Annotated in this window: 243 protein-coding genes and 12 pseudogenes; 119 read left to right on the forward strand and 136 right to left on the reverse strand. The window is 70.3% G+C overall.

Annotation, left to right across the window (positions count from 1 at the left end):
* Window positions 1-401: 401 nt before the first annotated feature.
* From ACZ6ZQ_RS06390 to ACZ6ZQ_RS06400, 3 genes are all read left to right on the forward strand, one after another.
* The gene (locus tag ACZ6ZQ_RS06390) at window positions 402-908 is read left to right on the forward strand and encodes a DUF6624 domain-containing protein (RefSeq protein ID WP_469767419.1); all 507 of its coding nucleotides are present in this window, start codon (window positions 402-404) and stop codon (window positions 906-908) included.
* Window positions 909-1,043: 135 nt separating this feature from the next.
* Window positions 1,044-1,451 (forward strand): golvesin C-terminal-like domain-containing protein, encoded by a 408-nt coding sequence (locus tag ACZ6ZQ_RS06395; protein WP_469767420.1) that lies wholly within the window; start codon window positions 1,044-1,046, stop codon window positions 1,449-1,451.
* A gap of 147 nt (window positions 1,452-1,598) precedes the next feature.
* Window positions 1,599-1,907: a hypothetical protein gene (locus tag ACZ6ZQ_RS06400; RefSeq protein WP_469767421.1), complete on the forward strand. Its 309-nt coding sequence runs from the start codon at window positions 1,599-1,601 to the stop codon at window positions 1,905-1,907.
* Between the two features lie 30 nt (window positions 1,908-1,937).
* Here ACZ6ZQ_RS06400 and ACZ6ZQ_RS06405 read toward each other — a convergent pair.
* A pseudogene (locus ACZ6ZQ_RS06405) lies at window positions 1,938-2,497 on the reverse strand (ISAzo13 family transposase); the annotation flags it as partial.
* A gap of 16 nt (window positions 2,498-2,513) precedes the next feature.
* Between ACZ6ZQ_RS06405 and ACZ6ZQ_RS06410 the strand changes: the two are divergent.
* Together ACZ6ZQ_RS06410 and ACZ6ZQ_RS06415 are read left to right on the forward strand one after the other, a co-directional pair.
* Window positions 2,514-2,819, forward strand: a pseudogene (locus ACZ6ZQ_RS06410) (ATP-binding protein); the annotation flags it as partial.
* Between the two features lie 78 nt (window positions 2,820-2,897).
* Window positions 2,898-5,279 (forward strand): SpoIIE family protein phosphatase, encoded by a 2,382-nt coding sequence (locus ACZ6ZQ_RS06415; RefSeq protein WP_469767422.1) that lies wholly within the window; start codon window positions 2,898-2,900, stop codon window positions 5,277-5,279.
* 59 nt (window positions 5,280-5,338) lie between these two features.
* Here ACZ6ZQ_RS06415 and ACZ6ZQ_RS06420 read toward each other — a convergent pair whose 3' ends face one another.
* The 11 genes and pseudogenes from ACZ6ZQ_RS06420 to ACZ6ZQ_RS06470 form a co-directional block, all read right to left on the reverse strand.
* Complete coding sequence (locus ACZ6ZQ_RS06420) at window positions 5,339-5,722, reverse strand: hypothetical protein (protein ID WP_469767423.1); 384 nt, start codon at window positions 5,720-5,722, stop codon at window positions 5,339-5,341.
* Between the two features lie 446 nt (window positions 5,723-6,168).
* Window positions 6,169-6,762, reverse strand: a complete 594-nt coding sequence (locus tag ACZ6ZQ_RS06425) for a sarcosine oxidase subunit gamma (protein ID WP_469767424.1) — start codon at window positions 6,760-6,762, stop codon at window positions 6,169-6,171.
* Window positions 6,755-10,072: a sarcosine oxidase subunit delta family protein gene (locus tag ACZ6ZQ_RS06430; RefSeq protein ID WP_469767425.1), complete on the reverse strand. Its 3,318-nt coding sequence runs from the start codon at window positions 10,070-10,072 to the stop codon at window positions 6,755-6,757. The genes ACZ6ZQ_RS06425 and ACZ6ZQ_RS06430 overlap by 8 nt, the downstream gene beginning before the upstream one ends.
* A 12-nt stretch (window positions 10,073-10,084) precedes the next feature.
* Entirely contained in the window at window positions 10,085-11,317 is a 1,233-nt protein-coding gene (locus tag ACZ6ZQ_RS06435; protein WP_469767426.1) for a sarcosine oxidase subunit beta family protein, read from the reverse strand.
* Entirely contained in the window at window positions 11,314-12,591 is a 1,278-nt protein-coding gene (gene glyA, locus ACZ6ZQ_RS06440; RefSeq protein ID WP_469767427.1) for a serine hydroxymethyltransferase, read from the reverse strand. Before glyA ends, ACZ6ZQ_RS06435 begins: the two co-directional genes overlap by 4 nt.
* 32 nt (window positions 12,592-12,623) lie before the next feature.
* Window positions 12,624-12,737, reverse strand: a pseudogene (locus tag ACZ6ZQ_RS06445) (bifunctional methylenetetrahydrofolate dehydrogenase/methenyltetrahydrofolate cyclohydrolase); the annotation flags it as partial.
* A 50-nt stretch (window positions 12,738-12,787) separates the two neighbouring features.
* A complete protein-coding gene (locus ACZ6ZQ_RS06450; RefSeq protein WP_469767428.1) occupies window positions 12,788-15,226 on the reverse strand; it encodes a GcvT family protein in 2,439 nt (812 codons plus the stop codon).
* Between the two features lie 183 nt (window positions 15,227-15,409).
* On the reverse strand, window positions 15,410-16,408 hold the full coding sequence (locus tag ACZ6ZQ_RS06455; RefSeq protein ID WP_469767653.1) for an ABC transporter substrate-binding protein: 999 nt from the start codon (window positions 16,406-16,408) through the stop codon (window positions 15,410-15,412).
* A gap of 50 nt (window positions 16,409-16,458) precedes the next feature.
* Window positions 16,459-18,447, reverse strand: a complete 1,989-nt coding sequence (locus ACZ6ZQ_RS06460; protein WP_469767429.1) for an ABC transporter permease subunit — start codon at window positions 18,445-18,447, stop codon at window positions 16,459-16,461.
* On the reverse strand, window positions 18,447-19,535 hold the full coding sequence (locus ACZ6ZQ_RS06465; protein WP_469767430.1) for a quaternary amine ABC transporter ATP-binding protein: 1,089 nt from the start codon (window positions 19,533-19,535) through the stop codon (window positions 18,447-18,449). The genes ACZ6ZQ_RS06460 and ACZ6ZQ_RS06465 overlap by 1 nt, the downstream gene beginning before the upstream one ends.
* Before the next feature lie 20 nt (window positions 19,536-19,555).
* Window positions 19,556-21,025 (reverse strand): aldehyde dehydrogenase family protein, encoded by a 1,470-nt coding sequence (locus tag ACZ6ZQ_RS06470; RefSeq protein WP_469767431.1) that lies wholly within the window; start codon window positions 21,023-21,025, stop codon window positions 19,556-19,558.
* Window positions 21,026-21,246: 221 nt separating this feature from the next.
* Between ACZ6ZQ_RS06470 and purU the strand changes: the two genes are divergently transcribed.
* Window positions 21,247-22,119, forward strand: coding sequence for a formyltetrahydrofolate deformylase (gene purU / locus ACZ6ZQ_RS06475; protein ID WP_469767432.1), 873 nt, complete (start codon window positions 21,247-21,249; stop codon window positions 22,117-22,119).
* 122 nt (window positions 22,120-22,241) lie between these two features.
* Here the strand turns inward: purU and ACZ6ZQ_RS06480 are convergent, their stop codons facing one another.
* Entirely contained in the window at window positions 22,242-23,066 is an 825-nt protein-coding gene (locus ACZ6ZQ_RS06480) for a methylenetetrahydrofolate reductase (RefSeq protein ID WP_469767433.1), read from the reverse strand.
* Window positions 23,063-24,721, reverse strand: a complete 1,659-nt coding sequence (gene betA, locus ACZ6ZQ_RS06485; RefSeq protein WP_469767434.1) for a choline dehydrogenase — start codon at window positions 24,719-24,721, stop codon at window positions 23,063-23,065. The genes ACZ6ZQ_RS06480 and betA overlap by 4 nt, the downstream gene beginning before the upstream one ends.
* Window positions 24,722-24,862: 141 nt before the next feature.
* On the opposite strand from betA, the gene ACZ6ZQ_RS06490 reads away from it, so the two are divergent.
* Complete coding sequence (locus ACZ6ZQ_RS06490; protein ID WP_453661141.1) at window positions 24,863-25,660, forward strand: IclR family transcriptional regulator; 798 nt, start codon at window positions 24,863-24,865, stop codon at window positions 25,658-25,660.
* Window positions 25,661-25,844: 184 nt separating this feature from the next.
* On the opposite strand, the gene ACZ6ZQ_RS06495 is transcribed toward ACZ6ZQ_RS06490, so the two are convergent.
* From ACZ6ZQ_RS06495 to ACZ6ZQ_RS06505, 3 genes are all read right to left on the reverse strand, one after another.
* Complete coding sequence (locus ACZ6ZQ_RS06495) at window positions 25,845-26,978, reverse strand: aromatic ring-hydroxylating oxygenase subunit alpha (protein WP_469767435.1); 1,134 nt, start codon at window positions 26,976-26,978, stop codon at window positions 25,845-25,847.
* A 122-nt stretch (window positions 26,979-27,100) separates the two neighbouring features.
* Window positions 27,101-28,273, reverse strand: a complete 1,173-nt coding sequence (locus ACZ6ZQ_RS06500; RefSeq protein ID WP_469767436.1) for an NAD(P)/FAD-dependent oxidoreductase — start codon at window positions 28,271-28,273, stop codon at window positions 27,101-27,103.
* Window positions 28,270-28,632: a bifunctional 3-phenylpropionate/cinnamic acid dioxygenase ferredoxin subunit gene (locus tag ACZ6ZQ_RS06505; RefSeq protein ID WP_469767437.1), complete on the reverse strand. Its 363-nt coding sequence runs from the start codon at window positions 28,630-28,632 to the stop codon at window positions 28,270-28,272. The genes ACZ6ZQ_RS06500 and ACZ6ZQ_RS06505 overlap by 4 nt, the downstream gene beginning before the upstream one ends.
* Window positions 28,633-28,747: 115 nt before the next feature.
* Here ACZ6ZQ_RS06505 and ACZ6ZQ_RS06510 point away from each other — a divergent pair.
* Together ACZ6ZQ_RS06510 and ACZ6ZQ_RS06515 are read left to right on the forward strand one after the other, a co-directional pair.
* Window positions 28,748-28,915: pseudogene (locus ACZ6ZQ_RS06510) on the forward strand (serine dehydratase beta chain); the annotation flags it as partial.
* Between the two features lie 141 nt (window positions 28,916-29,056).
* Window positions 29,057-29,269 (forward strand): annotated as a pseudogene (locus ACZ6ZQ_RS06515) (L-serine ammonia-lyase, iron-sulfur-dependent, subunit alpha); the annotation flags it as partial.
* A gap of 33 nt (window positions 29,270-29,302) precedes the next feature.
* Here ACZ6ZQ_RS06515 and ACZ6ZQ_RS06520 read toward each other — a convergent pair.
* The 3 genes from ACZ6ZQ_RS06520 to ACZ6ZQ_RS06530 all read right to left on the reverse strand — a co-directional run bounded on the left by ACZ6ZQ_RS06520 (window position 29,303) and on the right by ACZ6ZQ_RS06530 (window position 31,824).
* Complete coding sequence (locus ACZ6ZQ_RS06520; protein WP_469767438.1) at window positions 29,303-29,935, reverse strand: MBL fold metallo-hydrolase; 633 nt, start codon at window positions 29,933-29,935, stop codon at window positions 29,303-29,305.
* Window positions 29,932-31,017 carry an S-(hydroxymethyl)mycothiol dehydrogenase gene (locus ACZ6ZQ_RS06525; RefSeq protein WP_469767439.1) on the reverse strand — a complete coding sequence of 362 codons (1,086 nt, stop codon included), beginning with the start codon at window positions 31,015-31,017 and terminating at the stop codon, window positions 29,932-29,934. Before ACZ6ZQ_RS06525 ends, ACZ6ZQ_RS06520 begins: the two co-directional genes overlap by 4 nt.
* Window positions 31,018-31,434: 417 nt before the next feature.
* On the reverse strand, window positions 31,435-31,824 hold the full coding sequence (locus ACZ6ZQ_RS06530) for a VOC family protein (protein WP_469767440.1): 390 nt from the start codon (window positions 31,822-31,824) through the stop codon (window positions 31,435-31,437).
* Between the two features lie 745 nt (window positions 31,825-32,569).
* Here ACZ6ZQ_RS06530 and ACZ6ZQ_RS06535 point away from each other — a divergent pair.
* The 7 genes from ACZ6ZQ_RS06535 to ACZ6ZQ_RS06565 all read left to right on the forward strand — a co-directional run bounded on the left by ACZ6ZQ_RS06535 (window position 32,570) and on the right by ACZ6ZQ_RS06565 (window position 40,095).
* A complete protein-coding gene (locus tag ACZ6ZQ_RS06535) occupies window positions 32,570-33,778 on the forward strand; it encodes a sedoheptulose 7-phosphate cyclase (RefSeq protein WP_469767441.1) in 1,209 nt (402 codons plus the stop codon).
* A complete protein-coding gene (locus tag ACZ6ZQ_RS06540) occupies window positions 33,775-34,551 on the forward strand; it encodes an SDR family NAD(P)-dependent oxidoreductase (protein WP_469767442.1) in 777 nt (258 codons plus the stop codon). The genes ACZ6ZQ_RS06535 and ACZ6ZQ_RS06540 overlap by 4 nt, the downstream gene beginning before the upstream one ends.
* Before the next feature lie 52 nt (window positions 34,552-34,603).
* Window positions 34,604-36,136 carry a GMC family oxidoreductase gene (locus ACZ6ZQ_RS06545; RefSeq protein WP_469767443.1) on the forward strand — a complete coding sequence of 511 codons (1,533 nt, stop codon included), beginning with the start codon at window positions 34,604-34,606 and terminating at the stop codon, window positions 36,134-36,136.
* Window positions 36,133-37,191 (forward strand): Gfo/Idh/MocA family protein, encoded by a 1,059-nt coding sequence (locus tag ACZ6ZQ_RS06550; RefSeq protein WP_469767444.1) that lies wholly within the window; start codon window positions 36,133-36,135, stop codon window positions 37,189-37,191. The genes ACZ6ZQ_RS06545 and ACZ6ZQ_RS06550 overlap by 4 nt, the downstream gene beginning before the upstream one ends.
* Window positions 37,188-38,516, forward strand: a complete 1,329-nt coding sequence (locus ACZ6ZQ_RS06555) for a sugar porter family MFS transporter (RefSeq protein ID WP_469767445.1) — start codon at window positions 37,188-37,190, stop codon at window positions 38,514-38,516. Before ACZ6ZQ_RS06550 ends, ACZ6ZQ_RS06555 begins: the two co-directional genes overlap by 4 nt.
* Window positions 38,517-38,686: 170 nt before the next feature.
* The gene (locus ACZ6ZQ_RS06560) at window positions 38,687-39,301 is read left to right on the forward strand and encodes an HAD family hydrolase (protein ID WP_469767446.1); all 615 of its coding nucleotides are present in this window, start codon (window positions 38,687-38,689) and stop codon (window positions 39,299-39,301) included.
* Between the two features lie 203 nt (window positions 39,302-39,504).
* Window positions 39,505-40,095 (forward strand): TetR/AcrR family transcriptional regulator, encoded by a 591-nt coding sequence (locus ACZ6ZQ_RS06565; protein WP_469767447.1) that lies wholly within the window; start codon window positions 39,505-39,507, stop codon window positions 40,093-40,095.
* A gap of 54 nt (window positions 40,096-40,149) precedes the next feature.
* On the opposite strand, the gene ACZ6ZQ_RS06570 is transcribed toward ACZ6ZQ_RS06565, so the two are convergent.
* From ACZ6ZQ_RS06570 to ACZ6ZQ_RS06580, 3 genes are all read right to left on the reverse strand, one after another.
* Window positions 40,150-40,755 (reverse strand): hypothetical protein, encoded by a 606-nt coding sequence (locus ACZ6ZQ_RS06570; protein ID WP_469767448.1) that lies wholly within the window; start codon window positions 40,753-40,755, stop codon window positions 40,150-40,152.
* A 47-nt stretch (window positions 40,756-40,802) separates the two neighbouring features.
* A complete protein-coding gene (locus ACZ6ZQ_RS06575) occupies window positions 40,803-41,177 on the reverse strand; it encodes a VOC family protein (RefSeq protein ID WP_469767449.1) in 375 nt (124 codons plus the stop codon).
* Between the two features lie 97 nt (window positions 41,178-41,274).
* A complete protein-coding gene (locus tag ACZ6ZQ_RS06580) occupies window positions 41,275-41,967 on the reverse strand; it encodes a 4'-phosphopantetheinyl transferase family protein (RefSeq protein ID WP_469767450.1) in 693 nt (230 codons plus the stop codon).
* A 160-nt stretch (window positions 41,968-42,127) separates the two neighbouring features.
* On the opposite strand from ACZ6ZQ_RS06580, the gene ACZ6ZQ_RS06585 reads away from it, so the two are divergent.
* Complete coding sequence (locus tag ACZ6ZQ_RS06585) at window positions 42,128-42,562, forward strand: VOC family protein (RefSeq protein WP_469767451.1); 435 nt, start codon at window positions 42,128-42,130, stop codon at window positions 42,560-42,562.
* Between the two features lie 22 nt (window positions 42,563-42,584).
* Here the strand turns inward: ACZ6ZQ_RS06585 and ACZ6ZQ_RS06590 are convergent, their stop codons facing one another.
* The 11 genes from ACZ6ZQ_RS06590 to ACZ6ZQ_RS06640 all read right to left on the reverse strand — a co-directional run bounded on the left by ACZ6ZQ_RS06590 (window position 42,585) and on the right by ACZ6ZQ_RS06640 (window position 79,528).
* Window positions 42,585-44,144, reverse strand: a complete 1,560-nt coding sequence (locus ACZ6ZQ_RS06590) for an MFS transporter (protein ID WP_469767452.1) — start codon at window positions 44,142-44,144, stop codon at window positions 42,585-42,587.
* On the reverse strand, window positions 44,141-44,986 hold the full coding sequence (locus ACZ6ZQ_RS06595) for a thioesterase II family protein (RefSeq protein ID WP_469767453.1): 846 nt from the start codon (window positions 44,984-44,986) through the stop codon (window positions 44,141-44,143). The genes ACZ6ZQ_RS06590 and ACZ6ZQ_RS06595 overlap by 4 nt, the downstream gene beginning before the upstream one ends.
* Window positions 44,983-46,128, reverse strand: coding sequence for a class II histone deacetylase (locus ACZ6ZQ_RS06600; protein WP_469767454.1), 1,146 nt, complete (start codon window positions 46,126-46,128; stop codon window positions 44,983-44,985). The genes ACZ6ZQ_RS06595 and ACZ6ZQ_RS06600 overlap by 4 nt, the downstream gene beginning before the upstream one ends.
* A complete protein-coding gene (locus ACZ6ZQ_RS06605) occupies window positions 46,125-46,433 on the reverse strand; it encodes a hypothetical protein (RefSeq protein ID WP_453668802.1) in 309 nt (102 codons plus the stop codon). The genes ACZ6ZQ_RS06600 and ACZ6ZQ_RS06605 overlap by 4 nt, the downstream gene beginning before the upstream one ends.
* A gap of 108 nt (window positions 46,434-46,541) precedes the next feature.
* Window positions 46,542-50,606 (reverse strand): aminotransferase class I/II-fold pyridoxal phosphate-dependent enzyme, encoded by a 4,065-nt coding sequence (locus ACZ6ZQ_RS06610; protein WP_469767455.1) that lies wholly within the window; start codon window positions 50,604-50,606, stop codon window positions 46,542-46,544.
* Complete coding sequence (locus tag ACZ6ZQ_RS06615) at window positions 50,603-51,724, reverse strand: DNA alkylation repair protein (protein WP_469767456.1); 1,122 nt, start codon at window positions 51,722-51,724, stop codon at window positions 50,603-50,605. The genes ACZ6ZQ_RS06610 and ACZ6ZQ_RS06615 overlap by 4 nt, the downstream gene beginning before the upstream one ends.
* The gene (locus ACZ6ZQ_RS06620) at window positions 51,717-57,968 is read right to left on the reverse strand and encodes a beta-ketoacyl synthase N-terminal-like domain-containing protein (protein ID WP_469767457.1); all 6,252 of its coding nucleotides are present in this window, start codon (window positions 57,966-57,968) and stop codon (window positions 51,717-51,719) included. The genes ACZ6ZQ_RS06615 and ACZ6ZQ_RS06620 overlap by 8 nt, the downstream gene beginning before the upstream one ends.
* Window positions 57,969-58,002: 34 nt before the next feature.
* On the reverse strand, window positions 58,003-67,128 hold the full coding sequence (locus tag ACZ6ZQ_RS06625; protein ID WP_469767458.1) for an SDR family NAD(P)-dependent oxidoreductase: 9,126 nt from the start codon (window positions 67,126-67,128) through the stop codon (window positions 58,003-58,005).
* On the reverse strand, window positions 67,125-76,550 hold the full coding sequence (locus tag ACZ6ZQ_RS06630; RefSeq protein WP_469767459.1) for an amino acid adenylation domain-containing protein: 9,426 nt from the start codon (window positions 76,548-76,550) through the stop codon (window positions 67,125-67,127). Before ACZ6ZQ_RS06630 ends, ACZ6ZQ_RS06625 begins: the two co-directional genes overlap by 4 nt.
* A 2-nt stretch (window positions 76,551-76,552) precedes the next feature.
* On the reverse strand, window positions 76,553-77,830 hold the full coding sequence (locus tag ACZ6ZQ_RS06635; protein WP_469767460.1) for an aromatic ring-hydroxylating oxygenase subunit alpha: 1,278 nt from the start codon (window positions 77,828-77,830) through the stop codon (window positions 76,553-76,555).
* A 444-nt stretch (window positions 77,831-78,274) separates the two neighbouring features.
* Window positions 78,275-79,528, reverse strand: a complete 1,254-nt coding sequence (locus tag ACZ6ZQ_RS06640; protein ID WP_469767461.1) for an NAD(P)/FAD-dependent oxidoreductase — start codon at window positions 79,526-79,528, stop codon at window positions 78,275-78,277.
* 674 nt (window positions 79,529-80,202) lie between these two features.
* On the opposite strand from ACZ6ZQ_RS06640, the pseudogene ACZ6ZQ_RS06645 reads away from it, so the two are divergent.
* Window positions 80,203-81,825: pseudogene (locus tag ACZ6ZQ_RS06645) on the forward strand (AMP-binding protein); the annotation flags it as partial.
* A gap of 53 nt (window positions 81,826-81,878) precedes the next feature.
* Here the strand turns inward: ACZ6ZQ_RS06645 and ACZ6ZQ_RS06650 are convergent.
* The 3 genes from ACZ6ZQ_RS06650 to ACZ6ZQ_RS06660 all read right to left on the reverse strand — a co-directional run bounded on the left by ACZ6ZQ_RS06650 (window position 81,879) and on the right by ACZ6ZQ_RS06660 (window position 85,658).
* Window positions 81,879-82,763, reverse strand: coding sequence for a geranyl diphosphate 2-C-methyltransferase (locus ACZ6ZQ_RS06650; RefSeq protein ID WP_469767462.1), 885 nt, complete (start codon window positions 82,761-82,763; stop codon window positions 81,879-81,881).
* A 15-nt stretch (window positions 82,764-82,778) separates the two neighbouring features.
* On the reverse strand, window positions 82,779-83,966 hold the full coding sequence (locus tag ACZ6ZQ_RS06655) for a family 2 encapsulin nanocompartment cargo protein terpene cyclase (RefSeq protein WP_469767463.1): 1,188 nt from the start codon (window positions 83,964-83,966) through the stop codon (window positions 82,779-82,781).
* Window positions 83,967-84,245: 279 nt separating this feature from the next.
* Complete coding sequence (locus tag ACZ6ZQ_RS06660) at window positions 84,246-85,658, reverse strand: family 2B encapsulin nanocompartment shell protein (protein ID WP_469767464.1); 1,413 nt, start codon at window positions 85,656-85,658, stop codon at window positions 84,246-84,248.
* A 639-nt stretch (window positions 85,659-86,297) separates the two neighbouring features.
* On the opposite strand from ACZ6ZQ_RS06660, the gene ACZ6ZQ_RS06665 reads away from it, so the two are divergent.
* From ACZ6ZQ_RS06665 to ACZ6ZQ_RS06690, 6 genes are all read left to right on the forward strand, one after another.
* Complete coding sequence (locus ACZ6ZQ_RS06665; RefSeq protein WP_469767465.1) at window positions 86,298-87,602, forward strand: hypothetical protein; 1,305 nt, start codon at window positions 86,298-86,300, stop codon at window positions 87,600-87,602.
* Window positions 87,589-88,179 carry a hypothetical protein gene (locus tag ACZ6ZQ_RS06670; protein WP_469767466.1) on the forward strand — a complete coding sequence of 197 codons (591 nt, stop codon included), beginning with the start codon at window positions 87,589-87,591 and terminating at the stop codon, window positions 88,177-88,179. Before ACZ6ZQ_RS06665 ends, ACZ6ZQ_RS06670 begins: the two co-directional genes overlap by 14 nt.
* The gene (locus tag ACZ6ZQ_RS06675) at window positions 88,172-88,828 is read left to right on the forward strand and encodes a hypothetical protein (RefSeq protein ID WP_469767467.1); all 657 of its coding nucleotides are present in this window, start codon (window positions 88,172-88,174) and stop codon (window positions 88,826-88,828) included. The genes ACZ6ZQ_RS06670 and ACZ6ZQ_RS06675 overlap by 8 nt, the downstream gene beginning before the upstream one ends.
* Before the next feature lie 47 nt (window positions 88,829-88,875).
* Window positions 88,876-91,935, forward strand: a complete 3,060-nt coding sequence (locus tag ACZ6ZQ_RS06680) for a coiled-coil domain-containing protein (protein ID WP_469767468.1) — start codon at window positions 88,876-88,878, stop codon at window positions 91,933-91,935.
* A gap of 189 nt (window positions 91,936-92,124) precedes the next feature.
* Window positions 92,125-93,315, forward strand: coding sequence for a cytochrome P450 (locus ACZ6ZQ_RS06685; protein WP_469767469.1), 1,191 nt, complete (start codon window positions 92,125-92,127; stop codon window positions 93,313-93,315).
* 13 nt (window positions 93,316-93,328) lie between these two features.
* Window positions 93,329-93,538 (forward strand): ferredoxin, encoded by a 210-nt coding sequence (locus tag ACZ6ZQ_RS06690; RefSeq protein WP_469767470.1) that lies wholly within the window; start codon window positions 93,329-93,331, stop codon window positions 93,536-93,538.
* 54 nt (window positions 93,539-93,592) lie between these two features.
* Here the strand turns inward: ACZ6ZQ_RS06690 and ACZ6ZQ_RS06695 are convergent, their stop codons facing one another.
* The gene (locus tag ACZ6ZQ_RS06695) at window positions 93,593-94,045 is read right to left on the reverse strand and encodes a YbhB/YbcL family Raf kinase inhibitor-like protein (protein WP_469767471.1); all 453 of its coding nucleotides are present in this window, start codon (window positions 94,043-94,045) and stop codon (window positions 93,593-93,595) included.
* 335 nt (window positions 94,046-94,380) lie between these two features.
* Here ACZ6ZQ_RS06695 and ACZ6ZQ_RS06700 point away from each other — a divergent pair, with 335 nt between their 5' ends.
* The 4 genes from ACZ6ZQ_RS06700 to ACZ6ZQ_RS06715 all read left to right on the forward strand — a co-directional run bounded on the left by ACZ6ZQ_RS06700 (window position 94,381) and on the right by ACZ6ZQ_RS06715 (window position 97,958).
* Window positions 94,381-95,172, forward strand: a complete 792-nt coding sequence (locus ACZ6ZQ_RS06700) for a class II aldolase/adducin family protein (RefSeq protein ID WP_469767654.1) — start codon at window positions 94,381-94,383, stop codon at window positions 95,170-95,172.
* Between the two features lie 9 nt (window positions 95,173-95,181).
* Window positions 95,182-95,961 carry a TetR/AcrR family transcriptional regulator gene (locus ACZ6ZQ_RS06705; protein ID WP_469767472.1) on the forward strand — a complete coding sequence of 260 codons (780 nt, stop codon included), beginning with the start codon at window positions 95,182-95,184 and terminating at the stop codon, window positions 95,959-95,961.
* A complete protein-coding gene (locus ACZ6ZQ_RS06710) occupies window positions 95,958-96,833 on the forward strand; it encodes an alpha/beta fold hydrolase (RefSeq protein ID WP_469767473.1) in 876 nt (291 codons plus the stop codon). Before ACZ6ZQ_RS06705 ends, ACZ6ZQ_RS06710 begins: the two co-directional genes overlap by 4 nt.
* A gap of 213 nt (window positions 96,834-97,046) precedes the next feature.
* Window positions 97,047-97,958: a lytic polysaccharide monooxygenase auxiliary activity family 9 protein gene (locus ACZ6ZQ_RS06715; RefSeq protein WP_469767655.1), complete on the forward strand. Its 912-nt coding sequence runs from the start codon at window positions 97,047-97,049 to the stop codon at window positions 97,956-97,958.
* 280 nt (window positions 97,959-98,238) lie between these two features.
* Here ACZ6ZQ_RS06715 and ACZ6ZQ_RS06720 read toward each other — a convergent pair whose 3' ends face one another.
* Both ACZ6ZQ_RS06720 and ACZ6ZQ_RS06725 read right to left on the reverse strand, forming a co-directional pair.
* Complete coding sequence (locus ACZ6ZQ_RS06720; RefSeq protein WP_469767474.1) at window positions 98,239-100,413, reverse strand: DUF1996 domain-containing protein; 2,175 nt, start codon at window positions 100,411-100,413, stop codon at window positions 98,239-98,241.
* A 187-nt stretch (window positions 100,414-100,600) separates the two neighbouring features.
* Window positions 100,601-102,538 (reverse strand): SpoIIE family protein phosphatase, encoded by a 1,938-nt coding sequence (locus tag ACZ6ZQ_RS06725; RefSeq protein WP_469767475.1) that lies wholly within the window; start codon window positions 102,536-102,538, stop codon window positions 100,601-100,603.
* 291 nt (window positions 102,539-102,829) lie between these two features.
* On the opposite strand from ACZ6ZQ_RS06725, the gene ACZ6ZQ_RS06730 reads away from it, so the two are divergent.
* Together ACZ6ZQ_RS06730 and ACZ6ZQ_RS06735 are read left to right on the forward strand one after the other, a co-directional pair.
* A complete protein-coding gene (locus tag ACZ6ZQ_RS06730; RefSeq protein WP_469767476.1) occupies window positions 102,830-107,098 on the forward strand; it encodes a HAMP domain-containing protein in 4,269 nt (1,422 codons plus the stop codon).
* On the forward strand, window positions 107,046-107,705 hold the full coding sequence (locus tag ACZ6ZQ_RS06735) for a response regulator (RefSeq protein ID WP_469767477.1): 660 nt from the start codon (window positions 107,046-107,048) through the stop codon (window positions 107,703-107,705). Before ACZ6ZQ_RS06730 ends, ACZ6ZQ_RS06735 begins: the two co-directional genes overlap by 53 nt.
* Window positions 107,706-107,769: 64 nt before the next feature.
* Here the strand turns inward: ACZ6ZQ_RS06735 and ACZ6ZQ_RS06740 are convergent, their stop codons facing one another.
* The 4 genes from ACZ6ZQ_RS06740 to ACZ6ZQ_RS06755 form a co-directional block, all read right to left on the reverse strand.
* A complete protein-coding gene (locus ACZ6ZQ_RS06740) occupies window positions 107,770-109,389 on the reverse strand; it encodes a solute symporter family protein (RefSeq protein ID WP_469767478.1) in 1,620 nt (539 codons plus the stop codon).
* A complete protein-coding gene (locus ACZ6ZQ_RS06745; protein WP_469767479.1) occupies window positions 109,386-109,760 on the reverse strand; it encodes a DUF485 domain-containing protein in 375 nt (124 codons plus the stop codon). Before ACZ6ZQ_RS06745 ends, ACZ6ZQ_RS06740 begins: the two co-directional genes overlap by 4 nt.
* 468 nt (window positions 109,761-110,228) lie before the next feature.
* On the reverse strand, window positions 110,229-110,924 hold the full coding sequence (locus ACZ6ZQ_RS06750) for a TetR/AcrR family transcriptional regulator (RefSeq protein ID WP_469767480.1): 696 nt from the start codon (window positions 110,922-110,924) through the stop codon (window positions 110,229-110,231).
* Complete coding sequence (locus ACZ6ZQ_RS06755) at window positions 110,921-112,219, reverse strand: PucR family transcriptional regulator (protein ID WP_469767481.1); 1,299 nt, start codon at window positions 112,217-112,219, stop codon at window positions 110,921-110,923. Before ACZ6ZQ_RS06755 ends, ACZ6ZQ_RS06750 begins: the two co-directional genes overlap by 4 nt.
* Before the next feature lie 190 nt (window positions 112,220-112,409).
* Between ACZ6ZQ_RS06755 and ACZ6ZQ_RS06760 the strand changes: the two genes are divergently transcribed.
* The 7 genes from ACZ6ZQ_RS06760 (at window position 112,410) to ACZ6ZQ_RS06790 (ending at window position 118,813) form a co-directional block, all read left to right on the forward strand.
* Complete coding sequence (locus ACZ6ZQ_RS06760) at window positions 112,410-113,168, forward strand: ABC transporter ATP-binding protein (RefSeq protein ID WP_469767482.1); 759 nt, start codon at window positions 112,410-112,412, stop codon at window positions 113,166-113,168.
* On the forward strand, window positions 113,165-113,968 hold the full coding sequence (locus ACZ6ZQ_RS06765) for an ABC transporter ATP-binding protein (RefSeq protein ID WP_469767483.1): 804 nt from the start codon (window positions 113,165-113,167) through the stop codon (window positions 113,966-113,968). The genes ACZ6ZQ_RS06760 and ACZ6ZQ_RS06765 overlap by 4 nt, the downstream gene beginning before the upstream one ends.
* A gap of 5 nt (window positions 113,969-113,973) precedes the next feature.
* Window positions 113,974-114,858 carry a branched-chain amino acid ABC transporter permease gene (locus ACZ6ZQ_RS06770; protein ID WP_469767484.1) on the forward strand — a complete coding sequence of 295 codons (885 nt, stop codon included), beginning with the start codon at window positions 113,974-113,976 and terminating at the stop codon, window positions 114,856-114,858.
* Window positions 114,855-115,967 carry a branched-chain amino acid ABC transporter permease gene (locus ACZ6ZQ_RS06775; protein ID WP_469767485.1) on the forward strand — a complete coding sequence of 371 codons (1,113 nt, stop codon included), beginning with the start codon at window positions 114,855-114,857 and terminating at the stop codon, window positions 115,965-115,967. Before ACZ6ZQ_RS06770 ends, ACZ6ZQ_RS06775 begins: the two co-directional genes overlap by 4 nt.
* Before the next feature lie 5 nt (window positions 115,968-115,972).
* Window positions 115,973-117,253: an ABC transporter substrate-binding protein gene (locus ACZ6ZQ_RS06780; protein WP_469767486.1), complete on the forward strand. Its 1,281-nt coding sequence runs from the start codon at window positions 115,973-115,975 to the stop codon at window positions 117,251-117,253.
* A 155-nt stretch (window positions 117,254-117,408) separates the two neighbouring features.
* Entirely contained in the window at window positions 117,409-118,017 is a 609-nt protein-coding gene (locus tag ACZ6ZQ_RS06785) for a carboxymuconolactone decarboxylase family protein (protein ID WP_469767487.1), read from the forward strand.
* The gene (locus ACZ6ZQ_RS06790; RefSeq protein ID WP_469767488.1) at window positions 118,010-118,813 is read left to right on the forward strand and encodes an SDR family NAD(P)-dependent oxidoreductase; all 804 of its coding nucleotides are present in this window, start codon (window positions 118,010-118,012) and stop codon (window positions 118,811-118,813) included. Before ACZ6ZQ_RS06785 ends, ACZ6ZQ_RS06790 begins: the two co-directional genes overlap by 8 nt.
* A 228-nt stretch (window positions 118,814-119,041) precedes the next feature.
* On the opposite strand, the gene ACZ6ZQ_RS06795 is transcribed toward ACZ6ZQ_RS06790, so the two are convergent.
* From ACZ6ZQ_RS06795 to ACZ6ZQ_RS06805, 3 genes are all read right to left on the reverse strand, one after another.
* On the reverse strand, window positions 119,042-119,542 hold the full coding sequence (locus tag ACZ6ZQ_RS06795; RefSeq protein WP_469767489.1) for a hypothetical protein: 501 nt from the start codon (window positions 119,540-119,542) through the stop codon (window positions 119,042-119,044).
* Between the two features lie 54 nt (window positions 119,543-119,596).
* Entirely contained in the window at window positions 119,597-120,571 is a 975-nt protein-coding gene (locus tag ACZ6ZQ_RS06800) for a hypothetical protein (protein WP_469767490.1), read from the reverse strand.
* Window positions 120,572-120,985: 414 nt separating this feature from the next.
* A complete protein-coding gene (locus ACZ6ZQ_RS06805) occupies window positions 120,986-121,603 on the reverse strand; it encodes a TetR/AcrR family transcriptional regulator (RefSeq protein WP_469767491.1) in 618 nt (205 codons plus the stop codon).
* A 193-nt stretch (window positions 121,604-121,796) separates the two neighbouring features.
* Between ACZ6ZQ_RS06805 and ACZ6ZQ_RS06810 the strand changes: the two genes are divergently transcribed.
* Complete coding sequence (locus ACZ6ZQ_RS06810) at window positions 121,797-124,598, forward strand: helix-turn-helix transcriptional regulator (protein ID WP_469767492.1); 2,802 nt, start codon at window positions 121,797-121,799, stop codon at window positions 124,596-124,598.
* Between the two features lie 337 nt (window positions 124,599-124,935).
* On the opposite strand, the gene ACZ6ZQ_RS06815 is transcribed toward ACZ6ZQ_RS06810, so the two are convergent.
* Window positions 124,936-125,289, reverse strand: a complete 354-nt coding sequence (locus tag ACZ6ZQ_RS06815) for an MmcQ/YjbR family DNA-binding protein (RefSeq protein ID WP_469767493.1) — start codon at window positions 125,287-125,289, stop codon at window positions 124,936-124,938.
* A gap of 104 nt (window positions 125,290-125,393) precedes the next feature.
* Here ACZ6ZQ_RS06815 and ACZ6ZQ_RS06820 point away from each other — a divergent pair, with 104 nt between their 5' ends.
* The 6 genes from ACZ6ZQ_RS06820 to ACZ6ZQ_RS06845 all read left to right on the forward strand — a co-directional run bounded on the left by ACZ6ZQ_RS06820 (window position 125,394) and on the right by ACZ6ZQ_RS06845 (window position 134,550).
* Entirely contained in the window at window positions 125,394-127,529 is a 2,136-nt protein-coding gene (locus tag ACZ6ZQ_RS06820) for a DUF4139 domain-containing protein (protein ID WP_469767494.1), read from the forward strand.
* Window positions 127,530-127,534: 5 nt separating this feature from the next.
* Window positions 127,535-129,097, forward strand: coding sequence for a mucoidy inhibitor MuiA family protein (locus ACZ6ZQ_RS06825; protein ID WP_469767495.1), 1,563 nt, complete (start codon window positions 127,535-127,537; stop codon window positions 129,095-129,097).
* A gap of 300 nt (window positions 129,098-129,397) precedes the next feature.
* Window positions 129,398-131,587, forward strand: coding sequence for a catalase/peroxidase HPI (gene katG / locus ACZ6ZQ_RS06830; RefSeq protein ID WP_469767496.1), 2,190 nt, complete (start codon window positions 129,398-129,400; stop codon window positions 131,585-131,587).
* 489 nt (window positions 131,588-132,076) lie between these two features.
* Window positions 132,077-133,234, forward strand: coding sequence for a globin domain-containing protein (locus tag ACZ6ZQ_RS06835; RefSeq protein ID WP_469767497.1), 1,158 nt, complete (start codon window positions 132,077-132,079; stop codon window positions 133,232-133,234).
* A gap of 34 nt (window positions 133,235-133,268) precedes the next feature.
* Window positions 133,269-133,859 carry a pyridoxamine 5'-phosphate oxidase family protein gene (locus ACZ6ZQ_RS06840; protein ID WP_469767498.1) on the forward strand — a complete coding sequence of 197 codons (591 nt, stop codon included), beginning with the start codon at window positions 133,269-133,271 and terminating at the stop codon, window positions 133,857-133,859.
* Between the two features lie 94 nt (window positions 133,860-133,953).
* Window positions 133,954-134,550, forward strand: a complete 597-nt coding sequence (locus ACZ6ZQ_RS06845) for a TetR/AcrR family transcriptional regulator (protein ID WP_469767499.1) — start codon at window positions 133,954-133,956, stop codon at window positions 134,548-134,550.
* Window positions 134,551-134,566: 16 nt separating this feature from the next.
* Here ACZ6ZQ_RS06845 and ACZ6ZQ_RS06850 read toward each other — a convergent pair whose 3' ends face one another.
* Window positions 134,567-135,391, reverse strand: a complete 825-nt coding sequence (locus tag ACZ6ZQ_RS06850) for an SDR family NAD(P)-dependent oxidoreductase (protein ID WP_469767500.1) — start codon at window positions 135,389-135,391, stop codon at window positions 134,567-134,569.
* 185 nt (window positions 135,392-135,576) lie between these two features.
* Between ACZ6ZQ_RS06850 and ACZ6ZQ_RS06855 the strand changes: the two are divergent.
* From ACZ6ZQ_RS06855 to ACZ6ZQ_RS06870, 4 genes and pseudogenes are all read left to right on the forward strand, one after another.
* Window positions 135,577-136,333: pseudogene (locus tag ACZ6ZQ_RS06855) on the forward strand (protein kinase domain-containing protein); the annotation flags it as partial.
* A 90-nt stretch (window positions 136,334-136,423) separates the two neighbouring features.
* Entirely contained in the window at window positions 136,424-137,299 is an 876-nt protein-coding gene (locus tag ACZ6ZQ_RS06860; protein ID WP_469767662.1) for a hypothetical protein, read from the forward strand.
* 260 nt (window positions 137,300-137,559) lie between these two features.
* Window positions 137,560-137,790: pseudogene (locus ACZ6ZQ_RS06865) on the forward strand (AraC family transcriptional regulator); the annotation flags it as partial.
* 109 nt (window positions 137,791-137,899) lie between these two features.
* Window positions 137,900-138,607: an AAA family ATPase gene (locus ACZ6ZQ_RS06870; RefSeq protein ID WP_469767501.1), complete on the forward strand. Its 708-nt coding sequence runs from the start codon at window positions 137,900-137,902 to the stop codon at window positions 138,605-138,607.
* Between the two features lie 116 nt (window positions 138,608-138,723).
* Here ACZ6ZQ_RS06870 and ACZ6ZQ_RS06875 read toward each other — a convergent pair whose 3' ends face one another.
* From ACZ6ZQ_RS06875 to ACZ6ZQ_RS06895, 5 genes and pseudogenes are all read right to left on the reverse strand, one after another.
* Window positions 138,724-139,923: a M6 family metalloprotease domain-containing protein gene (locus tag ACZ6ZQ_RS06875; protein ID WP_469767502.1), complete on the reverse strand. Its 1,200-nt coding sequence runs from the start codon at window positions 139,921-139,923 to the stop codon at window positions 138,724-138,726.
* A gap of 122 nt (window positions 139,924-140,045) precedes the next feature.
* Entirely contained in the window at window positions 140,046-141,311 is a 1,266-nt protein-coding gene (locus ACZ6ZQ_RS06880) for an alpha/beta fold hydrolase (protein ID WP_469767503.1), read from the reverse strand.
* Between the two features lie 143 nt (window positions 141,312-141,454).
* Entirely contained in the window at window positions 141,455-142,837 is a 1,383-nt protein-coding gene (locus ACZ6ZQ_RS06885) for an aldehyde dehydrogenase family protein (RefSeq protein ID WP_469767504.1), read from the reverse strand.
* Window positions 142,834-142,947, reverse strand: a pseudogene (locus ACZ6ZQ_RS06890) (proline racemase family protein); the annotation flags it as partial. The pseudogene ACZ6ZQ_RS06890 and the gene ACZ6ZQ_RS06885, both read right to left, overlap by 4 nt.
* A gap of 48 nt (window positions 142,948-142,995) precedes the next feature.
* Entirely contained in the window at window positions 142,996-143,901 is a 906-nt protein-coding gene (locus ACZ6ZQ_RS06895; protein ID WP_469767505.1) for a dihydrodipicolinate synthase family protein, read from the reverse strand.
* 374 nt (window positions 143,902-144,275) lie between these two features.
* Here ACZ6ZQ_RS06895 and ACZ6ZQ_RS06900 point away from each other — a divergent pair, with 374 nt between their 5' ends.
* Genes ACZ6ZQ_RS06900 through ACZ6ZQ_RS06920 form a run of 5 tightly spaced genes read left to right on the forward strand, consistent with a single transcriptional unit; the run spans window position 144,276 to window position 149,917 of the window.
* Entirely contained in the window at window positions 144,276-146,021 is a 1,746-nt protein-coding gene (locus ACZ6ZQ_RS06900) for an ABC transporter substrate-binding protein (RefSeq protein ID WP_469767506.1), read from the forward strand.
* Between the two features lie 14 nt (window positions 146,022-146,035).
* The gene (locus ACZ6ZQ_RS06905) at window positions 146,036-146,959 is read left to right on the forward strand and encodes an ABC transporter permease (RefSeq protein ID WP_469767507.1); all 924 of its coding nucleotides are present in this window, start codon (window positions 146,036-146,038) and stop codon (window positions 146,957-146,959) included.
* The gene (locus ACZ6ZQ_RS06910; RefSeq protein ID WP_469767508.1) at window positions 146,956-147,942 is read left to right on the forward strand and encodes an ABC transporter permease; all 987 of its coding nucleotides are present in this window, start codon (window positions 146,956-146,958) and stop codon (window positions 147,940-147,942) included. The genes ACZ6ZQ_RS06905 and ACZ6ZQ_RS06910 overlap by 4 nt, the downstream gene beginning before the upstream one ends.
* Window positions 147,942-148,946, forward strand: coding sequence for an ABC transporter ATP-binding protein (locus tag ACZ6ZQ_RS06915; RefSeq protein WP_469767509.1), 1,005 nt, complete (start codon window positions 147,942-147,944; stop codon window positions 148,944-148,946). Before ACZ6ZQ_RS06910 ends, ACZ6ZQ_RS06915 begins: the two co-directional genes overlap by 1 nt.
* Window positions 148,943-149,917, forward strand: coding sequence for an ABC transporter ATP-binding protein (locus ACZ6ZQ_RS06920; RefSeq protein WP_469767510.1), 975 nt, complete (start codon window positions 148,943-148,945; stop codon window positions 149,915-149,917). The genes ACZ6ZQ_RS06915 and ACZ6ZQ_RS06920 overlap by 4 nt, the downstream gene beginning before the upstream one ends.
* A gap of 78 nt (window positions 149,918-149,995) precedes the next feature.
* On the opposite strand, the gene ACZ6ZQ_RS06925 is transcribed toward ACZ6ZQ_RS06920, so the two are convergent.
* Window positions 149,996-151,195: a M6 family metalloprotease domain-containing protein gene (locus ACZ6ZQ_RS06925; protein ID WP_469767511.1), complete on the reverse strand. Its 1,200-nt coding sequence runs from the start codon at window positions 151,193-151,195 to the stop codon at window positions 149,996-149,998.
* A 100-nt stretch (window positions 151,196-151,295) separates the two neighbouring features.
* On the opposite strand from ACZ6ZQ_RS06925, the gene ACZ6ZQ_RS06930 reads away from it, so the two are divergent.
* Both ACZ6ZQ_RS06930 and ACZ6ZQ_RS06935 read left to right on the forward strand, forming a co-directional pair.
* The gene (locus ACZ6ZQ_RS06930) at window positions 151,296-152,279 is read left to right on the forward strand and encodes a LysR family transcriptional regulator (RefSeq protein WP_469767512.1); all 984 of its coding nucleotides are present in this window, start codon (window positions 151,296-151,298) and stop codon (window positions 152,277-152,279) included.
* 519 nt (window positions 152,280-152,798) lie between these two features.
* Window positions 152,799-154,772 carry a collagenase gene (locus ACZ6ZQ_RS06935; protein WP_469767513.1) on the forward strand — a complete coding sequence of 658 codons (1,974 nt, stop codon included), beginning with the start codon at window positions 152,799-152,801 and terminating at the stop codon, window positions 154,770-154,772.
* A gap of 292 nt (window positions 154,773-155,064) precedes the next feature.
* On the opposite strand, the gene ACZ6ZQ_RS06940 is transcribed toward ACZ6ZQ_RS06935, so the two are convergent.
* Window positions 155,065-157,359, reverse strand: coding sequence for an immune inhibitor A domain-containing protein (locus tag ACZ6ZQ_RS06940; RefSeq protein WP_469767514.1), 2,295 nt, complete (start codon window positions 157,357-157,359; stop codon window positions 155,065-155,067).
* A 304-nt stretch (window positions 157,360-157,663) separates the two neighbouring features.
* Here ACZ6ZQ_RS06940 and aac(3) point away from each other — a divergent pair, with 304 nt between their 5' ends.
* From aac(3) to ACZ6ZQ_RS06980, 8 genes are all read left to right on the forward strand, one after another.
* Window positions 157,664-158,518 (forward strand): aminoglycoside 3-N-acetyltransferase, encoded by an 855-nt coding sequence (gene aac(3), locus ACZ6ZQ_RS06945; RefSeq protein ID WP_469767515.1) that lies wholly within the window; start codon window positions 157,664-157,666, stop codon window positions 158,516-158,518.
* A gap of 187 nt (window positions 158,519-158,705) precedes the next feature.
* On the forward strand, window positions 158,706-160,769 hold the full coding sequence (locus ACZ6ZQ_RS06950) for a right-handed parallel beta-helix repeat-containing protein (RefSeq protein WP_469767516.1): 2,064 nt from the start codon (window positions 158,706-158,708) through the stop codon (window positions 160,767-160,769).
* Between the two features lie 32 nt (window positions 160,770-160,801).
* The gene (locus ACZ6ZQ_RS06955; protein WP_469767517.1) at window positions 160,802-161,404 is read left to right on the forward strand and encodes a cupredoxin domain-containing protein; all 603 of its coding nucleotides are present in this window, start codon (window positions 160,802-160,804) and stop codon (window positions 161,402-161,404) included.
* 78 nt (window positions 161,405-161,482) lie between these two features.
* Window positions 161,483-162,880 (forward strand): hypothetical protein, encoded by a 1,398-nt coding sequence (locus tag ACZ6ZQ_RS06960; RefSeq protein WP_469767518.1) that lies wholly within the window; start codon window positions 161,483-161,485, stop codon window positions 162,878-162,880.
* 218 nt (window positions 162,881-163,098) lie between these two features.
* A complete protein-coding gene (locus tag ACZ6ZQ_RS06965; protein WP_469767519.1) occupies window positions 163,099-163,824 on the forward strand; it encodes a DUF899 domain-containing protein in 726 nt (241 codons plus the stop codon).
* 74 nt (window positions 163,825-163,898) lie between these two features.
* Window positions 163,899-164,702 (forward strand): uracil-DNA glycosylase, encoded by an 804-nt coding sequence (locus ACZ6ZQ_RS06970; protein ID WP_469767520.1) that lies wholly within the window; start codon window positions 163,899-163,901, stop codon window positions 164,700-164,702.
* A gap of 177 nt (window positions 164,703-164,879) precedes the next feature.
* Complete coding sequence (locus ACZ6ZQ_RS06975; RefSeq protein ID WP_469767521.1) at window positions 164,880-166,385, forward strand: serine/threonine-protein kinase; 1,506 nt, start codon at window positions 164,880-164,882, stop codon at window positions 166,383-166,385.
* Between the two features lie 271 nt (window positions 166,386-166,656).
* A complete protein-coding gene (locus tag ACZ6ZQ_RS06980) occupies window positions 166,657-169,050 on the forward strand; it encodes a lamin tail domain-containing protein (protein ID WP_469767522.1) in 2,394 nt (797 codons plus the stop codon).
* 68 nt (window positions 169,051-169,118) lie between these two features.
* Here the strand turns inward: ACZ6ZQ_RS06980 and ACZ6ZQ_RS06985 are convergent, their stop codons facing one another.
* The 3 genes from ACZ6ZQ_RS06985 to ACZ6ZQ_RS06995 all read right to left on the reverse strand — a co-directional run bounded on the left by ACZ6ZQ_RS06985 (window position 169,119) and on the right by ACZ6ZQ_RS06995 (window position 170,354).
* Window positions 169,119-169,286 (reverse strand): hypothetical protein, encoded by a 168-nt coding sequence (locus tag ACZ6ZQ_RS06985; protein WP_469767523.1) that lies wholly within the window; start codon window positions 169,284-169,286, stop codon window positions 169,119-169,121.
* A 149-nt stretch (window positions 169,287-169,435) separates the two neighbouring features.
* Window positions 169,436-169,729, reverse strand: coding sequence for a hypothetical protein (locus ACZ6ZQ_RS06990; RefSeq protein ID WP_469767524.1), 294 nt, complete (start codon window positions 169,727-169,729; stop codon window positions 169,436-169,438).
* 211 nt (window positions 169,730-169,940) lie between these two features.
* Window positions 169,941-170,354 (reverse strand): Fur family transcriptional regulator, encoded by a 414-nt coding sequence (locus ACZ6ZQ_RS06995; protein ID WP_469767525.1) that lies wholly within the window; start codon window positions 170,352-170,354, stop codon window positions 169,941-169,943.
* A 452-nt stretch (window positions 170,355-170,806) separates the two neighbouring features.
* Between ACZ6ZQ_RS06995 and katG (ACZ6ZQ_RS07000) the strand changes: the two genes are divergently transcribed.
* Complete coding sequence (gene katG / locus ACZ6ZQ_RS07000; RefSeq protein ID WP_469767526.1) at window positions 170,807-173,023, forward strand: catalase/peroxidase HPI; 2,217 nt, start codon at window positions 170,807-170,809, stop codon at window positions 173,021-173,023.
* Window positions 173,024-173,136: 113 nt separating this feature from the next.
* Here the strand turns inward: katG (ACZ6ZQ_RS07000) and ACZ6ZQ_RS07005 are convergent, their stop codons facing one another.
* The 3 genes from ACZ6ZQ_RS07005 to ACZ6ZQ_RS07015 form a co-directional block, all read right to left on the reverse strand.
* A complete protein-coding gene (locus tag ACZ6ZQ_RS07005; protein WP_469767527.1) occupies window positions 173,137-174,213 on the reverse strand; it encodes an NAD(+)/NADH kinase in 1,077 nt (358 codons plus the stop codon).
* A gap of 84 nt (window positions 174,214-174,297) precedes the next feature.
* The gene (locus tag ACZ6ZQ_RS07010; RefSeq protein ID WP_469767528.1) at window positions 174,298-175,746 is read right to left on the reverse strand and encodes an ATP-binding protein; all 1,449 of its coding nucleotides are present in this window, start codon (window positions 175,744-175,746) and stop codon (window positions 174,298-174,300) included.
* Window positions 175,743-177,401 (reverse strand): NAD(P)/FAD-dependent oxidoreductase, encoded by a 1,659-nt coding sequence (locus tag ACZ6ZQ_RS07015; RefSeq protein ID WP_469767529.1) that lies wholly within the window; start codon window positions 177,399-177,401, stop codon window positions 175,743-175,745. Before ACZ6ZQ_RS07015 ends, ACZ6ZQ_RS07010 begins: the two co-directional genes overlap by 4 nt.
* Before the next feature lie 261 nt (window positions 177,402-177,662).
* On the opposite strand from ACZ6ZQ_RS07015, the gene ACZ6ZQ_RS07020 reads away from it, so the two are divergent.
* Window positions 177,663-179,075: a M1 family metallopeptidase gene (locus tag ACZ6ZQ_RS07020; RefSeq protein WP_469767530.1), complete on the forward strand. Its 1,413-nt coding sequence runs from the start codon at window positions 177,663-177,665 to the stop codon at window positions 179,073-179,075.
* Between the two features lie 94 nt (window positions 179,076-179,169).
* Here the strand turns inward: ACZ6ZQ_RS07020 and ACZ6ZQ_RS07025 are convergent, their stop codons facing one another.
* From ACZ6ZQ_RS07025 to ACZ6ZQ_RS07035, 3 genes are all read right to left on the reverse strand, one after another.
* On the reverse strand, window positions 179,170-179,388 hold the full coding sequence (locus ACZ6ZQ_RS07025) for a CsbD family protein (RefSeq protein WP_469767531.1): 219 nt from the start codon (window positions 179,386-179,388) through the stop codon (window positions 179,170-179,172).
* 75 nt (window positions 179,389-179,463) lie between these two features.
* Window positions 179,464-180,399 carry an SRPBCC family protein gene (locus tag ACZ6ZQ_RS07030; RefSeq protein WP_469767532.1) on the reverse strand — a complete coding sequence of 312 codons (936 nt, stop codon included), beginning with the start codon at window positions 180,397-180,399 and terminating at the stop codon, window positions 179,464-179,466.
* A gap of 4 nt (window positions 180,400-180,403) precedes the next feature.
* Complete coding sequence (locus ACZ6ZQ_RS07035; protein ID WP_469767533.1) at window positions 180,404-181,249, reverse strand: histone H1-like repetitive region-containing protein; 846 nt, start codon at window positions 181,247-181,249, stop codon at window positions 180,404-180,406.
* Between the two features lie 147 nt (window positions 181,250-181,396).
* Here ACZ6ZQ_RS07035 and ACZ6ZQ_RS07040 point away from each other — a divergent pair, with 147 nt between their 5' ends.
* The 10 genes from ACZ6ZQ_RS07040 (at window position 181,397) to ACZ6ZQ_RS07085 (ending at window position 186,550) form a co-directional block, all read left to right on the forward strand.
* Complete coding sequence (locus ACZ6ZQ_RS07040) at window positions 181,397-181,690, forward strand: gas vesicle protein GvpO (protein WP_469767534.1); 294 nt, start codon at window positions 181,397-181,399, stop codon at window positions 181,688-181,690.
* A 34-nt stretch (window positions 181,691-181,724) separates the two neighbouring features.
* On the forward strand, window positions 181,725-182,222 hold the full coding sequence (gene gvpJ, locus ACZ6ZQ_RS07045; protein WP_469767535.1) for a gas vesicle protein GvpJ: 498 nt from the start codon (window positions 181,725-181,727) through the stop codon (window positions 182,220-182,222).
* Window positions 182,223-182,225: 3 nt separating this feature from the next.
* Entirely contained in the window at window positions 182,226-182,939 is a 714-nt protein-coding gene (locus tag ACZ6ZQ_RS07050; protein WP_469767536.1) for a GvpL/GvpF family gas vesicle protein, read from the forward strand.
* Between the two features lie 11 nt (window positions 182,940-182,950).
* Window positions 182,951-183,208 carry a gas vesicle protein GvpG gene (locus ACZ6ZQ_RS07055; RefSeq protein WP_469767537.1) on the forward strand — a complete coding sequence of 86 codons (258 nt, stop codon included), beginning with the start codon at window positions 182,951-182,953 and terminating at the stop codon, window positions 183,206-183,208.
* Window positions 183,201-183,650, forward strand: a complete 450-nt coding sequence (locus ACZ6ZQ_RS07060) for a gas vesicle protein (RefSeq protein ID WP_469767538.1) — start codon at window positions 183,201-183,203, stop codon at window positions 183,648-183,650. Before ACZ6ZQ_RS07055 ends, ACZ6ZQ_RS07060 begins: the two co-directional genes overlap by 8 nt.
* Window positions 183,643-184,458, forward strand: coding sequence for a GvpL/GvpF family gas vesicle protein (locus tag ACZ6ZQ_RS07065; protein ID WP_469767539.1), 816 nt, complete (start codon window positions 183,643-183,645; stop codon window positions 184,456-184,458). Before ACZ6ZQ_RS07060 ends, ACZ6ZQ_RS07065 begins: the two co-directional genes overlap by 8 nt.
* The gene (locus tag ACZ6ZQ_RS07070; RefSeq protein WP_469767540.1) at window positions 184,455-184,676 is read left to right on the forward strand and encodes a gas vesicle protein; all 222 of its coding nucleotides are present in this window, start codon (window positions 184,455-184,457) and stop codon (window positions 184,674-184,676) included. The genes ACZ6ZQ_RS07065 and ACZ6ZQ_RS07070 overlap by 4 nt, the downstream gene beginning before the upstream one ends.
* On the forward strand, window positions 184,666-185,073 hold the full coding sequence (locus tag ACZ6ZQ_RS07075) for a gas vesicle protein K (protein WP_469767541.1): 408 nt from the start codon (window positions 184,666-184,668) through the stop codon (window positions 185,071-185,073). Before ACZ6ZQ_RS07070 ends, ACZ6ZQ_RS07075 begins: the two co-directional genes overlap by 11 nt.
* A 169-nt stretch (window positions 185,074-185,242) precedes the next feature.
* The gene (locus tag ACZ6ZQ_RS07080; RefSeq protein ID WP_469767542.1) at window positions 185,243-185,398 is read left to right on the forward strand and encodes a DUF6131 family protein; all 156 of its coding nucleotides are present in this window, start codon (window positions 185,243-185,245) and stop codon (window positions 185,396-185,398) included.
* A 273-nt stretch (window positions 185,399-185,671) separates the two neighbouring features.
* The gene (locus ACZ6ZQ_RS07085) at window positions 185,672-186,550 is read left to right on the forward strand and encodes a SigB/SigF/SigG family RNA polymerase sigma factor (protein ID WP_469767543.1); all 879 of its coding nucleotides are present in this window, start codon (window positions 185,672-185,674) and stop codon (window positions 186,548-186,550) included.
* A gap of 202 nt (window positions 186,551-186,752) precedes the next feature.
* Here the strand turns inward: ACZ6ZQ_RS07085 and ACZ6ZQ_RS07090 are convergent, their stop codons facing one another.
* On the reverse strand, window positions 186,753-187,121 hold the full coding sequence (locus ACZ6ZQ_RS07090) for a hypothetical protein (protein WP_469767544.1): 369 nt from the start codon (window positions 187,119-187,121) through the stop codon (window positions 186,753-186,755).
* Between the two features lie 438 nt (window positions 187,122-187,559).
* Here ACZ6ZQ_RS07090 and ACZ6ZQ_RS07095 point away from each other — a divergent pair, with 438 nt between their 5' ends.
* The gene (locus ACZ6ZQ_RS07095; RefSeq protein WP_469767545.1) at window positions 187,560-188,117 is read left to right on the forward strand and encodes a hypothetical protein; all 558 of its coding nucleotides are present in this window, start codon (window positions 187,560-187,562) and stop codon (window positions 188,115-188,117) included.
* Window positions 188,118-188,162: 45 nt separating this feature from the next.
* Window positions 188,163-188,648, forward strand: a complete 486-nt coding sequence (locus tag ACZ6ZQ_RS07100; RefSeq protein WP_469767546.1) for a hypothetical protein — start codon at window positions 188,163-188,165, stop codon at window positions 188,646-188,648.
* Window positions 188,649-188,696: 48 nt separating this feature from the next.
* On the opposite strand, the gene ACZ6ZQ_RS07105 is transcribed toward ACZ6ZQ_RS07100, so the two are convergent.
* From ACZ6ZQ_RS07105 to ACZ6ZQ_RS07115, 3 genes are all read right to left on the reverse strand, one after another.
* On the reverse strand, window positions 188,697-189,959 hold the full coding sequence (locus ACZ6ZQ_RS07105; RefSeq protein ID WP_469767547.1) for a PP2C family protein-serine/threonine phosphatase: 1,263 nt from the start codon (window positions 189,957-189,959) through the stop codon (window positions 188,697-188,699).
* 335 nt (window positions 189,960-190,294) lie between these two features.
* Window positions 190,295-191,164, reverse strand: coding sequence for an SMP-30/gluconolactonase/LRE family protein (locus tag ACZ6ZQ_RS07110; RefSeq protein WP_469767548.1), 870 nt, complete (start codon window positions 191,162-191,164; stop codon window positions 190,295-190,297).
* Complete coding sequence (locus ACZ6ZQ_RS07115) at window positions 191,161-191,931, reverse strand: IclR family transcriptional regulator (protein WP_469767549.1); 771 nt, start codon at window positions 191,929-191,931, stop codon at window positions 191,161-191,163. Before ACZ6ZQ_RS07115 ends, ACZ6ZQ_RS07110 begins: the two co-directional genes overlap by 4 nt.
* A gap of 238 nt (window positions 191,932-192,169) precedes the next feature.
* On the opposite strand from ACZ6ZQ_RS07115, the gene ACZ6ZQ_RS07120 reads away from it, so the two are divergent.
* The 6 genes from ACZ6ZQ_RS07120 to mmsB all read left to right on the forward strand — a co-directional run bounded on the left by ACZ6ZQ_RS07120 (window position 192,170) and on the right by mmsB (window position 199,277).
* Window positions 192,170-193,318, forward strand: a complete 1,149-nt coding sequence (locus ACZ6ZQ_RS07120) for a mandelate racemase/muconate lactonizing enzyme family protein (RefSeq protein ID WP_469767550.1) — start codon at window positions 192,170-192,172, stop codon at window positions 193,316-193,318.
* Window positions 193,315-194,325, forward strand: coding sequence for a zinc-dependent alcohol dehydrogenase (locus ACZ6ZQ_RS07125; RefSeq protein WP_469767551.1), 1,011 nt, complete (start codon window positions 193,315-193,317; stop codon window positions 194,323-194,325). Before ACZ6ZQ_RS07120 ends, ACZ6ZQ_RS07125 begins: the two co-directional genes overlap by 4 nt.
* 86 nt (window positions 194,326-194,411) lie before the next feature.
* Window positions 194,412-195,386, forward strand: coding sequence for a hypothetical protein (locus tag ACZ6ZQ_RS07130; protein WP_469767552.1), 975 nt, complete (start codon window positions 194,412-194,414; stop codon window positions 195,384-195,386).
* 5 nt (window positions 195,387-195,391) lie between these two features.
* Window positions 195,392-196,498, forward strand: a complete 1,107-nt coding sequence (gene chvE / locus ACZ6ZQ_RS07135; RefSeq protein WP_469767553.1) for a multiple monosaccharide ABC transporter substrate-binding protein — start codon at window positions 195,392-195,394, stop codon at window positions 196,496-196,498.
* Window positions 196,495-198,036, forward strand: a complete 1,542-nt coding sequence (gene mmsA, locus ACZ6ZQ_RS07140; RefSeq protein WP_469767554.1) for a multiple monosaccharide ABC transporter ATP-binding protein — start codon at window positions 196,495-196,497, stop codon at window positions 198,034-198,036. The genes chvE and mmsA overlap by 4 nt, the downstream gene beginning before the upstream one ends.
* Window positions 198,037-198,041: 5 nt before the next feature.
* Window positions 198,042-199,277, forward strand: a complete 1,236-nt coding sequence (mmsB, locus tag ACZ6ZQ_RS07145; RefSeq protein ID WP_469767555.1) for a multiple monosaccharide ABC transporter permease — start codon at window positions 198,042-198,044, stop codon at window positions 199,275-199,277.
* A 28-nt stretch (window positions 199,278-199,305) separates the two neighbouring features.
* On the opposite strand, the gene ACZ6ZQ_RS07150 is transcribed toward mmsB, so the two are convergent.
* The 8 genes and pseudogenes from ACZ6ZQ_RS07150 to ACZ6ZQ_RS07185 form a co-directional block, all read right to left on the reverse strand.
* Window positions 199,306-201,753: an ATP-binding protein gene (locus ACZ6ZQ_RS07150; RefSeq protein WP_469767556.1), complete on the reverse strand. Its 2,448-nt coding sequence runs from the start codon at window positions 201,751-201,753 to the stop codon at window positions 199,306-199,308.
* Window positions 201,750-205,019: a hypothetical protein gene (locus tag ACZ6ZQ_RS07155; protein WP_469767557.1), complete on the reverse strand. Its 3,270-nt coding sequence runs from the start codon at window positions 205,017-205,019 to the stop codon at window positions 201,750-201,752. The genes ACZ6ZQ_RS07150 and ACZ6ZQ_RS07155 overlap by 4 nt, the downstream gene beginning before the upstream one ends.
* 3 nt (window positions 205,020-205,022) lie before the next feature.
* Window positions 205,023-208,550 (reverse strand): AAA domain-containing protein, encoded by a 3,528-nt coding sequence (locus tag ACZ6ZQ_RS07160; protein WP_469767558.1) that lies wholly within the window; start codon window positions 208,548-208,550, stop codon window positions 205,023-205,025.
* 85 nt (window positions 208,551-208,635) lie between these two features.
* Window positions 208,636-212,763 (reverse strand): AAA family ATPase, encoded by a 4,128-nt coding sequence (locus ACZ6ZQ_RS07165; RefSeq protein WP_469767559.1) that lies wholly within the window; start codon window positions 212,761-212,763, stop codon window positions 208,636-208,638.
* Between the two features lie 3 nt (window positions 212,764-212,766).
* Entirely contained in the window at window positions 212,767-214,176 is a 1,410-nt protein-coding gene (locus ACZ6ZQ_RS07170; protein WP_469767560.1) for an esterase/lipase family protein, read from the reverse strand.
* A 225-nt stretch (window positions 214,177-214,401) separates the two neighbouring features.
* Window positions 214,402-215,169: an NPP1 family protein gene (locus tag ACZ6ZQ_RS07175; RefSeq protein WP_469767561.1), complete on the reverse strand. Its 768-nt coding sequence runs from the start codon at window positions 215,167-215,169 to the stop codon at window positions 214,402-214,404.
* A gap of 352 nt (window positions 215,170-215,521) precedes the next feature.
* Window positions 215,522-216,051: pseudogene (locus ACZ6ZQ_RS07180) on the reverse strand (GNAT family N-acetyltransferase).
* Window positions 216,052-216,180: 129 nt separating this feature from the next.
* On the reverse strand, window positions 216,181-216,801 hold the full coding sequence (locus ACZ6ZQ_RS07185) for an L-threonylcarbamoyladenylate synthase (RefSeq protein ID WP_469767562.1): 621 nt from the start codon (window positions 216,799-216,801) through the stop codon (window positions 216,181-216,183).
* A gap of 268 nt (window positions 216,802-217,069) precedes the next feature.
* Here ACZ6ZQ_RS07185 and pgm point away from each other — a divergent pair, with 268 nt between their 5' ends.
* On the forward strand, window positions 217,070-218,710 hold the full coding sequence (gene pgm / locus ACZ6ZQ_RS07190; RefSeq protein WP_469767563.1) for a phosphoglucomutase (alpha-D-glucose-1,6-bisphosphate-dependent): 1,641 nt from the start codon (window positions 217,070-217,072) through the stop codon (window positions 218,708-218,710).
* A 75-nt stretch (window positions 218,711-218,785) separates the two neighbouring features.
* Here pgm and ACZ6ZQ_RS07195 read toward each other — a convergent pair whose 3' ends face one another.
* Entirely contained in the window at window positions 218,786-219,562 is a 777-nt protein-coding gene (locus tag ACZ6ZQ_RS07195; protein ID WP_469767564.1) for a LysR substrate-binding domain-containing protein, read from the reverse strand.
* Between the two features lie 59 nt (window positions 219,563-219,621).
* Here ACZ6ZQ_RS07195 and ACZ6ZQ_RS07200 point away from each other — a divergent pair, with 59 nt between their 5' ends.
* Window positions 219,622-220,026, forward strand: coding sequence for a DUF5997 family protein (locus tag ACZ6ZQ_RS07200; RefSeq protein ID WP_469767565.1), 405 nt, complete (start codon window positions 219,622-219,624; stop codon window positions 220,024-220,026).
* A 218-nt stretch (window positions 220,027-220,244) separates the two neighbouring features.
* On the opposite strand, the gene ACZ6ZQ_RS07205 is transcribed toward ACZ6ZQ_RS07200, so the two are convergent.
* A complete protein-coding gene (locus ACZ6ZQ_RS07205) occupies window positions 220,245-221,267 on the reverse strand; it encodes a zinc-dependent alcohol dehydrogenase family protein (RefSeq protein WP_469767566.1) in 1,023 nt (340 codons plus the stop codon).
* A 327-nt stretch (window positions 221,268-221,594) separates the two neighbouring features.
* Here ACZ6ZQ_RS07205 and ACZ6ZQ_RS07210 point away from each other — a divergent pair, with 327 nt between their 5' ends.
* From ACZ6ZQ_RS07210 to ACZ6ZQ_RS07245, 8 genes are all read left to right on the forward strand, one after another.
* Window positions 221,595-222,389 (forward strand): HAD-IIA family hydrolase, encoded by a 795-nt coding sequence (locus ACZ6ZQ_RS07210; protein WP_469767567.1) that lies wholly within the window; start codon window positions 221,595-221,597, stop codon window positions 222,387-222,389.
* Between the two features lie 314 nt (window positions 222,390-222,703).
* On the forward strand, window positions 222,704-223,042 hold the full coding sequence (locus ACZ6ZQ_RS07215) for an antibiotic biosynthesis monooxygenase family protein (RefSeq protein ID WP_469767568.1): 339 nt from the start codon (window positions 222,704-222,706) through the stop codon (window positions 223,040-223,042).
* Entirely contained in the window at window positions 223,039-223,926 is an 888-nt protein-coding gene (locus tag ACZ6ZQ_RS07220; protein WP_469767569.1) for an NAD(P)-dependent oxidoreductase, read from the forward strand. The genes ACZ6ZQ_RS07215 and ACZ6ZQ_RS07220 overlap by 4 nt, the downstream gene beginning before the upstream one ends.
* The gene (locus ACZ6ZQ_RS07225; protein WP_469767570.1) at window positions 223,923-224,933 is read left to right on the forward strand and encodes an amidohydrolase family protein; all 1,011 of its coding nucleotides are present in this window, start codon (window positions 223,923-223,925) and stop codon (window positions 224,931-224,933) included. Before ACZ6ZQ_RS07220 ends, ACZ6ZQ_RS07225 begins: the two co-directional genes overlap by 4 nt.
* A gap of 5 nt (window positions 224,934-224,938) precedes the next feature.
* The gene (locus ACZ6ZQ_RS07230) at window positions 224,939-226,174 is read left to right on the forward strand and encodes a cytochrome P450 family protein (RefSeq protein ID WP_469767656.1); all 1,236 of its coding nucleotides are present in this window, start codon (window positions 224,939-224,941) and stop codon (window positions 226,172-226,174) included.
* A 330-nt stretch (window positions 226,175-226,504) separates the two neighbouring features.
* Window positions 226,505-226,867 carry a DUF779 domain-containing protein gene (locus ACZ6ZQ_RS07235; RefSeq protein ID WP_469767571.1) on the forward strand — a complete coding sequence of 121 codons (363 nt, stop codon included), beginning with the start codon at window positions 226,505-226,507 and terminating at the stop codon, window positions 226,865-226,867.
* Between the two features lie 92 nt (window positions 226,868-226,959).
* Window positions 226,960-228,159, forward strand: coding sequence for a phosphodiester glycosidase family protein (locus tag ACZ6ZQ_RS07240; RefSeq protein ID WP_469767572.1), 1,200 nt, complete (start codon window positions 226,960-226,962; stop codon window positions 228,157-228,159).
* Between the two features lie 241 nt (window positions 228,160-228,400).
* The gene (locus tag ACZ6ZQ_RS07245; protein WP_469767573.1) at window positions 228,401-229,192 is read left to right on the forward strand and encodes a VOC family protein; all 792 of its coding nucleotides are present in this window, start codon (window positions 228,401-228,403) and stop codon (window positions 229,190-229,192) included.
* Between the two features lie 201 nt (window positions 229,193-229,393).
* Here ACZ6ZQ_RS07245 and ACZ6ZQ_RS07250 read toward each other — a convergent pair whose 3' ends face one another.
* The 7 genes from ACZ6ZQ_RS07250 to ACZ6ZQ_RS07280 form a co-directional block, all read right to left on the reverse strand.
* On the reverse strand, window positions 229,394-231,055 hold the full coding sequence (locus tag ACZ6ZQ_RS07250; RefSeq protein ID WP_469767574.1) for a serine hydrolase: 1,662 nt from the start codon (window positions 231,053-231,055) through the stop codon (window positions 229,394-229,396).
* 135 nt (window positions 231,056-231,190) lie between these two features.
* Window positions 231,191-231,727, reverse strand: coding sequence for a GNAT family N-acetyltransferase (locus tag ACZ6ZQ_RS07255; RefSeq protein WP_469767575.1), 537 nt, complete (start codon window positions 231,725-231,727; stop codon window positions 231,191-231,193).
* 103 nt (window positions 231,728-231,830) lie between these two features.
* Window positions 231,831-232,025 (reverse strand): hypothetical protein, encoded by a 195-nt coding sequence (locus tag ACZ6ZQ_RS07260; RefSeq protein ID WP_453668039.1) that lies wholly within the window; start codon window positions 232,023-232,025, stop codon window positions 231,831-231,833.
* A gap of 130 nt (window positions 232,026-232,155) precedes the next feature.
* Window positions 232,156-233,034 (reverse strand): phosphatidylinositol-specific phospholipase C/glycerophosphodiester phosphodiesterase family protein, encoded by an 879-nt coding sequence (locus ACZ6ZQ_RS07265; RefSeq protein WP_469767657.1) that lies wholly within the window; start codon window positions 233,032-233,034, stop codon window positions 232,156-232,158.
* Between the two features lie 345 nt (window positions 233,035-233,379).
* The gene (locus tag ACZ6ZQ_RS07270) at window positions 233,380-234,459 is read right to left on the reverse strand and encodes an acyl-CoA dehydrogenase family protein (protein WP_469767576.1); all 1,080 of its coding nucleotides are present in this window, start codon (window positions 234,457-234,459) and stop codon (window positions 233,380-233,382) included.
* The gene (locus tag ACZ6ZQ_RS07275) at window positions 234,456-235,643 is read right to left on the reverse strand and encodes an acyl-CoA dehydrogenase family protein (RefSeq protein ID WP_469767577.1); all 1,188 of its coding nucleotides are present in this window, start codon (window positions 235,641-235,643) and stop codon (window positions 234,456-234,458) included. The genes ACZ6ZQ_RS07270 and ACZ6ZQ_RS07275 overlap by 4 nt, the downstream gene beginning before the upstream one ends.
* Window positions 235,640-236,608: an NADPH:quinone oxidoreductase family protein gene (locus tag ACZ6ZQ_RS07280; protein ID WP_469767578.1), complete on the reverse strand. Its 969-nt coding sequence runs from the start codon at window positions 236,606-236,608 to the stop codon at window positions 235,640-235,642. Before ACZ6ZQ_RS07280 ends, ACZ6ZQ_RS07275 begins: the two co-directional genes overlap by 4 nt.
* Window positions 236,609-236,813: 205 nt before the next feature.
* On the opposite strand from ACZ6ZQ_RS07280, the gene ACZ6ZQ_RS07285 reads away from it, so the two are divergent.
* Both ACZ6ZQ_RS07285 and ACZ6ZQ_RS07290 read left to right on the forward strand, forming a co-directional pair.
* The gene (locus ACZ6ZQ_RS07285; RefSeq protein WP_469767579.1) at window positions 236,814-237,632 is read left to right on the forward strand and encodes a hypothetical protein; all 819 of its coding nucleotides are present in this window, start codon (window positions 236,814-236,816) and stop codon (window positions 237,630-237,632) included.
* A gap of 129 nt (window positions 237,633-237,761) precedes the next feature.
* Window positions 237,762-237,918 (forward strand): annotated as a pseudogene (locus ACZ6ZQ_RS07290) (carotenoid oxygenase family protein); the annotation flags it as partial.
* Window positions 237,919-238,492: 574 nt separating this feature from the next.
* Here the strand turns inward: ACZ6ZQ_RS07290 and ACZ6ZQ_RS07295 are convergent.
* The 3 genes from ACZ6ZQ_RS07295 to ACZ6ZQ_RS07305 all read right to left on the reverse strand — a co-directional run bounded on the left by ACZ6ZQ_RS07295 (window position 238,493) and on the right by ACZ6ZQ_RS07305 (window position 242,228).
* Window positions 238,493-239,248 (reverse strand): PIG-L deacetylase family protein, encoded by a 756-nt coding sequence (locus tag ACZ6ZQ_RS07295; protein ID WP_469767580.1) that lies wholly within the window; start codon window positions 239,246-239,248, stop codon window positions 238,493-238,495.
* A 46-nt stretch (window positions 239,249-239,294) separates the two neighbouring features.
* The gene (locus ACZ6ZQ_RS07300; protein WP_469767581.1) at window positions 239,295-240,593 is read right to left on the reverse strand and encodes an alpha/beta fold hydrolase; all 1,299 of its coding nucleotides are present in this window, start codon (window positions 240,591-240,593) and stop codon (window positions 239,295-239,297) included.
* Window positions 240,594-240,677: 84 nt separating this feature from the next.
* Window positions 240,678-242,228, reverse strand: coding sequence for a cellulase family glycosylhydrolase (locus tag ACZ6ZQ_RS07305; protein WP_469767582.1), 1,551 nt, complete (start codon window positions 242,226-242,228; stop codon window positions 240,678-240,680).
* Window positions 242,229-242,328: 100 nt separating this feature from the next.
* On the opposite strand from ACZ6ZQ_RS07305, the gene ACZ6ZQ_RS07310 reads away from it, so the two are divergent.
* Entirely contained in the window at window positions 242,329-243,492 is a 1,164-nt protein-coding gene (locus ACZ6ZQ_RS07310) for an ABC transporter ATP-binding protein (RefSeq protein ID WP_469767583.1), read from the forward strand.
* An 83-nt stretch (window positions 243,493-243,575) separates the two neighbouring features.
* Here ACZ6ZQ_RS07310 and ACZ6ZQ_RS07315 read toward each other — a convergent pair whose 3' ends face one another.
* The 7 genes from ACZ6ZQ_RS07315 to ACZ6ZQ_RS07345 form a co-directional block, all read right to left on the reverse strand.
* The gene (locus ACZ6ZQ_RS07315) at window positions 243,576-244,538 is read right to left on the reverse strand and encodes an ABC transporter substrate-binding protein (RefSeq protein WP_469767584.1); all 963 of its coding nucleotides are present in this window, start codon (window positions 244,536-244,538) and stop codon (window positions 243,576-243,578) included.
* Complete coding sequence (locus tag ACZ6ZQ_RS07320) at window positions 244,535-245,209, reverse strand: ABC transporter permease (protein WP_469767658.1); 675 nt, start codon at window positions 245,207-245,209, stop codon at window positions 244,535-244,537. Before ACZ6ZQ_RS07320 ends, ACZ6ZQ_RS07315 begins: the two co-directional genes overlap by 4 nt.
* Window positions 245,206-245,895, reverse strand: a complete 690-nt coding sequence (locus tag ACZ6ZQ_RS07325; protein ID WP_469767585.1) for an ABC transporter permease — start codon at window positions 245,893-245,895, stop codon at window positions 245,206-245,208. Before ACZ6ZQ_RS07325 ends, ACZ6ZQ_RS07320 begins: the two co-directional genes overlap by 4 nt.
* A 94-nt stretch (window positions 245,896-245,989) precedes the next feature.
* Complete coding sequence (locus tag ACZ6ZQ_RS07330) at window positions 245,990-246,397, reverse strand: DUF7144 family membrane protein (RefSeq protein ID WP_469767586.1); 408 nt, start codon at window positions 246,395-246,397, stop codon at window positions 245,990-245,992.
* A gap of 24 nt (window positions 246,398-246,421) precedes the next feature.
* Window positions 246,422-246,829 carry an SHOCT domain-containing protein gene (locus ACZ6ZQ_RS07335; protein ID WP_469767587.1) on the reverse strand — a complete coding sequence of 136 codons (408 nt, stop codon included), beginning with the start codon at window positions 246,827-246,829 and terminating at the stop codon, window positions 246,422-246,424.
* Between the two features lie 127 nt (window positions 246,830-246,956).
* Window positions 246,957-247,154: a hypothetical protein gene (locus ACZ6ZQ_RS07340; protein WP_453667738.1), complete on the reverse strand. Its 198-nt coding sequence runs from the start codon at window positions 247,152-247,154 to the stop codon at window positions 246,957-246,959.
* Window positions 247,155-247,300: 146 nt separating this feature from the next.
* The gene (locus tag ACZ6ZQ_RS07345; protein WP_469767588.1) at window positions 247,301-250,054 is read right to left on the reverse strand and encodes a winged helix-turn-helix domain-containing protein; all 2,754 of its coding nucleotides are present in this window, start codon (window positions 250,052-250,054) and stop codon (window positions 247,301-247,303) included.
* A 309-nt stretch (window positions 250,055-250,363) separates the two neighbouring features.
* Between ACZ6ZQ_RS07345 and ACZ6ZQ_RS07350 the strand changes: the two genes are divergently transcribed.
* Both ACZ6ZQ_RS07350 and ACZ6ZQ_RS07355 read left to right on the forward strand, forming a co-directional pair.
* On the forward strand, window positions 250,364-251,680 hold the full coding sequence (locus ACZ6ZQ_RS07350; protein WP_469767589.1) for a diacylglycerol/lipid kinase family protein: 1,317 nt from the start codon (window positions 250,364-250,366) through the stop codon (window positions 251,678-251,680).
* 28 nt (window positions 251,681-251,708) lie between these two features.
* The gene (locus tag ACZ6ZQ_RS07355; RefSeq protein WP_469767590.1) at window positions 251,709-252,557 is read left to right on the forward strand and encodes a hypothetical protein; all 849 of its coding nucleotides are present in this window, start codon (window positions 251,709-251,711) and stop codon (window positions 252,555-252,557) included.
* Window positions 252,558-252,684: 127 nt separating this feature from the next.
* On the opposite strand, the gene ACZ6ZQ_RS07360 is transcribed toward ACZ6ZQ_RS07355, so the two are convergent.
* From ACZ6ZQ_RS07360 to ACZ6ZQ_RS07400, 9 genes are all read right to left on the reverse strand, one after another.
* Window positions 252,685-253,953, reverse strand: a complete 1,269-nt coding sequence (locus ACZ6ZQ_RS07360; protein ID WP_469767591.1) for a hypothetical protein — start codon at window positions 253,951-253,953, stop codon at window positions 252,685-252,687.
* A gap of 254 nt (window positions 253,954-254,207) precedes the next feature.
* Complete coding sequence (locus ACZ6ZQ_RS07365; protein ID WP_469767592.1) at window positions 254,208-254,567, reverse strand: hypothetical protein; 360 nt, start codon at window positions 254,565-254,567, stop codon at window positions 254,208-254,210.
* 225 nt (window positions 254,568-254,792) lie between these two features.
* Window positions 254,793-255,530 carry a tyrosine-protein phosphatase gene (locus ACZ6ZQ_RS07370; RefSeq protein WP_469767593.1) on the reverse strand — a complete coding sequence of 246 codons (738 nt, stop codon included), beginning with the start codon at window positions 255,528-255,530 and terminating at the stop codon, window positions 254,793-254,795.
* A gap of 236 nt (window positions 255,531-255,766) precedes the next feature.
* The gene (locus ACZ6ZQ_RS07375; protein ID WP_469767659.1) at window positions 255,767-256,534 is read right to left on the reverse strand and encodes a MerR family transcriptional regulator; all 768 of its coding nucleotides are present in this window, start codon (window positions 256,532-256,534) and stop codon (window positions 255,767-255,769) included.
* Window positions 256,535-256,726: 192 nt separating this feature from the next.
* Window positions 256,727-257,284 (reverse strand): 3'-5' exonuclease, encoded by a 558-nt coding sequence (locus ACZ6ZQ_RS07380; RefSeq protein WP_469767594.1) that lies wholly within the window; start codon window positions 257,282-257,284, stop codon window positions 256,727-256,729.
* Between the two features lie 452 nt (window positions 257,285-257,736).
* Window positions 257,737-259,149: a S1 family peptidase gene (locus ACZ6ZQ_RS07385; protein ID WP_469767595.1), complete on the reverse strand. Its 1,413-nt coding sequence runs from the start codon at window positions 259,147-259,149 to the stop codon at window positions 257,737-257,739.
* Window positions 259,150-259,300: 151 nt separating this feature from the next.
* A complete protein-coding gene (locus ACZ6ZQ_RS07390) occupies window positions 259,301-261,685 on the reverse strand; it encodes a phosphoketolase family protein (protein WP_469767596.1) in 2,385 nt (794 codons plus the stop codon).
* Between the two features lie 111 nt (window positions 261,686-261,796).
* A complete protein-coding gene (locus ACZ6ZQ_RS07395) occupies window positions 261,797-262,747 on the reverse strand; it encodes a universal stress protein (protein WP_469767597.1) in 951 nt (316 codons plus the stop codon).
* Window positions 262,748-262,860: 113 nt separating this feature from the next.
* Window positions 262,861-263,052, reverse strand: a complete 192-nt coding sequence (locus tag ACZ6ZQ_RS07400) for a hypothetical protein (RefSeq protein ID WP_453658348.1) — start codon at window positions 263,050-263,052, stop codon at window positions 262,861-262,863.
* A 200-nt stretch (window positions 263,053-263,252) separates the two neighbouring features.
* Between ACZ6ZQ_RS07400 and ACZ6ZQ_RS07405 the strand changes: the two genes are divergently transcribed.
* Window positions 263,253-264,386, forward strand: a complete 1,134-nt coding sequence (locus ACZ6ZQ_RS07405) for a glutathione-independent formaldehyde dehydrogenase (protein ID WP_469767598.1) — start codon at window positions 263,253-263,255, stop codon at window positions 264,384-264,386.
* 32 nt (window positions 264,387-264,418) lie between these two features.
* On the opposite strand, the gene ACZ6ZQ_RS07410 is transcribed toward ACZ6ZQ_RS07405, so the two are convergent.
* Together ACZ6ZQ_RS07410 and ACZ6ZQ_RS07415 are read right to left on the reverse strand one after the other, a co-directional pair.
* Window positions 264,419-264,934, reverse strand: coding sequence for a transglycosylase SLT domain-containing protein (locus tag ACZ6ZQ_RS07410; protein ID WP_469767599.1), 516 nt, complete (start codon window positions 264,932-264,934; stop codon window positions 264,419-264,421).
* Between the two features lie 339 nt (window positions 264,935-265,273).
* Complete coding sequence (locus ACZ6ZQ_RS07415; RefSeq protein ID WP_469767600.1) at window positions 265,274-265,837, reverse strand: DedA family protein; 564 nt, start codon at window positions 265,835-265,837, stop codon at window positions 265,274-265,276.
* A 525-nt stretch (window positions 265,838-266,362) separates the two neighbouring features.
* Here ACZ6ZQ_RS07415 and rox point away from each other — a divergent pair.
* Together rox and ACZ6ZQ_RS07425 are read left to right on the forward strand one after the other, a co-directional pair.
* Window positions 266,363-267,796 (forward strand): rifampin monooxygenase, encoded by a 1,434-nt coding sequence (gene rox / locus ACZ6ZQ_RS07420; protein WP_469767660.1) that lies wholly within the window; start codon window positions 266,363-266,365, stop codon window positions 267,794-267,796.
* Window positions 267,797-267,913: 117 nt separating this feature from the next.
* Window positions 267,914-268,555, forward strand: coding sequence for a cysteine hydrolase family protein (locus ACZ6ZQ_RS07425; RefSeq protein ID WP_469767601.1), 642 nt, complete (start codon window positions 267,914-267,916; stop codon window positions 268,553-268,555).
* A gap of 33 nt (window positions 268,556-268,588) precedes the next feature.
* Here the strand turns inward: ACZ6ZQ_RS07425 and ACZ6ZQ_RS07430 are convergent, their stop codons facing one another.
* The 10 genes from ACZ6ZQ_RS07430 to ACZ6ZQ_RS07475 form a co-directional block, all read right to left on the reverse strand.
* The gene (locus ACZ6ZQ_RS07430) at window positions 268,589-269,947 is read right to left on the reverse strand and encodes an aldehyde dehydrogenase family protein (RefSeq protein ID WP_469767602.1); all 1,359 of its coding nucleotides are present in this window, start codon (window positions 269,945-269,947) and stop codon (window positions 268,589-268,591) included.
* A 31-nt stretch (window positions 269,948-269,978) separates the two neighbouring features.
* Window positions 269,979-271,742, reverse strand: a complete 1,764-nt coding sequence (locus ACZ6ZQ_RS07435) for an asparagine synthetase B family protein (protein WP_469767603.1) — start codon at window positions 271,740-271,742, stop codon at window positions 269,979-269,981.
* Window positions 271,743-271,847: 105 nt separating this feature from the next.
* Complete coding sequence (locus ACZ6ZQ_RS07440) at window positions 271,848-272,420, reverse strand: hypothetical protein (RefSeq protein ID WP_469767604.1); 573 nt, start codon at window positions 272,418-272,420, stop codon at window positions 271,848-271,850.
* A gap of 85 nt (window positions 272,421-272,505) precedes the next feature.
* Entirely contained in the window at window positions 272,506-273,417 is a 912-nt protein-coding gene (locus tag ACZ6ZQ_RS07445; RefSeq protein ID WP_469767605.1) for a hypothetical protein, read from the reverse strand.
* Window positions 273,414-274,475, reverse strand: coding sequence for a hypothetical protein (locus tag ACZ6ZQ_RS07450; protein ID WP_469767606.1), 1,062 nt, complete (start codon window positions 274,473-274,475; stop codon window positions 273,414-273,416). Before ACZ6ZQ_RS07450 ends, ACZ6ZQ_RS07445 begins: the two co-directional genes overlap by 4 nt.
* Window positions 274,472-275,131 (reverse strand): cupin domain-containing protein, encoded by a 660-nt coding sequence (locus tag ACZ6ZQ_RS07455; protein WP_469767607.1) that lies wholly within the window; start codon window positions 275,129-275,131, stop codon window positions 274,472-274,474. The genes ACZ6ZQ_RS07450 and ACZ6ZQ_RS07455 overlap by 4 nt, the downstream gene beginning before the upstream one ends.
* Window positions 275,132-275,543: 412 nt before the next feature.
* Window positions 275,544-276,344, reverse strand: coding sequence for a maleylpyruvate isomerase family mycothiol-dependent enzyme (locus ACZ6ZQ_RS07460; protein ID WP_469767608.1), 801 nt, complete (start codon window positions 276,342-276,344; stop codon window positions 275,544-275,546).
* Window positions 276,345-276,570: 226 nt separating this feature from the next.
* Window positions 276,571-277,467 (reverse strand): arginase family protein, encoded by an 897-nt coding sequence (locus ACZ6ZQ_RS07465; RefSeq protein ID WP_469767609.1) that lies wholly within the window; start codon window positions 277,465-277,467, stop codon window positions 276,571-276,573.
* Between the two features lie 292 nt (window positions 277,468-277,759).
* Window positions 277,760-278,470: an SUKH-4 family immunity protein gene (locus tag ACZ6ZQ_RS07470; protein WP_469767610.1), complete on the reverse strand. Its 711-nt coding sequence runs from the start codon at window positions 278,468-278,470 to the stop codon at window positions 277,760-277,762.
* 232 nt (window positions 278,471-278,702) lie between these two features.
* The gene (locus ACZ6ZQ_RS07475; protein WP_469767611.1) at window positions 278,703-280,085 is read right to left on the reverse strand and encodes a M64 family metallopeptidase; all 1,383 of its coding nucleotides are present in this window, start codon (window positions 280,083-280,085) and stop codon (window positions 278,703-278,705) included.
* A gap of 138 nt (window positions 280,086-280,223) precedes the next feature.
* Here ACZ6ZQ_RS07475 and ACZ6ZQ_RS07480 point away from each other — a divergent pair, with 138 nt between their 5' ends.
* From ACZ6ZQ_RS07480 to ACZ6ZQ_RS07490, 3 genes are all read left to right on the forward strand, one after another.
* Window positions 280,224-281,564 carry a helix-turn-helix domain-containing protein gene (locus ACZ6ZQ_RS07480; RefSeq protein ID WP_469767612.1) on the forward strand — a complete coding sequence of 447 codons (1,341 nt, stop codon included), beginning with the start codon at window positions 280,224-280,226 and terminating at the stop codon, window positions 281,562-281,564.
* Between the two features lie 396 nt (window positions 281,565-281,960).
* A complete protein-coding gene (locus tag ACZ6ZQ_RS07485; RefSeq protein ID WP_469767613.1) occupies window positions 281,961-282,920 on the forward strand; it encodes a DUF4331 family protein in 960 nt (319 codons plus the stop codon).
* Between the two features lie 301 nt (window positions 282,921-283,221).
* A complete protein-coding gene (locus ACZ6ZQ_RS07490; RefSeq protein ID WP_469767614.1) occupies window positions 283,222-284,103 on the forward strand; it encodes a S1 family peptidase in 882 nt (293 codons plus the stop codon).
* A gap of 158 nt (window positions 284,104-284,261) precedes the next feature.
* On the opposite strand, the gene ACZ6ZQ_RS07495 is transcribed toward ACZ6ZQ_RS07490, so the two are convergent.
* Together ACZ6ZQ_RS07495 and ACZ6ZQ_RS07500 are read right to left on the reverse strand one after the other, a co-directional pair.
* A complete protein-coding gene (locus ACZ6ZQ_RS07495) occupies window positions 284,262-285,668 on the reverse strand; it encodes an amidase (protein ID WP_469767615.1) in 1,407 nt (468 codons plus the stop codon).
* A gap of 68 nt (window positions 285,669-285,736) precedes the next feature.
* Window positions 285,737-286,840, reverse strand: coding sequence for a hypothetical protein (locus ACZ6ZQ_RS07500; RefSeq protein ID WP_469767616.1), 1,104 nt, complete (start codon window positions 286,838-286,840; stop codon window positions 285,737-285,739).
* Window positions 286,841-287,041: 201 nt separating this feature from the next.
* Here ACZ6ZQ_RS07500 and ACZ6ZQ_RS07505 point away from each other — a divergent pair, with 201 nt between their 5' ends.
* Entirely contained in the window at window positions 287,042-287,428 is a 387-nt protein-coding gene (locus ACZ6ZQ_RS07505; RefSeq protein WP_469767617.1) for a hypothetical protein, read from the forward strand.
* Between the two features lie 117 nt (window positions 287,429-287,545).
* On the opposite strand, the gene ACZ6ZQ_RS07510 is transcribed toward ACZ6ZQ_RS07505, so the two are convergent.
* The 6 genes and pseudogenes from ACZ6ZQ_RS07510 to ACZ6ZQ_RS07535 all read right to left on the reverse strand — a co-directional run bounded on the left by ACZ6ZQ_RS07510 (window position 287,546) and on the right by ACZ6ZQ_RS07535 (window position 292,913).
* A complete protein-coding gene (locus tag ACZ6ZQ_RS07510) occupies window positions 287,546-288,208 on the reverse strand; it encodes a lysophospholipid acyltransferase family protein (protein ID WP_469767618.1) in 663 nt (220 codons plus the stop codon).
* A 134-nt stretch (window positions 288,209-288,342) separates the two neighbouring features.
* Window positions 288,343-289,065, reverse strand: coding sequence for an ATP-binding cassette domain-containing protein (locus tag ACZ6ZQ_RS07515; RefSeq protein ID WP_469767619.1), 723 nt, complete (start codon window positions 289,063-289,065; stop codon window positions 288,343-288,345).
* Between the two features lie 61 nt (window positions 289,066-289,126).
* Window positions 289,127-289,699, reverse strand: a pseudogene (locus ACZ6ZQ_RS07520) (hypothetical protein); the annotation flags it as partial.
* A gap of 170 nt (window positions 289,700-289,869) precedes the next feature.
* Window positions 289,870-290,619 (reverse strand): SDR family NAD(P)-dependent oxidoreductase, encoded by a 750-nt coding sequence (locus tag ACZ6ZQ_RS07525; RefSeq protein ID WP_469767620.1) that lies wholly within the window; start codon window positions 290,617-290,619, stop codon window positions 289,870-289,872.
* Window positions 290,620-290,722: 103 nt separating this feature from the next.
* Complete coding sequence (locus tag ACZ6ZQ_RS07530; RefSeq protein ID WP_469767621.1) at window positions 290,723-291,937, reverse strand: amino acid aminotransferase; 1,215 nt, start codon at window positions 291,935-291,937, stop codon at window positions 290,723-290,725.
* The gene (locus ACZ6ZQ_RS07535; RefSeq protein WP_469767661.1) at window positions 291,930-292,913 is read right to left on the reverse strand and encodes a DMT family transporter; all 984 of its coding nucleotides are present in this window, start codon (window positions 292,911-292,913) and stop codon (window positions 291,930-291,932) included. Before ACZ6ZQ_RS07535 ends, ACZ6ZQ_RS07530 begins: the two co-directional genes overlap by 8 nt.
* A gap of 161 nt (window positions 292,914-293,074) precedes the next feature.
* Between ACZ6ZQ_RS07535 and ACZ6ZQ_RS07540 the strand changes: the two genes are divergently transcribed.
* Together ACZ6ZQ_RS07540 and ACZ6ZQ_RS07545 are read left to right on the forward strand one after the other, a co-directional pair.
* A complete protein-coding gene (locus tag ACZ6ZQ_RS07540) occupies window positions 293,075-293,632 on the forward strand; it encodes an Lrp/AsnC family transcriptional regulator (RefSeq protein WP_469767622.1) in 558 nt (185 codons plus the stop codon).
* Window positions 293,633-293,707: 75 nt separating this feature from the next.
* The gene (locus ACZ6ZQ_RS07545) at window positions 293,708-296,470 is read left to right on the forward strand and encodes an ABC transporter substrate-binding protein (RefSeq protein ID WP_469767623.1); all 2,763 of its coding nucleotides are present in this window, start codon (window positions 293,708-293,710) and stop codon (window positions 296,468-296,470) included.
* A gap of 136 nt (window positions 296,471-296,606) precedes the next feature.
* Here ACZ6ZQ_RS07545 and ACZ6ZQ_RS07550 read toward each other — a convergent pair whose 3' ends face one another.
* The gene (locus tag ACZ6ZQ_RS07550) at window positions 296,607-297,299 is read right to left on the reverse strand and encodes an NADPH-dependent F420 reductase (protein WP_469767624.1); all 693 of its coding nucleotides are present in this window, start codon (window positions 297,297-297,299) and stop codon (window positions 296,607-296,609) included.
* 105 nt (window positions 297,300-297,404) lie between these two features.
* Window positions 297,405-299,384: an AfsR/SARP family transcriptional regulator gene (locus ACZ6ZQ_RS07555; protein WP_469767625.1), complete on the reverse strand. Its 1,980-nt coding sequence runs from the start codon at window positions 299,382-299,384 to the stop codon at window positions 297,405-297,407.
* A 117-nt stretch (window positions 299,385-299,501) separates the two neighbouring features.
* Here ACZ6ZQ_RS07555 and ACZ6ZQ_RS07560 point away from each other — a divergent pair, with 117 nt between their 5' ends.
* Window positions 299,502-300,380 carry an alpha/beta fold hydrolase gene (locus ACZ6ZQ_RS07560; RefSeq protein ID WP_469767626.1) on the forward strand — a complete coding sequence of 293 codons (879 nt, stop codon included), beginning with the start codon at window positions 299,502-299,504 and terminating at the stop codon, window positions 300,378-300,380.
* 260 nt (window positions 300,381-300,640) lie between these two features.
* Here ACZ6ZQ_RS07560 and ACZ6ZQ_RS07565 read toward each other — a convergent pair whose 3' ends face one another.
* Window positions 300,641-301,618, reverse strand: a complete 978-nt coding sequence (locus ACZ6ZQ_RS07565; RefSeq protein ID WP_469767627.1) for an ArsR family transcriptional regulator — start codon at window positions 301,616-301,618, stop codon at window positions 300,641-300,643.
* Window positions 301,619-301,704: 86 nt separating this feature from the next.
* Between ACZ6ZQ_RS07565 and ACZ6ZQ_RS07570 the strand changes: the two genes are divergently transcribed.
* The 6 genes from ACZ6ZQ_RS07570 (at window position 301,705) to ACZ6ZQ_RS07595 (ending at window position 307,483) form a co-directional block, all read left to right on the forward strand.
* A complete protein-coding gene (locus ACZ6ZQ_RS07570) occupies window positions 301,705-302,976 on the forward strand; it encodes an alpha/beta hydrolase (RefSeq protein ID WP_469767628.1) in 1,272 nt (423 codons plus the stop codon).
* 257 nt (window positions 302,977-303,233) lie between these two features.
* Complete coding sequence (locus ACZ6ZQ_RS07575) at window positions 303,234-303,836, forward strand: TetR/AcrR family transcriptional regulator (protein WP_469767629.1); 603 nt, start codon at window positions 303,234-303,236, stop codon at window positions 303,834-303,836.
* Between the two features lie 119 nt (window positions 303,837-303,955).
* Window positions 303,956-304,399: a TauD/TfdA dioxygenase family protein gene (locus tag ACZ6ZQ_RS07580; protein WP_469767630.1), complete on the forward strand. Its 444-nt coding sequence runs from the start codon at window positions 303,956-303,958 to the stop codon at window positions 304,397-304,399.
* 231 nt (window positions 304,400-304,630) lie between these two features.
* Window positions 304,631-304,858 carry a ferredoxin gene (locus ACZ6ZQ_RS07585; RefSeq protein WP_469767631.1) on the forward strand — a complete coding sequence of 76 codons (228 nt, stop codon included), beginning with the start codon at window positions 304,631-304,633 and terminating at the stop codon, window positions 304,856-304,858.
* Complete coding sequence (locus ACZ6ZQ_RS07590) at window positions 304,855-306,252, forward strand: NAD(P)/FAD-dependent oxidoreductase (RefSeq protein ID WP_469767632.1); 1,398 nt, start codon at window positions 304,855-304,857, stop codon at window positions 306,250-306,252. The genes ACZ6ZQ_RS07585 and ACZ6ZQ_RS07590 overlap by 4 nt, the downstream gene beginning before the upstream one ends.
* A 16-nt stretch (window positions 306,253-306,268) precedes the next feature.
* A complete protein-coding gene (locus ACZ6ZQ_RS07595) occupies window positions 306,269-307,483 on the forward strand; it encodes a cytochrome P450 (RefSeq protein WP_469767633.1) in 1,215 nt (404 codons plus the stop codon).
* Between the two features lie 137 nt (window positions 307,484-307,620).
* On the opposite strand, the gene ACZ6ZQ_RS07600 is transcribed toward ACZ6ZQ_RS07595, so the two are convergent.
* The gene (locus tag ACZ6ZQ_RS07600; RefSeq protein ID WP_469767634.1) at window positions 307,621-310,998 is read right to left on the reverse strand and encodes a pyruvate carboxylase; all 3,378 of its coding nucleotides are present in this window, start codon (window positions 310,996-310,998) and stop codon (window positions 307,621-307,623) included.
* Between the two features lie 756 nt (window positions 310,999-311,754).
* Between ACZ6ZQ_RS07600 and ACZ6ZQ_RS07605 the strand changes: the two genes are divergently transcribed.
* On the forward strand, window positions 311,755-312,492 hold the full coding sequence (locus ACZ6ZQ_RS07605) for an SDR family oxidoreductase (protein ID WP_469767635.1): 738 nt from the start codon (window positions 311,755-311,757) through the stop codon (window positions 312,490-312,492).
* 179 nt (window positions 312,493-312,671) lie between these two features.
* Here the strand turns inward: ACZ6ZQ_RS07605 and ACZ6ZQ_RS07610 are convergent, their stop codons facing one another.
* Complete coding sequence (locus tag ACZ6ZQ_RS07610; RefSeq protein WP_469767636.1) at window positions 312,672-314,285, reverse strand: SulP family inorganic anion transporter; 1,614 nt, start codon at window positions 314,283-314,285, stop codon at window positions 312,672-312,674.
* Entirely contained in the window at window positions 314,213-314,806 is a 594-nt protein-coding gene (locus ACZ6ZQ_RS07615) for a carbonic anhydrase (RefSeq protein ID WP_469767637.1), read from the reverse strand. The genes ACZ6ZQ_RS07610 and ACZ6ZQ_RS07615 overlap by 73 nt, the downstream gene beginning before the upstream one ends.
* A 1,381-nt stretch (window positions 314,807-316,187) precedes the next feature.
* Here ACZ6ZQ_RS07615 and ACZ6ZQ_RS07620 point away from each other — a divergent pair.
* Window positions 316,188-317,255 carry a terpene synthase family protein gene (locus ACZ6ZQ_RS07620; RefSeq protein WP_469767638.1) on the forward strand — a complete coding sequence of 356 codons (1,068 nt, stop codon included), beginning with the start codon at window positions 316,188-316,190 and terminating at the stop codon, window positions 317,253-317,255.
* A gap of 74 nt (window positions 317,256-317,329) precedes the next feature.
* Here the strand turns inward: ACZ6ZQ_RS07620 and ACZ6ZQ_RS07625 are convergent, their stop codons facing one another.
* Genes ACZ6ZQ_RS07625 through ACZ6ZQ_RS07645 form a run of 5 tightly spaced genes read right to left on the reverse strand, consistent with a single transcriptional unit; the run spans window position 317,330 to window position 321,530 of the window.
* Window positions 317,330-318,775 (reverse strand): cytochrome P450, encoded by a 1,446-nt coding sequence (locus ACZ6ZQ_RS07625; RefSeq protein WP_469767639.1) that lies wholly within the window; start codon window positions 318,773-318,775, stop codon window positions 317,330-317,332.
* Window positions 318,772-319,395 (reverse strand): GTP-binding protein, encoded by a 624-nt coding sequence (locus ACZ6ZQ_RS07630; RefSeq protein ID WP_469767640.1) that lies wholly within the window; start codon window positions 319,393-319,395, stop codon window positions 318,772-318,774. Before ACZ6ZQ_RS07630 ends, ACZ6ZQ_RS07625 begins: the two co-directional genes overlap by 4 nt.
* Entirely contained in the window at window positions 319,376-319,690 is a 315-nt protein-coding gene (locus tag ACZ6ZQ_RS07635; protein WP_469767641.1) for a DUF742 domain-containing protein, read from the reverse strand. The genes ACZ6ZQ_RS07630 and ACZ6ZQ_RS07635 overlap by 20 nt, the downstream gene beginning before the upstream one ends.
* Before the next feature lie 38 nt (window positions 319,691-319,728).
* Entirely contained in the window at window positions 319,729-320,118 is a 390-nt protein-coding gene (locus ACZ6ZQ_RS07640; protein ID WP_469767642.1) for a roadblock/LC7 domain-containing protein, read from the reverse strand.
* A gap of 20 nt (window positions 320,119-320,138) precedes the next feature.
* Window positions 320,139-321,530, reverse strand: a complete 1,392-nt coding sequence (locus tag ACZ6ZQ_RS07645; RefSeq protein ID WP_469767643.1) for an ATP-binding protein — start codon at window positions 321,528-321,530, stop codon at window positions 320,139-320,141.
* Between the two features lie 765 nt (window positions 321,531-322,295).
* On the opposite strand from ACZ6ZQ_RS07645, the gene ACZ6ZQ_RS07650 reads away from it, so the two are divergent.
* The 3 genes from ACZ6ZQ_RS07650 to ACZ6ZQ_RS07660 form a co-directional block, all read left to right on the forward strand.
* Window positions 322,296-322,910, forward strand: coding sequence for a nucleotide-binding protein (locus ACZ6ZQ_RS07650; RefSeq protein WP_469767644.1), 615 nt, complete (start codon window positions 322,296-322,298; stop codon window positions 322,908-322,910).
* Window positions 322,907-323,134, forward strand: a complete 228-nt coding sequence (locus ACZ6ZQ_RS07655) for a hypothetical protein (RefSeq protein ID WP_469767645.1) — start codon at window positions 322,907-322,909, stop codon at window positions 323,132-323,134. The genes ACZ6ZQ_RS07650 and ACZ6ZQ_RS07655 overlap by 4 nt, the downstream gene beginning before the upstream one ends.
* 318 nt (window positions 323,135-323,452) lie before the next feature.
* Window positions 323,453-324,766: D-glucuronyl C5-epimerase family protein (locus tag ACZ6ZQ_RS07660; RefSeq protein WP_469767646.1), on the forward strand; the 1,314-nt coding region annotated here is incomplete at its 3' end.

The following is a 324,766-nucleotide window of genomic DNA, read 5'->3' on the forward strand; positions in this document are numbered from 1 at the left end:
CTGATTCCTCGCGTGCACCTTCCCGTCTCGCTAGCCGGACCCGGACCGTCTGGCAGTGCCAGCCCGTCCCGACGTTGTCAGGGCTGCTTACCGCCCGACTCGGCATCCCCCGAGCCGAACTGCCCCCAGCTTCAGCCGAATTGCTGCGACAACCCGGCGGTGAAGGTCTCTCACCTCACTCGATTCCATAGCGCCTCGTGGCGCACCCACGCGATACGACAAGCGCACCTACGTCTTCCAGGGCACCGGGACGATCCGGCTCTGGCGTTCGGGCGTAGATCCATTATCGCGGTCCGCGGAGGTGCTTGTCACCGTTCTCCGGAATGATCTTTACGCCCGTTATGCACTCATAGGGTTACGGGGACCGAACACGACGTACCGACCTGATTTGGGAGTCGAGAGTGGCGCACGACATTGCCGCGCTGGCGAAGGAACTCACCGCCATGGCCGCGGCCGATCACCAGTCCTCAATCCACGCCAACAGCGATGATCCCGCCGACCAGCTGGCGTGGCGCCGGCTTACCGCGCGGCATGGTGACCGACTCGGCGAGATCATGGATGAGTGCGGCTGGCCGACGGCGGAAAGGGTCGGCGAGGAGGCCGCCCGCGCAGCGTGGCTGATCGCCCAGCACGCAGACCGGCAGCTTGACGTTCAGCGACACGCTCTCCAGTTGATGCAGGAGGCAGTGTCGGCAGGCGCGGCCAGCCCGCGGGAGCTGGCCTTTCTGCATGACCGCACGCGCGTCAATGAAGGTCGCAAACAGACTTACGGCACACAGATCGCTGGCGTGAAGGACGGAGCACCGGTTCCGTGGCCCTGCGAAGAGCCCCAGCGCATGGACGAACTCCGCGTCGAAGTCGGCATCGAGCCCTTCGACGAGTACGTTGCCAAGTTCTCAATGCCCTGACGCCGGCCGCGTCCGGCGGGTCATGCCCCGAGGCTCACCTGCCGTGGGCAGGAGAACCGCACCATGACGTGGTCGTAGTACCCGGATGGCAGGCTCAAGTCCACGTCGGACGACGGTGTACCGGTCAGCAGCGCGGTGGTTCTGGTCGACAACTCCGACTCCCAGAACACCTCGGCCACCGGCACTTGGGCAAAGGGCGACCTCACCGGGCAGCATGGGTACGATCAGCGCACCCACAGTGAGGGAAGCGGGACCGACGCCTTCACGTGGACGCTGAACCTTCCGAAGGACGGCACGTACACCGCGTACGTGAGGTGTCCCAAGGAGACAGGCGCCGCGACGAGTGCCAAGTGCACCCTCAGGCACGGCACAACCACAGAGACGCCGGTCACGAAGGATCAGAACGCCTCTGCCGGTACCTGGGTGGCGGTCGGGTCCCACGGGCTGAGGCAGGGTGAGGACGCCACACTCAGGCTAGAGCAGAACGCCGGCGGCGTCGTGGTCGCGGACGGGGTGAAGCTGGTCCGGCGACACCACGGGTGAGACCGACAGCGAGAAGCGCTCGTTCGTCCATGCCTATGACGTCAACGGCAACATGACGTCCATTGACGATACGTCCTCCAGCGCGACGGTCGACGCGTACGACATCACCTACACCGCCCTCAACCGAGTGCAGAAGGTGCTGAAGCGTTGTCCGGTCAGGAGAAGAAGGCCACGTCGTACACGTACGACGTCAACGGTCAGGTGGAGAGCGTCACCCACCCCGACCAGTACTCCAAGTACACCTACGATCTGCGTGAGCTCGTGAAGACGGTGTCGGTCGGCAAGAGCGCGACGGACGCCGACCCCAAGGTCACGTCGTACACGTACACCGACCGTGCTCAGAAACTGAAGGAGACCAAGGCCAACAGCAATACCGTCGACTACACGTACTACCTCGACGGTGCGTTAATGAACACCACGGAGAAGAAGGTCCGTTCGGCCGGCAGGAGTCGGTGACCGTAGCAGGTCGCGTCGTCGAGCGGAGCGTGGGCGGCCCCGCCAGTTCATGGTGATGTGGGAGAAGAGGCGGTGCTCGATCTTGTTCCACTTCGATGTCCCGGGTGGCAGATGGCACACGGTGAAAGTCAGTCCCGTTTCGGCGGCGAACGCGGCCAGTTCGAGTTTCCAGGCCCGGGTGCGGTAGCCGTTGGACCCGCCTGCGTCGGCGATGATCAGTGGCCGCGTCGCGCGCGGGTAGGCGGCAGGCCCTGGCCGTGCCAACAGCGACGGATCGATTCCACGGCGAACGCTGCGGTGTCGTGATCGGTCCCAACGTTGGCCCAGCCGGTGTTCGCCGCCAGGTCGTAGACCCTGTACGGGATCGCCTTCCCCAACCGGTGGTCGGCGAAGTCGTGCATGTTCACCGACACCGGATCACCGACCGGCCGCCACTGGCGGCCCTCGTTCTTGAACTCGCCGACGAGCTCCTTCTTCTTGGTGTCCACGCTGATGACTGGCTCGCCGGCGTCCCGGTGCTCGCGGGCCTGCTCATTGAGGTAACGGAACTGCGCATCCCGGTCCACGTGCTGGCTGCCCTCGAGCGTCTTGAAAGCCGTCACCCAGATCACCCGAACCGACCTGATCATCGTTGACGACATAGGGCTCCTGCCCGACGCGGCCGACGGCTTCTACCGGCTGGTCGATGCCGCATACGAACGCCGGAGTCTGGGCGTCAGCAGCAACCTGCACCCGTCAGGATTCGACGAGATCATGCCGAAGACCCTCGCCACGGCGACCGTCGACCGGCTTCTGTATCACGCCCACGTGGTCCTCACGCAGGGCGACAGCCACTGCCCCGCTGAGGCCACCATCGGCCGAGGCGTCGTCGAGCGTCGCACCCGGGAAGTGTTCGGCGGTCACCCTGTGTGATCAGGGGGACATCGCACGTGCGGTTGTCGTCCGTCTTGCGGCACGGGATGCTGGGGGAGCACGAAGGGAAGCGGTGTCATGGATCGTTTTCCGAATGCGGCCAACGTGGACTTCCACAGTCCCTTGGACCTCTCCAAGGCCGCCACCGCGGTGCTGGACGACAAAGGCCGTATCGTCGGGTGGGGATCCTCGGCCCAGCGCCTCCTCGGACATTCTCCCGAGGAAGTACTCGGCCAGCTGGCCGCCCGGCTGCTGGCGACGACCTCTGGGCAGCGACTGTCCGCCCTCTGCAAGGCGCACCAGACCCGCACCATCGTCCTGGACCTCCGCCATCGGGACGGACACACAGTGCGCGCGGCCGTGGCGTTCAGCCCGCTGTCGCACCGGAGCGGCGCCGCGGCCGTCGTGGTGGCTGCCGAACTGGAGGCGCTCCGCAGCTGGGAGGCGCAACTGGCGATGCTGCAGGGCCTGGCGACCGAATCCCCGGTGGGCCTGACGATCTTCGACACCGACATGCGCGTCGTCTGGGGGAACGTCTCCACCGATCTGGAGCTCGGAGGGATCGCCCAGTACACCGGTCGGCCGGCCGCGGATCTCTTTCCGGAAGGCGAATTCATCTCCCGGCACCACCCCCCGGACGAGGACCAGGTGATGCAGCACGTGCTGACGACCGGGGAACCGATCGTCGGCATGCACTACCGCGGGCGCGCTCCCGCCGACCCGGTGCGCGAGCACGTCTGGTCCTGCTCCTACCACCGGCTGCTGGACGCCCGAGGCGAACCGCTGGGGCTCTTCGAGGAGTCCCTGGACATCACCGACCGCTACCGCGCCCAGGAACGACTGTCGCTCCTGGTGCGGGCGGGAAAGCGCGTCGGTGCCTCGCTGGACGTGCGTCGTACGGCTGCGGAACTTGCCGACGTGGCGGTACCGCAGCTGGCCGACGAGGTTCTGGTGGATCTGCACCCGGCGGTCATCGAGGGACGGCAGCCGCCGACGCGCTCGGCGCCGGGACACGGTCTGCTGCGGATGCACGGCCGGACCCCGGAAGAGTTCGGGACCAGTCCCGTCTCCTACCCACCCTCGTCGCCGCAGGCTCTGAGCCTTGCCAACGGCCGCTGCGTCGTCGACGCCTCCCCGCCCGGGGCACCGGGCGAGGCGGGGTCGGACGCCTCGCACTCCTGCCTGTACGTCCCGCTGCTCACCCGCGAGGCCGTTCTGGGCCTTGCCACCTTCCGGCGCAACAGCAACCCCGACCCCTTCGGCCCCGAGGAGCAGACACTCGCCGTGGAGCTGGCCGAGCGGGCCGCCGTCGGCATCGACAACGCCCGCCAGTACACCAGCCAGCATGCGGCAGCCCTGGTACTGCAGCGAAGCCTGCTGCCACGGCACCTGCCTCAGCAGAGCGCGGTCGACGTTGCGTACCGCTACCTGCCTGCCGACAGCCGCGTGGGCGTGGGCGGCGACTGGTTCGACGTGATCCCGCTGTCCGGGGCCAGAGTGGGACTGACTGTAGGTGACGTGGTGGGCCACGGTATGCACGCCGCCGCGACCATGGGCCGGCTGCGCGCCACCGTACGGACCCTTGCCCTGCTGGACTTGGACCCGGCCGAGCTGCTCACACGGCTGGACGACCTGGTCGCGCAGGAATCGGAGCCCGACGCGGATGACGGGCTGAGCAGCGAGGCGATGGTGGTGACCTGCCTGTATGCGATCTATGACCCGGTCAGCGGCCGGTGCGTCTGGGCCAGCGCAGGCCATCCCCCGCCGATAGTGGCCGATGCGAGCGGCTCGGTGGCCATGTCCGCTCTGGCGCCGGGACCGCCCCTGGGGCTGGGCGGCCTGCCGTACGAGAACGTCGAGCTGGACCTGTCCAACGGCAGCGTGCTGGCGTTCTTCACCGACGGCGTCGTGGAGGATCGGGGCCAGGACATCGACAGCGGTATCGACCGTCTGGCCGAGGTGCTCACCTGGCAGCGATGCCCGCTGGAGGAACTGTGTGACCGGGCGCTGTCGGCTCTGCCGCCCGGACCACAGGTGGACGACGCCACGCTGCTGCTCGTCCGCACCCGGCGGCTCGACGCCGACCAGGTGACGGACCTGGAGCTGCCGTCCGACCCGGCCGTGGTGGCCCAGGCCCGTACGCTCACTGAGCGCCAACTGGGGACCTGGGGCCTGTCCGAGCTGTCGTTCACTGCCGCACTCGTGGTCAGCGAGCTGGTCACCAACGGCATCCGGTACGCCACCGGACCGGTCGTGCTGAGGCTGATCAGGGATCGCTGCCTGCTGTGCGAGGTCTCCGACAGCGCGCACACCGCACCACACCTGCGGCGAGCGCGCCGGGACGACGAGGGAGGCCGCGGCCTGTTCCTCGTCGCCCAGATGTCCCAGCGCTGGGGCACGCGGTACACCTCCTCCGGGAAGACGATCTGGGCCGAGCTGGCCATCCCCAAGGACCTCTGACCGAGTCAGGGGCCGGATGCCCCGTTGAGCGCAGCCCGCGGCAATCCGCACCTCGCCGGTCACGCACGGTCCTGCTGACCGAGGGCGGCATCGTGCCTGCAGACGGAGACCTCCTCGTCCGACTCCCCTTTTACCCTGCGCCCGATCCGCTCATCGGGCCCGGCACGGGCTCTGCCCGCCGTCCGTCTTCCGCTCGCCTCACTCGGATCCAGGTGCCGGACGCTCTCCCGGAACCGGGCGTAGTCCGACGACCTGGTGGCCACCGAGTAGCGCCGCCGCGACGAAGCGGTGGCCGCGCCGCCGCTGCCCGGACACGCCGTGCGGCCCCGCGAGTCGGCGGGCTCCTTCGACCGCCGCTTCGACGCCGCCGCGCGCGCCGACATCCCGTCGGACGGCACCAGGCACACCGTCACCGTCGGCGAGATTCCGGTCAGCGTTCGCACGAATTCGCGCTTGACCTCGTGGCAGCGTGGAACAAGGTGGTGAGCCTCGAACGCTTCGACCTCCGCTGAGCCCGAGGTCCCGAAGATCCGGACCATTCCCGGGCCAACGTCCCGCTACTCGCCTCGATCGCCGTCATTTTGCCCGGTCAAAGCAGGCGCGATCGCTCCACCACCAGCAGACGAAGAACCTGCTGGTGTCGTACTCGCCGAGGCAGCTGGGCTGCTTCTGGTACTCCAGCCGTAGTTGTAGATCTTGGTCGGCTGCCATCCACAGGCAGCCGAGTACGGGAAAAGTGAGCGGAGTGAGGACTCACTCATCTTCGCATTCCTGGGGATGGTGCCGCCCTTTGCGTCTTCCCGCCATCGCACGCTCGGCTCCGGCCAGGGCTCAGCTACTCCAGTGCCGCCAGGGTTGCGCCCCGGTCCGTCCGGACCAAGCGCACGGGTCAGACATACTCCGACGCGGCGTCCAGCAGCCAGTCCGCCAGATACCCGGCGAAGGACGAACGGATCAGCAACCAGAACCCCGCCCTGGCCTCGTCCCGTGCAACCAGCACGATCTGCGTGCGGGCCAGGGTGGTCTGGGCGCAGCGCCCGGGACCGAAGGCACGCGGGTGCAGGTCCAGCGGGCAGCCGTGGGCCAACAGGTCGCGGGCGTGCCGGCCCGAGACGAGCAGGGTCGTGCGCTGGGCGGAGACGTCCGTGACCGCTGCCGGCTCGTCTCCGCAAGCCGCCCGGATCTGGCCCTCCAGACCCGGCCGGCTGCCGGGCGGGCCCACGACGAGCCATTCGTCGGGGCCGAGCCAGAGGGCGTAGCGGTCACCGGCGTGTACGACGGTGTTGGGTTCAAGGGGCAGTTGGAGCCCCAGAGTGAGCCCGACCGCGTCGGCAGTGGGCCCTTTGGGATCGAGCCGCACGTTGACCTGGGCGAGGAATGGCAGTTCTGCCAGGCGCAGGTCGCCGCCCGAGGAGCGGTTGACGGCGGCGAAGCGGCCGGCGGCGTGCGCCAGGGGACTGCGGCGGATTGCGGTGTCAGCCATCGCGGCGGGCTCCCTCGGGGTCGTAGAGGACGGGACGTGCGACAGTCACGGGTACCAGGCGGTCGCCCACGGGCGCGAACAGCCGCTCGCCGATGCGGTCCCGACCCCCCTTGATCAGGGCGAGAGCGAAGGTCCGGCCGAGCGCCGCGCTGTGGTAGCTGGAGGTGACATGGCCGAGCATCGGCACCGGCGGCTCGGGGAGCACGCTGTCGGTGACCAGGTGGGTGCCCTCGGGGAGGAAGGAGTCCGGGTCCTCCGGGAGCAGGGCGACGAGGTGCTTGCGGTCGGGGCGTAGGGTGTCAACCCGTGCATGGGAGCGCTTGCCGACGAAATCGGGCTTCTTCTTGGACACCGCCCAGCTCATGCCGAGGTCCTGCGGGGTGACTGTGCCGTCGGTGTCCTGGCCGATGATCGGATAGCCCTTCTCGGCGCGCAGGACGTGCATGGTCTCTGTGCCGTACGGGGTGATGCCGAACGGGCTCCCTGCCGCGTACAGCGCCTCCCACAACGCCCGGGCGCCCCACGGCGACACGTTGATCTCGTAGGCCAGTTCGCCGGAGAAGCTGATCCGGCATACCCGGGCCGGGATGTCCGCGACGGTCGTGTCGCGCCACGCCATGAACGGGAAGTCGTCGCATCCGACGGCCAGTTCGGGGGCGAGGGTGGCCAGCAGCTCGCGGGAGCGGGGGCCGACGAGGGCAACGGTGGCCCACTGCTCGGTGACGGAGGTGCAGTGGACGCGCAGGTCGGGCCACTCGGTCTGCAGCCATTCCTCCATCCAGTCCAGGACGGCGGCCGCGTTGCCGGTCGTGGTGGTGACGAGGAAGCGGTCCTGGGCGAGCCGGATGGCGGTGCCGTCGTCGAAGACCATGCCGTCAAGGCTGCACATGACGCCGTAGCGGATCATGCCCACCTTGAGGGTGCTCATCATGTTGGTGTAGAGCCGGTCGAGGAAGACGGCGGCGTCAGGACCCTGCACGTCGATCTTGCCGAGGGTGGAGGCGTCCATGAAGGCGACGCCCTCGCGAGCGGCGCGGCACTCGCGGAGCACTGCGGCCTTCATGTCCTCGCCGTCCTGGGGGTAGTACCAGGGCCGCTTCCACTGGCCGACGTTCTCGAACAGTGCGCCGCGGTCGGCGTGCCAGTCGTGCAGGGCGGTGACGCGTACGGGGTCGTGGAGGTCGCCGCGGTCGCGTCCCGCCAGCGTGGCGAAGGAGACGGGGGTGTAGGGAGGGCGGAAGGTCGTCGTGCCGAGGGCGGAGACGTCCACGCCCAGGAGGTGGGCGACGGTGCCGCTGGCGAGGACGCCGGAGGTCTTGCCCTGATCGTTGGCGGTGCCGGCGGTGGTGTAGCGCTTGGTGTGCTCGACCGAACGCATACCGGCGCCGGTCGCACGGGCGAGGTCGTCGACGGTGACATCACGCTGGAGGTCGACGAAGCGGGGCGCGTCGGCGGCGCCGGGGACGAGGAAGACGTGCATGGGCGGCGATTGTGGCTCGTCGTCGACCACCGGGAGCGCGGGCGCGTCGGCCACATAGCCCTCGGCCTCGATCGCGCGGGCACCGGCGTCGGCACCCCCGGCGAGGACGCCGGCCAGATCGAAGACGCCGGCTGCGGAGCCGGCGACCTCGACCGCCTGACCACAGGCGTCGGGAACGAACGTGCCCAGGGTGTCGTCGTAGCGCAGCTTTCCGCCCGCCTGGCTGAACAGATGCGCGACGGGGTTCCAGCCGCCGGAGACCAGCAGCAGGTCGGCGGCGAACTCACGGCGCCCCGCCGACTCTCCGTACGGGGCGACGGTGACCGCCGAAAGCCGCTGCCCGCCCTCGGTTCCGACGACGGCATGCCCGGCCAGCACCTCGATCCCGGCGTCCTGGGCGCGGCGCGCCCAATCCCCGGGTTCGGGGCGGGTGTCGACAACGGCCACGATGTCCACGCCCGCCGCCGCCAGGTCGAGCGCGGCCGCGTAGGCGCTGTCGTTGGTGGTGAAGACGACGGCGTGGCGGCCGGGCAGAACGCCGTAACGGTTGGCGTACGTACGGGCCGAGGCCGTCAGCATGACGCCGGGGCGGTCGTTGTCGGCGAAGGCCAGCGAACGCTCGTGTGCTCCGGTGGCCAGGACGACACGGCGGGCACGGATGCGCCAGACCCGCTCGCGGGAGACGTGCTCGGGGGCGCCCCCGCCGAGGTGGTTGGTGCGACGCTCGACGGCGAGCACGTGGTTGTCGTCGTAGTAGCCGAAGACGGTGGTGCGGCGCAGGATGCGGGTTTCCGGTGCGGCTTCGAGCAACGCCTCGGTCTCGGCCGCCCAGTCCAGGAGCCGGCCTGTGCCGAGGAGGCTGCCGCCCAGCTCGGGCTGGTCGTCGGTGAGGATGACTCGCGCCCCGCTGCGGGCGGCGGCGGCCGCGGCCGCGAGTCCGGCCGGTCCCGCGCCGACGACAAGCAGGTCGCAGTGGGCGTGCACGGCGTCGTAGCGGGCGAGGTCGGGCTCGGTTGCGAGCCGTCCCTGACCGGGGAGGCTGCCGGCGACGAGCCCGTCGTACAGCTCCACGGCGGTCGCGGGCAGCATCGGCTCGGGGAACGGCTCCTCGATCTGGACGACCGCGTTGGGTTCCTCGACTCCGGCGGAGAAGATGCCGCGCGGGCGGCCGAGCTTGATGCTGGTGCCGGCCTGGATGATCCCGTTGGCGAGGAGGGCGGAGGCGAGGGTGTCGCCACGGAAGCCTTGGTATGTCGTGCCGTCGAAGGTGAACGTGAGGGGTTCGTCCCGGGATACGCGGCCGCGGGTGGTCAGCCGGAACGGTTGGGTCGAGCCGGGCGCGGGGAGAGCACTCTCTTTCCCCGCCCCGCCCCTTCCCGGAACCGGGGCATCGCCCCGGACCCCGCTGGGGACTCCGCCCCCAGTCCCGCCCCCTGCGCCCTGCGGGCGTGGCGGAACCCCCGGTTCCTCAGACGCCGGAGGGGCTGGACGGCGCGGCCCGGCCTGCCCATCCCCCGGACCGGTTGAGAACACCGGACCGGCTGAGAGGGAGGCCGCTGGTTCCGGGCGCGGCTCGCCCGCTCGGTACACCGCCAGGATCTCGTTCGTCGCCGTATTGCGCACAGCGTTGAACCAGCGACGGCATCCGGCCGCGTGGCTCCAGCGTTCCGCGAACGGGCCCTTGGGGTTGTCGCGGAAGAAGAGGTAGCGGGCCCACTCCTGGTCCGTCAGAGCAGCGGGGTCCTCGGGATAGGGAACGTGGGCCTGGCCGCCGTAATGGAATTCGGCCTCGTCACGGGGTCCGCACCAGGGGCATGGGATGAGCAGCATCGATTCGGCTCCTCAGTGGGCGACCGCGGCCGCGCCGTGCTCGTCGACGAGCGCGCCGGTGGTGAATCGGTCGAGCGAGAAGGGGGCGTTGAGCGCGTGGGGGGTGTCGTGGGCGATGGTGTGGGCGTAGACCCAGCCGACGCCCGGGGTGGCCTTGAAACCGCCCGTGCCCCAGCCGCAGTTGAGGTAGAGGTTGTCCACCGGGGTGATCCCGATGATCGGCGAGGCGTCGGGGCTGACGTCGACGATGCCGCCCCAGGTACGCAGCACATGGGCGCGGGCGAAGACGGGGAAGAGTTCCAGGGCGGCGGACATCTGATGCTCGATGATGTGGAAGGCTCCACGCTGGGTGTAGGCGTTGTACGAGTCGATGCCGGCGCCCATCACCAGTTCGCCCTTGTGGGCCTGGCTGACGTACACATGCACCGCGTTCGACATGACCACGGTGGGGTGCACCGGCTCCAGCAGCTCGGAGACCAATGCCTGCAGCGGGTGGCTCTGCAGCGGAAGCTCGAAGCCCGCCATGGCGGCCAGCACCGAGGAGTGACCTGCCGAGCAGAGCGCCACCTTGCCGGCGGCGATGGGGCCGAGCGTGGTCTGCACGCCGACGACCCGTCCGCCCCGGATGTCGATTCCGGTGACTTCGCAGTTCTGGATGATGTCGACACCGGCGGCGTCGGCGGATCGGGCCAGTCCCCACGCGACGTGATCGTGCTTGGCGATTCCGGCCCGCGGCTGATAGGTGGCCCCCATCACCGGATACCGCACGTCCGGCGAAGTGTTGACGATCGGGCAGACGTCCTTGACGGCTTGCGGGTCCAGCCATTCGGCGTCGACACCGTTGAGCCGGTTGGCCTCGACGCGGCGCACGCTGTCGCGGACGTCCTGGAGGCTGTGGGCGAGGTTGAGCACACCGCGCTGGGAGAAGAGGATCGGGTAGTCGAGTTCGTCCGCGAGCCCTTCCCACAGTCTGAGGGCGTGCTCATAAATGCCGGCGCTCTCGTCCCACAGATAGTTGGAGCGGATGATCGTGGTGTTGCGGGCCATGTTGCCGCCCGCGAGCCAGCCCTTCTCCAGCACTGCCACGTTGGTGATGCCGTGGTTCTTCGCCAGGTAGTGGGCGGTCGCGAGACCGTGGCCGCCACCACCCACGATCACCACGTCGTACGACCGCTTCGGCTCGGGTGTGCGCCACAGCCGGGCGGGGTGTTCGGGAAGGTCGGCGCCCGGGGTGCGGGGGCTCATCGGGCGTCTCCGATCAGGTGCGGGTAGAGCGGGTACCTGGCGGCCAGTGCCTCCGTACGGGCGCGGAGCGCGGCGACATCCGGCTCGGGCTGGAGAGCGAGCGCGATCACATCGGCGACTTCGGCGAAGTCCTCGTCCGTGAAGCCGCGGGTGGCCAGGGCCGGGGTGCCGATGCGCAGCCCTGAGGTGACCATGGGCGGGCGCGGGTCGAAGGGGACGGCGTTGCGGTTGACCGTGATGCCGATCCCGTGGAGCAGGTCCTCGGCCTGCTTCCCGTCCAGTTCGGAGTTGCGCAGGTCGACCAGGACCAGATGGACGTCGGTACCTCCGGTGAGGACGCTGACCCCGGCGGCCGCCGCGTCGGGCCGGGTCAGCCGTTCGGCGAGGATGCGGGCGCCGGCGAGCGTACGGGCCTGGCGCTCGGCGAACCCGGGCGAGGCGGCGACTTTGAACGACACCGCCTTGGCGGCGATGACATGTTCCAACGGGCCGCCCTGCATTCCGGGGAACACCGCCGAGTTGATCTTCTTGGCGAGGTCGGCGTCGTCGGTGAGGATGACGCCGCCGCGTGGGCCGCCGAGCGTCTTGTGGGTGGTCGTGGTGGTGACATGGGCGTGCGGTACGGGATTGGGGTGCAGTCCGGCGGCCACGAGGCCCGCGAAGTGGGCCATGTCGACCATGAGATACGCGCCCACATCGTCGGCGATCCGCCGGAAGGCGGCGAAGTCCAGCTGCCGGGGATACGCCGACCAGCCCGCGATGATCATCTTGGGGCGGTGTTCCTTGGCGAGCCGTTCCACCTCGTCCATGTCGACCAGGTTGTCGGTCTCGTCCACGTGGTAGGGCACGACGTTGAGCATCTTGCCGCTGTAGTTGATGCGCATGCCGTGGGTGAGGTGGCCGCCGTGCGCGAGGTCGAGGCCGAGGACGGTGTCCCCGGGCTTCAGCAGGGCGAAGAAGACAGCGGTGTTCGCCTGGGCGCCCGAGTGCGGCTGCACATTGGCGAATCCGGCGCCGAAGAGGGACGTGACCCGCTCGATGGCCAGCCGCTCGGTCACGTCGACGTGTTCACATCCGCCGTAGTACCGACGGCCCGGGTAGCCCTCGGCGTACTTGTTCGTCAGGACCGACCCCTGTGCCTCCATGACCGCCGAGGGGGCGAAATTCTCCGACGCGATCATTTCGAGCGTGGACTGCTGGCGGCCCAGCTCGGCGCGGACGGCGGCGTGGACCTCCGGGTCCAGCTCGGCGAGCGGCACGTTCAGCGGGTTCATGCGGCGTTCCTCTCGGCGGCCTCAGGGCCTGGCACGGTGCCGAGGCCCGGGGTGATCCCCCGCGCGGCCGGCTCGGCCACGCGCTCGGTGAGTTCGGTGCTGATCACGGCTGCGGTCCGCCTGCCGTCCAGGATGCGTGCGTTCACATCGCTCCTTTTGTTACGGGTGCGCCTCAGCCACTTGCTACGGGTGCGGCTCAGCCGCGCAGGCGGGACATCGAGGGGTCGAACAGCGGCTCGTCGGCGACGACCGCTTCCACGCGCCGGTCGAAGTAGCCGATGTGCACGGCGGTGCCGGTCGTGGCGAGTTCGGCGGGCAGCCATGCATAGGCGATGCCCTTGCCGATCGTGTAGCCGTAGGCGGCACTGGTGACATAGCCGACAGGGCGGTCGCCGTCGTACACCGGCTCCTTGCCCATGACCACGGCCTGCGGGTCGTCGATGGTCAGACAGGTCAGCCGGCGCCGCACATCCGCCTTGCGACGCTCCAGCGCGGCCTTGCCGATGAAGTCGTCCTTGTCGAGCTTGACGGCGAAGCCGAGCCCCGCCTCGTAGGGGTCGTGCTCATAGGTCATGTCGGTGCCGAAGGAGCGGTACCCCTTTTCCAGACGGAGGCTGTTGAAGGCGCCGCGGCCCGCGGCGATGCCGCCGAGGGGCTGGGCGGCCTGCCACAGGGTGTCCCACAGCTTCAGGCCCATGTCGGCGGTGGTGTACAGCTCCCAGCCGCGTTCGCCGACGTACGAAAGGCGCATCGCGGTGACGGGGACGGAGCCGATGTGGGCGCGCTTTGCGCGGAAGTACTTCAGACCGTTGTTGGAGAAGTCCGCGTCGGCGAGCGGCTGGAGGACCTCGCGGGCCAGCGGGCCCCACAGGCCGATGCAGCAGGTGCCTGCGGTGATGTCGCGCACCTGGACCGACCCGTCCGCCGGCAGGTGGCGGCCGAACCGGTCGAGGTCCAGGTTGCCGTTGGCGCCGACCTGGAAGTGATCGCGGCCGAGCCGGGCGACGGTGATGTCGCTGCGGATGCCGCCGTCTTCGTCCAGGAGAAGCGTGTACGTCACCGACCCGACCGACTTGTCGACGTTGCCGGTGCACAGCCGCTGAAGGAAGGCTGCGGCGCCTCGGCCGGTGACTTCCAGGCGCTTCAGTGCCGTCATGTCGTACATCGCCACGGTCTCGCGCGTCGTCTGGGCCTCGGCGCCGACGATGGGCGACCAGTAGCGAGCCGCCCAGTCGTTGGGCGTCGGAATGGACCGGCCGGCCACCAGGGTCGCGTTGGCCTCGTACCAGTGGGGCCGCTCCCAGCCGGTGGCCTCCAGGAAGAAGGCGCCGAGTTCCTGCTGGCGGGCGTGGAAGGGGCTGGTGCGCAGGGGCCGTGGGGCACCGGCCGGCTGGAGGGGGTGGAGGATGTCGTAGACCTCGACGAAGTTCTGGCAGTCGCGGGCCAGCACGTACTCCGGGGAGAGCTGGTGCGGCTCGAAGCGGTTGACGTCGCACTCGTGCAGATCGAACGACGAGCAGTGGCCGTCCACGAGCCATTCGGCCACCGCGCGGGCGACGCCCGCGGAATGGGTGACCCACACCGCCTCGGCGACCCAGAAGCCCTTCACATCCGGTGATTCGCCGAGCAGCGGCAGTCCGTCCGTGGTGAAGGAGAAGAGGCCGTTGATGCCCTCTTCGATCTTGGCGTCGCGGGTCGCGGGCAGCAGGGACCGGGTCTCGGCCCAGGCGTCTGCGAAGTCGTCCTCGGTGAACTTCATGACGGAGGGCATCTGCTCGGCCTCGTCCACCGAGGCGATGTCCTCCGGGTCGACGGGCATGGGCCGGTGCCCGTAGTAGCCGATACCGATGCGGTCGAAGCGGTCGCGGTAGTACAGGTCCGCGTCCTGGTGCCGGAGGATCGGCCGGACGGCTTCCTCGGCCTGGCCCTCCAGGGCGGGGACGGGGCCGGTCCATGCGAGCTGGTGGGCGAGCGGGGTGAGGGGCAGGTTCATGCCGACCATGCGGGCGATCTTCGGGCCCCAGATGCCGGCGCAGCACACGACGATGTCGGCGGGGATCTCACCCTGATCGATGACGACCGCACTGACCCTGCCCTCGCTCTGTACGACGTCGAGGACTTCATGGCGGGCGAGGAAGCGTACGCCGCGCTCGGTCGCGCGCCGGATCTGGGCCTCGACGGCGAGCACGGCCCTGGCCAGGCCGTCGGTGGGGACGAGCAGGCCGCCGAGGACGCGCTCACGGTCCACCAGCGGGTGACGTTCGATGCACTCGTCGGGGCTCAGCAGCCGGGACTCGATACCCCAGGCGGTGATCCAGCCGTGGCGGCGGTGCAGCTCGGTCAGCCGTTCGGGGGTGGTGGCCAACTCGAGTCCCCCGACCTGCAGGAAGCAGGGCTGCCCGTCGACGTCGAGGCTGCAGAACTTCTCGACGGTGTAGCGGGCGAGTTCGGTCATGGTCTTCGAGGAGTTCGTCTGGAAGACAAGTCCCGGTGCGTGGGACGAGGATCCACCGGTCGCGGGGAGGGGCCCCTGATCGACGACCGTGATGTCGGTCCAGCCTGCGAAGGACAGTTCGTCGGCGAGGGCCGCTCCCACGACGCCCGCTCCGATGATGACCACTCGGGGTCCCGCCATCACCAAACCTCCAGTTGCTGTCAACGCAACAAGCTTCAGGTTGCGCAACTCACGATGCCGGTCACCGAGGTGGGTGTCAAGGGGGCTTTCACCGCCCTACCAGGGCAGAAAACGAGCCATGCCCGGCGGGCTGTCACGGCAGCCCGCCGGGCACGGCTGTGCTTGTCGGCCCGTCCTTGTGGATCAGCTCTTCGCGAGCCAGGCGTCGACCTTGTCGCGGTTGGCATCCACCCACTTCTTGGCCGCCGCCTCCGGCGACATCTTGTCCTCGGCGATGTATTTCGCCACGAGGTTCTGGTCCTCGTTCGTCCAGGTGAAGTTCTTCACGAGGTCATAGGCGGGGCTCTTGGAGTCGGCGAACTTCTTGCTGACGATCTTGTCGAGCTGGTACTCGGGGTAGTCGCAGGCGACCTTCTCCGCATCGGCGTCGCAACCGGCCGTGTACTTGGGGAGATTCACCTTCACGAGGTCGACCTCCGACAGGAACCACTGGGGCGCGTAGAAGTACCCGATCACCCAGCTCTTCTTGGCCTCGGCCTGTCGGAACGCCTGGATCAGAGCCGCTTCGCTGCCGCCGTAGACGACCTTGTAGTCAAGTTTGAGATTCTTCACCAGTGCGGCGTCGTTCGTGACGAACGACGGATCACCGTCGAGGAACTGGCCCTTGTCCCCGGATTCCGACGTCTTGAAATTGGCGGCGTATTTGTTGAGGTTCTTCCAGTCGGTGATGTCCGGGTACTTCTCGGCCAGCCACGGCGGCACGAACCAGCCGATGACGCCCTTGTTGCCGGTCAGGCCGGCGACCACCGCGGTCTTCTGGTCGGTGACGTACTTCTTCTTCAGGTCGTCGTGGCCCCAGTTCTCCACGACGGCGTCCACCTCTCCGGTGCCGAAGCCCTGCCAGGCGACCTCTTCCTTCAGGTCCTTCTTGGTGACCTTGCACTTGAGGTCCTTCTCGGCGACGTACGCGATGACCGCCGCATTGGCCTCGTAGCCGACCCAGGGGTTGACCGCGAGGTTGAACGTGCCGCACTTGCCGGAGGCGCCGCCCGACGCGCCCGACCCCGACTCCCCGACCTTGGCGCCGCTGCAACCGGTCACGGCGGCCAGGCCCAGGGCCGCAAGACCGGCTACCACGGTCCGACGTCTCGCGCGCCGCGACTGCGTAATGAAGTTCCGCATCATGTGCTGCCTCCTGTGCTTCTTCCTGTGGCTGCCGGGTTGGGGCCGGCCTAGCGGGCGGCGGGCGTCGTCGTGCGCCGTGCCGCTGCTTGAGTGATCCGGTCGAACATGACCCCCAGCAGGACGATGGCGAGGCCTGCCGCGAGGCCCTTGCCGTACAACTCGCCCTGGGAGAAACCGGCTACGACGTCGTAGCCCAGGGCGCCCGCACCGACCAGCCCGCCCACGACCACCATGGACAGGACATAGATCAGGCCCTGGTTGGTGGCGAGCGTCAGGGCGCTGCGTGACATGGGGAGCTGGACCTTGGTGATGATCTGCCAGGTGCTGGAGCCGGCTGCCGTGGCGGCCTCCACCGTGGTCTCCGGCACCGCTCGCACACCGTCCGCGATGATCTTGATCGTCACGGGGGCCGCGAAGACGACCGCGGCGATGATCGCCGTGAAGCGAGTGGCGCCGAACAGTGCCAGGAACGGCACCAGATACACGAACGACGGCATGGTCTGGCCTGCGTCCAGGGTCGGTCTGATCAGCCGGTCGGCCAGGGCACTGCGGCCCATCCAGACGCCGACCACAACACCGAGCAGCATGACGATCAGGGTCGCCACCGCCGTGGAGGCCAGCGTCGTCATGCTGTCCGACCACACTCCGGTCGCCACGAGCAGGGCCACGCAGCCGGCCGCCGTGGCACCCGCGCGCCACCCGCCGAGCACCGCGCCGACCGCGACGAGGACCACGCCGACCAGCCACCACGGGGACTCGGTGAGCAGCGTCTCGAAGGGGTTGAGCAGCGCGGTGGTGATCAGGTCCCTGGTTCCGTTGGTCAGTCCGCCGAAGGTGTCCTGCGACCACTGGGTGACGGAGTCCGCTGTGCGTGCGATCGCGCTGCCGACTCCGGCGTCACCGGGGAACTCGGCTGCCCACACATAGGTGTGTGAGAGCCACACGCACACCGCTGCCGCTGCACCGCCCGCCATCAGCAGCGGCCGGCGCCACTGCGTGAAGCGGCCGGTTCCTCGCTTCCTCGCGGCCTCCACGCGGTCACCCGCCGCGGTCGTCACCCGGTCCAGCACGATGGCCATGACCACGATGGCGAGCCCTGCGTTGAAGGCCACGCCGACGTCGAGGGTCTGGAGCGCCTTGACGACGGTTTGCCCCAGGCCGGGCGCGTCGATCAGGGCGGCGATGGTGACCATGGACAGCGCGGCCATGATGGTCTGGTTCACGCCCATCACGACGGTCCGCTTGGCCATGGGCAGCAGCACCTTGGCGAGCGTCTGCCGCCTGGTCGACCCCAGCGACTCGGCGGCCTCGACGGTGGCGGCAGGCACGGAACGGATGGCGTGCGCGGTGATACGAATGGCCGGAGGCGCCGCGTAGATGAGCGTGGCGATCGTGGCGGATGCCGGGCCGATGAGGAAGAACAGCGTCAGCGGGGCCAGATAGACGAAGGTCGGCATCGTCTGCATGAAGTCGAGGAACGGCGTGATGGCACGGTTCACCCGGTCGGAGAGCCCGGCCCAGACCCCGAGCGGGATCCCGATGAGCAGGGAGACCAGGACCGCCGACAGGGTCAGTGCCAGGGTGTCCATGCTTTCCTGCCACAGTCCCTGCAGCCCGAGGAAGGCGAACCCGGCCACGGCCAGGGCGGCGACGCGGATGTTCCCGAAGGCCCAGGAGACGTAGCCGGCGAGAGCGACGACGCCCAGCCAGCCGATGACCGGAACCGGGCGGTCGCCCGTCGGCTGCGAGATCAGCGACTGGATGAAGGTGACGAGGTTGTCGATGACCAGCCGGATCTCGTTGAAGAAGTAGAGGAAGACCGGATTGCTGTTGCGGTTCGCCCCGATCGTGTCGTTGACCGAGTTGAACCAGCGGTGCAGATCCGTCAGATCGGCCGCCGCCAGGGCCAGTGTCTGCCGCCCGCGCAGGGCGGAGAACAGCACCAGCCAGGCGATCAGTATCCCGGCCACCACGACGCGGCGGCGGACTCGGTGTGCGGCGGCGACCGGGGCGGCCGCGCCGGCGGCGACAGCCATCACGCACCGCCTTCCTGTCCGGCGACGACCGCGAGGATCTCCTCGTCGCCGACGATGCCCAGCAACCGCCCGTCCTCGACGACCTTGACCGGTTTGTCCGCGGCGAGCACCGCCCGCGTCGCCTCACGCACCACGACATCGGGGCCCAGCTCGGGGCCGTCGAGGGCGTCGCCGGGCTCGGGTTCGCGCATGATCCAGCGCAGGGTCAGGACTTCGGCGCGAGGCACGTCCCGGACGAACTCGCGAACGTAGTCGTCGGCGGGCGCCCCGACCAGTTCGTCACCCGTGCCGCACTGGACCGTCCTGCCGTCGCGCATGATGAGGATGCGGTCGCCGAGCTTGAGCGCTTCGGACAGATCGTGGGTGATGAAGACCATGGTCTTGCCGACCTCGTGGTGCAGGCGGATGACCTCGTTCTGCATGTCACGGCGGATCAGCGGGTCGAGCGCGGAGAACGGCTCGTCGAAGAAGAGCACGTCCGGATCACCGGCGAGCGCCCGAGCGAGACCGACACGCTGCTGCATGCCGCCGGAGAGCTGGTCGGGGTAGGAGTTCTCGTACCCGGCGAGGCCCACCAGTTCGACGACCTCCTGGGCCCGCCGGTTGCGCTCGGCCTTGCCCATGCCGCGGATCTCCAGGCCGTACGCGACGTTGTCGACGACCCTGCGGTGCGGCAGCAGACCGAAGTGCTGGAAGACCATGGAGAACTTGCGGCGCCGCAGCTCGCGCAGGCGTCCGGCGTCCGCGCCGCGGATGTCCTCGCCCTCGAAGTCGACCTCGCCCGCGGTGGGTTCGATCAGTCGGGTGAGACATCGCACCAGCGTGGACTTGCCGGAGCCGGACAGGCCCATGACGACGAAGACCTCGCCGGGCGACACCTCGAAGCTCACATCCCGTACGGCGGCGGTGCACCCCGTGCGGTCCATGAGCTCGCGACGCGTGAGCCCGCACAGCTCCTCGGACTCCGGCACCTGGTCGGCCTTCGGCCCGAACACCTTCCACAGCCCGCGCACGGAGATGACCGGGGGCCGGTTCTGGTCCTTGGACATACCGCGCGGCTGCGGCAGTTCGGTCTGTGCTGGGGTCACGGTCGACCTCTCTTCGGCATTCAGCCGCGGAACCAGTGCTGCGGCCGGGGTTGGATGTTCTGCCAGATGTGCTTGGCCTCGCGGTATTCGTCCAGACCGGTCGGGCCCAGTTCCCGGCCCACGCCCGAGTGCCCGAAGCCGCCCCATTCCGCCTGCGGCACATAGGGGTGGTAGTCGTTGATCCACACGGTGCCGTGGCGCAGCCGCCGCGCGACGCGCTGCGCCTTGCCCGCGTCCTGCGTCCATACGGCTCCGGCGAGTCCGTACTCGGTGTCGTTGGCGATGCGTACGGCGTCGTCCTCGCCGCTGAAGCGCTCGACGGTCAGCACGGGGCCGAAGGACTCCTCGTGCACCACGCGCATGTCCTGGTGGCAGTCGTCGAGCACGGTCGGCGGGTAGTAGTAGCCGTTGCGGAGGGCGGGGTCCTCGGGGCGGCTGCCGCCGCAGCGCAGTACGGCGCCCTCGGCAAGGCCCGCCGCGACGTACGCCTCGACCTTCTCCCGGTGCTGTGCGGAGACCAGCGGTCCCGTATCGGCCTCGGGGTCGAAGGGGCCGCCCAGGCGGATGCGACCGGCACGGCGCACGACCTCGTCGACGAAGGCGTCGTGGAGGGAGTCCTCGACGATCAGACGGGCCCCGGCCGAGCACACCTGCCCCGAGTGCAGGAAGACCGCGGTGAGAGCGAAGTCCACCGCGGTCTCGAAATCGGCGTCTGCGAAGACGACGTTGGGGTTCTTGCCGCCCAGTTCGAGAGCGACCTTCTTCACGGTCGCGGCGGCTGTGGCCATGATCCGCCGCCCGGTGTCCAGGCCACCGGTGAAGGAGATCATGTCGACGGCGGGAACTTCGGACAGCGGTGCGCCCACCTCGGGACCGGAGCCCAGTACGAGGTTGGCGGCCCCGGCCGGCAGACCGGCCTCCTCAAGGGCCCGCATCAGGAGGATCGAGGTGGAGGGGGTGAGTTCGCTCGGCTTCAGAACGATCGTGTTTCCGGCCAGCAGAGCAGGAGCGACCTTCCACGAGGCCTGGAGCAGCGGGTAGTTCCACGGGGTGATCAACCCGCACACGCCGACCGGCTCGTAGGTGACGCGGCTGACGGCGTCGTCGCGCCCGGTGTCGACCACCCGGCCCGCGCCGGTGCCCGCGATCCCGCCGTAATAGCGGAAACAGGAGACCACATCGGCGATGTCGTACTCGCTCTCCACCAGCCGCTTGCCGGTGTCCAGAGATTCGGCGCGCGCGAACTCCTTGGCGTCGCGCTCGATCAGATCGGCGGTACGCAGCAGCAGCGCGCCGCGCTCCCGCTCGGGGGTGCGCGGCCAGGGTCCTGCGTCGAACGCCCGGCGGGCGGCGTCGATCGCGGCCTCACTGTCCGCCCGGGTCCCTTCGGAGACGACCGCCGCAAGCGTGCCGTCCGCGGGACAGCGGATCTCCCGGTGGCCTCCGGCCACCGGATCGCACCACTCTCCGTCCAGATACAGGTCTGCCACGAGCGGAGCCCTTCGAGCGAAGTTCGTTGCGCATCATGCACCGCATTGCTTGTGGTGGAACACCTTGACCCGAACGCGTGACCTGCGTCAAGAGGGCGAGAGGGGTGGATTCCACCCCGGGGGGGCAGTTGCACCGCCTCCCTTGACCAAGGGCCACTCCGGCCCGACGATGTTGCGCATCACTCACCGTGTTGTGCAATACGCACCAACGGAGGCTGCTCATGTCCCCTCGACCGCAACCTGGCCGTGAATACATCCTCACGCTCTCGTGCCCGGACCAGGCGGGGCTGGTTCACGCCGTGAGCGGCTACCTGGTCAGGAACTCCGGCAACATCCTGGAGAGCCAGCAGTTCGACGACCGGCTTCAGGGACGCTTCTTCATGAGGGTCCACTTCGAGGTGTCCGACCCGGACGCCGACGTGAAGAATCTGCGTGACCGTTTCGGCCCGGTCGCCGAGGCCTACCGGATCTCGTGGACCCTGCGGGACGCCCGGACCCCGACCCGTACGCTCATCATGGTCTCGAAGTTCGGCCACTGCCTGAACGACCTGCTCTTCCGCCGGCGCACCGGCGCACTCAACATCGACATCCCGGCCATCGTTTCCAACCACGAGGAGTTCGAGGAGCTGGCCGGGACATACGGCATCCCCTTCCACCACATCCCGGTGACCAGGGACACCAAGGCAGTCGCCGAGGCGCGCCTTCTGGAGCTGGTGCGCGAGCTGGACGTCGACCTGGTGGTGCTCGCCCGCTACATGCAGATCCTCTCCGACGACCTGTGCAAGCAACTCGAGGGCCGCGCCATCAACATCCACCACTCGTTCCTCCCCAGTTTCAAGGGCGCACGCCCTTACCAGCAGGCGTACGAGCGCGGCGTGAAGCTCGTCGGCGCCACGGCGCACTATGTGACGCCGGACCTGGACGAGGGCCAGATCATCGAGCAGGACGTGGTCCGCGTGGATCATTCGCTCACCCCCGACGCGCTGGTCACGGTCGGGCGGGACGTGGAGGCACAGGTGCTGGCGCATGCGGTGAAGTGGCACAGCGAGAGCCGCGTCATGGTGCACGGGAACCGGACCATCGTCTTCCGCTGAGCCGTACGCGGCCGCCGACGGGCGTTGTTCCGTCCATCGGGCGTGTCGTCGATCCGCCGACGGGGCTCCGCGGAGTCCCACCGGCGGATCGGGGCGCAGGGTCCGGAGCCCGGTTGCGGGAACTACCAACCGTCGAGGCACTCCAGCATGCCGCGCCGCCAGCGCTCGGTCTCGGCGATCTGGTTGAACGTGAAGAGATGCAGGCCCGCCACCAGCGCCTCGGGCGCGGTCAGCACCGCCGCACTGCGCCGCAGCAACCGCTCCGGCGAGTAGCCGCCCGGCGCGGCGAAGCGCACGAACCAGGAGGCGTGCCGGGCCAGGAAGCGCGTCGACTCCCCCACACCGATCTTCGCCGCCATCGACAGCAGTTTCGTCCGCTCGACGGGCCCGGCCACCCCGACATGCATCGGCAGCGTGACACCGCGCCGCCGTACCCGCGTCACCCACTCCCCGAGCAGGCGCGGATCGAAGCACAGATTGCTGACGATGTACGTTGCATGGGCGTGTTTGTCCCACATCGCCTGAACGGCGATGTCGTCGTCGATGAGCGGATGACTCTCCGGGTAGCCGGTGATACCGACCCTGGCGAAGGGGCTGCCCAGTTCGCCGAGCCGCCGCAGCACGGGCAGCGCACCCTCGTACGGGCCGGCGGGCGGATCGGCGTCACCGGCCGGTACGAAGACGTCGTCCACCCCCGCCTCCCGCAGCCGGTGCACCACCTCCGCCACATGGGCTCCGTCCCGCAGCAGCCGGGCCGGCACATGCGGTACGACTCGGTAACCGTGCGCTGCCAGCCGGGTCGCGAGATCGAGCGTCGGCTCCAGGCCCTTGACCGGGGACGCGGTGACCGTGACCACCACGTCCGGCGGCACATGGGCGAGGACCTTGTCGTGCGTGGACTTCGCCGGCAGGACCTCGTAGCGGACGCTCTTCAGCAGTGTTCTCACCGCGGGTCGCGGAGCCGGTAGTACTGGGCCTTGGAGGGCGGCAGCGGCTCCTTGCCGAGAATGAGGTCGGCAGCCTTCTCCGCGATCATCATCACGGGTGCGTAGATGTTGCCGTTGGTCACGTACGGCATCACGGAGGCATCCACGACACGAAGCCCCTCCACGCCGTGCACCCGCATGCTCTCCGGGTCGACCACGGCCATCTCGTCGGTGCCCATCTTGCAGGTGCAGGAGGGATGCAGGGCGGTCTCGCCCTCCTTCGCCACCCAGGCGAGGATCTCCTCGTCGCTCTCCACGGACGGCCCGGGCGAGATCTCTCCGTCGTTGTACGGGGCGAGCGCGGGCTGGTTCAGGAGCTTGCGGGTCACCCGGAGCGCCTCGACCCACTCACGCCGGTCCTGTTCTGTGGACAGGTAGTTGAAGCGCAGGGCCGGGTGCTCGCGCGGGTCCTTGCTCTTGATCTTCACCGAGCCGACCGCGTCGGAGTACATGGGTCCGACGTGCACCTGGTAGCCGTGCCCGCCGGAAGGCGCGGAGCCGTCGTAGCGGACCGCGACGGGCAGGAAGTGGAACATCAGGTTGGGGTAGTCCACGTCCTCGTTGCTGCGGGCGAAGCCGCCGGCCTCGAAGTGATTCGTCGCGGCCGGGCCCTTGCGGAAGAGCCACTGCAGTCCGATGAAGGGATAGCGGTACCACTTCATGTACGGCTGCATGGAGACCGGTTGCTTGCAGGCGTACTGGACGTACACCTCCAGGTGGTCCTGCAGGTTCTCGCCGACGCCCGGCAGATGGTGGACGACGTCGATGCCGAGAGCGCGCAGCTCCTCGGCGTTCCCGACACCGGAGAGCTGCAGCAGCTGCGGGGAGTTGATCGCACCGCCGCAGAGGATGACCTCGCGGGCCCGCACCTGCTGGACCCGTCCCCTGCCGCGCTGGTACTCGACACCGACGGCACGCTTGCCCTCGAAGATCACGCGAGTGACCAGGGCACGGGTCCTGACGTCGAGATTCGGCCGCCTCCTCACGGGCTTGAGGTACGCCTTCGAAGCCGACAGACGGCGTCCACGGTGGACGTTGCGGTCAAAGGGCGCAAAGCCTTCCTGCCGGTAGCCGTTGACGTCGTCGGTGCGGGGGTACCCGGCCTCCTGGACGGCCTCGAGAAAGGCGGGGAAGAGCGGGCTGGAGGCGGGGCCGCGTTCGAGGACGAGGGGGCCGTCGTGGCCGCGGAACTCGTCGTCGGGTCCGGCCGCCAGACAGTTCTCCATCCGCTGGAAGTACGGCAGGCAGTGCGCGTAGTCCCAGGTCTCCATCCCCTGGTCGGCCGCCCAGCGCTCGTAGTCCATGGGGTTGCCGCGCTGGAAGATCATGCCGTTGATGCTGCTGGAACCGCCGAGCACCTTGCCGCGGGCGTGGTAGACGCGCCGGCCACCCATGTGGGGCTCGGGCTCGGACTCGTACTTCCAGTCGTAGAAGCGGCTGCCGATGGGGAAGGTCAGCGCCGCGGGCATGTGGATGAACACGTCCCACGGATAGTCGGGCCGGCCGGCCTCCAGCACCAGCACGCGGTTGCCCGGATCGGCGGAGAGCCGGTTCGCCAGTGCGCTGCCGGCCGATCCGCCGCCGACGATGACGAAGTCGTACTGCTGGGGAGCCATGGCTGCCTCGTCTCGATCGCGCGGTTCGATACGCGTGGCATGCTAATACGGGTATCGCTATACGCACCAGGTTGCGAGCCGCGCAACTTCTGAGGTCGTGCGCCTCAGGCAATCGTTGTTTACTGCGCGTATAGTTTCGCTGTGAGCAACTACAGCACAGATAACGAAACGACAGGAACGCAGCCCGGCGGGGTCCAGTCCGTCGACCGCGCCATCAGCGTGCTGGAGATCCTTGCCCAGCAGGGTGAAGCGGGCGTCAGCGACGTGGCGGCCGAGATCGAGGTCCACAAATCCACCGCGTTCCGCCTGCTCGGCGCGCTGGAGGCGCGCGGCCTGGTGGAGCAGGCGGGCGAACGCGGGAAGTACCGCCTCGGCTTCGGCATCGTCCGCCTGGCCGGCGCGGTCACCGGCCGCATCGACATCACGCAGCAGGGCCGACCGGTCTGCGAGCGCCTCGCGGAGGAGATCGGCGAGACGGTCAACATCGCCGTCATGCAGGAGCACTTCGCGATCAATCTCTTCCAGGTTCGCGGCCCGGCGGCGGTCGCGGCGCACAACTGGGTCGGCCAGCTGACCCCGCTGCACGCCACCTCCAGCGGCAAGATCCTGCTGGCCCACATGCCCGCAAAGGAACGTGCCGATCTCCTGGCGCAGGCAGGCATGAAGAAGGTGACCCCGAACACGCTGACCGCGAAGACGAAGCTCGAGAAGAACCTCGCCGAGGCCAGAGAACGCGGGTACGCCTGGACCCTGGAGGAGCTGGAGATCGGGCTGCACGCCTTGGCCGCGCCCGTCCGTAACCGGGACGGCGAGGTCATCGCGGCGCTCAGTGCCTCCGGACCTTCGTACCGGCTGACCGAGGAGCGCATGCGCGAGGTCGCCCCGTTGCTGCTGGGCGGGGCGGAGGAGATCAGCCACCGGATGGGGTACCTGGGCTGACCACCCGGACGCGCCCCATGCGCAGGGCGTGGGTCGCCGCGGGGTCCCCGGCGGCGGCCCAGGTCTTGCTCCCTGCCGTGCTCGGCAGCATCGTCCCCGCGCGTCTGTCTGCCGCACCCGCGGCGTCGTCTCCGGTCCTCGCGCGGTGCCGTGCGCGCCGTGGCCGCTGCTCCCGCTCCGGGGTCTACTCGGACTGCCGGGTGCCGAGGCGCTCGTGTATCCAGTCGTGGAACGCGCCGATGTGGTGCTCGCTGGGTACGAGCACACCGCCCTTGGCGTACAGGCGAGAACTCATCGCGGGCTGACAGCGCTCACAGGCGTCGAAGTCCTGCCGGTTGACCCGGTCGAAGAGCTCCACGGACCGGCTGACGTCCCTGCCACTGTCCACCACGCCCTTGAGGTAGAGCCAGTCGCACTCGACGATCGTGCGGTCGGCGGCGACCGGGTACATCCGGTGGAAGATCACGTGGTCGGGGACGAGATTGATGAACACCTGCGGCCTGACGGTGATCGCGTAGTAGCGGCGGTCCTGGTCCTCGGAGATTCCGGGGATGCGGTCCAGACCTTCGGAGCCGTCCACGGTGAAGCCCTTGATCTCCGCGCCGAATTCGGCGCCGTGGCCGACGTAGTACTGCGCGGCGTAGCCGTCGGCGAACTCGGGCAGTACCTCGGTGAGTTCCGGGTGGATCGTGGCGCAGTGGTAGCACTCCATGAAGTTCTCGATGATGAGCTTCCAGTTCGCCTTGACGTCGTAGACGATCCGCCTGCCGACCTCGAGGTTCCCCATGTCGTAGTGGTCGATCGACTCCACGTCGCCGAGGCGTGCGACGACTTCGCCGACGACCTGTTCCTCGAAGGAGGGCGGCGTCTGGGCCAGGCAGACCCAGACATAGCCGAGCCACTCACGCGTGGCCACACTCGCCAGGCCGTACTCGACACGGCCGACGTCGGGCATCTTCGTGAGGTTGGGCGCAGCGACGAGCTTGCCCGTCAGGTCGTACGTCCATGCGTGGTAGGGGCACTGGAAGGCACGCTTGGCCTCACCGGTCGCCTCCGTGCAGAGCTTGGCGCCACGGTGCCGGCAGACATTGAAGAAGGCACGGACGGAGTTGTCCCTGGCCCGCGTGACAAGGATGCTCTCGCGGCCCACGTCGACGGTCCGGTAGGCGCCGGGCCCGGCCAGGTCGGAGGAGCGCGCGGCACAGAACCACATCGTCTCGAAGATGTGCTCCTGCTCCTGGGCGAAGATCCCGGGATCGGTGTAGTAGGAGCCGGGGAGGGTGGCGATCAGGCTGTCCGGCAGGCTGGTCGAGGTCACAGTGCACTCCTCGCGGGAAATGTCGTCGTTCGGTCGTCACGCCGGGGACGGATAGGCCCGAACGGCGTTGTGCAATACGCAACGAATGGCGTTCAACAGTGCTGATCGCCACACCGGTGGCGTCAAGGCCTGGTGACAGCGAGCTGCTTGCGCCAGCGGGTGAACAGGCGGGGCTGATTCATGCCGAGGACCGCGACCGGATGCCCCGACCGCCGGTAGACCGCGAGGAAACTGCGGTCGTCGGGGAGCCCCTCCTCGACCGTCACGCTGTCGGCGCCGGCGGAATGCCCGGCGAACTGGATCCGTACCCCGTACTGGTCCGACCAGAAGTACGGCGGCTTGGGCACCCCCGGCGTTGCCGTACCGCCGGACAGCAGTGCGGCCACGGCCGCGTCGGGCCGTTCCCGTGCGCCTGTCCAGTGCTCGACGCGACGGTGGATCCCGGCGACGGGGTCGTACCAGGAGGCGCAGTCCCCGACCGCGACCACAGCAGCCACGTTGGTGCGGCCGTCCGCACCGCACTTGACGCCGTCGTCCAGCACCAGGCCGCTGCCGTCCAGCCACTCGACGCACGGGCGGGCGCCGACGCCGACGACGACGGTGTCGGCCGGGAGTCGCCGACCGTCCTCGAGCAGGACGGCACTCACCCTCCGGCCACCTTCGGCCGGGGCGAGCCCGAGGACACCCACGCCGCACAGCAGGCGTACGCCGTGGTCCGCATGGAGTGTGGAGACAACGCCTCCCATGACCTCGCCGAGCGGTCCGGCCAGCGGTGTCGGCGCCGCCTCGACGACCGTCACATCGAGCCCCAGGCCGTACGCGGTCGAGGCGACCTCGGCGCCTATGAACCCGCCGCCGATCACCACCAGAGACCCGCCCCGGGCCAGGTCGACCCGCAGGGCGCGGGCGTCGTCCAGGGTGCGCAGCGTATGCACGCCGGCGAGGCCGTCGCCGCCCGGCAGCATGCGCGCGGTCGCACCCGTGGCAATGACGACCCCGTCGGCCCGGACGGACCGGCCGTCGGCAAGCCGCACCGCGCGATCAGTGCGGTCGAATCCTGCGGCCCGGACGCCGAGCAGCCACTCCGCCTGCAGGTCCTCTCCCTCCGCCTCCAGCGCGAGATCCGCTTCACCGATCTCGCCGGCGAGGAACTCCTTGGACAACGGCGGTCTGTCGTAGGGGCGGTGCGGCTCGTCGCCGATCACGACCAGCCGTCCGTCGTAGCCCTGTTTCCGCAGTGAGCGTGCGGCCGAAAGTCCGGCGAGCGAGGCACCCACCACGGCCACGGTTCTCACACGGCACCTCCGGCGAGCCGCGCCGCAATGCAGGGCGGCAGGTTCGGGGCCTCCGTGGACGGCAGGACATAGATCATGCCGTCCTCGACAAGGACCTGGTGGGTGCGGACGGGGAGCTTGGCCGGCGGCGAATCGACGGCCCCGGTCCGGAGGTCGAACTTCGAGGCGTGCAACGGGCATTCGACCTCGCACCCCTCCAGCCAGCCGTCAGCGAGCGACGCATCCTGGTGGGTGCACGTGTCGTCGATGGCGAAGATCTCGCCCTCATCGGTGTGGAACACCGACACGGGCGGATCGATGTCGAGCCGGCAGGCCTCGCCTCGTGGCAGATCCGCGAGACGGCACGCGGGAATCATCATGACACCTCGGTGCATATAGCGAAACGGATTGCGGTAAGCGCAACGCCAGTTTGAGGTCCCCCCAAACCCTTGTCAAGGCGTCCCCCAGACACTCCGACCCCTTGCTTCATGTTGCTTGTTACGCAACGCTGCGCACAGAGCACAACAACCAGCCGGGAGAAACGACGGGGCGAACAGCGTCTTCGACCTGTTCAAAGTCGGTGTCGGGCCGTCGAGCTCACACACCGTGGGGCCCATGAAAGCGGCCCGCCTCTTCGTCACCGCGCTGGACGATGACGGCATGCTGCCCAACGCCGGCCCGGTGCGGCGGTTCCAGGCTCTGGGACACGACGGTGGCAAGCTGAGGACACGTACGCGCGCCGGGCTGCCGCGGATCCGGACGGTGGACCGGGTCGATCTCTGCACCCTGGTCGTGAACGAGGGGAACGCCTCGATCTCCGGGGCGGAGGTGGGCTGTCAGGGCGAGGACGGGCCGGCATGCTCCATGGCGGCCGCCGGTCTTGCCGAAGCGCTCGGCGGCATGCCGGACCAGGTCGGGAAGGTCGTCAAGACCATGCGCGAGACCGGATCCGGCATGAAGGTGAAGTACAAGGAGACCTCGCGCGGAGGGCTCGCGGTCAACGTCATCGAGTGCTGACCCGAGCCCGCCGCGAGGCGATCGGAACCCGCGTCAGAACCCGCGGTCGATCCACTCCTGCAGATGCGGGGCCTCCGCGCCGATAGTGGTCGTGTCCCCGTGGCCGGTGTGCACGACGGTATCGCCGGGCATCGTCAGCAGCCGGTCGCGGATCGACTCGATGATGGTGCCGAAGTGACTGTACGACCGACCCGTCGCCCCCGGCCCGCCCGCGAAGAGCGTGTCACCGCTGAACAGCGCGTTCAGAGCCGGTGCGTACAGGCAGATCGCGCCGGGCGCATGGCCGGGTGTGTGCAGCACGGTGAGATCGGCACCGGCCACGGTCAGGACCTGCCCGTCCGCCAGTTCGGCGTCGGGCAGCCGCTCGGAGTGGGTCTGCTTCCACAGCGGCAGGTCGTCCGGGTGCAGCAGGATCGGAGCGCCGGTTCGGTCGGCGAGCGCCGGGGCGGCGTCGATGTGGTCGTTGTGGGCGTGTGTGCAGACGATCGCGCGCAGAGTACGGCCGTCGAGCGCATCCACGATGGCGTCCGCGTCGTGCGCTGCGTCGATGACGACCGCCTCCCTGTCGTCGCCGACGATCCACACGTTGTTGTCGACGTCCCAGGTGCCGCCGTCCAGCGAGAAGGTGCCGGAGGTGACCAGTCGCGTGATGCGGGCGGACCTCACAGGACCACCACCGAGCGCAGGACGTCACCGCGATGCATCCGCTCGAAGGCCTTCTCGACGTCGTCGAGTGCGATGGTCTCGGTCACGAACGCCTCCAGATCCAGTCGCCCCTGCAGGTGGAGGTCGATCAGCATCGGGAAATCGCGGCTGGGAAGGCAGTCGCCGTACCAGGAGGACTTGAGCACTCCGCCGCGTCCGAAGACATCCAGAAGCGGCAGTTCGAGCTTCATATCGGGGGTGGGGACGCCGACGAGGACGACGGTCCCGGCCAGGTCACGAGCGTAGAAGGCTTGTCGGTACGTCTCCGGACGGCCGACGGCCTCGATGACCACGTCCGCGCCGAAGCCGCCGGTCAGTTCGCGGACCGCCTCCACCGGATCGGTCTCCTTGGAGTTGACGGTGTGGGTGGCGCCGAGCTTTTTCGCGGTGGCCAGCTTCCGCGCGTCGATGTCCACCGCGATGATCTTCGCCGCGCCGACGAGCCGCGACCCGGCGATCGCCGCGTCGCCGACGCCACCGCAGCCGATGACGGCGACAGAATCGCCACGGCCGACCTGGCCGGTGTTGATCGCGGCGCCGATGCCCGCCATCACACCACAGCCCAGGAGTCCCGCGACCGCGGCCGACGCCCTGTCGTCGACCTTCGTGCACTGCCCGGCCGCCACGAGCGTCTTCTCGGCGAAGGCGCCGATTCCCAGGGCCGGGGACAGCTCGCTGCCATCGGCAAGGGTCATCTTCTGCTTGGCGTTGTGGGTGTTGAAGCAGTACCAGGGCCGCCCCCGCAGACAGGCCCGGCACTGACCGCAGACCGCACGCCAGTTCAGGATGACGAAGTCGCCTGGCTCGAGGTCGGTGACCCCCTCGCCGACCGCCTCGACCCGGCCCGCCGCCTCGTGGCCCAGCAGGAAGGGGAACTCGTCGTTGATGCCGCCCTCGCGATAGTGCAGATCGGTGTGGCAGACCCCGCAGGCCTCGACCTTCACCAGGGCTTCACCCTGGCCGGGGTCAGGCACGGTGATCGTTTCCAGGCTGACAGGGGCGCCCTTGCCCCGCGCGACAACAGCACGGACCTGGTGAGCCATGGCCACTCCTCGACTGGTCTGAATCCATGGAGCATGAGTTGCTCATTACGGCACGCATTCCATTGACCGCAACAACAGCATCACGGACACCGGACTCGCGGTCAAGGATGCTACGCGTCAGGCGCAGCCGGATTGCATCGCCCGTCCGGGTGGCCGGGCCACGCGCGCGGACCATCCGAAGTCCAGTCTCGTGCGTGGTGGGCGTGAAGACGCCGGGCGGGCGTAGGGCCCGGTCACGGCGAAGCCGAAGCCGCCGCAGGCGATGTCGTGCTGCTCGGCGACGCCCACCATGAGAAGACCACCTGCGGCAACGCGCGCGGTGCTCGGCCAGGTCGGATCGGCGCCGCGAGCACATCGGGCACAAGCAGCGGTTGAGGGCCGCACCCGGTGCTCGGGTGCGGCCCTCGGGGCATGTGCTTACGAGGTCCAGCCGCCGTACGGCACGGTGATGAGTTCCATCGCGTGGCCCACCGGGTCCATGAAGTACACGCCGCGGCCGCCGTCGTTGTGGTTGATCGTGCCGGGCTGTTGCTGGCGCGGGTCGGCGTAGTGCTCGATGCCGCGCTGTGTGATCTGCGCGTACGCCGCGTCGAACTCCTCTTCAGAGATCAAGAAAGCGTAGTGCTGGGGAGTGATCTTGTCCGCGGGGATCGTGGCGAAGTCCAGCGTGACGCCGTTGCTCAGGTCGACCGCGATGAACGGGCCCCACTCGGCGGTGATCTCAAGGCCCAGCAGGTCCGCGAAGAACTCTGCTGACTCCCGGTTGTCCCGGGCGTGGACGATCGTGTGGTTCAACTCAACTGACAAGGAATGCCTCCGAGGGCATCTCCTGACACCTCCATGCCTCACCCAGCCGGTGACCGACACGCGATGTCTCCGTAGATCCTAGTCGCTGTTGTCCACGAAGTGAGTCGGCGGTGTTGATGAGGGCTGCGGCCATACCGACGGAGTCGAGGAAGTGTCCGGCCCGCGCTCATGGCCCAGTTGATGCCGTTGATCGAGGCGCAGACCGCCGAACGCGCCCCGGTGCCGGTGCCGGTGCGCGCGGTCGCCGCAGGAACGCGTGACTCCTTCGAGCGGCCGCGCACCGTCCTCCACGGTGTTACCGGCGGTTGCCCGTGCGGCCCGCCCGATTCGGCGGGGCTTGCGTGTCTCAAATCCCGGGAGGCGATGGCGGATTTGACGGTGAGATATGCCACAAGAGCGATAGTCAAACCGTATACGAACTCCGGTCGCTTGCCGGGGTGTCATCCTCACCGGAAGCAGTGCAACCGAATTGTTTCGGCCTGCGGCGCCGTGGGCGGATGCGTCGCCCCAAGCGAATTCCCGGCCCGGCGAGCCGAGGAGGGGTGCCTTTCAGGTCACCGCACAGGCCGCCGTCACGGCCGGTCAGAGCGGGACCGAGAGCAACAGAACCGAACCATTTCGCTCGTCAGAGCATGGCGCAAACAAGACATACTACGCAAAATTCTCGATTCGCTCCGCCCCGACCTCGCTGTATGTTTCGTGGCGCAACAAACCGAACGCTGTGTCAGCGAGAGGGAGAACCACCATGAACGGCGCCATGCGTCAGCAGAGTTGGAAGATCCAGACGGAATTACCCGTCGAGTACGAGATAGTCGAATCCCATGGTCTGCTGAATCCGGAGAACCCCGACCTCCTCACCATTCCCGGTGGAGGCCGCGGTGCGGGCACGCGACTCGTCGTCCTCGACCATTCCGTCGACGAGTTGTACGGCACTGAAATTCGTTCCTACTTCTCGGAGAATGAAGTAAGAGTCGACTATTTGACGCTTCCCGGCTCGGAGGAGAACAAGTCCATCGAGCGCGTCCTGGAAGTGGTCAACAAGCTCAATGAGGTCGGCACCAACCGCCTCAGCTCCCCGCCGATCGTCATCGGCGGCGGCGTCGTGGCCGATGTCGTGGGGCTCGCCGCGAGCCTCTACCGGCGCGGCATCCCGTTCGTCCGGGTGCCCACCACCCTCCTCGGCCAGGTCGACGTCAGTGTGGCCGCCAAGTCGGGCATCAACTACGGCGGGTACCGCAACCGTCTCGGTGCCTACACCCCTCCTCCGAGGACACTGATCGACCGCTCCTTCCTCGCCACTGTCCCCGACCGGCAGCTGCGCAACGGCATGGGCGAGATCTTCAAGATGGCCCTCATCAAGGACCTGCGCCTGTTCGAGCTCCTGGAGGAGTACGGCGCGGAGCTCATCGAGACGCGCTTCCAGGACCCGGAGCCCGGCGGCGAGGCCCTGGCGGGAACCGTGGCCGACGAGGTCATCGGCCGGGCCATCGCGGGAATGGCCGAGGAACTCCAGCCCAATCTGTGGGAGAAGGACCTCAAGCGGTCCGTCGACTACGGACACTCGTTCTCGCCCCTGGTGGAGATGCGGGCCCTCCCCGAGTTGCTGCACGGCGAAGCCGTGGCCATGGACTGCGTCTTCTCCGCGCTCATCGCCGCCGGCCGGGGCCTGATCGACGGCGACCAGTTCGAGCGCATCGTCGCCGTGGCGCGGCGCATGGGGCTCGATCCCTCGCACCCGCTCTTCTGCGACGTGGAACTCGTCCTGGAGGGCCTCGCGGACACCGTGCTGCACCGCGACGGCATGCAGAACCTGCCGATCCTCACCGCGATCGGCGAGGTGTGCTTCCTCAACGACGTGACCGACAACGAGATCGAGCAGGCCTGCGAGGGCATGGGTCGCCTGCTGGGCACGGACGCCGGCCGGCCGGAGCAGTGCGTCGGGGCCGACCGATGAGCGACCGCAGCGACGGCCGTGACCTGCGGGAAAAGGCGGTCGTGGTCGTCACCGGCGGCAGCGCGGGCATCGGCAGGGCGTCCGCCGTCGCGTTCGCCGAGGCCGGATTGCGCGTCGTCGTCGCAGCACGGAGCGAGGAGCGCGGCGCCGAGGTCGAGCGCGAGATCCGGACGCGGGGAGGCGAGGCGCACTTCGTCCGTTGCGACGTCACCAGCGCCCAACAGGTCCACGACCTGTTCGCACGGGCCGTGGAGCTGTACGGCGGGGTCGACTACGCCTTCAACAACGCGGGTGTGCCCGGCGACGGACGCCTCGCCGACCTGGCGCCCGAGGACTTCGACGACGCCTTCGCCGTCAACGCCCGGGGGCTGTGGCTGTGCATGCGGGAGGAACTGCGGCTCATGTCCGCCCAGGGCAGCGGCAGCATCGTCAACAACACATCGGTGCACGGCCTCCGCACCGTCTTCCCCGGCATCGGCGCCTACGTCGCCTCCAAGCACGCCGCGGTGGCTCTGACCCGCGTGGCGGCGATCGAGCACGCCCACGAGGGCGTCCGTGTCAACGCCGTCGCCCCGGGCCCCATCGAGTCCGACATGCTGGCCGCCTCCGAGGCGGCCGTCGGCGGGGCGACGACCTGGCGCGGCCTGATCCCGTCCGGGGAGATCGGCACCCCACGCCAGGTGTCCGACGTGGCGCTGTGGCTGTTCTCCTCCGCCTCCTCGTACGTCAACGGGCAAGTCATCGGCGTCGACGGCGGATTCCTCGCGACCTGACGTCCGCACGCCCCGCCCTTTACCCCTGCTCAGTGGAGCGAAGGACACACCCATGGAAAGCATCACCACCTACGACTACGTCGTGGTCGGCGCGGGCGCGGCCGGCAGCGTCGTCGCCGCCCGGCTGAGCGAGGACCCCCGCCGGCGGGTCCTGCTCCTGGAAGCCGGACCACCGGACACCGACGCGCGCATCGCCCGGCCCGCCTCCTGGCCGTCGCTGCTCGGCGGCGAGCTGGACTGGGGTTACCGCACCGTGCCGCAGGCCGCCCTGGACGGCAGACGTCTCGCCTGGCCCCGCGGCCGGGTCGTGGGCGGATCCGGCGCCATCAACGCCATGGTGCACATCCGGGGCAGTGACTCCGACTTCGACGCGTGGCAGCGCTGGGGCGGCGACTCCTGGAACGCGCACCACCTCGTGCCGTACCTGGAACGCCTGGAAGGCCCCGCCCACGCGGCGCCGTACGGCAGCCTCCCCGTGGCGGAGAACACGGAACCCCATCCGTTCGCCGCCGCGTTCGTCGAAGCCGCGCAGAAGTACGGGCTGCCCGGCAACCCGGATTTCAACGCCGGCAGGCAGGAGGGCGTAGGCCTCTACCGCACCACCCGCACCGCCGCCGCCCCCGGCGCACCGGCCCACCGCGGCAACACCGCCCGCACCCACCTGGGACCCGCTCTCGAACGCCCCAACCTCACCCTCGTGACGGATGCAGCTGTGCACGGCCTCCTGCTGAAGGCCGGCCGCGTGACGGGCGTACGGCTCCGGCACGGCGGCACGGTGAGCTCAATCCGCTGCACCACCGAGGTCGTGGTGTGCGCGGGAGCCGTCGCCGCCCCGCAACTGCTGCTGCTCAGCGGCATCGGCCCGGCTGCCGACCTGGCGGCGCTGGGCATTCCCGTGGCCGTCGACCTGCCCGGCGTCGGCTCCAACCTCCATGACCACGTGCAGGTTTCGCTCGCCTACGACACCGCCGAGGGCCACCCCGTCGCCGACTCCTCCAACCTCGGCGAGGCCGGGGGCTTCGTGTGCCTCGACAGCGCGCCGGACGCGCCCGAGGTGCAGCTGTCCTTCGCTCCGATGAAGGACCTCAACAACGCGGCCCGCCTCGGCCACGGCTTCACCATCGGTCCGGGCGTCACCCGGCCCTGCAGCCGCGGCCGGCTCACCCTGGCCTCCGCCGACCCCGACGAGCATCCCCTGATCGACCCCGCCTACCTCACTCACCCCACCGACCTCGACGTCCTGGTGGAGGGGGTGCGCATCGCCCGTGACATCGCCGCCACCGACCCGCTCGCGAGCCTGACCACCGGTCGTGCACCGCTCAGCGCGACGGCCACCCGCAGCGAACTGGAGGCGTTCGTGCGGGCCAACGCCCAAACCCAGTTCCACCCGGTCGGCACCTGTCGGATCGGCCTCGACGGGGACGCCGGCTCGGTCGTCGACCCAAGGCTGCGGGTGCGGGGCACGAGCGGCCTGCGAGTGGCCGACGCCTCCGTCATCCCGAACATGATCACCGGCAACATCCACGCAGCCGTGGCCGCCGTCGCCGAACGCGCGGCCCGGTTCATCCAGGAGGACAACGCATGACGGCGGGACCGCGCATGACGGCACACCACGAGCGGAACAGCACCCTGCGCTGGGGTGTCCTGGGCGCCACCTCCTACATCGCCACCCACCTGATGCCGGCCATCGCCGCGACACCCGGCTGCGCGCTGACAGCCGTCGCCAGCCGCCCCGAACGGGCGGCCGCCGCGGCGGAGCTCGGCCGCGCCTTCGGCGCAACCGCCCACCCGGACTACGCGACGCTTCTAGCGGACCCCGCCATCGACGCCGTCTACATACCGCTGCCCAACGCCGAACACGTCGACTGGACGCTGCGGGCCCTGGCGGCCGGCAAGCACGTCCTGGTCGAGAAACCCATGGCGATGGACGAGGACGGCTGCGCACGCATCGAGAAGGCGGCCGAGGCGGCGTCGCGCACCGTCATGGAGGCGTTCATGTACCGCTTCCACCCCCAGCAGCTGCGCGCCGCCGAGATCCTCGCCTCCGACGAGATCGGCGAACTACGGCTCGTACGAGCTTCCTTCGCGTTCCGCATCGAGAGCGGCAGCGGCAACATCCGGCTGGACCCCGCCCTGGGCGGCGGAGCCACCTGGGACGTCGGCTGCTACGCCGTCGACGTCCCGCTGCAGTTCTTCGGGCATGCTCCCCAGCGAGTGAGCGCCCGCTTCAGCAGCCGCCCAGGCCTCGCCGTGGACTCCAGCGCGGTCGCGACGATGGACTTCGGGCAGGGGCGCTCCGCGGTCGTCGACTACAGCATCGACTACGGCCCGCGCGCCGCCTACGAACTCCAGGGGACCCGCGGCACCCTCGTGGTGCGCAACGCCTGGGCCATGGACGGTGAGGACGGGGTCGTCACCGTCCTCACCGAGGACGGTGTCCGCGAGGAGACCGTCCCGGCGGCCAACCACTACCAGCGCCAGGTCGAAGCCTTCGCACGAGCCGTGCGCGAGGGAGCGCCCGCACCGATGTCGCTCACCGAGTCCCGGCGCACCGCCCGGGTGGGCAGCGCGCTCGTGGCATCCGCCGCCGCCGGCGGTGCCACCGTGGACACCTCGCACGACGCGTCGGAGTACCGGTGAACCCGACGAGATCACCGTCGGCCACCCGCACCCTGACGGTCTGCGTCGCCTCCGTCGGGGGGCTGCTCTTCGGCTACGGCACGGGCGTCATCGCCGGTGCCCTGCCGCTCGTCACCGCCGAGTACGGTCTGTCGTCCTGGGCCCAGGGCGCCGCGGTGTCCGCCGCCCTGCTGGGAGCCGCTCTGACGGCGCCCAGCAGCGGCCGGCTCGCGGACCGCTTCGGCCGGCTCCCCGTGATCGGTTCGGCGGCCGCGGTGTACGCGGTGGGCACCCTCGCGTCCGCGGCCGCCACCGGCACCGGGTCGCTCCTCGCCGGGCGCTTCCTGGTCGGCCTGTCCCTGGGCGCCACGTCCTTCGCGGTACCGCTGTACATCTCGGAGATCGCGCCGCCGGCCCGCCGGGGCGCACTGGTCACGCTCAACCAGCTCATGATCACGGTCGGTCTGCTGCTGTCCTACGTCGTCGCCTACGCCCTGGAACCGGCCGGAGCCTGGCGCTGGATGCTGGGCGTGGGCATCGCCCCTGCCCTCCTCCTGCTGGGCGGGATGTTCCTCGTCCCCGAGTCACCGGACTGGCTGCACAGCCGGGGCCACGGCTCGCGGGCAGCGGTGGCGGCCGCCCGGCTCGGCATCGGGACGGTGAGCGGTCCCACGGCGGAGGGCCCGGTGCGCGGCACCGGTCTGCGCCTGGCCTGCGCCCGGGCGGGCCGCCGGTGGGTGGCGCTGGGCCTCGCCATCGCCGTCCTGGTCCACCTGACCGGCCTGAACACGGCCATCTACTACGCGCCGACGATCCTGGCCTCAAGCGGCCTCACGTCGGCGGGTGGCATCGTCGGCTCGATCCTGGTGGGATTGTGCAACGTCGCGGCCACGGTGATCACCGTTCTGTCCCTGGACCGCTGGGGACGGCGACCGCTGATGATCGGCGGACTCGTCGTCATGGCGCTCACCGCCCTGGGGGTCACTTCCGCCGGGCTCCTCGGCCACGAGGGCGCCGTTACCGCTCTCCTGCTGTGCGTCTTCATCACGGCCGGGGCGGTCGGCCCCGCCGCGGTGTTCTGGGTGTACATCTCGGAGATCTATCCCTCCGAGGCGCGGGGAGCGCTGATGAGCGTGGCCACCGCGGCCCACTGGGCGGCGGACTTCGTGGTCGCCACCACGTTCCTCCCCCTGGTCCAGCAGCTGTCGCTGGCCGGGACGTTCGCCCTGTACGCGGCTGTCACGGGCGCGTCGGCGCTGGCGCTGGCCCGCTGGATGCCCGAGACACGGGGTAGGCCACTGGTCGCGTCCGCGCGGCCGGCGGCCGCTGTGCACCACGCCGACTGAATGCCCTCCACCTCCTTCGACCCGCCCCGCTCGGATCCTGCTCAGCCTGATCACAGAACCCGCCACGGCCCGCCTCCGACCCCACCCCGTTCGGCTCGCCCGACCCGAACCGACCCGACGTACACCGGCGGGACCCGTGTCGGGCCCCACACCCAGAAGGCACCTTTCACATGCACCCCGACCTTGCCCCCCGCCACGCCAACTGCCTGCTCTTCGACTGGGACGGCACCCTCGTCGACAGCCAGTACGCCAACTACCGGGCCATGGCAGCCGTCCTGGCCCCGGAAGGCGTGGCCCTGGAACAGGAGTGGTTCGACGCCCGAACGGGCCTCTCGTCGGCGGAGATGATCCGCACCCTGGTCGACGAGCGCGCCCTCACGCTGTCCCGCCCCGTGGAGCAACTCGTCGCCGACCGCGACGAGATGTTCCTCGAGGAGGCCCACACCGTGCGACCGCACCGGGAGGTGCTGCAGGTCGTCGAGGCCATGCACGGCCGGGTCCCCATGGCGGTGGCATCCGGCGGAGCGCGCCGCGTCATCGAGGAGACCCTGCGCCACCAGCCGTTCAGCGAGCACTTCGACACCGTGGTGACCCGTGACGACGTCGACCGGGGCAAGCCCGCGCCCGACATCTTCCTGCGCGCGGCCGAGCTCCTCGCGGCCCATCCCTCGCGCTGTACGGTCTACGAGGACAGCGACGAGGGCATCGAGGCGGCCCACGCGGCGGGTATGACGGCCATCGATGTTCGCCCCTACACCAGCACCCGTTCCCGGTCCGGCGCCTGATCACGCCCGCGTGGCCCGGCTCGGCGAAGAACCTGCAGGTGAGGTGCTCTCCGAAGAAGCTCGGCCTCTCACCGCCCACGCCCCTCCCCCGGTCCGAATCGGCTGGAAGTCGTCGTTCGGGTCGGGGGCGGGTCCGGGGGGGGTGGATCGCCACTTGGGGGGAAGCTCACGTACCTTCAGTACGTGAAGGACGGGGGTAGAGGATGACTCAAGGGATTCGGGCACAGCAGCGGGAGCAGACTCGGCAGGCACTGGTGCGGGAGAGCAGACGGTTGTTCTCCACGCTGGGGTACGGAGCCGTAGGGCTGTCGGAGATCGTACGTGCGGCGGGTGTCACCAAGGGCGCGCTGTATCACCACTTCTCCAGCAAGGCCGAGCTGTTCCGGGCCGTGCTGGAGCAGGTGCAGCAGGAGGTGGCCGAGCGCATCGCCGAGACGGCGGACGTCCGGGAGGACACCTGGGACCAGCTCGTCTCCGGATGCCAGGCGTTCCTCACCGTGTCCACCGATCCGGCGATCCAGCGCATCATGCTCGTCGACGGTCCCGCGGTCCTCGGCTGGAGCGAGTGGCGGGCCATGAACGAGACGACGTCCGGGCGGCATCTGGCGCAGGTGCTCGGGGATCTGATCGGTGCGGGGACGATCGCCGCGCAACCGGTCGAGCCGCTCACCCATCTGCTGTCGGGCGCGATGAACGAGGCCGCGCTGTGGCTGGCCTCGTCGACGAACCCCCGCGATCTGGACGACACCCAGGACGCGCTGGTGGCGATGCTGGAAGCCCTGCGGGTCAAGTGACACGGAAAGGCGCCCCGCCGAGTGCGGGGCGCCTCGTCCGTACGAGCGATCTCGTCAGCTCGCGCGGAGGGGTCGGCCGGTGCGGCGTGCGCAGGCGTAGCAGCCACCCTGGCCGCGACGGATGTTGTTGAGAGCGGGGGCGCCGATGTGACCGCACGTCATGCAGCGGCACATCCACTTGTCGCGCACACGGCCGGGGAAAGGTTCCAGCGGTTCCATACCGATCGCGCGCATCTCCGCCTCGGCGGCCTCGTAGTCCACCGGCGCCCGCCCCGCGCAGGCGCGGCAGCCGCCCTTTCCGGCGCGGATCCCGAAGAGCCGCGGGTGGACGATACGGCCGCAGACGACGTGCAGGCAGGACCATCTGACCCTGGCCCCCGGGTACGGCTCCAGCGGTTCGAAGCCCGCGGCGCGCATGTCCGCCTCGGCCTGCTCCCGGCCGACAGCCCGTCGCCGCTCCCCGGCGGCGATGCGTCCGCAGTAACGGCATCCGGCGCTCGCGCCGATGCGCACCGAGGTGAGGGTGGGTGCGACGTGGTGCGCGTTCTTGGTGCAACGGCTGTTCCAGGCCACGTTCGCCCCGGGATAAGGCTCCAGTGGTTCGAGTCCCGCGGCCCGCATGACCGCGACCGCCACCTCAGGATCGATTCTTCCGGACATGACTGCCCTACCCCCTTGACTGCCGATCTCGTGCGAGCACCGATGGGTCATTTCGGTGCGATGACGTGGATCCGTACTCCATTCGGATCCGTGACGATCAGGTCGTTCCCTTTCGGTCCTCCGGTGCCGAGTAATCGCCTTCCGGCCGATTCACCGCAGGCGGCTATGCGTTCCAGCTCCCGTTCCCCGCCCTCCACTTCAAGGGTGAAGCTGACCGTGCGCACCGGCCGTCGCCGTGATTCCGGGAGAGCCGGGTGGGTGTGGTCGAGAAGGGCGAGTTCACGGGGCGGCAGCCCGGGCCGGCCGAGGCCGACGTACCACTCCGTTTCATGAGCGACCTTGAAACCGAACAGCTTGGTGTAGAACTCGCGGGACTCCTCGAGGCGTGAGGTGCAGATCACCGGACAGGGGCTGGTCAGCATGTAGTGCCATCTCCAGTCACGTACCGAAGGTATGCGAGTGAAACTTAGTGACGTACCATCGGTATGTCAACAAGGGTCGCTACCTGGCGGCCACCGCCTACTCGCGCAAGTCATCGTGGAAAACACGCCAGTTCAGATCGGGTGGCGCGCTGGGCACGCGGGTGCCCGCCGGGACGGCCAGGGCCGCGGCGTGGGTGGTGTTCTGAGGGCCGCAGGGCAGGTTCCGAACAATCCAGCCGGACGGGCGCCGGGGCGCCCCGGGCCCCTCGCGGTGTCCCAGATAATCCCGCTCCAGTCCGCGGCCGAGCCCGGTCCCGAGGGCCTTCAGATAGGCCTCCTTGCGCGCCCACAGCCGGCAGAACCCCAGGGGCCGCTCCTCCTCGGGGACCGCCAGCACCTCGCGCCGCTCCTCCGGATGCAGGCGTTCCAGGCACAACTCGACGGTCCTGCGGCCGGGTACACGCTCGGCGTCCACCCCCGTGGGCACGCCGGCGATCGCGACGAGGGACAGGCCCGGGGAGTGGGAGAGCGAGAAATGCAGGCCGGCCTCGCGATCGAGGAGAACGGGCCGGCCGTGCGGGCCGCGGCACCGCGCGCACGGCTCACGTCCGAAAAGGACGTCAATGGGGTGGCATTCGAGATACGCGGCCAGCAGCAGACGGAGTGCCGTGTGCGCCGCGATGTAACGGGAACGGTCGGGTTCGCACCGGAAGGAGAGAGCCTTCCGCCTTTCTCCCGGGTCCAGCAGGGAAAGGCTCAGCGCCTCGTCCCACGGAGGTGAATTCCGCACGGCCCACACCTGCGGACAATCCGGTTCCCTGTGCGCTTCCGCCGTCATGAGTCCCCCGCTTTCACACCCGGCGGACGTGACGGCGGGTGGCGTTCCTCGTTCACACGACGAACGCCGCCCGCGCTCGAACGACCTGCGCCCACCTCAGAACGGTGAACCGATGACGTCCTCCGCCATGACCAGCTTCTACCCGGTGATCTGCACTCCGCGGCTCCGGGAATCCGTGGAGTTCTACACGGCCCTGCTCGGATTCGAGACGACCTTCGAGAACGACTGGTACGTCAGCCTCCGTCGACCCGAGCCCCCGCACTACGAACTCGCCCTGGTCGACGCGGCCCACGAGACGATCCCGCAGGAGTTCCGCCGCCCCGCCCAGGGCATCCTGCTCAACTTCGAGGTGACCGACGTCGACGCCGAGTACACCCGGCTCGTGGACGGACTCGGCCTGAAGCCTGAACTCCCCCTGCGGAGCGAGGACTTCGGGCAGCGGCACTTCATCGTCGCCGCCCCCGACGGCGTGCTCATCGACGTCATCACGCCCATCGCCCCCACCGCCGAGTACGCCGCCGCCTACACGGAGCGCCCCGGCACCTGAGGGCAGACAGTCCGCTCCCGGGTCAGGAGGCGGGCTGCTCCGCGGGCGCGACAGGGGTCTCGGCAGGCTCCCCGGCCGCGCCTGTGGGAGGGCTCTTGATGACGACCGCCACGAGCACGGCCGTCCCGAGTGCCAGCAGCGCGCCGATGACACCGATGACGTTCATTCCTTCGGTGAACGCGGCCCGGCCCGAGTCGACGAACGCCGAGGCCACGTCCGAGGACAGGCTCTTCGCCGCCTCCAACGCTGCGGCGAGAGTGTCACCGGCACCGTCCGGGACCTGGGCGGGAACGTCCACCTGACTGCGGTACACAGCGGTGCCGACGCTGCCGAGGATCGCCACTCCGAGCGCCATGCCCAGCTCGGTGCTGGTCTCCGAGATGGCCGCGGCGGATCCGGCCTGCTCGGGCGGCGCCGATCCGACCACGATGTCCGTGCCCAGCGCGATGAGCGGGCCGCCACCGGCGTACACGAAGGCGAAGCCGGTCACGACCTGCGCGATCCCGGACGTGCTGTCCGCGAGGGCCAGCATGGCGTGGCCCAGCGCCGACACGGCCAGGCCGACGGCGACGACGTACGCGGGCCGGAACTTGCCCGCGGCGATCGGGGACACGACGGACGTCACGATCAGCGCGAAGGCCGCGGGCAGCAGGTACAGGCCGGCCTTCATCGGCGACAACCCGCCGACGAGCTGCAGGTACTGCGTCACGAACAAGTACGTGCCGCCCGCGACCAGCATGCTCAGCAGCAGCGTCACCAGGGACGTACGGAACGCGGGGTTGCCGAACGGGCGGAAGTCCAGCAGCGGGCTCTCCAGCGTGCGCTGCCGGCGGACGAACACGACACTCACGAGCAGGCCCGCGACGAGGACCAGCAGCGGCAGCGCGGACACCCCGTCCTTGGCGATCTCCTTCAGGCCGTAGATCACCGGCAGGACAGCCGCCAGGGACAGGGCCACGCTGACCAGGTCGACCCGGCCGGCCTGCTCGTCGCGGTACTCCGGCAGCAGCGCCGGACCGGCCACCAGCAGCAGCGCCATGATGGGCACGCCGAGCAGGAAGACCGAACCCCACCAGAAGTACTCCAGCATGGCGCCGCCGACCACCGGGCCGAGCGCGATGCCCACGGAGAACATGGTGACCCAGACGGCGATGGCCACCCCGCGCTGCCGGGCGTCACGGAACATGTTGCTGATCAACGCCAGGGTGGACGGCATCAGGGTGGCACCGGCGATACCGAGCGCCGCGCGCGCCGCGATCAGCGCGGCCGGGCCGTCGGCGTAGGCGGCGGCCACCGAGGCGACACCGAAGGCTGCGGCACCGGTCAGCAGCAGCTTCCGGCGGCCGATGCGGTCGCCCAGTGTGCCCATCGTCACCAGGAAGCCGGCGATCAGGAAGCCGTAGATGTCGATGATCCACAGCATCTGGGAGGCCGAGGGGTTCAGGCCCTCACTGATGTGCGGGACCGCCAGGTGCAGCACGCTCACGTCGATCGACAGCAGCAGCGTGGGAAGCGCCAGCACGGCCAGGCCCAGCCACTCCCGTGGTCCGGCCTGGCGGGGGGCATCGGTGATGGTGCTCAACTTGTCTCCTTCAAGGGGTACTTCGAATCGCCGCCCGGAACGGATGCCGGGTGGCGGGACGGACGAGGGACATGGCCCTCGCCCGGGGGGCCCGCGTGCGGTGCACCGGGGCGGCCGGCCACGAGACGGTGGGCGACGGCCGCGGCGTGCGCGGGCTCGTAGAGGTAGAAATGGCCGCCCGTGAACATCAGCCGGCTGAAGCCGCCGGTCGTCTCCAGGGACCACAGGTGCAGCCGTTCGGCGACGACGACGGGGTCGTCGACCGCCCCGAGCGCCAGGATGGGCACGCCGGTGCCCGACAGCGGCCGCTCATACCGTTCCATCGCCTCCAGGTCGGCGCGGATGGCGCGCAGCGACGGCTGGACGAGGTCGGCCCGGCTCATCAGCTGCGGCGTCATGCCGCCGATGTCCAGCAGGTGCTCCAGCAGCTCGGCGTCGCTCCTGAGGTGGCCGAAAGGCGGCTCGCCGGGGAAGCACGGGGGCTGACGCGCCGAGACGGCCAGCAGCCCCGGCGCGAGGCCCTTCTGCTCCATCGCCCGGGTGAGTTCGTACGCCAGCACGCTGCCGAAGCTGTGCCCGATGACCGCGTACGGCAGCTCGGGCAGGTCCGCGAGGCCCCGGCTGAGCGCGTCGACGAGGGGTTCGACGCGGGTCAGCGGCTGCTCGCTGATACGGGCGCCCCGGCCCGGCAGCTGGGCGACGACGAGTTCGACGTCCTCCGGCAGGACCTGCCACCAGGAACGGAACGCGGAGGGCCAGCCGCCGGCGTGCGGGAAGGCCACCACGCGGAACCGGGGCGCCGGGCGGGCTCCGGCGCCGACGGTCATCCACCAGTTACTCATCGGCTGCTCCCCGTCCCGGGCAGGGTGCCGGTCAAGTGGCGGGCCAGCAGCGGGTGACGGGCCTCCAGGTGCTCGATCACCCGGCTCTGGTGGCGTTGCAGACGCTGGCCCGGCAGGTGGTCCAGCGAGTGCAGGAACGGGTCCTGCGGGGCGGGCAGGCCGGCGATCGCGCTCGCCGTGCCGAGCACGAGCATCGGCTGGTACCACGCCGAGTAGCCACCCTCGTGGACGAAGACGATCCGGCCCCCGGTCAGTTCGTCGGCGAGGCGGCACATCGCCGACGTCATGGCGTGGAACGTCCGGCTGGTGCACATCATCCGGCCCATCGGGTCGTGACCGCTCGCGTCGACACCCGCCGCGACCAGGATCAGATCGGGGCCGAACGCACGTGCCGCAGGTTCCACGACGCGGCTGACGACGGCCAGGTAGCCGTCGTGCCCCGTGCCCGGGGGCAGCGGGACGTTGAGCGTGCTGCCCGTGCCGGCGCCCGTGCCCGACTCCATGACGAGGCCGGACGCCGCCGGGAACAGCCCGTCCTGGTGGATCGACACGTACAGCACGTCGGCGTCGTCGTAGAACACCCGTTGGATGCCGTTGCCGTGGTGCACGTCCCAGTCCAGGATCATCACCCGGCGCACCCCGCGGCGTTGCGCGGCCCGCGCGGCGACGGCGACGTTGTTGTACAGGCACAGAGCCATCGCCCGGTCGGGTTCCGCGTGGTGGCCGGGCGGGCGGACCAGGCAGTACGCCCGCCGGAACCGCCCGTCCAGGACCTGCTCGGTGGCCTGCACCGAGGCGCCCACGGCGAGCCTCGCGGCCTGTGCGCTGTGGTAGTTCACCTGCGCGTACACGCCGGCATCGCCCCCGCCGGACGCCGACAGCGCCTCGACGCGCTCGATGTGCTCCGGCACGTGCACCAGCAGCAGGTCCTCGTCGGAGGCGGGCGCCGGCGTGACGCAGGTGTACCGGTCCATCACGCCCGACGCCTTGACCAGACCCTCGGCCCGGCGCAGATCGGGGTCGACCGCGAACTGGCGGAGCGGTTCGACGCCCGGCCCCACCGGCACGTACCCCGAGCCGGGCCCGGGGTCGTGCCAGAAGCACATCTCGTGGCTGTACCACGCGAGATCGGACGTGTTCACCCGGCGGACACGCCCAACGAGGCCCGGCTGACGCCGGATACCTTCTCGATGTACTGGAGGTAGTACTCCCGCTCCTCGTCCGGCGTGCGCTTGGCGCGGAACGTGGTCTCCAGCAGGTCCAGCACCTCACCGGTCTCGCCGGAGGTGAGCTGCCCCTCTCCGACCTCCTCCTCGACGGCGCGGATGCGCACGGCCGGCTCCACCACGCCCTTGGTGTGCTCGTCCTGGTCGGTGCCGTGGTTACGGGTCGAGGCGATGGTCTTCAGTACCGCCGAGAAGAACGCAGCCTTGTCGATGTCCGTCATGTCCATTCCCCCTTGGTCGTCGTGTGGTCGTGCGACGTGCCGTGATGCCGTGCCGTCCCGTCGATGCGGCTCCTCGCTCCGCGCCTGGGTCCGTGTGCGAGTCCGTGGTCAGGTGATGAGGCCGCAGGAGCGGCCGGCCTTCTCCAGCGTCGCCACGGCCGTGTCGAGGTCGGCCTCGGAGTGGCTGAGGTTGACGATGGTCCGCAGCCGCGGCAGCGTCCGCGGCACCGCCGGGTAGACGATCGGCTGGACGAACAGCCCGTCGAGCTGGCACGCGCGAGCCATGGCGCCTGCCTGCTCGGCGCTGCGGCAGATGATCGGCACGACCGGCGTCTCACTGGTGAGCGTGTCGAAGCCCAGCGCCCGCAACTGCTCCCGGTAGCGGGCGGTCCTGGCCCGTAGTTCGCGGGGCCGTTCCGGCGCGGCGTCGATCACCTCGATCGCCGCCCTGGCCGCCGCGACCTGGGCCGGGGTCGCGGCCGCGGAGAACATCCAGCCGCGCGCGTTGTTCTTCAGCGCGAAGACGAGGTCGCTCGATCCGGCGACGTAACCGCCCGCGCTGGGCACGGTCTTGGACAGCGTGCCCATCTTCACGTCGACGCGGGCCGGGTCGATGCCGAAGTGCTCGGTGATACCGCGGCCGGTGCGGCCGAGCACGCCGAGGCTGTGCGCCTCGTCGACCATGAGCGGGGCGTCGTACCGCTCGCACAGCTCGACGATGCCCGGCAGATCGGCCACGTCGCCGTCCATGCTGAAGACGGCGTCGGTGACCACCAGCCGGCCCGCGTCCCCCACCTTCTTCAGGGCGCGCTCCAGGTCGGCGAGGTCGTTGTGCGCGTATGTGACGACCTTGGCGCCCGACAGCCGGTAGCCGTCGAGGATGCTGGCGTGGTTGTAGACGTCGCCGATGATGACGTCGCCGGGGCCGACCAGCGCGCCCACGGTCGCCACGTTCGTCATGTAGCCGCTGGAGAAGACGACGGCGTCCTCGGTGCCGAGGAACCGGGCGAGCGCGAGCTCCAGTTCGCGATGCAGATGGAGGGTGCCCGCGAGGAGCCGCACGCCGTGGGCGCCGGTCCCGTGCCGCTCCACGGCACGCAGCGCCTGCTGCTCGATGTAGTCGTGCCCGATGAGCCCGAGGTAGCTGTACGAGGCGAAGTTGAGGAACCAGCGGCCGTCGAACTTGATGCGGGCGCCCCGGGCCTCCTCGATGACGGGCTCGTAGAAGTACTCGTCCTTGGCGACGACGACGCGGTCCTCCACGGAGAGGGCGTCGATGCGCCGGTCCAGGAAGCTGCCGTCGGGCCTGCTGGAGAGACGGCCGGGGAGGGTGCGTCGGAGGGTGCGGGTGGCGGGGCGGGGCGCCTCGGAGGGCGGGGCCGTAGGAGGCGTCGCCTCCGCGGGGTGCGGGATGTGCGTGGCGGCCGGGAGGGGGCGGGCCGGGGCCGGGCTGTCCTCGGGGCGGGCGGGTGCCGGGTCGCGGAAGCGGTCCCAGTCGGGGACGAAGGAGTCGGCCGTGTTCCGGTGCACGGCGGCGGCGTGTGCCGGCCGCTCCCGCTCGGGGGCCGGTGGTACGGGGGCCGGGCGTAAGGGGGCCGGGGGCACCGGGGCCGGGGCCGTAGGGGCCTCGACCGGCGCGGTGGCCACGGTCGCCGGGGCCTGCGCCGCCGCGGTCGTACGGGCCGACGGTTCGAGGTGGCCGGCCAGCGCGCCGACCGTGCTGTGCTCGAAGAAGACCATCGGGTCGACCTCGAAGCCGTCGGCGGACAGGGACGCGGACAGCTCGACCGCCATCATCGAGTCGAGGCCCAGCTCCAGCAGATCGTCCTCGGGCGCCACGTCATCGACGTGCAGGACCTTCTTCAGAGCCGTGGCCAGCGACAGCCACAGCCCGCGTTCCGGTGTCACAGCGGTCATCGGTTCTTCCTTCGCGTTGGCGGCGGCGGACAGGACGTAGTGCGCGGGAGGACGGCCGAGGACGGTGCGCAGCAGGGCGACACCGCTGTCCGCCGTGAGGACCGGGACGCCGTGCGCGGCGGCCTTCGGGGCGATGACCTCGCCCATGCCGACGCTCCACAGCCCCCAGCCGAGGCTGAACCAGGGCTCTCCGTCGGCGCGCCTGCGGGCGGCGTAGCCGTCCAGGTAGGCGTTCGCCGTGGCGTAGGAGCTCTGCCCGAGATTGGCACGCACGGAGGCCACGGACGAGAAGAGTGCGACGAAGTCCGGCGGGCCGCTCCCGGCGATCAGGTCGGCGATCGCGTGCACCCCGCCGACCTTGGGGCCGAGGACGTCTTCGACCTGCTCCGGCGTCAGATTGCGGGCCAGGCCGTCCCGCAGCACTCCGGCGGCGTGGAACACGCCGTCGTAGCGTTCGGCGCCGTCGAGCACCTTCGGCAGGGAACGGACGTCCGCGGCCACGGTGTCCAGGTCGCAGCGGGCACCGAGCCGGTCGAGCCGCGCCCGCACCTCCCCCGCGTCCGGGACGGTCCGGCCCACGAGCGTCAGATGGGCGCAGCCTTCGGCCGCCAGGAACTCCGCGACCCGCAGACCGATGCCGCCCATGCCGCCGGTGATGAGGAAGCGTCCGTCACGGAAGCGGGGAGCCTGCGCGCCGCTGTCGGACGGCGGCTGCGGTGCGCGCTCGCTCGGTTCCAGTGCCGGCCGGTACCAGCTGCCCGCGCGGCGGGCGAGTTGCGGCTCGGCGTGTCCGAGCACGTCGTGCAGTGCGGTCGCCGTGAGGTCGGCACCGGCTTCCAGGTCCACCAGACGCACGGTGGTGCGGGGGTGTTCCACGCGTATGGTGCGGCCGAACCCCCACAAGGAGGTCATGAACGGGTCGACGGTGTCCTCCCCCGCCACCTGGTGGGCCCCGCTGGTGACGATCAGCAGATCCGGCATCGGCGGACGTGCCGCGAGCCGCCGTACCAGGGTGAAGACACCTTGCAGGGCCTCCCTCACCCGGTCCTCGCCCACCAGGCCCCGCGGCGCGGCGTACACCACCGCGCCCACGGGGTTCCCGTCGAGAAGGTCGTCAAGGCGCTCCCGGGTCAGCTCCGCCGGCGTCAGGTGGACGACGGACCGGCCTTCCGGCGCCGGCATCCGCTGCGGCGAGACCAGCAGCAGGGCGCCTTCGGACGCCCGTGGGGCGACGGCCGGTCCGGTCTCCCGCCAGACGACGGTCTCGATCGAACCCGCCGCGGATCGGCCCTGCTCCCCCGCCGCCCTGGTCGGCGCCAGGCCCTGTCCGGGCGATCTTGTCGGGGCCGCGGCGTCAGCTACGGCACCTCGCTGCGTTGTCGGAGTCGCCCAAGTACGTCCAGTACGAGGGCGATCCTCCGCCTTGCGATGCACCGCATCTGACGCCGCGGCCTGATCCTCGAAGATCGCCCGGACAGGGCCTAGTGCCGCAGGTGACTTGAGCGTGATGCGGTCCAGTTCGAGCAGCACCTCGCCCTGCTGGTTGCAGACGGTGGCCCTCCCCCGTACGGCACCACCCCGGGATCCGGCCGTCGCGTCCCGCTCGACGAGGGCGAGGACCGTGCCGGAGATCCGCCGCCGGGCCACGAGCCGGCCCACGTACCAGGGCAGGCATGCCCCGGCCGCCCCGCCGTCGAGCATGCCCAGGGCCTGGAAGACGCTGTCGAGCAGGGGCGGCGGCACGAACCGGGTCCCGTGCAGGTCGTCGTCCGCACGCAGGACCACCATCATGCGGTCCTGTCCCCGGTGCGCGGATCGGATCGCCCGGTAGGCGGGCCCGTACGTGATGCCGCTGGCCCGCCGCCACGCCGCCACGTCCGTCAGCGCGACGGACTGCGTGCAGCCGGCCCGCAGTCCGGCCAGGTCGACGTAGCGGGGCGGCGGCAGGGACACCCCGCGAGCACGCGCCGTGCTGTGCTCGACCGGCGCGCCGCCCGCGTCGGCGTCGAGCGAACGGAGCGAGCACTGCCCGTCGTCGGCCGTGACCACCGTCAGGTCGACGCCGGGGCCGGTCACCCGCAGCGGTGCGCGGAAGGTGACGTTCTCCAGCGTCCACACGCGGTCGGGCCGTCGGGCGTCGCAGGCGGTCAGCACGGCGTCGATCTGGGCGGCGGCCGGGACGACGGGCGTGTCACCGATCCGGTGGTCGTGGACCAGCGGATCGGTGGCGGCGAGGTGGATCCGGGCGCCGCTCATGTGCGGAGGTCGAACCGCTCGGTGGCCTTGACCAGGCCGTTCACCTGAATGTCGACGGCGTGCTCGCCCGCGTAGTACCGGCGGGTCTGGACCTCCTTGAGGGTGTGGGTCTTCTGGACGATCCGCCGTTCGCCGGCGGCGAGTTCGAGGGTCGTCAGCTTGAAGACCTTGGGGATGCTGCGGCCGTTCTTGCGCACGTGGTGGACCACGTAGTCGACGGTGACGCTGTGGGCCCGGTCGTCGGCGTTCTCAACGGTGAAGTCGATGACGAGGGTGTCCCCGACGGCCACCGCACCGGGGGTGACACGCAGGCCGGACACGTGGACGAGCTCGCCGCCCGTCGCCCCGAGGATGGCCAGGGCCTGCTGGTCGCCCTTCTTCACCAGGGTGCGCAGGGCCTGCTTCACGATCCAGTTCGTCTCGGGGGTGGGGCTCTCCTCCAGCCAGCGCAGCGCGGTGGCGAGCGCGACGTCGGGGGTGTCCTTGGAGATGTCGTTGAGATTGTTGGCGACGGACTTGCGCACGTACTCGGAGGGGTCGCTGCGCAGGGGTTCGAGGATCTCCAGGACGGGCTGCGGGTCCTTCACGAAGACGTCGAGGGTGCGGGCCCAGGGCAGGCGCGGGCGGATCCCCTCGCTGGCGAGGCGCCGCACGTTGTGGCTCGGGCTGTGGGCCCACTCCGCGACGCGCTTCATCGTCATCGCGTAGTGGTCGTCGACGAAGGGCCTGATGGCGTACTCGCCGGTGTGGCGCCGGGTGATCTCCTCGATGGCGTCCAGGGACACCTCGGGGTGGTCCCGGCCGTACTCCTCCACGAACCTGGCCACCGGCATGAGGAACCAACTGGTGTTGAACATGCCCTCGCCCTCGGCGAGTTCGTCCCCGAGGATCGACACGAGCACGGCCACGGCGGTGGGGTAGTCCTCGGGGAGCCGGGTGCGCAGTCCCTCGGTCAGGACGAGGACGCGGTCCTTCAGTTCCTTGCCGGGGATGCGCTGTTCGACTTCCGCGGCGTAACCCTCGACGTCGAACTCGGGGTGGACGGCGTGGACCTTGCCGCCGATGAGGCGCGCGGCCTCACCGTTGAAGTGTCGCTTCAGTCCGTATTCGCTAGCCATGGTGCTCGGGCCTTTTCGTCTCGTGCGGGTGGGTGCTGTCGATGGTCGTGGTGTCGGGGCCCGGGGCATCGGGCGCGCCGGGTGTGATCCAGAACCGGCGGCGCCTGAACGGGTAGCCGGGGACGGTGGTGACGCTCTGGCATTTGCCGTGGTGGAGACCGGTCCAGTTCAGGTCCGTGCCGGTGTGGTTGTGGTGGGCCGTGAGCGCGGCGTGGAACTGCGGCTGGTCCTCGCGGCCCCGCTGGAGCGTGGTGATCCACGCGGGGTCGAGATCGGAGCGCGCCTCGGCGAGCGTGGCGCGGGCGAGCGGGATCAGCTGCGGATGCGGACCGATCTCCCAGACGGCGTGGGGGTCCGTCTCGGCCAGCGTGGTGACGGCCTGGCTGAAGCGGACGGCGCGGCGGATCGCCTGGGCCCAGTGCCCGGGATCGGTGACGGTGACGTCGCTGTGCCAGGTGCCGGTGAGGGTGCTGACGAAGGGGATCGCGGGCGGCGCGAGCGGGGTGGCGGCCACCGCGTCCGCGAAGGGGGCGAGGGCCGGTTCCATCACCGCGGAGTGGAAGGCATGGCTGACCGTCAGGGGCTGCACACGGGAGGAGCTCTGCTCGCGGAACCGGGCCATCACCCCTTCGGGGCCGCTGATGGTGTGGACGCGCGGCGCGTTGTGGGCGGCGATCTCGATGCCGGGGTACGCCTCCAGCTCGGCCGTGAGCGAGTGGACGTCGGTGTGGACGACGGCCATCGTGCCGGTGGCGGGCTGGGCATGCATCAGTTCGCCGCGGAGCGCGGTCAGCCGCAGCAGGTCGGGCAGGGTGAGCACACCGGCCGCCCAGGCCGCGGTCAGTTCGCCCAGGCTGTGCCCGGCGACCACGTCGGGCCGGACCCCGGCCGCCCGCAGGGACGCGACCAGGGCGACCTGGATGCTGACGATGCCGATCTGCGCGTACCGGGTCCGGTCCAGCAGATGCCGGGCGTCGCCGTACAGCAGGTCGAGCAGGGGCACGTCGGTCCAGGGGGTGAGCAGGTCGGCGCATTCGTGGAGCGCGTCGCGGAAGTGCGGCTCGGTCGCGTTCAGGCCCTGGCCCATACCCGCGTACTGCGAGCCCTGCCCGGTGAAGAGGAAGGCGGTGGTTGTGGCCGTTCGGATGTGCCGGGTCGGCGGGGTGGTCCCTGAGGCGACCTCGGCCAGCCGGGCGGCCAGTTCGCCGGCGGTGGTGCCGTGCACGGCGGTGCGGTACCGGTGGGCGGTCCGTGCGGTGTTGGCGGTACGGGCGAAGTCGCCGAGCCGGTCCTCGGCGGTGCCGGCCAGGTGGTCGGCGTAGGCACCGGCCAGGTCGCGCAGGGTTGCCTCGTCCGCCGCGCTGACCCGCACGATGTGGCTGTCCTGCGGGGCCGGGGTGTCCCGGGGCGCCGCCGGCGGCGGCTCCTCGACGATGACGTGGGCGTTGACACCGCCCATGCCGAACGCGCTGATCGCGGCCCGCCGCGGGTGTCCACCACGCGGCCAGGGCCGCACACGGTCGGCGAGGTAGAAAGGAGTGTCCTCGAAACGGATGTGGTCATTGGGACGGGTGACATGCAGCGTCGGCGGAATCACCTCGTGCTCCATCGCCAGCAGGGCCTTCACCAGACCCGCCAGACCCGCAGCCGGCTCCAGATGACCGACGTTCGACTTCAGGGACCCGATCGCACAGAACTGCGCCCGACCGGTGTGCACCCGCCAAGCCCGGGTCAGCCCGTCGACCTCGATCGGATCACCCAGACTCGTCCCCGTACCATGCGCCTCCAGCAACCCGACCGTCTCCGGCGAGACACCCGCATCCCGCAGAGCCTCCGTGACGACGTCCCGTTGCGCCCGAGGGCTCGGGGCGGAGTAACGGGTCGTACGGCCGCCGTGGTTCACGGCCGCGCCCTTGATGAGGCCACGGATCCGGTCGCCGTCCCGTCGGGCGTCGTCGTGGCGTCGCAGGACGACGGCGACCGCGCCCTCTCCGGGGACGAAGCCGTCGGCGGTGCTGTCGAAGGCACGGCAACGGTGCCGCGGTGACAGGGCCATCAGATCGCCCATCGAGCGGAAGTACTCGGGGCTGATGGCGGCGTGCACCGCGCCGATCACCGCCGTGTCGATGTCTCCGGCGCGCAGGTGCTGCAGGGCCGTGTGCACGGCCACCAGCGAGGAGGAGCAGAGGGTGTTGACGAGTACGCTCGGGCCGTGCCAGTCCATCAGGTAGGACAGCCGGTTCGCGATCATCGCCTCCAGGCCCAGGCCTCGGCCGTCGGGTACGCCGTGGCGCGCCCGCTCCTCGTGGTAGTGGTCGTGGCTGTACGCGATCCACAGACCGGTCCGGCTGCCCTCGGCCCGCTCGCCGGCCCGTCCCCCGTCCTCCAGGGCCTCCCAGATCGTCTCGTACACGATCCTCGCCTGGGGGTCGATCAGGGGCGCTTCCCGGGGTGAGATCCGGAACGGGCCCGGGTCGAACTCGTCCACGGCCTCCAGGAACGAGGCGTACGGAGCGGGTCCGTGCGGCGCCCGGATCCAGCGGCCGTCGGGCAACGGGCGTACGGTGTCCCGTCCTTCGCGGAGGAGGCTCGCGAAGTCGGTCAGGGTGCGTGCGGTGGGGAGGCGGACCGCCGCGCCGACGACGGCGATGTCGCGGGAGCGGGGGGCGCCGGGCGTGGACGTGGATGCGGGTACAGGGTCGGGTGAGGGTACGGGGCGGGCTGCGGGCGTTGTGGTGGGTGGGCGGGGCGTCGGCGTCGAGTCCGCGGGCGTTCCGGGTGCGATGGACACCTCGTCGAGCGCAGGCGGTTCGCCGGGCGTTGACGCCTTGTCGGCCGGGCGGGGCGAGGGGACCAGCGTGGCGGCCAGGTCCGGTGCCTCGGTCAGGACGAAGTCGGCGAACCGGCGGGGCGTCGGGTACTCGAAGAAGACCGTCGGGTAGAGGGACAGCCCGAACTCCTGTGAGATCCGCTCGCTCAGTGACACGAGGCCGACGGAGTCGAACCCCGCGGACAGGAACTCCGTGTCGGCGTTCTCCGCGGAGGTGCCCGTCAGTTCCAGGAACCAGGCGAGCACGCGCCCGGGTGCCGGCGGTCGGTCGGCTCGCGCCGCCGGGGTGGGGCGGGTGAGCGGCGCCGCAGCCGGGTTTCCGGGTGCCGTCGCGGCGGCACTGCCACTCGTGGCCGTACCGCCGGGCGCCGCAGCCGGATCAAGCGGCAGTGGCGTGGCGGCTCGCTCAGCCGGCGCCTCCTCCCCGCTGAACGCCTCCAGCGGCACCCGCTTGGACGACATGTCGCCGAAGACCAGCAGCGGCCGGCCCTCCGCGTCGGTCACCGTCTGCGTGACGCGGCAGGCCTCCTCGTTCCAGAAGGCGATCTCCGTGCGGACGTAGGCCGCGTCGTCCAGCGGGCCGTGGACGTCCACCCTGCCCGCCGAGAGCGGAATGAACGCGGACGCGTCGGCGGCGCCGAACACCGGGTTGTCCGGGGCGATCGCGGCGATGGTGACGCTGTCGAGCAGACCCGGGAACAGCTGGACGCCGGGCGCGTTCAGCTCCCGCTGGCGCCGCCCCTCGATGCGGGCGAGCGTGCCGCCGTCCGGGAGGCCCGCCACCCAGGAGATGTTCCGGTAGTAGCGGCCGTGGTGGTAGCCGATCCGCCGCAGCCACCGGTAGAGACCCGAGCCGGCGTGCACCTCCGCGCAGGAACCGAGCAGCGAGGCGACCGGTACGGGGGCCGGCTCGGCGGCGGGCCCGCGCAGCAGCCGGCCGGTGACGAAGCGGCCCCCGTTCCGGTCGTCCTCCACCGTGAACTGCCCCTGCGCATCGACGCGGCACACCACGCGGCACGCGCCGGAGGGGATCAGCGGGCGGTGGAACAGCAGGTCCCGTACTCCGTGGAAGGGTTCGCCGCGCAACGCGGCACCCTCGCGCAGGAACTCGAACCACGCCACACCCGGCAGCATGATCCTGCGGTAGACGGCGTGCTGCGCGACGGGCGCCTCGCCCGGCCCGAAGACCCGCGCGAAGACGTATCCGGCGGCTCCCTCGTTACGCACGAGCTCCGCGGGCGCGCCGGGTTCGGGCGAGCGCAGGGGCTCGCGCAGGTCGAGGGCCCGGCCGCGCGGCTGGGCCGACGGCAGCAGGCGCTTCTGCCACGCCGTGTCCCGTTGGTACACGGCCCAGTCGATGTCCTGGCCCGCCCGGAAGAGGTCGGCGGTGATCGCGGCGAGCACCGCGGCCACCTCCCGGTCGTCGTGGGCCCGGGCCAGGCGGGCGCACAGCTCGCCGTCGGCAGTGGGCTCGTGCACGGGCTCGGGGGCCGGGTCGCCGTCGTGGCGGAGGACGTCGGCCAGCGCCTCTTCGAGGGGTACGCGGCCCCAGGCGAAGTCCCGGACCGCCTCCCACCCCGGGGGCAGGTCCACCGCACTCTCCGGCAGCCCCACGTCGCGCAGCGCCACCGTGAGGGCGACTCCCTCACTGATGTGCAGCAGTTCGCCGGAGAAGCCGGCCAGGTGCACACCGGTCGCCGTCTCGAGCAGGCCGATGATCTCGTGCACGGGAGGGACCGAGCGGTCAAGGGCGACGAGCCAGGCGGGGGGTGCCTCGTCCGCCTCGGGACGGACCCGTACGGCGAGCCACCCGGGCGCGGCGGGGTCGGGAGCGTCGTACCGGAGGAGCCATGCGCGCAGGGCGGACGTCAGCTCCGTGGCGTCGGTCCCGGAGACGGCCACCCGCTCGGAGCGGTGCGGACGCGCCAGCCGCGCGGTGGCGCACACGTCGTCGAGGTCGCCGGCCACGGTGGGCAGGAACTCGATCCACTGGGCAACCAGTTCCCGCAGCGCATACGGGGTGTCGGCCGACAGTGGCAGGAGGTGGACCGCGCGGGACGGCCCGTCGGTGCGGCCCCGCTCGCGCGGAGCCGGGGGTACGGCCTCGGCGACGACGTGCGCGTTCGTCCCGCCGAAGCCGAATCCGCTCACCGCGGCCCGCCGCACGGACGCCTCGGGCCACTGGCTGTGCGTGGCGGGGAGGTGGAAAGGGCTGTCGGCCAGGTTGAGGCGCGGGTTGAGGTCTTCGACGGTGAGCGCAGGCACGATGCCGTCGCGCAGCATGACGATCACCTTGGCCAGTCCCGCCAGGCCCGACGCCGAGTGCAGATGGCCGATGCGGCGCTTGAGGGAGCCGAGCGCCACGGAGTTGCGGGGCACGCCGAGCCGGCCGAACACCTCGGTGAGCGCCCGCGCTTCGATCGGATCGCCGATGGCGGTGCCGGTGCCGTGGGCCTCGACATACTGGACGGTCGCCGGGTCGATCCGCTCGTACACCTTGGTCAGCAGTTCGACCTGGGCTTCCAGGTTCGGCGAGGTGACGCCCATGGTGCGGCCGTCGTTGTTGACCGCGGTCGCGGCGATGGCGCCGAGGACCAGGTCGCCGTCGGCCAGTGCCGCCCTCATCGGCTTCAGAACGAGGGCGACTGCTCCCTCGCCGGGCACGTAGCCGTTGGCCCGGCGGTCGAAGGTCCGGCACAGGCCGTCCGGGGACAGGGCTCCGGTGCGGGAGAGCAGGACGAACGTGAGCGGGTCGATCAGCAGGTCGACCGCGCCGACGACGGCCAGCTCGCAGGCCCCCGCCGTCAGGCTCTGGCAGGCCAGCCAGACGGCCGACAGGGAGGACGAGCACGCGGTGTCGACGACGAGGCTCGGGCCCGCCAGGTCGAACCGGTCGGACAGCCAGGCCGCCATGAAGTTCTGCGACCGTCCCCAGAGGGAGGCGGCCCGCGGCCCGTCGGCAGAACCGGGTGCCGCGGCGCCGGCCGGGCCCTGCGTGTCGTCGGTGCCCGGGCCCCGCCCGTGGTCGAACCCGTACGCGTTCATACGGGCGCCGATGAACACGCCCGCGTCGAGCCGCCGACGGGCCCTCAGGTAACCGGAGTCCTCCAGGGCCCGGGCACCGACCTCGAGCATCACGCGCTGCTGCGGGTCGAGGAGGACGGCGTCCTCGGCGGTCATGCCGAACGCCTCGTGGTCGAAGGAGAACGGGTCCAGCAGGAAGGCACCACGGTGATGCGTGCCCTGGTGGGCGCTGTCCCCGAGGTACAGCTTGCGGTCCCAGCGGCTCGGAGGGACCTCGTCGACCTCGACCCCGTCGTGCCTCAGCAGGGCCCCGAAGTCGATGACGTCCTCGGCACCCGGGAGCCGCAACGCCATGCCGATCACGGCGATGTGGCTGTCGAGCTCGCTCACAGCAGTCCTTTCGTTCGGCTCCGTCGTCATGGCGTCACCGGTCCCGGTCACGAGTGAGCAGCGGATGGAGCAGGGCGCTCAGGGCCGAGACGCGCTGGTCGTCAAAGGCCGCGGAGCGAACCGGGGACGCCTCCTCCGCGGGGGCCGTGGAACAGCCCAGAGTGGCCGCGGCGAGACCGGCCGCGATGTCGTCGGCCGTACGGGCCCGCATCAGCAGGGACGGATCGATGGTGAGGCCGCCGCGCTGCTCCAGGGCCGTGGTCAGCTCGGCGATGACCAGGGAGTCCAGTCCCAGCGCCTGGATCGGGCGGTCGCCCGGGTCCTCGCCCAGAACGTGCACGAAGGCGTCCCGCACATGACCGCGCATCACGTCGTGGTCCCGTCCGCCGGTCGTCGGTGGGGAGATCACGCTGCGGATCTCCGTGGCCGCGCCGCGCGTCCCGGACCGCGCCGCGACCCGCGCCGGTACGGCGGGAGCGCCGGGCTCCGCGGGCGTGGGAGCTGTGCCGGGGAAGACGACCGCGCCGCCCGACCGTACGTGGTCGAGGAACGCGTCCGCCGCCTCGTCGGAGCCGATGGAGTGCGCGGCGGAGTAGGACGCGTCCGCCTCCATGCCGGTGCCCGTCCAGTTGGGCCACGCGTGCGCGGTGACCGTGGTGGCGGTGCCGTTCTCGCCCTCGGCCAACGCCAGTTGGTAGGCGTTGGCCAGGCTGTAGTCGACCAGGCCCCGGCCGGCCCGGGCCTGCGTGCCCGCGATCGAGGACACCAGGACCACGAAGTCGGCGCCCTGCTCCTGAGCCAGGCGTACGGCGTTCAGCGAGCCGGGGATCTTCGGGGCGAGGACCTTCGTGGCGTCGCTCCAGGGCCGGCGGTGCATCGCGCCGAAGGGGTTGACCCCGCCGGAGCAGTGCACGACACCGAGCAGCCGGCCCCAGCGCGCCCCGAACTCCCGCGTCACGGCGGCCAGAGCCGACGCGTCGGAGACGTCACAGGGCAGATACTTCACCTCTGCCTGCCTCGACAGCTCCCGCAGCGGTACGGAGTGGGCATCGTCCATCACGGACCGCCCGACCACGCCGATATGACGCGCTCCCCGGTCGACGAGCCGACGGATCAGACGCTGTCCGACCGCGCCGAGTCCGCCGGTCACCAGGTAGTACCCGGCACCGGACGGCTCGTAGGTCGGACCGGGCGGGGCGGTGACCGACTTCGGTACGTACCTGATGCCGTGGCGGTAGGCCGCGAAGGTGCCGGAGAGCGGGTCCGTGCCCGGATCGGCGTCGGGGCCGTGGAGCAGGGCCGCGTACTCGGCGGCGACCTGCCGGGCCCGGACGTCGGCCGGGTCTGCCGGGTCCAGGTCGACGACGGCGGAGTGCTTCCGGCTCTCCGCACAGGCCGCCCGCACGGCCATGGCCATGGCGGCGGCCTCCGGACGAAGCCGTCCACGTTCCGCCTCGTGCACGGCCGCGCCGTGGTGTCCCGCCCAGAGCAGCTTTCCGTGTGCGGGCAACGCCTCGACGAGGGCGCCGAGTTCGGACCAGAACGCGCTCAGGTCGTACGGCTCGGCGGCCTGTCGGCTCGGGGTGTCCACCACGACGACCGTGTCAGCGCTCAGCCCGGTCTCCTCGACTGCCGTGCCCCGGTCGCCGAGAGCGGCCGTGAGCGCGTCCCGCAGGGCGGGGTCCGTGGTGACGAGACGCACCGAGGAACGCCCCAACGGGGGGAGGGAAGGGGAAGGTTCGCCGACGCGCCACTCGACCCGGAGTGCTTCGGGGCGGCGCCCGGCTTCTGCTTCTGCCGTCGCGCCGCCGGCCGTGGCGGCGGTTCTGGCGGCGGTTCCGGCTGCGGCTGCGGCTGCCTCGGGGACGGTCGATGCCACGGCCTCGTGCACGTGCCAGTGCTTCTGGGCAACGAACGGATACGTGGGCAGGTCCGTGACCCGTGCTCCGGGCGCGGAGAGCGCCACCCATTCAACGTGCGCGTATCCGGCTCGCACCATGGTGACGACGGCGGTGTGGCGGTCCGGCCCCCCGGCCGGAACCGTGTCCCCCAGGGCCTGTTCGGCGGTCAGACCGCTGTCGACGCGGGCGATCGGCACTCTGCCGGCGGCGACGGTACGCAGCGCCGTCGCGAGCTCGGCGGCGTCGCGACCGCGCACGGCCGTCTGGAACTCCAGGGGCGAGCGACCGACGTTGGCCGTGTGGCAGAGGTCGGCGGTCTCCCAGTCGTCGCGTGCCGTGTCGAAGCGGTCGGCGTAGGCGGTGGCCAGGGCGCGTACGGCGACGTCGTCGACGCCGGTCACCCGCACCAGATGGCCGTCCTGGACCGCCCCCTCGCGGACCGCCACCGGCGGCGGCTCCTCGACGATGACGTGGGCGTTGACACCGCCCATGCCGAACGCGCTGATCGCGGCCCGCCGCGGGTGTCCACCACGCGGCCAGGGCCGCACACGGTCGGCGAGGTAGAAAGGAGTGTCCTCGAAACGGATGTGGTCATTGGGACGGGTGACATGCAGCGTCGGCGGAATCACCTCGTGCTCCATCGCCAGCAGGGCCTTCACCAGACCCGCCAGACCCGCAGCCGGCTCCAGATGACCGACGTTCGACTTCAGGGACCCGATCGCACAGAACTGCGCCCGACCGGTGTGCACCCGCCAAGCCCGGGTCAGCCCGTCGACCTCGATCGGATCACCCAGACTCGTCCCCGTACCATGCGCCTCCAGCAACCCGACCGTCTCCGGCGAGACACCCGCATCCCGCAGAGCCTCCGTGACGACGTCCCGTTGCGCGCGAGCGCTCGGCACCGTCAACCCGCTTGTGCGGCCCCCGTGGTTGACCGCGCTCCCCCGGATCACACCGCGCACCCGGTCACCGTCACGCAGGGCCGCCGCCAACGGCTTCACCACCACCGACACCACACCCTCACCCGGCACGAACCCGTCCGCCGCCGCGTCGAAAGCACGCGACGCACCCGAAGGTGACAGGGCCCGCAGGTTCCTCATGGCCACGTAGTGCAACGGCGACATGGCGACCCGGACACCTGCGACGATGGCCTGTTCGCACTCGCCGTTCCTGATGCTGCGCAGCGCCGTGTGCAGGGCCACCAGCGACGACGAGCACAACGTGTCCACCGTCATGCTCGGACCGTGCAGGTCCAGGAAGTGGCTGAGCCGGTTCGCGAGGAAGGCGTTGTGGTTGCCGAGGCCGCTGTGGGCGTCCATTTCCGGCGCGATGTTGTAGTCGCGGTAGTGCTGGTAGCTGGCGCCCACGAACACGCCTGTGGACGCAGAGAGTTGATGCGGCGGGAGGCCGGCCGACTCCAGTGCCTCCCAGGTCGTCCGCAGCAGCCAGCGGGCCTGGGGGTCGAGCACGTCGGCCTGCTTGGGGAAGAAGTCGAAGAAGCGGGCGTCGAACTCCTCGACGTTGCCGAGGAAGCCACCGACGTCGGACTCCGAGCCCTCCGCGTACGTCCCCCAGCGGTGGGCGGGCGCGGGGCCGATCTCCATGCCTCCCCGGGTGAGCAGCGACCACAACTCTGCCGGGTTCCGGGCGCCGGGCAGGGCGAGGGCGAGGCCGATGACGGCCATGTCCTTCGGGTCGGGCGTGGGTTCGGCGGTGACCGAGGGCGTGGCAAGTGCGGCGGTCCTGCCGGGCGCGTCCGTCTGCTCGGCGACACATGAGGCCAGGGCGCGGCAGTCCGCCGCGTCCAGGACGTCCGTGGGGCTCAGCCTTACGCCGTGGGTCTCCTCGATGTCGGCCGCGATGGCCGTCGCGAGCATCGAGTCGAGCCCGGCGGAGGACAGCGAGGTGGTGGGCGTGACGCTCGGATCGTGCAGGGCGCTGCGCACCACGGCGACCACCGAGGCCTCGATTCCGGCCCCGAGGGCGGGCGAGGACGCGTTCACGGCCGGCCGGGGCACGTCCTGCCGCGGCTCCTCGGCCGCTTCGGGTACGCCTTTCCCCGTCACCGTCCGGTACTCCACGTCCTCAAGGCGCACCAGCACCCGGCCTTCCGCGGACAGCAGGGTGGCGTGCCCGCGCCGTAACCCGTCCGGCGCGGTGTCGTCGGCGTCGAGCAGCACGTGGGCCGTCCGCGCAGGATCGGCCCGCCGTACGACCCGCCCGATGGACACCGGCAGATAGGTCGCCGACGCCGCGGCCGGGTCGGCCAGGGTCAGGACAGCCATGCTCTGCAGGGCGGCGTCCAGGGCGACCGCGGCCCTCTCCAGGCCGTCGCCGGTGGAGCCGTCGACCCGGGCGAGCACGCGCGCCGGCCCGAAGCGCACTTCCGCGAGGGACCGCAGGGGTGCGGCGAAGTCCATCCCCTTGGCCGCGAACCAGGCGTACAGGCCCGTGGGTTCCAGCGTCCGGTCGAGCCCCGCGCGCAGGGCGTCGATGTCACGGTCGCCGGACGGGTCGCCCAGCGCCTCGTCCGCGCGGCCCGTTTCGAGACGGGCGACGATCCGGTCGCCGTGCCGGAAGGTGACCGGCCCCGTGCGGGCGGGATCGTCCAGGTCGCTGGTGAGGGCGTGGAGTCCGGTGCCCCGGCCCACGAACGCGATCCGCCGCAGGACGTCGGCGCTCCCGAGTGCCAGGGCCAGCGTCAGCGCCCCCGGCACGGTCTCCTCACCGAACACGCGGTGGGCGCGGGACAGCCGGTGAACGGTCCCGGTCACGTCGACCGGGCCCTCGTCCGTGCCCTCGTCCGTGTCCTGCGTCCCCGTGGAGCCCGTCCGAAGGGATTCGGCCCGGAAGGGGTAGGGCGGCAGAGTGACCCGCCGGGCCGGCGTCCCCTCGTGCACCTGGCGCCAGTCGACGGTTCCGCCGCCGACGTGGAAGAAGGCCAGCCCGGTGCTCAACCGGTCGTCCGGGACGCGCAGTTGGGCCGCGAGCCGTTCGGGGGTGTACGACGTGAAGGGAGCCATCCGGGCGGCGAGCGCGGCGTCGGCCGTACGGGCGCCGCTCTCCAGGACCGTCCCGTCGCGCAGGACGGACCCGTGGGCATCGCCGCCCCGGCGCACTGTCCGCGCCAGCCCGGCCAGCAGGGCGTCGGCCGTGGAGCCGAGGACCGCCACGCGGTACCGCAGGTGCTCGCGCCCCACGTCGGCCGAGCGGCACAGCGCACCCGCGGCCGACGGCTCGGCCCGCAGCAGTCGTTCCAGGTCCGCCGCGCGCCGGGCCAGCCCCTGCGGCGTGTGCGCGGACAGGAGCAGGAGGTGTTCGCCCAGACGGGAGGGCACGGGGGCGTCCGCGGCGGGCGGTGCGGCGGAGTACTCCTCCACGACGATGTGCGCGTTGGTGCCGCCCATGCCGAAGGCGCTGATCCCCGCACGGCGCGGCCCGTCGGAGCGCCACGGTCGCGGCTCCGTCGGTATCACGAAGGGCCCGCCGGTGAGGTCGAAGTGCGTGCCGGGGGTCTCGTGGCCCGCGAGGGGCGGGATCTCCCCGTGCCGCAGGCAAAGGAGGACCTTGACCAGTCCGGCGAGTCCGGCGGCCGGTTCCAGATGGCCGACGTTGGCCTTCACCGAGCCGATGTGCACCGGCATACGCCGGTCCGGGTCGTCGCCGAACACCTCGGTGAGCGCGGCGATCTCGATCGGGTCGCCCAGCCGGGTCGCCGTGCCGTGGCTCTCGATCAGGGAGATGTCCGCCGGGGCTACGCCGGCGTCGTCGAGGGCGGCGCGGATGACGGCGGTCTGGGCCTCGCTGCGGGGCACGGGCAGGGCGCTGCCGCGGCCGCCGTGGTTGACGGCCGTCCCGCGGATCACGCCCCAGATCCGGTCACCGTCGCGCTCGGCGTCCTCAAGACGCCTGAGCATGACGGCGACCGCTCCCTCGCCGGGGACGAAGCCGTCAGCGCGGTCGTCGAAGGGGCGCGGCAGAGTCTCCGACAGGGCCCCGAGCTGGCTGAGGCTGCGGTAGTACCAGGGGGTGAGCCCGACGTGGCAGGCCGCCACGATCGCGGCTGCGCAGGTTCGGACGCGCAGCGCGGCGACCGCCTGCTGGACGGCGACCAGGGAGGAGGAGCACAGGGTGTCGACGGTCTGTGAAGGGCCCGTCAGGTCGAGCGCGTAGGAGATGCGGTTGGCCAGCACGGCGTTCAGGGAGCCGAGCGCGGTGTGCGGTCCGACGGTGTCCAGGCCCTGGGCGTCGCGGTGGTGGGTGTACGTGGCGCCGACGAAGACGCCTATGTCGCGGCGGTCGGCGAGACCGCTCTCGTCGCGTACCGCCCAGGCGTGTTCGAGCAGCAGCTTCTGCTGGGCGTCCATCTCCTCGGCCTCGCGCGCGGAGATGCCGAAGAACGACGGATCGAAGCGGTCGATGTCGTCGAGGAACGCGCCGGTGCGGCAGTAGGTCCCCGTCATGCGGGGGCCGCGTTGCTCGAAGTGCGCGTCGATGTCCCAGCGTTCGGCCGGGATCTCGGTGAATGCGTGTCCGCCGGAGCGCAGCAGCGGCCACAGACCGGCCACGTCGGGCGCTCCGGGCAGGTCGCCGGAGACGGCGACCACGGCCACGTCCGTGCCCCGCGCGGTGTCCGCCCGCTGAGGACGGGCAGCCGGGGCGGCCTCCGGCTCGGGCTCCCGCACGTCCTGCGCGGCCGGCGCCGCCGGTTCCCGAGTCTCCCGGGCGGCCGGCGCCTGCACCGCGCCGGCCGCACCGTACCGGTCCGTCAACGCCCGTGCGAGTTCCGCGAAGTCGCCGTGTTCCAGGAAGAGGGTGGCCGGGAGGTGGAGGCCCCACCGGCGGGACAGCTCCTCCGACAGCTCGACGCTCATGATGGAGCTCATGCCGTAGTCGGCGAGAGGTGTGCGGCGGTCGAAGGAGGCCACGCCGAGCCCTTCGGCGAGGAAGCGCTCCAGCTCGTCCTCCACCCTCTCCCGGCCCGCTTCGGCGTGTACGCCGCCCAAGTCGTCGTGTTCCGGGCGGGTCGGCGTCCGCGTGGCCGCGGTGGCCAGCCGGTCGCCGGCGTTCGGCCGGGGCTCCGTGCCGTCGGGGTGGGCGACGATCACCTGGCGGGCGGCCCCGCCCAGGACGGCGATCAACGCGTCCAGGGCCTCGGCCGTGCCCAGCGGCCGGACGCCCCGGCGCCGGAGCTGGTCCGCGACCGCGGTGCCCATGCCGACCTCGCCCCACAGGCCCCAGTCGACGCTGAGCCAGGGCATGCCGTGCGCGTGGGCGAAGGCGTCCAGGTAGGCGTTGGCGGCGGCGTACCCGCCCTGGCCGAGGTTGCCGAAGGTGCCGGAGACGGAGGCGAACAGGACGGCGAAATCGAGGTCGGTTCCGGCGACGGCGGCGGCGAGTTCGCGGACGCCGTCGGCCTTGGGCCGCATGACCGCGGTGATGTCCTCGGCGGTGGTGGACCGGATCAGTCCGTCCTTGAGAGTGCCCGCCGCGTGGACCACGCCGTGCAGCTCGCCGTGCTCGCCTCGGATGTGTTCCACGACGGCCCGGAGCTCACCCGGGGCGGTGACGTCGGCGGCGTACGACACGACGGTGCATCCCGCCGATCCGATCCCGGCCAGGCGGGACGGGGCGGCGCCCGCCGCGCCGCTCCGGCTGACGAGCGCGACGAGTCCGGCGCCCTCCGCGGCGAACCGGCGGGCCACCTCCAGGCCCAGTCCCCCGTGCCCGCCGAGGACGAGATAGCGGCCGCCCTGCCTGATGGGCCGGCACGCCGGGCGGGCCTGCTCGCCGAACAGGCGTACGGGCTCGTGGCGGACGCCGTGCCGGTAGCCGACCTCCGTGGGGCCGTCGCCGAGTTCCGCCGTGAGTGCGTCGTCGTCGGCGGCGGCGTCGTCGAGATCGACGAGCCGGGGGCGCAGGCCGGGGTACTCGATGGCCGCCGTGCGGACGAGACCCCACAGGGCCGCGCGGGCGGGCACGGGCGTGTCGTCGTCCGCCACCGGCTGGGCGTGCCGAGTCACCACGAGGAAGCGGGACTTGCGCTGCCGCTCGCCGAGCGTCTTCAGGGCGGCGAAGCACCCGTACAGTCCGGCGCGGAGTTCGGTGTCCTCCGCGCTGTCGTCGGCCGGTTCGGTCGCGGTCCACAGGTGCACGACTCCCGCCACCGGGTCTCCGACGGCCTCCCACAGCCGCCGGAATCCGTCCTCGTCGGCGTGCGGCAGGACGAGGCGGTCGCGGTCCTGTGCCGGGTGCACGGCGGACGTGCCGAGGCCGACCTCCACCACGCGGGCACCCTCGGCGCGCAGTTGCCGGACGGTGCGCTCGCCGGAGGCGTCGCCGTGGTGGAGGACCACCCAGGTGCCTTGCGCAGGCTCGCGCTCGGGGCCGGGCGCGGGCCGCCAGTGGATGCGGGAGACGGGCTGCACGGCCTGCCCCGACGGCTCGGCGTCCAGGCCGGGTCCGGGCGCCACCGCGGTCGTACGGCGCATGCGCACACCTTCGAACTCCGCGGCGACCTCGCCCGAAGGCCCGAGGAGCACGGCGTCGGCCGTCGAGTAGGCGCCGTCGGCACCGGTCCTGCGGACCAGGACCTCGACCCCGGACGACAGGGCGGACAGATCGGTGTGGACGGCGATGCGGGCCACGCCGATCGGCAGCATGGGCTGCGGTCCGGTCGCTCCCGAGAGGTCCTGGAGCGCGCAGCTCACGACCTGGAACACGCCGTCCGTCAGCAGGGGGTGGGCGAACCACGGCATGGGCTCGGCGTCGCTGCGGAGGACGCCTCGGGCGGCGCCCTCCCCGACGGTGAGCTCCCGGACCGTGCGGAAGTCGGGCCCGTACCGCAGGCCGGCGCGCGACCAGCTCTCGTACAGGTCGTCCGGGGTGATCGTGCGCATGCCGGTCACCTGCGGGACGACCCTGGGCGTCGAGCCGTCCGGGAGCGGCCGACCGCGGCCGGTGGACAGTTGTTTGCGTGCCCCGGCCACGACGATGCTCAGTTCGAAGCGGGTGTCCGGGTCGTGGCCGACGTCGAGCCGGACGGCCGCCGTCGCGTCGTCGGCGATGGTGAGGGGCCTGAGGAAGGCCACGTCGGTGAGCTCCAGCGGCGTGAACGGCCCGAGCCGGGCGACGCCCACCATCGCCATCTCCATCTGCACCGCGGCGGGCAGCAGTCCGGTGCCCGCGGCGCGGTGCTGGGCGATGAGGGGTTCGTGTCCCGCGAAGGTCTTCTCGTAGGTCTCGGCTCGGTGTGTCACTGTCCCTCGCTCCGGTGCTCGTAGTGGCGGTCGAACAGCGGGTGGCTGACGGCGTTCGTCACGGCGCGGCGGCGAGCGGGGGGCGCGGCCAGCGGCTCTCGGTGGAACGGATAGGTGGGAATGGTGGTCGTGCGGTGCTGCTTGCCCTCGTGGAGCGCGCTCCAGTTCAGGTCGGCGCCCGTGCGGTTGTGGTGGGCGGCCAGGGCGGTGTGCAGCTGGACCTGGTCCTTGCGCCCGCGGTGGAGGGTGGTGAGCCAGACGGGGTGCGGCTCGGCGAGGGTCGTACGGGCCAGGGGCGTGAGGTGGGGGTGGGGGCCGATCTCCCAGACGGCCTGCGGGCCGGTCTCGGCGAGGGCGGTCAGGGCCTGGGTGAAGCGGACGGGCCGGCGGACGGCCTCGGCCCAGTGCCCGGCGTCGACGGCGGAGTCCGGGGTGTGCCAGGTCCCGGTGAGGGTGGCCGCGAACGGGATGGCGGGCGGCTTGAGGGCGGTGGCGGCCACGGCCTCGGCGAAAGGCGCGACGGCCGGTTCCATGTCGGCGGAGTGGAAGGCGTGGCTGACCGTGAGGAGCTGGGTCCGGTGCGGGGTCTCCTCGCGGAAGCGGGCGAGCGCGTCGGCCGGGCCCGTGACGGTGTGGACCTGGGGCGCGTTGTAGGCGCCGATCTCGAGGCCGGGATGGGCCCGCAGCGCGGCGGTGAGGGTGTCGGTGTCGGTGTGGACGACCGCCATGGCGCCGGTCGAGGGCCGGTCCTGCATGAGGCGTCCGCGCAGGGCGGTCAGGCGGAGCAGGTCGGGCAGGGAGAGCACACCGGCGGCCCAGGCGGCGGTGAGCTCGCCGAGGCTGTGCCCGGCGACGGCGTCGGGGCGCACCCCGGCGGCCTCCAGGTACCGGGCCAGGGCCACCTCGACGCTGACGATGGCGGGCTGCGCGTACCGGGTCTGGTCCAGCAGGTGCTGGGCGTCGCCCCACAGCAGGTCGAGCAGCGGGACGTCGGTGTGCGGGACGAGGAGGTCGGCGCACTCGTGCAGCGCGTCGCGGAAGCACGGTTCCGTGGTGTACAGGTCCCGGCCCATGCCGGGGTACTGGGAGCCCTGGCCGGTGAACAGGAAGGCCGTGGTGGCGGGCTTGCCGGTGCGCCGGACGACGGGTGTACGGCCGGCCGCGACGTCGGTGAGCCGGTCGGCCAGTTCCCGGGCGGTGGCACCGTGCACGGCGACACGGTGGCGCTGGGCGGCGCGGCCGGTGTTCGCGGTGAAGGCGACGTGCCCCAGCCGGTCCTCGGGCGTGACGGCCACGTGGTCGGCGTAGGCGGTGGCGAGGTCGCGCACGGCGGCCTCGTCGACGCCGGTGACCCGTACGAGATGACTGTCCTGCACCAGGCCCGCAGGGGCGGGCACGTCCGGTGCCTCTTCGACGATGACGTGCGCGTTGACCCCGCCCATGCCGAAGGCGCTCACCGCCGCACGACGCGGCCCGCCCGTACGCGGCCACTCGACGGGCCGGTCCGCGAGGTAGAACGGCGTTCCCTCGAAGCGGATGTGGTCGTTCGGCCGCGACACGTTCACCGTCGGCGGGACGACCCCGTGCTCCAGCGCCAGCAGGACCTTCACCAGCCCCGCGAGCCCTGCCGCGGGCTCCAGGTGGCCGATGTTGCTCTTCAGGGAGCCCAGCGCGCAGAACTGCGACCGCGCCGTGAAGCGGCGCCACGCACGTGTCAGCCCCTCCACCTCGATCGGATCGCCCAGTCCCGTGCCCGTGCCGTGCGCCTCGACCAGACCGATCGACTCCGGCGACACCCCCGCGTCCGCCAGAGCCGCGGCCACGACCTCCTGCTGCCCCCCACCGCTGGGAACCGTCAGGCCGCTCGTACGGCCGCCGTGATTGACCGCGGTCCCCCGGATCACACCGCGCACCCGGTCCCCGTCGCGCAGCGCCGCCGCCAAGGGCTTCACCACGACCGACACGACCCCCTCGCCCGGTACGAACCCGTCCGCACCGGCGTCGAAGGCGCGCGACCTGCCGGTGGGCGAGAACGACCTGAGGCGTGAGCCGAGCTGGAAGTACTGGGGCGACATCCCCATGTGCACTCCGGCGACGATCGCCTGCTCGCACTCCCCGTTGCGGATGCTCCGCACCGCCGTGTGCAGGGCCACCAGCGACGACGAGCAGAGCGTGTCGACCGTCATGCTGGGGCCGTGCAGGTCGAGGAAGTAGCTGAGCCGGTTGGCGAGGATCGCGTTGTGGTTGCCGAGGCCGGCCGCGGTCTGGACGACGTCGTCGACGACCACGTCGCGGTAGTGCTGGTAACTGGCGCCCACGAACACGCCCGTGGAGCGGTGCGGCTTCCCCGCCAGCCCTGCGTCCTCCAGGGCGCGCCACGCCGACTGGATCAGATGCCGCTGCTGCGGGTCGATCCACTGCGCCTCGGCGGGCGACAGCCGGAAGAACCCGGGGTCGAAGTCGGTCAGCCCGTCGACGAAGCCGGCCCGCCTGAGGTACACGGTGCCGGGCCTGCCGTCGGTGCCGTAGTAGGCGTCGATGTCCCAGCGGGAGGCGGGTACTTCGCTGAGGCAGTCCTCACCGTCGAGCAGGACCCGCCACAGTTCCTCGGTGTCGGCGGCGTTCGGGAAGACACCGTCGATGCCGATGACGGCGATGTCGTGACGCTCCGGGTCGGCCGTGCCGGCGGCCGACGCAGCGGGAGTGACGAACGGCTCTGTCACGGGGGCGAGTTGCCGGTCCCGAGGATCCGAGAGCGTGGCGTCTCCTGGCACCGCGGTGTACGCGGCGTCTCCAGCCTCCGCGGCGTACGCGGCGTCTCCAGGCTCCGCGGTATGCGTGGCGTCTTCCGGCACCGCGGTGTACGCGGCTTCGCCGGGCACGGTGGTGACGCCGTACTCCTCACGGAGCTCGGCGGCGAGCCGGTCGACCGATCCGGTTTCGAGGACGAGGGTCACGGGGATGTCGACGCCCAGCTTGGCGCGGAGGTCCTGCGCCAGCGCGACGGCGAGCACGGAGTCGAGCCCCTGCTCCTGCAACGGGCGGTCCGGTTCGAGCTCGTCGATCCCCGTCTCCAGGGCGTCGGCCACCCACCGGGCCAGGGCGGCGTCGAGACCGTCGCCCCGTCCCGTGCCGGCGGACCGGGCGGGCACGGAACGGTGACCGTTGCTTTCGGCGGCCGGGGCCACGGACCGGCCGGAACCGGCGCCGATGCCCCGGGCCGTGACGGGACGCGGGGCACCGGCCGACGGCGTGCTGGACAGCCGCTTCCAGGTGATGCCGCGGGCTTCCAGCACCGGCTCGTCACCGTCGAGGATCACCAGACTCGCGGTCAGCAGACCGGAGTCGGGACCGGTCTCCCGGTCGCGCCGGGCGTACACGCGGACTGTGGCCGGGATACGGCCGAGGACCGTGAGCCGTTCGACGGCGAATGGCACGTACAGGCCCTGAGCGCCGCACGCGGTGAGGGCGACCTGGAAGGCTCCGTCAAGGAGCCGCGCGTCGACCACACCGTCGGGTGCGGCCCCGGCGCGGAGCACGCCCGTCGCCTGACCGGGTGCGGTGGAGAGGGCGGCGACGGTCCGGAAGGCGGAGCCGTAGAAGAGTCCGTCGCGCTCGAACGCGCGGTAGAGCGCGTCGAGTTCGACGGTGGTGAAGCCGTCGCCGGACGGCGGGACGGGGAGCCCCGGGTGTTCCGGCGCGGTCAGCTCGGCGGTGCACACGAGGGCGCCGTTGCCGTCGCGGAACGAGACCTGTGCTCCGTCGTGTTCGGCCGACAGGGTTGCGGGCGTCTCGACGCTCCTGCGGAACGTCAGGTCGCGTAGGCCGAACCGTTCGCGGCCGACGAACTCGGCCACCTTGCCGGGGTAGGCCGCCCCGGGCAGGGTCGGCTTGCCGAGGACCACGTGCTCGGCGGCCTCGGGGAGCTCCGCCCACGAGTCGGTCGTACGACCGGTCGCGGCGGCCTCGCCGTGGACGTCACCCTGATGGGCCGCGCGGGGCCGGGCCTCGCCCGGCGCCGGGGGCGTCGGCTGCGGCCGCGGCTGTCCGGTCGGCTCCAGCCAAAGGTACCTCTCGTCGTGCGGCGCGGTCGGGAAGCGTACGCCCGCCCTGCCCGGCCCGGTGGAGAGGTCCGCGCCGGTGATGAACTTCCGGGCCACCGCCTCCAGTTCCTCGCGGCTCGCCCCGTCCTGGGCCGTCGCCTTCTCCGTGCGCCCGGAGCCGTCGGCCACCCCCAGGTAGAGGGAGCGGGCCTCGTCCACGCCGGCCAGGAAAAGCCGCAGCTTGTCGTCGAGCTGTTCGAGGCTGTCGACGACGCAGGCGAGCCGGTGTGCCTCCGCCGGACGCCTGCGGCTCGCCTCGCTCAGCGACCTGAGGGACGGGCAGTACGGGGAGCGCAGCATCAGCACGAGGCGGTGCACCAGGGTGCGCAGCGCCGCTTCCGACACCGCCGACAGGGTCAGCAGCCGGGGCAGCCGGTCGCGGTCCGCGGCGTCCTCGTCGACGCGGGGAGCGGCCTCGACCACTACGTGGGCGTTCGCGCCGCCGAAGCCGAAGCTGCTGACGCCCGCGATCCGCGGCCCCTCCCAGGGCAGCTGCCGGCCGGCGACGAACAGCGGCGAGGCCGCGAAGTCGAACGACTTGTTCGGGGTGGTGAAGTTGAGGGACGGCGGGATGCTTCCGGCCTGGAGGGCGAGGATCGTCTTGATGAGTCCGGCGATGCCGGCGGCGGGCTCCAGATGGCCGATGCTCGTCTTCACCGATCCCACGGCGACCGGGTGCGCTGCCTCCTTGCCGAGGACCGCGTGCAGCGCTTCGAGTTCGGTGAGGTCACCGAGCTGTGTGCCGGTGCCGTGCGCCTCGACGTAGCCGATGTCGCCGGCGGCGACCCCGGAGGCCGCGAGTGCCTTGCGCAGCACCGCCGTCTGGGCGGGCCTGCTGGGCGCGGTGAGGAAGCCGGCGCTCCCGCCGGTGTGGTTGACGGCGGTACCGCGGATCACGGCGAGGACCGGGTCCCCGTCGCGCCGGGCGTCCGCGAGCCGCTTCAGGACGACGACGCCGCAGCCCTCGCCGCGGACGTAACCGTCGGCCCCCTCGTCGAAGGCCCGGCACACGCCCTGGGGGGACAGCATGCCGTTGCGTGCGAAGGAGCGCGTCTTGTCCGGCGTCAGGACCAGGTTGGCCGCGCCCACGACGGCGGCGTCGACGTCACCCGACCGCAGGTGCAGGGCGGCCTGGTGCAGGGCGACGAGGGACGACGAGCACGCCGTGTCCACGGCCACGCTCGGTCCCGACCAGTCGAAGACGTGCGACAGCCGGTTGGCGACCATGGAGATCGCGGTGCCCGTGGCGACGTGCGGGTCGCCGTGGCCGATGCTCCGCGCCACCAGCTCCGGGAAGTCGCTCGCGATCGTGCCGATGAAGACGCCGGTGCCGGCGCCGAGCGACACGTGGTCGTGGCCGCTGCTCTCCAGCGCCTCGGCGGTCACGCTCAGCAGGATGCGCTGCAGAGGGTCCAGGCGCCGGGCCTCGCGGTCGGTGAGGCCGAAGCGTGCGGGGTCGAAGTACTCGACTCCGTCGACCCAGCCCATCTGCACCTCGTCGGCCTCGGCCTCGGTCCACAGGTGGGCCCAGCCGCGCCTGCCCGCCGGCGCGTCACCGACGCTGGAGACGCCGTTGACCAGGTTGAGCCAGAACTCGTCCGGGGTGGCGGCGCCGGGGAACCGGCACGCCATCCCGACCACGGCCAGCGCACTGCCGGGGGCGTCCTCCCGCACGGGCCCGGGGTGTTCGGGTTCCGCCACGACCCTCACGGACGGACTCTTCCCCTCCGCCGCCGTCTCACGCGGGGGCCCGGCGGCCGCGGAGACGGGGGTGTGCACCTCCGGCCCCGGCTCCGGCTGAGCCTGCGGCTGCGGCTGCGGCTGCGGCTCGGTGATCTGCACCAGGCCGTCGGCGGCCAGCAGACGGGCCAGCTTGGTCGCGGTGCCGGTCGCGAAGATCGACGGAGCGGTGACTTCCGCACCCAGCTCGCGGCTGAGGCGTACGGCGGCGACGGTGACGTTGGCCGAGTCGCCGCCGAGATCGAAGAAGTTGGCGTCCGCGGCGAAGCCGGGCTGGCCCACGGTGTCGGCGAAGACGCGCGCGATGAGCTCGGTCAGTGCCTCCGCGGTGAGGGCGGCGGCTGCGGGAACGGCAGGCGCAGCGGCGACGTCAGGTGCGGGAGCGGTGACGGACGGGGCAGGCGCAGCGGCGACGTCAGGTGCGGGAGTGGTGACGGACGGGGCAGGCGCCGCACCGGCGCGAAGAACCGTGTCGCGCGTCGGCAGCGGCAACCGGGTCCGCGCCACCTTCCCGTTGTCGGTCAGGGGCAGCGCGTCGATCCGTACGTAGGCGTCCGGCACCATGTAGTCGGGCAGCGAGGCGCCGACGAACTCGTCCAGCCGGGCCTTCGCCGGCAGGCCGTCGCCGACCAGATAGGCGGTCAGGCGCGGTTCGCCCCGGCCCTCGAAGCGGGCGGCAGCGACGACGGCCGCGGTGATCCCGGGGAACCGTTCCAGCACCTGCTCGATCTCGGCGGGCTCGATGCGGTTGCCCCGCACCTTGACCTGGGCGTCGGCACGGCCGAGCCATTCGATGGCGCCGTCGGCGTGAAGCCGTACCTCGTCACCGGTCCGGTAGAGGCGTACCCCGGTGACGGGGTGGACGACGAAGGCGTCCGCCGTGAGGTCGGGCCGGTGGGCGTACCCCTGGGCGAGTCCGGCGCCGGAGATCCAGAGCGCGCCCGTCGTACCGGGTGCGCACGGCTCCAACTGCTCGTCCAGGACGTGCAGGTGCAGGTTCGGCAGCGGCTCGCCGAGCGGGACGAATGCGCCCACGGAGGTGACGCGGTGGGCGGAGGCCCAGATGGTGGCCTCGGTGGGGCCGTACAGGTTCCACAGGACACGGGCCGAGGTGTGCAGGCCCTCGGCGACGCTCCGCGGCAGGGCCTCGCCGCCCGAGAGGACGGTGAGTTCCGCGTGCGGGGTCCACCCGGTGGCCAGCAGGAGCCGCCACATGCTCGGCGTGGCCTGGGCGACGGTCACCTCGCCGGCCAGTTCGGCCAGGCGTTGCGGATCGCGCGCCACCTCGCGCGAGGCGAGGACGACCGTGGCGCCGACGGTCAGCGGCAGGAACAGTTCCAGCAGGGAGATGTCGAAGGCGACCGTCGTGTGGGCGAGTACGGCCTCCTCGGCCGAGGAGCCCAGCCGCTCGCCGATCCCGGTGAGGAAGTTGGCGAGCGCCCCGTGCTCGATCTCCACGCCCTTGGGGGTGCCCGTGGATCCGCTGGTGAACAGGAGGTAGGCGAGGTCGTGCGTATCGACCCGCGGCGGCACGGCCGATGCCGAGCCGTCCGCCTCCGGTACGCGCAGGGCGGTGCCCAGGGAGGCGCCGAGAGCGTGGGTGGTGCGGTCGGTGAGGATCAGGTCGCACCGCGCGATCTCGGTGTATCCGCGCAGCCGGTCCGTGGGGTACGCCGGGTCGAGCGGGAGGAAGGCGGCGCCGGACCGGAGGATGCCGAGGAGGGCGGGGATCAGGTGGATGTCCCGTTCGACCAGGACACCGACGACCGATCCGGACTCGATGCCCTGGTCGTGCAGACGGGCGGCGATCGCGTCGGCCCAGGCATCCAGGGCGGCGTAGTCGAGGGTGCGGGTGCCGCTGCGGACGGCGGTGGCCGTGGGCCGGCCGGCGATCGCGGCGGCGAACAGGTCGAGTACGGTCGCGCTGCCGGGTGCCGTCGTCGCCGTGGTCTCCGTCGTCTTCTCGGTGTCCGGCCGGGTGGCGTCGGGCCGGGGCGCGGGCTGCGTCCCGTCGCCGTGGAACAGGGCGGCCAGGGCGAGGTCCTCGACCCGCTCGGTGAACTCCAGTGCCTCGTCGCGTCCCATCGCGGTGTCGCGGATGAAGACGGTCGGCGGGCCGTCCTGCAGGCAGAGCAGCGCGATCTCGGTGTGCGGTTCGGCCGACGCCTCCTCCCCCGCGCTGCGTTCGAGGACCATCACATCGGTGAACGTCGGCTCCCCGGAGCCCAGGGGGCGTCCCGCGAGGCCGAGCCGGACCTCGAGGTCGGCGGCGTAGCCGTGCCGGGCGGCGGCCTCGTCGAGCTTCTCGCGCAGGGCACGGGCGCTGTCGCCGTCGAACCGTACGGGGAAGCGCGCGGCGGCGATGCCGTGGGTTTCCTCGGCCCGTACGCGGGCGGCCGACGAGGACCAGGCAAAGTCGAAGGTCCGCTCGCCCGCGCGCTCGGCCACGACGTCGAGGAAGGCGCGGACGACACCGATCGCCTCCTCGCGGGAGCCGGGGACGAACGCGAGCTCGTAGCGGCCGTAGTGCGCCGCGCCGGCGCTGAAGTCGTCGACGGGCAGCCGCGCCGGGCGCAGGTCCCGCAGCCGCGCGCTCCACCACGGTTCGTGGGCCCGCAGCGGCTTCTGGGCGGCGGCGATGGCGGCGAGCCGTTCCTCGCCGACGGGAGGCAGGGGTGCGCCTTCGACGGCGCCGAGTCGCTGTGCGGCGGCCTGGCCGCTGAGGGCGCTGCCGTCGACGGCGGCGAAGTCGCTGAGGACGAGGTCGGCGTCCGGGGCGGACAGGGTCAGCGCCGAGGTGGTCACCGACTGCACGACGGTGTCCGTGCGGGGCTCGTCCCGGGGGATGAGCCGGATCTGCCGGGTGAGGACGGCGCCCTGTTCGGTGACGAGCGTGGGTACGCCGAGCGGGTTCGGGAAGCTGCCGTGGTCCAGGGCCTTGGAGATGCGGGTGGCCTCGGCGGCCGAGGTGCCGGCGTGGACGAGCCCGCCGGAGGCCATGCGGGCGGACCGCCGGTAGAACCGCCGCTCGCGGTCACCGGTGTCGACGGGGTCGGGCAGGGTGCCCGCCACGACGTGCGGGACGAGGTCCTTGAACAGTTCGATCCCGGCCTCGGCGGTCTCGTACGTCAGTGAGAGCGCGGTGGAGTGGTCGCGGACCGGGAACCAGCGTTCGAGCAGGACGTTGCCGGCGTCCACGGCCTCCGTCATCCGGTGCCAGGTCGCCGCGTGCCGGGTCGCGCCCTCGTAGAGGGCCCAGGCCGGTACGTTGCTGCCGGAGTAGCGGGGCAGGGGCCCGTCGTGGAAGTTGACCGCGGCGACCGCGGGCAGGTCCAGGACGTCCGCAGTCAGAATGCGGAAGTTGACCATGCTGAACAGGTAGTCGAACTTCCGCTCGGACAGCGTCGCCCCCAGGTCGCCGTGCGGGTCGAGCACGGGCACGGCGTGTTCGCCCGCCCACGCGACGACCGCCGGCTCGTCGCTGAGGATTCCCTCGATGCGCACGCCCGCGTCGAGCAGCTGTGCGGCGCACTGGGTGAGGACCCTGGTTCCCCCGATGATGTAGCAATTGGTCGTCATGCTCACCCCTCTGCCGCGGCGGGCTCGGCGGGGCGTGCCGGGTCGGTGCTCTCCGCGTTCAGCGTGCCGTTCGTGCCGGGCGTACCGCGCACGCCGTGCGTACCGTTCAGGCTGTTCCTGCTGTCCGCGTCCTGCGCGGGGTCCGCGGTCCGGGCGGCGACCCAGCCGTCGATCTGGGAGACGACCTCTTCGTCGAGGGAGAGCTGACCGGGGGTCCACAGCGGGTTCGACAGACCGCGGTGGGTGCGCTCGCACATCTGCCAGTCCTCGTAGTTCGCCTTGTCCCACAGGGCGAACACGGCTTCGTGGGAGAAGTCGCTCTTGGCGGTCTCGGACGGGTGGAACAGCCAGAAGTGCCGCACGAAGCAGGTGCCGGGGCTCTCGGGCCAGACCCACTGCATCATCACGTAGTCGGTCGTGAACCCGAACAGCAGGTTGGGCAGAATGGTGATCCAGTTGATCCTCTGCCGGTCGGCCTCGGGCACGAGCGGCATGGGCGTGCGCCGGCTGTGTCCCGTCATGGATACGGAGTTGAAGCCGCTGCGGATGGACTGCCAGGCCCCGACGATGTCTCCCTCGAGGTCGTACGTGCCCGCGTCGTCGAAGTCGGTGATGCGGTGCAGGTCCTTGTGCGCGGTCGGGAAGTGCAGGCTCTCGTTGACGTTGTGGGCGACGAGCTTCCAGTTCGAGGCGACCGGGTAGTCCTTGGCCTGGACGCACTCCAGGCCGGCGAGTTCGTAGACGCGTGCGAACTCCCCGAACTCGCCCAGGGCCTTGTCGAGGTCAGGGGCGTCGTCGGAGAAGGTGATGAAGACGACGCCGTGACGGATCTCGGTGCGGATGGGCAACAGACCGTTCTTCTCCTTCTCGAAGAAGTGGTCGAAGTAGGTGCCGTTGAGGCTCTTGAGCTTGCCGTTCCGGTCGTACACCCAGCAGTGGTAGAGGCACACGAGGCTCTGCCGCTTGCCGCTGGCCTCCTCCACGAGCTTGTAGCCCCGGTGCCGGCAGTAGTTGTGGTACGCCTGGATGCCGTCGTCGCCGTGGAGGAGCAGGACGGATCCGCTGCCGATGTTCAGGGTGCTGTAGGCGCCCTTCTCCTTGAGTCGGGAGACATGGTCCACCGGGAGCCAGTGCCGGCCATAGATGCGCGACATCTCCCGCCGGTACTGCTCCTCCCCGGTGTAGAACTCGTGCGACCGGCCGATGCCGCCGGACTCGAAGTAGGGCCGCTGCTCGGACTGCTCGCTGATGAGGTCGAACATGCTGGACGCGCGCGTCATCTGCTGGGCTCCCTCGGGGTGAGGTGCGTGGAAGGCGGTGGCGGAGTGCCGGCCCCGGGCCGTGTGGTCTGCGCACCGGAGCGCCCGTGCCGTGGAGAGCGCTGTGGTGCCTGGTGGCAGGCACCGGCGCCGCTCCATGCACGGCGGCGGCATCGGTCGGCCCGGAATCCGGGACAGGAACGACGGGAGAGGGTTGGCGATCGGCAAACCGGCGGCGCCGTTGTGCCACCGCGCCCCTGAGCCGGTGCACCACAGTGCCGGCCGCCCGTCGCCACGCGACGCACGCCGTACGGATCGTGATGCCCGGGGCGCGACGGGGTGCGCGCGTGGTGTCACGGCGCCCGGCGCTCGGGGCGTTTCGGCTGCATGGATCGCTTCGGTCACTGCGGTCGCTGCGGTCGCTGCACCGGACCGCGGCCCGACCGGGGCCGCGGTGCCGGAAGGTCAGGCGGCCGGATCGTAGACCCGCTCCTCCTGCGGGACGCCCGCGTCGTCGTAGAGACGTTCCAGGGCCTCCGGCGCGTAGATCTCGTAGTCCGGGACCACGCCGCCGATCAGGCCGAGCATCTTGTTCGTCCACTCCTGGCTGGCGCTCATCGCGCTCATCGTCGCCCTGAAGAACGGCGGGAGTTCGGTGAGTTCGCCGAGTGTGGTGGTGAAGTCGTAGACGCCGGCGCTCTCCTCGTCACGCACCTTGTTGTACTCGGCCAGCGCCTCGTCCATCGGACGCTCTCCGGACAGCCCCTGGTGGATGCGCTCGGCGAGCAGTTCCCCGTGGAGGAAGGCGTCGGTGATGCCCCACCCGGTGTAGGGGTCCTTGTGGTAGCCGGCGTCGCCCACGAGGGCCCAGCCGGGTCCGTAGGCGCGGCGGTAGTAGTTGTCCGGGTAGCGCATGGGACGGAAGTCCTCCTCGCGCCGCCCGGTTTCGCGCAGTTGGGCGCCCATCTCCGGGTCGACGTCGTCGAAGACGGCCTGGAAGCGGGCCTCCACGTCCTGGCGGAAGTCCTTCAGCTGGCTGCGGGTGCAGATGACAGCCAGCATGCTCAGCCCGTCGTTCGTGGGCCAGCTGCCGAACCAGCGCTCGTTGAGGCCGGTCTTGTGGTGCAGGCCCCAGTCGAGGCCGCTGTAGTACGAGTAGTAGATGAATCCGGCCGCGGGGCGCACGTTGTACAGCTCCGCGCCGACTTTCTTGGCGACCGTCGAGTGGAAGCCGTCCGCGCCGATGACCACCGAGGCCCGGAACTCCCGCTCCGGCCCGTCGCCCTCGCGCCCGCGGATGCCCGTCACCTGGCCGTCGGAGGCGATGACGTCGGAGACGGTGAAGCCCTCGAGCACTTCGGCTCCGGCCCGGCGCGCGGCGTTGACCAGGATCTCGTCGAGCACGGTGCGGCGCGGGCAGTACACGGCGTCGATGCCGTCGACGGGGTCGGCGAACCCGTTGAGCTCGATTCCCCGGTACGTGTAGTGCATCTTGCGGATCGCCGGCGTCTTCGCCGCCACGATCTCGTCGAGCAGGCCCCACTCCTGGAGCTTCAGCAGCCCCGCCTGGTGGATGTAGTGCGTCGAAACGGTGTCGCTGGGAAAGGAGGACCGGTCCACCACGAGGACCCGGTGTCCGAGTCGCGCCAAGAGCATGGCGACCGGCGAGCCGGCGCAGCGGGCACCCACAACAATGACGTCGTACACGCGATCCCCCATGAATCAGATCAGGCACCTGACAGTGAATCAGGCCCGGCTTCCGGCGCTCCGTGCTCCCCGGCGCCGATATTGACGTGAAGGCTATGAGTATCGGCCAACGAAGGTCAATGGTTGGTAGTGAGACGGCAATGTCCTGCCATTGTGATTCGATGCCTGAATACTTCATTCCGTCCCATGGGGTGATGCCTGACGAGACAAGATGGCACGGTATGCACCTTTCGAGATGGGGTGTTTCGACCATGCTATGGCTTGTGTCACAACTCAGAACTCCGGACGCACGGCCACGCTCGGTGAGAAAACAGCCGGCGGAGTACACATAGAGTAGGTAAAGCGAAAAGCCCTCTCCCAAAAATGAGCTCCCCATGTCGAGCCTGCAATTACTCAGTTGACGTAACCCGAGAAGTTACATGAATAAACCACGCCAGAGCGTGGCCGAACTCGGCCATCGAGATCTTTTACGGGAGCACCGCTTGCGATACCCCGGCGGCCGGCCACCGCCGGACCGGCAGGTGTTGTGCGGGACCCTGGACACCTAGGCTTGGGGGGCTGGAAGGCCACGGAGCGAAGCCCCGCCATGTCGTTGCCAAAGGGTGCCAACGTACAGGTGTCGACCACCAGGGTCCGGGTGGAGTTGGGTTGGCGAGGAGGGCCGGGGACGCCTGAAGCGGTCGTTCAGCTACCGCGAACTGCGTGACGAGGTGGCACGTCTCGCCGGTGCGCTGGCCGGACTGGGTGTCGGCAGGGGCGACCGGGTCGTCATCTACATGCCGATGGTCCCCGAGGCCGTGATGGCGATGCTGGCGTGCGCCCGGCTCGGAGCAGTGCACTCGGTGGTGTTCGGCGGGTTCGCGCCCAAGGAGCTCGCCACCCGGATCGAGGACGCCCGTCCCAAGCTGGTCGTCGCCGCCTCCTGCGGGCTGGAGCCCAACCGCGTGGTGGCCTACCAGCCGATCCTGGACGAGGCACTCGCGCTCAGTTCCCACCGGCCCGAGCACACCCTGATGCTCCAGCGCGAGGCCCTCAGGGCCGATCTGGGCGCCGGCTATCTGGACTGGGCCGACATCGTGCCCGGCGCGCGGCCCGTGGAGCCGGTCCCGGTCGCGGCCACCGATCCGCTCTACATCCTCTACACCTCCGGCACGACCGGCCGCCCCAAGGGGGTGCTGCGCAGCGCGGGCGGGCACGCGGTCGCGCTCGCCTGGTCGATGGGCGCGATCTACGACATCCACTCCGGCGACGTCTTCTGGACCGTCTCGGATGTCGGCTGGGTCGTCGGCCACAGCTACATCGTCTACGGCCCGCTGCTGGTCGGCGCCACGACCGTGGTCTACGAGGGCAAGCCCGTCGGCACCCCTGACGCGGGCGCCTTCTGGCGGGTGGTCCAGGAGTACGGCGTGCAAGGGATCTTCACCGCGCCGACCGCGATCCGGGCGATCAAGAAGGCCGATCCGGCCGCCGCGGAGCTCGAGAAGTACGACACCACCTCCCTGACCTCGCTGTTCCTCGCCGGCGAACGTCTGGACCCGGAGACCTACCACTGGGCCTCACAGGTCCTCGGCGTCCCGGTCACCGATCACTGGTGGCAGACCGAGACCGGGTGGGCGATCGCGGCCAACCCACGTGGCCTGGAGGCGATGCCCGTCAAGCCGGGCTCGGCCACAGTGCCCGTCCCCGGCTGGGACGTGCAGATCCTGGACGACGACGGACGACCGCTGCCGCCCGGCCGGGAGGGCGAGATCGCGATCCGGCTGCCGCTGCCCCCGGGCGCGCTCCAGTCGTTGTGGGACGCCGACGACCGGTTCGTGGAGTCCTACCTCAGCCGGTTCCCCGGCTACTACCACACCGGCGACTCCGGCTACTTCGACGACGACGGCTACCTCTTCGTCATGGGCCGTACCGACGACGTGATCAATGTCGCCGGACACCGCCTGTCGACCGGTGCCATCGAGGCCGCCCTGGCCACCCACCCCGCGGTCGCCGAATGCGCCGTGATCGGCATCCCCGACCACCTCAAGGGACACGTGCCCTACGGCCTCGTCGTGCTCAAGTCCGGCGCGGACCCGGACCCGGAGCAGCTGCGCACCGAACTCGTCGCGGCCGTCCGGCGCGACGTCGGCCCCGTCGCGGCCGTCCGCGACGTCGCAGTCGTCCCAGCACTGCCGAAGACCCGCTCCGGCAAGGTCCTCCGCAAGACAATGCGTGGTATCGCCGACGGCCGGGACGAGCCGGTCCCCGCGACCATCGAGGACGCCTCCGTGCTCGACGCACTGCTCCCCATCCTGCGCAACCGCCCTTGAGACCAGGCCGGGTCCGTCGGCGGACGGGCCCGGCCCCTTCGGTCGGCGCCCTGTCAGATACGGTCTGCTGCAATCAGGAGGTACTGGAAGGAGCCGTCCTTGTAGGAGTTGATGAACGCCTCTTCGATGCCGGTGACCAGAGAAGACGTGGCCCGCAGCTCCCAGTAGGGGAGGGTCGCGGCAGTCAGGTCGATGATGGTCTGCGGTACGAGACGGTTGTCGGCCATGGCGCGCAGGTATTCCCGGCGGGAGTGGATGTTGCACTCGAAGTGCGCGTTGATCTGGGAGACCCACTTCGAGGGCTGTCCGTAGCGCGGATTCCAGCAGCCGGTGATGGTCACGTAGCTGCCGCCGACCGCGAGGATGCGGGAGTGCTCGGCGAAGAGGTCGTGCAGGTCGACGTACATACTCGACTCGTTGTTCCACGAGGCCGCGGCCCGCCCCGTCTCGAAGGGCGTGTCGAGCATGTTGCATACGCGGGCATGAACATGGTCCTCGATGCCCAGTTCATGGGCGCGCTGGTTCGCGAAATCGGCCTGCTTGGCCGAGAGGGTGACGCCCTCGACCTTGCATCCGAACCGCTGGTGGGCCATGACCATCGAACCGCCCCGGCCGCAGCCGGCGTCCACCACCGTGTCGTCGCGCCCGATGGAGCCGAGGTGGTCCAGGAGAACTTCGGCCTGCGCCGACTCCAGACGGTGGAGTTCGGCGACCAGTTTCTTCTCGTACTCGCTCTCGCTTGCGTCCCCGAGGGCGGCGTGGTCGACGTCGCCGATGCCGTAGTGGTGATGGTAAAGCCCGTCGACGTCGCCGAGACGCAGGTTCACGGGCCTGGCCTCGTGATCCCAGTAACGGGCGATGTCACCCTGGTAGGGCGACGCCGGAGCGGGAACGAACGCGGAGGTGCCGTTGATGGTGGTGAGCTCGGTGCTGGTCACAGGGGACTCCAATTCTTACCAGAAATCGGGCAGGCTGTACCGATAGGTGTTGGTCTGGTGCCAGTAGTGGTTGCCGTCGACCCATACGGCCACTCCCCGGAGGAAGCGCAGCACGCTCGGGACGGGACAGGAGGCGGCCAGAGCGGCCGCTTCGGCTTCGAAGTCGTGCATGAGGTCGTTGTGGACCTCGACCGCCTTCAGATAGGCATCACGGTCGGCGATGCCCTCACGTTCGGCGATCACCACCGGCAGGTTCAGGTGCCGACCGGGGCCGGCAAGTTCCTTGGTGTACGAGTACAGGTCGTTGACGATGGTGCTGGCGTTCCCGGCGAGCGCGAGAACACGCTGCATGGCGGGCTGGGCATGCAGGTCCGTCGGCAGTTCGTAGCCGCCGACGGTGTCGGTGATGGTGGGGCAGGGACGGAAGTTGTTGAACTGCCGCATCACCAGGTACTCCCACACCTCGGGGGTGTGGTCCGTCTGGGCCCAGGCGGCCTCTGCGAGGTACCCCAGGTGCAGACGGGCCATGTCGTGCCGGAACCGGTCGGCCTGGGAGGGGGTGGCCTGTCGGACAAAGTACTCCATGGCGGAGCGGTAAGCGCGCCGAGGGGCGTCCGCGTGGAGCGACTCCGCCCACTGCGGCTGGTATTCCTTCGGCGCGTGAAGGGGGTCGAGGGCGGTGTGCGCCAGAAGAAGGCGTCCACCGAGGCCGATGGGCGAACCTCCGTGGTCCTCGCAATAGCAGTCGTCGACCGCGTTCTCGGCGACCATCAGCCGTGCAGCGACCATCAGTTGGTCGACAGTGGGAGCGTCCGGATGGCAGGCAACCATGTAGCGCCCGACGGAGAAGCCGTCGAACTGGCCTTCCCACTCCTCTGGGTACAGCTCGACCTCGTCCACCGCCCAGTCCTTGATCCTGCGACTGACCTCCGCCACCCGCGCCGGGTCGGGCTCCGGCACCGGGTGGTGGTAGAGGCCCGGGATCGGTTTGCCCTCCACCGGTGCCTCGGGCGCCGGTTGCGCCGGCGACTCCTCGCGCCGGACCAGGCGCAGGCTCGCCGTGCCCAGACCACTGGGGCCGCGCAGGATCCGTTCGAGGACAGGGCTCGGTTGCGTGTGAGTGCTGGTGAGAACATGGGCCCCGAAGCGGGCCGCAGCGTCAGGAAGGCTCGACTGCAGAGGAGAAGGCCCAGGACCGGGCATCCGTAGCTCCTTGGTGAGGTGGGTGGGGGTGACGGCCGCTGTCCGGGGCACCGCACGTCTGGCCGCTGCGAGGGGCCGTCCCGGATCCCGGGCATGCTCGCCCGGCGCGCGAAAGCCTGGGCTGTCGTGGCCGTCGGACAGGCCCTGGTGCCGCGACCGGCAATGTCTGCCCGTCAGGGAGCGTCGTCCGGTGCGTGCATCGCAAGGCGGCCGGAAGTCCTTGTAGCGGAGCTACCAGGGCTTTTGGGCAACGCAGCGAGGGCGCGTGCCGGAGGGGCACTAGTCGCTCCGGCGGGCGATCTGCACGTCCTCCAGCACACCGAGCGCGTTGGGCACCAGGATGGCGGCGGAGTAGTAGGTGGTGACCAGGTACGAGATGATCGCCTGCTCGCTGACGCCCATGAAGCGCACCGACAAGCCCGGCTCGTACTCCTCCGGCAGGCCGGTCTGACGCAGACCGATGACGCCTTGGTTGTCCTCGCCGGTTCGCATGGCGAGGATCGAGCTGGTGTTCTGCTTGCTGATGGGGATCTTGTTGCAGGGCAGGATCGGTACCCCGCGCCAGGCCGGCACCTGCTGCCCGCCGACGTCGACGTGGTCCGGATAGAGCCCGCGGGCGTTGAACTCACGCCCGATCGCCGCGATCGTCCTGGGGTGGGCGAGGAAGAGCTTGGTGCCGCGGCGGCGGCAGAGCAGCTCGTCGAGGTCGTCCGGGGTGGGCGGGCCTGAGTGGGTCTGGATCCGCTGCTTGAAGTCGGCGTTGTGGAGCAGGCCGAACTCCCGGTTGTTGACCAGCTCGTGCTCCTGGCGCTCTCGCAGCGCCTCGATGGTGAGCCTGAGTTGCTCCTCGGTCTGGTTCATCGGCCCGTTGTAGAGGTCGGCCACCCTCGTGTGGATCCGCAGAACGGTCTGTGCGACGGAGAGTTCGTACTCGCGCGGGTTGAGTTCGTAGTCGACGAAGGCACCCGGCAGCCCGACTTCGCCGGTATGGCCGGCCGACATCGCGATCTCGGCCTCTCCGTGACGGTTCTGCCGCTGCAGGGGAAGCGAGCTGAACTGCTGAATGTGGGCCTGCAGGCTCGGCGCGGCGGACAGCACGGCGGCGAAGTCGGCGCGGGACAGGGTGAGCAGGGTGCCGGCGGTCTCGGCAGTGGCGGTGCAGTCCCACCTGGCGTCGGGGTCCAGAAGGGCGTTCTCACCGAACCGGCCGCCGTCGGCGAGTACGGCGACGGCGACCTCGTCGCCGTACTTGCCGACGGAGGTCTGGCTGATCCGGCCGTGGGCGATCAGATGGAGCCGCTCGGCGGGGGTACCGCGCTCGACCAACACCTCGCCGGCACGAAAGTCCCGCTGTACGCACCGGCCGGCGATCGCGGTCAGCACCTCCACGTCCTCGAAGCCGCGCAGCAGGGCCAGTTCGCCGAGCTCTCGGGGGATCACCCGGACGTCGGCACCGTCCTGGACGAACTCGATGTGCCCGTCGCCCACGGTGTAACTCAGCCGGCGGTTCACCCGGTAGGTGCCGCCCCTCGTCTCCACCCAGGGGAGCATCCGCAGCAGCCAGCGAGAGGTGATCTCCTGCATCTGCGGGGCGGACTTGGTCGTGGTGGCGAGGTTGCGGGCAGCCGCGGTGCTCAGGCTGGACTGCCGGGGCTGCTCCACCTGCGCTTCCGGGCCGGTCTCAACGGTCATCGGGCGGGCTCTCCTTCGCAAGGCAGGTGATCGGCGTACGCGCGCCAACCGGTGAAAGAGGAAGTAGAGGGTTAATATCGGGGATTTCGCCCCGATCCCTGGAAACAGTAACGGCCACTACGCCCAACTCGTCCCATAAGGCCGTTGGTCATACTCGATACAGTGATCTTGCTCCGCGCGGGGTTTGTCCGGACGACCAACGACATTCGGGCCACCTGATCGAGAGCACGCGCACGGCACGCGGCGCGGTCGTCCGCCCTTTCCGCCGCACCCACAGCCCGACTTGATGACCCCGAAGCGAAGTGCGACCCCCGACCAGCCCTTGCATGCACGGAGTGTCGGATCGGATACGTTACGTAACCTCCCCCCTCCAGAAATGGAAGGCGCCCTGATGATCCGGATCCGCACCGCACTGACCACCTTCGCGACGGCCATGCTGCTCGCGTGCCCACGACCCCCGCCGTAGCTGCACAGAACGTCGAGAGGGAGCCTGGCTGCGCCGCGCTCGCAGGCTACGGCGGGGCGGCCTCTGCAGCGAGAGGCCGAATGGACTATTGCCTGCATATCCGATCAGAGCTGGCAAGCCGGGCGGGGTACGGGGATGATGACACGGACGGTCCTGTATGAAGGGACACCGACGTGAGGCCCGCGCCCGAAGACACCCCCGATCACGCAAGGCGGCAGCTGAGCGACGCACAGCAGTCCGAGAACCTGCGTACGTTCCTGGGGGCCGCCGCACGCCACAGCGGTGGCACGGTCACCGACCGTGTGCATCTGCGGATCGCCCGGGACATCGCGGAAGGATTCGCTGCTCACAGCGCGCAGGGCGGGGCGACGAAGACCCAGGTGTGGGAGTGGATCACGCAGCATGCGTGTCCCGCCTATTCAGTGGAGGCGTTCGAGTCCCGGTGGGAGGTCTTCGAGAGCGAGCGGCTCATTCGTCCCCACCGGTCCAAGAGGCACCAGCTGCGGCACTCCTTTCATCCGCTCGGCACGGTCTTCCTGATGATCTGCGACCGGCTGGACAGCCGCGGCGGCATCGACGAGCTGATCGTCCTGCTGGACCGTACGCAGGAACTCCTCGACCGCGAGCACCCGGACCGTGAAGCGGTCGCCCACAACATGGTGTTCTGCCAGTGGGTGTTCCAGACATTCGCCGTGCAGCTGGAAGCTCTGGTTCTCGACGGCACGCTGAAGGAGCTGATGGAGGACCAGTGGCAGTACCACCATCAGAACCTGGACCAGCGGGTGCTGCGACTGAATCACGCGGTGAACCGCCACTTCCCGAAGGACGTCGGCCTCGCCCACACAGCTGTCGCCATGGTCGAGGCCGAGCAGCGGTACGCACATTGGGCCGCACAGGCTCTGCTGCGCGTGCTGGACCACGCCGGGACGACTCTGGACTTCGATGTCCTGACGGCCGAGGAGTACCTGGACGCCGCCCGGAACGCTTCGCCGGAGCAGCTCGCTGAGGCCGGCCTCGGGCTGGTGGTGGATACCCCGCAGGTGTGGCTCGACGCCGGGGCTGTCGTGGACGCCTTGGAGGCGTTCATGCCTCGTCGTCGGGTGCGCTACCGACCCCCGGTGCCCAAGGGGTCTCCCGACCGGGATCCGTTCGGCGCGGTGGCCGAGCGAGCGGTACGTGCACGGGTACGACGCGAGCGGGCCGCCGACCGCATGCTCCTGGAACGGATCCAGGCCGAGATGACGGAGGAGTTGCGTCGCTCCCGGTGGCCGCGGGCCATCCGGCTCCTGGCCGACCTGATCATGCTGGACGCCGATCCCGACGCCCCGTACCGGGTGGAGATCGACACCGAGCTGGTCATCGACCGCGAGGCGTGGGTGACCCATGTCCACCCGGTCACGGTGCACCGCACAGGAACTCCGGCGGGCGCCCGGTCGCCCACCATGGTGGCAGGCGAGCAGGGTGATGAAGAATCCTGACGCGGCTCTGATCCTCGCCGCCGCCCGGGCAGGCGGCGCACTCGCCCCCGACCGTCTTCCGGCGAGCCTTGTGGCGCAGGCCGACGAGGTCGCTCATGCCGCGGGGCGCCGTCTGGTGGAGTGCGAGTGCCCGTGGCCGGCACCCGCCGGTGCCGTCGGCCGCCCGGGCGCGCTGGGCCGTGCGCTCGTGCTGGGCTGGTCCGAGGCTCCGGTTCCCGAGGAGCTGGGCAGCTACCCCGTCGCGCGGCTCACCCCGACCCAGACGATCACCTTTGCCCTGTGTCTGGCCCAGGCGTGGCCGGATCAGCGCGTGCCCCCGTACCCCGGCCGTCCTTTCGAACAGGCCGACATCCTGGACATGGCAGGTGACATCGGTCTGGATGTGAAATTCGCCAAGGCCGCCCTCGACGGCGAACTGCAATGGCTGTTGCTGGTCGTCCGCGACGAACGCCGGCTGCGGCTGGGCCCGGCGGCGGCCGCGCTGCCGGAAACCTTCGCCGAGACCATGCGGCGCTTCCACGACCGGCTCCCGGGCCCGGACGGCGTCGCGCCGATGTGGGAGGACGAGGATGAGTGAGACACCGCTCTCCGACCACGACGAGGCACAGGTCCGGGCCGCTGTCGCAGCAGTGGAAACCGCCGACGGGCTCGTCCCCGGCGAGGCGTTTCCCGCATTGCAGAGCGATGCGCTGCGGACGGTCGTCGCCCGTCGACTGGCCGCACTCGGCCGGACGCTGCTGAGCCGCGAGCACCATGGTGTGGCGGGCTTCACCAGCGGTTACGACGACGGCGTGGCCGAGCGCCTGGCCGCCGAGGGCATCGGTGTCCTGCCCGCGGTGGACCGGGCGGTGCTGGTGTTGGTGCTGCTGCGTACCGTGGCGGCCCCCAGAGCCCGCGGTGTGCACGGCTCGGCGACCTGGCTCACGGACGGGCCCGGTACGAGCGTCGAGGAGCTGTACGCCAACCCGTACTTCACCTATGAGCAACTCCGTCCGGCGGTGCGCCGCCTCAAGGCCCGACGCCTGCTGCGGGAGGGCTTCCACCGCACCCTGCTGCCCGGCCCCGCACTGCTGCGCCTCACCGACGCCCAGTCCACCCGGCTGTGGGAGGACCTGGTACTGGTCACCCGGCCCGACTCGATGTACGCACAGGCCATCCGCCGGCGCCGCCAGGAGCAGCCGCAGCCCGGCAGCCGGCCCGGCTCCTCGCGCGGGACAGCGCCATGATCACCGTCACTCCACCGCAAAAGGCGCAGCCCCCGCACGATGCCCCGATGAGCCTCGGGATCATCGGTGACCGGCAGCTGCTGTGCGTCCAGACCTTCGACATCGCCCGGCACCCCTCCACTGCGGTCGGGCTCATCCCCGGCTGCTTCGTCGCCGTGTCCGGAAAAGGCCCCCGGGATGCGAACGAGTCCGGGAAGACCAGCTGGCTGGCATCCGTCGCCCTGCTCCTCGGCGATCCGGAATGGCGGATGCACAGCAGCGGTCCGGCCACCGTCGCGGACCTGCTCTTCGAACCGCAGACCGCCGGGGTGGCCGCCCAGGGCTACGCCCCGGCGACCACCGGCTACATCGCGGGGCTCTTCGCCGCACCCGACGACGTCGCCGCAACCGCCCACACCGTATGGATGAAACTGTCCGCCACTTCGACCTACGTCGAGGTCCGGCATGCCCCCGGCGTCCACCTGGCAACCGCCCAGGACGACGACGAACGCCACCATCAGGCCGCCGAGATCTACCACGGACTGCCGTCGGCATCCTCCTTGGGAGCCACCCAGTACGCGACCGCCCTGTACGGGCCGGTCCCCCGCTGCCTCGCCTTCCTGACGTCCCGGGGGAAACGGCGCGGCGGGCCCTCCCTGCTCAAGCTCGACGCCGGATTGTTCACCCCTGCCGGGATCGGCACCGCACTGATCGAACTCACCGGCCGTGCCGCCCTCCTGGACACCGACGCCTCCCTGCGCCATGACCTGAGCCAGGCAGAGCACGAGCTGCAGACCAGCCAGGCGGAGGACAGCAGCAGTCACGCGATCGAGGAACGAGCCCTGCGCGCCGTCACCCAGCGCAGCACTGCGCGCGGGGAGCTCGTCCGCGCGCAGGAGCTGTGGGCCCTTCACTACGCCCGCGGCCTGCTCGACGCCCTCGATCGCGCCGAACAGTTGCAGACCGCGCTGGACGATCAAGCCGAGACGCTCGCACGAGCCCGGGACGAGCGCGAGTCGGCCGAATCCGTCCAGCACACGCTGGAGGACCCCACTCACCTGGAACGCCGGCGCGACGCAGCAGAACTCGCCAGGCAGACCGCCGAGCGGCTGCTGGATCAGGCCCACGACGACGAGTGCGGTGCACGCCACCGGCTCGCCTCGCACAACCAGGCTCTCGAAGAAGCCGAGGACAGCGCCGCCGGGGCCCGGGGGCATGTCGAGGACGCGCGCCACGAGGCGCAGAATGCCCATCAGGTCACCGTCGCCTGCGAGGTCCGCCTGGCCGAGGCCGACGCGCGGCTTCAGCGCGCCCACGACGACCTCTCCCGAGCCGAAGAAGGGCGCTACGGCGCCGCCGGACGGACGATCAGCACACTGAGCTCGGCGGGGATCAGCGCCAAGGGGCTGCTCGACGGGCTCGGCCTGTCCCGAGAGGAGCGCTCCGCATGGGAGCCGCGCCTGGCGCTGTACGGCGACGCCGTGTGCATCAGGGCATCCGACGTCCCCGCCGCCCGCGTGGCCCTGACCGGTCTGCCCGCCGCCGTCCTGATCGCTGTCCCGCATGCGGACGAACACACCGGCGATCCCGTGCGGGGCTTCCTCGATGCCCTGGCCGAGCGCATGCGTCTGGAACACAGCCCGGACACCGCGGTCGACGACCCCCTCGGCCTGTATGTGCTGGGCGGGTTCACGGAACCGTTCACCGGCCGGGCCGCCCTCGTCGACCGTCTTGGCACCGAGGTGGCACGAGCCGAGCAGGACCTCGCCGCAGCGCACCGGCTGCGGGACCGGGCCAGAAAAGCCGAAGCACAGAGCGAGGAACTGGTCCGCCGCCTGGAGGCCGCCGCTCTTGCCGCTCACTTGCGGTCCCAGCGCCCCGTGCTCGAACGTGAACTCGCCGCTCTCCAGCGCAGGACCGCTGCACGTAAGCAGGCACGGGACGCTGCCGAGAGCACCCTGCAGCAAGCGGTCGTGGCCCACGCCACCCGCGCTCTCCAGCACGCTCAAGCCCAGAGTGTGATCGACAAGGCCCGGTCGGTCGAACGGCAGGCCGCCGGACAGCAAGCAGCCCTCAGGAAGCAGATCACCGCTCTCGACATCACCTACTGGCAAGAGCACGGCGGCGGCCGCGAAGCCGCCCTCCGCACCCTGCGCCGGACCACGACCCCACCCATGGCTGCCGACCCTCAGGCCCCGCAACCCGAACGCCGCAGCGAGAGCACCCTGCGTCAGCGAGCCGGCCGCCACCTCGACCACGCTCTCGAAGCGGTCGGTATCGACACCGACACCGGTGCCGGCGCTCCGACCACCACGCTCCAGGACGCCCTCCGGCACCGCAACAACCTCACCGACGACAGTGGCAGCCGCCCGTTCGCCGATGCCACCGCGTTCGAGACGCCCGCCCGAGCTCTCCGGGACTGGCTCGACCGCTTCGCCGACTCCGACACCTCGGCCGCCGATCGCATCACGGCCGAGCGCGCCCAGCGGGCCGGTCGTATCGCCTTCGGCGAGCAGAAAGTGGCCGATCTGCGCGAAAGCCTGCACATCATGCAGGGCAGCATCGCCCTGCGGCTCGAACAGGCCCTGGACGACATCGAAGACGCCCTGACCACTCTGAACCGCGACGCCGGCCTGTACGGTGCCGAACTCCACCATGCGCTCACCCCGCCGCCCGCCCTGCAGGACGTGTGGCGCTGCGACGTCACACCGTACTGGCGGCGTAGCCCCCGCGGTCCCCTGCTGCCCTACGACAACATCACCAACTCGGCGCAGGAGAAGCTGTTCTCGATCCACCTCGTCCTGGCCGCGCTCCTCGCCTCACCCCAACCACGCGGCCGCGTGCTCATCCTCGACGAACTGGGGGATTCCCTCGGCACGCACCATCGTCAAGAGGTCCTCGGAGCCCTCGCCAAGAGCACGCAGGAACACGGCATCACAGTCCTGGGCACCTGCCAGGAATCACTGCTGGACGACGCCGCCGATCACTGCGGCGAACTCCTGTACTTCACCTACCCCAGCCACACCGAGGCTCTCAACGCGCCCACCCGTATGTTCGGCTACGACGCCAACGGCGAGCGCGTCGAGCTCACCATGGACGCCTTGCTGGCCGGGCGCACCTGGTGGTGAGCACTGCGACCGGAGGGCCGGAAGCTCGCCAGGTGCGCCCTGGAGGTGGCTGTGCCGGACCGAGCGGGTGCCGACACCGTGCCCTGCGGTGGATTGGCCGAACTACGCGTAGACCGGATAGGTGCCTGAGGCATGTAGTGGTGACGGCACCAACGTCAGAGCCACCCCATACGCACCTTGTGAGGCCCCATGACGAAACCCGTGGCGTTCCCCCAGGACCGCACCTGCCCTTACCACCCGCCCACCGACTACCCCCGGCTCCATGACGAGCGCCCCTTGTCGCGGGTGACCCTTTGGGACGGACGGCAGGTGTGGTTCGTCACCGGGCACGCGATCGCCCGGACACTCCTCGCGGATCAGCGTCTTTCCACCGACAGCACCCGGGACGACTTCCCACTGCCGACCGAACGGTCCGCGACCCTGCGCAGGCGCCGCCGCGCGGCGCTGCTCGGCTGGGACGACCCCGAGCACAACGCCCAGCGCCGGCTGCTGATCCCGAGCTTCACCCTCAAGCGCGCCGAGCAACTGCGGCCCCGCATCCAGGAAACCGTGGACCAGCTGCTGGACGCGATGGAGGCCCAGGGTCCGCCGGCCGAGCTGGTGAGCGCGTTCGCACTGCCGGTGCCGTCGATCGTCATCTGCGATCTGCTGGGCGTGCCGTACGCGGACCACGACTTCTTCGAGAAGCAGTCGCGGCGGCTGCTGCGCGGACCGACGGGAGCGGACACCGAGGACGCACTGACCCAACTGGAGGGCTACCTGGGCGACCTGATCGACCGCAAGCACCAGAAGCCCGGGGAGGGTGTGCTCGACGACCTGGCGGCTCGGAGGTTCCAGGACGGCGCCCCCGACCGGGAGGAGCTGGTGCAGCTCGCCACGATCCTGCTGGTCGCGGGGCACGAGACCACGGCGAACATGATCTCCCTGGGCACCTATACGCTGCTGCGCCACCCCGAGCGACTGGCCGAGTTGAGGGCGGACACCGGGCTCGTACCCACCGCCGTCGAGGAGCTGCTCCGGTTCCTGTCGATCGCGGACGGACTGCTGCGGGTCGCGCGCGAGGACGTCGACGTCGCCGGAACGGTCATCCGCGCGGGCGAGGGCGTGGTGTTCTCGACCTCCGTCATCAACAGGGACGTCACCGCCTACAGCGACCCCGACACCCTCGACTGGGCCCGCTCGGCACGCCACCACGTGGCGTTCGGCTTCGGCATCCACCAGTGCCTCGGGCAGAACCTCGCCCGCGCGGAGCTGGAGATCGCACTCGGAACGCTGCTGCGCCGGCTGCCGGGGCTGCGGCTCGCCGCTCCTGCCGAGGAGATCCCGTTCAAGCCGGGCGACACGATCCAGGGGTTGCTCGAACTCCCCGTCACATGGTGAAGGAGTGATGCGCATGCATGTCTCCATCGACAGAGACGTCTGCATCGGCGCCGGGCAATGCGCCCTGACATCACCGGACGTCTTCACCCAGGACGACGACGGCTTCGGAACGGTCCTACCGGGCCGCGAGGACGCCGGTGGAACGCTGATCCGCGAAGCCGCCCGCGCCTGCCCCGTACAGGCGATCACGATCCACGACGTCGCCGGCGGGTCCGGGACATGACACCCGGGCTTGCGCGGGGAGATCGCCCGGCGAGCACGACCAACGGTGACGCGCTCAGCGCTGATAGGTGCCGACCAGGGTGCCGGAGGCCAGCTCCCTGCCTTTCAGAGCACGGTGCACGTCCTCGACGCCCGGGTGGTCGTGCAGCGGCAGCGGCTCGGACAGGGCGTACAGGCGGAAGAAGTAGCGGTGCGGCCCGTGCCCTGGTGGAGGCATCGGCCCTCCCCAGCCGACGCGCCCGAAGCCGTTGGGCCACGGCAAGCCCCCCTGGGGCTTGTGGCCCTCAGCCGCCCCGCTGGTCTCCGGATCGATACCGGTCACCAGCCAGTGGAGGAAGGACGCCCCCGGCGCGTCCGGGTCCTCGCACAGGAGCACCAGCTCCGTGGCCTCGTGGGGCACCCCCGACCACGTCAGGGGCGGCGAGATGTTCTCTCCCTCCCCGCTGTACCGACGGGGGATCACCGTATGGTCGTCGAACGCGCTGCTGCTGAGTTCAATTCCGCTCATGCGCGCCGCCATACCCGCAACGGCGGCGCCGGCACCGGTCCGCACGGCGAAACCCCCGTTCGGCCGAGCCCACCCGGGCCCCGGCGGGCGCGCGAGCGGCAGGCCGGGAGCGGACCGCTCCGGTCCCGGCCCTCTCTCACGGCGTTCCCGGGAAGCGGGACCGCCTCAGAGCGGCCACGGGTCTTGCTTTTATGCGTCCAACGGACTCATTATGTGCGTCCAACGGACGCATAGTGGAAGCGAGGCGGGGCGTGGACCAGGCGACGAGTACGGGAGAGCACCAGAGGACGGGCTCGGCGGCGGGGGCCGCTCGGGGGGACGGCGGCGCGGACGGACTGCGAGGCAGTGCGTTCCTGCCGCGACAGGAGAACCTCGAACTGCCCATGCCGCCCGTGTTCACCGACCCCGCACAGGAGCGCGAGCATCGTAAGCAGCGGCTCGCCGGCGCCTGCCGCATCTTCGGCCGCCTCGGCTTCTCCGAAGGGGTCGCGGGACACATCACCGTGCGGGACCCGGAGCACCCGGACATGTTCTGGGTCAACCCGTTCGGCATGTCCTTCCGGCACATCCGGGTCTCCGACCTGATCCTCGTCGACCACGAGGGACAGGTCCGCCACGGCAGGCGCCCGGTCAACCGGGCCGGATTCGTGATCCATTCCGCCATCCACGCCGCACGCCCCGACGTGGTCGCCGCCTGTCACGCCCACGCCGTCCACGGGAAGGCCTTCTCCAGTCTGGGACGACTGCTGGACCCGATCACCCAGGACGCGTGCGCCCTGTACGAGCAGCACACCGTCCACCGGGACGGCGCCGGTGCCGTGGTGGTCGAGGAGGAGGCCGGCCGGCAGCTCGCCGCGGGGCTGGGGCCGCACAAGGCCGTCATCCACCAGAACCACGGCATCTTCACCGTCGGCGAATCGGTCGACGAGGCGGCCTGGTGGTTCATCTCCATGGAGCGCAGTGCCCAGGCACAGCTGCTGGCGGAGGCTGCGGGCACTCCGCACCTGATCGACCCCGAGGCCGCCCGGCACACCCGGGAGCAGACCGGATTCCCGCTCGCCGGCTGGTTCTCCTTCCAACCCCTCTGGGACGAGATCGTCCGCACGGAACCCGACCTCTTCGAGTAGGCGCCGTCCATGACACTCCAACCCGAAGCTGAAGCCGAAGCCGGACCCGCCCGCCCTCGGCGGACCGGCCCCTGCCCGGACCCCGCCGAGCCCGGATCCCCCACCTGGTGGCAGGCCCGGTACGCCGAACGCGACCGGCGCAGGCCCCGCCAGGGTGGGCTGACGCTCGATCGGATCACCGCGGGCGCGCTCGAACTGGCCGACCGTGAGGGCCTGGAGGCGCTCACGATGCGCCGGCTCGGCGACCACCTCCAGGTCCGCCACACCTCCCTCTACCGGCACGTCGCGAGCCGGGAGGAACTGCTGATCGAGACTGTCGACCACATGCTGGGCGAGATCCGGCTGCCCTCTCTCGACGGGGACTGGCGGGCAGGGCTGGAGCGGGGGGCCCGGGAGTTCCGCCGGGTCCTGTCGGCACACCCGGCGGTCGTCCCCCTGCTGACCACCGGTCAGTTGCTGGGCCCCAACGCCCTGCGGGCCCGTGAGCACGCCCTCGGGCAGCTCCTCGACCACGGGTGGGCCCCCCGGTTCGCCGTCCACGTCTACCTCACGGTCACCCACTTCGTGATCGGTGCCGCGGTGCTCGACTCCGGCGGCGCGGCCCGGACCGCCGGACAGCGTGCCGCGATGGCCGAACTGTTCGCCTCCCTCTCCCCTCGCACCCACCCGGTGGTCCACCGACACGCCGAACTGCTCAACTCGCTCGACTCCGAAGCCGAGTTCGAGTTCGGCCTGCGAACGCTGCTGCACGGGCTGGGGTACCTGCACGCCGAGGAGGCGCCGGCATGACCGGCGGACGCGTCCTGCCGCCGCTGCGCCAATGGGCCGAGGGGGGCAGCGCCCTGCGGATCGGCGGTCACTCGGTTTTCGTACGCCAGGACGGGCCCGCGCACGGCGCGCCCGTCACCCTCGTCCACGGCTTCCCGACGTCCTCCCACGACTGGGCCGCCGTCGTCCCGGCGCTCACCGCAGCCGGACTCCGAGTCACCACACTGGACCTGCTCGGCTTCGGGGAGAGCGACAAGCCCCGACGCCACCGCTACTCGGTGCTCGACCAGGCCTCGCTGGTCGAGAAGGTCTGGCGCCGGTACGGGATCGGCAGCACCGCTCTGGTCGCGCACGACTACGGGGTGAGCGTCGGCCAGGAGCTGCTGGCCCGCGACCCGGCCCGGATCACGCGCATGGCCTGGCTCAACGGCGGCCTCTATCCCGATCTTCACCGCCCCGTGCCGATCCAGCGCCTGCTGCACGGCCCGTTGGGTCCGCTGCTGGCGCCTCTCACCACGGAGCGGCGGTTCGCCGCGACCCTGCGCGCCGTGCTGGGACGGCCGATCCACGACGAGGACGTGCGCGACCTGTGGTCGGCCGCGTCCCGCGGCAACGGCCACCGCCTCGCCCCGCGACTGCTGCGCTACATCGACGAGCGCCGCCGGCACGCCGCGCGCTGGACCTCGGCCCTGGAAGGCTTCCCCGGGCCCACGCTGTTCGTGTGGGGGCCGGCCGACCCCATCAGCGGGTCCCACGTACTCGCCCGGATCCGGGCGCGCATGCCGGAGGCCCACATCATGGAGCTCGCCGGGCCGCCGGCCCTCGGGCACTACCCGCAGCTGGAGGATCCGGAGACGGCCGCCGCAGCACTCACCGGGTTCCTGACGCCCTGAAACGGACCCGCAAGGGATCGTGGTCTGCCGCCGCCCGAGCGCCAGTTCACTGGTTGCTTGCGGGTGAGAGCTCCTTGTTCGACGACGCCGAAACCGGGGTTCGGACTGAGCACTGCCCTCGCTTCGCCTCGTACTAGTGAGCAAGGCGAGCGTCTGCCGTTTCGGCCCCAGGGAGGTCTGTCAAGAATGTCCACTCATCGCAGCACCATGGCCATGGTTTCACTCGTCGGTGGCGCCCCGTTGTTCCTCGTCGGGGTCGCTGCCGGCCCGGCCGAGGCACATGGCGCCCCGACCGATCCGATCAGCCGGGCCGTCGCATGCAGTCGACAGGGTGGACATGCAGGCTCGGCCGCCTGCGCCGCAGCCGCCGAGGCGGGTGGGAGTGCGGCGTTCGAGAAATGGGACAACATCCGTGTGGCAGATGTAGAGGGGCGTGACCGTACGAAAATCCCCGACGGGGAGATGTGCAGCGCCGGCATCGACCCGTACAAGGGCCTGGACGTCGCGCGCGCCGACTGGCCGGCCAGCACGCTCGAAGCAGGCGAGCCGTTCACTCTCACCTACGCGTCAACCATCCCGCACCGGGGCACTTTCAGCGTGTATCTCACCAAGGACGGCTACGATCCGAACACGCCGCTGTCCTGGGACGATCTGGAGAACGAGCCGTTCGTGACGGCCACCGACCCGGTGCTCCAGGACGGCAGCTATCGCATCAAGGGCACTCTGCCCGAGAGGCGAACCGGTCGCCATCTGCTCTATACGATCTGGCGGAACACCGACACGCCCGACACGTACTACTCCTGCTCCGACGTCGTCGTCACCGATGCCGGTTCCAGCGCCGGTGACGAGGAACAGGCCGACGAGAACGAGAACGCCGAGGACAGCCGCAGCACGACGGACGCCGAGGGCGGACCGTCGGCCCCGGGCGTCTCCGCCGGCCGGCCCACGGCGCCGCAGCCGCCGAAGGCACCCGCCTCGTCCCCACCGGAAGCCGCCGCGAAGCCCTCGTCGAGCACAGCCGGTTCGGGTGGCGTTCCCCTTGCGGTCACTGCTGCGGCAGCGGCGCTGCTCGCCGTGGGCGCCGTTGTCGGCGCCCACCTCCGACGCCGGTGGCGCACCCGCTGAGCGGTTGGTGAGGGCACACAGATCCGCGATCGGCGTTCTCAGCGGCCCCGAGAGGGACCGGGTCAACGACTTCTACACAGCCGGCCGCAGGCTGAGGTCCCTGCGGGGTGCCCTCGCACTGTCCGGCGTCTCCCTGTTCGCGGCCACGGTGCTCGGCACCACGGGGCCGTACGGATGCCGACGCCGGTCTTGGCCGGGGTCCGGGCGCTTTCACCGCCGTGAACCCTGGCCGGACCAGCGAACTGCGGGTCCGGCCAGGGCCGGAGCACGGCCGGCTACATCAACGCCGGGCGGGCCCACGTCGGTTGCGCGTGCGCAGGAGCACGATACCCACGATCAGCAGCACGGCTCCGGCCGCGGAGGGCCACAGCTGAGCGCCGGTGGCGGCGAGCCCGCCCCGGCCGCCCTGCGGCTCGCCGGCGGCCTGGGCTTGGCCGCCGGTCGCGCTTCCACTGCCGGCCTGAGGCTCGGCTCCCGTGCCCGACGGCGGGGTCTTCCCGCCGGTCTCCGGCGTGGCCTCCGTACCGGACGTGCCCGTGCCCGACCCGGTCGGCACCCCGGGCTTTTGCGCATCGCCCCCCGTGTACGGCTTGGCCTGGCCGCCAGTTGCACCCGCACCCGAATCGGTCGAGCCCTCCGGCTTCTGCACATCACCCGGGGCATCCGGCTCGGCCTGCCCCCCGGACGTCCCGGCATCCGGCCCGGCCCCGGGCTTCTCCCCGTTGCCGGCCGGCGGGTCCGCAGGCTTCCCGGGCTCAACCGGATCACTGGGCTCAGCGGGCCGGCCGGGGTCCCCGGGGGCTTCGGGCTCCCCGGGCTCGGCCGGATCGCTGGGGTCCGCGGGGTTCCCTGGCTCAACGGGGTCCGCGGGGTCCGCAGGGTCACCCGGGTTCCCGGGTTCGCTGGGCTCAGCGGGTTCCGCGGGGCTGTCGGGCCCGCACTCACGCCCGTCGTTGATGCAGTCCACCAGCTCCCGCATGAGGCTGTCGTCGAAGACGTTGATGAAGTCGCCGTGGTCGGTGACCGGTTTGTGCAGCTGCTCCGGGAAGGAGTCGACCGCGAAGACGCTGGGGTTGTCACCACCGAAGGCCGGAGGCGGAACGTCGTAGACGATGCGCTGCACCAGCTGCGGAATGGCCCGGAAACCGTTCTGGCAGCGGCCGTTCTCATCCGCGAAGGCGACATGGGTGCGGTGATTGGCGCTGTCGGTGTTCTGACCGTCCCAGCAGCTCTGGAACTTGAACGTCCGTACGACCTTGCTGCCCTGCGGGCAGACCGGGTACTTGTCCTTCAGCTGACGGTCCTCGAATCCGGTGCAGCTCCAGGACGCGTTGGCGTTCGCGTTGCCGTTGACGAAAGCCTTGGCGTCACCGGTGATGATCCGCAGGAATCGCGGCATCGCCGTGACCTTGGAGACCGGACTTCCCACGAAGTTCAGCGTGACCTGGGCCGGCGTCAGGATCCTTCCGACGTTCTTGTCCTTGCCGCCGCCGTCGGCCTGGGCGTCGTTCTCGTCCTGCCCGTTCTGCACGCGCAGGACCGGCCAGTAGTAGGTCGACCTGTCGCCCTGGTCACGGCAGGTGGTGGCTCCGTTGGCGAGGTCGTCGTCGCTCGCGAACGCGTCGTTCGCCTGGTTGCCCACGTAGTCGTGCATGTGGTGCGCCCCGTTGCTCACACCGGGGGCGACGATCACATTGTCCGGGTTGAACTTGCCGTTCTCGTTCCGGCCGCAGTCCGTGGCAAAGGTGCCGCGCGAGGCGTCGCCGAGTTCGCGGGGGCTTCGTATGTTCGGCTGGACGGACGCGATGTCGACGAAGTCGGACGTCTCGGGGCCGTTCCCGGCCTGACCGGCGCTGCCCTGGTTGCCGTCACCGTTGCCGTTGCCGTTGTTCTGGCCACCGCCGGCGTCGTTCTGTCCGTCGCCCTGGTCCTGGCCCTGGCCGTTGCCCTCATCGCTGCCGGCGCCGTCCGCGTCATCCACCTGCAGGGTGCACGGGGCCATCGCCTCCAGTCCCTGTGGGCGCTCCCCGGCCACCCGGCCGATGGCTGTGGCGATGCGGTCGATGCTCGCTGTGCGCTTGTTCTTCAGCGGTTCGAGGACGGCGTTCTGGGCGAACTGCGGATCGCGCTCGACCTGTTCCTTCTGATCGACGAACCGCTCGTACGCCTCGGTGATCTGGCTGTCCAGCCCGGCCAGTTCGCGGTCGACCTCCGGCCTCGCCGCATCCGGCACCTCGGCGAGCCCGTTCGCGACCTCTGGGCACTTGATGGTGGAAGGTCCGGCACCGAGTGTCTGTGTCTGCTCGTTCCGGCCGTCGGACCTGAGCCCCCATCCCTCGCCGGCCGCAGCGTAGGAGTTGACCGCAATCAGTCCACCCCCGCCCAGCATCAGCGCGACCGAGGCAGCGACTACTCTTCTGCCGCTCTTCGAGCGTCTTCGTGAGGTGCGTGTCAAGAGAACTCCTGTGCGTCGTTGCCGTTACGGCAGTGGGGGCTGCGCCGTGATACATACGGAAGCCGCCCCTGGCGTGTTCAACGCACACGGCAATTCCTAGGAACCTCCGGTCATGGGCGGCCGAGGAGGCGTCAGAAGGCAGCCCCGGGCCCGGTCGACCGGGGCCCTGCCGAGCCGCGTGAGCGCGTCACGTCGTGGGCCCGGCTGCGTACGGGCCGGCTTGCGTACCGGGGCGGGGGCGGGCCGCGTCCGGCTCCGCTCCGGGCCCGCCCCCCGGCGCAGGCACCGGTATCGCTTCGATCACCATCACAGCGAGGTCGTCGTCGATCGGACTGGTGTCGAAGTCGTGCGCGGCCTGGCGCACCCGCTCCGCCACGGCCTTCGCACCCATTCCGACGCACCCGCGCAACACCTCGGCCAACCCGTCGGCATCGTCCAACTGACGGTTTCCCCGCCGGCGTTCGGTCACCCCGTCGGTCACGCACAGCAGCGTCTCTCCCGGGGCGAGGTGGAAGGAGTTGGCCCGGAACTCCGCGCTCTCGGAGACCCCCAGCAACAGCTGCGGGTCCGCGGCCGGCGCCACATCGCCGTCGGCCGAAAGCAGCAGTGGCAGCGGGTGCCCGGCACTGGCGATCGTGCAGCGCGCGCCGCCCTCCACCGGGTCGGGTTCCAGCTCCCCGTAGAGCAGGCTCAGGAAGCGTGGCCCCGTCTGCTCGCCGCCGAGTGCGACGGCTTCCACGCTCTCCTCCGTCAGTGCGATGTTCAACCTGCCGAGAAGTGATTCGACGCCATGTCCCTCGCGGGCCAGCAGGCGCACCAGGTGCCGGGCGAGGCCGGTGACGGACATCGCCTCCACATCGTGGCCCATGACATCGCCGAGCAGGAAGCACCAGCGGCGGTCCTCGAGGTCTCCCATCGGGAAGAGGTCGTAGAAGTCGCCGCCGACCGTCTGGCCCTCGCCTCGCGGCTCGTAGACGATCGCCGTGTCGATGCCCGGGATTTCGGCGAGGGATTCGGGCAGCTGCCGGCGCTGGAGCGCCCGGCTGATGGTGGCCTGCTTGGTGTAGTGGCGGGCCGTGGCGACGGCGTGGGCCACACGCCGCGCCACGTCCTCCGCGAGCCGTACGAGGCCGTCGGTCATCTGCGACACCCCCTTGCGCCCCAGCAACATCGCGCCGTGGCAGCAGCCGCTCGCGACGAGGGGGAAGAGCAGCGCAGAGCCGCCCGCGCCGGCGGCGTCCGCGTTCTGCGGCCAGGGCCAGGGAATGCCGGTCGTGGGGAGCCGGGCGGGCGGCGGGTCGTTCTCGAGCGCCCGGCGCAGTGCGCCGATGCACCGCTCGTCCGTGTGCCAGACGCGGGAGAGCCGCATGGCGCCGGACTCGGTGGTCAGCCACACGCCGCACCAGTCGGCGAGCCTGGGCACCAGGAGCTGTCCCGCGATCGCGGCGACCATGTCCTCGTCCAGCTGCCCGGCGAGGAGTTCGCCGGCCTCGGCGAGGAACGTGGGCCCGGCGCGGTCGACCCATGCGGCGGTGCGGCCTGGGCGGGGGCGGGGCCGGGAGGGAGGGAGTATGTCGGGGGCCCGCGGCTCGCGCTGGAGCGCGTCCTCGGCGGTGCCGTCGAATGTGCTGCCGGTGGAGGCGTTGACGGAGCCGTCGGGCTCCGGCGTGCTGCGAGCGGTTTCCAGCCGGAACCACACGGACTTCTCGGTGCGCCGGTAGATCACCCCCCACGATTCGGCCAGTGCCCGTACGAGCTGGAAGCCACGGCCGCGGCCCTCGCGCCATGCGTCCCGGCCGCCGCGCACCGCGCGGGAGGGATTGTGGTCCAGCACCTCGACGACGACGCCCGAGGGCCCTGGCCCATCCGCTGCGGACGGGGCGAGGGAGCGGGGTCCGGATTCGAGACTGCACGCGACCTCCACGTCCGTGCCGGCGTACATGATCGCGTTGGTGACCAGTTCACTGACGAGAAGCACGGCGTCGTCGACGAGCCGGTCGTCGATCACCCGCGGCCGGGGTGCGGAGGGGGCCTCGGAGAGCGCCGGCGAGCCCCATTCGGCGAGTGCGGCGCGCACGAATTTTCGCGCAGCGGAAGCCGCCATCTCGTTCGCGGGGAGCCTCATCCGCGAAACGGACTCTCGTGGGTAAAGGGAGGACGGCCCCACGTGCGGCCCCAGGATCACTTCGACATTCAGAGCACCCAATGTAACCTAATAAGGCGATCAAGATGCCCATATGTACGGATTTCTGTGAATGGGGTGCTCATGGCGCTCGACCCGGCCGCACCCGATTCCGTTTTCCCCACCACCTCGTCCGGGGAATTCGACGAATCACCTGAACGCACAGGTCAACCGACCTCCGCCCCGGATGGGCAGTGGGTGCGCCCGGCCGAATTGCGCCCATTGCTCACAGCGATGAACTCTCTGTGTGACGGCGATTTCACCGTACGCGTGGAGGGATCGCACGAGGGCCTGCTCGCCGAGATGGCGGGAGTTCTCAACCAGATCGTCGCGCGGAACGCGCATCTGGCTTCGGAGCTTCAGCGGGTGCGCCGCGAAGTCGTCCGGCAGGGCCGGCTGGACGAGCGGATCGCGGCGAGCCCCGGACAGGGCGCCTGGACCACCAGCGTGGACGCCACCAATTCCCTGCTCGAAGCGCTGGTCACACCGGTCGCGAACGCGACGCGCGTGCTCGACGCGGTCGCGGACGGCGATCTGACCCAGCGGGTCGAGCTGCACCACGAGACCCGCCAGCTCCGCGGCGACCTGCGGCGCCTGGGGCGGGGCGTGAACCGGATGGTGGACCAGCTGTCGCTGTTCACCGGAGAGGTGACCCGGGTCGCCCGTGAGGTCGGCACCGAGGGCCGACTGGGCGGGCGCGCCAAGGTGCAGGGCCTGTCCGGCGACTGGCGTGACGTGACGGAGGCCGTCAACACGATGGCCTCGCGGCTGACGGCGCAGGTCCGCGACATCGCGGTCGTGACCACCGCGGTGGCGCGCGGGGATCTGACCCAGCAGGTGACGGTCGAGGCGACCGGCGAGCTGCTGGAGCTGAAGCTCACCGTGAACACGATGGTCGACCAGCTGCGGGCGTTCGCCGACGAGGTGACCCGGGTGTCCCGCGAGGTCGGCACCGAGGGGCAGCTGGGTGGCCGGGCCCAGGTACCGGGCGTCTCCGGGGTGTGGAAGGACCTGACCGACAACGTCAACTTCATGGCCTCGAACCTGACCTCCCAGGTACGCAACATCGCCCAGGTGACCACGGCCGTCGCCAACGGCGATCTGAGCCAGAAGATCACGGTCGACGCACGCGGCGAGATCCTGCAGCTCAAGAGCACCGTGAACACGATGGTCGACCAGTTGTCCGCGTTCGCCGACGAAGTCACCCGCGTCGCCCGCGACGTCGGCACCGAAGGCCGGCTCGGCGGCCGCGCCCAGGTCCGCGGCGTCTCCGGCGTCTGGAAGGACCTCACCGACAACGTCAACTTCATGGCCGACAACCTCACCTCCCAGGTTCGCAACATCGCCCAGGTCGCCACCGCCGTCGCCCAGGGCAACCTCAGCAAGACGATCACCGTGGAGGCGAAGGGCGAGATCCTGGAGCTGAAGTCGACGATCAACACGATGGTCGACCAGTTGTCCGCGTTCGCCGACGAAGTCACCCGCGTCGCCCGCGAGGTCGGCACCGAGGGGAACCTGGGCGGCCAGGCCCAGGTCCGCGGCGTCTCGGGCGTCTGGAAGGAACTGACGGACAACGTCAACTTCATGGCGTTGAACCTGACCTCCCAGGTACGCAACATCGCCCAGGTGACCACGGCCGTCGCCGACGGTGACCTGTCGAAGAAGATCACGGTCGACGCACGCGGCGAGATCCTGGAACTGAAGGACACCATCAACACGATGGTCGACCAGCTGCGGGCGTTCGCCGACGAAGTCACCCGCGTCGCCCGCGAGGTCGGCACCGAAGGCCGGCTCGGCGGCCGCGCCCAGGTCCGCGGCGTCTCCGGCGTCTGGAAGGACCTCACCGACAACGTCAACTTCATGGCCGACAACCTCACCTCCCAGGTACGCAACATCGCCCAGGTCGCCACCGCCGTCGCCCAGGGCGACCTGTCGAAGAAGATCGATGTCGACGCACGCGGCGAGATCCTGGAGCTGAAGACGACCATCAACACGATGGTGGACACACTGTCCTCGTTCGCCTCCGAGGTCACCCGCGTCGCCCGCGAGGTCGGCAGCGAAGGGCAGCTGGGCGGTCAGGCCCGCGTCGAGGGCGTCTACGGGACGTGGAAGCGGCTGACCACGAACGTCAACGAGCTGGCCCTGAACCTGACCACCCAGGTGCGCGCCATCGCCGAGGTGGCCAGCGCGGTCACCCAGGGCGACATGTCCCGCTCCATCGCGGTCGAGGCACAGGGCGAGGTCGCCGAGCTGAAGAACAACGTCAACCTCATGGTGGCCAACCTCCGCGAGACCACCCGCGCCAAGGACTGGCTCGAGTCCAACCTCACCCGTATGGCCGCTCTGATGCAGGGCCACCGCGACCTGGTGGAGGTCGCCGACCTGATCCTACGCGAGCTGACGCCGCTGGTGAACGCGCAGTTCGGCGCGTTCTTCCTGTCCGAGGCCGGAGCACTGCCCGGCGCGGGCCTGGAATTCATCGCCGGGTACGGCACCGACCAGGCCGGCGGTCGCGGACCGCTCCCCGGAACCGGCACACCGGGCCGCGGCCTCATCGCCCAGGCCGCCCAGGAGAAGCAGCGCATCATCATCACGGACGCCCCGCCCGACTACATCACCATCAACTCCGGGCTCGGCTCGGCGCTCCCGCACAGCGTCGTCATCCTGCCGATCCTCTTCGAGGACAAGGTACTCGGAGTGATCGAGCTGGCCTCGCTCAGCAGGTTCAGCGACGTGCACCTGGCCTTCATCGACCAGTTCGCCAACACCATCGGTGTTTCGATCAACACCATCATCGCCAACTCCCGTACCGAGTCGCTGCTGTCGGAGTCGCAGCGGCTCACCGCCGAGCTGCGGATGCGCTCCGACGAGCTGCAGCGCTCCAATGCCGAGCTGGAGGAGAAGGCGGCGCTGCTCGCGACCGCCTCGCAGTACAAGTCGGAGTTCCTGGCGAACATGTCGCACGAGCTGCGCACTCCGCTCAACTCGCTGCTGATCCTGGCGCGACTCCTCGCCGACAACCCCGACAGTCATCTGTCCGAGCAGGAAGTGCAGTTCGCCGCCACCATCCATCGCGCCGGCTCCGACCTGCTCCAGTTGATCAGCGACATCCTCGACCTGTCGAAGATCGAGGCGGGCCGGATGGACGTGCACCCGAAGCAGCTGCCGCTGAACAAGCTGCTCGACTACGTGCACGCGACGTTCCACCCGCTGACCGTGGACCGCGGGCTGAGCTTCGAGATCGCGGTGGCCGACGACGTGCCACAGGAGCTGTTCTCCGACGAACAGCGGCTCCAGCAGATCCTGCGCAATCTGTTGTCCAACGCGGTGAAGTTCACCACCTCCGGTGGCGTGGAGCTGCGTGTCGACCGGGTGTCGGGAAAACGCTTCGAGGAGGAGACCCTGAAGAGGGCGGAGGACGTCGTCGCCTTCTCGGTCAAGGACACCGGGATCGGCATTCCGCCCGAGAAGCTTCCGGTGGTCTTCGAAGCGTTCCAGCAGTCCGACGGCACCACCAGCCGCAAGTACGGCGGTACGGGTCTCGGCCTGTCCATCAGCCGGGAGATCGCCGGGATGCTCGGCGGCCGGATCGTCGCCGAGAGCGAGCTGGGGGTCGGCTCCCGGTTCACCCTCTACGTTCCGGCACGCTACCCCGGCGCCGCGGCCACGCCGGAAGCGGCGGCACTGCGGGTGACGGGCCCCCCTGCCGCGGCTCCCGAGCTCGAACCTGCCCCGGCTGCCGCGTCTGCCCCGGCTTCTCCTCCGCCCACGCTCCCCACGCAGCCGGAGCCGGTGCGGGCCGCCGCCGACTATGCGCCGAACACCGTGATCGGCAGTCCGGACAGTCTGGTCGGCTGGGGCACCGTGGCACCCGCGGAGGTCCGGGAGGACGCCTGGCCGGACACGACACGGCTCAAGGAGTGGCTGAGCGGACGCCCCGGGCGGGTGCTGGCCGGACGTCTCATCCTCATCGTCGACGACGACATCCGTAACGTCTTCGCGCTCACGCATGTGCTGGGCCGCGTCGGTATCACGGTGAAATACGCGGAGAACGGCCGCGAGGGCCTCGAGGTTCTGCAGCGGTTCCCCGATGTGTCGCTGGTTCTGATGGACATCATGATGCCCGAGATGGACGGCTACGAGACGATGCGAGCCATCCGGGGCACCCCGCGCCTCGCCCATCTGCCGATCATCGCGCTGACCGCCAAGGCCATGCCGGGAGACCGCGCCAAGGCGATCGACAGCGGCGCCTCGGACTACGTACCCAAGCCCGTGGACATCGACCACCTGTTGTCGGTCATCTGCGACCTGCTCGACCCGCACGGCGCGCCCTCGGCGCCGAAGCCGAAGCCGGCGCGCGAACCCGAGCAGGCGCAGGTGCAGCATCCCCGTCCGGAAACCGCCGAGGCACAGACCACGATCGCCGAAGCCGACGGTCGTGGCGATGCCCATGACGATGACGAGAATCGCCGAGGCAGAGGCCATGACCACCACCGCCCCTGACAAGTGCAGCATCCTCCTCGTCGACGACATGGAGGAGAACCTCATCGCGTTGGAGGCCGTGCTCGGCCCCCTCCACCAGCAGTTGGTACGCGCCTCCTCCGGGGAGGAGGCGCTGAAGGCGATGCTGCGCCAGGACTTCGCCGTCGTACTGCTCGACGTCCTGATGCCCGGCATGGACGGCTTCGAGACCGCCGCCAACATCAAGCGCCTCGACCAGACCAAGGACGTGCCCATCATCCTGCTGACCGGTACCGACGCCGACACGGACTACGCCTACCGGGGGTACGCGATCGGCGCCGCCGACTTCCTCACCAAGCCGTTCGACCCCTGGGTGCTGCGCACCAAAGTGAGCGTCTTCCTGGACCTGGACCGCAAGAACCGCCAGCTGGCGATGCAGGCCGAGCAGTTGCGGCGGCTTCTGGTCACCGACCGGGCGCCCGTGGAGGCGGCGGGACCGGAGGATCTGCTGGCGGAGATCGCCGAAGAGCTCGCCCAGATCGAGCTGCAACTGCGCAGCACGGAGGGCCCCGAGGCGGCCGGGCTCGCGAAGCGCACGGCCAAACTGCGACGTGCGGTGAACAGTCTGCGGGTGCGGCACGCGGCCTAAGGGGGGTACTGACGGGCCATCACCCCACAACACTCACCCAACCGCCCCCTGACCCGCGACAACGTCAATGTGCTCCTGGAGTACGGGGCGGAGGGGTGTCGTCCGCGCTCGCGAGCGTGCGCAACTCGAGCACGGAGTACGTGGCCGGGTCCGGCCTGTCCTTCGCCAGCACCGAACCGAGCCAACCCAGGAGGAAGCCAAGGGGGGCAGAGACGATGGTCGGGTACTGCAACGGGAACAGGCTGAAGTCCATGTCCGGGAACAGCGCGGTCGGGCCTCCCGAAACCGCCGGGGACAGCACGGCCAGGACCACCGAGGAGGACAGTCCGCCGTAGATGCTCCACAGCGCGCCGGTGGTGGTGAAGCCCCGCCAGTAAAGGCCGTACAGCAGCGCGGGAAGGATCGTCGAAGCCGCGACGCAGAACGCCAGCCCGGCGGCGAAGGAGACATTGAGGCGCTCGGCGAGCAGGGACAGACCCACCGCCGCGCAACCGATCAGCACGACCGCCCAGCGGGCAACCATCAGTTCCTTCTCCTCGGTCGCGCGTCCCCGTTTGAGCACCGCACCGTAGATGTCGTGGGCCACAGACGTCGCTGCGGCGAGGGCGATGCCCGCCACCACGGCCAGGATCGTGGCGAACGCCACGCAAGCCATGACGGTGAGCATCCACGGCCCGCCTACGGAGTGGGCGAGCAGCAGGGTCGCCGTGTTTCCCGAGGGGCTCCCGGCGAGAATGGTCTCCGGGCCGAGCACTGCCGCCGCGCCAAATCCCAGAATCCCCGCGGTCACACAGAACACGCACGTCAGAACCGCCGTCCACTGCACTGAACGCCGCGCAGCGCGCGCGGAGGGCACCACGCACATGCGCATCAGGAGGTGTGGGAGTCCGGCGGCGCCGATCAGGGCTCCGAGCTGGAGGCTCACTCTGTCCAGCGTCTCGGTACCGGTCCCCTGGGCGCGGGCGCCGGGGGCGAGGAAGTTCTCCCCGACGCCGCTGCGGCGGGCCGCGGTTCCCAGCAGGTCACTGGGGTTCCAACCGAACTTCGCCAGCACCAGGACGGCCAGGAAGATGCTCGCGACCAGGAGGACGGCCGCCTTGAGCAACTGTACGAGCGTCGCGCCGTGCATACCGCTGATGGCCACATAGATGATCATCAGGATGCCGAGGAAGACCATCAGGCAGTTCTGGGCCGCCTCGCCCGATATGCCCAGCAGAGGTGCTGCCAGCGCGCCCGCACCCACGAGTTGGGCGGTGAGGTAGACCAGCGAGATCACCAACGTGGCGAGGCCCATGGCCAGATGGACGGGCCGCGGCCGCAGCCGGCGCGCCAGCGCGTCGCCCACCGTATAGCTGCCGGTGTTGTGGAACGGCTCGGCGACCACCAGCAGAATGACGGCCCAGACCACGACGGGCCCCACCAGATACGGGATGCCGTCGAAACCGGCCAGTGCGATCAGCCCCGGAGTGCCAAGAAGCGTCGCTGCGGAGATGAAGTCGCCGAACAGGGCTATCCCATTGCGCGCGGATGGCAGTTCGCGGCCGCTGACGAAGAAGCGGCGGGGGGTGTCACTGTCCGCCGCACCCCACAAGGCAATGAGAATGACGCTGACGACGAAGACCGCGAAGACGATCAGGGTTGTTCCGTCGTGCGTGATCTGGGCGGAAAGCAGAGAGGCGCTCACCGAAGCCTCCCTTTTGATTCGAGCCCGGCCCGCACACTCTCGGCCAACGGATCCAGGGTGGTGCGGGCGTAACGCGCGTACCAACGGCACACGAGGAGCGTGGTGGCGCACTGCAGGAGCGCCAGAGCGAGCCCGAGGTTCAGGTGGCCGACCAGCCTCACAGCCATCAGCCCGCCGGCCACATTGGCCAGAAGGGCGTTGAGCAGATAGAAGCCGACCACGGCGCTGGCAACGGGGAGGATCCTGGAGCGGCGCTCCGCGCGCAACCGTTCGACGTCCGTCGGGACGTCCGGCTCCGCGTAGGGCCTGTGCTCGTAGGGGCCACGGCCGTACGACGGTGGTCTTGGGAACGGCTCAAAGGGACTGGTCATGACGACATCAACTCCTCTTGGCTGCATGCCGCGGTGAGGGCGACGCGTCACCGCAGGGGCAGTCGACCGGGTCGGTGTCTGCCAGGGCACGACTCGGTGTCCGAGCCGTGACGCAGTGACGTGCTCAGCCCTTGTGGGTCCTGATCTCCTCGATCGGAGAGGGATGTCGACCACGATCCTCAGGCTCACGGGCGGCCACCGTGGAACCAGGGCGAACAGGTGAAGGATGAGCCGGGCGGCATTTCGACAATGCCGAACGACGTTCGGTTCGGGAGCTTAGAGGGGCGCACCGCGCAGGACAAGACGTCGTCGGCGAGTCACCCTCCGCATCCGTCTGAGGTCCGCTGCCCGCGCTCCTGCCCGGCTGTCAGTACCCGGCCGGTTCCGGAAGTTACACGTACCTTCAGTAACCGAACCCGCCCGGAAGGCCTGTACGACGCCTGCGCGGGTCCCTGGGACGGCCGCCGATCAGCCCAGCGGTTTCGACAAGTGCGCCAGGATTCCGCAGACTTCCTCGATGATCTCCTGAGCCTCGGCCATGTCCGCGCAGTCGCTCAGCTCTTTGGCGGCACCCCCGATCACCGTGGTCAGCACGACGCCCCGGACACGGCCGGCACGCCGCGTCTCATCCACCTCGAGCAGCCTGGCGTTGCGCCGTACCCACGAGCGGTCCCACTGCCGCCGCAGGGCGTCGAAACCGACCGGGCCGTCCTCCTGCTGCAGCAGCCTGCCGATACGCCGGTGCAGCCAGGCGCCCTCGAGATACGCCCTCGCCCCCGCGAGGAACAGCGCGATCGGGTCGGTCACGCCCTGCCCGCGCGCTGCGGCGATCACCGCCGCGGTCCGCTGCTCCTGCTCCTCCTGGAACTCCTCCCACAACGCCAGGTACAGCCCTCTCTTGCCCCCGTAATGGTGGAAGAGGCTGCCGACCCGGATCCCCGAACGCGCCGCGATCTCCGTCACGCTCGCGTTGGTGTAGCCGCGCTCGGTGAACACATCGAGCGCCGCGTCCAGCAACGCGCGCCGCGCCGAGACCTCCGCGGCGGCCGCAGCCTCTGCGGGCGTCTGCACCGTCGTCTCCGCCGCGGCCTCCGCCCCCTCTGCCGCGGTCTTCGCCGGCGTCTCCGCTGAGCCGGCCGTCCGCTCCGGATGGGTCCGGCTCACTGCACATCCTCCGATTCCCCGGCCGCGTCGCGGATGGCGAGAGCGACCAGCAGTTCCAGCAGATCGTCGATCCGGCGGGGGTTGCGCCCGGTTCGTTCCTCGATGCGGCGCAACCGGTAGTGCGCCGTGTTGTGGTGCACCTGCAGCCGGTCCGCTGCCAGCCGCAGGTTCAGATCCGCGTCGGCGAACGCCCGTACCGTGGCCGCGAGCGCACCCCCGCGCCGGACGTCCTCGTCCAGCAGGGCACTGATCCGCGGGTCGACCAGCTGGCGGGCGATGTCGTCCGCGCGCAGGGCGAGGTACTGGAACGGAGACAGCCGCGGCAGCGCCGCCACCCCTCCCCCGCTGGGGACGAACTCCAGGGCGGCTCTGGCCTCCTGGTAGGCCCGCGGCAGCTCCGCCGCGCCCCCGGCCACCGTGCTGATCCCCATCGCAAGAACCGTTCCGTCCCGGGCCAGGTGCCGCTGTGCCTCTTCGAAGCGCGCGCATATCTCGTCCGGCTCGGTGCCCGTACGCAGCACCGGCACGGCCACGACCTCGCTGTGCCGCACGACCACCAGGACTCTGGCGGCCCGCACGCCGGCGGCGGAGATCGCCGCGCTGGTGATGTATCCGCTCTCGGCGGCCGTGTCCGCTCCCCCGTGCCGGGCGCCGTCGACACCGACCGCCACGACCACCATCATCGGCACGTGCGCGCCGATGCCGTATGCCTGTGCTGCGGCCAGGAGAGGCCCCCGGGTCGGCATGTGGCCCGCGAGCAGTTGCTCGAGCAGGTCCCTGCGCTCGCGGTCCGCGTCGGCCACGACGTGCTGCTGGAACTCCAGGTAGGCCTGTGCTGCCTGGGTGCTGGCGAAGTCCATGTACCGCATCAGCGGGGCGACCAGGGTGAGCACGGCATCCTGTCCGGCGGCCGACGGACCCGCGCAGTCGCGCAGTGCCTCCCAGAAGACCTGTCGGCCGACCCGGAACGCGCTGATGAAGTCCTCCAGCGCGAACCCGGCGCGCGCCCTGCGCATCGCCGCAGCCCGGCTGAAGGCCAGCTCCTCGGGGGCGAAGCTCCGCTCGCCCGCCAGCAGCGCCAGCTGGACCCGGTAGTGCAAGAGCACCTGGTGGCGCACGTCCTCGAAGAAGTGCTCGTCCTGCACCGCGTAGGCGGGGATCTCGGCGCGCATCACTGCAAGCGCGGACTCCGTCACCTGCTCCACGCGCTCCTTCACGGCGTGCAGGATCCGCAGCCGTTCGTTGTGCAGTTGCTCGGTCAGCGGGGGCACGTTCGGGACGATCGCGCGGTACATGCCGGGATCGTCGTCGCCCAATCGTGACCAGTCAACAGGGTGGGGACCGGTTTTTCACGCCGGACTGTGCGCGGCGCACAGGGCGGCGACCTCGAAGTTGAGTGCTCGCACCCAATGCCCGTGCAGAACGGGCCCTCCTACTGTGACGCTCGCCCACTCACCCAGGGACCTTGTTGAAAGGGCGACGCCCATGCTCGAGGTTGACCGCATCACCATGCGTTTCGGCGGAATCACCGCTCTGGACGGCGTCGGATTCGCCGTCGGACAGGGCACCGCCGTGGGCCTCATCGGGCCCAACGGAGCGGGCAAGACCACGCTCTTCAACTGCCTGACCCGGCGGTGCACGCCCGACGAAGGCACGGTGCGTTACGAGGGTCAGGACCTGCTGTCCCTGCCACCGCACGCCGTGGCCGGGCACGGCATCGCCCGTACCTTCCAGAACCTGGGCCTGTTCCAGCACCTCACGGTCCGGGAGAACGTGATGGTCGGCGCTCACCACCGGGGCCGCGCCGGGTATGTCGCCGCCGCGCTGCGGCTGCCGCAGGTGCGGCGTGAGGAAGCGCGGCTGCGCTCCCGTGCGAAGGAGCTGCTGCAGCGGCTGGACCTGGCCGACGTCGCGGACCATCCCGCCTCAGGGCTGCCCTTCGGCACGCTCAAACGGGTCGAGTTGGCCAGGGCTCTGGCCGTGGAGCCGCGGCTGCTGCTGCTCGACGAGCCTGTCAACGGCCTCAGCCACGGCGAGGTCGAGGTCTTCGCCGAGCTGATCAGGGGGGTGCGCGAGGACTTCGACCTCACCCTGGTCGTGGTCGAGCACCACATGGGCTTCGTGATGGGACTGTGCGATCGCGTGGTGTGCCTGGACTTCGGACGCAAGATCGCCGACGGGCCGCCGGAACAGGTGCAGCGTGACCCGGCCGTCATCGAGGCCTACCTGGGAGCGGCGGCATGAGCGAGCAGGTGAAGGAGTCTCCCGCCGGCGAACCCATAGCACCGGACTTCCTCGAGGTGTCGGACCTGCACGCCGGCTACGGACAGGCCCGCGTCCTGCACGGCCTCGGCTTCTCCGTCGGCCGGGGCGAGGTCTGCGCGATCCTCGGGCCCAACGGCGCGGGCAAGACCACAGCCCTGCGGGCGATGAGCGGCCTGGTCAGGGGACGCGGATCGGTGACGCTGGACGGCGCCCAGCTGCTGGGCCGCTCCCCCGAACAGGCCGCCCGGCTCGGTGTGGCACACGTCCCCGAGGGCCGGGGCACGTTCAACGACCTCACCGTGGAGGAGAACCTGCGCGTCGGCGCGTATCTGCGCCACCGGCGAGGGCGTCGGGCCAGGAACGAGCGGGCTGCGGTGGCAGCGGACCTGGAGCGGGTCTACGGCTACTTCCCCAAACTGCGCGAGCGCTCACGGCAGGCGGCGGGCAGCCTCAGCGGCGGCGAGCAGCAGATGCTCGCGATCGGCAGGGCGCTGATGCTCCGTCCTGCGCTGCTGCTCCTGGACGAGCCCTCGCTGGGCCTGGCGCCCCTCGTCACCCGCGAGCTGTTCCGGATCGTCCGTACCGTCAACGAGGAGGAGCGCACGACCGTGGTCGTCGTCGAGCAGAACGCCCAGCTTGCGCTGGACATCGCGCACCAGGCGCACGTACTGGAGTCGGGCCGCCTGGTGCTGTCGGGCCCGGCCGATCGGATCCGCCAGGACGGCCAGGTCGCCGAGGTGTACCTCGGCATCTCCGTCCAGGCCCGGCAAGGCGGGTGATGCGCGTGCTGACCGAATTCCTCCAGCAGGTCGTGGAAGGACTGGGTGCCGGCTCGATCTACGCGAGCCTGGCACTGGCCCTGGTCCTGATCCACCGGTTCACCGGCATCGTCAACTTCGCCCAGGGCGAACTCGCCATGATCTCCACCTACGTGGCGTGGCAGCTGGTCGCCTCGGGGATGCCGTTCTGGCTGGCCCTGCCGGTCACGCTCGCGGTCTCCTTCGCGGGCGGCATGCTCATCGAGCGCCTGCTCATCCGGCCGGTCGAGGGAGCGCCCGAACTGACCGTCGTCATCGTCACCGTGGGCCTGTTCATCTTCGTCAACGCGGCCGCGGGCCTGATCTGGTCATTCACCGTGAAGGACTTCCCCCAGCCGTTCCCCGACGGCGGCCTCGACCTGGCAGGGGTCGGCATCGGCTGGTCGACGCTGGGCGTCATCGGCGTCGTCGCCGTGGTCATGGGACTGCTGTACCTGCTGTTCCAGCACACCAGGACCGGTCTGGTGATGCGGGCGGTCGCGGCCAATCCCGCCTCGGCCAGGCTCTCCGGCATCCGGATGGGCCGGGTACTGATGCTCGGCTGGGGGCTGGCCGCGACAGTCGGCGCACTGTCGGGCGTCCTGGTCGCCCCGCTGCTGTTCCTGGAGCCCAACATGATGGGCGGCGTTCTCATCTACGCCTTCGCCGCAGCCACCCTCGGCGGCTTCGACAGCCCGGTGGGCGCGGTGGCGGGCGGCCTGGTCGTGGGCGTCGCCGAGACCCTGGCCGGGGCCTACGTCGGATTCGTCGGCGCCGACCTGAAGATCGGCGTACCACTGCTGATCATTCTCGTGGTGCTGCTGGTACGTCCCCAGGGGCTGTTCGGCCGGGCGGCGGTGGTGAGGGCATGACCACGGGAGAACAGATCACCGAGAGCGCGTCGCGCACCGCGCGCCGGGCACGTCCGCTCGCGGCGCTGGTCATCGCGGCCGCCCTGCTCGCGGCGCCCTACTATTTCGCCCCGTTCCGGGTCTTCCAGCTGACCATGGTGCTGGTGTACGCGATCGTGCTGGCGGGCCTGAACCTGCTGGTGGGCTACGGCGGGCAGATCTCCCTCGGACACGGCGCGTTCTTCGCCGTGGGCGCCTACACGGCGGCCGTCATGCTCGACCGGTCCACCACCGGCCATCTGGCGACGCTCCCGGTCGCGGCCGCGGGATGCTTCCTCCTCGGTCTGGGCTTCGGGGTACCCGCGCTACGGCTCCGCGGCCTCTACCTGGCCCTGGTCACCTTGGCGTTCGCCGTGTTCCTGCCGCCGCTGCTGAAGCGGTTCGAGCACGTGACGGGCGGCTCCATGGGCCTGACCGTCCCCAAGCCGCAGCCGCCCTCCTGGACCGGCCTGGCCGAGGACCAGTGGCTGTACTTCCTCACCCTCACCGTCGCCGCGGTCACGCTGCTGGTCGTCCGCAACCTGGTGCGCTCGCGGGTCGGCCGGGCGCTGCTCGCCATCCGGGAGAACGAGACCGCGGCGGAGGTGATGGGGGTGAGGCTCTCCTTCCACAAGACGCTCGCCTTCGCCTGGAGCGCGATGCTCGCAGGTGCCGCCGGGTGCCTGTACACCTGGGTGATCGGCTTCGTGTCTCCTGACTCCTTCAGCATCAACCTGTCCATCACCCTGCTGGCCGGCCTCGTCGTCGGTGGCCTGGCATCCGGGTACGGGCCACTGCTGGGCGCCGCTTTCGTGATGTATGTGCCAAATCTGGCGCAGGACATCAGCCCGGCCGCGCCGGGAGTCGTCTTCGGCCTGCTGATCATCGCCGTCATGTATGTGGCCCCGACCGGCCTGGCCGGCCTGGCGGCCCGCGCCCGGCAGGGGGTCCGGCGGCGTGCGGAACGCCTCCGCCGCACCCGCCGCCGACCGGAACCCGCCTCCCCCGCGGAACCGCCCGGTCCCCCACAGCCCGACCTCCAGCCCGATCCCCAGCCCCTCACCGCACCGCCCACCACCGGAAAGGGATGATCCGGATGCGCCACACCACCGCCCTGCGGGCAGCCGCCGCAGGAATCGCCGCCCTGCTCACCGCCACCGCCTGCTCCAGTCAACGGGGTCAGGAAGACGCCGCGGCCTCGGCCGACGGCGCCTGCAAGGGCCAGCAGACCACGGGTATCACCGACAAGAGCATCAAGCTCGGCGGCATCTACCCGATGTCCGGGCCGGCCTCCGCCTACGGCACCATCAGCAACGGCGTCAGCGCCTACTTCGAGTACGTCAACGCCGAGAAGGGCGGTATCGGCGGCCGCAAGGTCGAGTTCATCGTCCGTGACGACGGCTACCAACCGCCGAAGGCCGTGGAGGAAGCCCGAAGACTGGTGGAACGGGAGAAGGTCTTCGCCGTGTTCCAGACGCTGGGAACGCCCTCCACCTCGGCCGTGTGGGACTACCTCGACCAGCAGAAGGTGCCACAGCCGTTCGTGGCCACCGGCGCCTCCAAGTGGGGTACGGACACCCAGCACCCGTGGACCATGGGCTGGCAGCCCAACTACGTCGCCGAGTCCCGGATGTACGCCGACCACCTCAAGAAGGAGAGGCCGAAGGCCAAGGTGGCCGTGCTCTTCCAGAACGACGACTTCGGCAAGGACCTGCTCGGCGGCTTCAAGCAGGCCGTCAAGGGCAGCGACGTCACGGTCGTCGCCGAGGAGAGCTACGAGGTCACCGACCCGTCCGTCTCGGCCCAGATGACCAGCCTCGCCCGCTCCAAGGCGGATGTGCTGCTGAACATCACCACGCCCAAGTTCGGCAGCCAGGCCCTGGCCGCGGACGCGAAGAACTCCAAGTGGAACCCGCTGCACATCGTCAACAGCGTCTCAGCGTCGACCAGCGTGCTCAAGCCCGTCGGCTTCAAGAACGTGCAGAACGTGGTCTCGGCCACCTACTTCAAGGATCCCGCCGACCCCCAGTGGGCTAATGACGCGGAGATGCAGACCTACCGTGCGGCCATGAAGAAGTACGCCCCGGACACCGATCCCTCGATCCAGTTCAACGCCTACGGCTGGGCCGTGGCCTCCAGCCTGCACAAAGCCCTCGACGCCATGGAATGCCCGACGCGAGAAGGGCTGAGGGACTCCATCCAGAAGCTCAAGGACGTCAAGGTGGACATGCTGCTCCCGGGCGTCGCTCTGAACACGGGCGCCAAGGACCGATTCCCCATCGAGACCATGCAACTCGTGCGCTTCCAGGGAGAACGGTGGGTCCTGTTCGGCGAACCCCTCGACACCCGCAAGGAGTTCGGCCCCGTCACCGGCTGACGTCCAGCTGACCGGGAGGGACCGGCTCCCGCCCACCGGCCGGCCCTCCCGGTCCCCACGGACCTGCCACGCCCGTCCCCACCCACGCGCCCACGCCACCGCGGACCAGGCACCCACCCCCAGGGTTCGCGTGGGCGCCTCTCCCTGGAGGCTCCATGCCGGAGCGAGACCCTGTACGGCACGACAGCGCCCTCCCGCGACTCGTGCCCGTGCCCGAGGACGACTGGGATGCGCGGACCCGCCATCTACTGGCCGACGCCCCTCGGGACCCGGGGGGCCGGGTCCCGAATATCTTCACCACTCTGGTGCGTCATCCCGAGCTCTACGAGCGGTTCATGCCCTTCGGAGGCCAGTTGCTCCGCCGGGGCCGGCTCTCGGGAAGGTTCCGTGAACTGCTGATCCTTCGCACCTCGTACAACACCGGCGCCCCGTACGAGTGGGGACGCCATGTCCCCCTGGCCAAGGCGTCGGGACTCACCGACACGGAGATCGACCGCATCGCCCAGGGCCCGGAGGCCGACGGGTGGACCCACGTCGAAGGCTGCCTCATCCGGGCCGCCGACGAGCTGAACCGCGATGCACGGCTCTGCGCCGCCACGTGGCAGACGCTGGCCGAGCACTTCAGCGACGCGGAGCTGATCGAGATCAGCATTCTGGTGGGTCAGTACCACATGGTGGCGTTCTTCCTGAACTCCGTCGGTGTGGAGCTGGACCCGGGTTTCGACGGCGCAGGACTTGCGGGAGGGAACGGGAGCGATGAGTGAGAGGGAACGGGACCACGCCGCCCGACGGCTCGCGGGCCGCAAAGTGCTGGTGGTCGGCGCGGGCACCCGTCCCGACGACGCCCCGCAGGCGCCCGTCGGCAACGGCAGGGCGATCGCCGTTCTCGCCGCCCGTGAAGGTGCGGACGTGGCCTGCGCCGACGTCGTCGGTCCAGCCGCAGCCGTGACTGCCGGCCTGGTCACCGCCGAAGGTGCCCTGGGTGTTCCCGTGGTCGCCGATGCCACGCACGCGGAGCAGTCGGCCGCCATGGTCGCCGAAGCGGTCCGCGGGCTGGGCGGGCTCGATGCGCTGGTGGTCAATGTGGGGGTGGGCCTCGGCGTGGGACTGGCGGACTCATCACCCGAGGAGTGGGACCAGGTTCTCGGCCTGAATCTGCGTGCGCCCTTTCTCGCCGCCAAACACGGCCTTCCGTCGATGGCCGATGAAAGCGCCGTCGTCTTCATCGGGTCGGTCGCCGGACTGCGAGCCGCGACCGGCTCTCCCGCCTACGACAGTTCCAAGGCCGGCCTGTTCGGGCTGACCCGCCATGTGGCGAGGGAGGGAGCAACACGAGGCATCCGCGCCAACATGGTCGTCCCTGGCCTGATCGACACGCCGATGGGCCGCCATGCATCGGCGAACCGGACTTCCCGGGCGGCCTCCTTCGCCCGCATTCCGCTCGGCCGTCAGGGCACCGCCTGGGAGGTGGCGGAGGCCGTCACCTTCCTGCTCTCCGATCGGGCCTCCTACATCACTGGCCAGAGCCTGGTGGTGGACGGTGGTCTCACCGCGGTGTGACAGCAGGGTCGCGCGGGACAACGCGCCGGCGCGGGCCGGACTGCGGTGGCCGCCGTGGGCGGACGGTCGCGGCTGTCCCGCTCGACCCTGCTGTCACACCCACAGCCGGCGCCCGCACCAGGGAGCTGCGCAAGACCGACGGCGGCGACCTGTCGGTCACGGGCAGTCCACGCCCGTGCTGCCCCTGCCCGAGGTCCGCACAGCCGCTTCAGAAGCACTGGGTGCCACTCAGGACTGGCTGTTGAGGAACCCGATCCCCACGGCCCCCCACCACCCGACCTGGGAAACCACGACGGACATCGCTCCACGCACCAGCAGCCGTCTGTCCACCTGCCCTCCCGCCTGCTCGGCGAGGGAGCGGTGCAGAGCGTGTGCGTGCACGCCGTTGAGGGCGACGAGGAGAACCAGTCCCAGCTTCACCCTGGTGGCTGCCAGTGTCAGGTCCGGGCCGAGAACGGCACCACTGATCACCATACCCGTCAGACCGGACCAGACGAGCAGGTGCAACGGACCGGTGAAGTCCAGCACTTGACGCAGACTGCGCCGCCCCAGCAACCAGAGCAGCCCGTAGTAGTCAATGGCCTGCACGGTGCCGAGTCCCAGGATCAGCGCTGCCAGGTGCACGAAGAGTGCCGCGGCGCGCAGCGCAGGGCCGGCTTCGAGTTGCCGCGCCGCACACACGCCGGCCGCCCACACCAGACAGACCAGGGCGTCAGCGACACCGATCATCCAGCCGGGCACCGGCCCCCGGACCCGATCCGTCCCATGACCCTGCGGCACTGATCAGTCCTCGGCCACCCAGCCGGCCATGATGCCCATGACGCCGCCGTGCGAGTGTCCTGCGCTCTCGTACCTGCTGGTGATCTGCAGGACGTCACCCCGCTCGATAGTGCCGAGCGGATCGCCGCTGCACGGCGGCATGTCCGAGATCTCCGTATTTCCATGGAGGTCGATGAATTCGGGGCTTCCGCCCTCCTCCGCCACGATGTTGCACAGCAACTTTCCCGTGGTGAGGTTCTCCGTGCGCACAGAGCGGCCCGCGTGGTGCAGGTGGCCGCGCATGTGGACAAGCCTTCCGGAAATGGTGGAGCGCCACCGCCTGACCTCTTCACTGACGCCGTCCGGAGCGTCGTACGCACTGCCGAGACAGCCGCCCGCATCCATCCAGATCGGGGTCACAGGCCGGAGCCTCGAGCCCGCGGCGGATTCATGGGTGAAGGTGAAGGTGATGTAGACGGTCTTCTTTTGAGCCGCATGGTTCATGAGGTCGTAGAGCATGTTCCAACGCTCGCCCCGGCGCACCTTGATGCCGTATCCGGAGGGCAGGACACTTTCCACTCGCTCGTTCCCGGAGGCGAATTTCCGCTGGGGGCCGCGACAGACGACGTCGCTCGTCGAGTGGGTGCCCAGCACCGCGTGGTGGAGCATCGGACCGGTGTTGACGTTGGCGTTCGACCCGTCCGGGTAGACGAGATTCGGCTTGAAGCCCGTGATGAAGCAGTCGTCGCACGGCTTCTGGACGTTCAGCGCGAGGCGGTTGCCGGTTTCGCCGTGGTCGTGGCCCGATGCGGCGGGAAGGGTGAACGGCCCGTAGCGCACGGTCGTTGTCGTCCTGGCATCAGGGGCTCGGTACACCGTGGACGTGGACACCTGCTCTGCGGCGGGGACCGGGGCGGCTGCGGTGACGACCAGTGCAGCGGTGGTTCCCAATGCGGTGAGGATCAGTGGGGCAGTGAGGGGCAGACTTCGCTGGGACATGTCTCTCTCCGTTTTGAGATCTGGAGTTGACTGCCAGACAGGCAAGGACCTGTTGCGGAAATCGGCGCGGGATATCCCAGACTGCCGAACCGATTCTCTCCCGGTCGCGTCCACAAGAGGCGAGGAGCTTTTACGTAGGGAGAAATATCGGCCCTGGAATCGGGCGTCCGGTTCACACGTGTACGGGCCTTGCTGCGGCTCACCGGTAGAGTGGCGTGCGCCTTTTACGGTGTCAACGAAGGCTGGCGCAAGTAAAATCAGGTGACGACACTCGTGATGCACTGACCAGCTTTTTCCCTGAATTTGCTGCCGCTCTCACTGGGGCAAGACCGGTGACTTCACTGATTCATGGCCGTACCCGCCGGTGATGGGCGTCGCCCTGGCCATCGCCGAGGCGACGCCGCGGAAGCCCTCTCAGCGGGTTCGTTCGGCAGGGCCCAGCCCGGCGAACAGAACGTGCATCAGAGAGGTCCAGGCACCGTGGTCCGGGCTGTCCGCCCTCACTGCGGCGAGTACGTCCACTCCCAGGGACACACACAACACAAGGCGGGCGCAGGCCGCCGCATCGATCAGCGGGTCGAACGTGCCGTTCCGCTGGCCGAGTTCAACCAGGTCCCTCAACTTGCTCTCCACCCGGTCCAAGGCAGCGTGGACCTTGCGGGCGACCTCGGCGTCGCGCCTGGCGGCTGTGAGCGCTTCACTGACCAGCGGCGCCCAGGTCGCCTGACGCTGATCGGAGAGATCCGTGACGATCAGCGCGAGGACATCGGCGGGTTCGGCCCCGCTGCTCAGAGCCTGGGCGAGCTTGTGCGATGCCGCCGCCAGGCCGTAGTCGACCGCCTCGGCGAGGAGTTCGGCCTTGTTGCGGAAGTTGCCGTAGATCGCCCCGGTGGAGAGGCCGGCTCGGCGGGCTATGTCCTGCACCCGCGCGCGGTCGTAGCCCTGCTCACCGAACTCCTGGACAGCAGCCTCGACCAGGCGTTCACGGATCACCGGCCTGGACGGCCTCGCGAAGGAATCAGGCTCTGCCACGCCCCCAGCCTAGGACCTGTCCGGTGGATCAGGCCCTAGCCGCGTCATGCGGCCGGTCCGCTCGGAGCCAGGGCGATCTCTCGCTGCTCGTTCTCGGCTCGACCAGGATGCGGGCCAGGATCCTCTCTTGCACTCCTGGTTGCGAATAATCATTATTCTTGACCAGGGTCAGTCCATCCAGGAGGCGTACGTCATGACGTACGGCACCAAGCACACCATGGTCGGCAGACGGGCCGAACACCGACAACTCGCCGCGTGGATCGAGGCCTGCCGCAGTGCGAGGAAGGGTGGTGCACTGCTGGTAACGGGAGACCAGGGAATCGGCAAGACCACGCTGATCCGTCACGCCGCGCACCTCGCGCAAGGGTTCCACACCGTACGCGCTGACGGAGTGCAGGCGGAGCAGAGCCTGCACTACGCAGCGGTACAGCGAATGGTCCGGCCCTTGGCCGTCGGCGTACGCCGCCTCCCGCCGCACTTGGCCGAGTTGCTGGAGAAGGTACTTCTCGGCCTGGAACCACCGCCCCAGGAGCGGCCGCTGATCTCCGTCGCGGTGCTCGCCCTGCTGTCGCGGAGCTCCGTCAGGCGCCCCGTGCTGGTCAGCGTCGATGACCTGCAGTGGGTCGACGCCGAGTCACAGCACGTCCTCGGGCTTGTGGCCCGTCGGGTCAGCACCGAACGGGTCCTGGTCCTGGCTGGTGCCAGTGCAGACAGTGAGGCATCCATGCTGATGCCGGGTGTGCCGGTACTGCATCTGACGGGCATGAGCGACCGCGACTGCCTACGGCTGGTCGAACACCGCCACCCGTCAGCCGTGGCGCCCGCCGTATGCGAGGTACTCGTCCATGCCGCCAACGGCAATCCGCTGGTCCTCCTGGAACTCCTGCGGACGCTGAACCCCGGTCAGCTGGCGGAGCTGCCACGGCTGCCCGACCCACTCCCGATGGGGCCGCGGCTGACCCAGCTCAGGCTCGCGCCGTTGCGCGAGCTCTCCGACGACTGCCGCCGACTGCTCACACTGCTGGCCACGGAACCGCGCCTGGATCCCCCAGCACTGTACCGAGTGGCCCAACTGGCAGCGATCGACCCCGCGGCACTGAAAAGCGCCGAGGTGGCGGGGTTGATCACTGTGTCGAGGACGACCTTGTCCTTTCGCGACGCCGCCCTCGCCCGGGCCATCCGCCAGAGTCTGGATCTGAACGAACGGCACTGGGCGCACGAACTCCTGGCGCGTGCGTTCGCGGCCGGCCACGACGACCGTCGCGGCTGGCACGAGGCCGCCCTGTCGACGGAAGCGGACGCAGGTCTGGCCGACGAGCTGGAGCGCCAGGCTGCCCGAGCGCGTCGGCACGGCGAGCCGTGCCACGCTGCCGTACTGATGGAGCGCTCAGCGGAGCTGACCGATGAGGACGGTCCGCGGGCCGGCCGCCTCGTCGCCGCTGCCACCTGCAGCAGTATGGCCGGGCGTCTGCGGCGTGCCGCCCGGCTGCTGGAGCAAGCGGAGGTGCTGGGCGGTGCGCAACGCCCGTCCCTGCGAGGGGACATCGCTTTTCTGCAGGGCGTGCTCTCGCTGCACCAGGGCACACCGGACGACGCCTACGACGCTCTGCTGACCGCAGCGGATGTACTGACCGTCAGCAACGCCCGTCTCGCGGCCAAGGCACTGGCCGCGGCAGGAGAGGCCGGCCTCTACGCGGGAAGTGAGGACTTGCCGGTACGGGCGGTTCGGCGGGCGCGGGCGCTTCTCGGTGGATCCGAGGTCCCGGACGAACCCGACGCCCGGCTCGCCGCCCACTGCCTTCTCGGAGTCGCCGAGTCTTTACGAGGGCTGCCCACCGCGGGCATCCGGCTGCGCAAGAGCGTTGCAGATGCCGCGCAGGCGGAGGACCCGCTCCTGCTTTCCTGGGCAGCCCATGGAGCACTGTTCACCGCCGACGACACCCACGCCCGTTCACTGGCGGCACGTGCGGTGGCACTGGCGCGCAGGGCAGGTGACCTCCCGACGGTTGCCCATGCCATGCAGTACCTCGCCTACTCCGAGTGCTGGCTGAGCGGACCGGACTCCGCGCGGCTCATCGCGACCGAGGCTCTGCGGCTGGCCCGCGGAACGGGCCAGCTCACTTGTGTACGCAGCCTGATGGGGATGCTGATGCTCGCCGCCGGGCTCGCCGGTGACGCCGAGACCTGCGAGCGGTACGCGGGCCGGGTGGTCGACGAGGCGGCGGAACACGGAAACGGACTCGCCTGCGCCCTCGGCCTGTGGGGACTGGCGCATGTGGATCTCGCCTCGGGACGCTGGGATGAGGCGGCTGCGAAGCTACGGCGGATCACCCGCATGAAGCCGGGGCACCCCGGTGTCGCACTCCAGGCGGTGCCCGCCTATGTGGAGGCCGCCGTCCGGGCCGGGCTCCGCCCGCGGGCGGAACGAGCCACCGCGGCGTTCGCACGGTGGGCGGAGGGGGTCGGCCAGGGCTGGCCGACCGCGCTGTCGGCCCAGTGCCGCGCGGTCCTGACAAGCGGAGACCCCGAGGAGCACTTCCGGCTCGCGCTACGCCTGCACCCGCCCCGTGACCGTGAACTGGAGCTGGCACGCACCAACCTCCTCTACGGCGAGTACCTCAAGCGCGAACGCCGGCGCGCCGAATCCCGTGTCCAGCTCCGAGTGGCCGAGGAGATCTTCCGCAGGCATCGGGCCCGGCTGTGGCTCGATCGGGTCCGTGCGGAGCTGCGCGCCAGCGGTGGCAACGCGGCTGCCGAAGCCGGGGACGGTACCTACGCGGCCGACTCGGCGAGGACGAGGAACCTGACCGCCCGTCAACGCGAGATCGTCGGGCTGGTCGCGGCGGGCGCGACCAACAAGGAAGCGGCAGCGCGGCTCTGCCTGAGCCCGCGCACCGTCGACTACCACCTTCGCCGTGTCTTCCAGCAGTTGAGCATCACGTCGCGCGCCGAACTCATCCGGTGGTTCGGCGCCGAATCCGCCCGGAGCCGGTGACGCCAGCGGCTCACGCTCACAAGTCCACTTCCCAAACAGGGCATTACAGCTGGTCAAGTGGTGTGTGGGCTTTTGACGCAGTGGCGGAAGAGGACCTCGACGCTCTGACCCGCACGGCGGGCGCATTCGGCCGGGTCCGCACCGGAGTACAGCCAGAACGAGATCCCGCCGTGCCGGAGGTCGTGAGTCCGCTTGGTCGGGCCGGCAAACCGTCATGCTCGGATGCCCCTCGCACAACGCTGAACCGGCGCGGTCGGCCCTCTCCCCGTTGTCACGAAATCCGGTGCCTGCGATCCTCGCGCCCCGCTCCGAGGCATGAGCCGGGACGCAAAGGGCGCTATGCCGGGGGCATGAGGTCGGCGTGGGCCTTGAGCAGCCCGGGCGGAGCCGCCTGGCGCCAGGAGTCGACGACGATTGCACGCAGTTCGTCCGCGTCGTCGAGGGCGGCCAGGCGCACCCGGACCCAGGCGAAGGACGCCTCGTGGTCCGCGACCCAGAACTTCTCGGGCTCGGCGAGGACCAGTTCGTCGCGCTCCTCCTTCGGGCATCGGACGGCCATCGACGTCTCGTCGTCGGGCAGGGTCAGGAACATCTTCCCGGCGACCCGGAAGGTGGGCATGGCCCACGCCTCCTTCTCGGTCGTCTCGGGCAAGGTGAGGGCGAACTCACGGACTTCGTCGGAGGTGCTCATCCCCCGACCGTACGACGGGCCGCTGACATCGGGCGTCGACGCGGATGCGCGGACCGCTCGGGCGTAGGCTTCGCTCAGCACGGACGCAGCGGGGGCGGGAGCACATGACGGCTGAGACGGCACAGAGGTGGGGGGCGACCCTCGATGCGGTCGTGGTGTACGCGCAGGGCGCGCTCTGCCGCCGCCTGGCCCGTGGCAGCGTGCCGCCGGACGGCCGGGTGAGGGTCACGGGACTGCCCCGCTCGCTGGACCCCGGCTCACTGCGGGCCCGCGTCCTCGGCACCCCCGAGGTGCGCGTCACCGAGGCCCGGGTCGAGGTCGAGGCCGAGCCCCTCGGCTCCGGCACGCCCGACGACTTGCGACGCGAGGTGGAACGGCTGCGGGACGAGTACGCGGCGGCGCAGGGACGCCGGGACCGGCAGCTGAGCCTGGTCGAGGAGGTCAGCGCCCTGCACCCGGTCCCGCCTGCCCGCAGGCGCGATGACCCGCACCGCCGCACCCCGGTCGACGCGTGGCTGAAGCTCTCCGACTTCGTCGACGAGCGGCTGACAGGACTGCATACGCGCCTCGCCGAGCTGGAGGAGGCCCTGCGCCGCGCCGAGCACGAGCTCACCGTCGCCGCGGACAGGCTCGCCCGCGCCTCCACCGACGCACCGTCAGCGCACGTGGAGACCACGGTCTGCGCGGTCCTGACCCTCGACGGCACCAGTGACGCGGAAGTGGAGCTGGAGCTGGAGTACGGGGTGCCGGGCGCCGTCTGGGTGCCGGCCTACCGTCTCACCCAGCGTCAGGGCGACGGCACTGGCCGTCTGGTGCTGCGCGCTTCGGTCGCCCAGCGCACCGGCGAGGACTGGACCGGCGTGCGCATCGCCTTGGCCACCGCCGACCTGCGGCGCCGCACCGACCTGCCGAGGCTCCGCTCGATCCGGATCGGACGCCGTCAGCCCGCCCCCACCCCTTCCGGCTGGCGCGAGCCTCCGGCGGGGCTCGCCGACCTGTTCGCCGGGTACGACTCGGCAGGACCTCGCCCCGCCACGCCCGCGGCACCCGCGGTTGTCGGCGCCGGCTCCGCGCCTGTGGCTGCCGCGGGCGGTTCCGCGGCCGGCCCCGTTCCGCCACTGCCGCCACCCTCGCCGCAGGCCTGCGGCGGGCCGCCCGCTCCGCTCCCGGTGCCCGGCGGCGCACCCGGCGCCTCCCCTGAGGTCTTCGGCGACGGGACGCCCGACCTTGCGCGGCGGGCCCGGTCGCGACCTGGCGGCAGGCCGGGTACCGGTGGCAGGTCTTTCGCGGTCCCCGCCGCCATGGCACCTGCGGCTCCTGGCGGCGCTGCTCCGCCACCGCTTCCGGCACCCGCGGCTCCTGGCAGTGCTGCTCCGCCACTGCTTCCGGCACCTGCAGCCGGTCCGCCGCAGCCGAGCGGCGCCGAACTCGACTACGCCGCCCTCGTCCTGTGCGGCCCCGACGAGCAGGGCGGTCGCAGAGGCCGGCTGTTTCCCCATTCTCCCTTCGACCCGGTGGCGGCCGAGTACCGCCGCCGCGCCGAAGCGGTGGCCGCGCTGCCGCTCCCCGGTCACGCCGTGCGGCCCCGCGAGTCGGCGGGCTCCTTCGACCACCGCTTCGATGCCGCCGCGCGGGCCGACATTCCGTCGGACGGCACCTGGCACACCATCACCGTCGGCGAGATCCCGGTCGGCCTGCGCACCGAGTACGTGTGTGTGCCGTCCGTGGAGCAGACCGTGTACGCGACGTTGGTGCTCTCGAACGCCACCGACCAGGCTCTGCTGGCCGGCCCGGTGGAGGTCGCCGTCGGCGACGACTTCCTGCTGACCGCCGCACTGCCCACGCTCGCCCCCGGCGGTGCCCGCCGGGTGGGGCTCGGGCCGGCCGAGGGCATCCGGGTCACCCGCCGTACGAACCTCCACGAGTCGACCGCGGGCCTGCGCAACAACATCACCGTGCTGGACCACCGCGTCCACGTGGAGCTGGCCAACCAGCTCGCGAGGCCCGTCACGGTCGAGGTGCACGAGCGGGTTCCGGTCACCTCCGAACCCGAGGTCCGGATCGAGGAACGAGCCGACTGGACGGCGCCCCAGGACGACGCGGGGCCCGAACACCATGCCCCGGGCACCCGCGTCTGGCGGGTGGACCTGCCCGCCGGCGGCACCGCCGCCCTCGACGGCGGCTACGAGATCCGCATCCCGGCCGGCAAGACCCTGGTCGACGGCAACCGCAGGAGCTGACACCCATGTCCACGGCCCCGAAGCCGATCGCCCTTCCCGTCACCGCCGTCACCTGCCTGGAGGATCGCGCCCACATCGAGCGCGCCGTCGTGCTCGACCTGGAAGCCGGGGTGCAGCGGCTGCGTCTCGGGCCGGTCAGTGCGCTGGCCGTCGACCGTACCCTTCATGCCGAGCTGGCCGCCGATCACCCCGCGACCGTGCTCGATGTGCGGATCGTCCGCAGCTGGACGCCGCGCGGGCCGCTGCCGTCGGCCGACGACGACTCGGCCCTGCGCCACCGCGTGCACACCCTCGAAGAGGAGCGGCTCGTCCTGGGGCAGCAACGCGATCGGCTGCATGCCCGCCTTGATCTGCTCGGCCGTCTCGCCGCCGATCTGCTGCGGGAGATCGGCGAAGGAGCCGGCTCCGGGGAGGCCGAAGGGCCCCGCTGGGCCCGCGAACTGGACCGGGTGGACGAGGAGCGCGACTCGTACGGCGAGCAACTCCGCGCGACCGAGGCCCGGCTGGCCGCCCTCGCTGTCGAACTCGGGGAGGTCCGGCAAGCCATGGATCTCTCCGAGGGGGAGCCCCCTGAGTTGGTCGGCCATATCGAGCTGACGGTGGAGGCTGCTGTCGCCGGGCCGGTCGGGCTGCGTCTGAGCCACCTCACCCCGTGTGCGCTGTGGCGGCCCGCCTACCGGGCCGTGCTCGACGGGGAATCCCTGACGCTGGAGACCGACGCGATGGTCTGGCAGCGCACCGGCGAGGACTGGTCGGACGTACGGCTGACGTTGTCGACGGCACGGTCGGCGCTGGCCACCGATCCCCCGCGGCTGGCCGAGGATCGGCTGACGCTCAAGGACCGCTCCGCTGCGGAACGCCGCACGGTCGACGTGGAGCTGCGCGAGGAGGAGATCGGGGACCTCGGCCCGGCCACCGTGCTGGGCCTGCCAGGGGTGGACGACGGCGGCGAGGCGCGGGTGCTGAGCTCCCCCGCGCCGGTCTCCGTGCCCGGAGACGGCCGCGCTCACCGGGTGCCGCTCTCCGTCTTCACCGCGGCCGCGAGCAGCGAGTACGCCTGCTCACCCGAGCTGTCCCCGCTGGTCACCCAGGTGGTGCGGTTCGACAACCTGTCCGGCCATGCGCTGCTCGCCGGGCCGGTGGACCTGGTCCGCGGCAGCGGATTCACCGGCCGCGGCACGCTGGACTTCAGCGCGCCCGGCGCTCCCGTCGAGCTCGCCTTCGGCAGCTGCGACGACTATCGCGTTGTCCGGTACGCCGAGGAGTCCCGCGACTCCGCCGGAATCACCCAGCGGACCGTGGTCACCCGCACGGTCCGGCTGCACCTGTCCCGGTTCTCTGCTCCCGGAGAGCACGGCGAACGGGTGGTCGTCCTCCGGGAGCGGATACCGGTCTCCGAGGTCGCGGCGGTGAGAACACGCCTGTGCAAGGAAGCCTGCTCCCCGGCGCCCGACGTGGTCGACGCCGAAGGCATCGCCGGCTGGGACCTCACCCTCCCACCCGGCGGCCGCCGCACGGTCACCCTGGTCTACGAGCTGTCGGCGAACGCCAAAGTCGCCGGGCTCTGAGCTCGGAAGGGAGGCGCTGGAACGGGCCGTGCGCCGCTTCGCGTCGGTGCTCCCGGAGCTACGTCGGTCACACCCCAGTCGGCTCGACAACGGGGTGCTGCCATGAGCTCACATGGTTCAGAGGCCGGGGAGTCGTCAACCTTTGAGCCGGCGCCGGGCCCCGATCGACTTTGGGCTTGTGAATTCTTGTTGCCAAGGGTGCCCTGCGTGTTCTCGTAGCGGTGCGGACTGCGGTGCGCGACCATACGGACGCCGACACAGGCACAATCACCATCGGCGTCGACAGGAAGAAGGACGGACGTGTCCGGCAGCGAAAGCGAGAACCCAGCAATCCCCTCCCCGGCCCCCACGCCGACTCGCCCCAAAACGAACCGGGACTGGTGGCCGAATCAGCTGGACCTTCAGGTTCTCCACCAGCACTCGCCTCAGTCCAATCCGATGGGTGAGGACTTCGACTACGCAGAAGAGTTCACGACCCTCGACCTCGACGCGCTGAAGCGGGACGTCTTCGAGGTGATGACGACGTCGCAGGACTGGTGGCCTGCCGACTACGGCCACTACGGGCCGCTTTTCATCCGGATGAGCTGGCATGCCGCGGGAACGTACCGTATCGCCGACGGCCGGGGCGGTGGCGGCTCCGGCGCTCAGCGCTTCGCCCCCCTCAACAGCTGGCCGGACAACGCGAGCCTCGACAAGGCGCGCCGTTTGCTCTGGCCGGTCAAGCAGAAGTACGGCCGGAAAATCTCCTGGGCCGACCTTCTGGTATTCGCCGGCAACTGTGCCATGGAATCGATGGGGTTCAAGACGTTCGGGTTCGGCTTCGGGCGAGAGGACATCTGGGAACCCGAGGAAATCTTCTGGGGGCCCGAGGACACATGGCTCGGAGATGAACGCTACAGCGGCGACAGGAATCTCGCAGGTCCTTTCGGTGCCGTGCAGATGGGACTGATCTACGTCAATCCGGAGGGACCCAACGGCAATCCGGATCCGATGGCTGCCGCCAGGGACATTCGCGAGACGTTCGGGCGTATGGCGATGAATGACGAGGAGACCGTTGCGCTCATCGTCGGCGGCCACACGTTCGGCAAGTGTCACGGTGCGGTCGATGCCGAGTACATCGGCCCGGAACCCGAGGCCAGCCCCATCGAGCAGCAGGGCCTCGGCTGGAGGAACACGTACGGCAGCGGCAAAGGCGCGCACGCGCTCACCAGTGGGCTTGAGGGCGCATGGACCACCGAGCCGACGAAGTGGGACAACGGGTACCTGGACAACCTGTTCAGGTACGACTGGGAGCTGACGACGAGCCCCGCCGGTGCGAAGCAGTGGACTCCCAAGGATCCCTCGGCCAGGGGCACCGTGCCTGATGCTCACGATCCGTCGAAGCGGCACGCTCCCATGATGCTGACGACGGACCTGTCGCTGAAGCTGGACCCGGTCTACGGGCCGATCGCGAAGAGCTTCCACGAGAACCCGGACAAGCTCGCGGTGGCGTTCGCCAAGGCGTGGTACAAGCTGCTGCACCGCGACATGGGACCCCTCTCGCGCTACCTCGGCCCGTGGATTCCCGAGCCGCAGCTGTGGCAGGACCCCGTCCCCAAGGTCGATCACGAACTCGTCACCGACGAGGACATCGCCGCCCTCAAGAGCAGCATCCTCGCCTCGGGACTGTCCGTCTCCCAGCTGGCCACCACCGCTTGGGCGGCGGCGGCGAGCTTCCGCGGCACCGACAAGCGCGGCGGGGCCAACGGGGCACGGATTCGGCTCGCGCCGCAAAGGGACTGGGAGGTCAACGACCTGCCCGAGGTGGCTGAGGCGCTGCAGACCCTTGAGCGGATCCAGCAGGACTTCAACCGCTCACAGGCCGGCGAAACGTTGGTTTCACTCGCCGACCTGATCGTCCTGGGCGGGTGCGCGGCCGTCGAGCAAGCCGCGAAGAACGCCGGGCACGACATCACAGTCCCGTTCGCACCGGGGCGCACGGACGCCTCGCAGGAGCAGACGGACGTGGAGTCCTTCGCCGTACTCGAACCCAGGGCGGATGCGTTCCGCAACTACATCCGGGCGGGAGAGAAGCTGTCGCCGGAGACTCTCCTCCTGGACCGCGCCAACCTGTTGACGCTGACCGCTCCCGAGATGACGGTTCTGATCGGCGGCATGCGGGCCCTGAACACCGGCTTCGGGCGATCCTCGCACGGCGTGTTCACCCACCGGCCGGAGACATTGACCAACGACTTCTTCGTCAACCTGCTCGACATGGGCACGGAGTGGAAGGCGTCGCCTTCGGACGAGAACCTGTTCGAAGGCCGGGACGGTGCCACGGGCGAGGTCAAGTGGACCGCCACCGCCGTCGACCTCATCTTCGGTTCGCACTCCCAGCTCCGGGCCGTCTCGGAGGTGTACGCGTCCGAGGACGCGGGAGAGAAGTTCACACGCGACTTCGTGGCAGCGTGGGACAAGGTGATGAACCTCGATCGGTTCGACCTCCGCTGAGCCCGATGTCCCGGTCGGCCGTTCATCGGCCGACCGGGACCTTCGGCATCCGTGCACATTGGCGCTCCAGCACCAGCACTGCAGTCGGCCGTGAAGCGCCGCTCAACGGATATACCGGCCGATCCGAGTGGAATGGGGCCCTGCCGGTCGTACCCCTTAGCTACTTCTGAGTCACCCGTGCGGTCATGTAGCGTCCGGAACCGTTCGATCCGCTTAAGCGCTGCCGCCCCGATGAGGACTCATGCTCGCCGATGCCGACGCCCCGATCGCCGCTCCCCTGAGACGAAGGTCCCGTGAAGTCCCCGCCCGCAGCGCGCCGCGGGGACGCGGCCCCATGGGCGATGCCGCCCCGCGGTCCGCCGTCGGGAAGCAACCCCGAATAACGGACGGGGGAGCGCTGGCCCCTTGAGGTTCCGGATCAGTCGCTCGAACAGCACATCCGCGCCCTCGTCTCCGGAGCGCTCGGCGCCCACCCCGGCGGTACGCACCGTGGAGCCTGAGGTCGTCGAGCCACCTCTGTCGGCCCACGAGCAAGACCTCATACGCGCCTCCGTCTCGGTGGTCGAGCCGTTCGCCGCAGAGATGACGGTCTACTTCTACGCAGTACTCTTCGCCCGCCACCCCGAGGTCCGCCCCATGTTCCCGGCGGGAATGGACGCCCAGCGCGGCCGCCTGCTGCGCGCGCTGCTGCGCATCGTGGAGCTGGTCGACGACCCCGAGGGCCTGGTGCGCTTCTGCGGGCACCTCGGACGCGATCACCGCAAGTTCGGCACGCTCAGTGCGCACTTCCCGGCCGTGGGCGAGTGTCTCCTCGCCTCCTTGGCCCGCTACGCCGGTCCCGCGTGGACCGCGGACATCGCCGCCGCCTGGACCAAAGCGTATGGCGTGGTCGCCGACGTCATGATCAGTGCCGCCGAGCAGGACGAGGCGGTTCGGCCCGCCGTGTGGCCCGCCACGGTCGTACACCGTGTCTCGCGGGGACACGGCATTGCCGAAATCACCGTGCGCCCCCACATGCCCTACGAGTACGCCGCCGGACAGTACGTCAGCGTCGAGACCCCCTGGTGGCCGAAGCGGTGGCGCTACTACTCCCCCGCCAACGCGCCCCGTGAGGACGGCACCCTCACCTTTCACGTGCGCGCGGTGGCCGGCGGCTCCGTCAGCAGCGCGCTGGTGCAACGAGCCGCGGTGGGCGACGTGCTCCAGCTGGGGCCCCCGCTGGGAGACATGGTTCTGGACGTCGCCGCCCACAGCGACCTGCTATGCGTGGCCGGCGGCACCGGACTCGCCCCGATCCGCGCGCTCGTCGAAGAGGTCGCCCGTCGCGGCGAGCGCCACCAGGTCGACCTGTTCCTCGGCGCCCGGACCGGCGCCGAGCTGTACGGGGTCGACGACATGCTCCGCATGGCCCAGCGGCACCACTGGCTGACCATCAGGGGTGCGGTCTCCCAGGAGCACATCCCCGGGATCAGGGGGTCCCTGCCGGAGGTTCTGGCCGAGTACGGACCGTGGTACCAGCACGACGTCTATCTCAGCGGCCCGGCTCCGATGGTCGTCGCCGCCACTGAGACACTCACGCTGGGCGGCACCTCGCCCGACCGGATCCATCACGACCCGTTCGAGACGCCCGTCCTGTCCTTTCCCTGAGCCAGCGCCGGCCCGTCCTGCCAGGAGAACGCCCGTGACCTTTTCCCCGCCGCCCTTCGGATCAGCAGGTGAACACCGGCTGCAGCAGCAACTGGGCACGGCCGACCGCGCCGCCCGGTTCTACGACCAACAGGTACGCCCCAGCCTCACACCCGAAATGCGGGACTTCATCGGCCGCCAGGCAATGGTCTTCCTGGCCACCGCCGACTCCCATGGAGAATGCGATGCCAGCTTCCGCGCCGGGCCGCCGGGATTTGTCCACGTGATCGACGACCACACGCTCGCGTACCCCGAGTTCCGCGGGAACGGCGTGCTCGCCAGCGCCGGAAACATGACGGAGAACCCCCACCTCGGCATGCTTTTCGTGGACTTCACGCACCACCACGTGGGACTTCATGTCAACGGCACAGCCCGGCTCTGCACCGACGCGGGCCTACGTTCCCTGCATCCCGGCCTGCCCACCGCCGTCGCGCCTGGGCGCAGCCCTGAGATGTGGGTCCATATGAGCATCGAAGAGGCCTACATCCACTGCTCCAAGTACATACCCCACCTGGAACCGGCTCCCCGTTCCGCCAACCATGACGCCGCACGCCCCAAGGACGCGAACTATTTCACCGGGCCCTGACACGGCGCGCCGGCAGTAGTGGTGCGTTCTTCTAGTAATTCCTTCTATTTCTGTTGCATTAGGCTGTCTGCCATGACGTCAACGAGATCGAGCCATGTCTCCTAAGCAGCAGCGCGGCGAGGCAACCGTCGACCGTCTCTTGACTGCCGCCCTCCAGGTGTACGCCTCATCGGGCCAGCAGGGGTTCACGGTGAACGCTGTCACCGAGGCCAGCGGCGTCAGCCTCGGCAGCCTCTACCACCATTTCGGCAGCTTCGACGGTCTCGCTGCGGGCCTTTACACCCGGTGCATGGAGGAGCTTTTCGACGAGTTGACCAGTGCCGTGACCCGCACCCGCACCGCCCGCACCGGTGTGGCCGCACTCGTCAGGGCCTATCTGCGCTTCACCGAGGAGCGGCCCGACGCCGCGCTCTTCATCCATGCCTCCGCGTACTCCGGCTATCTCGCGGCGCACGCCGACCGGATCCGCGCCGCCAAGGCCGTCATGCTGGGGGGCATCGTGGACTGGATGCGGCCGCGGATCGAAGCCGGCGAGATCCTGCCCACCCCCGAACCCCTGATCGAGGCCCTGGTGATCGGACCGGTTGCCGAGACCGCGCGTCGCTGGCTGTCCAGCACGTACGACATCGACCTCGCCCAAGCCGCGCGGATCCTTCCCGACCGGATCTGGCGGTCCCTACGACCGGACTGACCGTCCTGGCCACGGCTCAGGCGACACCACGCACCCTTGTCAGCGTCTCGGCCTGTTCCCAGACCCGCTGGGCCAGGGTCCGGTCCGCCGCGAGGGGGTCGAGGGGGACCTGCCGGTCGGCGTCGAAGTAGCGACCGGAGGCGTCTCCGGGTTCGAGGGCGAGCCGGACCACCGGGGCGGCACCTTGCTCAGGGGTGGCCCAGGACCGCTTCATCGCCTTCAGAAGAACGCCCACCACTCCCCCGGGGTCTCCGAGGCCGGTCCTGACCACGCCCGGGTGTATCGCGTCGATACTCACGCCCGTTCCCCGCCAACGACCGGCGAACAGCGGGACCATGAGGAGGTTGGCGAGTTTGGTGGTGCAGTACGTACGCATCCGGTGGAAGTCGGCGCCCACGGGTGTCCGGTCCGGATCGACTTGCCCCTTGACGTACAGACCGGCACTGACTTGGACGACCCTGGTCCGGCTCTCCAGGAATCGCCTCTCCAGGAGGTGGTTGAGCAGAAAAGGCGCCAGATGATTCACGGCGAATGCCTGCTCGAACCCGTCCGGCGTGCGCACCAACCGGGTGGGCCACACGCCGGCGTTGTGCACCAGCACGTCGATCTGCTCATACCGCCGCAGTAGCTCGCCGGCCACAGACCGCATACCGGAGAGCGCGGACAGATCGCCGGTCACCAGGTCGACGGAGCCGCCCAGTGCCGCGGCCGCCCGCTCCCCTCGTTCCCGATCCCGGGTGACGAGCACAACCCGGCAGTCCCGTCGCAGGAGTTCGGCGGCCACCGCGTAGCCGATGCCCCGGTTGCCGCCCGTCACCACCGTCGTGAAGTTGTCCTCCATGCCGGGCACTGTAGAGCACAACTAGAAGATCTTTCTAGAAAAGTACTTCAATGACGTCGTCCAGTCGCGCACACTGGACCGGGAACGTGCAGCTTCGCTGCTGCCAGCAAACTGTTGTGTTCCGGACCGAGTTCGCGTGACCGCACAGGGGCACGAACCATGACCGTGGGGGAGATCGGAGCGGCATGAGCAGGGACCACGGCGACGAGCGGGACGGCGGCACCGGGGGCATCCAGCCGCTGTCGCCCGGCGACCCGCCCCGGGTCGGCCCCTACCCGCTGCTCGGCCGGCTCGGCTCCGGGGGCATGGGCCGGGTCTATCTGGCCCGTTCCGAGGGCGGTCGCACGGTGGCCGTGAAGGTGGTGCACGAGGAGCACGTCTCGAACCGGGAGTTCCGGGCGCGCTTCCGCCGGGAGATCGCGGCGGCTCGGCGCGTCGGTGAGCACTTCACCGCGCCCGTGCTCGACGCGGACCCGGACGCCGAGCGCCCCTGGGTGGCCACCGGTTATGTGCCGGGGCCGTCGTTGGACCAGGTCCTCAGAGAGTACGGCCCGTTGCCCACCGCCTCCGTGCATGCGCTCGCCGACGGGCTGTTGCGGGCGCTCCAGGGCATCCACGGCGCCGGGATCGTGCACCGCGATCTGAAACCGTCCAATGTGCTGCTCACCGTCGAGGGCCCACGGGTGATCGACTTCGGTATCGCACGCGCCGCTACGCGCCCTGATCAGCCGCTGTCTGACCAAGGCAGCTGTTGAACGCCCGGGTGTGGAAACGCTGTTGGCGGACCCTGCGCGGCCGAGATCTCCGGAGCCGGCGAGCGGGACCTGGCTGCCCCCGGGGCTCGTGACCCGTATTGCGCAGCAGTCGGCGAGGCTTCTCGACGCGGAGGCGCCATCCACTGCGGAGCAGGTGCCGAGTCCGGCGCCCGAACCGGCGACTCCCGCGACTCCGGCGACAGCCGACAGCGCCACAGTTGATTTACGACCGAAGCCGGCGGCCTCCGAGGAGCCCGAGGCGCCGGCGCCGGAACGGGTGGCACCCGAGCCCGCACCGGAGCCGGAGCAGAAGCCGGCACCGGCGTCCAAGGCTCCCCCTTCCACCCCGGCCGGAGCCACAACGGCCCCCGGGCCCACCCACATCCGCCACCGCAGAACCTGGGGCATCGGGGTTGTCGCCATCGCCGTAGTGGTCACCGGCACCACCGTGCCCCTTCTCGACCGCGACGGCGGCAGGCAAGGGGCTGCCCCCGGCGACCACCGTACCGTCGCGCCCCGGCCCACCGACGCCGCCCCGCACACCATGCCGTCACGGTCCAAGGACCCCGACGACAAAGGACAGCACCAGGGTGAGGACGAAGCCACGCGCAACGGCGAGGACGAACGCGAGGGCGGGGGTGGCTCGTCCTCGCGTTCGTCCTCGTCCGGCACCGGTACCGGCACCGACACCGGCTCCTCCGGCGGCGCCTCAGCCTCCGACGGCGGTGGCTCGCAAGGCGGCGTCACCACGCCCGCTCCCGGCAGTGGCAGCGGCGGCAACCCGGACCCCGGCTCCGGAACGTCCGACAACCGGGTTCCGGCGCAGTTCGCCGGCACCTGGTCCCTCACATCCCCGTACGCCCCGCAACCGCAGAAGGTGACCATCCACCGGGCCGTCCCCGGCCGACACGCGGTCACCCTCGTCACCGACGCGGGCGGAGCACACTGCGAGCAGGTGGCCGACCTGGTCTCCGTGACGGACGGGGGCGCGCGCATCGACGTCGGCACTGCCGAAGTGGACGAGGCGCGCTCCAGCCCCTCCGTCTGCGCGGACTCCGCCCCCTCCTACTTCATCCTCGACGACCCGACCGGCATCCGCCACAACGTCGGACCCGCCCACGGCGACGGATACCACTATGAACGCGCCAACTGACCCGGCCAGGACGACCAGAGCCTGACGAAGACCGGGGCCTGACATCGGCCTTCGAAGCGGAACTCTCACCGCAACCGCAGGAGACCGGCGCACCGTGCAGGCGTTCTGTCCGCTACTGGCGCAACTCGAGGGAAATGTGCGTGGACAGCGCGCGGAGAAAGTCGGGCGCGTCGAAGATCTCGCCGGCGGAGGCGACACCGACCGACACGCTCGTCGACCACAGCCGGCGTCGGCGAGGTGCCAACTGCTCAGGCCGTACCGCGCTGGATCTGTGCCTGCACCTCGTCCGCCTCGACCACGGCTCGTCGATCGCCAACACCATCGCCCGCCGCCTGGTCGTGCCACCGCACCGGGCCGGCGGCCAGGCCCAGTTCGTCACCGCCCCGGTGCCCGCCCACGACAACCACCCGCTCGCCGCGCTGTTCCCCTGGGTGATCGAACGCCTTGACCACCCACTGACCGTGGAGGACCTGGCGCGCCGGGCACGGATGCCATTCGATCCGCAGCTCCAGGCCCACCGCCTTCGGCGGCACCACCACAGGAACGCCAAGATGACACCGCCATGCGCCTCCTTGACGCGCTCTGTGGGAGACTCGACGCGTGATCGTCGAGCATGCGTACGCACACGTGGCCTCGTACGAAGAAGGGGAATGGCCCTGGTCCGTGCCTTGTGTGCGCGAACTCCTCACGGACGGACTGCGCTTCTCCGCGCCGGTGACCTTTCTCGTCGGTGAGAACGGTTCGGGCAAGTCGACGCTGGTCGAGGCCCTTGCCGAGGGTTTCGGCCTGGATTCGTGGGGTGGCTCGCACGACTGGCGCTATGCCAGCCATCGCGCCAAATCGGTGCTGGGTGAGCGGATCCGCTTCGATGCGGCACCGCGCGGCCGGCGCATGCTCAGCAGCTGGTCCGCCCGCAAGGGGTTCTTCCTACGCGCCGAGACGGCGCTGGACGCGTTGGACCGGGAAGGGTTCGCACCGGATTCGGTCAGTCATGGTGAGAGCTTCCTCGCGGCGTTTCGAGGGAAGTTCCTGCAGCCCGGCCTGTATGTGATGGACGAGCCGGAGGCGGCGCTTTCGTTCTCCTCGTGCCTTGAACTGATCGGCCATCTGGACCAGTTGGTGAAGAGCGGCGGCCAGGTCATCTGCGCCACCCACTCGCCGCTGCTGACCGCGCTGCCGGGCGCGGACATCGTCGAGGTCGGCGAACACGGGATGCGCCGGGTGGCCTGGCGCGATCTCGCCCTGGTCGACCACTGGCGCCGCTATCTCGACGACCCGCAGTCCTATCTGCGGCGCGTCCTCGGCTGAGAAGCACGAAGCCTTCCGAGGAACGGACCGGCAGACGAAACCGGCGGTTCCCGGGCGCACTCCTGAACGCCCGGGCCCCGGAACCGGTGGGCGGGATCGGCTCCCGGCCACAGGACCTACGACATGCGGAGCCGCACCACATCCCCCGCTCCGCCGCCCGCGAGAACGTCGATACGGACGCCGCCGTCCGGGTCCGTGAAGGTCTGGCCGGGCGTGAACGCCGCCAGGTCGAGTCCGGTGCAGCCGGTGCGCGGCGACTCGGACCGGCTGCCGTTCATGACCCGGACAGGTCCCTCGCCGGTCGGGGTCGCGGAGTCGACCTTGTAGATGAGGACGCCGGCCGAGCACGCCTTCCGGTCGTTGCCCTCGGCCCGGCGGGACTCCGCGACGTACGCCGTCGTCTCGCTGATGCGCAGTACGGCGATCTTGGTACCCCCGGGGCGCTCCACGGGGGTCAGCCGTACGGTGCGGTGTCCGGGTACGGGCAGGCAGGCGACCTGGTCGTCGCGGGTCCAGCCCAGCTTCCAGGAGTGCCAGCCCAGGTACTGGGGGGCGTGGCCGGCGATGTTGCCCATGACGTCCCAGCCGCCGACGTACTGGTGGGTGGCGCCGGTGAAGGAGTACAGGTCGGGGAGGCCGAAGGTGTGGCCGGTCTCGTGGGCGACGACCTTGGGGCCCCAGCGCCACAGATCCTGACCGAACGTCACAGCCCACTTGAGGCGGGTGCCGTCGGCGGTCACGCCGGACGCGGTGGGGTCGTAGAGGTAGGTCGGGGAGAAGGAGATCGCGGATGCCGCCCTGGTGGGGACGACGTAGACCATCTCGTAGCGGGAGAAGTCCGCGTACGGGTCGGCGGCCGCGATCGCGTCGCGTACGTACTTCTCGTGGGTTTCGAAGGTGAGGCCGCGTGCGAATCCGTACGAGTCCGAATTCGCCGGCATACGGATCCAGCGGTGCAGTGAGGTGACGTCGAGACGGGAGCGGCCGTAGCTGGCTGTGCGCATCCAGTCGGCGGCCGGGGCCAGTTGGGCGGCGTAGGCATCCGTGGAGTCGGTGGCCTCGGCGTCGGGGAAGTCCACGAACAGCGTCAGCACACGCCGGGTTCCTGTGGAGGGCTGGAACTGGGTGCGGTCGGTGTCGTGGCCTTCGTCGGTCCAGCCGGTCCTGCCGGGGAGCGCGCAATCGGCAGCGGGGGCGGGGGAAGCGGGGAGAGGGACTGGGGCGGCCGCGGTGGCCGGGGTGGAGGCGGCGAGACACGAGGCGGCGAGAGCGAAGGCCGCGGTGTAGGGACGCACGCGGGTCGGCAGGACAGGCATGTCTCTCCCGTCGGAGGCGGTGGCAGGGGAAGGAGGAGGAAGGGAGCAGGAAGGAGAAGGGAGGAGGAAGGAGAAGGGAGGGGGAAGGGGAAGGGGAGCGCGAGGAGCCAGGGAGTAGGGAGTTACGCGCGGCCCGCGGCCATGTCCATCAGGCGGGCGAGTACGCGGCCGCCGGAGGCGGTGACGCCGTCGTGCTCCCACTCGTTGGTGACCCAGGCACGGGTGGCACCGACCTCACGCGCCGTGCGCAGGGAGAGATCCGCGTCGACGTACATGTCGTCGTGGTAGACGACCGCGGCAAGGGGGACCTGGTTGGCGGCCAGGCGGCGAGGGTCGTAGAGCGGCGGCCAATCGCTGCGCCGGGCCAGGAGGTCCGCAGCGTCCGCGAATGAGCGCAGGCTCTTGATGTCCCGGAACATCCAGGGATAGATCATCTCCCCGGTGAGCAGGAGAGGGTCGGCATCCTCGGCGAACTCGGGAAAGCCGGCGAGTGCCCGGGAGGCCGCCCAGCCGGTCGGACCGGCCCCTTGCCCGTACAGCGTCTCCTGCATGACGGCGAACAGCGGGTTGCCGGCGAATCCGGTGAGATCCTCCACCCGGTGAAGGAAGGTGTCCGTCAACTCGCCGTCCGAGTCGAGGGATTCGTCGAGCAGCCAGTGGATCCGTTCGAACCCGTCACCCATGCCGAGGGCGAGGCCGAGAGTGCGCAGGCGGCGGGTGGTGAGGCGGTCCCCTCCCGGCAGCCGGACGTCCTCGGCCGCGAGCAGATCGGCGATCTTGCGGAGTCGAGGCGCGTCGTCCGGGTAGCGGGCGTAGAAGTCGAGGACCCGTTCCCGCACCCGGTGGTACGTGCGGGCGTACACGTCATCGGCCGTCGCGGTGAGACCGGGCAGGCCGCCGGTGACGTAGCAGGCCCGCAGACCTTCTGGGGCCTGGGAGAGGTAGGTGAGGGTGATGAAGCCGCCGTAGCTCTGGCCGAGCGTCTCCCAGGGCGCGTCGCCGCACAGACGGCGACGTATCAGTTCCGCGTCGGCCACGATGGCGTCGGCACGGAAGCAGGCCAGATACGCGGCCAGTCGGGCGGGTGATTCGAACCGGGAGGCCATGCGAGCGGCGACCGGGGTGGAGCGGCCGGTGCCGCGCTGGTCGAGGAGCAGCACCCGGTGGGTCCTCAGCGCCTGAGCCAGCCATCCCGGCGAACCTGCCGAAGGACGCGGTGCCTTGCCGCCGGGGCCGCCCTGCAGATAGAGCAGCCAGGGCAGTTGTTCACCGGTGCGGGAGGGGTCGACGACCTCGCGCGCGAACACCTGGATGGTCGGGCCGCTCGGAAGGGAGTGGTCCAGCGGGACGGTGAAGAAGTGATCGGTGGTGGCGTACGCCGGGTTCATAGGTCCCTTCCACAGCACGCAAGCGCCAGGTGGCGTGTGACATTGCATAAGTAGCGTGAATCAACGACCCCGTCCCGAGGAACTCTCACTCGGACATAGCACCGTGTTATGGGGCTAGTGCCGCCTCAGGCCGAGCGCCGACGTCACGTTGCTTTCGCAGGTGACAGGGTGTACGTCCGACTGGAGGTGTAGAACCCCAGTGCCGCCCGGCCCTGTTCGCGCGGCCCGTGGCTGGATTCCTTGGTGCCTCCGAACGGCACGTGGAAGTCGACGCCGGTGGACGGTGCGTTGATCCTGATCATTCCGGTGTCGAGGCGGTCGAGCCCGCACAGGGCCGTGTTCAGATCGGCGGTGTGGACCGACGTGACCAGGCCGTACGGCACGGAGTTGGTGATCCGCACCGCGCGGGTCACGTCCTCGGCGTGCAGCAGCGCCGCTACGGGTCCGAAGACCTCTTCGCGCAGCAAGCGGTGCCCCGGGGGGACCTTCTCGACGAGGGTCGGCGCCGCGTACCAGCCCGGTCCGTCGGGCACGGTGCCGCCGGCCGGCGTGCTCAGGCCGTACCAGGCGTCGCAGACCTGATCGCGGGCGTGCTGGTTGATGAGCGGCCCGCTCACGGTCGCCGCATCGGACGGATCGCCGACCGGAACGGTCCGCAGCGCCTCGGCGAGTGCCTCGCGCAGGGGATCCAAGGCCGTGCCCACCGCGATGACACGGCTGGTGGCGGTGCACTTCTGGCCGGCGTACCCGGCGATCGCGGTGGCGATGTGGGCCGCGGCCTGCTCGATGTCGGCGTCGGGCAGAACGATCGCCGCGTTCAGACCGCCCATCTCGGCCTGGACCGGGACACCTCGGGCCGTGGCGCCTCGTGCGACAGCCCGTCCCACGGCGGTCGACCCGGTGAAGGAGACCACATCGGCGGAGGAGACGAGCGCGTTGCCCTCCGTCGCCCCGCCGGGCAGGACGGTGAACACCCCTGCCGGCAGGGCCCGCTGGACGATCTCGGCCAGGCGCCCGGCACAGGCGGTGGCTTCGGGGGCGGGCTTGAGGACGACCGCGTTCCCGGCCGCGAGTGCCGGGGCGGCCTTCCAGGTCGGAATGGCGAAGGGAAAGTTCCAGGGCGTGATCAGTCCGGCCACGCCGTGCGGCCGACGGCGGGTGAGCAGCAGGCCTGGGCCCGCGGCGGTCTCGTGGACCTCGCCGACGGGCTCGTACGCGGCCTGGGCGTAGTAGCGCCAGATCGCAGCCGTGCGCGCGACCTCGGCGCGGGCTTCGGCAAGGGGCTTGCCCACCTCCCGGACGGCAAGCGCGGTCAGCTCGGTCTCCGCGGCATCGATGGCGTCGGCGACCGAGCCGAGAGCGGCCGAGCGGGCGGCCGCCCCGCCGAGCAGCCACTCCGGCTGGGCGGCGCGCGCCCGGTCGACGGCGTCGGCCGCCGCGAAGGCGCCGGGCGCCGGAATCTGAAGGAGTACGTCGGACGGGTCGGCCGGATTGCGTGAGGTGATGACGGATTCGGTGGCGGTCACAGGAGGAAACCTCCGGGGAAGGGGTCGTCCGGGGCGAGGAAGTACTGGGCGGTGCCGGTGATCCAGGCGCGTCCGGTGACGGTCGGCACTACGGCGGGCAGCGCGCCGACGGCATGGTGCGTACGCACGGGCTTCCCTTCGGTCAGCGGGCGGAGTAGTCAGCGGTGGCCGTCGGCGACGGCCTTTTCGGTGGCGGCCCGCACTCCCGCCTCGGTCTCCCCGGTGAGCGGGAAGCGCGGCGGGCGGGTGGGCCCGCCCGGCCGTCCGACGATGTCCATGGACAGCTTGATGGACTGGACGAACTCCGTCCTGGAGTCCCAGCGCAGCAAGGAGTGCAGGGACCTGTAGAGCGGGAGGGCCGTGGCCAGGTCGCCGGCGACGGCGGCGTGGTACAGCGTGGAGCAGCTGGTGGGGAACGCGTTGGGATACCCGGCGATCCATCCGACGGCACCGGCCACGGCAAGCTCGAGCAGGACGTCGTCGGCACCGATCAGCAGATCCAGTTCCGGGGCGAGTTCGGCGATCTCGTACGCCCTGCGGACGTCACCGGTGAACTCCTTCACGGCGACGACACTGCCGTCCTGGTGCAGCCGTGCCAGCATGCCGGGGGTGAGATCGACCTTCGTGTCGATGGGGTTGTTGTACGCGACGACCGGCGCCCCTGCCCGGGCGACCTCGGCGTAGTGGGCACGTACGGCCGACTCGTCGGCCCGGTAGGCGTTCGGGGGCAGGAGGAGCACCGAGCCACAGCCTTCCTCGGCCGCCTGTTCCGCCCAGCGCCGGGCTTCGGCGCTGCCGTAGGCGGAGACGCCGGGCATGACCCGCGCGCCGCCCGCCACTTCGACCGCGGTCCGCACCACGCGGGCACGCTCCTCGTCGGTGAGGGTCTGGTACTCGCCGAGTGAGCCGTTGGGCACGACGCCGTCGCAGCCGTTGTCGAGCAACTCGCGGACGTGGTCGGCGTAGGCGTCGTAGTCGACGGACAGGTCCTCCCGCAGGGGCAGGGTGGTGGCCACCATGATGCCGCGCCAGGGGCGGGTGGCGTTCCAGGTGGTGTCGGTCATGTCAGCGCAACCTCTCTACGGTATGTGACATTTCACTAGAGTGCATGGGCAGCCCCTGAGGGGACCTCGGTCAGCCGTCGAGGCTGGGAGGGCGCCGAGCTCGGGTTCGACTCGTGGGCGCTGGCGAGTGCCGTCCATGACCTGGGCGTCCGACCACACCGGCGCCGACGACGATGACGTCCGAAGCGTTTCTCGTGAGCACGGCAGTAATATTTCACATTGCATAGCCTGTCGCCAGGCCGTGTCACCGACCCCTCGGACACGGGTGGGTAACGAGGCACCCGACATCTTGTGCAGTGCAATTTCACATTACTATGTTACAGGTCACATTCCAGCCGCCCTGGGCTGTCCGACTGCTTCCGGAGTGACCACTCATGGACAAGCGCACCTGTACCGCTCTCGCCTCAGCGCTGGTGGCGACCCTCACCCTCGGCATGGCCGGCTGCTCCGGCGGGCCGGAGTCGAGCGGCGCCCGCAACGGCAAGAACCCGGCAACGACCAACAACGGCCATGTGGTTGGCGGGACACCGAAGAAGGGCGGCACCCTCACCGTCCTCTCCAACCAGGACTTCACCCACCTCGACCCGGCCCGTAACTGGGTGATGGGCGACATGGACTTCGGAACCCGGCTGCTCTACCGCACCCTCGTCACGTACAAGGCGGAACCGGGCGCCAGGGGCGGGGAGTTGGTCCCCGACCTCGCCGAGGATCTCGGCGTCTCCTCCAACGGAGCCAAGACATGGACCTTCAAGCTCAAGAAGGGCCTCACGTACGAGGACGGCTCGCCGATCAGGGCTCAGGACATCAAGTACAACGTGGAGCGGTCCTTCTCCCCCGACCTGCCCGGCGGTCCCGACTACGCGGCCCGCTACCTCGCCGGCGCGGAGGGTTACCAGGGCACGGCCCAGGGCAAGCACCTCGATTCCATCAAGACCCCTGACGAGCACACGATCGTCTTCGAACTGCGCAAGCCCTTCGCCGAGTTCCCCTACGCGACGGTCCTGCCCACCTTCGCCCCGGTGCCGAAGGCGATGGACAAGGGGCCTCAGTACGACAACCGCCCGTTCTCGTCGGGGCCGTACAAGATCGAGTCGTACGACCGCGACAAGCAGCTCGTGCTGGTCCGCAACACCCAGTGGGACCCGGGAACCGACACCGTGCGCAAGGCGTATCCGGACAGGGTGGTCGTGGTGATGGGGCTCAAGGCCAACCAGATCGACGACCGGCTCATCGCCGGCCAGGGCCCGGACGCCTCCGCCGTGCCCTGGGGCAAGCTGCGCCCCGAGAGCACCCCCAAGGTGCTGACCAAGGACGACGTCAGAAAGCGGCTGCTCGCCGAGTCCACCAACTGCACCGAGATGGTGCAGATGCACACCGGCCGTGCCCCCTTCGACAACGTCAAGGTGCGTCAAGCCGTGCAGTACGCCCTGGACCGCGAGGGCATCCTGACCGCCTCCGGCGGGCCGGCCCTCAACGACGTGGCCTCCGCCTACATGCCGGGCCCGCTCTTCGGCGGCAGTCAGCCCGACACCCTGAGGATCCCCGCAACCGGTGACGCGGAGAAGGCAAAGCAGTTGCTGAAGGAGGCGGGCAAGCCGGACGGCTTCTCCACCAGCATCACCGTCTCCAACGGCGACAAGGGCGTCGGCGAGGCGATCCAGCAGTCCCTCGGCCGGGCCGGGATCAAGGTCACCATCGAGACGGTGGACCCGTCCGCCTTCTACGACACCATCGGCGACACCAAGAACCGCACCGACCTGGTCTATACCGGCTGGTGCCCCGACTACCCCTCCGGCTCCACCTTCCTGCCCTTCGTCTTCGACGGCCGCTACATCAAGGAGAAGGGGAACTCCGGCAATCACTCGCTCTTCCGCGACGAGGCGACCATGAAGCGGATGGACGAGATCGCCGCCATGACCAATGCCGGGCAGGCGGGCAAGGCATGGCGCGAGCTGGACGGACAGATCCTCGCCAAGGCCCCCGCGGCACCCGCTGTCATCGAGCGCATGCCCCTCCTGCTCGGCACCAACGTCGCGGGTGCCTTCGGCCACACCTCCTTCGGCGGCCAGATCGACTACGCCACGGTCGGCCTCAAGGACCCCTCCAAGAGCGCCAACTGAAGGCACGTCAACTCATGGCTTCCACCGTCTGCGTTCCGGTGGGCAGCAGCCCCTGGCAGCTCGCCCGCGCGGAACTGCGCCGTCGCCCCTCTGTGAAGGTCTCCCTCGTCGTGGTCGCGCTGTTCGCGGTCATGGCGGTGGCCGCCCCCGTGCTCAGCGCGCTGGGCGGCTGGTCCCCCGAGGAGTTCGACAAGTCCGCCGTCGACCCGTACCTGGGCGGACAGCCCATCGGTCCGCTAGGTGGTGTCTCGGCCGAGCACTGGCTCGGCGTCGAACCCGTCACGGGCCGGGACCTGTTCGCCCGTGTCGTGCACGGCGCCCGGATCTCCCTGCTCATCGCCTTCGCCGCCACCGCGATCGTCGTCGTCGCGGGGACGGTGGCCGGGATCGCGGCCGGCTACTTCGGCGGCCGTACCGACGCCGTGCTCTCCCGCCTGATGGACCTCACCATGTCCTTCCCGTCCCTCATCTTCATGATCGCGATGATGTCCGTGGCCAGGGACGTCAACCGGGTGGTCCTGATGATCGCCGTGATCGGCCTGTTCGGCTGGCCGGGCATCGCCCGCGTCGTGCGCGGCCAGACGCTCTCGCTGCGGCATCGCGAGTACGTGGACGCGGCGCGCGTCGCCGGATCGGGGCCCTGGCGGATCATCGGCCGGTCCATCCTCCCGGGCGTCGCCGGGCCCGTCATCGCGTACACCACTCTGATCGTCCCGGGGATGATCGCCACCGAGGCGGCCCTGAGCTACCTGGGCGTCGGCGTCCGCCCGCCCACGCCCTCATGGGGGCAGATGATCGCCGAAAGCGTCGCCTTCTACGACACCGATCCGATGTACTTCGTCATCCCGAGCCTCTGTCTGTTCCTCACCGTGCTCGCGTTCACACTGCTCGGCGACGCGCTGCGCGACGTCCTCGACCCGAGAGGAAGCCGCACGTGATCGTCTACCTCGGCCGCCGGACGGTAGGCGTCATCGGCGTCCTGATCGCCATCGCGGCCGTTACCTTCACCATCTTCTACGTCCTGCCCTCGGACCCGGCCGCCGCGGCCTGCGGCAAGTCGTGCAGCGCCGAGCGTCTGGAGGCGATCCGCGCCCACATGGGGCTGGACCAGCCGCTGTGGAGGCAGTTCGCGGACTTCGTCACCGGCATCTTCACCGGCCGCACCATGGGCAGCGGCCAGTACGCGCTGCACTGCGACTTCCCGTGCCTGGGCTACTCGTACGAGAGCAGCCAAGGCGTGTGGGACCTGCTGACGGACCGGCTCCCGGTCTCCGCCTCGCTCGCCCTGGGCGCCGCGGTGATCTGGCTGTTCCTCGGTCTGACCGCAGGAGTCACCGCCGCCCTGCGCAAGGACACGTACACCGACCGTGCCCTGATGGTCGGTGCGGTCGCCGCTGCCTCCCTGCCGGTCTACTTCACCTCGATGATGCTCATCTACGGGCTGATCCGAACAGCCGGCCTCCTCCCCTACCCGCAGTACGTGGAGTTCACCTCCGACCCCTTGAACTGGGCCTCGAACCTGCTGCTGCCCTGGCTGGCCCTGGCCGTCCTGTACGCGGCCATGTACGCGCGCCAGAGCCGCAGTTCGATGATCGAGACGATGGCGGAGCCGTACATCCGCACCGCCCGCGCCAAGGGCCTGCCGCGCCGGACGATCGTGGTCAAGCACGGGCTGCGGGCCGGTATGACGCCCATCCTCACCCTCTTCGGAATGGACCTGGGCGGGCTGCTCGCGGGCGCGGTGATCACCGAGTCCATCTTCGGGATCCCCGGCATCGGACGGCTCTTCTACGGAGCGCTGTCGACCGGCGATCAGCCGGTCATCCTCGGCGTCACGCTGCTCGCCGCCACCTTCATCGTCGTCGCCAACCTGGCCGTCGACCTGCTGTACGCGGTCGTCGATCCCCGAGTGAGGTACTGATGGGCGCCCCCGAACCCGTGCTGTCGGTACGGGACCTGACGGTCACCTTCTCCACCACTCGCGGTCCGGTGCGGGCCGTGGACGGCCTCGGCTTCGAGGTGCGGCGCGGAGAGACGCTCGGCATCGTCGGAGAGTCCGGTTCCGGCAAGTCCGTCACCTCGCTGGCGGTGATGGGCCTGCACACCGGCGCCTCGGTCACCGGCTCCATCACCCTGGGCGGCCGGGAGCTGAGCGGTCTGCCGGAGCGCGAGCTGAACCGGTTGCGCGGCCGCAGGATGGCGATGATCTTCCAGGACCCGCTCTCCAGCCTCCATCCGTACTACACCGTGGGCGAACAGATAGCCGAGCACCACCGCGTGCACTTCCGCAGCGGCAGAAGGGCCGCCCGTGAACGGGCCGTGGAGGCGCTGGCCGAGGTCGGTATCCCCGAGCCCGGACGCCGGGCGCGGGAGTACCCGCACCAGTTCTCCGGCGGCATGCGCCAGCGCGTGATGATCGCGATGGCGTTGGCCTGCGAACCCGAGCTGCTGATCGCGGACGAGCCGACCACGGCCCTGGATGTCACCGTCCAGGCGCAGATCCTGGAGCTGATAGCACGGATCCAGCAGGAGCGGGGACTGGCCGTCATCATGATCACGCACGATCTGGGCGTGGTCGCCCGCGTTGCCCACGAGGTGCTGGTGATGTACGGGGGCAGGGCTGTCGAAAGGGCCGACGTGGACACCCTGTTCACGGCGCCGGCCCACCCCTACACCCGCGGCCTGCTCGACTCCCTGCCGCGCCTCGACGACAGCGACGACGAACCGCTGAGGGCGATCCCCGGCACTCCGCCGTCCCTGCTCACCCCAGCTCCCGGCTGCGCGTTCGCGCCCCGCTGTCCCAGGCTCGCCCGCGCCTCCGCCGAGGAGCGCTCCCACTGCGAGACGGTGCTGCCGCTCCTCGACGGCCTGGCCGGGCATCCGGCCGCCTGCCACTTCCCCGCGTACGAAGGCATGGCCTCATGACGTCCATCGAACCACTGTTGTCCGTACGGGACTTGACGATGACGTTCCCCGGGCGGCGGCGATCCGCCCCGGTCCGGGCCGTCGACGGCATCACCTTCCAGGTGGCGGCGGGCGAGACGCTGGGACTTGTCGGAGAGTCCGGCTGTGGCAAGTCCACCACCGGCCGCATGATCGTCCGGCTCCTGGAACCCACCACCGGTTCCGTCACCTACGACGGACGCGACATCAGCCACCTTTCACAGCGGGAACTCAAGCCGCTGCGCAAGGACCTGCAGATGGTCTTCCAGGACCCGCACTCCTCCCTCGACCCCCGCCAGACGGTGGCCCGGATCATCTCCGACCCGATGCTCGTACAGGGCAGTTCGGCGGCGGACGCCCGTACGCGCGCGGCCGAGCTGATGGAGCTGGTGGGGCTCATCCCCGAGCACCTCGACCGCTATCCCCACGAGTTCTCCGGCGGTCAGGCCCAGCGCATCGGCATCGCCCGTGCACTGGCCACCGGCCCCCGGCTGGTCGTCGCCGACGAGCCGGTCTCCGCCCTCGACGTGTCCGTCCAGGCCCAGATCGTCAACCTGATGGAGCGGCTCCAGGACGAACTGGGCCTGGCCTACCTCTTCATCGCCCACGACCTGTCGGTGGTCAAGCGGGCATGTGACCGGGTCGCCGTGATGTACCTGGGCCGGATCGTCGAGATCGGCCCGAAGGACCAGGTCTACGCCGCCCCGGCCCACCCGTACACACGCGCGCTGCTGTCCGCCGTGCCGCTGCCCGACCCGGTCGCCGAACGGTCCCGAGAACGGATCACCCTGCTCGGGGACCCGCCCAGCCCGGCTTCGCCCCCTCCCGGCTGCACCTTCCACCCGCGTTGCCCCAAGGCCCAGGAGATCTGCCGTACCGAGGCACCGTCACTGGGGAAGACGGTGCCGGTCGCGGCGCGGCAAGTGGCCTGCCACTTCCCCGAAGTGGCCTGAGCAGGCGCCCGGGCCGCGCTGGGCACGGCTGTGCCCCGGCTCCCGCCGAGGAGCCGGGGCACAGCCGTCCGTGCTGCGCTACGACTTGGTGATCCGCACCGTCTCGCCGTACCCGTCGGCGCCCAGTACGTCGATCCGGACACCGGCCGCGGTGTCGGTGAACGACTCACCGGCCCAGTACGGGGCGTCGTCCAGCGGACGGCAGCCGGAGGCCGGCGTGGCACTCGGCTTGGCGTCCATGACCCGGACCGGCCCTTCACCGGTCCGCACGGAGGTGTCGATCCGGTAGATCAGCGCACCGGTGGAGCAGACGGCCGTGTCCGCCTGAACGCCCCTTCGCGATTCGACGACGTACGCGGTCGTGGGACCGGTGCGTACGACCGCCATCTTGGTGCCGGATCCGTACTCGACGGCGGTGAGATGCACGGTGTCGCTGCCTGCCGAGGCCCGGCAGACGACCTGATCGTCCCCGGTCCAGCCGAGCTTCCAGGAGTGCCAGGCGAGGTAGTGCGGCCCTGCCCCTCCGATCAGGCCCATCACATCCCATCCGCCCACGAAGCGGTGGGCATCGCTACCCGCGGCGAAGGCGTACAGGTCGGGCAGGCCGAAGGTGTGGCCGGTCTCATGGGCCACCAGCTTCTTGCCCCAGTGCCACATGTCCTGGCCGAACGTCACCGCCCACTTGATCCTGCTGCCGTCGGCGACGACACCCGCCGTTCCAGGGTCGTACACGTAGGTGGGGGTGAAGGAGATCGCCGACGCGTTCCTCGTCGCCACGGCGTAGACCATGTCGTACTGCGAGAAGTCCACGTACGGGTCGGCCGCGGTGACCGCGTCCTTGACGTACGCCTCGTGCTGCTCGTGCGACAGGCCGCGCGCGTATCCGTATTCGGTCGAGTTGTGCGGCATCCTCACCCAGCGCTGGTGCTGGGTGATGGCCAGCCAGGCCTTGCCGTACGAGGCGTTCCACAGCCATTCCGCACCGGGTGTGATCTGTGCCGCGTCCTCGGCAGGCGACTCGGTGGCGGGGGCGTCCGGGAAGTCCACGAAGATCATGGCGACCTTGATGGTCCCCGACGGGCGCTTGAACACGGAATAGTCCGTGTCCTGACCTTCGTCCGTCCAGCCGGTGGTGCCGCGCAGCGCACAGGCCGACGTGCTGTCCGCGGCCGTCGCAGCCCGGGCGGGAGGGGTGGCGAGGAGGAGCGGGAGCAGGGAAGCGAGCAGCAGCGGAAGAAGAGCCGACCGGGTGGTCGACGAGAGATGTGGGGGACTCACGCGATCACTACCTTTCGATGAATGGCGTGTGACATTTCACATAAGACTGCTGACGCACGGCCCTGTCCGAAAGCTGTCGCTGGTCCATAACATCCGCGCCATGGATCTGGAGATACGGCACCTGCGGGTCGTGTGCGCGATCGCCGAGGCGGAAAGCCTCACCCGCGCCGCCGCCGCGCTCCGCATGACACAGCCGGGACTCAGCGCCCAACTGCGCCGTATCGAAGCCATGCTGGGTGGAACCCTGTTCGACCGGCGACAGGAGGGCACCGTCCCCACGCCCTTCGGCGAGCTCGTCATCGGACGGGCCCGCGCCGTCCTGCCGGGCGTCGACGGGCTCCTCGCCGACACGGCCCGGGCCGCCCGCCGCATGTCGGCCGCGGACCGGATACGCGTCGGCTCGGTCGGCGCTCCGCTGCTCGGTCATCTCCTCCTGGCCGTCAAGGCCTTGCTGCCCGAAGCCCACCTGACCGCCCGCTGCCAGTACTCGCCCGTCGCACTGCTCGACGACCTCGCCGCGGGCCGACTGGAAGCGGCGGTGCTCGGTGACCACCCGGACCAGGAGCTGCCGCAGCGTGAGGGCGTGGCACTCCACCCGATCGCCACAGAGCCGGTCTTCGCCCTCCTGCCGGCGACCCACCCGCTTGCCGCGCGGGACGAGGTCCCGCTGCCCGAGCTTCTGGACGAGGACTGGGCGGTTCCCCGGCCCGACGGCGACCGGACCCGCGAGTACTGGGCTTCCGTCTGCGCCCTGACGGACCGCGCTCCGTTCGCTCCTTACGAAGCGGAGGGGCGGCAGTTGATCGAGATCGTGAGGGCGGGCCTGGCCGTCAGCCTCTGCCAGGCCACGTTCATCGAGGTGCCCGGCGTCGCAGTCCGCCCTCTGGCCGAAAATCCCTTGCGGTACCGGCACATTCTGGCCTGGCACCACGATGGCCCGCTCGCGGCGTGCGGCACCGAGATCCTGCGCCGGGTCGCCGATGGTTACGTGTCCACCTGCTCCGCCGCACCGGTGTACGCGCGTTGGCGGGAGCGGCATCAGGCCCCGGCCCGGCTGCCGACGATGCCGCCCTCAACTCTCTGAACCTGAGGACAGCAGCAGGAGATCACCACTGATGCTCGCCCACGTGGCGAGGCGGTTGACCTCGACCGCACCGGTGCCACAGCCCGCCGTGAGATCACCCTGCTCCACGCCCGTCCAGCCGGCCCCGGGCCCATGTCGCCGTCGTGCCACCGGGATTGCTCGCCCGCGCCACCCGCGCGGTCCGAGGCGGAATCCACGCACCGGAGTGGGGATGGAGGGGCACCGGCTCACCTCAGGGACGACGGTCGCCCCTCGAAACCGGCATGAGCATGCCCAGCAATCAGGTAGTTCCGTCCGGGAATCTCAAGACCACCGACAGGATCCCCTTCTGACGACTCGTCAGTTTGGCCTGTTGCGTGCAAGCCTCTTTCACTGCCATGTGAACTGTGAAATTGTACGGTCACACTTTCCGTGGGCATGACAGCTCTGGGAGTGCTCAACTTCCGTTGCCATCACGGTCCGCACCCCCCACCGCCGTGCCCCCACGCACGGCTGCCGACCGGCCTGGAGGCCATCGCCATGCGCAGACCCCCCACACTCAGGAAACTCGCCCAACTGCTGATACCTACCGTGGCTGCCGCCGGCCTGGGGCTCACCATGCTCGCCCCCAATGGCGCGGCGGCTCCGGCCGGCGCCGGGGCACCCAAGCCCACACCGAGGTCGGCGCCCGCCCCACAGCCCGCCACCGCCACCGTGCTTGCCGCCGATCTCGCACCCGGACACGCCGCCGACCCCGCGCGATCGGCCACGAAGACCTCGAACGCCGCAGAGCGCCCTCCGCTCCCCGCGGCCCAGAACGCCGCAGAGCGCAAGCAGGCCCGCTCTGCGGCGAGGGCCGCGGCGGACTGCAACATCAGCGACTTCACCTCGAAGACCGGCGCTGCCCTGGTCGAGCAGATCAAGCAGTCGGAAACCACCTGCATCAACACGCTGTTCAGCGTGACCGGTGAGGACTCCAAGGCCCTCTTCCGTGAGGAACAGATGGTCACGGTGGCGAACGCGCTCAAGGATGTCGCGACCAACTACCCGGGGAACAACAGCACCTTCGCCACCCAGGTGGTGCTGTACCTGCGCGCCGGCTACTACATCCAGTACAACCAGCCGGAGAACGTCGGCGAATACGGCCCGACGCTGAAGAGCGCCATTCAAGGCGCCCTGGATGCCTTCTTCGGCTCGTCCCACGCCTTCGACGTCACCGAGGCCAACGGAGAAACCCTGGCCGAGACGGTCACCCTGATCGACAGCTCCGAAGAGAACGCCCGTTACCTCGACGTGGTGAAGCGCCTGCAGAAGGACTACAACTCGTCGTACGACCAGTTCTACGGGATGCTCGCGGCGGTCAACAACACCTACACCGTGCTCTTCCGCGGCCACCAGCTGCCGGAGTTCGTGGAAGCCGTGAAGGCCGACCCGAGCGTCCTCACCGGACTGCGTGACTTCGCCGTCGCCCACGACGATCTGCTCGGCACCGACAAGTCCTACCTGGCCAGCAACGCCGGACGCGAACTCGCCCGCTTCCTGCAGCAAGCCGACCTCAAGGACTCCGTCAAGCCGTTGGTCAAGGAGCTGCTCGGCCGCAGCGAGATCACTGGACGCACCGCCCCGCTCTGGGTCGGCCTCGCCGAGATGACGGACGAGTACGACAAGGAGAACTGCGCCGAGTACGACACTTGTGACCTGCAGAACCGCGTGCGCGACGTCGTGCTGACGGTCAAGCACGCATGCGGTCCGAGCGCGAAGATCCTCGCACAGGAGCTGACCGCGTCCGAACTCGCGGCCACGTGCGACAGCGTCCTCAAGCAGGACCCGGTGTTCCACAACATCGTCAAGGACAACGGCCCGGTCAAGGACGACAACAACACCAGCATCGAGATCGTCGCCTTCAACTCCAGCCTCGACTACAAGACCTACGCCGGTGTCGTCTTCGGCATCGACACCAACAACGGCGGCATGTACCTGGAGGGCGACCCGGCCGCTGAGGGCAACCAGCCGCGCTTCATCGCCTACGAGCAGCCGGCCCAGGACGACGCCTTCCAGATCTGGAACCTCAACCACGAGTACACCCACTACCTCGACGGCCGCTACGACATGTACGGCGACTTCGCAGCCGGGCAGACCACCCCGACCGTGATGTGGATCGAGGGTTTCGCCGAGTACGTCTCCTACTCGTACCGCGGCATCACCTACGACAGGGCGATCGAGGAGGCGGGCAAGAACACCTACAAGCTCAGCCGGCTCTTCGGGACCACCTACGACAACGCCGACACCACCCGTATCTACCAGTGGGGCTATCTGGGCGTCCGCTACATGCTCCAGTCGCACCCCGAGGACGTGGCCACCCTGCTCGGCCACTACCGTGCAGGCGAGTACGACGCGGCCCACAGCCTGCTCCGCGACACCATCGGCACCAAGTACGACGCCGACTTCGCCGACTGGCTGAGCAAGTGCGCCGGCGGCGACTGCGGCCAACTGCCGGCCCGGAGCGGCCGGTGACCGGGGCCTCGGTCACCGGCAAGAACTGAGCCAGGAGAGCCTGGTGTCCCGCGCATCGTTTGTGCGTGGGACACCAGGCTTCGACGGCGCCACCCGCGACGACGGCATCAAGCAACTGCTCCTTCGGCGAGGTGGCCGTTGTCCCCGACGGCCGCACCGGCACAGCGGACTGCACCTGCGAGGGCTCGCTGCGCGGTTGACGCGCCCAGGGGCGGGCCCAGCCGGCATGACACGGCGACGGCCGGGACACACGAGGTGTCCCGGCCGTCGCCGCGCTGGTGTCGGGCCGCCGTCAGTGCGCGGCCGGGTTGACCACATTGATGGTCAGGTCGTCGCCGGCGTCGCCGGTCACGGTCACCTTCACGCCGTGGCCCGCGACCTTGACGCTGGCCTGCGGGGCCGCGGAGCTGTAGTACGCGTTCGGGTCGGTGTCGTCGAAGACCGGGATGCCCAAGGCGGCCGGCGCGCAGGCTGCCTTGGTCACGACGGTCTGGTTGCCGCCGTTGCCGGACAGGACCTCTTTGTGAAGGCAGGTCGCGTCCGTGGCCTCCAGGCCGAAGGTCGCGTCGAAGGGCTGACGGCGGTTGCTCGGCGCGGTCCCGTCGTCGTACGTGAACGGGGCCGGGCGGGCGTCGACGGCCATGGCCGAGCCGCCGCCGGGGTGCGCGCTGACGTTGTTGTCGTCGTACGACCGGTCGACGTACCAGACGAGCATGCCGTTCTGGTAGCGGAAGAACTCCACCCAGTCCGGCGCCGTGACGCCCTTGCTGAACTGGTACGGGCCCTCGGCCAGGAGCGCGTCGCTGCCGACGTACTCACGGTTCTCGACCAGGTAGTAGCGCGGGTACGTGGCCGTCTCCGTGCCGGTCGAGATCTTCCACTTGCCGGTCGCGGTCCAGCTGCCCGCGCCCTGCTCGACGTCGTCGGTCGACAGCGTGGTGCCGCCGGACGCGAGGGTGATGTCGTCCAGGAAGGCGCCGGCGAAGTGCACGCCGCCGTCGGTCTGGTAGCGGAAGCGGAACAGCGAGGGCCTGCCCTGGGAGTCGTACGCGTATCGCAGGGTCGTCCACTTGCCGGCGGAGGAGCCGTCGACGGCCGTGCCCGCCCGGAGCCAGTTCGCCCCGCCGTCGAGGGAGTACTCGGCGAAGAGGTAGTCGAAGTCCGCCTCGATCTCGTACCAGGCGCTCGCCTTGACGGTGACCCGCGAGGCGGCCGGCACGGACCGGGTGAGGGATTCGTTGAGGCCGTCGGCCGAGCCGGTCCACCAGGCGTGCGTGCCCGAGGTGGGGGTGGTGTAGGCGGTGCTGCTGGTCTTGTCGGGCAGCGCGATACGGACGGCCTGTTCCTTTCCGGTGACCTGGAGCTGCGCCGGATTCAGGGTGTACGTCCCGGAGGTGCCGACCTCGGCGTTCGCGTGGTCCAGCCAGCCGAGGAAGAGCTTCTCCTCGGCGCCCATCAGGCCCGGGTGGGTGCCGATGCCCGCGTTGCCGGCGGCGCCGTGGCTCAGCCAGGAGCCGGAGCTCATCAGGGTCCAGAAGGCGGTGGAGTTCTCGCCGCCGTCGGTGTCGTAGTAGTCCGGCAGGCCGAGGTCGTGGCCGAACTCGTGGCAGAAGACGCCGAGTCCGCCGTTCTCGCCCTCGGTCGTGTAGTCGCCGAGCCAGTACTTCGACGCGCCGATCCGGGCGCCGCCGGCCTTGTTCTGGGTGCCGGCCACGTCCGGGCCGGTCAGGCCGTAGTCGTCGCCGTTGACGTACCAGCGGTGCGACCAGATGGCGTCCTCGCCCTGCGCGCCGCCGCCCGCGTCCTCGCCCATGCCGGCGTGCACGGCCTGGAAGTGGTCGATGTATCCGTCGGCCTCGTCGAAGTTGCCGTCGTGGTCCCAGTCGTTGCGGTCCCAGACGTCGAACTGGGCGAGGTACGCGTCGATCTCGGCGGGCGACTTGCCGGCCGCGATCTGGGCGTCCCACCAGGCGTTGCCGGTGTCCTGGATGAAGTTCCACGAACCGCCGTTGTCCTCGACGGCGTTGTCGCCGTACCAGGACGCGTTGTGGGGGACCTTGACCCAGTCCTCCACCGTGTTGGTCACCGAGTAGCGGCCGTTGGACAGCTTCTCGTAGTACGTGCGCATCGACTCGCCGGAGCCGTTGAACAGGTTCTCGTAGTACGCCTTGCTGAAATCGGCCGTCCAGGCGTTGGAGTTGTCCACGCTCCGGTCAGGCTGGGCGATCTGGTTGTGAAGGGGGCCGGGGACGGTGCCGTACTTCCCGGCGCTCTGGTCGCCGAACTCGGAGAGGACGGTGAAGATCTTCTCCGATCGGACGGTCGTGGTCTCCACGAACTTTCCGGACGCGAGCTCGACGACACCCCGCGCGTCGGCCTTCGCTTTACCTTTGGCGATCTTGTCGATCGCCTGTCGGCGCATGTCCGTGCGCTGCTTCGTCACCGGCCCCGGGCGGTTGTCCGCCCGCGGCGTCGTGGCCCGTGGTGCGTCCTGGGTCTCAGGCACGGCCACGGCGGGCTGCAGCCCGACGGCCAATAGGGCTGTGAGCGCGGACCCGAGGGCCATGCTCACGGCGAGTCTCTTCACTGGCGGTCCCTTCGAAGGGTTCGTGTGTTCCGTCGTCGAATTCCGGACACGGATCGACCTCGAACGAGCGCCGCAGAGTCTGGCATGGAGGTGTCGCCCTCGGGGAGCCCTCGGGAGCGACTTCTGTCGCGGCATGCCACCGGCTCCCGACGCGGCGGTGCCCGGCAGGGGACCTTTCCGCTGTTGGTCACGCCCGCCTGGGACGGCAGGGGACGTCATCGAACTGGACAGCACGGGGTGGGTGACGGCTCGCGGTGGGAAATCCGGTGTCGGATGCCCATGGGCGACGGATAACTTCGCGTTCATGGACGAACTGACCCTGCTCAAGCGCGTCAACGGCCCTGTCACCCGCAGTCGGCTCATCCGTGACCTGACCGCGCTCGGCCTCGCCGAGGGCGACATCGTGATGTTCCACACGCGGATGTCCGCGATCGGATACGTGGCAGGTGGCCCTCAGACGATCATCGGCGCCCTCTGCGACGTCGTGGGCGAGCGGGGAACCCTGCTGGTGACCTGCGGCTGGAACGACGCCCTGCCCTATGACTTCACCGACTGGCCGCAAGCCTGGCAGGACGTCCTGCGCGCGGAGCACCCCGCATACCATCCCGAACTCAGCGAAGCGGACCACAACAACGGCCGTCTCGCAGAGGCACTACGCCGCTGGCCGGGCGCAGTCCGCAGCCGCCATCCCGACGCCGGCTTCGCCGCACTCGGGGCGGCGGCCACCGCGCTGATGGCCGACCATCCCTGGGACGACCCGCACGGCCCGGGCAGCCCGCTGGCGCGGCTGGTCGCCATGGACGGCCGGGTGCTTCTCCTGGGTGCCCCGCTGGACACCCTCACGGTCCTGCACCACGCCGAGGCACTCGCCGAAGCACCCGGTAAGCGGTTCGTGGACTATGAGCAGCCGATCCAGGTTGACGGGCAGCGGGTCTGGCGGCGGTTCCACGACATCGACTCGGAGAACGGGGCCTTTGACTATTCCTCCGTCGTGCCCGAGGGGCAGGATCCGTTCGAGACCATCGCCCAGGACATGCTCGCCGCCGGAATCGGCAGCCAGGGCATGGTCGGCGCAGCGGGCAGCTACCTGTTCGAAGCCGGCGACGTCGTGAACTTCGGTATCCACTGGATCGAGGAGAAATTGGGCAAAGCCCAGTGACCCGGCCTGCGACGGACTCCTCACTCGACTCTGTACCTCGGGTGGAAGTTGGACGCGACCGGCGTTCGCGGCCACGATCGGCCGGCGGTCTTCGCCGGCCGGACAGCCGGCGACACGGCCCGGAGAGCTCGGCGCCCCAGCTGCACAGAGGCTCCCCAAAAGATGAACATTGCTCTACTCTCCGCGTATGGCGAGCATCCGCAAAGCCCTGGCCGTGCTGGCCGCCTGCATGGTCGTCCTGGCCGGCGCCGCGCCCGCCATGGCACATGAGGAGCGACCCGTGGACTTCCCCGACGGCTCGGGGAGCGTGCCGCAGTACCGGGACGGGGAGCCCGACCTGCTCGTGTGCAAGACCGACCGGGCGGACTTCGACAAGCGCATCGCGCGCTTCCCGGAAGACCTGAAGCAGCGCAACCTGGAACTGTTCGAGCGCTGCCAGGACGGTGGATACCGGCATGTGCAGGAGGCCGTCGACGCCGTCGACAAGCCCGGGATGAACATCGCCGTCCTCCCGGGCCTCTATCTGGAGGAGCCCACTCAGCCCGGCCCGAAGGGCGAGTGCGCCAAGCTGAAGGCGCCCAATTCCTCGTTCGGCTACCAGATCCTGTCGTTCGAGCAGCAGAAGCAGTGCCCCGCCAACCAGAACCTCATCGCCGTCCTCGGCAAGAAGGACCTGCAGATCGAGGGCACCGGCGCCGGCCGCAACGACGTCATCATCGACGGCCAGTACAAGAAGCTCAACGTCATCCGGGCGGACAAGTCCGACGGCGTCTACTTCAAGAACTTCACCGCCCAGCGCTCCACCTTCAACTCCCTCTACATCCTGGCCGGTGACGGCTTCGTCATCGACGGCGTACTGACGCGCTGGAACGACGAATACGGGTTCCTGACGTTCGCCGGCGACCACGGCCTGTACAAGAACTGCGAGTCGTACGGCAACGGCGACTCCGGCATATACCCGGGCAGCGCCTCCGACATCAACACCGGCCGGGGCTACGCAGTCCCCCGCTACTCCATCGAGATCAAGGACTGCCGAAGCCACCACAACATGGTCGGCTACTCCGGCACCGCCGGTAACTCCGTCTGGGCCCACGACAACGAGTTCGACCACAACATGGCCGGCGCCACCATGGACAGCGCGTTCCCCGGCCATCCCGGACTGCCGCAGGACCACGCCAAGTTCGAGCGCAATCTGATCCACGACAACAACGCCGACTACTACCGCCACGTCAAGGACGGCACCTGCGCCAGGCCGACCGCCGAACGCGGCTACGAGAAGGGCGTGGTCTGCCCTCAGATCTCCGTGCCGGTCGGCTCCGGCTTCATCACTTCGGGCGGCAACTACAACGTCTTCCAGGACAACTGGATCTACGGCCAGCAGCGCGCGGCCTTCGTCCTGCATGCCGTACCCGGGTTCATCCGAGGCGAGAGCTCCTGGGGCAGGCAGTTCGACACCTCGCACCACAACCGGTACGTGAACAACCACCTGGGCGTGGACAAGCAGGGCCGTGCCCGGCCGAACAAGGCCTCCGTGTGGTGGGACGGCCAGGGCGAGGGGAACTGCTGGTCCGACCTCGAAGGCAGCAGCAACCCGCTCGCGCTGCCCTCCTGCGGCGACGAACCCGGCGAGGTGTCCTGGGGCAGCGACCGGATCGCCGGCGAACCGGTGAAGCTGGCCCAGTTGATGGTCTGCGCGGACTACGACGTGAAGGCGCGCAAGCTGCCCGCCGGCTGCGACTGGTACGGGGCGCGCGGCATGGCGCGCGTCGAAGTGCAGTTCTCCCTGGCCGTGGCGGCGGTGCTCGCGATCGTGGGCGGCGCGCTGTGGTGGCGAACACTGCGCCGCAACCGCTGGGCGACGATCGCCGCCGGGTTCGGGTTCGCGGGTCTGGTGCTGGATGTGATCGGCTCGGCAAGCTCGTACGCGCACACCGCCGTCCCGGCCACCGCCCTGCTGCTGCTCGGCATCTGGTGGACGGCGAGCGGGCTGCTGCTGCGCGGGCAGCGGCCGGTGTTCGGCTGGGTGACGTTCGCCTTCGGTTTCCTCACGCTGCTCGACGCCTTCGACAAGAGCATCGTGATGATCCCCTGGACGCCGCTCAGCCCAGCCTGGCTGCGCACGCTGCTCGGACTGGTCTGGGTGGTCTGGGCGGTGATCGCAGTGGCCCGCGAGCGGCTGCGGGCGGCCGCCGAGGAGCGGGAGGGCAACCTGGGTCCGGCGGGCCCCGAACCGCAGGCGGCCACGGCATGACACAGCGTCAATCCCTCAAAGGACCGGTCACGATGCCGCACCGACGCCCGGCCGCGAGCCGCCACCGCATCACACCGCACCGCCCCTCCACCGTCGGTCGCCGCATGCCCGCCCGGCGCGTCCGTCTCGCCGCCGCGGCTCTTCTGGCCCTCGCCCTGGCGGCGGGCGGCTGCTCCCGGCCCACCACCCACCACAAGCCAGGCACGAGCCACGACACCGCGACCGCACCGGTCGCAGCGGCCACGGAACCGCCCGACGAGTCGGGCAGCGACATGCACGATCACAGTGACGGTGACGGTAACGGGGCCGGGGCAGGCGATGGGGCCGGGGACGGGGCCGGGCAGGACGGCGATCGGGCCGTCGACGGCATGCCCGGCGTGACGGTGAAGATCAGCATCGCCGGAGGCAAGGTCACCCCCTCCCCCGGCCGGATCGGGCTGCGCAAGGGGGAGCGCGTCGCCTTGGTGGTCACCAGCGACAAGGCCGACGAGCTGCACGTCCACGGCCTCGACCACACGGCCCGGCTGCCCGCCGGCCGGGCCGCCACACTCTCGTTCACCGTCGACCGCACGGGTCTCTTCGAGGTCGAGACGCACGAGGCGGGCCTCGTCCTGACCCAGCTCCTGGTCCGCTGATGCGCCTGGCGCGGTGGGGCCCGTCCCGTATCCCAGCGCGACAGAACCAGCCGTACCTCCCAGCGCAATGGACTCGCCATGCATCCCAGCACACTGATGCTCGCCCTGCGGCCGGGCACCGGTGCACTGCATCCCGCCCTGCCCGCAACCGCACCCCCCTCCGAGCTGTCCGCCGCCGAGCTCCAGCCCGTCCTTCAGCTGGCCCACGGCATCGGTGCCCGCCACGACCTGCCCATCTCCGCCTTCTACGCCTATGCCGGCGCCTTCACCGCCCTCTTCGTCTCGTTCCTGGCCCTCGGACTCCTCTGGCCCAGCCCCCGGTTCGCCGGAGCCACGGCCGGCCGGCCGCTGCCCGCCACGCTGCAGCGCCTCGCCGATGCACCGGCGCTCCGCCGCGCCGTGCAGGGCCTCGGGCTGGCCGCGGCCGTCTTCGTCCTGGCCCATCTGCTGCTGGGCCCCGACGACCCCGACCGTAACCCCGCCCCCGGCGCCGTCTACGTCCTGCTCTGGGTCGGCCTCGTCCCCACGTCCCTGCTGCTCGGCCCCGTCTGGCGCCTGCTCAACCCCCTGCGCACGCTGCACGCCCTGGCCTGCTGGGCGCTCGTCCGCGACCCGCACCGCGGCCGCGCCCTGGCCGCAGGCCTCGGCTACTGGCCCGCCGCCCTGGGTCTGTTCGCCTTCACCTGGCTGGAGCTGGCCTCACCCGAACCGGCCTCCCGCCTCAGCCTGCTCACCTTCCTCACCCTCTACGCCACGGCCCAGCTCACGGCGGCCGCCACATACGGCAGCTCCTGGTTCGACCGCGGCGACGCCTTCGAGTCGTACTCCGCCCTGCTCGCCCATCTCTCCTTCGTCGGCCGCCGCCGCAGCGATCGCCGCCTGGTCCTGCGCAATCCCTTCCACAGCCTCGACGCCGTCCCCGGCGCGCCGGGTCTCGCCGCCACCGTCTGCGTCATGCTGGGCAGCACCGCCTACGACGGTTTCTCCAAGGCACCCTGGTGGATCAACATCCTGCAGACGTCCTCCGTCGGCCGTACCGGCGCCGCCACGCTCGGCCTCGCTTCCGCCTGCCTGCTCGTCGCTGCCCTGTACGCCTCGTGTGCCGGCGCCGCCCGGTTGATCTCCGGCCGGATCGAACGCCCCGTCACCGCCTTCGCGCACTCCCTTCTCCCCATCGCCACCGGCTACTTGATCGCCCACTACTTCTCGCTCTTCGCCACCGAAGCCCCACGCACGGTCACCCTCGCACAAGGCACTGACAATCCCGCCGTACCAGCGGATCTCCTCTCCCCGGGAGGCCTTGCCACGCTCCAGGTGAGCGCGATCGTCCTCGGTCACGTCGTCGGCGTGATCGCCGCCCACGACCGCTCCGTACGTCTCCTGCCGCCCGCCCGTGCCGTCGCCGGGCAGATCCCCCTGCTCGTCCTGATGATCTGCTGCACCATCGGCGGCCTGACCCTTCTGCTCCAGGCATAGGGCCTGTCCTGCGGATCTTGCCGGGCCTGCGTTCCCAGGCACCGCACCTCGCTGCGTAACCGCAGTTCAGGAGCCTTTGCGGCCGACACTCGCGCATTGACGTGCGCCCGTGTCGATGGCGCCCGACCCTGGATACAGGGGGCCCTGCTGAGCGGTACCCGGCTCACACCCCTGGCCTGGCGTATTACGTCGGACGGAACGGGAAGGTGAACGTCACCATGAAGACACCCCCAGTCGTTGCACTGCGAGAGTGGGAGGCTGCGCGCCAGCAGCTGCTTGTGGAAGAGAAAGCGTTGACCCGCGCCCGTGACGCCCTGGCCGCCAAGCGACGGCGGATGCCGTGGCTGGCGGTGGAGAAGGAGTACGAGTTCGACGGACCCGAGGGCAGGGCGAGTCTGCTCGACCTGTTCGCCGGTCGTCGTCAGCTGATCGTCTACCGCGCCTTCTTCGAGCCCGGTGTGTTCGGCTGGCCCGACCACGCTTGCCGCGGCTGCTCCATGGTGGCCGACCATGTCGGCCACCTTGCCCATATGAACGTCCGGGACACCACTCTCGTCTTCGTCTCCCGCGCGCCGCAGCCGGAGATCGAGCGCGTGAAGGCGCGAATGGGCTGGACGATGCCCTGGTACACGATCACCGACGAGTTCGACACCGACTTCGGTGTGGACGAGTGGCACGGCACGAACGCATTCATCCGCGACGGCGACAGCGTGTTCCGCACCTACTTCATCAACGCCCGCGGTGACGAGGCTCTGGGAAGCACCTGGAGCTACCTCGACATGACTGCGCTCGGGCGGCAGGAGGAATGGGAGGACTCGCCTGAGGGCTATCCCCAGACCCCGCCGTACGAATGGTGGAACTGGCACGACGAGTACGGCGATGCCGAGCCGCGGCCGGAGTGGCTCGAACAGACTCGCCGAGGCACCCGAGCTCAGCAGGACTGAGCCGTTCCCCCCTTGAGCCCTTTGGCCCAGGTGGCCCCGATGGTGGTCGGACCCTGGCTCAGTAGCGTGGAGGCATGAACGGAACGGGCGACTCAGGCTCGGCACCGGCCGCCGACGACGCGGCGTTCGCCGCTCATCACGCGCCCCGCTGCACGGGCCTGGACGAGGTGGACACGCTCGTGACCCGGTGCCGGGCGTGCCCGCGGCTCGTGGCCTGGCGTGAGGAGGTCGCCAGGGTCAAGCGTGCGGCATTCCAGGACTGTGAGTACTGGGGACGGCCAGTCGCCGGGTTCGGGCCCGCGGATGCTGCTGTGGCGGTGGTCGGGCTCGCGCCTGCCGCGCACGGTGGCAACAGGACCGGGCGGATGTTCACCGGGGACGCGGCCGGTGACTTCCTCTTCGCCGCCCTGCACGCGGTCGGTCTCGCCTCGCAGCCGGTGTCCACGCATGCTGGGGACGGGCTCACTCTGCACGGTGTGCGGCTCACCGCGCCGGTGCACTGCGCGCCTCCGCAGAACAGGCCCACTACCGGCGAACGGGACACCTGCCGGCCCTGGTTGTCGGCGGAGCTGAGGCTGTTGAGCCCACACCTGCGTGCCGTGGTCGCGCTCGGCGGCTTCGCCTGGCAGGCGGTGCTGCCCGCGCTCGGCGAGGCCGGCTGGCGAACGCCCCGGCCCCGTCCCGTCTTCGGGCACGGTGCTCATGTCGTCCTGCCGGCCACGGGCCGTCGGCCCCCGCTCCATCTTCTCGGCAGCTACCACCCGAGTCAGCACAACACATTCACCGGGCGGCTCACCGCCACCATGCTCGTCGACGTGTTCCGCCATGCCGTCGACCTCGCCGGACTGGAGGCGCGGCCGGGAGCCCCTCCGACCTGAGCCTGCCGAGCCGACGGCGTACCGCAGCCCCGCGGGACTGCTGGACCGGTCCCCGGTCCCCGGTCCAGCAGTCCCGTCTCCCGGCTGGGGCGGGGCGCTGTTCGGGGTACCGGTTATGGTTCTCCTCGGTGCGTTCGGGCGTGCCGGTGCACGAGCGGGAAAGGCTGGGGTCTCACGGTGTCCGATCTTGGGCGGCTTGTGGCCGACCGGTACCGGCTGGTGGAGCGCATCGGGCGCGGTGGCATGGGCACCGTGTGGCGTGCGGAGGATGAGCTCCTCGGGCGGCATGTCGCCGTGAAGAAGCTGCACGTTCCCCCGCATCTGGAGGACGACGAGCTTCGGCGGCTCTACGAGCGGACCCGGCGGGAGGCGCGCAGTGCAGCGCGGGTGGCGCATCCCCATGTGATCGTGGTGCATGACGTCGTCGACGACGAGGGCCTGCCCTGCATCGTCATGGAGTACATCCCTTCGGTCACCTTGAGCGACGTGCTGAAGGAGGGTGTGCTGCCGCCCGACGAGGCGGCGCGCATCGGCTGCGTGGTGGCCGGCGCCTTGAGCGCCGCGCACGGGGCCGGGGTGCTGCACCGGGATGTGAAGCCCGCCAATGTGCTGCTCGGGAACGACGGGCGGGTCGTGCTCACCGACTTCGGGATCGCGCTCGAGTCCGGAACGCCCTCGCTGACCAGGACGGGCGAGTTGGTCGGGTCGCTCGACTACCTCGCGCCCGAACGTCTCAAGGGCAGCGCCGAGGCCGGTTTCGCCTCCGACCTGTGGTCGCTCGGGGCGATGCTGTACCAGGCGGTCGAAGGGCAGCCGCCGTTCCGCCGGGACACCCCGATCGAGACGGCGTACGCCATCGCCGCGTACCCGTACGAGCCGCTCGCCAACGCCGGGGAGCTGGCCCCGGTGATCGAGGGCCTGCTCGTGAAGGAGCCGGGAGAGCGTATGGGCGTGCGCCGGGCCGAGCGCCTTCTGGCGGATGCGGCCGGGGCGCAGACCGCCCGCCTCGACCGCCCCACGCGGCCGGCCCATGGTGAACTGTCCCCGGCCCCCGCGCAACACAGCACCCGCCGCCGCACCGTGTTGCGGTCCGTCGCAGCGCTGGCCGTCGCTGCCGCCGTGGCGGGCGGCGCCGTCCTGTTGTGGCCGCACGAGCCGGCCGACGCCGGCAAGGACCCGGCGGCGACGGGCACCGTGTCGGCCCGGCCTCCGAGCAGCAGCCCTTCCCCGGCTCCGGCGATCCCCGCCGGCTACCACCGCGAGACGGAGAAGATGGGCCTCTCGGTCCCGGTGCCGGACGGCTGGACCCGCAAGGAACGGCCCGACGGTGAAGTCGCCTACCTCGACCCCACCGGACTGGTGGGGCTGAGGGTCAACGCGGTCCAGTTCGCGGGATCCGATCCCCTGCGGCACTGGAGCGAGGTCGAGGAGGACCAGACGCGCAGGGACAATCCGGGCTATGAGCGGGTCAGGATGAGCAGCACGACGTTCCGGGGACGGCAGGCCGGATACTGGGAGTTCACCTTCAAGGGCCGGGTACGGGACTTCCGCGCGGTCGAGTTGGCGTTCGCCAACGCCGACGGGACCCAGTACGTGATCTACCTGTCGGCGCCGAGCGCGCAGTGGAAGGAGTACCGGCCGGTCTTCGACAACGCCGTCAAGGGGATCCACCCGAGCGCATAGACGGGTGCCGGGTGCCGGGGACGGCGACCGCGGCGGTCAAGGACGTGTTGGTCCGTGATCGTCCGGCTCAGGTCCGGCCGGGCATCCGGACGTCGAGCTCACGACATCCGGATGCGCCGACGGGGCACACCGCCCGGTCGGCCGCGTGGGAAGTTCATTCACGAGTCGTCCGGCCGTCGCCCTCTTTCCATAGTGATCGACGTACTTCGCAGGGTAACCATGACGGGTTCAACCCGCCCCCCACCACGCATCGTTGGTCAGGAGCCCGATCATGGATCGTCATCGCCGCCGGAGCACCGCTCGCGCCGTGGTGTTCTTCCTGCTTCCCGCCGCCCTGGTGGGCGCGGTCGCCGGGGCACTCGCGCCCCCGGCGTTCCCCGCCTCGCCGGATGTGGTGATCAGCGAGGTGTACGGGGGTGGCGGAAACAGCGGCGCCCCCTACCGCAACGACTATGTCGAGCTGTACAACCGGGGCGGCAGCGCGGTCAGCCTCTCCGGCTGGTCCACGCAGTACGCCTCCGCATCCGGTACCACGTACGCCGTCACCGCGCTGTCCGGCACGATCCAGCCCGGCTCCAGATACCTGGTGCGGCTCGGCTCCGGCGGCAGCCAGGGCGTGTTGCTGCCCGCCCCGGATGCGAGCGGCACCACCAACATGTCGGCAACCTCGGGCAAGGTCGCACTGGTCACCTCGGCCACCGCCCTGACATGCGGCGGCAACTGCGACACCGCCCCGGGTGTGAAGGACTTCCTCGGCTACGGCGCGGCGAACGACTACGAGACATCCTCCGCGCCGACGCTGTCCAACACCTCCTCGGCGACCCGGTCGAACCCGGCCACCGACACCGACAACAACGGGAACGACTTCGCCAAGGTCGCCCCGACTCCGCAGAATTCACAGGGCGGTGGGAGCGGCGAATGCACCGGCTACACCACTCGGATACGTGACGTCCAAGGCAGTGGCCATCTGTCCCCGCGCAGCGGCCAGTCGGTCTCCGACGTACGGGGCGTGGTCACCGCGGTGAAGAGCAACGGCTTCTGGTTCCAGGACCCCTGCCCGGACAGCGATGCCGCAACGTCCGAGGGTGTGTTCGTGTTCACCTCCAGTGCCCCCTCGGTCAGTGCCGGCCAGGAGATCTCGGTCGGCGGTGGCGTCACCGAGTTCCGGCCCGGCGGAGCGAGCAGCACCAACCTGACCATCACCGAGATCACGTCCCCCTCGGTCAGCGTCCTGGGGATCAGGCCGGTGCCGCCGGCCGGAGTGATCGGCACCGGCGGCCGGGTGCCCCCCGCCTCGGTGATCGACAACGACGCCACCGGCAGTGTCGAGACCTCCGGCACCTTCGACGCCACCACCGACGGCATCGACTTCTACGAGTCGCTCGAGGGAATGCGGGTCCAGCTCGACAACCCCGTGGCCGTGGGTGCGAGCAACTCCTTCAACGAGATTCCGGTGCTCGCCGACGACGGCGCGAACGCCGCGGTGCGCACCGCACGCGGCGGCATCGTCCTGCGCCAGACCGATGCCAACCCCGAACGGGTGCACCTCGATGACGCCGCCCTGGCCGGGTCCGTGCCCAGTGGTGTGAACGTGGGTGATCACTTCTCCGGTCCGGCGGTCGGTGTGCTCGACTACTCCTTCGGCAACTTCAAGCTTCTGCTCACCAGCGCCATCAGCCGGGTGGACAGCGGGCGGGCCCCCGAAACGGCCGACGGGCCGGGCGCGGGCCAGATCTCGGTGGCCACCTTCAACGTCGAGAACCTCGACCCGGGCGACGCGCAGAGCAAGTTCGACGGGCTCGCCCAGCAGGTCGTGACCAATCTGGCCTCGCCGGGGATCATCGCCGTCGAGGAGATCCAGGACAACGACGGTGCGACGAACAGCTCGGTGGTGGCCGCCGACCAGACCTGGAGCCGGCTGATCAGCGCGATCAGCGCGGCCGGCGGGCCCACGTACACGTACCGGCAGATCAACCCGGTGGACGACCAGGACGGCGGAGAGCCGGGCGGCAACATCCGGGTGGGCTTCCTGTTCCGCACCGACATCGGGCTCACCTTCGCCTCCGGGACGCCGGGCGGCTCCACCACCGCGGTGAGTGTCTCCGACAGCGGCAACCCGGCGGACCGGGTCGGCCTCAGCCACAACCCCGGCCGTATCGAACCGGCCGACTCCGCCTTCGGCTCCAGCCGTAAGCCGCTGGTCGGCAAGTTCTACGTCAACTCCGAGCCGCTGTTCGTCATCGCGAATCACTGGAACTCCAAGGGCGGCGACGACCCGCTGTTCGGCCGCTACCAGCCGCCGACGCTGTCCAGCGAGACGCAGCGGAACCAGCAGGCCACGGTGGTACGGAACTTCGTCGAATCGGTCCTCGCCATCGACCCCCAGGCACGGGTCGTGGCGGCCGGTGACCTGAACGACTTCCCGTACTCCCCGCCCGTGCAGACGCTGGTCGGCGCCGGTCTGACGGACCTGCCTGTCACCCTGCCGGAGGCCGAGCGCTACACCTACGTGTACGAGGGCAACGCGCAGGTACTCGACCACATCCTGCTGTCCTCCTCGCTGGCCGGCGCCTCGTACAGCTACGACATCGTGCATGTGAACGCCGAGTTCGCCGCCCAGCAGAGCGACCACGACCCGCAGGTCGCCCGGATCACTCTTCCCTGAAACGGACGCGGGGAGGGCCGGAGCACGATCACGGCCCTCCCCCTCGGGGTGTCGCCCTGGTCGGCGGCCTACTGGCCGAGGTAGGTGCCCGGCGAAAGCCATGTCGGACGGGGCAGGCCGAAGTGTTCCTCGAGCATCAGCTCGGCCTGGCAGAGCGCGCCGTAGACCCAGCCCTGCCCGGTCGACCACGCGTCTGAGCAGACGTACAGGTTGTCGTCGGGGAGCGGGTGGCGCATCCGCGGCATGATCTCCCAGCTCTTCGCCGAGGGTCCCGGCAGCTACTTCGTGCCGTCCTGTCGCGTTCCGGCGTGCAGCCATCCCGGCGAGGAGGATTCCGGCTGAGGGCCTTTCCTCGCCCGAGCCCGGTCGCGGGACCACGCGCCACCTACCAGCACGGCTGCCCCGGCTCCGTACAGGGGCAGCGCGAATACGCGACCAGACTGCGCACGTACACAGATCGGATGCCGGGCGTCCATGGCGGCAGTCGGTAGAAGGCGAAGATCACCGCGAGAAGCGTCATCCCGATGTATGTGGCGAACCACTGCCAGGAGCCCTCCGCGAGTGCGAACGTCAGCACGGCGGCGAGGCCGATACCGATGACCCCGGCCTGACCGCCTGCGTCCTGGCCCGCGCCGATGGATGCCGATTTCCGGGGCCCTTGAGGGCTGGGGTTGTTCACGGGCCTCTCCTGCAGGGTCAGAGGCACATCAGCATCCGTCCCGTGGCGCCGCGGGCCCTGGTGCCATGCCGGACGCGTTCGGCACCCCGCTCGAACGGGGGAGCCACAAGGCAGGCACATCACCTCGTACAGGCGAGCTTCCGCGCCTGCCGGCGACAGGCCGACGCCGCCGCCCGCCCCGCACACACACCCGGCAGGCGGTTGCCGCGAATCAGCCGGCGCAGGATGGGCACAGCCCGCGGTAGGTGACCTCGACCTCGGACACCGTGAAGCCGAACCGTCCCTCCGCCGGGAGGTCGGCCAGCGGATCGCCGGTCGGGTGGACGTCGCGGATGGTGCCGCATCCGGAGCACACCAGATGCTGGTGCGGGTGGTGGGCGTTGGGGTCGTAGCGCTTGGCGCGGCCGTCGGTGGAGACCTCTATGACCTCACCGAGGGAGACCAGCTCGCCCAGGGCGTTGTAGACGGTCGCCCGGGAGATCTCGGGCAGCCGCTGTGCCGCGCGGGCGTGCACCTCGTCGGCCGTGAGATGCACGTGTTCACCGTCGAGGACCTCCGCAACGACGCGCCGCTGGGAGGTCATCCGCCAGCCACGCCCTCGCAGTCGCTCCAGCAGGTCACTCATATCGGTTCACCTATTCAGGTTCGGTGGGATACCCCAAGTTTACCGGTGGACATCCGGGTTCCGATTGGATATGGGTTTGGCGCGCTTATTGACTTGGACTCTGTCCATTGTAGGATCAGTTCTGGCGATAGCCAAGGGACAGGAAGACTCCAGTGCAGGAGGAGACAGAGACGTGACGGGACCACCGCCGAGGAGCTGCGCGGTGCCGGCTTGCGGCTGAGGCCGCCCGCGTCGCGTCGCTGCCCGAGACCGTCCGGCACGGTGACCACCACGGCGCCGCGGCGTTCACCTCCGCAGTGCGCGGCCGCCTGGGCGAGGCTCCTGCCCGACCGCGTCCGACGACCACGGCTTCCGACCGACGAGGCCGAGGTCATGTACTGGGGCCTGCGCCCCGACTGTTCCACCGCCACAGTTCCTGAGCACCGTGATCCGCCCCGTCCGGAAGGATTCCCATGTCTGAGAACCACGATGCAAACGTCGTCGACGCGAAAGCGCAGGGCGGAGGTGGCTGCCCGGTCGCGCACGAGCGCGCCCTGCACCCGACCCAGGGCGGCGGCAACCGCCAGTGGTGGCCGGAGAAGCTCAACCTGAAGATCCTTGCCAAGAACCCCGCCGTGGCCAACCCGCTCGGTGAGGAGTTCGACTATGCCGAGGCGTTCCAGGGCCTCGACCTCCCGGCCGTGAAACAGGACATCGCCGCGGTGCTGACGGACTCGAAGGACTGGTGGCCGGCCGACTTCGGCCACTACGGCCCCTTCATGATCCGTATGGCCTGGCACAGTGCGGGCACCTACCGCATCAGCGACGGCCGCGGTGGCGCAGGCGCCGGTCAGCAGCGCTTCGCCCCGCTCAACAGCTGGCCGGACAACGGCAACCTCGACAAGGCCCGCCGTCTGCTGTGGCCGGTCAAGAAGAAGTACGGCAAGAGCCTGTCCTGGGCCGACCTGATGATCCTCGCCGGCAACGTCGCCCTGGAGTCCATGGGCTTCAAGACATTCGGCTTCGGCGGCGGCCGCGAGGACGTCTGGGAGTCGGAGGAGGACGTCTACTGGGGTCCCGAGAAGGTCTGGCTCGACGACCAGCGCTACACCGGAGACCGCGAGCTGGAGAGCCCGCTCGGCGCGGTCCAGATGGGCCTCATCTACGTCAACCCGGAGGGCCCGAACGGCAATCCGGACCCGATCGCCGCGGCCCGCGACATCCGCGAGACCTTCCGCCGCATGGCGATGAACGACGAGGAGACCGTCGCCCTCATCGCCGGTGGCCACACCTTCGGCAAGACTCACGGCGCGGGCCCGGCGGACCACGTCGGCGCCGACCCCGAGGGCGCCCCGATCGAGGCGCAGGGCTTCGGCTGGGCGAGCTCGTACGGCACCGGCAAGGGCGGCGACGCGATCACCAGTGGCCTCGAGGTCACCTGGACCAGCACGCCGACCCAGTGGAGCAACGGCTTCTTCAAGAACCTCTTCGAGTACGAGTACGAGCTGACGGCGAGCCCGGCCGGCGCACACCAGTGGGTGGCGAAGAACGCCGAGGCGATCATCCCCGACGCGCACGACCCGTCGCAGAAGAAGCTCCCGACGATGCTCACCACTGACCTGTCGCTGCGCTTCGACCCGGTCTACGAGCAGATCTCGCGTCGCTTCTACGAGAACCCCGAGGAGTTCGCGGACGCCTTCGCCCGCGCCTGGTACAAGCTGACCCACCGTGACATGGGCCCGAAGTCGCTGTACCTCGGCTCCGAGGTCCCGGCCCAGACCCTGCTGTGGCAGGACCCGCTGCCGGAGGCCGAGGGCGAGGCCATCGACGCCGCCGACGTCGCGGCCCTCAAGGCCAAGCTGCTCGACTCGGGTCTGACCGTGTCCCAGCTCGTCTCCACCGCATGGGCGTCGGCCTCGACGTTCCGCACCAGCGACAAGCGCGGCGGTGCCAACGGCGCCCGTATCCGCCTGCAGCCGCAGGCCGGCTGGGAGGTCAACGAGCCCGACGAGCTGGCGCAGGTGCTGCGTGTCCTCGAGGGCGTCCGGTCGGAGTTCAACTCCGGCGCCAAGAAGGTCTCCCTGGCCGACCTGATCGTCCTCGGTGGCGCCGCCGCCGTGGAGAAGGCCGCCAAGGACGCCGGCTACGACGTCGATGTGCCGTTCGCCCCGGGTCGTGTGGACGCCACGGAGGAGCACACCGACGCGGAGTCCTTCGCCGCGCTGGAGCCGACCGCCGACGGCTTCCGCAACTACCTGGGCAAGGGCAACCGCCTGCCGGCCGAGTACCTGCTGCTCGACAAGGCGAACCTGCTGGGCCTGAGCGCCCCCGAGCTGACCGTCCTGGTCGGCGGTCTGCGCGTCCTGGGCGCCAACTACCAGCAGACGTCGTACGGCGTCCTCACCGACGCCCCGGGCAAGCTGACGAACGACTTCTTCGTCAACCTGCTCGACCTGGGCACGACGTGGAAGGCGACGTCCGAGGACCAGAACACCTTCGAGGGCCGCGACGACGCGACCGGCGAGGTCAAGTGGACCGGCACTCGTGCCGACCTCGTCTTCGGCTCGAACTCCGAGCTGCGCGCGCTCGCGGAGGTCTACGCGAGCGATGACGCGAAGGAGAAGTTCGTGAACGACTTCGTCGCGGCGTGGGTCAAGGTGTCGGACCTCGACCGGTTCGACCTCGTCTGATCATGCACGTCCGGGCCGGCCGGCCCGCGCCGGCCGGCCTGGGCGTCCTCAGCCGTACCGCTCCTGACCAGCTGTTCCGGTCGGTCCTTCCGCAGGGAGCGCAGCCGCATCGGTCACTGGAGCGGGTAGGTACCGGTTCGGACGGGTGGCAGGCTCAGGTGCCCCAGGTCGGCCGGTGCCGGAGTCGTCAGCGGCCACAGCGGTGCGGCTTCCCCGTCGGCGGCCGCTGCCGGGGCGTCGGTCAGCCTCATTCGCTCGCGCAGACGTCCGTAGAAGTCGGTGGGCCCGAGCCTCACGGATCGCAGGGGACGCGGTGCGGCGTAGACGCCGATCCACTCTCCGGGCCGGAGTACGCCGCGCAGTTGGCCGTCGATGCTGACCGCTGCGTGTCCTGAGCGTTCGAGGAGGCGCAGTGCGATGGGTTCGTCAGGGGCGGCGACGACGGAGCGGTTGAAGGCCATGTGGGGAGCGACGGGAGTGAAGACCAGTGCCTCGGCGCGCGGGGAGATGACCGGTCCGCCCGCGGCGAAGCTGTAGGCGGTCGAGCCGGTTGGCGTGGCGACCATGAGCGCGTCGGCGGAATACGAAGCCAGCAGCCTGCCCGCCAGGTAGACACCCACCGACACCTGATGGTCTCGCGCCAGCTTCTCCAGGACGACGTCGTTGAGCGCGGTCGCGTTCAATGCGATACCCCAGCCGCCCCCTTTCTCACATTCCGGGCGTACAGGTGGTGGTGGCAGAAGCGGGCCGCGACCGTAGCGCATCAGGGGTTCCATGCCTTCGGGCATTTCCAGGGGGCACGAGGCGCGCATGGTGAGCAGCATGCGGTTCTCCGTGTTGACGCGTCCCTCGTGGACGGCGTCCAATGCCAGTCGTACGTCCTGGACGGGGACCTCGGTCAGGAAGCCCACGCGTCCGAGATCCACACCGAGCACGAGGGCGTCGTGCTCGGCGGCCAGTCGGGCGCCGCGCAGGAATGTGCCGTCTCCGCCCAGGGTGACGATGAGATCGGGGTCGCCGGCGGCGTCGAGTTCCTCTTGGGCAGTGTGCCGCTGTTCGCCTTCGTGCCACACATCGATGTCCGTGCAGCGGACGCCGTGGCTGTCGCACCAGTCGCGAACCGCCCTGGCCGCCTCGACAGCTTCGGGGCGTCCTTCATGGACGACGAGTCCGACTCGTGACACTGCCATGTTCTGCCTCCTCATGGGTGCGACGCGCGCTTCCGGGGCGTCGTGGTCGCCCGTCGCCCCAAGGCCGGTGCGAGCGCGGCACGTTCAGCCGGGCTCCTGTGCCGCTGGGGAGGCGATGGGGAGCGAGACACGAAACCGCGTGTCGCCGGGGCGGGATGCGACGCGGATGTCGCCACGGTGTTTGTTCACCACGATCCGATAGGAGATGTCCAGGCCCAGGCCGGTACCCTCGCCCACTGGTTTGGTGGTGAAGAAGGGCTCGAAGATGCGCGGCCGGATCTCGGGGTCGATGCCGGTGCCGGTGTCCCTGATCTCCACGAACGCGTGAGTTTCGTCGTGCCGGGTGGCGACCGTCAGGATGCCGCTGCCGTCCATCGCGGCCAGCGCGTTGTCGATGAGGTTGGTCCACACCTGATTGAGTTCCGCGCCGTAGGCGGGGACGGCCGGCAGGTCGCGGTCGTACTCCTTCACCACGCGCACGCCCTCGGGGATCTTTGCCCGGAGCATCACGAGGGTGGCGTCGAGGAGTTCGTGGATGTCGACGGGCTGCTGGGCGGTCCGGTCCAGTTGGGAGTACTGCCGGGCCGCGTCGACCAGCCCGGAGATACGCCGTACCGCATCCTCGATCTCCCCCATCAGCAGCTCGGTGTCCACGGTGTAGGTGAGCCAGCCGACCGCGGCCCGGCGGTTGTCGTCCGACAGTCCCTCTGTGGCCTCGGCCAGCCATCCGGCATCGATGCCACCGGAGACGAGAACGGGAGCGATGTCCCAGGCTCGTTCCATCCCCGCGTTCTCGAGCCAGTCCCCGAGTTCGTCCTCGGCGTCCGCCGCCTCGATCGCCGACAACGGGCGCGCGGCGATGGCCTGCCGCACCGCGGCATCCTGCATCTCGACCAGTTCGTGCAGACGTGTACCGTCCACCCGGCCGTCCGCGATGAGCGCCAGTTTGTGCCGCATTCCTGAGACGCGGTCACGGAGGGTGTCGGTGGCGCGGACGGCTGCGGCTGCGGGATTGTTGAGTTCGTGGGTCAGACCCGCCGTCAGTGAGCCGAGGGCGACGAGCCGTTCGCGCTCGCCGAGGATGACACCGATGGCGCGTGTCCCGAAGAACAGTCCCTCGAGCAGGTGCAGTGCCATGGGGAACCAGTTCCGCACGGCGGTGGCGAACTCGGCAGCGGGCAGAACGAAGAACTCCGCATCGCTGACCGCCCGCATCGTATGGGAGTAGACCTGATCCACACGGTCACCGAGGTAGGCCTGCGTGGCGCCCCCGTAGGCGCCCCTCAGATCCGTGCGGCTCAGTTCGATGTCGTCGCCGTGGAGATGCCGGCTGAGAGCGACGGTACCGCTGAGCAGCACGAAGAAGCAGGTCGCGCTCTCTCCCTGTGCGTATACGGCCGTTGACGCCTCGCGCACTTCGACGCGCCCGCGCTCGGCCAGCCAGGACAGCTGCTCCGCGTCGAGTGCCTCGAAGAGAAAGAGAGTGCGCAGCTCGTCCGGGGTCAGCGCGCTGCGGGAGGCCTGGGCTGTCATTGCGCCTCCAGGTAGCGGTGCACCAGTGTGACGGCCATGGCTCCCTCGCCCACCGCCGAGGCGACCCTCTTGACCGACTCGGCGCGGACGTCCCCGGCGGCGAACACCCCGGGGACGCTGGTTTCGAGGTGGTAGGGGGCACGCGCCAGTGGCCACCGGGGCGAGCGGCTTCCCGCTGCGGGCAGGTCCGGCCCGGTCAGGACGAACCCCCGTCCGTCGCGCGCCACCACGCCGTCCAGCCATTGCGTCTGCGGTTCGGCGCCGATGAACACGAACAGCCAGTAGGCGTCGACAGTGGTGTGGCTCCCGGAGCGGTTGTCGCGCAGCGTGAGCCGCTCCAGATGGCCTTCGCCGTCGCCGGCGGCCACTTCGGTGCGGGCGTGGATCTCGATGTTGGGGAGGGCTTCGATCTGCTGGATCAGATAGTGGGACATCGACCGGGTGAGGTCGGGACCGCGCACGATCAGGTGGACGCGCCCTGCGTAGCGGGAGAAGTAGACCGCGGCCTGCCCCGCGGAGTTGGCGCCGCCGACGATGTACACGTCGTCACCCCGGCAGCCGGCCGCTTCGAAGGACGCCGCGCCGTAGAAGACCCCGGCGCCCGTGAAGGAATCCAGCTTCGCTCCCGTGAGCCGCCGGTAGGAGACGCCGGTGGCGAGGACGACGGTGTGCGCGCCGATGGAGGTGCCGTCGGCGAACCGCAGCACGCGTCCCGCTCCGGCCGCTTCCAGAGCCACCACTTCGGTCGCGCTGAGGATCTCGGCACCGAATCGGGCCGCCTGCCGCCGGGCCCGGTCGGTCAGCTGCGCTCCGGACACTCCGTCGGGGAAGCCCAGATAGTTCTCGATGCGGCTGCTCTGTCCCGCCTGTCCCCCGGTCGCACTGCGTTCGACGAGCACGGTGCGCAGGCCCTCGGAGGCGGCATAGACGGCGGCGCCCAGTCCGGCCGGCCCCGCGCCGATGACGACGACGTCGTAGAAGTCGGCGGCGGGGCTGGTGCGCAGGCCGACCCGCTCGGCGAGTTCCGCTTCGCTGGGGGCGTGCAGCGCCTTTCCGTCGGCCGTGACCACCAGCGGTACATCGGCCGCGGTGAGGCCTGCCGCTTCCAACAGCTGCACACCTTCGGGCTCGTCGGCGGCGAGCCACCGATAGGGGACAAGGTTGCGCGCGAGGAACTCCCGCACGGCGAACGAGGGCGCGGACCAGCGATGGCCGACGATCCGCGTCTCGGCGGCGCCGGGGTCGGGTGCCGCGTCCCAGAGCTCCAGCAAGGTGTCCAGGACGGGGTAGAGGTTCTCCTCCGGGGGAGTCCACGGTTTGAGCAGGTAGTGGTCGAGATCGACGACGTTGATCGCGTCGATCGCCGCTCCGGTGTCGGCGTACGCCGTCAGCAGCACCCGGCGCGCCAGGGGGAACAGGTCCATCGCGGCTTCGAGGAACTGCACCCCGTTCATCGTGGGCATGCGGTAGTCGGCGATCATCACGGCCAGCGGTTCGCCGCGGAGTTTGACCTCGCGCAGAGCTTCCAGGGCCTCGTCACCTGAGAGCGCGCGCAGCACCCGGAACCGATCGCCGTACCGGCGTCGCAGGTCGCGGGCGATGGCCCGGGAGACACCGGGATCGTCGTCGACGGTCAGGATCGTCGCCTTCGACACCACTTCATCATGCGCGCGTGGCGGTCCTCACGCTCGCCGGCCGACTGCCCGGCATGCGAGCCGGCGCCGTGTCCCGGACCGGCGCAGCGGGCGCGAGCGCGGCACACGAGCCCAGCAGGATCCACCGGATGGGACCACCGAGTCGGCGAGGCGCGCGAGCAGGCCGGGCACCGTGCCCTCCTCCGCGGTCCGGCCGAGGTGGAAACGTGTAGGGTCCAGCCGAGGTGGAAATTTCAACTTCTCGCACATATCATCGCATTTGTGTATCTGCGGCTCGGTCTCCGTAGCCTGGCTCCGGCCGCCGCCCTGATCGTCCTCGGTGGCGCGCCCGTGACCAGTGCGGACGAACCTGTCACCGAAGCCCGCGGCACCCCGGGTGCCGTCGGTGCGCACGACCCGTACTTCCCCCGGCTCGGCAACGGCGGGTACGACGTCCAGCACTACGCGCTCACACTCGACTACGACCCGAAGTCACACAGGCTCACCGGCAACGCGGAGATCACCGCCCGCGCCGGCCAGGACCTCAGCTCCTTCAACCTCGACCTCCACGGGCTGACTGTCCGCGGCGCGTCCGTCGACGGAGCGCCCGCCGCGGTCACCAGAGCCGGCGACGAGCTGACGCTCCGGCCGGCCGTCGACCTCCGCAAGGGTCACACCTTCCGCGCCGTCGTCCGCTACGAGGGGTCGCCGCGCACCATCACCAACGCCGAAGGCGCCCGGGAGGGCTGGCTGAGGACCGCGGACGGCGCGATCGCGCTCGGTCAGCCGGACGGCTCCATGACGTGGTTCCCCGGCAACCACCACCCCAGCGACAAGGCGACGTACGACATCACCGTCACCGTCCCCAACGGCCTCAAGGCCGTGTCCAACGGAGAGCTGCGCTCCGAACGCCCCACCGCCGACCGCGGACACACCGCCTTCGCCTGGCGTTCCGCACAGCCCGTGGCGAGTTACGTCGTCACCGTCGGCATCGGCGCGTACGACATCACGAGGTCCCGCCCCGGGGCGGGCGAAGTGCCCGTCTACACGGCCGCGGACAAGACCGTCTCCGCGCAGAGCGAAGACCTGCTGGCCGACATCCCCGAGCTCACGGACTGGGCCGTGAAGAAATTCGGTCCGTACCCGTTCTCCTCAGCCGGCGCGATCGTCGAGCGCGAGGGCGATGCGGACTACGCGCTGGAGACGCAGAGCCGGGCCTTCTTCACGGAGGACTTCTTCGACTCCGTAACCCTCGCGCACGAACTCGCCCACCAGTGGTACGGCAACTCCGTCACACCCCGGACCTGGCGGGACGTGTGGCTGAGCGAGGGCTTCGCGACCTACGCGGAGTGGCTGTACCTCGAGGAGTTCGAGGACACCCCCGTCCAGGAGAGCTTCGAGGACGCGTTCGACTCCGAGGAGAACTGGGCCTTCCCGCCCGCCGGCCAGCCCGACGCCGAGCACCTGCTCGGGGAGCCTGTCTACGAGCGCGGCGCGATGACCCTGCACAAGGTCCGTGAGGCCGTCGGCGACGGCATGTTCTTCTCCATCCTGCAGGGCTGGGCGCAGACGCACCGTCACGGCAACGCCTCCACACGCGACTTCACCACGTACGTGGAGCAGAAGTCGGGCCAGGACCTCACCGGGCTGTGGGACGTCTGGCTCTACGGCGAGGGCAAGCCGGCCAGGCCCTGAGGGCTGTCACTGTCACACTGTCACGTCATGCTCCTGCGCATGGTCGGGCCCCGAGTGCCTCCGTCCCGGGGCCCGTTCTCACCGGAGCACGGCCTCACGCCGTGTGCTTGCGGGCTTTGCCCTTCACCTCTTCCGCCGTGCCCCGTGCCTTGTCCTCTGCCTTTGCGGCCGTCTGACGGGCCTCGCCTTCGATGCGATCAGCGGTTCCCTTCAGGCGCAGCTCTTCGTCGCCTGCCACTTCTCCGGCCTTCTGCTTGGCCTTGCCCACGGTTTCCTGGGCCTTGCCGCGGATCTTCTTTCCCTGCGCAGCCACAGTGAATCAGCTCCTTGATCGATCGTGGCTTGTTCCGGATTCCATGCAGTCATCCCGGCCAGGAACCGGTAAACGTCATTCTTCGTCTTCGTCTTCGTATTCTTCGTCGCTCTCTTCCTCTTCGTATCCCCCTTCCTCACCTTCGGGCTCCTCCTCGTATTCTTCTGCTTCTTCTCCCTCGCCTTCCCCTTCACCCTCTTCGTATTCCTGATCCTCCTCGTCCTCAAGCGCCTCTTCATGAGTGCGGACGACTTCACCATCGCGTATTTCTCCGCGCCATCCTTCAACTTCCTCATCGGTGAAGGTGACGTGCCGCTGAAAGTTCTTGAAGTCCAGTCGCAGGCGTCGGCCTTGAGCCCGCCAGAGATTCCCTGTCTTCTCGAAGAAGCCCGAGGGGTAGTACTCGACGACGAGCACGATGCGTGTGAGATCAGGTGTCAACTCGTGGAAGCTGACGCAGCCGCGTGTGGTGCCTTTGGCACCCTCGGAGGTCCAGATGATCCGTTCGTCCGGCACCTGTTCCTGGACGGTGGCCTTCCAGCCGCGCGTCGAAGGTCCGACCTTCAACTTCCAGTCGCTGTGGGTCTCGTCCTCCTGGGACACACTGCGCACACCCTTGGCGAACCCGCTGAACGCCTCGTACTCCGTCCAGTGGTCGTAAGCCGTGCGAACCGGCACCCCTACGTCGATGGCCTCAACGATGTTCATGGACTTGCCGCCGCCGGACTTCCGGCCGCCACCGCCACCCAAGAGGCCCTGGGCCTTGTCCAGCACGTTGTCCTTGACATCCTTGACCTTGCTGCCGATGAGAGCCTTCGCTATTCCCCCACCGGGCAGCGGGCCGCCGTTCTCGGCGACATCGAGCAGTTGGTCGGTGAGGTCGGCCAGCGAGTCGCCGGCCTTGTCCGCGAGATTCTCGATCTGAGCCCCGAGGTAGTCCACGAGTTCGTCGCGAAGCAGTTCCAGGCCCGAGGCTCCTCCACCACCCGCGACGCGATCCGTCTTGGCCATGGCCCTACCTCCGCCGTCCGGCCGTCTTCTTGGCGGTCGACTTCCGCGCAGTCGTCTTTCTGACGGCCGTCTTCTTCGCGGGGGCCTTTCTCGCTGCTGCCTTCCTCGCGGGGGCCTTCTTAGCGGCGGCCTTCTTGGCCGGCGCCTTCTTCGCAGCGGCTTTCTTCGCAGGGGCCTTCTCGGCGGCGGCCTTCTTGGCCGGCGCCTTCTTCGCAGGGGCCTTCTTCGCGGCAGCCCTCTTGGCCGGCGCGCGCATCGCGGACGTCTTCTTCGCCCGGCGGGCGGGCTTGGCGGACTCCTGGGCGGCCCTCTTCCGGGGAGCGGGCTTTCTCGTCCTACCGGCGGACGTTCGGCTGCGACGCGGTGCTTTCTTCTCCGGCTCCTCCTCTTCCTCTTCCTCTTCCTCTTCCTCTTCCTCTTCCTCTTCCGGTTCCTCTTCCTCCTCCGTTTCCTCTACCCCCTCCGGCTCCTCCACTTCTTCCTCTTCCTCTTCTGGTTCCTCTTCTGGTTCTTCGACTTCTTCCTCCTCCTCGCCCTTCTCGCCGAGGCGGAGGGTGCGGTCATGAAGGGAGTCCGCCAGATCGGCGAGACGACGGTCCGCCGCAGCAGCAAGGGCCTGACGGCCCGCGTCCAGCAACTCGCCGCGTATCTGTTCGTTCAGCTCGGCGACTTGCGGTACGTCCTTGAGTCTGCGCAGACCTTCCGTGGCCAGTTGCTGCGGATCGAGCCCGAAGCGGCGGCCCGCGACATAGGTCGCAATGGCGAAGGCGAGCCGCCCCTTCTTTGCGCGTCCGAGCACGTACCCACCCGCAACCGCGGCCGCGAGAGCGATCTTGGTCGTGTCGTTCATGAACTGATCCCTTCGCAAAGGGCGTTGAGAACGGGATTCCGTAGCAAAGTGAGACTGCCCCCACAGGTGACAGATATGTCCCTATATGATGAGATTGTATGTTCGTGCGTGGAATATGGCGTCCGCACCGTCCACCGGAGAACGACCATGGCTCCAGCAGAACCCGCCAAGCGGCGGCGCAAGGACAAGGCCGCATGGGCCATGCGTTCCGCGGCGCAGCAGCTGGAGCAGTTGCTCGGACGACCACCCGAGTCCGTCTCGGCGCTCAAACCGACCGAGGATGGGTGGGAGGCCGATGTTGAGGTCCTGGAGCTGGAACGGATCCCCGAGACGACCAGCGTGATGGCCAGCTACCGGGTGACCCTGGACAAGGAGGGTGACCTGGTGGCCTACGAACGGACACGTCGATACACCCGAGGACAGATCGACCGCCGCCCCTGACGGCACCGGGGCCCGGCCGGCGAAGGGAGGCACCATGACCGTGGTGCCGCAAGGAGGAAGCAGCGTCTCCAGGGGCGGTGGTTCTGGAAACCTCTACGACGTCCTGGAACTCATTCTTGATCGCGGACTCGTCATCGACGTCTTCGTCCGCGTCTCGCTCGTCGGGATCGAGCTTCTGACGATCGATGCCCGCGTCGTCGTGGCCAGCGTTGATACGTATCTGCGCTTCGCTGAAGCCTGCAACCGCATCGATCTCACGGCCGGCAGCAAGGAACCGGCGCAGCTGACGGACATCGTCGGGGACTCGGTCGAGAGCGGAGCCCGAGGCAAGTCCAAGGGCGCCCTCACGGGCGCCGTGGAGGCCGTGACCGACTCTCTCAAGGGCAGCGGCCGGGAAGACGACGAAGAGGCCGAGGAGCAGGACGAGGAAGGCCGTGCGGAGCGCGAGGAGAAGGAGAAGGAGCCGGTGGAGCGGCGACGGCGCTCGACCCGACGGCCCACGCGACGCGCGAGGGAACGCGAGGAGGAGTGAACCATGGCCGTGTACGTCTACTCCATCGCCGACAAGCAGCATCCGCTCCAGTTCGACGATGTGAACGGGGTCGGAGAGCCGCCCTCTCCGCTGCGTACGGTGAACGAGGGGTCACTGACCGCGGTGGTCAGCGACGCGCCTGAGGACCTGCGTCCCAAGCGCCGCGATCTCACCGCGCATCAGGACGTCCAGAACCGTCTCATGAGGGACGGCACCGTGCTCCCCTTGAGATTCGGCCTCACGGCCCCGGACGACGAGGCCGTCCGGACCGTCCTCCAGGAACGTGCCGCCGAGTACGCGGACAGACTTCGGGCACTGGAGGACTGCGCCGAGTACCACCTGAAGGTGAAGCAGGACGAGGAGGCACTCCTCCGCCAGATCCTTGAGGAATCAAGCATGGCCCGGGACCTCAACGACGCCATCCTCGACGGCACGGCCGGCCCCGATGTGCCTGTCACTCTCGGCGAGCTCGTCGCCCAGGAGGTGCAGGCGCGCCAGGAGGCGCTGGCCGCAGGGGTTGTCGAGGCGCTCCGCCCCATGAGCAGGGACGTGGAGTCGTCCCAGCCGACCGGCGAGGACTTCCTCAGCGTGTCCTTTCTGGTGGCTGAGGACCAGGAGGAACTCTTCCTCACCACCGAGTTGAGCGTCGCCAATCAGATGGGGGACGACTTCGAGTTCCGGCTCAACGGCCCGCTGCCCCCTTACAGCTTCGTCTGAAGGTGATTCTCATGGGCCTGCTCACTCAGATCGCGACCCTCCCCCTGGCACCCGTGCGCGGGGTCGCCTGGGTGATGGAGCGCGTGCTGGAAGCGGCCGAGAACGAGTACTACGACCCCGCACCCATCCAGCGGGAACTGGCTGAGCTCGAAGCGGAGCTGGAGGCGGGGCACATCGACGAGGAGACGTTCAACCGGCGAGAGGACGAGCTGCTCGACCGGCTCGAAGAGATCAGAGCGTTCTGGCAAGAAGGCCGCCGCCGTGACTGAACCGCTGGCCAACCGGCTTGGCTCCTATCCCTCCCGCGCCACTCCGCCATACGCACAGGGCTCCTCCGCCAATCTGGCCGACATCCTGGAGCGGGTGCTCGACAAGGGCATCGTCATCGCGGGAGACATCCAGATCAACCTGCTCGACATCGAGCTGTTGACCATCAAACTCCGGCTGATCGTCGCCTCCGTCGACAAAGCGAAGGAAATGGGCATCGACTGGTGGGAGCACGATCCCTCGCTCACGTCCCGGAGTCGCGGTGAGCGGTCGCTCGCCGAGGAGAATCGGCGGCTGCGGGCCGAGATCGACGCACTGCGCAAGGGAGGGGAACTTCCCGAAAGCTCCCGGCGCGGCGAGGCGCTCCCTGAGGGTGAGGAAGAGCCCGAGCGTCAGCAGGAGCCCAGGGCGGTCCGTCGCACAAGGAAGTCGCGCGATGACTGACCGCATGACGTATGTGTACGCCGTGGCACGGGAAGCCGCCGGGCTGGAAGACGCCGTGGCCGGGCTCGCCGGTATCGGCGGCGCGCCGGTACGCCTCCTGGCCGGCACACACGACGACGGCCTGGTGCTCGTTGTCAGTTCGGCGCCGTCGCGGGATTTCCAGGAGGACGCTCTCAAACGCCACCTCGAGGACCTGGACTGGCTGGAATCGGTCGCCCGCGCCCACAACGGCGTGATCGAGGCGGTGGCCGCGTGCACCACGGTCCTCCCCCTGCGCCTCGCGACCGTGTACCTCGACGACGACCGGGCACGGAACGTCCTGGACACGCGGCGAGGTACCTTCGCCGATCGCCTGTCGCATCTCGCCGCACATGTCGAGTGGGGGGTCAAGATCTACGTGGAGCCGTCGGCGGCACCCGTCGCCGTCGAGCCGGCGCCTTCCCAAGAGCTCAGCCCCGGACGCGCGTATCTACGTACCCGCAAGGCCCAGCGGACTGTTCGCGACACCGTCTACGAGGCGGCACGGACGGCTGCGGAGCGGGTCGAGACTGCGGGGCGCAAGCACGCTGCCGACCGCGCACGCCACCGGGTGCAGCAGGGCGAGCTCGCCACCGCGCCGGGCGAGAACGTCGTCAACGACGCCTATCTCGTGCCCCACGACCGCGCTGAGGAGTTCCGCACCGAAGTGAGCCGTGCCGCGGACGGGCTCGAAGGGGTACGGGTCGAACTCACCGGCCCCTGGGCGCCGTACTCGTTCGCCACGCCTCCGGCGGTGTCGGACGAAGACGCGGAAGGGGCCGGGCCGTGACGTCGTCCGAGCGGTCCCCGGCGGTCCCGCGGGCGACGGAACCGTTGCCGAACCGCCAGGTCGCACTCATCGACCTGCTGGACCGGCTGCTCAGTGGTGGTGTCGTCCTGACCGGCGACGTCGTGCTGTCCATCGCTGACATCGATCTCGTACGCATTTCACTGCGGGCCCTGATCGTCTCCATTCGCTCCTCGCCTGGAGGCGACGGTGGCGGCTGACGAGGCGGAGGACAGGGCCCGGCGTCTCCAAGAGGTCGCGGACGCCGCCGAGCGCGCGTTCCATCTGCTGCCTGCTGCGCCCGAGGACCTTCCCGGTCCCGGCGCACGTTCGCACGAGCCTGCGCGCAGGATCAGCACCGATCCGGACACGGTGGAGCGCGACCTGGTCAGACTCGTTCTCACCCTGGTCGAGCTGTTGCGCCAGCTCATGGAGCGGCAGGCCCTGCACCGAGTCGACCAGGGAGACCTCACGGAGGAGCAGGAGGAGCGTCTGGGGGCGACCCTGATGGTCCTCCACGACCGCATGAGTGCCCTGTGTGCCCAGTACGGGCTCACCATGGAGGACCTCAACCTCGATCTCGGCCCCCTGGGCACGCTCCTGCCACCGGCCGAATGACCCGCTCCGAAGCCGCGGGCGCGGGCGTTGCCAGCCGGCGCGGGCGCTCCCGCGCACGCGGCCACTGCTGCCGGGCGGCGCACGCGCTGATCATGGCGAGACCCGGGTTTGCCCCGCAAAAAGGCGGGGAGCCGCGAGAAGAGGGGGTCGCCCGTCAGCGGAGGAAGTCATGATCATCCTCGGAGTCATTCTGCTCATCATCGGCTTCTTGGCCGGCATCGGCATTCTCTGGACCATCGGACTCATCCTGGTCGCCCTCGGGGTGTTGTTCTGGATTCTGGGAGCGGTAGGGCACGCGGTGGGTGGACGACGGCACTACTGGTAGCCGCTGCTGCACCGCGGGCCACGTCGAGGCCGGAGAACTGGTCTGTGTTGACACGGGCGTTGTCCATATGTGCGCGCCCGCTGCCATGCACCGCCCACCGTCGGCATCCCGTCGGCATCCGGGCCGGCGACGCTCCGCACACAGTCACCACGAAGACTGTTACATCCCATACGAAAAGCTTTGAAAGGGAACAATCGGGTATCACCTGGATGGAGCTCGACCGACGGTCCGCCGTAGCCACCGGCGCAGGCCCAACCCCGTCGAAGGAGCCACATGTCCAGCTTCCCGCTCGCCCCTGAAACCACTGTCCGTGCCGCCCCGCGGCCGCGGTCGGCGACGCTCGACGGGCTCCCGGAGATTCCGGACCCCAGGACCATCGGCACGCTGGACGCGCGGGCCCTCTCGGTCACCCTGTTCTGCCGGCTTCGCACGCTGGAAGAGGGCACAGCGGAGTACTCGTACGTCCGCAACACCCTGGTGGAACTCAACATGAGCCTCGTGAAGTTCGCGGCGGGCCGCTTCCGCGGCCGCAGCGAGCCCATGGAGGACATCATCCAGGTCGGCACGGTCGGTCTGATCAAGGCGATCAACCGCTTCGACGTCGGTCGCGAGGCCGAGTTCACCTCTTTCGCGCTGCCCACGATCGTCGGCGAGATCAAGCGCTTCCTCCGTGACACCAGTTGGGCCGTCCGCGTACCGCGGCGGCTCCAAGAGCTGCGGCTGGACCTCGCCAAGGCGTACGACGGGCTCGAACAGGACCTCGGCCGGGCCCCCGGCACGGCCGAACTCGCGGACCGCCTCGGGGTCTCCGAGGAGGAGGTCCTGGAGGGCCAGCGGGCCGCCAACGGCTATGTGGCCCGGTCCCTCGACCCCCTCGACGAGGACGAGCCTCTCAGTCCGCTCACCCGCCGACTGGGCGAGGAGGATCCGGCACTGGACATCGTGGAGTGCCTGGAGTCCCTGAAGCCACTGATCGCCACGCTGCCGGAGCGGGAACGCACCATCCTGTCTCTGAGGTTCGTCGACGAGCTGACACAGTCGGAGATCGGCGAGCGGCTCGGGATCTCGCAGATGCACGTCTCCCGGCTGCTGGCTCGGGTGCTCGGGAAGTTGCGGGAGGGGCTGCTGGCGCCGGGCGACGGGGAGGCGTAGCAGGGGGGCTCAGCGCGTCCACCCGACGGCGGAGACCGCCGTCGGGCTTGAGCCTGGCCGCTTTCTCAGCCGCCCAGCCTGCGTACACCTTGTACCGGCGCGGGACGCCTTGCCTGAACGTCGGCGCGGCCGGAGTTGTTGCTGCACAGGACCCGACCCCGGCCCGGCGATGTCGAGAGCCGAGGGAGGAGGGAGGAGCCGTTCAGGTCTCGTCCTCCATACGGATCGCGGCTCTGAGGTCGTCGTGCGCTTTGCCCGGCTCACCCTCATTCGCTTCGAGCAGAGCCGCGGCGATGGCATCCAGTTTGCGCTGCATCGCGCGCTCGGCCCGGAGTTCCGAGTTCTTCAGCAGGGCGAGGAGCAGCAGCGTCACAGCGGTCATGCAGTCTCCCGCGAACACGTTCCACTTCAGTCCGATCCCGGAGAAATGTACGGCGCCCACACCCGCGACGAGCAGCAGACACAGTACGAAGAAGACCGGTGAGCTGGTGAAATGCGATGCCACCTGAGCCAGTCGGTCGAACTTCCCGCGCCCTTCGCCGCCTCGGTCGGCCGGATGCCGAATGGTCATGACGCCTTGCCTCCTTCCTTGCCGTCCTGGGCGCCGGCGGCGTCAGCGCGTGACGACGGTTACCGTCAGCGGCCTGGTGCTCACCGCGAATCTTCCCGGGCCAGGTACCGGCCGAGGCTGCCGCGGCATCATTCACGCGATTGGCCGTGGCGAGTCACGGCGGCGGTGCGCGTCAACCGATCGCGGCGCCGGCTCAAGGCGCACGGGTCCGCGCCGGTGCCCCCGGCGGCACCGCGCTCTTCCCCTGATTCACCGGCTCGGACGCGGTCGCGCATCCGGCCTGGCGCTGATTCACCAAAGGCCGCTCTCGCTCCGTTTGAAATGCCTCCACCGTGGCAGTCGCGTGAAGAGGGCCACGCACAAGGGCGTCGTGTCCCCCGGACATGACGCAGCGATACCCGCAAAGGGAAACACCGCGCTCGCCGGGAGGTCGTTCCGATGTCAACAGGTACTCTCCTATCAATCATCATCCCCGTCGTGGTGGTGCTTGCCGCGCTGGCCGTGGCAGCTTTTCTCCTCATGCGCCATCGGCGCCTTCGCGAGCGCTTCGGCCCGGAATACGAGCGAACGGTCGAAGAGGCCGGCAGTCGGCGCGCGGCCGAGCGTGAACTCAGCGCACGCGAGAAACGGCACGACTCGCTCGACATCAAACCGCTGCCGAATGGCGTCCGGGAGCGCTACACCCGGGACTGGGACAGCGTGCAGGGTGAATTCGTCGATCGCCCGGAGGATGCCGTACAGGACGCGGACATTCTCGTCGCGTCGCTGATGCGCGAGCGTGGTTACCCGACCGAGGACCTGACTCAACGACTCAAGGACCTCTCCGTGGAGCACAGTCGCACGCTCGAGCACTATCGCGCCGCTCATGAGGTCAACCAGCTGAGCATGGCGCACGAGGCGACGACCGAGCAGCTGCGGGGTGCCATGGTGCACTACCGCGCCCTGTTCACCGAGCTGCTCTCCGACGGCGGTCAGGCTCGTCATGCCCGAGCCTGACCCAGCGACCGCACCGACCGCACCGACCAAGGCGGACGAGGAAAGATGGAACGCGAACAGACACCAGCACCCACCGGGACAGGGCTGTCCACCGAGGATCTCGCTCAGTCGCGCGACCGGAACGTGAACGACGAGCCCCCGAACGAAGAGAACGTGAACGAAGAGGCCGAAGGCCGGCCCGGGACGCCGACATTTCCTGGTGAGGCCACGGAAACCGCCGGCATGTCGCCGCAGGGGGATGCCGCGCCGGTGGACGATGAATCACCACAACTCCTCGTGACGGAGGACGAGGAAGGCTTCCGCTCACGCTGGCAGGAGATTCAGAACACGTTCGTCGACGACCCCCGCGAAGCCGTACACGCGGCGGACTCTCTTGTCGCGGACGTCATGCAGAAACTCGCCGCGACATTCGCCGAGCACAAGCAGGACCTGGAAGAACAGTGGAAGCGCGGCGAGGAGGCGAACACCGAGGATCTGCGTATGACTCTGCGGAAGTACCGGTCGTTCTTCAACCGCCTGCTGACCACCTGAGGCTCTCTCCCCACTGCTGCCGATCCGCACGGCCGCTGAAATCCTCGTTCATTGTTCCCGTGCACGACGGACAGGCGCAGTTCGCGACACGCCATGGGGTTTCAGGGCGACGTTGCGCGCGCTGCCGTGCCACTCGAGGAACACGACCGTGGCATCGTCGGACAGACTGTCGCGGTGGTGCCGGAGAACGGCGCGCATCAGGCGACGCAGGGTTTCGGGCACCGGCAGCCCGTCCGCATGATGGCGGACGATGAATTCGACGAACTGCGCGAGGCCGAACTCGCGCCGTCCTGCGTCACGTGCCTCGGTGATGCCGTCCGTGTAGAGCAGGAGCCGGTCCTCCGGCTCCAGCTGCTCATGGCAGAGAGTGACGGGTAGCTTCAGTTCTGTGCCCATGGGGTGGGTGGGTGGGCAGTTCAGGGTCGTGGTCCAGCGTCCGCCACGGATCAGCACCGGCGGAAGGTGGCCGCAGTTGATCCAGGAGAGCAGGCCGGTGCGGGTGTCCAGGTCGGCCAGGATCCCCGTGGTGTAGCGGGTGTGCCCGAACTCCTTCACCAGCGTGCGCTCGATCGCCTGAGCCGTGGCGACCAGATCGGCGCCGTCCCGGCGTTTGGACCGGCAGGTCGCCACCGCGAGGTTGGCCGTGAGGCCCGCGGCACTGTCGTGCCCCATCGCGTCGAAAATGGCCAGGTGGACGGTGTCGCCGGCCAGCGCGTAGTCGAAGGCGTCACCGGCGACCTCGTACGCGGGCTCCATCGCGGCGGCAATGACCACCTGGTCGTTCGCGAAGGCCAGCGGCGGCATGAGCTTCCACTGCATCTCCGCGGCCACGTGCATCGACTCGGTCCGCACCAGGCGGGCGTGAGAATCGCTGAACGGACGCTTGCTGACCAGCAGCAACCCCGCGAGGGACGAGAGATGTCCGAGCGCCGTCCTGCCGGCCTCGTCATCGGCGAGATCGGCGCGGAGTACGCCCAGACGCTGCGTCCCGTCCAGCACCGGCGCCCAGTACCGGCGGCGTCCACCGTCGCCGAGATGAGTCGAAGCAAGGATTCGCGTCTCACGGAACGCGGCGCCCGCGAGGGTTCCGTCGACCGAGTACTCCTCACCGCCGAGCCCCGCGTCGGGGCCGCGACCGGTCAGCTCCCTGAGCAACTGCTGGCGCAGGTCCACGACGTACAGACGGGCGTGCTCCAGCCCGGCCAGAGACGCGTACTCGGCGATCAACCCCGGCAGCTGCTCGATTCCTGCCAGGTGAGTGGCCTCCAGCAGGCTTCCGAGCATCCCTGCCGTACCCTCCGGACCGGCCATCGCACACATCCATCCCGCAACGGCATCCGGGCCCGTCCGCACACGCGGCCCGTTCGGCTCAGGGCCTGCAACGGCGCTCCGGGCCGGAAGCTGTGGCAGCAACTGCAAGACGTACGGGCTCAGCGTATGACGGGCGGAGGAACCGGGCGAGCCGGCCATCGGGCGGCACTGCGCGGCACTGCGGCCGATCGGCCCTCGCGCAGCAGGCCCGCCCCTGATGGTTGGTGCATGCACCCCGGCGCCGGCTCCGGGCGACCGACATCGTGCCCGTTTCAACATTGCACCCGCTTGAATTCGAGCGCGGGGGTGACGGCCGTCGCAGGCGGGGGGCGCGCTCAGCCGGCGAACGGAGTACCGGGCAGCCCCTGGCCCGCGGCAGGCAGGACCAGAAGCGAGCCGGAGAGCGGATGCGGTCGGGTCAGGCCGGTGCGGGCCGTGGTGATGTAGAGGTCGCGCAGCTCCGGGCCGCCGAAGGCGCAGGCGGTGGGGCGGCGTACGGGCAGCTCGACGATGCGGTCGAGCGTGCCGTCCGGTGTGTAGCGGCGGATCGCCGCGCCACCCCACAGCGCGACCCATACGCAGCCCTCGGCGTCGACGGTCAGTCCGTCCGGGAAGCCGGCGCCGTTCTCGATCCGCGCGAACTCCCGCCGGTTCAGGGCGCGTCCACCCTCGTGGTACAGGACGTCGATCCGGCGGGTGGGGCTGTCGATGTGGTACATCAGCCGGCCGTCCGGACTCCAGCCGGTGCCGTTGCTGACGGCGACGTCCGGGATCTGGACGGTGACCGAGCCGTCCGGCGCGATACGGGTGAGGCTTCCGCCGCCCGGCTGTTCGTCGTAGCGCATGGTGCCGGCCCAGAGTGATCCGTCCGGGGCGACGGCGGCGTCGTTCCCGCGCCGTCCGGGCACGGCCTCGTGGACCAGCCAGCGGAAGGGGGCGCCGCCGGGGCCGTACAGGCCGATGCCGTCCCTGAGGTTGAGCACGAGGCCGCCGTCCGCGCGCGGCTTCGCGGCGCCGACGTGCTGCTCGGTGGCCATGACCGTGCGGCGGCCGTTCGTCGGGGCGTACGTATGCACGCGCGAGGAGAGGATGTCGACCCAGACGAGCCGGCCGGTCGCCGGGTCCCAGGTGGGGCCCTCGCCGAGTGACGCCTGTTCCCGGACCGCGACCTCGCACCTCAGCGGATACCTCAGCGGGTACTTCACCGGACGCTCCGGTGGCCGAGGCGCACCGACAGGTCGGCGGCGCCCTTGGCGGCCAGTTCCGCGAGTTCGCTCTCGCGCTCGTCGCTCCAGCGGATCATCGGCACGGAGATGGAGAGCGCGGCGACCACACGGCCCGCTCTGTCGCGTACGGGGGCGGCCACGCAGCTGACGTCCGGGTTGGACTCCTGGTGCTCGACGGCGATGCCACGGGCCCGGATGCCGGCCAGCGCTTCGCGCAGCACGTCCGGATCCGTGATGCTGTTGGGGGTCATCACCGTGAACTCCCGCCCTGCGATTCGGGCTTCGAGCTCGGACTCCGGCAGGCTCGCGAGCAGCATCTTGCCGACCGAGGTGCAGTGCGCGGGCAGTCTGCGTCCCGCTGCCGAGACCATGCGCACGGCGTGCGTGGAGTCCACCTTGGCGATGTAGATGACGTCGGTGTCCTCGAGGACGGCGACGTGGACGGTCTCGTCGCAGGTGTCGGCGATCTCGCGGGCGACCTGCTGTCCTTCGGCGGCGAGGTCGAGCTGTTCCGCGTACCGGCTGCCGAGTTGGTAGGTGCGCACGCCGAGGCGGTAGCGGCCGGGCTGTTCGGGGACGGGCACCACGTAGGAGCGGGCGGCGAGGGTGGTGAGCAGCTCGTGCACGGTGGTGCGCGGCAGCTGGAGCCTGCGGATGACGTCCGGCGCGGAGAGCGTGCCGTCGCCTTCGAGGAAGAGCTCGAGTATGTCCAGCGCCCTGGTCACCGCCGGCACCAGTCGTCCCATCGTCGGCCACCCGCCCCACATGTTCGAAACTTCGGTCATTGATCGGTATCGCGAACACAGGGTAGGCACAGCGTCGTTCGGGAGGCAATGACCCGGACCGACCTGGCCGAGACCGCCGTTGTGCGCGACCCGTTGACTCTGTGCGCGACCCATTGACACCCCTCGGCCCGCCTGATTACGGTCACGCCACCATTTCGAACGTGTGACGAAATCTCGAACAACCCAAGGGACAACCGCCTTGCGCATTACGGGAATCAGCACGCACGTCGTCGGGACGCCCTGGCGCAATCTCACCTACGTCCTGGTCCACACCGACGAGGGCCTCACCGGGGTCGGCGAGACCCGGATGCTCGGACACACCGACGCGCTCGTCGGCTACCTCCGCGAGGCGGAGGCCAACCACATCGCCGGCTCCGACCCCTTCGCGGTCGAGGACCTCGTGCGCCGCATGAAGTACGGCGACTTCGGCCGCGCCGGCGAGATCGTGATGTCCGGCATCGCGGTGGTGGAGATGGCCTGTTGGGACATCAAGGGCAAGGCCCTGGGCGTCCCCGTGTGGCAGTTGCTCGGCGGCAAGGTCACGGACCGCGTGAAGGCGTACGCGAACGGCTGGTACACCACCGAGCGGACCCCGGAGGCCTACCACAAGGCCGCCCAGGAGGTCGTGGCACGCGGCTACCGGGCGCTGAAGATCGACCCCTTCGGGACCGGTCATTTCGAACTCGACCACGAGCAGACCGGGTACGCCGTGTCGTTGATCGAGGCGGTACGGGACGCGATCGGCCCCGAGACCGAACTGATGCTGGAGATGCACGGCCGCTTCTCCCCCGCGACGGCGGTACGGCTGGCGCGCGACCTGGCACCGTTCCGGCCGGCCTGGCTGGAGGAGCCGGTCCCGCCGGAGAACCTCAAGGCGCTGGAGAAGGTCGCCGCCAAGGTGGACATGCCGATCGCGACCGGGGAGCGCATCCACGACCGGATCGAGTTCCGGGAACTCTTCGAGTCGCAGGCCGCCGACATCATCCAGCCGGACGTCGGCCACATCGGGGGCATCCTGGAGACGCGCAAGCTCGCCGCGACGGCCGAGACGCACTACATGCTCGTCGCCCCGCACAACGTCGGCGGCTCGGTCCTGACGGCCGCCTCGCTCCAACTCGCCGCCTGCACCCCGAACTTCAAGATTCTGGAACACTTCAACGACTTCGCCGACGCGGAGATCAAGAAGGTGGTGCGCGGAGCGCCCGAGGTCGTGGACGGCTGCTTCGAGGTCTCGCACGCGCCCGGTCTCGGCGTCGAGCTGGACGTGGCAGCGGCGGCTGAATTCCCGCAGCAGAAGGCACGGTTCGACCTGTGGGCCGACGGCTGGGAGAAGAGGTCACCCGAGTGAGCCGCGCGATCGTTGTCGACGAGCCGGGCGTGTTCCGGCTCGCACGGCGCCCGACGCAGGATCCGGGGCGGGGCGAGGTACGGGTCCGGGTCGCCGCCGCCGGGATCTGCATGAGCGACCGCGAGGTGTACCTCGGCCATCGCGACCCGGGCTACGTCCGCTACCCGGTCGTGCCCGGCCATGAGTGGGCCGGCACGGTCGAGGCGGTGGGTGACGGCGTGGATCCCGCCCTGGTCGGGCGGAAGACGGTCGCCGAGGGTTTCCGCGCGTGCGGCGTGTGCGAGCGGTGCCGGGAGGGCGACACCAATCTCTGCACAGGCGGTTACGACGAGACGGGCTTCACCCTGCCCGGGGCCTTCGCCGACCATCTCACCGTCCCCGCCCGGTTGTTGCACCCGCTCCCCGAGGACGCGGACCTGCGGGAGGCCGCCCTGCTGGAGCCGGCCGCGGTGGTCGCCGCGGCGGTGCGGGCAGGGGCGCCACGCCCCGGGCAGCGGATCGCGGTCGTCGGCGCCGGGACGCTCGGCCTGCTCGCCGTACAGCTCCTCGCCGCGCACTCCCCCGCTGCGCTGACCGCGATCGACCCGCGAGAGGCCCGTGCCCAGCAGGCGCTGCGTTTCGGGGCGGGCGGGGCATGCACTCCCGCGGAAGCCGTCGACCACGCAGGGCGCTACGACCTGGTCGTGGAGACGGCGGGCGCGCCGAGCACCGCACAGGATGCGTGCCTGCTGGCCCGCAGGGGCGGACGGGTCGTGCTGACCGGGATGTTCGCGCCGGGGGCGACCGGGATCGATCCCGTCCGTCTCTCGCTGAGCCAGCTCACGGTGCGGAGCGTCTTCGGCGCGTCGTCGTCCGCCTGGGACGACGCCGTACGGGCCTTCGGCCTCGGTCTGCTGACCCCCGCCCCGCTCATCACGCACGAGTACCCGCTGGAGCGGTTCGGCGAGGCGATCGCCCTCGTCGGCAGCGGAGATCCGAAGGCCGGGAAGGTGCTCCTGCGCCCTTAGCGACTGTGCTGCGGCTTCAGGCGGTGCCGTGCCGCCGTCCGCCCCAAGGCCCGAACCATGTCCGAGATATCGAACACAGGAGTCCCGTGACAGCCACCTCGCCCCCTCGTCGCCCCGGCGCCGCCGCCCTCGCCCACATCGGCCATCCCCTGCCGTACGCCGACTCCGTCGACACATCACCGCACGCCTTCCCGGACGGCGGCACCTGGCGCACCGAGATCCCGTCCGTCGAGGGACCGGAAGCCCTTTCCGTCGTCCTCGAGGAGAGTGCCCGCCTGGACGTGCCGGTCCACCGCATCAGCCAGGGCAGCGGCATCTGGATGCTCACCGACGCCGAGATCACCGAGATGGTGGAGTCCTGCGCCGAACGCGACATCGAACTCTGCCTGTTCACCGGCCCGCGCGGCACCTGGGACATCGGCGCCGCGACCCGCACCGAATCGGGCGGCGCCGGGCTGCGCGCCCGCGGCCACGACGCGCTCGCCGGATGCGTCGAGGACGCCCTGCGCGCCGCGGAGCTGGGAGTGCGCTGCCTGCTCGTCGCCGACGAGGGCGTGCTGTGGACGCTGCACCGGCTGCGCGTCGCGCGCGTCCTGCCCGCGGACACCACGTTCAAGGTGTCCGCGCTGATCGGCCCGGTCAACCCGGCCGCGTACGCCGTCCACGAACGGCTCGGCGCCGACTCACTCAACGTTCCGTCGGACCTCGCCCTCGCCCATCTCACCGAGATCCGGCGGGTCAGCCGCGCCCCCATGGACCTCTATGTCGAGGCGCCCGACGACCTCGGCGGCCATGTCCGGATGTACGAGGCGGCCGAGTTGATCCGGCGCGGCGCGCCGCTCTACCTCAAGTTCGGGCTGTCCCGCTCCCCCGGGATCTACCCGTACGGGGCCCAGCTGCGCGACACCGCCCTGGCCGCCGCCAAAGAGCGGGTGCGGCGCGGCCGGCTCGTCCTCGATCTGCTCGCCCGGCACGGCGCGGACGGCGGGATGTCCCCGCTGGGCTCCCGCCACCCCGGCGCACTCCATCGATTCCCCGTCACCCTCCCCGAGAAGGACTGAGAGCCATGCGTAACCACCGAGCCGCAACCACCGCACTCACCGCCTCCGCACTCGCCCTCGTCCTCGCCGCCTGCGGCCAGAGCGGCACGGGCGGCAGCAAGGAGGAGAAGTCCGCCAAGGAATCCACGATCGGCATCGCCATGCCGACCAAGTCGTCCGAGCGCTGGATAGCCGACGGCAAGAACATGGTCGAGCAGTTCGAGAAGCTCGGCTACAAGACGGACCTGCAGTACGGCGAGGACGACGTCGACCAACAGGTCTCACAGATCGAGAACATGATCACCAAGGGTGTGGACGTGCTCGTGGTCGCGGCGATCGACGGCCGGGCGCTCTCCGACGTCCTGCGCCAGGCCGCCGGCCAGGGCGTCAAGGTGATCTCGTACGACCGGCTCGTCCTCGGCTCCCCGAACGTCGACTACTACGCCTCGTTCGACAACGAGAAGGTCGGCGTCCTCCAGGCCACGTACATCATCGACAAGCTCGGCCTGAAGGACGGGGCGAAGAAGGGGCCGTTCACCATCGAGCTGTTCGCGGGCTCGCCGGACGACAACAACACCCGCTACTTCTTCCAGGGCGCGTGGAAGACCCTCAAGCCGTACATCGACAGCAAGCAACTCGTCGTCAGGAGCGGGCAGACGAAGCTGGAGCAGGTGACCACCCTGCGCTGGGACGGCGGCACCGCGCAGAAGCGCATGGACGACCTGCTGACGAAGGCGTACGGCTCCGACAGCGTGGACGCGGTCCTCTCCCCCTACGACGGGATCTCGATCGGCATCCTCTCCGCGCTCAAGTCGGACGGGTACGGGACGGCCGCCAAGCCCTACCCCGTGGTCACGGGCCAGGACGCGGAGGTCGCGTCCGTGAAGTCGATCATCGCGGGGCAGCAGACCCAGACCGTCTACAAGGACACCCGGGCCCTGGCCAAGCAGGCCGTGCAGATGGCCGACGCCGTGCTGGGCGGCAAGAAGCCCGAGGTCAATGACACCACCACGTACAACAACGAGATCAAGGTCGTGCCCTCCTTCCTCCTCGACCCGGTCAGCGTCGACAGGACCAACTACAGTTCCGTGCTGGTCGACTCGGGCTACATCAAGGCGAGTGACCTCAAGTGACCGCACCCGTCCTGGAGATGCGCTCGATCGTCAAGACCTTCCCCGGGGTCCGGGCGCTCTCCGACGTCACCCTCACCGTCGCCGAGGGCGAGGTGCACGCCCTCTGCGGGGAGAACGGCGCCGGCAAGTCGACCCTGATGAAGGTCCTCAGCGGGGTCCATCCGCACGGGAGTTACGAGGGCGAGATCCGTTTCCGGGGCGAGACGTGCGCGTTCAAGGACATACGGGCGAGCGAGCGGCGCGGCATCGTCATCATCCACCAGGAACTCGCACTGGTCCCTTATCTCTCGATCGCCGAGAACATCTTCCTCGGCAACGAGCACGCCCGGCGCGGAGTGATCAGCTGGAACGAGACGCTGAGGCATGCGGCGGCACTGCTCAGGCGGGTCGGCCTGAAGGAGCATCCCCAGACGCGGGTCGCCGACATCGGCGTCGGCAAACAGCAGCTCGTGGAGATCGCCAAAGCGCTCTCGAAGGAGGTGAAGCTGCTGATCCTCGACGAGCCGACGGCCGCGCTCAACGACGAGGACTCGGCGAAACTCCTCGACCTCATCCTGGAGTTGAAGCAGCAGGGCATCACCTCGATCGTCATCTCGCACAAGCTCAACGAGATCGCGCGCGTCGCCGACTCCGTGACGATCATCCGGGACGGCCGCACCATCGAGACCCTGGACGTCCGCGCGGATTCGACGACCGAGGACCGGATCATCCGCGGCATGGTCGGCCGCGACCTGGACCACCGCTTCCCGGAGCGCACACCGTACGAGGGTGACGTCGGAGCACATCCGGCCCTCGAGGTACGCGACTGGACCGTGCACCACCCCATCGACCAGCAGCGCAAGGTCGTCGACGGCGTCTCGGTCCAGGTCCACCGGGGCGAGATCGTCGGTATCGCGGGACTGATGGGCGCGGGCCGCACCGAGCTCGCGATGAGTGTCTTCGGGCGCTCCTACGGCCGCGGCATCAGCGGAACCGTCCTCAAGGACGGCCGGGAGATCCGTACCCGCACCGTCCCCGAGGCGGTCGGACACGGCATCGCGTACGTCACCGAGGACCGCAAGCACTACGGCCTCAACCTCATCGACACCATCGGCCGGAACATCACCATGAGCGCCCTGCCCAAGGTGTCCCGGCGCGGTGTCGTCGACGAGCACCAGGAGACCCGGATCGCCGAGTCGTACCGCCGCACGATGAACATCAAGGCCCCGACGGTCTTCGAGCAGGCCGGCCGGCTCTCGGGCGGCAACCAGCAGAAGGTCGTCCTCAGCAAGTGGATCTTCGCGGGGCCGGACGTGCTGATCCTCGACGAGCCGACGCGCGGCATCGACGTCGGGGCGAAGTACGAGATCTACACCGTCATCGACCGGCTCGCCGCCGAGGGCAAGGCCGTCGTCCTCATCTCCTCCGAACTGCCCGAGCTGCTCGGGATGTGCGACCGCATCTACACCATGGCCGCCGGCCGCCTCACCGGGGAGATCCGGCGGGCCGAGGCCACCCAGGAAGTGCTGATGCGTCATATGACCACGGACAAGAGGTAACGGAAATGGGCCCGGTCACCACTGAGACCCCGCGCAGCGCGACCCCCGCCGACGCTCCGGCGAGGATCGCCGTCACCACCCTGCTGCTGGACGCGATGCGCCGCAACATGCGCCAGTACGGCATGCTCATCGCGCTCGCGCTGATCGTCGCGCTCTTCGCGATCTGGACCGACGGGGTGCTGCTCCAGCCGAACAACGTCACCAATCTGGTGCTCCAGAACAGCTACATCCTGGTCCTCGCCATCGGCATGATGATCGTCATCATCGCGGGCCACATCGATCTGTCGGTCGGCTCGCTGGCGGCGTTCGTCTCCGCCGCGTGTGCGGTGATGATGGTCGAGCACGACGTCCCCTGGGTGCTCGCGCTGCTGATCGCACTCGCGATCGGGGCGGCCGCCGGGGCCTGGCAGGGGTTCTGGATCGCGTACGTCGGCATCCCGTCGTTCATCGTGACGCTGGCGGGGATGCTGCTCTTCAGAGGCGGTACGCAGATCCTGCTCGGGTCGCGCTCCCTGGGCCCGTTCCCCGAGGGCTTCCAGAAGATCTCCACGGGCTATCTGCCGGAGGTCGGCCCGGCGTCCGACTACCACAACCTGACGCTGCTCCTCGGCCTGGTGCTGATCGCCTTCGCACTCACGCAGGAGGTACGCGACCGGCGCCGGCAGCAGAGCTACGAACTCGACGTCCTGCCGCGCTCACTGTTCCTCGCCAAGTGCGTGGCGATGGCCGCCGCCGTCCTCGCCTTCACGCTCACGCTGGCCAGCTACCGGGGCGTGCCGGTGGTCCTGCTGCTGCTCGCCGCACTGCTCATCGGCTTCGGTTTCGTGATGCGCAACGCGGTTGTGGGCCGCCACGTGTACGCGCTGGGCGGCAACCAGGCCGCGGCCAAGCTCTCCGGCGTCAAGGACAAGCGGGTCACCTTCCTGGTCTTCATGAACATGGGCATGCTCGCGGCCCTGGCCGGGGTGGTGTACGCGGCCCGGCTCAACGCCGGCGTCCCGCAGGCGGGCGTGAACTTCGAACTCGAGGCCATCGCGGCGGCGTTCATCGGCGGCGCTTCGATGAGCGGCGGGGTCGGGACGGTGCTGGGCGCCATCATCGGCGGTCTGGTGCTGGGCGTGCTCAACAACGGAATGTCGCTGGTCGGTATCGGCACCGACTACCAGCAGGTGATCAAGGGTCTTGTGCTGCTGGCGGCGGTCGGGTTCGACGTCTGGAACAAGCGCAAGGTCGGTTCGTGAGCACATCCGGCACGTCGGCAGCGAGCCATTAACCACCGCCCGCCCCCGGGAGCAGCAGCTGAAAATGGGCGCCCTGCAGCACGGGGTGGCCCAGGACGCGTGCCCGGACGCTGAGGTCACCGTCGACATCACGAGCCAGTCGGCGTGCAATGTGCAGACCGTGGCCCCGGTCCGGGCCGCGGGTGGACTCGCCCTTGCGGAACACCCGGTGTTCGGAGCCCTCCGCGTAGGGCAGCCCCTTCCCGCTGTCCTGGATGTCGACGACGAACTCCGTACTCACCGGGGTGACTGTCGCCCGGACGATCTGTTCCCCGTTCTCGGCCGCCGCCTCGGCCGCGTTGGTGAGCACCTCGTACAGGATCACCCGGAGCCCGGCCGGGGAGACGGCCACCGGGGCACTGTCCGGGGCGTGGATCTGCAGTGTGACTTCCGGGTAGTGGGCGGTGAACGACTCCTGCATCTCCAGGAGGGCCACGGCGAGGTCGCTGTCGCCGTCGACCGAGGCACCCGCCGGGAGTTGCCCCGCCGTGGCGGTCAGGGCCCGGACCGCCACGGTCAGTTCCTCGGCGCGAGTGGCCGGGGAGGCGGCCAGCTCCTCGTACCGGCGCAGTTCGGGGCGCAGGGCGTGCCGGTACAGCCGCCAGTCGCCGGGGCGGAGGACGTCGCCGGAACCGGCGTGGGCGGACGCGGTTTCCTCCGTCAGCTGGAGAAGTGCCTCCTGGAGCTTCCGATCGGCGTCGCCGCCCAGGATGAGCAGTACCCCGCACCGGTGGAAGCGGACTCCACCGGCGTCGGCCGCCGCCACCAGCGGCAACGCCGCCAGCCGGGCCAGGCCCCGCCGGATCTCCGGCTCGTGGCCGTCGTCGGGCATGCCGTCCCCGGCGACCGACGCGGCGCTCAGCAGGATCTCGTCGAGGGTCACCGGCTGCCCTGGAACGGCGGCGGACAGCGCGGCCCAGAAGGCGACCCGGGCTGCCGTCGAGTCGGCGATCGGGGTGAGGGCCGCGTTCTCGATGGTCCGGGCGAACGACGGGTCCCGGGCCCAGTCCCGTACGACGCCGTACACACCGCGCTCCGGCGGCGCCGCGGTCCTGGGGAGCGCCAGGAACTCCAGGAACAGATGGAGCAGCGCCAGATCGGGACCGGCCTGGAACGAGAGGGCGTCGGCCGTCGTCAGATCGCCCAGCCCGGCAAGATCGACGATCCAGCGCAGGACGTGCCACCGCTCGCCGGGCTCGCTGCCCAGCAGTGCCTCCAGCGAGGCCGCCGAACCTCCGGTGAAGGCGTCGAGGGACCACTGCCGCCCCAGCACCCTGAGCAACTGAACGGGTACCTGCGACCGGAGGGTGACCAGCTCGAGGAGATGGCCGAGGTCGAGCACCGCGCAGGCGGTCCGCTCGGGGGAGTCGGACGCCTGCAGGGAGCGGCCCACCGCGATGTAGGGCTGGCGCAGGTCGAGATCGGGGCGGTCCTTCGCGTCCGGAGCGGCGACGAAGAGTTCCACACTGCCGGTGGGCCGGAACCGCGAGGTCTCCGCCTCGGCGAACACCCCGGTGATCGTGGTGAGATACCCGCCCTCGACGCGGTGCACCGGCGGCGCCGGGCGGTCCTCCACGCTGAGGAACCGGGCGAGCGCACGGGCGAACTGGGCGGCTGTCGCCTCGTTGTTGTTGCCGAGCGCGTCAAAGGCCTCCAACAGCTCCTGACCCCGCTCGTCCACAGGTTTCCAGCGGGCGTAACCCATGGGCCTGATCAGCGGGTTGAGATGCCACCGAAGGATCTCGGACGGGGTCTCCGCGGCCCGCGTCCAGCCGCGCAGCGGAGGAACGCTCTCCGGGCCCGGGCGCGGTGACGCGCCGTTGGCCAGCAGCAGTTCGACGGCGCGCAGCTGCCCGGCCTCCAGCAGCGCGGCGACAGCGCTCATGGCGTCCGTCCTCCCGCCCTGTCCTCCGTCCCGGTCCGTGTCCCGTACGGCCGCTTTCTCGCACCGCTCCCGCAGCTCCTCCCGCTTCTGGTCCAGGGCCTGTTCGAGCGCTGCCTCGTCCGCCCGCAGGCGCTCTTCCACCTGTGGCCAGGACCGCGCGCACAGCGCGGTGAGGGCGGCCTGCTCCGGTACGACGGCCACATCGGCCGCACTTGCCCGGTCCACGAGATGCTGAACCCGCCCGAGGAGGCTCTGCAGACACTCGGCCCTGCGCCGGCTCAGCCGCTTCCGCAACTCCTCGATCTGGGAGATCTCCAGCGCCTGGCACTCCGCGAGCGCCTCCTCGACGACCTGGAACTCACCGGCCGATATCAGCCCCGCACAGGCCCGGTACTCGTCGTGGTCCCCCGCGATGCCCTCGAGACCGGCGAGGGCCAGCTGCTCCAGGGAGGCGGGTGCCCCGTCGGAGAGCGCCACCAGCAGGCCCGGGAAACGGAACCGTCCCGGCCATCCCGCGAGGAGTCCACGCAGGGATTCGTCGGTGTCTGTCATCGGTCGTCCGTCCTCCTTCGGCGCTGCGACCGCTGCCACTGGGCGAGCGGGTCGAGCCGGTCCAGCATGGCCAGCAGGGGTGAGGCGTACGGGCGGCCGAGGCCGTTGGCGTCGCTGAACAGTGCGTCCCACTTGTCCGCGATCAGTTCCGCCAGCTCCCCGCAGCCGGCCGCCTCCGGGGCCGTCGCGGCGGTGGAGCCCTGCCCGTTCGGCATCGGGGCGATGGTCCGGGCCCGGCGCACGATGTCCTCGATGGTCTGCAGGAAGGTCCGCTGGTTGCCCCACTGGATCTCGGGCCGTCCGCCGTCGGCCACGATCTGGTCCAGCTGGCGGCGGACATGGACGGGCAGGGAGTCCTGCATCCGCGCGCAGTCCTCGGCACTCCCCTCCGCCGCGGCCCGGATCGCCGTCAGCATCCCGTCCCTGGCGAACAGCTCGCGGTGCAGGAACTTGCCGGAGTCGAAGGTGAAGCGGTGCAGGCGCTCCATCCGGTCGATCCGGTCGACGAGCTCCTCCCACTGCTCGGCCGTCTCGCTGAGCTCCGTCAGCCGGGACAGCTCGGAGGCGAGCAGGGCGAGCGGGAGGGGCCCGTTGCCCGATTCCCGGTGCCGCCTGGCGGCGGCCGCCAGCTCCTGCCACGACGGTGGCAGCGCTTCCCCGAGGAGTGCGAGTGCGATGAGTCCGTCGTCGGGAACGGCCCGCAGCAGCGTCTCGGCGAGACCGGCCGCCGCGCCCACTGCCTGCGCGGGCAGCTCGCTGTAGGACAGCTCCAGGGCCGCCTCGGACAGGACCGGGCCCAGTGGACCGGTCTCGATGGCCACGGCCGCCGTACAGGCCGCCGGGTGTACGGTCCCCTGGACCCCCTGGAGGAGCCGGCCCAGCAGGGACGCCTCGACGAACGCACGCCGGTCCCAGGCCTCGGCGACCAGCCAGCCCGCCCAGCGGGACCAGTGCTCGTCCCGGCTCTCCCGCTCCTGGAGCAGCGCGGCCGCGACGACCGGCCGCAGGTCCCTGGGTGCGACCTTCTTGCGGTGCCAGACATCCAGGACACCCCAGAGGTCGTCGACTTGGCGGAGCCGTTCGGCGACGGTCGCGGCGTACCGGGCGCTGCCCCGTTCGGCGCCGGCGTCGACCAGCAGCGACAACGCGACGGCGGTGGCCCCGCTGAGCCGGCCGCCCGGCTCGACCGTGGTGTGCGGCTCGGCGCCGCGCTCTGCGGAGACACCGAGCTCTGCGGCGATCCGGGTGGCCACGTCCGCGCCCCGGATGTGGACGCCCACATGGCTGGTGCGCTCCGAGGGTCGCAGGGCGCGGCGGCGGTCGCGCAGCAGCGACAGGCTGCCGAGGACGGCCTCGTCATCCCAGACCGCGGCCCGCGCTCCAGCCCGCTCGTCCCGGACCTTAAGACCGCGGCGGGTCAGCCCCTTCAGCGCAGGCTGCATCGGGGGCTTCTCCTGACCACGGACGGTCGGCCGGATCAGATGCACTGTCGCGCCCTGGTCGATCCGCTCGCCGAGCGCGGTGACAAACCACTCGTCGGAGGCCTGGGCGTCGAAGCAGTCATCGGCAAGCACCAACCGCCGGGACGCGCTGTGGAGGGCCTGCTGGACGAGGTCCCGCGGCGCCCCGGCTTCTAGGATCTCGACGACCGGGTCACCCTCCTTGGTCCGGTGGAGGACGTCCGTCAGCACGGCATGGTGCTCCGCCCAACTCTCCGCCCACAGGGCACGGGCGGTGGCGTCGTGGCGGAGGGTGGCGACCTGCCCGTTTTCCTCGCCCGGGGGAGGGACGGCGGCGGCCGGCTCGGCGCAACGCTGTTCCGATACGAGCACGAAGTGGTCGTCCTGGACCAGGATGCGCTGGCCGAGCTGCCAGTACGGGAAGGATTTGCGGGCCCAGATGAGCAGATCGGTGACGCACTGCGGAGTTCCCGGCGGGCCGTCCTGGGCGGTGCCCTCGACGAGGATGCCCACTTCTCCCCGGTTGTCCCGGGTGGTGTCCACGTCGAGCGGGCTATGGGTGCCGACGAAGGCCCGCTGGTTGTCCTGTACCACCACGCAGGCTGAGGTGCGGGCACTGCGGTCGGTGAAAAGCACCCGAGAGCGGTAACGGGCCTCCAAGTCGAAGAGGGCGGTCCTGACGCGGTCGGGCAATATGTCGCTGTCCCTGCGGCCCCAGAGGAAGACCAGGTGCACCCCGCGTTCCAACGCCTTCCGGAGCAGGGGCAGCAGTCCGCTGAGCGCCGAGTAGCTGATATCCGGGGCTGAGAAGACCAGTTGGGTCGTGGCGGACTGGATCAGGTCCTCGACCGTCCACTGGTGGCCAGCGGCCCGGGCCACGACAGTGACGGCGGCCTTGGCCCGGCCGACCTCGGCGATCCGCGCAGATAGCCGGCGGGAGAGGTCTGCGAGGAATTTCTGCCGTACATCGACCTGTTCGGCCTCGATCTCGGGCAGCGTGCGGACCGCCGCGCCCATGCGCCGTAGCATGCTCTCGACGCTCTCGGCGGGGACGAGCTGAAGCCCGGCCTGACCTCGCAGCGAGCGGACAAACTCGAGGTCAGGCTGCTGGTCCGCGAGGTCGGCAAGGTGTTGGCGCATCCGCTCGCGAGCCCGGGAGTTCCACCCCGGCTCGTCGAGGAGCCGGGTCGAGATCCGCCCGGTGTCGTTGTCAAGGAACACCTGCGCGTGCGCGCTCAGCCAGCGCAGTTCACTGGCCGGGCGCAACACCGGGCTGCGGAAGCCAACGTCGAGGACGTTTTGCCGGAAGCCCTTGCTGCGACGGTCGTTGCGGATGGCGGTCTGCACGGCCCGCAGCAGCTCGGCGGCCGGCAGGTCGGTCTCGCTCATGACCTGGTGCAGCGGTACATGAAGACTGCCCTGGGACGGCCTGCGGGTGCCCTGATCGGCGGGGAAGACCCGGCCCGTGACCGGTTCGAACAGGAACTGCCGGTGTTCCTGCTTGACCGCGCTGTCGCGCAACGATCCGCCGGAGGTGATCACCTCACGGGCGCCGTCGGTCAATTCCAGCGTGCCGCTGGTGAAGCCGACCATGACATGGCCCTTGCGCCAGAGGCTGTGCACCACGTCGAGGACGATACGGCGCGGCAGCGCGAACAGTTCCGCCTGGTCTTCCACCGTGGTGCGCCCGGCAGCAATGGCCTTCGCGACCAGGTCCTCCAGGGTGGTCAGCCCGTCCTCCGGTCCGAGCAGCAGGGAGAGGGTGACCAGTCGGCAAGGAATGGCGAGTTCGACGTCCTGTGCCACGGCTCACATCCACTCGTCGGCATGAATGACCCGGCCGAACCGCTTCACGGTGTCCGTCACGAGACGCCATTCGGAGCCGCCGTGCTCGGCGAAGTGGCTCAGACTGCCGACCATGACGAGGAGCCGGCGGGCCCGGGACATCAGCACATTGATCACTTCGGCCTGGCCGACATGTCCGATGCTCTGCAGGGTGTTTCCTCTCACGGTCGACCGGACGAGCGAGACGACCACGCGGTGCGCCTCTCGTCCCTGGAAAGAGTGGACGGTATGCACCCGGCCGCGCAGCGACCCGCGCTGCTTGAGCAGAGCGACCTGGGCGGCGTACGGAGTGAGGACCGCGAGGCTGCCGGGTGCGTCGGGCTCCGCGGGGTCAGGCGGCGCTGGTTTCATCGCGGTGACCAGCCGATCCACCAGCTCGACCTCGCCGGTGTTGGTCCAGTACCCCTCGTCGGCGCATCCGGTCCGCCCGGTGGTGTCGACCCAGACCAGCGGATACCCCTCCAGGAACGCGGGCTGCCGTACGCCGTGCGGCTCGTTGGCGGTGTAGTGGGTGGTGAGGAAGCTCATCGGCAGGCCCAGCTCGCGATCCTGCTCGGCAGGCTCCTTGGGGTAAAAGGCCCGGCTGGCGGGTTCGGCGATAACGTGATGCATACGGAACTGCTTCTCCAGGCTGCCGAGCGGCGGGACCTGCCTGCTTTGCGCGGGCCGCTCTCGCTGGGTGCGGAACAGTTCACCGAAGAGGCCCAGCACCTTCAGATAGCTGTCGCGGGCGTCGTAGTGCCGCCTCACCTCGGTGTCCCCGTGTCCGGCGAGACTCGTCAGGAATGCCCGCACATCGCTCTCCCGGTGCGGGCCGAGCTGCCGATGGTCGCCGATGAGCGTCCACCGCACGCCCAGCACGAGCGGCGTGACGACTTCCGTCGGCCAAGCCTTGGCTGCCTCCTCCAGGAGGACCCAGTCGAACAGGTCCGAGGGGTCCCGGACCGTGTCGGTGATCGTGGCGGCCATGGAGCAGGTGGCCAGGACGATATTGGCACCTGCCTTGATCCGGTCGGAGATCTCCACCTGGTCGGCCTCGACCTGTTCCAGCCATTGCTGTGCGAGGGCTGCCTCGCTTGGTGTCACGGCGGCCCGCCCCAGGGTGCCTGGCTGCCGGCCCAGCTTCTTCTTGATGTCGCGCACGACCGCCCGGGTCAGCTCGGGCAGGGTGTGCATGTGCAGCCGCTCGTCGACCTTGTCGATGCCGCGCGCCTCGGACATCTCTCTGAGCAGCAGGATCTGCCCCTTGGCGATGCCGTCGGCGAGTTCTTCCGCCAGCCGGATGCCGAGGTTGTCCAGGGCGAAATTCGACTGCGCGCTGACCAGGACGCGGGCGCCCTTCTCCATCGTCAGATACTGGCTGATGGCATGGGTGGCCACAGTGGTCTTGCCGGTGCCCGGCGGGCCCTGGAGGGCGTAGAAGGGGTGCAGCGAGAGCATGTCCCGGATCACGCTGGGGGCGTTGCCCTCCAGGCCCCTGTCGTCGGTGTCGTTGTAGCGGCCGCGGCCGAGGTCGATGGAAAGCGGCTCACGCAAAGCCCGGATGAGACCGGGCAGATTCCCCAGCGAGTGCCGCGCCCGGGCCTGCCGGCCGAGCTGGATGTCGGATCCGGAGTCGGTCGAGGGCCGCAGCCAGCCCGACGCCGGGACGGGCCCTCCACCGATTCTGCGCACCTCGATCGAGTGGCCGTCGAGGCGCCGAAGGAATCGCAGCTGGATCGGATTGCGGCCGAAGTGCGGCCGTTCCGAGAAGTCCAGCTTGACGAAGTCCTCCTCTTCTGAGCCGAGATCGGCCACGAAGTCTCCGAAGAGGCGGCGGCGGCCGGGGTCCGACGCGTAGAAGGTGAGCAGTGCCTTGCGATGTAGTCGTTCGTCGTCGCGACGCTGATCGTACGTGAGGATGGCGGTGCTCGGCCGTGCTTCGGCCGCCGGTCCGGCCGCCGGCTGGTCGGCGCGGACGAACGGGTACTTTCGGGCATTGAGCTCGACCGCCTGATAGTCAATGAGGAAGTCGAGGGCGGCGAGGAAGGCCTCGTCCTTGTGGTCCTTGCTCCGTCCGCCCACCGACACCGAATCGGTGAGCCGAGTCCACGATGGGCGGCCGGTCCGGTGGTGGGAGATGTCCTGACGGGCCTTGTACGAGACAAGGTCAATGCGGGACAGTCGCCGCCGGGGATGGGCGTTGACGAGCTCCTGGGCGTAGTCCCGGTCGTGGAGGTACTTGATGACCAGGGTGTCGTCGCAGATCCGCTGGCGATCCTTGTACGTCGACTCTTCGTAGAGATAGGCGCAGAACCAGACCGCGCTCTCGCCGATCAGGACCCACTCCGCCTCACGCAGCTTCTCCTCGCGGCCAGTGGCGTAGCCGAAGGCGCCGTTGGGTGCCCTGACCAATTCGGCCTGGCGCAGCTCCTTCTCGAAGAACGCCTTCAGCTCCTCGCGACCGGCCGCGTCGTCGGGGCTGCGGGAAACCCACTTCCGCTGCTTGTAGATCGTCTCGACGGACTCGTCGGGCATGAAGGCGACGAGGTGAGGAAGTTGACTCTCGTCCTTGTCTTCCCAGACGCCGCAGACCGCCTCCCAGTCCCGCTCGATCCGGCGGGCCGCCTCGTACGATGTGATGCGCGCCTCAGGGCGCGGCTCCAGCATGCTCCGGAGCACCCTGGTCAGCGCGGCGGGAAGCTTGGGCCGGTTGGACAGATGGGTCCGCATCGCCCGGTGCAGCTTTCCCAGCGCCTGAAGCAGCCCGGACTCGTCGGCCTCCAAGACGCCCGCGTAGGCGTCGGGAACGCATTCGCTGACAGGACCGCAGAAGAGCTCGAAGCCGAGCACCCCGAGACCGAACACATCGGTGGTGTCCCAGTCGCGGCGGGACGCTGGCATAGCCTCGAAGAGCGAAGGGTGGGTCTCAGGAGCCAGATAGGCGAGGTGACGGGCCAGTTCAACGTGCTCCGGAGGCGTCAGATAGAGCTTCCGGATGCTTTGCTGGGCCTCGTCGCCCTGGGACTGGCTGCCCATGGAACGCAGCAGGTTTCCGATAAGCGTGCTCATCTCGAAGCGTTCGAGACCCAGGGCCATGTGCTCGGATCCCTCGTCGTGGCCCGTCTTGACTCGCAGGGCGCCAAGGGTCAGGTTGCGGTGCAGGATGCCGGAGCCGTGCAGCTGGCTGAGCGCGTCGACGAGCACACTGAACTGTTCAAAGGCGGCGATCCGGTGTTCCTGTGCCCAGACGACGGCCCGATCCATGTCAAGGGGTCTGCCGTTCTCCTGGGTCATGGTGAAGGCGATGGACTCGGTCGCGTCGAAACTGCCGTCGGTGATCTGTGGCAGGGCGGGGTGGTTGAGCGCCTGGAGACGCAAGAGGCTCCGGACCTCGTGCTCCCAGAGCTCACCCGCGAACTCGTGAATGCCGTCGAAGAGGGACATCTCGAAGGTCTCGTACTCGTCGCCCGGGGTCTGCATCCGCACGCGCATCAGCCGGTTCTCGAGCACGACGACTGGCTCGGAGATCCTCTTGTATGGGCCATACGACGACTTGGGGCGGCAGAACAGCCTGTCGACCAGTTCGGCATACCTGTCAGTGTCCTTGCCCGCTCCGGACATCACGGCCCCCTTCCGTCTGTCCTGTCAGCAGCCAGGACTCCATGCGTATGACGAGCAGTCCCTCGTCGGTTCCGATCGCGATCCGGCCGTCGCCGAGCGCGGCGAGGCTGCGGCACTGGATCTCCAGCGAGAGCGTGTACAGCGGTGTCCGGCGTCCCGCCGGATCGGGGTCCCAGAAGCGCACGGTCCGGTCGTCGCCGTCGCCGCAGGAGGCGAGCAGGAGCCGCCCGTCCGGTGCGGTGAACTCCACGACGTCGGTTACCCAGTCCTGGTGGCCGGTCAGCAGCCCGCCGTACGGGCGGCCGGTGGCCTCTACCGTGAGACGGATCTCCTCGCTCCTGCGGTACGTGGCGCGCAGCGGCAGCCCACCTGGTCCGCTCAGCCGGGTCGCGCCGGTCGGCGGTCCCGCGGGGTGGTGGCCCTGGGGCACGGACGCGGGCTCACCGGTGGTGGCGTCGAAGGCGGCGAGGCGGCCTCCGTGGTCCTCGGCGAGCAGCAGCGTGGCGCCGTCGGGCCCACCGATGGTGGACAGTCGTTCGATCCGGTCCGCGGACGGATCGGCGGCGGTGGCCGTGACGACGGCGATGGCGGCGGTTGCCGTGGCGGACCGCGGGCCGGGGATCGTTCCGGGCTCCTGCGGGAGGTACGGGTTCCAGACGCTGACAGTGCCGTCGTCCGCCGCGGACGCCAGGAGGGTGTCGCCGGCCGGGCTCTCGAAGGCGGTGATGGCGAGGCCCTGGGCACAGCGGGTGTGCGGGCCGGGTACGAGCGGGGCGCGGTCCGTGAGGTCCTCCGCCCGCCCGGTGAGCGCGTCCCATACGCGGACCGCGCCGCTCCGTGCGACGGCGGCCAGCAGCGGGCGGCGGCCGTCGGCGGCGGCGAGTACGGTGAGGGCGTTCACGGGGCCGTCCGAGCGGAACTCGGTGACCAGCTCTCCGGAAACGGGCTCCCACACCTGCACTCCGCCGTCGTCCCAGCCCCCGGCCAGCAACGTGCCGCCGCCGTCGGGCCGTTCCAAGGCCGCCACGGCTCGCGCCGTGGCGCCGGCCCGTTGCACGAGTGGGCCCACCCGGTGACCGGTGCACGCGTCCCAGACCCGTATCCCGTCACCGGCCGCGCTCGCCAGCAGGGTGCCGTCGCCGTCCTGGAAGGTGGTCAGGGCCCAGACCGGCCCTCTGTCGTGGCTCCGGAACCAGGGCCTGTGCACCTGTCCGGTCAGCGGGTCGAGGAAACGGACCCCGCCGCCGAACTCCCCGACGGCCACCAGGGGCACGGCGGCGGAGCCGCCCGAGTCCTGCGAGCCGTGCGAGCAGTCCGGGCCGCCGGCGCCCGCCGGCAGCAGGCAGCCATGCAGTGTGTGCGGCCACATCCCGTTCTCAGCCACCCGGCGGAGTCGTGGCCGCCCCGAGGACACGTCCCAGATCCGGATGCGCTTGTCGTGGCCGGAGGTCGCCAGCAGGGTGGTGCCGGGAATCGAGGTCACCACCGTCACCGGGCCCTGGGCGAACGGCTCGGCCGCCGCGGCGGCGTACCCGCGCGCCGGGTCCCAGACTTGGAAGCCACCGCTGTCGTCGACCCCGGCGAGCAGCGTACTCCCGCCGGGTCCCGCCACGGGTGTGAGGGAGCGGACCGGCAGCGGCCCGCGGGCCAGGGTCAGCCGCGGCGGGCGTGGCCGCAGCCGGGCCCAGCACACCTGCCAGCCCGCGCCCCGGCCGGCGTCGGCCGGCTCCTCACGTACGGGCGCGACTCCGGCCGCGCGGGCCGTACCGAACTGCCGCAGCCCGACCCGGTCGGCCGGTCCGCAGCGCCGCAGCAGATGGGCCGCGTCCAGCACGCCGAGGACGGAGGGCGGTAGCCCGCGCGTCTCGCCCACCGCGCGCAGCACATCGGTGGCGACGGCCTCCACCGACAGCCTGTCGAGCACGGTGGGGCGGCCGGCCAGCGCGGTCCACCCCGGTATCCCGGCTGCCGCGGCGTGGCTGGACAGATGCCGGGCCAGATAGGGGTTGAGCGGTTGCCCGGGGGCCTCGTCCGCCAGCCGTACGAGCGCTTCCGCGACCCGGCGCCGGCGCTCGCCCACGTCGCTCGTGCCGGACGCCGTGGTGCCGGACGCGGCGGTGAAGTGCTCCGCGAACGTGCGGTGGGCCAGGCGGTGGACGCTCTGGCCGTCCTCGCCGTCGAGCATGATGTACGGAGCTGCGGCCTTCAGGATCTCGTCGATGTCGTCGGAGCAGACCGCCTCCTGTCCGGTGCCGCCGAGGGCGGCGGCCGCGGTGGCCCAGATCCGGTCCGCTCGGGGCAGTCCCCTGCCCTGCGTATGGGCGAGGCCCTCCAGCAGTTGCCACGCCCGCGCGTGGTGCGCGCCGAGGCGTCGGACGGCGGTGGCGAACAGGGAGCGGTGGTCGCCCCGTAGGAGTAGGGCGAGTTCACGGGCGCGGTGTGCGAGGAGGAGGCCGGGGTCGGCGAGGATCTCGTGCACGGCGAGCCCCGCGTACAGGAAGTCCCGGTCCTCGGTGTCGTCGGCCGTGTCGCCCTCCGTGCCGCCCACGATCAGTGCGCATGCGCGGCGGACGGCGTCCGGGAAGGTCTCCGGCCGGCCGGGGTAAGAGGCACGTGCCTGTTCCAGGCTCCTGGTGACGTAGTCGTCCAGAGCCTGCGCGTCGCGGCGTAACCAGTGCACATGAACATGGTCCTCAGCCGCGCCGAGGGCGTCGAGGAGGTCCTGGTCGGCGCTCGGGGCGCGGTCGGGCGCTTCGTACGACGAAGGGCGCGCCCCGACGACCAGCCGGATGCCCGGGAGCGTGCCGAGCTCACGCAGCAGCGCGGCGAGCAGCAGCGGCTCCTGCGCCTCGTCGAGGGCGTCCATCAGCAGGGTGTACGGGCGCTCGCGGTGGCCAGGACCTGAACGCAGCGCGGCGATCAGGTCGTTGAACTCGTCGACAGGGGGCCGGACGTCCGGACGCCGCTGCACACCCAGGGCTGCCGCGAGCCGACCGGTGACGTCGTGGGCGGTGGCTCCGGTCAGGTGGAGCGTGAGGTCGACGGCGGGCAGTTCGGGGTCCATCTCACTCGGACCGGCCGCGAGACCGGCTCGGGAGAGCAGCGGCAGCAGCTCGCCGATCCGCGCGTTCGCATGCAGCAGGACATTGCCGAGCAGTGCGGACTTGCCGCACCCGGCGCGCCCGGTGACCACGAGGAGACCCGAGCGGTGTTCCGCGAGCCAATCGGCGATCGCGGCGCGGTCCTCCGTACGCCCGGCGAAACCCCAGGACAGTTCGCCGAACTCCGAACCGAGCCCCTTGCGGGCGAAGTGGGCGCGGTCGGCCTCCGGAAGCGCGTCGACCGCCTCCCGCAGCCGGGTGTGGATCTCCACCGAGGCGGTCACCGGGAACGCGGTGCGGCGGCGTAGCGGCGGCAGACCACCCAGATTGAGCGCGGCGACGAAGAGCGTACGGGTCTCGTCGAGGCGTGCGCCCAGGTCGTGGAGGGGGATCACCGTGTCGTGATCGCTGTAGCCGTGGGTGAGGACGTGCTCCAGAGTCCGCCGGAAGGTTCCCAGGTGTCCCTCGCCCTCGTCCCGTCCGGAGCCGACGAGCAGCAGGCCGCGGGCCGCCGCCTCCTCGCCGCCCAGCAGCGACGAGAGTGCCTTCCTCACGAACAGCCCGGCGCCGCACGCTTCGACGACGACGATGTCCCACAGGCCGTCGGAGGAGCGCTGCCGACGCGCCTCCGTGACGTGGTCGGCGAACGATTCGGGGAGGAGCTCGGCGTCGTCCGGGCCCGCGTCGTGTCCCCTGATGTACAGGGCGGCCTTCGTGCCGTTCGACCAGCCGTGACCGACCCACAGCAGAAGGGAGCTGCGGAGTTCGACGGGTGTGGACCACGCTCTGAGCCGCGTGAAGACCCGGCTCAGGTCACGCTCCTTGGGCTCCACCTCCCAGGGAACGAGAGTGCCGCCGAGCGGTTCGAGGATCGCGCCGATGGCGCAGGCCTCCTCGTCGGCGGCGACTTTCTCCTCGCTCAGGTACTCGCCGAGCGGCACGGTGTAGACGTCGAAGCCCTGCGCGCCGGGCTTCTCGCCCGTCTCCTCCCCCTCGTGCATGGATCAGCTGCCGAGGTCCGGGTCCTCGGTTGCGGCCAGGACGAGCCGGGTGACCGGTTCGCTGCCGCCGGACACCTTGATCCGGTACAGGCCTGGTTCCCGCAGCCGGCACCCGGCCCGCAGCGCACCGGACGCGTCGCGACGGGGTGGCAGTTGCGGGCTCGCGACGACCCGGTCGGCGTCGCCGCTGTCCTGGACCACACAGCTCATCCGGCGGGGGTCGTCCTCGCCGGTCACGGTGATCTCGAACTCCTCGCCCGCGGTGACCAGATCGGGCACCTCCAGCCCGGTCTCACCGTGCCCGAGCCGCTGTCCGAGGTCCTCCAGCCGGCGCAGCCCGGTCAGCAGTCCGCGCGCCAGGTCGATCGCGCCGCCGCAGGTGGCCAGGGCGCCGTGCTGCTGGGCGAGGGCGACCTCCTCGACGCCGCCCGCGTGTCCCGCGTACCGGTAGACGGTGCCGTCGCCCCCGAGGTCCTCCGTGAAGGGCCGCCCGATCTCGTCCCGCTGGATCTCGTCGTCGTCGCGCCGCTTGAACACATACGCCTGGGGTGTGACGACCCCGGAGTCCAGCCGCAGGCTCTGCATGGTGTGCTGGGCGATCCCCACGGCCATTCGGTGGCCCGGGAGCGGTGCGCCCCCGAGCGCCCTGAGGCGGTCGAGGGAGTGCGCGGCGAGTTCGGGGTCGCCGCCGAGGTCCGCCACGTCGGCGGGGGTCAGCGGGACCATGGCGTCGTCGGTCTCGACACAGCGGTAGGCGGGGAGCAGGTCGTGCAGCCCGGGGAGGGTACGGGCGAGGTCACGCAGCTGCCGGTGGGGCAGCGGTACGGGCGCCCCGCGGCCGGAGTTGAGGATCGCCGCGGCCTTCACCGCGCCGTGGAACGGCGTCCCGAGGGTGAGTGTGGCGCGTACGCGCTCGACCGCCCCAGGGATCCTGGCCAGCTCCCGGACCAGCAGTCCGCCCATGGAGTGGGCGATGAGGACCACTTCGGCCGGCCGCCCGTCGAGGTCGTGGCGCCGAGCCGCCTCGTACGCGGGATGCGCGGTCCAGGCCGTCAGATGCCGGTCGACGGCCTCGGCCAGCCGGCGGGCGTTGTAGGCGACCGGGAGCCGCCAGTCGTACGGGAACTCGCAGATCGCGGCAGGGTCGGCGACGGCAGGCGTGAGCCCGCGGACGAGGTTGGTGTACGGCTCCACACCGCCCAGCAGCGGGGACCAGGAGGCGAACTTGAGCAGTCTCCGTGCGGTGACCCGCCCGATCTTCCCGGCCCGCTCGTCCTCCGTGACGGCCAGCGCCGCCATCCCGCTCTTGTGGTGCCAGCGCGCGGCGTACGCGAGCGCCTGCCTCATCCCCCACAGGACGCGCCCCGTGTCGGCCTCGACGAGTTCACTCCCCATGATTCCAGGGATGATCACCACCGCATCGTGCGTCACTGCACGCCTGACAGCAGGAGGGTTTACAGGATCTAAGCGCTCCATGAGCAGAAAGCCTACGGCGAAACACCTCGGCCCTGCGGGGAGTCCGGCGCATTGCGCAGCCTCTTTGTGCAGCCCCTGTGCAGCGCAGGTTCCGGCGCCGACTACCGGGGAACCATGCCGCGGGCCCCACGCTGTGCCCACGCCACCGGGGCGCGCGACTCGTCAGGCGTTCGGGTCGAACGAAATGCCCGCCGGCTTGGCCTTCTCGAGGTGGTGGTTGTAATTGCCGTCCTTGAGGCCGAAGTGGGCGCTGCCGAAATCGGCCTGGCTCAGCTTGTCGCGGAGACCCGCGGGGTAACCGTTCCAGCCGACCAGCCTGGGGAACTGCCATGCGTGGTAGTGGTTCTCCGGCGGCTCGTCGTTGGAGTTCGCGGGGCGGAAGCAGTGGGTGCTCAAGCCGTCCTTGTGGTAGACGACCTTGGGGTGGGTCCCGTCCCACCGGATCCTGCCACGGCCGTAGATGTCGAAGTCGCCGTGCGCGGAGGTGGATACGTACTGGGCCTGGTTGTTCTGCACCCACACCACGACGTGCTCCCAGTCATGGCGGTGCCCGCCGAGCCCGCTGCCGGCCACGGCCTGGTCCTTCTCGAAATAGAGGCCGTACATGATCGCGCACCAGCCGTTGTTGCACTTGGACCGCGCGTATCCGTTGGTGTTGTCGAGGTCCCATGAGTCGCGGCACTGGCCGTTGAGGGCCCCGGAAGGTTTGAGGCCGGGCGCGATGGTCCCGTCGGGGCCGATGGCGGGAGTGGGGTAGCAACCGTCCGTGTCGTAGTCGTAGGCCGGTTGGAACGTCTGCTCCAGCCCGTCCGCGTTGGCGGGCAGGGCCTGGGGAGGAGCAGCGAGAGCACTGCCGGGAACAGCGATGACCAGCGCAATGGCGCTGCCGACGACGAGCGAAGCCTTTCGGATCCGCGAGCTCGTCCTCACTGCGTCCTCCTCATCGACCGCGGCGTTGGGCACATGGTGTCGTTGGTGCCATTGGCATGCCCATCTCATCCTTTCCGAACCTCATTGCACGCCACGACGCCGAAGGGTGTCGGAGTGATGAAGGGTCAGCCAACCTACGGCGTGGGCGACTTGGTCCGGGAGACGGCCACCGCCCGCCCGGCTCTGCGGCTCGCGTCCGGGGCGGGCGCCCCGGCCGGGTACTCGGACGTGCCGGCGGCACACGTCGCACGGGACTCACAGCGAGTCCCGCAGCACCTCCCAGGGCCGAACGGGTCGGTGACGGACCGCTCGGGGGTCAGGGCCTGTCCGGTGGCTGCCGGCGCAGCAGGCGTCAGCCGGCGTTCCAGTGGTAGGCGACGTCCGGTTCCCTCTCCTCGTTGCGGCTTCCGTCGTTGAACTCCCCAGCCGTGAAGCCGTGGTGCTCGTAGAAGGCGCGGGCCGCTTCGTTGCGCTGGAAGACATGGAGCGAAAGCTCGTGCGGGCTTGCCTCCCTGACCGCGGCGAGGAGGGCGGTGCCGACGCCCTGGCGGCGTACGTCCGGCCGCAGGTACAGTGGTCGAGCACGGTGCCGTCGAGTGCGGCGAATCCGACGATCGCGGCCGGCTCTCCCGCTTCGGCCACCCATACGGTGCTGCCAGGCAGGACGACGGCTTCGATCCAGGCCTGGGTCTGCTCGTCGCTGTACGGCCTCGGCAGGTATGGCATGGCCGCGGCTCGCGAGGCCAGGAACACGGCGGTGATCTCGCTCGCGTCCTCGGGTCGGGCCTTGCGCAGGCGCAACGTGTCCGGGTTGGCGCACGGCTCGGTGCTGCTCGGGTATGACGTCAAGTCAATCGCTCTTCCCGGCCGGTGAGATCGCATTGTGTACGTGCGGTCGTGAAGGACGGGCCTGCGGCGTCGGCGGCCCGGATCAGCTCCCGGGGCCGCGGACGGGCGTGGTCGTCGCTTCGACTGATTCCCGCGACTCCGGCCCCGCCTGCGTCGACGCGGCTACTCGAACCGTGCGGTGTCGCCTGCCCCTCGGCGTACGACCTCGATTCCGCCGCCGGAGAAGTCGATGACCGTGGTCGGCTCGGTACCGCAGTCGCCCGAATCGACCACGGCGTCCACCACGTGGTCGAGCCGTTCCTTGATCTCCCAGCCCTGGGTCATCGGCTCGTCCTCGTCGGGCAGGAGCAGGGTGCTGGAGAGCAGCGGCTCCCCGAGTTCGGCGACCAGAGCCTGGGCGACGGCATGGTCGGGGATCCGGACTCCGACGGTCTTCTTCTTCGGGTGCAGCAGTTGGCGAGGCACCTCCTTCGTCGCGGGGAGGATGAAGGTGTAACTGCCGGGCGTCGCCGCCTTGATCGCGCGGAACACGTCGTTGTCGACGTGTACGAACTGCCCCAGCTGCGCGAAGTTCTGGCACACAAGGGTGAAGTGGTGACGATCGTCGAGGTTCCGGATCGACCGGATCCGGCTGATGCCGTCACGACTGCCCAGCTGGCATCCCAGTGCGTAACAGGAGTCCGTCGGGTACGCGACGAGCGCGCCGGACCGAATACTGTCAGCCACACTGCTGATGGTGCGCCGCTGAGGATTCTCGGGATGCACGTCGAAATACTTCGCCATTCGCCGAGTCTAGGTGATCAGGGGATGCGCGCTCGGTGACCAGGGCCGCCGTGCCGACGCGTCCCGAGCCGACGGCTGGGGTTTGGACAGACCGATTGCCGGGCCGGACGATGCGGTTGCGCCGGCTCACGCTGGGCATGCCCGACGGGAACGTCCGTCGACACGTCCGCCGGCACGTCCGTGCGGAGGGGCAACCGGACGAAACACAAGCGACGAGCGATCATGGCTCGTGCACTGATCGCACCGACCGATGCGAAGGAGTGGACGGATGCCGAACGAGCGCGCGGGACAGCCGGCGCGGCCGGAGGACCTCATCGATGTGGCTCGGCTGGTGACCGCGTACTACGCCTTGCACCCCGATCCGGCCGAGCCCGCCCAGCGTGTCGCCTTCGGCACGTCGGGGCACCGGGGAACCTCCCTCGCCACCGCCTTCAACGAGGAGCACATCGCCGCGACCAGCCAGGCGATCTGCGAGTACCGGGCCCAACAGGGAACCGACGGGCCGCTGTTCCTCGGCGCCGACACCCATGCGCTGTCCGAACCGGCCCGGGTGACCGCTGTGGAGGTCTTCGCGGCGAACGGCGTCACCGTGCTCATCGACGCCGCCGACGGCTACACCCCCACCCCGGCCGTGTCGCACGCCATCCTCACCCACAACCGCGGCCGCACCTCGGGCCTGGCCGACGGCGTGGTGGTCACGCCCTCGCACAATCCCCCGGCCGACGGTGGCTTCAAGTACAACCCGCCGAACGGCGGGCCCGCCTGTTCCGAGGCGACCGGCTGGATCCAGGAGCGGGCCAACGAGATCATCACGGGCGGTCTCAAGGATGTACGGCGGCTGCCCCACACCAGGGCGCTGGCCGCGCCGACGACCGGACGGTACGACTTCCTCGGCGCCTATGTGCGGGACCTGCCGTCCGTAGTCGACCTGGACGCCGTGCGCGCCGCGGGTGTGCGCATCGGCGCCGATCCGCTGGGGGGCGCGTCCGTCGCGTACTGGGGCCGGATCGCCGAGGAGCACCGCCTCGATCTGACGGTCGTCAACCCCGGCACCGATCCCACCTGGCGGTTCATGACACTGGACTGGGACGGCAAGATCCGCATGGACTGCTCGTCCCCGTACGCGATGGCGTCGCTGATCGAGGGCCGCGACCGCTTCCAGATCGCCACCGGCAACGACGCCGACGCCGACCGGCACGGCATCGTCACGCCGGACGGCGGACTGATGAATCCCAACCACTACCTCGCCACCGCCATCGCCTATCTCTACAGCCATCGCGACCAGTGGCCCGCTGGTGCCGGTGTCGGCAAGACACTGGTGTCGTCCAGCATGATCGACCGCGTGGCGGCCGACCTCGGCCGCGCGCTGATCGAGGTGCCGGTCGGTTTCAAGTGGTTCGTGGACGGGCTCGCCGACGGCACCCTCGGATTCGGCGGTGAGGAGTCCGCCGGGGCCTCCTTCCTGCGCCGCGACGGATCGGTGTGGACCACCGACAAGGACGGCATCATCCTGGCCCTGCTCGCGTCCGAGATTCTGGCCGTGACGGAGCGGACGCCGAGCGAGCACTACGCGTCGCTCACTGCCCGGTTCGGCGAACCGGCGTACGCCCGTGTCGACGCCCCCGCGACCCGTGAGGAGAAGGCCGTACTGAGCCGTCTCTCTCCCGACCAGGTGACGGCCGACACGCTCGCCGGGGAACCGATCATTTCGGTGCTCACGCAGGCTCCGGGCAACGGGGCGGCCATCGGCGGCATCAAGGTGACCACCGAAAACGCCTGGTTCGCCGCCCGCCCTTCGGGTACCGAGGACGTCTACAAGGTGTACGCCGAGTCCTTCCTCGGGCCGGACCACCTGACGCGCGTACAGGAGGAGGCACGGTCCGTCGTGGCTGCGGCATTGAGCAGCTGACGCCTCCGGCCCGCGGCGGCACCCGGCGACGACGAGTGACGCCGAGCCCACGACCGACGACGACTGGCGCCGAGGCTACGAACGGCGGCGAGGTTTGCCGCGCTTGCCGCCCTTGGAGCCGCCGGCACCGCCGCGTGGGCTCTTGCCGGTCGCCTTGCCGGTCGCTCTGCCGGCTGCGGGCTTCCGCCGTGCGCCGCCGGTGTCGGGGCGCTTGCTCTTCGGCTGCGCCGGGGCCGGCGGGCGGCCCCGGGTGCTGTTGACGGTGCGGCCGCGGACGATCCCGATGAACTGCTCCACCAGGTCGGGGGTGGTCTCTTCCTGCGGCCACGACAACGCCACGCGCGACTCGGGGGCGTCGGAGACCGGCCGATAGGTGAGGTCCTTGCGGTGGTGCAGGCGGGCGAGTGACTGCGGGACGACGAGCACTCCCACTCCGGCCGCCACCAGCTCGATGGCATCCGCCGTCGTGGCGGGGCGCTCGATCGCGGGCCGTCCCGGCAGACGCTCCCAGTCGAGGACGTCGTCGAGGGGATGCAGCACGATGTCGTCGGCAAGATCCTCGGCGGACACCTCGTCGACCGCCGCCACGACGTGGTCCTTCGGGACCACGACCACCGTCGTCTCGGTGTAGAGGGGGATCGCGCTGAGGTCCGTCCGGTCCACCGGCAGCCGTACGAAACCCGCGTCGGCGCCGCCGTCCCGCAGCACGTCGAATGCCTCGGCGGCGGGCACCTGGGTGAGGGTCAGTGGGACGTCGGGCAGCCGCTCGTTCCAGATCCGCACCCACTTCGTGGGCGTCACTCCCGGGACATACGCGAGCCGGAACGAAGGGGGTACTTCCGAGCCTGTCACGCCGCCAGGTTACCGGTCGTGGTCGGAGGTGGCGCACACGCTCGAATACCCTTGACACCATGACGTCGCACCAGAGCGCCCAGACGATGAAGCCCGCAACCGCGGCGAAGAAGCTGGGTGTGTACCTCGAGGCCACCCCCGCCGAGTTCCAGGAGGGTGTCGTCTCGCGCACCGAGCTGAACGCACTGCAGGCCGATCCGCCCGAGTGGCTGCAGGAGCTGCGACGCAACGGCCCCCATCCGCGGCCGGTGGTCGCGGCGAAGCTGGGCATCTCCATTTCGGGCCTCGCCCGTGGCGGAATCACGGACGCCCTCACCACGGAGCAGATCGACGCGCTGAAGAGGGACCTTCCCGAGTGGCTGCAGAAGGAACGCGCCACCCAGGCCGAGGTCCGGAAGGAAGCGGCGCGCATCAAGGAGAAGAACGCGGCGCGCGACGAGCAGCCGCGCCGGCCGCACTCCTGACCTTCCTCCTCGCAAGGGCGTCCGACCTGGGCTGGGGCCCGGGTGGGCGCCCTTCGCGGTACTCACGCACGCAGCCTGCCGACAGGAAGGACGGCTGGGATCCCGCAGCGGGCGCGGCCACGGCCAGGGAATTCCTGGAAGTCCTACCGGGCATCGACGCTCGTGTGCCGTCCGGTGCGGTCCGTTGCAGCCGCGGGCCCTGCTCGGCTACGTCATGCTCACGCCATGACGAGCACGGCCACCCCGGTGATCCGTCCGGCCGCCAGATCGGCCATGGCCCGGTCGGCTCTGCGCATCGGGTAGCGCGTGACCCGCACGGCGGGGCGCAGCCGCGCCGCTTCGGCGAGGAAGGCACGGCCGTCCTCACGGGTGTTCGCGGTGACGCTGCGTACGGTGCGTTCCTGGAAGAGGTGCCGGTCGTAGTCGAGTGGGGGGATGGCGCTCAGGTGGATCCCGGCGATGGCGAGCGTGCCGCCTCGGTCCAGGGCCTCGAGCGCCGTCGGCACGAGACCCCCTGCCGGCGCGAACAGGATCGCGGAGTCCAAGGGCCGCGGGGGCGCATCGGGTCGGGCCGACGCGGCGCCGAGCTCCAGCGCCAGCTGCTGCGCCTGCGGCGAGCGGGTGACGACGTGGACTTCGGCGCCCCGGGCGATGGCGAGTTGGGCGGTGAGATGGGCGGACGCTCCGAACCCGTAGATGCCGAGCCGGCCGCCCGGCGGCAGGTCGGCCCGCCGAAGCGCCCGGTAGCCGATGATCCCCGCGCACAGAAGTGGTGCGGCGTCCACGTCGTCCCACCCTTCCGGGAGAGGGTACGTGTAACGGGCATCCACGATGATGCGGTCGGCGAATCCCCCATGGATGTCCCAGCCGGTGTAGCGCGAGTCGGGGCACAGGTTCTCCCGTCCGGTACTGCAATAGCGGCACTGCCCGCAGGTTCCCGCCAGCCACGCGGCGCCCACCCGGTCACCCGCTCCGAGGTCCCGGACCGCAGAACCGGCGGCGATCACCTCGCCGACCACCTCATGGCCCGGCGTGCAGCCCGGTCTGCGCGGCGGCAGGTCTCCCTCGGCCAGATGCAGATCGGTCCGGCAGACCCCGCATGCACGGACGCGCACCACCAGCTCGTACGCGCCGGGCTCGGCCGTCTCGCGCTCCACGAGCCGCAGCGGTGCCGAGGAGATCGGGGCCGGACGGTCGACCACCCATGCGGATGTCGTCACGGGACCCGGAGGCACCATCATCGCTCTCCTTTCGGCCATGGTTCCGCGACGGGACCACTACGGAATCCCCCGGCCGCCCCGGCCGGGGCGTTGCCGCCCTCCCGCCGTGGCCGGTGGGGCCACCTTCCTATGCCGGCCGACGCGGTGCGGCGACTGCTACGAGCGCAGATGCCGCCATTCGAGTCATAGATGCAGTACGTGCACAGCGCCATTGTGCGTGCCGAACGCCGAGCGCCGTGTGCACTCCGGGCTCGCTGCCGGCCCCGGAGGCTGCTTGTCCCTGCTCCGTGGACGTGCTCCGTGGACGTGCTGCTTGGACGTGCTCTGATCCCTCGGTACGGTCACCTCATGCAACGGGTCGGCGCTGTCCTGATCGATATCGACGGTGTTCTCACGGTGTCCTGGAAGCCGCTGCCCGGTGCGGTCGGGGCGCTGGAGCGACTTCGGGAGCAGGGCGTTCCGCTGGCGCTGCTCACCAACACCACCTCCCGTACGCGGGCCTCCATCGCGACGGCGCTGGCCGAGGCCGGATTCCCGGTCACCGCGGACGACATCTTCACCGCCCCCGCTGTGACCGCCGCCTACCTCGCCGAACACTTTCCCGGGGCGAGGTGCCTGCTGCTCAACAGCGGCGACATCCGTGAGGACCTTCAGGGTGTCGTCCTGACGGACCCCGACGACGATGCCGTTCCGGATGTGATCGTCGTCGGAGGCGCGGGCCCGGAGTTCGGATACGAGGCACTCAATCGCGCGTTCGCCCACCTCCAGCGAGGCGCTCGCCTGGTGGCCATGCACCGCAATCTGTACTGGCGTACGGAGGCGGGGCTTCAGCTCGACACCGGCGCCTTCCTGCTGGGCCTCGAGCGGGCGGCCCGCGTCGAGGCCGAGGTCATCGGCAAACCCGCCGCACCGTTCTTCGCCACCGCCCTGGCCCATCTCGGCGCCGATGCCTCGGAGACGCTCATGGTGGGCGACGACATCGAGTCCGACGTCCTCGCCGCCCAGCGCCACGGGCTCACCGGCGTTCTCGTCAGGACCGGCAAGTACCAGCCCGAGACGCACCGGGCGGCGTCCGGCACACCGCACCACGTCCTGGATTCCTTCGCCGACCTGCCCGGCCTTCTGGAGCGCACGGGCCGCTGACAGGGCGCTGCCGGCGAAGGCGAGAGCCGACCGCAACGCGCTTCACGGCGCCTCGCGCACATTCACCGGAACGAGTGCGTCGCAGCAGCGTCGCCGCGACCGGTCGTCAAGGAGCAAGCAGAGCGCCGTTCGTGTGACGCGAAGCGCCCAGGACCGCCTCGACGAGGCGCCCTTGAACGCTCACTCGTACGGGCTAACCAGCACGCGAAAGCCCTTGTCCCCCTTGGGCCGTGCACCCATTGGAGTTGCGTGGTCACGGGGGCCATGAGTCCTTAGAGAACGTGTCCTGCCGGATCTCACCATCAGGAGGAGACATGGGCACCAAGCAGAAGGGCCGTTCGGCCGACAAGCTGTCCGTGGTTTTCGCGGTCCGTGTGATCGAGGGCGGCGAGCAAGGGTTTCTGGACCTGTACGACCGGATCAGGAAGTCCGTCGCCGGAACCCCCGGTCACATCGTCGAGAGGCTGGGAGAGCCCGTTGACGACTCCCGCCAGTGGGTGATCACCAGCGAGTGGGAGACGCCCGAGCACTTCTTCGCCTGGCAGCAGAGCGAGGACCACCGCGCACTGGTGGCCCCGCTCCGCGAGTGGGTCGACTCGACGCAGTCCCTGCGGTTCCGGGTCGTCAAGGAGACCACGAAGGAGACGTCATGACGCGCACCACAGACGGCCCTGTGGCCGTCCTCGGTCTCGGCAGGATGGGCACCGGCCTGGCGACTCGCCTCCTCGATCAAGGCATACAGGTGCGGGTCTGGAACCGCACCTCCGAGCGGGCCGAGCCGCTCGCCAGGGCGGGCGCCTTCGCCGCGGCCCACCCGGCCGATGCCGTCGAGAGCACGAGCGCCGCCATCTGCACCGTCGCCGACGGCGAAGCCCTCGGCACCGTGCTCCGCGGACCGGACGGAGTACTGGCCAGAGGTGCCTACCCCGGCGCCCTGATCTGCGCCAGCACCGTCGCCCCCGAAGAGGTCGTCAGCATCGCCGGAAGCGTGCCGTCGGTTCTGGACGTCGGCATGCTCGGCAACCGTGAACACGCCCGCGACGGCGAGCTGCGGCTGTTCGTCGGCGGCGAGGAGCGGGTCTTCACCGCGGGCCGGCCGCTGCTGGAGATGCTGGGCAAGGAAGTCGTCCATCTGGGCGCACTCGGTTCCGGCATGCGGATGAAGCTGCTCCTCAACCTGCTGATGGGGATAGAGGTGCAGGCGCTGGCCGAGGCCACCGAACTGGCGGCCGCCACAGGACTCGACCGGCAGCTGGTTCTCAGGACGATCGCGGGCAGCGGCTTCGCCTCGCCGGTCATGGCGTTCAAGTCGAGGCGCTTGGCATCCGGGCGGTTCGACGAGCCGGACTTCCGGCTGCGGCTGATGGCCAAAGACCTCATGCTCGCTACGAAGCAGGCAGCGGCAGCCGGCCTGCGCCTGCCCCTCGCAGCCGCAGCAGCCGAGACCCATGTCCGCGCCACCGAGCAAGGGCTCGGCGACGAGGACTGCGCCGCGGTCACCCGTGCACTCTCACCGACCCCGGGAACCGACACATGATCATCGACATCCACGGGCACCTGTCCCCACCGGAGGCGGCCAAACGCTTCCCCATGCCCCCCAGCCTGACCGACGTCGACGGCATGCTCGCCGCTCGCGCTCAGGCCGGGATCGACCTCACCATCATCGGCAGCCCGGTCGGCGCCGGAGCGATGGCGCGGGTCCCGGGCGTCGACAACTACGCACAACCACGAGACCGGCTGCGCAGCTTCCACGCCTGGATGTCAGGCCTGATCACCAAGTTCCCGGACCAGTTGCGCGGGTACGTGTACGCCAACCCGTTCGGCGACGAGGATCACCTGGAAGGAGTCAGGGAGACCCTGGCGGACCCCGCCTTCGTCGGCCTGATCACCACGTCCAGTGTCCACGGCGAGCTGCTCGGCTCGCCGCGGGCGGACTCCTTCTTCGCGCTGGCCGCGGAGGCGGGGGTGCCGGTCCTGGTGCACGCCCCGGCCGAACCGATCGGCACGGAGCGGGTCGACAGCATCGGATTCGTCGAGCAGATCGGCCGGTTCGGCGACGTCACGATGGGCATGGCCATGATCGCGTTCGCGGGATGGCTGGACAAGTATCCCGGTCTGCGACTGATCGGTGCGACCGGCGGCGGCGCGATGGCGCTGCTGCCGGAGCGCCTGCAGACGGCGGCGCGCCCCCGGCACTGGGGCGGGGGGGCGCCGCCCTCCGCCCCGCAGGGGGCACCATCCTCCGCCCCGCAGGGGGCGCCGCCCTCTGCCCCGCAGGCGGAGAACCCGCCGGCGGCCGACCCGGCCGCGGCGCTCCGGCGCATGTACGTCGACACCAGCCCGTTCAGCCCGGCACACCTGAGCCTCAATGCCGAGGTCCTGGGGCCCGAACGGATGCTGTTCGGCACCGACTCACCGCCGATGGCGGCGCCGCTGGAGGACTTCATCCGCATGATCGAGAAGCTGCCGGTGGACAAGGCGTCCCAACAGCTCATCCTCGGCGGCAATGCCGAGGCCCTCTTCGACTTCAGGAGTCGTCCGTGACCACCATGCAAGACCCCGCCGCCGCAGCCGAGCGGTGTACCCCCGAGTTCCGGCGGAACCCGCACCCGGTCTACGCCCGCCTCCGGGACACGGCACCCGTCTGCCCGATGAAGCCGCCGCACGGCAATGACACGTACCTGATCACACGGTACGAGGACGCACGGGCCGCCCTGTCGGATCCGCGGTTGAGCAAGGACATGTACGGGGCCATGGACGCCTACCGGAGGATCTTCGGTGACTCGTCGGTGGCGCTGGACGACAACATGCTCAACTCCGACCCGCCGAAGCACACCCGGCTGCGCAAACTCGTCAACTCCGAGTTCACCCCGCGCCGAGTGGAAGCCCTGCGGCCGCAGATCCAGGACATCGTCGACAAGCTCCTCGACGCATGCCCGACCCGGGAACCGTTCGACCTGCTGCCCGCGTTCGCGTTCCCGCTGCCGATCACCGTGATCTGCGAACTGCTCGGCGTACCGCCACAGGAGCGCTCGCACATGCACCAACTGTCCACCACGGTGGCGCAGACCGGTTTCAGCGAGGAGTCCAAGCGGGCTCAGCAGAAGGCGGAGGAGGACCTGCACGCGTACTTCACGGATCTCATCGCGCGCAAGCGCAGCCGTCCGGGTGACGACCTGCTCAGCGCGCTCACCGCAGCCCAGGACACGGACGGCGGGCTCACCGGGAACGAGCTGGTCTCGACAGCGTTTCTGCTGATGTTCGCGGGTCACAAGACGACCGCGTACCTCATCGGCAATGCCGTCTACCACTTCCTGGCCAATCCCGCACAGCTGCGCGCCGTGCAGGAGAACCCGGAGCTGGTCGGTCCGGCGGTGGAGGAGCTGATCCGGTACGACGGCTCCGTGGAGAGCTCGACGTTCCGCTACGCGACCGAGGACGTGGAGTTCAGCGGGACGCGGATCCCGAAGGGCGCTCTCGTCCAGATCGCGCTCAGTTCGGCCAATCGCGATCCCCTGAAGTTCGACTCCCCGGACGAGTTCGATGTGACGCGACCGGGGAACGCGCAGAATGCCCATCTGGGGTTCGGTCACGGCAGCCATTACTGCCTGGGCGCTCCTCTGGCCAGGCTGGAGATGCAACTCGCGCTCACCAGTCTGTTCAGCCGTTTCCCGAGCATGGCTCTGGCCGACCCGGAGGGTGAGGCGAACTGGATGGCGGTTCCGTTCCCGGCGTTCCGTGGCCTCGCGGAGCTGCCCGTCGTGCTCGATCCCGCTGTGTCGTGACGACGGCGGGGGGAACGAGGGTGGGACCGTCACGCCCTCGCCGCGGAAGCCGCGGCTCGAAGGCGCCTGACCTGGGCTGATGCCCGTCAGGCGCCTTCTGCTGAGGCCGGGCGCTCATGGCGCGGGATCCGGAAACCGGGTTCGGCCAAGGGCGGGCCGACGCGTTCATGCAACCTTCTCGCAACCTCGCACATGGCTGACTGAGTCGCTGCCTCAACGGCGGCGACCGCATCCGTTCTGGCGGGTTGGGAGAGGGGCGGAGAACATGCCCGAATACGGGACGAAGAAGCTGCCGGTGAGCTGCTTGCCGCGGAAGCTCGGATTCTCCTGATGACTTCCACCGAGGCTCCGTTGGTTCAGCTGACCCCCGCCGCCGCCGAGCTGGTGCGGCGACTGCGGGCCCTCCACGGGCCCCTGATGTTCCATCAGTCGGGCGGCTGTTGCGACGGCAGCGCACCGATGTGCTACCCGGAGGGCGAGTTCCGTACCGGCGGTTCGGATGTGCTGCTGGCGCAGTTGTCCGTCGAAGGAGTGACCGAACCGGTGTCTTTCTGGATGTCGGCGAGCCAGTACGAGGCGTGGCGGCATACGCGCCTTATCGTCGACGTCGTCGAGGGCCGTGGTAGTGGATTCTCGCTGGAGGCGCCCGAAGGGCTGCGTTTCCTGATCCGTTCCCGGCTCGTCGGCTCCTAGCCTCCCACGTCTGGTCAACTATCCGATGGATTGGGAGAGTTGACCGGACGTCTGGGGGCGATGTGACGAAAAGTCATGCTCGGATCCGTACGGTGCTCAGCATTGTTCTGGCCTGGTGCGCCCTGACTGTCACCGGGCTCGCGGCAGGGGCTCCGGCGACCGCGGCGCCGGCCTGGGTGCGGCTCGCGGCGGGCGTGCGGTACCGGCAGTTCGACATCACGGCCTCGCAGGGCACGGCACATGCCCATCTGCTGTCGGTGGACCTGCTCGATCCCGACGTCTCGGTCGGTCTGCTGTATCCGGGCGCAGTGGGCGCCCGGGCGGCGCTGTCCTTGCTCGCCGACCGCGAAGGCGCGGTCGGTGCTGTGAACGGCGACTTCTTCAACATCACGGAGACGCAGCATCCCGGTGTCGAGGCGACGGGCGCCCCGGTCGGGCCCGCGATCGCGGACGGCCGGGATCTGAAGGCGGCCGTCCCCGACGGGCAGCGTTTCGGTCCTGCCCTGCCGCCGGGCACGTCGACCCGAGAGGTGCTGGGCGTCGGCAGCGACAGGAGGGCACGACTCGGCCGACTGGCCCTGGACGGCAGTGTGTTCACTCCCACGGGGCGATTCGCACTGCGCGGGCTGAACCAGTACGCGCTGCCGGTCGGCGCGATCGGGGCGTTCACATCTGATTGGGGCCCGGTCTCCCGGCTCCGTGCGACGTGCGGTACGGACACCGACCGGGCGGCCCCTTGCAGTACGGAGACCTATGAGGTGATGGTGCGGCGCGGGCTGGTGACGGCGGTGGCCGCGACGCCGGGGCGCGGCGCGATCGCCGCGGACACCGAAGTGCTGGTCGGCCGGGAGGCCGGGGCAGCCGCGCTGCGCGCTCTCCACGTCGGCGACGTCGTGACCATCCGGCACCGGCTGGTCGAGGCGCGCTCCGGAATTCCGTACCGCTTCGCGGTGGGCGGTTATCCGGTGCTGCGCGACGGGGCGCCGCTGCCCGGTCTTGACGGCGTCACGTCGGCGGTGCGCTCGGCGGGCGGGGTCACGGACAACGGGCGGACGCTGCTGCTGCTCGCGCTGGACGGCGACGCGCAGTTCCGTACCGGGCTGACGATCGCGGAACTGGCGTCGGTGATGGCGGAGGCCGGGTCCGCCGACGCGTTCAGCCTCGACGGCGGCGGCTCGTCGACGCTGGTGGCACGGGCCCCCGGAGCCACTTCGGTCACGGTACGTAACCATCCGAGTGGCGGGGCGGAGCGCCCGGTGCCGAACGGCATCGGGATTTTCTCCCGGGCCTGATATGTGGCGTCACCGCGCGGGACCGGGTCTCGCTGGCTAGCGTGGCTCACAGGACCGTCCGCCGGGTCCGGACAGAACATCCCTCCAGAGATCCCTCCAGAGATCCGTCCATGGACGGGTCCATGGACCCGTCCGGAAGTCCGTCCAGCATCCCTGTGTCCCGCAAGTTCGCGATCCCACAAGTCCTCGAACCCGCAAGTTCGCAATTCCGCAATTCCGCACTGAAGAGAGAGTCACCGTCATGGCTGCAGCACCCGAAGGCACGCCGATCTGGGCCGACGCGATGTTCTCCGACGTGGAGGGCGCGAAGACCTTCTACGCCGAAGTCCTGGGCTGGACGTTCGGCGAGGCCTCGTCGGAGTACGGCAACTACACGCAGGCGTACGCGGACGACAAGGCCGTGGCCGCCGTCGTCCCGCCCATGCCCGGCCAGGAGGGACAGTCGCAGTGGTGTCTCTATCTGGCGTCTCCGGATGCCGCCACGACCGCCGAGAAGATCCGGCAGAACGGCGGCACCGTCCTCATGGAGCCCATGGCGGTCGGCGACTTCGGGTCGATGTGCATCGCCCAGGACCCGACCGGTGTCACGTTCGGCGTCTGGCAGCCCGGCACGCACGAGGGATTCGAGGCGACGAACGTGCCCGGCGCCTTCTGCTGGGCGGAGGTCTTCACGCGTGAGCCCGACAAGTCCGACACTTTCTTCCCCGCGGTCTTCGGCTACAACGTGAAGAAGATCGAGGACGAGAACCTCGACTTCAAGCTCTTCGACCTCGGCGCGGACCCCGTCCTCGGCCGGATGAAGATGACCGCGGAGGACTTCCCTCCGGAGGTCCCCTCGTACATCCAGGTCTACTTCACCGTCCCGGACTGCGATGCTGCGGTCGCGACCGCCCGGAAGCTGGGCGGAAAGGTGGTGTTCGGGCCGATGGGCAGCCCCTTCGGCCGGTTCGCGGCGGTGGTCGACCCGCAGGGCGCGGCGTTCGCCGTCATCGATGTCACGACGACCGAGGGCGAGATGCCGAAGATCGCCTGACGTGCGGGGCGGATGCCCGGGGCCGCACTGAATGGTCCCGGGCATCCGCACGTCCTGCTCCCCGCCGGTCCTGCTTGTCCCGGCCCGCTTGCACCGGTCCTGCTTGTCCCGGGTCCTCCCGGTCCTGCCGGTCTACCGGTCCCGGCCGGTGTCGCGGACGGCGACGATGCCGTTGAAGACGCCCCGACAACCCGCCCCGGTTCAGGGGCGGGTGAAGGTGCCGAGGCCGGTCTCGTCGAGATACTCGATGCGGAGCTTGCGGGCGGCGCCCGCGCCGTCGAACACGAAGGTGACGCCGGTCGGTCCGACCGCGTTCTCGCCGGTGGTCGCAAAGCTGAAGGTGTCGCCTGCGTAATGGTTCAGGCGGAACCGCTTCGGCTCCGGCCCGAGTTCGAGGACGAGCCCGTCCTGGTCCGTCGTGACGACGGCCTTTCCGTAGTAGACGTTGTCGTACATCCCGGTGTAGGCGCTGTCGGCTCGGGCGGCCTTCGCGTCGGCAGGCGGAGCGGCGTAGTCCGTCGGAGACCTGCCGGCGTCTTCCTCCTGCTCGTAGACCGCGGCGACGAAGGGCAGCCAGTCGGTGGTGGGCTTGCCGTACTGGGCGGTGTCGAAGAAGTCGAGGGCGACGGAGTCGGCCATGCCGACGGGCTGGCCATTGGTGAGGACGATCATGCCGAGCTGTTCGCCGGGCAGCATGGTCACGTTGGTGTTGGCGCCGAGATCGAAGGCTCCGGAGTGGCTGAGGCGGAGCCTGCCCTGGTTGTCGTAACCGACGTTCCAGCCCAGGCCGTAGAACCCGGTGCGCCCGGCCGGGTCGGGCGGCGGCTGGGAGACGATCTCGGGCAGATGGGTGTGCGCGAGGTTCTCGGCGTCGATGATCTGCCGTCCGTCGAGCTTCCCGTTGGCGAGCTGCAGCCGCAGCCAGCGCGTCATGTCCTTCGCGGTGGAGCTGACGCCGCCGGCGGGTGCCTGGGCGTCCGCGTCCCGGACGAACTTCGCCTGCCAGGTGCCGTCGGCGGTCCTCACATGGGTGACGGCTTTGTTCCTGGCCGCCTCGTAGTCGGCGAACGTGGAGCTGGTGGAGTCCATGCCCGCGGGCGCGTACAGCGTGTCCTCGCCGAGCTTCTCCCAGCTGACGCCCTTGGTGCGGGCGACGGCCTCCGCGGCCGCGGTGAAGCCGAAGTTGGTGTACGCGTAGTCGGCGCGGAACGGGGCGAGCGGCTCGTACCGCAGATGGCTCAGGATGTACGCCTGGTCGTAGCCGAGGTCCTCCAGCAGATCGCCGGCGTGGTCGGGCAGTCCGCTGCGGTGCGACATCAGATCCGTGACGGTGACATGACTGGTCACCCAGGGGTCCTTGAGAGCGAAGCCGGAGACGTGTCCGGCCACCGGTTCGTCCCAGCCGACTCCGTCCTTGCCGTTCTTGCCGTCCTTGCCGACGTTGCCGGCGAGGACGGTGGACGAGATCGGCTTCGAGAGCGAGGCGAGCTGGAAGACGGTGTCGGTGCCCACGACCTCGGGCCGTCCGACATGCCGCTTACCGAACCCCTTGAGATACACCACCCGGTCCTTGTACACCACACCTACCGCGGCGCCGGGCACACCGGTGCGCTTCATCATGCTCTGCACGACGCCGTCGAGCCGGTCCACGGCCCGGTCCACATCGGCCTGGGTGAGCAGCGGCGGAGGCTGGGGCGGGGGTGGCCCGGGGACGTTTTCCGAGGGCGGCGGTGTGGGGCTGGGCGACGGGCCCGGCGCGGCGGCGCCCGAGGCCAGGGCCGTCGCCGCGATCACGAAAGTGGCCAGGCCCGACACAGCGAGTGAGCGGCCTCTGCGCAGAAGCACGCCTTTCGCGGCATGCATACCGTCCATTGAACGCCCGAAGCGGGGCGTTGTCGCCCGCAGTGCGGGGCGCCGGATGCGTGCGCCCTCGGGCACGGGGATGCGGCCCGGCGGAACGGGTACGCAACACCCACACCGTCAGGGCGCTCAACTCAGCTAAGGCTCCTCGTCGGTTGCCAGACGAGCGTGGAGTTCGACGTCGTAACGCACGCCGTCGTAGGCGAGTTTCAGGCGTTGCCGTCCTTCCACGGAGAAGCCCGCGGCTTGGGCGACTCTGCATGAGGCGGGGTTGTTCACGCGATGTCCCAGCTCCAGCCGGAAGAGATCCGCGTCGTCGAAAGCCCAACGGGCGAGAGCGTGGCAGGCCCGTGAGGCGACGCCACTCCCCCGGGCCGTCGACGTCGTCCAGTAGGACACCCATCCGATGGAATGACTCCGGTTCACCGCACCGACGGACACATGTCCCAGCACGGTGTCGTCCCCGTCGACCACGGCGAAGGCGAACGCAGACCCAGCGGTCCACTGCTCGCGACGCTCCGCGATCCACCGCTCGGCGGCCTGGACCGAATCCACGGGCTCGGTCGCCTGCCCGCGCATGAGGGGATCCGCGAACGCGGTCGTCACGGACAAGGCGTCCCCCACTGCCCACTTGCGCAGCACCAGGCCCGAAGGAGCTTCCACACGATCACGCACGACGCGAGTCTGCCTCCGTACGCATCGTTCTGTCATCTCGATTACCGGTCGGTCTGCGGCCCTTCGGCCGGTCAAGGGCCGGCGACGGCGGCTGCGCCCGCGGTCAGGGCTTGAGCTTGCCCACCACCTCCGCCGTCGCGGACACACCGTCGTGAATGGTGGGCGCCATGCTCGTGCCCGCCAGGAAGAACCCGAGCAGGGCGCACACCAGCGCATGCGAGAGCTTCAGCCCGCCGTTGCGGAGGAAGATCACCGCAAGGACGAGCAGCAGAAGCACCACCGAAATCGAAACAGCCATGGCCGGCCTCCCTCCGCCGCATGGGGATATGCGGCCTTCGGGCGCCAGTGTGGCGGAGTGGAGGCGCCGAACGGCCGACTGGCGTGTCCGCCGATCGGGTGGTCGTCAGATCCGTTGTTGACCCCGGCCGTTACCGCTGCGGCCAGCGGTTGTGGGTGCGGAGGAATCGTTGCAGGCCGGCGAGGTCATCGGTGTTGATGTGGTCGAGTCGGGCAGCGAGCAGCTCCGTCCACACGGCGTCGCGGGCGGCACCCGGTACGTCGGGAGTGGCCCAGAAACGGACACGCTGCCCACGGGCGTGGGCAGTGGAGACGATGGAGCCCAGCCGCGCCCGCTCGGTGTCGGGGAACGGGCCGACGCCCTGCCAGGTGAAGCTCTGTGTCCAGTTGCTGGAGATCAGCGGGATGAAGGAGGCGGGCGCGGGAGCGGGAGCGGCGAGGTCGTCGAGGCGTCCGTCGTAGAAGGCGTGGCGGACGGACTGCGCCTCCATGGGACCCCGGGCGGCCCGGTCCCCGGAGACGACCGGGGTGACGGCGCCGAGGTGCACGGTGCCGTGGGCGTAGGTGCTCAGCATCCGCCGGTACGCACGCAGTTGACGGTGGAGTTCGAGATAGGTGTTCACGCCGTCGTTCTTGATGTCGACGAGGAGCTGCACCGGCCTGTGGTAACCGCGGTACACGGAGCCGTGGTTGGCCTTCACCCGCTCCAGCAGCGGATCCAGATAGAGGCGACGCAGGGTGCGGGTGGGGTCGAGCTGGGCGGGTTCGTGGGCGACGAGGAGCTCCCCGTCGACCAGGAAGATGTCGGCCTCCAGGCTGGTGAAGCCGTGGTCCAGGGCATCGTGGAGGGGCCGGGTGTGGAGGTAGTCGTTGTGGGCGTGCGCCCGGCGCAACGGGTGGACTCTGCCGCTGCGCCCGGCGGCCTGGGCCGGTACGGAGGGTGCGGCGACGGCGCCGGCGAAGGCGGCTGCGATCGTGGTGACGGCACGGCGACGGGTGGTGCGGACCATGGTGCCTCCGGGCTCTGCGGGACGGACGGGAGTGCGGGACACGGCGAGTATCCGTGCCGCACGCCCTCTCCGGGCAGGGTGCGGGGAAGAGTTCGGCCATCCGTCACCCGGCGATCAACCAGCGTGTCCCTCAGGCGGATTGGCCGGCGTGAGAAGGCATGTCGCCGTCGGAGGCGAGCAGGCCCCCGCGGTGACGGCCGGAGTCGGGCCGTCACCGCGGCGGCCATGCCGCGTGGGTCGTACGGGCGGTCATGGGCCCCGCCCCTGCTCGGCACCGGCAGGGGTGGGCGGCCCGGCGCCCCCTAAGGGCTGTCCGGGGTCGCCCGGACAGGACCTACCGGGTCATCAGGGGGCGGGCAGCGAGACCAGGTCCGCCAGCAACTCCTTGTGGCGGCCCGGCGTTCCGAGTGCGATCTCGTCCGCCTTGGCACGCTTCAGATAGAGGTGCGCGGGGTGTTCCCAGGTCATACCGATACCGGCGTGCAGCTGGACGCACTCCTCGGCGGCGTGCACCGCGACCCGGGAGCAGTAGGCCTGCGCGACGGAGACCGCGAGCGGTGCCTCGGCACTTCCCTTGGCGAGCGCGTCCGCCGCGTTACGGGCGGCTGCCCGGGCGTTCACGACCTCCAGCCACAGCTGCGCCATGCGGTGCTTCAACGCCTGGAACGAGCCGACGGGCCGGTTGAACTGGTGCCGCTCGCGCGTGTACCGGACGGTTTCCTCCAGACACCACTCGGCGAGCCCCAACTGTTCCGAGGCCAGCAGCCCGGCCCCGGCGAGCAGCCCGCGGCGCACGGCGGCCCGGGCCGTCTCCGCGTCGGCGAGCCGGGTACCGGCATTCTCCCCGGCGGTGACGGAGGCGAGCGGACGGGTCAGATCGAGCGCGGTCTGCGGCGTGACGGCCGCTTCGCCGCGCTCCACCGCGTGGAGACCGTCCGGCCGCACCACGAGCAGGACGTCTGCGATCGCGGCGTCGGCCACACCGGTGACGGTCCCTTCGGGCAGCTCTGCGCCGGGGGTGGCGGAGAGCGGGAACGCGAGGACCGCGACGGTACGGCCGGTCGCCAGGTCCCCGAGCAGCCCGGCGACGTCCTCCGCCTCACTGTCGAGGGCGAGAAGCACCTCGGTGGCGATGACGGAGCTGGTGAGATACGGCGCAGGGGTGACGCCCCGGCCGAGCTCCTCCAGCACCACCGCGGCCTCACGGTGGGTGGCACCCTGGCCGCCGAGCTTCTCGGGTACGAGGAGCCCCGCGGCGCCCATGTCCGCGGCCAGGGACTTCCACAGCGCGGGATCGCCGGGGCTCCCGGTCTCGATGCGGGCGAGCAGGCCTGCGGCGTCGGCGCGGTCGGTGAGCAGGGAGCGTACGGCGGCCCTCAGGTCGTCCTCGGCCTCGGAGTAGAGAAGGTCGGGCTGTGTGCTCATCGCGCGAGGTCCTTCCAGGCGACGTCCTTGTCGTTGCGCGGCTCGGCGGGCAGTCCGAGCACCCGTTCGGCGACGATGTTGAGCAGTACTTCGCTCGTGCCGCCCTCGATGGAATTGCCCTTGGAACGCAGGTAGCGGTATCCGGCGTCCCGTCCGGTGAAGTCGACCAGCTCGGGGCGGCGCATGGTCCAGTCGTCGTACAACAGACCTTCCTCCCCGCGGAGTTCGACCTCGAGGCCGCTGATCTCCTGGTTGAGGCGGGCGAAGGCGAGCTTCATCCCGGAGCCCTCGGGTCCGGGCTGGCCCGCGACGAGCTGCTGACGCAGCCGCTCGCCGGTGAGCCGGGCGACCTCGGCCTCCACCCAGAGGGTCAGGAGGCGCTGGTGCAGATCGTGGGTGCGCAGCTCGGGGCGGTCGCGCCAGGTCCGCGCGACGGGGCCGATCATTCCGCCCTCGCGCGGCAGGCGCATTCCGCCGATGGAGACGCGCTCGTTCATGAGGGTGGTCTGGGCGACCTTCCAGCCGTCGCCGACAGAGCCGAGGCGGTGCGCGTCGGGGATGCGCACGCCGGTGAGGAAGACCTCGTTGAACTCGGCCTCGCCGGTGATCTGGCGCAGCGGCCTGACCTCGACGCCGGGGTCGGTCATGTCACAGAGGAAGTAGGTGATGCCGCGGTGCTTGGGAGCGTCCGGGTCGGTACGGGCGATGAGGATGGCCCACCGGGCGAGGTGCGCGCTGGACGTCCACACCTTCTGGCCGGTGACGAGCCAGTCGCCGTCAATGCCGTCCCGTACCGCGCGGGTGCCGAGGGCGGCCAGGTCGGAGCCTGCACCGGGCTCACTGAAGAGCTGGCACCACACCTCCTCGCCGACCCAGAGCGGGCGCAGGAAGCGCTGCTTCTGCTCGTCGGTGCCGTAGGCGAGGATCGTGGGCGCGGCCATGCCGAGGCCGATGCCGATCCGGCGCGGGTCGTTGTCGGGGGCGCCCGCGGCTTCCAGTTCGGCGTCGACGACGGCCTGGAGCGAACGGGGGGCGTCGAGTCCGCCGAGGCCCGTGGGGTAGTGGACCCAGGCGAGCCCGGCGTCGAAGCGGGCACGCAGGAAGTCGGTGCGGGCGGTGGTGGCGGGCGGATACTCGGCGAGCAACGTACGTGTGCGCTCGCGCAGTTCGGCGGCGTCGGTCATGCGACGGCTCCTTCCGGGAGGACGACGAGCCGGCCGGTCGTGGTGCCGTCCGCGACGCGCTGGACGGCGCCCGCGGCGTGCTTGAACGCGACCCGCTCGCTGATCAGTGGCTTGATCAGGCCCTTGGCTGCGTAGTCGGTCAGCGTCTCGTGGCAGCGCAGGACTGACTGCGGGTCCTTGTAGTTGTAGAGGCCCCAGTGCAGGCCGACGATCGAGTAGTTCTTCACCAGCGCGTGGTTGAGCGCGGGGCTGGGGATGGTGCCGCTCGCGAATCCCACGATCACGATGCGGCCCTCGAAGGCCACGCACTTGGCGGACTTGGCGTATGCGTCCCCGCCCACGGGGTCGAAGACGACGTCGGCACCGCGCCCGCCGGTGGCCTCCTTCACGGCGGCGACGATGTCGTCGCTGCGCCGGTCGATGACCACGTCGCAGCCCAGCTCGCGCGCCACGGCGGCCTTCTCCGGCCCGCCCACGACGCCGATGACGGTCGCGCCGGTGGCCTTGCCGATCTGTACGGCGGCGCTGCCGACACCGCCCGCGGCGGCGTGGACCAGCAGGGTCTCACCCTCCTTGAGCCCGGCCCGGCGGTGGAGTCCGAAGACGGCGGTCTGGTAGCCGATGTGCAGGGCGGCGGCCTCCGCGTCGTCGAGGGCCTCGGGCGCGGGCAGTACGGCGGCTGCGTCGGCCAGGACGTACTCGGCGAGACCGCCGTACGGCAGTGCGGGAGTGGCGATGACGCGGCGGCCGTCCTCGGTCTCCCCGCAGATCTCGACGCCCGGGGTGAACGGCAGCGGCGGCGTCACCTGGTACTGGCCGCGGCAGAGGAGCGCGTCGGGGAAGTTGATGTTCGCGGCACGCACCTTCAGCAGGAGCTGCCCCTCGCCCGGCTCCGGCCGGTCGACCTCTTCGAGACGCATCACCTCGCCCGGCTCGCCGTTCCGGTGCACTCGCCATGCCTGCATTTCGGGGCCTCCGCGATGTAGGGCGTACCACTGCTCCAGCGCATACTAAGCGGTCGCTTGCCCTCCTGGGAACAGTCGGCTCAGCCAGTCTTCGGCCGTGTCCGTACCGGCCCACCGGCGGCGAGCGGCCACACGTCGCGCGACGACACCCCAGCGGGCAGGCTGGACAGTGGGCCGCCACCGGAAGGGCGTGGTGATGAACTCCATGGCTGACACCGCGGTGGGGCATCGCCTCGCCGGCTTCCTCGACAACCCGATCACGGGAATGCTCCCGTGGATCCTGTTCTCGGTCCTGGTCGGCCCCGGCCGGTACGAGTTCTCCGTCGTCATCGCCCTCGCCATCGCCGTCGTCCTCGTGATCCTCGGCCGGCTGCGGCGCCCGCACAGCTCGCTGAAGATCCTCGAAGTCGCGGACGTGGTCTTCTTCGCGGTCCTCGCCGTCATCGGACTGATGGCCTCACCGGGCACGCTCCAGTGGCTGGAGACGTACGCCGGCGAGGTCTCCAACACCGCGCTGACCGTCATCGCCCTCGGCTCCATGGCCCTGCGGGTGCCCTTCACCGTGCAGTACGCGCGCGAGCAGGTGCCCCGCGAGTACTGGAACACATCCACCTTCATGCACACCAACTACGTGATCACGGGCGTGTGGGGCCTCGCCTTCCTGGTGGCGGCGATCGCGGGCGCCTACGGCGACATCGTGCTCCGCAACTCCGACAACATCTGGACGAGCTGGATCATTCAGATCGGGGCGATCATCGTCGCACTGCGCTTCACCGACTGGTATCCGGACGTCGTACGCGAGCGGGCCGCAGGCGGCGCCCCGGCTTCCGGCAGCCCGACCTCGGTGGGCGCGCTGCTCGCTCCGCCGGCCGGCTATCTCGTGCCGGTGGGCATCGTCGTGCTGGCCTTCGACGCCGGACCGGCCTGGCTGGGCATCGCCCTGATCGTCGCCGGAGTGCTGCTCGTGCGCGCGTTCACGTCGGGTGACGAGCCGGACGAGGGGCGCCGCCGCGACCTCGGGTGACCGGCACCGACCCGGACCCAGTGCGTGGCCTCCGGAAGAATCCTCATCCGGCCCGGACACCGGGACCGGTGACCGACGGCCTGGTGCGGGCGGTCGTCGACCCGGCGAAGGCACGATACGACGCACCATCTGACGTACGCGACGGACCGCACCGACGCGACGAGCCGGATGCCGGTCGCCCCGGCCGGCGATCCGGCCTCGGGCCCGGTGGCCCGTGTCCGCGTCCGTACCCCCGTGCGGGTGGCGTCCCGGTCTGCACGGGATCGGGCTTCCCACCGAGGAGTAGGCCGTGTTTGAGAACTCCCGCCTGACACGCGACGCCTGACACGCACTCCCCCGTAGCCCTTCGGGCACGGGAGGTGCCCCCACGCTGCGTTGTCGGAGTCATCCACGTACGTCCAGTACGAGGATGATCTCCCCCCAGCTACCGCTGGGAGGTGCCCCCACCGCCTTGCGATTGCACGCACCGGACGCCGCGAGCCCCGCCCTACGGGCGGACGGCGCCAGTTCTCAAACACGGCCTAGTGCCCCTCCCGGCAAGCTTTGCCCTGTCGCGGCACTAGCCGCCGCCGATCGGCGCACGGGCATGGAGGTTTGCGCGGGCAGCCGGTATCGATGCGGCCATGACGGATGACGGCGTCACGCAGCCCGCCCTGTCCCGCCCGCGCGGGCTTCCCGGCCTGCCCGGCCCTCCGCCGCGCGGCGCGAGCGCGCTGCCCGCAGGGACGTACGACGGGGCGACGGTCCTGGTCACCGGGGGCGGATCGGGGCTCGGCAGGGCGATCGCCGAGGAGTTCGCCCGGCTCGGCGGTCCAGTGTGTCGATCATCGCCCGCCCCCGCACATGCTCCTGACGGTACGTCAGAACTGCTCGAAGCTGAAGAGCTCGAAGGTCACGGCGGGCCGCCCGCCGAAGCGCTGGGCCGCCGCCCGTGCGTTGCCGTACAGGAAGTCCCGGCAGTAGTCCTCGGGGTGTTTGTCGGTGAGCGCCTCGATGTAGGTGCGATGCTCCAGCAGGGAGTGGACCGAACGCTCGAGCCCTGGGGTCGCGTCCACCGCGTGCGTGGGCGTCGCGGAGCCCGCGATCGCCACCCAGCGCACCCCGCCCCACGGCTCGAGGCCCTGCTCGGTGCGGAGTTCGGGAAAGATCCACCGGTTGCCGGCGTCGGCGACCGCGTCCAGAGTGGCACGGCCGACGGCGCGGTGGTCCGGTGTGTTCCACGCGCCGCCGACTGCGGAGCCCCAGGTGTCCCGGTGGTTGAGCGTGATGACCAGCTCGGGGCGGTGCCGCCGGATCGCGGCGGCGATGTCCCTGCGCAGCCCGGTGCTGTACTCGATCACTCCGTCCCGGTGGTCGAGGAACTCCACGGTGGACACCCCGACGACGGCCGCGCTCGCCCGCTGCTCCCGTTCGCGCAGCGGTGCGCAGACGGCCGGTTCGATGCTGTCGATACCGGCCTCGCCACGGCTGGCGAGCAGGTAGGCGACGTCCTTGCCGCGGTCCGTCCATCCGGCGACGGCCGCGGCGCAGCCGTACTCGAGATCGTCGGGGTGGGCGACGACGGCAAGCGCGCGCTCCCAGTCGTCGGGCATCGCTTCGAGCTGAGGTTCGGTCATGCGGGCAGCGTATCCGCGGGTCCGGCGGCTCTCCTGCCCTTTGTCCCTACACCTCGTCGCGGACCAGGGCCAGCAGCCGGTCCAGGACGCGGGGCCCGGAGGCGCGGACGCCGTCGTGCTCGTACTCGTCGGTGACCCAGGTGCGCAGTCCGTGGATGGTGCGTGCCGTCGCGAGGGAGTGCTCGATGTCGACGTACATGTCGTCGTGGTAGACGGCGGCGGCGACCGGGACGTCATTGGCCGCGAGGCGTTCCACGTCGTAGAGCGCGGGCCAGTCGGTGCGGGCGGCGAGGATCTCGGCGGCCTCGCGCAGTGGCCGCAGGGCGGGGTCGGTCTCGAAGTGCCAGGGATGCACGGACTCTCCCGTGAACAGCAGCGGCCCGTCCCCCGCCAGTGTCTTCGCCGGGTCGAACTGCGGGAACTCGGCGCGGACCCGCTCGGCCGCCCAGGACGTGGGCGCCTTGCCCTGGGCGTAGATCGCCTCGTGCAGTACGGCGTACAAAGGATGCCGGGCGTAGGACAGCGCTGCGAGGACACCTTCCTGGAAGGTGTCGGAGAGTTCGTCCCCGGCCGCCGTGCGGACGAACGCGTTCTCCAGCAGATAGTGCAGCTGGTGGCTGCCGTCGCCGGTGCCCAGCTGGATGCCCAGCGACTGGAACGCCTCGGGTGTGAGCACATATCCGCCGGGGAGCACGGTCCGGTGCTCGGCGAGGTGTTCGGCGATGCGCCGGGCGCGTTCGGCATCCTGCGGGTAGCGGGCGTAGTGGGCCTCGTTCTTGCGCTGGATACGGGGATACGCGGCCCGGTACACGTCCTCGGCGCAGGCGTCGAGCGAGGGCAGCCCACCGGTGATCAGGACGGTCCGCAGCCCTTCCGGCGCGGTCGAGAGGTAGTGGGTGGCGCAGAATCCGCCGAAGCTCTGCCCCAGCACGGTCCAGCGCGCTCCACCGGTCAGCTGCCGCCGCACCGCTTCGCAGTCGAGGACGATGCTGTCGGCGCGGAAGTGCACGAGGTAGCGGGCCTGCTCCTCGGGCCCGCCGCGCAGGGGCAGGGTCTGCCGGTTGGCGGGGGTGGAGAGCCCGGTGCCGCGCTGGTCGAGCAGCAGCACCCGGAACTCCTGCACCGCGCGCCCCAGCCAGGCCTGCTTGCCGGGAAAGCGCCGCGCTCCGAAACCGGGCCCGCCCTCCAGGTACACCAGCCAGGGCAGCTCGGCCCCGGCCCGGGCGCTCGACACGACCTCGCGGCCGTACAGTCCGATCTGCTCCCCCGACGGGTCGGCGTGGTCGAGGGGGACGGTGAAGTGGCGGTCCGTGAGGACGAGGCCCGGCTGCCGGTAGCTGGTCAACGCTGCTCCTGCTCTGAGTCGTGCTGATAGGCCCCCGCCCGCCCAGTGCATCACATGGGCGGGCGGGGGTCGCACCGAGGCGGATCAGCCGGTCGGGAAGTCGTCCGCGGTTCTGATGCGGTCGCGGACCCAGACTCCGGCGGGCTTCAGCGGCCCGGTGCCGGTCCAGGGGCCGTTGCTGTCGCAGGTGCCGCCCTTGAAGACGGCTCCGGTGCGGTTGTCGTCGGAGTAGTTCCAGTTGACCCAGCTGATCTTCTTGTTCGCCATCAGATCGATGTAGCGCTGGGACATCGTGAAGTCGTTGCTGCCCTCACCTGCGTAGTTCTGGGTGCCGAACTCGGTGACGAACATCGGCAGCTTGTCGGCGGCGCGGGAGAGGGTGTTCAGGTACTCGTCCCGGTGCGAGTAGGCGTAGAAGTGGAAGGTGTACATGATGTTGGAGGCGTTCACCGGGTTGTTGACGACCTCGGTCTCGTCGGCGCCGTCGGAGACACCGAGCGAGGACCATGCGCGGGTGCCGACCAGGACGGGGGTGTCGGGGTCCTGCCCGCGGATGACCGGGATGAGCTGTTCGGCGTAGCTCTTGATCCGCGACCAGCTGACCTCGCTGGGCTCGTTGGCGATCTCGTACAGCAGGTTGTTCTTGTCGCCGTGGCGCTGGGCGATCTCGGTGAAGAACGTCTTGGCGCGGCTCAGGTTGTGGTGCGGGTCGCCGGGGTCGAGCATGTGCCAGTCGACGATCGCGTACATGCCGCGCGTGGTGGCCTGCTCGATGATCGAATGGACCAGGTCCGTGAACTTGCGCGGGTCGGTCTCGTAGCCGTCCTCCTGGATGTACATGGAGATGCGCAGCACGTCCGCGTTCCAGTCGGTGGCCAGGGCGTTCAGCGAGCCGGAGGTGACGCACTGGCTGTACCACTGCAGGCCGTGGGTGGACATGCCGCGCAGCTGGACGGGCTTGCCGTACTGGTTGCAGAGCTTGGTTCCGCAGACCTTGAGCTGTCCGTTGATCTCGACGGGTGTCCTGCCGCCGGGTGCGGGTGCGGTGTCCACGGCGAGATGGTCCACGTTGGGACCGCCGCCGGCGGTGGTGGCGGTGGCTCTGATCGTGTTGGCGCCGGCCTTGAGCTGGGCGGTCACGCTCGTGGTGGACCAGGAGGTCCAGGCGCCGGTGCCGCCGAAGGCCTTGTCGTGGGCGACGGCTGAGCCGTTGACGGTGATGTCCATGGCGCGGTCGGACGTGGTGCCGTTGGCGTACCGGAGGGTCAGTGCGACACTGCCCGCCTGTGCGGCGTCGACCGTCCACTCGACGTAGGAACCGGCGATGTTGGTGTAGTTGACGAAGCCGGTGCCGGTGAAGCCGGTGTGGTTGGACTCCACGGCGCCTTGTGAGACCGCCGCGCTCTCGGCTTCATGGGTGACGGCGGCGGGGGCGGCCCCCGGTGCGGGAGCCGCCGGGGCCGGCGGCGCGGCGGTGACGCCGAGGAGCAGAGCGGCCACGACGGCTCCGACTCCGCCGAGCGAGCGTAAACAGAAACGTGCCGGTCTCATGGGGGTCTCCACGGGAGGGGGACTGGAAGGAAACTTTCCTAACTGTCTGGATAGCAGCCTCGCACAGAGCCTCGCAAGGGTCATGACAAGAGACGGAGTTCAGCCCGTTGACCGTGCTCTCCGGCGTCGCCTCGCCGGTCCCGGCCCGTGTGCGTCCCGCTCCGGCCGCGCCTAGCGTGGACCCATGATCCGGTTCGAGCAGGTCAGCAAGGTCTACCCGGACGGTACGACCGCCGTGGACGACCTGTCCTTCGACGTTGCCGAGGGAGAACTGGTCACCCTGGTGGGCCCGTCCGGCTGCGGCAAGACGACCACGATGATGATGGTGAACCGGCTCATCGAGCCGACGTCGGGCCGCATCCTCGTCGACGGCGAGGACATCTCCGGCGTCGACCCCGTCAAGCTGCGCCGCCGCATCGGCTATGTCATCCAGCAGGTCGGGCTCTTCCCGCACCGGACGATCCTGGACAACACCGCGACGGTGCCCTCGCTGATCGGCTGGAAGAAGGCGAAGGCCCGGGCACGCGCCGCCGAGCTGCTCGACCTGGTGGGACTCGACCCGTCGACATACGGTTCGCGGTATCCGGCGCAGCTCTCCGGCGGCCAGCGCCAGCGGGTGGGCGTCGCCCGCGCACGGGCGGCCGATCCGCCGGTACTGCTGATGGACGAGCCGTTCGGCGCGGTCGACCCGGTGGTGCGGGAACGGCTGCAGAACGAGTTCCTCAACCTGCAGGAGACGGTCCGCAAGACGGTGCTGCTCGTCACCCACGACATCGAGGAGGCGGTACGGATGGGCGACCGTATCGCCGTGTACGGACAGGGCCGCATCGAGCAGTTCGACACGCCCGGGGCCGTGCTCGGCGCACCCGCGACCGACTACGTCGCGCAGTTCGTCGGCGCCGACCGTGGGCTCAAGCGGCTCTCGGTCACCGAGATCGAGGCCGACGACCTGGAGGAGCCGGCGGTCGCACGCGTCGACGAGCCGGCCAAGGAGGCCTCGGCCCGGCTGCGGGCCGATGACGCCCGCTGGGCGGTGGTGCTCAGCACTGCGGGAGACCTGCACGGCTGGGTTTCCGCGGAGGCCCTGTCCATCGCCGGGGAACAGGACACGGTCGGTGATCTGGCGCGGCGGATGGAAGCCTGGGTGCCGCTCGGGGCACCGCTGAAGCAGGCGTTCAGCGAGATGCTGCAGCACGACGCGGGTTGGGTCGCGGTGGTGGACGGGGCCCGCTTCGCAGGGGTGCTGACCCCGGCGAAACTGCACGAGGCGCTGCGCCGTTCGGTCGACTCGGACGCGCAGGGCGTGCCGCGCGACGAGGTCGATTTCGACTCGGTGTCGGACGCCTGACACGCCGGTGAGGTCGACCACGTGCGGGACGGCCGGACCCGGCGCGGGCCCGGCCACCGTGAGACGGGTGAAGTGGCCGGGTTTCACCGTGGCAGCAGTCCCTTGGACTCCAGGTACTCCCTCGCGACGTCCTCGGGCAGCCGGCGCCGGCTGTCGACCTGTTCGTTGAGCCTGGCGAGGTCCGCCGTCGTGAGTACGGAGTTCAGCTTGCCCAGGGCCTTGGTGACGCCTTCGCCGCCCGCCCGTGCACGATTGACGACGGGGACGATGTAGTCGGCGTTCTGCAATCGCTTGTCGTCCTGCAGGAGCACCAGGCCGAAGTCGTCGAGGGTGGCGTCGGTGGTCGTGGTCAGGACCATCTGGTCCTGACCCGACTGGACCGCCTGTTTCGCTTGGGTGGTGCCGACGCCCTTGGGGTCGATCCCGGTGATGTCGATGCCGTACGTCTGCTTCAGCCCGGGGGCGCAGTACGGCCGCTGGACGCATTCGTCGCCCGCGGCGAGGCGTACGGGCTGCTTGGACCTGCCGAGGTCGCTCAGCGTCTTCAGATGATGGGTACGGGCGAACTCCGCGGTGACGGCGAAGGCGTTCTGGTCGACCGCCTTGCCCGCGTCGAGGACCGTGAGGCCGCGCGGGGTGGCGAGGGAGCGCAGCGCGGTCATGGTGGCGGTGAGGTCGGGCGTGCCGGCGGCCGGCGCCCCCGGGCCGTTGACCTTGGCGTTGAGCCAGTCCGCAAGGGTCGCGGCGTACTCGGGCACGACATCGATCTGGCCGCTCTCCAGGGCGGGTTCGTAGATCTCACGGTTGCTGACGGAGATGATCCGCGTGTGGTACCCGGCCTGTTCGAGCAGCAGGGCGTACATCCGGGCGAGCAGGTCGCTCTCCGTGAATCCGGCGGAGCCGATGGTCAGATGCCTGCTGTCGCCGGGCGAAGCGGTCACCTCGCCCTGGTTCTCCAGGGAGGGGCCCGTGGTACAGCCGGTCACCACCGGCAGGGCCGCGGCCGCAAGGAGCAGGAGGAGCAGCAGCGTACGGAGCGGCCTCATGCTCCTGTCCCCCGTGCCCACGCGGGTGCCAGCCGCTCCACGGCCACGAAGACCGCCTCGACGAGCAGCGCGAAGGCGGCGACGAGGACGGCACCGGCGACGACCTGCGGGGTGGAGGCGAGGTTGAAGCCCGCCGTGATGATCCGGCCGAGCCCGCCGCCACCGGCGAGCGCGGCGATGGTCGCGGTGGCGACGAGCTGCACGGCGGCGATCCGTACGCCGGTGAGGATCAGCGGCATCGCGAGCGGGAGTTCCACGCGGAACAGCATCTGGGTGCCGGTCGTGCCCATCCCCCGGGCGGCCCGCACGACGTCCCGGTCGACGCCGCGCATCCCCACGTACGCGTTGGTCAGCAGCGGCGGTACGGCGAACAGCACCAGGGCGATGACCGTCGGCCAGTCGCCCCAGGTACCGATGGGGCTGAGCAGCAGCAGGACCAGTACGGCGAAGGTGGGCACGGCCCGGCCCACGTTGGAGATGTTGACGGCCAGTGCGCCGCCCTTGCCGAGGTGCCCGAGGACGAGAGCGACGGGCAGCGCGATCACGCAGCTGATCAGCAGACAGACGACCGTGAGATAGAGATGCTGGCCGAGCCGGTTCCACACGCCGTCGTCGCCAGACCAGTTGGCGGAGCTGGTCAGCCAGTCCCAGGCCTGGGCGAGCGCGTTCATGCGTCGGCCCGCCCGGACTGTCTCGTCCACGGGGTGAGCAGCCGCTGGACGCCGAGGAGTACGACATCGGCGACGACGGCGATGATCACGCAGAGCACGGAGGCGGTGAGCACCTGGGCCTTGAAGTAGGTGTTCATCCCGGAGTAGATGAGGTTGCCGAGGCCGCCGAAGCCGACGATCGCGCCGATCGTGACGAGGGAGACGGCGGAGACCGTCGCGATCCGCAGCCCGGCCATCGCGGCGGGCAGGGCGAGGGGCATCTCGACGGTGAGGAGCAGGCGTACGGGACCGTAGCCCATACCGCGGGCGGCCTGCCGGGTCTCCTCGGGAACGGAGCGCAGTCCCGCGAGGATGTTCCGCACCAGGAGGGTGAGCGAGTAGAGGACGAGGCCCGCGACGACGAGCGACGCGGACAGTCCGTAGAGCGGGAGCAGCAGCGAGAACATCGCGAGCGACGGGATCGTGTAGAGGATCGTCGTCACTCCGAGGACGGGCCCGGCGGCCCAGCGCCAGCGGCGGGCGGCGACGGCGAGGGGTACGGCGAGCAGCAGCCCCAGGCCGACGGAGACGAGGGTCAGCTGGAGGTGCTGGAGGACGGCATCCCGGAGAATCTCGCTGCGCGTGGAGAGGTATTCACCGCAGATCCAGTCGTTGCGCGCGAGGCAGTCGCCGGGAGTCGCCGTCACCTGTTCATTGCAGCCCGGGCGGCGGGGGTGCGCCCGCTGGGCTCGCCTGTTCGTGAACGAGGCGGCCCTGTGGCCCGGCCGCCTCCCTCACCTGTCACTCTTCGTTCGGTCGCACGACGCACAGGGCCCAGATGATGGCGATGTAGATCGCGATCGCGATGAGGGACCACAGCGGGTAGTACGGCAGGGAGAGGAAGTTGGCGATCACCAGAAGGCCCGCGAGGATGATGCCCGCGATCCGGGACCACATGGTTGCCTGGAAGAGGCTGAAGCCCACCACGATGGCAACGACGCCGAGAATCAGATGGATCCAGCCCCAGGCCGTGAGGTCGAAGCGGAACACGTAGCGGGGCGTCGAGACGTAGATGTCGTCCTTGGCGATCGCCATGATTCCCCGGAAGAGATCGAGGATTCCGGCGACGATCAGCATGACTCCGGCGAACGTCACCAGCCCGCCGACCAGGGCCTTGTGGCCCTCGGAGTATGTCTTGGTCTGGTTCATGATGTCCCCTCGTGTTGAGGCGGCTCAGCTCAGGAGCTTCGCCTTGGCCCGTTGGAACTCCTCCTCGGTCAGGTCTCCCTTGGCCTTGAGTTCGGAGAGTTTGGCCAGGTCGTCGCCGGGGCCTGCGCCCTTGGCGGTCTGCCTGATGTATTCGTTCATGGCCTCCTGCTGTTCCCGCGCCTGCTGGATCTCGCGCTTCCCCATGTCCTTGCCGCGCACGATCACGTAGACCAGCACACCGAGGAACGGGATGATCAGCACGAAGAGCAGCCATGCCGCCTTGGCCCATCCGTTCATGTCGTGGTCGCGGAATATGTCCACGATGACCCGGAAGAGCAGCAGGAACCACATCACCCAGAGGAAGATCCACATCACGGTCCAGAACGCGCCCAGAACCGGATAGTCGTACGCGAGGTAGACAGTGCCGTACATCGCCGTCCTCCTGCCTTTGCCCTCGGACGTCTGGCGTCCGCTCGCCGTCAGTGTCGGACAGCACGGCGGCGGATCCCTCACCCCGCAGGGGTGAATCGACGGACGCCTGCATCAGTGGTCGCCTGCATCAGTCAGGCAGCCGGCGCATTTCCACGACATGCAGGCCGAGGTCCTGGAACCGGACCAGCAGCCCGTACAGATGGGCCTCGTCGGTCACCGGGCCGAACAGGACGGTCTCCTCGGGCACCGTCGCCTCGTCCAGCTCGGGGAACGCACCGGCGAGGGCCGGAGACAGGTGACCGGTGACGCGGAACTCGTATCGCATGCGCGCACTTCCCCGTGGGAATAGGGGCTCTTCGGGCATCGTCCGTGCCGGAGGACGGCGGCACATCACCCGGGTGAGGTGACCCCGCCCACCGCGTCACAGCAGACCGGCGTCACTGCGGACCTACCGGTCACCGCACCCGGGCCTCACAGCAGGCCGGCGTCCCGGGCGCGCCGTACCGCCTCGCCGCGGCGGGACACGGACAGCTTGCGGTAGATGCTCTTCAGATGCGTCTTGACGGTGTTGACGGACAGGAACATCTCCGTGGCGATCTCCTCGGTCGACATCATCTGCGCGGCGTGCCGCAGCACATCGCGTTCCCGCCGGCTGAGGTCCTCCACGAGCAGGGGCGAGCCTTCGCGGGCAGGCGCGGCGCCCGGCCGTCGGTCGGCGTGCGGGGGGTCTCCGGTCAGCCAGGCGTGCGCGGCGGCGAGTTCGGGTGTACGGGCGAGCAGATGGCGCAGCCAGGGGCCGCTCTCCGTGAACGGGGCGCGCAGCAGTTGCCGGCGCGCGGTGTGCAGGGCCTGGCCGACGAGCACCACCGCGTGCGCGGTGTCCTCCTCGGCGACCGCGGCCTGGGCCAGGAGCAGCCGGGCGCGGACCCCGTCGGCGGGACAGGGGTTCGCACCGTTGGCGAGCGGGGCCAGCAGACGACGCGCACGCTCGGTGTCTCCGGCCGCCAGATGGGCGGCTGCCGACGCGACGGTGCAGTCGGATCCGCCGCGGGGCGAGCGGCACAGTGCCGCGAGGGCCGCCTGCGGGTCACCGCGCGCCAGGTGAACGGCGGAGCGGGCCACGGCGACCCGGCGCGCCGCCTCGTCGCCGGCGAAGGGCGCTCCTCCCGGGGACCCGGGCACGGCGTCGAGCACGGTCAGAGCCGCCGCCGTCCGCCCGTTCGCGAGTTCGATACGGGAGCGCAGGACGACGGCCTCGGCGGAGCCCAGCGGATCCGAGTCGGACGCGCCGGAGCAGGCCGCGGCGTCGAGATGCCGGCGTGCGCCCTGGAGGTCACCCCGGTCGGACGCGACGGCGGCCAGCGCGAGATGGCACAGCCCGGTGCGGTGGTCGACGGGGATGCCGTGTTCCTCGGCGGCCTTCAGCCCCTGCCTGGCGTGTGCCTCGGCGTCGCGCAGCATTCCGTCGACCGACTCGGTGAGCGCGAGGGCACCGAGGCAGTGGTAGCGGACCGTCCGGGTCTGCTCGCCGTCGGCGGCGGTCAGCGCCGCGTGGAACGCCTCGCGTGCCTCGGAGCGGTGACCTGCGGCGAGGAGTGCGCGCGCCCGGCCGTAGCAGCACAGCGCCTCGATCTCGGGATGCTGCTCCAGCCGGGCTGGGGGCACGTTCTCCATGAACGCGCGTACCTCACGGTCCGGAACGCACGGCGACGCCGAGCCCGCGCCGGCGTCAGTGCCCGTGTCCGTGCCCGTGTCCGTTTCCCTGTCGGCGTCCGTGTCCGTGTCCGCGCCGGTGAGGAGGCGGAGCAGCGCGCGCGTGAGCTGCCGCTCCGTTCCCCGGCCCTCGGCTCCGGCCTCGGCCTCGTCGTCGCCCATCGGTGCGTACGCCCCGTCGAGCTGTTTGCGGCTCTCGTCGGTGTCGCCGCGGGCGAGTGCGCAGGCCGCCGCGACGAGGGCCGGGCCGGTACCGCAAACGCCTGCGGGCATGTCCCCGAACAGCCGTACGAGCCGATGGCTGTCCGGACCGGTGAGGAACCGGCCGATCGCGAGATGGTCGACGACGAGGCCGGCGGCGTACTGCCAGTCGCCCGCCGCGCAGGCGTGTTCGAGCGCCTCGGTCAGCCGGTCGTGACCGGCGAGCCAGTGTGCCGCGCGCAGGTGCAGTCGCGTCTCCAGGGCGGGGTGTCGGCTGCGCAGATGGGCGCGGAGGACTTCGGCGAACAACGGATGGCAGCGGTACCAGGAGGTGTCTCCGATCGGCTCGACGAAGGCGTTCTCACGGGCGAGCTGGGCGAACGTCGGCGCAGCGTCCTCGCGTTCGGTGAGGGCGTCGGCGAGCCGCGGGTGGATATGGGACAGGATGCTGGTCCGTACGAGCAGTTCCTGCGTCGTGGCGGGCTGGGCGTCGAGGACCTCGGCCATCAGGTAGTCGGCGACGGCGTTCTGGGACGCGGCGAAGGACTGGGCGAAGTGCTCTGCTTCTTCTGGGTCCTGCGCCCGTCGCATGGCGAGGGCGCACAGCCTGAGGCCGGCGGCCCAGCCCTCGGTCCGCTCGGTGAGCGCGCCGACGCTCTCCGGGGAGGGAGTCAGCCCGTGGCGGCGCAGCAGCTGAGTGGCTTCGGGCGGGGTGAACGCCAGCTCGGAGCGGCGGATCTCGCAGATCCGGCCCTCGGCCCGGTAGCGGTGCAGCGGGAGCGCCGGATCGACCCGGCCGATGAGAACGAGTCGCAGGGACGATCCCGCGTGGGCGAGGACGAACTCCAGGTCCGCGGCCACTTCCCGCGAGGCGGCCTGTTCGAACCCGTCGAGGACGAGGACGACGGGCCGGGGCAACTGCGCCAGCGCGGACGCGAGCCGGACGATGAGGGAATGGTCGACGTTGTCGGCCCGCAAGGGGCTGCCGACGCCGTCGGGCAGCGGTACCTGGTGGTAGCGGAACGCCCCGAGGACGTACGCCCAGAACACGCCGGGAGCGTTGTCGTCGCTCTCCACGGTGAGCCACACGACCGGGCCGGGAGCCGACTCCGTCTGCTGCCACGAGGCGGCGACCGTGGTCTTGCCCGCGCCCGCCGGGCCGGTGATCACGGTCAGCGGGCCCTGTGTGCCCTCCGTGAGCCGGTCCAGGAGGCGTTTCCTGGCCACGAAGGCGGGGGGTACGGCGGGTACCGCGAACTTCGCCACGAGCAGCGGGTCGCCGCCCGGGTTCAGCTTGGCGTCCTCGGCCATGGGTTTCTACCGCCGTGCCGTCGGTCCACGGGTTCATGATCCCAGCGCCCCGTCATGATCGCCAACGGCGGACCGCGGGAGGCGCCTCGCCTCCCGCGGTTGTGGAATAGCTAGTGCCCCTCCCGGCAAGCTTTGCCCTGTCGCGCCGCCCGGCACGCACCCTCGCGGCCTTGGCCAAAAGCCCTGGTAGCTCCGCTACAAGGACTTCCGGCCGCCTTGCGATGGCACGCACCGGACGACGCTCCTCGACGGGCAAACATTGCCGGTCGCGGCACTAATAGCCATAGGGCTCACAGCACCGGAGGTGTCATGGGCGGCGACGGTGGAACGGCACGCAGGGTCCGTGTGCAGTGCTGGGCCGCACGGCTGGCGATCGCGGCCGCGGTCGCGGCAGTCGTCCTGCTCGTGTTCGCCGCGGGGCTCAGAGCCATCGGGCTGGTGGCGGTGTCGCTTGCCGGGACGGCCGTGACGGCGGCGGCCCTGTGGTGGGCGCTCACCCGCCGGGGGCTGGTACGGGCCTGCGCCGTCGTCCTGGCCGTGGCGGCGCCCGTGACGGTGATCTGGCTGCAGGTCCGTTCGGGGCTGCTGTGGGTACTCGTGCTCTGTCTCGCACTCGGGGCTGTCGCTGTCGGTGCCGGGTGGGAGGCGCTCTCGGTGAGCTCCCGGCGGAAGGGTCAGCACGCGGTCGCGGCGCCCCGCCCCGTACGGCCGTTCCTGATCATGAATCCACGTTCGGGCGGGGGCAAGGTGGAGCGGTTCGGGCTGCGGGAGAAGGCGGAGCGCGGCGGGGCCAGGACCGTGATGCTGGATCCTGCCCGGCCGAGCGATGTCGCCGCGCTCGCGCGCGAGGCCGTCGCCGGGGGCGCGGACCTTCTCGGAGTTGCCGGAGGGGACGGCACCCAGGCGCTGGTCGCCGCCGTTGCGGCGGAGCACGACGTCCCGTTCGTCGTGATTCCTGCCGGTACCAGGAACCACTTCGCCCTGGACCTCGGGCTCGACCGGGACGATCCCTCGGCGGCCCTTGACGCCTTGACGGACGGGGTCGAGTTGCGGATCGACCTCGGCATGACCGGTGACCGGGTGTTCGTCAACAACGCATCGTTCGGCGCCTATGCCATGGTGGTGCGGAGCGACGCGTACCGCGACGACAAGGTGGGCACGATCCTCCAGCTGTTCCCGGATGTGCTGACGCACCGGGCAGGGCCGCGGCTGACGGTACGGGCCGCGGATGTCACGGTGGACGCCCCACAGGCCGTGCTGGTGAGCAACAACCCCTATCGGGCCGGCGACCGGGCGTCGGTCGCGCGCCGGGACCGGCTGGACACCGGGGTGCTCGGCGTCGTGAGCATCACGGTCGACAGCGCGGCACAGGCGGCCGGGCTGCTGCGCGGTGACCGGTCACCAGGGCTGAACGTCCTCACCGCCCGCGAGGTCGTCGTGGACGCCGATGCGCCCGAGGTGCACGTGGGCGTGGACGGCGAGGCGCTCGTCCTGCCCACTCCGGTGCGTTGCACGATCAGGCCCGGGGCGCTGCGGGTACGGGTTCCGCGCAACCGGCCGGGTGTGCCCCGCGCCCGGCCGCGGCTGGACTGGCGCCGACTGGGGATGCTGGCCCTCTCGCGCTGATGTGCGCCGAGATCACTACGCTTGACGCGTGGGTCGCACCGAGGAGCGCACCGAAGGCGCGGGCCCGTTCACGACGAGGCTGACCTGGCGCCTCGCCGAGGGCGGCATCGCGGTCTGGGAGTCGCGCGCCGTCCGCAAACGCGGGGTGCTCACCGTCCGCGCCGCCGAGGACGCGGAGCCCGCCTCGCGCCCGGCGGACGCCGTGGCTCTCGGACGTCTGCGTACGCTCAACACCACGGCCGCCGTGGCCTTCACGATCGGCGGAGCGCTCTTCGCCCTCGGCGCGGCGCTCGCCCTCGGGGCCGCCAGTCCCACGACGACCGCCTCGGTCTACTTCGTCGGAGGGCTGTTCTTCAACACCGGCGGCTATGCCTCCCTCCTGCAGGCCATCAATGCTCCCCGGCGGGGACGCACCTCGGATGCGCTGGAGACGGGCCGCTGGAGATGGTGGAGCTACGAGCCGATGCGCATCGACTGGCTCAGCACCCTCGTACTCTTCGCCGGTACGGTCGTGTTCGGGGTCAATCTGCTGGACTCGTTCCTCCAGGGGCTCTCCGCCCAGCAGGCGAACCGGCTGATCTGGACCCCCGACATCGTCGGCTGCCTGCTGTTCCTCATCTCCGGCCATCTCGCGCTGGTCGAGGTGTGCCACGGCCGGCCGGCCGTTCGGGCACACGACCTCGGCTGGTGGATCGTGGCCGTCAATCAGCTCGGATCCGTGCTGTTCTTCGTCGCGGCCTTTGCAGATTTCACCGTGCCCGGCACAGGAAGCCCGGTGAACGCCGGCATCGCCAACTGGGGGACTCTCACAGGCGCGTTGTGCTTTTCCGTCGGCGGCGTGCTCCAGGGTTTCGAACGGCCTCAGACACCGGCGTAGTGCGTCATTGCCCCGCGGGAGGCGGCGCCGGCGGACCAGCGGGTAAGCGGGGGTCGGTCGCTCTGCTGAAGCGGGAGACGTCGACTGCGAGGCCCCCAGCCGCCGGGCGGCCGGGGGCAGCACAGATCTACCAGTAGATGACGGCGAATCCAGCGCCGCCGTCCACACCGGAGTCACCAGGGATGGCGTTGAACTCATCGTCCTCGCCGTTGCCGCCTTCACCGCCGCTGCCGCCGACAGCAGCGCCGTCGGGCAAGGCAACGATGCCGTCGGCGACCGCGCCGCCCCCGTCGCCTGCGATACCGTCGGAGCCGGACCGGTTCACACCAGCGGTGGAGCACGACCCGTCCCCGCCGTCGCCGCCGGCACCCGACCCACCGGCATCGGTGTCGTCGGCCGTACCTCCCTCGCCTCCGTCACCGCCCCCGGCGGTGAGGAGCTCATCGCCGCTCGGCGAGACGAAGGTGGTCTCGCCACCGTCGTCTCCGCTCTCACCGTCCCGGCCCGGGCCACCACCGGATCCGCTGTCGCCTGGGGTTCCGACGTCCACCAGGTAGTTCTCTCCTGGCTTGACCGAGACGAGACACCAGGTGAAGCCGCCACCACCGCCCCCACCTCCGTCGCCGCCGTCGGCTTCCGGCGTGGTGCCGCCACCGCCGCCACCGCCGCCACCGCCGCCGGCGCCCCAGGCCTGGACGAACACCGAGGTGACACCCGGGGGAGGCGTGAAGGTCTCGTCCTCGCTGAACTGCTGCAGCCCGTGCACGACTTTGGGGAACTTCGGCTTGTTCTTGCCGCCGTATTCCTTGCCGTGGTCCTTCTTCTCTTCCTCGCCGTGGTCGTTGCGGTAATCCTTGGCCTGGTCCTTCTCTTCCTTGCCCCAGTCCTTCTGCTTGTTGCCCCAGTCCTTCTGCTTGTTGCCCCAGTCCTTCTCTTCCTTGGCCTGGTCCTTCTCTTCCTTGCCGTGGTCCTTCTCTTCCTTGGCCTGGTCCGCCTCTTCCTCGTCCGCCTCTTCCTCGTCCGCCTCTTCCTCGTCCGCCTCTTCCTCGCCCTGGTCCTTCTGCTTCTTGCCCCAGTCCTTCTCTTCCTTGGCCTGGTCCTTCTCTTCCTTGGCCTGGTCCTTCTCTTCCTTGGCCTGGTCCTTCTCTTCCTTGGCCTGGTCCTTCTGCTTCTTGCCCTGGTCCTTCTCTTCCTCGCCGTCGTCCCCGGGCGGTGTCGGTTTGACCTCGGCGGGCTGGGGCTGGCGGTCGGCGCGAAGTTCCGGATCGACTGAGTGAGCGGTAGGAGCCATCACCAGCATCTGGCTGGTCACGGCGACCACGCCGGCTATGGAGGCGAGCAGGACCCGCGCGCGTCGCGCCCGGGGCAGTCCCATGGTCGGGATTCGCTTATTCATGTCTTGACTTCCTTCCCCGCGGTCACAACGACTGCGCGGGAGTGCAGGGGGGCACAGCGTGCGGACCGACTGCCCGCACGTTGCTCATCCCAGTCGCCTGCACTGCGACGCGCGCGCCACCAGCGCGCTACATGATCCGGTCAGGTGAGCCTTCTACCCGTCTGGAGGTAGGACGAGTGCCACGCCCCCGGGTCCAACGCGGTGGACGTGGCTCTCCCGCGCCGCTGTGGCTGCCCCTGTGTCAGCACTACGGCTCAGGTCTCGATGAGGCGCCGGACATGCTCAGCCTCATCCTCCCGGACCTCGCTCGCGCGCACGGCTCCGAGCCGCCAGCTCACGGTGGCACCGTCAGGGCCCTGGACGTTCCCCCGCTGGAGGGCAGCCTGGATCCGCGCACGGACCTCGGCCTCGTCCTCGGGTTCGGCGACGAAGAGCACCCGCAGCCGCACCTCGTCATCGGCCTGCTCCACGCTGGTGTGATGCGGTGCCAGCGGGCACGGCGGCTCGTGCTCCCAGCTTCCGCACAGCCCGAGGGTGATGGCCGCACCCGGAGCCCGGGCGTCGCCGCGGGCCTCCATGATGACGGTCGCCTCCAGGGCGCTTGCTCGGCGCATCGTGCCAGCATCGCACGCCTGCGCACGGTCAGGTGCCGGCAGCCGGCCGGAGCTCCGCCCCTCCGAAGAGGGACGAAGCATGATCCGGTCAGCGGCCGACGTTGTCGTCCGTCCCGGTCTCCTGCACGGTCTGCCGGGACGAGTTGGAGATGACGGTCCAGTCGTCGGGGGCTGTCACGACGCAGTCCCGGGCCTCGCGCGCCGTCAAGTTCGTGCCGGCATGCGTCAGACGTTCCCGCCGGTCAGCAGCCGGGCCCGCAGCCGGGTGACGACGTCGTCCGTGATGCCGACCCGGTCCTTGAGGTAGCCGTGCACGGATCCGTAACGGGCCGACAGGCCGGCGAAGACCAGCTCCATGATCTCGGCCGGTGCCCGGCCGTAGCTTGGCCACTTCAGGACCCGGTCCGGGTTGGCCGCGCGCCAGTCGGCGGCGAGGCGCTCGGTGGCCAGTTCGGTGAGCGCGAAGTCGGCGAGGATCTGTTCCTCGGAGACGTCCAGCAGGGTCAGGACGAGCGCGGCGATCAGCCCGGTGCGGTCCTTGCCGGAGGTGCAGTGGAACACCAGCGGCCCCTCGTCCTCGGCGATCAGCTCGATGGCCTGCCGGATCTCGGCGAAGCCGTCCTCGGTCACCTCGGCGAACCGGTCGGCCAGGAATCGCCAGGGGTCGACAGCGGGGTCGATCCCGGCCTGGTCGTAGGGCCGGTGCTCGATGCTGAAGTTGGCGTAGGTGAACCGCTCGGCCTCGGGCACCTTGCCCTTGGCCTCGATCTCCCACGGGTAGCGCAGGTCGACGACGGTGCGGATGCCCAGCTCCAGGTACCGGTCCCAGTCCGCGCCCTGCAGCTTGCCCAGGGAGTCGGCCCGGTACAGCCTGCCCCAGGCGACGGTGCGTCCGTCGGCGGACCGGTATCCGCCCAGGTCGCGGAAGTTGTGCAGCCGCTCGAACTCGATGTGCCGCGTCACGCGCGCTCCCCTTCGTTCTGTGCCTTCACTCGCGCCGAAGCCGCAAGTTCCCCGTAGTTTGCAGGATCTGGGAGGCACGACACCGGAGTCGGGGGTGTACTGCCCGGGGCTTTCCTGCGTGAAGTGCCTGGATGTGCAACAGACGCCGGTGGTCCGGTGGGTCGGGTGTTCTGAGCGCGGAGAGAGTTGCTTGCACCGCCGGGGGTCTGCAGCCCCCCGGCAGTGTGAGCCGTCGGTCAGCTCAGCCGGGCATCGGCGTAGACCACCATCGCGTCACGCAGGTAGTCGGCCAGCCCGTCGGCGATCTTGGCGTAGTTCGTACGGAACTCCGGGTCGTCGGCGTAGGTCTGGCCCAGTCCCTTGTACGCGGCCGCGTTCGGGGTCCAGAACCGGCACACGCCCTGGTAGTGGGCGTCCATCTCGGCCTGCACCGCAGGATCGGCCACCGGTGTGCCGGCCACCATGAACTCCGCGATGCGGATCATCTGCGCCGTCACCTCACGCTGCCACCGCTCCGTGTCCTCGGTCGTCATCCTGTCGACGACCTGCCGGGTCTGCTCCCACGCCTCCGGCCACCGCTCCCGTACCTCGGCCTCGGACCCGGAGTTGGAGGGCTCGAAGCCCTCGAACAGGTTCTCCGGCCTGTTGATCTTTGCCATGTCGTTGTTGTCCTTGCCTTCCTCCAGTTCGGCGATGGTGCGGCCGACCGTGCGGGCGAGCGTCTCCAGCCGGTCCCGTTCCGCCAGCAGCCGTTGGTGGTGCTCGCGGAGCACGGCCACCTGATCGGCCTGGCTGTCCAGGACCGCCCGGATCTCGCGCAGCCCCACGTCCAGCTCCCGCATCAGCAGGATCTGCTGCAGCCGCAGCAGATCGGCCTCCTCGTAGTGGCGGTGCCCGTTGCTCCCGATCCATGCCGGCGGCAGCAGGCCGATCTCGTCGTAATGCCGCAGTGTCCGGGACGTCACCCCGGACATCCGGGCCACATCCGCGATCGACCAGGCCATTGCCCTGCCTCCCATCGCCGGGCCGGTCTCTCCGGCCACACAGAAGACCGTAGGAGTTGACGCAACGGAAACCGCAAGCCGGAACCGGCGTCCGGATCGCGGAACGACCGGCCCGGCCATCCGTGCCGGAGCTCGGGGTGAGCGTAGGGCCCGGCCACCGGAAGGTGGCCGGGGGCCGACGACCGCGTCCGGCTACGCCGACCCGCCGCCCCGGTCCTCCAGCGACAGCACCAGTGCCGCGATGTTCCAGGCGTCGTCCTCACCGCTGTGGTGACGGCCCTCCAGCGGGAGGCCGGCGATCCGGAGGGCCTGGGCCATGCCGGGGCGCTTGCGCAGGCGGTGGGCTTCGGTGAAGGCGGCCTTGACGTTGGTGTGCCGACGGCCGAAGGGGTACGGGGTTCCGGTCGCCCGGCACTGGCGGGTGAACTGATTGCGGTCGTAGTCGCCCCAACTGGCCCACGGGCGCACCCCGGCACCGTGCTCGGCGGCCAGGATCCGGCAGGCCTCGGCGAATTCGCCGCCCGTGTCCACCTCGGCCTGGGTGAGGCCTGTCAGCTCGGTGCAGAACGCGCCGACCGTGGACCGTACGGGCCGTACGAGAATGCGATGCCGGGCGATACGCTCGCCCGCCCGCAGGTCGACCACGGCCAGCCCGATCTCGATGATCTCGCTGACCGATCCGGGCGGCGGCTGTCCCTCCCAGCAGGTCGCCTCGACATCGACGACGTTGAGCAGATCCATGGGGTCCATGGCGCCGAGCGTAGAGAGACCAAAGGGCACCGGTCACCTGGAATTCCCTCGGGCCCAGCCCCTGCGGTCCGCCCCGTAGCACGCCGCTCTTCGTCCGCAGCAGGCGCGAAGGCCGCGGCCACCGCTTGCCTCTGACGTCAGCGTGAGGTTTTAGGTTGGTTACATGCCCAGCCAAGTGCCAAGGGTTCCAGAGGGATTCGACGTGACGAATCTCCTCGACAGCTGCCTGCTCGGAAACACGAGGCTGCCCAACGGGTGGCAATGGCCCCCATGGCGTGGGTCCTGGGCGCCGTCGGCGGTGCGGCACCGTCGTCGATGGCGACCACCACGCGCATCGAATCGGGGGGACGGCCGGGCTGATCGTGAAGAACCAACTCTCATTGACGGTTTCTGATCCTGCCCGTCCGTCTCCCGGTTGGGGAGCCCGCCCCGGTAAAGGGCTCCTTCCGGGTTCAGGCCCAGGTCTGGGCGTAGGCGTTGCGGTAGTCCCTGCGGCCCTGGGCCGACTGGATCCAGCGGCTGAGGACCAGCAGGACCAGACTCGCGCCGATGACCCCGAGCCCTGGACCGACAGCGCCGAGAGGTCCGAGACCGGCGGCGATATCGGTGACGATCCCCGGTCCGCTCACGCCGCCCGGCGACACGGCCGCTCCCGGCGGTGCGGCGGCTCCCGGCGTTCCCGGTGGCACGGCTCCGGCGGCCGACGAGGACGGATCCGTCGGGGAGCCCGGCACCTGGCCGCCCGCGCCGTCACTGTCGGCGCCGGCAGCGCCCGGTCCGGCTGCCGGGCTCATCCGGAGCGCCGCCATCGCCTTGGTCGCCGGCTGGAAGTACGTGACGCCTCCGGTCGTGCAGTCCCCGTTGCCCCCCGAGGTGACACCGAGCGCCAGCCCCTGCGCGAACAGCGGGCCCCCGCTGTCTCCGGGTTCCGCGCAGACCGTGGTCTCTATCAGACCGGTGACCGTTCCTTCGGGGTAGTTCACCGTGGCGTTCAACGCGGTCACCCGTCCGGAGCGGAACCCCGTCGTGCTGCCGCTGCGGAAGACCTCCTGTCCGACGACGGGATCGGCCGCGCCGGTGATCCGTACTCCTCGCCCCTCGCCGATTTCCACGATGTCGGGGCGCTCGGGGGATGCGCCGTTCGCGTACCGCACAAGAGAGAAGTCGTCGCCCGGGAAGCTGGAGGCAACGGTGGTGCCGATCTGCTCACCCTGCTCACGGTCCCCGAACCAGTCGGTGCCGACGGGGCCGCAGTGCCCGGCGGTCAGGATGAAGGTGTCCCGGCCGTCGGTCACGTTGAAGCCCGCGGTGCAGCGGATGTTGCCGGCGAGCATCGAGGCACCCCCGTTCAGCCTGGTGGTGAAGGCGCCTTGGGTCCGCTCCATGCGTACGAATCCGCCGATGCTCTCGGCGAGGTCGGACATGCGTGACCAGTCGGTGGCGGAGACAGTTCTGTCGGCGTGCACCACGACCTCGTTGGACGCGTAGTCCACCGCCCACGCGGTCCCGGTCACGAGTGGCGCCGAGCGCAGGGCCTCGGTGGCCGAGCGGAGCTGGTCCATGCTGTGGCGCACGACTTTGGCTTCCGCTCCGGCCCGCTCGACCTCCGCTGCCGCTCCCCTGTCGGTCACCGCGACCACCGGACGGCCGTCCGCCCCCGTCCAACTGCCTGCGGTACGGGACTCGCCGAGCCGCGAGACGAGAGTCCCGGCCGGATCGCCGGCCGGCGGGATGCCGCCCGCTCGCGTCACCGGTGCGGCCGGTTCGCCCGCCATGGCGTCGGAGACCATCAGCGAGCCCCAGACCAGCCCGCCGACGGCCGCCAGCCGGGCGATCCGCTGAAGGTTGCGTCGTGCGTGCCTCATCCGCGGCCCCAAGGTCGTACTGACTACTGACACAGTGTCACCAGCTGTACGGGGCCCCGGAAGTCAGGGCCCCACTGTCAATACGCGCCATCGCGCCGTGCTGTTCACTCCTCGCGGCGATCCGTGAGCCGGTGTCGACCTGCCGGAGGTCTCAGCCGTTCCAGGTCCAGTCGGTGACCTCCGGCATGTCGACACCGTGCTCACGGATCCACGCATGGTGCCGGGTACGGGCGTCGGCCATCGCCTGGCGCACGGCGACCGTCCGGACCCCCAGTCCGGGCACGCGGTCGATGACGTCCATGACCAGGCGATAGCGGTCCAGGTCGTTGCGGACGACCATGTCGAACGGTGTCGTGGTCGTCCCCCGCTCCTTGTAGCCGCGGACGTGCAGATTCGGGTGCCCCGCGCGGCGGTAGGTGAGGCGGTGCACCAGCCAGGGGTAGCCGTGGTACGCGAAGATCACGGGCTTGTCGCGGGTGAAGAGGGAGTCGTACTCGAAGTCCGCCATCCCGTGCGGATGCGCCTCCTGCGGCATCAGCCGGGTCATGTCGACGACGTTGACGACCCGGACCGCGAGATCCGGGATGTGCTGACGCAACAGGCCGGCAGCGGCGATGACCTCCTGCGTCGGTACGTCCCCCGCGCAGGCCAGCACCACGTCGGGCGCTCGCTCCCCCGTTTCGGTGCCGGCCCATTCCCAGGCTCCGGCGCCGCGGGCGCAGTGGACGCGCGCCTCGTCCAGGGCGAGCCAGTCGAAGCAGGGCTGCTTCCCGGCGACGATCACGTTCACGTAGTCGCGGCTGCGCAGCGCATGGTCGGCGACGGACAGCAGGGTGTTGGCGTCCGGGGGCAGATAGACGCGGACCACTTCGGGGCTCTTGTTGAGGACGTGGTCGACGAAGCCGGGGTCCTGGTGGGAGAAGCCGTTGTGGTCCTGGCGCCAGACGTGGGAGGTCAGCAGGTAGTTGAGGGAGGCTACGGGGGCGCGCCAGGGCAGTTGCCGTGCGGTCCTGAGCCATTTGATGTGCTGGTTGACCATCGAGTCGACGATGTGGGCGAAGGCCTCGTAGCACGAGAACAGTCCGTGCCGTCCGGTGAGGAGATAGCCCTCGAGCCAGCCCTGGCAGCAGTGCTCGGAGAGGATCTCCATGACACGGCCGTCGTGCGTCAGGTTCTCGTCGGTGGGGGCGACCTCGGCCTGCCAGGCCTTTCCGGTGACGTCGAAGACCGCCTCCAGGCGGTTGGACGCGGTCTCGTCCGGTCCGACCAGCCGGAAGTCCCGGCGGTCTGCGGAGTCCCGCATCAGCTGCGCAACGAGGTCGCCCAGCACCCGGGTGGGTTCGTGCAGGTCCGCTCCGGGCTTGGCGACCGGCACGGCGAAGCGCTCCAGCGGCGCGACGGGCAGGTCGCGCACGAGCAGGCCGCCGTTGGCGTGCGGGGTCGCGCCGAGCCTGCGATCTCCGTCCGGGACGCAGGCGAGCACCTGCGGCCGCGGCCGGCCCGCCTCGTCGAACAGCTCTTCCGGACGGTACGACCGCAGCCATCGCTCCAGCTGGGCCAGATGCGCGGGGTTGTCGCGGACTGCGGCGAGCGGCACCTGATGAGCGCGCCATGTGCCCTCGACCGGTTCGCCGTCGACCTCGGCCGGGCCGGTCCAGCCCTTCGGGGTGCGCAGGACGATCACCGGCCAGCGGGGCCGCTCGCCCGCCCTGCCGGTACGGGCGGACTTCTGGATGCCGGCGATGCGGTCCAGTGCCTCGTCCATGGCCGCGGCCATGGCCACGTGCACCTCCATCGGCTTGTCGCCGACGACGTGCAGGGGCTCATGACCGTAGCCGCGCAGCAGATCGTCGAGTTCTGCCTGCGGGAGCCGGGCCAGCACCGCCGGGTTGGCGATCTTGTATCCGTTCAGGTGGAGGACCGGGAGCACCGCGCCGTCGTGGACGGGGTCGAGGAGCTTGTTCGAGTGCCAGGAGGCCGCCAGCGGGCCTGTCTCCGCCTCGCCGTCGCCGATGACGCAGGCGACCAGCAGCTCGGGGTTGTCCAGGGCGGCGCCGTAGGCATGGGCCAGGGCATAGCCCAGTTCACCGCCCTCATGGATGGAGCCGGGGGTCTCCGGTGCGACATGGCTCGGCACCCCGCCGGGGAACGAGAACTGCCGGAAGAGCCGGTCCAGGCCGGCCTCGTCCCGGCTGACGTCCGGGTAGATCTCGCTGTAACTGCCCTCCAGCCAGGAGTTGGCCAGCACGGCGGGACCGCCGTGGCCGGGACCCCAGATACACAGGGCCGACAGTTCGCGCGCCTTGATGACACGGTTGAGATGCGTGTGGACCAGATTGAGTCCGGGCGAGGTGCCCCAGTGCCCCAGCAGCCGCGGCTTGACGTGCTCCGGCCGCAGCGGCTCCTTCAGGAGCCCGTTGCTCATCAGATAGATCTGGCCCGCGGAGAGGTAGTTCGCCGCGCGCCAGTGGGCGTCCAGCTCCTGGAGCTCCTCACGGCTCGGCGCCGGCCGGGTGCGACGCTTGAACTGGATCATGAATTCCTCCGTAGGCAGCGAGCCGCGCTCCGTTGCGGGACTCGCTCCACGGATGCCCTACCACCGGCGGAGGTCCGGATCTCCTGCGCGTGCCCCGAATGAACGGCCAGGTCACCCGATGGGTGGCGGCGGTCCCGGTTCCGGCGGTGTCTCCGTTGCGGCAGCGGTCCCGTTCCGTCCGGAGTCGGATCGCCTCTCCGGCACCACGGCGACGGGGCACTCACTGTGGTGGAGCACCGCGTGCACCACTCTGCCGAGCTGGAGTCCGAAGTGGCCGTGTCTTTGCCGCGCACCGACGACGATCAGGTCCGCCGCGGCACTGCGCCGCACCAGTACCTTGTGAGCCGGTCCTTCGACGGTGGAGCGGATCAGGGTGAGTTCGGGGTGTTCCTTCAGGCCCTCGGCGACCGCCGCGTCGATCAGGGTGGCCGCTCTTTCCCTGTAGTACATGCCGGGTTCGTCGACCGGCTCCGCGTGGTCGACGGTCTCGTGCACCGGACGGTGCCAGGCCCGGACCGCGTCGAGTTCACATCCCCGCGCTGCGGCCTCGCGGCAGGCGAACGGGGCGGCGCCCGTTCCTTCACTCTCGTCGCCCACTCCGAGCAGGATGCGCCGGTGAGTGCCTTCCCGTCCTGCCTTGTCCCCGCGCACCACGACCACCGGGCAGTGTGCGCGCGCCGCCACACCCAGTGACACCGATCCCAGGAGCAGGCCTGCGAGTGCGCCGCGGCCACGCGATCCGGTGACCAGCATCGCGGCGTGGTGGCTCTCGTTCACGAGCGCGGTCACGGTGTCCTCGGCGAGAACATCGGTGCCGGTCTCGACGTCGGGGTTGCGGCGGTGGGCGCGTTCGACGGCGTCGGCGACGAGCGCGTCGATGAGAACCTGCTCCGACGGACGGTCGGGACTGTCTGCCACGGTGGCGCCCTCGTACCGCTCCCACCTGGACGCGTACACAAGCCGCAGCGGAAGCCCGTGGAGCGCCGCCTCGTCCACGGCCCAGTCCACCGCTTCGAAGCTGGACTCAGAACCGTCGATTCCTACGACCAGTGGCGCTTCCATCGACCCCACCGCCTTCTCCGACCGCTGGGAGTGATTACTCCTTCACCGTCGCATCGGGGCGCTGCTGCCGCGAGGGCGATGGGGCGCGGCTCAGCGGTCAGCGGGTCGCGGGGTCAGCGGTCGGCGATGTCCTCGCGGAGGCCGTCGGAGAACTCCCACCACGACAGGGGCAGCCAGTCGCCGTCGACAAAGGCATCGACGGTCGCGCCGCGGCCACGGACAGTCACCGTGGTTCCGGGGTGGTACGTGGTGCCGGACAGGCCGAGCACAGGGACGAGCAGGGTCCCGAGCCGATGTGCTGCCACGTGTCGCCCTCCCTTCCATTTCTCGGTGCGATACCGGGGCGGGATACACCTCACCAGGGTGCTTATTCCTCCTGAGATTACCGGCTTGTCCCATCTTTCAGGGCGGAGAATCATGAGAGTTAGGTCACGCAAGAGAACGGCCAGGCAAATCGCCGGTGCATTACCGAGCGCCGGTGCATTACCGAGCGGAGGAGGCAGCAATGAAGGCCGTCATGTACAAGGGACCGTTCACCGTCGCAGTCGAAGACGTCGACAAGCCCACGATCCAGCACCCGAACGACGTGATCGTACGGATCACCTCCACGGCGATCTGCGGGTCCGACCTGCACATGTACGAAGGCCGTACGGCGGCGGAGCCCGGCATAGTCTTCGGCCACGAGAACATGGGAGTCATCGAGGAACTGGGCCAGGGCGTCACCGCGCTCAAGGAGGGCGACCGCGTGGTCATGCCCTTCAATGTCGCCTGCGGATTCTGCACCAACTGCGTCGAGGGATTCACCGGATTCTGTCAGACCGTCAATCCGGGATTTGCTGGCGGCGCTTACGGCTATGTCGCCATGGGCCCGTGGACGGGCGGCCAGGCGGAGTACCTTCGCGTTCCCTACGCCGACTTCAACTGCCTGAAGCTGCCGCCGGGAAAGGAGCACGAGAGCGACTTCATGCTGCTCGCCGACATCTTCCCCACCGGATACCACGGCTGTGAACTCGCCCAGGTCCGTCCGGGCGAGAGTGTCGCGGTGTACGGCGGCGGGCCGGTCGGGCTCATGGCCGCCTACTCGGCCCTGCTACGCGGCGCGAGCAAGGTGTTTGTCGTGGACCGGGTCCCCGAGCGGCTGGAGAAGGCCCGGGAGATCGGCGCGGTGCCGGTCAACTTCGCCGAGGGTGACCCCGTGGAACAGATCAAGGAACAGACCAAGGGCGTCGGCACGGACAAGGGTGTGGACGCCGTCGGCTACCAGGCGATGGCGCACGGAACGGACCGGGAGGAACCGGCAACCGTCCTGAACTCGCTCGTCGGCACGGTCCGGGCCACCGGAATGCTCGGCGTACCCGGCCTCTACGTACCGGCCGACCCGGGAGGCCCTGACGAGCAGGCCAAGCACGGCATGCTGCTCGTCTCGATCGGAAAGCTCTTCGAGAAGGGCCTGAAGATGGGTACCGGTCAGTGCAACGTGAAGCGCTACAACCGGTACCTGCGCGACATGATCATCGAGGGTCGGGCCAAGCCGAGTTTCGTCGTCTCGCACGAACTCCCGCTGGCCCAGGCACCGTCGGCATACGACAAGTTCGACAAGAGGATCGAGGGCTACACGAAGGTCGTGCTTCACCCGTAGCCTCGCGGCCGCGGCCGTCGTCCGCCGGAGGATCAGTAGGCCGAGTCGACGTTGTCGATGGAGCCGTACCGGTCGGCGGCGTAGTTGGCGGCCGCGGTGATGTTGGCGACCGGGTCGGTCAGGTCGTGCTTGGTGCCCTTGACGTGGTAGGCGTCGAAGGTCGGCTGGATGACCTGGAGCAGACCCTTGGAGGGCGTGCCGTTCTGCGCGTTGATGTCCCAGTTGTTCTGAGCGTTCGGGTTACCGCTGGACTCGCGCATGATGTTGCGGTGGAGGCCCTCGTAGGTGCCGGGGATGCCCTCGGACTTCATGATGTCCAAAGACTCCTTGATCCAGCCGTCGAGGTTGTCGGCGTACGTCTTCTTGGCCTGCTTGGCCGTCTCCGCCTTCGCCGCCGCGACGCTCACCGAAGCCGGCTCGGCGGCGTGGGCGGGCGAGGGAGCCAGCGTGAGAGCCGCTGCCGCGGCACCCGCGGTGGCGATGCCTGCGACGGAGAGCTTGCGGAGTCGGGCGATGCGGCTGGTGCTGGTCTGGGCGTAGACGGTCATGCGTTCTCCAATGGTGGACTACATGGGGAGGCCGACCGAGGTTCGGTTCGGCGTGAGCAGCACGGCCGATGCGAGTGGGACCCGCCGGGCCGGCTCGTGCTCCCCGGACGACAGCCATGGTTAGCGGCGTCTGACGGTGGGCGCAAAGATGTGACGTACTAACCAGCTACATAGAAATGCCCAGAACGATCTTAAAAAGGGACATTTCTGCACTTTGCCAACTGGCCGGGCCGACTACTACCGCCCTTAGGACGTGACGTGGCTCCTATGCGTGGGATCACACGGGAGACGCGATCCGGGGCCGGATCCGGACGGCGCCGGAGGCACCGACGGCGCGACTCATGACCAGGCGCCGCGCCTGCTCCGGCCGGTCTGCTGGGCCACCAGCGCCATGCCGGCGACCAGGAGTGACACGCAGGGACCGATGAGCAGGGGGGCCAGCGGGTGTGTGGTGAACCGGCCGCCGAGGTATCCGAGTCCGACGGTGGAGAAGACGAACACCGCCTCGGCGACGGTCGCGCCCAGCAGGAACCGCCGGAACGGGAATCCGATGATGCCCGCGGTCAGCCCGCCCAGCGCCCGCCCTCCGGGCAGGAACCGCACCGCGATCACCGCCGGCACGCCGTACTGCCTGAATTGCCCGGAGACCGTCTCCAGCATCGTCCGCCGTCCCGTGGTCCGCGTGAGACAGCGCAGCGCCCATGGGCGTGAGCGGCACGCGGCCCAGAAGACGCAGAGATCGCCGAGGAGCGTGCTGGCCAGCAGAATCACCAGCAGGAGCGGGAGGCTGAGGGTCCCCACGGCGGCCAGCGCGCCCGCGCCCGCCACCAGAGCCGAGTTCGGCACCATCGGTACCACGGTGACCAGCACGAGCAGTGCGTAGATCCAGTGCTCGCCTTGCACCCTCGACCAGCCCCCTCGCAGTCGGACCATGTCCGCCGGCCGTCCGCTCGACGTCCGCTCGGCATGTTTCGCTCCACGCTCGCAGGTGCACCCCATGCGATCAATGCACGTCCGGCCAACCCACGGGAAACTTCGAGCCCCCAGGGCCGGACTTCTGGACATCCCGGCAAGATCCGGAAGACGTGCCGTGGGCGTGAACAGGCTCCTCAGGCGTTGAGCACGGCGCAGCACCGCGAACGCCCGGTCGCGATCGGACGACCCAGAGCGGACGACCCAGAGCGGACGACAAAGCGCAAAGGCAAGGAGGTCACCCACTCCTTGCCACTCTCAACGTATAGCGCACCGGGGGGCTTGCGGCAAGACCCGGTTCATGCCGCAGAATCTCCGCCCGAAGCCAGAACCTGCAGAATCAAGGATTCGCGAAGTACCCGTGCTTTTGCCGAAGTACGGGTCTCGCGAGTGTGCGCGCCGCCGGACTGCGCGGAGCAGCCGGCCGGAATCCAATCTCGTTGAATGGGCGTTCTGATGATTGACGTGATCGTGGTCGGCGGCGGACCGACCGGCTTGATGCTGGCCGGCGAGTTGCGGCTGGCCGGAGTGCACGTGGTCGTGCTCGAGAAGTTGGCCGAGCCGACCGAGCAGTCCCGCGGGCAGGGCCTGCACGCGCGCAGCGTCGAGATGATGGACCAGCGCGGTCTGCTGGACCGGTTCCTCGCGGTCAGCGAGAAGTTCCAGGTCGGCGGACTGTTCGGTGGCATCGCCAAGCCGTGGCCGGACCGGCTGGACACGGCGCACCCGTTCGGCCTCGCCACCCCGCAACCGGTCACCGAGCGGCTGCTCAACGAGCGCGCCGTCGAACTCGGTACCGACATCAGGCGTGGCTGCGAAGTGGTCGGGCTGCGCCAGGACGAGGACGGGGCCGGGGTGACCGTCGAGCTGGCGGACGGCACACACCTGCGCTCGCGCTACCTCGTCGGGTGCGACGGCGGCCGCAGTGCGGTGCGCAAACTGCTCGGCGTCGGTTTCCCCGGCGAGCCCGCCAAGGTCGAGACGCTGCTGGGTGAAATGGAGGTGACCGAGGATCCTGCGACCATTGCCGCCGTCGTCGAGGAAGTCCGCAAGACCCAACTGCGGTTCGGTGTCACCCCCGACGAGGACGGGGTGTGCCGCGTTGTCGTGCCTGCCGACGGAGTGGCCGAGGACCGTACGACCGCGCCGACCCTCGAGGAGTTCAAGCAGCAGCTACGGGCCTTCGCGGGCACCGACTTCGGCGCGCACTCGCCGCGCTGGCTCTCCCGGTTCGGCGACGCCACCCGGCAGGCCGAGCGCTACCGGGTCGGCCGGGTGCTGCTGGCCGGCGACGCGGCGCACATCCACCCGCCGACCGGCGGGCAGGGGCTCAACCTCGGCGTGCAGGACGCGTTCAACCTCGGCTGGAAGCTGGCCGGCGCGGTCAACGGCTGGGCGCCGGAGGAACTGCTGGACAGCTACCACGCCGAACGGCACCCGGTGGGCGCCCGCGTACTGGAGAACACCCGCGCGCAGATCACGCTGCTGGGGACCGATCCGGGCCCGACCGCGCTGCGGGAGCTGTTCTCGAAGCTGATGGACTTCGAGGAGGTGAACCGGTACGTGACCGAGATGATCACCGCGGTCGGGGTCCGCTACGACTTCGGCGAGGGCCACGAACTGCTCGGCCGGCGGCTGCGGGACGTGAAGCTGAAGGAGGGTCGCCTCTACGATCTGATGCACGGCGGCCGCGGACTGCTGCTCGACCAGACCGGCCGGCTCTCGGTGGCGGGCTGGGCGGATCGGGTCGACCACGTCGTCGACGTCAGCGAGGAACTGGACGTGCCCGCGGTGCTGCTGCGGCCGGACGGCCACGTGGCGTGGGTCGGTGAGGATCAGCAGGATCTGGTCCGCCGGCTGCCCAAGTGGTTCGGCGCCGCCGTCGGCTGAGCGCGCTGTCGTGGCCCGAAAGGCCCTTCCGGGTGGCCCACCGTCAGCCGACGCGCCCCCACGTCGCTGCGCGCGCAATGGATTCGCGGCGCAGTGCGCGGGGGTAGCGTCACGCCCATGGATGAACGATTTGGGCTTGCCGTTCCGCGTTCGCTGGAGGAGGCGTGCGACCCGCGACGCACGGCGCTGCTGGTCTACGACATGCAGACCGGCATCCTGGAGCAGATCGGCGAGCGTGACCGTGTCGTGCGCCGGGCGGTCGAGGTGGTCGGGGCCGCCCGGGCCGCCGGAGTCCGCACCTTCTTCCTGCGCCACGTGACGCTTCCCACTGAGCTGATGGGCGCCTCCCAATTGCGTATGTGGCGCGCCTGGCAGCGGGCCGAGCGAGCAGCCGACGTGGTCTCCCCCTTCCCGCCGGGTTCCGCGCAGACGCAGATCATCCCCGAATTGCAGCCCACCGACCGTGAGGCCGTGGTCGACAAGATCACCATGTCGGCGTTCGAGGGCACCTGGCTCGACATCGTGCTGCGCGACTGCGGAATCACCACGGTCGCCGTCATCGGCGTCGCCATGGAAATCGGCATCGAGCCCACCGTCCGCCATGCGGCGGACCTGGGCTACGTCCCCGTTGTCGTCACGGACGCCTGCGCGGGCGGCGACACGGAAGCCGCCGAACGCTCCCTGACCTCGCTCCGCTTCACGGGGGACGCCCTGATGACCACCGCCGAGGAGTTCCGCTCCGTACTCGCTCCCCGATGAGCCGGCCCACGAGCCTGCCGCACCGGTGAACGGTCAGGCTCCGGAGCCGTCCGCGAGCCGGGCCGTGATCGTCTTGGGGCGCTGGTACTCGTGCAGTGCCAGGGCGCTCAGGTCCGTGCCGGTGCCCGACGCGCCCCGGCCGCCGTGCGGGAGTTCCGCGGTCTGCACGAGATGGCAGTTCAGCCACGCCTCCCCCGCGTTCAGCCGGCCGGCCAGGCCGAGGCCCGCGCCGAGGTCCCGCGTCCACACGCTCGCCGCGAGTGCCTGGGGGACGCCGTTGGCCAGAGCGATCGCCGCGTCCAGGTCGTCCGCCCGCTGGACGGTCAGCAGCGGGCCGAAGACCTCCTCCACCACCGCGGGATCGTCGTCGGGGAGATCGGCCAGGACCCGGGCGGCGCGCCAGAACCCGTCCTCCTCGCCGGGTCCCGGGGCGATCTCCGCGGCGGTGTTCCGCTTGGCCTGCGAAGCCCTGACGATCCGGTCGTAACGGGCGGCCTGGTCGGCGTTGTTGAGCGGGCCGAAGTCCCGGCCCGCCAGACGTCGGGTCATCGCTTCGGTCAGCCGGCCGACGACCGTCTCGTAGTTCTCGCGCAGCGTGATCACCCGGGCGGGCGCGGCGCAGCTCTGCCCGGCGTTGTAGGTACTCGCGCGGGCCAGCTCCGTCCAGGTGTCCGCCGGAGCGTCGGGCAGCACGATCGCGGGGGCGTTGCCACCGAGTTCGAGGCTGACCCGGCGGGCCCCGGCACGAGCCGCCACATCGGCCCCGGCGTGCCCACTGCCCGTGAAGGCCACCATGTCGACGTCGTCCGCGACCAGCAGTCTGCCGGTGTGCCGGTCCCCGGGCAGCGTCTGCAGGACCGCCGGTCCGAGCGCTTCCGCGGCGTGCTCGGCGAGCAGCGAGAGCGAGTCGGGCGTGGACTCGGCCGGTTTGGCCACCACCGTGTTGCCGGCGGCCAGTGCGGGCGCGCAGCGCCACGCGGCCATCAGCAGCGGGTAGTTCCAGGGGACGACGACCCCGACGACCCCGATGGGCTCCCAGCGCACCCAGCTCTCGTGCCCCGCGACGAGCCGCCCCGCCGCCGGGGCCGACTGGGCGCGGGCAGCCGATGCGTAGAACCGGAACAGGTCCGCGACCTGCTCGATCTCGCCCGCAGCCTCGGCCCCGGGTTTCCCGGTCCCGGCCCGCTCCCGGGCCACGTACTCGGCGGCGTGCTCCTCGACCAGCCCGGCCAGCCGGTCCAGCCGCCGGGACCGGTCCTTGGGGACGAGCCCGCGCCAGCCCGGCCCGGCGGCACGCGCGGCGGCGACGGCCGCGCATGCCTCGTCCTCCCGTGCCGCGGGGAGAGTGCCGCGTACACGGCCGGTCCGAGGGTCGACGAGCACGGTGTTCATGGTGGTGATGGCCTCCTTGTGCCGGTGCGCTCTACAGTCCGTACGCCCTGAGCCACAGCTCAAGGGTGAGTACGAGCCACAACTTGCCGCCCTGCCGGGGCAGCAGCGTGCCCTCACCGCGCATCCAGGTGCCCACGGTGTCGGGGCGGAACAGCCCTCGCTCCCGCGCGGCCCGCCCGAGCAGCAGGTCGCCGCCCAGGTCGCGCAGCGGGCCGCTCAGCCACTGCTGCACCGGGACCCGCATTCCGCTCTTGGGCCGGTCCACGACGGTGGCGGGCAGCAGGTCCCGTACGGCCTCCTTGAGCACCCATTTCTCGGCCGTGCCGCGGAGCTTGACGGCGGGCGGGGTGGCGAAGGCGTGGTCCACCACCTGCCGGTCGAACAGCGGGGCGCGGCCCTGGATGCCCTGGGAGGCGGTCAGGCGCTCGACCTTGGTGAGGATGTGGTGCGCGCCCTTGGTCCGCAGATTGCAGTGCAACAACTGATTGAGCAGGTGCGTCATCCGCTCCGGCCCGGCCAGGTACGGCTCGACGAACCGCTGCGGGCGCGGCGCGTCGGCCAGCGCGTGGAGCGCGTCCGAGGTCAGCAGCCAGGGCAGGTCGGTCCAGCATTTGCGGTACGACCGCAGATACGCGGTGGCGCGGTCCTCGGCCGCACCGGATGAGCCGTGGTGCATCTCGTGCACCAGCATCGGGAGGTTCTTCGGCCCGCCGAACACCGGGTCGCCGCCCTCCCCGTTGAGCGCGACCCGCAGCCCGTCGCCCGCCACCGCCTCGGCGAGCATCAGATTGGGCACCGTCAGGGGGTCGCCGACGGGACTGTCGAGCAGCGCCGCCGCCTCGGCGAGCCGCGCGGCGACGGCGTTGCCGGAGACGGTCAGCACGCGGTGCCGGGTGTGGCAGTGCGCGGCGACGAGGCCGGAGTAGCCCAGTTCGTTGGGGAGTTCGCTGCCGAAGCTGATGGAGTATGTGTGCACGGGGTGGGCGTGAAGCTTGGCGGCGAGGGCGGTCACCAGCGAGCTGTCGATCCCCCCGGACAGCAGCACTGCGACGGCCTCTGCCTCGGGGAGCCGTCGCGCAGTGGCGTCCTCCAACAGGGCGCGCAGGGCGAGAACATGACCCGTGGGGTCGTCGGGCACCGGGGCGTCGGTACGTTCCTGGGGCTCCCAGTGGACCTGCTCGGTCATGGTGCCGTCCGCCGCGAGCCGCAGCACCCGTCCCGGCAGCACCTCGCTCACCCCCCGCAGCAACGTCTCCTCGCCCGGCAGATAGGCGAAGGTCAGGAACGAGCGGACAGCAGCCAGGTTCAGCCCGGTGCCGAGGGCGGGCCATCGGCGCAGCGCCCGCAGGGAGGTCGAGGCGGCCCAGCAGCCGTCGGCGCGGGCGTAGAAGAGCGTACGGGCGCCGACGTGGTCGCGGATCAGCACGAGGTCGGGTCCGTCCAGGACGGCGAGCGCGAACATCCCCTCGGCCAGGGCCACTCCGCGCTCACCGAGCCGTGCCCAGCAGCGCAGCAGCAGCTCGCCGTCGGGGCAGTCGGGCGGCACGGGCGCCTCGGCGCCGGCGTCGGCGGTGAGGGCGGCGATCAGTTCGGACCGGTTGTGCAGGGTGACCTCGCCGACGGCCGTCAGCCCGTGGGCGTCGAACGGGCCGTCGGCGTGGCCGGGTTCGTCCTCGACCAGGCCGAGGGCGGGTGCCCCGCCGTCGGGCCCTTCGCCCGGCGCGGCGCCCATCGCGGCGAGGTGGGCACGGGCCTGCCCGGGGGCGGGCGCCAGGCAGGCGCAGAAGCGCGCCATGGCGGCTCCTTCCTAGTGGCGTGGTCGGTTTCGGTGTGCCGCGGTGGACGGCAGCAGGCATCGGTGGGCCGGTCAGCCGGTGCCGGGCCGGTCCGGCGGTTGCCGTCAGCCGAAGTCGTCGTCGCTCCATCCGCCGTCGTCGCCCTCCCAGGCCATTTCCCATGCGTCGTTCTGGTCGTCGACGGGGTCGCCACCCGGATCGCCGCCGGGATCTTCACCGGGGTCGCCACCGCCGTCCCCGCCGCCGTCCCCGCCGCCGGACGCCGAGCTCTGGGCCTGCTGCTGGCGCAGCGCCTCTTCCTCCTCCGGCGTCAGGTGCAGCGGCGGGAGCTGGGCGGCGGTGATGGCGAGACCCGCCACACCGAGTCCCACGAGCATCGCGCCCATCCGGCCCCCGAAGGAGGTCCGGTTGACCATGACGGTCTCACCGCGCCCCCACAGCGTGCGGCCGTAGCCGATGTCCCGGCCGTAGATCACCGATCCGTCGGCGAGCGTGCGCTTGATGATCCGCTGCCCGAGCAGCTCGTCGGTGCCCGAGGAACCCTGGTTGTCGTGCCAGTGCACGAGGTTGCCCGTCCCGCGGCGCCGCCATTCCTGACGGCCGTCCTCGTAGCCGCGGTGGACGCTGCCGTCGGCGAGCAGTTCGTCGGTGTAGCCGATCTCGTGGGGCCGGTTCATCGTCTGCGGTCCTCGCATGTGGGGGCCTCGGGTCTGCGGTCCTCGGGTCCGGGGTGCCCCGGGAGGGGCGGTGCGCCAGGGCGGGTCATGGGGCGGGCCAGGTCATGAAGCCGGTGCCCCGTAGATCGCGCAGGTCGCTCCACACGGAGGTGCGGGACGGCCGTGGCCCGCGGGTCAGCCGCAGCACCGTGCGCAGCAGTTGGGCCGGAGGTACGGCGGCGACCTGGGTGAACCGGCCCTCGGACAGCCATTCGACCTCCTGCGGGCGCAGCCCCCGGGGAAGCGGCCCGAGGGCCCGCACCGGGACGGACCTGCGCCCGGCCACCAGGTGCAGCGCCGCGGCGTGCCGGGGTACGAGGCCGAGCGAGACGACTCGTACCCCGGGGACCGGCCCGAGCCCGGCCCGTACCCGGGCGGGCAGGGCGATCCCGGCCGGGCTCGCGTCGTGCAGAACGTGGACGACCGAACCCTCGGCCCGTGCCAGGGCGGCCACGAGGCGCGGGTCCGGCGGCAGATCGTCCTCGGCTGCCAGCACGGGGCAGGCCGCCTCCAGGTGTACATGGTTGGCCAGGAGCATCCGGGCGATGGAGCGGTCCTGGCAGAACAGCAGCCGGGGCAGCCCGTAGTCGTACAGGTCGGGCTCGGACGCACGACGCGGGCTGTCGGCCGGCCCGGGTGGGGCTGCGGTGGGCTCGGGGAGATCCGGGAGCAGCCCCGGTACGTCCCTGCCCCGGGCGTCGAGCGCCTCCGTGAACCGGGGCAGCCGCAGCGGCGGGGCCGGGGTACGGGGGATCCGGCGTAGCACTGCCGGCGTCGGCCGCAGCACTCGGCACGTCTCGTAGTACAGCTGGCGTTCGGTGAAGCGGATGCCGTCGGGCGCGGCTGCGCGAGCGGCGGCGACGGTGATCGCCCGGTCGAGCAGCCGGGCGGCGGGCCCGCCACCCCGTCGGCGGTTGGCCGCGCCGGTTCGGACTGCCGGGTCGTGTCGCGCGTTCACCGGGTGGTCCTGCCTGCCGTCGGGGACGCACCGGGAGGCGGCGGCCATGTGAGGAAGCCGACGGACGCGGCGCGCCGCCGTTGCGGGTCGGCGGCGGTGGTCACGCGCTCGGCGACGCGGGTGACGACGGCCAGCAGCCGGGCGGGCGGTACGCCGACGAGCGGGAACGTCCAGCCGTCGGCCAGCCATTTCAGTTCCTCGGGCGTGAAATCTCCCGTCGCCGTGAGCTCGGCCATGACGCCCTTGTCCGGCTTGCGGTCCCGGCAGGGCACGGCGTTCGGCAGGCCCCGGACGGCACGCAGCGGCAGCCCGGCATCGATGACCGGCCGTCCCTGTACGGCCTTGCGCACCCACCGGGCGAACAGCAGGCCGTGTGCGCCCGCGTCGTGCAGCACGATGACGGGCCCCTGGCCGGACACGCCGGGCAGCCCGTGCAGTCCGTGCAGGTCCGGGGCGAGCGTGAAGCCGTAGCGCTGGGGCACACCGGCGGCGGCGAGGAAGACGGCGACGGACCGGTCCGGGCACAGCAGCACGCCGCCGGGGCCGCCGGTCGTGTTCTGCGCGGGCGACGGGTACGCGTGGTCATCGACCATCCCGGGCGGCAGCCCGCCGTAGATCCGCTGCCATTCCTGCATCACGTCGGCGTGGAAGGCGTCCCGGCGCATACGGGGCCGTCCTCGGCCGACGCCCAGCGCACGCGCGATCACGACGGCCACGGCGACGACCAACAGCGCGCCGCCGACGAACACGAACGCGGGCAGACCGGTGATCCCGATGATGCAGAGCACGAGGCCGATGACGAGCGCGGCGCCGGCGCAGCCGAGTTCGGCCCGGCTCTCGCGCAACGACCTGCGGGACAGCGCGTACCACAACTGCCCCGGTGTGCAGGGCACCTGTCCCTCGTCGGTCAGTTTGGCCAGGACCCGGCGCACCCGCAGGTCGTTGAGCATCAGGGAGTTGGTCTTGGGGTCCAGCGCGTAGGGGCGCCGGCACTTGCTGCAGACGTTGCCGGTCCGCTCCTTGCGCAGCAGCGAGCTCTCACAGTGCGGGCAGATCACCGTGGGACCTCCAGTGCACTCGCGACCCGGCGCAGCCGGGCGGCCAGTCGCTCCCGGACGGTCGTGGTGCCCGTGCCCCGCAGACTCTGGACGTTCTCGATGTCGCGCAGCGCGACGGCCAGCGCCCGGTAGTCGGTGGCGGGCTGTGTGAGGGTGCCCAGCGGCGCGTCGCGGGTGGCGCGCTCGGCGGCAGCCGAACGGCGCTCCGCCTCCCGGGCGGTGATCGCATAGTCCTCATGGTCGATGCCGTAGCCGGTGTTGGCGGCGAGGATGGTCAGCGGCGTGGTGCCCCGGTTGGCGAAGGAGTGGGGCACCATCTCCGGGATGCGGATCATCGTCCCGGGCACGAGCGGAATGTCGGTGACCTCGCCGCGGACGTCGTCGTACAGCCCGCACGAGGCATGGCCGAGGCTGAGGACGAAGTGCTCGCCGCCGTGGGCGTGCGGGGTGAAGGCGCTGCGCGGGCCGACGACACCGAACTTGACGGTCGCGTTGGAGGGCCGCTCGGGCGAGGTGGTGGCGTCGCCGACGAGGTAGTGGGCGAACTGGCCGTCGTCGATGAAGCGGAGGAAGTCCCGTTCGGGCCCGAGTTCGCGGGCGCCGTCGCCGTCGACGAGGACGATGCCTCCCTCGGGCAGGAGGCGGTAGAGCTCCACGCCTCGCGGCAGCCTTCCGGCCGGCCGTCGCAACCGCCGGGGTCCCCCCGTTCGGGCTGTTGCCGCTCTGTCGTCATGCGGTATGCCGGACATCGAGCCTCCCCCAGTGCCCTTTGCGCCCCCTGGTACGCGCGCCATCGTAAGGCGCTGATCCGGAACACGGTGGGCGTGCGGACCAACTCGCGGCCGACGCCTGAGCAAACGGTGGGTTAACGGCATGGCGGCCCCCGGTGTGCGGGCCGTGATGCGAACCCGTGAAGGGACTTCGGCGGCGCCGGCGCCTCAGATGCTGGACTCCGGGCCCGGCGCAAAGTCATCGTGCCGGTGTTTTCGGATCCGGCCGTAGACGGCCCAGCCAGGCTGGGGCGAGGGCTGGGGCTGGGGACGATCCTCGGCTTCCCACGAAGACCCGTCACTCGGGCGGCACGAGGGTGAAGTAGCGGTCGAGCACGCCCTGGTCCCCCGTCACCTCGTCGAGGCGGTCCGCGGGAATCCGGTGCCAGAGGAACAGCATCAGGTCCGACGCCGTACCGGACAGCTCGACGTCGCACGGTCCGTCGTCGTCGGCATCGAGCCGTACGTCGTCGCCTTCGAGGTGCACCGTCCACCGGCCCGTGCCGTCGGTCCGGCGGAAGCGGTAGCGCTCGCCCGTTCCGGCCGGGGCCTGCTTCCTGGAGCGTCGTGCCGGTGCCATGACCTCGAAGTTCTGACGCACGGCGTACTCCGCGAGCTCGGTGTCGACCGGCTGGGGCACTCCGAGTGCGCCCTCGGCGTCCCAACGGTGCACCGCGGCCTCGATGGTCTGCATCCGCAGCCAGAAGCCGACGGTCTGCTCGCGCGACCACGTCCACACGGCCGCGTCAGGAGGGCTGTTCCTGAAGTGGGTCTCCAGTGTGGCGGCCCCCTTGGCGTAGGCGTCGATCAGGCTCTCCGGCACCGGTCCTCGGTGCGGTGGCGTGCTTTCCGGCGTCGGCCAGCCCTTACGGTCCGCGGGCAGGCCGGCGAAGACGGCCGCGAGGTCCGGCGGCTGCTGGAGCAGATCCCTGAGGATGTGGTTCACATACAGGTGTACGCCGCCGAGGTGCGCGATCAGGTCGGACATCGACCAGCCGGGGCAGGACGGGACCAACGGCGCGTCGTCGAAGTGGGTCGCCTCACGGGCGGCGGTCTCGAACGCCCGGGTCTCGCGACGGAAGTGAGCGGTGAAGTACATGGCCTCACAGTGCCACCCCTCCCGGCCGGTCAAGCCTGGATTCTTTCGGCCGGACTCGCCTTGTCGCGGAAACTGCGATCCATGGCGTGACGCCCCCATCCCTGCCGCGCCCGCTGCCGGGCCCCGCAGCACCGCAGCACCGCAGCACCGCAGCACCGCAGCACCGCAGCACCGGGAGTCGATCGTCAACTCTCAGGCGCCAGGCTGGAGACGGGCCGGTACCGGCTCACCTGCTGCTGTCGGGCCGCGCCGACAGCCCTCGGCGCAGGCACTCGGTGAGGCGGGCCGCGATGCTCCCATCGGGGTCGAGCCGGGGGTTGAAGATGGTGACGTCGAGGCCGACGGCCCGTTCGTCGGCCAGTGCCGTCCGCAGCACGCTCTCCAGCTCCTGCCAGGTCAGCCCACCGGGGAGGCGGTAGTCGACGGCGGGCATGATCGCGTCGTCCAGGACGTCGACGTCGAGGTGGACCCAGTACCCGGCGCTTCCGCCGGCGGCGAGTCGGCCGACCGCCTCGCGTGCTGCCTCAGCGGCACCGGCCGCACGCACACCGTCGAGGTCGATCGCGTGCAGCTGTGGCGGGAGGGGCTGCATCCCGGCCTGCGTGGACTCGGCGGAGTCGCGGAAGCCGAAGGCGACGACATCCTCGTCCCGGAGCAGGGGCCCGCGGCCTTCGAGGTCGGTGAGCAGCCGGGGGCCGCGGCCAGTGGCCAGGGCGAGTTCCATCGACGCCGCCTCGCCGGCCGGTTCCGCCGACGGTTGGTAGAAGTCGGTGTGGCCGTCGAGGAACAGCAAGCCGAAGCGACCGCGGCGTCGCAGGGCGAGGAGGTTGCCGAGCAGGATGCTGCAGTCGCCCCCGAGGACCACGGGAAAGCAGCCACGGTCGAGGACACCGCCGACCGCGTCGGCGAGTCCGACGGAGTACCGCGCGATACCGACGGAGTTGAGGATGCCGGTGTCAGGGTCCCGCGTCGGGTCGTACGCCGGCGCTTCGACCCGGTCCGTCCGTAGCGCCCCGAGGTGTGCCGGCAGACCGGCGTCGAGGAGAGCCGTCGGCAGGTCCTGGACGCCGGACGGCCGCAGCCCGAGCACGGACGGCGCCTCGATGATCTCCAGTTCTGGCACGTCCGGACTCCTTCGTCGGCCGGGCCGGGTCGACCGGCATGCCTCTTCGGCGTCATCCGGTGGAGTGCCGCCGATGCAGGACCCATGGTGCCGCGCCAACGCGTACGCCGAGCTTTCGACACAGCCCCGGGCACGCTCCCGGGCACCTCGCCTCCGGTACGGATACGCCGCTGGATACGAAGGCCGGGCCGACGGCCCGGCCCCAACTGCCCGACATGCCGGCGGGCGTCCGGCACATCGATCGCCTCCGCCGTATGCCTCTGCATGCCCCCGCATGCAGCCGCTTTCCGGGCTACTGGGAGAGCAGTCCGCCCGTGTACGGGTCCTCGGCGAGCATGCGCCAGGAGTGGCTCGAGGTCCGGAACGCTTCCGGGTCGACGACCTCCACCAGCTCCTCGACCCGCGAGTGCAGCAGGGCGAGCGGGTCGTACACGCGCCAGGTCTCGTGGTGGGTGTCGCCGGCGAACAGCTGCGGGTCGGCGGCGCGCATGCGTCGCTCCGCGGCCTCGATCACCTCGGCGACGACAGCGGGCCCCCGGCGGTTGCCGTATCCGCCGTCCTGCGGCACCGCCCCTGACACCGACTCGGCCGCGTCGAGCAGCCCCGAGAGGGCGGACAGGTCGGACGCGAGCAGGTCGCGGCGGATCTCTCCGGGCCGCTCGGGGTGCGTACGTCCGGACCGATCGGCCAGGTACACCTCGCCGGTCACGCCGTCGAGCACGACACGGGTACCGCAGTAGTCGGTCTCACCGAGGACCAGCAGCCGCCCGTCCGCGACCGCCTCGCCGCCCTTTCCCTTGGTGAGGGGCTCCAGCCGGCCGCTGCGCAGAACGCCGAAGTCGAGGTCGGCGGCAGCCTCGGGCAGCCCCTGCTCGCTGAGGAACCGCCGGCTCGGACCATGTGACAGCCGCTCCGGCAGAGCCGCCGCCGCTGTCCGGCACATCCCGCCCGCTCCCGCGCCCGCTCCGACAGGTTGCCGCCCGGCTGTCGAATCGGTACCCATGCCCCGTATCTCCCCCTCTGACGATGATCGCCGTGGTGTTGACGACCTTAGCGGCCCCCGACTTCGGTCAGGGCGGGGAAGAGCCAGGGCCGGGTCCTGCCAGAACTCGACCCGTCCAACCGGGCGGGCGCGAAGCCATGTCGTACGCCTCTGCCTGGGCGTTGAGCACCACCAGGCGACCGCGCGGTGGCGCAGCCGGGTGATGGTCTCACCCGCTGTGCAGGCCGTCGTCTCAGAGCCGGACCCTCCAGCTGACGGTGGACTTCAGCGTCCCGGCGATCTTCGGGTCCCGCACTGAGGGCGTACGGTCCTCGACGGTGACCGACAACGTGTGCGTGCGCAGGTCGAGCAGCCGCAGAAGCAGGTCCGACACCCGCACCCGAGTACGGCCGGCGAAGGGCTTCAGCTCCTTGCCGTCCAGATACCAGCGGATCCTGAGCTGACGCCCGTCCGCGCCCGTCAGCCGGGGTACGGCGACTTTCGCGGTGTCTTCCAGGCGGAGGGTGCGACTCGTGGGGGTGACCGCGGTGACGAGGTTCGCATGGCGGTGGAAGCCTGCGATCATCGACTCGACACCGGGCAGGTTGAAGGGCTTGCCGAGGGAACGCATCAGGGAGTTGTCGGTGGGCCGGTACAGCCCCTTCACGTAGTAGCCCCCGCCCTCGTACGTGCCGACGGTGCCGCCGTCGGGGGACTCCTCGCCCAGCCAGCGGTGCCACTTGGCCCGCTGCCCGGCCATGTCCTCGGCCGTCAGTACGGAGATGTTGGAATCGGCGGGCTCGGGGCCCGTGTATTCCTCGTAGCCCGGGTAGTCCGGGTAGTAGTACTCGTCGGCGAGCTTGCCCAGCGAGTGGCCGGTCTCGTGGATGGCGACCTGGCCGGACTTCTCGTTGCCCGCCGAGGCGGTCGAGATCCCTTCGTAGCCGAGGGTCGCACTCGGCTCGTTGTAGCCCGCGCCGCCGTACTTGGCGCTGTTGGCGAGTACGAGCACCAGGTCGGCCTCCGGTGCCTTCGCCACGTACGCGTCGACCTTGTCCTGGTCGATGCACAGCAGCCGCTCGATGTCGTCGCACCAGAAGTACGATCCCAGGGCCGTGTCCCGGACGATGTCCGGACCGGGGTCGCCCGAGACGCCGGACTGGTTCGAGACGGCGTCGACGGCCCAGACGTTGAAGAGGCTCTGGTACGTCGTGTACGGCTCGACGGCCGCGAGCTCGGCCCACTTCTCCCTGGCGTCGGTGTGGAACCGGTCCAGTTCGGCGGTGGTGTAGCCGTCCCCGACGACGACGATGTCCAGCCGGTCGTCGGTGGAGCCGTTGTCGATCAGTTTGGTGACCTCGCCGTCAGCGGCCTCCTCTGCCGCCGAAAGCCGGGAGGACGGCTGGTCCCGGCCCTTCTGCGGTACGTGCGTGTGGCCGGATCCGGCGGCTGCGCCGTGCTCCGGCCCGGGTATCTCGACCTCGACCCCGGCCGCGGCCCCCGCCTCGGCCGCGGCCGCCGGTCCGGAGGGTGCCACGGGACCGGCGGCCGCGCTGCCGGGTGCGCCGGCCAGTACGACTGTGAGGGCAGCGGCCGTGCCTGCCACCGCCATGACTCCGCGCCGAGCTGAACGCATGGAATTCTCCCCCTGCCAAGCAAGTTAAGTGAACGCATAAGCATGCTGAACGGATTGCTTAACCTAGGTGGAGGCACGGAAGGTGCGCAATCCCTACTGCCCCTGAATACTGGGGAGTTCAAGAAACAGGGGGTTCCCATGGACGAACCGGCCGAGATCGGCCTTCGGGTGCAGCGCCTGCGCAACGAACGCGGGCTGACACAGCGACAGTTGGCCGAACCTTCCTACACCCCCGCGTACATCTCGACACTGGAGTCCGGCAAGGTCCGGCCCTCCGAGACCGCGCTGCGCTTCCTCGCGGAGCGGCTCGGCACATCCTTTGAAGAGCTGTCCACCGGCCGCCCCGCCCATCTGGCCACCGAGCTGCGGCTCGCCCTCACCGACGCCCAGCAGCAGCTCGCCACCGGCTCCGCCGACGAGGCCGCCGTCCGCTACCGCCGGCTCCTCACGGACGCGGAACACCTCGGCCTCGCTCCCGAGCAGGCCGAAGCGCTCCTCGGACTCGGCGAATGCGCACTGGAGACGGGCGAACTGACCAACGCGGGACGGCACTTCGAGGCGGCACAACAACTCCTGGCCGGTGAACCGCTGCCCCGCCGGGCCCGCGCGATCCGGGGCCGCGCCATCGCCCACCTCCTCGCCGGGGAGCTGCGCTACGCCTGCTATCTCCTCGAGTCCACCATCGACGAGCTCGGCGCCAGCGGTCTGGCCGACCCCGAGGCGCTGGTGCTGCTGTACGCCGCCGTCATCGGCCCGTACATCGACATGGGCGCCCATGCCCGCGCCGCCCACGCCGCCGAGCTCGCCCTGGCCCTGGCGCCCCAGGTCAACGACCCGGCGCTGGTGGCGGGCATGCATCGGCAGGTGGCCCGTACGTTCCTCGCCGAAGGGCGCACGACCGACGCCGACGCCTCGCTCGCCAAGGCCCAGGCGATCTACCGGCAGCTGAGGCTGCGGACCGACCTCGCGCACTGTCACTGGATGCGCGGCTACGTCCACGCACAGAACGGCGAACTCACCCTCGCCGAGGAGGAGTTGCGCACCGCCCGGGACATGCTGACGGCCAAGCGCGCCGTGCTCTACACCGCCCAGGTGGAGGTGGAGCTGGCCGACGTACTGCGCCGGCTCGGGCGGCTCGACGAGGCGGCCGGCCTGCTCTCGGCACTCCTGGAGCTGGGCGACCGGCACGGGGCGGTGCATGCGGGCGGCGCACACCGCCTGCTCGGGCTCATCGCCGAGGAGCGGGGGCAGACCGAAGCCGCCGAGGAGCACTACGTCCTGGCGCTGGCCCTGCTGGAGCGCAGCGGGGCCAGCGGCGACCTCGCCGACCTGTGCCGTCTGCTGGGCGACCTGCTGCGGCGCAGCGGGCGCACCGAGGCCGCGCTGGACGCGTACCGCACGGGACTGGGTCACCGGGCAGCCCCCGGCACGACGACCCTGGGACCGGCCCCGGCGGCTCCGTCGATGCCGCGCCGCTGAGAGCTGCCCGGCGACGGCGACACCTTTCGGGCAGAGACTGCGGCGGGCCTCCGCTCTGCCGAGTACACCGGACGCACCCTGCGTGAGCACTACGGCCTGCCCCGGCCCGCCAACCGGTTCACCGGGGCGGCCTCCGACGCGAGGCGGGTCGTTCGAGCGGCCGTACGAGTCGTGAGCCGAACGTGTGACGGCTCTCCGGACGGTCGGCCGGTCGCCATAGCATCGACCGCCTGCTCGCGGAGCGGCGACGCGCCTGGCACGCCTTGTTGAACCGGTTCCCCGTCTCCCACGGGTGAACCGGTTACTGCCTGTGGGCTTGTCGTGCCGCGCCCCGGGCCGGGACGCGGTCGACTGGGGATGCTGCCGCATTCCTTCGCACGACCACCCGGGAGAGACATGTCGCACCATCTCAGCGGGCCCGACCTCCGTTCCCCGAAAGGGGACGCGCGCCTCGACCTGACGGATCTCTTCGTCTTCCCGGCCCCGGGCGGCCATCGCACCGTCCTCATCATGAACGTGAATCCGTTCGCCCCCAGCCAGGGCGACGCCTTCCACCCGGAGGCGGTCTACCGGATCAACGTGGACACCGACAGCGATCACCGGGCCGACGTGGCGTACAGCTTCGTCTTCTCCGAGCCACTCGACGGTGAGCAGACCGCGACCGTCCTCCGGGCCGTCGGCGATGCGGCGCGCGATCACGAGGCCGCCGGGGAGGTTCTCTTCACCGAGGTCCCCGTCGCGTTCGGGCCCGAGCCGTTGCCCGTCGTGTCCGGCGAGCACCGCTTCTCCGCCGGCCTGCGCAGCGACCCGTTCTTCGCGGACCTCGACGGCATCGTCAACGACTTCACATGGACGGGCAACGACTTCGGCGCCGACAAGAACGTCTTCGGCATCGTCCTGGAGGTGCCGGACTCCGACCTGGGCGACGATCCCATCGGCGTGTGGGCTCGCGTCAGCGTGCGCGAGAACGGCGAACTGCTCTCGGTCGATCGCGGCGCCCACCCCTCCCTCACCGCGTACTTCAACGCCAACGAGGTCAAGGACTCCTACAACGCGGGCGAACCCGCCGACGACTGGGCGACATACCTCGAACCGTGGTCCGCGGTCCTCGCCCGCACCGGCGGCTACGACAGGGCGGGTGCCGAGCGGGCGCTGCGCACCGTGCTTCCCGACATTCTCGACTACGACCGCGAACGGCCCATCGCGTACCCCAACGGGCGCACCCTCACGGACGACGTGACCGACGCCCGCCTCGCCATGGTCACGGGCGGCAAGATCACCGAGGACCACATCGGCCCGCACACCGACCTGCTGCCCGAGTTCCCGTACCTGGGCCATCCGCACCCCCTCGGGTAGCCCCCGGGCTCTGCCTCTGCTCCTGCCGCTGCCTGCAGCACGGGATGTCCTGACAGAGGCAGAGGCACGGGCCGGACGGTGACCCCACCGCCGTGCTGGTGGGCGGCGCGGTGGTGGCGACGGCGTCCGGAGCGGCACACGCGATGCTCCACGGGCCGACCTCCCGCGCTCTTGTGCCCGGCTCCCCGCTGCCCGATACTCCAGCGCAGCGCTTGTCGGGAACACGTCACCCATCCTGTCCCCGGCTGCGCCTCACGGGCCCCTCACCCCCCGGGCCCCTCCCATCCCCAGGAGGAGATCTGTGAGGAACGAGCGCACCACCTCCCCCAGCGGCATCGCGAGACGCATCCAGATGCTCGCCGCCGCGTTCGGACTGGCAGCCGCCGCCGTCGCCCTGCCGAACGCCAACGCGGCCACCCTCCAGACGTACGGCGCAGCCCAACTCGGCCGGGTCAGCGACGCAGTGGAGAAGGCCGGGGTCGGCGGCACCGCCTGGCATGTCGACAGCGCTTCCGGACGGGTCGTCGTGACCGCCGACAGCACCGTCTCCAGCGCCGGGATCGCGAAGATCAAGAAGGCGGCGGGCGCGGATGCGGGCGCCATCCAGGTGGAGCGGGCCCCTGGTGTCTTCACGCCGCTCCTCGGCGCGGGCGATGCCATCTACGGCGGTGGCTACCGCTGTTCGCTCGGCTTCAACGTCGTCAGCGGCAGTACGTACTACTTCCTCACGGCCGGCCATTGCGGCGACGTCGCCGACACCTGGTACACCAACTCCGGTCTGACCACGCTCATCGGACCGACCATCGGCTCCAGCTTCCCGGGCAACGACTACGCCCTCGTCCGCTACGACAACGCCTCGCTCAGCCACCCGGGCGGTTTCAGCGCGGCGAACGCCTATGTCGGTGAGCCGGTCAAGCGCACCGGCTCCACGACCGGCACACACAGCGGCACCGTCACCGCGCTGAACGTCACCGTCCACTACAGCGGAGGCGGAGGCACGGTCCGCGGCATGATCCAGACCAACGTCTGCGCCGAACCCGGCGACTCCGGCGGCCCGCTCTACGACGGCAGCAAGGCGCTCGGCATCACCTCCGGCGGCAGCGGGAACTGCTCCTCCGGCGGCACGACGTTCTACCAGCCCGTCCCCGAGGCGCTGAGCAAGTACAAGGTCAGCGTCTACTGACGCCGGTTACGCAAGAGGGCACGAGCCCTCAGGTGAGGCACTGAGGAGCTCCTACGGCACGGGGCGTCCCACGCCGGGTGGTGAGCATCCGGTGCGGGGCGTCCCACTGCCTGCGGCCCTGCTGCCGGAGCGACCAGGCGACGAACGCCCACCAGCAGCTACGAGGAGGATCTCGGCGGGGTGTCCCCGGCCCAGGGGCGAGCGGTCTCGAGTTGAGCGGCCAGTGACAGCAGTGTCGTCTCGTCGTCCCGGCGCCCGACCAGCTGTACGGCGACAGGCAGGCCGGAGTCGGTGAACCCGGCCGGGACCGAGGCCGCGGGGTTGCCGGTGACGTTCCACAGCGCGCAGTACGCGATCATCGGCATCGCCCGCAGCACGGCCCGGACCGTGCCGGTGCCGCTCAACTGGCCCGTCCTGGGCGGCAGGCTCGCGATCGTCGGGGTGAGCAGCACGTCGATCCGGTCGAAGACCCGGTTCGCCTCGGCGGCGACCTTCTCACCCTGCGCGATGCCCCAGCGCGTGACTCCCGGCCGGGCCCACGCGCCGAGGCGCACCGTCTCACGGGTCCGCCGCTCGAGCCGCTTGTAGTCGTCCATCGCGAAGGCCTCGGTGCGCAACCCGGCGAACCATTGCGGCACGAACGCCGCCGTCGGGTCCGGGTAGCGAGGATCGATCTCCTCGACGTGATGGCCCAGTTCTGCGAGCAGCGCCGCCGTATCCGTGACGGCCCGAACCACCTCGGCCGCCGGCCGCACTCCGCGGGCGACCGGCTTGGTGGACCAGCCGATCCTCAGCCGCCCGGGTCCGCTCGCGGCGGCCGCGGCGAACGAGGTGGCCGGCTCGGCGGCACGGAACATGTCCCCGGCCGTGGAACCTCGGATCGCGTCGTGGACGAGGGCGCAGTCCAGCACCGATCGCGTCAGCGGACCGATCACGCCCAGCCCCCACCACAGGTGCGGGTGCGGGGAGGTGGAGACGCGGCCGCGTGCGGGCTTCAGCCCGAACAGTCCGCAGCAGGCGGCCGGAATCCGGATCGAGCCGCCGCCGTCTCCGCCGATGGCCGCCGGAACGAGACCGGCCGCGACGGCCACCGCGGAGCCACCGCTGGAACCACCCGGTGAGTGCTCGAGCGACCACGGGTTGCGCGTGGCGCCGTGCGCCGACGACTCGGTGAACGGAAACAGGCCGAACTCCGGCATGTTCGTCTTGCCGATGACCACCGCCCCCGCGGCACGCAGTCTGCGTACCACCTCACTGTCCGCTGCCGCGGGCCGGGTGTTGGCGGCGGTGCCGAACGTCGTCACGTGACCGGAGACGTCGTTCTCCTCCTTGACGGCGACCGGCACCCCGTGCAGCGGACCCCGATCGTCCAGTGGTATGGCATCCCGCCGAGCGGCTTCGGCCAGCGCCTCTTCGGCCATGACCACGGTGAACGCGTTGAGGGTGTCGTCGTGGTCCTCGATGCGGGCGAGCAGCAACTCGGTGAGCTCACGGGCTGATACCTCACCGGCACGGACGGCTGCGGCCTGCCCGGCAACTCCTGCGTACACAAGATCCTCAGTCATTGACGGGGAACGTACATCCGGCCGCCGTCGCCCACGTAGCGCAAGCCATGGTGACGCCCGTCACATCCTCACTCCCTGGACGTCGTCGGGCGGTTCCCCTTGGACTTCTTCTCGGACTTCTTCGCTGCGATGCCCCGGGCCAGTTCGAACGCGGCAACCGGGTCCGCCTCGTTGTTCCAGGGCGCCGCGCCGCACCAGGGGCCGATACGGCGGAACTGCTCCAGTGCCGCCTCGTGGAGTCCGGCCTTGCCGAGGTGGTAGGCCAGCTTGTGGCGCAGCCGGGGCAGGCGTTCGTCTTCGCCGGGCACCTGATTCAGGGAGTCGGCGACGGTTTCGAGCAGTTCCCTGGCCTTGCTCGAGGAGGGTACGGCCGAGGAGCCCTTCTCGAGCTCGTCCAGCGCGTGCAGATGCATGCCGGCGAGCGGGCTTCCGGCCGGGGCGTACCGTACGGCACGCTCGGCGAACTCCAGCATCAGCTCGTCGGAACCGAACCACTTCGCGCACCAGTACTGCAGGGCCTGCCAATGGCCGGCGTAGTGGTACGGGGCACGCGCCACGAGCCCTTCCCACAGCGGTCGGAACTGGGCTCCGGAGTACTGCACTCCACGGGCGGCGGTGACCATGACGACCCACGGACCGGGGTTCAGCGGATCGAGTTCGGCGGCCTGCTTCGCAGCGGTGATCGAGGCGGGGAGCAGCTCCCGGAATCGGTTCATCCGCTCAGCCGGGACCTTGTGCGCGTACTCGGTGCCGCGGATCGCCCAGGCGCGGTGGAGGAGCATCTGGGCGTGCAGGGTGGCGGCGTCGCAGTTCTCCGGCTGAACCGCGCGCCAGTCGTCCAGCCAGGCGTCCGCTTCGTCGGCGATCTGCTGCAGCAGTTCCATCCGGGACCACCGCTCGTCCCAGTCCTCGCCGGCGGCCTCCACATACGCGGCCGCCGGCCGCCAGTCGCCCTCCCAGGCCGCGTCCGCGACGGCCTGAATTTCCTTGTGCCGATAGAGGGGCGCGGGCGGCCCTGCGCGCTGGGGGTCCAACTGCTCCCGGGGCACGAGTCCGTACTCCTCGGGCACGAATCGATTGCGGACCCAGCTCTTGCGGCGCGCAGGCGCCAGGAAGATGCCGCCCAGCCAGGCGAAGATTGCGCCGGTGATGACGGCGAAGATGATTGTCACGGCCGCGATCATCCCTGGCCACAGTCGCACAGAGCAACAACTTTGGCCATGGCTCGGCCTGTGCGCCCGGGCCCATTTGACGTGCACGCTCTCGATCCGCGCCGCCTCGGCACACCGGGCGGCCCGGCAGCGCGCCTGCTGGGCGGACAATTTCGGCGAATCCGGCTGTCGGCACCACTCGCCGCCACTACGGTGACGGGCATGAGCGCCGACGACATCAGCCCCGCCGACCAGTGGCCGATCCCCCCGGCCTGGATGTTCGCCTGCACCGACTGTGTCCGCCTCTACGAGACGATGAAGGACATCCAGGCCGTCACCGACGAACGCTGGCTCACCGGCCAACGCGGAGTGGACTGGGACCCTTTCGACAGCGCCGTGAGCTCACAGATCCGCGTCGCCCATCATCTCGCATCCGCCCACCCGGACCTCCTGCCGGACTGGGACCCGGCCTGCGCACGGTGCACGGAGCACCAGGCCCACCTCGCCAGACTGACCCAGTCGGGCACAGGGCCGGGAACGGCAACAGCAGCCGGCGAGCACCGCGCCTACCACCTCTTCGCACCGCCGCGCAGAGCGGGACTCATGTAGCCGAGCCGAAAGCCGGGCGAGCGCCCGCGGTCTGTCCTACGGCACTCCCCCGGGCCTCCGTGTCACCGTCCGTGCGGGGCCGTCGCGGGCTCCGGCGTTCCTCCGACTCGACGCGAACTACGCAGCGAACGCGGCGGGTTCGCCGAGGCGGGCAGCCGCTGTCCGCCACGCAGCCGTCACTGCCGTGCGGGCCTGAGCAGTCCGCATGGCACCGTCACCGGTCAACTCGAGCGGAGCTCCCACGTGGACGTGCAGATTCGGGCGGCGCAGTGGCGCGGTGGCCAGGCCCGCGATCTGCTTGGCAGCATTCCCCGAGATGACCCTGCGTGCCCCGGCCTGCCCCACAGGAACGACAGGAGCTCCGGTGCGGAGGGCGAGCCGGGACAGGCCACTGCGGAAGGGACTGGGGGCCGCCTCCGCGGCGTCCTTGCGGCGCGGGAGGCCGCCCTCGGCGTAGATGAGGACCAGCCGTCCCCTCTCCAGGGCCGCTGCGGCGAGGTCGAGGGCGTCCGCAGCCCGCCGGGTCCTGCGGAACACCGGGACGTGTCCTCCGCGGGCCAGCGTGTGCCCCAGGAGCGGGACACGCCACAGGCCGGCGGCAGCCATGACGACCGGCTCGACACCGAGGCGGTGCAGAGCGGCGAGCACGATGGCGGGGTCGGCGAGCGAGGTGTGGTTCGCGGCGAGAATGCTGCCCGGCGCCAGTTCGGTACCGTCGTCGGCGGTCACCGAGAGGCGTCCCACCGCGGGCACCAGAACACCGGCGATACAGCTGAGCATGTTGGTCTCCCGGTCTCGACGATGTTGAGCTACATCGTCGGCGGCGAGCGGCCTGCGGGCGTGAGCAGGCGTACTCAACTCCACCCCGGCGCCGTACCCGGATCACAACCTTGCACGCGCAGGAGTCGGGCCGGCTATCGGTCCGTTGCGAGTGCCTCACCGCCGCCGGCGGAGGCAGATCGCCGGGAAGCAGCCGCCGCGTCGAGGGACACCTCCATGGTCCAGGGTCCCGCGCCGAGCAGTTCCAGGTGGTGGGTGTGCAACGCGTTCAACGTGCTGCGATGACCGACGCTGACCAGCATGCACTCGGGCAGTGCATCGTGCGTCAGGGTGTAGAGCGCGTGCTCGATGCCCTCGTCGAGGGCGGACGTCGCCTCGTCGAGAAAGGCCAGACATGGCCGGCTCAGGAGGATCCGGGCGAACCCGAGGCGCTGCTGCTCGCCCGGAGACAGGATGCGCGACCAGTCGATCTCGTCGTCGAGCCGATCCTCCAGGTGGCCCAGGTGCACGCTGTGCAACACCTGGCACACCCGCTCGTCGTCCATCCGGTGCGCAGACTGCGGATAGGCCAGCGCGGTGCGCAGCCTGACCAGGGGCAGGTACGGCCGCTGGGACAGGAACAGGGTGCGGCCGTCGGTGGGTCGCCATACGGTGCCCTCGGCGTGCGGCCACAGGTTCGCCAAGCTGCGCAGCAACGTGGTCTTGCCGCTGCCCGAGGCACCCTTGATCAACAATGCCTGCCCCGGGTTCAGGCTCAGACTCAGTCCCTCGATCAGGGGCCGGCCGTCGGGACGGCGTACCGTCAGGTCCTCGATCTCCAGCGCGTCGGGAAGGTCCGCGGCTGTCAGGGACGGCAACGAACGAATGCGTTTCTGTGACGAACGAGGTGATGTCTTCCTGGATGCGCTGGTCGGGGTTGTCGACCGGCGCTTTCACGAACCGCACCCGGTGGTAGGCGCGTCCCTTCAGCCAGTCGGCGACCATGTGATCGGTGAGCCACATCTGCCAATGGATGACAAACATCTCGTCGATGAGAGAGGTGAGCAGCGTGCTGACGACGACGATCGTTATCAGCACGCCGGCGATGGCGATGGCGTACCAGAACGCCTTGGAGTCCATCCTCTGCAGCGCCGTGATGAAGTCGTTGTTGACAAAGGTGAACAGCAGGGTGAGACGCACCGTGAGGGTCGTCAGCCACAGCATCAGGGCGAGGGTGAGCAGCGGTCGCCAGCTGATCCAGCTGCGTCGGGGCCGGAAATAGGGAAAAGCGATCCGCCGGAATTTCTGTCCCCAGTGGGTGTAGCGCGCCAGCAGGACAACGACTACGGCGAAGGCGGCCACAGTAATAGCAAAGGCCTTCCCCATCCAGATGAGACTGGTGAGCCTTCGCGCTCCCAGTCCAACGATGCACTCACAAGATTCTCCCGCGGCAGCATTCTGTGGTGGTGCAGGTTCTGCCTCAGTACGCCACAGCGCACGGTGCACCCTCATGTAGCGGAATCTCGTGGCTGGACATTCTCACGCGATCTTGGTGGCCGGTTTGCGGCCTGCGGAAATGCCGTCCGGGAATGACCACCTTGCCTTCATCCGCCGACCGCAACGCGATCACCCGGTCAGGACCCCTGTTCGACCGGACAGGCTCGTTGTCGGCGGATCGCGTCTCAGGTCAGATTCAGCCCGCCGTCGAGCACTATGACCTCACCGGTGAGATAGGTGTTGGCGATCACTGAGGCCACCAGGTCCGCCACATCGGCGGGCTGGGCCGGGCGGCGCATGGGCGCGCGGTCCCGCCACAGCTCGTGCGCCTGTGCCCAGTCCTTCGTCATCGGCGTGTCCACCAGCCCAGGCGCCACCGCGTTGACCCGCACCTCGGGTCCGAGCGCGGCCGCGAGCAGCCGGGTCACGTGATTCAGCGCGGCCTTGCTCGCCGCGTACGGCACCGATGAGCCCTTGGGGCGCACCCCGGCGTGGCTGGTGACGTTCACGATGCTGCCGCCCGCGGGGGACTGGCGCAGCGCCGGAAGTGCCGCCGTGCACAGCACCCATGGCGCGATCAGGTTGACCTCCAGCAGCTGCCGCCAGTCCGCCGGTGTCGCCGCGGCCAGGTCGTCGTGCGGGATCGGCCGGCTGATGCCCGCGTTGTTCACCAGCACGTCCAGCCGCCCGTACCGGTCGAGCGCCGCATCGACCAGCCCCCGGGCTTCCTCCTCCACCGCCAGATCCGCCCGCACGTACGCCCCGCCGAGCTCCGCCGCCAGCGCCTCCCCGGCCTCCGCGCTGCGCCGAGAGTGCACGACGACCCGCATCCCGTCCGCCGCCAGCCTCCGTGCGACGGCCTCCCCGATCCCCGACGTGGACCCGCTGACCAGGGCGACGGGCCGATCCGCTGGTTCGATCTGTTCGATCCTCATGCCCGCGGATCCTGCCACGGGCCCCGGTGACTGGTCGGCCGCCCGTCCTCATCGCACCGGCCGCTTCACCTGCGTGTGCGCGGGCGCGGGGCGCGGGGCGCCGTCAGACGAACGGGACGGCGCGAGCCGTGTCGACGGTGCCGAGGACCGCGGCGATGCCCTGTGCCAGGAACGGGATCCGGTGCGCCGATACGCCGGCGATGTTGATGCGCCCCGAGGCCGTGCCGTAGATGGCGTACTGCCGGCGCAGCCGACGCATGTCGTCCGGCGTGAGCGGCAGCATCGAGAACATGCCCTTCTGCCGCGCGAGCGCCTCCGCCTGGACGCCGCAGCCCAGCGCACCGAGGTGTGCGACCAGATCCGACCGGTTGGCCGTGATCCGGTTGCGCATGACGTCGAGTTCGGCCTGCCAAGCGGCCCGCAGCTGCTCGTCCTCGAGGATGGTGGTGACGACGGCGGCGCCGTGCTCCGGTGGCATCGAGTACAGCGTCCGTGCGGCGTTCTGCAGTGCCGTTTCCACGTGCCGCAGCGCCTGCCGCGACGATCCGAGGACGACTGCGCAGCCGGTGCGGTCGTTGTAGAGGCCGAAGTTCTTGGAACAGCTGACGGCGATGAGCATCTCCGGGAGCCGGTCGGCCAGCATCCGGGTCGCCCTCAGGTCGGCCTCCAGGCCGTCACCGAGCCCGTGGTACGCCAGGTCGACGAAGGGAACCCAGCCGTTCGTCGCGGCGAGCTCGGCCAGCGCCTCCCATGTCTGGAAGGACGGGTCGACTCCGGTGGGGTTGTGGCAGCAGCCCTGGAGCAGGACCACGTCTTTGCTTCCGGCGGCACGCAGGTCGTCGAGCATGCCCGTGGTGTCGGGGAGCCCTTCGGTGTCGAGTCGGCCGTATGTCCGGACCTTCAGACCGGCGGCTTCCAGGATGGGCCGGTGGTTGACGTAGGCGGGGTCACTGATCCACACCGTCGTGCCCGGGTGGGTCTGGCGCACCAGGTCGGCCAGCAGCCGCAGTGCTCCGGTGCCTGCCACGGTCTGGACGGCCGTGGCGCGTGCGGTCAGGGCTTCGGTCCCCAGGACCATGGACAGCATGGCGCGGTTGAAGGCGGTGTTGCCCGAGAGTCCGCGGTACTCCTTGGAGGCGGAACGTTCCGCCAGGTGCAGCTCGGCCTTCCGGACCGCTGTCATGACGGGGGTGGTCCCGGTGTGGTCGCGGTAGACGCCGAGGACGAGGTCGAGGCGCTCGGGACGCGTGTCGGCGGCGTACTCGGCGGCAAGGTCCCACAGCGGGTCGACGGGCGGGGAAGGGAGGAGCTCAAGCATCAGCGGGAACCTTGTGTCGGGGGCGGCGGTTGGCGAGGACCACGCCGGAGGTGATGAGGGGGACGCCGACGAGGACGGACAGGGTCGGCGACTCGTGCAGGAGGGGGATGGCGAGCAGGACGACCGCGACGGGGCTGAGGCTGCCGACGACCGAGCTGCGCTCCGGTCCCAGCCGGCGGATCGCGAACGCGTACAGCAGACCGGCACACAGGCCGACACCCAGGCCCTGCACGACGAGGAACAGCGCGATGTCGCCGCCGGTCGCCCGGGCGAGACCGGTGGGCAGGACATCGGTCAGGGCCAGGATCGCGATGACGGCGAACGACGGCAGGCACAGCAGCCCGATGGACCCGACCGGGTCGAGGTCCACTTCCCGCAGCCCCACGGTGTACAGGGCCCACAGGCCGCTGGCGACGAGCAGCGTGCCCGAACCAAGCAGCACGTCCTGGTCCAGCGCGGCGGTGTAGCGCCACACCAGCGCGACGACGCCGGCCACGATCAGCACCAGCCCGGCCCTCTGCGTTCCGCGCGGAGCACCTCGCCCGCCCGCAACCATGAGGGCCGAGACGAACAGCGGGACCATCCCGGGGACGATCGCACCGACGAATGCGGCCGACGTCAGCGACCCGCCGTACATCGCCGCGAGGAAGAACGGCACCCCGGCACCGCAGACGATCTTGGCCGCGGGACCCGGCCGCACGGCGGCCAGCCGGCGTCGGCGCCGCCACAGGGCGGGCGCCAGGACGACGAGGGGCACGCCGAACCGCAGCAGGGCCACGTCGGCGGGCAGCAGGGTGGAGGCACTGAGAGCGCGGGCGCTCAGGGCGAACGCGGCCCAGATCGTCACGGTCAGCACCAGTGCCAGGATTCCCGCCGTCTGCGGAGAGAGCCGTATGCCGGCGGCACGGAACACCGTGGAGGCGCTCTGGGAGGAGCTCTCCACCCCGGCGGGCGGCGCTGCCGCCGGCGCTTTCATCGTGACCACCGAAGATTCCTCCCGCCCGAATGACCTGCTCGGGCGGCGCTGACTACCGACCCTGGCTCTTGCCAGCAAGGTTAGAGCCATCAGCGGGGCAGCCGATTGCTAGTTCTGCCCTCGAAACCTAGCCTGGAGACAGAATCTGCCAAGGAGTGACGATGGACGCTGTGGATCTCCAGATCATCCACGAGTTGCAGGCGGACGGGCGGCTGTCCAACCAGGACCTGGCCGACCGTGTCCGGCTCTCCCCCTCGCCCTGTCTGCGCCGGGTACGCCGCCTGGAGGAGTCGGGCCTGATCAGCGGCTACACGGCCATGGTGGACCAAGTCGCCTTCGGCCTCCCGATCACCGTGTTCGTACGGGTCCGCCTGGAACGCCACACCGCCGAGGCCGTCAATGTGTTCGAGCAGCACGTCGGCCTCATCGAGCACATCCAGGACTGCTATCTGATGGCGGGCAGCAGCGACTACCTGCTCAGAGTCGTCATCGAAAGCCTGGAGGCGTACGAGACGCTGGTGCGCACGCAGATCCACGCCATTCCCGGCATCACGTCGATCGAATCCAGCTTCGCGTTCGGAAGCGTCAAACAGTCCAAGGTCTATCCGCGCCCCGGCAGCCCGTCGCGACCCGGCGCTGCCACCCCGCACACGGGCCGGGGGTCCGGCCGCCGGTCCGATGGCGGGGACGACCCCGGGAAGATCGTGCCTGCCATGTGATCCAACTCCACGCTTGCGTACGGCAGTCCATGGGAATAAACCTTGCTTCTCAGGGGGAACAAGGGGGGCTTGCCCATGAATGCAGGGGATCCACAAAGCCGTATCCCGGCCTATCCGGGCGTCGAGCGCTTCATCGACGCGTTCGACAAACTGGTGGTACAGCCGCGGCGCAGCCGCAGCAGAGTGCCGGTCGTCCTGCTCAGTGAGCCGGGCGGCGGCAATGCGGGACGCCGGATCGTCACGGGGCTCCGCTCAAGGATGCGCGGCCGCAGCGAGGTCCTCGCCCCGCACGCGTACATCCCGCAGATCCCGGACGGCACGGAGCCGCCGCCGCTCGAGCTCTTCGAGCATCTGACCCTTCAGCTGGCCGAGACGATGCCACCCGGCACCGGTGAACTACGGCTGCACAGCTACCGGTTGCTGCGCTCCGTCGTCACCGCGCCCGCCATCGAGGGACTCATGGAGCGCCGCCACGCCGAGCTGCGCAACCACTGCTACGCGGAGCACCGCAACTGGTCCCGTACCGCCCAGACCCTGTGGTGGCTCGGCGGCCGCGACCAGGCCAGCGGCGGCACGCTGCTCGAGCTGCTGTGGAACTTCGTCGCAGGCCCGCTCTTCCAGCGGCTGCCGCGCGCCTTCTACGGCTGGCGCGCCAACCGCCGCATGCTCGGGCGGGCCCGCAGCCGCAGCTGGTACGCCGAGTGGGTGCGCCGTCAGCACGGCAGCCCGCCCACCGACTTCTTCCGCTCCGCGCTCGACCTCGTACACGGCGAGCCGGCCAATGAGCCGGAGCGCATGGACCGAGTGCTCATGCACGCCCTGCTCGCCGACCTCGACCAGGCCTGCCGGGCCCGTCTCCTCAACCCCTGGCGGCGACGCCGCACCTCCCGCTTCGTGCTTCTCTTCGACGAGGCGGGGCCCGCCGACTCGCGCGTCCAGCGGTTCCTGCGTGAACTCCGCTCCGCCATGGAGGACTTGCGCTGTACCTCGGTGTTCGCGGTGGCGGGCGGCGTACGCTCGCTGGCCTCGCGCATCCCCGACATCGACGCCTCGGGCCTCGCCCACGCCGGCGCCGAGTTGATCAACATCGAGCGGCGCGGGATGGCGCCGGGTCAGCCGACCGGCATCGTCGTGCCGGTGGCCGAGGGTCCCGAGGACGACCAGGCGGCGGTGTACTGGCTCGGCCGCTGGCCCACGCTGGTGACGCCGTCGCCGCGCTGGGGTCCCGGCGCCGAGGTGGCCGGAGTGCTCGGCGTCGGAACGCTCGCACTCGCACTCGCCGCCGGCCTCGTCCTCGTACCGGACATCGCGAACCGCGAAAAGGACGACCCCTGCCAGGGCTCCGCTTTCCTCGGCACCGACGGGCAGTGCGTCGGCGTGTCCGAAGGCGCGGCCGGCTTCGGCAAGGAGCCCAGTGAGCAGGCCGTGCGAGCCGTGCTCCAGCAGATCGAGCGACAGAACGAGGAGGTCGACAAGGAGCTCGCGGGCCGGCCCGACGACGACCCGCGGCCCGGTCGTCGCACCGTTGTCTACTTCGGCCCGCTCACCGGCGGCAAGAACGCCGAAGACCCGGTGCGCGGGGGCACGTTGGCGGAGCTGCGCGGCATCGCGCTGGCACAGCAGCACATCAACGCCCAGGCGCTGCGCTCCGGCGAGCGCGTCCCGCTGCGGGTGCTCGCCGCCAACGCGGGTGACCGCTTCAAGGACGCACCCGCCGTCGCCGACCGGATCGCAGAGCTCGCCGCGAGCGATCCGTCCATCGTGGGCGTCGTCGGTTTCGGGCAGAGTCGCCGCAATACGTACGACGCGATACGCACCCTCGACAAGGCCGGCATCCCGATGGTCGGCACCTCGGGCACCGCCGATGAACTCCTTCGCCAGGGCGAGCACTACTACCAGACGGCCGCCACCGATGCGCGGGCCGCCGAGCTGATGGCAGCGTTCGCTTCGCGCGCCGGGATGACCGCCGGCGGGCAGAAGGCGCGCCGGGTGAGTCTTGTTGCCGACGCCAGCGACGCCTACAGCAACAGCCTTGCCGCGTCCTTCCGTGCCTCGTACGGACCGGGGCGCACCGACGTGCTCCTCTACACCCCCACCGACGCGCCGGAACCGGGACCGGTGCCGGGTGCGCTCGGCGGGCGGTCCGTGCCGACCGTGGAGGACCTGGCCCGCGAGGTCTGCCGTGCCGTGAGTGAGGAACCGCGAACGGCGGTGGTGTGGTCGGCGCGTGCCAGCCAGTTCCAGCTGTTCCTGGCCGAGATCGCCCGCATCTCCGGTGACTGCCCGAGGATCACCGTGCTCGGCGGCGACGACGTCACCAACACGCTGACGGACGAGCAGCGCCCCTGGGACGACTTCAAGGGCCTCACCCTCTTCTACGTCTCGCACGGCTACGCCCCCACGCTGGCGGCACGGAGCCCGGAGGCCGCGGCCTTCCTCGCCGCATACGACCGTGCGTACGGCGGCGACCACAGCGCCAGGACGAAGGCGATACGCGAGGACGGTCATGTCGCGCTCGCCTGGGACGCGTTGCGCTATCTCGCCGAAGGCATCGACCAGGCCTGGCGCACCACCGGCGGGCATGACGACCGCCTCGGCCGCGGGCTGCTGCAAGGCGTGCTCTACCAGGGCCTGGGCGGCGGGGGCTTCGACGGCGCCACCGGCCGTATCGACGCGCACGGCGCGGCGGGCGGGGGACGGCTGACGGAGGACAAGCTGCTTGCGGTGCTGCGGGGCAGCAGCGACGAGCCGGCGACCGAGCTGCTGTGCGGCACGGTGGCACGCGGCGATGAACGCAAGAGGTGGGGGCCCAAGGGCGAGGAGCACCCGTGTCCGTAACGGCGTCGGCTGCCGGAGCGCTGGGGCCGCACCGTAGTCGCCAACCGCTGGTATCCCTCTCCAGGAACAGCGCAACAGTGCGGTAGGGGCAGGATGCACTCGAACTCGGCCCAGCTCGTCCCAGCCCCGTCGCTCGTCAGCCGCGCTGGGCCGCGGCCAGGGCCGTGCGCAGCGTCGGGGTGTCCGCGCTCGCTCCCGGGTCGTCCATGGAGATGCCGAGACCTTGCGGGTTCTTCGCGTACGGGACGACATAGGCCGGCGTATCGCGCTGGAAGCGCCAGCTGTCGGCGAGGGGCCCCGCGTCCACGGCGTCGTATCCGAGGAGATCGAGCAGCCGGGTGGCGGCGGCCTTCGCCTCGGGGTCGTCGCCGGCGATCGGCAGGGCCGAGCGGTCGGCAGCGCCCGAGGGCCGAGCCAGCGCGGCCAGGTGCGCGAAGAAGATGTTGTTGAACGCCTTGACGACCTTGGCGTCCGGCAGATGCCGCTGGAGGAGTTCGCTGGTGGTGGTCTCTTCCGCGTCCAGTTCGGCGATCTGTCCGTCACGCTCGGGGTAGTAGTTGTTCGTGTCGAGAACGACCTTCCCCGCCAGCGGCGCCACCGGCACCTGGCGGTAGTTCTTCAACGGGACGGTGACCACGACCCAGTCGCCGGCGGCCGCCGCCTCGGCGGGTGTCGCGGCCCGCGCGCGGGGGCCCAGCTCAGCCACCAGGTCGGCGAGGGTCTCAGGTCCACGTGAGTTGCTAAGGACCACATCGAGCCCGGCGGCGACGCCCAGCCTCGCGAGAGTGCTGCCGATGTGTCCACTACCGATCAGTCCAAGAGTGCTCATGCTGATGACAGCCGGACACACGGCAGCCGTATTCCCCGTCCCTGCGCCTGGGGCCTTTCGGCCACGTTTGGCGTAGTCGCCGGGCCATCGGCGCCCGGCGGGCCATCACGGCTCGTCCTGTCCAAGGACGGTGGCGAGGTCGGCGAGGTGCTGGGAGACCGGGCCCAGGGTGAGCAGGCCGCTGCCCGCCCCGGCCAGCTCGGTCGCCGCAGGGGTGAGCTCGCTGTAGGCGCGCTCCATCGTCTCCCGATCACCGACGGCGACAGCTGCCCGTGCAGTGAGACACCACAGGGCCTCGAACAGCAGGTCGCGAGGCGGGTCAGGGACCTTGCGCAGCGCCGCTGCGGCCTCACCGCGGCGGTCTTGGGCCAGCAGGACCAAGGGGTGGGTCCAAGGCTCGTAGGGTCCCCAGTCGGTGCGTTCGTCGGCTTGCGCGGGCAGTCCTCGCTGCACCCGCAGGCACAGCAGCGCGAGCGGCAGCAAGCCGCGCTCCAGCCCCGGCATGCCGGCGCCGTCCAGCCGCGCGGCGGCATCCCGGTAGGCCGCCTCCACCTCGGCCGCCGGTGCCTCCCCCGTCGCGGCCAGCCGCAGCGCCCGGTACCACCGGGTGAACACGCCCACCAGCGGCAGCTCGTGGCGCTCGGCAAGGCGGTCTGCGGCCGCCGCATGCCCGTCGGCTCCGGTGAAGTCGGCGAGCGCGCTGCGGGCTTGGATGCGGATGAGGTGTCCGAGCACCTCGAACGTGGTCAGGCCCTGCCGGGCGGACAGGGAGACCAGCTCGGCGCCGATCGCGTCCCGGCGCGGGGCCAGACCTGCGCGGTGGAAGGTCTGCATGAACACGCCGTTGAGGGCGAACGCCAGCAGCGCGGGATCATCGAGGCGGCGGGCGATCGCCTCTGCCCGCCGGGCGGCCTGGTGCCCGCGTGCCGTGTGGGTGCCGCGCGATTCCAGGGCGATCGTGGCCAGCAGCCGGGCCCGGGCTGCCTCGTGCTCGCCGGGCGGGAGGGCGGTCAGGGTGTGTTCGGCCGCCGCCACGATCTGTGCTGCCTGCTCCGGGTCGTCCGAGCGGGTCCAGATCGCCGGGACGTCGTAGGCGCCGATCACGCGGGCCGTCAGTTCCCCGTCGTCCAGCTCCTGTGCCGCCGCGATGGCGGCCACTCGGTGCCGGCCGGCCGCCTGAAGCCCGCCTCCCCCGGTCACCGCGAGATTGCGCAGCAGGCCCACCGTCGACTCCAGCCGGGCCCGGGCACCGGATGGCACGGTGCGGTCGTAGGCGGCGGTTGCCTGCGCCCACACCCGACCCGCCGGACTGCTCGGCTCGAGTCCGGGGTCGAGGTGGTGCGCGTGGTCGAGGATGTCCGCCTCCAGGCGGCGCAGTCCCGGGCCCGGATCCACCCCCAGCTGCTCGACCAGGAGTGTGCGGGCCCGGCGCAGCACCGCGAGCGCGTCGCCCTGGCGGCCGGTTCGGTACAGCGCGAGAGCGAGCAGACGCCAGGCGTCCTCGCGCCAGGGGTGCTCGGCCACGTGCGCGTCCAAATCGGGCACCGCCTCGGCGGCAAGCCCCAGGGCAAGGCGGGCCTCGGCCCGACGCTCGACGGCGTGCAGCCGCAGCTCCGCCAGGCGGGAGCGCTCTGCGCGGGCCCAGGTCTCGTCGGCGAACTCGGCGTAGGCGGGCCCGCGCCACCACCCCAGCGCTTCCTCCAGGCGCGCGAGCACGTCCTCGGGCGGCACCGTCTGGGCGGCGGCCACCGCCTGTTCGAAGCGCCAGGCGTCCACCGCGTCCGGCTCCGCGCGCAGTGCGTACCCCGGCCCCTCGGTGACCAGCAATCGGGCCGGAGTACGTGGCGGACGCTCCGGTTCCAGTGCGCGGCGCAACGCGGCCACGAAGGTTCGCACCGCGCCCACCGCGCCCGGGGGCGGAGCCACCCACAGATCCTCGACGAGGAGGGCGACCGGGACGACGCGGCGGCGGGCGACGATCAGCCGGGCCAGCACTGCGCGGTGCCGCGGCCCCTTCAAGGCGATCGCACCCCCGGCGCCGTCCGAGGCCGTCACCGGCCCAAGCACCCCGAACCCGACCTGCACCCTGTGACCACCCTTTCCGAGGCATCGCCCCGGCCACGGTATACGCGCTGACCAGATGCTCATCCGCGCCCGGCAGGCTCAAGACACCCGGTCACCTACGGAAAGGGCGAAAAAACCATGGCGCCTGCCATCGCCGACTTCGACTACCAGCGCGTTACCGTCACTGACGGTGTGTCCCTGAACACGGCCGTCGCAGGCTCGGGCAGTCCGATCGTCCTGCTACACGGATTCCCGCAGACCCACCTGATGTGGCGGCATGTCGCCGCGGACCTCGCGGCCGACCACACGGTGATCTGCCCCGACCTGCGCGGCTACGGCGCCAGCGACAAACCCGCCGAGACCGACGGCACCGCCTACTCCAAGCGCACCATGGCCGCCGACATCGTCGCCCTGGCCCGCGCGCTGGGGCATGAGCGCTTCGCGCTGGCCGGGCACGACCGCGGCGCCCTGGTCGCCTTTCGCGCCGCGCTCGACCACCCTGCGGCGATCACCCACCTGGCGTGCCTCGATGTGCTGCCCACGGTCGATATGTGGGAGGTGATGCGCGGCACCAGTGCCGCCGTCGGCTTCCATCTCTACCTGATGGCCCAGGCTCCGGGTCTGCCCGAGCAGCTGATCGCCGCCAGCCCGGACGCCTTCTTCGGCCACTTCCTCGACATCTGGACCCACGACCCGCAGGCGATCCCCGCCGGTGTCCGTGCCGCCTACCTGGACGCCTGCCGCAACGCCGTGCCCTCGATCGTCGCCGACTACCGCGCCTCCGCCGGCATCGACGTCAACCACGACCAGGCCGACCGGGACGCCGGTAACCGGCTGCGTATGCCGGTTACCGTGCTCCAGCAGGACTGGGGCGCGGCCCTCGGGTTCGACGCGGCGGCGCTCTGGAGTACCTGGGCACCCGACCTGCGGCACACCACCGTCGCATGCGGCCACTTCATGGCTGAGGAAGCCCCCGCCGACGTCACCAAGGCCCTCCGCGACCTACTCGCCCGCTGAACGACCCAATGGCCGGGTGCGGCGCCGGACCAGGGCAGTTGGCTCCTGGCCTGCCGCTGCTGCCCCGCCTGCCCGGGGCACCAGGTGGTCGGCACCGCCCCGGCCCGACCGGGCCGTGTCCCCCGACCACCACCCGACATCCACATCAGCGACGTCATCAGCGATGTCTCGCTCAGGCCCTGGGTCTGTCCGATGGGTCAGGGTCGGAAAGACCCTGGAGCCTGGTCGGCGGTGCGGCGTTCGGCGGAGAAGCGGGACGGTCACCGGGTGTCCGTCCCACCGTGCCGGACCAGCAGGCTCCCGAGGGCGGTGCGCCGGTGCAGCACCGCCCGGCCGGCGCGGACCGTGGTGATCAGTCCCGCGCCGCGCAGCGCGGCGGCATGGGCGGAGGCGGTGGCATTGCTGACACCCAGTCGGCGGGCGAGGCCGCTGGTGGTGTGCTCCTCGGCGAGCAGCAGCAGGGTGTCGAGGCGGGTCCCGCCGAGTATTCGGGCCAGCGCGTCGGCTGCCCCGCCCGCCGTGTCCGGAGCGAGCGGCAGACCCGGACCGGCCGGGTAGGTCAGGAACACGGGACCGTTGGGCGGATCGGCGATGAGAGGGTGGCCGGTCCAGTGGAAGGTGGGGTGGAGCACCAGGCCGCGGCCACCCGGCCTGAGGTCCGATTCCCAGGGCGCCTCCAACTCCCAGATGTCCTCGTGCAGTCGGCTCCCGGGGACGAGGGCGGTGAGTGCGGCGGCGGTGCCGTGCTCGGCCACGGTCAGCGCATAGCGGGTGAACTCTGCCTGGTGCAGGTCCTGTACCAAGGGCCATACGGGGCGCAGCGCGGTCTCGAAGGCCGCCTGTTGTGCGCGGCGCAGGAGTTGCCAGGCATCGTCGTCGCCCCGGTGCAGACCGCGGATCCACTGCGGGGACGGGCTGGGGTGCCGGGCACAAACCCGTTCGATCTCGGAGCGGACCAGGGCCGGTCGGGAAGCTCGTACGGTGTCCAGCCCTTCCGTCAGGTCGTCGCTGAACACGTCGATGAACTTGGGGGCCTCCGCGCCGGGAACCAGGTCCGCCAGCGGCACGGCTGCGGTCGGCAGGGCCCGGAGCAGCCGCTGGCGCCAGCGGCCGAAGAGCAGTTCGCCGTCCGGGCGGCACATCCTCATGAGGGCCACGTTCAGCTCCTGCAGGGGGGCCGGCCGGGGCGCGAACCGGACCCGGACGAGATCGGTGGCCGTGAAATGGATCCGTATCACTACTCTCCCCGGCGGCAGTCCGCCATCGTTTCGGTCTGGGCCTCAACCATCGCCCGCGTTCCCCGCCGAACGACAGCATGCCCGCCATGACCTCTTCTTCCTTCACCTCTGGTGCGGCCGGAACGGACCGCCGGACCCTCGTCAAGTCGGCCGCGCTGGCAGCCGGGTTGCTGCTCATGGGAGGCGAGGCTGTCGCACGAGCCCAGGCACGGGCCCAGGCACGGCCCGCGGACTGTGTCACCGTACGGCTGCCCCCGCCGACCGGCCCGCACCGCATCGGCGTCGCCACCCTCTGTCTGGTCGACCGCTCGCGGTGCGACCCGTGGGATCCCGCGATCCCCGTACGGGAGGTCGTGGTCTCGGTGTTCTATCCGGCCCGTACCGTCCGCAGCCACCCGGTCGCACCGCAGATGACCGGGACCGCCGCGGCGATGTTCAACGACATCGACGTCCCCATCCACGGCCTGCCCCCGTCCGGTGTGAACTGGGCGGCTACCGCATCCCATGCGCACATGGGCGCGCCCGCGCAGGCCGTACGGCGGCCGGTGCTCCTCTACAGCCCGGGCGGCGGCGACCCGCGCACCCTGGGCACCGGGCTCGCCGAGGAGCTGGCGAGCCACGGCCATGTGGTGGTGACCGTCGATCACCCCGGCGACGCCGGCGAGGTCGAGTTCCCCAGCACCACGGCGTACCGGAACCGTCCCTATCGCATGACGGTGTTCCGGGACGATCCCCGCAAGGACCCGCAGCTGGCCCGCACCATGATCGACACCAGGATCGCGGATCTGAGCTTCGTCCTCGACCAACTGGCGGCACTGGCGGCCGGCCGCAATCCGGATGCGGCGGGGCGCGCACTGCCGGAGCACCTCGGGCGTGCCCTGGATCTGCGGCGGGTGGGCTGCTACGGCCACTCCGCCGGGGGCACGGCCGTGGCCCAGGCGATGTACGAGGACCGCCGGATCGCTGCGGCGGTCAACCTGGAGGGCTATCTGGACCATCCGCCCCACCGACCCGGTCAGGAGGGGGAGCTGTACCCGGTCGCCCGCTACGGGGTGGACCGGCCGCTGCTCCTGCTGGGAACCGACGGGTTCATCGGCAAGGAGGAGGCGAAGAAGGAGCTGGAGCATTCCTGGTCGGCCATGCTCGCCCACCCGCACGGGTGGACCCGCCGACGGCAGATCGACCGGGCCGCGCATTGGGTGTTCACCGACCACGCCGCCATCGTGCCCCAGTTGCGGGCGGCCGGGCTGATGACGGCCGACGCCCGGCGTGCGTTGGTCGGCACGCTCGACCCGGCCGTATCGGTGCCCACGGTGCGCCACCACGTACGGTCGTTCTTCGCCCGGCACTTGCGCTGACCGCCCCGCCGGAACCCGGCCCGATCCCCGAACGCGCATGCTTCGGGCTCAAGGCCCGCGTGCGACGCCCCGCCCGCGATGGAGACGTGGAACGTGCCGCAGCCCTTGCGAGCGGTCCTCAGGGCTCCGCCATCATCGGCGCCCTCCAGCACGAGCACGGCGACCACGATCGATGCGGACGGGGCGCCCGGGGCCGGCCAGGGGGACGACCGTGCCCCGGGCCGATGCGGTCCGGCTGAGCTCGTAGGCTCTGGGCCATGGCGGGTACACAGGCGCATGGGACAGAGCGGGGACCGGGGCGACCGCGCGAGGAGCGGGTCACCGGGGCGGTCCTGAACGCGGTCGTCGAGCTGGTCACCGAGCAGGGCATGCAGGCGGTCACGATGGATGCCGTCGCCGCCCGGGCCGGGGTGAGCAAGCCCGCCATCTACCGGCGCTGGCCCACCAAGCAGGATCTGGTCATTGCCGCTGCCGAGACCCGTATCGGCACCCTGTCGGTGCCCGATCTGGGCGACTTCCGCGACGAACTCCGTGTCGTGCTCATGGCACACCTGGAGGCGTACCGCCTGCCGGGATCGGACCGTCTCATCGCAGGCATGATCGGCGCGGCGGCGGAGGCAGGCGCGACGCGGGGCCAGTACGCGCAGTACACCGAGCGAATCACCAGCGAGACCAGGAACATCCTCGAACGCGGTATCGCCCGCGGTGACGTGCGTCCCGACACCGATGTCCGGGCCGCGGCCACTCTGGTCGCCGCACCCCTGCTCTTCCGGCTGGTCGGCGAGCAGGAGCTGCCCGACGCCCGACTCGTGGACACCCTGGTGGACCTCGTCGCCCGCGCTGTCGGCTCGGCTTCCTGAGCCGTTCCCTCCCCCCTGCGAACCGGCTCGAACATCGATGCCCGCAGACCCTTGCCACGCCGCACACCCAATAACGATACTTCCAGGAACGAAATCCGGACACGACGTTCTGGAGAGCCATGGACAGCGTCGTCACCACCTCTGTTTCCGCCCTCGACAAGCCCCTGATGCACTTCGGGAAGCGCACGCTGGAGCGCACCGCGCCGGGTCTGCCCTCGGCCGAGTACCGCCGGCTGGCCATTCGCCCGCTCACCCCGCACATCGGCGCCGAGATCGACGGCGTCGACCTCTCGCTGCCGGTCGGCGAGGACCTCGCCGAGGAGCTCAGGCAGGCCCTGCTGGAGTGGAAGGTGATCTTCTTCCGTGACCAGGACGCCTTCGACGCGCAGTCCCAGCTCGCACTCTCCGGCATATGGGGCGAGCCGGAGCCGAACCCCTGCCTGTACGCTGCCTTCGCTTCCAAGGCAACAGCCGCGGACACAGGCAGGTGGCCGTCTCCGCGGGTTCGGCTGACGCCCGTATGTCCCGTTCCCGAGCGGGCGATGTCTGCGCGGGCGGGATAGGCTGCTGACGACAAGGTCAAGTTCTCCGGGCGCTGTTCCAGGCGCCGGTTGCATTGTCCGCAACGATCACTCTTGCCTGTGGAGACCTTTGACGAGCGGGGTTGTCACCCTTCGCATGCGAAGGGTGGGCAGCGGCCGCATTCCTTCCTCGGAGGCCCGCCCAGCGGGTTGCGCGCCGCAGCGGCGCTGCCTCAGAGCCCGCATCTGCAGTCCCTGAAATGGAGGATCGGGATGAGAGTTGTCGTAGATCTTTCCCGATGCCAGGGATATGCGCAGTGCGCTTTCCTGGCCCCGGACGCGTTCCGGATGCACGGCGAAGAAGCTCTGATGTATCACCCGACCCCCGACGATGCCCAGCGCGAGCAGGTGCTGCGCGCCGCGGCGGCCTGTCCGGTCCAGGCGATTCTGGTCGACCAGCTGGAAGGGCGGGACACGCCGGTGGGGGCGTCACGGTCATGAGCACCGCCGACACCCTGAAGGGGTTCAAGCGCGACGGCCGCATTGTGATCGTCGGAGCGTCACTGGCGGGGCTGCGGGCCGCGGAGGCTCTGCGCAACGAGGGGTTCACCGGGTCGTTGACGATGATCGGTGACGAGTTGGGCGAGCCCTACGACCGGCCTCCCCTGTCCAAGCAGGTACTGACCGGGTGGGTGCCGGCCGGGGGCACCACGCTGCCGCGACGTCGTGACATCGACGCGGAGTGGCTCCTGGGCGTGCCCGCCAGCGGGCTGGACCTCGCGACGAACCACGTGCGTCTCGCCGACGGACGCGAGGTTCCCTTCGACCGGGTGTTGATCTCCACCGGGGTACGGGCCCGTCCTTGGTTCGTCGAGTCCGAGGCGGCCCTGGACGGGGTGTTCGTCGTACGCACGCGCGAGCACGCCGACGGCCTGCAGCGGGCCCTCGCCGCCGGGCCCTCCCGCGTACTGGTCATCGGCGCGGGCTTCACCGGCTCCGAGATCGCCTCCATCTGCCGCGAGCGGGACATCCCGGTGACCGTCGCCGAGCTCGCGCCGGCCCCGCTCGTCGGGGCGCTCGGCGCCATGATCGGCGAGGTTGCGGCCGACATGCAGCGCGCTCATGGTGTCGACCTGCGCTGCGGTGTCAAGGTCGCCCGACTGGAGGGCGACGCGCAGGGGCACTTTCGCCGCGCTCACTTCGACGACGGCAGCACCATCGACGCCGACGTGGCGGTGGTGGCGCTCGGCGGCATCCGCAACACCGAGTGGCTGCAGGACTCTGGACTGGCGGTAGGCGTGTGGGGAGTCGCCTGCGACTCGGGCTGCCGCGCCTTCGACATCAACGGCCTGGTCACCGACGACGTCTTCGTCGCCGGAGACGTGGCACGCTGCCCGAACCCGATCTACGAGTACCGGTTCATCTCGCTGGAGCACTGGGCAAACGCCGTGGAGCAGGCCGAGATCGCGGCGCACAACATGGTCAGCGCCCAGGCGGACCGCTGGCCCCACCTGTCCATCCCGGCGTTCTGGTCGATCCAGTTCGGCGTCAACATCAAGTCCGTCGGCGTGCCGACCTTCGCCGACGAGGTCGTCGTCGCCCAGGGATCGGTGTCCGACCACCGCTTCGTCGCCGCATACGGCTACCAAGGACGCGTCACCGCGGCGGTCAGCTTCAACAACGCGAAGTGGCTGGACCACTACCGGCAGCTGATCGAGACGGCCGCGCCCTTCCCGCCGCCGTGCCCCACGCCCGACCAGCCCGCCGACGCGAAACCGGTGCCCGTCGACTTCCCCGGCCCCACCCTGCTCAGTACCGGCGCCACGGTGGTCGTCACCGGCCATGACCCGGGCGAGCGGCGCGTCACGGCCCTGCGGCAGAACCGTCGGAGGTAATCGGAGGTAAAGCGACATGACCACGGCCGAGACGCCCGACATCCTGCACCGGATCCTCGACCACTCCACCCGGGCCGACCCGTACCCGCTCTACGCCGAGTTGCGCAAGACGCCGGTGGCCCTGCAGGAGGACGGCAGCTACGTCATCAGCACCTACCGCGAGCTCATGGACATACTGCACGACCCGCACCTGAGCTCCGACGTCCGCAACCTGTCACGGCCGATGCCCGCGGTCGAGGGGCGTACCACGCCGTCGTTCATCAACCTCGACCCGCCCGAGCACGACCGCCTGCGGCGCCTGGCCATGCGCCACTTCGGCCCCCCGCACACCCCGGGTCTGGTGGACGGCATGCGACCCGACCTGACCGCCATCGTCAGCGGCCTGATCGACGACTTCGCGGGCAAACAGCAGATCGACATCGTCGACGACTTCGCCTACCCGTTCCCTGTCACCGTGATCTGCCACCTGCTCGGCGTGCCACGCGAGGACGAACCGCGGTTCCACCTGTGGGTGAACGCCATCATCGACTCGATCGACTACGACCCCAAGACCGACCCGAAGGAGAAACTGGACAACGGCGTGCAGGCCACCAAAGACCTGCGCCAGTACCTCGGCGGGCTGCTCGAACAACGCCACGACCGGCCGGGCGACGACCTGCTGACCCGGCTGGCCAACGATGACGGGCCCGACGGGCGGATGACCGACGAGGAAATCGTCAGCACCGCGAACCTGCTGCTCATCGCCGGCCACGAGACCACCGTCAACCTCATCACCAACGGCATGCTGACGCTGCTACGCCACCCGCAGGTGCTGCAGCGGCTGCGCGACGAACCGGACCTGATCGTGCGGCTGGTCGAGGAACTGCTGCGCTACGAGCCCCCCGTGCACATCATCCCCTGGCGGGCGGCGTACAGCGACATCACCGTCGCCGACACCGTCATCCCCAAGGGCTCGCGGGTCATGCTCATGCTCGCCTCGGGCAGCCGCGATCCGGACCGCTTCGACGAACCCGACCGCTTCGACCCCGACCGGCAGGACAACCAGCACCTCGGGTTCGGCAGCGGCATCCACCTGTGCTTCGGCGGCCCCATGGCCCGGCTGGAGACCCAGATCGCGCTGAGCGAGCTGGTCCGCCGCCTCGCCGATCCCCGGCTCGTCGCCGACCCACCGCCGTACCGGCCCAGCCCGATCCTGCGAGGTCCGATTCATCTGCAGATCGAGCACGGATGACGGTCGTGAGCAGGAGCGAGGAGGGGCGAAGGTGTACCCGACGAAGCCGAAGTCCGGCGGCCGGCCGACTCCCGTTTGCGGGCGGCCGGCCCGGGAACCTCACCCGGGTCGGCCGCACACGCACACACGAAGCGGCGTCAGCCGATCTCGATGAGCAGATCGCCCGCCTCGACCTGCTGGATCTTTCCGATCGCCAGTCGCGCGACCGTGCCCGCGCACTGGGCGGTGATGGAGGCCTCCATCTTCATCGCCTCGATGGTGGCCACCGTCTGACCCGCCGACACCGATGAGCCCTCCTCCACCTGGAGCGTCACAACACCCGCGAACGGCGCGGGGACATGCCGGTCGTTGCCGCGCTCGGCCTTCTCCGCGGCCTTGACCTCGGTGGCGACGGACTTGTCCCGCACCGACACCGGGCGCAGCTGGCCGTTGAGCGTGGCCAGCACCGTACGGAAGCCCCGCTCGTCGGCCTCGGAGATCGCCTCCAGCTCGATCAGCAGTGTGACACCGGCCTCCAGGGTGACCGTGTGCTCGGTGTCCGGCTCCAGGCCGTAGAAGAAGTCCTGCGTGGGCAGTACGGAGGTATCGCCGTACGCCTCGCGGTGGGCCTCGAACTCCTTGGTCGGGCCGGGGAACAGCAACCGGTTCAGCGTCGTCCGCCGGTCCCGGTCCAGTCCCTGGAGGTCCTCGTCCGACAGGGTCGGGCTCTCGGCCTGCGCGGGGCGGCCCTGGAGTGCGCGCGTACGGAACGGCTCGGGCCAGCCGCCGGGCGGGTCGCCGAGCTCGCCGCGCAGGAATCCGACCACCGAGTCCGGTACGTCGAACTTGCCGGGGTCGGACTCGAAGTCGGCCGCCTGGACCCCTGCTCCGACCAGATGCAGGGCGAGGTCTCCGACCACCTTCGAGGAGGGGGTCACCTTGACCAGCCGGCCCAGCATCCGGTCGGCGGCCGCGTAGCAGTCCTCGATCAGCTCGAAGCGGTCGCCGAGGCCGAGCGCGATGGCCTGCTGACGCAGGTTCGACAACTGCCCGCCCGGGATCTCGTGGTGGTAGACGCGACCGGTGGGCGAGGCGAGCCCCGACTCGAAGGGCGCGTAGACCTTCCGCATGGCTTCCCAGTACGGTTCGAGTCCCCCGACCGCGTCGAGCGAGAGCCCGGTCGCGCGCTCGGTGTGGTCGGTGGCCGCCACGAGCGCCGACAGGGACGGCTGACTGGTGGTGCCCGCCATCGACGCGACGGCGGCGTCGACGGCGTCGACGCCCGCGTCGATCGCGGCGATCAGCGTCGCGAGCTGGCCGCCCGCCGTGTCATGGGTGTGCAGGTGCACCGGAAGGTCGAAACGCTCGCGCAGCGCGGTGACCAGGGTGCGGGCGGCGGGCGGGCGCAGCAGGCCGGCCATGTCCTTGATGGCCAGTACGTGCGCTCCGGCCTCGACGATCTGCTCCGCGAGGCGCAGGTAGTAGTCGAGCGTGTAGAGCTGTTCGGCCGGGTCCGACAGGTCCGCGGTGTAGCACAGGGCGACTTCGGCCAGCGCGGTGCCGGTGGACCGTACGGCATCGATGGCGGGACGCATCTGCGAGACGTCGTTGAGCGCGTCGAAGATCCGGAAGATGTCCATGCCGGTCGCCGCTGCCTCGGCGACGAAGGCGTCGGTCACCTCGACGGGGTAGGGCGTGTAGCCGACGGTGTTGCGTCCACGCAGCAGCATCTGTGTACAGATGTTGGGCACCGCCTCCCGCACGGCCGCGAGACGCTCCCAGGGGTCCTCGGCGAGGAAGCGCAGGGCTACGTCGTAGGTGGCGCCGCCCCAGCACTCCAGGCTCAGCAACTCCGGTGCGGTGCGGGCGACATACGGGGCGACGGCCAGCAGATCGCGCGTCCTCACCCGGGTGGCCAGGAGGGACTGGTGCGCGTCACGGAAGGTCGTGTCCGTCACCGCGACGGCCCGCTGCGCGCGCAGCTCCGCTGCGAACGCCTCCGGCCCGAGTGCCGCGAGGCGCTGCCGGCTGCCTTCGGCGGGCGGACTGCCCAGGGGGGCGGGAGGGAGCTTGGCGGCCGGGTCGATGACCTGGGGACGCGGGCCGTGGGGACGGTTGACGGTCGTCTCGGCGAGATGGCTGAGCATGCGGCTTCCGCGGTCGGCCGAGGGGCGCGCCCGGAGCAGCTCCGGATGATCGGCGATGAAGCTCGTCGTGACACGGCCCTCGCGGAACCCGGGGTGGTCGAGCACGGCGCCGAGGAAGGGCAGGTTGGTGGCGACTCCGCGGATACGGAACTCGGCGATCGCACGCCGTGCGCGGCGGGCGGCGTTGGCGAAGTCGTGGCCGTGGCAGGTCAGCTTGACCAGCATCGAGTCGAAGTGGGCGGACACTTCGGCCCCGGTGTGGACGGTACCGCCGTCGAGCCGTACCCCGGGGCCGCCCGGGGAGCGGTACGCGGAGATGGTGCCGGTGTCGGGGCGGAAACCGTTGGCGGGATCCTCAGTGGTGATACGGCACTGCAGGGCCGTGCCCGTGAGGACGATGTCGTCCTGCGTCAGGTTCAGTTCCGGGAGAGTCATTCCTGCGGCGATCCGCAGCTGTCCGATCACCAGGTCCCGTCCGGTGACCTGCTCGGTGACCGTGTGCTCCACCTGGATACGGGGGTTCATCTCGATGAAGACGTGGTTGCCGCGCTCGTCGACCAGGAACTCCACGGTGCCCGCGTTGACGTACCCGATGTGCCTGGCGAACGCGACGGCGTCGGCGCAGATGCGTGCGCGCAGCTCCGGGTCGAGATTCGGCGCGGGCGCGATCTCGACGACCTTCTGGTGGCGCCGCTGCACCGAACAGTCCCGCTCGTACAGGTGGACGACGTTCCCGTGGGCGTCGGCGAGGATCTGCACTTCGATGTGGCGCGGGTTGACGACGGCCTGCTCCAGGAAGACCGTGGCGTCTCCGAACGCCGACTCCGCCTCGCGCATCGCCGCGTCGATCGCCTCGCGCAGCTCGGCGGGCCGTTCGACGTGCCGCATTCCTCGTCCGCCACCGCCGGCGACGGCCTTGACGAACACCGGGAACCCGATGGATTCGGCGGCGCCGACCAGCGTGTCCACGTCCGTGGACGGCTCGGACGACTTCAGTACGGGAACCCCGGCCTCGCGGGCGGCCGCCACCGCGCGGGCCTTGTTGCCGGTGAGGTGCAGTACGGAATCGGGCGGCCCGACGAAGGTGATCCCGGCCTCGGCGCACGCGGCGGCGAGGTCGGGGTTCTCCGAAAGGAAGCCGTATCCGGGGTAGATGGCGTCGGCACCGGCCTTGCGCGCGGCCTCGATCACCTCGTCGACCGAGAGATAGGCCCGCACCGGGTGGCCCTTTTCGCCGATCTGGTAGGCCTCGTCCGCCTTCGCCCGGTGGAGCGAATTGCGGTCCTCGTAGGGGAACACGGCCACGGTGGCGATGCCGAGCTCGAACGCCGCGCGGAAGGCGCGGATCGCGATCTCGCCCCGGTTGGCGACCAATACCTTGCGGAACATCAAAGTCCCCTGTCGTGTTGCGGGCACGCGGCCTCAAGGTGGCGATGTCATTCCGGCTGCCGGGATCGGCATCCGCTGTTCCCGTGGACGGTACCGATCAGTAGCGATGGCGTCGATCTCCTACCGACGGGAGCTACGTCACGCCGGCCGGAGCAGGCGTCGGCACGTGCTTCAAGCATCGGGGGAGGTCAGATCAGGTCAGGCCGGAGGGACCGAGCGCCGTCGACCGCGCGCAGCCGGCGTACGTGTCCGTGGCCGTACCCGACCGCCACGTGGGGAGGGCTTCGACGGCACTGTCGCGGGGCCGCAGCAAGCACGTAGCCGAAGGCCTGCCGATCGGCCGCGCCACAGGTGGCAGCACCAGCCTGAGCGGCCCGGATGTCGCCTCGCCGGGCGGGTCGGGCATCGGTTGCGACGGTTTCGCCACCCGAGCCGCACCCGGCGCAGCGTAAGGATGTGATGACAGAGCGCACACTCGGGTCCGCCCGGCCCGGGCCGTGGATGTCGCATCGGCATCACCGCCCGGCTCTTGTGGGCGTACGGTGGTCGCAGACGTCATTTCGGATCCGCGGGCAATCGATGGAGCGCGCGCTCGGCAAGCACAACAGAGCAGCGCCGGGCCGACACCGCAGACGGCCCCCACCCGCTCGTCTCGGAGCGGCCGGTTCGATTCGCACCCACTGCCTCCGCGTGCAACGGTGGAAATCCTGCCCCGGACGTCCTCGGGAACCTCACCAACTCGACGAAGGGTGCGTCATGAAGTTCACAGTCCTGGGGGGAAGCGGCCTGATCGGCTCACAGGTGGTCGAACGGCTGAGAGCGGCCGGCGAAGACGTCGTACCCGCTTCGCTGTCCACCGGGGTCGACGTGATCAGCGGCAAGGGCCTGGACCAGGTTCTCGCAGGCGCCGATGTGGTGATCAACCTGATCAACTCCCCCGTGTTCGACGAGTCCTCCATCGACTTCTTCGAAACGTCGATGAACAACGTCGGAGCCGCGGCGGAGGCGGCCGGTGTCCGCCACCATGTGATTCTCTCGATCGTCGGCGTGGACCAAGTGCCCCAACTCGACTACTACCGGGCCAAGGTCGCCCAGGAGAACGCCCTCAAGGCCGCGCCGACACCGTACTCGATCGTGCGCGCCACGCAGTTCTTCGAGTTCGTCGAAGCGATCATGTCCTGGACGACCGAGGGTGACACCGTCCGCCTGCCTTCCACCCCCGTGCAGCCGATGGCCTCCTCCGACATCGCCGCGGCGGTCGCGAAGGCGGCCTCCGACACCCCGTTGCAGGGCATCCGCAACATCGCGGGCCCCGATGTCTTCCCTCTCGACGAGCTCGGCCGGATCACCCTGGCCGCACGCCCCGACGGCCGCCGCGTGGTCACCGACGAGCAGGCGGGCATGTTCGCCGCGGTCACAGGAGACGTGCTGACCGCGCCGAAGGACGCCGACCTGGCCCCCACGCACTACAGGGACTGGCTCCAGCGGCAGTAGCCCGGCGCGGAGGGAGCGAGGCGGTGAGGCCAGGGCCCTGACAAGCTCCGGCACGCCGCCACGTCGGCCAAGGGTGCCCCGTTCTCACGGGGCACCCTCGCCGTTTCACACGGCTACGGCTGGACGGGGTGGTCGAGTCGGCAGGGCGCCGTACGGCCCGAGCCGTACGCGCAGGCGCTTCAGGCCGACGGCATCAGCACACGCGCCGCTCCTTTCTCCTTGTTGTGCCGGTCGGCCCAGTTGGTGAGGGCCGTGCTGCACGCGTGATCGACGTGCCGCAGATCGAGCAGGTCGAGCTCGATGTGCCGGTCCTTCGGCAGTCCTTCGAGGGTGTCGAGTATCCGGGGCAGTCGGAGGAAGGTCGCGTTGCCGGACAGGACCACGCGCACGGGCCCGTTCCGGTCGGATCCTTGGTCCACGTGCACCTGGACGTGCGACGTCTCCCAGGCCGTCTTGGCGACGGCGAGCAGCAGCCCGGCCAGCACGCCCTCGAACATGCTGGTGGCGATGATGGCGACCGCGGTCGCCACCAGGATCAGCGCCTCCCCGCGGTGCTCGCGCCACAGCGGCCCGAGTGCCTTCAGCGGGATGAGCTTCCAGCCGGAGTACACCAGGATGCCGGCGAGCGCGGCGACCGGTATGAGGCCGAGCGCGGCCGGTACGAGCGCCGCGAAGAGCAGCAGCCATACGCCGTGCAGCACCCGCGACGCCTTGGTCCGAGCACCCGCTTGGACATTGGCCGCGCTGCGCACGATGACGGCGGTCATCGGCAGCGCCCCGAGGGCTCCGCACAGGGCGTTGCCCGCGCCCTGCGCCATCAGCTCCTTGTCGTAGTCGGTACCGGGTCCGCTGTGCAGCCGATCGACCGCGGCGGCGCTGAACAGACTCTCCGCCGAGGCGATGAGCGTGATGGCGACGACCGTGCCGATCGCCCCGACCACTCCGGCATTCGCGATGCTGCCGAGGTCGTCGAGGGACGGTGGCCGGACCGCGCCCAGCAGCCCCTGCACATCGACGCGCTTCACCGACAGGCCGAACAGTGCGACGACGGACGTGGTCAGAGCGACGGCGGCCAGCGGTGCGGGGACCACTCGGACCTTCGGCGGCAGATGTTTCCACAGTGCCATCAGCACGACGGTGCCCGCGCCGAGACCGAAGGCGGTCAGCGCTTCGGGTGAGCGGGCCGTACGGATGAGCAGCTCCGGCAGGCCCATCAGGTTGGCCGGGCCCGAGCCGGGCGCCTTCGCGTCGGCCATGGCGTAGAACTGACCGGCGATCAGCACGAGCCCGATCCCGGCGAGCATCCCTTCCACCACGGCGATGGAGATGGCGCGGAACCAGCGGCCCAGCCGCAGCGCGCCCATGACGAGTTGGAGAACGCCCGCCGTGAGGACGAAGACGCCCAGGGCCCCGAGTCCGAATTCGTTGACGGCTTCGAGCACGAGAACCGTCAGCCCCGCTGCGGGTCCGCTGACCTGGAAGCTGCTTCCGGGGAGCAGCCCGGTGACGAGCCCGCCGACGATGCCGGTGACCAGGCCGAGTTCCGCCGGTACGCCAGAGGCCACGGCCACGCCCACGCACAGCGGCAGGGCGACGAGGAAGACGACGACGGACGCGGTGAGATCCGCTCGCAGCGTCGAGGCGGAGGGTCGCTCACCGCGCTGCGCCGGGGCCCGCCGGTGGCGCCCGCGGTTCCCGCGTTCGCGGGTGTCGGCGGCGCTCACAGCGGAAGGAACGCGTCGTCGTGCGGCCGGTGGACGAGCACGGAGCCGGTGTCTATCTCGTAGAACCATCCGTGCAGCCTCAGTCGTCCGTCCGCGGCTCGGCGGGCGACGCAGGGGTAGTCGCCCAACCGCCGGAGCTGGCGCAGCACATGGTGCTGGACGGCCTCGGCGATGGCGGGGGACGAAGTGTCGGTGAAGAGGGGCGGGGGTGACGCACTCTCGAGCCAGCCGCGGACCGCGGGGACGGCGGAGAGGTCTTCGCGGCGCACCATCGCGCCGACGGCAGCGCAGTGGGAGTGGCCGCAGACGACGATGTCGGCGACGCCGAGCACTTCCACCGCGTACTCGATGGTCGCCGCCTCGCTCGAGTGCCGGTCGAGGTCGTGTTCGGGCAGGATGCTGCCCGCCGTGCGGAGTTCGAAGAGCTCGCCGGGGCGCGCCCCGGTGATCAGCGATGGGATCACCCGCGAGTCGGAGCAGGTGATGAACAACGCTTGCGGGGACTGACCGTCCGCGAGGCGGCCGAACTCCTCGGCCTGGGCGGCGGCCCGGTGCCGGAAGGCGCGGGCGTTCTTCATGAGCATGTGCATGGGGGTGTTTCCTCCAGCGCGCCAGGGCGCGCGGTGGTGAGCCGTCATGTCGGATCGGATCGCAGGTACGTGTTGAGGGCCGTACGGGATTCGACGCATCGATCAGAGGCGGAACACCTGCAGCACGGCGGGCCGTGCCGGGCGCTGTTCGGGTGGACCGAGAAGTGGCGCCCCGTGCACCGGGGAGGCGGCGGAGCCGCGGTCACCCGTGGGGGCCGATGTGGGGCGGTCGCCTGTGGGCGGAGCCTGGGCGGCCGGCGGCCTGTTGGGCCGGCCGCCGTTGCATGAGGGGGGTGGCGTGTCCAGGGGATTCGGATCGTCCGGGGACGAGTCGGCGGGTGAGCCGCGTGAGCCGGGTCCGTCGGTCGGGTCGGATTCGCTCGGTGCCTCGGGTGAGGAGTCGGCGTCCCGGGAAGTCCTCTTGGCGCTCGACTCCCCTCCCCCGGCGGCGAAAGCGGATGCCTGGCAGTGCGCAAGGACCGCGAGCAGCAGGGTGCACAGCGCGGCAAGCGCGTACGGTGCTGCGTTTCGCCGCGTCACGGTCCCTCCCGACTTCGACACCCGACAGTTGGTCCAACTGGTCAGTAACTCCAGCCTCTTCAGTCACTGTGACACCAAGACGGCGTAAAAATCAGCGATTTGTTAAACATTCGTGAGCGTCACACCTCTTGACAGTCGCCATTTGTCGGGGCTACCGCGAGTCACCCCAGTTGAGGCGCCGATCCTCCTGCTCGCCATTCGCTCGGGACCGGCCACAACGCGGTCGTCTTGCTTCTGGAGCGCAGCGGAGGCACGCCGAGCGGCGACCAACTGTCGATCATGGCCGGCATGTGGATCGAATTTGCGCCACGCCGACCCAGAAGGATCCCCTTATTCCGTACAAACCTGCCCTGATCGCTGGCCGAGCACGGCTGCGCAGGGTTGTGGATCGGCCGGGGTGGGCAGGTTTGGGGCGCCAAAGGACGGGAACGGTCCGGCCTCCGTCCCCGTGGCAGCAGTGGATCGTCAACCTATGGGCCGTCTCGGAGGGAGAAACGATGCCCCAGGAGCTGACATTCGCGATCCCCTTCCAGGCCCCGATCAAGGGGCTTGACCCGGATACGCCAGAGATCCGCCACGGGGTGATCTCGGGCTCGTGACGGAGCGCCACCGGCTCGAATCTTCACCGTTCCGGGACTCCGGCCTGTAACCGCTCAGGGCTTGCCGGGGCGCCTGCGACGCGCCGCTCCGGCGTGCCGTCCAACGGGCGTGATCGCGCTCCGCCCGAGGCGAGTTGAGAAAAGCGAGTTGAGAAAGGCAAGGCGAGCTGCCTTCGAAGAGCAGGGCCGCTCGCGGTTGTGCTCCACACACCGATGTGCGCCGAAAGGGAAGCAGGGATCCCATGAGAGTGCAGACCATCAAGCTCCCCATACTGCAGATGCCATACCCCGTGCGGGTCAATCCGAACCTGTCGGCCTTGCGCGAGGAGACCGAGACGTGGGCGCGAGAGATGGGCATGCTGGACAGCGACGAAGCGCCGTCGGCCCGCGGGGCGATCTGGACCCTGCCCCAGTTCCACGCCATGGCCGTCGACCAGCTGACTGCCTGGGCTCTTCCCGACGCCTCGCTCGCCGACCTCCGGCTCAATCACCGGTTCAACCTCTGGGCTCTGGCCTGGGACGACTACTTCGCCGTCGCCTTCAAACAGACGCGCGACCTCGCAGGCGCACAGGTCTTCACCGCCCGTCTCCATGCCTTCCTGCCGCCGCAGCCGGGCGCCCGGTTGCCGGAGCCGGCCAATGCCGTCGAAAGGGGAATGGCCGACCTCCAGCAACGCCTGTTCCCACCGAGACTGGCGCACTGGCGTGGCGGGCTCAACCGGGCCCTGGCAAAGTACATCGACGCGGGAGTTCAGGAACTGGCGAACAGCCGCGCCGGCCGTGTCCCGGACCTCATCGAGTACGTCCAGTTCCGCCGTGAGAGCTTCGCCGCCTACACCGCCCCCTATTCCGTCGAACTCTCCACCGGCGCGCGGATCCCTGAGCGGATCCGGCACAGCCGTACCGTCGGCGCTCTGCTCGACGCCTTCATGGACTACATGGGACTGGCGAACGACATCGCCTCCTATCAGCGGGAAGTCCATGACGAACACGACATCAACAACCTCGTCATCGTCCTCGCCACATCCCTGGACATCAGCGTCCAGGAGGCGATGCACACCGCCGCCGATCTGGTGACCGCCCGACTCCACCACTTCGAGCACCTCATACACAGCGAACTGCCCCCGCTTGTCCGGCGAGCCGGGCTGAACCGATGCGAACGGATCGAGCTGGAGGCATGGCTCCGGGGAGCCTGCAGTTTCCTGTCCGGCCTCCATGCCTGGTACTCCGGGGCACCCCGCTACGCTCCCGAGGACGGTCCGTTCCCAGAGCAACGGACTTCCACCCTCACTGTGCCCGCCCGGCTCTGAGGGGGCTGCCGACACATGCCTGGTCCGGCAGCCCCCTCGGCCGTGGTGCTCGGCTCTTGTGCGACCTGCGAGGCCTACCGCCTCTGCAGGAGCCGCCTCAGCCACGCCCGCCAGGCGGCGCGGGGTACGGGTACGCGCACCAACTCGCGTTCGGGCACCGGCAATTGAGGTGCCGCCGACATACCGCTGCTCGGCGAGGGCGGGGCCGGCAGCGGTGTCGCCAGATCATGGGTTTCCCGAGCACGGGAAGCGAACTTCACGGGCAGTGCTGTCAGATGCCGGGCCCAGGTGGTGGAGCGCCAGGTGAGCTCGTCCTCGGGGACGGCCAGGCTGATGTCGGGAAGCCGGGTGAGCAAGATGTCGATGCCGGTGTCGGCGATGACACGGCCGATGTCCTGGCCGGGGCACTCATGGGCGCCTGCGCTGAAGGACAGGTGCGCGCGGTTGTGGTGCACGCGGGTCGAGGGATCCGGGCGGACCGCCTGATCGACGTTCCCGGCGGCCAGGCCCAGCAGGAGCATGTCTCCCGCCTTGATCTCCTGTCCTCCGAGGGAGGTGTCATCGGTGGCCCAGCGGCCTGGGCACACCATGAGCGGTGGCTCGTCCCAGAGCACCTGCTCCACAGCTTCGGGCAAGGTCATCTGGCCGCCGGCCAACGACCCGCGGAACCGAGGGTCGGTGACCACCATCCGTAGCACGTTGGACATGAGATTGGCGGTTGTCTCATAGCCCGCGAGCAGGATGAGGCGCAGGTGGTGCTGCACCTCCTCGTCGCTGAGGCCGGCCGGGTGGGACATCAGTACGGATGCGATGTCCTGCCCGGGCAGGGCGCGCTTGGCGACGACGAGCTGCTCGAGGGTCTCCAGCACATAGGCGTTGCTCTTGAGCGACGTTTCGGTGCCCTTGAAGAGGTCCCGGGCGGCATGCACGAGCTTGGGACCGTACTCGTCCGGCATTCCGAGCAGGTGGGTGAGGACGAGCATGGGCAGGTGCTCGGTGAACTGACCGACCAGCTCCGCCTTGCCGCTCTCGCAGAAGTCGTCGACCAGCTGGTGCGCAAAGCGGGTGATGTGGCGGCGGATCCCGCGCTGGTCGAACTGGTCGAGGCTGGCCGTGACCGCGCCGCGCAGGCGCTGGTGCTCTTCGCCGTCCGCACATACGCAGTCGGGACGCCAGCCGATCATCGGCACCAGCGGCGAGGTCGTGGGGTCGATCTCGCCGCTCTTCCAGCCGTGCCAGGTACGGGGGTCACGGGAGAACTGGGTGGAGCGGCTGGCGACATCGCGGTTCTCGAGGTACCCCAGGACGAGCCAGGCACGTACGTCCCCGTCGAGCAGGACGGGCGCCACCGGACCGTGGGCCGCACGCAACTTCTCGTACAGGCCCATGGGGTCGGTTGCGGCAGCGGCGCCATGGAGCCGGGTCACTCCGTCGGCTCCCGTGGCGGTATGGGCCGGGCAACCCGGGGGCGGGGTGAGCCCCGGCTCTGCGGTGGTGCGGTCAGAGGGTGGGACGGTCATACGGACTCCTGAGCGGCGGCGAGGGTGCACAGGTAGCCCATCAGCGAGATCAGGGCGTCGCGGCAGGACGACCGGTCGCGTGCGTCACAGGTGATGATGGGCACGGATTCGTTGAGGGCCAGGGCAGTGCGCAGGGCAGGTATCGGGTGCTTCGGGGCTTCGGGGAAGGAGTTGACGGCCACGACGAAGGGGACGCGGCGGTCTTCCAGGCGGGTGATGATCTCGAAACAGACCTCGATGCTCCGGGTGTCGACGAGGACCACGGCGCCGAGCGCGCCTTCGAAAATGCCGTTCCACAGGAACCAGAAGCGTTCCTGTCCCGGCGTGCCGAAGAGATAGAGGATCAGCTGCTCGTTGATGCTGATGCGGCCGAAGTCCAGGGCAACGGTCGTGGTGTTCTTGCCTTTCGCACCGGGATTGTGGTCGATCCCGACGCCGGCCTGGGTCATGGTTTCTTCGGTGGTCAGTGGCGGGATCTCGCTCACCGCCCCGACCATGGTCGTCTTGCCGACCCCGAAGCCGCCGACAATCACCACCTTGACTCCCCTGGCGCCGTGCGGCAGCAACACGTCCGTGCTGCGGGGGCCGGCGGCGGGTGTGTCAGAGCTTACGTAGTCCATGGATCACCGCCTCCAGAAGGCCAAGTTCGGGGACCGCCGCGACAGGAACGGGAGCAATGGCCTCAACTCGCTCGTTGTCGACGAGCTTGGAGAGCAGCACCGTGACGACGCTGAACGGCAGACTCAGATGCGCGGACAACTCGGCCACGGACAGCGGGTACTGGCACATGGTGAGGATTGCCGCCTGCTCGGGCTGCATACCGGGGTCGGGTGCGGACCTCGATGCGACGAGGGTGACCAGGTTGAAGGCCTTGGCTGAGGAACCCGGGCCACCGGAGATGACATAGAGCGGCACGGGACTGCCTTCATCCCATGCATCCTGGTTCTCTGACGTCACATCGCCTGCCCGACGTCATCACGAGGCGGGCTGGTCATGTGCTGGCCGATCCGGACCACCAGCGTACGCATGCGGTCGCCCAGCAACCCTGCGTCCACTTCCTCATCGGCCAGCACTGCGAGATAGGCCCCGGGTCCGGCCGCCATCAGGGAGAAGTATCCGCCGTCGACTTCGATCCCGACCATGCGCGTCGAGCCGTCTCCGTGCGGGAACTTCTGCGCGATGGCCTTCGCCAGGCTCTGGATACCCGAGCAGGCAGCGGCGATCGCGTCAGCGGTGTCGGTCTCCGTGTTCGCTTGACCGATGCACAGTCCGTCCGACGACAACACGACCACGTGTCGCACGTACGGGACGCTGGCCGCGAGCTCCTTGAGCATCCAGTCCATGTTGGGCAGTGGCGGCACGGTTACTCACCCTCATCTGATGGCTCGCTGGTTTGGATGGAAGGGTCGGTGCTCGGCTTCTTCTCTCCGCTGAACGCCTCCCACATCAGGCCCGGCTGCCGGGGTACGCCGGCCGTTCCCGGGGAGGCGGCCGGAGCGGCGGGGGGTTGGGGGGTCGTGCGGACGACCGGTGGCGGGACGGGCGACTCGCGTCGCCGCTGCGGGAGTCCGTTGACGGTCTGTTTGACCTCGCCGGAATCTGCGGCATCGCGCGCCATCGTCGGCCTCGGCACGATCGGTGCGCCCGTGTGCTTCGGCGCGAACTGTTGGATTTTCGGGGCAGGCTGCTGAACTGTGGTGATCAGGCGCCGCGGAACGAGTACGACGGCCCGTACTCCTCCGTACGCGGAGGTGCGCAAGTCGACGTCGAGGCCGTTCTCGCGGGCCAGCCTGCTGACGACGGGCAGGCCGAGCTGCGTCGCCCCGCCCAGGTCGGCCAGATCGATGCCGGATGCTGCCTGGGCCATGACACGGTCGATGCGCTGCCGGACCTCTTCGGTGAGTCCGACCCCCCGGTCCTCGATCTCGATCGCGATACCGGAAGGAACCTCGCTCGCGGTCACCTCGACCGGGGTGTGCGGCGGCGAGAAGGTCGTGGCGTTGTCGAGCAGCTCGGCGAGCAGGTGGATCAGCGGCTCGGCTCCCTGGCCGATCACAGCCACCTCAGTCACCGACTGCAGCTTCACGCGGGGATAGTCCACGATGCGTGACATGGCCCCCCGCACGACGTCGTACAGCGGAATCGTCTTCGACCACTGGCGCCCGGGCCGGGCGTCACCGAGTACCGCGATGCTGGCGGCAAGGCGCCCGATCAGGGCATTGCGATGGTCGATGTCCTGCAGGCCATGGGAGACCACGACGTCCGTACCGTGGAGGATCTGCATGTCGCGGAGGTCCTTGGCGAGTTGATGCACGATCGCCTGGACCCTGCGCGCGATGGCCACCAGTGCCCGCTGAGAGGAGTCCCGTGTGCGCTCCTCGGCCTCCACGGCTTCCAGGAGTGTCCGCAGAGCTGCCCGGAGTGCTTCGGCGAAGTCACTGTCCAGATGTCCCCCGAACGTGACGGACTGCAGGATCTCGGAAGCGGGCTCACCCTTCTGCAGACGGGCGACGGCCGCGGGGAGGAGCTCTTCGGCGAGCCATACGGTGGTGGCCCGCTGATCGGACGAGCGCGCGAGCAGCGCGGCTTCGCGTTGCGCGTAGTACTGCTCCGTGTCGGCACTCGCCCGCGCGTGGCGGGCCGCCTCTGCCGAGCGCGCCCGGCGCGCCGTCTCGGCCGAACTGATGGCCGTCAGGAGGACCGCGACGAGGCCGCACCAGGCAACCGCCGTGCGTATCTGCGCGGGGACGAACATCAGTGCTATGCCGCAGGCCCCAGCCAGAACACCAGGGGGAATGAGCCAAGCTGGAGCCACTGCACGTGGCAGGGCTCTAGGGGTTGAACCTGCACGAACCATCGAGGGGTCCCTAAACAGTCTGGAATTTGTGGACTGGGGGTTGTGCGGTGCGCCGACAGAACGGTCGGGACTTCACTCGGCCGAGCACAAGTACTCCGATGGGTGCCCCCGACGGGTCGGTTCGAGATCGCATCGGTGGTCACGCCTCCCTGCGGCCAGGCTCCGTCCGCGCGCAGCACAGCATTTGGTGACTCGCTGTGAGTGCAGCGCAACACGCGACGGGAGCATAGTCAGTTCGGGTTGGCCATGTGACCATGCTGGAACGGGAACCTCCGTTGACCGATCTGGACCCGAAATTGATCGGCCACTGCCATGACACGAACTGCAGATGCATGGAATCGACCGCATCAAGCAGCCTGCTGGTCATGGCTTCCAACCCCCCTCCCCCGGTAGTCCGCCGCCCTGCTTCCGCGGGACGTACGCGCCGGCGGACAGCCGGGCCTCCGCCACACAGGAACCAGCCGGTACCGGGCGCAAAGGGGCCGGTGTCGTGGCCTTGGCCTCCATCGCGGTCCTGCCGACGGACGGCCCTGGCCCAGCTGAGCGGAGGAGAGCGGTTTCTGACTGCTAACGGGTGATCGACGGAGCTCCGCGCTCGCGCCGGACCCAACCGGTCGACCACTCCTATTAAGGTTGGCTCCCGTGCCGCTGAGCTGTGTCTTTGTGAACCTCAAGCCTGGAGTCGGCAAGACGACAAGTGCCGTTTGGCTGGCCCACGCGCTTCATGAGTCGGGCTACTCGCCCCTTCTGGTCGACGGCGACCCAGCTTCCTCGGCGCTGCGCTGGAGCGAACTGGCCGACGGCTTTCCGTTTCCCGTCATCGCCTTGCCGGTGGGGGACGTACACCGCCGCGTGAACGACTTCCTGGGCAATCGGCAGGCCGTGGTTCTCGATGCACCGCAGTTGGAGGACCATCCTCGTATCGCCCGCAGCATCATGAGGTACGCGAGCGAGTGGATCGTCCCGGTGACCCCCGCTCCCATCGAACTCGACCGGATGGCACCCATCCGCTCCGAGATGGATGACGTGCAGTCCCTGCGCGCCGAGCCGGCCCGCACCGCAGTCCTCCTGAACCGGACCAATCGCCCTGACGCCACGCGCACCGGCCCCGATGCCGATGCTCGTGAGGCGCTCACCGAGCGGGGCTTCGTGGTGCTGGACACCCAGATCGCGCGGCTCGAGTTGTACGCCCAGTCGTTCGGAAGTCCGGTCCGGGCGAAGGGCTCGGCGTACATGGATCTCGCCGACGAACTCATCAAGCGTGAGGAAGAGGCATGACCGAGCGGAAGGACAGGTACCGCGCGGCATTGGAGCGCGGAGAGGACACCGCCGACCGGCCCTCCAAGTTCACCACCGTTCTTGGCGGATACGTCCGGGTGACCGTCGAAGTGGACCCGGCCCTGCAGCACGACCTGACGCGATGGGCGGGTCCGGCGGTCTCCGCGCTGGTGCTCGCCGGCACGACCGTCCTGCGCACCCTGGGCCGAGCAGTTCGTCCCTGAACTCGCGCGGCAGCGCGGCAGCACGGCATCTCGGCAGGCGGGAAGTGCTTCCGCGCGTTCGGCAGGTCCTCGCGACGGCGCGCGGAGAAATCACGCATCGCCGTCTGCGACGGCGGGATCCGAAGCCCTGGCGGACGCGGGACGCCTTGCCGATTGCCGACGGAGCGCGGCGCACTCCGCCAACCGCGTGATGGCCGGGGACGCCGGCTCGGGCACCCGACCGAGTCGGCCGACCCGGCTTGCGCGTGCCGTCACGTATCGCATCCGGCCTCACCCTAGGATCCAAGCCATCTCCGGTCTTCTCCTGGGGGCTCAGGCATGGCTGACAACAGCCGTTCCGCTCTGGATCGCAGACGGTTCGTCCACCTCGCGGGCAGCACGGCGCTCGGCACGGCAATCAGCGCTGCTCTCGTCAGCGCCTGTACTCCCCGGGGGACCGACGTCCCTCGGGGCGTGCCCAGGTCCGTGGCGCTGAGCCTGCCGGGCAAGGGCGCCGTCGATCCCCCACCACCGCCGCTCCCGGACCAGCTCGCCGACGGCGTGATCAGCCGGCCAGGCCCGTCGGTCCGTATACCGCACGCGCAGCACGACCCCGTCCCCGAAGCCGTACGGGACAGGGTCCCGACCAAGCTGCCCTTCGCGTTCCATACGGCCGGCTACGCGGCGCTGCCGGGTCTGCCCGAGTCCATGCGCCCCTGGCGCGACCGGCCCACGAGCTGGGCCAAGATCACCCCGGACACCGAGCACACCTACCTGGACCCCGCCGGCGTGATCATGTACCGCCCGAGCAGAACCGCGGCCGGGTACAACCAGCCGGTCACCCAGATCCAGTTCGCACTCGGCTGTATCACCAGCCACCGCACCGAGAAGGACCCGGCGCGCAGGGCCCTTTTCGTCACGCGGGCAAAGGCCCAGGCGCAGCGCCTGATCGACACCCGGGTGGAGGCACGCGGCGCGTGGTACTTCCCGTTCCCGTTCGACTTCACGCTCAGCGGCCACGGCATCTCCTACCGGGCGCCGTGGTACTCCGGGATGGCGCAGGGCGAGGCGATCAGCCTCTTCATCCAGCTGTCCGAGCTCGACTGCGTGACCGCGGCGGAGCGCACCCTCTACCGGGCGGCCGCCGACGGCGCGTTCGCCTCTCTGCTGCGCGGCGACGACGGCACGCCGTGGGTGGTGAACCGCGACAGCGCGGGCTATCTGTGGATCCAGCTGTATCCGATCAGTGCTCCGGGCACGTCGGACTACACGTACAACGGGATGTTCTTCGCCATGCTCGGGCTCTGGGACTACGTCCAGGCGACGGGGAACGCCCTCGCGGCCCGGCTGTACGACGGCGCGTGCACGACCATGGACCACTACTTCGCAACGCTGCGCAACCGGCGCTGGGCCTCGTACTACTGCCACACCCACCGGATCCCGACGCCGTCGTACCACCAGCACCACATCAATTCGTACCGGCAGCTGTACTGGCAGACGGGCAACCCCCGCTTCGCCCACATGACCGACCTGCTGACCGACGACTTCCCCTCCGGGGTCCTGCCCGCGGGCTCCCCCGTCGCGTTCGCCGCGGGTGCGCACACCCTGTACCGGTACGACACCGACGCGGACGGCGACTACGTCGCCTCGAAG

The organism is Streptomyces sp. NPDC053673, from assembly GCF_055585225.1.

What these genes read in the sequence shown, in the direction of transcription:
- ACZ6ZQ_RS06775 (WP_469767485.1), top strand. Translation starts at nt 114,855, where the DNA reads ATGACCACGGGAGAACAGATCACCGAGAGCGCGTCGCGCACCGCGCGC.
- ACZ6ZQ_RS06595 (WP_469767453.1), bottom strand. Translation starts at nt 44,986, where the DNA reads ATGAGTAACTGGTGGATGACCGTCGGCGCCGGAGCCCGCCCGGCGCCC.
- ACZ6ZQ_RS07425 (WP_469767601.1), top strand. Translation starts at nt 267,914, where the DNA reads ATGGATGAACGATTTGGGCTTGCCGTTCCGCGTTCGCTGGAGGAGGCG.
- ACZ6ZQ_RS07340 (WP_453667738.1), bottom strand. Translation starts at nt 247,154, where the DNA reads ATGCGATACGAGTTCCGCGTCACCGGTCACCTGTCTCCGGCCCTCGCC.
- ACZ6ZQ_RS07065 (WP_469767539.1), top strand. Translation starts at nt 183,643, where the DNA reads ATGACTGACCGCATGACGTATGTGTACGCCGTGGCACGGGAAGCCGCC.
- ACZ6ZQ_RS06785 (WP_469767487.1), top strand. Translation starts at nt 117,409, where the DNA reads ATGCCGGAGCGAGACCCTGTACGGCACGACAGCGCCCTCCCGCGACTC.
- ACZ6ZQ_RS07405 (WP_469767598.1), top strand. Translation starts at nt 263,253, where the DNA reads ATGAAGGCCGTCATGTACAAGGGACCGTTCACCGTCGCAGTCGAAGAC.
- ACZ6ZQ_RS07030 (WP_469767532.1), bottom strand. Translation starts at nt 180,399, where the DNA reads ATGGCCAAGACGGATCGCGTCGCGGGTGGTGGAGGAGCCTCGGGCCTG.
- ACZ6ZQ_RS07315 (WP_469767584.1), bottom strand. Translation starts at nt 244,538, where the DNA reads ATGAGGCCGCTCCGTACGCTGCTGCTCCTCCTGCTCCTTGCGGCCGCG.
- ACZ6ZQ_RS06635 (WP_469767460.1), bottom strand. Translation starts at nt 77,830, where the DNA reads ATGACGCGCGCGTCCAGCATGTTCGACCTCATCAGCGAGCAGTCCGAG.
- ACZ6ZQ_RS07595 (WP_469767633.1), top strand. Translation starts at nt 306,269, where the DNA reads ATGACCACGGCCGAGACGCCCGACATCCTGCACCGGATCCTCGACCAC.
- ACZ6ZQ_RS06935 (WP_469767513.1), top strand. Translation starts at nt 152,799, where the DNA reads ATGCGCAGACCCCCCACACTCAGGAAACTCGCCCAACTGCTGATACCT.
- ACZ6ZQ_RS06615 (WP_469767456.1), bottom strand. Translation starts at nt 51,724, where the DNA reads ATGGCTAGCGAATACGGACTGAAGCGACACTTCAACGGTGAGGCCGCG.
- ACZ6ZQ_RS06810 (WP_469767492.1), top strand. Translation starts at nt 121,797, where the DNA reads ATGACGTACGGCACCAAGCACACCATGGTCGGCAGACGGGCCGAACAC.
- ACZ6ZQ_RS07185 (WP_469767562.1), bottom strand. Translation starts at nt 216,801, where the DNA reads ATGGCGAAGTATTTCGACGTGCATCCCGAGAATCCTCAGCGGCGCACC.
- ACZ6ZQ_RS07040 (WP_469767534.1), top strand. Translation starts at nt 181,397, where the DNA reads ATGGCTCCAGCAGAACCCGCCAAGCGGCGGCGCAAGGACAAGGCCGCA.
- ACZ6ZQ_RS06745 (WP_469767479.1), bottom strand. Translation starts at nt 109,760, where the DNA reads ATGACCAGTCCCTTTGAGCCGTTCCCAAGACCACCGTCGTACGGCCGT.
- ACZ6ZQ_RS07005 (WP_469767527.1), bottom strand. Translation starts at nt 174,213, where the DNA reads ATGGCAGTGTCACGAGTCGGACTCGTCGTCCATGAAGGACGCCCCGAA.
- ACZ6ZQ_RS06765 (WP_469767483.1), top strand. Translation starts at nt 113,165, where the DNA reads ATGAGCGAGCAGGTGAAGGAGTCTCCCGCCGGCGAACCCATAGCACCG.
- ACZ6ZQ_RS07505 (WP_469767617.1), top strand. Translation starts at nt 287,042, where the DNA reads ATGAGCGCCGACGACATCAGCCCCGCCGACCAGTGGCCGATCCCCCCG.
- ACZ6ZQ_RS07385 (WP_469767595.1), bottom strand. Translation starts at nt 259,149, where the DNA reads ATGAGGCACGCACGACGCAACCTTCAGCGGATCGCCCGGCTGGCGGCC.
- ACZ6ZQ_RS07080 (WP_469767542.1), top strand. Translation starts at nt 185,243, where the DNA reads ATGATCATCCTCGGAGTCATTCTGCTCATCATCGGCTTCTTGGCCGGC.
- ACZ6ZQ_RS07265 (WP_469767657.1), bottom strand. Translation starts at nt 233,034, where the DNA reads ATGGTCCGCACCACCCGTCGCCGTGCCGTCACCACGATCGCAGCCGCC.
- ACZ6ZQ_RS06585 (WP_469767451.1), top strand. Translation starts at nt 42,128, where the DNA reads ATGACGTCCTCCGCCATGACCAGCTTCTACCCGGTGATCTGCACTCCG.
- ACZ6ZQ_RS06880 (WP_469767503.1), bottom strand. Translation starts at nt 141,311, where the DNA reads ATGAACCCGGCGTACGCCACCACCGATCACTTCTTCACCGTCCCGCTG.
- ACZ6ZQ_RS07200 (WP_469767565.1), top strand. Translation starts at nt 219,622, where the DNA reads ATGACGTCGCACCAGAGCGCCCAGACGATGAAGCCCGCAACCGCGGCG.
- glyA (WP_469767427.1), bottom strand. Translation starts at nt 12,591, where the DNA reads ATGAACCCGCTGAACGTGCCGCTCGCCGAGCTGGACCCGGAGGTCCAC.
- ACZ6ZQ_RS06980 (WP_469767522.1), top strand. Translation starts at nt 166,657, where the DNA reads ATGGATCGTCATCGCCGCCGGAGCACCGCTCGCGCCGTGGTGTTCTTC.
- ACZ6ZQ_RS07510 (WP_469767618.1), bottom strand. Translation starts at nt 288,208, where the DNA reads ATGCTCAGCTGTATCGCCGGTGTTCTGGTGCCCGCGGTGGGACGCCTC.
- ACZ6ZQ_RS07590 (WP_469767632.1), top strand. Translation starts at nt 304,855, where the DNA reads ATGAGCACCGCCGACACCCTGAAGGGGTTCAAGCGCGACGGCCGCATT.
- ACZ6ZQ_RS06415 (WP_469767422.1), top strand. Translation starts at nt 2,898, where the DNA reads ATGGATCGTTTTCCGAATGCGGCCAACGTGGACTTCCACAGTCCCTTG.
- ACZ6ZQ_RS07410 (WP_469767599.1), bottom strand. Translation starts at nt 264,934, where the DNA reads ATGACCGTCTACGCCCAGACCAGCACCAGCCGCATCGCCCGACTCCGC.
- ACZ6ZQ_RS06630 (WP_469767459.1), bottom strand. Translation starts at nt 76,550, where the DNA reads ATGACGACCAATTGCTACATCATCGGGGGAACCAGGGTCCTCACCCAG.
- ACZ6ZQ_RS06845 (WP_469767499.1), top strand. Translation starts at nt 133,954, where the DNA reads ATGTCTCCTAAGCAGCAGCGCGGCGAGGCAACCGTCGACCGTCTCTTG.
- ACZ6ZQ_RS07470 (WP_469767610.1), bottom strand. Translation starts at nt 278,470, where the DNA reads ATGGGTACCGATTCGACAGCCGGGCGGCAACCTGTCGGAGCGGGCGCG.
- ACZ6ZQ_RS06825 (WP_469767495.1), top strand. Translation starts at nt 127,535, where the DNA reads ATGTCCACGGCCCCGAAGCCGATCGCCCTTCCCGTCACCGCCGTCACC.
- ACZ6ZQ_RS06715 (WP_469767655.1), top strand. Translation starts at nt 97,047, where the DNA reads ATGGTTTCACTCGTCGGTGGCGCCCCGTTGTTCCTCGTCGGGGTCGCT.
- ACZ6ZQ_RS06675 (WP_469767467.1), top strand. Translation starts at nt 88,172, where the DNA reads ATGAGTGAGACACCGCTCTCCGACCACGACGAGGCACAGGTCCGGGCC.
- ACZ6ZQ_RS07050 (WP_469767536.1), top strand. Translation starts at nt 182,226, where the DNA reads ATGGCCGTGTACGTCTACTCCATCGCCGACAAGCAGCATCCGCTCCAG.
- ACZ6ZQ_RS06755 (WP_469767481.1), bottom strand. Translation starts at nt 112,219, where the DNA reads ATGTACCGCGCGATCGTCCCGAACGTGCCCCCGCTGACCGAGCAACTG.
- ACZ6ZQ_RS07365 (WP_469767592.1), bottom strand. Translation starts at nt 254,567, where the DNA reads ATGCGCCGAGCAAGCGCCCTGGAGGCGACCGTCATCATGGAGGCCCGC.
- ACZ6ZQ_RS06905 (WP_469767507.1), top strand. Translation starts at nt 146,036, where the DNA reads ATGGCTTCCACCGTCTGCGTTCCGGTGGGCAGCAGCCCCTGGCAGCTC.
- ACZ6ZQ_RS06920 (WP_469767510.1), top strand. Translation starts at nt 148,943, where the DNA reads ATGACGTCCATCGAACCACTGTTGTCCGTACGGGACTTGACGATGACG.
- ACZ6ZQ_RS06815 (WP_469767493.1), bottom strand. Translation starts at nt 125,289, where the DNA reads ATGAGCACCTCCGACGAAGTCCGTGAGTTCGCCCTCACCTTGCCCGAG.
- ACZ6ZQ_RS07495 (WP_469767615.1), bottom strand. Translation starts at nt 285,668, where the DNA reads ATGACTGAGGATCTTGTGTACGCAGGAGTTGCCGGGCAGGCCGCAGCC.
- ACZ6ZQ_RS06610 (WP_469767455.1), bottom strand. Translation starts at nt 50,606, where the DNA reads ATGAGCGGCGCCCGGATCCACCTCGCCGCCACCGATCCGCTGGTCCAC.
- ACZ6ZQ_RS07600 (WP_469767634.1), bottom strand. Translation starts at nt 310,998, where the DNA reads ATGTTCCGCAAGGTATTGGTCGCCAACCGGGGCGAGATCGCGATCCGC.
- ACZ6ZQ_RS06450 (WP_469767428.1), bottom strand. Translation starts at nt 15,226, where the DNA reads ATGGCGGGACCCCGAGTGGTCATCATCGGAGCGGGCGTCGTGGGAGCG.
- ACZ6ZQ_RS07270 (WP_469767576.1), bottom strand. Translation starts at nt 234,459, where the DNA reads ATGAGCACACAGCCCGACCTTCTCTACTCCGAGGCCGAGGACGACCTG.
- ACZ6ZQ_RS06655 (WP_469767463.1), bottom strand. Translation starts at nt 83,966, where the DNA reads ATGCCCGGTCCTGGGCCTTCTCCTCTGCAGTCGAGCCTTCCTGACGCT.
- ACZ6ZQ_RS06605 (WP_453668802.1), bottom strand. Translation starts at nt 46,433, where the DNA reads ATGACGGACATCGACAAGGCTGCGTTCTTCTCGGCGGTACTGAAGACC.
- ACZ6ZQ_RS06965 (WP_469767519.1), top strand. Translation starts at nt 163,099, where the DNA reads ATGAAGACACCCCCAGTCGTTGCACTGCGAGAGTGGGAGGCTGCGCGC.
- ACZ6ZQ_RS07615 (WP_469767637.1), bottom strand. Translation starts at nt 314,806, where the DNA reads ATGCACATGCTCATGAAGAACGCCCGCGCCTTCCGGCACCGGGCCGCC.
- ACZ6ZQ_RS06660 (WP_469767464.1), bottom strand. Translation starts at nt 85,658, where the DNA reads ATGACCGTTGAGACCGGCCCGGAAGCGCAGGTGGAGCAGCCCCGGCAG.
- ACZ6ZQ_RS06955 (WP_469767517.1), top strand. Translation starts at nt 160,802, where the DNA reads ATGCCGCACCGACGCCCGGCCGCGAGCCGCCACCGCATCACACCGCAC.
- ACZ6ZQ_RS06550 (WP_469767444.1), top strand. Translation starts at nt 36,133, where the DNA reads ATGACGGCGGGACCGCGCATGACGGCACACCACGAGCGGAACAGCACC.
- ACZ6ZQ_RS07280 (WP_469767578.1), bottom strand. Translation starts at nt 236,608, where the DNA reads ATGCAGGCATGGCGAGTGCACCGGAACGGCGAGCCGGGCGAGGTGATG.
- ACZ6ZQ_RS07205 (WP_469767566.1), bottom strand. Translation starts at nt 221,267, where the DNA reads ATGATGGTGCCTCCGGGTCCCGTGACGACATCCGCATGGGTGGTCGAC.
- ACZ6ZQ_RS07100 (WP_469767546.1), top strand. Translation starts at nt 188,163, where the DNA reads ATGGAACGCGAACAGACACCAGCACCCACCGGGACAGGGCTGTCCACC.
- ACZ6ZQ_RS07115 (WP_469767549.1), bottom strand. Translation starts at nt 191,931, where the DNA reads ATGGGACGACTGGTGCCGGCGGTGACCAGGGCGCTGGACATACTCGAG.
- ACZ6ZQ_RS07295 (WP_469767580.1), bottom strand. Translation starts at nt 239,248, where the DNA reads ATGACCGAACCTCAGCTCGAAGCGATGCCCGACGACTGGGAGCGCGCG.
- ACZ6ZQ_RS07085 (WP_469767543.1), top strand. Translation starts at nt 185,672, where the DNA reads ATGTCCAGCTTCCCGCTCGCCCCTGAAACCACTGTCCGTGCCGCCCCG.
- ACZ6ZQ_RS07285 (WP_469767579.1), top strand. Translation starts at nt 236,814, where the DNA reads ATGGCTGACACCGCGGTGGGGCATCGCCTCGCCGGCTTCCTCGACAAC.
- ACZ6ZQ_RS07580 (WP_469767630.1), top strand. Translation starts at nt 303,956, where the DNA reads ATGGACAGCGTCGTCACCACCTCTGTTTCCGCCCTCGACAAGCCCCTG.
- ACZ6ZQ_RS06545 (WP_469767443.1), top strand. Translation starts at nt 34,604, where the DNA reads ATGGAAAGCATCACCACCTACGACTACGTCGTGGTCGGCGCGGGCGCG.
- ACZ6ZQ_RS07215 (WP_469767568.1), top strand. Translation starts at nt 222,704, where the DNA reads ATGGGCACCAAGCAGAAGGGCCGTTCGGCCGACAAGCTGTCCGTGGTT.
- ACZ6ZQ_RS07440 (WP_469767604.1), bottom strand. Translation starts at nt 272,420, where the DNA reads ATGAACCGGCCCCACGAGATCGGCTACACCGACGAACTGCTCGCCGAC.
- ACZ6ZQ_RS06710 (WP_469767473.1), top strand. Translation starts at nt 95,958, where the DNA reads ATGACCGGCGGACGCGTCCTGCCGCCGCTGCGCCAATGGGCCGAGGGG.
- ACZ6ZQ_RS07310 (WP_469767583.1), top strand. Translation starts at nt 242,329, where the DNA reads ATGATCCGGTTCGAGCAGGTCAGCAAGGTCTACCCGGACGGTACGACC.
- ACZ6ZQ_RS07380 (WP_469767594.1), bottom strand. Translation starts at nt 257,284, where the DNA reads ATGGACCCCATGGATCTGCTCAACGTCGTCGATGTCGAGGCGACCTGC.
- ACZ6ZQ_RS07575 (WP_469767629.1), top strand. Translation starts at nt 303,234, where the DNA reads ATGGCGGGTACACAGGCGCATGGGACAGAGCGGGGACCGGGGCGACCG.
- ACZ6ZQ_RS07550 (WP_469767624.1), bottom strand. Translation starts at nt 297,299, where the DNA reads ATGAGCACTCTTGGACTGATCGGTAGTGGACACATCGGCAGCACTCTC.
- ACZ6ZQ_RS07230 (WP_469767656.1), top strand. Translation starts at nt 224,939, where the DNA reads ATGCAAGACCCCGCCGCCGCAGCCGAGCGGTGTACCCCCGAGTTCCGG.
- ACZ6ZQ_RS06575 (WP_469767449.1), bottom strand. Translation starts at nt 41,177, where the DNA reads ATGCTGACCAGCCCCTGTCCGGTGATCTGCACCTCACGCCTCGAGGAG.
- ACZ6ZQ_RS07545 (WP_469767623.1), top strand. Translation starts at nt 293,708, where the DNA reads ATGAATGCAGGGGATCCACAAAGCCGTATCCCGGCCTATCCGGGCGTC.
- ACZ6ZQ_RS06705 (WP_469767472.1), top strand. Translation starts at nt 95,182, where the DNA reads ATGACACTCCAACCCGAAGCTGAAGCCGAAGCCGGACCCGCCCGCCCT.
- ACZ6ZQ_RS07475 (WP_469767611.1), bottom strand. Translation starts at nt 280,085, where the DNA reads ATGCGTTCAGCTCGGCGCGGAGTCATGGCGGTGGCAGGCACGGCCGCT.
- ACZ6ZQ_RS06790 (WP_469767488.1), top strand. Translation starts at nt 118,010, where the DNA reads ATGAGTGAGAGGGAACGGGACCACGCCGCCCGACGGCTCGCGGGCCGC.
- ACZ6ZQ_RS06900 (WP_469767506.1), top strand. Translation starts at nt 144,276, where the DNA reads ATGGACAAGCGCACCTGTACCGCTCTCGCCTCAGCGCTGGTGGCGACC.
- mmsB (WP_469767555.1), top strand. Translation starts at nt 198,042, where the DNA reads ATGGGCCCGGTCACCACTGAGACCCCGCGCAGCGCGACCCCCGCCGAC.
- ACZ6ZQ_RS07245 (WP_469767573.1), top strand. Translation starts at nt 228,401, where the DNA reads ATGGCTGCAGCACCCGAAGGCACGCCGATCTGGGCCGACGCGATGTTC.
- ACZ6ZQ_RS06970 (WP_469767520.1), top strand. Translation starts at nt 163,899, where the DNA reads ATGAACGGAACGGGCGACTCAGGCTCGGCACCGGCCGCCGACGACGCG.
- ACZ6ZQ_RS07035 (WP_469767533.1), bottom strand. Translation starts at nt 181,249, where the DNA reads ATGAACGACACGACCAAGATCGCTCTCGCGGCCGCGGTTGCGGGTGGG.
- ACZ6ZQ_RS07485 (WP_469767613.1), top strand. Translation starts at nt 281,961, where the DNA reads ATGTCGCACCATCTCAGCGGGCCCGACCTCCGTTCCCCGAAAGGGGAC.
- rox (WP_469767660.1), top strand. Translation starts at nt 266,363, where the DNA reads ATGATTGACGTGATCGTGGTCGGCGGCGGACCGACCGGCTTGATGCTG.
- ACZ6ZQ_RS07260 (WP_453668039.1), bottom strand. Translation starts at nt 232,025, where the DNA reads ATGGCTGTTTCGATTTCGGTGGTGCTTCTGCTGCTCGTCCTTGCGGTG.
- ACZ6ZQ_RS06930 (WP_469767512.1), top strand. Translation starts at nt 151,296, where the DNA reads ATGGATCTGGAGATACGGCACCTGCGGGTCGTGTGCGCGATCGCCGAG.
- ACZ6ZQ_RS06780 (WP_469767486.1), top strand. Translation starts at nt 115,973, where the DNA reads ATGCGCCACACCACCGCCCTGCGGGCAGCCGCCGCAGGAATCGCCGCC.
- ACZ6ZQ_RS06505 (WP_469767437.1), bottom strand. Translation starts at nt 28,632, where the DNA reads ATGATGATTCCCGCGTGCCGTCTCGCGGATCTGCCACGAGGCGAGGCC.
- ACZ6ZQ_RS06915 (WP_469767509.1), top strand. Translation starts at nt 147,942, where the DNA reads ATGGGCGCCCCCGAACCCGTGCTGTCGGTACGGGACCTGACGGTCACC.
- ACZ6ZQ_RS06680 (WP_469767468.1), top strand. Translation starts at nt 88,876, where the DNA reads ATGAGCCTCGGGATCATCGGTGACCGGCAGCTGCTGTGCGTCCAGACC.
- ACZ6ZQ_RS06640 (WP_469767461.1), bottom strand. Translation starts at nt 79,528, where the DNA reads ATGGGGGATCGCGTGTACGACGTCATTGTTGTGGGTGCCCGCTGCGCC.
- pgm (WP_469767563.1), top strand. Translation starts at nt 217,070, where the DNA reads ATGCCGAACGAGCGCGCGGGACAGCCGGCGCGGCCGGAGGACCTCATC.
- ACZ6ZQ_RS07210 (WP_469767567.1), top strand. Translation starts at nt 221,595, where the DNA reads ATGCAACGGGTCGGCGCTGTCCTGATCGATATCGACGGTGTTCTCACG.
- ACZ6ZQ_RS07640 (WP_469767642.1), bottom strand. Translation starts at nt 320,118, where the DNA reads ATGGACTGGATGCTCAAGGAGCTCGCGGCCAGCGTCCCGTACGTGCGA.
- ACZ6ZQ_RS07360 (WP_469767591.1), bottom strand. Translation starts at nt 253,953, where the DNA reads ATGAATAAGCGAATCCCGACCATGGGACTGCCCCGGGCGCGACGCGCG.
- ACZ6ZQ_RS07350 (WP_469767589.1), top strand. Translation starts at nt 250,364, where the DNA reads ATGGGCGGCGACGGTGGAACGGCACGCAGGGTCCGTGTGCAGTGCTGG.
- ACZ6ZQ_RS07105 (WP_469767547.1), bottom strand. Translation starts at nt 189,959, where the DNA reads ATGGCCGGTCCGGAGGGTACGGCAGGGATGCTCGGAAGCCTGCTGGAG.
- ACZ6ZQ_RS06565 (WP_469767447.1), top strand. Translation starts at nt 39,505, where the DNA reads ATGACTCAAGGGATTCGGGCACAGCAGCGGGAGCAGACTCGGCAGGCA.
- ACZ6ZQ_RS07250 (WP_469767574.1), bottom strand. Translation starts at nt 231,055, where the DNA reads ATGCATGCCGCGAAAGGCGTGCTTCTGCGCAGAGGCCGCTCACTCGCT.
- betA (WP_469767434.1), bottom strand. Translation starts at nt 24,721, where the DNA reads ATGGCTCCCCAGCAGTACGACTTCGTCATCGTCGGCGGCGGATCGGCC.
- ACZ6ZQ_RS07150 (WP_469767556.1), bottom strand. Translation starts at nt 201,753, where the DNA reads ATGACAGACACCGACGAATCCCTGCGTGGACTCCTCGCGGGATGGCCG.
- ACZ6ZQ_RS07090 (WP_469767544.1), bottom strand. Translation starts at nt 187,121, where the DNA reads ATGACCATTCGGCATCCGGCCGACCGAGGCGGCGAAGGGCGCGGGAAG.
- ACZ6ZQ_RS06995 (WP_469767525.1), bottom strand. Translation starts at nt 170,354, where the DNA reads ATGAGTGACCTGCTGGAGCGACTGCGAGGGCGTGGCTGGCGGATGACC.
- ACZ6ZQ_RS06695 (WP_469767471.1), bottom strand. Translation starts at nt 94,045, where the DNA reads ATGAGCGGAATTGAACTCAGCAGCAGCGCGTTCGACGACCATACGGTG.
- ACZ6ZQ_RS07330 (WP_469767586.1), bottom strand. Translation starts at nt 246,397, where the DNA reads ATGAACCAGACCAAGACATACTCCGAGGGCCACAAGGCCCTGGTCGGC.
- ACZ6ZQ_RS07225 (WP_469767570.1), top strand. Translation starts at nt 223,923, where the DNA reads ATGATCATCGACATCCACGGGCACCTGTCCCCACCGGAGGCGGCCAAA.
- ACZ6ZQ_RS07395 (WP_469767597.1), bottom strand. Translation starts at nt 262,747, where the DNA reads ATGGAAGCGCCACTGGTCGTAGGAATCGACGGTTCTGAGTCCAGCTTC.
- katG (WP_469767526.1), top strand. Translation starts at nt 170,807, where the DNA reads ATGTCTGAGAACCACGATGCAAACGTCGTCGACGCGAAAGCGCAGGGC.
- ACZ6ZQ_RS06795 (WP_469767489.1), bottom strand. Translation starts at nt 119,542, where the DNA reads ATGATCGGTGTCGCTGACGCCCTGGTCTGTCTGGTGTGGGCGGCCGGC.
- ACZ6ZQ_RS07645 (WP_469767643.1), bottom strand. Translation starts at nt 321,530, where the DNA reads ATGTTCGTCCCCGCGCAGATACGCACGGCGGTTGCCTGGTGCGGCCTC.
- ACZ6ZQ_RS07375 (WP_469767659.1), bottom strand. Translation starts at nt 256,534, where the DNA reads ATGGCCTGGTCGATCGCGGATGTGGCCCGGATGTCCGGGGTGACGTCC.
- ACZ6ZQ_RS07530 (WP_469767621.1), bottom strand. Translation starts at nt 291,937, where the DNA reads ATGCTTGAGCTCCTCCCTTCCCCGCCCGTCGACCCGCTGTGGGACCTT.
- ACZ6ZQ_RS06685 (WP_469767469.1), top strand. Translation starts at nt 92,125, where the DNA reads ATGACGAAACCCGTGGCGTTCCCCCAGGACCGCACCTGCCCTTACCAC.
- ACZ6ZQ_RS06735 (WP_469767477.1), top strand. Translation starts at nt 107,046, where the DNA reads ATGACGATGACGAGAATCGCCGAGGCAGAGGCCATGACCACCACCGCC.
- ACZ6ZQ_RS06540 (WP_469767442.1), top strand. Translation starts at nt 33,775, where the DNA reads ATGAGCGACCGCAGCGACGGCCGTGACCTGCGGGAAAAGGCGGTCGTG.
- ACZ6ZQ_RS07570 (WP_469767628.1), top strand. Translation starts at nt 301,705, where the DNA reads ATGACCTCTTCTTCCTTCACCTCTGGTGCGGCCGGAACGGACCGCCGG.
- ACZ6ZQ_RS06820 (WP_469767494.1), top strand. Translation starts at nt 125,394, where the DNA reads ATGACGGCTGAGACGGCACAGAGGTGGGGGGCGACCCTCGATGCGGTC.
- ACZ6ZQ_RS07560 (WP_469767626.1), top strand. Translation starts at nt 299,502, where the DNA reads ATGGCGCCTGCCATCGCCGACTTCGACTACCAGCGCGTTACCGTCACT.
- ACZ6ZQ_RS06730 (WP_469767476.1), top strand. Translation starts at nt 102,830, where the DNA reads ATGAACTCTCTGTGTGACGGCGATTTCACCGTACGCGTGGAGGGATCG.
- ACZ6ZQ_RS07165 (WP_469767559.1), bottom strand. Translation starts at nt 212,763, where the DNA reads ATGCACGAGGGGGAGGAGACGGGCGAGAAGCCCGGCGCGCAGGGCTTC.
- ACZ6ZQ_RS07430 (WP_469767602.1), bottom strand. Translation starts at nt 269,947, where the DNA reads ATGAACACCGTGCTCGTCGACCCTCGGACCGGCCGTGTACGCGGCACT.
- ACZ6ZQ_RS06455 (WP_469767653.1), bottom strand. Translation starts at nt 16,408, where the DNA reads ATGCGGAACTTCATTACGCAGTCGCGGCGCGCGAGACGTCGGACCGTG.
- ACZ6ZQ_RS07055 (WP_469767537.1), top strand. Translation starts at nt 182,951, where the DNA reads ATGGGCCTGCTCACTCAGATCGCGACCCTCCCCCTGGCACCCGTGCGC.
- ACZ6ZQ_RS07345 (WP_469767588.1), bottom strand. Translation starts at nt 250,054, where the DNA reads ATGGCCGAGGACGCCAAGCTGAACCCGGGCGGCGACCCGCTGCTCGTG.
- ACZ6ZQ_RS07605 (WP_469767635.1), top strand. Translation starts at nt 311,755, where the DNA reads ATGAAGTTCACAGTCCTGGGGGGAAGCGGCCTGATCGGCTCACAGGTG.
- ACZ6ZQ_RS07220 (WP_469767569.1), top strand. Translation starts at nt 223,039, where the DNA reads ATGACGCGCACCACAGACGGCCCTGTGGCCGTCCTCGGTCTCGGCAGG.
- ACZ6ZQ_RS07625 (WP_469767639.1), bottom strand. Translation starts at nt 318,775, where the DNA reads ATGACCGTCCCACCCTCTGACCGCACCACCGCAGAGCCGGGGCTCACC.
- ACZ6ZQ_RS06800 (WP_469767490.1), bottom strand. Translation starts at nt 120,571, where the DNA reads ATGTCCCAGCGAAGTCTGCCCCTCACTGCCCCACTGATCCTCACCGCA.
- ACZ6ZQ_RS07630 (WP_469767640.1), bottom strand. Translation starts at nt 319,395, where the DNA reads ATGGACTACGTAAGCTCTGACACACCCGCCGCCGGCCCCCGCAGCACG.
- ACZ6ZQ_RS07535 (WP_469767661.1), bottom strand. Translation starts at nt 292,913, where the DNA reads ATGAAAGCGCCGGCGGCAGCGCCGCCCGCCGGGGTGGAGAGCTCCTCC.
- ACZ6ZQ_RS07620 (WP_469767638.1), top strand. Translation starts at nt 316,188, where the DNA reads ATGAGAGTGCAGACCATCAAGCTCCCCATACTGCAGATGCCATACCCC.
- ACZ6ZQ_RS07525 (WP_469767620.1), bottom strand. Translation starts at nt 290,619, where the DNA reads ATGAGGATCGAACAGATCGAACCAGCGGATCGGCCCGTCGCCCTGGTC.
- ACZ6ZQ_RS06960 (WP_469767518.1), top strand. Translation starts at nt 161,483, where the DNA reads ATGCATCCCAGCACACTGATGCTCGCCCTGCGGCCGGGCACCGGTGCA.
- ACZ6ZQ_RS06670 (WP_469767466.1), top strand. Translation starts at nt 87,589, where the DNA reads ATGAAGAATCCTGACGCGGCTCTGATCCTCGCCGCCGCCCGGGCAGGC.
- ACZ6ZQ_RS06760 (WP_469767482.1), top strand. Translation starts at nt 112,410, where the DNA reads ATGCTCGAGGTTGACCGCATCACCATGCGTTTCGGCGGAATCACCGCT.
- ACZ6ZQ_RS06525 (WP_469767439.1), bottom strand. Translation starts at nt 31,017, where the DNA reads ATGGCTCACCAGGTCCGTGCTGTTGTCGCGCGGGGCAAGGGCGCCCCT.
- ACZ6ZQ_RS06435 (WP_469767426.1), bottom strand. Translation starts at nt 11,317, where the DNA reads ATGAGCCCCCGCACCCCGGGCGCCGACCTTCCCGAACACCCCGCCCGG.
- ACZ6ZQ_RS07435 (WP_469767603.1), bottom strand. Translation starts at nt 271,742, where the DNA reads ATGGCGCGCTTCTGCGCCTGCCTGGCGCCCGCCCCCGGGCAGGCCCGT.
- ACZ6ZQ_RS06690 (WP_469767470.1), top strand. Translation starts at nt 93,329, where the DNA reads ATGCATGTCTCCATCGACAGAGACGTCTGCATCGGCGCCGGGCAATGC.
- ACZ6ZQ_RS07320 (WP_469767658.1), bottom strand. Translation starts at nt 245,209, where the DNA reads ATGAACGCGCTCGCCCAGGCCTGGGACTGGCTGACCAGCTCCGCCAAC.
- ACZ6ZQ_RS06850 (WP_469767500.1), bottom strand. Translation starts at nt 135,391, where the DNA reads ATGGAGGACAACTTCACGACGGTGGTGACGGGCGGCAACCGGGGCATC.
- ACZ6ZQ_RS06430 (WP_469767425.1), bottom strand. Translation starts at nt 10,072, where the DNA reads ATGCTGCTCATCCCATGCCCCTGGTGCGGACCCCGTGACGAGGCCGAA.
- ACZ6ZQ_RS07610 (WP_469767636.1), bottom strand. Translation starts at nt 314,285, where the DNA reads ATGGTTCTACGAGATAGACACCGGCTCCGTGCTCGTCCACCGGCCGCA.
- ACZ6ZQ_RS06560 (WP_469767446.1), top strand. Translation starts at nt 38,687, where the DNA reads ATGCACCCCGACCTTGCCCCCCGCCACGCCAACTGCCTGCTCTTCGAC.
- purU (WP_469767432.1), top strand. Translation starts at nt 21,247, where the DNA reads ATGTCCCCTCGACCGCAACCTGGCCGTGAATACATCCTCACGCTCTCG.
- ACZ6ZQ_RS07095 (WP_469767545.1), top strand. Translation starts at nt 187,560, where the DNA reads ATGTCAACAGGTACTCTCCTATCAATCATCATCCCCGTCGTGGTGGTG.
- ACZ6ZQ_RS07010 (WP_469767528.1), bottom strand. Translation starts at nt 175,746, where the DNA reads ATGACAGCCCAGGCCTCCCGCAGCGCGCTGACCCCGGACGAGCTGCGC.
- ACZ6ZQ_RS06725 (WP_469767475.1), bottom strand. Translation starts at nt 102,538, where the DNA reads ATGAGGCTCCCCGCGAACGAGATGGCGGCTTCCGCTGCGCGAAAATTC.
- ACZ6ZQ_RS07305 (WP_469767582.1), bottom strand. Translation starts at nt 242,228, where the DNA reads ATGACCCTTGCGAGGCTCTGTGCGAGGCTGCTATCCAGACAGTTAGGA.
- ACZ6ZQ_RS06535 (WP_469767441.1), top strand. Translation starts at nt 32,570, where the DNA reads ATGAACGGCGCCATGCGTCAGCAGAGTTGGAAGATCCAGACGGAATTA.
- ACZ6ZQ_RS07235 (WP_469767571.1), top strand. Translation starts at nt 226,505, where the DNA reads ATGACTTCCACCGAGGCTCCGTTGGTTCAGCTGACCCCCGCCGCCGCC.
- ACZ6ZQ_RS06875 (WP_469767502.1), bottom strand. Translation starts at nt 139,923, where the DNA reads ATGCCTGTCCTGCCGACCCGCGTGCGTCCCTACACCGCGGCCTTCGCT.
- ACZ6ZQ_RS06570 (WP_469767448.1), bottom strand. Translation starts at nt 40,755, where the DNA reads ATGTCCGGAAGAATCGATCCTGAGGTGGCGGTCGCGGTCATGCGGGCC.
- ACZ6ZQ_RS07335 (WP_469767587.1), bottom strand. Translation starts at nt 246,829, where the DNA reads ATGTACGGCACTGTCTACCTCGCGTACGACTATCCGGTTCTGGGCGCG.
- ACZ6ZQ_RS07540 (WP_469767622.1), top strand. Translation starts at nt 293,075, where the DNA reads ATGGACGCTGTGGATCTCCAGATCATCCACGAGTTGCAGGCGGACGGG.
- ACZ6ZQ_RS06895 (WP_469767505.1), bottom strand. Translation starts at nt 143,901, where the DNA reads ATGACCGACACCACCTGGAACGCCACCCGCCCCTGGCGCGGCATCATG.
- ACZ6ZQ_RS07390 (WP_469767596.1), bottom strand. Translation starts at nt 261,685, where the DNA reads ATGATCCAGTTCAAGCGTCGCACCCGGCCGGCGCCGAGCCGTGAGGAG.
- ACZ6ZQ_RS06460 (WP_469767429.1), bottom strand. Translation starts at nt 18,447, where the DNA reads ATGGCTGTCGCCGCCGGCGCGGCCGCCCCGGTCGCCGCCGCACACCGA.
- ACZ6ZQ_RS06425 (WP_469767424.1), bottom strand. Translation starts at nt 6,762, where the DNA reads ATGGCTGACACCGCAATCCGCCGCAGTCCCCTGGCGCACGCCGCCGGC.
- gvpJ (WP_469767535.1), top strand. Translation starts at nt 181,725, where the DNA reads ATGACCGTGGTGCCGCAAGGAGGAAGCAGCGTCTCCAGGGGCGGTGGT.
- ACZ6ZQ_RS06950 (WP_469767516.1), top strand. Translation starts at nt 158,706, where the DNA reads ATGGCGAGCATCCGCAAAGCCCTGGCCGTGCTGGCCGCCTGCATGGTC.
- ACZ6ZQ_RS06985 (WP_469767523.1), bottom strand. Translation starts at nt 169,286, where the DNA reads ATGCGCCACCCGCTCCCCGACGACAACCTGTACGTCTGCTCAGACGCG.
- ACZ6ZQ_RS07460 (WP_469767608.1), bottom strand. Translation starts at nt 276,344, where the DNA reads ATGTACTTCACCGCTCACTTCCGTCGCGAGACCCGGGCGTTCGAGACC.
- ACZ6ZQ_RS07655 (WP_469767645.1), top strand. Translation starts at nt 322,907, where the DNA reads ATGACCGAGCGGAAGGACAGGTACCGCGCGGCATTGGAGCGCGGAGAG.
- ACZ6ZQ_RS07480 (WP_469767612.1), top strand. Translation starts at nt 280,224, where the DNA reads ATGGACGAACCGGCCGAGATCGGCCTTCGGGTGCAGCGCCTGCGCAAC.
- ACZ6ZQ_RS07585 (WP_469767631.1), top strand. Translation starts at nt 304,631, where the DNA reads ATGAGAGTTGTCGTAGATCTTTCCCGATGCCAGGGATATGCGCAGTGC.
- ACZ6ZQ_RS07275 (WP_469767577.1), bottom strand. Translation starts at nt 235,643, where the DNA reads ATGACCGACGCCGCCGAACTGCGCGAGCGCACACGTACGTTGCTCGCC.
- chvE (WP_469767553.1), top strand. Translation starts at nt 195,392, where the DNA reads ATGCGTAACCACCGAGCCGCAACCACCGCACTCACCGCCTCCGCACTC.